Here is a 451,593-nt window from a genome sequence, read left to right on the forward strand (position 1 = left end):
ACAGGCCCTGGGTGATGCATTCAAGGGTGTGACCGGCGGTCAGATCCTGAAGCTGGCGACGGCCACGGCCGTCGGCTCGTGGGCCAGCAGCCAGGTGATGGGCTACAACTCGGCGGTCACGGTCGCGCGCATGTCGCAGGCGTTCGCAGCGGGGTTTGGGGAGGGAATCAACGGCGCCATCGATGATGCACGCTTTACCGCCGTAGCCAGCCCGGAGGAGAAGGATTCGGTACGGGCGATGTTCGAAGCGGATTCACCGGCGAACATAGACGGCAACGGTGTGCGCGTGGGCGGGGGCAGGCTTGCGCCTGTCCACGGCATCGGTGGCGGATTGGTCCGCGCGGGTGCAGCAAGGCATCAAGGACCAGGCGCGAGGGCTGTCCAACTTCGACGCGATCTCTGGGCCGATCTGGGCAGACGAGGACGCGCAGGCGCAGCAGCGCTATCGAGCGGGGATCGTCGGGCAGAACGCCCGGGCGGAGACCTACGCCCAAGCTTTGCAAGCAAGCGAGAACGACAGCGAGACGCGGCGCTTGCTCAACCGTTATCGCGCCCAGCCGGTCGACATCGAGAGTCTGATCTTCGGATCTTCCGGAGGGAAATCCAGCGCATCGAGCGAAGCCAGTAGGCGACTCGCCTATCTCCGCCCCGTTTCCGAAGAGCAGCTTCGGATGTCGAAACTGCCGTATGCGATTTCTTCCAGAACATTCGCATCGGTGGGGACAGGGCTCTCCGTCGGCGAAGTCGCGCGTAGGGACAGCTGGAGCAACGGGATATCTCAAAACCTGAGCACCGTCCCCAACTTCTTTGCCACCACTGCTCTCGATCCTGTTTTTGGGGTGACTGAGGTCGCTCAGAACGTGGGTGACGGCGAGTACGCGCAGGCAGGGGTCGGGGTGCTGATGTTGGCGAGCAATAGGGTCTTGCCGGGTGGAGCGAAGGTGGCCACCAAGATGGTCGCTGCGGAGCGCGCAGCGCTGATTCGAGAGTTGGGTGCCGAGTTGAGGATGGCGCCGGGCGTTGACCTGTCGGTGGGTGGCAGTCTCCGGTTTGAGCCGGAGGCGATTAGGATCTCGGGGACCGGAAGCGTCGCCGCGGTTGATAGGTTGGTGGTGGCGAGAGTTGGCAACATCGAAGCTGCCGCGGCCGAGGGGGAGCAGGACTGAAGGCACCAATTGTCTTCACCAACCAGATTCCTGAAAGTGGTCCGCGGCCGTTTGCTCCATGGCGTGCCGGAGGCTCGCGTTCGAATGATTTTCTTTACGTCGTTGACCAGGACGGAAATTTAATAATGTCCCCGATACCCAGGAATGGGGAGTATGGTCACTATGATCTTACCGGCGGAGGAAATCCGGTGATCGCCGCAGGCGAAGGGCATTACTATGGAGGAAAGGTTAAGCTTGATAACGTTTCCGGTCACTATCGACCTGAGGGTGAGTCGGCGCAGAGCGCGGCCACGGTCGCATTTGAAAAGGCCGGCTTTACGGTGTCCAATTACACTGAAAAGGTGTTTGATTTCAAACTTGGCCGCTGGGTGAAGAAGCAATGATCTCATACCAAATTGATGAATTTCGGGTTCTTTGCGAGCAAGTGCGAGATGCAGAGGACAAAGACGAAGACGCGCGAGCGATAGAGCAGAGCTACGAGGACTTGCTCATATTCCTGAAGAAGCATGAATCGTCAAGGGCTGAGCTATCCGAAAGGCTTTGCTCGATTGTGAATAGTTACCGGCATGCTCGAAATTCTGGACCGTCTGAGCTTTCTGTTGATGCCATAGCGTATTGCATGCACGAGCTTCGCTGGGCTGAGGTAAAAGAAGCAGCGTTGATTGAGCAGCACGATTATTTCGTTGCTCGGCGAGAGGATTTTCTTTGGAGGCTCATTGACGCCTTTGACCCCGATTGGCAGAAAGCACCCTCTTATGCGAGATTTTCAAACTTAACCTGACCAAGCTAGCCCTCGCCAAACGCCCGCATTGAGCGGGCGTTTGGTATTTGGTAATGCCGGAAGTAGTGCTCAAGGCTTTGTACGAGATGGATGAGCGGTCGCCAACAAGGCTCCAAGGGCGAATTCTTCTGCGAATGCACAGGTCAGATCCGGTGAGGTGCAGGTCGACACCCCGCGCAAGTGGACTTGGCCGCCATCTCCACCCGAGCCTCCGCCAGCAGCAGCATCGCGTCGAGCGACGCGGGCAGCGTGTCGATGGCGACATCTAACAGCTCAAAGAACGCTGGCTCTCAGGCGGATTGCCGGGACCAGCGTGGGCGCCGTGATCGTCCTGGCGGGTAGCTCAGGAGCCTGTATCCGGCTAATCGAAGTCGAGCATTTCGGCATTGGTCCTACCGCCCTCAACACCTGGCACTTTCTGGTGCGGACGGAAGGGCGGTGCAATACGACGCGCTAGGGGCAGCGCAAGCAGATGACGCAGACTGGAGAGAACGGGGCGGTCAGCGTCGAGCGCTACACGTACACGGCGGACGGTTTTCTGGAGGCCACCTACCTCGACAACTTGTCGTATGTGCGGGTACGACGGACGGTGGATGCGGCGGGGCATACAGCCGTCCTCGTTCAGCTACGACGTCAGCGGCTACCTGACGCGGGTGACGGACGAGGTGGCCCAGACGGAGATGACGTACACGACCAACGCGCAGGGGCGCATCCTGTCGAAGGACACGTTGACGCTGAACAAGCCGGGGGCGATTCAGTCATCACCAAAGTCCTGCCACAAACTCAAGTCAACATTCAGCCGCAAATCACCATTAGGTCGAATGGCCCGTCTGGCCTGAGAGTTCGACTAGATGCTCTTGGCGAAGAAATTGGCACTGGCACTGGCACATTGATGCCTTCACACATGAGGGCTTCGGTCACCGCCCAGCTGACGCCGAACCAAGTGGTTGTGTACCCTGAACTCGTCCAATACGGCGGTACAGTGGTTGGAAAAGGAAAGGCTCCGTACATTGGAGGAACACAGCGGCCGCCCGGACCAGTGGTCATCATTAGAAAGCCGTAACGTGAGTCTCGAAAATATTGGCGTTATTGATGCAGCAGGTCTAGAAACTGCGACCGACACCGTAGTGTTGAGCATCATCGACTCGTGGACTTGGGATGATGAGCGCCAGCATCTCACTGCCTTGCAGGCAAAGCTCAACGCCTACTTCGAGTTCATTGAGTCCGGGCAGATTTACGAGGCGTATAAAGATTCGCAAGGCAAGGCCTTGCGAATCGACGTGATTTTCAAGTATCCGGTTCCAGGCTCATGCGCTAGTTTGCTGAGCAAGGCAAATGAGGTGGCTAGCCAACTCGATGTTGGCGTCTCCTTGAAATTGCTAGCTGAGTCATGAGCGGCCATTGGGTGCTGCAGCGCTGAGCCACCCGGCTGTTCCATGAGCCGCTGCTACGGAGGCTGCGGGGTCAGCCTTGAGTCTGAAGCCTCGCCTGAGCTGAGCACTGCTCTGGCTTTTCGCAGCCGCTGCCACAGGACAGCGGTCAGTCCCGGCCGGCGTCGGGGCTGACCCTAAGGAGCGCCTGCCCCAGCAGGCCGACGCAGGGCCGGGGGAGCCGGCAGCATCGAGGCGCGGTCCAAGCGCCGGAGCGGCACGCCGACGAAGGCGGTGGGGCCATCCGGTCGCACACTCCGAAGAACTGGTCAACCTGACCCTGATCCACTTGTCATCCCAGTCTCTGCGACGCAAGACAACAAGCGGGTTAGAGTAGCTTCAATGCTGAACAAATAGCGGGAAATGCCGATGAATTCATTGATCGAGCGCCAGGCACTGATTGACCAGGAAGTGGTGGACGCATTGATCATTGCCACTCCTGAGACTTGGCATGCAGCCGATATGCAGGTCTTACGCGGACGGGAAGGGGAGCAAGACAAGCTGATGATCACCATCTCGAGCCCTGAAGGGCACTTGGATTCGGTGGGGCCTACTGACGAAATCCTTGAGGCGCTTCGAAAGTTGCTAGTTCATTTTCGGGAGCATGAGAAAACCTGGGTCGAAGTGATCTACAAGGCTCTGATGAAAGAGAACGGCGACTGGACCTATTCGATACAGTTCAAATACTGATTCGGCGTGTAGCCTTATTGAGATCTTGATCTGGCCGGAAATCGAATCCAACCTCATGCGAAGTGCGAGCAATGCAGCCATGCATTCGCGCGCTCCGAGGAGTTGCTCAGGCTGAGGCCCGAGCATGACGAGGAGGCGGAAATGCTGATCCTCCACGGCAACCGTGCGCCAATGGCGGCCTCTGGCGCGCATGCGGAGGTGCAACGCCCGACGACTTCAAACCTGACCCTGATGCCGAGCAGTAAGCGCGCTTCGGCGTGACGTCATGCGGGCCTAGCGCGCCGCTCAGGTGCTCTTGGCCGCCAGCTCCGCCCGCGCCTCTGCCAGCAGCCGCATCGCATCCGGCGACGCCAGCAGCGTGTCCACCACCGCGTCCACCAACCCGAAGAACGCCGGATCCGCGATCGCATCGCGCCCCAGCGCCGCGGCCAGCGTGGGTTCCATGATCGCGCGCAGCATGGCGCGGTCGTCGCCCGGGCGGTCGGTCGCCGTCTGAAGCACCCGGTCCAGCGCCGCCGTCGACGGCTGTCCGCCGGCCCCCGCGCCGTCGCGAGCCGCCGTCGATGGTCCCGAAGCCGCGTGCCCCGACCTGCCGGTGCGCTTGTCTCCGCCCCCGTCCTTCACAGGACGCGGCGGTGCGCCGCGGTCGGGCCGGTCGATGCGCGTCATCGTCGCCAGACTCAGTTGGGCTTGCCGACCGGCTGGTAGTTGGCCAGCAGCACGTGGGCCGAGGCCTCACTCGAGCTCGCCTCGGCTTCCGCCTCGTCCGCCTCGCCCGCCGCATCCACCACCGGCGCCGACGCTTCCGTCGGACCGGCGCTGGCCGCCAGCGTCGCCGTGATCTCGTCCAGGCTCGCCAGCACGCGCTCGATGTCGCGGTTCATCGGCGGGTTCGCCGTGTTCAGCGCCAGTCCCGCGCGGAACTGCGCCTTCGCCTCCGCCACGTCCTCCCCCGCCATCGCGAAGAAGCCCTGCGCGAAGCGACGCATGAAATCGTCCTCGCCCAGCGCCAGCAGCGGCTGCCAGGTCGTCAACGCCAGTGCGAGCCGGTCCGTCGCGAACTGCAGCAGACCCAGCTGGTATCTCGCGATCGCCATGTCCGGCGCGAGCAGCACCGCCGTCGCGTACGCGCTCTCGGCCTCCTGCATGCGGCCGACCTGGGCCAGCTCGCCGGCGGCGAGGAAATGCGGCAGGCCGTTGCCCGGGACGGCCTGCGCGGCCTCGCGGAAGCGCTGCAGCGCGAGTTCGGTGTCGTCGGACTCGCTGGCCTGGAGGCCTTGCTGGATCAGGGTGTCGAAGGTCTGCGGCATGGCGGTGGGAAGTGAACGGAAACGGCGGCGGGCCGATGGCGCGCAATGGCACATCGGGGCACTCGACAGATTATCCCGACCTGACGACCGCGGTTTAGCGAGCGGGCGAAGAAGACATCGCAAGACATCAGGGACGGGCCGCACCGTCCCGTCACCACTGCGTCGCTGCGAAGGCGCCTGCGCGGGAGTTCGCCGCTCCGGCGGTGCCTTCACGATCGCTTACAAATTGGCGTCGATCGGGCCTAAACCGCGCCGCGGATCCCCGGATGTATTGCACGTATCGAGGTGCGAAAGGGCGGCTCCGTCCGCGCCTCGTTGGTGAAACCAAAGGGACGAACATCATGGTCGGCGTTGTCAGCGGCACGGGTCTGGGCTTGAACTACACCTCCTTCACGGGGACGGTGAACCAGGCCGGGGTGTGGAACCAGGGCGGTCTCGGTCTGCGCAACACGCAGATCTTCATCAACGGCTACACCGGCAACCTCGTCGTCCAGGACCAGGACGGCCTGCTGGCCGCCGTGGGCAGCGACCTGCAGGCGCTGCGCACCTACAACAGCCGGGGCAGCTTCAACGACGACAACGGCGACAACTGGATCGCCGGGTTCGTGCGCCAGTCGATGCGGCTCACCGCTGGCGCCTGGGGAGCTGCAGGCAGCACGGTCACCGTCACGAACGAGGACGGCTCCGAGCGTCTGTACACCTGGGTCACCAACCGCTATGTCAGCACGACGGGCTCGGGCGGCGACACCTACCTGACGCTCAACGCCGAGCTCACGCAGGCCACCTTCAGCAACGGTCCGCAGTCGGGCACCTTCGACGTGGCCACGGGCCGGCTGACCGGCTGGAGCTCGCCGACGCTGCTCAACGCGGTGTTCAAGTACGACGCCAACGGACGCCTGTCGAGCATGGCGGCGGATGCCAACGGCACCGGCGGCCGCATCGTCTACGAGTACAGCGGCAATCAGTTGCAGCGCGTCAGCGTGATGGACGAAACGCCCAAGGCGGTGTCCACGACGCTCTACACGTACGACGCCAACGGCCGTCTGTCGCGCGTGACGGTGGACCTGACCCCGGCCGACGGCTCGATCACCGACGGCAAGGTCTACACGACCGACTACACCTACGTCGCCTCCGCCGACATCACCAACGGGATGCTGCGCAGCATCACCAACAGCGACGGCACCTCGCAGAACTTCAAGTGGGTCGTCAGCGAAGGGCTGGCGCGCATCTCGCAGAGCTGGGGCTCCGACAATCAGATCACGAACTACGAGTACAGCACCGCATCCCGCACGATGCGGGTGACGCAGCCCGGTGGCTTCACGACGGACTTCTGGTACTACGACGGCAGCGGCCGGCTCAAGCAGAGCCATCCGTCCAAGGGCGCCAACAACGGCGTCACCAACGACACCGTGCGGACCTTCTTCGAGTACTACACGACCGAGGACCAGGCCACCTTCACCGACTACGACCGCGGCGTCACGGTCTACAACTACGACACCGACAACAACCTGATCCTGATCCGCGACGCGGCGGGCAACACGGTCCGTCGCACCTACGTCAACCGGCTGCTCACCACGGAGACCGTCTATGCGGTCGCCGACCCCGATGGCGGCGGCACCGCGCAAGCCTCGGCACCGGCCACGACACGGTATGTCTACGACGCCGAGGGCAAGCTGCGCTTCAAGCTCAGCCCCGAAGGCGTGGTCACCGAGCTGCGCTACACCGGCAAGCTGCCGACGAGCACGATCACCTACCTGGGCGGCGCGTACAACGTGAGCGCGCTGACCGTGTCGCAGACGCCCACCGAGGCACAGCTGACGACCTGGGTCAACGGCGCCGACAAGACCCGCACCAGCCGCGTGGACACCGTCTACGACCTGCGCGGCCAGAAGCTGCGCGAGACCGCTTACACGTCCACGGACGCCTCGGGCAATGGCGTGGCGGCCGGCCAGCATGTCGTTGTCTACGCCTATGACGCGAGCGGCCGGCTGCTGACGATGACCGACGGCCTCAGCGCGTCGATCACCTACGCCTACGACGGCCTGGGCCGCGTCCTGAGCCGTCAGCAGGGCAGCATCGCCACGAGCTACGTGCACCAGGACGGCGGCAACGGCTACGTGTCCACGGTGACCGAGCAGAACGGGCTGGTCACCGTCAGCACCTACGACAAGATGGGTCGCCTGCTGGGTGTGACGCGGACGCAGAACGGCAATGCGCTGGGCACGTCGACGAACTCCTACGACGCGCGCGGGCTGCTGTACAAGACGCAGGACCCCACCGGCGTTCTGCACTGGTTCCTGTACGACGAGCGCGGCAACAAGGTCGCGGAAGTCGACGGCAACGGCACGGTGACGGAGTTCCGCTACGACGCCTCGCAGCGTCCGGTCCAGACCATCGTGTATGCGACGCCGCTGGCGGCGCTGACAGGCGCCACGCCCAACCTGGCCTGGGCGGAACCGCCCACGACGCCGACGCTGGCGGCGATCCGGCCCGCGGCGACGGCCAAGGACCAGCGCAACTGGACGATCTACGACCAGGCGGGCCGTCCGACACGCACGGTCGACAACGCCGGCTTCGTCACGGAAACCCGCTATGACGGAACCGGTCGCGTCGTGGGCACGGTGCGTTACGCCACGGCGATCGACCTGACCGTGTTCGCGACCACGCCCACGGCGGCCAACGCGACGCCCGCGGCCAATGCGGACAACGACCGCGTGACCCGCACGTTCTACTCCACCGAGGGCCGGCTGCTCGGCGAGCTCGACGGCGAGGGCTTCCTGGTCGAGTACCGTTACGACGCGGCCGGCCGCCTGGCCGCGCGGGTGCGTTACGCCGACCCGACGGCGAGCGCGCAACGCGCCACCGGCACGCTGGCGCAGCTGCGTCCGGCCGCAGCTTCGCCCAAGGACCAGACGACGCGCTACGTCTACGACGGACAGAACCGCGTCATCGGCGAGATCGACGCCGAGGGCTATGTCACCGAGCAGGTCTACGACGAGCGGGGCCACGTCGTGCAGCGCACGCGGTATGCGAAGGCGCTGACCTCGGGCGAGATCACGCTCTTCGACGGCGGCACCGGCGCATGGCGGCCTTCGGGCACGTCCGGCTTCGCCGGCGACCGCACCGAGCTGTGGCGCTACAACACGCTGGACCAGCTCGATCAGCAGACCGACGCCGACGGCACGGTGACGACCTTCGCCTATGACGCGGCAGGTCGCGTGGTGTCCACGACCAAGGCCGTGGGCACGGCGGAAGTGCGCACGCAGAAGGTCATCTACGACGGGGTGGGGCGCGTCATCGGCACGCTCAGCGCGCGCGGCGCGGCGCTGCTGGTCGACGGCCAGACGGAGGCGCAGGTCAAGGCGATCTGGGCGCAGTACGGGACGACCTATACGTATGACCTGGCGGGTCGCAAGACCAGCCAGACCGTCTCCGACGGCACGCGCACGCAGCGCACCGTCTTCTTCTACAACGAGGACGGGCAGCTCACCCACACGATCAACGCCCTGGGCGAGGTGCAGGAGAACCAGTACGACGGGCTCGGCCAGCTGGTGAAGACGATCGCCTACGGCGGGCGGCTGAGCACGACGACGTTCAACGGGCTGAACGGCGGCCTGGCCAACACGGCGATCCGCAACGCGGTGCTGGAACTGCTGGCGCAGCGCACGGCCGGCAACCAGCCGTATGCCAAGGCGGAGTCCGTCTTCGACTACGACGCGCGCGGGCTGCTCAAGAGCACCACCGACGCGCTGGGCTACACCACGTCCACGACCTACAACGCCTTCGGCCAGTCCGACGTCGTGTCGCACCAGATCCGCCTGGAAGGCACGCTGGTGCTGGGCAAGCTGGAGTACGACCGCCGTGGGGTGCTGGTCGCCAGGACCGATGACTTCGGCGGTCTCAACGCCATCACGCGCACGCGGGTGGACGCCTTCGGCCGCGTCTACGAACAACTGGATGCGCGCGGCGTCCTGACCAAGACCGGCTACGACCGACTGGGCCGCGTGGTGCAGACCACCGACGGCGCGCTGGTCGACCGCTACACGACCTACGACGCGTTCAGCCGCGTGGCCACTGCCAAGGACGGCAACGGCCAGACGACCACCTACCGCTATGACCTCGCTGCGCGCACCGTGGAGGTCACGACGCCGGAGAACATCAAGAGCCGGGTCACGCGCAACCGCCACGGCGAGGTGGAGAGCGCCACCGACGGCGCGGGCGTGCCCACGACCTACGCGTACACCGAGAACGGCGAGCTGAAGACCACGACGACGCCGCTCAACAGCACCGGCACGAAGTACGACAGCCTTGGCCGCGTGGTCGAGACCACCGATGCCAACAGCACGGTCACGAAGTACGTCTACGACGACCTGAACCGCCTCACCTCGCGCACGGTCGATCCGACGGGACTCAACCTCGGCACCAGCTACGTGTACGAGGACACCGACACCGGTACGACGGTGCTGACCACCGAGGCCGACGGTCGCCAGACGCGCCAGAACTTCGACGTGGCGGGACGCCTGGTCGCGAGCACGGTGGATCCCTCCGGCCTGGCGCTGACGACGCGGTTCGAGCTCGATGCGGATGGCCGCACGCTCAAGGTCACCGATCCCAACAACATCGTCACGCGGTACGAGTACGACAAGCTGGGCCGCCGCACGGCCGAGATCACCGATGACGGGGTCAATGCCGGCGATCTGAAGCTGACCCGGACCTATGCCTACGACCTGGCGGGACGCCTGACATCGAGCACGGACTGGGCGAGCGCACGCACGCTGTATGCGTATGACGAGGCGAACCGCCTCGTGTATCAGATCGACCCGATGGGCTCGGTGCGCTACACCGAGTACGACGGGGAAGGGCGCGAGCGCCGCGTCACGCGCCTGGCGACGTCGTTGACGGCCGCCAACCTCACGGCCTTGGGTATGCAGCCCACGCGTGCGGCAGTGGCGGAACTGTTGACGAGCGTGCCGGCCAAGGACGAGGTCACGGGCCGGGTCTTCGACAAGGACGGGCGGGTCAAGTTCAGCGTCGACGCTGCAGGCACAGTCGTGGAGTTCCGCTACGACGGCGCGGGCCGCGTGAAGCAGCAGATCGCCTATGCGACGCCGGTGAACCCGGTCGCCTGGATGGACGGCGGCGCGGCGGCACCGGCCGTCCACGCGAACGACCGCGTGACGAGCACCCTCTACGACGCGCTGGGTCGCGCGACGACGGTGGTGGACGCCGAGGGCGGCATCACGGTGCTCGCCTACGATGCCGCGGGCAACCTGCGCCAGAAGACCGCCTTCGCGCGGGTCGCCGATGCGGCCACGATGCAGGCGCTGCGCACCGCGGGCGCGACCTGGACCGCGGCGACGCTGGGCGTCCCGGCGGCCCACGTGCAGGACCGGGTCACGAGCTTCCGCTACGACACCCTCGGTCGGCTGCGCTTCGAATACGACGCGGGCGGCTACGTCACGGAGACCCGGTATGCCGGGCTCAGGACAACGACGCTGCGCTACGCGACGTCGACGGCATTGGATGCCACACCGACCTCCAGTGCCGACGATCACGTCAGCAGCGTTGAGCTGGACAAGGCGGGACGGGTCCTGAGCGCGATCGACGCCACCGGTGTGGAGACCCGGAACGAATACGACGCCGGCGGTCGGCTGAAGGCCAGCATCGCGGCGTACGGGCGCCTCGAGGCGACGAAGACGGGCTATGTCTACGACGACGCGGGCCATGTGATCGAGAAGACCCTCGCCCAGGGCACGGACGCGGCGTCGACCACGCGCTACGGCTACGACGCGAAGGGACGGTTGACGAGCGAAGTGGAGGCGCGTGGCGTCGCGCTGGCGACCACCAACAGCGTCTGGGCGCGCGCGGAACGTCTGCGGCTGGGCAAGGCGGAGTCCGCCGAGCAGTTGTCGGCGGCGGACCGGCAGGCCCTGCTGGACAAGTACACCGCCACGCACGAGTACGACGCCGCGGGACGCCGCACGTCCACGCTCAATGCGGCGGGCTTCCGCACGTCGACGCAATACGACGCTTTCGGCAACGCGGTGAAGGTGACGGATCCGCTGGGCAACGTCGGGTACTTCTACTTCGACAAGCTCAACCGGGTGACGCTGCAGGTCGATCCCGAGGGCTATGCGACGCGGACGACCTACTGGACCGCGGGCAGCAATCAGATCGCGACGGTGCGGCGCTACTTCAACAAGGTGGTCGCGCCGGTCGTGGGGCAGGAACCCGCGACGACGGACCATCCCAAGGACGCGCTGAACACGAATGTCTACGATCGACTGGATCGCCTGCTGAGCTCGACCTCCGCCGTCGAGGGCGGCAACGTCGTCGAGTCGACGCAGTACGCCGTCAACGGCAACCGCTTCGACAAGCAGGTGACCAACAAGGTCGGCGGCACGGCGGTGTTCAACACCGACAAGCTGGGCAACGTGATCACGGAGACGCTGCCGGTGACGGTGGACGGCGCGGCGGTGGTGAACCGCTACGGCTATGACGCCTTCGGCAACCGGACCAGCTCGGTGGAGGCCGTGAACCCCGACGGCCGTGGCGGCTGGATCAGCCGCACGACGGCCTACCGGTACGACAAGGCGGGGCGTCTGACGCACCGCATCGGCACGGCATACACCGCCTTCGACGGCGTCGCCCAGACCAGCTCGACGGTGATCCCGGTCGAATGGACCCGCTACGACGCGCTGGGTCGCGTGGTGGAGCAGGTCTCGCGCGGCAACTGGCTCAATGACGCCCAGGTCAGCGGCGGTGCACGCTCGCTGACCCGCTACGACGCGGCCGGCAACAAGCTGGGACAGGTGGCCGCCGATGGCGGCTACATCGGCTACGACTACGACGCGGCGGGCCATGTCGTGCGTGAGAGCGCACGCGGCACGGTGACCGTCGTCGACGGATCGAACTGGACGCCGCCGCCCGCCGATGCGGCGGTCGATCGCAACACGGTGAAGGCCTACGACGTACTCGGCCGGCTGGTCGAGGTCTCGCGGGAGAACGTCCGCTACTGGGAGGCCAATCCCAGCTCGAACGACATCGTCGCGCCGCTGTCCGTGCCGACCACCGTGCGTCTGCAAGGGCTGGTCTACGACGCCGTCGGCAACGTCGTGCAGGAGATCGACGGTCGCGGCAACTCGGTCTACAGCTACTACGACAAGATCGGCCGCAAGGTGCTGCGTATCGACCAGGAGTCGTACGCGGTGGGCTGGGACTACGAGGCCTTCCAGGATGTCGCCACGGCCGAGGTCAAGTACGCGGGCCGCGTTGCGGCCTATGCGGTGCAGACGGACGGCCAGCAGGCCGCCGCGTTGCGAGATCCGGCGACGCTGCGCGCCGGGCTGAGCCTGGACCAGGCGCGCACGACGCGCTTCGTGCTCGACACGCTGGGACGCGTGACCGAGAAGCGGGTGCTGGGCGTGGCGTCGACTTATCTGAACGCGACCGGCGCGGCCGTGAACGTGACGATGGATGCCGTGTCGACCTACGAGTACGACGGCCTGGGCAACGTGAGGAAGCAGCGCGACCTGGTCGGGCTGTCGCCGGACGGTGCGTCGCAGGTCTGGAGCGAGACGGTCGTCGAGTACGACAAGCTCGGCCGCGAGATCCGCCGCACCGCGCCGGGCTTCAGCGATTTCCAGACGCGCTGGGTGACGCCGGTCACCGACACCGAGTACAACGGACTGGGCCTGGTGTCGCGCACGATCCAGCGCGGCCAGGCCGGCGACGACCGCATCACCCGGTTCGACTACAACGCCAACGGCGACCGCACGGCAACCGCGGATGCCGAGGGGCACTACACGCTGGTCGAGCTCGACGCCTACGGTCGCGTGGGACGCTCGACCTCCAAGGAGGTGCTCCGTGCCGATGCCACGAAGGTGGACATCGTCAAGCGCTATGCCTATGACGCGATGGGCCGGGTGACGGCCGAGTACGACGGCGATGCGACCCACGCGCAGACCGGCGAGATCCGCCGCACGCGCTACAACGTCTTCGGCGACATCACCGGCAAGGGGATGGGCGACGGCTGGCAGGAATTCGCCGAGTACAACGTGCTGGGCAAGGTCGAACGCAACAACAGCGACGGCGGCGCGATCGCGGTCACGCTGTACGACCGCAACGGCAATGCGACCCGCAAGATCGTCAGCGCGCAGGCCACGCTGGACCTGCGGTCGATGTCGATCGGCGATGCGGCGGCGGACCTGGCGCGGCTGAATCACACCTTCAGCGTGCACGACAAGCGCAACCAGCTGCTGAAGACGGTGGACTTCGCGGCGGAGTTCCAGCTGACTGCAGCGGCCCGTCAGTCGGCGCTGCTGCAGAAGCTGAGTCCGCTGTACGGCGCGATCTCGATGAACCCGGTGCAGGGCGCCGACTACACCGGCGCGACGGGCGGCTCGGGCGCGCTCGGCAAGACGCCGGTCAGCACGCCGACCGGACAGACGCCGCTCGGGGCGTCCTCGGCCTCGGGGGGACGAACTATCCGTTTGCCGACCTCAGCGAGATCCCCAAGGTCAGCAGCCAGACCGTGCCGGGGAGCGGCGGTTACGCGCTCACGACCGGATGGTCGGGGACGTTCATGCACAACGGCAATTACCCGGTCGACGCCAGCATGACGCGGCCGTTGACGAATATGCCGCTGTCCCTGCCGGCCGGTTTCCCGATGCTGGCTGACAACGCCTCCTACGAATTGCGGCGCGTCGGCCCCGACGTGGGGCCGGGCAACTCGCTGGCCGGAACGCTCACCCCGGGCGCCCCGCCGATCATCATCGATAGCCAGTCCAAGTGGGTCAACAGCTCGCAGTTCAACGAAGAACGCTACGACCTGGTCGGCAAGATCGGTGGCAAGGGCGTCGTGCTGGGCACGCTGGTTGTCTCCGTGAAGAAGGACAAGCAGATCCGCGGCGCAGGCAGCCCGGAACTCTACGGCTTGCCTACCTACTCGTGGCGCATGGAATATCCGAGCCGCCTCGTGATCCCGAAGTCCTCGGATGCCCGCGTGGAAGTCATCCGCCGCAGCGGGGCGGCTGGTGATCCGACGCCGCTCGCCCTGTCCACGCTGAACGCCTACACCTACCCCGGCTATACCGGGCCGACAGGGGCGCTGGACACCGTCCAGTCGCTGGACATGCAGGGCTGGGCCCAGGGCAGCTACACGATCGAGATCCGGACGTACAACGCAGACGGCGCTGTCCAGAAGGTGATGCAGGAAGTCGTCACCGTCGGCGCCGCGGGCAACGTGTCCGCCGGCGCCCTGACCGCGGTCCAACTCGACCCCGTCGAGTTCCGCGGGATGCCCAACGGCCATGCCGCCATCTATCTCAATACGCCCGCCCATGCTTCTGGCCTGATCTGGCTGCGCTTTTACGGCGCGGACGAGAACTTCAGACCGATCCCGTATTCCGGAGGATTCATCGACCTGACGGACATCGATGGCGGCTTGTGGAATCGTGCGGACTCCGGTTATCAGTATGTGATCGAGACCAACGGCCAGTTCATCGCGGGCTCCTACCACGGCGGTGGAGGGGGCGGGATTCCCTGGGACCGGAGCAACCCGATCTACCGCACGCCGACTGGGCCGCAGAACTTCACCTTCTCGCCGGACTACCAGGCAGTCGCCGGCTCGCCGGCGTTCAGCAAGTATGTCGTCGAGTTCGACATCAGCTACAACGGCCAGACCAGCAGGTTGACGCGTGAACTTGGCTCCGCCAGCGCCTTCACCGTCTCGGAGAGCGACTTCAGCGGCTGGGTCGGCCGGTCGGCCTTCAGCCGTTCAGCGCCGGTGAGTTATGTCTACCGGGTCTTCGCCGGCGAGGGCACCGGACGCCGCCTGGCTGCGCAGGGCCAGGGCGCGATGACGACGGGACGCTCCAATGTCTCGGCGGTGGGCGCGACCAGCTATCCCGCCATCGCCAATCTCGGCGTTCCCAACCTGGCAGGGAACGTCAAGCTGACGGTGGGGGGCAGGTCTATCTGCTGTCGGACACGGACCCGCGCCGATGGGGGTCGGGCGAACTGACGCTCAACCTGTATGACTGGCTGAACCGCAGCGCCGATACCTCGATCACCATCGAGTACGCCGACCCTGAACGGGGGCCTTCTCCGGTACGGTCGTGGTGAGGACGGACGGCAGTGTCGTCGTGCCGACCTTCAACAACGCCTATTTCGGCAGGACCAGCCTCGAGGTCACGATCCCCAATTCGACGAAGCTGTCCAGCGTCCAGCTGCGGCTGCGCAACGGCACCATCGACAACCGCAGCGTGACGATGGCGAACGGGAAGATGGTGATCCCGCTGCTCGCCACGGACCGCAACCAGACCTTCGACGTCGACTTCACCGCGACCAACGACGCCAACCAGGTCACCTACATCGGCAAGGGTACCTTCACGGTCGCCGACAACGGCGTCGCCAACTACGTGATGCGCGAGCCGACCTACAAGCCGTCGTTCCTGCGGATCGACGCGAAGGTCGATGATCTCGTGCAGGTGCGCCTGCGCCCGAAGGGCGGGGCGTGGCGCACGTGGATCACGCTGCCGGAAGGGACCACCGCGCGCAACCTGCTGCTGGACGACTACACGCCGCAGTCCGGCGCCGACCTGGCCTGGGACTACGAGTACGTGATCACCGGCAAGGACACGGTGGTCTCCGCGAAGGGGCACGGCGACTTCAGCGTGTCGGCGACCCGCGCGGTGACCTTGGGCACGCCGGTGTCGGACCGGACCCCGCTCGCGCCGATCACTTTCTACGGCCCGAGCCATCAGGCGGCGACCCGGATGCGCCTGACGATCGACGGCACCACGGTCGACCTCAACGGCACCTGGAACGGCACGCAGATGGTCTACGTCTGGCAGCGGCCGCTGGGCGGACGCGTGTTCGAGACCTCGACCGACTTCAACTACCGCATGGAGATCCTGACGGCGGGAGGGCAGCCGGCCACCGACGTCGTGGGCGATCCGATCAAGCCGGTGGACGGCGTGCTGACCGTCGGCGGATCGGTGGACAAGCCGTTCGAGTTCAAGCAGTACGTGACCCAGTTCGTCGCGAGCGCCCAGCTGCGCCGCTACCAGACCTACAACGCGTTCGGCGAGATCGCGGAAGAGTACGACGACGGCACACTGAAGCGCGCCCGCGCCATGGTCGACCTGTACGACCCGACGAAGGCGGGCCTCTATGCCGTCGACGAGTCGGCGGTGCGCACCACCTTCACCTACAACGCCCTCGGCAAGCTGATCTCGAAGAAGGATCCGCAGACCTTCGAGACACTGGCCAACGGCTTCATCCGCCGCACCCGTCCGACGACGAGCTACGGCTACGACCTGCTGGGGCGCACGGTGTCCAGCACCGACGCCAACGGCTACACGAGCCGGCAGTCGTATGTCGGCGGCAGCGAGCAGGCGGCGACCCGGTTCAATGCGGACGGGTCGTCGCGCTCCTTCGCCTACGACGTATTCCTGGACAACCGCAAGATCACCAACGAACTGGCCAACGTGGTCCTGCAGGACTTCGACAAGCTCGGCCAATTGATCACCGTGTCGCGGCTGGGCATCACGCGGGCGCAGAACTTCACCAACGGGGAGTTCACCGGCGCGAAGGCGGTCGACGCCACCCTGTTCGAGCGCTTCACCTACGGCCTGGAAGGCCAGCGGATCACGCATACGAACGCGTCGGGCGTGGTCGACAAGACCTTCTACGACTCGCTCGGACGCGTGGTGAAGACGGTGTCGGGATCGGGTGCGGAGACGCGCTACGACTATGTGCGCGTGGAGGCCGGCAACGTGTCGGACCCGGTGCTCAGCGTCGGCGACCTGAACCTGGGCGGCTACCGCCGCACGACCTACAACCCGGACGGCCGCACGCTGGTCGACGAGATCGACTACTTCGGCCGCACGACCTGGCACCAGGATCTGCAGGGACGTCAGTACGCGTACCACTACGGGCTGTCGGGCAAGCTGCTGTCGCAGGGGGCAGCAGCGGTCAGAGCATCCGCTACGACTACACGCTGAGCGGTCTCCTCTACAAGGTGTTCGATCTGAACGCGGACAACCGGATGTTCACCGAGTACGGCTACGACGATGCGGGCAACCGCACGCATGAGAGCTACGGCCAGATCGCGGCGAACTCCGAGCAGGTCACCTCGGTGATCCAGGCGAGCGTCGTCCAGTTCGACGAGCTCAACCGCATCGCGCGGACCTGGGACGGTGACGCCAAGAGCTACGACCTGCGCTACGAATACGACGCGGTCGGCAACCGGCGCGCGGCGACGTCGACCTACTGGACGGTGACCGGGGCGACCGGGCAGCAGATGAGCCTCTGGTACACCTACGACCAGATGAACCGCTTCACGACGACGATGGGGTCGTTGACGATGCAGGGCACGTCGGCGACGGACACGAACGGGCGCATCGTCCGGGGCGGCACCGGCGTGAGCATCGGGTACGACGCGCTGGGTCAGCGCACCTCGGCGACGACGACCGTGAACGGCGTGGACCGCGTGGAGACCTACACCTATTCCGCCGACGGATACCTGGAGGATTCGCTGGCGAACGGCGTGCTGATCAACCGCCGGCGCAACGATGCCTCGGGCCGTACGCTGCAGATGAAGGAGTGGAAGGACAACGGCACGTTCTACCAGTCGACGTCGTCGGTGTACGACGCGGACAACCGGCTGCAGCTGGACAAGGTGCTGGACGACAAGAACGTCACGCGCAACCGCAGCTATCTGTACTACCAGGCCGGATCCACCGACATCGGCACGGCGAGTGCGGGTGGCACGGGTGCGCTGGCCAAGACGGTGTTCGACACGGTCACGACGACCTACGAGTACCAGTACTGGGATGCGGCCAAGCAGACGAAGATCACGTCGACGCAGCAGGGCATTTCGGGATCGGGGGTCACGACCTTCACCTACAACTCCAACGGCCACCTGCGGGAGAAGTTCGATCTGGTCGCCAACGTGCGGCGTCGCTTCATGACGACGGCGCAAGGCGTGGTCATCCTGCGCGAGGAGTACCGCGCCGGTGCCACGGTGCCGCTGGCCCACCGGTTCCTGTACGCGGACGGCCACCTGGTCGGCGACGTGGGGAACGACGGCAAGGCGGAGTCGCAACTGACCTACGTCGAGCAGATGGCGCAGCGCGAACTGACGCCGGAGGAGCGTCGCAAGCGTGACCGCAGCCCGGTGCCGGTGAACACGGCCGACTTCGACCAGAACTACCAGCCGGTCAACTCGGGCTATCCGGGGGCGGCGTCGTCGAGCTACACGGTGCGTGGCGGCGACACCTTGAGTTCCATCGCGCAGAGCGTGTGGGGCGACTCGGCGATGTGGTACATGATCGCCGAGGTCAATGGCCTGAGCGGCAACGAGGCGCTGCGCGAAGGCCAGGTGCTGGTGATCCCGAACAAGGTCACCAACATCCACAACAACGCGACGACCTTCCGTCCGTACAACCCGGGCGATGCGATCGGGCGGGTGGATCCGACCTTGCCGGAACCGCCACCGCCGCCAGCGGCGAAGAAGGGCTGCGGCGGGATCGGCGTGATCCTGATGGTGGTGGTGGCGGTGGTGGTGAGCGTGGTCACGGCGGGAGCGGCGGCCGCGACGCTGGGCCCGATCCTCGCCGGTGCTGTCGGCGCTGCGGCGGGTTCGGCCGCAAGCCAGCTCGTCGGCATGGCCACAGGCAACGTGGAGAAGTTCAGTTGGAAGGCGGTGGGCAAGGCCGCGGTATCGGGAGCGCTCTCGGCGGGGATCGCGGAGGGGCTCAGCGCGCTGGCCGACACATCGGCGGCGGGGCAGTCGGTACAGGAGGCCGCCAAATGGCTCAAGCAGACCGACAACTTCGGTGCGGCGGTGGCCCGCGGTGCGCTGACTTCGGGCGTCACGCAGGCCATGCAGGGCAAGTGGAGCTGGAAGGAAGTCGGCGCGTCGGCGGTCGGCTCCGGCGCGGGGTATCTGGCCGGACAGGCCCTGGGTGATGCCTTCAAGGGCGTGACCGGCGGTCAGACCTTGAAGATGGCGACGGCCTCGGCTGTCGGTTCGTGGGCCAGCAGCCAGGTGATGGGCTACAACTCGTCGACCACGCTGGCGCGGATGTCGCAGTCGTTCGCGTCGGGGTTGGGGCAGGGAGTTGGGCAGGCGATCAGCGATCGCCTGAACCAGCAGGGCGAAGGACCTTGGTCCGCAAAGAACTATCAGAACGGCGCCGACATCGAGAGCACCAACGCTGAGCGAGTCGACGCTGGTCAACGCGCTGCTGCTGACCAGACAAACGCTGGCAGATCAGCGATGCTGTCTGGGCTCGTCTACGGGGAGCTCGGCGGACAAGCTCGAGCGGTCAAAACTGGTCAGGCGGGAGGGCATTTTTACCTTCCGGCCTTGATCGCAGACGCCGCCGGTATTTCGAGCGAGCGGATGTCGCAAATCATCTCGTACTCGCAGTTTGCGGATCAGAATGCTGCGATGGACGCCTTCAACAATGGGACCCGGTATCTGGCCACTGGTCCGGACTATGCTCCAGCGGTTGTCGGGCTGGTTTCGCAACGCGGGCTGCATGCCTTGAATGGACGGACATTGGAGGAGAATCTTGAGTTTTATCAGTCACTGATTGCTGAGAACAAGGACGACAATGCGATTGTCGGGATTGCTCTTCATGGTCTTGCTGATTCGGTCTTCCATTCACGTGAAGTGGCCTCGGGCGAATATCGAACTTTTACGGCGCCATGGGGGCATGGCGCGCACGGCAGTGAGCCTGACTATGTCTCGCGAAAGCAGGTGGAGACCGTCGCGGGACAACTGATCTCCGCGTTTGAAACGATCAGCGATCGCAGCTTCACAGAAGAACAGCGCACTTCAGTCATGTCGGCGATTAACTCAGCAATGGATCGCGCCGCTGCGCGGACCTCGATGGATATCGATGCGGCGGAGCGAGTGCAGGAACTCTTTGGACCGAGCAACCCTGGCGCAAGGGTGAATCCGACTGAGCGAATGGAGTTGAACTTCCGTGACGTGGTTCGTGAGGCCTCTATCGCGCTTCCCGGTGTGCGAATCGAAGACCTCCCGTCTCCGTTCTTCCGGGGACCAATAAGCGAAGAGTCGACTCGTGCGGAGGGGCGCGTATTCTTCAATCTGCCACCGGCGGAGGCGGATGAGTTGACCAAGCGGGGAATGGAAGCGGCGGCGTTCGTCACCAACGAGTATCTCAAGCGTATGGGGGATTCGACGATTCCCAGCACAGTCAAGCCCGCAGACTTCTACGATTCCAAGGTATGGTCGCTGCGGCGAGCTTTCCCCTGGCTGAACCAGATTCCATCAGGAGCTTCGCAAAAGCCGTCGTTCAAGGACGGCATTTGATCGGATCAGATGCGACTCCTAGTTCACCTCTTTGCCATTGCCTGTGCCGCACTGTGCGCGGCATGTGCAGTGGGACAGCCCGGAAAGCCGATGAGCGACCACGCCTTTGACGAGGCCGTGGCCGGGGCCCGCGTGCTTCGTAGGGACGCCATGGACTTCAAGGCTGGTCACGATTTCAAAGGGCATCCTTCAGCCATCGTGATCCGCCAGATGCGCGAAGAGGGATTCGCGTGCGGGATTGAGCACCTCAATTTGCTTCATCCAGTAGCGGAAGGTGTAGGGCGGTGGGAATGGAAACTTACGCCGCTAATCGTCTGCAACCGCGTATCCACCGCGACGGATGACGTCTGCATTTCGCGGCGAGTAACTTTCGACATCGGTTGGCAGGATGCCGAAGCGTCGGAGCAATCGCTGCTTTTGCAGGTCGAAGACAGCCTAGTGACGCATCAGACCTACCACTGCACCCCAAGATTACCTCCGAGATAAGCAGCGTTCCCGCGTGAAGAGGTTGGGCTGGTCGGCGGCGACCTCGATGGACTGGACAGGACGACCCATGCGGTTTCTCGGTTCGCAATTGACGCGTCCGCGCCTGCGTGACATGGCCGCACCTTCCCCCGCGAAAGTACGTCACACCTGATTACAAGCCGCCCGCGATCCGCGCTAAACCGCGCCGCGAATCCCCGGATGTATTGCCCATACCGAGGCGCCAAGCGGCTTTGACCGTCCGCGTCTCGTCAAACAACCAAAGGGACGAACAAGATGGTCGGCGTTGTCAGCGGCACGGGTCTGGGCTTGAACTACACCTCCTTCACGGGGACGGTGAACCAGGCCGGGGTGTGGAACCAGGGCGGTCTCGGTCTGCGCAACACGCAGATCTTCATCAACGGCTACACCGGCAACCTCGTCGTCCAGGACCAGGACGGCCTGCTGGCCGCCGTGGGCAGCGACCTGCAGGCGCTGCGCACCTACAACAGCCGGGGCAGCTTCAACGACGACAACGGCGACAACTGGATCGCCGGGTTCGTGCGCCAGTCGATGCGGCTCACCGCCGGCGCCTGGGGCGCTGCAGGCAGCACGGTCACCGTCACGAACGAGGACGGCTCCGAGCGTCTGTACACCTGGGTCACCAACCGCTATGTCAGCACGACGGGCTCGGGCGGCGACACCTACCTGACGCTCAACGCCGAGCTCACCCAGGCCACCTTCAGCAACGGCCCGCAGTCCGGCACCTTTGACGTGGCTACCGGCCGATTGCTGAACTGGAACTCGCCGACGCTGCTCAACGCCGTGTTCAGCTACGACGCCAACGGACGTCTGTCGGGGATGTCAGCCGACGCCGCAGGCACCGGTGGCCGCATCGTCTATCAATACAGCGGCAACCAGCTGCAGCGCGTCAGCGTCGTCGACGAACAGAGTCGGCCCGTGTCCACGACGCTCTACACGTACGACGCCAACGGCCGGCTGTCGCGCGTGACGGTAGACCTGACACCTGCCGACGGCTCGATCGCCGACGGCAAGGTCTACACGACCGACTACACCTACGTCGCCTCCAGCGACATCACCAACGGGATGCTGCGCAGCATCACCAACAGCGACGGCACCTCGCAGAACTTCAAGTGGGTCGTCAGCGAAGGGCTGGCGCGCATCTCGCAGAGCTGGGGCGCGGACGGCCAGATCACGAACTACGAGTACAGCACCGCGGCGCGCACGCTCCGGGTGACGCAGCCCGGCGGCTTCACGACGGACTTCTGGTACTACGACGGCAGCGGCCGCCTCAAGCAGAGCCACCCGTCCAAGGGCGCCAACAGCGGCGTCACCAACGACAGCGTGCGGACCTTCTTCGAGTACTACTCGACCGACAACCAGGCCACCTTCACCGATTACGACCGCGGCGTCACGGCCTACAACTACGACGCCGACAACAACCTGATCATGGTCCGCGATGCCGCGGGCAACACGGTGCGGCGCACCTATGTCAACCGGTTGGTCACCACCGAGACCGTGTACGCGGTCGCCGATCCGGACGGTGACGGCACGGGTCAACCGTCGGTACCTGCGACGACGCGTTTCGTCTACGACGCAGAGGGCAAGCTGCGCTTCAAGCTCAGCCCCGAGGGCGTGGTCACCGAGCTGCGCTACACCGGCAAGCTGCCCACCAGCACGATCACCTACCTGGGCGGCGCGTACAACGTGAGCGCGCTGACCGTGTCGCAGACGCCCACCGAGGCACAGCTGACGACCTGGGTCAACGGCGCCGACAAGACCCGCACCAGCCGCGTGGACACCGTCTACGACCTGCGCGGCCAGAAGCTGCGCGAGACCGCCTATGTGGCGACGGATGCCACCGGGAACGGTCTCGCCGCCGGTCAGCATGTCGTCGTCTACGCCTATGACGCCTCGGGCCGGCTGCTGTCGATGACCGATGGCTCCAGCGCGTCGATCACCTACGCCTACGACGGCCTGGGCCGCGTGCTGAGCCGTCAGCAGGGCAGCATCGCCACGAGCTACGTGCACCAGGACGGCGGCAACGGCTACGTGTCCACGGTGACCGAGCAGAACGGCCTGGTGACCGTCAGCACCTACGACAAGATGGGTCGCCTGCTGGGCGTGACGCGGACGCAGAATGGCAATGCGCTGGGCACGTCGACGAACTTCTACGACGCGCGCGGGCTGCTGTACAAGACGCAGGATCCCACCGGCGTGCTGCATTGGTTCCTGTACGACGAGCGCGGCAACAAGGTCGCGGAAGTCGACGGCAACGGCACGGTGACGGAGTTCCGCTATGACGTCTCGCAGCGTCCGGTCCAGACCATCGTGTACGCGACGCCGCTGGCGGCGCTGACAGGTGCCACGCCCAACCTGGCCTGGGCGGAACCGCCCACGACGCCGACGCTGGCGGCGATCCGGCCGGCGGAGATCCCCGGCAAGGACCTCAAGACCTGGACGGTCTACGACGCGGCGGGTCGCCCCATCAAGACCGTGGATGGCGCGGGCTTCGTGACGGAGACCCGCTACGACGGCGTCGGCCGCGTGACGGGCACGATGCGCTATGCCAAGGCGATCGACCTGGCGGCATTCGCGGCCAATCCGGTGGCTGCCAACGCGACGCCGGCGGCCGACCTGAACAACGACCGCGTCACGCGCAAGTTCTATTCGACCGAAGGTCGCCTGCTGGGCGAGCTCGATGCCGAGGGCTACCTCGTCGAGAACCGCTATGACGCGGCCGGCCGGCTCAGTGCGCGGGTGCGTTACGCCGACCCGACGGCGAGCGCGCAACGCGCCACCGGCACGCTGGCGCAGCTGCGTCCGGCCGCAGCTTCGCCCAAGGACCAGACGACGCGCTACGTCTACGACGGACAGAACCGCGTCATCGGCGAGATCGACGCCGAGGGCTACGTCACCGAGCAACTCTATGACGACCGCGACAATCTCGTGCAGCGCACGCGTTACGCGGCGAGGCTGACCGTGGCGCAGATCAGCGCCTTCGAGGCCGGCACCGGCGCATGGCGTCCGGCGACCACGCCGGGCGTGGGGGCGATCGCACCGAACTCTGGCACTACAACACGCTGGGTCAGCTCGACGAGCAGACGGATGCGGACGGCACCGTGGCGCGCTTGCGCTACGACACCGCCGGCCGCGTGGTCTCCACGACCCGTGCCGCAGGCACGGCCGAGGTCCGCACGCAGCGGGTGCGTTACGACGCGCTGGGCCGTGTGACCGGCGAGCTCAGCGCGCGCGGCGCGGCCTTGCTCCTCGACGGCCAGAAACAGGCTCAGGTCGACGCGATCTGGGCGCAGTACGGCACGACCTACACCTACGACCTGGCGGGTCGCAAGACGAGCCAGATCGTCTCCGACGGCGCGACCACGCAGCGCACGATCTTCTTCTACAACGAGGACGGTCAGCTCACCCACACGATCAACGCGCTGGGCGAGGTGCAGGAGAACCAGTACGACGGCATCGGTCAACGGGTCAAGACGATCGCCTACGGCGGTCGGTTGGGCGCCACGACGCTCAACGGCTTGAGCGGCGGCCTGGCCAACACGGCGATCCGCAACGCGGTGCAGGAGCTGCTGGCGCAGCGCACGCCCGGCAACCAGCCGTATGCCAGCGCGCAGACGGTCTTCGATTACGACGCGCGCGGGCTGCTCAAGAGCACCACCGACGCGCTGGGCTACGGCACGTCCACGACCTACAACGCCTTCGGCCAGGCCGATGTCGTGACGCGTCAGGTCCGTCTGGACGGTACGCTGGTGCTGGCCAAGCTGGAGTACGACCGTCGTGGCGCGCTGGTTGCCAGGACCGACGACCTCGGCGGTCTCAACGCCATCAGCCGCACGCAGGTCGACGCTTTCGGACGCATCTACGAGCAGCGCGACGCGCGCGGCGTCCTGACCAAGACCGGCTACGACCGACTGGGCCGCGTGGTGCAGACCACCGACGGCGCGCTGGTCGACCGTTTCACCAACTACGACGCGTTCAACCGCATCGTCGACAGCACGGACGGCAACGGGCAGAAGACGACCTACCGCTACGACCTCGCCGCGCGCACGGTGGAGGTGACGACGCCGGAGGGTATCAAGAGCCGCGCCATGCGCAACCGCCACGGCGAGGTGGAGAGCGCCACCGACGGCGCGGGGGTGACCACGACCTACGCGTACACCGAGAACGGCGAGCTCAAGACCACGACGACGCCGCTCAACAGCACCGGCACGAAGTACGACAGCCTGGGACGCGTGATCGAGACCACCGACGCCAACGGCACGGTGACGAAGTACGAGTACGACGCGCTCAACCGGCTCACGTCGCGCACGGTCGACCCGACCGGGCTCAAGCTCACGACGGGCTACGTCTACGACGATACCGACACCGGCACCCGGGTGCTGACCACCGAGGCCGACGGCCGCCAGACGCGCAGGAACTTCGACGTGGCGGGCCGCCTGGTCGCTGTCACCGAGGATCCGTCGGGTCTGGCGTTGAAGACGCGCTTCGAGCTGGATGCGGATGGCCGCACGCTCAAGGTCACCGATCCCAACAGCATCGTCACGCGGTACGAGTACGACAAGCTGGGCCGCCGCACGGCCGAGATCACCGATGACGGGGTCAATGCCGGCGATCTGAAGCTGACCCGGACCTATGCCTACGACCTGGCGGGACGCCTGACGTCGAGCACGGACTGGGCGAGCGCACGCACGCTGTATGCGTATGACGAGGCGAACCGCCTCGTGTATCAGATCGACCCGATGGGCTCGGTGCGCTACACGGAATACGACGGCGAAGGCCGCGAACGCCGGGTCACGCGTCTGGCCACGCCGCTGGCGGCGGCGGCGCTGGCGGCGCTGGGCACGGCGCCCACGCGCGCGGCGGTGGCCGCGCAGCTGACAAGCGTGCCGGCCAAGGATGAGGTCACGGGCCGGGTCTTCGACAAGGACGGTCGGGTCAAGTTCAGCGTCGACGCCGCGGGCACGGTGGTGGAGTTCCGCTACGACGGCGCGGGCCGCGTGAAGCAGCAGATCGCCTATGCGACGCCGGTGAACCCGGTCGCCTGGATGGACGGCGGCGCGGCGGCACCGGCCGTCCACGCGAACGACCGCGTGACGAGCACCCTCTACGACGCGCTGGGTCGCGCGACGACGGTGGTGGACGCCGAGGGCGGCATCACGGTACTCGCCTACGATGCCGCGGGCAACGTGCGCCAGAAGACCGCCTTCGCGCGGGTCGCCGATGCGGCCACGATGCAGGCGCTGCGCACCGCGGGCGCGACCTGGACCGCGGCGACGCTGGGCGTTCCGGCGGCCCACGTGCAGGACCGGGTCACGAGCTTGCGCTACGACACCCTCGGCCGGCTGCGCTTCGAATACGACGCGGGCGGCTACGTCACGGAGACCCGCTACGAAGGGCTCAAGACGACGACGATCCGTCATGCGACGCCGAACGTCGCCGTCGACACGCCGCCGCCGACCAGCGCGGACGATCAGACCGCCAGCACCGAGCTCGACAACGCGGGCCGGGTCTGGCGGACCGTCGACGCGCTGGGCGTGGAGACGCGCAGCGTCTACGACAAGGGCGGCCGGTTGACCTCGCAGACGCAGGCCTACGGTCTGGCGGAAGCGACGACCACAGGTTATGTCTACGACGACGCGGGCCATGTGGTCGAGAAGACCGTCGCGCAGGGCACGGACGCGGCGTCGACCACGCGCTACGGCTACGACGCGAAAGGGCGGTTGACCACCGAGATCGAGTCGCGCGGCGTCGCCTTGGCGACCGCCAACAGCGCTTGGGCCCGCGCGGAGCGGGTGCGGCAGGGCAAGGCGGAGTTCGTCGAACAGTTGCCGGCGGCGGATGCACAAGCCTTCCTGACCCGGTACACGACGACGCACGAGTACGACGCGGCGGGACGCCGAACGTCCACGATCAACGCGATGGGCTTGCGCACGTCGACGGCATACGACGCCTTCGGCAACGCGGTGAAGGTGACGGATCCGCTGGGCAACGTCGGGTACTTCTACTTCGACAAGCTCAACCGGGTGACGCTGCAGGTCGATCCCGAAGGCTATGCGACGCGGACGACCTACTGGACCGCGGGCAGCAATCAGATCGCGACGGTGCGGCGCTACGTCAACAAGGTGGTCGCGCCGGTCGTGGGGCAGGAACCCGCGACGACGGACCATCCCAAGGACGCGCTGAACACGAATGTCTACGATCGACTGGATCGCCTGCTGAGCTCGACCTCCGCCGTCGAGGGCGGCAACGTCGTCGAGTCGACGCAGTACGCCGTCAACGGCAACCGCTTCGACAAGCAAGTCACCAACAAGGTCGGCGGCACGGCGGTGTTCAACACCGACAAGCTGGGCAACGTGATCACGGAGACGCTGCCGGTGACGGTGGACGGCGCGGCGGTGGTGAACCGCTACGGCTATGACGCCTTCGGCAACCGGACCAGCTCGGTGGAGGCCGTGAACCCCGACGGTCGCAGCGGCTGGATCAGCCGCACGACGGCCTACCGGTACGACAAGGCGGGACGTCTGACGCACCGCATCGGCACGGCGTACACCGCCTTCGACGGCGTCGCCCAGACCAGCGCGACGGTGATCCCGGTCGAATGGACCCGCTACGACGCGCTGGGTCGCGTGGTGGAGCAGGTCTCGCGCGGGAACTGGGTGAACGATTCGCAGGTCACCGGTGGCGCGCGCTCGCTGAGCCGCTACGACGCCGCGGGCAACAAGCTCGAGCAGGTGGGTGCGGACGGTGTCTACACGGCCTTCGACTACGACGCGGCAGGCCATGTCGTGCGCGAGAGCGCACGCGGGGCGGCGGCCGTCGTGAACGGATCGGTCTGGACGCCGCCGGCCGCCAATGCGGCGACCGATCGCAACACGGTGAAGGCCTACGACGTGCTTGGCCGGCTGGTCGAGGTCTCGCGAGAGAACGTCCGCTACTGGGAGGCCGATCCCGCGTCGAACCAGATCGTCGCGCCGTTGTCCGCATTGACCACGGTGCGGCTGCAGGGACTGGTCTACGACGCGGCCGGCAACGTCGTGCAGGAGATCGACGGCCGCGGCAACTCGGTCTACAGCTACTACGACAAGATCGGCCGCAAGGTGCTGCGCATCGACCAGGAGTCGTACGCGGTGGGCTGGGACTACGAGGCCTTCCGCGATGTCGCGACCACGGAAGTGAAGTATGCGGGCCGCGTTGCGGCCTATGCGGTCCAGACGGATGGTCAGCAGGCCGCCGCGCTGCGCGATCCGGCGACGCTGCGCGCCGGGCTGAGCCTGGACCAGGCGCGCACGACGCGCTTCATGCTCGACACGTTGGGACGCGTGACCGAGAAGCGGGTGCTGGGCGTGGCGTCGACTTATCTGAACGCGACCGGCACGGCCGTGAACGTGACGATGGATGCCGTGTCGACCTTCGAGTATGACGGCCTGGGCAACGTGAGGAAGCAGCGCGACCTGGTCGGGCTGTCGCCGGACGGTGCGTCGCAGGTCTGGAGCGAGACGGGCGTGGAGTACGACAGGCTTGGCCGCGAGATCCGCCGCACCGCGCCGGGCTTCACCGACTTCCAGGGCCGCTGGGTGACGCCGGTCACCGACACCGAGTACAACGGGCTGGGCCTGGTGTCGCGCACGGTCCAGCGCGGCCTGACGACGGCGGAAGACCGGATCTCGCGCTTCGACTACAACGGCAACGGCGACCGGATCGGCACGACCGACGCCAGGAACACCTTCACCCGGATCGAGCTGGACGCTCAGGGGCAGGTCGGACGCACGACGGTCGTGGCGGCGCAGCTCGCGCTCGACGGCACGCGCACCGACCTCGTCAAGCGTTACGCCTACGACGCGATGGGCCGCGTGACCGCCGAGTACGACGGCGATGCGACCCACGCCCAGACCGGCGAGATCCGCCGTACGCGCTACAACGTCTTCGGCGACATCACCGGCAAGGGCGTCGGCGAGGGCTGGCAGGAATTCGCCGAGTACAACGTGCTCGGCAAGGTCGAGCGCAGCAACAGCGACGGCGGCGTGATCGCCATGTTCCTGTATGACCGCAACGGCAACGCGACGCGCAAGATCATCAGCGGCGTCGCCGATCTGGACCTGCGCGGCAGGACCCTGACGCAGGCGGCGGGCGACCTGACGAACCTGACCCACACGTTCAGCGTCCACGACCGGCGCAACCAGCTGGTCAAGACGGTGGAACTGGCGGCCGCCTTCCAGATCGACGTCGCCGCGCGAACCGGCGCGGTATCGCAGGCGTTGACCAGTCTCTACGGCGCGCTGCAGCTGCAGCCGGCCGGCGGTGGCGCCTACGAAGGCGCGAACGGCGGCACGACCGGCAGCCTGGGCAGCACGACGGTCACCGCGCCGGGCGCCGTCGGTCCGCTGAACGGATCGGGCGCTTCCGGCGGGGCCGCGTCGGCCATCAGCATCGGCGCAGACAAGGGCGCGGTCGGTATCACGCAGGGCGGGCAAGGCTACAGCACCGTCTTCAACTGGTCCGGCACCATGCGGGCAGGGCTGCAGCCGAACCCGACGCTGTTCGTGCCCTTCACCCTGCCATCCCAACCGGTGGCGCCGGGCTTGCCGGGCAACGCCCGCTACGAGGTCCGGGACGATGCCGATGACCGCCTCGTCGGCACCATGGCGCCGGGGGAGACGCTGAACGTCCAGGCCTACGGCCCGCGCGGCTCCGGCATCGTGAACCGCTACAACCTGATCGCCATCCTCGATGGCCGCCAGGTGCAGATGGCGACCATGATCCTGGTGACGGGCCGGGGCGGCCCGCCGCCCGGACCGCCGGCAGGCACGGTCTACGCGATCGAGACCACCTACCGCATCGAATTCCCCAACCGCGTCATCGTCCAGAACCAGGGCGCCTCGCGGGTCGAGATCGTCCGCAAGACCGCCAACGGCGATGAGGTGCTGGCGACCTCCGGGGTCCAGGCCTATGCCCGATCCGGCCTCGTGACGGTGCTGCCGGGGGTGCCGGACACCTCGCAGTTCAGCGTGAGCGGCTGGGCGGCGGGAGACCACACCATCGAGATCCGCCGCTACGACGGCGAGAACCGGCTGATCAATGCCAGCCGCCAGGTGCTCACCATGACCCCGGGGTCGGGCGTCGTGCAGAAGGAGCTCGGGACCATCGCGGTGCCCGACGTCGAAGGCCGCCTCATTCCCGGATCCAACCAGCCGGGCCTGAGCCTGCTGCGCCTGGCCGGGGAAGGCGTCCCCGGCGGAACGATCTACCTCCGCGCGGCGGGCTCCAATGGGGACTACGTCGAACGCGCGTTCTCGGGCGGGTACATCGACCTCGCCGCCGTGGGTTTCAACGGCGGGGGCGCCGGCTACGAGTTCTTCCTCGTGTCCTCCCGGGGCAATTTCGCCGGGACCTACACCGGCGGAGGCGGCGCGAAACCGGTCGTCACCAGCCTCAAGGACGCATCGACCTTCGACACGTCGTTCCGCTTCAATCCGAACATCCAGTCCGATCCGACCGCGCCCGCCCCGCAGTCCTACGAAGTCCGCTTCGAGCTGTGGAAGAACGGCCGCTGGGAGCAGGTCGCCGTGCCTTTCGACGGCAGCGGCATCACGCTGTCGGGGAGCCAGCTCGGCGCGCTCGCGGGCACCGGCAGCTCGCCTTTCGTGCAGTCGCAGGCCTCGTTCCGCTATCAGATCTTCGCGGTCACCGGCGCGTTGAAGCGCCTGGTCGCCGATTCGGCCGGGAACGTCGGCTACGGACGGACGTCCTACGTCAACGTCACGTCGGGCACGGTGTATCCCCCGATCGCGCGACTCGGCGTGCGCAACTTCAGCGGGCCGATCACGCTGACCATCCCCGGCCGGGGCGAGGTGGCGATCGCCGCCGGCGACGCCCTGCGCTGGGGCGCTGACGAGACGTCCCTGTATCTGGGCGACTACATCAACACCGCGGGACCGATCCAGATCCAGTTCAGGTACCGCGGCAATGACGCCGCCTACGACGGGACGCTGACGCTGCATCCGGACGGACGCATCGTGGTCGATCCGATCCAGCCGTCCTACTACGGCTCGTCGACGATGCGCATCGACGTCCCCGGCATGACCGGCATGCAGACGCTGCGCATCCAGGAGCGCGGCGGCGCGGTGATGTCGAACGACGCGGTGAGGTACTACGCCGGCTACTTCGAGTTCCCGATCGGGACCGGCCAGCTCGGCAGGAACTACGACGTCTATTTCGAAGCCCTCGGCGGCAATCCGCAGACCGTCTCCTACATCGGCAAGGGCGCCTACGAGGTGAGCGCCTCCGGGACGGCGACCTACCGGACCACCGAGGTGGTCTATCGCCAGTCCGTCCTCAACCTGACGGCCACGTCCGCCACCGACCGGATGTCGCTGCGCCTGCGTCAGCCTGGCGGTGGCTTCACCGGCTGGCTGCCGGTCACCGGCGCCGTGGATCGCAGCTTCGTGCTCGATGCCTACAAGCCGGCGAGCGGCGGCCCGGTCACCTACGAGTTCGAGTACCTGGTCCAGGACCAGTCCGGTGCGGTGATGCTGAAGAAGGGCCACGGGACCTTCACGCTGGCCGTGGACGGCAAGGTCGTCATGGGGGCCGTGGTGTCCGACCGGACACCGTTGGCGCCCATCACCTTCTACGGGCCCAGCGATACGGCCGCCGCCAGGATGCGCCTGACCATCGACGGCCGGACGATCGACCTGCCGGGGACCTGGAACGGCAAACAGATGCAGTACGTCTGGGCGCAGCCGTTCGACGGCGCGGTGATCGAGACGGAACGCCGCTACGCCTACACGATGGAGGTCCTGACCGCCGCCGGCCAGCCCGCCAAGGACGCGGTGGGCGAGACGATCCCGGCGGTGCAGGGCGTGATGACGGTCGCGGCCAATGGCGGCGACCAGCCGTTCCGCTTCGAGCAGTCGGTGCAGCAGGTCAACCAGACGGCGCAGGTCCGGCGCTTCCAGGGTTACAACGCCTTCGGCGAGATCGCGGAGGAGTACGACGACAGCACCCTGGCCCGCGCGCGGGCGATGGCGCAGCAGTACGCGGACTTCAAGCTCGGCCAGTTCACGATCGACGAATCGGCGGTGCGCACACGCTACCGCTACAACACGCAGGGCCAGCTGGTCGAGAAGCTGGAGGCGGAGACCTTCGAGACGCTGGCCAATGGTTTCGTGCGTCGCACGCGGCCGACGACCACGTACGGGCATGATCTGCTCGGCCGCACGGTGTCCATCGCCGATGCCAACGGCAACGTGAACCGTCAGTCGTACGCCGGCGGCGGCGACCGGGTCGCGGCCCGCTTCAACGCGGACGGGACCTCGCGGTCGACGGGCCACGACATCTTCGCGGATGCGCGCAGGCTCGTCGACGAACTGCAGGGCGTCGTCCTGCAGGACTTCGACGCGCTGGGTCAGCTGGTGACGGTCACGCGCCAGGGCATCACGCGCAAGCAGAACTTCGCGACCGGCGAGTTCGTCGGCGCGGTGAACGTCGCCGGCACCCTGTACGAGCGCTACGAGTACGACGGCCTCGGTCAGCGCACGCGCCGCACCGACGCGGCCGGCACGGTCGAGAAGACCTTCTACGATTCGCTGGGCCGGGTGATCCAGACGGCGTCGGGGACCGGCGCCACGGTGCAGTACCAGTACACGGCGGTGGCGCGCGGCGCCGCCGACCCGGTGCTGGGCCTGGGCGCCCTGGACGCGGGCGGCTACCGCCGCACCACGGTCAACGCGGACGGCCGTTCGCTGGTGGACGAGATCGACTACTTCGGACGCACGACCTGGCACCAGGACCTGGGTGGCCAGCGGTCGGACTATGTCTACGGGCTGTCCGGCCGCCTGATGTCGCAGACCAGCAGCGGCGGGCAGAACATCCGGTACGACTACACGCTGAGCGGTCAGCTGCGACAGGTCCGCGACCTGACGCTGCGCACGGTGACGCAGTACGCCTACGACGACGCCGGCAACCGGACGTACGAGATGTACGGGAAGCTGAACGCGCAGAACGAGAGCATCGCCTCGATCCTGCAGTCCGGCAGCATCCAGTACGACGAGCTCAACCGCATCAGCCGCTCGTGGGACGGCAGCAAGAGCTACGACCTGCGCTACGAGTACGACGCCGTGGGCAACCGCCGCGCGGCGATCTCGACCTACTGGGACGTGACGGGGCGCGTCTCCGAGCGCACCGACTTCTGGTACACGTACGACGCGATGAACCGCTTCACGACGACGATGGGATCGTTGACGGCGCGCGGCGGCTCGGCAGGCGACACCTCGGCCAGCATCCAGCTGGGCAGGGACGGGACCTCCGTGCGTTACGACGGCCTGGGCCAGCGCACCGGCGTCACCTACCTGGACAAGGCCGATCCGCGGGTCACGCACACGGAGCGCTACGACTACTCGGTCGACGGGTATCTGGAGGACAGCTACCTCGACGGCGCGCTGGCGAGCCGCCGGCGCGTCGATGCGACGGGCCGCACGCTGCAGTACCGCCAGTGGCAGAACGGCGTGCTGCAGCAGACCAAGACGACCGAATTCGACGCCGACAACCGCGTCCGCAGCGAGACGGTCGCCGATGCGCAGAGCGGCAACGGCAGGACGGCCTACGCCTACTTCCTGGCGGGTTCCGACAACGCGGCGCTGGCGACGGCGGAGGGACGCGGCGCGCTGGCGCGCTCGACCTTCACGCCGTCCGGCGGCGGGGGCGCCATCGTCTCGACCTACACCTACGAGTACTGGGACTCGGCCAAGCAGTCGACGATCCGGACCACCCAGCCGAACGGCGATCCGGGTCAGTCGACCTTCACCTACGACAAGAACGGGCACCTGGCGTCGATGGTCGACACGGCGGGCAAGCGCGACCTGTATTACACGACAAGCGCGCAAGGCCTGGTGCTGCAACGCGACGAGATCCGCCGGGACCTGGCCGGCGCGCCGCGCTTCATCCATCGTTATTTCTATGCCGATGGACGGCGCGTGGGCGACGTCGGCAACGACGGTCTGTCCGACCGCGTGTCGTACGCGGAGCAGATCGCTCGGGATGCGGAAACGCCCGAGCAACGGCGTGCGCGGAGCAAGAACCCCGCGCCCATCAGCAGCGCGGACTTCGACCAGAACTACGAGCCGATCAACGCGGGATATCCGGTGTCGGCCTCGTCGCGCTACACGGTGCGGGGGGCGACACGCTGAGCTCGATCGCGCAGAGCGTGTGGGGCGATTCGGCGATGTGGTACATGCTCGCCGACGCCAACGGTCTGAGCGGCAACGAGCGCCTCGTGGAAGGTCAGGTGCTGGTGATCCCGAACAAGGTCACCAACATCCACAACAACGCTGGCACCTTCCGGCCGTACAACCCGGGCGAGGCGATCGGGAACGTCAACCCGACGCTGCCGGATCCGCCGCCTCCGCCGAAGAAGGGCGGCTGTGGCGGGGTCGGAATGATCCTGATGGTCGTGGTGGCGGTGGTGGTGACGATCTACACCGCCGGAGCCGCGGCGGGCCTGTTGGCCCAGGGGGCCACGTACGCGACGGCGGCCGGCGCGGCTGCGGGCACCGTGTCGGCAGGGGCCGGCTTCGCGGCGACGATGGCGACCGGGGCTGCGGCGTTGACCGGCGGTCTGGCCGCGTCGACCGCGATCGGCGCAGCAGCGGTGGCCGCGGCCACCGTGGCCAGCGCGGCGATCGGTGCCGCGGTGGGGTCGATCGCCAGCCAGGTCGTGGGCATGGCCACGGGCAACGTTGACAAGTTCAGTTGGCGAGCGGTCGGACAGTCGGCGGTCAGCGCCGGCATCACTGCAGGCGTGGGATCGGCACTCACCGCGGCCTCCGGCGCCGGCGGCGTGCTGAACAACACGGCTGTCGGCCGCATGGTGGCGGCGGGGCAGGAAGGGGCCGCGATGCTGCGCGCGGGCATCGGGTCCGCCGTCAGCCTGGCTGCGCAAGGCCAGTGGAGCTGGCGGGAAGTCGCCGCATCGACGGTGAGTGCCGGTGCCGGCTATGCCGCGGGACAAGCGGTGTCGGCGGTCATGAGCGGCGTCGACGCGAACATCGTCCGGGTCGCCAGTGCCGCCGGTGCCGCCGCGGCGGGTTCGTGGGCCAGCAGCCAGGTGATGGGCTACAACTCGGCGGAGACACGCGCGCGCCTGTCGCAGGCCTTTATCTCGGGCCTGGGGCAGGGGATCGCGAATGCGTTCACCGCCAGCGTGCAGGAAGATGCCGCCGTCGATGAGCTCGCGCGGCGAAAGGGGTTCGACCTGACGCAGCCGGGCGCGCGGGACGCGCTGGCCCGTCTCTACCGGCACCAGCAGGGCAGCACGCTGCTCGGCGCCGAGGGGCTTCGCGAAGACCTGGGCACGGTGTGGCGGAGCACGGGCGCCACCGATGAGCAGGTGGCCGGCAATCTCGCCGTGTACGACAAGGCCGGCTTCACCGCGGACCCGCAGCGCGCGGGCCGGGTCATCGTGGGTCCGGTGCGCTCGGTAGAGGCGCCCGATGAGTTCGGGTCGGCCGGCCAACTGGCCGAGGCGCTGGCGCAGCAGGAACTCGCGGCCACGGCGTCAGCCACGCCGCTGTCGCGCATCGGCGCGGGACTCGGGGGGCAACTGCGCCAGAGCGACACCCTCTTCGGGATGTTGTCCAGCACGGGCAGTGTGCTCAAGGAGGTTGCCGGGGTCCTCGAAGCCAATCCCTGGATGGGCATGGCGCTGGAAGGCCTGGAGATCGTGGCCGGCCCCGCGATGTATGCCGTGCGCAAGGGTGTCAACGCCATCATCGGCGATGAACTCGCGAAGAAGACCGCGGAGTTCAACGATGGTCTGGTCGCCGGCTTTGCCGTTGGCGAGGGCGCCAGGGCCGCCACCGCGAGCGTGCAGGCAGCCTCGGGCACGACCTTCTTCGCATCCATGGCGCTGGGGGTCGTCGGGTCCTCGGTGGCCGGGATGAAACTCATCCAGAACCTGGACCGGGTCGCCTCCCGCTTTGCCGGGCCCTTGCTCGACAAGCTGCGCGGCATCGAGAGTGCGGTGAAGTCCTTGCAACTGCCCGGCGTCGAAGTCCTCAGCCAGGGCTTCACCCGGTTGGGCACGCGGGGCGTGGCGGTGTTGGAGCGGACCTTCCCGGACGGAAGCACGCTGCGCACCGCGGCTGTGCTGGCGCACGGCGACGATGTCGCCAAGCTGGCCCACATCGACTGGGACGAGTTGGCCAAGATCCAGGGGATCGCCAACAGCCAGGCAGCCAAGACCATGTCGGCATGGACACCGACAACCGCGCAGCTCGAGAACATCGAAGGCCTCTTGAAGGCCGGAGCCTCCGGTGAAGCGATGCGGATGTACCGGATGAACGTGGGAACGGCGGTCCATGGCGATGTCGCGCGGCAGTTGTACGAGGCCAAGCTGCTCAACGTCCCGTCCGCTGCAGGCAAAGGGGTCGACTTCCCGATCGAGCGTCTCAGCACCAAGCAGCCGCTGCCGCTGGAACTGCATCCCGATACGACCTACAGCTTCAACCAGCACGTCATTCGCGACTATCCTTCCTACCTCACCATCACGACCCCCAAGATCGACATGAGCCGATTCTTCGAAGTATTTGGCAAAGGGCCGTGGTAATGCCGCTCTTGGAAATGGACATGCAGGTGCTCGGGCATCGGCAACTGCGCGGGGAAACCGTGTCATTGACGAAGGAGACGTGCATCAACGGCATCGAGCACTGTCATTTCGTCGATTGTCAGATCGTCCTGGACCCGAAGGGGCTGCCCGCCATCGGTCGAGTCGGCGCGCGCTTCTGGTTCGCGCATTGCAGCTTCGAAGGGTGCACCTTCGTCGTGAAGGGAAAACTCAAAGGGCTGGACCTCACGCATCACGTCCGCATGGTCGACTGCACGCTGAGCGGAGGACCGCTGTTGGAGCCGAGATTCGGCACGGCACCGATCTTCGCGGATGTGGTTCCCCCGCAGGAGCGCCCCCTCACGAACTGCGATTTCACGGGTGCGGACCTGCGTGATGCCGTGTTCTTCAGGGCGGCGTGGCGCGAGTTGCGCATTCCCGGATGGCCGTATATCAGCGTGCTGTCCCAGGATGCTGACTCGGTGTTCACGCAGCCAAGTCCACGCCTGCCTGCCCGCACGGTACTCGCCGATGCGGTGAAGGACTTCGAATGGGAAAGCGACGCGATGGAGCGCTCGATCACCGCCCTGGTATTTGGCGTCGGTCTCCGATCCAACGAACGCCAGATCCAGGTGTGCCACGCCGAGACCGTGGCGCAGCGGGCCGATGCAACGGTGGAGCAGGTGCGGGCCGCACTCGATCGCTTCGCTCATCCGGCGATCAGGTATTGACGGCAGGCCGACGTCACCCGCGTCGCGGGCGATCTGTCGCGGTGTCCTGAACCGGTGGCTGATCTGCCGGGCGCGGCCCGGCCGACGCTGATGGTGGCGGCGCCGGAACGGGCGCGCGCCGGCTCAGCGGACCGCGTGTCGCCGTCCGTCGCCGTCGACCCAGTACCGGCCGCCGTTGCCGTCGGAGTAGACCTCGCGTTCCTTGCCGTCGACCATCAGCCGGCCGATGACGGCGCCTGCGACCGCGCCGACCACGGCGCCGGTCACGGCGCTGCCGCCGGCCACGGCACCGACGACGGCACCGCCGACGGCGCCCACGCCCGCGTTCTTCACGTCACTGGTGGCGCAACCGACCGTGAGGGCGGCGCAGGCAGCGATGAGCGCCGCGTTCCGGATCAGGGATGTCGTCATGGGAAACCTCAACGATGTTGGTGGATGAACCAGCACGGCAAGCGCCGTGCCTTGCCCCGGATCGGGCGTCGCGTCACCGGACGCAGGCCCGGGCCATGGCGCGGCTCTGAACGAGGTCTTCACGCGCGATGTCGAAAGAGGTAGCACTGCTTCACGAACGCAACACAAGGAGAAATATTGCGCGCCGGTGTCACGGGATGGGCGATGTCCGCCTCCTATACTCGCGGCCGCAAAACGCAGGAGCGGGCCCGTCGATGGTCCGCCACGCAGGATTCATTCTTCAAACGGGGGAGGCCCCATGATCTCTATGAAGCGCAGGAATGCTGCCGTCGTGGCAGCCGTGTCGGTCATGCTCGCGGCATGCGGCGGTGGTGGTAACAGCGACACGGACACGGGCACGAGCCAGCCTTTGCTGACCACCCCGGCGACACCGACCACGCCGACGATCATTTCGCCCGGCATCACGACGCAGCCGGCCAATGCCAGCGTGCTCACCGACGGCACCGCGACCTTCACGGTGGCGGCCGCGGGCACCGACGTCACCTATCAGTGGAAGAAGAACGGCACCGCCATCGCCGGCGCGACGTCCAAGTCGTACCAGACGCCGGCGGCCACGTTCTCGGACAACGGCGCGCAGTACACCGTCGTGGTGTCAAACTCGGCCGGCTCCGTCACGAGCTCGGTCGCGCAGCTGACGCTGAAGCTGAGCGCCAACCAGCAGGCCTTCGAGAACCTGATCCTGGCGCCCAGCGCGGGCAGCTTCTACCTGCACTGGAACCTCAACTACGCCGGCGGCCAGACCAGCGGCGTCAACTACGCCTTCTCGGACTACGGCGTGCTGCCGACGTCGCCGCTGACGACCGGTCCGCAGACCAACTCGCAGAGCTCGCCCCGCAACGTCACGAACACGCTGGCGCTGCCCGTCGCGTCGTCGCCCACGCGCGTGCTCAAGAACGGCGTCGTGCTGGTCACCGGTTCGTCGAGCAAGGTCAGCTACGTCGGCAGCGACGTGCGCGTCGACTCGCTCGCCGTGGACAACGCCACGGTGGCGTACTCCGAGATCCGGAGCAACTACGAGGTCGTGCCGCTGACCGGCGCCATCGCCTCGACGCCGGCGGACTTCGCGCACTTCCACAACTCGTTCTTCTCGAACGCGAACATCCTGAATGCGACGGCCACGTATGCGGCGGGCTCGAGCTATCTCAAGTTCGCGCAGACCAACAAGGCGGACCGCTACAACGTCTTCGACTGCACGACCGCGACCACCGGCGCCGCGGTCACGCCGTGCCGCGCGGGCATGACGCTGACGGCCGCGATGACCGCCGGCATCACGTCCAACAGCGATGGCACGGTCTACCGCCTGACCGACGGCACGGTCGGCACCGTCGACGGCGTGTCGGTCTGGGTGGCGACGACGCCGCGTCCGGTGTCGGCGACGCTGAGCTCGACGGTCCAGTACCGCATCTACTTCGAACTGAACGGCAACGTCTACACCGGCGCGCTGATCAAGGACGGCGTGCTGCTGGGCGGCAGCTACTACGTGTCGAATCCCGCGGGCGTCACGGCGGCCGACCGGCTCACCTTCCTGCCCTTCGACATCCGCATGAACAAGGCCGCGCATGACAGCATCGTGGCGGCGATGAAGATCTGACGAGGGCGTCAGCGCCGGACCCGGCTTGGGAAAGCCGGGTCCGGCGGCTTCAGCAGCCGACCGACGTCAGGTACGTCGTCGGCGGATTCTTCCCGGGCTTGGCCTGGCTCGACAGCACCAGCGCCGAGTTCGACGAGTTCGACCCGCCGATGTAGAAGAGGAAATCCGGCCGGCCGTCGCCGTCGAAGTCCCCGAGCGCGTCGATCCTCACCTCCCAGCCGTAGCCGCCGAGGTCGTACTCGTAGCGCTGGCCGCCGATCTCCAGCGTGAACTGCGTGCCCTCGCCATAGGGCCGGCCATCGGCCGTCCTGAAGCCGTTCTGCAAGGTGAAGGCGTAGGGCAGCTCGCCGAGCTTGAGTTGGAAGCGGTAACCCAGCTCCGGCACCAGGCTGGTCGTTCCGTTCTTGAAACGATGCAGTGGCACGACGCCCGCCTTCAGGCGTGATCCCGGGATCCGGACGTAGGAGCTGCCCTCTTCGGAGAGGCCGGATTGATCGCCCAGGTCGAACGGCTCTCCCCGTTCGGCGATCTGCCGGTGTGACAGGATGGGCTTGAGGGCGGTGCGGGCCTCGCCGGCCTGAAGCGGCCTGAGCGTCATCGTGCCGGCCTGAGGGTCGGGGCTCATCTGCACCCAGCCGTCCATCGGCCACTTCGCGGCGGGGAGCTGATCGAACGGCGCGGGCACCAGATGCGTTCCGACATCGCCGCGCCATTCACCCTGCTGCAGCATCACGCCGGGCGGCACCAGCGCGGGGTCCGTCGCGTTGGCGCAGGTGACCGCGGAGATCAGTCCGACGCTCCAGACGAAGGCTCGGACCCGATGGAGACGAGGAGGCGAAGGTTGCGAACTGTTCGGGCGGTTCATGCGGTCTCGGGGCAATGGCGGTCGGCGCTCGGATCGGTCCAACCAGGGCGTAGGCCGCGCGCGGACTCGGCCCGTACTTTGTCCAGTGAGTGCGGGTCGCGCTGAGCGGCTTCGATCTCGCCGACGCATCCCCAACAGTCGCCACCACAGTCGATCGACAGCGGGTCGTCTGGTTCGCCCAGCGGGCGGCCGCAGAGCTTGCAGTTCATGGTTAACCTGGGCATGGCCTCAGTGTCGCCGTGTCCGCCTGCTTCTCTCGCAAAAACCGAAGAAAAAACGCCCGAGGAGGACTCCACGGGCGTTGTCGTGACGATGGGCCTCGGGCCCTGTCGGCGTGCGATCACTTGATCGAATAGCTGTCCCCGTAGACCTTCCAGTTCAACGGCGTCTTCAGGTCGAGGTTCCCGGCCTTGAGCCACACGCGCTGCGCGGTCTCGACGCGGGTGACGTCGCTGTGCGCCTCCTCGGTCTTCATCGCCGCCACGCGGGCATCGAGGAACGCGTTGAGGTAGGTGATCTCGTTGCCGCCTTGCGCCGGCGTCTTCGCCTTGGCCATCGCCGCCTTGCGGATGCCGCCGAAGCTCACGCCGCTGTTGCCGGGACCGTGCATCACGATCGCGTCGTAGTAGATGAACTGGCCGAGCGCCTTCAGCCCGTCGTTCTTGGCCTGCTGCACCGACGGGTTGAAGTAGACGCGGTCGCGCTCGTGGTCCTGCGCCTGCTGGAACAGCGTGTCGCCCGCGGCCGTCTTCCAGTCGCCCTGGAAGTTGGGATCGAGGCCCGCATGCGAGTCGCTGCCGTTGACCGAGCGCAGCGCGTTCAGGTACTTCGCCAGCACGTTGTTCGGCTTGACCGAGTTGTAGTACTGGACCAGCTCCAGCATGTCGCCGGTGCCCGAGCAGAAGCCGATGATGCCGGCCGTGTAGCCGCGACCGTCGCGGATGTCCTGGATGTAGCGGTACTGCGCCTTCCAGTCCAGCGACGAGTTCTCCGCGCTGGAGACGATCTGCATCGCGATGTCCTTGACCTTCGGGTCGGACAGGCCGGCCGATGGCGCCGGAGCGGGCGCAGGCGCTGGCGCGGGGGCCGGTGAGGGCGCCGGTGCCGGGGAGGGCGCGGGAGCCGGCGAAGGGGCCGGTGCCGGCGACGGGGCGGGCGCCGGGGCGCCGACCGCCTTCAGCTTCCAGCGCTGGTTCGCGCCGCCGGTGCAGTCCCACTGCTGGATCGCGCCGCCGGCGGCGGTCGAATGGTCCTTCACGTCGACGCACTTGCCGCTGTGGCGCGCCTTCAGCGTGTAGCCGTCGGCCGACGGCGCGACGAGGAAACGCTGGTTGTCGGTCGGCGCCGTCGCCCATTGCTGGATCAGCGCGCCGTTGCCGGTGGAGACGTCGGTCACGTCCAGCGACTTGCCGCTGGCCACGTTGACCAGGCGGTAGCTGCCGCCGGTGTCGGCGCGCAGCTCGAAGCGCTGCGAGGCCGGGGAAGACGACGTGCCGCAACGGTTCTGCTGCAGCTTCGTGCCGTTGGCGCCGACGTTGCCGGCGATGTCCAGGCACAGCCCGGACTCGCCGGATTCGATGGTGTAGATCCCGGCCGCCACGGTGACCGCACCGGCGGCGAACGCGCGCGCGTCGGGCGCGTTCTCGCTGGCGGCGACGTCGGCGGCCGAGGCCGCGTCCGCGGCGGACTGGGCGAAGACGGTCTTGCCGGCGTCGTCGCCGCCGCCGCAGGCGGTCAGGCAGGCGCTGGCGACTGCCAGCAGCGCGGGCGTGGTCAGGAAGCTCGAGACACGCGGGGGCCGCGGAGCGGCGGGGAAGCGTCGGTTCATGGCGGAGGTTCCGGAAAAGGGGGAGAGGTGCCGGCAGGACCCGCCGCGTCGCCGCGGGCGCAGCGCTCGGGTTCGGCGGACAGGTCTTGCCGGCGGGGTGGCGCGCGTCGGGCGACGCGCGCCGGGTCGGGCGTACCGGATGGGCGCGCCCGGGGTGCGGATCGGACGACGCCCCGAGGGGCGCGTCATCCCCGCGGACTTACTTCCACTCGGAAGACTGCAGCAGCGGGTCCGTGGTCAGGCCGAAGCTGGCTCCGACCTTCTGGCCGACGGTGCCGGGCGTTGCCAGCGGCGCGGAGCCGCAGGTGCCGCCGCCCGTCTTGATGATGGCCCACAGCATTGCGCCGTCCCGCGCGTTGCGGTTGGGCGCGCTGCCGTTCAGCACCGCGTTGGTGTAGCGCTGCACCGAGTACGGCTGGTTGAGGGTGGCGCCGTACTGGCTCTTCAGGTTGCGCGAACCGGTGCACTGCGCGTCGCCGTCGTTGATCACCAGCAGGCCGCCGGCCCATCCCTCGGGCGCCGGCTCCAGGCCGATGGACACGATGGTCTTGGCCGGGAACAGCGAGCGGTAGTCGTTGTACGCGGTCACGCCGTCGTAGTTCTCGAAGCGCGCGTCGTAGCTCATCACGTTGACCATGTCGAGCATGTTGGCCACGGCCGGGAACTTGCGCACCACCGCGCGCTCGCGACCGGCGTTGCCGCCCCAGAACGACAGGCGGCCCGAGCAGGACGCGTCGGCCGAGGTCGCCGAGGTGCAGTCCGCGCCCGTCGACCAGCCGGCCAGCGTCAGCACGCGACCGTTGCCGGCGATGTCCACCGCGCGGCGCAGCGCCTTGATGACGTTGGCGTAGCGGTCGACGTCGCCGTCGGTCTCGTAGTCCACGTCCAGGCCGTCGAAGCCGAGCTCGGACTGGATCTTGGCCAGCGCGTTGATCGTCGGTCCGTTGCCGGCCGCGCCTTCCGCGGCCAGCGTGCCCCAGTTGTTGTAGGTCGCGCCGCCGACGGCGAGGATGACCTTCTGGTTGCGCTGGTGCAGCACGTCGATGGCGGCCTTGATGTCACGCGGCGTCGCGTTGAAGTTGATGCCGGTGCCCGAGAAGGTGTTGGCCGACAGCCCCGCCCACGAGAAGGCCGGATCCGCGAAGGACACCATCACGTGGGTGTAGGTGGCCGGCGTGCGCGCGAACTTGCTGGCCTTGTAGACGTCGTTGGCCGACTTGCCGGTGGCGTCGAACCAGTTGTCGCTCCAGGTCGGGTAGTAGCCGACGTAGACGCGGCGCGTCTGCGTGGCCTTCAGCGCTTCGGGCAGCGTCAGCGCGCCGCCGGGCGAGGGGGCCGGGGCGGGGCTGGGCGACGGGGCCGGCGAGGGCGACGGGGCCGGAGAAGGGGCCGGAGAAGGGGCCGGAGAAGGCGAGGGCGCCGGAGACGGCGAAGGCGCCGGCGTCGGTGCGGGCGCAGGCGCCGGCGAGCCGCAGCTGCCCGAGGCCGGCGTCCACAGCGACGGCGTCGAGGCCGGGTTCCAGCCGGTGCCGACCCAGGCGGTGTGGGTCACCAGCGCCTTGTAGGTCTTGCCCTGGTAGCTGACGACCTGGCCGGCGGTGAAGGTCTGACCTTCGGCCCAGGCCACGCAGGTGCCGGGGTTCGGCGCGGGGGCGGGCGAGGGGCTGGGCGCGGGGCTCGGGCTCGGGGCCGGCGTGGGCGTCGGCGAGGGGGCGGGCGCCGGCGGTTGCGGCGCCGGTGGCGGGGTGGTCGTGCCGCTCTTCGCCGCGGCGAAGGCCTGCCAGTATTCGAAGTCGCGCGTGTTGGCGCGGCTGTATTCCCCCAGGGCGCCGTTGCCGACGCGGTCGCGCTGCGCGGCCCAGTAGGACAGCAGGCCCACGCCCTTCTGCTTGGCGAAGTTGGCGACGGTGACCGCGTCGGCCGGCGTGAACGTCTCGGACGCCACGTCGTTCTGGCCGATCATCGGCGTGATGCCGATCATGGCCCACAGCTGCGCGTCGGTCTTGGCCGGATACAGCGACTTCAGCTGCGCCACGGTCTGGGTCGCGGCGGAGACCGCCAGGTCGCCCATGCGCTTGCCGCCGCTGTAGTAGCTGCCGTAGTCCATCGTCATCAGGTTGACGATGCTGATCTTCACGCCCGACTGGGCCGCGCCGCGCAGCAGATCGACCGCCTCGCGCTGCAGGCCGCCGGTGTCGTTGGCGTTGACGTAGGGCACCACCGGCAGGGTGAACGAGGTGTACAGGTCCGGGTAGATGGACTGCAGCTGCAGGATCGCGGCGTTGCGCACGCCGTTCAGGCGCGTGTCGCCGAGCTGGCCGCCTTCGATGTCCCAGTCGATGGAGCGCGTGCCATTGGCGTCGATCAGGCGGCGCAGCTGCGCGACCAGGTCATTCACCGAGCAGGTCGATTCCAGGTAGGTGCCGTTGGCGCCGCCGAAGGACAGGATCACCCGGCCGCCGGACTTGATGTAGGCCTTGATGTCGGCCTGGAAGCTGGGGTTGCTGATGGTCGTTTCCAGCCCGCCGCCGACCGTGCAGCCGCCGCCCGACACGCCGAAGGCGAGGGTCACCGCGTCGATGCCGGCCTTGGACTTGGCTTCGCTCAGCGTCTTGATGCCGTAGCTGCCGCTGCCGAAGCCCCACGTGAAGAAGTACGGCGCCACGACCGTGCCCGCCTGGGCCTGCGATCCCGCGGCCAGCAGCGCGGCGGCCAGCGCCACCGCCTTGATTTGTCCATAACGCATGTGAATCCACTCCTGCGATGCCGCGCGCACCGGTGGAAGTGCGGGGCTTGTTGTTCTCTATAAAACCACCATGAGACCAGTGGCGGAATGTAGAAAACTCGCGAATGGATGGCTGTGACAAGCAGTATGTCGGGGCGGTATCGGACTGTGTCGAATACTGCAAAAACCGCGCCGCGGTCACTTTCCCCGCTCCGGGTGAAACAGGAAGGAGGGACGTGAGCACCTGAACGGTGCACTTGCGCCGACGAACGGCGGAAGTTGTTGATATGTAAGGGATTGAAGGCTGTCCGACAAACGGCGGAAAGGGGCCGTCGCAGTGTGGCGGAATCTTCTACCTCTTTAGGGGCGAGTACTGACAGGTTTGAAAAGATTTGTGCGGACGCGCCCCGCGACGACCACCTTGTCTCCCCTGGGGGCGGGGTATGCGGGGGCGCGGGTCGGAAACAGCCGGACACTGAATCAGTATTCGAGTGGTATTTCAGATTCCTAGACTCGCGGCACTTTCAAGGAGAGATGTCATGGCATGGAATGAAGGACGGGCGTGGCCGATCCACGCGCTGGTGGCCGCGGGCTGGATCGCCGCGCTGACGCTGGCGGCCGAGGGCGCTGAAGCCGCCACGCTGCGTGCGGCGGCCAACAACAACTTCGTGAGCGCGACGGCGACCGGCACGTCGTACCTGACCGCGACCGCGGGCGCGGCACAGGGCTGGGAGCAGTTCGACGTCGTCAACAACGGCAACGGCACCGTGTCGTTCCGCGCGCGCGTCAGCGGGAACTTCGTCTCCGCCGACATCGGCCTGGCCGCGCCCAACACGAGCCGCCTGATCGCCAACCGGCGCACCGCCGACGCGTGGGAGCAGTTCACCATGGTGCCGCAGTCCAACGGCACGGTGGCGCTGCGCTCGGCGGCCAACGGGCTGTACGTCTCGGCCGACCTGAACCTCGGCGGCGTGCTCGTGGCCAACCGCAATGCGGTCCAGGCCTGGGAGCAGTTCGTCCTCGCCGACCAGCCCACGACACCGCCGACCAACCCGCCGCCCACCACCGGCACGCCGCCGGACTTCGGGTCCAGCGTCCACATCGTCAGCCCCACCACGCCCAACCTGCAGGGCGTGATCGACGGCATCTACAACGCGCAGCAGCCCAACCACTTCGGGCCGCGCCGCGACGCCATCCTGCTGACGCCGGGCACCTACAACAACCTGCGCATCCCGGTCGGCTTCTACACGCAGGTGCTGGGCCTGGGCAGCCATCCGGACCAGGTTCACGTCAACGGTGACCTGCGCTCCAACGCCTTCCTCGGCGGCGACAACGCGACGCAGAACTTCTGGCGCGGCGCCGAGAACTTCTCGGTCACGCCCAGCCTGGGCATCGGCAACAACACGATGCAATGGGCGGTCTCGCAGGCCATCCCGTTCCGGCGCATGCACGTGCGCGGCAACATCAAGCTGAACCAGAACGGCGGCTGGTCCAGCGGCGGCTGGTTCTCCGACGTGCTGGTCGACGGGCAGGTGAACTCCGCCAGCCAGCAGCAATGGATCTCGCGCAACAGCCAGTGGGGCAGCTGGACGGGCTCCAACTGGAACATGGTCTTCGTCGGCGTGCCCAACGCGCCGGCGGGCAGCTTCCCGACCGCGGGCCAGCGCTACACCAAGATCGCGCAGACGCCGGTGATCCGCGAGAAGCCCTTCCTCTTCATCGACACCGACGGCGGCTACGCGGTGCGCGTGCCGTCGCTGCGCCAGAACAGCAGCGGCATCTCCTGGAACAACGGCGGCGCGACGCCGGGCCGCACGGTGCCGATCGGGCAGTTCTACATCGCCAAGCCGGGCGACACGGCCGCTGCGATCAACACGCAACTGGCGGCCGGCAAGCACCTGCTGTTCACCCCTGGCACCTACGTGCTGACGCAGCCGCTGCGCGTGAACAACCCGGACACGGTGGTGCTGGGCATCGGCTTCCCGACGCTGCGCTCGGACAACGGCCAGCCGCTGATGCAGACGGCGGACGTGGACGGGCTGACGATCTCGGGTCTGTTCTTCGACGCGGGCGCGACGGAATCCGGCGTGCTGCTCGAGGTCGGCCCGAACGGTGCCGCCGCCAACCACGCGGCCAACCCGACGGTGCTGCACGACCTGTTCTTCCGCATCGGCGGCGCGGCGGCGGGCAAGGTCCGCATTGCCCTGAGCGTGAACGCGAACAACACCATCGTCGACCACACCTGGCTCTGGCGCGCCGACCACGGCGCCGGCGTGGGCTGGACGCAGAACCCGTCCGAGAACGGCCTCTGGGTGAACGGCAACGACGTGACCATGTACGGCCTGTTCGTCGAGCACTTCCAGAAGTACCAGGTGGTCTGGAACGGCAACGGCGGCCGCGTCTACTTCTATCAGTCGGAGATCCCGTACGACCCGCAGAGCCAGGCCGGCTGGAACAGCCCGACGGGCCGCGGCTGGGCCTCGTACAAGGTGGCCGACAACGTCACCAGCCATGAGGCCTGGGGCCTGGGCGTCTACAGCGTGTTCACCAACGGCGGCATCCTGCTGGATCGCGCGATCGAGGCGCCGGTCAACGGCAACGTGCGCTTCCACAACATGATCTCGGTCTGCCTGGGCGGCAACGGCGGCATCGTGCACGTGATCAACAACACCGGCGCGCAGACCGGCTGCAATGCGTCGTTCACGCCGACGGTGACGAACTTCCCTTGAGCCCGCGCTGAGCCCGTCGAGGACCGCCGGGAGGCGGTCCTCAGGGCGCGTCGGTCGCACCTTCCAACGCGTCGACGAACTTCGTCATCAGACGCACGAGGTCGTCGAGCTCCTCCTTGCTCCACTCGCCGAAGATCTGCCGCCCCATGCGCTGGCGCGCCGTGTCGATGCGGTCCGTCATGGCCTGACCCTCGGCGGTGACGACGGCTTCGCGCACGCGGCTGTCCTGCTCGCTCTTCTGCCGGCTGACCAGGTTCAGCGTCTCCAGCTTCGCCACCTGGCGGCTCACCGTGGTGTAGTCGCGCCCCACGCGCTCGGCCAGGTCGACCACGCCGATCGGCCCCAGACGCTCGATGCCCACGAGCAGCGGGAACAGCGCCCGGTCCAGCATCACCCCGGCTTCCTCGATCAGGCGCTCGTCGTTGCGAGGACGGTTCATCACGCTCGCGATGCGGATCAGCGCGCCGTGCAGCGCCTTCAGTTGGGTCGACATATGTGCATCTTGCACATTTTTTCGAGCCGGCATACCATCCCTTCAGTTATGTGCAAACTACACTCAATTGGAGCGACATGAACGGATCCATTCTCCCAGGGACCACGCAGGTCCTCATCGTCGGGGCCGGTGCGGCAGGCTTGACGCTCGCCATCGACCTCGCGCGTCGGGGTGTCGATTTTCAGCTGATCGAACAGGCGTCCCAGCCCTTCCACGGCTCGCGGGGCAAAGGCATCCAGCCGCGCACGCAGGAGGTGCTGGAGGACCTCGGCCTGCTGGACCGGCTGGTGGCGGCCGGTGGTCCGTATCCGCCGCAGCGTCACCATGCCGCGGATGGCCGCTTCACCGAGACGGCCTTCGAAACCTCGCCGCCGACGCCGGCCGAGCCGCACCAGATGGCGCTGATGGTGCCGCAGTTCCTGACTGAGGCCGCCATGCGTGAACGGCTGGCGGAACTCGGCCATGCGCCGCGTCACGGCTGCGCGCTGGTGGATTTCGAGCAGGACGAGGAGGGCGTCACCGCGCGCGTGGCCGTCGCGACCGGGGAGACCACGCCAGGCGGGGGCCCTCGGCAGGAGAGGATGCGGGCGCGCTACCTCGTCGGCGCCGATGGCGGCCGCAGCGACGTGCGCAAGCAGCTGGGCATCGACTTCCCGGGCAGGACGCTCGGTGTGCGCGCGGTGGTGGCCGACGTGACCCTGGGGGGACTGCCACGCGACGCGTGGCATCAGTTCAACGACGGATCGATGGAACGGCAGCTCGCGCTCTGCCCGCTGGCGGGGACGGCGTTGTTCCAGCTGCAGGCGCCGGTGCCGCTGGAAGGCGAGATCGACCTCGGCATCGATGGGCTCAACGCGTTGGTGAGGGACCGCGCCGGTCGCGACGACATCCGCATCGAGTCGGTGTCCTGGGCCTCCGCCTACAACATGAACGCGCGCCTGGCGGATCGCTATCGGGTCGGCCGTGTCTTTCTCGTCGGCGACGCGGGGCACATCCATCCGCCGACCGGCGGTCAGGGCCTCAACACCAGCGTTCAGGACGCCTACAACCTGGGATGGAAGCTGGGCGCCGTGCTGCGCGGCGCGCCGGACTCGCTGCTCGACACGTATGAGGAGGAGCGCCGACCGGTCGCCGAGGGCATGCTGAAACTGTCGACCCGCTTGCTCGATGCTGCCAAGCGCGGTGACAACCGCCGCGGGCGCGAGGTGCATCAGCTCGACATCGGCTACCCGCAGTCGTCGCTCGCGTTGGAGGTGCCGGAACGCGGGCAGGGCCTGCAGGCCGGCGACCGCGCGCCCGATGCGCACCTGCGCCGGGCGGCGGGGCAGGGGACGCGCCTGTTCGAGTTGTTCAAGGGGCCGCACTGGACGCTGCTGGGATACGGCATGTCGTGGTCTTCGCGCAGCGACGTCCCCGCGCGGGCGGGTCTCCGCATCCATGCCATCGGCGATCCCGGCGACGCCGGCAATGTCACCGACTATCTGGACGAGCATGGCGACTTCCGGGAGGCCTATGCGCCGCAGGCCGGCGACTGGATCCTGGTGCGGCCGGATGGCTACGTCGCCGCCTTCGTGTCTTCGGGGCAGCTCGACGCGCTCGAGCGGTTCATGAACGCGTGCGGTCTGCCGCGTGCCTGAGCGAGGCAAAAAGACCCGGGACTCGGCCCGGGTCGTGAGTTGCAGGAACTTCAGGAATCGATCAGAGCTGGTAGTCCAGCGACACGCTGTAGGTGCGCGGCGCGCCGTAGATGGCGCCATAGGCCAGGCCGCCGACGTACTTCTTGTCGAACAGGTTGTTGACGTTGGCGCGCAGCGTGGCGGCCTTGGACAGCTCGTAGGACGCGAAGGCGTTCACCTTGACGTAGGCGCCCTGCTTGGCGCTGCCGATCTTGCTGACCTCGGACTGCCAGCGGCCGCCCACGCCGACGGTCAGTGCCGGCAGCACCGGCACGCGGGTGGCGACACGGAAATTGAAGGTGTCGCGCGGCACCCATTCGTAGGTGTCGTGGCCGTCCGGGCCGGTCAGGATCAGGCGCGTGTAGCCCAAGGTGAGCTTGGTGTCCTTGCCGATGCGCCCCGTGGCTTCGACCTCGAAGCCCTTGGACTTCACGTCCTGACCCGCATACCAGGACTGACCGTCCAGCGGCGTGTCGGTCCCGGAGATCTCGCCGGCGTAGGTCGCCAGGTTCTGCTGCTTGGCGCTGAACAGCGCGAAGGTCGTCAGCAGCGCCTTGTCCAGCCATTCGGCCTTGACGCCGACCTCGGTGTTCACGCCCTTCATCGGCGCCAGGTACTTGCCCTGGATGTCGGTCTGGTCCTGGTTCTGGAAGATGTCCGAATAGGACACATAGCCCAGCAGGTCCGGCGTGAAATCGTAGGTCAGGCCGAAGTAGGGGCTGCTTTCCTTCGTGTCAGGGTAGGCGGTGTTGGTCGCGGCGTTGCCGTAGATCGATGCGCCGCTGCGCTCGAGCTTGACCGCGTTGATGCCGATCACCGCGTGCAGGCCGTCGGTCACCGACAGGCGCGAGGCGGCATACAGGCGCGTCAGCGTCTGTTCGCCGCGCGTGCTGGGCTGGCGCGGACCCCAGTCCGGCTGCGTATAGACATCACCGCCGTACGGGAAGGCCGGCAGCGGATCCTTCGTGTGGGTCAGGGCGGCGTAGGTATCGACCGCGGTCTTCTCGCGCGACTGCGTCGCGCCGACCAGCAGCGTGTGCTCGCGGCCGAACAGGGTGAACTTGCCGCTCAGGTTGGCGTCCAGCACGTGGTTGTCCGAGCTGCCCAGGCTGCGATACGGCAGGCCGATCAGGCCGGTGTCGTCCGGGTTCAGCACGGAGGTCTCCGGCACGTACGCATAGAAGATGCGCGTCGCGTCGTTGCCGTGGCGATAGTTGTAGGTGACCTTCGCTTCCCAGTTCCTGCCCAGTTGGTGGGTGTACTCGGCGAAGGCGTTGTAGGACCTCGTATTCCAGTAGGTCCAGTCCTGCGAGGTCGAAGAGCCTCGCGGGAAGTCCGCCTGCGTGCCGTCCGAGCGCAGCAGCGTCAGCGAGCCCCACATCGGCGAATCCTGCTTCGCGTCCACCGCCGTGACGCCCACGGTCAGCACGCCGTTGGTGCCGATCTGGCCGTCCACGACGCCGTACACCGAGGTGCGCTGGTCCTTGAGGTCGCGCAGGTAGGAGTCCTTGTCCTCGCGTGCCACCACCAGCCGGCCCGCCCATGCGCCGTCCTGCGTCAGCACCTTGTTGTAGTCCAGCGTGGCGCGCTTCAGGCCGTCGGAACCGAAGCTCACGCCGACCTCGCCGCCGTCCTCGTTCTTCGGACGCTTGCGGATGTAGTTGATCGTGCCCGAGGAGTTGCCCACGCCGGTCAGCAGGCCGTTGGCGCCGCGGATCAGCTCGATGCGCTCGAACAGGAAGGTGTCCTCGCGGCCGACGACCGTGCCCCACGAGTTGGTCATGCCCAGGCCGTCGACCTGCGTCAGCTGGATCTCGAAGCCGCGGGCGTTGAAGGTCGCGCGGTTGGTCTCGTACTGCTCGACGTTGATGCCGGTGGCCAGCGCCAGCGCCTCGTTGCTGCCGGTGAGGCCGAAGTTGGCCATGTCTTCCTGGTCGATCGTGCTGATCGTCTGCGGCGTGTCCTTCACGTCCATCGGCAGGCCGGTCGCCCCCTTGGACACACGGTTCGCGCGCTTGCCGGTCACGGTGATCTTGTCGAGCGTGGCGTCCTGCGCGTGAGCCAGGTCGCCGACCGCGAGAGACACCGCCAGGGCGCACGCGGTCATCAGGAATTGCTGCTTCATCGATGGGTCCGAAAGAGGGAGGGGATGACTTTCGGCCGGGACTCTAACGCAGGTGAGAGTGATTCGCATTAAGTGAAATGACAAAAACGAGTCATCTCGTATCACGCGTGGTAGCGATACCACGATCAACGGTGGCGTTCGCCCGCCTATCCTCGCGCCCTCTCATGGAGGATTGCCGTGTCCCGTTCCGCCCGCCTGCTCGACCTGATCCAGCTCCTGCGCCGCCACCGCCGCCCGGTCACCGGCGAGGCGCTCGCGACGACGCTGGACATCAGCCTGCGCACGCTCTACCGCGACATCGCGACGCTGCAGGCGCAAGGCGCGCGCATCGACGGCGCGCCCGGCCTGGGATACGTGCTGCGCGATGGATTCGTGCTGCCGCCGCTGATGTTCTCGGTCGACGAGGTCGAGGCCCTCGTGCTCGGTTCGCGCTGGGTGGCCAGTCGCGACGATGCGCGCCTGGCCGCGGCGGCGCGCGACGCGCTGGCGAAGATCTCGGCCGTGCTCCCACCGGCGCTGCGGCGGGACATGGACGACACGGCGCTGCTCGTCGGCCCCTCCGATCCGCCGGCGGTCGACCGCGGCGTGATGGCGCTGATGCGTCAGGCGATCCGCCAGGAACACAAGCTGCGCATCGGCTATCGCGACCTCAAGGGCAAGGACAGCGAGCGCACCGTCTGGCCCTTCGCCCTGGGTTTCTTCGACCGGGTGCAGGTGCTCGTGGCCTGGTGCGAGCTGCGCGAGGAGATCCGCAGCTTCCGCACCGACCGGGTGAGCGCGCCGGTACTGATCGAGGAGCGCTATCCGCAGCGCAAGGCCGCCTTGCTGAAGGCCTGGCGGGACCGCGAGGGCATCGCTGCCACTGACGGAAATTGACAGACCGGGTTCCTAGCATCCGCAGCATCAACCCAGCCAGGACCCTGTCATGACCTCTCCCAACTTCATCCTCCTGTATGTCGCCAGCCCGGCCGAGAGCAGCACCTTCTACACGCAGCTGCTCGGCAAGCCGCCCGTCGAGAGTTCGCCCACCTTCGCGATGTTCGCGCTCGACTCGGGCGTGATGCTGGGCCTGTGGGCGTCGGCGGGCGTCGAGCCCGCGGCCACGCCGGCGGGCGGCAGCGAACTGGCCTTCGCGGTCCAGGACGCGGCCGCCGTCGATGCGCGCCACGAGGCCTGGCAGGCGCTCGGCATGCCCATCCTGCAGACGCCGTCGACGATGGACTTCGGCTACACCTTCACCGCGACCGATCCCGACGGCCACCGCCTGCGGGTGTTCTCGCCGGGAGCGCGGGGATGAGCGCCCTGTTCGACGAAGCGGGCAGCCGGGCGCCTCGCGCGTGGATCGCCGTGGCGTCGGCCGAGCATGTCCGCCGTGGCCGCGCCGAGGGGTTCATGCAGGTCTGCCACGGCAAGGTCGCGCCGTTGCGCCGGGTCCGGCCGGGGGACCGGGTGGTCTATTACTCGCCCGCCACGCAGATGGGCGGCAAGGACCGGCTCCAATGCTTCACCGCCTTGGGCACGGTGCGCGACGGCGACGCCTACGAGGTCGACATGGGCGGCGGCTTCCGTCCGTTCCGGCGGGACGTGGATTGGCAGTCGTCCACGCGTGAGGCCTCGATCCATCCGCTGCTGGATCGGCTTGCCTTCACGGCCGGCAAGACGAACTGGGGCCATGCGTTCCGCTTCGGATTGATCGAGATCGACGCTGCGGACATGGGCCTGATCGCCGCCGAGATGACGGGGACGTGAGTGCCCGGCGCCGGCCGCCGTCCGCGGCGGGCGTGACCAGGACGGACGCGAGCCACTGACGCGGTACGGCCAGGTCCTTGGACACTCAGACCCTCGAGGAAGGCGCCCCGGTCATCTGGATCAGCCGCTCCTCCACCGCGCTGGCGGCGCCCTTGAGCATGCGCACCTGGCTGTCGTCGAATTCGTGGCGCGGGCGGTGGTCGATGACGCACAGCGAGCCGAGGCAGACGCCGCGCAGGTGGACGGGCGCGCCGGCGTAGAAGCGGATGTGGGGGCTGTCCCGCACCAGCGGGTTGCCCGCGAAGCGTTCGTCCTCGCTGGCGTCGAGGACCACCATCGGTTCCGGCCACCACAGCACGTGGGCGCAGAAGGAGCAGCTGCGCGCGGTCTCGCGGACCTCGAGCCCGGTGATCGCCTTGAAGAACTGCCGTTCCCGGTCGATGAAGGACACCGCGCTGATGGGCGCGTGGAACGACCTCGCCACGGTGACCGTGAGCGCGTCGAGGAAGGGATCGTGCGACTCGGACAGCAGTCCGTAGCGTTCCAGCGTGGCCAGCCGCCAGGCCTCGTCCTCGGGGTAGGGCGCGCAGATCACGGCAGGTCTTCCGCGGGCACGTGCACCCGCAGGTCGCCGCAGAGGATGGCCGTCCGGCCTTCGAGCTCGAAGGCGATGGAGCCGGTCAGGCACATCCAGCCGCCCTGCAGCGTCAGGTAGGGCCGCGTGAGCTGGACGGAGCCCGGGAAGCTCACCGCGCGCCGGAAGTACTGGCGCCGCGACCAGCGGGCGCCGGCGCTGTTGTGCAGCGGCTCGAACTGCTCCGAGCGCTGCAGGCCTTCCCGCGCCGCATCGTCGCGGAAGGCGATGTCGGCGAGCTGCCGGCCCTGGTCGTCGAGCAGGTAGCACATCGAGGCGTTGGGCGCGGCCAGGAAGTCCGCGCAGGCCTCGCTCAACGGGACGCCCGCCGCCAGCGCGATGCTGGCCAGGCGGAGCCGGTCGCAGTGCAGGGCCATGGACTCCCGCCAGCGGTCGTCCTTGCGGGATTGCGCCTCGTCGAAGCTGCTCCACGCGGCGTCCAGCGCCTCGCTGCCGTCCTCGCGCGCCAGCGTCGTCGGCTGGGGCCGGCCGAAGTAGTAGCCCTGCACGAAGTCGGCGTCGCAGGTCAGCGCGATGTGGGCGCCTTGCAGCGTCTCGATGCCTTCGACGAGGACGAGCGCGCCGCATTCCTGCAGCAGCGAGACCATGCGCTGCAGGATCCGCAGCGCTTTCGGATCCTGCTTGGCCCGCATCAGCACGCGGCGGTCGAGCTTCACCAGGTGCGGGGCGAGGTCGAAGACACGCTCGAAATTCGAATGACCGGCGCCGAAGTCGTCCAGGGCGATCAGGCAGCCCTTGGCGCGCAGGCGCTGCAGCGCCGGATAGACGCGTTCATCCTCGAACAGCGGGGACTCCAGCACCTCGATCACGACGCGGGACGCGCGGATGCCGCTGGTATCCAGCGCGCGTTCGATCTCGTGGAGGGCGCCGGTCGATTCCAGCAGCGTCGCCGGGTGGAGGTTCAACAGCAGCCACTCGGACGTGTCGCGCTTGCCCATGGCCACATAGGCCTGCAGATGCTGCCGGACCGCGCGGACGTCGAGGTCGGCGCGCGCATGGTGGTTGGGCAATCCGTCGAAGAGCAGGTTCGGCGGGATGGGCCGACCGTCGGCGTCGCTCGCGCGGAGCAGCGCTTCATGCCCGACCAGGCGGCCATGGGTGAGGCTGAAAACCGGCTGGAACGCCGTGGCGAGATTGCAGGTCGCCGACCCGTCGGTGTTGGGGCTCATCGCGACGATGCCGTGGCAGCTTTCATGCCTGCATCATCGGAGGGAAGGGGGCGCCGCGGCAGAGGGCGGAGGAGGAAGGGCGTGTCTGGCGTTTGCCTACAGCGGCGCAAGTCCTGGCACGGGCGCCGGGGGCTCAGTCCGTATCGTTGAGGAAGCGCTCCCGTCCTTCGCAGATGTGCAGGACGGACTGGCTCATGGTCGAGGTCCCGCTCGTGGCGATCCTTACTTGGCCGGGAGGCTGTAGCTGAATTCGTAGAAGTGCTTGCCGTCCCGCACGTCGATGGCGAGGGTGCCGCTCAGGCCGACCAGCTCGTCGGTGCCGGAGTCGGGTACGACCTGCACGATCAGCTTGGGCGTGCCCCGGTTCATCTCGCCGAAGTGCATCAGCACGAACGAGCCGCTGCGACCCGCCACGCGCCCCTCGACGCGCTCCATCGCGACGTAGCCCGCCGAGCTCGGTTCCGCGCTGCGGAAGGACATCATGTGGCCGAGGCCGGTCGCATCGAGCTCGCCGTGGAACCGTTTGCTGAGCAGCAGGTGCCCGAGGTTGGCTTGCGCCTCCTCCGGCGCGGAGGGCAGCGGCGTCAGCTGCACGTCAAAGGTGCCGCGGAGGGTGTGGCTCTGGGTCATGGATGTCCTCGATGCTTCAGAGGCGCGCACGGCGCCGGGAGGCGTGGCCGCCGCCACGGAGGCGGCGGTCATGATGGCGGCGATACTCGTCGCGAAAGCGCGCATGGGTGCTGGAAGCCGTGGAAGGTGGCACTCATTGCAACGGACGCGCGCTTGCGGCGATAGGAAAAACGCGACAGCGACACGGCATGACGGAACAGGCACGCAGCGCCGCCCGAGGCATTCTCCACCCCGGACTGGCACCGGGGCATTTTGTCCATGAACAGCGGCCCCCGTCACCCGACCTGGCGCCTTGGATCGAGCACCATTGGTTCGTGGCCTGGGACCTTCGCGGCCGGGCGCCTCGCTCGCAGGCGACCTTGCCGCATCCGAATGTCCATTTGGTGGTCGAGGGCGGCGAAGCGCTGCTGTGGGGCGTTCAACGGGCGCGGTTCACCAGGACGCTGGCGGGATGCGGGCACGTCCACGGGGTGAAGTTCAGGGTGGCTGCGTTCCCTGCCTTCCATGCATCGCCGGTGTCGGAGCTGGCCGACCGGCAGGTCGACGCGCGACAGGTGCTGGGCGATGAGGTGCTGCGGCTGATCGAGCCGCCGATGGGCGGGACGCCCGAGGCGGGACAGGAACGCATGGAGGCGCTGCTTCGCTTGAAATTGCCTCCGACCGTGGACGGACGTGCGGAGCGTCTGGCGGAGATCGTCCGCGCCATCGGCGCCGATCCGACGATCACCACGGTCGACCAGGTGTGCTGGGCCACCGGCGAGTCGCTGCGTCGCCTGCAACGCGACTTCCACCATTACGTCGGCGCGAGTCCCAAATGGGTGATCGCGCGGTATCGCCTGCACGAGGCGGTCGCACTGCTGCAGAGCGGCGAGGCCAGACCCGATGCCGACCTGGCCCAGCGTCTGGGCTACTTCGACCAGGCGCACTTCATCCGGGACTTCCGACGCCTGGTCGGGGAGACGCCCGGGGCGTATGCCGAGACGCTTCGACGCGAGGCGGAAGCCATCGGCACGGCAGCGGGGTCCCGGTAGGGGCGGCGTCCTTTCGCCAGCGGCGCAACCCGGTCGCAGCGTGGCGGCACCGTCTTCGGAGAAGATCGCGGCTGTCGACTTCACCTGGACCGGCACCGTCATGCGCGCGAGCCCCCTTCGGAAGACCCGGAACTGCTGCACCTCTCATCCCTGGGCGTCGCGCCGCTCGCCGGCGTGCTGCTCGTGGTGGTGACGCTGTGGATCATGGCTATCCGCGCGCCGCTTCACAGCGTCGACTTCGACATCCCCGGTGACGGCTGCCTTGGCTTCTCCGGTGCGGACGCGGTCCGGGTCGACACCGTCACGATCGACGGGGACGGTCTGGTCGTCTGGAACGGCGAGATCCTGACCAGTCGTGAGGCCCTCGAATCCCGGATGCTGGCGATCGACGCCTTGGGCTTCGACGACCAACCCGTGATCCGCGTCGAGCCACGAGAGGGGGTGAGCTACGGCGCATTCCTGGCGTTCATGGCGACCGCCCAACGCCACCGCGTCGGGACGGTCCGCATGATCGGAGACGGCGCAGTGGAGATGCGAGTCCTGCCCGCGGCGATCTGAAGCCCGGCTGATCAGGCGTGAAGCTCAGGTCGGCAAGGGCATCGATGTGGCGGCTTCCGACACCACCAGCACGCGCACCGGCTTCGCATAGCAATGACTGTTCGCACGCAGTGTCGCCAGCAACGATGCAACGGTGGCGTCGTCCGGTTCCCGCACCATCAGCAGCGTGGCCCGGCGAGGGCGGAACGCCTCGGCCGGCCCCAGCGATCCCGACCGCCACCAGCCGCAATCCCACGGGTCGCGAGGTGACGTGCCGCGCTTCGTCATGCACTCGCGCCACAGGATCTGAAGACGCCACAGCAGGCCTCGCCAACGGCCCAGACGCGCGAGGGCGTGGCTGCCGTCGAGTTCGCAGGCCACGCCGTCCAGACCGTCGTGCGGCGCGATGCCGGCAATGCGCAAGGGCTCGTCCGTTGCCGCAGCGCCCGCACCCTCGCACCAGGCGCGCAGCGAGGACAGCAACGCGGTGTCGACGGCGCCGCCCGTGCCGGGGGCGCCATCAGCGCGTTGTCGAAACCGCGGGGCAGTCGCATGGCGGGGCGGTTCAGCCGCCGCTGGGTTTTCCGGCGCTGGCCGCGCTGGCGGGCCGGGCCTGCGGGGCCACGCCGATGGGGATGACCTTGACGCCGGAGGGCGTCGCGCTGACCTCGGTCGGCCGGGGCGCCTGCGCCGGCTTCGGGGAACTCAGGCGAATGACCGAGAACATGTTCACCACGCCCTGGCGGGCCTCGGAGGCGAAGAACAGGCCGGCCACGGCCAGGACGACGGCCGCGATGCCGGCGATGAATTTGACGGGGGAGATGCGCAACATGAGGAAGCCTTCGACGGGGCACGAAGGGTAACAGCGCGGCGCCGGACCGCGTCCGGCTTCCGTCCTGTCGCCGGCGCTTCCCTCAACGCCGCATGCCGGCCAGCCCTTGCGCCAACGACACCGCCGGCCGATACCCCAGCTCCCGCTCCGCCTTGCCGATGTCCAGCGTGAACGGCGCGCCGATCAGGCTCAGCATCTGCCGCGTGATGGGCGGCTCGCCGGGGCGGGAGAAGGTGCGCCAGATCCACTCCATCGCGCCGGCCATCAGCCAGGCCATGCGCAACGGCGCCGAAGCCTTCGGCGGCTCGACACCACGGCTGCGCAGCAGCGCGGACAGGAAACCCTTGAGCGTCTGGTCGACCCCGTCGCTGACGAAGTACGCCTGCCCGCCGGTGCCGTGATCCACCGCAAGCTCGAGCGCACGACAGACGTTGTCCACGTGCACCGTCGACATCGCCTGCGAGCCGTCGCCCACCCAGCGGAAGTCGCCGGCCTCCACGCTCTCGATCAGCTGGTCCAGCATCGGCATGCCCGCGCCCCAGATCATCGGCGGACGCAGGACCACCGTCTCGAAGTGGCCCGGGCGATTGGCCGCGAGCACCAACGCCTCGCTGCGCGCCTTGGAACTGCTGTAAGGGGCCCAGGGCCTCTCCAGTCGGGGCAGGGACTCCGTCGCCCGCAGCCTGGGCACGGGGTCGCCCAGCACGACCGCCGCCGCGCCCAGTTGCACGAAGCGGCGGACCGAGGCCTGCTGGGCGGCGCGCAGCAGGTGGGCGGTGCCCTGCACATTGGACTGCTCGAATTCGGCGGCGTCGCCCCACAGCTTGAACAGCGCGGCGACATGGAAGACCACGCTGCAACCGTCGACCGCCGCGAGCAGGGCGTCCGTGTCGTCCAGCGAGCCGCGCACCGGCTCGGCCCCGTGCCTGCGTACACTTTGCGCCGCGGCGTCACCACGAGCGAGCGCCCGCACGTGCCAGCCTTCGCCGACGAGGCGCTCGATCAATCGGCCGCCGACGAAGCCGGAGCCTCCGGTCACCAGACAGGTACGGGTCATGACAGTCTTTCTATAGCGTTGATATAGAAAGCGTATAGCGATGCTATATTCCGTGTCAAGACAGTTCCGGAAACCGATGCGGGAACCATGGAAACCGACACTGAATCCGCCATCCTCGACGCCGCCGCGCAGCTGCTGGAGGCTCACGGCCCGTCCGCGCTGACGACGCGGGCCGTCTGCGATCTCGCCGGCGTGAAGGCGCCGACGCTCTACCACCACTTCGGCGACAAGGACGGGCTGGAGCGGGCGCTCGTCCAGCGCGGCCTGGTCGAGTTCATGCGCCGCAAGCGGGCGCCGCGCGGGACGGAGGAGCCGCTGCAGCTGCTGCGCTTCGGCTGGGACGTGGCGGTGGACTTCGCGCTGGAGCAGCCGGCGCTGTCAGCGATGTTCGCGCGGCATGCGCTCGCGAGACCCGAACTGACGGCCGAGCCCTACGCGGTCATGCGCGGGCATGTCCAGCGGCTCGTCGACTCGGGCCGGCTGTCCGGGCCGGTCGACCCGGCCGCGCGGGCCGTGTGGGCGGCCTCGCAGGGGTGCTGTCGCTGGCGAGGCCAGGGGCCGTCCGCAAGGAGGTCGAGGCGACCAGCGAGCTGATCTTCAATGCCGTGATCGACGCGCTGGCGTCACGGCCCGGGTGAGGGCCGCCACATGAGCCGTCACATGGGCTGCCACATGAGCCGGGACCGTCACTCCTTGGCGATGGCTTCCACCTGGATGCGCAGGTTCACGTCCATCTTGAACCCGTAGTCCTTGCCCGCATCCAGGCCGAACTCGCCACGGTTGAAGCTGCCCGAGGCGTCGGCGCCGCAGAGCTCGCGCTTGAGCATCGGGTGCGGCACGCACTTGAGCTGATTCACCGTCAGCGTCAGGGGCCGGGTCTTGCCGTTGAGCGTGAGCTCGCCCACCACCTGGGTCGGCACGCCGCCCTTGACGCCCTCGAAGCGGCCCTTGAAGGTCGCGCTCGGGTTCTTCTCGACGTTGAAGAACTTCTCGCCGGTCGCCCAGGCGTTCATCGCGTCCAGGCCGAAGTCGATGCTGGCCAGGTCCATCTTCACGTCGACGCTGCCGGCGCCGGTCGCCTTGTCGTAGACGATGGTGCCGGCGCTCTTGTTGAGCTTGCCGCGCCAGTTGGACAGGCCCATGTGGTCGGCCTCGAAGCTGGGGTAGGTGTGGGTGGGCTCGATGTCGTAGGTCGTGGGCGCGGCCTGCGCGGCGGCGGCGAAGGCGAGCAGGGCGGAAGCGAGCAGCAGCGGTTTCATCGGGAGTCCTCGAGGTGGTGTTGAAGGGAAGCCACCCTGACGACGATCGGGGCGGGCCGTTCTCGACATCGTCGCATCATTGCCCGGCCAGGCGCTGCCGATCGTCGGCTGCAGTGCTCCGCTCCGGCCGCTCCAGCCGCTCAGGCCGCTCAGGCCGCTCAGGCCGCGAGCGCCGCGATCTTGTCCTGCGCCGTCGCGATCGCGGCAGCGCGCTGGTCGGGGCCGTAGGCGATGCCGTCGGCGGCGATCACCTCGATGTCGCGGATGCCGATGAACCCCAGCGTCGCGCGCAGGTAGGTCTCCGCATGCTCGAACGAGGCATACGGCGAGCCTTCCGCGTAGATGGCGCCGCGGGCGATGGCGAGGAACGCCCGCTTCCCGCCGGCCAGACCTTCCACCTTGCCGTTCGCGTCATAGCGGAAGGTCTTTCCTGCCACCAGGATCCGGTCCAGCCAGGCCTTGAGCTGGCTGGGGATGGTGAAGTTGTAGAAGCCGACACCGATGACGATGACGTCGGCGGCGAAGAGCTCCTGCAAGGTTTCCGTGCCGGTCGCCAGATCGGCTTGCAGCGCGGCGCTGGGCACGTCGTCCGGCTTAGCCGCCGCCGCCAGGTAGGCGCCGGACAGATGGGCGATCGGATCGGCCGCGAGATCGCGGTAGACCACGGTCGCATCGGGCGCGGCCGTCGTGAGCTTCGCGACGATGCCGGCGGACAGGGTGCGGCTGACGGAATGGTCGCCGAGGATGCTGGAGTCCAGGTGGAGGATGTTCATGGTCGGTCCGGTTCTCAAAAGTGACCAGAGCTATTATTGGTACCGGACTTGGCAACGCAAGGAGGCACATTGTTGAAACCCAGGCACAAGGAAGTGGCCGTCCCGGAGGAGATGCCTCAGGCGGGTCAGTGCGCGTCCATCAACGCCGTCCTCTCGCGCATCGGCGACAAGTGGACCATCCTGACGGTCATGCTGCTGGCCAAGGGCCCCCGGCGCTTCAGCGAACTCAAGCGCGAGATCGGCGGGGTGTCGCAGCGCATGCTGACGCTGACGCTGAGGAACCTCGAGCGCGACGGGCTGGTGACGCGCACGGTCTATCCGACGATCCCGCCCCGCGTGGAGTACGAACTCACCCGCGTGGGCCACTCGCTGCGCATCCCCGTCGAGGAACTCGGGCAATGGGCGTTCGCCAATCTCGACACGATCGCGCAGGCGCGGGCTGAGTTCGATGGCCGCCGGCAGGAGGGAGAGGGCGGTTGATCGATGGCTGCCCCCACGCCGGCACCATCGGGCCGTTCCGATGGCGACAGGCGCTTCAACCGTTTCGCGAGAGCAGCAGATATCCCACGATGTCGGCGATGCGTTGGAGCAGCACTTCGTCGTAGGGCAGCCAGGGCACTGCGGCGAGGCGGCGTCCCGCCGGCGCGGGCGGGATGTCGAGCACCACGGGCTCGCCGCGCACCGTGACGCGGGCGGTGGCGAGGTGCACCGCGTGATCGCCCACCTGCAGGTGCCGGGCGGTCATCGACACACGTCCGTCGGCGATGACGTCGGCTAACACGTGGGCGAGCGCGTCACGCCGTGCTTGAGCCATTTCGCCGAGCGAATGCTCCGACAGCGCTTCGAGGCGGCGCCAGCGCGCGATCTGCGGGTGCGGCGCCCCGCTGCGGCGCGCAGCGTCCAGATCGTCGACGGTCAGCGGCAGGTCCGACGGCCCGTCTTCCAGCGCGAAGCCGGCGGTGCTCACGAGCAGGTCGATCGCCCGGCAGGCTTCAGAAAACACGATCGGCTCGACCGACGCCGGAGCGCAGCGCTTCCACCGGGGACCGTCGCGGCGCTCGAACATCACGGCACCGCTGTCCGTGTTGCCGTCGGCTCCCGGAAACAGCCGCCCGGTCACCGCGAAGGTCACTCGCACGGCGCCGAAGTCGCGGACCAGGCCTTGATCGCGCGCGATGCGCCATCCCTCCCTGCGCGCCAGCCCGAGCAGCGGGCGCACCGACAGCACATGGCCTTCGAACATCGACGTGGCCGCGACGTCGCCATCGCCATCACCATCGGTCTGTTCGATCGGCAGCACGTAATGCTCGCGGAACGCCTGTCGGAAAGGCTGGCGCAGGCGGCGGGCGACCACGGCGGCCTGCCAGCGGCGACGCTCGTCGACAGTCGCGGTGACCGGGTGCCACAGCGACACGCGAGCGTCGTCGTGCAGCGTGATCGGGTGTTCCTCGGCATCGGTGGGGACGCCGTCACGACCGGTCAGCATGAGGGCGGACGCAGCGCCATCGGGCCGCGTGGCCACCCAGATGAGCGAGCGCGCCAGATCGCGTCCGCCGGGCGCGTCGGCCAGGCGCTCGTGCCACACGGCGATCGGCAGGTCCAGCCCCTGCCAGAGTCCGGCCTCGACACTGGTCACGAGCATGGCCGACCGTTGCTTGTCCTTGGGCCCCGAGGTCAGCCGCAGCGCCACCTCCGGACGCTCCGCGAGTCCACGTTCGGCCGGCTTCAAGTTGCGGGCGAGCTTCTTGGCGACCCCTGCGTGACGCACGACGGCCAGCGCCGCCTTGAGCGCCTCGACAGCCTCGGGCGTGGGCACCGCCTCGATGGCATGCCCAAGCGCGATGGCGACCGCCTGCGAGGGCAGGGTCCTGGCCGCGGTGGGGGCCACGCACACCTCGGGCAGCAACTGCCGGATCAACGGTCCCAGCCACGGCTCATCCCGCAGGGCTGCGACGCGCATGGCGCGGCCGATGGCCTGGGCGTCGTCGGGGGTGAAGGCACCGTCCGCCTGGTAGGGGATGTCACCGCGGTGGATGGCGCCCACCCGGTCCGCCGCGCGTTTCAGCACCTGCTCCGCGTGAAGCACGAAGGCGGGCTCGGCGGCGAGCGCCGGCGTCGGATCGGCCGGCAACTGCGATTCGAAGAACTGCACGTTCGGCCACCCGCCGGCCATCGCCAGCCAGGCGTCCAGGCCGAGATCGGGCAGCACGTCCAGTTCGCTGCGCCAGTACGGCGAGCGCGATGCCCGTGGCGTCAACGCCTCGCGCAGGCGATCGAACGACGGGCGGCCGGCGATGAGGGCCAGCGCGAGGCCGCCATGGATGTCGTGGCGCTCGGTCACGTTCGCTTCGCTGAGATCGCCGAGCACACGGTCGGCCTCGGCCGCCAGGGCCGGCGAGGGCACCTGGGTGAGCAGCGCGAAGAGCTCGAGCGCGGGACCCCATTGGCGTGGCGTCACGTCCTGCAACGCGGCCAGCGCGGCGCGTCCGCTCAGGGCCGGCACAAGACCGGTGTCCCGCACCTGGACGAGGATGGACAAGGCCGCGTCCTTCGCTGACCGAGGCCCGTCGGGGTCGCTCGCGGCGCGTCGGATCTCGGCCCACAACTCGCCCAGTTCCAGCGGTTGCAGATCGGCGATGTCGACCGGGGCGCCGACGAAGCCGGGGTGCGAGGGGGCAGGTGCCGTGAGCCGAACCCTGAGGATCGTGACGAGTGGCCGCTCGATGCCTTCAGTCATTGCGGCTCATCGTCCTTGGTGAAGAACTCCGCATAGCCACCCCTCAACAAATAGAAGGTCGATTTCGATACGAAGTGAATGAGCTCCCCAGATTCGGAGCGTCCCTTGGTGTACACGATGAACAGCGATAAGCCGTTCTGCCAAATCACTCGATAGGGGAGGCAGAAACCCGAGTCCTCATACGTGTGATGCCACCGCTTCCCGGTGTAGCGATTGATGGTCTTCCCCAGTCCATCCTCTATGAACTCCCGCCTGCCGCTGTCCGAGGGGCTGGGCGCGCCCCGGTTCCAGCGGCGAACGGTTTTCTCCTTGTCCGACCGCCACGTGCCGATCAGCCACGTCGAGGGCTGGAAGCGCTTAGGCAGAGGCTTGATGACCGGACGGTCATCGCGCGACTGCGGCCCGGAGTGACGGCGAGAGCGGGAGGGGCGGGGGATCATCGTGCAGGCAAGGATAACAAGGCGGCAACTCCTGACCCTCGACGGAAAAGGCATCGATGACTCGACCGCATGCCAGTCGTCGCTGTGGAGCCATCTGTCGTCAGCCCACCTCGATCACCACCTTGCCGCGCAGCGGCTGCTCGCCGACCCGCCGCTGCTCGAGCGCCGTGTGCGCCGCACCGATCTCCGCCAGCGGGAAGGTGGCCCCGATGACCGGCCGGATGCGGCCGCGCTCCAGCAGTTCCTTGAGCGCGAGCAGCTTGCCGCGGTTCTGCCTCGTGAAGACGAAGTGGTACTCCGCGTTCACGCCCCAGGCGGCCACCAGGTTTTGAGGCGTCGCGATGTCGACGATCGACACGACGCGTCCGCCGTCCGCCAGCACGTGTGGCGAGCGCTCGAGCGTGTTGCCACCGATGGTGTCCAGGACGACGTTCACGCCGCGGGCGCCCGTCAATTCGCGCACGTGGTCGACGTAGTCGCCCGCCTCGTAGTCGATCGCTTCATCCGCGCCGAGCGAGCGGACGAACTCGAACTGCGAGGCGCTGCAGGTGGTCAGCACCCGGGCGCCCATCGCCTTGGCCAGCTGGATCGCGATGGATCCGACGCCGCCTGCGCCGCCGTGGATCAGGACGGTTTCCGCCGGCTGCAGGCGGGCCCGCGTGACCAGCGCTTCCCAGGCGGTGCCGCCGACCAGCGTCAAGGAGGCCGCCTCGGCATGCGTCAGGTTGCGCGGCTTGTGCGTCACCAACTCCTGCGGGACCACGTTGAACTCGGCGTAGCTGCCGCCCTTGGGTCCGAAGATCTTCGGCGTGTAGAAGACCTCGTCGCCGGGCTTGAAGTCGTGCACGCCGGCGCCGACGCGCTCGACGACGCCGGACACGTCGTGCCCGATGACGGCGGGCAGAGGCACGTACGCCGGGTAGTCGCCACGGCGGATCTGATAGTCCAGCGGATTGATGGACGTGGCGATGACGCGCACGAGCAGTTCACCGGCATCGACGGCCGGCACGGGGATGTCCTGCAGTTGCAGGTGGTCGACGCCGCCGAAGGCGGTCAGGACGATGGCTTTCATGGGGACTCGCAAGGTTGAGTTGACCGTCGTTCCGCGGATCTGTGCGGAACCCCTGCATTGTCATATCGCAAATTATCGAAATGTTGAGGGGCGGTCCGTGACCCTCCTGCCGTTGATGGCGATGGGGCAGGTCTTGCGCGGACGGATGCGCGCTGCTATTCGCGACGTGGGCCCACTTACACTGCCCGGTCGATTGCTTGATTCAGCCTATGTCCGAAGAAGTGCCGTTGCTCCGCGTGCTCGAGGTGCTGGCCAACGCGCAGCGTCTGGAGATCCTGCGCAAGCTCAAGACGCCCGGCAGCTTCCCTCCCCAGGAGGAGGGGGACCCGCTGGTCGACGGCGTCTGCGTGTCGTCGATCCAGGCGGGGCAGGGACTGGCGTTTTCGACGACCTCGAAGTACCTCGCCGATCTGGCGAGTGTCGGCCTGGTCATCGTCAAGCGGTCGGGCCGGTGGTCGTACTACCGGCGCGATGAGCGGGCCATTGCGGCGCTGGGACGGCGGATGGGCAGCGAGCTCTAGGCTTGGTCCGGGCAGCTCTCAGGCAGGGTGCGATGGGATCGCGTGGATCGCCGCATAGACGCAGGTGCTGCGCGGTTCGCCGCCGGGCGTGACGCGGTCGTTGCGCAAGGTGCCTTCCAGCTGCATGCCGATCGCTTCGCAGACGCCGCGGCTGCCGGCATTGGCCTCGTCGGGGAACGCTTCGACGCGCCGCGCGCCGAGCGAATCGAACGCGTAGCGCATCAGCGCGGACGTGGCCTCAGTCGTGAGGCCCTGGCGTTGGCGACCGGTCCTGCACCAGAAGCCGAGTTCGAACTTGGGCACCGTCCAGTCGATCGAATGCAGGCTGAGACTCACGACCAGCGAGCCCTGGCGGTCGAACGCGAGGTACACCAGTGACGTCCGTTGGAGGAACTCCGCGGCGCTCTGCCTGCAATAGGTCTCGGAGACCGGCACCGAAGGCGCCGCCATCGCCCAAGGCAGCGAAGCGGGCCACGCGCGCAGATCATCGAGCGACGCCAGGACCGCCTCGTGGACGATCTCGCCGTCACCGGCGCGCGGCGTGCGCAGCAGCAGGCGCTCGGTCTGCAGTTCAGAGGCGACGTCGCGAAGGATCGGATCGTGAGGCATCGGACTTGAAGTGTATGGCCGGGCAGCGAGCGATCACGGCATGAGGTCTCGCATCAAAGGCTCCGGCAGTTGCGCTACGCGGGAGGCGGTGCGGTCGCCGCCGGCGCAGCCCCTTCCGCTGGTTCCGGCAGCCGCGCGAGCTGGGCCTGCGCCAGCCGGTGATAGATCGGCACGCTGATCCATCGCGACACGAGACTCGCGAGCAGCGCGGCCGCCATCAGGCTCAGGACCATCGAATGGCCGTCCACCATCTCCATGACGATGATGAATGCCGTCACCGGCGCCTGCGTCACCGCCGCGAGGAAGGCCGTCATGCCGATGGCGATCATCGCCGCGGCGCCTTCGGTGGTGTGGGTCAGCTGGGCGATGTCGCTGCCGATGCCGGCGCCGATGGCCAGCGAGGGCGCGAAGATGCCGCCGGGAACGCCCGACCAGACCGCGAGCCAGGTCGCGACGATGCGCAGCGTGACGTAGAGGAGCGGCAGGTCGAGATGGCCCTCGACGAGTCCGCGGGTGTAGTCGTAGCCGCTGCCGTCGGTGGCGCCATGGCTGACCAGTCCGAGGACGGCGATGGCCAGCCCGCAGGCGAAGGCGAAGCGCACGGGAAAGCGGGCGCGCCACCGGCTGAAGCGGTCGTTCCCGCCGAGCAGGCTGCGCTGGAGCAGCCGGGAGAACACGCCGCCGGCCAGGCCGCAGCCGATGGCCGTCAGCAGGCCCGGCAGCAGGTGGGACCAGGTCAGATGGTCGACGCGCAGCCGGCCGAAGTAGCTGGCGTTGCCGAAGACGGAGACCGCCATCAAGCCGGCCAGCACGATGGCGGCGATGATGAGGCCGCTGCTGCGTTGCTCGATCTTGCGGGTGAGTTCCTCGATGGCGAACATCACGCCCGCCAGTGGCGCGTTGAAGGCCGCCGCGATGCCGGCGGCGCCGCCGGCGACCAGCAGTCCGTCATGATTGAGCGGCGATCGCCGCGGCAGCCAGCGCTGGGCGTGCTGCATGACGCCGGCGGCGATCTGCACCGACGGTCCCTCGCGCCCGATGGCGAGGCCGCCCAGGAGCCCGCCCGACACCAGGAACAGCTTGGCGATGCTGAGCTTCAGTGAGACGAACAGCCCCTGCTGTCCGGGGGCGACCTTCGGGGAGAGTGCGGCCATGACCTGGGGGATGCCGGAGCCGGCGGCTCCCGGGATGAAGCGGCGTGTCACCCACACCAGGAAGGCGGTGCAGACCGGGGTCCACACCAGCGGCGCCCAGGGCGACCAGCTCCGCAACGTCGAGAAGCCCTCGATCGCCTGGTCGCTGACCCAGGTGAAGAGCACGACCGCCAGGCCCGCGGCCACGGCGAAGGCGAGCACGACGGTGCGTGCGAGCCATTGGCGCCAGTCGGCCAGGTCGTCGCGGACGGCGGAGAGGAAGTCGGGGTCGTGGTGTGCGCTGGAGTCGGTGTGACGACCGCCGGGTTCACTGGGGGGCGAGGAGGGCGATCTCGGGGGTGAGGTGTCATCGGCCATCACCCCAGTATCCCGCTGTCGGGGGGCGGTCCTGGGCGTCGGGCGCCCCTGGGAAGGCGTCAGCCCATCGACGATCGAGCGACGGCGCCTGCCCCATGGACCTGCGATCCGTGTTCAGTCGCAGGCGCCGTCGCGCCAGGACTCGGCGGGCACCAACCGGCGCGAGGCACCTTCCCCGGCAAGACAGAAACGCACCGAGTAGCCCCGGGTCGGGTCCGATCTGTCGGATGGGCGCACATTGAGAAATGCCGAATAGACCCTGCCGTTCTTCAGCGAGGCGTCCGTGCTCGACTTCGCTTGACGGATCAGGACGGGACCCGTCGCCCCGCCATCGCTCAGAACACCTTCACCGTCCGCAACTGCGCCTGCTCGTCCTCGGTCGGGAAGACGTTGACGCGCAGGCGCCGCGGGAACATGTCGTCGACGGCCTGCATGTGGTGTCCGGCGATGCGCACCGCATCCGCCCAGGCCACGACCACGGTGTCGTCCGGCTTGTCCAGCGAGGCGAAGGCCAGCAGGTCGGTCTGGGGGAGCAGCGTGTCCACGCCGTTCGACCACACCGAGTAGCTCAGGATGCGTTCGCTGTCCTTGAACTGCACCAGCTGGGCCGTGCCCACGAAGGGAGCCGACGGATCCTGCGCGTTGCGCTGCTCCAGCAGGTTCTTCTGCGCGGCGTAGTCCTCGGAGTCCTCGATGGCGATGAGCTCCTGGTACATCTGGCGCAGCGACTCCGGCGGCTCGAAGGGCCGCCATTCGCGCTCGACGAGCTGCAGCGGGCGGCACGACAGCCAGCGCGACTGCTCCTCTCTCAGCTGCTTGCACGCCGAGGCCATCAGCGCGAGACCGGCGATGTCGTTCGCGTCCGCGACCAGCAGCACGTGCCGCAGCGGCACCATCGCGACAGGATGCGCCACGCCGGATCGGTAGATCACATCCGGCAGGAGCAGCCGCGAAGGCTCGTACGAATCGTTCCACGCGCCTTGCCACAGGCCGGGCGCGATCTGCTGCCAGCCGGCGTCGCTGGAGACGCCGCGCAGGTTGCGCAGCGCGTCGTCGAACGCGGTCTCGAAGCTCACGCCCCAGTTGTCGAGCATGCCCTGCACGACGCGCGCGGTGCTCTGCGGCGTGTCCAGGCCGAGCATCGCGACGTAGTCGCCCGCGACCGGGCGAGACGGCGTGCGGTTCGACTCGCGCGACAGCGCTTCCTTGTCGAGGGTCAGCGAGCTGGCCGCGTTCATCGCGCTCTTGTCCATGTCGGCGCGTGTGCGCAGCAGCGGGAGCAGGCGTGCCTGGACGCTCGCGTAGTCCTCTGCCTTCTCGGGGAGGATGTCGTCGATCGGGCGGAGCACGACGCCTTCCACATACCGGTTGAACTCGGCGTCGCGCGCGCGGCCCCCTTGGTGCGGAGGAGGTCCTTCATCAGGTGCACCAGATTCGAGTGCATCTGCACGTCGTTGAGCGAGAAGCGGACCTCCGGCGGGACTTCCTGGAAGGTCACCCCGGTGGCGCCGGCGCCGTCCAGGCGCTTGACCACGCGCTTGAGCACGTCAGCCGTGGTGGGCCGGCCGAATTGCCAGCGGATCCAATCCATCATGAGCCACTCCCTGTCATCTTGTGGACGGGATTGTCGGGCGAGCATGGAGGAGGCATGCCTCGGCACCCGGCTGGGATGCGGAATCTGCCGCAGGGCTTCGAGGGCCCGTTGACGTCTGTGGGGACGAGGTGACAGCCCGCTACCCCTTTTGGGGGGCGCCGCGGGAACCTTCGGTCATCGGGGCGGGCCTGCCAGGCCTTCAGGAGTAGACGATCGTCAGCACGATGAAGTAGCCCACGATGAGGGCGAAGGCGATCTGCCTCAATCGCTTCTCGACCGTGCGCGGATTCTTGTAGACCCATGCGGCGGCGACCCGGATCCGTTGTCGGAGCGGATGGGCTTCCGGCAGCAGCAGAGACAGCACATAGGCCAGACCGACGACGAGCCCGACCGCCGCCAGCGCCGATGCCATGATGAGAAGTCCGGTCATGAGTGCCTGATGCCCTGGAAATGGAGGCGCGATGCTAGCCGAACGGCGGGGGCCGCCGCAGGGGGATGTCTGTCGAAGGCAGGAGAGGGCGGAGGTCCGCCGTCAGAGGGAGCGGTCCTCGAATTGCACGAAGCGCCAGCACCCTTCGCGCCGCGTGAAGCGGTACGACATCTCGATATCGGAGCCGTCCTTGAAAAGCTCGACCTCCATGTCCTCGGTCGACGAGGGCTTGAGGCGATGGGTCAGGGGCCCTTGCTTCTCCAGCGCCGCGATGGTCTTCCACCGCATGAATTCGGCTTTCGATGTTGATCGCACGGTCGGCGCGGACGCATCGGCGCCGGCCTTGTCGGCCCCATAGGTCCATCGGACGGTCCGCAGCGGAAACGTCGTCCGGTCGGCAGCGAATCGCTGGTCCGTCGAGAACGGACCGAAAAACGCGGCGAAGTCCTCGGGGGTCGACGCGTTGCAGGGAGCGGCTTCGGCAGAGGCCGCGAGCAGCAGCGTGGCGGAGACCAGGAGTTGTCGGAGCACTGTCATCGTGAGGGCGAGCTTAACGCCTGAGCCCCTCTTGACGCGCCAGGCGGCGATCCCGCAACCCGGCGAACACGTTGAACACCGCAAGGGCGATCAATGCGACCTGCAGCGTCGCGACCGCGATGGTGACCGCAAGCAGTCCGGCGCCGAGGTCGTCCGTGCCAGGAGGAACCGGCGGGAGCCACCACGCCATCAGCAACGCCGTCACGCCCATCCACGCGGCCAGCGCGATGACCGAGGACACGAGCAGCCGCACCAGGATCCGTTTCATTCGACCTCTCCCTCTCTGTGAAAGACGAGGAGGATGCTTTGCGACTGTGAGGGCAGTGAGAAGTGTCGGGCGCTCAGCGCCATGTGTGAGCCACGTGGACGCCATGTGCGAGCCACTGCACGACGGCATGGTCGTGCTCAGGCGGTGCTCCGCCGACCGACGCCTTGCTCCTCCCGCAGCTGGCTGAGCGCCGTGCGCGGCGGGACGCCGAACGATGCCGTGAACCGCCGCTGGAAGGTCCTGCGCGACATGTGGCAGAGGTCCGCCATCTCGTCGATCGTCCAGGGGTGCGACGGGCTCGCCAGCACGCGGTCCATCAGGTCGGAGAACGGGGCGCCCGCCCGGTCCTGCGCGCGCAACGCCTGGCTGTACTGGCGCTGATCGCCATCCCTGCGCCACGGCACCACCAGCCGCCGCGCCACCCGCTGCGCCACCGTCCGGCCGCAGTCGCGCTCGATCAGCATCAGCGCCAGGTCGATGCCGGCGGTCACGCCCGCGGACGTCCAGTACTTGCCGCTCTCGCTGTAGATCAGTTCATCGGAGACCTGCAAGGCCGGGAAACGCCGCCGCAGTAGCGCGGCGGAGCGCCAGTGGGTCGTCACGCGCCGGCCGTCGAGCAGGCCGGCTTCGGCCAGCAGGAAGGCGCCGGTGCACACGCTGCAGGTCCGCTGCGCCTTCGCGTCCGCGGCCCTGAGCCAGGCCAGGACCTCGGGCGTCCTGGCGACGCGGTGCACGCCTTCGCCACCCGGCACCATCACGGTATGGATGTCCGCCGCGAGCGACTCGGCCAGGCCCCGGTCGACCTGCAGGCGCAGCCCGTCCCCTGCCGTCGCGGCCATGTCCGCGGCGCCGCAGGTGGCCAGCCGGTAACGCGCCCGGCCGCTCTCTTCATTGGCCGAGACGAACGCCTGCCACGGTCCTGCGAGGTCGATCGGCTGGAAGCCCTCGAACAGGAGGAACGTGATGTGGATTGGCGCAATCGGACCCGTTTCTGGCACGCGTGCCTCCTGTCGATTCTTTATCGTGACGAGTCTCAAGGAGCCTCTTCATGCAAGTCAACGTCCTGCTGTTCCCCGGCGTCACGCAACTCGACCTGACCGGTCCGTACGAGGTGCTCGCGCGGGTCCCCGGCGCCACGGTCTCGCTGGTGTCGGCAAGTCTGGATCCGGTCGCCTCCGACCGAGGGCTGGTGCTGACGCCGACCGCGACCTTCGCGACTGCCGGCGCCTGCGACATCTTCGTCGTTCCCGGCGGTCCGGGCGCTGACGATCTGCTGACGCAGGCGCCGTGGATCGATTTCATCGTCGCCCAGGCGGAACGCGCGTCCTACGTGATGGGCATCTGCACCGGTTCGCTGCTGCTGGGCGCCGCCGGACTCCTGCGCGGCAGGCGCGCGAGCTGCCACTGGACGGCACGCGAGTTCCTGCCGGCCTTCGGCGCGTTGCGCGAGGACGCGCGCGTCTGCGTGGACGGGCATCTCCTGACGTCCGGCGGCGTGACGTCGGGCATCGACATGGCGTTGCAGGCCGTCGCGTTGATGCGCGACGAGGACACTGCCCGCCAGATCCAGCTGCAGATCGAGTACGACCCGCAACCGCCGTTCCCCGGCGGCACGCCGGAGACCTCGCCGCCGCACATCGTGCAGCGGTGCCTGGAGGCCGGCCGTGCCCGGTACCCGATCCGTGCGGCCGCGGTCGCGCAGGCGGCGGAGCGCCTGGCGCGTCGCCCGGCCTGAGACGCAGGAGGAGGGCGCAGGGCGCCGGGCGCCCCGACGCGTCAGACGCGTCAGACGACGTCTTCGATCGCCCGCTTCAGCAGCGACAGTCCCAGGTCGATCTCCTCGTCGCTGACCGTCAACGGCGGTGCGATGCGGAAGACGCCGCCCATCAGCGGCAGCTGCACGATGTTCATGCTCAGGCCGTGCGCCATGCAGGCACGGGTGATGGCCGCGCCGAGTTCGGGCGCGGCTTCCTTGCCGGCCTGGCTGCGCACGATCTCCACACCCAGCAGCAGACCGCGGCCGCGGACATCGCCGATGCAGTCGAACTCGCGCTGCAGCGAGCGCAGCCCCGCCTCCAGCCGTGCGCCGGCGATGCGCGCGCGCTCGACCAGACCGTCGCGCTCGACGATCTCCAGCACCTTGAGGCCCACCGCGGCGGGCAGCGGGTCGGAGACATGCGTCGTGTAGAACAGGAAGCCGCGCTCGTGGCAGCGCTCCTCGATCTCCGCGGTGGTCAGCACCGCCGACAGCGGAATGCCCGCGCCCAGCGTCTTGGACAGGGTCAGGATGTCCGGCGAGACGCCGTCGCGCTCGCACGCGAACATCATCCCGGTGCGTCCGACGCCGGTCTGCGCCTCGTCGAGGATCAGCAGCATGCCGCGCTCGCGGCACTTCGCCTGGAGCGCGCGCAGGTAGCCCACGGGCAGGTCGATCAGGCCGCCGGAGCTCAGGATGGGTTCGGCGATGAAGGCCGCGAGGTTGCCGCTGGACTGGCGGTCGATCAGGTCGAAGGCGTAGTCCAGCTCCGCCTGCCAGTCGTCGGCGCCGCCGAAGCGCGGCCGGTAGGGATTGGGCGCCGGGATCGCGAAGGAGCCGACCGCCGCGGGGCCGTAGCCCTTGCGTCCGGCGCAGTAGGTGGCGGAGGCCGCCGCGCCGGTCATGCCGTGCCACGACTGCGCGAAGCCGACGATCTCGTACTTGCCGGTGTACAGCTTGGCGAGCTTGAGCGCCGCCTCGTTGGCCTCGGCGCCGGTGCTCAGCAGCAGGCTGCGCTCGAGGCCCGCCGGCGCGATCTCGGCCAGCTTCGTCGCCAGATCGACCACCGGCCGGCTGAGCATGCCGCTGAAGAGGTGGTCCAGGTTGGCCGCGCGATCGGCGATCACCGCGGCGATCTCCGGGTGACCGTGTCCCAGCAGCGAGCTCATCTGGCCCGAGGTGAAGTCCAGGATCGCACGCCCCTCGGCGTCGTGGACGAAGCTGCCGCGCGCGCGCTCGATGATGAGCGGCTCGAAGCTGCCGCCGTAGCGGATCAGATGCTGGCGGGAACGGGCCCAGAACGTGGGGTCGGCGTTGCGTGACATGGCGGCTTCCTTGGACTCGTGACGGACATGAGCCTACGGAGATCCCGGCCGCCCGGGTAGCGAGTAGTGCTGATGGCTGGCATCAGCGGCGTGCATCGGTGCCCGGCTCAGGCGGCCGGCAGCGCCTTGCGCACATGCGCCGCGAACGCGGCAGTCAGCGGCGACGGCCGCTCCCGGTCGGTCGCCAGCGTCACCCCGATCACCGGCAAGGGCGGCAGGCCGCTGTCCTCGCCGAGGATCTCCAGGTCCTCGGGCACCGACGTCCGCGTGAGTACGGTCACCGCCTGTCCGGAGCGCGCCATGCCGATCAGTCCGGCCAGGCTGCTGCTCGCGTAGGCGAGGCGGAACTCCCGGCCCACGGCCTCCAGGGCCCGTCGTGCGAGCACATGGTCCAGCGCGTCCTGCGCGCCCAGCGCGAGCGGCAGCGGCGTCATGCCGGCGACGGCCGAGCCGCGCCGGGCGACCCAGACCAGCGGCTCGCGGCGGATGACGCCGTCCTCGTCCGCGTTCTCCACCGACACGAGGGCGAGGTCCACCGCATGGCGCGCCAGCAGTTCGTGCAATCGCGGCGTCGGGGCGCAGACGACTTCGAGCTGGACGCGCGGATGCAGGCTCGCGAAGCCCTGCAGCAGATGCGGCAGGAAGACGACGGCGTAGTCCTCGGGGCAACTGAAACGCAGCACGCCGGCGACGTCCACGCCCCGCAGTTCGGCGAGGGCCTCGTCGTGGTGGCGCGTCAGCTCGCGGGCGTGGGCCAGCAGCCGTTCGCCGGCGGCGGTCAGCGTGACGCCGCGCGCGGTGCGATGCAGCAGCGGTTGTCCCGCGACGTCCTCCAGCCGCTGCATCTGCATGCTCAGCGCCGACTGCGTGCGGCCGACGCGTTCGGCGGCCTTGCTGAGCGCACCGGTCTCGGCGACGGCCACCAGGCTGCGCAGCAGATCGAAGTCGAGGTGGGCGGTCACGGTCGGGGCGGGCCTTGGCGGTGGGAGGGGTAGGTGCACACGCATCCTACGCGGTGCGCCATGGCTCTCCGTCGGCACCCGCCGCCGGCACGAACGCGCACGAAGAGCCCGACGAGCCCGACAAACCGCTGCGCTCGTCTCACCCGACCAGAGACCAGTCGGTGCGGGGCGACGTGGCGACGTCCGTCGCCGACGCCTCAGTCCCGCTCAATCGAACGGGAAGTGACCATCCGCCGCGATCGCGCTCAGCGGCAGGCGCGTGTTGGGCTGCTCGCGCGCCTGCAGCGCTTCGGGCAGCACGGCCTTGTCGCCGCGGCGGCCCAGCGCCACGATGACCTGCGGCGCGTAGTCCTCGGGGATGCTCAGCGAGTCGCGGGCGCGCTGGCGGTCGAAGCCGCCGATGCTGTGCGCATGCCATCCCGACAGCGACGCCTGCAGCGCCAGGTGCGACCAGGCCGCGCCGGTGTCGAAGGCGTGGGTGGCGTTGGCCTCCAGCGTGGACTTGCCCGGCGGCAGCCAGCGCTGCTGCGACACGACCAGCACCAGCGCCGACGCGCGGTGCGCCCAGCTCTGGTTGGTGACGCTGAGGGTCTCGAACAGCGTGGCCCAGGCCGGCGTGCCGGCCAGCGCATACACGAAGCGCCACGGCTGCACGTTGTAGCCCGACGGCGCCCAGCGCGCGGCCTCGAGGAAGCGCAGCAGCGTGGCGGCGTCCAGCGGCTCGCCGGTGAAGGCGCGCGGGGACCAGCGGTTCAGGAACAGCGGATCGATCGGGTGGTCGGCCTCGCGCGCGTGGGGAAGGTCGGCGGGCACGGCGGTGGACAGGACTTGGGACATGGTGGAACTCCTGAAGGCGGAATGGCCCGGACCTTGGCATGCCGTACGCCGGTACGCCACGCAGAAAGCCGCATAAGCAACTGCGGATCGCCGCCGCATCCACCCCGGCACCCTTTAGCTTTCCTCAAGCCCCCCGGCGGAATTAATCGTTTGTCGCGGGGCAGGGCGGTCCCTAGAGTGCCTGCTCATCGACGCCTGTCTCTTCCCCTGGACTCCTCATGCCCGCATCGCTCGCCCAACGCCCCGACCGCACCGCCTCCCTCGGCTTCGGCATCCTCAGCACCGGATCCATCGCCAATCACTTCGCCGAGCAGGTGAAGGGCTCCGCGACGCTGCACGTCGCCGCCGTGGCCAGCCGGACCCAGGCCGCCGCCGCGGCCTTCGCGGAGAAACATGGCATCGCCCACGCGCACGGGTCGTATGCGGCGCTGCTCGAGGACGAATCGGTCCAGGTCGTCTACATCGGCCTGCCCAACAGCCTGCACACCGAGTGGTGCCTGCGCGCGCTGGAAGCCGGCAAGCACGTGCTGTGCGAGAAGCCGCTGACCGGCTCGCCGCAGGAGGCGCGGCTGATCCACCAGACGGCCCAGCGGCTGGGGCTGCATGTCGCGGAGGCCTATCCCTACCGGGCGCAGCCGCAGACCGTCGAGATGCTGCGCCTCCTCGAATCCGGCGAGCTGGGACGGCCGCTGTCCATCCAGGCCAGCTTCGGCTTCAAACTGGAGAACCAGGACGACATCCGGCTCGATCCGGCGCTCGCCGGCGGGGCGCTGATGGATGCCGGCGCCTATCCGCTCAGCCTGGTCCGCGCGATCGCGGGCGCCTATCCGGAGCAGGTCCAGGCCTTCAAGCGGCAGGGGCCGCGGGGCACCGACACCGCCGTCATCGCCAACCTGGCGTTCCGCGGTGGGCTGATGGCGCAGATCTCGTGCAGCTTCCACGCGGCGGCGCACCGCTACGCCGTGATCGCCTGCGAGGGTGGCGTGATCGAGACCACTTACTCCAACAGCACGCCCGGCAACCAGCCGGCGACCTTGCGCATCAAGCGCGGCAGCGGCTTCGGCGCGAGCGTCGAGACCGTCTCCCTGCCGGCGGTGGACGCCTTCCGCGTCGAGGCCGAGTCCTTCGTCGAGCAGGTCCTCACCGGCAAGCCGTGGATCGGCGTCTCCTCGCACGAGTCGGTGGACGTGGCGGCGCTGCTTGAGCATATTGCGAAGGTGGCCGTCGACGTCGACGGCAGGAGCTTCGGATGATCCTGGACCTGGTGGCGCTCCGGACGCTGCTCGCGGCGGTCGACCTCAAGGGGTTCGGCCGCGCGGCGGAGCGCGTGAACCGCTCGCCCGGCGCGGTCAGCCTGCAGATCAAGGCGCTGGAGGAGCGGCTCGACCTGAAGCTGTTCCGCAAGGTCGGCCGGCAGCAGGTGCTGACCGATGAAGGCGAGGTGCTGGTGGGCTACGCGCGCCGGCTGCTCGCCCTGAACGACGAGGCGATGGTGGCGCTGCACCAGCTCAATCCCTGCTGCGAGATCCTCTTCGGCATGCCGCAGGACGTCGCGGACAGCCTGCTGCCGACGACGCTGGCGCGTTTCCGCGAGGCGCATCCGGGCACCAAGGTGCGGGTGAACGTGGACCTGAACGACCGCGTGCTCGACGAGCTCGAGGCGGGGCAACTCGACCTCGGCCTGGTCTTCCGTCCGGCGGACGAGCGCGATCCGGCCGCGATCGCGACCTTGCCGATGCGCTGGTACGCGGCGCCCGGGTTCACACCTGACCCCGCGGCGCCGTTGCCGCTGCTGGTGTCGGACGCGCCGTGCCTGTTCCGGCAGACGGCGATGGAGGCGCTGGACACGGCGGGCCGCGCCTGGCGGCCGGCGATGTCGACGACCAGCCTCTCCGCGCTGTGGGCGGCGGCCCGGGCGGGACTGGGCGTGCTGCCGCGCGTGGCGCTTCAATCACCCGCCGGCCTCCAGGCCGCGGATGAGGCGGTGGGACTGCCGCCGTTGCCTGAACTGTCGCTCTGCCTGGTCAAGGATGCGTTCCGCGTACGGCCGACGGTAGCGCGGCTGGCGGCGATCTCGAAAGAGGTAGCGATCGAGACCTCCTTGACCTAAATCAAGGAAATCCACCCAACTTGGGCGCAGCACGCCCACGCGGCGCGACGGGCCCTCAGGGTTCCCCGGTTGGTGCCGATCCCAAAGGCATTCACAACAAGGGAGTGCCCATGTCTTCGGTTTTCAATCTCAGGATCGGCGGGCGACTGGCCGTCGCGTTCGGTCTGATGGTCCTGCTCATGCTGCTGATGGCGGGCGCGTCGAACGGCGGGCTGACGTCGGTGGACGGCCGGCTGGACCAGGTGATCGGCGACCGCTACGTGAAGGTGCGGTCGGTGGGCCGCATCTTCGACGAGCTCAACCTGCAATCCCGCAATGCGCGCAACGTGCTGCTGCTGGACACGGCGCAGGAGCGCGAGCTGGAGCTGGCCTCGATCCGCGAGTCGCGGCAGCGCGCGGCGAAGATCTATGACGAGCTGGTGCCGACGGTCCAGGACACACAGGCCAAGGCGCTGCTGGCGGCGTCGCTGAGCGTGCGCAAGGGCTACGGCGAAGCGCTGGACGCCTTCTTCGCGCAGGTGAAGACGGAGGACATGGACGGCGCGAAGGTCGTGCTGATGCAGAAGCTGCGCCCGTCGCAGCTGGCCTACGTGGAGGCGCTGACGAAGCTGGTGGATCGCCAGGAGCAGTTGATGGCGGAGTCCGGCACGCAGGCGAAGGAGGCGGTGCGGGACACGACGCTGGTGCTGTGGATCGCGGTGATCGCGGGCGTGGTGGCAGGTGTTGCCTTCGGCGTGATGGCGACGCGGTCGGTGACGCGGCCGCTGGCGGAGGTGCGTCGGTTGATGGAGTCGGTGGCGGGGGCGACCTCACGGCGGACGTGCGCGTGACGCGCAGCGATGAGCTGGGGGAGCTGCAGGAGAGCCTGGCGCGCATGGTGGGAGGCCTGCGCGGGCTGGTGCGCGAGGTGCGCAGCGGCGTGGACTCGGTGACGACGGCGTCGAGCCAGATCGCCGCGGGGAACCTGGACCTGTCGAGCCGCACCGAGGAACAGGCGAGCAGCCTGCAGCAGACGGCGAGCTCGATGGAGGAGATCACCGGGACCGTGCACCAGGCGGCGGACAGCGCGCGTCAGGCGACGGCGCTGGCGGCGGAGGCGTCGGGGACGGCGAAGCGCGGCGGGGAGGTGATCGGGCGGGTGGTCGCGACGATGGATGCGATCACGGACAGCAGCAAGCGGATCGAAGACATCATCGGGGTGATCGATGGGATCGCGTTCCAGACCAACATCCTCGCCTTGAACGCCGCTGTGGAAGCGGCGAGGGCGGGGAGCACGGGCGAGGATTCGCGGTGGTGGCGAGTGAGGTGCGCGCGTTGGCGCAGCGAAGTGCGAGTGCGGCACGGGAGATCAAGACGTTGATCGGGACGTCGGGCGTGTCGGTGGCGTCAGGTGGCCGGGAGGTCGCAGCCGCAGGTGAAACGATGCGCGAAATCGTCGAGCAGATTCGCCGTGTGAGCGAACTGGTCAACGAGATCTCCGGCGCTGCCGGAGAGCAAAGCCGCGGAATCGAGCAGATCAACCAGGCCATCACGCAGATGGATCAGGTGACGCAGCAGAACGCAGCGCTGGTCGAGGAGAGTGCTGCGGCTGCTAACAGCCTCGAAGCGCAGGCGCAGAGGTTGGCTGAATCGGTGGCAACTTTCAGAATCGTGTAAGGCGCTCGCAAAGCGCTAAGTGAAGCGCCATACGAGCGGACAACCGGCCAGATCTAATGATTCGGATGTGAGTTTTGTCGACGGCAGGAAAGCTTGGAAACATCCAATCCGCTCATGGCGGTGTGGCTGCTAAAGGATTGGGATGCTTTGATAGGAGAGGCAGCAGAGCGCAAGACGTTGCATCAGCTGGGATAGGTCAATCGACGCACCAGAAACTGGGTTGGTCAGCCACTCTTCTGTCGAGCAAGATCCAGCAGCTTCTTGATGTCGTCGATGCTTAGCTTCTCCAATAGCTGGAAGGCTGGCGGCTTCTCTGCATGTTTCCCGTCCAACGTCGCGGAGGCGTTGTAGGCGATGGCTTCGATTGCCTTCGCGATCAGTGTTTGCTGAAGTTCCTCCGTGCTTAGCTTCAGATCCTGCAACTGCTTCTTATAGCTCTCGTATGAGGATGCCAGAGATTCCTTGTGTGCATACTCCTGCTGAAGCCGTTCGTACTGGCTGCGACGTGTCGCGGAGAAGATAGCTACCCACACCAGCGGCAGGATGATCGGGATGCGCGTGAGCATCGTCCGAATCATCTCTTGCCAGTCATGAGTTTGAATCAGCTTCACCTGGAGGGGCCAAAGGATGAATGAATCGGATACCACGGCCAGACCGCCTAGGAAAAGAAGAGCCAGTGCTCCATAGAACGCGCGGGTATACCAAGTGATGGAGCTCGAGAAGCTGTCCTTCATGGTCTTGTAGGCTGAAGCCAGCCCGGCGCTGGCAGCCCCGGGGAGTAACGCCTCGACCTTCTCGAACAGCGTGTCGTGCCGCTTCTTGTGGTCGGCCTCGAAAGTTGTGAGTTGGTTGAGGCGATCATCGAGCTCGTACTTCAGACCGCTCTCTCTGCGCGACTCGTCTGGATCGGATCGTTTTCCATAGATTCGGTCATAGAAAACGCCCAGCTCTTTGCATTCGGAATCGACCGACTTCAGCAACGCATCGATCTCGGTGTGGGCGTCAAAGATCTGCTGCTTTGCGTCCGCGATTGCCGCGACTGTCGACGATGGTCCGGAAGTGAGTGTCGTGTGAAGCGACTGAATTTCGCTGTCTCGTCCCTCGATTTGAGATACCAGGCGACTCACTTTTGCCTCGATTGCCTCGTGCTCGCCAGTCCCACCGAATAGATAGGTCTCAAACCCCTTCGCCCGTCGATCGATCTCTTCCAGGGTTGCGATCCTGCTGCTGGCCTGTTCGGCGGCGGCTGCGATGCCGTCCCTGGTTTGCGACGACTGCGACTGCAATGCATGAGCGTAGCCTTGAACCTGCGAGGAGAACGCGTTCACCGCCGCTCCCATCGCCTCGATTGCCTCCTCTGGCGCCACCATGTAGGGGCGGACATAGCTTAGTAGCAGATCGGCATGGTCGTTGGCCGCCACTAGGTACTGCTCGCTCCTGCTCGTCTCGTACTGACGAAGCTGGCCCAAACAACCCTCGGTCTGCGACCAACAGAGTCCCCAAACAGATCGTGGCGTGAGCTCTAGATCGGCGCTTTCAATCATCTTTCCAACGAAAGCGATCACCTTTTTTAGACGGGCCAGTTCTTCAACTGTTGAGGTGACGGTCTGGTCGTCTACGTCAAGCCGCGCGACTAACCCTGTCAGCTCAATCCACTCCGATCGAAAAGCGCCGTTCTCGAACTCTCGAACCCATCGCGTCATCATTTCCTCCCTTGTGCTTCTTTTGGCCTTCCAAGCCCCTCGGACCTCACGCGCTTTTCATCTGGCAGACCAATCAGCTAGCCTCGATGCGCTTGCCTTAGCCGCTCTAGGTACGCCGGAAACAGCTCACTCAAGCAATGATCCAGTCAATGCAATCATCTGCAGGTCATTGGCTATACAGACTGCTTTAGGCTAGACGCGCCACCCCTCACCGGTCCATTGGTGAACTCACGTAGAAGTGGAGAGTGTCGCTGAAACGTAACCGAAATGCTCGATGGAGCGTCTATAGTTGGAACGACTAAAGGGAGACGATCTTGGCACTTCAGACCGAACTTCAGAATGCAGGAATTTCTGACGCTCTCCGAGCCAGCATTGCACTAGGCTTGCCTGTGCTGAAAGGCATCTTATTTGCGCTAAAGGCCGATAGAGCTGAGCGGTTGGGCGGCTACCCGGCCATTACGCTCTACGACTTGGCGCGTGAATATAGAGCAGGTGATCGCGACTGTGGCATCTGTTTCGAATACGCTGTGCATGACGCGCTGAGTAGCCAGCACGCTTTGATCTACCCGCTTGTCAGCACTGTCCTCGATGAGTTCTGCGGACTGCGTGCGGGGGCCCAGTCGATCCTGTTCGGTGCGGAGAAGTCGGGGAAATGGTCTCTCATAAATACTGCACAAGAGCTCATCAACGATGAGTCGCGTGTGCTTTCTGGTGGTATCGGGCAACCGCCAAAGCTGCTGCGTTTGTGGAACAAGCTCACTCGCGCTATGAACATGGAGGCAGCGCGAGCTGAGCTTCCTCCTAGCGTGAACGGCTTGTGGAAGAGCGATCTATTTCTGGGGTCGGCGACAGACCAACGTTGGGTCGGAGCGACGCTAAAGATCAATAAGGCGCAGTTCGTCGGGTCGCCAGGCCTTCGCGTGGGGCTGTATCCCGCGCTTCGGAATAGTGATCGTCCGTATAGAGATGATGCGACAAATCTTGTGATGTGCCCGCTACCCTACGACGGTGGCTTCATGGAAGCGTTCTACGGCGCGTTCTTCGCAGTAACAGCGTTCTTGAAGGCCGACGCGAAGACACCGTCGCCGATCGTGGTGCCATACGCGCATGACCAGCATTTCTGCCGACTATTGGAGCAGAGCCGCGACGTGCCCGTGCTTGAGGTAATCAGCGCCATGTACCAGATGGGGCAGCCGGGACTTGTCACCGAAGGCGAAATCGGGACCGTTGAGGAAGAGGTGTCCGCAGTCGCACCCATGCCGGCAATCATCGGCAGTCAGTGGCGTTAAACGCTGAGCGGTCAATTTTGCGGGCGAAGCGGCTACTCGGATTAAGTCTCTCCGACACAGTCATGGCGGGCTATCTGAAGATCTCAGATGAGATTGCCGATATCAAGTCGGGTGGCGTGAACGTGGCTTTGCTTTTGAAGCCTCCACCAACCAGTGGCTTGAAGGCCTGCTCGTAGGTGAAACCGAGCATCTACTCCATGTCGGGTTCCAGCGCCAATTTTCGTTTCTTACTTATGGCGAACGCTAAAAGGAAATGAATGACGCAAGACGGGAACTCCGCTCCTGCAGCGGCGAGTGCGCCGCTGTTCCGGCTCGACCTTGGAACAAACGGAGGGCTGCTGGCGCCTACGACAGTCGATGAGCTCGGTCAGTGGCTAACCAAGGAGCAGCAGTGCTGGATATGGCTCCATCAAGGTGGTCACGGCAGTCATGCGCAGCCTCTTCTTGAGGCGGTTAATTGTCTGAGCCAAGCGATCAATGATACGAATCAGGCGCGGAACTACTGGGAGGGCAACCGAGACCACTCGCTTCAGCAACTCCAAAACGCACGGTCGCAGATTAACGCTGCGCTTGTTGAACGCCGCCTCCCGTACAGCGGGTCCAAGCTGGGAAAGCGGGTAGGGCTCGCTCGTCAGGAGTACGGGGACCTTGGTGCTAGCTTCTTCTTCGCGGCGATGCTTGGTCCGGTCGATGGCGGTCATCAGTTTCAAGCGCTGACACTAGGTTCGTGGCGAGGTCTCTTGGCGGGGCTGAGCGAACGGTTCTCTTCGTCGCGAGGAAGGTCCGATGCGCGTATTGAAGCTGCAGGGCTTGCCTTCGACGCAGTCGTCCAAAAGGCAGAAACCGTCATCGGTGAGAAGACGCTGGTATACGACGCTTTGCATCGTGACTATCAGGCGCTAGCGACGAATGTCATCAGCGCGTCCACTTCGCAGGCTGAAGCCTTCAAAGGCGACCAAGAGCAGCGCTTGAGGACTTTCGAAGAGATGGCCAACGGCCATCGCGAGGCGATGCGCGAGCTCGAGGAGAAGTTCAACGAAAAGATGGCGCTGCGCGCGCCGGCGGATTACTGGCGCAAGAAGCAGGTCGGTCACCGCATCGGAGCAACCCTCACCGGCATCTTGTCGTTCGCTGGCATCGGAAGCGCAGCAGGTTGGTTGGGCGTTCAGATCCACGACCTACTAGATACGGCGCAATCGGGGAAGATGCCGGAGACTTGGCGCATCGCGTTGCTGGCCACTCTAGGGGTGTTCTCGGTTTGGGCGTTGAGGCTTCTGGTCCGCATGTTCCTCAGCCATCTCCATCTGCTCGGCGATGCCGCGGAACGAGTGGTCATGGTGCAGACCTACCTCTCCCTTATGGAAGGTGACAAGCTGAGCGACAAGGAGGACCGGCGACTCATCTTGCAGGCGCTGTTCCGACCGGCGAGTGACGGCATCGTCAAGGATGAAGGAATACCGCTCTCGCTCGCTGAGTTGCTAACCAAGACCAGCAAGTAGCTGGCAGAAGATTTGGAAATACCGCGCCTTCCGGCGGATGTGCAGACCTTGGGCGGTGGCGCTCAGGTTTTGGTACAAGATTGCGGTATGGCACGTCGCGTTTATGACTTCCCCGAACCGGTCAAACGGCAGCTCGCCATGAGAGCCGGACATCGCTGCTCAAACCCTAACTGTGAACACGGAACAGCCGCGCCGGCTGAGAACCAGAGAAGGTTTATGAACGTCGGGGTCGCTGCTCACATACACGCTGCAAGCGCTGAGGGGCCACGGTACAAGCCGGAGCAGACTTCTGAAGAGCGCCGGTCCATCGACAATGGGATTTGGTTATGCACCACCTGCGGGAAGCAGGTGGATAGCGACGAGAGCCAGCACACAGCCGACATGTTGCAAAGTTGGAAGCAGCAGGCGGAGGCCGCGGCGACTATGCGCCTTCACCAGAAACCGTTAAGCAAGCTGGACGTCCAACAACAAATCGCGGCGACCCTCTACGGCAGCCCTTCGAGGCAAGGTCTGCAAGCCTTTGCGAACACGCGGGAGGCAGCAACTTCTCACCTGAACTCGCTGGACTCGCGCATGAGGACCAAGGTGTCCTTTGTCGGCGACGCTCCGCAGGTGGAACTCTGGGCCATCGAGGATGGTGTGCAGATGAATATGACTTTCCATGGGGCGGACATCGACCCCATGCGAGCGGCAGTTGAAAACATCGTCAAGCACGGGCGAGGCGGTACGGTCGAGTTGAGCCACATGAAGGTGAGTGGGTCCCCGTTGTTCGAGTACCTTCACGAGGACGGGCCGGTGAAGCTTGAGATGTGGGCAGCCGATACCCCGGCTATGGTCCGCTGCCTCATGGCTGATGAATCAGGTGCCACGAGGAGATGCATCGCAACGCTTGAGGGCGTCGCAGTCTCTGGGACCGAGTCCCTAACGGCGAGCGTTAGCGCTTTCGATGGGGTGATGAAGCTTGAGGTGTGCGTGCCATTCCTCCGTGCCGGAGCTCGAAAGAGCGCAGACATGCAGTTGACTCTGGATGCCGCGCCTTGGGACGGAAAAGATGTACGCCTGAATGCTCACTTGACGACGCTGTCGGACCTTCTGGAAGGTTGGAACAAAGGACGAAAGCTTGAACTCGAAGTCTTCATCGACGAAGAGCGAATCGCTACCTTTGACGGCACGAAGCTGACGAGCGATGGTTTCATCAAGCAGCACGCGACCCGCATGGTCTACGCAAGGAATGCTCGAACCTTGGCGGAGCATTTCGACCGTCGCATCGCCTTCATGGACGACTACGTTCCTTCATGGGAAGAGTTCGCCGCTGTTTCACGGGCGGCGGCAACGGTTACCGATACCCTGATTCCAACGGGCGACCCCTTTTCCGAGGACCTCTACGTTGCGGTGGGGGATGAGTTCCTCGCCGAGCGTGAGAAACACATGCAGCAGGCCAATGTCGCGTTTCAACTTGTCGTAGGTGCACGAGGCGATGTAACTGTGTTTGGGCAGACCGTGCATGTGCCACCTGTGCTCGCCCACTTTTCGGGCCGCATTGTGGATGTAGTTGACATAAATGGTGACGGGATCCAGTACGCAGTCATCCGTCGAAATCCGGGGACTACCACGACCTACGCCGTTGCTCCATAGGTGGGTCGCAGCAGGACCTTGGTAGTTGCCTCCGCCTGCAGTTCCGATCGACGTGCGACAGAAGCCGACGCGCAGAACGCGATGTTGGCCGGACTGGCCGAGTGCTTCGACAAGCCGTACCGAGAGGCTTACGGAAGGTGCCGATCTAGCGATTGATACCAGCGTCACCTCGACTCAGTGTTGCTCCTGCACACCGGGCTGTGCGCTCTACGGCGTTCCGCGCCCTCTGTTCGGGTGTCGTCGGGGAGCCGACCTCATCGTCGTGCGTCCTCCGGAATCGTGCGCCAAGGTGTTGGCTGATGATCGGGCAAGGTCCATCCGGTGCGGCGCAGGCCAATGCTCGGCGGGACCACCCCATCCCACCTTCTGAGCAGCCGCCCGCGATGTCCCCCGACGATCAGCAACGAGAAAAACAAGGCCTTGACCCTCGCAGCCGCAGCGCGCTGCTGGCGGTCCTGTTGGGCGTCATGCTCTCCACGCTGGACACGGCCATTGCCAACGTCGCGCTGCCGACCATCGCCGCCGACCTGCAATCGCATGCCGCCGCCGCCATCTGGGTCATCAATGCCTACCAGCTCGCGGTCGTCGCCACGATGCTGCCCTTCGCCGCGCTCGGCGATGGCATCGGCCCGCGGCGAGTCTTTCTCGGCGGGCTGGTGCTGTTCACCGTCGCGTCGGGGCTGTGCATGGCCGCGACAAGCGTCGAGCTGCTCGCCGCCGCGCGAGCCGTCCAGGGCATCGGCGCGGGCGCGATGATGAGCGTGAACATCGCGCTGATCCGCCAGATCTACCCACCGACCCGGCTGGGCCGCGGCGTGGGCATCAATGCGCTGGTGGGAAGCATCGGCTTCGTGATCGGGCCGACGGTGGCCTCGGTGTTGCTGTCCGCGGCCAGTTGGCCCTGGCTGTTCGGCATCAACGTCCCCCTGGGCCTGCTGGCGATCGCCTGTGCCTGGCCGACATTGCCGAGCAGCCCACCCCGCCCGCACGGCTTCGACGTGGGCACCGCCGTCCTGACGGCCACCAGCTTCGCGGCGCTGATCTTTGCACTGGGCTCCATGGCGCAGTTGTCCGCCTGGACGCAGGTGCTGCCCGCTGTCGTGCTGACCTTCGCCGCCGGCGCGCTCCTGCTGCATCGCCAGCGCGGCCACGCCACGCCCATGCTGCCGGTGGACCTGTTGCGCAGACCCATGTTCGCGCTGTCGGCGGTGACCGCGGTCTGCGCCTTCGCCACCCAGGGCCTGGCCTTTGTCTCGCTGCCGTTCTATTTCGAGCAAGTCCTGCACCGCGACGCCGCCAACGCGGGTTACCTCATGACGTCGTGGCCGGTGGTCGTCGCGATCACCGCGCCGCTGGCCGGCCGGATGTCGGACCGGCATGCGCCGGGGCTGCTGGGCGGCATCGGCCTGGCCGTGCTGGCGGTCGGCATGTGCGGGTTGGCGCTGCAGTCCCACGATCCCTCGCTGCCGATGCTGGTGCTCTGGATGGCGCTGTGCGGCGCCGGCTTCGGCTTCTTCCAGGCACCCAACCTGACGGCGCTGATGTCCAGCGCGCCGGCGCATCGCAGCGGCGGCGCCAGCGGCGTCATCGGGGTGGTGCGGCTGCTCGGACAGGCCAGCGGCGCCGCGCTCGTCGCCTTGTGCTTCCATCTGGCCGGCCTGCGTGACGGCCCGACCGTCGCCCTGGCGCTGGGCGGTGTGACCGCTGGGCTGGCTGCAGTGGCGAGTTTCGCGCGGCTGCGGGTTCGGGCTTGAGAGGTCGGGAGACCTACGCCCAGCAAGTCCTGACCCTCAAGGGGGATGCCATCCCCCTCACTCCCTCTATGGGAGGAATGGCCGGAAGTCTTTGATATAGATCAGAGAACGAAGGCCAGATCGGACGCAGCATGGACCCCGGTGATTCAACCCACCAACGACCCCGGCGCCGGCCACGAGGCTGACGTCCGGGCCTTTGATCATTCGGTCATGGGGCGAGATGGGCCTATCCGCGAGGACGGCCTCACGCCGTCGTCGTGAGTTGAACATCTCGCCCACCTCTCCGGTCGATCCGAAGGCATGTCGCCTTCAACGCCGTAGCCGGTGGCTTCCAACGTTGACCGGGGTAGTACGACATGGCAAGTTTCCAACAAGCACGCATCGACGAGTCCGACAAGCCGCTGCGCTCGCGGCATCCGCTCGCGGGCTGCGATCAGCAGACGCTGATCCACCTGCAGCACGACTGGGGCATGACCGAGCCGCTGATCTTCGGACCGCGTCTCGGCTCCGATGCGATCTGCCTGCGCGCGGATCTGACGACGGGCTCGGCGCTGGCCAATCTGCGCGCACTGCTGGTGAGCGGCGCGTCGATGCTGTCCATGCTCGCCGACAACTGCGCGGAAGGCGATCCGGCCAAGCACGTGGCCACCGCGGTGAAGGAGTCGCTGCGCGAAGGGCTGGGGATGCTCGGCGTGGTGGAGCGCGCGGTGGATGAGGATCGGAGGAAGGTTTCGGCTTGAGCGCGAGAGCCGAGGCGCGAGGTGAGGGCGCATGCGGATCACCTTGCGCTGCACATCGATGTCGAGGCCAGCAGTCGACGCGTGACCACTGCGCAGACGGCCGTCACGCGGGCCTGATGGGCAACTGACAGGTCAGTTCGAAATGGTCGTTGCCATGCGCAAATGGTCGGCCAACCCACGCTTCGAAGGTCGGATGGTCGTCGGGGACATAGCCGCTGTGGGGGAGCCACGTCTTGTAGAGCCAGTCCAGCGCGCGGACCTCGAGGTGGATGTCGCCGCACATGTCGAGTTCGGCGATCCGCATGGCTGGAAACCTGAAGCTCCCGATGTCGTCTTCAGGCACATCGTCGTCGACCACGAGGGCGACGTCGTAGCGGCAGTCCGCCAAGGCGACGATCTCCGGCTCGTCCCACATGTAGCCCAGCCATTGCCCATCCGCCAGGCCGCGCTGCTCCGCCCAGGCGATCAGGCGCTCGGATGCCTTCTGAACCGCACCCGCTTGGTAGGGGTCGAAGACCCGCAGGTAGGCGACAGAACGCGCGGGCAGGTCGCGCAGGCGCACCTCGAACCGATCCGGATTGGCGCCGGCGTCCATTACGTTGAACTGGGGCGGTTCGTACTGCTCGCCCAGCAGGCGGTCGAAGTCTGCCCGCCTCATGTCGCGGAAAGCGTCGAGATCGAAGCGCCGCGGAGCCTGTCCGAAGTGCTGCCTGAAGCTGCGCGAGAAGTCGGACGAGGAAGAGAACCCGCAATGCAGTGCCACGTCCGTCAAGGACATCCGCGGTGCATGGGACATCAGGTACAGCGAACGCTCCAGCCGCAAGCGCTTGACGAACTGGTTGGGCGTCTCGCCCACGAGCGCCTTGAACACGCGGTGGAAGTGAAAAGTGGAGAAGCCGGACGTCTCGGACAAGGCCCGCAGCGACAGCGGCTGCGCAAGGTCTCGCACGATCAAGTTGATCGCGAGGTTCAGGCGGGCCAGGTAGTCGGCGGAGGCGGATCGCAAGATTTGGCAAGCAGGTCGTGCGGACTTCCGGCATGGTACCGGCTGGTCTTCGTCGTGGACGCCTCATGAAACTCACCCACTGCCTCATCGCGCTGCTCGTGGCGAGCTACGTGTCCTCCCCCTCTGCCCAGGAGCGCAAATCCATGGATCTCGGCGCCTTCTCGGTCAGCCTTGCCGTCAAGGACATCAAGGCATCGCTGGCCTTCTACGAGAAGCTCGGCTTCAAACCCGTCGGCGGCAAGCTCGAGCAGAACTGGATTGTTCTTCAGAACGGCAGCACCAAGATCGGGCTGTTCCAGGGCATGTTCCCGAAAAACCTCCTGACCTTCAACCCGGGCTGGTCCCAGGACCGCGTGCCGCTGGAGCACTTCCAGGACGTGCGCGAATTGCAACGCGCCCTGAAGGCTCGGGGGCTCACGATGACTGTCGAGGCGGACGAATCAACGCGAGGCCCCGCGCATTTCGTGGTCACGGACCCGGATGGCAACGAGTTGCTGATCGATCAGCACGTGCCGATGCCAAGTCGGTGATTCGAGGCGATGGGGAGTCGGCCCGCCAATCGAGGCGGTGGCCTCGCGGACGGCGGGGCGTGAACCACCGCATGTACCGCAGCGCAGGCGGACGCGCGTGCTTGAAGACCTCACAGCCGCATCTGGCTGAAGCCCTCTGGCGTCTTCAATCGCTCGGACCGTTGAGCAGTGCGACGACCCGTCTCCGTTCGGCATCCAGCCCCTGTTCCTCCAGGACTTCGGCGAGCACCTGCAGGTAGACACGCTCCTCTACCAGGCGCTCCCAGCCCGGCGGGATTGCGAATGCAAGGCCATAGACAAGCAGCGATCCCGGCGGGATGTGGATGCCGCGGACGTGGATGTCGTACTCATCCAGGTCGCCCGGATACGTGATTCCGGATCCACTGTTGCTGTTGCCATAGCCATGGCGCCGTTCAGCGAAGTCCGCGAGCTGCGCAAGCCGGCCCCATTCCAGGATGGCGTCCCTGCATGCAGCCGCTGGCTCTGGGGCCTCCAGCATCGGGGCTTCGGTCATGAGCGCTGTTCCGATCGCTTCAGGTCGAGTGCGTTCAGTCGCTCAGGTTCGACTGTCTGCGCTACGGCATGGATACCAGAGACGGTCACTGGGAAGGTCCACGCGACCACGAGCGCGCTACTCCCAACGACCGAACACGTGCGCTCCCGTCGCGGCCAACGGCGCTCTCGTCGCGAATTCGATGGGAAAGACATCGCGCTGGCCTAACCCCAGACGCTTCAAGGCGAGGCGCTTCTCGGATGCGGAGTCGCTGCCATGGAACAGCACCCGGCCTTCAGTCGTCAGCAGCGCGAGTCCGTCGATCGAGAACCCTTCGACGGTGTCGCCAAACAGAACAGCCGGATAGATGGCACCCGAGGCCAGTCGTGCAGCCGCAGCCATGCAGAGCGTATAGCTCTTCGGCGGGATTGAATCGGCAAGGACCGGCTTGACCCAGGTCTCGTCTTCGTCCCCGTCTTCCTCGTCCTGCCCGCCATCATCAGAGACGAACTCCCAGATCGGATAGGTTTCGAGATCGACAGCAGTGAGCTGTTCGACGGGCTTGCGGGTCGTTGCAGACGGTGTCATTGGTCGTTCGGAGCCTCAGGAGAGGGGGCGCCTCGCGGTGCGCTGAAGTGCTCGACCCCGCGGCGCTCGCAGTGGGTGAATCGTGGCAGAAGGATGCGAATTACCAGGGTACTTCAACCGGCCGGACCAGGCGAACCTTGTCTGTACCGGTCCCGGACAGCAGCGTTCCGCTGGTGTCAGCCAGATGCCATGCCCCACTCACGCACGCCAGCGACCAATAGGGATCGCGTGGATCGACTTCTTCAAGGAAGGGATACGTGTGACACAAGGCGCTCACGCCGAAGCGTTCCCACAAATGCCTTGCCAGCACGAGATCTTCATAGGGCGCGATCCCGCAGGAATCTGCGCACGTGACCGAGACAAAGCAGGGCCAATCCGGATCTGGAGTCGGGTGGATTCGAGCCCACACCGCGCCGAGCTCGTCCGGGAACTCGGTTTGAACGTCGACTTGCAGGCCGGCTGGGATCAGCTCGGTGAATGCGGCTGCAATCTGCGCTGGGCTCAAGGTCGCGGAGAGTGTGATCTCGAAGTCCGTGTACGCCAAGGAGAACTCGATGAATGGCCGGGCTCGCATGGTACGTCCGCTTCCACAGCGGACAACTCACGCCACCTGGCGGAGACAGGCGTGCGCGTTCCACCTCGGTGTCCACGTCGGGAGGACGCGGGCTGCGCGGAATCTCCTGGGGGACGCGTTCAGCCTGGATGGCGATGTCGTCTGGCGACGGGTGCGTCCGAAGGCAGCGAGAATCGGGAGTCGCATGGACACTGTCGCCCGTCAGGGCGCCTCACTTGGATCGGTCAGCGCATGAGCTGGAAACTTTCTCTTCGTCTCGGCGCATCGATGCTCGTCGTCGCCATCACTGCGGTCGGGGCCGCGACCCCGGCACCTGCTCCCGCTCCCGAATCCACCCTCCAGGAGCAGATCAATCGCGCTCAGCGTCTGCTGATGCCGATGCCTTCCTGGAATCGCGACCCCAGCCTGGTTCAGCAGATGCGAGGCCGGAGCGGCAGCGACTACGTCGTGGCACTTCTCAGCGGGAATCGTGGAGGGACCGAGTCCTTGCAGATCCTGGCGCTCCTGGAGCGACAGGTGTTCGGGGACTATGAGCTCAAGAGCTTCCTGCCCTTCGCGGGCCGATCGGATGACATGCTGATCCACAAAGTGCTGCCGGACGTTCGATACACGGGGACGGAGATGCGGTTCATCGTGGAGGGAAGGGATGACCGGCCGGAAAGTAGGACCCGTGGACAGACCATCCGCCGCACTTTCCGCATCGACGAGAACGGCGCACTTGCCGTCGTCGAGAGTGACGTCAACAGCCGTTGACGCTCACTGGGACAACCAGATCGACTCCACTTGTCCCTTGTTGCCCACCTGAAAACTGACCCGGTTGGAGCCAGCGCGGTACACCATGTACGGGCGGGTGATGAATTCCTCGTTCGTGGGCTCGCCGAGCGTGGCGAGCACCGCAGCGCGGCTGTCGCCGATCTTCACGCCTTGGATGGCCTGCGCATAGGGTTGGAACAGCTTCACCCGTTCCAGCTTGTCGTCGTTATCGAAGAAGACCTGCACGCCGCGATCCGCCAGGGTGATCGAAGAACTCCGCTTGTTGGGCATCAGGCTTTTCTCTGGCTGGGTCTCCACGGTCGTGCCGAGCGTCGAGCGCACGCTGGCCACCGTATCGCCCTTGTTCACCGGTACGCCGGGGATGTCGATGCGCACCGCGGGCCGGGCGGTCGTCTTCATGCCCAGCGTCTGCAGTGCCGTCATCAGGGCCCGCGACAGCGGAACCACTCCCTCTCCTTCGCCAAAGCTGGTCGCCGTCCGCCAGACCTGGCGTTTGGTGGGCATCTCGTACAGGGTGAACTGCACCTTCGCGATGGGCGGCATCCCCCGCTCTGGGTCACCTCCGTGGGGATCACGGTGACGACGTGGCTGCGGCAGCTGGAGGGGCGGTATCCCCTGGAACTCGAGGAGACGGTGCCCGCAGATCCGGCCTCCGCCATCTGATACCTCAACTCGCCGACAAGGTAGTTCATCATCGAGTCGACTTTCGATGACATGTCGAAGCTCTTGAGTTCCGCATTGGGCGGAGTGATCAGCCCGAAGAGCTTCTGGACCTCGAATCCTGGACGGGTCACCACCAGGATGTCCACGCAGGTCAGAGGAGGGCGGGCCGCTTGTTCGGCCGCGAGGCTTGGCGGGACTTCAAGCCGCGGTGAGTTTGCGCAGGCGGTCAGGACAAGAGCGAGCGCGAGGAGGGCGAGACGTGATCGAGCGAGCATGGGCGGTAGGAAAAGTGCAACCGGCCAGTGTGTCAAAGCTGGCGTGGTCCGGACGGCGTTTCCATCGCGAACGTCAATAACATCACGGACCTTTCGCCGTGCGGCCCGAGCGCAACATCCGGGTGATCGAGGCGCTTCCGGGGCCCGCACCTTCGCGATGCGGCACTGCCGCCCAGTACAGGGTGGAACTGGTGCAGCGCATTGCCGCGACGCTGCCGGCGATCAAGGCCATCAACGCGCCGCAGTACGCCGCCATGGCGGATGAGATGCGAGTGGCGAAGTCGGCGCGGCTCCCTGGGCGACGTCTCTCTTGTGAAGCGAGGCCCGGCCTCAGCGCGGCTCGAAGAACACGAACAGGCTGTCGATGCAGTCGTCCGAGGTGTTCGGCTCCTGCTCGGGTCGGGTGGGAGCAGAGCCATGCGGCAGGAAAAGGATCCGGACGTCGTAGTCGGGATAGCGATGCAGGAGGCGGGTGTGATACGGCGGGCCGATGTCGGCGCGCGGCCATTCATCGCCCATCTCCTTCATCACCATCGACGGCCTGATGCAATGCGGCTGCGTGTGGATCCGGTCCGACGGGGCGTCATCCCACCATGGCACGTTGCGGTGCTCCGGATAGGGATCGGTGAGGGAGGCCCTCAGGGTGACACGCTTCCGGCCGGTCTCCGTGGTCCAGGTTCTGCGCCAGAGACGGATCCAGGACGCATCGAGTTGCGCCAGGCCGTGGAAGTTAGATTCATCGGCCGTCGGTGCGGCGCCGGCCAACAGGCGGGCGCCGAATCGCTTCTCCAGTGATGCCGGTTCAGCGGGCATCGGGCCCACCAGGCCCGCCAGACGGTGCGCGAGCTGCTGCGCGCTCTCGGTCCGGGCCGGGTGATCGCCCGGCAATTGCGCCGGCAAGGGCGGATGCTGTTGGCCGCTCCAGTGCCGGAACGGCTTGCACGCGGTGTCCAGGTCTTGCGCGCCGGTCCGTCCTGGCAGGATCACGCCGGAGCGGATCGGCTCCGGCCTGCCGATGGGGTCCGCGGGCAGCTCGCGCATCCCGAGCAATCCCTCGACGCCGACGAGCGGGAAGGGCGGTTCTTTCAGGGCCAGGTAGTTCCGCGAAGCCATCTGCAAGCGGACGCGGTTGGGACCTTCCGACAGGAAGGGCTTGAGCGGAAGGCCTTTCACGGCGCCCAGGAGCGGCAGGGATTCCAGCACGATCACCTCGGCGGTGACCATGCGGCAGCTGTCGCCCGACAACGCGCCGTCGCAGGCGGTATCCGGCGCGTCGACGGCGACACGCGTCACCTTCACGCGCGCGACCGAGGGCTGCTGGCAGAGCCAGCGCAGATCGGATGTGGACAGGAACCCGGTCTGGCCCGCGGCGCATGCGGCAAGCGGCAGCAGGCTGGCCAAGGCAAAGGAGACGCCGAGCCGGACGAGGCCGGACGCCGGACGCTGGATGGCAGGGGTGCGTCGCATGTCAGGACCCCGACGATGGCAAGTAGTAGACATGCACCGCTTCCAGACACCCTGACTGCGGGGCGAAACCGTCCCCCGGCGTGCTGGCGATGTACGGCGGACTGAACTCGAAATGGACGTCGTATTGAGGAAAGTGGCGAAGGAAGCGGCCGCGATACGGCAGGCTGATCCTGGAGAAACGCCACCCGTCGCCGACCTGATCCACGATCATCGAGGAGGTCACGCAACCGCGCATCGGGCCGTCCGTGGGATCGCGTTCCCACCAGGGGGCCCGTCGCGACGTCTCTTGGGGCCCCGAGAAAGCGATGTTGAGGATGACCGCCGGAGGTCCCGGTCGATCGGTGTACAGGTCGTGCGTGATTCGCAGCCATTGCCCGGAAAGCCTGGCCAGCGTGCGCGTCTGGGCGAAGTCGGGCCGTGAGGCGCCTGTCGCCACCATGCGGGCGCCGAAGCTTTGTTCGATGGCGGCGATGTCCGGTGGCGTCGGTCCGATCAACGCGGCGATGCGCTTGCTCAGTGCGTTCGGGCCTTCGCTGCGGGCAGGGAAGTCTCCGGGCAATTGTTCAGGCATGGCGGCGCTGCGCAGGCCGCTCCAATGGCGGAATGGCTTGCACAGCGCGTCGAGGTCGCCGCCGGTGGCCGGCGAGTCGGCCAGGAAGGTGCCCAAGGACCACTTGGCCGGATCGGCGGCGCCCCAGGCCGGCGCGGTGGGGAGCGTGACCAGGCCGGTCGCGCCCACGAGGCCGACGGGCGGCGTGACCGGCGGGGCCGGATCCCGCGTCGCTAGCCGGAAACTGAACCGGCGCGCTGTCCGTCCGTAGACCTCGGGCTCGGTGAGGCTCAGGCCCTGGCGACCACCGAGCGAGGGCAGCGTGTCGAGCACGACCGCCTGCGCCACGACGACGCGGCAGGCCTGGGCTTGCGTGTCACCCGCGCCCTGGGCACAGGGCGCATCCGGGGCCTGCAGCCCGATGCTGGTCAACCGCACGCGGGCGATGAGGGGTTGCTCGCAAGCCCAGCGGACGTCGGCGGCCGATGTCCCGGTCGCCGGATCGGCGGCAGACAGGGCCGCCGGCATCACTGCCAGCGTTGAGAGGAATGCGGTCAGGAGACGGCCGAGGCGGATCAAGGAACGGTTCATGCGCGAGATGAAAGGTTCGCACGATTGTGGCAGTGCTCTGAAACGTCCTCCGCTGTCCGATGTTGCGTGATGCCGGACAGTCAGAGCGCCTGACCCAATTGCTTCTCACAGGCGCGCAGGATGCTGCCATGCGCTTGAAGCAAGCGCTTTCTGCTACGGGGCGACCGGCCATGGGGTGATGGCGACGACTCTCGGACGGTCCGAGAGCAAGATCCGGGGAGAGTGGGGCGGTCAGCAGGGGACCTATCGATAGGCGCCTGTGAATTCGACTCGAACGTCGTCTCCACAGACATGGGCGAGATACATGCTCCCTCCGACGAAGAGACCGTTATGCAGCTGTCCCGTGCGCACCGCGAAGTCGGCCGCCAACTTCATGGGCTCGTCGTTCTCGTCGAAGAACGGGTAGGTCTCCTGTGTCCAAACATGCAGTACCACCTCTCCCGAGGCCGACTCCACGAGGTCGCAGAGTCGATGCTCCAGCGGTGTGGCTGGCCGGAACGGCAGCGGATTCACGTTAGGTATTCGCATGATGATTGCTCCGCGAAGTGGAAGACTGGATCGAGAAATCTTCTGACGCGGTCATTCCACGAAACGTCCAGCCCGAAGCTCAACGCGCCTGACGCCGCCGCCACACCTTGCGGCCAATCCACAACACCAGCCCGATGACGATGCTCCAAGGCAGCAGGTAGGCCACGCCCGTGATGGCCGACGAGATGCCATTCGACAGGCTCCCGCCGAAGTCCGACAGGGCCAGCGAGATCGGTTTCCAGAACGACTTGCCGTGCTCGGATTGGATGTTGATGGTGAGGATCTCCGTCTCCACCCGGCGCATCAGATCGGCCTGCTTGCCGTTCACGAACTCCAGCTCGCTCTGCACCTGCGCCAGCTCGTGGGTGACCTTGATCAACGCCTCGGCGTCATTGCCGGGGCGCTTGCGCAGCGCCTCCAATTCAGCGCGATAGCTGGTCAGCATGGCCAGCTTCTTCTCGCCCTCGACGATCGGCCCGGCCAGATCCTGCGCGTAGGTGGACTGGCTGGTGATCTCCCCTTGCTTGCTCATCGACGCGATCAGCTTCTGGATGCCGTTCGGCTTCGCGCGGACACGCAGGGTCGCGGACCCCTGCCTGCCGGCATTGATGCGCGAGGTCAGGACTTCGCAGAGGTCCACGGATGCCTCGCGGCACGCGGCCAGCGCCGCCTGGTGTGTTGCCGCGACCTTGTCCTCGGGCGTATCGATCTCGATGGTGTGCTCGTACGCCAGCGTGCGTCGCGTCGCCTCAGCCGCTTTCTCTTGCGACCCGGACCTCTGGTCCTTCGCCTCGACGAAAGCCGGCGCGGATTCGCTCTTCGGCGAGCATCCGGTGACGACGAGGATCAGAAACGCAATCAGCAGACGATTCATCAGGACTCCGACGGTGGGAGGCAGGGGCACGAGGCCCCGGAGTTTGCCTCACCGTCAGCGCGCCCCGTGTTGTCTCAGCAACGCGATCATCTGATCGTCCTGGTTGTAGCGTGCGCGAGCCATCGCGGAGGAACCATCCTTGGCGATGACCTTCACGTCGGCGCGATGCTCGATCAGCAGCTCGGCCATCTCCACCTTGCCGATGCCGGCCACCCACCACAGCGGGGTCGCTCCATCCGCGTCGCGCGGATCGACCGGCACGCCCTGGTCGAGCAGCACGCGAGCGACGTCCCGTTCCCCCGAATAGGTCGCGCGATGCAGCACCGTGGCATTTCGGACCTCGGGATCGACGGCCTGCCCATCGGCACCCGCGGCGAGCAGGTAGGTCGCCGTCGGTCCGCGCGCCGACGACGGCGCGCCTCGCTCGATCGGGCCGCCCGCCAGGGCCCACAGCGCCTCCGTGGCGATCTGTCCCTGCGTCCCGCTCAGGCGGGGCGCCAGGATCTGCAGCATCGCGAGCTGTCCGGCGCCGGCGGCGGACACATACGCGCGCTTGACGACCTCCGGGGCAGGGCCCGCATCGAGCAGCAGCCGCATCAGCGGCTCATCCCCGAGGGTCGCCGCCCGGGCCAGTGCCGGTCCTTGCCTCGGCCCCCACCGGGACTGGTCCGCCTTCGCCGCCAGCAGCCGCTTCACGACGGCGACGCGCTGGGCGCCGGTCGCCGCGTCCAGCGCGGTCAAGCCCTGACCCGACAACTCGTCCACGGGCATCGCGGCCTGGAGATACAGCTGCACGGCGGGCTCGTCACCGCGCGCGGCCGCGGCGACGAAGGCGTCCTGCGTGAACGGCTGCTCGAGCCTGGTCAGCTGCTGGCGGGGATCCTCCTTGTGTTCGGTCTGGAACAGCCCCACCAGCTTCTTCGCCGAATCGGTGAAGCCGGCCAGCCCGGTGACGATCGCCGCGAACACCAGCAGCACCGCGACCCAGCGCGGCTGCTTCAGCCGCGCGAGGTAGCGCTCGTGGAGGGGCGTCGTAGGCGCGGTATCGGGCATCGCAGATCCGTGTGAGAGGTCGACGAGCGCCTTTCTACTCCAGAGTGGCGCCGTCGCGCGCGGAACCTGCTGATCTGTCCTCGGGATCCGGGTCGGGCGGGGGCAGTTGCTGCCAACCTAAGATGTGGCCTGCTCGTTCAGCCCGGCTTGGCCAGCCTCGTCATGTCAGTTCATATCTTCGACATTGAGATTTTTCGCGACGGCGGATCCATCGAATTCCATGTCGAGCGGAACGGCGTGCGCAGGCACGTCTTTCTGGAAACGCCGCTGAGGGGCGAACCACGCGCGCTGCTCATCGACAACGTGAAGACAGCGCCGCATTCACCGGCGCTGGAGGAGCTGCTCCGTGATGTCGACGAGTGGCATGCCGGCCTTCCAGCCGAGCAACGTCTCGCCATCGATACGTTGCTTCAGCGGAGCGGGCCCTTCATCAGTCCAGGCGAGGCTGAAAGGCACGCCATCGACCTGAGTCGTGTCGTCACGGTGCAGCGATATCTCAAAGGCCCGTTCCTGCAACCGGCAAAGCCGGCGCCGCCGATCACCGACGAACTTCGGGCCGAGGCGAAACGGCACGCCAACGGATGGGTCTATGTCATCGACCCCGCGCTGACTGATGGCGAGCGGGTGACGCCATCCGCCTTCATCGGTGCCTGGCGCGTCGACGGCGACGGGAACATCGTGGCGGATGGATACCAGGCCAACAGCAGATACCGTGAAGGCCTCTGAGCATTCGATCCATGGAAAGACAGCGTCTGTTGATTGACCGCCCGCTCGATGACCTCGTTCCACTGCGGTGATCACATTGAATGGCCAAGAGGCGATGCTGGGAATGACGGAGTTGCCAGCGCCGCTCGGACAAGACAGGCAAGCATGAAATCGCTGACGCTCGACCTCACACGCTGGCAGGCGCAACGCATTCTCGAAGCGCTGACGGAGCTGGACGCCAGGTGGGTGGACATCTGCCAGACCTCGACGGACGAGGACGAGGTCGCCGACTACGGCAACGACCTGATCGAACTCAGGATGACACTCGAGTCGGTGAAGGAGCAGGCGATCGCGGCCTTCGGGCCTGGCGTGGCGAACTTTGATCGAACACCGCTGTAGAGGGTGGAATCAGAAATCAGCCGCTGCGGGCTCCAACGTGAGCCGAGTAGGAGCGCCTGAAAGCAGGACTTGCCATTGAGCACCGGAACGACCGGGAGGCCTACACCGATGCCCAGGCGCAGTTCGTGCGGGCTTTCCTGGCGTACCCGCTGATCGGATCAGGGCGCCGGCTCAGGCGCGCCGAGGCTGGGGCAGCTCGTTTCCTGAATCGCGCAGACGCGGTCGACCCAGGCGCGGAAACGGCCCGCGGGCAAGCCCTCACGCGCGGCGCGCTCGACCTTCAAGGTCGCCCGCATGTCCGCGGGAAAGCGCTGATCGGCAAACTCGAGCTGCGCCCAGGTCCCCTTGCAGTCGACCAGCCGAGCCGCCTCGATGGTGTCGTCATCATCAAAGGTCTGGTTGTCGCCGATACGCAGCACCGCCGCAGACTGTGGGCCCGGTTGAGCGCGACCGACGTCGGCTTGGGACTTCACCGTCAGCTTGCTGCCGCTGACCCAGCCTTCACCGCTGTAGAGGCGCCGGGGCGGTTGACCCGTGAGGGCGTCGTTGTCCTGCGCGTTGCGGATCAGGAACCAACCGTTGCGGGCTCCGGCCACTTCGACTTCGATACGGACGCCATAGCCTGCCGACGGTTCGACGAAGGTCCTCGGCAACTTGCCGAGAACCTTGGCGGATAGGCTTGGCGCTGCCCGGACGTTGAGGCCGGCGGGATCGCTTTCGGCGACGAAGGCGCCGAAGTTGCAGGCGGTGACCGGGGCCGATGCGGCTGCAACGGTCGCCGCCGCCTCGTTCTTCGGCGGACCGCTCGCGCAGCTGGCCAGCGAGGCAAAGCCGGCGGTGGCGAGCAGCAGCGCGGCGTTGCGCAGGGGGTGTTCAGCAGCCATTGGAGAGGACTCAGTACCGAACCAGGTTGCCACGGGCATCGAGCTCCCGCACGGCGAATATCACCAAGGGGCCTTCTGGCCCGGCGCCGTGTATCTCCGCCAGGATGTCCGATCCGTAGACGAGGATGCGCTTTCCGATCTGGCCTTCATACACGTAGGTCTGGCCTCCCCAGCAATGCGAGGCGGCTTGGACGGTCGTGCGATGCCTGGCTGACGGAGCGACACCCTTGACCACCTGGATCTTGTCCAGCACGACATGCCCCCGTCCCAGATCTTCACGTCTTGGACGACCTGATACACGGGCGTCCCGTCAGGGAGCATGCCCGGCCCGACGATCCGAGTGAGCTTGCTCCCGTTCTGCACCGAGACCACGCGCCCTTCAATGATCCAATCGGCCGCTGCGGCACACGTCTCACCGCCATCCGGCGCCTGGGGATCGCACAGAGGCGGTGGACACGCCGTCGACGCGCGCGCCGGCAAGGCGGGCAAGCTGCCGCTGAGGGCCAGCACGACGGCTGCGACCCCGCGATGAAAACGCATCGGAATACCTTTTGTCATGTTGTCATGTCCACCCCGGGGCTGCCCGCCTGTCAGGAAGGATCCGAGCCTGGATGCCGTCGAGCCGTGGGGCCGTCGGATCAGTCCTCCCAGTAGAACAGTGCATCAAACTGGGTGAAACCATCGTCGGCCATGACGGTGGGGACGCGAAGGCCCGTCTCCAGCGGCCCCTCCAGTTGCGCCCGCAACACTCGAATGAATCCCTTCTCCTCGAGCACGCCTTGCACTTGTCGAGCGAGCATGGACACCGCCGGGGTACTGATCCGGTCGAGCATGTCGAACGCGGGCATGTAGCTGCTGGAGCCGTTCGCGTGCCATTGCTTGTCCCCTTCCATGAGCACGAAGTAGGGGAGAGACGGCTGAGGAGGACGACCAGACCGGTGTATTCCTCGCCGATTCCGCTGCGATGCTCGGGAAGGAACTCGGGGCTCGCCCTGTAGAACCAGGCATCGACGCAGGAGGCGTAGCCGGAGCCGTAATGGTCCCAGTCCACCTTCGATTCGCATCCCGTCGATCGGGTCACCGCAGCGCACGCCGTCTTGAGATGCTCCTCGATCGACGCATCATCGGCGGTGATCCAATGAGACGCCTCCGTGATGGTGTGCTGGGTCAGCAGGCGGTCGACTTGATCAGGCGAGAGAAGGGGTTGCATGCGCCCAGTATCCTGCAACGCATGCGCGCGCCGGCGAACTCGCCGTGGCGGGGCAGGTCGACCGTCCACCGGCCGCCGGGCGACGCGTGCAAGAATTGAGACCATGGGCGCATTGGCCGCCGCCATACGATCTAGGAATCACCATCTCTCATGAGAGCGAACCCTTGGCGCACACCGGCCTACCTGCCCCATATGCAGGAGCATCTGACGCCGACGGCAGTCGCGCAAGCGGAAGCAGCACTCGGCGTGAAGTTGCCGGACGCCTATCTGGCCTGTCTCCAGGTGCAGAACGGTGGCTACATCCGCTTTGAATTGCCGGACAAGGAACCGCCTCACGACTCGATCTGGGGCATTGGACCGCACTTCCCCAACATCAACGAGTACCACCAAGCCCTCGATCCGGAGGCTGCCGAAGACGATGGATGCTGGTCGCCGGGCGACTGCAATCGGCTAGTACCGTTCGATGGCGACGGGCATTGGTTCCTCTGTCTGGACTATCGGGACGCTGAGGAGCCGCGCGTCGCTTTCGTGGATGTTGAGGCGGAGCTTGATCTTCAGGTCGCCGCTACCTTCGAGGGCTACTTGCGCCTGCTCGTGCCGAACTACGGCAGCGACATCCTCGGCCTGCGTCATGCGGCTTCGATCGATGAGGTCGCGCGCAGCTTGCGACCGCTCACCGGCGTGGATTTCGATCCCGCCAACGACCAGGACAATGGCTACCCGGTTCGCCGTTGCAAGTTGCAATCGGGTGGTGATCAAGAATGGATCTGGCTGTCGCCAAACCAGGTAAGGCGCGGCTTTGTACGCACCTCTGATCGACGCTACGCCGAGCTGAAGGATGCTCTGCAGGGAGATGCGCTTCGCCTGCCCGAGCACCCAGATGTCCAGGTATTGATTGGCTGCACGGATGGCATTCGCGACCGCCTTGTCAGCTGGTGCGTCAACGAAGGCATGGAGCCCGTGATGCTGGGAAAGAACTGAGGGCGCCGAGCAGGTGCCAGACGTCTGCTCATCCCTTCAGTTCCGCGGCGTCGAGCGATGCGGCAACAACGACCACTGATGCAACATGTTTGACAGTTCAGCGATCTACATAGCAGCCATCGGCGCATTCTTCATTGCATGCGGCATGTTCGTTACCTTCTCGTTGTCACGCGCCATTGGTGCGCCGTCGACGGTGGGCCGCCTGACGCTTGCGTGTGTCGCGGCGATCGTTTCAAGCGCCGCGCTCGCGACGCTTGCGCTGATTTCCTTGGCGCCTGCTTCCTGCAGTGGCGAGCACTGCGTGGTCGAAGAGGGGGAGGTCTCTTTGAGGGCGGGCTTGTCTTGATGGCGCTTTGGCTCTTTTGCTACAGCGTGGCCTACGTCGGTGTCACTCTGGCGATTGCGAGGTATCACGTGCGCAAGGGCGAGGGGCAGTGATCGGCGGAGGGGGCGGTGTCCCGATGAGGACTCAGCCGCCGGACGCGGACGCAGGCCAATCCCCCATGTGTTCTCGTCAACAACCACCGCTCTCGCCTTGCACAAGGAGCTTCCAGCCATCCGCGCTTCGCCCTAGCGCCTCGTACCACCACCACTCGTATCCCGACCCGGAAAACACCAGGTCATCGTGGCCATCCTGGTCGATATCCATGTAGGTCAAGAAGCGGTGGGGCGAGAATTCCTGGACGGCCTCGGTGTGGTTGAACTCCTGGTGCGTGAGCCGATAGCGGCCGATCTTGTCCGCTTCCGCGATCATCCGCAGTTCGTAGCCGTGATAGGACAGCTCCGGTTCGTCCCGTCCAGAGTGGCTTTCGAAGCTGGCTGTCGCGATCAACACCGGAAACGGAGAATTGCCGGATGAGCCGATGTTGATGATCAGCCCCGCCGACCCGTTGGCATCGTGGGGGTCCAGGAGCGCCTTCATGGGGACTTCGCCGACGGCTTCGGATTGCAAGACGGAACGGACCAGGTCGACCATCTGGCGTCGCTGCTCACCCGTGAGGGCGGGCGCCTGCTTCGTCTTTCTTGGCTTGAGATCGAAGTTCGTCGCGATGCCTCCCTCAAGCGTCGAAGCCCCCTCGGTACGCGTACGAAGCTCGCCATCATCGAACTGCAACCCGGCTCCTCCTTCCTATTCACCAGCGCCAACCCCAGCGCTGCGCCCCTGGAATAGAGGTGATACGCGCGCCGAGTAGCGAAGTACCGTTCCGAAAAGCGTCGGGCAGCGTCGGCGAGCTTCTCCTGGTCCCCCGAGTCCGTTGGATACGGCCTGAGCTCGCCATGGTCCAGGGCGGCGAGAGGACTGATCATGCCCCCATCGACGACAAAGATCAGTTGGGGTTCGTCGGGCGTCCGGCGGGCCACGGGGTTCCTCAAGTCGGCCAGCTGCTGGCGTACGCGCGCCGCGCCGGCGCGCTCGCCCGCCATCTCCAGCGCGCGGATCGCAGCCTCATGCGCCCCTTCATCCAATGCGCCCAGCGCCACGACACGGTCGGCGAGTTGCTTCACCAGTCCCTGATCCTGGGGGATGCCGCCCTCAGTCGATCAAGTTCGCCGGGCAGGGAGGGTTCCTCGTCTCCGACCAGGTCGGCGCGGATCCAACCCATGTTGCCGCCGTGCATCGGCGCCCAGGCCTGCAGCCAGCCACCGTCTTCACAGGCCACGCGAAGCGGCGTCGCGACGGGCAGATGAATTCGCAAGCCCGACGAGGTGGCAGGTCCGTCGCGCAGGGCCGCTGAACTGGCAATGACGAAACGCTCGAACGTTTGGCGCGTCGGGGGCTTCTCGGCGCAGGAGGGGCCACGCCTTCCGCTGACGCTGCGCAGCAAGCCCACAGCGCCAGCCAGAGCGTCGCGCTCCGGACGCACCGTGTTCTCCGCCGCTGTCCTTGCGCTGTCATCCCCATTTGTGGCTCCACACGCATCCATGGGCCGTGCCGCGCGAAGGGAATCGCATCTTCTCGAAGAAGGCCATCGTGTCGGCGTCGAAGGTCTTTTCCGGACTCGAGTCGGTGATCTGCAGATTCACGACGTCGCCTTGCTCCACATCGAACCGGATGAGTGCCCAGCCATACTTCGCGGCGCTTGACTTCGGGCTGGCCGCCAAGTCCGGCGGGCCCAGTTCATTGCGGGCGGTGCTGTTCCGGACGGTAGCCGGTTCCGGTCGCACGGGAAGTCGGCCCGCGGTGGTGCTGCAGCCGATACATAGCGATAGCGCTCCGAGAGTGATGCAGGCGAGACGTCGCATGGCGCTCCTTGTTTGAGGAGCTGGAACCTAACGCGTGTCGCGGACACGGGGATAGCGCGAAAACCCGAGCGGGCAGTGCCACCGGCATACGCGGGTTCATGGACTTCACCTCTGCTTCACCGGGACATCGCTCTGGCCACTCGCGACGGAGCAACACTCGATGACATGCGTGTGCTGTCATCTCCTCGCTCTCCCGCTCTCGCAGGCGGAATTCGAATCCTGACATTGAGCTTCCGCTGGTTGGGGCACGCCGCGGCATTGATCTTCTGGTCGGCCACCATGCTGCTCCTGCTCGTGAAGACGATCTTCGGAAGCGGCACTGGATCCGAGCCTGTCAAGACGTCGCCGAGCGGTCGATACGTCTTGGTTGAGAGTCTCTCCGATCCCGGTGCCATGGGAACGGCGCGTCAGGGGTTTGCATTGAGGCGAGGCCGCGACGGTCCTGTGCAGGCATTCGTCGACCTGAAGGCATCGCCCGCCGTCGCGGCGATCGGGCGGGAATGGACGGCGGAGTCGATCACGTTGAACGGGGTGCCCGCATCGTCCTTGCGACGGATCGTGCGCAGTGGCGATCCAACCCAGCGCATGGCCTTGCGCTTCGGAGCCGATCAGTGATGGCGTGGCAACGGCTCATTCGTAGTGCCATCGACCGTCCCGCCACCTTCGTCGTGCGGTGTCTGCGGTGGATCGGCATCGCGGGATTCTTCTGGATCCTCGGACAGTGGCTCGTCGAGCAGGCAGGCATCCTGGTCCAGGACCGTGACTGCACGTCCACCGTGGCGGACCGCATCGTCCTGCCGAACCCGACTCGGGCGGTGGAGGCGCGGATCCATCGGTGCACGAATGCGTTTCAGAGGCGACCCAGGCTTCGATGGGACGCGTGGGCCATTTCCACGGAGCCCGGCAAGGCGGGACGCCGCTTGCTGATTTCCCTGGAATACCGCGAGAACGCAGCGCCGAGATTGCGTCTGGACGCGGCATCACATGCGGTCATCGACCGGTTCAGGGTTGCCGACATCCTCGATTGGGAACAGGGCCGCGGCGAGGGCTTGGTGCCGACCGATTTCCTGTTCATCGACGACGAGGGTGTCGAGCGGCGTCTACCTTGAATGATCTTGCGGTTCTGACGTGAGACCGCGCCGTCTACTCAACCCGCGCCTCTCCCCAGGTCACCACCACCGGCCCGTCGGCATCCTTGCCATGCTGTCGCGCCACCAGCTCGATCAGCTTCACGCCGCGCAGGTCCGCACTGAGCTCGCGGACCGGCTGGTCGAACTTCATCGACGGCGTCGACGCGAGCCGCCTGCCATCGCCCCAGACTTCGAAGCTGACCGGCGACGTCTTGCCCCGCGTCGAATCGTCGACGCCCACGTTCGCCGTGAAGCGGAGCGACCCCACCGGCACGCGCACCTGGAGCCGCGAATCGGCCAGCGTGCCGATGCCGTGCCGGAAGAGCCGGCCCTGGACCTGGAGCGCCTGGTCATACGGTGTCGAATCGGCGCGCGGTCCGCCCCAGCCGGCGTAGGCCGGACGCGTCCCGCCGGTGTCCGTGCTGCCCCAGGATGCGAGGGAGCGGTAGCCGATCGGGTCGGGCTCCAAGGCGCGGACGCCGTCGCGCGCCACGTAGACGTCGCCGGGCCGCTCGGACACGTAGTAGCCGCGAGGCAGCGCGTGCCGGCCCGTCGCCGTCAACAGCAGCGACTCGCGCGGCTTGAGCTCGAAGACGCGCTCGCCGGTGAACGTGCCGTCGTCGGATCGGGTCCAGCTGTTGCGCAGCGCGATGGGCGCGCCCGCGTCCATCTTCAGATGCGCGGCCGTCAGCGTGATCTTGCCGGGCTCCGAGCCGCGGTTGAACAGCAGCACCGCCTTGCGGCCGTCGGACAGCGTCTTGACCAGGATCTGGCGGTCGCTGTCGGCGTACGCGATGACGCCCTGGTGTCCGGCGGGATCCTGGTTGATGGCGACGACCTCCGGCGCCTTCAGGATGTCGATGATGGCCGGCGACGCCTTCGAGAGGTCGGTCCCCATCATCAACGGCGCGGCCACGATCGCCCACAGGGCCATGTGCGTGCGCGCCTCGTCGAGATGCCCGCCGTCGAAGTCCCCGTTGCCGATCTCCAGCATGTCGGGGTCGTTCCAGCGGCCGGGACCGGCGTAGAACTCGCGCGTGGACACGGAATCGAAGTTGTGCACCATCTGCGAGAAGCCGCTGGCGATGTCGCGGCTGGTCCGCCACATCGTGCCGTAGTCCTGGCCCCAGCTGCGCACGTTGACGGTGCCCCACAGGCAGACCGACAGGACGTAGTCGCCCTGGGGCCGCACCTCGTGCAGTGCGCGCTTCAGGCGCCCGTAGAGCGCCTTCGTGCCCGCGATGTCGGACTGGTTGACGTTGCCCTCGATGATCATGGGCTTGAACGCCCGGTACTGGCCCGAGGCGACGTGAGCACGGTCGCGTCCATAGGACGACAGACCGCAGCCATCGACCTTCAGGTAGTCGAAGTTCCACTCGCGGAAGAAGAGCGCCACGTCCTGTTCCACGAAGTCCATCAGGCCCACCTCGCGCTCCGCGGGCGTGCCTTCGGGCAGGTTGGGGCTGTCCGCGTCATAGGCCTGCGAGCAGGCGTTGCGGCCGATGTCGCTGTAGAGGCCCGCCTTCAGGCCCATCGCATGGATCCTGTCGGTGAAGGGCCGCAGCGACGAGTCCTGGCCGGCGATCGCCGCGCTCGGGAAGAGGCCGGTGCGGACCTGCAGCCGGCCGTCGCCGGTGCGGCGCTTGAGCCACCAGCCGTCGTCCACGTTGATGCTGCGGTAGCCGGCGCCGGCCAGTCCCGAATCGACGATGACCTGCGCGGAATCCAGCACCTTCTGCTCGGTGATGTCGACGCGGAAGGCGTTCCAGCTGGACCAGCCCATCGGCGGCGTGGGCGCGGTGCCCACCGACTGGTGCTCCCAGCGGCCGGTCGGCTGCAGTGGCGCCTGCTGTGCCTGGGCCCCGAAGGCGGTGAGGAGGGCGAGGCACAGCAGGGACTTTGTCATGGCTCCAGTCTACGAATGCTTTCGTTTGTCGCCGTCTCTCGTTTTCCACGAGATTTTATCTTGCGATTGTCGATCGAACGAAAGTGCTCGAAACTTCTGCCTTGCTTGGCGACCGCAGCGGGCGTCCCGCCGGTGGAGGCGTCAGAGGACCCGACGCGCGGCTTCTTCCCTCAGGCAGTCGAGCATGAGCTCGGCGCCCGGCGACAGCTGGTGGCCGCGCCGCGTCACGATGCCGTAGGCGTCCATGTGCAGCCCGAGGTCGAAGTCGAGGACCGTCAGCAGGCCGGCGTCGCGGTAGGGCTGGATCAGTTCCTCGGGCAGGGCGACGACCATGTCGGACCTGCCCAGCAGGCTGGTCACGACCGGCAGCGACAGGGTCTCGACCGCCTGGTGCGGCTGGTCCAGGCCGGCGCTGAGGAACAGCGCGGTGAGCCGGTCCCGCAGGATGCTCCCGCCCGGCGGCAGGATCCAGGCCTGGCGGGCCAGCTCCTGCAGGCTGAGATCACGGCGCCCGGCCAGCGGATGCCCGGCTCGCACGATGATCCGGTGCGGCTCTTCGGACAGCGGCTCGAAGCTCAGCTGGGCCGCGGACTCGCTGTCCAGCACGCGGCCGATGACGAGGTCCAGCTCGCCGTTCTGCAGCTGCTGGATCATCGGCTTGCTGGTGTCCACCGTGATGGTCACGTGCACCCGCGGCTGCCGGGCCTTGAGCGCGACGACGGCCCGCGGCAGCAGGGTGGTCGCCGGCGTCAGCACCGCGCCGATGGCCACCCGGCCCGACAGGCCCGACGACAGCTCCATGACCTCCTGGTGTCCGGCGTCCAGCTCGGCGAGGGCCGCCCCGGCGCGACGGATCATGACCGCCCCGTAGTCGGTGGGCGCCACGCCGCGCGGCAGGCGGTCGAACAGCTTCATGCCGAGCGCGTGCTCCAGCTCGGCCAGCAGCTTCGAGGCCGCCGGCTGCGTCAGGTTGGCGGCCTGCGCCGCATGCAGGATCGAGCCGTGGCGGCCCAGCTCCACGAGCAGCACGAGTTGCCGGACTTTCAGATGGGATCGGACGAAGCGGTCGGAACGCGGATCGGGCATGCCTAGTCGTGATAAAGCTGCGAACGCCCGCCATCGATCAGGATGTCCGTGGCGTTGATGAACCGGGCCTCGTCGCTGGCCAGGAACAGCGCGGTGTAGGCCACCTCGATGGGCTCGCCGATGCGTTTGCAGGGGAGCAGGTCGATCTGGCGTTGCGCCTCTTCGGGCGTCAGGCGCTTGAGCCATTCCACCACACGCTCGGACAGGATGAGCCCGGGCGAGATCGAGTTGACGCGCACCTTGCGCGCCGCGTATTGGATGCCCAGCGACTTGGTCAGCCCGATCAGCGCGTGCTTGGCGACCGCGTAGGGGAACGCGTCCGGGATGATGCGATGGCCGTGCACCGACGCGATGTTGACGATGCTGCCGCCGCCGCCGTCCAGCATGCCGGGCAGCACGGCGCGGCTGCAGTGCATCGGCCCCTCGAGGTCCACGGCGAGGCAGCGTTGCCACTGCGCCGACGTCATCGCCAGCGGCTCGGTGAAGATGTCCAGGCCGGCGTTGTTCACCAGCACGTTGATCGGGCCGAAACGGTCCGCGCCGCTGGCGACCATCGCCTGCACCGCCGACTCGTCGGCGATGTCGGCCGCGATGAAGAGGGCGTTGTCCTCGCCCAGTTCGGCCAGCAGCGCCTGCGAGTGCTCGTCGGCGGCCAGGTCGTTGAGGATGACCTTCGCCCCCTCCGCGACGAACAGGCGGGCCACGGCCTTGCCGATGCCCTGGGTGGAGCCGGTCACCAGCGCGACCTTGCCTCTCAGACGTGCACTCATCGTGTCAGGTGCGGCGCTCGCCGCGCGTTTTCAGTTGATCGAGCAGGACCGCGGCCAGCAGGATGAGGCCGCGTACCAGGTATTGATAGAAGGCGTCGACGTTGAGCAGGTTCATGACGTTCTCCACCGTGCCCATGATGAGCACGCCGACGACGACGCCGAAGATGCGCGCCTTGCCGCCCTGCAGCGACACGCCGCCCAGCACGCAGGCCGAGATGACGTCCAGCTCGAAGCCGGTGGCCGCGTTGGGCTGGCCGCTCGTGATGCGGGCGGACAGGATCAGCCCGGCCAGGGCCGTGACGACGCCCTGCAGCAGGAAGATCCAGACCCGCAGCCGCTCCACGCGCACGCCCGCCAGGCGCGCCGCCTCGGGGTTCCCGCCGATGGCCAGGGTGTTGCGGCCGAAGACGGTGCTGTTCAGCAGCACGCCGAAGACCAGGAAGCACAGCGCCGTCGTCCAGATCGGCAGCGGCAGGCCCAGCCAGGTGCTGTCGCCGAAGCTGATGAAGCCCTCGTGGTCGATGCCCACCGCCTGGCCCTTGGAGGCGATGAAGGCCAGGCCGCGCACCATCAGCATGGTGGCCAGCGTGGCGATCAGCGCGTTCACGCGCAGGTAGGCGATCAGCACGCCGTTGCCAGCGCCGATCAGGGCGCCGGCCAGCAGCCCGCCGCCCACGGCCAGCGCCGCGCTGCCGGTGCGCTCGAGCACCATGGCGCCCAGCACGCCGGCGAAGGCGACGGTCGAGCCCACGCTGAGGTCGAAGTCCCGCGAGGCCAGGCACAGCATCATCGTGCAGGCCACCATGCCGATCTGGGCGACGGACAGCAGCAGGCCGACGACGTTGGCCGTGGAGAAGAAGTTCTCGACGGTCAGCGCCAGCACGACGAACAGCAGCCCGTAGCCCAGCGTCATGCTGTGCTCCTTGAGGAGGGCGCGGGCGGTGGGGTGCATGCCGGGAGGGCGTTCCGTGGGAGGCGCCGGGTCAGGCGCGGAAGGTGGCACGTAAGGTGGCGCGGAGGGGTGGGCGGAGGAGGAGGGAGAGGAGGGCGCGGAGGATACCGCTGATTCGGGTGTGGGGTGGAGGGTGGTCATGGTCAATGCAGTGGCGCCGGCGGCGCTCCGTCAGGTAGCGCCAGCGCGAGGGCGGCAGTCTCGCTGGCATCGGCGCGCGCGAGCTCGCCGCTGATGCGTCCGCCGCGCATGACGATCACGCGGTCGGCGATGCCCAGCACTTCGGGCAGCTCGCTGGAGACGACGATGACGGCGCAGCCGGCGGACGCCACGTCGTGGATGATCCGGTAGATCTCGTTCTTGGCGCCGACGTCGATGCCCCGCGTCGGCTCGTCCAGGATGAGCAGCTTCAGATGCGGCTCGGCCAGCCACCGCGCCAGGATGACCTTCTGCTGGTTGCCGCCCGACAGGAGGCGGATCTCCTGCCCGCGATGCGGCGTCTTGATGCGCAGCTTGCGGATGAAGGCGTCGGCGCGCGCCGCCTCGAGCCGCGGTCGCAGGAAGAGGCCGCCCGCCAGGCCGTGACGCCGGCAGCTGATGTTGATGTTCTCCGCGACGGAGCTGTGCGCCAGGATGCCCTGTTCCTTGCGGTCCTCGGGACACAGCACGATGCCCGCCGCGATGGACGCGGGCGGGCCGCCGTCGGAGACGGCCCGGCCGTCGAGCAGGACCTCGCCGCCGCGGCGCGCATCGGCGCCGTAGAGCAGCCGCATCAGCTCGGTGCGGCCGGCGCCGACCAGACCGAAGAAGCCCAGCACCTCGCCGCGGCGCACGCTGAAGCTCAGCGGCGCGGGCAGGCGGTCCCCGTGCAGGCCCCGCACCGTCACGCGCTCGGGACCGTGCTCGCGCGCGCGATAGTCGTAGATGTCCCGCAGCTCGCGGCCGACCATGTCGGCGATCAGGCGTTCACGCGGGACCTCGGCCATGACCTCGTGCGTGACGATCTTGCGGCCGTCCCGGAAGATCGTGCAGGCGTCGCAGAGCTCGTACAGCTCCTCCAGGCGGTGCGAGATGTAGATGAGCGTGCGGCCCTCCGCGCGCAGGCGCCTGACGAGCCGGAAGAGGATCTCCGTCTCGCGGTGCGACAGGCTGCTGGTGGGCTCGTCGAAGGCGATGACCCGCGCGTCCTGCAGCACCGCCTTGCAGATCTCCACCATCTGCCGCTGGGCGATGGACAGCTCGGACAGCCGCGCGCCCGGATCCAGGTCCACGCCGATCGCCGCCAGCTGCTCGGCCACGCGGCGGCGCGCGGCCTGGTGGTCCACCAGGCCCAGGCGCGTCGGCAGCCGGCCCAGCAGGGCGTTCTCGGCCACCGTCAGTTCGGGGACGTACTGCAGCTCCTGGTGGATGATGGCCACGCCGGCGGCGATCGCGTCGCCGGCCGAGCTGAAGCGGCACACCTCGCCGTCGAGCCGCAACTCGCCGCCGTCGGGCCGGTACTGGCCGCCCAGGATCTTCAGCAGCGTGCTCTTGCCGGCGCCGTTCTCGCCGAGCAGTCCCATCACCTGGCCGGCGCGCGCTTCGAAGCAGACACCGTCCAGCGCCTTGACGCCGGGGAAGTGCTTGCTGATGTTGTCGAATCGCAGCGACGCCATGTCACAGGCCCATCTGCTTCCGGATCTCGGCCTGGTTCTTGCGCGTGACCAGCGTGCCGCTGGTCAGCGTCACGGGCGGCGGCGCCTTGCCCTGCGTGACCCAGTCGTAGACGGCCACGGCGGTCTCGTAGCCGTGACGCTTGGGGCTGATCAGCACCGTGCCGAAGAAGCCCGTCGGCGTGGGCTTGGAGAACTCGCTCAGCGCGGTCTGGCTGCCGCCGATGCCGATGCCGACCATCGCGTCCTGCTTGATGCCGCGGCCTTCGGCCGCGCGCACGGCGCCGAGCACGGCCTCGTCGTTCAGGCCGAAGGCGACCCAGCGCTTGAACTTCGCGTTCTTGGTGAAGGCGATGTTGGCGGCGTTGAAGGCGCTTTCGGTGTCCGTCTTGGCCTGGGGCGCGTCGACGACGTTGGCGGCCGGCAGGCCGGCGGCCTTCAGCGCGTCCAGCACGCCCTGGTTGCGATCGCGCGCGGTGGGCAGCTGGTCGTAGGCCACGCGCAGGGCGCCGACCTCGTCCAGCTTCCAGCCGCGGGCCTTGATCTCCTCGACCATGCCCAGGCCGGCCTGCTTGCCGATCTCGTAGGCGGAGATGCCCATGTGGGGAATGTCGGCGATGGGCTTGCCGGCGCCGTCGACGAGCTGGTCGTCCACCGACATGACCTTGAGGTTGTGGCGCTTGGCCGCACGGTTCACGGCCGCGCCCAGCTTCACGTCGGGCGCGCAGATGACGAAGCCGGCCGCCTTCTGCGCGGCGAGGTTGTCGATGGCGGCCATCATCTTCTCGCCGTTGGGCACGCCGATCTTCACCAGCGTGAAGCCCTTGTCCTTGGCCGCCTGCTCGGCGAAACGCCACTCGTCCTGGAACCAGGGCTCCTCGGCCTGCTTGACGAGGAAACCGATCTTGACCGGCTCGGCCGCGCGCGCGGCGTGCGGCAGCGCGAGGCTCGCGGCCAGCGGCACGCTCAGCAGGGCGAGGACGGCGCGTCGTGGCATCGTCGCCGCGCCGTCCGTCGTGATGGTGGTGGTCGTCGTCTTTGTTGTCGTCATGTTGTCTCCTTTGCTGATCGTCTATCGGTCGTTCATCGGTCGTTCATCGGTCGTCGAACAGGGTGTCGGGCACGCCCAGGGCCCGGGGCAGGCGCAGGCCGAAGAGGCTGCCCGACAGCGGCTGCGCCGCCAGGGCCTCGCGGCTCAGCTCCTGCCGGGCGGTGGTGAGCATCAGCTGGTCCAGTCCCGGGCCGCCGATGGCGGGGCAGCTGGTGTGGGCGGCGGGCGCGGTGAAGACGCCCATCAGCCGGCCCTCGGGGTCGTAGCGCGCGACGCGGCCGGCGCCCCATTGGGCGTTCCACAGGCAGCCTTCGGCGTCGATGGTCGAGCCGTCGGGCCAGGCCTGCGCGAGGTCCATCTCGGCGAACAGCCGCAGGTCGGCCACCTGGGCGCTCTCGGCGTCGTAGGCGCACTGCTGGATGCGTCGGGTCAGCGTGTCGCAGAAGTACATCGTGCGGCCGTCGAGGCTGAAACAGAGGCTGTTGGCGATCGCCACGGCGGGCAGGGCCAGCCGGCGCAGGCCATGCCGCATCGAGAACTGGTAGAAGCTCGCGATGGTGCGGCGTTCCTTGGCCTCGTTCATGGTGCCGAACACGAAGTGGCCGCGCCGGTCGGTGCGGCCGTCGTTGATGCGGGTGCGCGGCTCGGCGGCATCGACCGGCGTGACGGTCTCCAGCGAGCTCAAGGCCAGCGCGTCGTCCAGCGTCGAGAAGGCCAGCCGCTTGCTCAGGCCCAGCAGCACGCGCCCGGACCGGCAGTGCGCGAAGCTGCCCAGCCGATCGGGCAACGGGCAGACGCTGGTCGCCGCATCGCCGGGACGCCAGGCCTGCAGCGTGGCGCCTTCGATGTCGGTCCACCACCAGCGCCCGTCGTGCCACTGCAGTCCCTCGCCCAGCGTGGCGCTCTGCGTCAGGGCGAGTTCAAGCGGCGTGCTGAACGATGTGTTGAGCGACGCGTCGAGCGACGCAATGGACGACGCGTTCGACGACGTGTTGGGCGATGCGTTGAACGACGTGCTGGACGACGTGTTTGACGAGGAGGCGGAGGCCATGGCGGAGTGCTGCGGTGATGGCATGTCAGAGGGCGCGCCAGGCGTGGACGAAGGACCGCGCGCGACGCCCGACCTCGGCCGCGTCGAGGCCCGGACCATAGAGTGCTGATCCCAGGCCGAATCCGGCGGCACCCGCCGCCTTGAACGCGGCCATGGTGTCCGGCGTGATGCCGCCGACCGGCAGCAGCGGCAGGTCGCGCGGCAGCACGGCGCGCATCGCCTTGATGACGGCGGGCGTGACCAGCTCCGCCGGGAAGAGCTTCAGCGCGTCGGCGCCGGCATCGACCGCGGCGAAGGCCTCCGTCGGCGTGGCCGCGCCCGGCACGCAGGACAGGCCGAGCGCCTTGGCGGCCCGGATCACGGCGACGTCCGCGTGCGGCATGACGATGAGCTGTCCCCCGCGTCGCGCACCTGGGCGACTGCGGTCGCCGTCAACACCGTGCCGGCGCCGACGACCGTGTCGGCCGGCAGCCGCCGTGCGAGGCGGGCGATCGACTCGAGCGCGCGCGGCGAGTTCAGCGGCACCTCGATGAGGCGGAAGCCTTCGGCGTGAAGCGCATCGCCGATGGCCTCGACCTCGTCCGGACCCACGCCCCGCAGGATGGCGATCAGGGGCAGGTGTTGCAGCGCGGTCGTCAACATCAGGCGAGCTTCATGGTTTGCGCCAGCCGCCACAGGCCGGCGGGCGCGGTGTTGTCGAGCAGGAGCGGCGAGGGCCGATCGAAGCGCTCGATGGCCAGCGCGTAGCGCCTGCACAGGGTCGGATCGCCGACGAGGGCGAGGCGCTGCGACGCCGCGTCGCCCGTCTCCTCCGATCGGCCCGGTTCGCCCAGCTCGCTCGCGACCTCGTGACCGATCAGCAGCCCGGACAGGTAGTCGGGCAGTGCCTCGGACCGCAGCTGCTTGAACAGGCCCAGCGTGCGCACGCTGAAGAGCTGACGGCCGAGTGCCGAGGGCTCCCGGGCCGCGTCCAGACCGCGAAGGAATGCGTCGTCCGACGCGGGCGGTCCGTCGTCGGCCGGCATCAGCCGGGAGAGCACCGACTGCCGGCGCAGCAAGGCGTAGAGCTCGCCAGTCATGTGGGTGGCAAAACCGGTGACGCGGCCGTCGCGGACCCGCGCCCATTTCGAATGCGTGCCGGGCAGCACGAGGCAGGCGTCCGCCGACAGCTCGGGATGCCGTGCCAACGCGCCGATGATCTGCGTCTCCTCGCCGCGCATGACGTCCGGCTGTCCCGCATCGTCGACGAGGCCGGGAATGATCCAGAGCGCGTCGTCCAGTGGCAGCGCCCGGGCGGCGAGGGCGGCGGCATCGGCGGGGCAGGGCACATACGGGACCTCGCGCCAGCCGTGCTGGCTGCCCACCATGCCGCACGCCAGCAGCTTGATGCCGGCGTGCTGCGAGCGCCAGCTTCCCACCAGGTTTTCCAGGGCCTGGGCGAACGCGTCGGGGCCGTGCAGCGTGGAGGCCCCGGCGTCGGACTCGCGCGTGGCCAGCACCTCAGCGTCCGCGCCCATCAGGAAGGCGCGGAGCCGCGTGCTGCCCCAGTCCAGCGCGATCAGGTGCGCGCGCTGAGGCATCACCATTCCGCGACGCTGCCGTCGGCATGACGCCAGACGGGATTGCGCCAGTCGGGGGCATTGCGGCTGGCCTCGATGACGCGCTGCTCGTCGATCTCCACGCCCAGGCCCGGCTTGCGCAGCGGTCGGATGAAGCCGTCCTCGATGTGGAAGTCCTCGCGATTGGTCACGAAGTCCAGCAGCTCCGCGCCCTGGTTGTAGTGGATGCCCATGCTCTGCTCCTGCAGCACGGCGTTGTGCGACACGAAGTCCACCGCCAGGCAGGCCGCCAGCGCCACCGGTCCCAGCGGGCAGTGGGGGGCGAGGGCCACGTCGTGCGCCTCGGCCATCGCGGCGATCTTGACGCACTCGGTGATGCCGCCGGCATGCGACAGGTCCGGCTGGATGATGGCGATGCCGCCGGCGGCGAAGACGCGCTTGAACTCGAAGCGGGAATACATGCGCTCGCCCGCGGCCAGCGGGATGGTGGTCTGCTCGGCCAGGCGCGGGTAGTACTCGGCCTGCTCCGCGAGCACGGGTTCCTCGACGAAGAGCGGCCGGTACGGCTCCAGCGCCTTGAGCAGCGGCTTGGCCATGGGCGCGGCCACGCGACCGTGGAAGTCGATGCCGAACTCGATCTCGTGGCCGAAGGCCTCCCGGATCTCGGCGATGCGGGCCACCGCCTCGTCCACCTTGCGGGCGCTGTCGACGATGGCCATCTCTTCGGTGCCGTTCATCTTGAAGGTATCGAAGCCGCCTTCGCGCATGCGCCGGATGTCGTTGATGACGTCGGCGGGGCGGTCGCCGCCGACCCAGGAATAGACCTTCATCCGATCGCGGACCAGCCCCCCAGCAGTTCGTGGACCGGCTGGCCGAGGACCTTGCCCTTGATGTCCCACAGCGCCTGGTCGATGCCGGCGAGGGCGCTCATCAGGATCGCGCCGCCGCGATAGAAGCCCGCGCGGTACATGACCTGCCAGAGGTCGTTGATGCGGGAGGGTCCTGGCCGACGACGTACTCGGACAACTCGTGCACCGCGGCCTCGACGGTGCGCGCGCGACCTTCGATCACGGGTTCGCCCCAGCCGACCACGCCCTCGTCGGTGTCGATCTTCAGGAACATCCACCGCGGTGGCACGCGATAGGTCGTCAGCTTCGTGATTCGCATGGCGCCGGCTCGTTAAGGAACGCCGCCCAGCTTAGGAGCATCAGCCAGTGAGGAAACATCCAATCTTCGACCGCTGCCATACGAGTTTGGAATACGTCCGAGGGACGAGGGACCGTGTTCCCAGCCACGCCGCCGCGACAGTCCCCGGGCGGCTGACCGACCAGCGGAGCCGGGTACCGGCGGAACTGGCAGCCCGCCCGGCTGGCGGATGACGCAGGGTGACGGCTTGACAGGTGGTACGGTGGGTTGTACTGTACAACTTAACGGGTTGTTCAATACAACTCACGCTGCCATCCGACCCGGCGTCGAACGAGTCGACAATCCCCCTGGCGCCATTTGTCATCGCCATGCCCATGACCCTGTCATCACCCTTCCTCGCCGAGGTCGCCGTGCACCGCGCGGCGCCCGTGCCGGACGACGTCGTCCCGATGTTCCATGTGACGCTGCTGTCGAACCTGGCGCGCGCCTACGACAAGTACCAGGGGGCGTATCGCAAGTCCGCGATCCCCGAGAGCCGCTATCCCGAGGTCTTCCATCTGCTGACGCTGGCCGATCTGTCCATCGGCATCGACAAGGCCGAGCGTCTGCGCGCCAGATCGGCCACCGCCGGCGATCGCCTGATCGTGCTGCGGGCCGAGCTGCCACGCGAATCGCTGCAGCCGAATCTGCGCAACGGCATCGGACTCGTGTGGCCGTCGCCGGACCTGCCGCTCGCCGGGTTGCACGAGGTCGCGCCCGACGGCGGCCTGGGGCCGCAGGTGCGGCTCGAGGAGGCGATGGCCCGCTCGCTCGCGCTGCACGCGGACGCGTTCCTGCCCTGGGACGCGATCCGTCCGCGGTCGGTCTCGTTCCTGCCGATCGCGCGCGGCTGCCAGGCGAAGTGCCCGTTCTGCTTCTCGGAGGCGTCGGCCTCGGTCGAGCAGCCGCAGGCGCGCGTCGACTGGGCCGGCGTCGACCAATGGCTCCAGCGCGCGCTGTCCCAGGGCGCCGAGCGCGCCGTGATCACCGGGGGCGGCGAGCCGACGCTGATGAAGCGCACCGACCTGCTGCAGCTCGTGCGGGCCTGCCGCGCGCGTTTCGACAAGGTGGTGCTGATCACCAACGGCGTGGCGCTGGCGGGGCAGGGCGAGGCGGAAGCGGCGGAGCAGCTGGTGGCGCTGCACGAGGCCGGTCTGGGCGTGCTGGCCGTGTCGCGACATCACGTCGACGAAGCCGCGAACGCCGCGTTGATGAAGATCGCCACGCAGACGCCGGTGCTGCTGCGCGCCCGGCGCGATCGCGCCGACGCGTTGCAGGGCCTGCGGATGCGGCTGGTGTGCGTGCTGCAACGCGGCGGCGTCGATTCGGTGCAGGCCGTCGATGACTACGTCAGGTGGGCGGCCGGGAACGGCGCGGACGAGGTCTGCTTCAAGGAGTTGTACGTGTCCACGAGCGAGGAGTCGGTGTGGTTCGCGCATGGCGCCAACGAGTGGAGCGCGCGTCACCAGGTGCCGCTGTCGCTCGTCCATCGATGGGCGGAGGCGGCGGGCTTTCAGGAGATCGCGCGCCTGCCGTGGGGCGCGCCGGTCTACGGCGGCTCGATCGCCGGCCGCGAGATGCGCGTGGCGGCCTATACGGAACCCAGCCTGTTCTGGGAACGCCGCAACGGCACGGCGCGCAGCTGGAACGTGATGGCGGACGGCACCTGCCTGGCGTCGCTGGAGGACCGGACAAGCCTCGTCGGTCCTGGGCAAGCGGTGTCGTGTGCATGACGCAACCGTGAACGCCCCCATGAGCGCGCCCACGAACGCCCCTACGAACGCCGTCATGAACGCATCTCTCCGAGCACCTTTGCGCGCACCCATGAATGCTCCCACTTCGGACTCCTCGATGGATTTCACCGCCTTCGTTGAATGGCGCCGTGCGCAGCGCGCCACGCACACTGACCTGATCGACGTCGCCGAAACCCGCATCGCGCAGGCGCTGGCGCCCCTGCGGCCTGATGTCGTCGTGCCGGAGACCTTCCCCCGGGTGCATCGCTGCCACCTCGCGCCGGTGTGGTGCGAGTTGCGCGGCCTCCCGATTGAGCTGGCACCGCGGGCCTTCGCCTGCGACGGCGTCCGCCATGGACTCGAACTGCTGCTGCGCGCCTTCGCGCAGGCCGGGCGACGCGTCGCGTTGCCGGGCGACGTCTACCCCGTCTACTGGCGGATCGCCGCGGCGGCGGAGGTCGCGACCAGCGCGCTGGACACCTTCCCGGACTTCGATCTTGCGCGGCTCCTGGCGCAGGCGACCTCGGACGGCGCGTCAGTGGTGCTGCTGCCGGCGCCGCTCAAGCTGCATGGCCGCGCGTGGACTGAGGAAGAGGTCGATGTCGCCATCCGCTGGCTCGCGCAGGATGGCGAGCGCCGTCTGATGCTCGATGGGGTCTACGCCTTCGGCCAGTCGCTGGAGCTCGCGATGCGGCGGCTCATCGCCACCGATCAGGTCTTCTACCTCGACTCGCTGTCGAAGGGCTGGTTGCACGAGCTCGTCTTCGGCATGGCGCTGGTGCCGGAGCGCGATCGGGAATCGCTGCAGGACATCTTCCGCGCGCTGCACCCGACCCAGCGCCAGCTGTTCCAGGCGCGTGAGCTGATGACGCGCTTCCGCGACTTCCCGGCGCGTCTCGCGGACGAGCTGGCCACGCATCGGGCCGGGCTGGTCCGCCGTCTGGCCGAGGCGGGCGTGACCGCGCGGCCGGCGGCTCAGGGTTATCTGATCGTGATCGCGTCCGATGCCCGCGCCTTGCTCGAGGACCACCGCGTGCTGACGCTGCCCGCCTCGGTCTTCGGCAGCACGCGCACGGATCTCTCCATCGCCAGCGCGCTGCCGACCGCAGCGACGACGACCCCATGACGCTGCTCGCCGAGGATACGGACCTCTGGGACGTCGTGTTCCGCGAACCGCCGGCCCGTGCGCGCTTCGTCGAGCAGCTCGCGCGCGATGCCGGCGGACGCCTGCTCGACGTCGGCTGCGCCACCGGCTCGTTCTGCCGCCTGCTGCGCCGGCGCGGCATCGAGGCGGAGGGCGTCGACATCAATCCGCGCTTCATCGAGGCTGCGCAAGCCAAGGATCCGGGCGGACGCTTCCACGTCGGCGACATGCGCACGATGGCGCTCGGCCAGACCTTCGATGTCGTGGTCTGCGTCGGGACGACCTTCTGCTACAACCTCTCGAACCGCGAGATCGCCGCGACACTGGCGCGCCTGCATGAGCACGTCAGGCCGGGCGGGCTGCTGCTGCTCGACGTCCTCAACGCGATCGCGTTCACCGGGCCGCGACCGTTCCAGCCCGTCACGCATCACGCGTTCGCGCGAGGGGGCGTCGAAGCCACCGCCACGATCCGCCACCGCCTGGATCTGGCGGCGCAGACGATGACCGAGCAGGTCACCTGGCGCCGCCCCGGACAAGCGCCGCGGCGCGATCCCGAAGAGTCGCTGCGCCTGCTGTTCCCGCAGGAGCTCGCGTTCCATCTCGACACGGCGGGGTTTGACGACATCCAGCTGCGCGGCGGCTTCGGTGTCGACCCGCGCGCCCGCCTCGATGGCCGCAGGCTGGTCGCGATCGCGCGTCGTCCTTTGCATCGCAAGAATCGGAGTGTCTAGGCGAGACCTCCTCGGCACAGTGCGCTCAAGCGTGGATCGTCCCGATGCACGCAACGGGACCTGTGGACGAGGAAACGATGACGACGCGGAATGCCGAACCCGAGGGGTTCGCAGAAGAGCAGGGGAACGGGGCAGGGAGCGTCCTGACGCGCGGACTGCTGGAGTCCGGACTGCTCGACACGCTGGTCGCGGCGGACGATCCGATGGCGCGACGGGTGACCGAGATCGAGCGGCTGGCCTCGCTGCGCGAGACGCTGGCCCTGCGCCCCGACGGCGATGTCTGGGTCTTCGGCTACGGCTCGCTGGTGTGGAACGCCGCGATCGACGCGGTGGAGAAGCGCCTCGCGAGGGTGGTCGGTTGGCACCGCGCCTTCTGCCTGTCGATCACCGCGCTTCGCGCGACGGCCGAGCAGCCCGGCCTGATGCTGTCGCTGGACCGAGGCGGACAGAGCTGCGGCGTCGCCTACCGATTGGCGGAGGACGTCGTCGAGCGGGAGCTTCGACTGCTGTGGCGCCGGGAGATGGTGATCGCCGGTTACGTGCCGCGCTGGGTGCCGCTGGTCGATGCCGAGGGGCATGACATCGGCACCGCCATCGCGTTCACCACCGATGCGGCCCACCCGCTGTATGCGGGCGGACTCGGCGAGACCGGCATCGCCCACCGCCTGGCCACGGCGGCCGGCAGCCTGGGCAGCAATGCGGAGTACCTCGATCGGACCTGCGACGGTCTGCAGGCGGCCGGCATCTGCGATCCGGCGCTGGGACGGCTGAAGGACGAGGTCAGGAGGATCCGGAGGGCGTCCCGGGGACGTTCAGCGACTCACGTGGCGTCGTGAAAGAGGAGGCGCTGCCTCCCGTCGACTTCCTGCCGATCCCGAGTCGGTATCGCCTCGTCGAGCAGCAGCTCGAGCCCGATGCGCTCGCCGCTGCGGACGCGGCTGATCGCGTGCTTCAGGTTCACGCGGTAGTAACCCCGGGAGCCCTGGTGCGGTCGCCGGGCCACGGTGATGATGGCCAGATCGCCGCGGCGCAGCGGCAGCACCATGGGCCGGGATTGCATGCGCGGCCGCTGCTCGGTCATGACGAACTCGCCGCCGGTGAAGTCCTGTCCCGGCTCTCCGAGCAGGGCCACGAGCTGCAAGGGAAACGCCAGGGGCTGCTCGGCGCATTGATGAAGCGCTTCGTAGTCGTCGACGCGCAGGCGCGTGAAGCTGGAGCGTGCCGGCCGGTCCTTGACCTCCGCGCGTAGCGCCATCAGTTCGTCCAGGGTGTCCGGAAAGGTCTGCGCCACCTCAAGCAACGCGTTCCAGTGGTTGGCCACCGGAACGAGGCGTCGATAGAAGAGCTGGCGCAGATCGACAAGAAGTTCGAAAAGGGGCTGTGGACTTGTCGCCGGCAGCGCGAAGCGCTCGCCTTGCCCCAGACCCTCGACCGCCAGCGATGTCTGTCGAATCGCGTCGGCTGCGCTCACGAGCGCCACCAGCTCGGCGACCTGCCGGTCGTCGAGCACGCCAGGCAGGACCACGAAGCCCTCCTGGCCCAGTTCCGCCTCGATCCCTGGCCAGTCCAGCCTGTCGACGACATCGCGCAGGCTCATCGCTGCTCGCCCGGCTGACCCGCATGGCTCGCCTGTCCCGCCTCGCGCAGCAGCAGCTCGCGCTTGCGATCGACGCCCCAGCGATAGCCCGACAACTCGCCGTTGTTGCGGACCACGCGATGGCAGGGGATGGCGACGGCCAGGTGGTTCGCGCCGCAGGCCTGGGCCACCGCGCGGACCGCCTTGGGCTGGCCGATGCGCGCCGCCACCTGCGCATAGCTGACGGTGGCCCCGGGCGGGATCTCGCGCAGCGCCTGCCAGACGCGCTCCTGGAAGGCCGTGCCTTGCACGTCCAGCGGCAGGTTCAGGCCGAGGGAGGGCGCCTCGATGAAGCCGACGACCTGCGCCACCAGCAGCTCGAAGTCGGCATCGCCGCCGATCAGGTCGGCCTTCGGGAACTGGTCCTGCAGGTCCTGCACCAGTTGCTCGGGATCGTCGGCCAGCAGGATGGCGCAGAGGCCGACCTGGCTCTGCGCCACCAGGAGTGCACCGAGCGAGCATTGGGCCACGGCGAAACGGATCTGCATGTTCGGCGCGCCGGCGCGGTACTCGCGCGCCTGCATGCCGAGCATGTTGTCCGCCGCGGCGTAGAAGCGGCTGTTGGAGTTGAAGCCGGCGTCGTAGATGGCCTCGGTCACCGTCGCGCCTTTCTGGCCCAGTTCCTGGCGCAGCTTGTTCGCGCGGAACGCCGACGCGTAACCCTTGGGGGTCAGGCCGGTCTCGGCCTTGAAGATGCGGTGGAAGTGGAACGGGCTCATCCCCGCCTCGCCGGCCAGTTCGTCCAGGCTTGGCGGTGTCTCGGCGCGCTCGATCATCCGGCAGACCTTCGCGATCGCCGCCGCGTGCTGCCTGGCCATCGCGGTCCGGTCGCCGGAGGCGCGCTGGCTGGCCCGGTAGCCGGCCGCCTCGGCGGCCTGCGCGGTGTCGAAGAACTCGACGTTCTCGCGCTTGGGCAACCGGGCCGAGGAACTGGGCCGGCAGTAGACGCCGGTCGTGCGGACACCGTAGACGAACTGTCCGTCCGCCCTGGCGTCGCGCGCCTGGACGGCGGCCCAGCGCTGCGCCTCGCTGGCGTAGGCCTCGGCGGCGCTGTCGGCGGCATGGTCGGCGTCGTGGTGGACGTCGTGGTGGGTGAGGGGCTTCATGGGGGTGCTCATGGTCTTCGATTCGGTGAATGCAGTGTCTGACCGCGGGGGATCACAGGCACTTCGTTTCTTGCGATCGAATTCGCGAGCGGGCAGGAAGGCGATCGGCGGCGGGTCGCGCGACATCGTCCTGGCCGTTGTCGGCCTAGCCAGCCTTGCGGAACGTGAGGTTGATCCGCTGGCTCCCCAGCGTGGGATGGGGCTGGTCCTTCAGCGGCATGACGCCGTGATAACGCAGCCGGTCCTCGGCGCCCCACACGGCCACGTCGCCGTGGAACAGCGGCACCTTCGCGGTCGCGTCGTCGCGCCGCAGGCCGCCGAACAGGAAGACCGCCGGCATGCCCAGCGACACGGAGACGATCGGCGCGTCGAGGTCCCGCTCGTCCTTGTCCTGATGGAGGCTCAGCTTCGTGCCGGGTGCGTAGCGGTTGACCAGACAGGCATCGGGCTCGAACCGCTCGAAGCCGGCCGCCGCCGCGGCGTCGTGGGCGAGGCGCCTCAGCGCGTCCGGCATGGCCGGCCAAGGCTCGCCCGTCTCGGGATCGATCGCCGTGTACCGGTAGCCGCGGCTATCCGAGGTCCAGCCGAGCGCGCCGCAATTGGTCATCGCGACGGACATGGTGTAGCCGCCCGGCGTCACCAGATGCCGGAACGCGGAGATCCGCGCCACCTCGTCGATGGCCGACAGCAGGTCGCCGGCGACAGGCCGTGCGAATCCTCGCAACACGCAGGCGCGCGGACCCAGCGCCTGGACGCCGTCCATCTCCGTGTCGTCGAACAGTCCCAGCGTGCCCACGGGGTCACCTCGCGTCGTGAAAGATCAATCCCACCGTATGACGGTGACCGCTGCGGATGCGGCTGACGCCGTGGCGCATGGCGACGGCCCGAGTGTCCCCCGCTTCCCGGCCACGGGACGCTGGTTCACGGTGAACACCAGGCCGTCCCCCTGCGACAGCGGGACGACCTCCGCGCGTTGCTGGCCCGACCGCGTTTCCGTCATCACGAACTCGCCGCCGGCGAAGTCCTCGCCGGGTTGCGACAACAGGATCGCGACCTGCAGCGGGAAGACGTGCTCGCCGTAGAGATCCTGATGCAGGCAGTTGTAGTCGCCTTCGCCATATTGCAGGATCAACGGCGTGGGGCGGGTCTGCCCGGCGCGATGGCATCGCTCGAGGAAGGCCGTCAGCGTGTCCGGATAACTCACGGCGATCCCGAGCCGCTGGTTCCAATGATTGGCGATCGGAGCGAGCCTCGGATACAGCGCATGGCGCAGACCGTCCAGCAGCGGCGGCAGCGGGTAGGCGAAGTACTTGTACTCGCCGCGGCCGAAGCCGTGGCGGGCCATCGTGATCGTCGACCGGTAGCCGTCCTTCTCCGGATACAAGGCCGCCAGCTGCCGGCATTGCGTCGCCGTCAACAGACGAGGCAGGACGGCGTTTCCGCCTTCGTCGAGCGAGCGCTCGACAGCCGGCCAGTCCTGCGCCGCGAGGCCCGGGATGAGCGTCGGCATCGGCATCGGGCTGGGGCTCTCGCGAGCGACGGCTGCATCGGTCATCTCAGTTCCTTCCATGCGAGGGCATGAGTCCAGTCTAGGAGCGGCGTGGCGTTCAAACACTCCGATCCTTGCGATCGAATTCCGATCGCATCGTCGTGGCACGGCACGGCACGGCACGGCACATCGCGGCGCGGGGTCAGGTCTGAACGGGCGGCCCGTCTGTCGATTCGATGGCAAGAAACGGATGTTTCGCATCGGACGCGATCGATACGCTTTCTCCCACTGATTTCCCACCACCACTCCCAAGGAGTTCTCCATGTCCATCGAAGACAACAACAAGGCCATCGTCGGTCGCTGGTTCACCAGCTTCTGGGGCGAGAAATGCGATCTTTCCATCGTCGATGAGCTCGCGGCACCCGACATGGTGCTGCACTACTCGCTGCACGAGCCGCGTCGCGGCCGCGATGACATCAAGGCCTTCATGACCGACTTCCGCGAGGCCTTCCCCGACCTGAGCTTCTGGGGTGCCGCGGAGCTGATCGCGGAAGGCGACTACGTCGTCGGCCGCTGGGAAGGCGGCGGCACGCATACCGGCCCGGCCTTCGACGACTTCCTCGTCGGCGGCCTGCCGGCGGCGACCGGCCGCCGGATGCGCTTCACCGGCACCACGGTGCTGCGCCTCAAGGACGGCAGGATCGTCGAGGAGATCGGTCTGGACGACGGCGTCAAGGCGCTGACCCAGCTGGGTCTGATCAAGACGACAGCCTGAGTGGGACATGCCGCGCTCCGCGATCGCGGAGTGCGGCCGCCAGGCGTTGTCTCTTCTTCAGAGCGCCGGGTCCGTCGCCAGTCGCGAATAGACGTTGAAGTCCCCCGGACGCCCGCGAACCATGCGAAAGGCTCTGAGCAGGCCTTCGTGCGCGAAGCCGCTGTTCTGCAGGACTCGAGCGGAGCGTTCGTTGCCGACCAGGACCGTGGCTTGCACACGGACGAATCCATAGGTCTCAAACGACCAGTCCGTCACCCGCCGGCACAACTGCGTCGCCAGTCGCCGTCCCCAGTACGGCGGCGCCAGGTCGTAGGCGATCTCGGCCGTGCGATTGAGGTCAGAGATGGTGTGGAAACCGATGGTTCCCGCCAATCGTCCGCTCTCCAGATCGACGATGGCCAGGCGACGAGGAGACGTCGGGCTGACGGACTCATAGGTGTCGAACAGCGGATCGAGATCCTCCGGCTGTTGGACGTTCCAACTCGTGTGCTCATGCACTTCGGGAAGACGCAGGTAATCGAACCATGCTGGCCTGTCGCTGCGCTCGATCGGTCGGAGACCGATGCCAGGGATGCCGGAAGGAGGGGCGATTCGATTCTCATGATCGTGTCGGTGTGCTCATCGAAACAGTCTACGTGCCGCCGGCATAAGGGCAGGCAACGCTCGCTCGATCGGATTCCGCCTCGGGCAGAATCCGTCGAACTCCGACGCCGTCCCCACATTCCTACGTCCCCGTGACCACCCGATCCGCCTGCCGGAACTGCCGCGCCCCCATCCTCGCGCTCACAGCCGTTGTCACCGGCGGCGTGTGTCTGCCATGCGCGGCGAAGTGGCGGCACTCGTCCAAACAGGCGTCCGTGCTCGCCGACCAATCGGCATGGTCCGAGTCGAGCAAGCGGTCCCGGTCCTACGAGCCCGACGCGACGATCCGCTACTTCGACGAGTTCTACTGGTGCGAGCGCTGCGATGCGCCATGCGTGTTCACGGCGGCGCAGCAGAAGCACGCTTACGAAGTGGAGAAGCGCTACCTGTTCCAGACGCGCAAGCTCTGCGACGGGTGCCACGCGCTGTCCAGACAGTCGCCTCCGGCTGGTGACCCGGCCGGTTGATCACGCCCTCAAGCGTTGTTGAGCGACGCCGTCGTCTCCATCGCCGCAGGATCGGGAATCTCGAAGAGATCCCGGAACTCGCCATCTGGGAAACAAACCCGATCCACCAATCCGCCGCCCAAGCGGAGTACCAGCTTTCGGGCGGCGATGTTGTCGTCGCGCATGTAGGTCTGGACCGTCGGCCATCCCCAGTCGCGATAGGCATGTGTCACCGCGAGTCGCGAGGCGTCGAGCGCCATGCCTTGTCCTCTCGCTTCCGGCAGCAGCCACCAGGTCAGCTCCGTCGGCCATCCGCGGCCCTGCCAGAAGCCGCAGACGCCGAGGACCGCCGTCTCGTCGCGCCGGCGGATCGCCCATACGCCGAATCCCTGCAGCGTCCAGACGCCCACGTCACTCGCCAGTCGTGTCCAGGCGGCGGCGGGAGACAGCGGGCCGCCGTAGCTTCCGGATGCCTCCGCATTGCCGTAGAAGCGCTCGTAGGCGTCGAAGCAGCTGCGATCGAGCGGGCTCAGCGTGAGCCGGTCGGATTCGAGGGTCGGGATGGCGGTCATGCGAGGGGCGCGAGATCAGATCGAGAGGACGGGCGCGAGCATATCGGCCTCGTTGTTGATATCAATTCTCAATTGCGAGCAATTCTCATCTATAGTGCCGCTCCGACTCAACCCGGCACGAATCGCGATGTCTCTCTCCATGCTCAAGAAGATCGGTCTCGGTCTGACGCCGCTGCTGCTCGGCGCAGCCGCGCACGCCCATTCGCCTTACCTCAAGCCCAACACGTTCAGCGCGGAGGAGCAGCGCAAGCACGTGACCGTCGAGGCCTCGTTCGCCGAAGGCGACCTGCGGCCCGACGTGGCGATGAAGTCCGACACCTTCCAGGTCGTCGGTCCCGACGGGAAGCGGCAAGCCCTGACCCCGGCGGCGGTGTTGAAGGACGCCAGCTACCTCGAGGTGCCGCTGGGCGCCGGCAACGGCACCTACCTGGTGTCGTCGGGCGTTCGCAAGGGCCGTCTGGCCAAGGGCGTGCTGCGCCAGGGCAAGGTGGTGTTCTCGGAACGCGCGGAAGACGCGCAGCCGGGCGACCAGCCGATCGAGGTGCAGAGCATCACCCGCGCCGACGTTTACGTCACTCGCGGCCGGCCCAGCGCCGTCGACTTCGACGGGGAGGGCGTCGAGATCTTCCCGGTGACGAAGCCGTACGAGCTGTATGCCGGCGAGCCCGTCGTCGTGCGCGTGCGCGAGAACCGCAAGCCGCTGGCCGGCGAGACCCTGACCGTCATCGCCGACGGCCAGAACTACGTGAGCCAGAAGCAGCCGGAGCTGGACTTCAGCACCAATGCCGCCGGCGAAGTGAGCTTCAAGCCCAGGAGCGCCGGCCTCTACCTGCTGCAGGTGCGCGTGCGTCGCGCCTCCCCGGACAACCCCGCGCTGTGGATCAGCACCACGGCCACCCTGACGATCGAAGTGCAGCCCCAGCCATGAAGACCCCATTCCAATCCGCCCTGGCCGCCACCGTGCTGGGACTGGTCGCGCTGCCTGCGCTGGCCGCCTCGCATTCCTCGACCACCTTCATCGCCGAGCAGGACCTCAACGGCGACGGCAAGGTGCTGCTCGCCGAGTTCAAGCTCGGCCGCGAGGTCGAGTTCGTGCGCATCGACTTCAACGCCGACGGCCAGTTGAGCGAATCCGAATACCTCGGCGAATTCGAAGGCCGGTTGATGCAGCGCATCGGCAAGATGGCCGATCCGGAGAAGCGCCGCGAGGAACAGCAGCGCCAGATGCGTCAGGCCAAGGTCCGGTTCGGCGTGCTCGACAAGGACAAGAACGGCAGCATCAGCCTGGAGGAGTTCATGGCCGCCGGCATGAGCATGTTCAACCTGCACGACCGCAACAAGGACGGCGTCGTGGACGAGGTCGACGTGAAGATCGCCGAGGACGAGAAGAAGGCGGGCAAGGAGAGCTTCGTTTCGCCTTGAGCGGCGTCGCTCAGCCGGCGCCGAGCTTGAACGTGGCGGCGACGTCGAGCACGGGCGCCGCAGGCGCGCTTTCATCCTTCAACGCAACACCTGTCACCTGACGGCTTCGCGCCTCGTTGAGCAGCCACGCCAGCCGTGCCGCTGCGGCTTCAGGCGCCAACCCTTCCGGCCGCACGTTGGAGATGCAATTGCGCTCCGCATCCGTGCGCCCCGGCCGAGGCGCCCAGGTGACGTACACGCCCATGCTGTCGGGGGAACTCAACCCCGGACGTTCGCCGATCAGCACCACGGCGAGCTTGGCGCCCAGCGCGTGGCCGATCGGATCGCCGATCGCCACGCGGGCCTGGCGGACGATGGTCACGGGCGCCCAGCGCCAGTCCTTCGCGAGCATCGGCCTGAGCGCCGAGAGGAAGGCGAGGGCATGCCGCTCGATCGCCAACGCGGACAGGCCGTCCGCGACGATCAGCGCGAGGTCCGGCGGATCGCCCGCGTCCCAGGCGGCCAGCAGCGCGGTCGACGGATCGTCAAGCTTCCGCCCGAGGTCGGGTCGCTGAAGATAGGTGGCTCGGTCGGTCGCGGCGCTGTGCAGGTCCAGCGTCTGCAGCCCCGCCGCGTTCAAGGAGGCCGCGAGCGCCTCGTGGTCCAGCTCGCGGTGCACGGCATCTCTCGCCTGCGCATGGGCCAGCTGGAATGCCAGATGCGCCGACGTCGGCTGACTCACCCCGGCGCGTCCCAGGCCGATGCGCGCGGGCGTGTGCCGGCGCAGCGTGCGCCAGGGATCGGGAATGAGGGTGTCGCTCATGACGACGGCAGCAAGGCGGCGAAGGCCGGCGACATGCCCTCGACCAGATGGCCCGGCGGGCCGGGCCGGGCGATCCGCATGCGTTCGAGCCAGCGCTCGAACTCCGGCGCCGGACGAAGCCCCAGCACCCGCCGCGCGTACAGCGCGTCGTGGAACGACGTGGTCTGGTAGTTGAGCATCACGTCGTCCGAGCCCGGGATCCCCATGATGAAGTTGCAGCCCGCCACGCCGAGGAGCGTGAGCAGCACGTCCATGTCGTTCTGGTCCGCGGCGGCGTGATTCGTGTAGCAGATGTCGCAGCCCATCGGCAGGCCGAGCAGCTTCGCGCAGAAGTGGTCTTCCAATCCCGCCCGGATGATCTGCTTGCCGTCGTACAGGTACTCGGGCCCGATGAAGCCGACCACCGTGTTCACCAGCAGCGGCTCGAAGTGCCTCGCCACCGCGTAGGTCCTGGCCTCCACGGTCTGCTGGTCGCAGCCGTGGTGGGCGCCGGCCGACAGCGCGCTGCCCTGGCCGGTCTCGAAGTACATGACGTGCCGGCCGCGCCGGCCGTCGTCGAACAGGGCGCCGCGCTCCAGCGAGAGTGCCGCGGCGCGGGCCTCGGCCAGCAGCTTCAGGTCGACGCCGAAGCTGCGGTTGGTCGCCTCCGTGCCGCCGATGGACTGGAACACCAGGTCGACCGGCGCGCCGCGCTCGATGCACTGCAGCGTGTTGGTCACGTGCGTGAGCACGCAGCTCTGCGTGGGGATCTCGAAGCGCTCGATGACCTCCGCGAGCAGGTGCAGCAGGTGCGCGACCTGGGTCACGTTGTCGGTGGCCGGATTGATGCCGATGACCGCGTCGCCGCTGCCGTACATCAGGCCGTCCAGCACGCTGGCGGCGATGCCGCTGGCGTCGTCGGTCGGGTGGTTGGGCTGCAGCCGCGTGGACAGGCGGCCCGCGAGTCCCACGGTGTTGCGCAAGCGCGTGACGACCTCGCACTTGCGCGCCACCAGGATCAGGTCCTGGTTCCGCATGATCTTGCTCACCGCGGCGGCCATCTCCGGCGTGATGCCCGCAGCCAGGCGCGTCAGCGTGGCCGTGTCCGCCGCGTCGGAGAGCAGCCATTCGCGCAGGCCGCCGACCGTCAGGTGGGCGATGGGAAGGAAGGCCGCGGCGTCGTGTGTGTCGATGATGAGCCGCGTGACCTCGTCGTCCTCGTAGGGCACCAGCGCTTCATTGAGGAAGGTCTTCAGCGGCAGGTCGGCCAGCGCCATCTGCGCGGCGACCCGTTCCTGCTCGGACTCGGCGCCGACGCCCGCGAGACGGTCGCCCGAGCGCTCCGGCGTGGCCTTGGCCATCAGCTCGCGCAGGCTGTCGAAACGGTAGCTGACGGCACCGACGCGCTCGCCGTAGGTCGAGGCCCTGGAAACGTTCATCGCTGGCTCCTTGGACCCCAGCTTAACCTCACGGAGGTGACAGCCCGGGGGCGACCCGAGGCGACCCGACCCGACCCCAGGCGAGGCGCGGTGTCGCAAGGTGGCGCGAGGCGCCCGCGCCCGGCGAGGCCCTTGCGACAATGCGCGGATGCAATCTTCCTGGTCCCTCCGGCGCGTCGCCCCGTCCGACGCAGATCAAGTCGCCGCCCACGGCTGTTTCCGCGAGGACGATGCCGAACGTCGGCCGGGCTACGCCGCCTGGGTGAAGCCCCGCATCGGGGCCGGCGCGTACGTGGGCTGGTTCGCCGTCGAGGGCGGCGAGGTGGTCGCCGGTGCCGGCGTGGTGCTGCTCGACTGGGGCCCGACGCGCCTCAACCCGGGCGGCCAGATGGCCCGCATCACGAATGTGTTCACGGCCGCCACGCACCGGCGCCAAGGTATCGCGCGGACGCTGGTCGCGACCGCGCTCGATCACTTGAAGACGATGGGCATCGGCGAAGTGCGCCTCGGCGCGACCGACGATGCGCGCGAGCTGTACCGGTCGCTCGGCTTCGAGGCGTACCCCGCCGAGATGCGTCGGAAGACCCCGGGCTGAGCGGTCCCGAGGACCGCTCGATGCGTCCGGAGGCCGCTCGACTCGGCGGCCCGGCGAGTGCATCGCCGGGCCGCCTTCCGATCCGTCAGAACGTGGCGATGGCGCCCAGCGTGAACGAGCTGTCCGTCCGGTTCTCCCGGGTCTGGCCGTTGATGCCGGCATAGAGGTAGCCGCCGGGCATGACCAGCCAGGTCCCCGTCAGTTCCGCGCGCAGGTATTGGCGACTGACCCGCGGCGCCTGGATCTGGATCGCCGTGCCGACCAGGCTCGCATCGACGAGCACGCGCCGCAGCGCGCCCGACTCGCGGCCCACGGCCAGGCGACCGCCGAAGGTGAAGCGCGAGGTGGCCGGATCCTTGTCCGGCGAGCCGATGCCCACGCCCAGCTCCATGCGGCCGCCGCCGGCCGACAGCTTGCCCAGATTCAGCGCGGCCAGCGATCCCGAGTCCTCGACCGTGGCGTCGCGCTTGACCCGCTGCGTCTCGACGCGCGCGTACGGCACCAGCCGCACGTTCTCGTAGTTCATCGCCGTGCGCACGCCGAGGCCGGCGAAGGCCTGGCGCGTGGAGGCGTCGGTCTTCAGCAGGCCCTGGCCCAGGCCGAACGCCGCCAGAGGATCGTCGCGGCTGCTGAGCGCCTTGCCGCCGCCGCCGCCGACCTGTCCGTCGACGATCAGGCCGGCGCCCAGGCCCAGCTGGCCGTACGCCATGCCGAGCGTGTCCTTCACCTCGCCGGTGCCGCCGCTGCCGGAGCTCAGCTTCTGGTTGGACTGCGACAGCGCCACGCCGAAGCCGTTGGTGCCGTCGTTCAGCACGTCGAAGCCGATCGTGATCTGGTGGCGATCGCGCGCGCGCGCCGACGACGAGGCGCCGTCCGCCGCCCAGCGGCTGCTGCCGCCGCTGTAGTCCACCCAGAGCCCGCGCTGCCGCGACTCCAGGGCGGCCACGTGGCGGGACACCGAGTCCTGCAGGCGCTGGCCGGCCGACGGCAGGGCGGCGGCGACGGCCCCGTGGATCTCGCCGCTGAGCGCGCGCATCGTGCCCGGGAGCGTCGCGTCGTCGAGCACGGCGACCGTGTTGGACAGGGTCGTCTGCGCCGGGGTGGCGGTGGCGGCGTCCTGCGCCGCCGACATCACGTCCAGCGCCGCGGCGACCGACTGCGTGTTCAGGTTGGCGCGCTGTGCCTGGGCGAGGGCCAGGTAGGCCGTCCGCACGACCAGCAGGTCGACGCCGTTGGCGGAATAGAGCGCCCGCAGCCGCGTGCCCGCCTGCAGTCCGGTGGGTTGCGAGAGGACGCCGAAGGTCGTCGCATCCAGCCCGCCCTGCGCGGTGACGATATGGAAACGCTCCCCCAGCGCCGGCACATACGGCGTGTAGGCGCCGAGACCGGAAATGCCGACGAGATTGACCGTGAGCTGCGCGCCGTTCGCGCTGAACTTGCTGCCGGCGCCCGTTAGCACCAGCTGATCGTGATGCCCCGCGCCGTTGCCGGGCGTCGCGCCGTTGATGTCGACTTCGAAGGTCGATCCGGGCGCCAGGCTGACGCTGGCGCCTACCGTCATCACGCCCGGGGAATTGCCCGGCGACAGCTTGCCGCCCGACGCGACCGTCACCGGTCCGGCGATCGCGCCGCTGCCTTGCAGCACAGCGCCGCTGCGCACGTCCACGCCGCCGGCCAGGCTGCCGTTCACGTGCAGCGTCGACGCGGCCAGGATGGTCAGGCCCGTGTAGGCCTGCGCGTTGCCGACGGTCCACTGCCCGCCGTTGAGCCGCACGCCGCCGCTGCCGCTGATCGCGCCGCTGAAGGACGCGGCCGTCGTGTCGATGGTCAGGGTCTTGCTGCCGAGCGCCACGCTGCCGCTGCCCGCGAGGGAGTGAACGCTGGTGCCGGCGCTGGTGCCGGAGATGTCCAGCGTGCCGCTGTTCGTGAAGGCGCCGGAGGTGGCGATGCTGCCCGCGCCCGAGAGCGCCAGGGTCGCGCCGCTGGCGACCGAGGTGGCGCCGGTGAAGGTGTTGACGCCGGACAGCGTCTGCGTGCCGCCGGCAACCGCCAGACCACCGCTGCCGGCGATCGTGCCCGCATAGCCGCCGCTGGCGTTGGACAGCGTCAGCGTCTGGGCGCCCAGCACGACTGTGCCGCCGCCGCTCAGGCCTTTCAGCGTCGCACCTGCCGTCGTCGCGGAGATGTCGAGGCTGCCGTCGTTCGCGAGTCCGCTGGATGCGGCGATGCTGCCCGCGCCCGAAAGCGCCAGGGTCGCGCCGCTGGCGACCGAGGTGGCGCCGGTGAAGGTGTTGACGCCGGACAGCGTCTGCGTGCCGCCGGCAACCGCCAGACCGCCGCTGCCGGCGATCGTGCCCGCATAGCCGCCGCTGGCGTCGGCCAGCGTCAGCGTCTGGGCGCCGAGGGCGACCGTGCCGCCGCCGGTCAGGCTTTTCAGCGTGGCACCCGCCGTCGTCGCGGAGATGTCGAAGCTGCCGTCGTTCGCGAGCCCGCTGGACGCGGCGATGCTGCCAGTACCCGAGAGCGCCAGGGTCGCGCCGCTGGCGACCGAGGTGGCGCCGGTGAAGGTGTTGACGCCGGACAGCGTCTGCGTGCCGCCGGCGACGGTCACGCCGCCGCTGCCGCCGATGACGCCGCCAAAGGTGTCTGCGGCATTGGTCAGGGTCAGGACTTGCCCGCCGAGCGCCACGGTCCCCGTGCCCGCCAGGCTGATCAGCGAGGCGCCGGCGCTGGTCCCGGCGATGTCGAACACGCCGTCGTTCACGAGCCGGCTCGAGGTGGCGATGCTGCCGGTGCCGGCCAGCGCCAGCGTGGCGCCGCTGCCGACCGTCGTCTGGCCGGTGTAGGTGTTGACGCCGGTCAGCGTGATCGAACCGCCCGCCGCGCCGGCGTTGACGAAGCTCATCGCGCCGGGCGTTCCGGCCGCCTGGTCGGACAGCACGCCGCTGAAGGTCGAGTTCAGGCCGTTCTGGTCGATCGTGCCGCCGGTGCCCTTGATCGCCAGGTTGGCGCTGTAGACGGCGTCGGCGACGTCGGCCCGCAGGGTGCCGCCGTCGAACACCGGATTGACGGTGCCGTTCACCAGGTCGGAGCCGGTCACCGTGCCCGACGTGATGTCCGGCGTGGCGGGCGGTGCGTTGGTGCCCGCCAGCGGATTGCCCGTGTAGGTCCCGATGGTGTTGGCCAGGAAGAAGTTCGGCGGGACGGCGAGGTCGTTCCAGTTGTAGTCCGCGAAGCTGACCTTGTAGCTCCCCGTCGTCGCGATGTTGAAGGTCGTGGTGAGCCAGGGCGTGACGCCGTCCGCCGTGTCGAAGAGGTAGGCCACGTACGTGTTGGGCGACGGACCGGCCGTGTCCCCCGGCCCGCCCGCCCGGGCCAGCGACTCGATGTACTCCAGGCCGTTGCCCGACAGCGAGAAGAGCGCGCCGTCATTGAAGCCGTGATCGGTGACGTTGAGCGCCCAGGAGAACGAATACGTCCCGGCGTTGAGCGTCATCGTCTGCGTCAGCACGGAGAAGTTGGTGACGCTGCCGCCGAAGTTCGGGTTGTGGTTGAGCAGCGCGTCGACGGTCCCGTTGGTCAGCCCCAGCGCGGAGTCCGCGGCGGAGGCCCCGTTGATGGTGCCGGAGACCGGCGTCAGCCGCCACATGCCCTGGCCGGTCGGCGGCGTCAAGGTGAACGGCGTGCCCTTGCTGGTCGTCGTGAACGGCGTCGTCTGGTAGGTGACGTTGTTGCCGACGCCGGTCCAGCCGGTGGAGAAGTCCAGGGTGGTCTGCGCATGGGCCGCGCCGGGTAGCGCGCCGAAAGCGCCGAGGGCGCCGAGGGCGGCGAGGTACAGCAGGTTCAAGCGCGGAAGCTGTCGTTGCCGGCGCATGGTGCGCACCGCAACGGCAGTGAAAGACGGCCGCGAGCGGCTCAGGCAAAGACTGTCACCCATGAGGCATCCCCTATGTTCAATGGTTTGAGTCGGCCGACTCGGATCCCCTGAGGCGCATCGCCTCATCCGCGCTGGCGGATGACGTACTGCGTATGCATGGACTCGGAGATCTCTCGGGCCGTGACGGCAATCAGTCTTGCATGAACCTTTGATTCGGCTCCCCGGAAAAGACCGATGAACAAGGTGGTATGCGCTGAATTGCCGAAAATCAAATGAACGGCCATGAACGGGCTGCTCGCAAAGCAACAGCGCCGGGAGCGCCGCGGCGCGCCTCCCCCATAAGGGGGTCAGGACTTGTGTCGGCCGGCGGCCCGGGACGCTTCAGTCCTGCGACGGCGGCCGCTCCGTCCGCCCGTCCGCATGCCGCGCGAAGCGGTCTTCCTTGTCGCCGTGCACGGGCGCTGGATCCGGCCACGGCCAGCCGCCGAACTCGGTGCGGCGGTAGTCCTCGAAGGCCTGGCGCAGCTCCTGCTCGGTGTTCATGACGAAGGGGCCGTACTGGGCCACCGGCTCGCCGATGGGGCGGCCCTGCAGCATCAGCAGCTCGGCGGGTTCGTCGCCGTTGACCAGGGCGACCGCGGCCCCCGCACGCACTTCGACTGACGAACCCACCGGCACGACCTGTCCCTCGATCGTGATCCTGCTGCCGGCGAAGAAGTACAGCTTGCGGCGCGTGCCGTCGCCCAGCGCCGCGGGCAGTGTCCATTGCGCGCCGGGCGCCAGGCGCAGCGTCCACATCGCCAGGTCCGAATGCAGCCGCGCGCCCCACGAGTCCGGCGGCGGCGCCAGCGGCTTGGTGCCGTGAGCCCCATGCGCCTCGTGGGCGCCGCCCAGGGCGGAGGCGGGCAGGTCACCGGCGATCACCGCCACCTCGGTGGCGCGCCCGGCCTCGTCGACGAAGCGGTGTCGCGGGATGTCCTGCGACCAGAACATCGTGAAGTGCGGCTCGACCATCTTGCTGTCCGCCGGCAGGTTGAGCCAGATCTGGAACAGCTCCAGCGGGTTGGATCGGTCATCGTGCAGCAGCGGGAACATTTCCGCGTGGACGATGCCCTTGCCAGCCGTCAGCCACTGGACATCGCCGCCGCCGAACCGCGCCGCGGCGCCCAGCGAATCGGAATGGTCGATGCGGCCCTGGCGCACGATGGTCACCGTCTCGAAGCCGCGGTGCGGGTGGGCGGGGAAGCCGGGCACCTGCTGGCCGTGATACATGCTCCAGCCGTCCTTGCGGGAGAAGTCCGAGCCCATCTGCCGGCCCGCCAGCAGCGTCGCGTCCGGTCCGTGGCGGCCGTTGCCACGCGGATAGGCGTCATCGTGGTGGACGCAGAACAGGAAGGGGTCGATCGTGTCCCAGGGCATGCCCAGCGGCTGGACGGAGACGACGGGAGAGGCGGGCGAGGCGGACGGATCGGTGGTCATGGTGATTCCAGGTTGTCCCCGCACCCTAACCTCATCCGGCAGTCCTTGGAGGGGGCGGCCCAATTTTCGCGGTGCCATGAGCGGGTCATGAGCGGCCATCACCCGAGCCCCCCGCCGGCGACGCGACGCCCGTCGTCAGGGCAATCCCCGTCGGGGGACGCCCTACACGAGCTTCAGTCAGTCCTGGATGGCGCGCCGCGGGGCGCGGACGTACAACGTCCGCTCGGACCATGCACGGGCGTTCCCCCGGCGATGCGTCCGCCGGGAGGACGCCTAGCCATGCAACATCAACGCGCGATCGTCAGGAATTCATTGACCCGCCTGCGCCGTGGGCTGGTCGCCGGCAATCTGATGCTGGGGCTGATGCTGTGTCTGGCCGTCGGATTGAGCCTGCGCAACGCCCGCGAGGGCGACGAGGAGGCGGCGCGGCTGACCGCCGAGAACCTCGCCACCAGCATGAGCAGCGAGGTGGCTGCGGAACTCCGCCTCATCGACAACGCCTTGGCCACGGTGGCCGAGCGGTATGCGAAGACGTCCCGCGAGGCGGACCGTCCCGAAGTCCTGTCCCAGATGGTCGCCGAGCAGCGGGTGCTGCTGAAGCATGTGAGCGCGGTGCGCGTGGTCGACGCGGCCGGGGACGTGGTGTCGGAGGAAGGCGCGCCCGCCACGGCGATCCACCTCGGCGACCGGTCCTACTTCGAGCGCGCCAGGGCCCGCGACGCCACCGTGGTGTCCGAGCCGCTGCTGAGCCGCGTGGCGGGGGACTGGTGCATCGTGGTCGCGCGCCGGCTGATCAATGCCGACGGGGGATTCGACGGCGTCGTGCTGACGGAGGTGACCTCGGAGCATTTCGCGGAACATTTCGCCGGGATGGCGCTCGGGCGCTCGGGCGCCATGTCGATGCGCATGAACGACAACTTCCTGCTGGTGGCCCGCCATTCGGCGTCGGAGCCCCGCTCGCTCAAGGGGCTGGGCGAGGCCACCGTCTCCCGGGCCCTGCGCGACAACATCCGGCGCGACGCGGCGCAGGGCTGGTACGTGACGCCGACGGCGCTGGACCAGGTCGAGCGCATCACCGCGTACCACCGCGTGCCGGGCTACCCGTTCACCGTCTTCGCCGGCCTGAGCACCGGCGAGTACCTCGGGGCCTGGTACCGCCAGGCGGCCGAGCTCTGCGCCCTCGTGGCGCTGATGATCGCCCTGGTCGGCAGCGTCTCCGTGCTGCTCTACCGGGGCCAGAAGCGTGAGCATGAAGGCCGCCTGGCCGCGGACCGCACCGCGCGCGAGCAGTCGCTGATGCTGGAGAACGACCTGGTGGGCATGGTGCGGCTTCGCTCGCGCGTGATCCAGTGGGACAACCGCGCCCTCGAGCGCATCCTCGGCTACGGCCCGGGCGAGATGCGCGGCATGTCGATGCGCGATCTTTACCTGGACCAGGCCACCTTCGACCACATCGGCCGGGCCGGCTACGGCGCGCTGCGCGCCGGCGAGCGCTTCCGCACCCAGGTGCAGATGCGCAGGAAGGACGGGTCCGCGCTGTGGATCGACCTGAGCGGCATGCTGGTCTCCGAGGAAGAGAGCCTGTGGATGCTGATGGACATCGACGCGCTCAAGCAGAGCGAGGAGAAGGCCTACGGCATGGCCTTCCGCGACGCCCTGACCGGCCTGCCGAACCGGCGCCTGTTCGAGGAGAAGCTCGCCGACGCGCAGGCGACCGCGCTGCGGGCGGACGCGGGGATCGCGGTCTGCTACCTGGACCTGGACGGCTTCAAGCCGGTCAACGACCGCCACGGGCACGAGGCCGGCGACGAGGTGCTCCAGGCGGTCGGCGCGCGGCTGCAGCAGACCTTGCGCGCCAACGACATCGTGGCCCGCCTGGGCGGCGACGAGTTCGCGATCGTCCTGGTCGCCAGCAGTGACGTCGGTGCCGCGCGCGCCGTGCTCCAGCGCTGCCTGGCGGAGATCGAGCGGCCGATCGAGGTCGCCGGCGGCCACCGGGTCACCGTGAGCGCGAGCATCGGCATCGTGCTGGCCCGGGGATCCTGCGACCTGGCCGCGGTCATGCGGGGCGCCGACGAGGCCATGTATGCGGCCAAGCGCGCCGGCAAGGGGCGCATCCAGATCGGATCGGTCGCTTCGCCGGACGCCTCGTCCGCGGTGAGGCCCCTCGTGGCCGGGTCGTCCGGGCGATCGCTGCTCGTCGCCTGACGACGGGCCCGCGCGGGGGGGCCGGCACCGCCTCCAGGGCCACCCCACCGGGCAGGATCGGAAATTGCCACGGCGCGGCATCCGACCTCCCCAGATCGCCCCCACAGGCGCCCGGCGAGAATGGCCCGACTTCACTCGCACCGCCTCGCCCATGTCCCCACCCCGCAGCTCCACCGGCATCGCCGGCCTCGACGACATCCTTCAAGGCGGTCTGCCTCCTGGGCATCTCTACCTCTTCGAAGGGGAGCCCGGCACCGGCAAGACCACCCTGGGCATGCACTTCCTGCTCGCGGGCCTCGCGGTCGGGGAGTCAGGCCTGTACGTCACCCTGTCCGAGACCGGGACCGAGCTGAAGGAGGTCGCCAAGTCGCATGGCTGGAATCTCGACCAGCCGGGTCTGGAGGTCTTCGAGCTGGTCAGCGCCGAGCAGCTCGGCCCCGAAGCCGAGCAGTCCATCATCCATCCCGCCGAGCTGGAGCTGAACCAGACCGTGCAGGGCGTGATGGCGCGGATCGAGGCGACCCGCCCCAAGCGCGTCGTCTTCGACAGCCTGTCGGAGATGCGCCTGCTGGCGCAGGACCCGCTGCGCTACCGCCGCCAGGTGCTGGCGCTGAAGCACTTCTTCGCGCACCACGACTGCACCGTGCTGATGCTCGACGACCTGAGCGCCGCCACCGGCGACATGCAGCTGCGCAGCATCGCCCACGGGGTCGTGTGGCTGCAGCAGATCGTGGGGGAGTACGGCGCCGACAAGCGCTTCCTGCGCGTGGCGAAGATGCGCGGCATCGGCTTCCGCAGCGGGGAGCACGACTTCACGCTGAAGACCGGCGGCCTGGAGGTCTTCCCGCGCCTGATCGCGGCCGAGCACCACAAGGCCTTCCTGCCCGAGAACGTCAGCAGCGGCAACGCCGCCTTCGACGCCGCGCTGGGCGGCGGGCTGGCGCGCGGCAGCAACACGCTGTTCGTCGGACCGTCCGGCGTCGGCAAGACCACCACCGCCATCGCCTGCGTCCACGCGGCGCTGCGGCGCGGCGAGCGCGCCGCCTACTACCTGTTCGACGAAGGCCTGGGCACGCTGCTGCCGCGCGCGAAGACGCTGGGCTACGACCTGCAGGGCTACATCGACGACGAGCAGTTCCTGCTCAACGCCCTGGATCCCGCGGAGGTGACCGCCGGCGAGTTCGCGGCGCGCGTGAGGCGTTCGGTCGAGGAGGACGGCGCCCGCACCGTGGTGATCGACAGCCTCAACGCCTACCTCCAGGCGATGCCGGGCGGCAAGTTCCTGATGCTGCAGATGCATGAGCTGCTGACCTACCTCAACCAGCGCGGCGTGATGACCATCCTGGTGCTGGGCCAGCACGGCATCCTCGGCCAGGGACGGATCGACATCGACCTCAGCTACCTCAGCGACGCGGTCGTGCTCTTCCGCTATTTCGAAGCCCGGGGCAACCTGCTCAAGGCGGTCTCGGTCGCCAAGAGCCGCACCAACAAGCATGCCAGCACGATCCACGAGTTCCGCCTCGGCGAAGGCGGCGTGGAGATCGGCGTGGCGCTGACGGACTTCGAAGGCGTCGTGTCCGGCGTCTCGCGCTACGCCGGCGACATCGCGCTGCTGAGCGATCACGACGCTGAATGAACGGCCCGTTCGAATCCCGCGTGATCATCCTGGCGCCGTTCGGCCGGGATGCCCAGGTGATCGCGGAAGTCGTGACCGGGATGGCGCCGGCGCACCCCGTGCACACGCCGGAACAGCTGCTGGCGGCGCTGAACGAGGGCGGCGCGGCGGCGGTCGTCACGGAGGAGGCCCTGTCGATCGCGCCGGGCAGTCCGGTGCACGTCTGGCTGGGCCGGCAGCCGCCGTGGTCCGACTTCCCGTTCGTGGTCCTGACCAGCAAGCGCACCGGACGGCGACCGCCCAACGCGGCCACCTCGCTGCACCTGATGGGCAACGTCATCCTGCTGGAGCGGCCGCTGAGCCCCGACACCCTGCAGACCGCGGTGGAGGCCGCCGTGCGCGCCCGGGCGAGGCAATACGCGAACCGGACCATGCTCGCCGAGCTGGCGCTCGCGCATGACGCGGTGGAGCGGCTGAACCGCGAGCTGGAGGATCGCATCGACAGCCGCACCCGCGAGCTCTCGATGGCCAACAACCGGCTCATGAACGAGATCGCCGAGCGCGAGCGGGCGCAGGCAGCGCTGCTGCAGGTCCAGAAGATGGAGGCCATGGGGCACCTGACCGGCGGCATCGCCCACGATTTCAACAACCTGCTGCACGTCATCGGCACCAACCTCGACCTGCTGGCGCGGCTGGACTGCCCGCCGCCGGCCGGCCGGATCGTGGAAGGCGCGCGGCGCACGGTGCGGCGCGGCGCGCGGCTGACCGAGCAGCTGCTGTCCTTCGCCCGCAACCAGTCGCTGGTCCCGCAGGCCACCGACATCCACGCCTCGATCAACGACATGCAGGAGCTGCTGCTGACGTCGGTCGGCTCGCGCGTGCACATCGACCTGGCGCTGGCGCACCCGCGGCCGGTCGTGCTGCTGGATCCGAACCAGCTGGAGATGGCCGTCCTCAACCTCGCGCTGAATGCGCGCGACGCGATGAAGGAGGGCGGCACCATCGTCATCAGCACGCAGGAGGCCGAGTGCGAGCGCGAGGGTCAGGTCGTGCCCGGCGTCCGGGTGACGGTGGCCGACAGCGGCGCCGGCATCCCGCCGTCCATCATCGAGCGCGTCTTCGAGCCCTTCTTCACCACCAAGGCGATGGGCAGCGGCACGGGCCTGGGCCTGGCGCAGGTGTACGGACTGGCGAAGCAGTCCGGCGGCCAGGTGGGCATCGAGAGCGCGCCGGGGCAGGGGACGCAGGTGCACCTGACCTTCCCGCTGGCCACGGAGACCCTGGCGGAGGAGACCGAGGTCGACCGGTCCAGCCTGCTCACGGCGAGCCAGGACATCCTGGTGGTGGAGGATGACGACGAGGTGCGCCATTCCATCATCCAGAGCCTGGAGCTGCTGGGTCACCGGGTGACCGCGGTGTCGAGCGGCGCGGAGGCGCTGCTCAGGCTCGACCAGCGCCAGCCCAGCCTGCTGATCGTCGACTACGTGATGCCGGGCATGAACGGGGGCGAACTGATCCGCCGCGTGCAGGACGCCTGGCCGACGATCCCGATCATCCTGGCCACCGGGTATGCCGACATGGACAAGGTCGGTCAGGTGCTGGGCGCGAGGTCCATCCTGAAGAAGCCGTTCCGCGTGGATGCGCTGGCCGAGGCGGTGCACCTGGCGGTGGCCTGAACGCAGGGGAACGGCGTCTGGCTCGCCCTTCCCTGAAGCGGGAGCCCGTAATATCCGCGCTCCTCGTGACTCGACGCCTCCCTGTGCAGCCGCTCGTCCTTCCGCCTCTCGCGTTCCTGCCGCGCCACCGGCTCACCGACAACGCGCGCGCCGGCTTTCTCTTCCGACGGGACCGGCTGTTTCGAAGCTGCACGGCACAAGAGCAGCGCCTGCTGATCGCGTTGGCCGACGCGTTCGACGCGGACGAGGCGCCATCGCGGGCCCCGGGCCTCATCGCCTGGCTGACCGCCGCGCAGGACGAATTCCCATCGGATGTCCTGTTCGGCGTGGTGCATTTCCTGCGCGTGCTTCCCGTGCAGGGGGCGTTGCGGGAGTCGGGTCTGGGCTCGCCTCTCAGGGAGCACCTGTTCGAGAAGGCGCTGGTGTGCGCCGAAGACACGCGCATTCCGGCATCGCGCCGCCATGCTGCGTTGAAACGAGCCGCGCTGTGGTCCTGGGAACTGACTGGTGAAGGCGGCGGTCGCGATGGGGTTCGTTTGCACGGTCTGTGGGCGTGGCGGATCGTGCTGGGGTTGCTGGACGAGGATCCGGCGGCCGGGCTGGCGGTCTTCGACGAGCATTGGACCGGAGACGTCGCGCCGAAGCTGATGAGCCCTCTGGACTTGCACGGGGAACCGGACCTTGCAGGGCGTCTTGCCCTGAAGCTGCGCCCGCACAGGCCTGGCCCGGCGGCATCGCTCATGGCGGACGCCCTGTCCGACGGCGCGTTGCGCCTGAGTCGAGAGCGCAATCAGGGCCCGACCCCTGAAACGCTCCAACGCAGTGTTGATGCTGCCGGCGCCATTCTGGCCGACTGGGTACTCGCCGACGGGCTGCTCGAACCGCAGGTCGCGGTGGCGGCGATTCTCAAGCTGTTCGAGTTCGGCGATCCGTCCTCGGATCATTGGCGGCGGTTGCCCGGTCGCGTCATGGCGTTGCTCCAGGAGGATTTCCCGGAACGGCGACGCCTGGAGGCCGGCGCGCTGATGAGCGTGATCCTTTACGCGTCGCCTGGAGATCCTCTGGCTGTCAGGGCGACGGGAATGCTGGACGCCATGGCGGCCGGTTTCCTGAAGGACATCGACCAGGTGTCGTTCGGTGGGGCGTCACAGCTGACGATCTTCCTCGACGACACGGTGGGTGTCCTCGAAGACACCGTGGTCAGTCGCCGCAATCGCCGCGTGCCTCTGCCGCGCGACCACGCGGTGCTCACGATGATGGACGCACGGCTCGACGAACTGATGTCGGCGCGGGTGGCCTCACGCCCGGCGCTGGCCCTGAGCTATCGCGTCGCGCTGGCCCGGACCGCTCCGCACGAGGTCCTGGTCCGCAAGCATCATCGGTTGTTGCGGGAGGAATTCGAGATGCTGGCGCGGGCGTTTCCAAAGGAAGCCGGCGTGGCGCTGCACCGCGTCATCACCTACTGCGGCTACAGCCAACTGCACGATCAGGCCTACAGGCACGATCTCTGCGCGGAGTCGTTCGAGCTGCTGATCCCGTTGCTGGCGGCGATCTCGCCGGAGGACGCCGCATTCGCGCGTCAAGGTATCGGCTGGAACATCCGCGACCACGGCTACGACCACGGCGACGAATGATGAATCAGGACGCCGGGTCGAAGAAGAACACGCGCAGCTCCTGCTGGCAGCGGCAGGCCTTGGCGATGCGCGCGGCCCAGTCGACGGCCGCCTCGCGCGAGGGCAGTTCCAGAACGCAGAATCCGCCGTTGAGCGGGGGGCCCAGGGGTAGCCCCGTCAGCGACCGAGCCGTCACCGGCGACCAGCACGGGCGGGACGCTCTCGTCGATGCCGCCGCCGAAGACGTAGACACCGGCGACCTTCGCCTCCTCGATCACGGCATGCGAGTCGCGGACCACCGCGTCCCATTCGCCGTCGGGGACGACCATCGCGGCGCTGGGGAAGGAGATCAAGTACTTGGCCATGGGGGCTCCCTTTCAGATGTTCACTGTCGGGCTTCAGGTCCGGGAGCCGCGTCTTCCAGGGGGCTCCCGACCGGCGCGTCGTTCCGTTCCCTGGCCCAGAACTCCACCAGGACCGTCATGCCGATCCAGACGAGGAGGGTGGGACGGATCTTGTCGGGGATGGGCTCCGGGCTGCGCAGCAGCAGGCCCATGATCTCCGGGAAGGTCGCCGCATAGAACAGGGCCAGCAGCGAGTAGGCCAGCCGGTGCCTGCTGGAGGAGATGTAGAGCACCGTGACGACCACGCCCGCGAGCGACGTGAGCAGCACGCCGAACTGCCAGGCGTTGAGCTTCTCGGTGCCCGAGAGCACGAAGCCCAGCACCGCGCCGAAGAACATGTTCATGCCGTTGAGGTTGGCCTGGTACTCGCCGCTCGACATGCGGCCCAGGCCGGTCCGTGCGAGCACGCGTTGCATCTTTCCGTCCACGTGGGGTCCTCCGCGCTGTTGGAGGCACGATCATGCCGAAGAACGGAGCGGGGGCCATCGGGGCTTGCGAGAGAGGGACCGGCGTGGCGCGGCCCGTCAAGGCCTCGTCGAGGCCCCGCGTCATGGCGTGCCACTTCGGATGCAGAATGCGCGCCGCAGTCCTGCGCGGCTGACGAGGCCAGCGGGCCTCCGCCACCCGCAGTCCCCCGCTCTCCGCCACCTCGAATCGACCCGTGTTCACTTCCACCTTCACGTTCCACAAGGGCGAGTACGACGCCGATTTCCATGCGCTGGACAACGCCATCGCCGAGATGGCGAAGGCTATCCCCGGCTACCTCGGCGAGGAGAGCTGGGAGAACCCCGCGCTGGGACTCATCACCAACGTGTACTACTGGGAGTCGATGGATGCGTTGCGGCAGTTGATGGCGCATCCGCTGCATCTCCAGGCCAAGCAGCAGCACGAGCGTTGGCTCAAGGGCTACCAGGTCGTCATCGGTGAGGTCGTCCGCATGTACGGCAGCCTGGACATCCATCCGCTGGCCGGGCGTCGCGTGTCGCCAGCCCAGGCGGGCCCCGCCCAGGTACCACCGGCACAGGTTCATACGGGACAAGCGGATGCGCCTGCGCCAGGCACGCTGCATCTCTCCACGGACAAGGCCGCGCTGGATGTCGACATGATCCACGCGTTCCTCGCGGAGGAGTCGTCGTGGGCCCGCGGCATCCCACGGCAGGTCGTCGAGCGGTCCATCGCGCATTCGCTGTGCTTCGGCGGATTCATCGACGGTCGGCAGGTGGCCTTCGCCCGGGTGATCTCGGACTTCTCGACCTTCGCGAACCTGGTCGATGTCTTCGTCCTCCCGGCGCATCGCGGCCAGGGACACAGCAAGCGCCTGATGGCGGCGGTGATGGCGCATCCCGATCTCCAGGGACTGCGTCGATTCACGCTGGCCACGGGGGACGCGCATGGGCTCTATGCGCCGTTCGCCTTCACGCCGCCGTTGAAGCCGACGACACTGATGGAACGCTACTTCCCGGGCATGTACGAGTCGGCCTAGGGAGAAAGAGAGGTTGGACGAATGACGATGGCGATCTCCGTTCACCGCGCCTTCGAGCGGATTGCACGCCATCGTCACGACGAAGGCTATGTCGCGCTGGTCCTCGCCGGCGGCTACGTGGAAGCCGGCGATCGCGGCCGGCTGCGCGTCGAGGCCGGCCAGGCCGTGTTCCACGGCGCGCACGAATCGCACCAGAACGAGTTCTTCCGCGCCGGCGCCCGCGTGCTGAATCTGCCGGCGATCGGGCGCGATGTCGGCGATGCCTTCGGGCAGGTGGACGATGTCGACGCGATCGCCCGGCTCGCCGAGCGCGATCCCCGCGAAGCCGCGGCGCTGCTGACGCAGGCATTCCGCCCGTCGGCTGTCCGGCTCAACGACTGGCCGGACCTGTTGGCCGCGGCGCTCGCGGCGGATCCGAATCTCGGCCTCGCCGAGTGGGCCGACACCATGGGCATTGCGCCGCAGTCGCTGAGCCGGGGCTTCCACCGCGCCTATGGCATCGCGCCGAAGCGCTACCGCCTGGAGCTGCGCACGCTGCAGGCCCTGCGCCGACTGCCGGGATGGCAGGGATCGATGGCGACGCTCGCGGCGGAGACCGGTTTCGCCGACCAGGCGCACCTGACGCGCGCCGTCGTCGCCCTGACGGGACGGACGCCGACGCGCTGGCTGGGTTAAGTCCGTTCAAGAACGTCCGGCTCGGCGTGCCTACGATCGAGGCATGCAACGACGAACCTTCCTGACCACGCCGCTCGTCGCGCTGCCCACGGCGCGACTGGCCACCCCACTGATCGCTTCGGTGGCGTCCCTGCGCGCCGCCGACGCACGCGCTGCCCAGGCGAGCCCCCATCGCACGCGATGGCGGGTGAGATCCTCGGAGGGCTTCGATGCGATCGCCTTCCTCGGACCGCTGTCGGGCACGCCGCTCTACCTGGACTTCTACGGCGACGACGCCGCCGCCTTCGCGCCGCGCCTGCCCGACGCGGTGCGCAACGATGTGGCGAGCCTGTGGAACGACGCGACGAAGGACGGTTTCGGCCTGCTCGGCCCCAACCTGCAGGTGCTGTTCTCGGCCAACGGCCACGATGCGACGATCGCCACGCTGCTGGCGGCGCTGCGGTCGCGGCAGACGGCCATCCTGCCGAGCTACAAGGCCAGCAGCTACTGGAGCGAGGAGGACTGGGCCTGGTTCGATCGCGCGGCGCCCCGGATCGACGCGATCTTCAGTGCGATGCAGCGCGCCGGTTTCGCGGCGTTCCGCCGGGAGCGGATCGGCCAGGACCTCGACCAGCGCGTCGCCGAGGTGCAACGGGCGCTGGCCGGCTTCGACGTGATCTCCTGGCAGGAGAAGCTGACCGGCCGGACCTTCGATCCCGGGATCCAGATCGTGCTGCTCCAGTTCTCCAAGCCGCACGGGATCAAGGTGCAGGGACAGACCTTCCTGCAGGCGGCCGACTACGACACCGCGACCACGGTGCGGATCGCCGCCCACGAGATGCTCCATCCGCCGCTGCCGATGGACGGCGCGGCGGCGACCGCTGCGCTCGCGGCGTTCGGTCGCGACCCGTTGATCACGTCCATCGTCCGCGACCACGATCCGCGCTGGGGCTACACGACGCTGAAGGGCCTGGTGGACGAGGACCTGTGCCAGGCCCTGGACCAGTTGATCAGCGAGGCGCTGGGCGTCGCGCGCAATCCCGCGGACCGCTGGCGCAAGTCGGACGACGGCATCCACGTGATCGCCGCCGGCCTGTACGGACTGCTGCGGCAGGATCGATGGGTGGAGAAGGGCGGATCGATCGAGCGATGGCTGGCCGGCGCCGCTGCCGACGGGCGGCTCGACCCGGCGGTGTTCCATCCGGTGGCGGCGCGGGTGCTGGAACGGCCAGTCGATGCGCTGTGGCCCGTGGCGCCGTCGGTGCCAGCGAGGAGCGCGTCGGCTGCCGGCTGATCGGCCCCGCGCGCGGGGCGCTCAACGCTCGCGTTCCTTTTCCTTCTCTCTTTCCTTCTCCTTCTCGGCCTTCTCCCGTTCGCGCGCTTCGTCCTTCTTCGCGTCCTTGTCCTTGGCGTGCTGCCTGTCGTGCTCACGCTCCCGGGCCTGTTCCTCTCGACGACGATCTTCCGGATGCGCGGCGTCGCGCGCAGGCGGCGCGACGGCGGTCGGTCGCTGCGCCTCGGCGGCCGCTTCTCGATGGCGCGCGGCATCGCGCTCGCGAGCCACCTCGTGATCACGCGCCGCGTCACGCTGGCGTTCCTGCTCCAGCTGCCGGTCGCGCTCATGCTGCGCATGGGCCGGATCCGGCATCGGTGGAACAGGCGGCGTCGCTGCGTTCGGTGCCGGCATCGGCGCCGCCCGGTTCATCTGTTCTCGCTGCTGTTGCTGTTGCTGTTGCTGTTGCTGTTGCTGTTGCTGTTGCTGCGCGGCCGGCGATGACATCTGCCCCGGCGGGATCGCGCGGGGTTGCTCAGGCGCAGGCGGCAGCGCCGATGCATGCGGGGGCTGTGCCGATGGCGGACGGCCTTGGCCCTGCATCGGGATCGGCGTCGCGTTCACCGGCACGGGCGCGGGCGCGTGGACCTGGGCCGGCAGCGCGGCCGCGAGATGCGCGGCGGCGGGGACCTCGCCCTGGAACGCCTTGCCGTTGGCCGTCGAGTTCGCGGGCGCCACGATGGTGACGTTCGTGATGTTGGTGACGTTGCGAACGTTGTTCACGGTCGTGGTGTTGTTGGTCACCGAGTTGTTGACCACGGTCTGATGGACCTGGGTGTTGTGCTGGATGCGCATGCCGACGTTGGTCACCGGCGGCGCGCTGACCACCACGGCCGGCGGCGTACCGATCGGCGCCGGCACGATGAGACCGGGCCGCGACCCCGGCGGTGGCGGCACGAACACGCCCATCGGCCCCATCGGCCGTGCGCCGCCGCCGAGGGCGACCTCGATGCTGAGATGCAGCCCCGGAGGCGGCGGCACGAAGCCCACGCCATGTGCCGCCCAGAAGCCGGAGACGAACACGACAGCGCCGTCGCGATGCTCGTAGTAGGGCTGGACCCAGACGTAGTCCGGTCGCGGCGGCGAGGACCACCGCCCCGCACACCAGACCCAACGCCCTTGCCAGCCCCAGTAGCCGCCGGTCCAGACCGCGCCGGGATATGGCGGCGGCGGCGGCACCTCGACCAGCATCGGCGGCGGCGCGACATCGACGAAGACCGGCTCCGGCTGGACCAGCGGCGGCTCGACATAGACGCTCACGACCGGAGCGGGGGCGGCATCGGGGCCCAGGCCGGCGGCGCGCGGTAGGACGCATCGGCGTGGACCACGGTGTGCGACGGGGCGACGCAACCCGCGAGGAGGGTCGCGACGGCGACGGCGGTCAGGCACAGGGAGTGGCGCATGGTGATCGGCGGTTGACTGCGATGCCGGGCCAACGGCGCCGCAACCCCAGCCGTTGACGCGTTTCCGGCCCATCCGTATCAGCATGTCAGGCCGATCAAGACGGCATCACGAGCGCCTCAGCGTGGAGTCATGCAGGCCTGATGAACGCGTCGACAAGTCGCTGCTGCCGCGTGATTCACGGGGTCTGAACAGTCCCGCGAACACTCAGAAAAGCAGCTTCGCCCGCGCGTAGTAGTACGCCCCGTTGAACCCGACCGGCGACAGCACGTCGTACGGGAAATTGCCGAAGTACGCGATGTCGGAGGTCGAGCGGCTCGGGTACCGGTCCGTCGCGTTGATCGTGCCGACGCTGAGGCTCAGCGCACGCGTCGCCTGCCATTGCGCCTCCAGGTCCAGCTGCCAGACCGGCGCGTAGGTCTGCGACGGCACGAAGCCGTCGCCGAAGTCGAAGACCCGCGTCGTGCTGCCGTGGCGCGTGACGCGACCCAGCAGCGACCAGGCGCCGCCGCGCCATTGCGCCGTCAGGATGTGGCGCTGACGTGGCGCGGCGTCGGTCAGCGTGTTCAGCTCCTCCAGGCCCACGGTCGCGTCCGCGTGCGGGCGCACCGTCGTCCTGCTGAACGAGGCCGCCCACGACAGCCGCAGCTCGCCGCCGAGGGCTGCCCCGTTCCACTCGGTCACCAGGTCCGCGCCGCGGGTGCGTGTGTCCAGCGCGTTGGTGAAGAAGTTGACCCCGTCGATGCCGGGCACGCCGAAGAGCGATTCCAGCGTCTGTGAGAGCCCGTCGCCGCTGACGCGCTGCGACAGCGTGACGCGGTCCTTGACGCGGATCGTGTAGGCGTCGAGCGTCGCCGACCAGTGGCGGTCCGGCTGCCAGGTCAGGCCGAGGCTCGCGTTGCGCGAGCGCTCCGCCTTCAGGTCCTGGGCGCCCAGGTAGCGCGCGATCGGATCGTCCACCGGCAGCGTGCGGATCTGGCTGAGCGCGCCGCCGTCGCCGCGGTCGGTCACCGTGAAGCTGAAACCGCGTTGCGCGAGCGAAGGCGCGCGGAAGTTGGTCGACACCGCGCCGCGCAGCGCCACGCCCTCGGCGAGCGCCAGGCGAGACGACAGCTTGGCCGTCGTGGCGTTGCCGAAGTCGCTGTAGTGGTCGTGGCGCAGCGCGGCTTCCGCCTGCCAGTCGCGGGTGAGCGAGGCGCTGAGGTCGACGTAGGCGCCGATCACGCGGCGCGACAGTCGGGCCGCGTCGCCGGCCTGAAGCCCCGGACCGGCCTGGGCGCCGGCGGGGCCGTCGAACGGTCCGACCGCGTAGGACGCCGCGTCGCCCGCGCCGGTGACGAAGCGCTCGTGACGACCGTCGAGACCGGCGGCCAGGGTGGCCGGGCGGCTCAGGCCGGGGATCGTCACGGACCGCGTCAGATCGAGATTGACCGTCGTCAGCCGCGTGCCGAAATCGCCCAGGTGGAACGCGGTCGGACTGGCCGGGCCGAGCGAGGTGTTCAGCGACTGCCGCACGCCGTAGTCGAAGTCGTTGCGGCCATGGTCGAGCGAGAGGTCGTAGTCCCAACCGGCCCAGTCGCCGCGCAGGCCCGCGACGAGCTGCTGATCGCGGTTGTCGCCGGTCGTCTGCGGCCGGTAGCCGTCCGGATAGACGCTCCTGAGGTTGGCGAAGCTGTCCGGATAGCGGTAGTACGCCGCGCCGGTCGAGCGTCGCTGCTGCCAGGTGCCGAAGGCGTAGAGCTGCTGCTGCGGCGTGAGGTCGACGGCCCCGTTGAAGAAGGCCTGCCACTGGCGCGTGGCCGGCTCGCCGGCGGCGTAGTTGCGCTGTCCGACGGTGGCGAGGTTGTCCGGCGTCGGGTCCTCCCACGGCGGCAGCTGGTCGAGGCCGCTGCGGTTGGTCGCGTGGCGGTGCAGGCCCTCGAGGCCGGCGCGCAGGAAGCCGCGCTCGCCGAGGGCCCAGCCCTGCGACACGCTGGCCGACTGCGTCTGGCCGTCGTTGATCGTGCGGTCGGTAGGGGCGAAGCTCGTGTGGAAGAGGCCGGCCTCGGTGCTGAGCTCGCCGCCGCCGCGGCGCTCGTCGAGGATCACGTTGACCACGCCCGCGATCGCGTCGGAGCCGTACTGCGCGCCGGCGCCGTCGCGCACGACCTCGATGCGCTGCACGGCGGCCAGCGGGATGGTGTTGAAGTCGACGGGGTTGGTGCCCTTGCCGGTCTTGGACTCGAGGTTGACGAGCGCCGAGGTGTGACGGCGCTTGCCGTTGACGAGCACCAGCACCTGGTCCGGCGACAGGCCGCGCAACTGCGCCGCGCGCACGTGGTCCGCGCCGCCGGAGTTGGACTGGCGCGGGAAGTTGAACGACGGCAGCAGCGCCTGCAGCGAGGCGGCGAGCGTGCCGTCGGGGCCGGCGGCGCGCAGCAGGTCCTCGCGGGAGAGCACGTCCACGGGCACCTGGCTGTCCGCGAGCGTCCGGTCGCGGGCGCGCGTGCCGGTGACGAGCACGGGGCTCAAGGAGTCCGGCGATGTCGCGGGCGCCGGCTGTGCGAGGGCGCAGACGCTGCCCGTCAGGGTCAAGGCGGCGAGGGCGGTGTGGCGAAGCTTCAGCATGGGCAAGCGGGAGAGGCGGTGAGAAGGGCGCCGGTCGGGCTCCCTCTCCCGCTTGCGGGAGAGGGCGGGGTGAGGGCCCGCGGCCGCGGCAGACAACGAGGGCGGTCAACGAGGGCAGTCGAGCCGTCAGCCTATCGGTGCGCAGGCCGCAAACCCGCATTCCGCTTCAGACGACTCCCTCATAAGCTCATGCCGTCGCGTGGTCACGACGAAGTCCGCCGCGCGGCCTGGACCGTCGGTAGCATCGCGCGTCCCCGTCCCCGTCCCCGTCCCCGTCCCCGTCCCCCACCATGCCCCCGTCCGTTCCTGCCGGCATTCCCGCCGGCGATCCTTCCGGCGCGTCACCCCAGCGCATCCTCGACGTCCGCCACGCGATGGCGCTGTGCATCTGCATGGTGGTCGGCGCCGGCATCTTCAAGACCTCGCCGATGGTGGCGCAGTTCCTGGCGACACCCGACCAGCTCTACCTCGCCTGGGCGCTCGGCGGCGTGCTGTCCTTCGTGGGCGGGCTCTGCTTCGCGGAACTCGCGGCGGCCTTCCCGGATGCCGGCGGCGATTACCACTTCCTGCGCCGCGCCTTCGGCGCGCGGCTCGGTTTCCTGTTCGCGTGGTCGCGTTTCGCGGTGATCCACACGGGCTCGATGGCCTTGCTCGGGTTCGTGTTCGGGGACTACCTGGCGCAGGTGGTCGACCTCTCGCCGTGGCTCGGCGAGTACGTCAGCGCATGGCTCGCGGGTGGGCTCATCGTCGCGTTGACGGGGCTCAACCTGCTCGGCGTACGCGTGGGACTGGGCACGCAACTCGGACTGACGACGCTCGTCATCGGCGGGCTCCTGCTGCTCGGCGTCAGCGCAGGCGTGCAGCAATGGCAAGGACTGGCACCGGCCACGCCCGCCCCACCGGGCGGCGGGGCTGGCGCGCTCGGCGCGGTGGGTGGCGCGACCGTCTCCTGGGGCACGGCGATGGTGTTCGTGTTCCTCGCCTACGGCGGCTGGAGTGACGCCGCCACGCTCTCCGCCGAGATGAAGGACCCGCGCCGCGGCATCGTGCGCGCGCTGCTGCTGGGCCTGGGCACGGTCACGGCGCTGTACCTGCTCGCCAACTGGGCTTACGTCCGCGTGCTCGGCCTGGGCGGACTGGCCGCGAGCGCGGCGCCGGCGGCCGAGTCGATGCGCGTGGTGTTCGGCCGCGGCGCGGAACTGGTCATGGTCGGCGTGGTGACGCTGACGGCCCTGTCGGTGATGAACGCGATCCTGATCGCCGGGCCGCGCACCACCTATGCCGCGGCGCGCGACCTGGCGGCGGAGCTGCAGCTCGCGCGCTGGGATGCCGATCGCGGCACGCCCACGGTGGCGGTGATCGCCACCAGCGGCATGGCGCTGGCGCTGGTCGCGTTCGGCGCGGCGACGCGCGGCGGCTTCTCGACGATGGTCGACTACCTGTCGCCGGTGTACTGGTGCTTCATGACGCTCAGCGGCCTGGCGGTGCTGGTGCTGCGCCGCCAGGCACCTGCGCATCCGCGGCCGTTCCGCGTGCCGCTGTACCCGGTGCTGCCGCTGGTCTTCGTCGGCTGCAGTGCGTACGTGCTGTGGTCCAGCGTGGTCTACGTCAGCTCGGGCGCCGTGGTCGGCGTCGCCGTGCTGGCGGCCGGGGCGCTGCTGCTGTGGAGCTACGGGCGCCTGCGCCGGCGGCCTTGATCAGCCCAGTCTGAGCGACACCTCCACGTCCTCGCCGAACGGCAGCGACAGGTAGCCGCCGTCGGCGGCGCGGATGCGCTTCAGGTAGTCGGGGCTGTAGTCGACGTTGTCGGCGATGACGATCGCGCCGGGCCGCAGGCGGGGTTCCACCAGGTCCAGCACGTCGTCGTACAGCGACTTCGCGCCGTCGAGGAGCAGCAGGTCGATCGACGCCGGCAGGCCGTCGCGCAGCGTCTGGAGCGCGTCACCCGCGCGGAAGTCCACCAGGTCGCTCAGGCCGGCCTCGGCCACGTGCGCGCGTGCCTGGGCCACCTTGGACGGCTCGAACTCCGTGGTGATCAGCAGCCCGCCGCCGTTGTCGCGCAAGGCCGCGGCCAGGTGAAGCGTCGACAGCCCGAAGGACGTGCCGAACTCGACGACGTTGCGTGCCCCAGCGTGCCTGGCCAGCAGGTAGAGGAGCCGGCCGGTCTGTGGCGACACCGGCAGCCAGAGGTCCTTGAGCTGGCCGTAGAACTGCAGGTACTCCGTCTTGCTGCGCATCAGGCGCTCGCGTTCGGCGCGCGGGATCGCCGCCGCCGCGGGGCTGGTCGCCGCCTCCGCCTGCGCGAACAGGCGGGTCAGCAGCGGCGCCACGGGCGCCGTGGTCAGCGTGATCGATGAGGTCAAGGAGATCGATGGGGTCATGGTGATGGTCGGGTTGTGGGGGAGGTTGTGAGCGGCCGTGATCGGCTCCTCACCCCGGGTTGAATACGATCAATCCGTCGTGTTTTTAGAATACGATTGATCCGTCGCATTCGCTATTCGCATTCCAGCCGCCACCGCCACCTCGCCATGTCCACACGCAAACCGCCCCAGATCTCCTCCCGGAAGCTGCCTCAGCAGGCCCGTTCGACCGACCTCGTGGCCGCCATCCTTCAAGCGGCCATTCAGGTTCTGGAGACGGAAGGCGCGGCGCGTTTCACCACGGCGCGGGTCGCGGAGCGGGCGGGGGTCAGCGTCGGGTCCGTCTACCAGTACTTCCCGAACAAGGCGGCGATCCTGTTCCGGCTCCAGACCGATGAGTGGCAGGCGACCACGCAGACCCTCCGCCGCATCCTGGAGGACGGGAGGCGGCCGCCGCTGGAGCGCCTGCGGGTGCTGGTCCTGGCCTTCCTCAAGTCCGAATGCGAGGAGGCCGGCATGCGCGTGGCGCTCAATGACGCGGCGCCGCTGTACCGCGATGCGCCGGAGTCGCAGGCGGCCCGATCGGAAGTGACGCTGACGATGCAGGCCTTCATGGAGGAGGCCGTGCCCGGGGCGGGTGCCGCGGCCCGCGCATTGGCGGGCGATCTGATCCTCACGACCTTGAGCGTGGTGGGTCACGACTTCTCGGCCAGTCCGAGGACGGCGGCCGAGATCAAGGCCTACGCGGGCGCCCTGGCGGACATGCTCTGCGCCTACATCGGCACCTTGAACACCGCTCCGGCGGCAACGTCGAAGGGAGCCCCGAAGGTGAATCCGAAAGCGAATGCAGCGGCGGCTCCGAAGGCGGCGCTCAGCCGCCGCCGGCCGGCCTGAGGGCGACGCGGGGCTTCGCCATCAGCAGCGCCAGCGCCACCAGTGCGGAGGCCGCGACGGTCACCGCGGCGGCCAGATAGACCGCGTCGACCGAGTAGGCCCGCGCGAGCGCGCCGGCTGCCGGACTGAGCAGGCCCAGCGAGACGTCGAGGAAGGCCACGTACGCGCCCATGGCCAGGCTGCGTGCCTGCGGCGGGGCGCGGCGCACGGCTTCCACGCCGAATCCCGGGAAGGCGAGCGAATAACCGAAGGCCGTCAAGGCCGTGCCGGCATAGGCGACGGCTGCGCTGTCCGCCTGCCAGATCACCAGCAGTCCGACCGCCTCGATGAGCACGCAGACGAGCGCCACCTTGGCGCCGCCGATCTGGTCGGGCAGGTGGCTGAAGAGGACGCGTGCGCCGATGAAGGCGACGCCGAACGCGGTGAAGGCGAGCGACGCGTCGCCCCATTGTTTCGAGACGAAGAGCAGCGCGATGAAGGCCGTGATCACGCCGAAGCCGGCGCTGCACAGCGCCAGGCCCAGCCCGGGGCCGCTGACGGCGGCGAGCACGGCGTAGAACGGCGTCCTGCGGCCGGCCGCGGGCGGCACGGTGGGCGCGCGGGTGATGACGAGCACGCCCAGGATCGGGATCACCAGCACGGCGGCGCAGATGCCGGCGAAGCCGCGGCTCGCGTTCAAGGCGACGCCCAGCGGGGCGCCGATGGCATACGCGCCATAGATGGCCGTGCCGATCCACGCCATCACCTTGCCGGCGTTCTGCGGTCCGACGAGGCCGATGCCCCAGCCCATGGCGCCGGTGACCAGGAGGCTCTCGCCGACCGCCAGCACCAGGCGTCCCGCGACGAGCACCCAGACGGCGAGCGTCGGTTGCGTCGGGAAGCTCAGCGAGACCAGGTAGACAAAGCCCGAGACCGCCGCGAGCACGAGGCCCAGGCGGACGGCGCGATGGGTGCCGCGGAGGTCGGCGAAGTTGCCGGCCCAGGCGCGGGACAGCAGCGCCGCAGCGAACTGCGAGCCGATGACGAGGCCGACCACCAGCTCGTCCATGCCCAGCGTCCGGTGCACGTGCAGGGGAGGACGGGCAACTGGATGCCGATCGTGAGGAAGCCGATGAAGACGGTCAGTGTCAGCGGCAGCAGCCGCAGGAAGATGTCGGCGCCGGACGGCCCGGAGGCGTCGCCGCGCGATGCGTCGATGGAGCGGTTCATGGTCGTGTGCGAAGAGGGGATTCGGACGCCGCTGCCTGGAAAGGAGGTCCAGGCGACGACGAAATGCGATGGATTGATCGCATTGAAGAATACGAGGGATCCGTCGTATTCCCTATTCGCATTTGCTGGCGGCGGAGCGCTGGGGCGCGCATGCGCCGCGAACCCGTCGATCCGTCTCTGAACCGAGGGGATCGCGCGGGCGGCGCGCCGTCGTCAGACGCTGGACCGGCGGCGGGAAAAGTCCCCGCTGTTCAGGTTTTCATCCGGCCCGGGCCGGCACGGACCGGTTGCTTCTTCCCCGGCTGCGATGGTGACTGCGACTTCGACTTCGCCTGCTGGACGATGCCGTCCCAGCCGGCCATCGCGATCTCGGCGACCGCCTGGAGTTCCGATCGGTCGGCGCCGTCACGGGCGCGGATCGCCATGCCGCTCTGCACCGTCTGCAGATACCTGGCGAGGTGCGCGATGTCGAGGGCAGGCGGCAGTTCCCCATCGGCGACGCCCTGTTCCAGACGGGACGACAGCACGACGAAAGCGCCGGCCCGCGTGGTCTTCATCACTTCACCGAGTTCGTCATGCCCCTCGCTGCCCACCGTGCTCAGCGTGACCAGGCACCCGTGCGGCAGATCGCAGTCGGCGCCCGTCATGGCCGCCGCCGAATCCCGCAGGTAGGCGAGCGCCGCTTCACGGGCCGTGGCCGCCAGCCGGAACCGTCCCAGCACCAGGTGCTCGAAGGTGTCCGAGTAGAGCCGCAGCGTCTCGGCGTACAGCTCGTCCTTCGAGCCGAAGGCGGCATACAGGCTGGTCGAGCCGACGCCCAGCGCCGTGGTCAGGTCGGCGATCGATGTGGCCTCGTATCCCTTGATCCAGAAGAGCCGCATGGCCTTCATCAGCGCCTCCTCGCGATCGAAGGCACGTGGCCGGCCACGCCCGCGAGGGGCGGGCGCGGCGGTCTCCGCCGGCACGGGGATTTCTTTTGCAACGATCGCTTCATAAATGCCTTGACGATGCCAGGATCCGGATTCTACTATTAATGCATCAATCACTGCATAAATGGTGGACCCATGAAGCAACTTGCTGGAAAACGTGCCCTGGTGACGGGCGGATCTCGGGGCATCGGGGCCGCGATCGCGGTCGCGCTGGCGGAAGAAGGCGCTGACGTCGCGCTGACCTTCCAGAACTCGGGCGATCGCGCGCGGGCCGTCGTGGCGTCGATCGAGCGCCTGGGCCGCCGCGGCGTGGCCATCCAGGCCGACAGCGCGGATCCAGGCGCCATCAGGCGGTCGGTCGACGAGGCCGTTGCGGCGCTGGGGGGACTGGACATCCTGGTCAACAACGCCGGCATTGCCCGCTACAACACGATCGCGGACTTCAGCGTGGCGGACATCGACGCGCTGCTCGCGGTCAACGTCCGCGGACCCGTGCTGGCGACGCAGGCGGCCATCCCGCACCTGGGCGCGGGAGGCCGCGTGATCACCATCGGCTCCGCCGGCGCGGACCGCATCGTCGGCGCGCCGGGCACGGTCTACTACATGACGAAATCGGCGCTTCAGTCCTTCACGCGCGGGCTCGCGCAGGAGCTGGGCCCGAAGGACATCACCGCCAATCTGGTCCAGCCGGGCTCGACCGACACGGACATGAACCCGGCCGATGGCGAGAGCGCGGACTACCAGCGCAGCCTGGCGCCGCTGGGCCGTTTTGCCGCGCCCGCGGACATCGCCGCCGCGGTCACCTTCCTGGCAAGCCCGGGAGCAAGGCACCTCACGGGCACGATCATCAACGTGGATGGCGGACTGCTCGCCTGAGCACCGTTCAGAACGCGACGACCAGCGAATCCGCGAAGCGCTCTGCCACGAACTGGCGGACTTCGGGCGACTGGAAGGCGCGGACCAGCTTCGGCACCCAGGGCCGGTCCTTGTCCTGCGTCCTCACGGCGATGAGATTGGCGTAGGGGCTCCTGGCGTCTTCGATCGCGATGGCATCGCGCTTCGGGACGAGACCCGCCTGCACCGCGTAGTTCGTGTTGATCGCGCTGGCGTCGACGTCGTCCAGCGTGCGCGGCAGCTGCGCGGCGTCCACCTGGACGATCTGCAGCCTGCGCGGGTTCCCGGCGATGTCGAGCGTCGTGGCCGAGATGCCCGCGCCGGGCTTGAGCGTGAGGACGCCGGCCTTGTGCAACAGCTGCAGCGCACGGCCGCTGTTGGTCGGGTCGTTGGGGATGGCGACGCGGGCGCCGGTCGCCAGCTGATCGAGCCGCTTGATGCGTTTCGAGTAGAAGCCCAGCGGCGCCGTGACGGTCACGCCGACCGCGCTGATCTTGTAGCCGCGCGCCTGGATCTGCGATTGCAGGAAGGGCAGGTGCTGATAGCTGTTGGCCTGCACGTCGCCGGCGTCGAGGGCGGCGTTCGGCTGCACGTAGTCGGAGAACTCGACGATCTGCAGCGTGAGGCCGTCGCGGGCCGCGACCTGCTTCGCGACCTCGGCGATCTGCGCATGCGGGCCGTTGGTGACGGCGATCCGGATGATCTCCTCGGCGCGGCTCGCGCCGGTGAAGAGCAAAGCGGCAGCGGCGGTGAGGCCGAGGAGGGCGGAGCGTCGAATGGCCATGGCGATGGAGGAACAGGAGAACGGGAGAACGGCGAAGGAACGAAAAATGGCCCGGGAGGCGGGACTCCCGGGCTTGAATTGCTCGGAAAGAGCACACGGCAAAGGTCGACGTCAGGATCGCCGAGACCGCCTCGGAGGGCTACGAAGGGATGCGCAGGTGCTTATGCGTTCCGCCTAAGATCCCCTCCGGTTTCGGGGAGACGATCCCCGGTGTATCTCTCCCAACCTTCAGGAATGCACGATGGTGATGTGTTGGCCATTCCATGGCGGATCGTGTTCGATGCCGGGCGCGATGAAGCGTGCTGGACGGTTGACCGCTCGCGCAGTGGCGGGCGTTGTCTTCCTGGCGGGGCCAGTCCTTGCCATCGCCGCGCCGCCGCCAGGCGCGTCGATGGCTGGCTCCTGGGGAGTCGATGGGGGCAAGCGGGCCATGTTTTCGCTGGAGGCTCTTCAACAGGGACAGGCCGTGTGCGGACGGGTCGAGACCATCAGCGGTGACAAGGTCGACTCGGCGTGGTTTGTCGGCACGGTCGAGGCGGATGGCGCCAGGATCTCGTTCCAGCCGAACTTCACGGGCGAGGACGAGCGGGGTCGGGCCACGCTGACGGTGCTCGGCAAGGGCTGGCATTGGCAGGTGACGGAGCCGCCCGCGACGGTGAATCACATCTGGGACTTCGCCGATCTGAAGCGGAATGCCTGGGGATCGGGGCGCATGAAGCTCGTGGAGACGTGGTGCCGGTCGAAGTGGCCGGGCATCCTGGCCGGCCGGCTGGAGGAGGTGGACCTTGGCAATTGACGAGAAGCTCGGCGTCCCCGATCTTCTCGTCACGCGCGTCGATCCTCCTGACGAGGAGGCAGCGTCCGTCACCCTGACCAGCGAGGCGGGAGAGTTGGTCGCCTTCTGTTTCCCCTGCGGGCTCGTCGCCGGTTCGCGTGTGCCGAATCGGCTTTCTCCACTCGATGTTCCCGTCCTTCAGTCGGCCTACCTCGACGACTGGCCACAGGAGACTCGTGCCGTCAGCGGCGGGGATCGGCTGCAACGCGATGGGCACTATGGATATTCGGGGACCGGGCAGGTCATCGATGCCGAGCGCGGCTGGGTGCTTGTCCACGGGTTCGTGATCGATTTCGGCGACGTGCCCGCAGGAGCCAGGATTGGCCAGCCTCGCCGGCGGCGTTCGCGCAATCAGGTCGTTCGCCGATACGCCGCGGCCGCTCATCTGCTGCGCGGAATGTAGATGGGAATGACGAGTGGAATGCCCGGACCGCAGGCCTGCGTCACTGGCATCAGGCGCGGCTCCAGCACTTCGAGCTCGCCCGTGACCTTGGGATACTTCTCCCTCAGATGACGTCGCGCCGCATCGAGGTCGTCTTCCCGCGACACCCGCAACCTGCTGCCATCGGAGGCGTAGCGCACAGAACCGAGATAGAGCACCTTGCCCTTCGGGATGTCGTAGACCATGGCGTGGGCATCGCCGCACGGCGAGAAGAGGCGACCTCCGAGGATGTCCGAGGGCTTGTTGAGCTCACGCACGATGGTCAGGCCCAGGGTGTCGCCAGCGTCCGCCTTGCCGACCAGGAAGCCCTGTTGGCCGACGCCATAGAGCGTGGCGGGAAGTAGACCTTGATTGAAGCGTTCGCCGGAGACGGACCCCCTGAACAAGGACACCGTGAAGTTCTCCGGAGCGACGCCGATCATGATGATCGACTCGGACGGTGCCGGGCCCGTGGAGGACGTGTCAAGCCGACCCAGCGACGAACAGCCCGACAGCGAGACTGCGGCCATCGCGGCCGCCAGCCAAAGCAGGATCTCCCTCATTCGATACCCTTCAGATTCTTGTTGATTGGAGGCTGGCATCGTAGCGATGCGTCAACAGTGGGGACAGGTCCTGGTGCAGGCGATGGCCGGATCCGCCTTGCGGATCTGATCTACTCCCGTTGACCCACAGGAGCGACACCACATGGCACATCGCGAACACAAGTACCAGGTCACCGTGACGTGGACCGGCAACCAGGGTACCGGCACCTCCGGCTACAAGGCCTACAGCCGGGACCATGCGATCGGGTCGGCGGGCAAGGCCACGATCCTCGGGTCGTCCGATCCGGCCTTCCTGGGGGACAGGACCCGCTGGAATCCGGAAGACCTGCTGGTGGGCTCGACCAGCGCCTGTCACAAGCTCTGGTACCTCCACCTGTGCGCCGAGGCCGGCATCGCCGTGCTGGACTACGTGGACGAGGCCGAGGGCACCATGGTCGAAGGCGCGAAGGGCCGCTTCACGCAGATCGTCCTGCGGCCGCGCGTCACCGTGCGGGCCGGCGACGACGTCGACCTCGCCCGGCGTCTGCACCATGACGCGCACGAGCAGTGCTTCATCGCCAACTCGCTGAACTTTCCGGTGCTCTGCGAGCCGTCGATCCGGACGGAGTGATCCGGGGCGGCGCGTCAAGTCCCAGACGGACGCTTCCCCGTCCGGGCTGTGGCCGGCAACGCCTCGAGAAGGCAGGATGCAGTCCTCCGAATTTCCGGATCCGATCGCATGCGTCTCCCCTCCATCCGATCCGCACTCGCGGCCCGTAGCGCGTACACCGCACATGCCGCGTCTCGCTTGTCCGCCGCGCTTACCGCGCGTTACGCATTGGCGGCACTGCCTGCCTGTGCTGCTGCGCTGCTCGCCAGCCCGTCCCACGCCGCGCCTGACGCGAAGAGCCTGGTCACCGATACCGCGGCCATGAGCCAGCTCGTCGAGGCCGTGAGCTACGACGTGATGTCCGAAGCCGGGATCGACGCCTGCCAGGAAGCCGGCGCGGCCTCCGTCCCCGCGATGCGCGAGGCCTGGATCGCCTGGCGCGGGCGCTACCAGATCGCCCCGATGCGGGTGGTGCTCACCCGCATGATGCAGCGGCGCAGCGGCGACGCGTCCTGGGACAAGCTGGTCGAGCCCATGCGCCAGCGCGTGCAGAGCGATCCGCAGGCCTGCGCCACGCTCGCGCGCGAGTGGCAGGGCGGTGGCAAGGACGTCGCCGCGCGCTACCCGCAGGCGGGCGCCGTGGCGCGCGCGATCGTGCAGGCCAACCTCGTCATGCCGATCACCCCGCTGCCCGTCGCCGTCGAACCCGCGCGGGGCCAGGTCTTGCTGCCCAGCCAGGTGATCGCGCTGACGGAACAGCGCGGCAACTGGCTGGTGATCTCCGAGGAGGCTGCCCGGCGCAAGCTCGGGCTGGTCTACGTCAAGGGCCGCGTGGCCCGCGACATGCGCCGCCCCGAGAATTTCCATCTCGTGCAGGAGCAGGGCGATCGCATCGGCGAACAGGTCATCCACCTGAAATTCAACGCCGAATCCTGGCTCGGCCGGGAAGTGGTGCTGCGCGGTGTCGTCACGTCGCTGAGCCGCCTGTCGATGGACCTCGCCGACGCCGCGCTCGTCAACGATGCATCGGGCCTGACCCTGTCGCCGCTGGCGCAGACCCCGCTGGCGCGCAAGGAGGTGGCGCTGCAGCGCGTGTCGACCGCGCCAGGCAAGGGCCTGGGCGACAAGGACCTGGCCGCCGTCGTGATCCACGGTTACGCCAACAACCTCAACGGCACCCGATGGGAGGAGGACGTGCGCTTCCTGCTGCGGGACGGCACGGTCTACCGCCGCACCGACATGCCGCCGGACCAGCTCGACGTCGCCGTGTCGCGCCAGCTCGAGCCCCAGCAATGGGGCCGCTGGCGCAGCGCCGGCAAGGGTTACGCGATGCAGGCCCAGGACGACGACGGTCGTCCGTCCGGTGACTGGAAGCCCGAGGGGCACGAGGCGGTGCGCCCCTGGAGCAAGGATGCGCGGCTGGAGGGCAGCTTCAGCCGGCGCAGCTTCACCGGCAGCATGATCACCGGCGGCACCTCGGCCATGCACAGCCTTCGGTTCACGAAGGACGGCCGCTTCGAGCGCAGCTTCAGCGCCACGTCCAGCACGGGCAGCCTGCAGGCCATCACCGGCACGGTGATCGCGGGGTCGTCGCAGGGCGACGGCAAGGGCAGCAGCAGCACGGGCAGCAGCACCGTCGGCACGGGGCTCGGGACGGTCGGGGTCAGCAGCGGTACCCGCACGAAGGACGACGGCGCGAGTCGCCGCGGCAGATATCAACTGGACGGTTTCGTGATCACGCTCGAGTACGACGACGGCCACAAGGAGCGGCTGCTCAGCTTCCCCGTCGACGGCGACAACCGGTCCGTCTACGTCGGCACCGGCAGCTACGATCGCGACAAATGATGCAGCGTCGACAGCGAGGACAGAGGATGCAGCTGCCACCCCCGCGACCGCGGCGAGGTCCTGCGCTGCATCACCTGGTCGCGACCCTCGCCGTCGTGCTGGGCGGTGCCGCTCACGCGCAGGCGGCCTCCGGCTGCGAGGGCGTCTACTTCGATCCCCAGAAGCGCTTCCTCCACAACGAGGCACCGGCCGCCGCCGTCCCGCAGGCCTTGCCCGCGGGGACGCCGCTGGGCGCGGTGAGCTACAGGCCGCGCGGCTCGGCGACGGCCGTGCCGCTCGAGGACTACTTCGGCAAGTTCTGCACCACCGGCTTTCTGGTGATGCACGAGGGCCAGGTGGTGTTCGAGCGCTACCTGCAGCAGGCGCGGCCGTCTACCGCGCTGCTGTCGGCGTCGATGTCCAAGACCGTCCTCGCACTGCTGATCGGCATCGCGATCGGCGAGGGCAGGCTGTCCCTCGACGAGCGCGTCGCGACGGTGCTGCCGGACTTCCGCGACAGCGCCTTCGCCGACGACAGCGTCGAGGACCTGCTGCGCATGAGCTCGGGCGTGGCGCTGAAGAACTCGTTCCGGCCCGGCGAGGCCTCGGACAACCAGAGCACGAATCCGATGATCGAGCCCTTCACCGACGTGCGGGCTTACCTGGCGGGCAAGAAGGAGAAGGATCCCGCCGGCAAGGTCTTCAACTACAACGGCGCGGTGACGGCCGTGCTCGGCCTGATGCTGAGCGCGCGCACCGGCGTGAGCAACACCGACTACCTGTCCACGCACCTGTGGGGCCCGATGGGCGCCGAGTCGCCCGCCTACTGGATCAAGAACCGGGCAGGGCAGGAGGGCGTGCAGGGCCAGTTCGTCGCGAGCTTGCGGGACTACGCCCGGCTGGGGCAACTGATCATGACCCTCGGTCGCGTGGGTGGGCGTCAGGTCGTGCCCCAGGCGTGGATCGAGCAGATGACCCAGCTGCGCCGGGACAAGCCCCAGCCCGCGGCCGTGCCGTATTACGGGCTGCACGTCTGGATCCCGCAGGCGGCGGGCGGACGCGCCTTCGCCTGGGGCACCAACGGGCAGAACATCTTCGTGGACCCGATCGCGAAGGTCGTCATCGTGCACACCGGCAACAGCCCGGAGGCGGAGTTCAACGGCAACGACCACCTGTTCCCGATCCGGGACGCGATCACGGCGACGCTCCGGGCCCCGAAACAGTGAAGCCGTGAAGCCGTGAAGCGCCGGCGTCGGCTCACTGCATCCGCAGGCGCCGCGCGGCTTCCTCGTCCACCGCGTCGTCGATCTCGCGGATCACTTCGCCCAGATCGACCGGGCCGGTCGCGTGCTTGAACCGGCCCGTCAGCGGCGTCTCCGGCGTCAGATTGCCGCTTTCATACAAGGCCCATATCTCGTGGCCGTAGTCGGTGCTCAGCAGATCCGGGGCGAAGCCGCCGAAGAAGTCGCGCAGGTTGTTGACGTCGCGCAGCAGCATGCGCTTGGCGTGGTTGTTGCCGGCGGCGTCCACCGCCTGCGGCAGGTCGATGATCACGGGACCGTCGGCGGCCAGCAGGATGTTGAACTCGGACAGGTCGCCGTGCACCACGCCGGCGCCGAGCATGCGCACGACCTCGCCCAGCAGGCTCTGGTGGTGGGTGCGGGCCTCCTCGGCCGTGAACATCGAATCGTTCAGGCGCGGCGCCGCGTCGCCGTTCTCGTCCACGACGAGCTCCATCAGCAGCACGCCATCCATGAAGTTGTAGGGCCGTGGCACGCGCACGCCGGCGCCGGCCAGGCGATACAGCGCGTCGACCTCGGCGTTCTGCCACGCGGCCTCCTGGGCCTGGCGGCCGAACTTCGTGCCCTTGGCCATCGCCCGGGCCTGCCGGCTGTTCTTGGTCTTGCGGTTCTCGGTGTAGTCGACGGCCTGACGGAAGCTGCGCTGCGTGGCCTCCTTGTAGACCTTGGCGCAACGGGTCTCGTCGCCGCAGCGCACCACGTAGACCAGCGCCTCCTTGCCGCTCATCAGCTGACGCACGACGGTGTCGATCAGGCCTTCCTCGATCAGGGATTGGAGACGCGGGGGTGCTTTCATCGGGACCTTGAGGGGGCGTATCGGACGCCGCGGAAGGTGGCGCGCGCGATCGTGGGGATGCCATCGGGCGAATTGGCATCTTCTCATGACAGGGCCGCGGGTTCACCGGCGCCGAGTCCGTCCGGCGCGCCGATTGCCCTTGCGGACGGCGGCTTGTGCTGCGCCGGACCACAGGGAGCGCCGGGGTGAATCGTTCGACGAATGGTCTGTGAATCGTTCGATGAATAGTTCGATGAATAGTTCAGGAGCGCTTTGGACAGATGGACTTTCGCTGGGCGAGAAGCTTGCGGTTTGGCGCCGCTCCCTCTGAAAGCTTGCTCCGAAGCGGATGAAACAGGGGCGTTCCCAGGGCGCGCCAGAACGGACGAAATGAATGCCTCATGAATAGTTCGGCGAATACCTCACGCATCGAAAGATGGATGCCCGCATGTCCTGGATGCGCAGATTCCGCGACCGACCGCGTCTGAGCGGACTGCTGCGTTGGGCCCGCCTGGCGGCCATACGCACGCCCGTCGTCGGCGTGCTGCTGCTCGCCATCCGCAACTACGTGCAGCACCAGAGCGCCAACCAGGCGGGGAGCATGGCGTTCTCGATGGTGCTGTCGATGTTCCCGCTCCTGCTGCTGGTGTCGGCGGGCGCCGCGTACATCGGCTCGCCGGGCGACGCGGCCGCGCTGGCGGGCCGGGTCGTGGAGTACGCGCCGCCGCTCGTGCGCAGCGCGCTGCAGCCGGTGGTCAACCAGGTGCTGGCCCAGCGCAGTCAGGCGCTGCTGGCCATCGGCCTCTTCGTCACCTTGTGGACGGCCTCATCCGGCATGCAGGCCGTGCGCACGGCGTTGAACCGCGCCTACGCCATCGAGCGCGGCCTGCCGTTCTGGCGCGCGCGCCTCAAGGTCACGCTGTTCACGCTGATCGTCGGCGGCGCCATCCTCGCCATCTTCAGCTCCGTGATCGTGATGCCCTACGTCTGGGAGGCGCTGGAGAACAGCGTGGGCAAGGGCCGTGAGACGCTGTGGGTGCGCAACAGCGTGCGCTATGGCGTCGCGTTCCCGGTGCTGGTCGTGCTGTATGCGCTGCTCTACGGCTGGTTGCCGGACGTCCGCCTGCGACTGCGCACGGTGCTGCCCGGCGCGCTCGTCGGCGCAGCGCTCTGGGTGGCGGCGGCAGCGACGCTCTCGTACACGCTGCGCAGCGCCGGCAAGCTGGCGCTGCTCTACGGCAGCTTCGCCGGCGTGGTCGCCACGCTGGTGTTCCTCTACATCAGCGCGACGACGCTGATCTATGGGGCGGAGGTGAATGCGGTCATCCGCGGACGGCTGGCGGAGGAGTCAGAGCCGGGGTCCGTCTGAATCCGAACGGTCACGACATGGTTGGTGGCCGCTCGGATGCACAGGGTCAGGACTTGCCCGAAGCGGCCAGTTCCTTGAATCTCCGGACCACGTAGCGCGAGTGGACGGCATCCAGCTTGGCGCGCAGGCTGGCGTGGTCCAGCAGCTTTTCACCCAAGGAGACCTCCTCGGCGATCGCCAGCGCCTCCGGCATGACGACGGCCGCGTTCCGGGTCAGCGCATCGAGGATCCTGCGCGTGAAGGGTTGCAGCAGATAGTCATCCTCGAACTCACCGATGAGATCGTTCAGGTCGCACAGCAGGTGGACCATGGCGCCTTCACGAAGCAGACTTCCGTCGATCTCATGCCGCTGCTCCGCCTCGACCTCGACGTCGATGAAGGCGAAGGGATCAAAGTCGCCTTGACTCAGGTAGACGGTCTGGTCATTCGTGATGCCGCCTTCCCTGGCCAGGTGATAGTAGAGAAGCAGCACCGCGGCCATGGCGCTGTTGCCGACGGCGCAGTTGTCTGAAGTGATGAGCATGAGAGGGGCGGTCGAATCGGGGAGCGGCGTCGGCGAGGATTATGAATACGACATCGCCACCACCTGCACCAGCACGATCTTCACGATCGTCATCGACGGGAAGATCATCGCGTAGCCGATGTCGGGCTGGTCGGTGGGCGCGATGCGGTTGCAGAAGGCCAGGATCGCCGGGTTGCCGGTGGCCCCAGCGACAATGCCCGCTGCGGCATCGAATGGCAGTCGGAAGACGACCGTCGCCATCAGCAGGGTCACGATGACCAGGACCGACACGATCGCGCTGCCGAGCGCCAGGTAGAGCCAGCCGCTCTCCGCGATCGTGGCGGCGAAGGTGGATCCCGACGAGATCCCCACCACCGCGAGGAACACCGTCAGCCCGAAGTTGCGCAGCACCAGGTTGGCCGAGATCGGCATCACCCACGTGAGCGGCCCGGTGCGGCGGCGCCAGCCCAGCAGCAGCGCGACCAGCAGCAGCCCCGCGAAACCCAGCGAGAGATGACCCAGCAGCGGCAGCGGCAGGCTGATCGCGCCGACCGCCAGCCCCAGCGTCACGCCGACGCCCAGGCCGATGTAGCTCACCTCGCCGGTGGCGCGCACCGAGTCGCCGAAGTAGCGGCTCAGCGTCGGGAAGCTTTCGCGCGGCGCGAGCACGCCGACGCGGTCGCCGAATTCCAGCACCCGGTCCGCGTGCGGTGCGAGGTCCACGTCGCTGCGCCGCAGATGCAGGATGCGCGCGCGGCATTCGGGCGGGAGCTGCAGTTCCGACAGCCGCTTGCCGGCCAGCTGCGGGCTGGAAACGAAGAAGCGCTCGTAGTCGAACTCGCTGCGGTCGCGCAGGATGCGCCCCGGTTCCGCATGGCCGAAACGCAGCGCGGCGTTCTTCAGCGCGGCGGGATCGGTGCCGCTCAACAGCAGCACGTCGCCGCGCTGGAGCTCCACCTCGGGCGCCGCGCCCATGTTGTGATGGCCCCGCCGGATCGCGGAGATCGCCACGCCCTGCGGCAGCGTCTGCGACACCGCGGCGACCGTGCGGCCGAGCACGGCGACATCGTCGACGCCGACTTCCTCCACGTGGAGCGACGGCGGCGCAGGGTGCGACAGCTTCGGCTTGCGCCACGCGTTGTAGACACCGAGAAGCAGGATCGGGATCGCCACGCCGACCGGGTAGGCGACGGAGTACCCCGTCGCCGGCGACGGTCCGAAGACCGCCAGCGCCGCCTGCAGCGCCGCCGTGCTGGTACCCGCGCCGGAGAAGGCGCCCAACGCCCTGGGCAGCTCCACGCCGGGCCAGAACCGCGTCGCCGCGATCATCAGGCCGAGCGAGGCCAGAACCCCCAGCAGCGCCGCCGCATTGGCCTTGGCGCCGCGCGCGCTGGTCAGGCCGCGCAGGAACTGCGCGCCGTAGGCGATGCCCACGCCGTAGAGGAACAGCATCAGCCCCAGGTTGCCGATGAGCGCGGGCAGCTTCAGCTGCGGGGCGGACGCACCGATCGCGAGACCGACGAACAGCACCGCGCCCGATCCGAGCGCGAAGCCCTTGATGCTGCGGGCCCCCAGCCAGTACCCCACCGCGATCGTGAGGAACAGCGCCAGCAGCGGCTGGGCCGCCAGGAAGAGTCCGAACCGGTCGACGACATCCATGGATAGCCACCCCAGGCATTGATCGTGTCGAGTTTAGGGGCCAGTCCTTGCCACGTGCACGAAGCTTGACGCAACACCAGTGTTGATCGACCCTGCGACCGTTCCTTCGTGATTCAATCAACTGGACATTCCAGGGGGACGCTGCGCATGACAGCCCGGTTGATCGCGCTCTATCGCTATTTCAAGCAGGCGGTGCCGTTCCGCCTGATCCCCGCGTTCATCACGACCGGGGTGCTCATCGGCCTGCTCCTGGTGCCGGTGCCGGACGGGCTCAGGCCCGAGGCCTGGCACCTGGTCGCCATCTTCCTGACCACCATCGTGGCCATCATCCTGAAGGTGATGCCGATCGGCGTGATGGCGATGATGGCCATCGTCATCCTGTCGCTGGCCCAGGTGACGTCGCCGACCTCCAAGGGCGCGATCACCGACGCGCTGAGCAGCTTCTCCAACCCGCTGATCTGGCTGATCGTCGTGGCGGTGCTGATCTCGCGCGGGCTCAAGAAGACCGGGCTGGGCAGCCGCATCGGGCTGATGTTCATCGCCTTGATGGGAAAACGCACCGTCGGCATCGGTTATGGACTGGCGATCTGCGAGCTCGTGCTCGCGCCGTTCACGCCCAGCAACACCGCCCGCGGTGGCGGCATCGTGCATCCGATCATGAAGTCGATCGCCAGCGCCTTCGACTCCGATCCGGCCACCGGCACGCAGGGCAAGGTCGGCACCTACCTCGCGCTGGTCAACTACCACGCGAATCCGATCACCTCGGCGATGTTCCTCACCGCCACCGCGCCCAACCCGCTGGTGGTCGACTACGTCGCCAAGGCCACCGGGCAGTCGCTGCACCTCACCTGGACCACCTGGGCGCTGTGCATGCTGCTGCCGGGGCTGGTCGCGCTGCTGACGATGCCGCTGGTGGTGTTCCTGCTCGCGCCGCCCGAGCTCAAGGCCACGCCCAACGCCGTCGCGTACGCGCGCGGCGAGCTGGCCCGCATGGGGCCGCTGTCCGGGAAGGAGCGCGTGATGCTCGGTGTCTTCGGCCTGATGCTGCTGCTGTGGGCGAACGTGCCCGCGATGATCTTCGGGCCGGGGTGGACGCTGGATCCGACGGTGGTGGCCTTCCTGGGCCTGTTCGCGCTGATCATCACCGGCACCATCGACTGGGACGACGTGCTGTCCGAGAAGAGCGCGTGGGACACGCTGATCTGGTTCGGCGCGCTGGTCATGCTCGCGGAGCAGTTGAACAAGCTGGGCGTGATCTCGTGGTTCTCGATCGGCATGCGCGATGCAATCGTGGCCAGCGGCATGGGCTGGTTCTGGGTCGCCGCGGTGCTGGTGGCGGCGTTCGTGTTCTCGCACTACCTCTTCGCGAGCACCACCGCCCACATCAGCGCGATGATGCTGGCCTTCCTGACCGTCGGCGCGCAGCTGGTACCGGGCGACTACCTGGTGCCGTTCATGCTGATGATGACGGCGGGCTCGGCGATCATGATGACGCTGACCCACTATGCGACGGGAACCTCGCCGATCATCTTCGGCAGCGGCTATGTGACGATGGGGCAGTGGTGGCGCGTGGGCGCGGTGATGTGCGTGCTGGAGCTGCTGATCTTCGCGATCGTGGGCACGGCATGGTGGCGCGTGCTGGGGATGTGGTGAGATCGCAGGAGCCACCGTACTTCAACCGCCGCTGGCCCTCACCCCGGCCCTCTCCCGCAAGCGGGAGAGGGAGTAAGAGGCAAGGAGCAGGAACGATGAAAACCGCCGTCTTCAGTACCCGCCGGTACGACCAGACCCTGCTGCAGCAGGCCAACCGGGAGATCGGTCATGAGCTGGTGTTCGTGCAGGACCGCCTGACCGTCGACACGGTCGCGCTGGCCGCCGGATGCAAGGCCGTGTGCGTCTTCGTCAACGACGCCGTGGATGCCGAGGTGCTGACCCGGCTCGCCGCGCAGGGCACGCTGCTGGTGGCGACGCGCTCGACCGGCTTCAACCACATCGACGCCGAGGCCGCGCGCCGGCTCGGCATCGAGGTCGTCCGCGTCACCGACTACTCGCCGTACTCGGTCGCCGAGTTCGCCGTGGGCCTGCTGCTCGCGGTCAACCGCAAGATCGTCCGCGCCAGCGTGCGCACGCGGGACGGCAACTTCGAGCTCGACGGCCTGATGGGTGTCGACCTCCATGGCAAGACGGTGGGCGTGATCGGCACCGGCAAGATCGGGACGATCTTCGCGCGCATCATGGCGGGCTTCGGCTGCACGGTGCTGGGCCACGACGCGTATCCGAAGGCCGAATTCGAGGACCTCGGCGGCCGCTACCTGCCGCTGCCCGCGCTGATGGCGCAGTCGGACGTGATCTCGCTGCACTGCCCGTTGACCGAGCAGACGCGTCACATCGTCGATGCCGGCTCGCTGGCGCAGCTCAAGCGCGGCGCGATCCTGGTGAACACCAGCCGCGGCGGGCTCGTCGACACCGAGGCGGCGACGCAGGCGCTGAAGACGGGCCAGCTCGGCGGCCTGGCGATCGACGTCTACGAGCAGGAGGCCAGCCTGTTCTTCCAGGACCTGTCCTCCACGGTGATCCACGACGACGTGATCCAGCGGCTGGTGTCCTTCCCGAACGTGATCGTCACCGGGCACCAGGCCTTCTTCACCGTCGAGGCCATCGGCCAGATCATGGCCACGACGCTGGAGAGCCTCAGCGCGTTCGAGCGCGGGGAGCCGCTGGTGAACCGGATCCCGCAGGACTGAGGCAGCAGGACGATCGAGCAGGTCGATCGATCAGGTGCCGCTGGCCACCCCGGCGCCGGGCGTGTCGCCAGCGACGGTGAACGAGAACACCACAGTCGGTGCGTCGTACCGGTAATCCAGCGCTCCGCCGTGCTCCTCGACGATGCGGTGCGTGATGTAGAGCCCCAGGCCGAGCCCGCTGCGGTTGGGCGCGCCGCGCTCCAGGCCGCGCTTGAACGGCTCGAACAGCTCGGCGGCCACGGCGGACGGAATCTCGTCGGCCTCGTTGGCAACGCTGAATCGCTGACCGCCGTCACCGGTCGGCGCGAGCACCACCGTCACCGGGCGCCCCGGCGCGCCGTAGTGCCGCGCGTTCGAGATGAGGTTGGACATCGCCTGCGCCAGCCGCACGGGATCGCCGCTCACCGTGGCAGGACCCGCCGTGCGGGCGACGATCTCGAAGCCGGGATGGCCCATGCGGACCTCTTCGACCAGGTCCAGCAGCAGCGCCTCCAGGTCCAGCGATCGCAGTTCGGTGTGCAGCTGCATGCCGACCTCCGCCCGGCTGAAATCCAGCACCTGCGTGATGAGCCGATGCATCCGTCCGCTCGAGGCATCCAGCCGGGCGCCGAGCCGTCCCGTCTGCGCCGGATCCGGCTCGCGCTTGAGCACGCCGGCCACCATCTGGATCGCCTGCAGCGGATCGCGCAGGTCGTGGCCGAGCATGGCCAGCAGGTTGCGCCGCGCCGCCTCGACTTCCGCATGCCGTGCCGCCGCCGTGCGCTGCAGCTCCAGCATCAGCTGCTTGCCGAAGCGCACGTCCGTTTCAGTCCAGGGCTCCGCGCAGTCCTTGACCTGCTCGCGCCATTCCGCGAAGGAGCCGCGCGGCGTCAACCGCGGACCGTTGGGGCCGCGCGCCACGACCTTGTCGGGCTGGCCGGCCCAGCGGACCGTCTCGCGCTGCTCCTTGCGCAGCGCGATCAGCCGGCCGCCGTTGCTGGCGTCGAAGGGCAGGCACATGGCGCCGACCCATTGACCGATCAGCGGCCGCAGCGCCTCGGGCCAGTCGTCGCTGCAGGAGCGCAGGGCCGGCATGTCGCCGGTCCAGGGCACCGTCGCGATGGCCACGGCCAGCTCCTGCGGCAGGTCCCCGGCCGGCACCACCTTGCTCTGCTGCGCCAGCACCAGCGCGTCGGCGCGCAGGACGTCGCGCAGGCGCGCCGACTGGCCGAGCAGCGCCGTGATCGCGTCGTCCGCGATGCCGATGTCGGCCGCCAGTCCGGCCACCAGCGAGGCCGTGTCGGCCTGGCGTCGTGCGAACTCGCGCGCCTCGATCGTCGCGATCGCCGAGGACAGGATGTGGGCCAGCACGTCGCAATCCGAGCGCACCGGGTAGGGCACCTGCAGCGAGCTCATGTGGTGGCAGGCGATCAGGCCCCAGAGCTTGTCGTTGACGACGATGGAGACGCTCATCGACGCGCCCACGCCCATGTTGTGCAGGTACTCGACGTGGATCGGCGAGACGCTGCGCAGCACCGAGTGCGTCAGGTCCAGCGGCGGCGCCTCCGGGTGGCCGACCAGCGCGACCGCGCGGTAGCTGACGTGCGGGATCAGCCGCAGCGTGTTGAGCAGGTAGAGCCGGCGCGCCTGCGCCGGGATGTCGCTGGCCGGGTAGCGCAGGCCGCGGTACGAGGAGAGTGCGTCCGACTTCGCCTCCGCCTCGACCTCGCCGCTGTCGTCGTGGCGGAAGCGGTAGGCCATCACCCGGTCGAAGCCGGTCCATGCGCGGATGGCGTCGACGGCCACCTGCAGCACCGCCTCCATCGAGCCGGCGCGGCGGATGCGGTCGTAGACCCGCGCCTGGGAGCTCAGCGGCGCCAGCGGCTGGGTGCGGGGCTCGATCTCGATCAGGGTGTGGTGGTCGTGGACGTGGACCACCGCATCGTGCGCCCGGCCGCCGATCTCGACCTCGCAGAAGGCCGGCATGCCGGGCGTCAGCGCGGCCTCGTCGGCCAGCAGGGTCAGCTCGCCGTGCACCGTGCCGGGCAGGGCCAGGTCCTGCCACGGCAGTCCCAGCGTGGGCTGCAGGCCGAGCAGGGCGGGCACGTTGTCGCTCCAGGCGGCAATCCGGCCTTCGCGCAGCGCGATCAGCAGGCCGTGCGGCTGGATCGATCCCGGGATGTGGATGGGCTCGTCGGCGCAGGACTGCAGCGTCGGAAACGAAGGCTCGAGACGTTCCATGGTGACAGTGGGGAGGGGGCCCCGGACTGTACCTGCCGGCCCGGTGCGCCAGTCCCCTGGTGGACCCTGGGACGCGGGAGTGGCCGGCGGCCGCGGTCAGTGGTCCGGGCGCCGGGCTGCCCGGAGGGGCGGGTGCCAGGCGCGCTTCCCACGTCCGGGAATGCGGATTGCCAGGAAGCCTGTCCGGCGCCGATATCCCGCGCCGCCTCGGAACTTCGTTCCCTTGGAGGACCGGCGATGAAGCAATTCAGCATCTTCCTGACTGCGTTCTGCGTGACCCTGGTCGCGGCGGCCGCCATCGCGCAGACGACCGAGCCGCCGGCCACGGGCAATGCCAGCCGGCGCCAATCCGGCACCGTGGGGCCGCCGCTGGATGCGGCGTCGATGAACCAGCCCGCCGCGTCGGCGACGCGGTCGCCACCATCGACGGGGCCTGCGGGGACGCCGGCGCCGGCCACGGCGCCCACGCAGTCGACCAGCCCGTCGCCCACCCATTCGTCGAGTCCGGTGCCGAGTCCGGCCCCGGCTCCGGAGGCCGAGCCCGCCGACGTCACGCCGCCTGCCGCCACCGCGCCCGCCGAGGCTGCCAAGCCCGCCGCGGGCAGCCGGGCCAGCCGCCGCGCGAGCGGCCGGGTGACGGAGGCGGACGGATCCGCCGGCGGGTTGCCGGTCCGTCCCGACCGGAACTGAAAGTTCGGCCGGACCGCAGTCGAGGCGGTGGACGCTTCGGATTTCCCGGGTCGGTGACGACCAGAATCACAATCCGGGACTCGTCCGAGGCACGGCCCGCGTCAGGCTCACGCAAGACCCGGCCCCGGCGTGGCGTGCCGATGACGGCAATCCCCCCAGAGGGTGTGGCGGATCCCGTCCAGGTCGGTGATGCCCCCATCGACCACTCCCAGAAGCGCTGACACAATGCCCTCCAAAATTCTGAGAGGGAGTGAAAGCATGTCCGTTTCCAACGAAGACCGTTTCGCACCGCCCCAGGCCGTGGTGGCGGATGTGGCGACCGCCGAGTCCGGCGACGTCCTGGCCGGCCGGGGCATCCGCCTCGTCGCGGCGATCGTCGATGCCGCCATCCTCTGGCTCGTCCTGATGGTCGTCGCCTTCCTGGTACCGCCGATCAAGGAGGTGCTGGCCCAGCGCGGGGCGACCTTCTCCATGACGGCCCTGAACCTGTCGTCGCTGTTCCTCGGCTTCACCTGCTTCCTGATCGTCCAGTCCTGGCCGCTGCTGACGCGCGGGCAGACCGTGGCCAAGATGCTCTTCAAGATCCGCATCGTCCGCACGGACGGCTCCAAGCCGGATGCGTTGCGCTTGCTCGGCCTGCGCTACGGCATCGGCTTCCTGCTGAACGTCAACGTGATCACCTCGATGATCTACGCGCTGCTCGACTGCCTGCTGATCTTCCGCGAGTCGCGCCAGTGCCTGCATGACACGATCGCCGACACGAAGGTGATCAAGCTCTGAGCTCGCATCCCGCCGCGCCCGCGCCCCGCATCGACACGCTGGCGCAGGCCGAGACGCCTGAAGGCATCGTCCTGTCCTTGCGGCCCGCCGGGCTGGTGGCGCGGACCATGGCCTTCCTGCTCGACCTGCTCATCCGGCTGATCCTCGACCTCATCCTCGTGATGGCCCTGGGGGCAACGGGCCTGGGCGGGCTGGGCCACGGCCTGATGCTGATCGGGATGTTCCTCGTGGAATGGCTGTATCCGATCGCCTTCGAGCTGGGACGCTCCGGCGCCACCCCCGGCAAGCAGGCGGCGGGCCTGCGCGTGGTCATGGACACCGGCCTGCCGGTCACCCCGGCGGCGTCGGTCACCCGCAACCTGCTGCGCGTCGCCGACTTCCTGCCGCTGGGGTATGCCTTCGGCATCGTGACGATGCTGCTGCACCGCGATTGCAAGCGCCTGGGCGACCTGGCCGCCGGCACGCTGGTGGTCCATGCCAGGCCCGTGGTCCTGCACGACGCGCCGCCCGCCGCGTCGCCGCTGGCGCCGGCGCGCCCGCTGAAGCAGGGCGAGCAGGCCGCCATCCGGTCCTGGGCCGGCCGCGCGAAGCGGCTGACGCCGGAACGCCTCGAGGAGCTCGCGCTGCTGGCCGTCCCGGTGCTGCCGGCGGAGGAGCCGGGCGCCAGGCCGCGCGGCGCGACCGACCGCCTGCTCGGCGTCGCGCAATGGTTGATGGGCAAGCGGTGAGGGCGGCGTCGATGAGCAAGCCCGACGAGAACGCGCGCATGAGAAAGCCCGCGTGAGAAAGCCCGCATGAGGACCCTCGCATGAGCCCGATGCATTTCGAGGCGACCTACGGCCCGCTGTGGGACGCCTTCGCCGCCGAACTCTCGCTCGCCAGGCAGGGCAAGGGCGTGGACGGCGCGCTGCTCGCGTCGCAGTACCGCCGCGTCTGCGAGCACCTCGCGCTGGCGCAGTCGCGCGCCTATCCGATCCACCTGGTGGCGCGGCTCGAAACGCTGACGCAGGACGCGCACCAGCTGATCTACCGCCGCCAGGACTACGGGCTGCAGCAGCTGTCGCGTCTGCTGCGCGTGGACCTGCCCCGCGCGGTCCGCGCGCAGGGGCACTTCGTGCTGGCGGCACTGGTGCTGTTCGCCGTGCCGCTGGTCGCGGCCTTCCTGCTGGCGTGGTCCGGTCCCGACTTCGCGCTCCGGATGCTGGATGCCGCCCAGCTGCGCAACTACGAGGCGATGTACGGCGACGGCAAGCAGGTGCTGGGCCGCCTGCGCGAGGCCGGCGACGACTGGCAGATGTTCGGCATCTACATCTTCCACAACGTGGGCATCGGTTTCCGCTGCTTCGGCGCCGGCATCCTGGCGGGCGTCGGCAGCGCCTTCGTGCTGCTCTACAACGGGCTGATGATCGGCGCGGTCGCCGGGCATCTGCAGCGCGTCGGCCTGGGGCACAACTTCTGGCCCTTCGTCGCCACGCATTCGGCCTTCGAGCTCACTGGCATCGTGCTGGCCGGCGCGGCCGGGCTGCGCATGGGCCTGGGCTGGCTGGCGCCCGGACGGCGCAGCCGTCTCGAGGCGCTGGCCGCGTCCGCGCGCGCGTCCGTGCCCGTCGTGTACGCGGCCTTCTTCCTGCTGCTGGTGGCCGCGGCCTTCGAGGCCTTCTGGTCCTCCGCGGCCTGGATCGCGCCGGGCGTGAGGTACGGCGTGGCGGCCGTGTGCTGGATCCTGGTGGTCCTGTGGCTGGGCCTGATGGGACGGGAGCGGCGCCATGCGGGTTGACGGCCTGGCCATCGTCCTGCGTCCGCGCAGCCAGGCCGAGGCCTGCGACCTGGGCCTGGCGCTGGTGCGCTCGCAGGCGGCGTCGATCTGGCGCTGCTTCACGCCGCTGCTGCTGGCGGTCGCGGTGCTGGCGATGTGCACCGTGGAACTGGGCGGCGGCGTGCCCGTCCTGATCCTCTTCTGCCTCAAGCCGTGGCTGGACCGCAGCCTGCTGTTCGTGATGTCGCGCGCCGTCTTCGGCGAGGCGACGCGCTGGAGCGACCTGTGGCGCGCGCGCCGGCAGGTCTTCGGCGGGCAGTTCCTGCGCACGGTGCTGTGGCGGCGGTTCTCGCCGTGGCGCGCCTACACGCAGCCGATCGAGCAGCTCGAGGGCCAGCGCGGCGCCGCGCGGCGCCAGCGCGCCAAGCTGATGCTCAACGACAACCGCGGTGCCGCCACGGCGCTGCAGACCGCGTTCGCGCATGCCGAGGGCGTGCTCTGCTACGCGCTGATCGCGCTCGTCTGGTGGTTCGCGCCGGAGAACCGCAGCGCCGGCGTGTGGGACTGGTTCTTCCATCCGGACGCGCACGCGGCCGGGCAGCTGGGGCTGGACCTCGCGATCGCGTCGGCCTACGCGCTGGTGGTGCTGTTCCTGGAGCCGTTCTACGTCGCGGCGGGATTCGCCATGTACCTGAACCGTCGCGTGGTCCTCGAGGCCTGGGACATCGAGCAGGAGTTCCGCCGTGCGTTCGCGTGAAGGGCGGCTCGCGGCCGTGATCCTGGCGTGCGGCGGTGCCGCCGCCGCCGCCGCCGCCGTCGCTGCTGAAACCGCCGCCGAGCCTCGGCCGGCGCCCGAGCCGGCGAAGGTTGCCGCCTCGGCCATCGATGCGGAGACCGTGTGGCGGGCCGAGCGCGAGGTCCGCGCCGACCCGCTGTGGGCCGGCGACGAGAAGAAGAAGGTCCTGCGCCTCAAGAAGAAGGCCCCCGAGGACAAGCCGCCGGACAAGGACAAGACGGGCAAGGGCGCGCGGTGGTGGACTGACCTGTTCAGCAGCCTGTCGTCGGGCCTGCGCGTGGCCTTGTGGCTGATCGGCGCCGCGGCGCTGATCTGGGTGCTGCTGCGCCTGCGGGACTGGCTCAAGGGCCAGGGCGGCGGTCGCGCGCTCCAGGTCGCGCCGCCGACGCACGTCGGGACGCTGGACATCCGCCCGGAGAGCCTGCCGGCCGACATCGGCGCCGCCGCGCGCGCGCTCTGGCGGGGCGGTGAGCAGCGGGCCGCGCTGTCGCTGCTGTACCGCGGCGCGCTGTCGCGGCTGGTCCACGGGCACGGCGTGCCGATCCGCTCGGCCAGCACCGAGCGCGAATGCCTGGTCCTGGCGGCGCCGCGGGTGTCGCCGTCCGCGCTGGACTACCTGTCGCGCCTGGTGTCGGGCTGGCAGGCGGTGGCCTATGCGCAGCGCGAGCTGCCGGCCGACCGTTTCGAGGCCCTGTGCGCGGAATTCGACGCGCGCATGGCGGCCGGCGCGGCCGCGGACGCCGCGGGTAGGGCGGCGACCGCGGGTACGGCGGGTGGGGCGGGTACCGCGGGCACCACCCCAGGGGCGCGACATGACGCGCGAACGCCTGTTCCTGCTGCTGGCCGCGCTGGCGCTGATCGCCGGCGGCTGGTGGCTCTCGAACAACACCGAGTGGGTGGAAGAGGACGTGCCCCGTCCGGCCACCGGCGAGGCCCGGGACAACCCGGTCTACGCGTTCGAGCAGATCCTGCGCAAGCTCGGCATGCATGCCGAACACCACGAGCAGCTCGACCGGATGCCGCCGGAGGGCGCGCGTCTGGTGCTGCTGTCTTCGGACTGGTCGCTGGTGCCGGAACGCGCCGCGCAGATGCGCGCCTGGGTCGAGCGCGGCGGTCATCTGGTGCTGCTGCAGGGCGCGGACTGGGACGACACGGGGCTCGCGGACTGGGTGCCCGTCGAGGCCGTCGATGTCACCGAGCGGGCCCAGCGCGAGCGGGCGGCGGCCGACGCGGCCGCCAAGGCGAAGTCCGAAGCGAAAGGCGCGAACGGCAAGAGCGCGGAGAAGGCTGAGGACGCTGAGAACGCGGAAGACGCTGAAAGCGCGGACGACGAGGACGACGAGGAAGACCGCGACGTGGCCTTCTCCGAGCCGCCGGTCTTCGGCGGGATCGAGTCGCTCGATCTCTGCAGCCAATTCACCTGGAGCAGGCGTCTGAGGGTCAAGCCGGGGCATCGGGCGGACTGGACGCTCACGCAGGCGTCGGGCCGGCAAGGGGTCCGCGTGGCCCAGGGACGGGGCAGCGTGACGGTGCTCAATGCCGGCGCCACGATCTTCCAGGGCCGCCTGCCTTTCGGTTGCGACCTCCCGCTGCTGCTGACCGCCACGGTGCAGGCCGATCGTGGCGCCACGGCCTGGATCTACCTGAACGAGAAGCGCGAGCCGCTGACGCCGTGGCTGTGGCGCACCGGCTGGATCGCGATCGTGCTGGGCCTGCTGACGCTGGCCGCCGCGCTGTGGCGGGCGGCGGTGCGCTTCGGCCCGCGCCTGGCCGCGCCGCCGCGTCTGCGCCGGTCGATCTCGGAGCAGGTGCGCGGCATGGGGGCCTACCTGCACCGGCACGGCCGGGACGCCCTGCTCGGCGCGCAGCAGCGCGCGCTCGAGGAGGCGGCGACCCGCATCGTGCGCGGCTATGGCCGCCTGCCGCTGGCCGACCGGGTGCACGCGATCGCGACGGCGACCGGCGTGGCGCGGGACGACCTGTACACGGCGATGTCCTCGAGGTTCTGCACCCGGGCGGAGCTGCCCGCCCGCCTGCAGCTGCTCGAGACCGCGCGCCGGCTGCTGCTCCGACGCCGGTGAGCCGCACCCGGCCGCCTCCGAACGAACCCGCCTCCGAACCCGCCTCCGAACCCGTATCCGAGTTGCACCCGCACCGCATCCACGACGAAAGACCTTCGCAATGATCAAGCCCGAGGAACTCAAGCTCGCCACGCACTGGCTGCAGGTGCTGCGCAACGAAGTCGGCAAGGCCGTGGTCGGCCAGCCGGAGGCGGTCGAGCAGATGCTCGTCGCCGTGGTGGCGTCCGGCCATGTGCTGGTCGAGGGCGTGCCGGGACTGGGCAAGACGCTGCTGGCGCGCGCGCTGGCGCAGGCGCTGCAGCTGAAGTACGCGCGGGTGCAGTTCACGCCGGACCTGATGCCGGCGGACGTCATCGGTCACAGCGTGCTGGACGACACCGGCGCGGGCCTGGGCCAGCTGCGCGTGCGCAAGGGCCCGGTGTTCACGAACCTGCTGCTGGCCGACGAGATCAACCGCGCGCCGGCCAAGACGCAGAGCGCGCTGCTCGAGGTGATGCAGGAGTACCAGGCCACGCTGGAAGGCGAGAGCCTGGGCCTGCCGCGGCCCTTCATCGTGATGGCCACCCAGAACCCGGTGGACACCGAGGGCACCTATCCGCTGCCCGAGGCGCAGCTCGACCGTTTCCTGCTGCAGATCCGCATCGGTTACCCGACGCATGACGAGGAGACGGCCATCGTGCAGCTGGTGACGGCGCACCGCGCCGGGCACGAGCTGCCGCTGGAGGTCGTGCAGCCGGTGCTGGACGACGTGCAGGTGCTGGAACTGCAGCGCCTGGCCAGCCTCGTGCACGTGGACGCCAAGGTCATCGACTACGCGGTGCGCGTGGTCCGGGTGACGCGCAACTGGCCGGGCCTGGAGTTCGGCGCGGGACCGCGCGCCAGCGTGGCGCTGATCCGCGCGGCGCGGGCCGTCGCGTTGATCGAGGGCCGCGATTTCGTGACGCCGGACGACGTCGCCAAGCAGGCGCTGGCGGTGTTGCGCCACCGCGTGACGATGGCGCCGGACGCCCAGATCGAAGGGCGCGACCTCGACGAGATCCTGGCCGCCGCGCTGGAGAGCGTGGAGGCGCCGCGGCTCTGATGGACACCGTGCGTCGCATCGTCCTGCCCACGCGGGCCAGCATCGCGGTGCTGGCCGGCCTGGCCGTGGCCGCGGCCGTCGCGTTGGCGGCCGGTGCGCCGCTCGCGGTCGTGGCGCCGTCGGGCGGCGCGCTGCTCGGCCTGTTCCTGCTCATCGCCGGCGTCGACCTGTGGCGCAGCCTGCGCCTGTGGCGCCACAGCGGCGTGCGCATCGAACGTCGCCTGCCCGCGGCCTTCGCCATCGGCGCATCGACCGAACTGAAGCTCGACCTCGTCAACGCGAGCGAGCTGGCCTGGCGGGTGAAGGTCTTCGACGAGCTCGACCCGATCTTCGATTTCGACGGCCTGCCGCGCACGCTCGCGCTCGCCGCGCAGAGCCGCAGCCGCGTGAGTTTCCGCGTCACGGCGCGCCAGCGCGGCGTCGCGCGGCTGGGTCGCACCCAGCTGCTGTGGCGCAGCCGCGCGGGATGCTTCGAGGTGCGCGAGCGCGTCGGCGAGGCGAGCGATCTGCGCGTCTATCCGAATTTCGCCGCGCTGGCGCGTTACGGCTGGCTGTCGGGCGACCGCCGTCTGGCGCAGATCGGCATCAAGACCTTCATCCAGCGCGGGCAGGGCACCGATTTCCGTCAGCTCGCGGAATACAAGCGGGGCGATCCGCTGCGCCACCTCGACGTGAAAGCCTCGCTGCGGCACCGCAAGCCGGTGGTGCGCGAGTTCCAGGACGAGCGCGACCAGTGCGTGATGTTCCTGCTCGACTGCGGACGGCGCATGCGCGCGGACGAGCAGTCGGCCGGCGCGGGCGAGACCAGCCACTTCGACGACGCGCTGGATGCGCTGATGCTGCTGGCCTACGTCGCGCTGTCCGAAGGCGACGAGGTCGGCGCGATGACCTTCGGCAACGAGGAGGGCCAGGGCCGGGACTGCGCGCCGCGCAAGGGCATGGGGACGCTCAACGTGCTGATGAACAAGATGCACGACCTGCAGCCGGGCGGCCACCATTCCGACTACCTGGCCGCGGCGGAGGCCTTGTCGCACCGGCTGCGCCGGCGCTCGCTGGTGATCGTGCTGACCAACTTCCGCGACGAGGACTCGCCGGAACTGCAGCCCGCGTTGCGCCTGCTGCGGCGCCGGCACCTGGTGTTGCTGGCGAGCCTGCGCGAGACCGCGCTGGGTCGCATCGCCGGGCAGCCGATCGCGGGAGCGGAGGACGCGGTCGCGGTCGCGAGCGCGCACCTGCTGTCGCAGGCCCGCCATGACGCCTTCGCCCGCGTGGTCGACCAGGACCGGCTGTCCATCGATGTCGAGCCGCGTCAGCTGGCGTCGACGCTGGTCAACCGGTACCACCAGGTCAAGCGCGCCGGGTTGCTCTGATTCACCGCCTTGGACGGCAGATACTCATTCATCGCAGGAGGGACCTCGTGACCGAACAGACCTTGAACCATTACGCGGCGCCGAAGGCGCATGTGGCCGACGTGGCGCCCTCGGAGGGCATGTCGGAACTCAACGTGTTCGGGATCCAGGGACGCATCGGTCGGCTGCGATACCTGGCCTACCTGATGGCCGGCATGCTGGTGTACGGCATCCTGTCGCGCGTCGTGATTGCCGCCGCGGGCGAAGATGAGCGCACCATCATCACCGTCGCGTCGGTCCTGTGGCTGGGTCTTCTCTGGTTCCACGTCATCACGGGCGTCAAGCGCTGCCACGACCTGGGCATCAGCGGTTGGTGGTCGGCGAGCCTGATTGTCCCGCTGATCATGCTGGTGTGGGCGTTCGTTCCCGGCCGCAAACGCGCCAACCGCTTCGGCCCGCCGCCGCCGCCCAACAACTGGGGCGTCCGCATCCTCGGACTGCTGCTGCCGATCCTGTATGCCGGCGTCATCCTGTCGGTCGCGATCCCGGCGTACAACGCCTACATCGCCAAGGCGAAGGCGCGCGCGGCCCAGATCGCGCCCTCGGACCAGCAGCGCTGAGCGGTCGGCCGGACCGTCTGCACCGACGGCGACGCCGGTGCGCGCTCTGCGGATCGGGTTTGCCCCCGGGCGGTCAACGAGGGGGAGGGCGCGTCCGTTGCCCGTCTCAGGTTGACCGGTCCCATGACCGGTTCCATGAGCGAGGCCGGGACCGCTGCGGGAGCATGACATGACAAGAGCCGATCGACGCCGCTGGGCCCTCCGCTGCCTTGCCTGGGGCGCATTGCTGGTGGCCGGGACGGCCGTCCAGGCGCAGTCGCTGCGCTGCAGCGAGGGCGGCGTGCGCGAGGGCGACTCCCGGGTCTTCCTGCTGCGCGCCTGCGGCCAGCCGGCCATCGCCGACTCCTACTGCGCGCGGGTGCTGGTGCCGCCTGCACCGGTCGTCCAGTACTACCCGGGTCAGGTCCAGCCGGTGCAGCCGGTCCCGCAGGTGGCCTGCGTGATGACGGACGAGTGGCTGTACGAGCGCGGCGACGGCTACCTGCCGGCGGTGATCCGGATCCGCGAGGGGCGGATCATCTCGATCCGTTTCGGCGAGCAGGGCAAGTCGGAGCCGCGCTGAGGGCGTGATCAGCCGGGCGCCCGGTCCCGACGCGTCCTCCGCCAGCGCGAGACGCCGGCGAGCAGCGCGACGCCGGCCAGCATCGACGCATAGGTGGCGGGTTCCGGCACGACGACGGACATCGCCCAGATGCCTGGGGAGTTCATCAATCCGCCGGTCTCGGCATAGGCGGTTTCATAGCCGCCGTCGAGCAGGTCGCGACCCCGCGACGTCGACAGCGTGAGCCAGCCCATGCGTCCGGTCGGATAGAAGGTCTGGGTGCTGATCGACAGCTCCCAGTTGCTGGGCTGGTTCAGGAAGTTGAAGTCGGACATCGAGAGACTGCCCGAGAAGCCCGGTTGGGGGCAGCCGCCGCAATCGAACGGCGGGGGAAGGGGTAGCTCAGCGTGGCGGTGGGGCCGAAGGGATCCGGGCTCGTCATCGAAATGCTGAAGCTGAGCACGTCCCCCAGCCCGATGCGGCTGCCGAGCGGCGCGTTCGTGGTGACCACGGCGTTGATGGACACCAGGCTGAACGAGCGCCCGCCGGTCGGATCGCCGACCGGCGCCCAGGGGTCCTCGTAGGTTCTCGTGAAGAGGTTGCCGGTGTAGGTGTACTGGTAGTACTCGGCGGCGGCCGGGGCGGACGCCAGCGAGAACAGCGCGGCGACGCCCAGTGCGGCGGCGAGCGGGACCTTCGCCATCGGGATGAGGCGCATGGGGATCTCCTTGAATGTCATCTCGGTCTCGAGGACCGATGCAACACTAATCCCGCGCGCGATGGAGGATCTTCGGCGGCGACCCTCGATTCATGGACGCCCGCGCGCGCCGGGCGCGATCGACGTCATCCAAAAGCGGGGCAGGGCGGGCATGCCGCATGCCCGGCCCGGCGCCGGACGGCGCGAACCGGCATGCGGCGCTGCCGACGCGACACGACTGGCCCGGATGGGGCATGCGCCGGGCGGCGCGTGCGGCTACCCTGTGAGCTCCACGAATTCCGCCTCCGCCATGACGACCGACGCCTGCCACCAACTCCGACGAAGCCTCCTCGACCTCCACCGCGCGCTGGTCGAGCTGGAGCGCGGCGACTACCAGAAGGCCCACGGCCCGCAGAGCGCGGGCGAGTTCCTCCAGGTCATGGCCTTCGGCGAGGAGATGAAGTGGCTGGAGCCGCTGAGCCGGCTGATCACGATGCTGGACGAGGCGATCGACGGCGCCGCGGATGCGAAGCAGACGCCGCTGCCGGTGGCGCAGCGCCTGCGCGGTCTGCTCAGCCTGGACCGCGACAGCGCGGATCCGTTCATGAAGCGGTACGCGGAGCGCTTCGACCAGTCGCCCGAGCTGGTGAATGCGCACGCGGGCGTGATCGCGGCGTTGAAGGCGGTGGGGACGGTGTCGCCGGGGTGAGCGGGGCCGCGCAGCGGCGTCGGGCTGCGACTATGCTCGCGCCGGACTCAATCCTGCGAGATCGCGCCGATGCCCAAGACGATGTACTGCTGGCGATGCCGTATCGACCTGCCGATGCTCACGGACCGGGAGTGGCGTGAGGAGATCGAGCCACATCTGTCGAATGCCATCGAGCAGATCAAACGCTACCGGATCGAGCACGGCTGCTCGCTGGCCGAAGCCAACCAGAAGGGTTTCGGTCAACAGGCCTTGGCGAACTACGAGCGCCTGACGGGGTTCAAGGAAAGCAATCCGAACGCCCTGTTCCATCATCGGATCAGCGTGTACGGCCCGCCATGCACCCATTGCGGCAAGCCGCTGCGCACGCCGCAGGCGCGCGTCTGTGCAATGTGCAGCACGCCGCGAGCCCCCTGGCCCGGAAGCGATGATGCCGTCCTCGAGCGAGACGTCGTCGACGACGAGTCGTCTTGATGATCGCCACCAGACACTCTCCTGCAAGGATCCAGGACTACCACCGATGGCCGGGCGCGGCATGACAACGACTGACCCCATGATGATCAACTGCGGCGCCCATGGGGATCGCGTCTCGGCCGTGATCTGCGGGCACCTTCTGCCGTCAGGACCGGCACCGGCCGGGTTCATCGAGAACAGCAGCGATCCGGACGATCTCCAAGCCTGGTGTCACGCCTGCGAGGAGAAGTTTCAGCAGGAAGATGGGCTGACCGACGGGTTCAAGGCGTTCAATCGCATGGCGATCGTGTGCGTGACCTGCTATGACGAGGCGAAGGCTCGCCACGCGATCGCGACGAACGGTTGATCGAGGCGCCTCGGGCCAAAGGGACATCAGATGCGGATCTATTTGGATGATGAGCGGGCCACGCCGGAGGGATGGACGCGCGCCTACTGGCCAGACGAAGTCATCGAGCTGCTGAAGCTCGGTGGCGTCGAGGAGGTCAGCCTGGATCACGATCTGGGCGAAGACGAACGCGGCACGGGTTACGACGTGGTGCTGTGGGTCGAGGAAGCCGTGGCGCTTCACGGTTTCGTGCCGCCGCGTATGCGGGTGCACTCCGCCAACTCGTCGGCGCGCGAGAAGATGGAAGCGGGGATCCGCGCCATCGAACGGTTGAGGGAGCAGAGACAGCCCTCCAGGTGAATGCATCGATGCGATTCGACGAACTCCGCCTGCACGACGCCACGCTTCTTTCGATCGAGGTCGACTACGGCACCGGTCGTTGCGAGCTTCTGATGCACCCGGTCGGCGAAGACCGGCAGATCCTGGTCTTCGACGGGATCAGCGCCTTGTGCCTGCCGAGACAGGCGCCTTGGGGACGGTCCAGCGCCATCAACGCGCTGCGGCAGCCAGATCCCCAGGCGTTCGAGATCGAGCTCCAGTCCGGAGATGTGCTCCGGATCGAGGCGGCTGGATGGTCGTCTGTCAAGGAACGCCGCCTGCCGTGACCCGGCATGACGGCCGCCCATCCCCCTCCCATCAAGAAGCGCGACTTCCCCGTCGAGCGCGTCCGCCGCTACCTGGAGCCCGGTCCGATCGTGCTGGTGAGCTCGCACTGGCGCGGCCGGGACAACGTGATGGCGATGGGCTGGCACCTCGTCATGGAGTTCTCGCCGTCGCTGATCGGCTGCGTGATCTCGTCGGCGAACCACAGCCACGAGATGATCCGGCGAAGTCGCGAGTGCGTGATCAACCTGCCGACCACCGCCATGACCGACACCGTCGTGCGCATCGGCAACTGCACCGGGGCCGAGGTCGACAAGTTCGAGGCCTTCGGCTTGACGAGGCAGTCGGCCTCGCAGGTCCAGGCGCCGCTGATCGGCGAGTGCCACGCGAGCTTCGAATGCCGGCTGCATGACACCCGGATGATCAAGCGCTACGACCTCTTCGTCTTCGAGGTCGTGCAGGCCCACGTGGCCCCGCGGCCGAAGCATCCCGAGACGCTGCACTACACCGGCGACGGCACCTTCGTCGTGTCGGGGGACGTGATCAGCCGGCGATCGATGTTCCGGCCGGGGATGCTTTGAATCGATCGGCGGTGGCGCTCCTGGGCGCCTTCGGTAAGTCTCCAGAAAGACCACCGCGCCGACCATGCTCGCGGCTCCATTTCCGGAGCGGGAGCATTTCATGTCGTCGATCCTCGTCCCCTTCCAAGCCCCATCTCCAGCCGCTTCCACCGTGTCCCGACGTCTGCCGGCGCTGCTGATCGCGTCCGGCGTGCTGCTCTCGGGCTGCGCCACGCCGCAGAACCCGGACCCCATCGAGTCCGTGAACCGCAAGACCTTCGCCCTCAACGAGGGGCTCGACAAGGTCGTGCTCAAACCGGTGGCCACGGCCTACAAGACGGTCGTGCCTACGCCGGTGCGCAGCGGCGTCACCAACTTCTTCTCCAACCTGGGCGATCCCTGGTCCGGCGCCAACCTGCTGCTGCAGGGGCGGTTCAAGGACGGGCTGTCGGACTTCGCGCGCTTCGGCACCAATTCGACCGTCGGGCTGCTGGGGTTCATGGACGTCGCCACCGGCTGGGGCATGCCGCGCCACGGCGACGGCTTCAGCGACACGCTCGGCGTGTGGGGCGTCGGCGGTGGGGCCTACGTGGTGCTGCCGCTGTTCGGGCCGTCCGACCTGCGCAGCACCGCATCGATCCCCGTCAACAGCTTCGGCAACCTGACCGGGCAACTGGACGACGCCGGCGCGCGCAACGCCGTCACCATCGTCAGCATGGTCGACAAGCGCGCCAACCTGCTCGACGTGACGAAGATGGTCGACGAGGTGGCGCTGGACAAATATCTGTTCGTGCGCGATGCCTATCTCCAGCGACGCGCGCAGCGGGAGGCGGATCGGTCGGGGGCACCACGCGTCGAGAGTGACGCGCCAAAACCGGAAGCCGCGAAGCCCGATGCGGCGGAGCGGGAGAGGGAGTAAGAAGATCGCCGGCCGGCCACCCTTTGCCGTTTGCTGGCAAGGACAGCAGTGACGGTCGTCGGGCTGCTCAAGCCGTGATCGCCTCCAGCACCTGCAGCACCGCGAAGATCATCCCCATCATCGCGCTGAGCAGGCTGGAGTTCAGGACGAACTTCAAGGTCTTGTAGGTGCGGCGGCGTTCGGCCTTCATCTTCATCGAGCGCTCGCGCAGCGGCGCCAGGCGCGCGAAGAGCGCGCTGTACAGGCCTCGGCGGTCCTCGGCCGTGTTGGGCACCACGGTGCCGCTCGCGATGACGCGATAGGCCGCGTGGATGAGCCGGCCCAGCGCATTCATCGGACGGTCCACGTCGCACATCAGGATCAGCCGCGGCCGGTCGGTCCCGTTGTGCGCGGTGTGGGGATAGGTCTCGTCGAAGATGAAGTCCCGGCCGTCGGTCCAGGTGCAGTCCACGGCATCCACCTGGATGCGGCAGGCCGGGTCGTTCGGCGTCTGCAGTCCGAGGTGGTAACGCAGCGAGCAGGCCATCGGATCGGCGTGCAGCGACAGCTCGGCACCCGCGGGCAGGATCGAGAACATCGCCCCGCGGATCTGCGGCACCTGCGCCAGCAAGGCCGTCGTGCGGGGGCACAGCCGCTGCGCCGAGCGATGCGTCGTGCCGTACCACGTCAGGTAGAACTTGCTCCAGCCGCGCTTGTAGAAGGTGCGGAATCCGACGTCGTAGTAGCCCGCGGATCCCTCCGCCTTCGCGGCCTCGAAGGCACCGGCCGCCTCCAGCGCCAGCGCCTCGTCGCGCATCACCTGCCAGTGGTCGCGCAGCAGCTGGATGTTGCGGAGGTAGCCGGCCTCGATCACCGGCTGGCGGGCGTGGGCCCGCGTCGTCATGTACATCAGGCAGTTGAGCGGCGCGAACACGGGCCAGCTCTTGCGCAGGTATTGGGTGAAGCTGTCATAGCGGCGCTGGCCGCGCCAGCGGTAGACGTAGGCGATGCAGGCGGCGAAGTACGCCGTCACGGCCAGCAGGCCGAGGATGCTGAAGTTCATGGAGGTCTTTATCGGGGTCTTATCGGGGTCGCCGGACCCAGGTGAGCGCATCGTCGACGGCCTTGTACACCACCGGGATGACGAGCAGGCTGAGGACGGTGGAGGTGATCAGCCCGCCGATGACGACGATGGCCATCGGCACGCGGAAGCCGGGATCGCCGACGTAACCCATCGCCACCGGCAGCATGCCGGCGCCCATCGCGATCGTGGTCATGACGATGGGCCGGGCGCGCTTGCGGCACGCGTCGAGGATGGCCTCCTGGCGGTCCATGCCGTGGTCGCGCCGCGCGATCACGATGTAGTCGACCAGCAGGATCGAGTTCTTCGTCGCCACGCCCATCAGCATGATCAGCCCGATCATCGAGGGCATCGACAGGGTCGAGCCGGCCAGGAACAGCGCCAGCATCGCCCCGGGCACCGACAGCACCAGCGCGACCAGGATGGTCAGCGGCTGGACGAAGTTGTTGAGCAGCAGCGCCAGCACCATGTAGATGCACAGCACGCCGGTCAGCATCGCCATGCCGAAGCCGGACGCCATCTCTTCCATGTCCTCGGCCTCGCCGAGCGCGCCCAGCGTGACGCCGCGCGGCAGCTGCTTCAGCGCCGGCAGCGCCAGCACCTCGCGCTCGATGTCGCCGAGCGGGCGTCCGTTGGCCTCCACGTCGAGCGTGACCGTGCGCTGGCGATCCTGGCGCCGGATCTCCGACGGTCCGCTGCCGAAGTCCAGCGCGGCCACGTGCTCGAGCGGGACCGGTCCGCGAGCGCCGGGCACCGGCAGGCGTCGGATCGTGTCGAGGTCCTCGCGCGCGGCGTCGCTGAGCCGCATCATCACCGGCACCTGGCGCTCGCTCAGGTTGAGCTTGGCGAGCGACTGCGCGTAGTCACCCGTCGTCGCGACCCGCAAGGTCTCGGCGATGGCGGCCGAGGTCACGCCGAGGTCGCCCGCCCGCGCGAAGTCCGGCCGCACCCGCAGCTCCGGCCGCGCGACGCTGGCGGTGGAACTCACCGCGCCCAGGCCGGGCAGGGTGCGCAGTTCGCGCTCGACCTGCGCGGCATGGCGCTCGAGCGTCTCGGCGTCGTCGCCGGCCAGCGTCAGCTGGTAGCTCGCCCCGGACCCGCCCTGGCCGACCTTCACGCGCACGCCCGGCAGCGTCGACAGGCGCTCGCGCAGCGCCGCCTCGATCTGCTGCTGGTTGAGGCCGTCCTCGCGGTCCGCGCGGGGCGTCAGCTGCAGGGTCAGGACCGCGGTGCGCACGTTGGCCGCGCCTCCGTCATCGTCGCCCGGCCCGCTGCCGCCCGAGCCCGCGACCCCGATCACCGTGAACACCGAGTGCACATGGCGATACGCGCTCAGCAGCGTGCGGGCGCGCTCGGCCATCGCCACCGTGGCCGGCAGCTTGCCGCCGGGCGGCATCGTCAGCGTGACCTGCGTCCGGGCGCCGTCGTCGGGCGGGATGAAGGTCGTCGGCAGCAGGGCGGCCAGTCCGATGCCCCCGGCGAAGAACACCGCCGCCGCCACGGCAGTGACCGCGCGATGACGCAGGCACCAGCGCGCCGCCGCCAGGTAGACGCGGATCCAGCCGGGCTCCGGCTTGTGCGTGTGCTTGAAGGCGCGCAGCAGGTAGGCCGCCATCATCGGCGTCAGCAGCCGCGCGACCAGCAGCGAGAACAGCACCGCGCCCGCCGCCGTCCAGCCGAACTGGACGAAGAACTTGCCCACGGTGCCGCTCATGAAGGCCGTCGGCAGGAAGACCGCGACCAGCGTGAAGGTGGTGGCGATCACCGCCAGGCCGATCTCGTCGGCCGCCTCCATCGCCGCCTGGTACGGCGTCTTGCCCATCAGCAGGTGGCGCTCGATGTTCTCGATCTCGACGATCGCGTCGTCGACCAGCACGCCCACCACCAGCGACAGCGACAGCAGCGTCACCGTGTTGAGCGTGAAGCCCATCCCCTGCATCAGCGCGAAGGTCGGGATCACCGACAGCGGCAGCGCCACCGCCGCGACGAAGGTCGCGCGCCAGTCCCTCAGGAACAGGAACACCACCAGCACCGCGAGCGCCGCGCCCTCGAGCAGCAGCCGCATCGATCCCTCGTAGTTCTCGATGATCTCGCCGGTGAAATCGACCGCCTCGACGAAGCGCAGGTCGGGCCGGCGCGCCTGCAGGCCGGCGACGGCGCGCCGCACGCCCTCGGCCACGTCCAGTTCCCCGAAGCCGCGCGCGCGCACGATCTCGAAGCCGACGACGGGCGAGCCGTCCAGCAGCGCGGCGGCGCGGGCCTCCGAGGCCGTGTCGGTCACCGTCGCGACCTGGCCGATGCGCAGGCGCCGGCCGTCGGTCAGCGACAGCTCGATCGCGGCGATGTCCTCGGCCGTCCGCACCGTGGCGATCGTGCGCACCGACTGCTCGACGCCGCCGAGGTCGACGCGCCCGCCCGACGCCTCCTGCTGCATCTCGCGCAGCTGGCGCGAGATCTCGGCCGCGGTCGTGTTCAGCGCGAGCAGGCGCTGCGGATCGAGCGCCACCCGCACCTCGCGCTCCAGGCCGCCGACGCGGTTCACCGCGCCGACGCCGGGCACGGCGAGCAAAGCGCGGCTGACCTCGTTGTCGACGATCCAGGACAGTGCCTCGGCATCCAGCTGCGGCGCCGCGACGGTGAAGGTCAGGATCGCCGAACCGACGATCTCGACCTTCCTGACGACCGGATCGCGCAGGTCCGCGGGCAGATCGGCGCGCACCCGCGCGACCGCGTCGCGGACGTCGTCGATCGCCTGGTCGGTGGGCTTCTCCAGCCGGAACTCGACGGCGATCTCCGCCGCGCCGTCGGTCAGCGTCGTCTGGAGGTGCTTGACGCCCTGGACCGTCGCCAGCGAGTTCTCGATCTTGCGCGCGACCTCCGTCTCCATCTGCGACGGAGAGGCGCCGGGCAGCGAGGCGGAGACGGAGACGCGCGGCACGTCGATGTCGGGGAAGTTCTGGACGGACAGCGCGGAGAAGGCCATCAGCCCCAGCGCCGTCAGCAGCACGAAGAGCAGGATCGCGGGCGACGGATGGCGGATGGACCACGAGGAGACGTTGAGGCTCATCGCGCGGCCTCGACGATGCGGACCAGGTCGTTGTCGCCCAGGAAGGCGCCGCCGGAGGCCACGACGCGGTCGGCCGGCGCCAGCCCCTCCAGGATCTCGACCAGGTCCGCGGTCTGCCGGCCGACGCGCACGCGCGCCTGCGCGACGCGGTCGCGGGCGCCGATCCGCATCACCTGATGCCGGCCGTCTCGCAACTGCACGGCGCCGCGCGGCAGCACCATCGCGGCGCTGCTGCCGAGCTCGAAATCGCCGTGCGCGTAGGTGCCGGCGCGCGCCGCGTGGTGGCGCGGCAGGTCGACGTACACCAGGCCGTTGCGCGTCAGCGTGTCGACCGAGGGCGCGATCATGCGCACGCGGCCCTCGACCGCGTCGCCGTTGACCAGAGTGACGCGGACCCGTTGCCCCGGCCGGACCTGGACGAGGTCGGGGGCGGCGATCTCCGCGCGCCACTCCACGCGGCCGCCGCGGATCATGCGGAACAGCTCCTGGCCCGCCGGCACCACCGAACCGACCGTCGCCGCTCGCGCGGAGATGATGCCGTCGTCGGGCGCGAGCACCCGGGTGTGCGTCAGGCGCAGCGACTGGCTCCGCTCGACGGCGCGGGTCGCGTCGAGCCGCGCCTGCGCCGAGCGCGCGGCGGCCTCGTACTGCTGGATCTGCTGCGTCGACATCGCGCCGCTCTCCCGCAGCGCCTGCGCGCGCTGCGCGTTGGCGGCCGCCTCAGCGAGGGCCACCTCCGCCTGCGCGACCTCGGCGCGGCGCTGCGCGAGCTCGGCGTTCACCGTGTCGGCGGAGAAGGTTGCCAGCACCTGGCCGCGTCGGACCTCGTCGCCGACGTTCACGGTCACTGCGGTCAGGCGCAGGCCGTTGGCCTCCGAGCCGATCAGCGCCTCCTGCCAAGCGCTCACGTTGCCGTTGGCGGACAGCCGGATCGGCAGCGTGGCGGGGCGCAGGCGCGCGGCGGCGACCGCGAGCGCGGGGGTCTCGCCGCGCACGGCGGCGGGCCGGTCCGCCGCCGAGGACGGACTGACGAACTTGACGAGCAGGGCGGCGCAGAGCAGGGCCGCGCCCGCGACGCCGAGCGTGAGCTTGAGGGAAGGGGTCATCATCGCGGAGCAGGTCGGAAGTGAGGGGAGCGGCGAGCCCAGGAGCGACAGCCTCCGAGGTGGCCGGCTCATGAGGAGGAGGGGGCGCGACGGCGCCTGGGCCGCGACTGTCCCGTCGGACGTCTTTCCGGCTCCTTACCGCCGGCCGCGGGCGGGGCCAGTCCTTGCCTGCCCGCGCCGGAGGGAAACAGTCGGTGAACAGTCGGTGTACGGTAAGGAGTCAGTAAGACGGCGGCACCGAGGATGCGGTCTCCAATCACCGCCCCCTTCCGGGAACTTCTCATGGCACCGCAGACACGATTCCTTCCGCAGGCACCCCGGGCGCTCGCCCGCGCCGTCCTCTCCTCCGCAGCCGTCCTGTGCGTGTCGGCGCCGTTGTCCGCGTTCGCGGCAGGGGCGGACGGCCCCGGTGGCCCCGGCGGCAAGGACGGTGAATCGTCCTGGGGCCTGGGCATCGGCGCCGTGAGTTCCCAGAAGGCCTACACCGGCTACGACCGCGAGACCAAGGTGCTGCCGATGCTCAGCTACGAGAACCGCTGGGTGAAGGTGGCCGGGCTGGGTGTCACGGGCAAGCTGCCGAGCTGGAACATCAACCCGTCGCAGCGCGTCGACTTCGGCCTGGTCGCCAGGCTGGACCTGGGCGGCTACGAGCAGGACGACGCCCCCATCCTCAACGGCATGGCCGAGCGCAAGGGCGGCGTGTGGGTCGGCGCGAAGGCCGAGTGGAAGACCGACCTCTTCGATCTGGGCGGCGAGTGGACCGCCGACGCCTCCGGCCACAGCAAGGGCCAGAAGTTCGCGGTGACGCTGGAGAAGACCTGGCGCCTGGGCGGACAGGTGATGCTGACGCCGCGCCTGGGCGCCAACTGGGTCGACAAGAAGTACGTCGACTACTACTACGGCGTCCGCGCGAGCGAGGTCCGCGCGGACCGTGCGTTCTACCAGGGCAAGTCGACGACCAACGTCGAGGTGGGGCTGCGCACCATGTACCTGTTCAACCGGCACCATGCGATGCTGCTGGACCTCAGCGTCACGGGCCTGGGCAGCGCCATCAAGGACAGCCCGCTGGTCGACCGTTCGACGGAGAATCGCGTCTTCGTCGGCTACCAGTACCGCTTCTGATGCCTCGGGGACACCACGCGCCGACAGGAGACCGCCCGACGTGACACGCGGTTGGATGAACAGCCTCACCGTGAAGGTGCTGGTGGCCTACCTCGCCGGCGTCGTGCTGACGGTGGCGGCGCTGGTGCTCCTCTTCGACGGCGTGACGCGCTGGCGCGGCACGCTCTACTTCGACGAGGACATCTCCGAGTTCGCCGAGGAACTCTCGGAGAAGCTCGTGTTCGACGCGACCGGCACGCCGGTCGGCTTCAACGAGGACGCGCGCCGCTACGACTGGATGTACGTCAAGCTCAAAGGCGACCTGGCCTACCGGCTGCTGGACGCGTCGGGCCGGGTCGTGCTCGCGTCGCCGGAGTCGGAGGCCTTCTGGGCCGCGAGCGGCCCGGGCGCGCGCCGGCTGGCGCAGGGCAACTTCTCGTTCGACTACGGCGGCCAGCCGATGCGCGGCGCCACGGAGGTGGTGCGCCACCAGGGCCGCGCCTGGTACTTCCAGCAGGCCGGCAGCGCGCGGCTCTTCGAGCTCTTCCACGTCGAGTTCGCGATGCCGTTCATGAGCAAGGGCATGGGGCTGTTCGCCACCACGCTGCTGCTGGTCTTCGGCGTGTGCGCCTACCTGACGCTGCGGCGCGTGCTCAAGCCGCTGCACGAGGTCTCGGCCTCGGCGGCGGCGATCTCGCCGCGCTCGGTGCATGGCCGGCTGCAGATCGACCGCGTGCCGACGGAGATCGTCCCGCTGGTCGAGAGCTTCAACCGCGCGCTGGACAGCCTGGAGCGCGGCTACCGCGTGCAGCAGGAGTTCCTCGCCACGGCGGCGCACGAGCTGAAGACGCCGCTGGCGCTGATCCGCGCGCAGGTCGAGTTCATGGCCGCCGGCAAGGGACCGGACATGCTGCTGCAGGACGTCGAGCACATGACGCGGCAGGTGCAGCAGTTGCTGCTGCTCGCCGAGGCGAGCGAGACGCAGAACTACACCTTCGCGCCGACCGATGTCGGCGCGGCCGCGCGCGAGGCGGTCGAGTACCTGACCCGCATGTCGTCGGCGCGAGGGGTCGAGCTCGAGGTGCGGCACGAGCCGCGGGACCCGCGGGACCCGCAGGCGCTGGCGCCACGGCAGCCGCCGGCGCCGCATGAGCCGGTCCTGTGGGCCGCCGATCGCGGCGCGCTGTTCACGCTGCTCAAGAATCTGCTCGAGAACGCCATCCAGCACGCGCCGGCGGGCAGCCGGATCAGCGTCGAGATCGAGGCGGACCGGCTGAGCGTCCGCGATCGCGGGCCGGGCGTGGCCCCGCACCAGCTGGACCGGATGTTCGCGCGCTTCTGGCGCGGCGTGCATCGCCGCGATCATGGGGCCGGGCTGGGCCTGGCCATCTGCCAGGAGATCGCCGAGGCGCATGGGTGGACGCTGACCGCGCAGCCGGAGGATCCGGGACTGCGGATGGTGGTCGCAAAATCCCCTGCATGACCCAAGCAGCCCCTTCGTCGCCCCTGGCCGGCAAATTCCTCATCGGCGTGTCCGTCCTGGGCCTGCTCTACCTGGGCCGGGAGGTGCTGGTGCCGATGACGCTGGCGGGGACGCTGGCCTTCGTCCTGGCGCCCTTCGTGCGGCGGTTCCGACGCCTCGGCCTGGGACAGACCGCCGCCGCCCTCTCGGCCTTGCTGCTGGCCGGCTGCTTCGTGGGGGTGGTCGGTGCGGCCCTCCTGGGCCAGCTGAGCGCCATGTCCCGCGAGCTGCCGGCCTACGAGGCCAACCTGCAGGAGAAGCTGACCACGCTGCGCAAGCTCACCGTCGATCAGCTGGAGGAAGCGCATGGCCGGGCCGGCCGGATGATGGGGAACTTCCGGTCGTCCGCGTCGCAGACCGCCGGAGCCGCGGGGGGCGTCGACCCGGAGGAGCCGGTCCTGCGCCAGACGACGGCGCCGACGGAGCCGCCCGACCGCGGCGCGGACGCGCTGCGGCGACTGGCCGCCGCCGTCTGGGGGCCCGCCGCCACGGTGGGCATCGTGATCCTCGTGCTGATCTTTTCCCTGCTGGAGCAGGACGTGCTGCGCGACCGGCTGATCCGCCTGCTCGGCGGATCGGACATCCGCGCGGCGACCAGCGCGGTGAACGACGCGGGCCAGCGGCTGTCGCGTTATTTCATCTCGCAGTTCACGGTCAACCTCGGCGTGGCCGTCGTGATCGGCGTCCTGCTCGCGGTGCTCGGCATGCCGCACGCCGTGATCTGGGCGGTGCTGGCGGGCGTGCTGCGGTTCATCCCCTACGTCGGATTCCCCGCCGCGGCGTTGGGGGCCTGCGCCGTGGCCGCGGGCGTGTCACCCGGGTGGGACCTCGCCTGGGCGACCGCGCTGGTGTTCCTGGCGGTCGAGCTGGTGGTGGCCCATGTGCTGGAGCCGAGGCTGTACGGGCATGCGACGGGACTTTCCCCGTTGTCCGTGGTCGTCGCCGCCATCTTCTGGAGCGCGCTGTGGGGGCCGGTCGGCCTGCTGCTGTCCACGCCGCTGACGCTCTGTCTCGTCGTGGCGGGCCGGCATGTGCCTGCCTTGGCCTTCCTGGACATCCTCCTGGGCGATACCCCTGCGTTGAGCCTGGCGCAACGCTTCTATCAACGCAGCCTGAGCGGCGACGCGGTGGAGATCCTGGCCGACGCCCGCGCATTCCTGAAGCGGAAATCGCTGGCGACCTACTGCGACAAGGTGGTGCTGCCCGCGCTCAATCTCGGCCGGGACGATCTGGCCCGCAACCTGATCACGCAGCAGCAACGGTCCGCCGCGCAACGCGTCATCCTGCATGTGCTCGGTGAGCTGACGCGTCTGCCGCACGCGCCCAAGCGCCGATGGACACGGTCGATGCTGTTCGGCGGCGATCTGGGACTGCAGCTGCGCCAGGACCGGCTGAGCATCGAGGCGGGCTCGGCGGGCAGGCCCGCGGCGGGCGCCGGCGCGGCGCTGATCTGCATCAGCATGGACGACCGGGAGGCTCACCTGTCGGCGGAGCTGCTCGTGCGGATCCTGCGCGGGGATCAACTCGACGCACGGCACGTCACCGTCCAGGAGCTGGCGGACGTGGCGGGCATGGCGGCCGGGCTGGACGTGGCGGCGGTGCAGGCGGTGCTCGTCGTGGCCGCCGCCGCGGACGGCGCGGTCGAAGGAGACGCCCAGGCGCTCAACGAGAGGCTCGCACGATGGCCGCAGGCCCGCGTGATCTCGATGTTCTCGGCGAACAGGACCTCCGTGGACCAGATCGCACCGGACCGGCCGCATGACACGGTGTTCTCGTTCGAGGAAGCGATCGCGCTGCTGAAGCGCACCGAGCTGCCGGTGCTGCCGGTCGCGGACACCGGCGCCGGCCGTGGCGAGTGAAGCGGCCACTGAGGCGGCGACCTGAAGCGGCGACCTGAAGCGATGACTTGAGCGGGGACGGGTACTCCGCGGCGCGGCGGGCTCAGGCCGCGATGGCGCTGACGCTGTCCTCGTCGCGCAGCTCCCCGGCGGCGACTTCGTCGAACGACGGCCGGTACTCGGGGGCAGGTCTTGCGCGATGTTCGTCCGCCTGCGCCCGGGCGAGCAGGGCGCGACGCGCGGGATCCGCCTTGATCAGCCGCCGTGCGCGGCTGATCTCCGCCGCATGCTCGGGCCGGCGGCGCTCCCAGTCGGCCAGCAGGGGACCATGGCGCTCAGGGAAGATGCACCACCATTCCACGATCGAAGCCGCGTTGTTGAGGTCGAGCAGCATGCCAATACTCCGGGAGTTGGATGGCTCAATGATACTGTATGCGCATACAGTAGTCACTCAAATAAGTGGTCCTGCTCGTTTCCGCCCCTGAGAGAAGGGGGCGGCGGTGGACTCAGACGGCGCTGGCCCGGATGCGGGACTGGCCGAAGGTGACCGGTGCCTGCGCCAGCACCGTCATCGCCTGCAGCAGGCGCTCCATGTCGTAGGTCTTGTCGTAGAAGCCGGTGATGCCCGCTTCCACGCAACGCGGACCGTACTCGGCCTCGTCGGCCGAGGTGACCATGTAGGCGATGCCTTCGTACCCCGCGGCGCGCAGCCGCTCCATGAGCGACAGGCCGCAGCCGCGTCCGAGGTCCAGCTCCGTCAGCACCAGGTCGGGCGCGCAGAGCGCCGCCAGGAAGACCGCCTGATCCTCGTCGGAGGCCTGCGCCACGACGGTCGCGGTCGGCACTTCCCGAAGGCGCTCATAGAGCATCTTGCGGAAGGCGGGGGAGGGGTCGGCGAGGAGGATTTTCATGGCGGCGTCCTTGACCCATGGTGGCACCGTCCGGCCCCGATGTCTGCGCCGTTCCCGCCACTCCAGGTGTCAGGCGTTGCCCTACTTCGCGCCTCGGCGTGAAGACGGTCACGGACGCTCGCGGACCTTCGCGGAGGCGCTCGGCATCGGCGGCATCGTGCGCGTCGCCGGCCGCGGTCGCAGTCCGAGCGCCGCGGCCAGCCGCGCCACGGCCTCGACGGCCGCGTCCGGCGACTCGACATTGGTGAAGCTGGCCAGCAGCCCGGGCGGCCCGTCCTGTCGACGGCGCCAGTCGGAGAGCGCGTGCACCGCCACCCCGGCCCGTCGCGCCGCCTGGGCCAGGCGCACGTCATCCGAGTCCGGCGGCAGCATGATCGTGAGGTGCATGCCGCCCTGCGGGTTCGCGCAGGACAGGCCGTGCGCCGCATAGGGCTTGAGCGCGTCGAGCAGCCATCCGCGACGGTGGGCGTAGAGCGCGCGCATCCGCTTGATGTGGCGGGCGAAGTGGCCCTGCTCGATGAAATCCGCGACGACCTCCTGCATCAGCGTCGGACATCCGCCGCTCAGCGCGTCGCGTGCCGCCCGTTCGAAGCCGTCCACCAACGACGGCGGGACCACCAGATACGCCAGGCGCAGACCGGGATAGAGCACCTTGCTGAGCGTGCCGCCGTACACGACGCGCTCCTGCCGGTCGAGGCTCTTGAGCGCAGGCAGCGGAGGGCCGTGATAGCGGTACTCGCCGTCGTAGTCGTCCTCGAAGATCCAGGCGCCGGCCGCGGTCGCCCAGTCCAGCAGCGCCCGCCGCCGCTGCAGGCTCAGGGCCACGCCCAGGGGACTCTGATGCGACGGGGTCACCACGGCCAGGCGCGCGCCGTTGGCCGTCGCCTTCAGGGCCTCGACATCGAGCCCCGCGTCATCCACAGGGACCGGCACGGGGACCAGGCCCTGGCGTCGCAGGACGTGGGCGGTCGGCGGATAGCCGGGATCCTCGACGACCGCGGCGTCTTCGCGCGCCAGCAGTGCGCTCGAGGCCAGTGCGAGGCCGGCCTCATACCCCGGCACGACGAAGACCTGCCGCGCCTGCGCCTCGACGCCGCGCGACCGGTGCAGATAAACCGCCAGGGCCTCGCGCAGCCGCGGCAGCCCGAACGGATGCGGCTTCATCAGGCTGTCCATCTTGCGCGCGTGATGCGAGATGAGCCGGGCCCAGACCTTGCGCGGGAACGCATCGAGCGCCGGCAGGCCCAGTTGCAAGGGCAGGGGCGTCGTGCCGTCGCCGGACAAGGGCTCTGCGTCCGGGACGGCCGCCTGCCGCGACGTCGGGCCCGGGGGCGCCGCCCTCGTTTCCGGCGGGCGCGCCGCGACGAAGGTGCCCGCCGTGCCACGCGCGCTGAGGTAGCCCTCGCCGATCAGCCGGTCATACGCGGCGACCACGGTTCCCCGTGCCACGCCGAGCTCCACCGCCAAGCTTCGCAACGAGGGCGCGCGCGACCCCGGCGCCATGCCGCCATCCGTGATCAACGCGCGGAATCTCGCGCAGATCTGGTCATGCAGCGTCATGGCGAGGTCGCTCGGCGTGGAATGCGTGGCGCGTGTCATGGGCGGGACGGGGTCGGCTTCGTGCGGGGTTCCCGCGGGCCGCTTGCGAACTTCCTGCGGGCTGCTTGCGGGCATTTGAAAGTGGTCGGGATTGTGGCATCCGGACCTGCCATCGACGCCGGTTTCCGACCTCCGACTGTCCCAGTGATCGGCACCGAAAGTGGCCCTGTCCGAGGCGCCGCGCGATGGGGACACTGCGCGTTCCTTGCCTTGCTCCGCCATGCCCGCAGCCATTCCGACGACCGTTGGACCAACGCCATGACCAACGCCATGACGAACGCCACGACGAATGCCACGACGACGGCGATCGCGTTCCGTCACGCCGAGACGCTGGACGATCTGCGCGCCTGCCATCCGCTGATGCTGCAGCTGCGCCCGCAGCTGACCGGCTTCGATGCGTTCGCCGGCATCGTCGAGCGGCAGAGCGCGCAGGGTTACCGCCTGCTCATGGGGTGCGCCGACGACACGCCGGTCGCGCTCGCCGGTTATCGCTGCCTGGACAACCTCATCCATGGCCGGTTCCTGTACGTCGACGACCTGGTGACCGCGTCCTCGGGACGTGGACGGGGCATCGGAGACCGGACCCTCGCCGCGCTGCGCCGGATCGCGCGTGACGAGGGTTGCGCGCGCCTGGTGCTCGACACCGCGCTGTCCAACAGCCTTGCCCAGCGCTTCTATTTCCGATCGGGTCTGCTGGCCCGCGGCCTCCACTTTTCCATGGATCTGACATGAAGCCTTTTGAAGTCCTGTTTCTCGAGTGCAGCCCCCGCGCGGATCGCACCAGCGCGCGCCTCGGACAGCATCTGCTGGCGGCGCTGCGCGCACGGCACGGTGACGACCTGGTCGTGACCCGTCGTCCCATCGGCGAGACGCCGCCGCCGCCGATCTCGGCCGCCTATGCGGAGTCCGTGCTGCTGCCGGCCGACGAAGCCCGGTGCCGATTCGACGGCGCTTTCGCGGCGTCGGACGAGTTCATCGCCGAACTCGTGCGCGCGGACCTGGTGCTGATCGCGACGCCCGTGCACAACTACGGCGTGCCCGCGGCGCTCAAGTGCTGGATCGATTGGGTGGTGCGCCGCGACGTCACCTTCCAGGCGACGCCGGCCGGCAAGGTCGGGCTGCTGAAGGACCGCCCGGTGCTGGTGGCCGTGACCTCGGGCAGCCGGATGTTCGTGGAGACCGCGCACCAGCCGGATTTCTTCCGCCCCTACCTGCGCGCGATCCTCGGCATGATCGGGCTGAACGAGATCTCGTTCTTCCACGCGACCGGGCTCGCCTTCGAGCGCGCGCCGCTGGACGCGGTGGACGCGGCGGCCCGGGCATGGATCGGTGAAGGCTTCGGGGCGGCGCTCGCATGAGGGAGGTGTCCTGGCGGCCGATGGCCGCGCGCGAGGTGGGTGAGGTGGGTAAGGTGGGCGAGGCGGGCGAGGACGCACGGGCGACGCCGTGGCTGGGCCTGCTGCCGCCACTGGGTGCGGCGCTCTATCCGCTGCCGCTGGCGGTGTTCCATGCGCACGTCGAGTCGGCGAGCGCGGGCGGGATCCTCGACACGGCCATCGTGACGGCCTCGCTGTTCGTGGCTTTCCTGATTCCCCTTCTCGCACTGCTGGCGGTGGCCCGGCTGCTGCGCGGCACGCCGGTGACCGCGGGCCAGTTGCGCGCGCGGCGGGTGGCGCTGCTGTCGGTGAGTGCGCCGGCCTGTTTCGTCGTCGTCGGCGTGTTCACCTACGTGGCGGGCGTGTCCGATTGGGATCGATGGCTGCTGACCGTGTTCTGGGTATCGATGGCGGCGTACGTGGCGCTGGGCGACCGCACACGGCGTCTGGCGCCGCCGGCGGCCGGCGCGTCGCCCCGATGGCTGCCGATGGCGCACGGCGCCGCAGCGCTGGCCTTCATCCTGATGTTCCTGGCCTGGCATCTCGGCAATCACGTGCTGGGTCTGCTGGGCGAAGCGCTGCATCGTTCCGTGATGCACACGCTGCGGCACTTCTACCGCTCACCCTGGATCGAACCGGTCGTCCTCGGCCTGGGGGCCTTTCTCGTGGTCTCGGGGCTGATGCTCGCCTGGCGGGCGTCGCGGCGGCCGGGCGATGTCATGCGCGCGCTGCAGCTGTCCGCCGGCGTCTACCTGGCCGTCGCGCTGCCGAGCCACGTGAACTCGGTGCTGTACTTCGCGCGCAGCTTCCTCAAGATCGAATCCGACTGGGATTTCGCCGTCGGCGCGCCGACGGGGCTGATCGACGATCCGTGGAACATCCGTCTCGTGCCGTACTACGCCCTCGCCGTCGCCGCGGTCATCACGCATGCCTTCTGCGGACTGCGCATGGTGCTCGTGGCGCATGGCGTGTCCGAGACGACGGGTCGACGCGTGGTGGCGGCCGGCACCGGCCTCGCCGTGGTCGCGGCGACCGCCATCATGCTCGGCATGTGCGGCGTGCGCCTCTGAGCCCTCCGCCGGTGTGGCGGGGGATTCCCGATGCGCGCGTGATACCCGGCTCAGCCGATGGGCGCATGCACCGTCACGCCCGCGCGCTTCGGCCCTTGCGCGGCCCATCGCCACAGCGATTCCGCCATCGCCTGCGCCGCGGCCGACAGCGCCCGGTCGCTTCGCCGGATCAGGTAGATGTGGCGCTGCAGGCCTTCGTCGGCGATCGGGCGCGCGACGAGGTCCGGATGGCCGAAGTGGAACAGCGTCAGCGCCGGCACCAGCGTCACGCCCAGACCCGCGAGCACCATGCCCGCCACCGAGCTGAGCTGCTCGAGCACCAGCACCGGCCGCAAGGGCTGCGACGGCAGTGCCGCATCCAGCGCCTGCCGCACGCTGCTGTGGCGCGCCAGGCCGATCAGCGGCTGCCGCGCGAGTTCCGTCAGCGCCGGCCTGCGACGCTTCGCCAGTGGATGGTCCCGCCGGCAGACGAGGTAGAAATCGTCGGACAGGAAGGGCTCGACCGACAGCTCCGGCGCGGTGGCACGCACCGCCGCGAGCGCCAGGTCGGCGCGGCCTGAGCGGACCCGCTCCACGCAGCTCTCCGACAGCACGTCCGCCAGGTCGAGCTCGATGCCCGGATAGGCCGCGCGGAAGGTCGCGAGGTGCGGCGGCAGCCAGCCCGCCGCCAGCGCCGGCAAGGCGGCCAGCGCCACGCGACCGCGGCGGCGCGCGACGTGATCGCGCAGGTCGTCGGTCGCGAGCCGCATGTCCTGCAGCAGGCGCCGGGCGGGCTCCAGGAACAACGTCCCTTCGACGGTCGGCTCGACCGCGCGCGTCGTCCGGTCGAACAGGCGCGCGCCCAGGCTCTCCTCCAGCGTCCGGATCAGCGCGCTGAAGGCCGGCTGCGACAGGTGGCACTGCGCCGCCGCGCGGGTGAAGCTCCGCAGCTCCGCCAGCGAGACGAAGGCCGCGAGCTGCCGCGCCGACAGGTTGGCCACCGAGGACTCCGTCGTGGATGCATTCATTTGATTCACCGATCAGCTGATCAAAACAATCGAATTCTCCGATAGGCGGCGCGCGCCTACAGTCGACGACATGCCACCCGTCCCAGTGCCTGCTCCAGCGTCCGCGGCAGAGCCCGCTCCGACACCCGTCACCGGTCCCTTGCTGGTCGGCTGCGCCGCCGGCTTCTCCGGCGACCGCACCGACGCCGCGCGGCCGGTCGTCGACACCTTGATCCGTCTCGGCGGCCCGGCGGTGTTGATCTTCGAGACGCTGGCCGAGCGCACGCTCGCGCTGGCGCAGCTCGCGCGGCAGCGGGATCCCGAGGCCGGCTTCGAGCCGCTGCTCGACGACATGCTGGGGCCGGTGCTCGCGGACTGTCTCGCGCACCGCATCCCGATCGTCGGCAACTTCGGCGCGGCGAATCCGCCCGCTGCCGCACGCCGCGTCCAGGCGCTGGCGGCCGAGCTCGGCCTGCGGGTGCCCCTCGTTGCCGTCGTCGGTGGCGATGCGCTCGAATCTCCCGGGCAACGCGCGCTGCTCACGCAGACGCTGGCGCGCGAGGGCCATGCCATCGCTGACGACACCATCGCCTGCGCCAACGTCTACCTCGGCGCAGAGGGCATCGCGGATGCATTGAGGCAGGGCGCGGACGTCGTCGTCACCGGTCGTGTCGCGGACCCGTCCCTGACGGTCGGACCGGCCCTCGCGCATTTCGGCTGGGCGCTCGACGACTGGGACCGCCTGGCCGGCGCGACGATGGCCGGGCACCTGCTGGAATGCGGTGCGCAGGTCTGCGGCGGCTACTACGCGGATCCGGGATTCAAGGACGTGCCGGACCTGGCGACCGTCGGTTTCCCCATCGTCCGGATCGAATCCGACGGCGGTTGCACCGTCTTCAAGGCCGACGGCACCGGTGGGTGCGTCGACGAGCACACCGTCAAGGAACAGCTGCTGTACGAGCTGCACGACCCTGCGGCCTACCTGACGCCGGACGTCGTTGCGGACATCGGCGAGGCCGAGGTGCTGAGGGTGGGTCCGGACGAGGTGCGGCTGTCCGGCGTGCGGGGCCACGCGCGACCCGGGGCCTTGAAGGCGAACGTGTTCTTCGCCAACGGCTGGTTGGCGGAGGGCGAGATTTCCTATGCCGGACCGGGCGCCGAAGCGCGCGCGCGGCTTGCGGCGGACGTGCTCCGGTCCCGGCTGCACGAGCGCGACCGGCAAGGACCGCTGCGTGTCGACCTGATCGGCGTGACGAGCGTGCTGGGTGATGACGGCGGCGACGCCTTGGCGAGAACGCCGACGGGTGACGCACGCGATGTGCGGTTGCGCGTCGCGGCGAATCACGCTGACCGCGCGGGCGCGGAGCGCCTGACGCGCGAGGTCACGGCGCTCTACACCTGCGGTCCGGCGGGTGGAGGTGGCGTGAGGACGAACGTGCGTCCGCGCCTGGGTCTGCGTTCCTGCCTGTTCCCGAGAGAGCATGCCGTGCCCGCGATCACGCGCTTGCCGGAAGTCAGCGAGGGTGGCTGGGGCCGGAATGGTGCTGGGGGTTCCCGGAGGGACGCCCCTGCACCGTGGAGCGCCCGCGCTTGGCGCCCCGGACGCTGGCGGCCGTCGCAAGTCCCGAGGCCTTTGCAAGCGCCGCGACCGCGACAGCATCGGCCGCGGCGGCTGCATCGACCAGGCATTCCGTCGAACTGCGCCTCGCCGCCCACGGCCGCACGGGCGACAAGGGCGACCGGTCCAACATCAGCGTGATCGCCTGGCATCCGGCGCTGTATCCGCTGCTGGTGGAACAGCTCACCGAAGAGGCGGTGGCCCGCCAATTCTCATCCCGCCGACCGACCCGCGTGACGCGCCATCTGCTGCCGCGACTGAATGCGATGAACTTCGTGCTGGACGACGTCCTCGACGGCGGCGTCAACGATGCCCTGAACCTCGACAGCCATGGCAAGGCCTTGTCCTTCGTCGTGCTGGCGATGCCCCTGGAAGTCCCGGAGCCTCTGCTGCCGCTGCTCCGGCGCCCGATCCCGAACCACAACGACACGATGGAGACGACCCGATGACCTTCCCGAAGCCGATCAGCCGCCGGCGGACCTTGCTGTCTGCCGTGAGCGCCGTAGGCGCCGCTGCCTTCGCCCTGGCCGCGCCGGGGCAAGTCCTGGCACAGGCACAGGGTGCGGGCGGCTATCCCAGCAAGCCGATCACCTTCCTGGTCCCGTTCGCCGCGGCCAGCGCGACGGACCAGCTGGCGCGGGCGTTGGGCCAGGCGATCACCGAGCAGACCAAACTGGCCGTCGTCGTGGACAACAAGGCCGGCGCCAGCGGCATGCTCGCGGCGCAACAGGGGCGCGCGCCGCGCCGGACGGCTACACGGTGCTGATCACGACCAACACGACGCAGGCCGCCAATCCGCATCTCTATCGCAAGCTGCCCTACGACCCGGTGAAGGACTTCGCGCCGGTGACCGGCCTGGGCAAAGGCGGGCAGGTGATGGTGGTCAAGGCCGACGGGCCGTACAAGTCGGTGGCCGACGTGATCGCGCGTGCAAAACGCGAGCCTGGCAAGGTGAGCTTCGGCAGCGGCAGCGCATCGAGCCGCGTCGCGGGCGAGCAGTTCCAGCAGCTGTCGCACACGCAGCTGCTGCATGTGCCGTACAAGAGCAACCCGCCGGCGCTGACCGATCTCATCGGCGGGCAGGTCGATTTCATGATCACCGACACGGCGACCGGACTGCCGCAGATCAAGGCGGGGAAGGTGAGGGCGCTCGGGTTCTCGATGACCAGGCGTTCGCCGCTGCTGCCGGACGTGCCGACGATCGACGAAGCCGGCGTCAAGGGCTACGACATGAGCTACTGGTTCGCGGCCTACGTGCCGGCGGCGACGCCGGCGCCGGTGGTGCAGCGGCTGCGCGAACTGCTGACCGCCGCGCTGCGCAGCGTGCCGGCGAAGACCTTCTTCGACGGTGCCGGCGTGGACGCCTGGGCGAGCACGCCGGACGAGCTGCGCGCCTTCCAGGAAGCGGAGACGCGCAAGTGGGGGCAGATCATCAAGGCCGCGGGCATCGAGCCGGAGTGATCGGTGCTCGTGCTCCCTCTCCCGCTTGCGGGAGAGCAACCGTGTCAAGCGACGGTGGGATTTCTCCAAGGCTCACCGGACTTGAGGATGGCGTTGAGGATGATCAGTAGCTTGCGCATGCACGCGGTCATGGCGACCTTGTAGGGCTTGCCTGAGGCGCGTAGGCGCGAGTACAGCTCCTTGATCGGCCCGTTGCAGCGCCTGGCGGTGAGCGCGGCCATGTACAGCACCGCGCGCACGTCTGCTCGTCCGCCCTGGATGTAGCGCTGGCCGCGCCGCCTGCCGCTGTCGTCGGCCATCGGCGCCAGCCCCACCAGCGCCGCCAGGCGCTTACGGTCCAAGCTGCCCAACTCAGGCAAGCGTCCCAGCAGCATCGAGATCGTGACTCGGCCAATGCCCGGCACGCTGTCCAACAGCTCGTACTTGGGCTGGTAGATCGTCGAGTCCTTCAAGCGACCGTCCAGATCCTTGTCGATCTCCTTGATCCGCTTGTCCAGCCACTCGATGTGATGTCGCACGCTCGTGCGCGCCACGTGCTTGACCGTGGCCAAGCGGTTCTTCTCCTGCGCGCGCATGGTCACCAGCTGCGCTCGTCGGTCCACCAACTCGATGATCTCTTGCTGCGTCTCGTCAGGCAGCGCGTACACCTGGGGGCGCATGCGATGGGCAAACTCAGCCAACACCTGAGCGTCCAGCCGGTCCGTCTTGGCAAGGACGCCGGCCGCCCGAGCGAAGTCGCGCACCCGCTTGGGATTGACCACGGCCACCGCGATGCCTGCTGCGCACAACTCGCTGGCCAGCGCTGCCTCGAAGCCACCGGTGGCCTCCAGCACCACCAGCGTCGGCGACAGTCGCTTGAGCTGATTCACCACCTCCGCCCGCCCGGCCTCATCGTTGTTCACCCGCGCAGTCAACTCGCCTGGCACGGCTGTGGTTGAACTGCAGACCTGGGCCGTATCCAGCCAAGCCTTGCAAACGTCGACGCCAACAAAGATCTCGTCGCTCATGACGGTGCCCTTCCTTGTGTTCGATACGGCCTCGATGGACCTCACAACCGTTCGGGCTATCCGTCACGGCGACCGAAGTAGGCCGCCACGACCCTCGCTCTCCCTCGGCATCGCGCCTTAGCGCCTACCCTGGGCGGATCGGCCTGTGGCGGCCTGGGCGTACTTTGCTACATACAAGGGTGGGGGTGAGGGCCAGCGGCCGTGGCAGTGCTGAAGCCCTCGCGGATCACTTGCCCTTTTCGCTCCACAGCACGCCGCCGGTCGCCCAGTCCTGACGCTTGATGTCGAAGAAGACGACATCGACGCCATCGGCGCTGCCGCCGAGCACGCGGACGCAGGCCTCGGTGAGTTCCTTGGCCAGATCGGCCTTCTGCTGCGGCGTGCGGCCTTCGAAGAGTTCGACGCGGAGGGTGGGCATGGGTGGGCTCCTGGGAGTGGTGGGAATTCAGTCTCGGAATCCGGGCGACAGCCGGTCCACGCGGCGCAGCAGCGCGGGCCATTCGGCGTCGCCGTCGCGCTCGGTGCCGTCGCCTATCCATTGGCGATGGGTGAGTTCGGCGAGCGCCTCGTCGACCTGCAGCACACGGCCGCCGCCGGCGGCCATCGCGCGAAGCTGCGCCTGCGCGGCGCGTTCGAGGATGTGCATCAGCAGATAGGTCTCGGCCACCGAGCGGCCGACGGTCAGCGTGCCGTGGTTCTCGAGGATCAGTCCGTCGAGCGCGCCGAGGTTGGCGACCAGGCGGGCCTGCTCGTCGGCGCCCAGCGCCAGGCCCTCATAGGCATGGCGGCCGAGCCGGCCGTGCAGGCGCATCGCCCATTGGGAGGTCGGCCGCAGTCCGCCCGGGAGCATCGCCAGGGCGACGCCCCACGGCGCGTGGAGGTGGATCACGCATTCGACGTCGGGGCGACCGGCGTGCACGGCACCGTGGATCGCGAAGCCGCTCGGATTGACGCGGCGGCCGGTGCCGTCGACGACACGACCACGCACGTCGACCTTCACGAGGCTGGAGGCGCAGACCTCGTCGAAGCCCAGGCCGAATTCATTCAGCAGGTAGACGCCGGGTTCGCCCGGCACGGCGGCCGACAGGTGCGTGTAGATCGTGTCGTCCCAGCCCGCCAGCGCGGCCAGGCGGTAGGCGGCAGCGAGGTCGATGCGCACCTCGGCTTCGGTGCGCGGTTGAGATGGGGCGGCGCTTGTCTTCAATCCAGTCTCCGTGGACCCCGGTCATTCGCGCGTGTGTCGATGAACGGCGGTGGCGCGCAGTCTATTCGACACACGATGCGTGACCGGTGACGGGTCGCCCCGACCGGTCAGGGTTCAGGCGGTGGCGGAGAACGCGGACTGCATCTTCTGCTTGAACGTCTCCTGCTCGGTGCCGCTGAGGGCGCCGTCGCCATCGGCATCGATCGCGGAGAACAGCGCCTGGGCCTGGTCGTCGGCACTGTCGAGGCCGAATTCCTCGGCGCTGACGCTGCCATCGTCATCCTCGTCGAGCGAGGCGATGGGGTCCTTGCCGCCCGCGCCCCCAGGTCCGCCGGGACCGCCTGGTCCGCCCGGCCCACGTGGGCCGCCCGGACCGCCGGGGCCACCTGGGCCACCTGGGCCACGTCCGGCCCCCGACACCTCGGCTTGCACGGCCTGCGACAGTGCTTGCTTGAAAGCGTCCACTTCATCGCTGCCAAGCTCGCCGTCGCCATTCGTGTCGATCGCGTCGTAGAGCGCCTTCGCCGCGGAGGCCGCGTCGCTCGATGTCGACGCGCTGGTGCTGCCGGTGCTGGTGGTGTTCGTGGCGCCGGTGGACGTCGATGTCGAGCCGGTGTCGTCGCCGGTGCTCGACTTGCCGAACGACGCGAACTGGCTGGTGCTCATGAACATCTGGAACTCCGGCGGCGGACCGGGCGGAGGGCCCTGCGGAGGTCCGCCCTGGGCCTGATCGCCGGTCTCGTCGGAGGCGGCGTTGTTCTTCCGCTTGACGCTGGTGGTGGCCGTGGCGGCTTCCGTGCCGCTCACGTTCAACCGCTCGGCGATGCGCTGAGAAGCGCTCCAACCGCCTCCCGGAGAGGATGTGATGTTCATCTGGGGACTTTCCGCGCGGTGTGACGACCGGATGCCGGACTGCACCGCGACAGTCCTGCACCTGCTTTCCTGAGGTATCGGACGATGATGAACAGCGTTGATTGGCGAGATGTAGCGCCTTGATGTCAAAGCGGACACACGCCTGACGTCGACGCCGAAAGCGTCCAGTCGGTCACGCGATGGGGTGGCATCGCCCTTGCCATCACGTTGTCATGACCGGGTGTGAACGATGTCGAAATTCATCATGTTGATCCGGCACGCCGAGAAGCCGACGACGGATGCCGGCGGCGTGAACGGCACCGGCGCCCCGGATGCCCAGTCGCTCAGCGTGCCGGGATGGCGGAGGGCGGGTGCGTTGGTGCGGTACTTCGGATCAGCGGGCAGCAAGGGCGACGGCGGGCCCATCCGCTGTCCACGGCACATCGTCGCGGCGCGCCCGACAGGTCGGCATCCATCGACGCGGCCCGCGGACACCGTGCGGCCGCTGGCGGAGTTCCTGGGTCTGCCCGTGGACGAGCGCTGGTCCGATCAGGACGCGCCCGAGGACGTCGCCGCGGCGCTGCGGGCGCTGGACGGTCCCGTGCTGGTGTGCTGGCGGCATGACGGTCTGCCCCGGCTGGCGGAGGCGATCCTGCAGGACGACGGCCTCCCCGCTGCCTGGCCCGCGGAACGCTTCGACGTCACCTGGTCGTTCTTCTGCAGGAGGCACACCTGGACCTTCGCGGAGACGCCGCAGCTGCTGCTGCCCGGCGATCTCGGCCGCGGCATCGACCCTATCGACGCATGAGCCGCTGGCCCGGCAGGGATTGCATCCGCAACGCCTGCAGGCGCAAGGCGTCGTCCGCCGCCGCGCCGGAGGCCGTGTTGTCGAAGACGCACCAGACCTCCGTGCCCTTCGGCCATCGCGCGATCTCCGCCGCCCGGGCGGCCAGCCAGTCGTCTTCGTAGCGCGACCAGTACATCCGCGGCGAGCCGTGCCAGCGGTAGTACACGATGGCGCCGCGTCCATCGCCGTGCTCGCCCAGCCATCCGCCTGGTGTGCCGGCGCCCGCCGGTCGGGCCGGATCCGCGGCGACGCGCCCGACGCGTTCCTCGACGAGCAGCCGCTCCGCGGATTCGCTGAACCACGTCGGATGTCTGGGTTCGCACAACACGGCGCCGCCGAAACCGGCGTGGACCGAGCGGAAGAAGGCGCGCGCCGACCGGGTGTCCAGCTCGAGCGAAGGCGGCAGCTGCACCAGCAATGCAGCGAGCCGGCGGCCCAGTCCGGCGAGGGATGCCGTGAACGCCTTCACCTCCGCACGCGGCACCTTCAGCCGCGCTTCATGGGTCATTGCCTGAGGCAGCTTCACCGAGAAGCGGAAGTCCGGCGGCGTCTCCTGCGCCCAGCGTTCGAAGGTGGCGGCGCGGTGCGTGCGGGTGAACGTGGTGTTGATCTCGGCGCATTCCAGCACGCGCGCATACCGGGCCAACTGGCTGCCCCCGCCGGGGAAGGATGCGGCAACGGCCTTGGGAATGCTCCAGCCGGCGGTGCCGATGCGCACGGTCATTTCCTCCGTACCGAAGCCCAGACCTCGCGCAGCGTCGCGGCGATGACGCCGCGCGCATCGGGGTCGCCCTGCAGCAGCGCCTTGGCGTACTGCAGCATCTGCTTGGGCTCGACGTGCGGCGGCAGCGGCGGCACGTCCGGATCGACGACCATTTCCAGCAGCACCGGCCGCGTGGCGCGCAGCGCCTGGTCCCAGGCCGGCGCCACGTCCTCCGGCCGGTCGACCCGCACGGCCTCCAGCCCGAGCATCCTCGCGTAGTCGGCGTACGGGAATGCCGGCAGATCCTGGGAGGCCGCGTACTTCGGATCCCCGGCGGTGACGCGCTGCTCCCAGGTCACCATGTTGAGATCGCCGTTGTTGAGCACCATCACGACCAGGCGCGGATCCGCCCAGTCCTTCCAGCGGTGCGCGATCGTGATGAGCGCGTTGATGCCGATCATCTGCATCGCCCCGTCGCCGACCAGCGCGATCACCGGGCGTCCCGGGTGGGCGAGCTTGGCGGCGAGTGCGTACGGCACGGCGCAGCCCATCGTGGCCAGGCCGCCCGACACCGACCCCATCATCCCGGGTCTGGCCTTCAGGTCCCGCGCGTACCAGCCGGCCGCCGTGCCGGAATCGCAGGTCAGGATCACGTCGTCCGGCAACCGGGGAGACAAGTCCCAGAAAACGCGTTGCGGATTGACGGGCTTCGCGTCGTTCATCGCGCGCGCTTCCAGCACCTGCCACCAGTCGCGCACCTGGCCCTCGATCCGGTCGCGCCAGATGCGGTCCGGCTTGGGCGTCAGCAGGGGCAGCAGGGCCTCCAGCGTGAGGCGGCTGTCGCCGATCAGGTTCGCTTCCATCGGATAACGCGTGGACACGTGGCGCCCGTCGATGTCGATCTGCACGCCGCGCGCCTGGCCTTCCTTGGGCAGGAACTCCGAATACGGGAAGTGTGAACCGACCATCAGCAGCGTGTCGCATTCCTCCATCAAGGTCCAGCTGGGCTGCGTGCCGAGCAGGCCGATGCTGCCGGTCACGAAGGGCAGGTCGTCGGGAACGGCCATCTTGCCGAGCAGCGCCTTGGCGATGCCCGCGCCCAGGCGGTCCGCGACTTGGATGAGCGCGTCCGTCGCGTGCAGCGCGCCGGCGCCGGCCAGGATCGCCACGCGCTGGCCGGCATTCAGGATGTCCGCTGCGGCGCGCAGTTGTGCGTCGGCGGGGACGCCCGCCGGCGCCGTCCAGCCGATGCCGGTGTGGACGGTGTCGTGCGAGCGGGGTGGCGTCGGCACCGCCTTTTCCTCCTGCAAGTCGTGCGGCACGATCACGCAGGTCACCGTGCGCCGGTCCCGCGCGATGCGCACCGCGCGATCGATCAGGTGGCGCACCTGGGCGGGCGCCATCGCGGTGTGGACGAACTCGTGCGCGACGTCCTTGAACAGGCTGTGCAGATCGACCTCCTGCTGGTAGTCGCCGCCGATCGCGCTGCGGGCGCTCTGGCCCACGATCGCCACGACCGGCATGTGGTCGGCCTTCGCGTCGTATAGGCCGTTCAGCAGATGGATTGCGCCGGGGCCGGAGGTGGCCATGCACACGCCCACCTCGCCGGTGAACTTGGCATGGGCGGTAGCCATGAAGGCCGCCAGTTCCTCGTGCCGGACCTGCAAGAATTCAAGCCCGAGCTGCTGGCGGCCGAACGCTCCCATCAGGCCGTTGATCCCGTCGCCGGGATAGCCGAAGACGCGGCGTACACCCCACGCGTGGAGTCGTTCGAGGATCTGGTCGCTGACGGTGGCGGACATGCGGGCGGACTCCTGAACGATGGTGATGACAAGGCATGGCAAGCGGCGCACCGCCTCGATGCCGTCGCGTCGATGACCCCGCTGCCCGCAAGGGGGCATGCGCATTGCCGGTTCACCGATGTCGGCGTCTTTGCCGGCGCGCACAACGTGGAGACCACCATGGCTCAGCAACCCAATTCGCAGAACCAGAAGCAACCGCAGAGCGGACAAGGCCAGCAGACGCAGCAACAGCATCAGCAGGGCCAGCAAGGACAGAACCAGCCCGGCGGCCAGCAACAGGGCTCCGGGTCCCAGGGCCAGCGGCAGTCGCCGCAGCAGAGCCAGCCCGGCGGCGGCCAGCAGGGCCAGAACCCGGGCTCGCGGCAGCAGAACCCGCAGACCTCGCCTGACCAGTCCAACCGCGCCTCCCGCGACGATCAGGATCAGGGCAGCGACTCGTCGCGCGAGGATCGTTGAGGGCTGACGCCCTTGCAGGGCCGCGCGGGAGCTTCCCGTCGTCGGCCCGCTCCCAAGCCCCGGCATGCCGGGGCTTTCTTCATTCCGGCGCAGGTCCGTCGGAGAGCCGCTTGCCTCGGTACGGCATGGATGCCCTGTTCAACGCACTTCAATGGCCGGCGATGGTCGTCACGCTGGCCGCCGCCTGGCTGGTCGGCGGACGCAGCGCGCGTCGGCGCACCTGGGGCTTCTGGGTCTTCGTGCTCAGCAACGTGCTGTGGTGCGTGTGGGGCGCCTTCACACAGTCGTACGCGTTGATCGTGCTGCAGGTCGGGCTGTTCGCCTTGAATCTGCGCGGCATACGGAAGAACGAGGACGACGCGGACTCGACGCCGGCATCCGACGAAGCCCGTTGACATCGGCATTCGCGGCGGGCACCGCGCTTGCTATCGAGCTTGTTGCGGCGCGCCCGATCGGCGCCTCGTCCCAGCCATCACCGCCAGGAGAACTGCCATGCCTTCCACGACCACCAACTCGACGACGAGCCGCAAATCGGCCACCCGCCGCACGACGCCCGCCCGCGCGAAGTCGCCGGACGCCGTGAGCCTGCTGCGCGCCGATCACAAGCTGGTCAGCGGGCTGTTCGAGCAATTCGAGAAGTCGCGCTCCACCGCGAAGAAGCAGCAGCTGGTCGCGCAGATCTGCCTGGAGCTCACGGTCCACGCGCAGGTTGAAGAAGAGATCTTCTATCCCGAGGTCCAGGCGGCCTTGAAGGACAAGACGCTGGTGCCCGAGGCGCGTGTCGAGCACCAGAGCATCAAGGACCTGATCGCCGCCGTCGACGGTGTCGAGCCCGGCGGCGAGGACTACGACGCCAAGGTCAAGGTCATGAGCGAATGGGTCAAGCATCACGTCAAGGAAGAGCAGAACGAGATGTTCCCCAAGGCGAAGAAGGCCGGGCTGGACATGGCCGAGCTGGGCGAGCGGATCCTGCAGCGCAAGCAGGAACTGATGGCGCAGGAGCAGGCGAAACATTGAGCACCGACGTGAAGTTCCCCGGGGCCGCCACCGGCGTCGTCGACGTAGGCCTGCCATTGCGGGCGTTGATCGACGCCGGGCAGGCGGATCTGCCGCTTCCGGGTCAGGGGCGGACCCTGGCGCGCTGGGCCGCGTTGGCGGCAATCGCCGCGCAGGATCTGTCGCTCGTGAAGCTCTTCGAGGGACACACCGACGCGATGGCCATCCTTGCGGAGGCCGGCCAGTCGCCTGCGACCGGTCCGTGCCAGGTCCACGCCGCCTACGGCATGTGGGCGGCGGAACCGCCCGGTGCGCGCGTGTGCTTCCGGCCGACGTCAGGCGGCGCGGCTGAAGGCACGGTCGTCCTGTCCGGCACCAAGGCGTGGTGCTCCGGCGCTGCCGCGCTGGATCGCGCGCTGCTGACGGTCTGGCCAGAGAACACCGGGGCGGACGGGCAGGGCGGTTCGGGCGACGGCCCCTGGCTCGCCGACGTCGATCTGCGGCAGCCCGGTGTGGCCGTGGATGCCTCGCGATGGAAGGCCGTCGGCATGGCGGATTCCGCCAGCGCCTCGGTGCGCTTTGAAGCGACGCCTGCGCGCTTGATCGGTCACGCCGGGTTCTATCTGTCCCGCCCCGGATTCTGGCAAGGTGGCATCGGCATCGCGGCCTGCTGGCACGGCGCGGCGTGCGCTGTCGGCAGCGCGTTGAAGGCGCAGGTTGTTGCGGCCGCAGGGGCCGCGCGTGACGCCGGTGACGAAGGCGGCGATCCAGGGTGGCATCGCACGCTCGCACTGGGTGAGGTGGACCGGACGCTGAGCGCCAATGCCGCGCTGCTGCGCGAGGCGGCCGACTGGATCGATCGTCATCCCCACGCCGATGCGCGCACCTGGGCGCTGCGCACCCGCGCCGCCAGCGATGAATGCGCCCAACAGGTCCTGCGTGCCGCGACGCGCGCAATGGGCGCGGGTCCGCTGTGTCATGACGAGGCCTTTGCCCGTCTTGCCGCGGATCTGCCGGTGTTCATCCGCCAGAGCCATGGCGACCGGGATCTGGCCGCCCTGGGCAATGAACTCATGAAACAAGCGGAGACGGCATGGACGCTCTGACGATCGATCACGCCATCCGGGACCTCCGGCAGAAACAGCCTGCGAGCGAGCCCGCTGCGCGTCGCCGGATCGAGGGCCTCGGGACACCCGAGTCGATCTGGCGGCAATGGATGCCGCTGTGGCAATCGCCGCTGACCTCGCTGGACGAATTGGTGCCTCCCGGAGCGCGGGTCGTCGTCGTGGCGCCGCATCCGGACGACGAAGTCGTGGGCTGCGGCGGGCTGCTGTCCCTGCTCGCGGCCCGTCGTCGTGCGACCCGGCCTGTCTCGTCAGTCTCGCGGGGCACCGCCCCTTTCGTCGAGGTGATCGGCGTGACCGACGGCGATGCCAGCCATCCCGGTTCGACGAACTGGACGCCGGAACGCCTCGCCGCGCGCCGGCGGCTGGAGCGTCTCCGGGGACTGCGGCATCTGGGCATCCGCGCTCCGGTGCATTCGCTCGGCCTGCCCGATGGCCGCGTGGACAGTCACGAGCGGTCGCTGGTCGACGTCTTGTCCAGACGGCTGCGGTCTGACGATGTCGTCATCACCACGTGGCGTCACGATGGCCATCCTGATCATGAGACCGTCGGCCGCGCCTGCGCGGAGGCGGTCCGCGCCGTGGGCGCCACGCTGATCGAGATGCCGGTCTGGACCTGGCATTGGGCGCGACCCGGCGATGCCGCCATCCCCTGGCATCGATTGCGGCAACTGTCGCTGTCCGGTCGCGCGCTGGAAGACAAATGGCTCGCGCTGTCCGAGCATCGCAGCCAGTTGACGCCGGACGGCGAACGCCCGCCCGTATTGTTCCCGGAAGCGGTGGATCGACTGCTGCGATCCGCCGAGTTCTATTTCGTACCCGAGCCCTCGGCATGACGGCGCGAAAGCCATCGCAGCCGCTCGCGCAGTCCGGCGCGCCGGAGCATGCGCCGTCGACGGCGTCCTCGGCCACGCTGGCCGATCATTTCGAGACCCTGTTCAGCCAGGACCCCGATCCCTGGGGATATCGCACGCGTTGGTACGAGCGTCGCAAGCGGGCCCAACTCCTGGCCAGCCTGCCGTCCGAGCGCTACGCCAACGCCTTCGAGCCGGCATGCGCCAACGGTGAGCTGAGCGCCGAACTCGCGGCGCGTTGCGATCGGCTGCTCTGTACCGATGTCAGTGCGGCCGCCGTGGCGCACGCCCGCGACCGACTCGCCGCGCTGACGCATGTGGCCGTTCAAAACACCTCGATTCCCGCAGCGTGGCCCGACGGACGCTTCGATCTGATCGTGCTGAGCGAGATCGGCTACTACCTCGACGACCGCGCGCTGCGCGAGACGATCGATCGCGCGGCGGCAAGTCTGACCGATGGCGGCACGTTGATCGCCAGCCACTGGCGTCATCCGGAGGGCGACTATCTGCGCAGCGGCGACGAGGTGCACCGCCTGCTGGCCGCCGCGTTGCAGGAGCGTTTCGCCTGGTCGCGGCTGTTGCGCCACGAGGAAGAGGATTTCGTCGTCGAGGTCTGGAGTCCCGACAGCCGTTCCGTGGCGCGTCGCGAAGGGCTGCGGCCGTGATCGGCGCGGTCGTGCCGGCCCACAACGAGGAGGCGCTGATCGGCCGCGCGCTGGCGGCATTGCGGCGCGCGGCGCGTCATCCCGACCTGCGGGGAGAAGAGGTGCGCATCGTCGTCGTGCTCGATGCCTGCGGCGATCGCACCGCCGAGATCGCCCGCGCGACCGGCGTGCAGTGCCTGGCGATCGAGGCGCGCAACGTCGGCATCGCCCGCGCGGCGGGCGCGCAGGCGCTGATCGAGCAGGGCGCGCGCTGGTTGGCGTTCACGGACGCGGACTCGGTCGTCGCGCCGGGCTGGTTCTCCCGGCAGCTGGCGCTGCGCAGCGAGGCAGTCTGCGGCGTAGTCGAAGTCGGCGACTGGACAGGCTTCACCGCCGCGGAGCGGGCGGCGTACGAGGTCGGCTACACCGATGCAGAGGGCCATCGGCACATTCATGGCGCCAACCTCGGCGTGAGCGCGAGCGCCTATCGGCGGGCCGGCGGCTTCCCGCAGCTGCGCACGCGCGAGGATGTCGCGCTCGTGGAACGGCTCCACGCACTCGGCGTGCGCATCGCATGGACGAACACGGTGCGCGTCGTCACGAGCGCGCGCCAGGACGGTCGCGCGCCGGAGGGCTTCGCGACGCACCTGCAGCGGCTGCGCCGCGCGTAGCTCGCACCCGCGGGCATGCGTGTTGCCGTTTCGCAGTCGACGCAGACACCGCATCGATCCGAGGAGTACACCCGTGACATCTTCCGACAAGATCGCCTTCCCCAAGCAGTCGCAGCCGTGGCCGGGTCTCGCTCGCGAGATGACGCCGCCGCCCGATCACGGCGAGAAGACCTACGTGGGGCACGGCCGGCTCACCGGACGTCGCGCGCTGATCACCGGCGGCGACAGCGGCATCGGCCGCGCGGCTGCGATCGCCTTCGCGCGCGAGGGCGCGGATGTCGCGATCAACTACCTGCCGGATGAGGAACCCGACGCGCGCGAGGTGATCGAGCTGATCCGCGATGCCGGACGCAAGGCGGTCGCGCTGCCGGGCGACCTGCGCGACGAGGCCTTCTGCGAGAAGCTGGTGGCGGATGCCGTGCGCGAGCTCGGCGGTCTGGACATCCTGGTGAATAACGCCGCGCGGCAGCAGAGCCATGAGTCGATCCTGGACATCTCCACCGAGCAGTTCGACTGGACTTTCAAGACCAACATCTATGCACCGTTCTGGCTGAGCAAGGCCGCGATCCCGCATCTGTCCGCGGGCAGCTCGATCATCAACACGGCCTCCGTCAACTCCTACGACCCTGGCGAAAACCTGCTGGATTACGCGTCCACCAAGGGCGCGATCCTGATCTTCACCAAGGGGCTCGCGAAGCAACTGGCCAAGCAAGGCATCCGCGTCAACGCCGTCGCACCGGGACCGTTCTGGACCCCGCTGCAGGTGTGCGGCGGCCAGACGCAGGAAAAGCTGCAGAAGTTCGGCGTGGACACGCCGATGGGGCGCGCAGGCCAGCCCGCGGAGCTGGCCTCGGTGTACGTGCTGCTGGCCTCGACGGAGTCGAGCTACGCCACCGGCCAGGTCTACGGTGCGTCGGGTGGCCGAGGGGATCCTTGAGCGCTTCGGACGCCGGGATCGTCCCCCCGTTTCCCTCGGGATCGCGGCTTGCCTTCCTGGCGGTTTCCCTTTCCTCTCTTGGAGTTCCGCATGGCCACGAAGAAGAAGTCCCCGTCCAAGCCCCGCCGCGTCGATGCCGCGCACGCTGCGACGACCCCCACTCTCAGCAAGGCTGGTGAGAACCGGTCGCAGGAGACGCAGCGCTTCGGCGAAGTGATCAAGATGCCGCACGGGATGTCCGAGGCGGTCGTCAAGAAGAGCGTGGCCTCGCTGAACCAGGTGCTGGCCGACACCATCACGCTGCGCGACATGTACAAGAAGCATCACTGGCAGGTGGTCGGGCCGACCTTCAACCAGCTGCATCTGCTCTTCGACAAGCATTACGAGGCCCAGGTCGAGCTGGTCGACCTGCTGGCGGAGCGCATCCAGATCCTGGGCGGCGTCTCGCTGGCGATGGCCGCGGACATCGCGGAGGAGACGCGCATCCCCCGGCCGCCCCGCGGCCGCGAGCCGGCGACGGTGCAGCTCAACCGCCTCATCGAGGCGCACACGATGATCCTCACCTATGCGCGCGAGCAGGCCGACAAGGCCAGCGACGCCGGTGATTCCGGGACGGATGACCTGCTGGTCAGCGACGTCGTGCGGACCAACGAGCTGCAGGTGTGGTTCCTGTCCGAGCACCTGGTGGCGGCGTCGCCGATCTGACCGGCCGCCGGTGAGCGCCGGCATTCCTGTGCTTGCGATGTAACCCGTTCTGCCGAGAATCCGATCCCGGGTGCCGACCGATGGCCGTCAGCGGTTGACCGATCCGGTCGGCACCGCTGAACGGACCCGCATGAACCTCCTCGGATTTCTCAGGACGCAAGCCCGCTGGCTGACGACCGGCTTCACGCTCTTCCTGATCTCGTCGTTCGGGCAGACCTTCTTCGTCTCGCTCAGCGCCGAGGACATCCGGCGGGACTTCCGGCTGTCCCACGGCGAGTTCGGGACGCTGTTCACCGTGGCCACGCTGCTCAGCGCCTTGACGCTGCCGCGCCTGGGCGGGCTGATCGATCGGCGAGCGGCCCGGCGGGTCGTGGCGGCGTCCGTGCTGATGCTGGGTGTCGGCGCCGCGCTGCTGGCCAGCGCGCGTCACGTCGCCGTGCTCTTCGTGGCGCTCTTCCTGTTGCGTCTGTTCGGCCAGGGCATGATGACCCACCTGGGCTTCACCCTGATCGGCCGCTGGTTCACGCACCTCCGCGGCCGCGCCTTGGCGCTCACGACGCTCGGGCTCAACCTGGGCCAGGCGCTGTTGCCCGCGGCCGGCATCGCGCTGGCCGCCATGCTGGGCTGGCGCGGGAACTGGTGGATCGTGGCGGCGGTGCTGATCGTGTGCGTCCTGCCGCTGCTTGCGGCGACGGCGGCCACGGAGCGAGCCGCGGACACGCCGTCCGGCGGGGATGCGACCGGACAGGACACCCTCCGCCAATGGACCCGCGCCGAAGTGCTGCGCGATCCCGCCTTCTACCTGCTGTTGCTGGGCATGCTGCCTCCGGCGCTGATCTCCAACACACTGTTCTTCCATCAGGTGCTGCTGGTGCAGATCAAGGGGTGGAGCCTCACTGCCTTCGCGTCATCGTTCAGCGTGCTGGCCGCCTCGACGATCCTCTTTTCGCTGATCGCGGGGCATCTCGTGGACCGGTGGTCGGCCACCCGTCTGCTGTGGGCCTATCTGCTGCCGTTCGGCGCCGGGTGCATGCTGCTGGCCGTCGCCCCGGGCGGCTGGGTGCCCTTCGTCTTCATGGCGCTCTTCGGCATTACCAACGGCTGTTCGCTGGCCCTGTTCGGCGCGTTGTGGCCGGAGGTCTACGGCACCCGTCATCTCGGTGCGATCCGGTCCCTCGTCTCCGCCTGCCTGGTGCTCGCCTCGGCGCTGGGCCCTGGCGTGAGCGGCCGGCTGATCGACGCCGGCATCGGCCTGCTGCCGCAGCTCTTCGTCCTGGGTCTCTGCTGCGTCGGCGTGTCCGCGCTGATGTGGCCGACCGTCCGTCATGTCGACGGACGTCGATGCGCGCTGCCATCAGCGGGCGGCGTCGACCCTTCGGATGTTCAAGCCCCCGGCACGCAGACCATCGCGATGCTCGCCCACACCCCGAAGCTGAAGTAGGGCGTCAGCCAGAGCGCATCGGCCTTCCACGCCACCCAGCTGCCGCTCGGCACGCGCCGGTGCCAGGCGTCGCGCGCGCCTTCGTCGAGGCGCATGTAGACGAGTCCCCGTGCGCGTCCCTCGCGGTAGCGACGGCAGTACATCGGCACGTCCACGCTCAGCACGTAGGCGACGAAGCCCGTCGCGCCCACGATGCCGAAGAGCGCCACCACGTGGACCCAGCCGCTGCTGTTCACCGCGATGATGCCGAGCAGGATGGCCATCCAGCTGAAGCCCGCCGCCCAGAGCGAGGACTCGACCGCCTGGGTGATGTGGTTCAGCGTCAGCACGCTGTGCCAGCAGAAGCACTGGGCGATCACCATGAACAGCGGGATCGCCCACGCGGCCTTCTGGACCGCCGGCATGCCGGCATGCGCCGCCAGCTGATGGACCAGCAGCCCCAGCTGCAGCGCGAAGCAGATCTCCGCGATCGTGGCCGCGGTGCGGCCCAGGAAGATGCTGGAGAGGGGGTGTCCACGACGACCAGCCGCTCGAGATCCACGCGGGGAAACAGCGAGCGGTAGGCGCAGACCAGCACGTAGACGCCGGACAAAGCCAGGTGCAGGTGCGCCTGGACACTGCTGATCGGCACGAACTGCAGCACCGCCAGCCACAGGCAGACGTTCAGCGCGGCGATCCCGCGAAGGGCACGCCACCAGGACAGCACGCCGGGATCCACGCCGGCGACGCCTATCGAATGATTGTGTCGAATTGATGACATCGCGGCGAGCGTACCCGCGAGTCGGTCATCCGGGGAATGGCCCGGAAGGCTCATCCGGCGAGAGCGGGGTCGGCGAGGGGCCGGCAAGGGTTGGCGAGGTGCCGCGTGCGGGGTCTCTCGGCGGATGGCGCGATGATGGGTCATCGCTTCAGGAGACCTCATGTTCGACCACGTCAAATTCGGTGTCCGCGACTATGCCGCGAGCAAGGCGTTCTATCTCCAGGCGCTCGGACCGCTCGGCGTCACGATCGGCGGGGAGGGTGTGCCGAGTTACGGCATCGAGATCTGCGGCAGCAACAACGCGTCGCTGTGCCTGTTCGAGACCGCGGAGCGGACGGCGCCGCTCCACATCGCGTTCGTCGCGCAGACCCGCGAGCAGGTCGATGCCTTCCATCGCGCCGCGCTGGCGGCCGGCGGAAAGGACAACGGCCCGCCCGGACTGCGTCCGAAGTACCACGCGAACTACTACGCGGCCTTCGTCATCGATCCGGACGGGCACAACATCGAGGCGGTCTGCCACTCGGCGGGCTGACCCCGCCTCGGCGCCTGGATGCTTCATCGCCTCATCGCCTCAGCGCCTCAGCGCCTCAGCGCGCCGCTCAACCCGGATTCATCGCGGCAAAGAGCGTCTCGTACCTGCCGTCGCGCTCCGCCCACCGGCGTGGGAGGTCGCGGTCGAGCAGCACTTCGCCGCGCGGCGTCCGGCCGTCCTCGAGCAACTGCAGCACCTCGGCGACGTAGTCCGTCAGCGGCATCGCGCGCGGATCGCTGGCCTGCTGCGCGCCGGTCAATTCGGTCTGCACGTAGGGTGGCGACAGTTCCAGGACCTCAATCGGCACGTGGCGCATCTGATGCCGCAGCGACTGCAGCCAGGAATGCAGGAAGGCCTTGCTCGCGCAGTAGGTCGGGAAGTCCGCGCGCGGCACGAAGGCCAGCGCCGAGCCGGTCGCCAGGAAGGCCGCGTCCGCCTTCCCCTTGAGCAGCGGCAGCACCGCGGCCGCGACGCGCACCACGCCCAGGATGTTGGTCTGCACGATGGCCTCGGCATCGTCCGCGGTCCATGCATCGCGGGTCATGTCCTCGGTGCGGGAGATGCCGGCGTTGGCGATGACGACGTTGAGTTCGGGGAAGTGCGCCCGCAAGGTCGCCGTGAATCGCGCGAGCGAGGCGGGGTCGTCGACATCGAGCGCCAGGCCGACGAGGCCCGGCCGCGCGAAGCTCATGGCCTCGAGCAAGGCCTGCCTGCGGCCCGTGACGATGACGCGATTGCCGCGGTCATGGAGGGCTTCGGCCAGCGCGCGGCCGATGCCGCTGGAGCCGCCGGTGACGAGGATGGTGTTGCCGGTGAGTTTCATGGGAAGTCCTTCTGGGTTCTGGGAACCGGATTGCTGTGAAGCCGCAAACCAGACCGGCAGAAGGACGCCCGGGCGTGAGGGGACCCGGGCAGGCGCTGCAGGCGGTCATCGAAACGGCGTCACGATTCATCGAGAACTGCCCCGCTGGGCTCCTCTCGACAAAGGACGCGTTGGATGACGGTAACGCCTACGGCAGCGCGCAAGGCACTGCGGGGCGGAGTGTAGCCCGGCTGGCGGCGGGGCCGCTCGGACGCCGCTCAGGAGCCGCTCAGAAGCCGTAGAGGCTGAGCGCGTTGTCGGTGAGCACGACCTCGGTCATCGTGTCCGAAGCCAGCCAGTCAGCGAGCCACCGCGGCGATGCCGACGTGGCCTGCGAGGCCTCATGGGCGGTGCACGGCCAATCGCTGCCCCACACCAGCCGCATCGGTCCCACGCGGTCCAGCCAGCGGGCTGCCAGGTCCTGGGCCTCGCAACCTTCCGCCAGCCGATAGGGGGCGCTGAGCTTCACGAAGAGCCGGTCGTGCTGACCGGCGACCAGGCCGCTCACCTCGGTCGGCGACGCCGGCTTGCCGAAGTGGTCGACGACGACCGTCAGCGATTCGGGCAGCTGACGCAGCACGTCCGCGAGTCGCCCGTGGTCCGTGTGGACCTGCAGGTGCCAGGACAGCGCCTCGAGCTGATCGAAGAGCGGATGCAGCGCCTCGTCGATGCGGTGGTCGGTGCCGACCAGGTTGAGCCGGACGCCGCAGACGCCGAGCGCGTCCATGCGCCGCAGGTCGTTGACCGCGAAATCGGGCGAGACGACGGCCACGCCCCGCAGTTGCGCGGGACGTTGCGCCAACAGCTGGAGCAGATGCGCGTTGTCCGTGCCGAGGAAGCTCGGCTGCACCAGCACGCCGTGCGACACGCCGTGCGGCGTGACCGCCGCATCCCAGGCCTCGATCGGCGCGGCATAGGCCGGGACATAGCGCGATCCCGGCGCGCCGGCGGTCGTCAGATCGAACGCGTGGAAGTGCGTGTCGACCACGCCCGTGAGGGGCGGGGACACGGCCTCGGGCTGACCTTCGGGCTTGACGGCGGGGAGGGGCGTCGGCATCATGAACGAATTCTAGTCCTATAGAGGACTATAGGAAAACTGACTTGAGTACAGCCAGCCGTCAGCGTGCAAAGAGCCCTCCGATCCCCCCGAGTCCTCCGCGGTCCCGGGCTTCGAGGACGTCCGGCACACCGGGCACACCGGGCACACCGGGCACACCGGGCACTGCGGACCACGGTCGCGTCCCGGCCGCCGGCGTCAGCCGTTATGCGCAACTGGCGCAGGACCTGCGACAGCGCATCATCGACGGCGAGTGGTCCGCCGGCGCGGCCATCCCGTCGGAGACCGACCTCGCGCAGCGCTTCGGCGTCGCGCTGGGCACGGTGCGGCAGGCCGTCGCCATGCTGGCGGCCGAGGGCATCATCCAACGCGTGCACGGCAAGGGCACCTTCGTCACGCAAGGCTTGAACGGCCCGTCGCTGCTGCGCTTCTTCCGCTTCCGCGGTCCCGCGGACGGACCGCCGACGGCGCAGATCCGGCGCTGCCAGACGGTGCGCCTGCGCGCGGCCGAGGCGAAGGCGCTCGGCCAGGAGACCGGCGACGGCGCGCTGCGCGTGAAGCGCGTGCGGCTGCTCGACGGGAAGCCTGTCCTCGCCGAGGACATCCTGCTGCCGCTGGCCCGTTTCGCCGCGTTGCGCGACCTGCCGCCGGGCGAATGGGAAGACCTGCTCTACCCGATGCTCGCGCGCCTGTGCGGCGTGACGGTCGCGCGTGCCAACGACGAATTGACCTTCGGTCATCTGGATGCCGCAACCGCGGCCTTGCTGGACCTGCCTGAGGGCGCGCCCGGGATCCGTGTCGACCGTCAGGCCTTCGACCTCGGCGGCCAGTGCATCGAGCTGCGCACCACCTGGGGCGACGCCACCGCTTTCCACTATAGCGCCGAGATGCGCTGATGACCCCCAGCGCGCGGAGTGCGCCGTTCCCTGATGCACGGATCGCGCCGTTCCCTGATGCGCGGCGTGCGCTGTTCCCCGTCCTTCCCTGGAGACTCCCGATGATCACCCAACGACGCCATGCCGTGCTGACGGCGCTGGCCCTGGCCGCCCTGACGACCTTCTCCGGCGGCGCCGCGGCGCAGGCCTGGCCCACCAAGCCCGTGACCTTCATGGTCAGCTACCCGCCCGGGGGCGGCGCCGACCTGATCGCGCGGCTGATCGCGCCCAAGGTGGGCGAGGCGCTCGGCCAGACCATCATCATCGAGAACCGCCCGGGCGGCAGCGGCCAGATCGCCGCCGGCGCCGTGTCGCGCGCGCCGGCCGACGGCTACACGCTGCTGTTCGACGCGTCCTCGTACGCGGTCACGCCGACGCTGTTCCCCAACTCGCCGTACAAGCAGGGCAAGGCCTTCAAGACGGTCGCGGTGACGGCGCTGTTCCCCAACGTCGTGCTGGTGAATGCGCAGTTCCCGTCGAAGAACGCCGCCGAACTGGTGGCCGCGGCCAAGGTGAAGGCGGACGCGGTGGCCTTCGCCTCCTCGGGCAACGGGTCGGCGCAGCACATCGCCGGCGTGCTGTTCGAGCAGTCCGCCAAGGTCGAGATGATGCACGTGCCCTACAAGGGCGGCGGTCCGGCGCTGACCGATGTCATCGGCGGTCAGGTCCCGGTGTTCTTCGGCAATGTGGCCTCGACGCTGCAGTACGTGAAGCAGGGCAAGCTGCGTCCGCTGGCGGTCAGCGGGAAGAAGCGATCCGCGGCGCTGCCCGACGTGCCGACCGGCGCGGAGGCCGGCCTGCCTGGCTTCGAGATGTACGAATGGAACGGCCTGTTCGCGCCGGTCGGCACGCCCGCGCCGGTGATCGACCGCCTGTCCAAGGCCGTGCAGCAGGCGCTGGCCTCGCCCGAAGTCAAGGCGCGGATCGCGGAGCTCGGCGGCGACGCGTTCCACGGCGGCGTGGCGGAGTCCGAGAAGTTCGTGGACGCCGAGCTGAAGCGCATGGCGAGTTTGATCAAGGAACGCAGCATCACCGTCGAGTGAACGCGGCTCCGCTTTGGGCGCACCGCGTCGTTGCAAATCCTCGCCATAGCGCTGCTATGGCTCCGGTTTGCGCCTAGCGGTGCATCCCAAACCGGAGCTGCGTGGCGCGCGTGGCGCGCGGGGTCAGTCGCGGAGCATCTTCAACCGGACGAGACTCTCCGCGGTCGCGATGATCGCCTCCTCGTTGGAGCGCGGGCGCCAGCCGAGCAGGCGTCGGGCCTTGTTGCCGGAGGCATTGAGGTTCCGGTCGAGCAGCGAGGCGACGCTGCGTCCCGCGGGCGTGCCGCGTCCGATCAGCTTGACGAACCAGTTCGGCAGCACCCGCGTCTTCACCCGGCGCGCGGCGGCGCCGAGCTGACGCTTGAGCACCTTCGCGATGTCGACCATCCACAGGCTGTCGCCGGCGGTGGCGAGGAAGCGCTCGCCGTTGGCTGCCGGATCGACCATCGCGCGCAGATGCAGGTCCGCGACGTCGCGGACGTCGACGATGCCGGTGTTGATCTTCGGGCAGCCGGGCTGGCCGTTCATCATCCGCTGGATGATGCCGATGGAATGGGAGGTGTCGGGACCCAGCGCCGGACCGAGCACCGCGACCGGGTTGATCGCGGAGAGCTCGAGCCCGCGGCCTTCCTTCGCGATGAAGTCCCAGGCCGCGCGTTCGGCCAGCGTCTTGGACTTCTGATACGGCCAGACCTCGCCGGACTTGCCCGAGAGATCGCTCCAGTCGGTCTCGTCGAAGGGGCGCGACATCGGGCCGTGGCCGGCGCAGATCGCGCCGAAGGCGGAGGTCAGCACGACCCGCTTGACGCCAGCGTCCCGCGCCGCGCGCAGCACGCGCAGGTTGCCGTCGACCGCGGGGCGGATCCAGTCGTCTTCGGTCGTCTGGGCGCCGGAAGGCGTCGGCGACGCGCCGTGCAGCACGTAGCGGCATCCCGCGGCGGCCTCGGCCCAGCCGGCGTCGGTCGACAGGTCGGCGACGACGAAGGACAGGCGATCGCCGGGCTCGGCGCCGCCGGTGCGCAGATGCGTGAGCACCTCCGCTTCGCGCTTGGCCGAGCGCAGCGTGGTGCGCACGCGATAACCGGCCGCGAGCAGCGCCAGGATGCAGTGCTGCGCGATGAAGCCGGTGCCGCCGGTCACCAGGACAAGGTCGCCCCGCGGGTCGTCGGATTCCGTCGGGCCTGGGGAGTGGTTCGAGTGGCTCATGTCGTGGATGCAGTTCCTGTCGTTCACGGGGGCATTGCCGGCGGGCATCCGGTGCGGTGCCTGCCATGGCGCATGACCGGCACGATAGGCGGCGAGGTCTGAACTGTGAATGCTTGAGCGTACGCATCACTTGCGCGATAGTTCGGAAATGCAGGCAGATCCGTTCTCCGACATCCTCAAGTTCACGCGCGCGGCGTCGCTGGTCACCGGCGGATTCCAGGCCGGCGGCGAGTGGGCGATCCGTTTCCCCGCACCGGACAAGATCAAGTTCTTCGCGGTCGTGAAGGGCCGTTGCTGGGTGCGGATCGAGGGCGAGCCGACGGCGCGCCTCTTCGAGACCGGCGACGTGGGGCTGTTGGCGTCGAAGCGGATGCTGGTGCTGTCGAGTGCGTTGGACGTCGAGCCGGTGGACGCGATGGCGCTGTTCTCCGGCTCGGGCCGGTCGACGGCCACCTTGGGCGACGGCGGGGACTTCGCGCACATCGGGGGTCATGTCTTGCTCGACCCGGCGAGCGCACGTCTGCTCGAAGGCGTGCTGCCGGCGTGGATCCACATCCAGGCCGCCTCGCCGCGGGCGACGGTGTTCCGCTGGGTGCTGAACCAGCTGGTCGAGGAACGCGCCCATCCGCTGCCCGGCGCGCAGCTCGTGACGGAGCAGCTGTCGCAGCTGCTGTTCATCCAGATCCTGCGCGCGCATCTGGAGGCCTCGGGTCCGCTGCCGGCGGGATGGCTGCGCGCGCTGGCGGATCCACGCATCGCGCCGGCGCTGCGCCTGATGCACGGCGAGCCGTCGCGCAGCTGGCATCTGGAGGAACTGGCCAGCGCCTGCGCGATGTCGCGGACGACCTTCGCCGTGCGCTTCAAGGAGGTCGCCGGCCTCGCGCCGCTGAGCTACCTCGCCGACTGGCGCATGCGCCTCGCGGAGCGCGCGTTGAGGAGGAGGACACGCCGGTGGCGGTCCTGGCGCGCTCGCTCGGCTACACGTCCGAGAGCGCCTTCAGCAATGCCTTCAAGCGGGTCACCGGGCGATCGCCGAAGGCATGGCGGAACGCCGCGGCGGACGCCTCTGCCGGTTGATCGGCCGACTGATCGCCCGGCAGATCGGCGGGAAAAGGCCGGATGAGCGACCGGGCGAGCGACCGGGCGAGCGACCGGGCGAGCGGCCGGACGCGTGTGGCCCTGTCGCGCGAGACCGATGTCGTTTGGCCGAAGGTCACTCAGCGTCGGCGCGCGCGCCGATTAGGCTTCCGGGCTGATGGACGGGGGCGCGGCCATGGAGCGCGGCCCCACCGATGCCTGGAGCCCTTTGATGATCGAACAAGCCGCCTTCGCTGAACTCTTCCGTGGCCGTCCGGTGCCGCAGGAGTTGTCCCGTCTGCTGGACTTCCAGAACGACCTGGACGCCGAATACACCGAGAGCCTCTACCTGACCCTGCGGGAAACGAACGGGTTGACGGCCGGCTGGTCCAAGGATCCCGCCTTCCTCGCCCGGTTGACCGCCTTCGGCGTCGCCACCGGGTCGGGCTCGTTCTACGCGTTGTGGAATCCCGAGGACGGTTCTGCGCCGGCAGAGTGGCCGGTGATCGTGTTCGGCGACGAAGGCGGCGAATGGGTGATCGCCGGCAACGTGCGCGAGCTGCTGCAGCTGGCGGCGTTGGACGTCGAGCCCATGGTCATGCACGACAGCGCGTACTTCTACATCGACGAGGACGAGGATGAAGACGACGACGAGGATGAAGACGACGACGGCGAGTACATCGAGGCCATCGTCGCCTACCGCGACTGGTTGAAGGCGACCTTCGACCTGGAGGCCGTCGAGGATCCGGATCCCGTGGTCGAGGCCGCCCAGGCGCGATGGCAGGCTGCGTTCGATGCATGGAAGCGGCCGTTCCTGCAAGGGGATGAGGGCACGGACACCGATGCCGCGTCGCACGACGAGGTGGACGGGGAGACGGACGCCGCGGACGAGGCGTGCTCCACCGACGAGGCGGACGCGCCCGCGCCGACCCGCCCCGACACGCCGGAGCGCAAGCTGCTCATGGACTTCATCGCCGACGAGGCGACCTCGATGCGCTATGGCGAGCAGGGCAAGTTCTGGCCGAGCCACCATCACCTGATCACGCCCCTGATCGGCAAGGCCGGCAAGTTCCTGGTGGAGGCCGAGCACACCGCGTTCTTCTTCCACCTGCTCCGGCTGGACCACCTGCCGTCGCTGAAGTCGGAGGAGGACTTCGCGCTGCTGCTCCGTGCCTACGAAGGACTGCGCAGCATCGTGTGGCGCGGTTATCCCGTGTGCAGCCTGCCGCTGCATGCCGCGGTCTTCCTCTTCGGCCACGACCAGTTCGCGCGTCTGCCCGGGGAGCCGGAGCCGTCCCTGGCGGGCTACCAGTCGTCGCTGACCTTCCTGCGGTACGCGCGCTCGTTCTCCCACATGCCCGGGATCATGGGCAAGCGCCAGAAGTTCGCGGACCTGAGCGCCGATCGCGCCCTCGTGGCCCGGGTCCGCAAGACGCTGGTGCACGGCAACCAGGAACTGCTGGACGGGCTCGGGCAGCTGTGGCTCTGGGCCTTCGTGTTCCTCGTCCTGCAGGTGGAAGAGGAGGCGCAACCGGTCATCCGGCAGATCCGCGACGACGCCGCCAAGGCGGGCGATCCCAAGCACGTGGAGACGCTGGAGCGGTTCATCGCCGCCTCGGCGGGATGAGTGGTGGCCCTGTCACACCGTTGTCATTTGTCCGACACAGACTCCTGATCACAACAACAAAAAGAAGAGACGAACATCCCGAGCAGGAACGACCAGAACAAGAGCGACCAGTCCCACGACATGCGTCGCCATCGGGGCAAGGACAGCCTCCTCGAAGTGCTCCTCCAGCGCTTGCGCCAAGCCAGCTTGACCTGGCACCTTCGCCGGCATGAGCGGCGTCAACGTGCGATCACCCGCCGACGAGGCCAGCCGGTCCCACCGGCGCTTCCCCTGCCGCTGAAGTCCGCCTGGCTCGCCTGGGTGGACATCGAGCATCCCGGCTGGAAGCCCGGCGAGGGCGGCTGGCGGCTCGCGGCCCATGCCCTCGTCCAGTTCTTCGACGCCAGCGCAGCCGCCGCGCCGCTTGGATGCGCCTTGCCCTCGCGAGCCGCCGATCTGGTCTGGCACCTGTGGATCGAGCACGATCCCGACGGGCTCGCCGCCTGGCAGCAGTCACGCTATGGCCGGACGGTGGCGCACCGCGAGCACGAGGCCGGCGACGACACCGGCGCGGCCTTGGCGCGCTGTCTGGTCCGCGCCGCGCGGGCGGAGCGGATCTCCCCGGTCAAGGGGCCGCTGCCGCTGGTGTTCCGGGTCGACGGGATTCTGGGGACGCCCTGGGGTTGGGCCTACGAACGCATCGCCGGCACGGTGCGGCACAAGGACCTGCTGGCGGATGGCCGGGCCGGCGGGAGTGCGCATCCGCACTATGCGCTGATGCCAGCGGCGCTGTTGACGTTCGGTCTCGTCAGCTGGCGCGAAGCGGGACCTCTGGCGCGCGAACGCGCGAAGACGGGCGACAAGACCGGCGACAAGGGCGACGGAAGTTCGTGCGGCAGCGCGTGCGGGGGCAGCCTCGGTGGCGGGGATCACGGCTGCGGAGGCGGTGCGGGTGACGGCTGCGGCGATGGTGGTAGCAGTGGCAGCAGCTGCGGGAGCAGTTGCGGCAGCGGCTGCGGGAGCTGAGGGTCAGGCGTCGCGTGCGTGGTTGAGGAACCTCACCAGGCTGTGCGGCGCTTCGTGGCCGAGGCACGCGTCGAGCACTTCGGCCGCGCCCGCGGCGGCCTCGATGCTGCGAGGGAAGAGCGTCTGCTCATAGGCCGTGAGCGCGGCTTCGAGATCATCGGGATGTGCCGCGATCGCCTGGCCGAGCTCCGCGCCATCGACCATCGCGAGGTTCGCCCCGTCGCCCGCGGGCGGCATCAGATGCGCCGCGTCGCCGAGCAGCGTCACGCCGGGGACCCGATCCCATCGGTGATCCGACGGCAGCGCATGGAGCGGGCGCAGCACGGGATCCGTCTCGCCATCGGTGATGAGCGCAGTCAGCGCGGGATCCCAGCCGTCGAACTCGGCCGCCACCCGACGCAGCGCAACGGCAGGATCGGCGACCTCGATCCCGGCGACCCACGCCATCGGCTTCTGCACTGCCACATACGTGTGCAGCATGCCGTCCGGCTCGCGGTGGGCAAAGATGCCCCGGCCCGGCGCCATCGCGAAGAACGCGCCGCCGCCCACCGCCCGGGCGCTCGCCGGATGCCGGACATCGGCGTCGGACAGGTAGGTCTCGATGAAGGTCGTGCCGATGTAGGCGGGCTTCGCCTCGGAGAGCAGCGGGCGGACTTTCGACCACGCGCCGTCGGCGCCGACCAGCAGATCCGTCGACACCGTCGATCCGTCGGTGAAGGTCAACGCGTGCCGACCTGCGCCGAGCGCGGCGACCGCCGCCAACTTGCGACCCCATTGCACCGTGCCCGCGGGCAGCGCGTCCAGCAACAGGCGGCGGAGCTCTCCGCGGCGGACCTCGGGCCGTCCGCCGAGGCCGTCGTCGGGGTGGTCGAGCAGCACCGCGCCGTGCTGGTCGAGCACGCGCGAGGCCTGGCCGCCAGGATGGATGAGACGGACGAACTCGTCATGCAGCCGAGCAGCCTTCAACGCGAGCTGGCCGCTGTCGTCGTGGATGTCCAGCATGCCGCCCTGCGTGCGCGCCGTGGGCGAGGCTTCCGCCTCGTAGACGGTCGAGGCGATGCCGTGGACATGGAGTACCCGGGCGAGCATCAGGCCGCCGAGGCCGGCGCCGACGATCGCGATCGTGCGTGTCATCTTGAAATCCTTCAGGGTGGGGTGACATCGCCCGAACAGGAACGGCCGATGCATGGAATGACGTTCCATGATGATGGAGCGGCGTTCCAGTTGTGTCAAGATCGGGGCATGGTCAAGAAGACACGTCCGCCTCAGCGGCGGGAGGATTCCCTGTCGCGGGATCGCATCATCGAAGCGTCGATCGAGCTGCTCGACAGCGCCGGGGAGGGCGGGTTGACCTTCCGGGCCTTGTCGGAGCGGCTCTCGACCGGACCCGGCGCGATCTACTGGCATGTCGCGAACAAGGGCGATCTGCTCGTCGCGGCCTGCGATGCGGTGATCGCCGGCGTGATGGCCGCGCACGTGGACAAGCATGCCGACACGCAGACGCCAGAGGACACGATCCGCGCGCTCGCGCTCGGCCTGTTCGATGCGATGGACGAGCATCCGTGGATCGGCTCGGTGCTGTTCCACTCGGCCGGCGCGTTGCCGGCGGTGCGCGTCCTCGAATGCCTCGGGCAGCAGGTGCGCGCGCTCGGCGCGCCGTCGGCGGGCGAGTGGTCCGCGACCTCGGCGCTGCTGCACTACATCCTCGGCGTCGGCGGACAGAACGCCGCGAACCGGCTCTCGGCGCAGACGCGCGAACTCGACCGGGACGACTTCCTCGGCGAGGTGGCGGACGCGTGGTCGGCGCTCGACGAGCGCGACTACCCGTTCACGCGATCGGTGGCGGATGCGCTGCGCGCGCACGACGACCGCGGCGATTTCGTCGCGGGGATCGATCTGATCCTGGGCGGGATCAAGGGGGCGGCGGGCATGCCGCCCGTGAAGCGATCGAAGGGGCGGTGATCGCTCTGGATCCGCGCGGCATGGGCGAACTGAAGCCGCCGCCCTCCGGGCTGCGACGCCTCAAGGTCTTCGCCGAGATCACGACGAACGTCTGGGCATCGCGGTGCACCCGCCTGCCTCCGCCGGAATGTCCCCCGGTTCCGGCCCGGAAGTGACACGGATCCCGCTCGTGCGCGGCCGCGTACGCAGCGCTGCGTCGTTCGGATTCATCGGAAACGCTCGGGAGCTGTCCCGCCCATCGCTGACGCGATGACGGCGGAACGGGGCGTGTGCTTGCCCTCCGGGAGGAGCGGTGGACATCAAACCCGCGACACGGACCGGAACCGCGCATCCAAGGCGCCCCCGGCCGCGTAAAGGGACTCGGGCGGCACTTCCGCGCCCGCCCCCACCACATCGTTCCCTCAACCACGAGGAGCCTTCCATGATCCAGTTCCCATCGACGCCGCTGCGCGCCGGGCTGTTCGCCGCGAGCGCGCTCTGCGCGGGCCTGGCCTTCGCGTCCAGCCATCGCGAGGCGCCGTTCATCACCACCGTCCCCAAGGCGGATGCCACGGACTTCTACCTGTTCATGAGCTACGAGGCGGGTCGGGCCGACTACGTGACGCTCATCGCCAACTACGTGCCGCTGCAGGATCCCTTCGCGGGCCCCAACTACTACGCGATGGATCCGAACGCGCTCTACGAGATCCACGTCGACAACAACGGCGACGCCAAGGAAGACATCACCTTCCAGTTCCGCTTCAAGAACACGCTCAAGGCCACCGCGCTGACCATCGGGGACAAGACCGTGCCGATCCCGCTGGTCCAGTCCGGCCCCGTGGCCGACGTGAAGGCCGCCACGCTCAACGTGAACGAGAGCTACACCGTCGACATCGTGCGCGGCGATCGCCGCACCGGCACGCGGTCGTCCATCGGCAACCCCGGCGGCGGCACGTCCTTCGACAAGCCCGTGGACAACATCGGCAAGAAGACGATCGCCGATTACGCGGCCTATGCGGCCAAGCACATCTACACGGTCAATATTCCCGGTTGCAACCAGCCGGCCAAGGTCTTCGTCGGTCAGCGCAAGGACCCGTTCGCGGTCAACCTCGGCACGATCTTCGACCTCGTGAACGCGCCGGTGGCGCTGATCACCGATCCGGCCCAGATCAACGCGGCACCCAACACGCTCGACGGCAAGAACGTCACCACGCTCGCGCTCGAGGTCCACAAGAGCTGCCTCGTGTCCGGGACCGAGCCGGTGATCGGCGGCTGGACCTCGGCCAGCATGCGCCAGGCCCGCATCATCGATCCCGCCCCCAAGGCCGGCCACCAGACCGCCGACAAGGCCGGCGGCGCCTGGGTCCAGGTCTCGCGCCTGGGCATGCCGCTGGTCAACGAGGTCGTCATCGGCCTGCCCGACAAGGACCGCTTCAACAGCGCCAAGCCGAAGGACGACGCGCAATTCGCCACCTACGTGACCAACCCGACCCTGCCGGCGCTGCTCGCCACGGTGCTCAACCTGCCGGGCTCCGCGCCGACCAACCTGCCGCGCAACGACCTGGTCACCACCTTCCTCACCGGCATCAAGGGCGTGAACCAGCCGGCGAACGTGGTCGCGTCGGAAGAGCTGCGCCTGAACACGTCCATCGCGGCCGTGCCCTTCGCGCAGCAGAACCGCCTGGGCATCGTCGGCAACCTGCTGGCGCACGGCAACGACAACGCCGGCTATCCGAACGGCCGTCGGCCCAAGGACGACGTCGTCGACATCTCGCTGGTGGCGGTGATGGGCGGCCTGTGCATGGCCAACGGCGACACCGACGCGCTGGCCTTCGGCGCGGCCTGCAAGCCGTCCGCGGTGCCGCTGGGCGCCACGGCCTTCAAGCTGCATGACGCGGTCGACCAGGCCGTCGTGCCGCTGCTGCCCGGCTTCCCCTACCTGTACACGCCCATGGGCGGTACGCAGTGACCGAGGAGTCCATCATGAACGAGTCCTCTTCGCGTCCGTCCCGATCCCGGGATCACGACAGGCGGATCCGCGCGACGGCCTGGCGCCGTCCGGCCATCGCGCTGACGGCGATCGCCGGCGCGGCGATGGTGGCCGGCTGCTTCGGCGGGGGCGGCGGCGGTGACGACGGCGGTCCCGTCGACGCGACGCCCGCGTCGGTGCCCGACAGCGCGCTCGGCTCCTCCACGGCCTACACGCAGTTCACGCTGACGACGGCGCAGTCGAGCAGCGAGACCGCGGAGCCGCTGACGGCGGACAACGTGACGACGCCGCCCGCCAGCGAGACCGACGAACCGGCGTCCGTCAGTTGAGCGCCGCGCGGGCCTGCGCGCTCGCGTGCCTCGCCGTTGCCGCAGCGGTCGCGTCGGCGGCGCCCTTCACGCCTCGTCAGGACGACGAGGTCGTGGAGCGGCTGCCGCTGCGCGCCGGATCGGCGGGCGAGCGCGCGCGTCAGCGCGCCGAGCAACGGGTGCTGGCGCAGCAGCCGCGTGATCTCGGACTGGCGCTGCGCGCCGCGCGCGAAGCCATCGAGCGCAGCCGGCGCTACGGTGATCCGCGCGACCTCGGCACGGCACAGGCGTGGCTGCGGCCGTGGTGGAGCGATCCCGCCGCGCCGCCCGCGGCACGACTGCTCAAGGCGACGGTGCTGCAGGCGCGGCACGACTTCGACGCGGCGCTCGGGGAACTCGACCGCCTGATGGCCGAGCGCGGATTGCCGGTCGCCTTGCAGGCGCAGGCGGCGCTCACGCGCGCCGGCATCCTGCAGGTGCGTGGGCGCTGGGACGAGGCGCGGGCGGGATGCCAGCGGCTGGCGGCGCCGCCGCTGTCGCTGCCGCACGGCCACGCGTGCCTGGCCGAGCTCGACAGCCTCCAGGGCAGGGACGCCGCCGCGACGCAACGGCTGGCGGCGCTCGATCGCGCGCCGGGCGCGCCGCATGCGTGGATCGCGCTGCTGCGGGCCGAACTCGCCGAGCGCGAGGGAATCGCGACGGCGGGGACGCTGTATGCACGGGCGCTGCAACTGGACGACGACCTCTACGTCCGCGCGGCCTATGCCGATTGGCTGCTCGATGCGGGGCGACCGAAGGACGCCGCCGCCATCGTGCGCGCCGGTCAACCGGAGGGCGTGGATCAACTCCCCGACACGCTGTTGCTGCGCCTGGCCATCGCCTGGAAGCGGGCGGGCGATGCCGGCGCGGCGGGCGCGGCCACGGAGATGCAGCAGCGCTTCGAAGCGGCGGCGTTGCGGGGCGACACCAGCCACGGGCGCGAGCGCGCGCGCTTCGCGCTCGACGTCCGGGACGACGCGGCGACGGCATTGAAGGAGGCCACGATGAATTGGGCTCAGCAGCGCGAGCCGGCGGATGCGGTGCTTCTGCTGCGCGCCGCGCGAGCGGCGAAGCAGCCCGACGCGGCCGAACCCGTCCGAACCTTCGTCCGCGAGCGATCGATGCGGGACCAGCGTCTGAAGGAGGGCGGATGAACGCGTGGTTCCGACGAGTCCTCGCGGCCTGCCTCGCGCTGGCTGGCGTCACGGGCGTTTCCATCGCCGAGGCCCACAAGGCCAGCGACGCCTACCTGCAGCTGCGAACGGACGGCACTGCCGCGACGCTGCGCATCGACATCGCCCTGCGCGACCTGGACCGCGATCTGGTGCTCGACGCCGACGACGACGGCCTGCTGCGCTGGGGCGAGGTGCGATCGCGCGCGGCGGACATCGAGTCGCTCACCGACCTCGGCGTGCGGATGGAGATCCGCGACGCGCAGGGCGCCGCCTGCCGGGCCGGCGCCCACGCGCCGCTGCAGCTGGCGCAGCACAGCGACGGCCGGTATGCGGTGCTCGTGCAGACGTGGACATGCGCCCAGGCGCCGGCCAGCGGCAATCTGTCCTATGACCTGTTCGCGACGACCGATCCGACGCATCGCGGCGTGCTGGTCTGGCGGCAGGGCGGCGCGGCGAAGACCGCCGTCGTCGCGCCGGGAACGGCGGGCATGACCGCGGCACTGGGAGCGGAAACGGGATCTGAGCCCGCCCGGACGCACAGCCTGGCCGGCATTTTCCGCGACGGCGTGCATCACATCTGGATCGGCGTCGACCACGTGCTGTTCCTCGTCGTGCTGCTGCTGCCGGCAGTGCTCAGGCGCGAGGCCGGACAGTGGCGCCCGGCTGCCGCGTGGCGATCGGCGCTGTGGAGCGTGCTCGGCGTGGTCACAGCCTTCACCGTGGCGCATTCGATCACCTTGGCGCTGGCGGTCTTCGACGTCGTCAATCCGCCGACCCGCTGGGTAGAAAGCTTGATCGCGCTCAGCGTGCTGCTCGCGGCGCTGAACAACCTGCGGCCCGTGCTGGTCGAGACGCGCTGGCGTCTGACCTTCCTCTTCGGACTGGTGCACGGCTTCGGCTTCGCGAGCGCGCTGAAGGACCTCGGTCTCGCACGGTCCGAACTGGCGGCACCGCTGGTGCTGTTCAACCTTGGCGTGGAGGCGGGGCAGCTGGCGATCGTCGCCGTGCTGGTGCCGCTCGCCTGGGCGGGGCGGCGTTGGCGCGGCTATCCGCGATGGGTGCTGGGCGCGGGATCCGCGATCGTCGCGCTGGTCGCGATCGTCTGGCTGGTCGAGCGGCTCTTCGATGTGCAGATCCTGGGAGTAGGCGCATGACAACCGATCTCGTGATGGCTGCGGCGGCGGTGACGCTGGCCATGAGCGTGATCAGCGCGGCACGCGCCGCTGAAGCGGCGACGGACGCGATGAACGGCTCCACGTCCACGTCTGCGACCGCCACCGCCGCTGCCACCGCCACTGCCACTGCCACTGCCACTGCGACCGCCACCGCAATGACGCAGACCGTCGCGCTGCAACGCGTCGAGGTCGAAGGCCGCCACTACGACAACGGCATTGGCAGCAGCGACGCGGCGTCGCAGGGAACGATCCGGGCGGGGCTCCTCAAGAGCCGGCCGGTGCTGCGGCCCGGCGAGGTGCTGGAGTTCGTGCCTGGCCTGATCGTCACGCAGCACAGCGGCGACGGGAAGGCGAACCAGTACTTCCTGCGCGGCTTCAACCTCGACCACGGGACCGACTTCGCCACGACGGTGATGGGCCTGCCGGTCAACATGCCCAGCCACGCGCACGGGCAGGGGTATGCCGACCTGAACTTCCTGATCCCGGAGCTCGTCGATCGGATCGACTATCGCAAGGGGCCGTACTTCGCCCGCAACGGCGACTTCGCCGCGGCGGGCTCCGCCGACATCGACTACCTGCGCGAGCTCGACGCCCCGTTCGTCAGCCTGACGCTGGGCGAGGGCCGTTACCGGCGCGCGCTCGCCGCCGGATCGACGCGCGTCGCGCAAGGCGTGCAGCTCCTGGTCGCGGTGGAGGCGATGGGCAATGACGGTCCGTGGCGCCTGCCGGAAGACCTGAGCCGGCGCAACCTCGTCCTGAGCCTGTCGGGCGCCTCCGGCACCGATCGCTGGCGCGTCGGGCTGATGGACTATCGCGCCGACTGGACGTCGACCGACCAGGTGCCGCAGCGCCTCATCGATGCCGGGCGCTTCAACGGCCGGCCGTTCGGCCGCTTCGATGCCATCGACCCGAGCGACGGCGGCAGCACGCGCCGCAGCAGCCTGTCCGGCGAATGGTCCCGTGACGACGGCGATCGCGGCACCCGCGTGACCGCGTACGCGATGGCGTACCGGCTGTCGCTGTACTCGAACTTCACGTATGCGATGGAACGTCCCGACACCGGCGACCAGTTCGCGCAGAAGGACGATCGCCAGGTCTACGGCTTCAGCGCGAGCCACGCGGTGGAGACGACGCTCGCCGGGCTGCCGGCCCGCGGCGAGGTCGGCGTGCAACTGCGCCAGGACCGCGCGCGGGTGGGGCTCTTCGACACCGAGGCGCGCGCGACGATGGCCACCACGCGCGACGACCGCGTGCGGGAGACGCTGGCGAGCGTTTACGGCGACCTCGGCGTGACGCTCACGCCCTGGGCGCGCACCGTCGTCGGCGTGCGTGCGGACCAGGCGCGGTTCCGCGTCGACAGCCTCAGCGATGCGACGAACTCGGGCTCCGCACGGCAGACCCTGGCGTCGCCGAAGTTCTCGCTGATCCTGGGACCCTGGTCACGCACCGAGTTCTTCCTCAACGCCGGCCGCGGCTTCCACAGCAACGACGCGCGCGGCGTCACGGCGCGCGTCGATCCACGCACCGGCGATCCGGTGGACTCCGTGCCGGGGCTGGTCAAGGCCAAGGGCTACGAGTTCGGCGTGCGCAGCGAGATCGTGCCGGGTCTGCAGAGCTCGCTGGCGTGGTGGAAGCTCGATTTCGATTCGGAGCTGGTCTACGTCGGCGACGCCGGCGCCACGGAGGCCAACCGGCCGAGCCAGCGGCACGGCGTCGAATGGAACAACCGCTACGTGCCGGTGCCGTGGCTGCTGATCGATGCCGACCTCGCCTGGACGCGGGCGCGCTTCTCCGATGCCGATCCCGCCGGCGCGCGCATTCCCAATGCCGTCGACAAGGTCGCCTCGTTCGGCGTGACGGTGCGCGAGCTGGGACCCTGGTCCGCCAGCCTGCAATGGCGCTACCTCGGCAGCGCGCCGCTGATCGAGGACGACAGCGTGCGGTCCCGTTCCTCGCTCACGACCAACCTGCGCGTGAGCCGCCGCTTCGGCGCGAAGACGGAGGTGACGCTGGACGTCTTCAACCTGTTCGACCGCCGGGTCAACGACATCGACTACTTCTACGAATCCCGGCTCCCTGGCGAGGCACAGGCCGTCGCCGACCGCCATGTGCATCCGGCGGAGCCGCGCACGCTGCGCGTCACCCTGCGCCGCAGCTTCTGAGGCGGAGCCCGCCATGCCGGTCTGCGTTGAACCTGTCGGAGCCCTTCTGACCTCCGGTCTGATCCATTCGCGTGTCCGCTGCGTACAAGGCCCCATGACGACCCCTTCCGACGACTCCGGCCCCGACGTCCCCCCGGCCGGCACGCCGATGCGCCGCTGTCCGGCGCTCCCGAGCGCGACGCCCGCCTGGCGGCGTTGATGCAGCGCGTCGCGTCGGCCGATCGCGGCGCGTTCGACGAGCTCTACCGGGCCACCAGCGCAGCGCTGTTCGGCATGGTGCTGCGCATCAACCGCGACCGCGGCCATGCGGAAGAGGTGCTGCAGGAGATCTACATCACCGTTTGGCGGCAGGCACCGAGCTTCGATGCCGCGCACGGCAAGGTGCTGACCTGGCTCACGACGATCGCGCGACATCGGGCGATCGACAGCCTGCGGCGTCGTGCCGCGCAGCCGGCGACGATCAGCCGCTTCGGCGGGATCGACGGTGGGTCGGACGGCGGCGAGGGCGAGCGCGACCTGCTGGACCATCTGCCTAGCGAGCAGCCCAGCCCGCTGGATCTGCTGGATGACGCGAACCGCGCGCATGCGCTGGAGCGCTGCATGTCACAACTGAGTGGCGAGCAGCGCAGCGAGCCTGGCCCTGGCGTACTACCAGGGCCTGTCGCATACCGAGGTCGCGGAGCACATGAGCCAGCCGCTGGGCACGGTGAAGAGCTGGGTGCGGCGCGGGCTGCAGAGCCTGCGCGGCTGCCTGGACCGGGCGACCGAACGGCTCGCGACCATGGGCAGGGCGGTCTGATGGACTACGGACATCCGGAACGTGCGGAGCGGCTCGCCGCGGACTACGCCGTCGGCACGCTGAGAGGCGGCGCGCGCCGCCGTTTCGAGCGGCTGCTGCCGGCACACCCTGCGCTGGCCGCAGCCACGGCGACCTGGGCTGCGCGTCTGCAACTGCTGGCGGAGCAGGTGGGAGCGGTCGATCCACCTCCGAGCGTGTGGGCAACGATCCAGATGCGCCTGTTCGGCGCATCCGAGGGCGAGTCGGTGTCGACTCAGCCTTCGACATCGGCATCGGCGGTGCCAACGGCAACGGCAACACCAACGGATGCACGCTCGGCGGCGGCCAATGATCGCCGGGGCGCGCTCCGATTCTGGCGCGGGCTGAGTGCCGTGGCCCTTGCGGCTTCCGTGGTGCTGGCGGTGATCGTCGCCCGGCCTGTCCCCGAGGCGGCGCCCATCGTGGTCGTGCTGCGCAGCACGCCGGAGGGCGTCGAACTCGTCAAGACCGGCTTCGTCGCCAGCGTGTCCGCGGACGGACGGGCGCTGGTGCTGAAGCCGTTGGCGCCGGTGGTCATCGACGCTGCCCACGCGCTGGAGCTCTGGGCCGTGCCGAAGGCGGGCGCACCACGCTCGCTCGGCTTGATCGCAGCGGGCGACGTCCCCACCACGGTGACCCGCGCCAACCTCCTCGCCGATACCCAGGCCTTCGCCGTCAGCCTGGAGCCCAGCGGCGGCTCGCGCAGCGGCAAGCCGACGGGGCCGATCGTGTCGGCGGGCGGGATCTGAGGGGCATGGTCTGAGGGGGCGGCTCGCGGGGGCGGTTTCTGAGAGGGAAGGCCCAACCGGCGCGGGCTGTTCTGGTGCCGCACCGCGTGCGTGTCCCTCATGTTGAGGACCGTGTCGAAAACCCGGCCTGCCACTCGTCGTGCATACGATGACCCCCTCAACCCCAAGGAGACCCCATGCAAGCGAAGAACACGATCTGCGTCTGGTACGACCGTGACGCTGAAGAGGCCGCGCGCTTCTACGAGAAGACCTTCCCGGACAGCAAGGTCGGCCGCATCGCGCGCGCGCCGGGTGACTATCCCTCGGGCGTGGAGGGCGACGTGCTGGTCGTCGAGTTCACGGTGATGGGCATTCCCTGCATCGGCCTGAACGGCGGCCCGGGCATGAAGCACAGCGAGGCCTTCTCGTTCCAGGTCGCGACCGACGACCAGGCCGAGACGGATCGGCTCTGGAACGCGATCGTCGGCAACGGCGGCCAGGAAAGCGCGTGCGGCTGGTGCAAGGACAAGTGGGGCATCTCGTGGCAGATCACGCCGCGCGTGCTGTCGGAGGCGCTGAACCACCCCGACCGCGCGGCGGCCAAGCGCGCCTTCAGCGCGATGATGGAGATGCACAAGATCGACGTCGCGAAGATCGAGGCGGCGTTGAAGGGCTGAGCCGTTCAAGGGGCCGAGGAGACTCCGGCCTCAGTTCTTGGCGATCACCTTGTCGGCGAGCTTCTCGAGCAGATTGAGGAGCTTCTCGCCGATCAAGGTATGAAGATTCTTGGTGATGGGATCCGGCTCGGTCTTCATCGACGACGAGCTGCGGACGATCGTCAGCAGGATCATCGTGGGCACCGAGAAGAGCGCGACGACCGTGGTCACGACGATGTGCCACTTGTCGGCGGAGACGGCGGGCCAGTGGTCGAAGACGCCGACAAACACGCCGAGTGAAAACAGCCCTGCGGCGTAAAGCACGGCCGCGGCAGCCATCCCGCCGCGAGCAGCCCAGGCACGCAGGCTCAAGTCCAGCGCTTCAGGCCGGGTCAGGAACCCTTCCTCGGGCACTTCGCGGAGCTCGGCCGGCTCGAGCATCGACAGGTCGGGTAACTCGTGAGGTACAGGATCAGACGGTGGAGGCATGGGGGATCTTCTTCAAGAAATGCCTGCGGATGACCTCATCCGCCATCACAGTGACTTTGGCATCCCTCGTCTCTTCCCAGGCCCCGCCGGGCTCATGGGAGAGTGCGCACAGTTGTGACGATGTGAACCTGCCGTATCGATCCATGACCTGATCGACAAAGAACCATAGTCGCCGGTCCTCGCGCGAGGGGATGAGCGGGCGAAGCTGTCCGGTCTCGGGATGAAACTCGGGCAGCAGGTCGATCGTCTTGGGTCCATACGTTTTGAGCCGGTGATAGAGCGAAGAGAACAAGGGGCCGTATTGCCAGGCCTCCGGCCTTTCTGAAACGAGCGATCGTCCGTCCAGCGTCAGGCTCCAGGCATGAAGGAAGAAAACCAGTTTCTGCACATGCGCATGGTTGAGCTTTCGTCCCGTTTGCTTCGTGCGGTACAGGAAGGCATTGGCGACGAGAGCAGGTGCGTAACTCATGGCATGCGATTATCCGAGCGCATCCCCGCGTTGACAGTGAGTCGACGGGGGAGACGGACTCCCTCTCGCGGGGGAATCGCGCACTGCAATTCGACGGACATCTGAAGATGAATGACAACAACGAGGGGGTGACCTACCCACAGCATTGAGTCAACTGCTGAATCGCCGTTTCTCGCACATCGTCGTGTTCAGCGGCGCCGGCATGTCGGCCGACAGCGGCATCCCGACCTTCCGCTCCGGCAGCAACGGACTGTGGGGCGAGTTCGATCCCCGGCAGCTGGCAACACCTGGCGCCTGGGCGCGCGACAAGGAGACCGTCTGGGGCTGGTACGAATGGCGCCGGGGTCATGTGATGGCCGCGCAGCCGAATCCCGGCCACGTCGCGGTAGCGCGGCTGCAGCGCGAATTCGGCGCGCAGGTGGTGACGCAGAACGTCGACGACCTGCATGAGCGGGCCGGCGTCGAAGGCGCCTTGCACCTGCACGGCAGTCTCTTCGCCGCGCGATGCGACCGGTGCGGTGCGCGCGCCGATCTGGACGACCCGCCGCTTGAAGCGCAGCGCCGGCTGACGCCGCCGACCTGCGCGGCATGCGGCAAGGGGTCGATCCGCCCCGGCGTCGTGTGGTTCGGCGAGCAGCTCGACGACGAGGTCGTGAACGCCGCGACGCGGCGCATCGCCCGGTGCGACCTGCTGCTGATCGTCGGTACTTCCGGCGTCGTCTATCCGGCGGCAGGCCTGGTGGGGCTGTCCCCGAAGGACGCGGTGATCGTCGAGATCAATCCGCAGTCCGGGGAGGTGGCCGCCCAGGTGAACCACCGATGGCAGACGACCGCCGCGCTCGGCCTGCCGATCCTCGCGGACCGGCTCGCCGAAGCGGCCTCAGGCGACCGTCAGGCCGGACTCAGGCCTTCGGCGGACGCTTGACGCCGTAACGCGGGCCGAGCTCGGCCCACAGGAACTCCGCGTCGTAGACCTTGCCGTCGGCGCTTCCGGCCGGCTTGTCGTGGAAGCACTGGATCGTCAGCGTCGTCGCGGGCTGCTTGCGCGTGACCGTCTTCGCCTCGCTGTAGGTCGTCGTCGAGACCGACTTCGTCTCGTTGCCTTCGGTCTTGGTCGAGGTCTCGGTCGTCTGCGTCGCCGGCACGTCGTAGCTGCTGGTCAGCACGTCGTTGCGCTCCTCGACGACGGCGAAGTAGCGGTAGCCCTTCGTCAACGTCACCTCGGCGCTGCGCAGCAGGGCCTGGTCCGCCGCCTTGGACGGCACGTCGTCCTGGTAGCCGGCGAAGGTCACGCGGTACCGGTCCTGCGCAAGTGGCGCGTCGCTGTAGCCGTAGCCGCCGAACATGCGGGTGTAGGACGTGAAAGCGCAGGCGTTCAGCAGCGCCAGCGCACCGATGGCGATCCATTTCTTCATTCAGGGTTCCTCCTCGGGGACGACTGTCCGGAAGCGCCGTGACCGTCTCATTGCGGTCATGTGGCGGAATGTTTGGCAGTCGTCAGCAATGGCTGGTTCGAATAACGCGGCGGATTGTCGCCGGTTGACTGCCGAGCCCGCTGCCCCTCACCCCGTCCTCTCCCGCCAGCGGGAGAGGGCGTCATACGGCATGACCTGTCACCGCTCGAAGCGGTAGCCCACGCCGTAGATCGACCGGATCCGGTCCGTGCCGGCGCCCGCGCGTTCCAGCTTGCGCCGCAGGTTCTTGATGTGGCTGTCGACCGCGCGCTCGGTGACCTCGCGGCCGTCGACGTGCAGCAGGTCCAGCAGCTGCGTGCGCGCATACACGCGCCCCGGCTGCGCGGCCAGGATGTGGAGCAGCCGGAACTCGATCGGCGTGAGGTCCAGCGGCTCGCCGCGCCAGCTCGCGGTCCAGCCGGCTTCGTCGACGGACAGCGCCTCGCTGCCGGCTGCGAAGGCGGCCACCGCGGCGGCCGTCGCCATCTCGTGCGCGCGGCCCCGGCGCAGGGCCGCCTTGACCCGCGCCATCACCTCGCGCGGACTGAACGGGTTCTTCGCGATGTAGTCGTCCGCGCCGGTCTCCAGGCCGGCCAGGCGGTCCGACTCGTCCGCCCGCGCCGTCAGCATCAGGATGGGCACGCTGCTCATCGCGCGCAGCGTGCGGCACAGCGTCAGCCCGTCGATGCCCGGCAGCATCAGGTCCAGCAGGATCAGGTCGTGCCGCCGCGCCGTCCACGCCGGGATCACCTCGCGGCCGTCGGCCACGCATTCGGGCTCGTGCCCGGCCGCGCGCAGGTAGTCCGCCAGCAGCGCCGCGAGCTTGGGTTCGTCCTCGACCACCAGCACCCGCGACGGGCCCGGTTCCATCGGCATCGGGGCCAGACCCGATCCCGTTCCCGCGCCGTTCTCAGCCATGGACCGGCAGCTCCACGCGCATCCACAGGCCGCCCAGCGGCGAGGGGCGGGCCTCGATGCGGCCCTCGTGCGCCTCCGCGATGCGCTGGCAGATCGACAGTCCCAGCCCCGATCCGCCGCCGCGCCGGCTGCGCGACGCGTCGACGCGGAAGAAGCGCTCGAACAGGCGCGGCAGGTGCTCCGGCCCGACGCCGGGCGAGGTGTCCTGCACGTCGATCACGGCGTGCGTGCCGCTGCGCCGCGCGCTGATGCTCAGCGCGCCGCCGGCATCGGTGTAGCGGCAGCTGTTCTCGACCAGGTTGCCCAGCAGCTGCCGCAGCCGGCGCTCGTCGCCGAAGACGCGCAGCGGCTGCTCGGGCAGGTCCAGCTGCAGCTTCAGGCCGCTGCCGTGCAGACGCTCGCCGAAGGCGCCGGCCGTCACGTCGATCAGCTCGCGCAGGTCGACCTCCGACTTGCGGTAGGCGAGGGCGCCCACGTCCGCCATCGAGAGTTCATGCAGGTCGTCGACCAGCTTGTGCAGGATGCCGACCTCGCCCTGCAGCGAGCGCAGCGCCTGCGCGTCGAGCTTGCGCACGCCGTCCTCCAGCGCTTCCAGCTCGCCGTGCAGCACGCCCAGCGGCGTGCGCAGCTCGTGCGAGACGTCGGCCAGGAACTCGCGCCGCATCGCCTCGTTGCGCTGCAGGGTCAGCGCGAGCTGGTTGAAGTCGCGGCCCAGGCCGGCGATGTCGTCGTTGTTGCGGGTCTCGGGCACGCGGACCTCGAAGTCGCCCGCCGCGAGGCGATGCGTGGCATCGGCGACGCGCCGCACCGGCCTCAGCAGACGGTGCGAGATCCAGAACGCGACCGCGCCTGCGAGCAGCACCGCCGCCCCGCCCACGACCCAGGCCGAGCGCAGCTGCGCGTCATAGAAATGCTTCTCCGCCCCTGGGCTCACCGATTCGATCGGTGTCAGCGTCAGCCAGCCCACGGTCAGGCCGTCGACGATGATCGGCCGCTCCACGGTCGGCTCCACCGGCCCGGCGTAGCCGGCCACGCGCTCGCGGTTCTCGTCGAACAGCGTGAAGCGCCGCGTCGCACCCGTCAGTTCGGCCGGGCCGTGCTTGACCGCCGGCATGTCGGCCTCCGGCACCAGCGGCCGCAGCAGCCGGCCCCAGAGCTCCGGTTTCTCGCGCAGGAAATCCCAGCTCTTGCCGTTCTCGCGGTAGCCGGCGGTGACGCTGGTGCGGGCCAGTTCCAGCCGGTTCACGCCCTGCTCGTTGAGGTAGCCGATGAAGTCCCGGTTCAGGTTGATGTGCGAGAACACGCCCATCGCCAGCGCCACCGCCATGGCGGTGCTGAAGACGGCGGCGAAGAGCCGGGCGGTGAGGGTGAGCGAGAGCTTCATCCGGAAGAGGGCAGGAGCGCGGTGCGGACCGGGGAACGAGCGGCGGCTGTCGGGTGGGCGCGGAGGGTGGGAACGAGTGGCAGTGTGCCGAAAGTGATGGGGGAACCGTCGACGGACCGGATGATGCGGGCGCAGGCGTGCGACCGGCAAGCCATCCGGGCGGAGGCCGCGCGCCTGACGCGATCTTCAAGGTCTCTCCACATTCGTGGCCGAGCATCCGCCGCCATGCCGAAGAAGATTCTGACATCCACGTCGTTGAAGTCCCTGATCCCGCCGCGCACCCCGCGCGCCCCGACCCTGGGGCCGATCGCCGCGGCGCTGGCCGCCCTGGCCGTGCTGGTGCTCGCCGGCTGCGGCGAGAAGAAGGACGAGACCGTCAAGCGCGCCCCGCCCGAGGTCGGCGTGGTCGTGGTGACGACGCAGGACGCGCCGCTGGCGCTGGAGCTGCCGGGCCGGCTGTCCGCCAGCCAGGTCGCCGAGATCCGCCCGCAGGTCACCGGCATCGTGCAGAAACGGCTCTTCGAGGAAGGCAAGCTGGTCCGTGCCGGCCAGCCGCTGTACCAGCTCGACGCCGCGACCTATGAAGCCGAGCGCGCCCGCACCGCCGCCGCGCTGCAGAAGGCCGAGGCGCAGGTCGCCGTCGCCCGCAGCCGCGCCGAACGCGATGCGGAGCTGCTCAAGGCCGACGCGCTCAGCCGCCAGAGCGCCGACGACAGCGCCAGCACGCTGCGTCAGGCCCAGGCCGACGTGGCCGTGGCCCGCGCCGCGCTGGATGCCGCGCGCGTGCAGCTGGACCGGACCCGCATCACCGCGCCGATCTCCGGCCGCATCGAGGTGTCGACGGTGACCGCCGGCGCGCTGGTCACCGCCGCCCAGACGCAGGCGCTGACGACGGTGCAGCAGCTCGATCCGATGCACGTGGACATCGTCCAGAGCAGCGCCGAGATCCTGCAGCTGCGCCGCCAGCTCGACGCCCGCAGCGGCAGCAGCAGGATCAAGCTGGTGCTCGAGGACGGCACCGAATACGCCCGTCCCGGCACGCTGCAGTTCAGCGGCGTGACCGTGGACCGCGGCACCGGCGCGGTGACGCTGCGCGCGATCGTGCCCAATCCCGAGGGTGCGCTGCTGCCCGGCATGGTGGTCCGTGCCAAGCTGCTGGCCGGCGTCGACAGCGGCGTGATCCTGGTGCCGCAGCAGGGCGTCACGCGCTCGCCCACCGGCGAGGCGACGGCGCTGGTGGTCGGACCGGAGAACAAGCTGCAGTTGCGCCAGCTGGTGCTGACCCGCGCGGTCGGCAACCAGTGGCTGGTCGCCAGCGGCCTGAAGGCAGGCGACAAGCTCGCCATCGAAGGCCTGCAGCGTGTGCGCGCCGGTCAGCCGGTGACACCCGTTCCCGCGGGCATGAAGAAGGGCGGCGGCGGCTCTCCGGGCGCCGGCGGCAAGCCGGCCGCAGCCTCCGCGGCGGCTGCCGTCGCGGCGGAGACCGGCGGTCCGGCCGCGTCGGCGGCGACGCAGCCCGGCGCGCCTGGGGACTCGACCTCCGGACCGGCGACCGGCTCGGCCTCCGGCGCGGGGCGCTGACACCATGGCGTCGTTCTTCATCGACCGGCCCATCTTCGCGTGGGTCATCGCGATCGTGATCATGCTGGCGGGCGCCGCCGCGGTGCGCATTCTGCCGCTGGAGCGCTACCCGGACATCGCGCCCACCCGCATCTCCATCAACACCAGCTACCCGGGTGCGGCCGCCAAGGCGATCGAGGACTCGGTGACCCAGGTCATCGAGCAGAACCTCAAGGGCATCGACGGGCTGTTCTCGATCGAGTCCAACAGCAACGCTTCCGGCGGTGCCAGCACGGTGCTGAGCTTCGTCGCGGGCACGGACCCGGACCTGGCGCAGATGCAGGTCCAGAACAAGGTCTCGCAGTCGCTGTCGCGGCTGCCGCAGGCGGTGCAGGCGCAGGGCGTGCGCGTGACCAAGGCCGGCACCGAGAACCTGATGGTCATCATGCTGACCAGCGACAACCCGGCCGTGACCTCGGCCGACCTGGGTGACTACCTGTCCAGCACGCTGGTCGACATCGTCAGCCGCATCGAGGGCGTGGGCGACATCAACGTCTTCGGCTCCGGCTATGCGATGCGCATCTGGCTGGACCCGGCACAGCTGCAGCGTTACGCGCTGGTCCCGGGCGACATCCGCAACGCGCTGCTGGCGCAGAACACCGAGGTCTCGGCCGGCCAGCTCGGCGCCCAGCCGGCGCCCGAGGGCCAGCGCCTGACGGCCATCATCACCGCGCGCGCCAAGCTCACGACGGCCGAGCAGTTCCGCAACATCGTGCTGCGCGTGCAGCCGGACGGGTCCGCGCTGAAGCTGGGCGACGTCGCCCGCGTCGAGCTGGGCCGCGACAGCTACACCACCAACGTCAAGAGCACCGGCCAGACGGCCGCCGGCATGGCCATCCTGCCGGCCAGCGGCGCCAACGCGCTCAAGACCGCGGAGCTGGTCAAGGCCAAGCTCGCGGAGCTGGAGCCCTTCTTCCCGCACGGGATGAAGTCGACCATCACCTACGACACGACGCCCTTCATCAGCGTGTCCATCGAGGGCGTGGTGCACACGCTGATCGAGGCGATGGTGCTGGTCGTGGCGATCATGTACCTGTTCATGCAGAACCTGCGCGCGACGCTGGTGCCGGCGATCGCCGTGCCGGTCGTGCTGCTGGGCACCTTCGGCGTGCTGGCGGTGGCGGGCTACTCGATCAACTCGCTGACGATGTTCGGGCTCGTGCTGGCCATCGGGCTGCTGGTGGACGACGCGATCGTCGTGGTCGAGAACGTCGAGCGCCTGATGCGCGAGGAGGGCCTGAGCCCGCGCGACGCGACCCGCGAGAGCATGAAGGAGATCAGCGGCGCGCTGGTCGGCATCGCGGTCGTGCTGTCGGCGGTGTTCATCCCGATGGCCTTCTTCGGCGGCTCGACCGGCATCATCTACCGCCAGTTCTCGATCACGGTGGTGAGCGCGATGATCCTGTCGGTGCTGGTGGCGATGAGCCTGTCGCCGGCGTTGTGCGCGACGCTGCTCAAGCCGGTGCACAAGGGCGAGCACGCGGCCCACGGCGGCCCGTTCGGCAAGCAGCTGGACTGGTTCTTCGGGGGCTTCAACCGCCAGTTCGACAGGTTCAGCGAGCGCTACACGGCACGCGTGCGCTGGCTGACGGCGCGCGGGGTGCGCAGCTTCGCCGTCTACCTGCTGCTGATCGTCGGCATGGCGTTCCTGTACAAGTCGCTGCCGACCTCCTTCCTGCCGGACGAGGACCAGGGCAGCCTGCAGATGCAGGTCCGCATGGCGCCGGGGGCCACGGCCGAGCGCATGGAAGCCGTCGCGCAGGCGATGGAGGCCTACCTGGCCGACCAGAAGGAAGTGCAGTTCTACAACCTCGTGCGCGGCGCCAACGGCGACCAGGGCTCGGGGCAGGGCTTCATCCGGCTGACCGACTGGAAGGAGCGTCCCGAGAAGCAGCAGGGCGCCGCGGCGCTGGCCGAGCGCTTCAGCCGCGAGCTCGGCAAGAAGATCCGGGACGCCAACATCTTCATCGTGCAGCCGCCGACGGTGCGCGGCCTGGGCGGCAGCTCCGGCATCCAGCTGTTCCTGCAGGACCTGGGCGGGGTCGGCAACGAGGCGCTGGCCGAGGCGCGCGAGCGCCTGATCGACGAGGCCAACAAGCATCCCGAGCTGGCGCGCGCGCGCATCAACAGCCTGACCGAGACGCCGCAGCTGCAGATCAACATCGACGACCACAAGGCAGGCACGCTGGGCGTGGCGACGACGACGATCAACGACACGCTGTCGATCGCACTGGGCAGCAGCTACGTCAACGACTTCATCGACCGCGGCCGCGTCAAGCGCGTGCTGGTGCAGGGCGAGGGCGCCTACCGCGCCGACCCGGACGCGCTGCGTCACTGGTACGTGCGCAACGCCAGCGGCGCGATGGTGTCCTTCAACGCCTTCGCCACGGCGACCTGGCAGAACGGGCCGCGCCAGCTGGTCCGCTACAACGGCAGCGCCGCGTACGAGATCCAGGCCGACGTGCCGCCGGGCGTGAGCTCCGGTGCGGCGATGAAGGCGATGGAATCCATCCTGCGCGAGATGCCGCCCGGCATCGGCTTCGAGTGGTCCGGCCGCAGCTACCAGGAGCGGCTCTCGGGCGACCAGGCGCCGATGCTGTATGCGGTGTCGGTGCTGTTCATCTTCCTGTGCCTGGCGGCGCTGTACGAGAGCTGGTCCGTGCCGTTCAGCGTGATGCTGGTCGTGCCGCTGGGCATCATCGGCGCGCTCGCGGCCAGCCACCTCGGCGGGCAGCAGAACGACGTGTTCTTCCAGGTCGGGTTGCTGACCACGGTGGGCTTGTCGGCGAAGAACGCGATCCTGATCGTGGAGTTCGCCGAGACCCTGCGCGGGCAGGGGATGAGCGTGCTGGAGGCGACCTTGAAGGCGTGCCGGCAGCGATTGCGGCCGATCCTGATGACCTCGCTGGCCTTCATGATGGGCGTGCTGCCGCTGGCCTTCGCGAGCGGCGCGGGCTCGGGCTCGCAGCGCGCCATCGGCGTCGGCGTGCTCGGCGGCATGGGCAGCGCGACGCTGCTGGGGATCTTCTTCGTGCCGCTGTTCTATCTGTGGGTGAAGCAGCGCTTCAGCCGCGCGAAACACCCGGTCACGCCGTCCGAGGGACACAAGGATCCGGAGGTGCGGGCATGAGCCGCGTCCTGGCACTTCGCCCGTCGGCGCAAGCCGGCCCGGGGGCTCCTCATACGCTGTCGCAAATCGTCTCCCCCGGGCCGGCTTGCGCCGACTCGACATCGAGCGTGTTCACGAGGTGCGTCTTGCTGTTGCCGGTGGCGCTTGCGCTGAGCGCTTGCGGCAGCCTCGTTCCGAGCACCGACACGCCGCATCCCCCGCTTCGGGAGGACTTCCGTCCGAAGGCCGCATCGGCCGCCGAGCCGGCGGCTTCTGCGGCAGCGGCCTCGCATGAGTGGCGCGGTTTCTTCGCCGATGCGCGGCTGGACGAGGTCGTCGCGACGGCGCTCGACCAGAACCGCAGCCTGCGCGCGAGCGCGGCCGCCGTCGAGCGCGTGCGGGCGCAGTACCGCGTCACCGCCGCGGACCGTCTGCCGGAGATCGGTGTCGGCGCGTCGGCGACCCGCCAGCGCACCATCAACGGCGAAGGCGCGACGACGACCTACGGCGTCAACCTCGGCCTGGCCAGCTACGAGATCGATCTGTTCAACCGCCTGGGCAGCCTGGAAGGCGCGGCGCTGTCGCGTTTCCTTGCGGAACAGGAGACGCAGCGCAGCGCGCGGCTGAGCCTGGCCGCGGAGGTCGCGACCGCGTGGCTGTCGCTGGCGGCGGCGCAGCAACGACTGGCCCTCAACCAGGAACTGCGCGACAGCCAGCAGCGCTCGCTGGATCTCGCGGAGCGGCAGTACGCGTTGGGTGCGGCTTCCGGACTCGATCGTGCGCGAGCGCGCACGGCCTTCGAATCGGCACGCGGCGACGCGGCGGAGAGCGTGGGCGCGGTGACGCAGGCGCGACTGCAGCTGGAGCTGCTGGTCGGCCAGCCGCTGCCGGATCGGCTGCTGCCGACCGCGCAGGAGGCGCAAGGCGCAGCTACTGCATCGAACGCATCGAACGCATCGAGCGCATCGAGCGCATCGAGCGCATCGAGCGCATCGAGCGCATCGAGCGCATCGAGCGCATCGAGTATGGCGGGTGCGTCGACGGCATCGGCCGTGACGGCGCTGCCTGCGATCCCCGGCGGCCTGCCCGCCGAGGTGCTGCTGCAACGGCCCGATCTGCGCGCGGCCGAACAACGCCTGCGCGCGGCGGCCTTCGACGTCGGCGCGGCGCGCGCGGCGCGGTTCCCACGCCTGACGCTGACGGCCAGTGTCGGCACGCGCAGTCCCGATCTGGACGGCCTCTTCAAGAGCGGCAGCGGCGTGTGGAGCATCGTGCCGCAGATCGATCTGCCGATCTTCGACGGCGGCCAACGCCGTGCGCAGGTCGAGGTCAGCGAGGCCAGCCGGCAGGAAGCGCTGGCGGGCTACGAGTCGGCGCTGCAGTCGGCCTTCCGCGAAGTCGCGGATGCGCTGGCGGTGCGCGATCAACTCGCGGAACGCCTCGATGCGCAGCAGGCGCAGGTCGATGCGGCCGAGCAGTCGCAACGCCTGGCCGAGCGCAGCTATCGCCTCGGCGGCAGCAGCCAGCTGGAGCTGCTCGACGCGCAGCGTCAGTTGACGACGGCCAGGCGCGCGCTGGTGACGCTGCGCCAGACGGAGCAGGCCAATCGCGTGGCGCTGCTGAGGGCGCTCGGCGGACGCTGGACGCCGTGACGGGGTGTTGCGTCGGCGGAGGCGCTCAGCGCCCCGACTTCGGCGACACCTCGCCCTGGAGCAGTCCGGTGATCAGGCAGTCGAGCAGGCCGTCGCAACTGCCGCTCGAACGGGCCCGGTCGCTGCGGTCCTGCGCGGCGCCGCTCGCCTGACGCGCGCCGGCGCGTTGCAGGTCGATCGACGCCTGTTGTTCGCGAGTGGCGGTCTCGCGCGAATGGGTCGCGCAGCCGACGTTCAGCGCGGCGGCGACGACCAGCAGGAACGGAAGGCCGATCCACCGGTTCATGCGGTGGACATTCGGACGGTGGGTGGTCATCTGGAACTCCCTGGCATCGTGTGATTGCGCGCCCGTTGTTGTGGGTGTGGAGACGGTCGGGAGACCGTGTTCGGGCGCGACAGCGGCGAAGTATTCCTCAAGCGCAGACGGTCTGCAGGAGCGCTTGGTGATCGTTTTCGCTTTCACATAAATCGAAAATAAAGCTTTCGATTTATGTTGTAAGGAAAGAAAAAAACGTCGCGTAAACCATATTCGAAAGAATTCGATGACTTCCTAGACTCCGCTGATCATTCACCACGACCAGGGGATCTCATGAAGCAAGCCACGCGTCCGAACACCACGTTCAGCACGTTCTCCCGTCTCTCCGCTGTCGTCGCGCTCGCCGGCGCGGCGGCCGGTTTCGCGACCACGGCCACGGCGGCGCCGACCGGTTTCGGCCTGATCGCCTACTGGGGCGAGACCGCCAGCACCTACGGCGGCCAGGTGCCGTCCGGCAGCTATGTCGTCATCAATCCCAACAGCGGCGCGCAGGGCCTGAGCGCGAGCCAGGTCACCAACTGGAAGGCGGTCATCGCCAACATCCGCGCGCAGGGCGGCAAGGTGCTGGGCTACGTGCCGACCGGCTACGACCGCAACACCGCCGACGAGCTGAGCCGCTACAACGCGATCCCTGCCGAACTCTCCGCCTACAAGAACACGCTGGGCGGCGTGGACGGCTTCTTCTTCGACGAGGCCGCGCACGACGACGCCTCGCTGACCGACGCGCAGAAGTGCAGCGGCACGCCGTCCAAGTGGGCCAACGTGCGCTCGATGGTGTCGGGCTCCGGCGCGGGCGGCATCAAGGTCTGGAACGCGGGCTGGCCGGGCGCGAGCGGCTGCTTCGTCAGCGCGGCGCAGTCCGGCGAGCACATCGTGATGTACGAGGCCGCGTATGCCGACTACCTCAACGGCGCGAGCTGGCTCAACGGCGACGTGCAGAACCTGGCGACCTCGCTCAACGTCAAGACCTGGCTCCTGATCCACTCCGCGACGCAGGCGCAGATGCAGGCCACGCTCAAGGGCACGACGGCCAACTACGTCTACGTGACCAGCATGACCTACAACCCCAGCCTGCCGTGGGGCGGTCCGATCTGGAACTACACGCCGACGTATTGGGGCAATGAGACCACCAGCGGCACCGAGCGCTGGTGCCTGAAGAGCCTGAAGTCGGGCGGCAGCTGCTGAGGTCGCGCTAGCACGTCCGCAACGCCCTCTCTCTCATGGATCGACCCGGTGCCATCGGCGGTCGGTCTCGCGAAGAATGCGCCCATTCAAAAAGCATGGCTGTGTTCAGGGAGAGAGGGATGAATCGATCTCGTGGGCGGCGTCTGGCCGCTTGGGCGGGTGCGTCCGCGTGCGTCGCAGTCGGTACGTTGGGACTGATGGGCGGGGCCGCGAAGGCGCAGACCACGCAGACGGCGCAGCCTGCCGCGGCCACCGCCGCTACCGCAGTCGCAGCGGCTGCCGCGGCGACGAAGGGCGTGCCGCCCCCGATCGCCGACTTCTTCCGCGATCCGCAGATGCGGCGCCCCAAGATCTCGCCCGACGGGCGTGCGATCGCGCTGGTCGTGAGCAGCGCGCAGCAGGAGCGCAGCGCGCTCGCGGTGATCGAGCTGGACGAGGGCAACCGCATCACCCAGGTCGCCAGCTTCGTCGACTCCGACATCGCCTTCTTCGACTGGGTCGGCAACGGCCGCCTGGTCTACACCTCCGGCAAGGACGAGGCCGGCAAGCGCCGCGACTACCTCACCGCCGGCCTGTGGAGCGTCAAGCGCGACGGCACCGAGCGCAAGCAGCTCATCATGGCGCGCTACGGACAGGGACAGACCGAATCGCGCGTCATCTCGCGCGTCCTGCCGTTCGAATGGTTCCTCTACGAGGTGCCGGACGACGACAGCGGCGAGGTCGTCGTCGGCTATGGCCGCTATGACGCGCAGTGGGACCTGAAGTCGATCCAGCTGGCCCGGCTCAACGTCGAGACCCAGCAGCGTCGCATGCTGGAGACGAAGTCGCCGGACAAGGCCGTCGACTGGGCGCTGGACGCCTCGGGCGAGCCCTGGGCGCTGAAGACGCTCGACGAGCGCAAGGAAGCCCTCTACTTCAAGACCGCCGACGGCGCCTGGACCCTGGCGCAGGACGGCGACTGGGTCACGTCGCCGACCGTCACGCCGCTGGCGTCCGACGGCCGCGACCTGCGGCTGGTCGTCAGCGCGACGCCGGCGGGCACCGATGCGCTGTATCGCATCGATCCGAAGACGCTGAAGAAGGAAGCCGAGCCGCTGGTGTCGCTGGCGGGCTTCGACTTCGACGGCGACGCCGTGTTCGATGCGCAGAGCCGGCGCTTGCTGGGACTGCATTTCATCAGCGACGCGCCCAACACGCACTGGTTCGACGCGACGCTCAAGCAGATGCAGGCGAACGTCGACGGCGCGCTGCCCGGCCGCGTCAACACGCTGGCCTGCCGACGCTGCCTCAAGACCGGCCGCGTGGTGGTGACGTCGATGTCGGACACGCAGCCCGAGGAGTACTTCGTCTATGACCACGCGGCGAAGAAGCTGCAGTCCTTCGGCTCGTCGCGGCCGTGGATCCGCGAGGCCGAGATGGCGCTGGTCGAGCAGACCCGCATCCGGGCACGCGACGGGCTGGAGTTCCCCGTGACGGTCACGACGCCCCGCGGCAAGGCCCCGGGCCCGCGTCCCGCGGTGGTGCTGGTGCACGGCGGTCCCTTCGTGCGCGGCACGACCTGGGGATGGGAGGCGCTGCCGCAGTTCCTCGCGTCGCGCGGCTACGTGGTCATCGAGCCGGAGTTCCGCGGCAGCAACGGCTACGGTCAGGCCCTGTACCGCGCCGGCCTCAAGCAATGGGGCGAAGGGATGATCGACGACCTGAGCGATTCGCTGGCCTGGGCGGTGAAGCAGGGCGGGGTCGATCCGAAGCGCGTCTGCATCGCCGGCGCCAGCTACGGCGGCTACGCCTCGATGATGGGCCTCATCAAGGACCCGGGACAGTACCGCTGCGGCGTGAGCTGGGCCGGCGTGTCCGACCTCGACTACCTCTTCAAGCTGGACTGGAGCGACCAGAGCGAGCGCGGCCGCCGGTACGGCCTGCCCGCCATGGTCGGCGATCGCGTGCAGGATGCGGAGCGGCTGCGCCGCACCTCGCCGCTGCGCCGCGTCGTCGACCTGAAGGCGCCGGTGCTGATCGCCCACGGCGAGGACGACCGTCGCGTGCCCATCGACCATGCGTCGGACTTCCGCCGTGCGCTCGAGAAGGCCGGCCACAAGGACGTCGAGTACGTCACCTACGAGGGCGAAGGCCACGGCTGGCGCAAGCTGTCGACCAACGTCGACTTCTACGGGCGGATGGAGCGTTTCCTCGCGAAGCACCTCGCGGCCGGGGCGGCCGGAGCAACCGGGGCTGCCGGGGCACAGTGAGTTATTCGTCCACGCCCTTCGGCCTGGCGGCCTACGAACGTCTTTGCCGCGACGTCGATTTCGCACCCGAGTTCATGCGGGCGCTTCGGCGCGGATGGATACGCGGCGTCTTCTGGAAAAGGTACGTGACCGACGACCAGTCGTACCTGATCCGCGTGCCGCAATACGTCCCTTTCGATCCATACTCGCATCACATCTTCCGCTTCGGTGGACTTTGCTGCGAGGTGACTTTTCGTCATCCGACGGACGAGGTGCTCTGGGTCACGCCGGTCGGTGATGCGGACGCGCCGCGGCCGGACGGCTTCGAGGCTGCGCTGCTCCAGGCGCTGGAGGTCTTCTACGCGGGGTTCTACAAGACGACCGTCGACGTCGTCCGGCCCCGCCTCGAATGGAATCGGTATGGCACGCTCAACCGGTGGCGGCGCGCCCCGCCCGGACAGCCGCAGACCGCACCAGTCCCGCCCGCCGAGGCGACCCCGGCCCCGCGCGTGAAGCGACGCATGCCGCAAGACTCGTGGCTGAGCCTGAGCACCTTCCTGCAGCTCTACCTGCCGGTGGCCTTCGTGTGCCTCATGATGCTGCTGACCTGGATCAGGTCGCCTTGACGTTCCGGCGTCCGGCCTGATCGCGAGGGAAAAGGGAGCGGCACCTCCCGGCGCCGCTCCCTTCCTGGTCATCGCGGGGTTGCCCCCGCGGCTCACTTCAGCGTGTAGCTCTGCTGCGCGGTGTCATAGGCGCCGTTGCGCGCCGGATCCCAGTAGGTGAAGTTGTAGCGCACGACGTCGCCCTTCTTCAGGCCGCTCACCGTGAACGCGTTGCCGCTGCCTTCCTTGAGCATGCGCACGTTCAGCTGGCCACCGCCGTTGACCGTGTAATGCACGTCGGCCCAGGTGCCCGTCGCCTGCGAGAACTTCACCGAGGTCGCCGTCGGCTGGCTGATGCCATCCGGCGTGGTCGGCGTGGTGGGCGGGTTCGGATCCGTCGGCGTCGTCGTGCCCGTATCCCAGTACACGTCGTCGATCGCGAACTGGAAGGCCTGCGTCGGCAGCTTGGTGTTGTCGCCCGAGAACATGAAGATGTCCGCGATCGACTGCAGCGCGACCTTCGGTCCGATCAGCGTCGAGATCGGCACCGTCGCCGTCGCCCACTCGCCGTTGCGCACCAGGCCGAAGGCCGTCGTGTTCGCCGGGAAGTTCACCCAGTTCTGGTTGGTGAAGGTATCGCCGATGCCGATGTTGAACGACACGTTCGCCGGGATCTTGATGCGGAACTTCAGGTTGCCGTTGCGGTAGTTCGTCAGGTCACGCAGCTGGCGCGCCTGGATGCCGCCGCCGTACCACTGGCCCGGCGTGTTGTAGCTCCACGCGATGACGTTGGTGCCCTCGGCCGGCTGGATGTTGCCCGCGCCGGTCGACGCGCCGTTCCACAGGAAGATGTCGGACGTGCTGCCGGCTTGCAGCTTGTTGGTGATCGCGGTGTTGTCCGTGAACACGCCGAACTTGCCCGCCGCTTCCGGCACGGTCTGGTTGCCCAGCTTGACCTCGCCCTTGCCGTCGAGCTCGTACACGCGGACATAGTCCACGTACATCGTGCCCGGCAGCGGCGCCGTCACCTGCGAGGGATTGGCCGCGTCGGTGAAGTTGCCGCCGACCGCCAGGTTCAGCAGGAAGTAGTAGGGCGCGCGCAGGGCGTCGGTGTTCACCGGCAGCGGCTGGTCGTACATGTCGTGCTCGCCGTCGTCGTCGACGACGGTGAACCGCATCTGGCTGTCGGTCCAGTAGAAGCGGTACTTGACGAAGCGGTTGGCGAACGATTTCGTCGGCTTGTACCAGTTCTTGGTCTGCCACGCGGTCGAGGCCGCGCACGATTCGTTGCCCGGCACGCAGGCGGCCTGCGCCCAGGTGATCACGTTGGCGCCGACGAAGTAGTCGGGTCCCGGCGCGCCCGCGGCGGCCCAGGCGGACGACTTGTGGCCCAGCTCGGCGATGTCGATCTCGCCCTTGCGCGGCCAGACCTGCGGGCTGGTGCCCAGCAGCCACGCGGCCGGCCACAGGCCGGTCTGGAGCTGCGGCGTCGCCATGCGGATCTCGATCATCCCGTACTTGACCTGCACCTTGTTGAAGGTGTCGAGCTTGCCGGAGGTGAACTCGTTGCTGCCGATGGTCTGCCGGCGCGCCTGGATGGCCAGCGCGCGCGTGCCGGCCTCGAAAGGCACGTTGGCGATCGAGAGGTTGTTGGGGCTGTAGTACTCGAGCTCGGCATTGCCGTAGCCGCAGAGGTTGATCTGGCAGCCGTTGCCGTCATAGGGCGTCCAGAGCGAGGTGTTCAGCGAGCTGCCGTTGAACTCCTCGGACCACAGCAGGCGGCCGATGGTGGGGTTGGTCACGCTGGCGTGGGCCTGGGCGGCGCCCAGGAGCAGCAGGCCCAGGGCCGCGGCCTTCAGGGTGCCGGGAGCCTCGAAACGATTCCGAAAACGCATGTCAGTCCTTCATCGCAAGGGTGCGAATCGATGGTGGAAGTCCTGCCGCCGGACACAGCGCGGCAGTGGCGGGAAGGGCGCCGCCGGGTGGTGCACCCGGCGGCCCCTTCGATGCGGGGAGATCCGATCCGGCTTACCAGCCGATCGTGTACGTCACCGTGGTCGGCGCGTTCGTGTGCAGCGACGGGCTGAAGCCGCCGACGTCGTCGTAGGCGAAGCCGTACGCCAGGCCGTAGCCGTTGCCGGCGCCTTCGGTGCCCTTGATCGAGTGGTCATGCCAGAACTTGGCGAACCAGTTGCCGCGCGTGCCGGCCGGGTAGAAGGCCGACGGGCGGTACCAGTCGGCCGGGGTGGCCAGCACGTGGCGGTTCAGCGCCGCGCACACCTGCGCCTGGATCTGCAGCTGGATCGACTTGGCCGCGTCGGCCGGCGTGTCGACCTGGAAGCTGCCGTCGGGCTTGCGCGGATCGTCCAGCTTGCCCGCGCCGAGGAACACCTCGGCCGTGTTGGGCTTGCCGTTGATGTAGTACGTGCCGTTGGACCGGCCGCCGGTGAAGACGAAGCGGTTGGTGCTGCCGTCCACGCGACCGCGGAAGGTGCCGAGGTTGTCCAGCGTGAAGACCAGGTCCTGCGTCTTGAAGCGGTTCCACATGTCGCCGATGTAGCCGTCCAGGTAGGCGCCGTTCACGTCGCCCGGGCGGAAGGTGAAGTGCGCCGGCGCCAGGATGCGGGTGCGGTAGGGGACGTTGGCGAAGTTGGGATCCGCCAGGCTGCGGAACTCGGCCGGCACTTCCTGCTGGAACTTGGTGAACAGCGTGTCGCGCGACTCGGTCAGCGGTTCGCCGACGGTCTTGTCGTAGCCGCCCAGGCCCTGCACGCGCAGCTTCAGCGGGAAGCCGAAGTGGTCCACGCGGGTCGTGTTGATGAAGATGCCCTGGTCCGGCTGGCCCTTGGGGATCAGCGCGAATTCGCCGAAGTCGAAGATCACGTCCAGGTTGGGATCGCTCGAGTTCTCGATGTTGGCGCCGGCGTAGGCGATGTTGCCCGCGCCGTCGGTGTTGACCTCGATGAACATCGGGCTGCCGACCGACATCAGCACGCGCGCCGAGTTGACCGGCGGGATCGTGATCTGCCGGGTCTGCGACAGCGGGAAGAAGTAGTTGGCGTACTTGCGGCCGTTCTTCGTCACCGTGTTGTCGGACAGGCGCATCGGCACGACGTTGCCGCCGGCGTCGACGTGCACGAACTCGCCGGTCTGCCAGCTCTTGCCGATGATGGCCCAGTAGACCTGCGAGTCGGGCCAGCGGCCGTTGGTCGCGTTCTCGATCTTGAAGGTGGTCCTGGCGTTCCAGTCGGCCGGGTTGCCGGGGTTGCCCGGGGTGGTCGGCGGCGTGCCCGGATCGGTCGTGCCGCCGCCGGTCGTGACGGTCGCCGTGAAGCGGGCGCTGTCATAGGCCGGGTTGCCGTTGTTGTACGTGAACCAGTAGTCCACGCGGGTGCCGGCCGACGCGCCGGGCAGGGCCAGCTCGTAGCGGGCCGCGCCGCCGTTGAAGGGCATGCGCAGGTTCTGCTGCGCGCCGCCGTTCAACTGGTAATGCGCGTCGACCCAGGTCGTCGCGACGTTGGACTTGAACCAGAGCGTGGCCTGGCTGCCGTTGAACGCGACGCCGTGCGAGAAGCTCGCACTGGACTGCGCCTGCGTGGTGGGCGCGCTGAAGCTCAGCGCGAGGAAGGCCAGGCAGGCGCCCAGCCAGGAGAGGAGGCGATTCATGAAGTCTCCAAGAGTGTTCGATGGTGTGCTGGAGGGCACCGATCGGCGCGGCCGGCCAGCGTTCTGCGACGCTCGTCCGGGTCCGCGACTTTTCTCCTGCGCAACCATCGTAGGCAAAAGCCGCGGATTCTGAAAGCGCTTTCACAAATTGGAGGTATGCGATTGAAACCGCTTGAAAGCGGCGGTCGCCGGCTGCGCCTGCAGCGACGGCGTGAGCGCCGGGGCGATGTCCGGGTTTCAGGCGACGCGGGCGGGCGCGGTCCGCATGACGCAAACGCCGGCGGGCGAGGAGCGGCACGGGTTGGCACGGCGCTCGCTTATCGTCATGGCCGCTTTTTCTCCACGTGGTGGTGATGCCCGATGCCGACACCTTCCGCAACGTCTGATGCCGAGTTTTCGTTCCGCCGGATCGCCGTGCCCGCGTTCGGGCCGTCGATGCTGTTCGGCCTGGGCGAGGGCGCGATCCTGCCGATCGTGCCGCTGATGGCGCGGGACCTGGGGGCGTCGGTGTCGATGGCGGCCTTCGTGGTGACGCTGATCGGACTGGGCTCGCTGCTCAACAACATCCCGGCCTCGGTGATCACGATGCGCTGGGGCGAGCGCTGGGCGATCGTCGCGGCGGGCGTCTGGAGCGCGCTGGGCATGGCGCTGTGCGTGCTGCTGCCCGGGGTGCTGGCGCTGGGCATCGGCTGCTTCATGGTGGGCATGTCCCAGGCCGTCTACAACCTGGCGCGGCAGAGCTACCTGACCGAGGCGGTGCCGGCCGCGTACCGGGCGCGGGCGCTGTCGACGCTGGGCGGGGTGATGCGGATCGGCATGTTCATCGGGCCGTTCCTGTCGGCGGCGGCGGTGCATGCGTTCGGGCTGCAGGCGGCGTTCGGCGTCGGCATCGCGGGCGTGCTGGCCGCGGCGGCGATCGGCGCGCGGCTGCCGGACCTGGAGGCGCCGCCGCATCCGGCCGGCGCGGCCGCGCCGGCGCCGGTCTCGCTGAAGTCCATCGTGGCCGACCACCGCCAGGTCTTCCTGACGCTGGGCCTGGGCGTGATGCTCGTCAGCGCGGTGCGCGCGTCTCGGCAGGCGGTGATCCCGCTGTGGGCGGACCACCTGCTGCTGGCGCCGGCGGTGACCTCGCTGATCTACGGCATCTCCGGCGGCATCGAGATGCTGCTGTTCTACCCGGCCGGCCGCGTGATGGACCTGAAGGGCCGCCGCTGGGTGGCGGTGCCGTCGATGGCGATCATCGGGCTGGCGCTGCTGGCGATGCCGTTCACGGTCGGTTTCACGACGCTGCTGATCGCCGCGACGGCGATCGGTTTCGGCAACGGCATCGGCTCGGGCCTGATCATGACGCTGGGCGCCGACCACGCGCCGCGCCACGGCCGCGCCTACTTCCTCGCGGTGTGGCGCTTCCTGTCCGACGTCGGCGGGTCCTGCGGACCCGCGCTGCTGTCGGCGCTGGTGGCGACGGCCTCGCTGGCCGGCGGCATCGCCGTCACCGGCCTGCTGGCGATGCTGGCGGCGACGCTGCTGGGGATGTGGATCCCGGCGAAGGTGGCCGAGCGGTCGCGTTGATATCGACACGACGGACCAGGACCGCCGTGATGTGGACGGGCACCCACGCTTCCCCGATCTTCAGCATGGCCGTCCGTTGATGATCGACCTCCAGCGGCCAGGGCTGTCCCGCGCGGAGGCGATAGTCGTCCTTGACTTGATAGTGCAGGCTCGAGACGTCCACGACGTCGTCCGGGCCTCGCGGAGATCCCTCCGGGCCGAGCCCCAGCTGCTTGCGCAGTTGCTGGAGGACAGGCCCCAGCACGGTGTGCATCTGTTCAGGCGGGACGGTCTGGTCGACGGTGACCTTGAAAGCCGACGTGTCGTCGGGCGCGCCCGTCGTGACGGTCCGGGAGACCGGCACATGCTGGCCGAACAGCGCAAAGCTCACTGGCGCCGTGTCCGTCGTCGTCGTCCCCGCGATGAACGAATGCCCCGCGCGCTGGTAGGCGTGTCTCAGCAGTTCGAGCAGCCAGCGGGACCAGGGGCCGTCCGCGTCCGCAGCCTGCTCGAGGCTCCGCCGCACCGCGTCGCGTCGTGCGTCGGACAAGTCCGGACGGGCCAGCAACTCCGCGGCGATCTGGCGGGAGGCCTCGAGCAGATCGTCCTGGTTGACGATCCCGATGAGGCGACCCTCGTCGTCGACGGCGACGTCGAACGGCGCCTTGAGGACGGCGTGCAGGATGAGGGCGTTGTCGTCCTGGCTGGTGGCGGAGGTCCTGGGGGTCGGCCTCGGGTCGTCGCCGTCCGACGCCACCGCGACGGATCGGCGCCAGCGGTGGATCCAGCGTCCGTCCTCCCGACGGAGCACCTCGACGGACAGCTCCTCCGCCCGCTTGTCCTGGCCGCCCAACATGGCGGAACTCATGCCCAACAGGCGGAAGGTCGCCCGGTCGCCCACCGACCAGCCGGCCGGGATCGACAGGGTCTCCTCGGCCGCGAGGGCGGGCGCGGACAGGGCGACGAGCCAAAGCGAGGCGAAGAGGCCCGCCGCGGCGCGGCGCGGCAGGCGAGGGGCGAAGATCGACGGCGGCACGACAGGCTTCGGGGATGACGGGGCCGCCAATGTAGACCAGCGCCCGCCGGCGCTATCGCCGGGCGGCCCCGATTCCGGTGAAATGCGGCAATCCCGTCAAGGCCTCCACGCCGATCCCGCGCCGGTCCATCACCGGCGGCACGAGGACGTCCCGCCAGCGATCCTCGAAGACCTCCACCTCGCGCAGGTAGCGGACGTGGCTGGCGGCGTCGGTGCCGGCCAACCGCTCGCCGGTCAGCGTCAGCGCCAGTCCCGGCGACAGCCACGACCATCGCCCGACCCACGCGGCCTGCCGCAGGCGGTGCGTCGTCGAAGCGTCGCATCAGCGGACGCAGCGATCGGTCCTGCGCCAGCACGCGCGGCACGAAGCTGGCGGGCCATGCCGCCGGCAGTTGGGCGGGGACCGTCGGATGCGCGGCGTACCAGTCGCGGGCGAGGGCGTCCTCCTGCGTCTCGCTGTCCTGCTGCGCCTCGCGGATCTGCACGATCGCCGCCAGGCGCGACGGCATCGGCGCCTCGCGTTGCGCGCCCCAGACCAGGCCGGCGGGAACGACGAAGGTCAGCATCAGCCACAGACCCAGCGCGGCGAGCATCGTGGCGGGGCCGGACAGCGGCAGCGCGGAGAGCAGTCCACCGAATGCGACCCACACCGCGCAGAAGACCGCCAGCGCGAGCGCCCAATGCCCGGCCGCGGGCGCCGAGGCGCCAGGATCGAGCAGCAGTGCCGGCAAGGTGGCGAGCAGCGCCACCCCCACAGCGCGAAGCACCGCCAGCCCAGCGCCGCCAGGACCACGGGCACGATGCCGCGTCGCGCCTGGACACGCAGCAGGCCGAGGCGACCTTGCTCGCGTTCCTCCTGCAGCAGTCCGGCGCACAGCGCCAGCGCGACCAGCGGCAGCAGCAGCGCGACCAGGGCGGAAAGACCGGGCAGGCCGCTGTCGACGAGCAGCGGGTTGCGCAGCGGCCCGGGAGGCCGGGCGTCCACATGGCGGCTGTCGAGCGTGGCCTTGAGCTGTGCCGGCAGCACGCGCAACCGATCGACGCCGAGCGCGAGCCCGCCTTCGACCGGCAGGCGCGTCGCGCCGAGTTCGCCCCGACCGAGCTGGTAGGTCGCCTGCGCGGCGGCGGGGCCGGGCGGCAGGGCGCGGAATTGCGCGACGGCGGTGGTGACGAGTGCGGTGCGCCGCACCTCGTCCGCGGCGGCGGCCTGTCGCCACTCGCGGGCTTCCAGCCCCGCGGACAGCGCCCCGGCCAGCAGCGCCAGCAGCAGCGCGCCCAGCGCGATCCAGGCGAGCGGCTGGCGTCGCAGCCGCAGGCCCTCGGCGCGCCAGGTGTCGAGATCGGGAACGACGCTCATGGGACCACCTTCCGCGCGCTGAACCAGAGACCGCCGAGTGCTGCCGCCAACCACAGCGCCAGCAGGCCGAGGTCCGGCAGTGCCGCGCCCAGGGCGAAGCGCCAGCCGGGCGGTTCGTAGCGCCAGGCTGGCACGGCCTGCCACTGCGCATCGCCGGCATAGCGGCTCTCGAACGACGTCAGGCCACGCGTCGCGTCGCGGTCCCATTCGTCCATTCGGGTGGTGAAGGTCTGACGGTACTGCTCGGCCGCGTCCTCGAAATGGCGACGGTGTGCGAGGTCCGTGCCCGCGAGTGCCCCGCCGACCGCCCGCATCGAGGCGTAAGGGCTGATCGCGGTCAGGCCGCGCAGCAGCTGCTGCTGACGCAACTGCGCTGCCCACAGCGCGTCGAAATGCAGCGCATGCACGCGCGCGGCGTAGGCGTCGCGGTACAGCCGCCGTGCGGCGTTGGCGCCGAGCGGCAGGTCCTCGAGCCGGCTCACGCCGTGCTCGGCGAGCAGCCTGGACTCGAACGCTTGCAGGCGCTGCTTCGCGTCGCCGTCGCCGGGCAGTCCCTGGTCGATGTCGCGGCCGATGGCGGCCCAGAAGTCCTGGCCCGTCGGCAGCGGCGACAGCCGCTGGACGGCCGCCGCGCCCAGGCGAGGCACGAGGAAGACGGCGGCGACCCACAGGCCGATCAGGGTCAGCAGCGCGGCGCGTGAGGTGCGGCAGCACGCGGAGACGATCACCGTCACCGCGGCCCAGACGGCGCACGAGACAAGCAGTGCGGCGCCGAACGCGATCGCCGCCATCACGCCGGTACCGTCGACGACGAACCAGGCGCCCAGCAGCAGCGCCGGGAGCAGCACCAGCGACACGGCCGCGCACAGGCCGAGCCACTTGCCGAAGATCGTCGGCCGGGCCCGCAGGCCGCAGGCCTGCAGCATGCGCAAGGTGCCGGACTCGCGTTCGCGGGTGACCGCGCCGTGGCCGAGCACCGCGATCAGCAGCGGCAGCAGCGCGCCCAGCACAAAGGCCGGCGTCAGTTCGCCGAGGCCGAGGGCCGGCGCCGCGTCCGCCGCCGGCGTGAACATCGCCATGTTGCGCTTGTGCGGCTCCAGCCACAGCGCCTGACCGGCCTGCGCATCGATGCCGGGCTCCACGGCGGCCAGCGGCGAGGCCGGCTTGAACGCATAGAGCCCGAAGTGCGCGCCCCGGTGCGGATGCTTGTCGCCCTGGTGGTCCCATTGCGCGCGCGAGGCGGCTTCGACCTCCCGCCGTTCCTGCTCGGCGAGCTCGCGCCGTTGCTGCGCCAGCGCGAGCATCGCGGTGAACAGCAGCACCAGCGCCGCGCCCAGCACCCACAGGCGCCCGTCCCGGAGCTGCGCGCGCATCTCCTTCATCACGAGGGCGGCCATCATGACGACAGCTCCCCGGCGGCGCGCGCGTCGCGGCGCGTGCTTCCGACCGTTTCACCAGACACTTGGCCGGACGCGCCACGCCCATGGCCAGGCTCGTCGCCTCGCGCATGCTGGAGGTACAGGCGCTCCAGTTCCTCGTGCGCCACGCCGCGCGCATCGAATTCCGCGACGAGACGACCCTCGCGCAGGATGCCGATGCGGTCCGCGACCTGCAGCGCGTTGAAGAGGTCGTGCGTCGCCATCAGGATCGCCATGCCCGCGTCGCGGGCGTCGAGCACGCCGCGCGCGAACTCGTTCGCCGCCGACGGGTCGAGGCCGGAGGTCGGCTCGTCCAGCAGCATCGCGCGGGCCTGTCGCGCCTTCGCGATCGCGAGGCCGACCTTCTGCCGCATGCCCTTCGAGTAGCCGTCGACGCGGCGCGAGTGGGCCTCGGCGGGCAGGCCCGACGCCGAGAGCAGGTCGCAGGCGCGCCCGAAGTCGAGGCGCAGGCCGGAGAGCGTGCAGAAGTACTGCAGGTTCTCGATGCCGGTGAGGTAGGGATAGAGGGCGACGTTCTCCGGCAGGTAGGCGAGCCGCGCGCGCGCGCCCTGCGGGTCGCGCGTGGCGTCGACGCCGTCGACCAGCGCCTGGCCCGCCGCCGCCGGCACGAAGCCGAGCAGCGCGTTGAGCGTCGTCGTCTTGCCCGCGCCGTTGCCGCCCAGCAGCGCATAGACGCAGCCGGGCGGCACCCGCAGGTCGAGCGCGTCCAGCGTCACGCGCGCGCCGCGGCGCACGACCAGACGCCGGGTTTCGAGCAGGAGGGCGGCGCTCATCAGAAGAAGACCTTCAGCGACGCGCCGACGGTGCTGCGCGGCACCGGCGAGAGCATCAGGCCGGCGGCGCTGCCGTAGGCGATCTCGGTGCCGTAGCGGTGCGGCTGGAACACCGCGTACAGCGTCGCCTGCATCGAGGCCCAGTCGTAGGTCGCGCGCAGGTCGTAGCGCGTGTAGACGGGCATCTCGCGCTCCTGCGTTGCGGGCGTGCCGACGTAGTACGGGATACCGGCGATGTAGTAGGCATCGGCATTCAGCGTCATCCGGCCGGCGCCCAGCGCGAAGCGGTGCTGCACGCCGCCCTTGATCTGCCGGCTGGGCACCGACAGCTTCGCGCCGGTGTTGACCGCGGGGTTGTCCACCTGGGCCTCCAGGATGCGGCCGAGGCTGGCGTAGACGCTGGTCGACGCGGCGAGTTGCCAGCGCGTCTCCAGCTCGACGCCCTTGCGCGTCGTCTGGCCGACCGACTTGAACGAGCCGTCGGCCTGTCCGGTGATCTCGTCGTCGTTCTGGATGTAGTACGCCGTGCCGGACGCGGTCCAGCCGGCGAGCGGGGCGGTGGTGAAGCCGACGTCGTAGGAGCGGACCTTGCTCGGCGCCACCGGGCTGATGACGCCGCCGGTCGCGCCCAGCGGACCGGTGGCGCCGCTGCTGCTGATCTGCTCGGCCGCCGGCGAACGCATGCCCTGCGCGACGTTGGCGAACAGCTCGAGTGCCGGCAGGACGGACCACGACGCGCCCAGCTTGGGCGTCAGCACGCCCTTGCGGTAGCCGGTGCTCGCGGCCGGCAGCTTGAGGTTGTCGATGTCGTAGTCGAAGCGGTCGTAGCGCGCGCCGGCGCTGAGCTTGAGGTCTCTGACCGGCCGCCACTGCGCCTGCGCGAACAGGCCGTAGGTGAGCAGGTCCAGGTCTTGCGCGTTGACGTAGTTGGCCGTCGGTGCGCGGTTGACGAAGATCCGGCGCGAGGCGTCGCCGCGGTCGGCACGCGCCTCGGCACCGACGGCGAGGGCGGCGTCCTCGCCGAGGCGGAAGTTCTGCAGGACGCGACCGCCGAAGATGTTGCGGTGGTCGACGCCGACCGTGTGCGTCGTGGCGTTGGTGGCGATGCCGCGCGTGCGGTCGAAGCGCTCGGCGTAGGCCGTGCCGTACCAGCCGGCATCGCCTTCGGCGGGCGCGCGGTTCAGGACCAGCGAACTGCGGCGGGCGTTGCCGAAGCCCGGGTTGTTGGCCTGCGTCGAGCGGGGGTCCAGACCTTTCTCCAGATCGGGCAGCAGCAGGTAGCCGGCGGCGTCGAAGTCGGCGACGTAGCGCGTGAAGCGCAGGCTGTAGCGGGCGTCGCCCACGCGGGTGCCGAGCTTCCAGAAGACCGTGTCGCGGTCGGTGCGGGAATCGCGGCGGTAGCCGTCGTTGCGGTAGAGGTCGGCGACGAGCAGCGAGTCGATCTTCGGCAGCCCGCCGATGGACGTGCTGCCGGACGCGCCGTTCGAGGTCCCGCCGAAGGTGTTGGACAGCACGAGCGTGGTGCGGCGCAGGCCGTAGCGCTCGGCGCTGACGCCGAGGCTGGAAGGCGTCGCCGCGCCGCCGTCGCGGGTGCGGATGTCCACCGCGCCGGCACGGTTCTGGTCGCCGTACAGCGCGGAGATCGGCCCCTTGACGACGTCGATGCCGCCGATCAGGTCGCCGACCAGCCATTCGAGGAACACCGGGCCGTGTCCGGCGCCGCCCTGGCTGGACGGGATGTTCTGCGGCACGCCGTCGACGTAGACGGCGGTGTCGGCCCCGTGCGTGCCCTGCGTCGCGAAGCCGCGCATGCGGAAGCCGTTGCCGGTCTCGCCCTGGTCGATGTTGTTGGCCAGCACGCCGGGCACGCGGCGGAAGACGTTGGAGATGTCGCGGCCGATGGTGGTGGAGGCGATGTCCTCCTCGCTCAGGTGCTGGACGGAACCGGGCAGGGCGGTCGGCTTGAGGCTCAGTTCGTTGCGGTCACCGGGTTGGCGGAGCGTCGAGGCGGATTTGCCGGAGACCTCGACGCGTCGCAGCGATTGCGCGTCGGTGGGCGTGTCTATGGCCGCAGCAGGCGCATCCGCATCCGCATGTGCGACGTCGACCGCGAAGGTCAACGCGAGGAGGAGGGCGAGGGGAGTCGGCGCGAAGCGGGAGGAGACGGACGAGAAACGATTCGAGTTCATGAGGGAAGGCCCGGGAAGAAGAGGGTCGACGCCAAGCGCGGCCGCCACCCGGCACCGGAGGTGCGGATGAAGCCGTGAAGACGTGGAGAGGTCAGGCGTCCGGAGCGGACGGACTCAAGCCCGGGGTGGCCCTCGAGGATGCGCGGCCAGTGCGCAGCGACCGGCGGGCAGGCCACAGGTCGGCGTGATGGGCGGAGGAGACGCCTCCGCGTGGAAGCTGAAGACGAGCGGCGTGGCCGACGCGGCGAAGAGCTGCGCATGGAACAGGCACCATGCGCAACTGCCGCCCTTGACCTCGCCGGTGCCGCCACCATCGACGCCGTCGGCATCGCCGTGATCGTCGAAGGCGAACGCGCTGGTCGCGGCGGCGACATCTGCTGCGGCATCGGTGCCCACGCCGTCGGCGGAAGTCGTCGACGCGCCGACGATGTCGGCGATCGGCTGGCTCGCGTGCTTCGCCTCGTGCAACGGCCACGCCAGCAGCACGCTCGCCACCAGCAGGGCGAGCGTCCACAGCGTGAGGGACCGGTTGAAACGAGGCATGGTCGCGGAGGTCGGGCCTTGAAAAGCGCGGACGGGATTGTGCACCGGAGTTCATGACGCCCCGTTCGTCATGCGCGTCCGACCCGGTCATTCACCGGCTGGTAGAGTCGCAAATCATGATCAACAGGTGGATTGCGACATGAGAGTCTCGGTGCTTGCCCTGGAAGGCCATTTCGACACCGGCCTGGCCGTGACGCTGGATGTCCTGCGGGCGGCCAACAACCTGTCGGCGCTGCTGCCGGGGCTGGCGGCGCCGTTCGACGTGACGGTGGTCGGCGTGCGCAAGCGCGTGCGCTCGGGGCAGGGGCTGACGGTGCCGGTGCAGGAGATCTCCTCGCGGTCCCGCCCGGATTGGGTGCTCATGCCCGCCCTGGCCGCGACCACGCCGGACCGGCTGCTGCCGGCGCTCGAGCGGCGCGACGTGGCCGATGCGATGGACCAGCTGCGGACCTGGCATGCGAAGGGCGTGCCGATCGGGGCCTCCTGCATCGGGACCTTCGTCGTCGCGGAGGCGGGCCTGCTCGACGGCCGCGAGGCGACGACGACGTGGTCGCTCTCGCCGCTGTTCCGCCAACGCTACCCGGAGGTCGCGCTCGACGAATCACGGATGCTGGTGCCGACCGACGTCGGCGTCACGGCAGGCGCGGCGATGGGGCACCTCGACCTCGCGCTGTGGCTGGTCCGCAAGGCGAGTCCGGAACTCGCGGCGCTGGTGTCGCGCTACCTGCTCGCCGACATCCGCAGCCTGCAGGCGCCTTACATCATCCCGAATCATCTGGCGCAATCGGATCCGCTGATCCTGAGCTTCGAGCGCTGGGCGCGCGGGCGGCTGAAGGACGGCTTCTCGCTGCAGGACGCCGCCGGCGCGCTGGCGACGACGGCCCGCACCTTGCAGCGGCGCTGTCAGGCGGTGCTCGGCAAGTCGCCGCTGGACTACTTCCAGGATCTGCGCGTCGAGCGGGCGCAGTCGCTGCTGCACGGGAGCGGGCTGGACCTCGAGGCCATCGCGGCGGAGGTCGGTTACGCCGACGGCGCGACGCTGGGCACCTTGCTGCGCCAGCGGCTGGGACGCGGCGTGCGCGAGCTGCGCAACGACCTGCGCTGAGCCGCGCCGATCGTCGTTCAGCGGCACTGCGCCGCGTCCGTCCGGCCCTCAAGCCCTCAAGCCCAGGCTCTCAGGCTCTCAGACCGGCGCCGGTTTCACTTCGCCGGGATCAGGCGCGCCAGCGGCATCAGCGGCACGACCGGACGCAGCTCATAGCTCATGACGCCCGACGCGACCAGCGGCAGCGTGTTCAGCGCGGCCCGGGCGTCTTCCAGCGACGGCACGTCCATCAGGAAGATCGGACCGGCCTTTTCCTGGAACCAGAACTGGTCGACCTTGCCGGAGAGGTAGAGGCGGACCGTGTCATGGACCTCGGCGGGCATGTGTGCGTTGATGACCTCGGGGGTCAGCGAGGGGGTGGGGGACGAGATGGCGAAGACCTTCATGGTGAGCTCCTTGTCAGTTCGAAGGGGTGGATGACGGAGTGAACTCTATCGACGGGCCTCAGAGGAATGAACGGTCACAAACGACATCTTTGAAGTCGATTGCGACATCCCGTGTCGCCGACGGAGCGGGCGACTACAGTTGCGCCATGCCTGTTCCACCTGTTGAATCGCCGGCCGACGTTCCGGCCGATCCGCCCGCCGGCTTCCGGCCCGGGTCCCCGCTCAAGCTGCTGCGGACCGGTCGCCTGCTGATGCGGGCCTCCACGCCCGCGCTGGCCGAGGCGACGATCGACTTCCAGTCGCGCAACCTCGCGCACTTCGCCCGTTGGGATCCGACGCGGCCGGCGGACCATTGGGAGCTGGACGTCACGCGGATCCGCCTGGCCCGCGAAGAAGCCGCCTTCGACGCGGGCACGATCTGGCGCTACTGGCTGTCGCTGGCCGATGCGCCGGACCGCGTGATCGGCGTGTGCGCGGTGTCCGAGGTGGTGCGCGGCGTGTTCCAGAGCGCGATGCTGGGCTACAGCCTGGACGTGGGCTGTGTCGGCGGTGGCCTGATGCAGGAGGCACTGAAGCACCTGATCGACGAGGTCTTCGGGCCGGCGGTGTCGCTGCATCGCCTGCAGGCCTCGGTGAGGCCGGAGAACGCGCGCAGCCGTCGCGTGCTGGAGCGCCTGGGCTTCCGCCGCGAGGGCTTCAGCCCGCGCTACCTGTTCATCGACGGCGCCTGGCGCGATCACGAGACCTTCGCGCTGATCAATCCGCACTGGGGCGAGACCCAGCGCCCGGCGGTGTGAAGGCCGTGCGACCGGTCGAATGACGGCATGCCCGCGACGCTGAGCATCCTCCTCCCGCTTTTCGGCCTGATCGCGGCGGGTTACGGCGCGAGGCGGTTGTCGCTGCTCGACGGCCACGCGGCGAGCGTGCTCAACGCCTTCGTCGTGTGGCTCGCGCTGCCGGCCCTGCTGTTCGACATCACCGCGCACAGCAGCTGGACGGCGTTGTGGCAGCCGGGCTTCGTCGGTGCCTTCGGACTGGCAACGGCGGTGATCTTCGCGTCGGTCTTCGTGATCCGATGGCGCGGCGGACGTCCGATGGCGGACGCCTCGGTCGAGGCCGTGGCGGCGTCGTACTCGAACACCGGCTATGTGGGATTGCCGCTGTGCCTGCTGGTCTTCGGTCGCGGCAGCCAGGTCGAGGCGACGATCGCGACCTTGATCGTCGTGTGCGTGCTGTTCTCGGTGGCGATCGTGCTGATCGAACTCGGCTTGCAGGGCGGCGGTCGCAGCCGTGCCAGCCGCGTGGGGGCGGCGCTGTGGCGCTCGCTCAAACATCCGCTGGTGCTGTCGCCGCTGCTCGGCGCGGTCTGGTCGGGGACAGGTGTTGCGCTGCCGGCCGTGGCGCACACCTTCCTGCAACTGCTCGGTCAGGCGGCGACGCCGTGCGCGCTGGTGGCGCTGGGGGTGTTCCTTGCGGACTGCCCGGTGCGCCGCGCCGACCGCGGCACCGCCTGGGCGCTCGTGGCGGTCAAGCTGCTGGCGCTGCCGGGCCTGACCTGGTGGCTGGCCAACCATGTGTTCCTGCTGCCGCCGCGCAGCGCGGACGCCGCCGTGCTGCTCGCCGCGCTGCCCACCGGCACCGGCCCGTTCATGCTGGCGGAGTTCTACCGGCGGGACGTCGGGGTGTCGTCGACCACGACGCTGGTGTCCACCGTGCTGTCGCTGGGGACGCTGGCGGTGGTGCTGACGCAGCTGCGATAGGGATTGAACGATTGAAAGAACTGAAAGCTCGTCCTTCGCATTTGCTTGTGCGGCGCGCTTCGTTGGCCGGGCACGCCAACGCCCGCAGGCTATGAGGTTGTCGTGACTGATGAATCCCCGAAAGCCCCCATGTCCCTTCGTTCGTCCCCCCGCCCGCTGATCTCCGGAATGCCGCTGAGCGCCGTCGCGCTCGCCGCCATCGCCAGCCTCGTACCGGCTGCCCAGGCCCAGGCCCAGGCCCAGGCTCAGGCTCAGGCTCAGGCTCAGGCTCAGGCTCAGACCCAAACCCAGACGGCGTCGCCGTCGGCCGCCGCCGGCGACCAGCTCCAGCAGGTCGTCGTGACCGGCACGCGTCGCGTGAATCGGACGGTCGCGGAGTCCGAATCGCCCGTCGACGTCCTCAGCGTGGCCGATCTGCAACGCACCGGCACCTCGGAACTCGCGACTGCGCTCGGGCAGCTGCTGCCGTCGTTGAACTTCCCGCGTCCGTCGCTGACCGACGCCTCCGACGCCGTGCGGCCCGCGCAGCTGCGCGGGCTCTCGCCGGACCAGACCCTGGTGCTGATCGACGGCAAGCGCCGCCACACGACCGCGGTCGTGAACATCAACGGCACGCAGGGGCGCGGCTCCGCGCCGGTGGACCTGAACACCATCCCGTTCGCCGCCATCGAGCGGGTCGAAGTGCTGCGTGACGGCGCCGCCGCCCAGTACGGCTCCGACGCGATCGCCGGCGTGATCAACATCGTGCTGAAGAAGGGCGCCAAGGGCGGCAGCGTCAGCGCCGAGGTCGGCCAGACCGACGCCGGCGACGGCTTCCGTCATACCGAATCGGCCAGCGCCGGCTTTGCGCTGGGCCAGGACGGCTGGGTGCGCTTCGCGCTCGAGAACCGCCATCAGCAGCGCACCAACCGCGCCGGCGTCGACACGCGCGACGCGGCGACCGAGCCGCGCCTGGGCCAGGTCAACAACCGCCTCGGCGATCCGGACAGCCATCAGCAGTCCGCCGTGATCAACGCCGAAATCGCGCTGACCGGCAGCCTGCAGGCGTATGCCGTCGCCACGCTCAGCCATCGCGACACGGTCTCCGCCGCGTTCTGGCGCACCCGCGCGACCGCCGTGGCCAACAACGTCGCGGGGCTGTACCCCGAAGGGTTCCTGCCGCTGCAGGACAGCACCACCGTCGACACCGGCATCGTCGCCGGCCTGCGCGGCGAACTCGCCGGCTGGTCCTGGGACGCGAGCCTCAACCATGGCCGCAACCGCTTCGACATCGACGTGACCAACACGGCCAACTACTCGCTGGGCAACGCGAGCCCGACCCGCTTCGACGCCGGCCGGCTCAGCAACCAGCAGACGGTGCTGAACCTGGACCTGTCGCGCGAGGTCGATCTCGGCCTCGCCACGCCGTGGACCCTGGCGTTCGGCGCCGAAGCCCGCCGCGAGCGCTACGAGATCGACGCCGGCGAACCCGCGTCGTACCAGAGCGGTGGCGCGTCCGGCTTCCCCGGCTTCCAGCCGAGCAACGCCGGCGCGCATTCGCGTCACGACATCGCCGCCTACGCCAGCCTCGAAGGCCAGGTGACGAAGGCCTTCAGCGCCTCCGCCGCGCTGCGGGCCGAGCACTACAACGATTTCGGCAACGCGACCTCGGCCAAGCTGTCCGGCCGCTATGCCTGGTCGCCGGCCGTCGCGCTGCGCGGCACCGTGTCCACCGGCTTCCGCGCACCGTCGCTGGCGCAGCAGTACTTCGCGACCACGTCGACCAACCTGATCAATGGGGCGCTGGTCGATGCGGGCACCTTCCCGGTCGAATCGGCCGCCGCGGCGGCGCTCGGCGCCAAGCCGCTGAAGGCGGAGAAGTCGCGCAACCTGAGCCTCGGCCTGCTGCTGCAGCCGCTGGCGCAGTGGCAGACCACCGTCGACGTCTACCAGATCGACATCGACGACCGCATCCTGCTGTCGGCCAACCTGACGCTGCCCGCCGCGCTGCGCAACCAGCTGGCGGCGCAGGGCGTGCTGGTCAGTGCGGGACGCTACTTCACCAACGCGCTGGACACGCGCACGCGCGGCGTGGACATCGTGAGCACCTGGCAGCAGGACTGGGGCGGCGCGGGCCGCGGCCAGTACACGGTGGCCTACAACCACAACAGGAACTCGATCCGGCACGTCGACGACAACCCGGCCATCCTGACCGCCAACAGCCTGGAGCTGATCGACCGCGTCTCGCTGGCGCGCGCGACGATCGGGTCGCCGAAGGACAAGCTGGTGCTGGGCGCCGAGCATCGCTTCGGCCCATGGATAGGTCGCGCGGCGGCGAGCCGTTACGGCAGCTTCGTGATCCGCCAGTCCAACGCGGCCAACGACCAGACCTTCGGGCCGGCGTGGCTGCTCGATCTGTCGGCGGGGTGGGAGCAGGGCGCCTGGTCGCTCAGCGCCGGTGTCGACAACGTCACCAACCGCTACCCCGATCGGGTGATCACGGCCAACGCCATCGGCGGCATCCTGGCCTACAACCAGTTCTCGCCGTTCGGCGCGAACGGGCGCCAGTACTACGCCAAGGCGGGATATCGGTGGTGATCGGCCGCGGCCCCGTGAAAAGCGGGGCTGCGTCTCAGACCAGGCCCTGCTTGGACGCCAGCACCGCCGCTTCCGCGCGGCTGGACACGTTGAGCTTCTTGTAGATGCTCTTGATGTGGTCGTTGACGGTGAACCACTTGATGCCCATCAGGTTCGCGATCTCCTTGATCGTGAAGCCCTTGCTGAGGTAGGTCAGCACCTCGTTCTCGCGCGGGGTCAGGCGTTCCCATTCGGGCACCGGATCCAGCGTGACGCCGCGCGTGCTGGGCGTGGCCGACGAGGTCAGGCTGCCGAAGCCGGAGTTCAGCCCCATCGGGCCCGAATCGCCGGTCGAGCCCGGACGGAAGTGCGACAGCAGCCGCCGCGCGATCGCCGGCGACAGCGGCGGCTGGCCGCGCACGATGCGCTGCAGCTCTTCCACCAGCACCTCGAAGCGGTCTTCCTTCAGCAGGTAGCCGTCGGCGCCGCGCTGCAGGGCGGGGAAGAGGTGGTCGTCGTCGGAATACAGCGTCGTCACGATCTTGACCGCCGGCTTGCCGGCGAGCTCGCCCAGGAACTCCATCCCGTTGCCGTCCGGCAACTCCAGGTCGATCAGGATCAGCTTGTAGCCCGTGGCGGGCGACTCGGCCTCCACCTTGGCCAGATTGCGGCGGGCGCCTTCCAGGTCGCCGGCCTCGGTGATCTCCATGCCGTCGCTGAAGCTTTCACGCACCACGCGGCACAGGAAGCTGCGGGCGACGGGGTTGTCTTCGACGATGAGAACTTTGACGGCCATGGTGTGGGGAGCGATAGCTGGCCGCATCCTAGCAGCGCCCCCAGGCTTGGATGCCCCGTGAAACAGGGTGTCGGTGGACGGTCGCCCGTCCGTCGACCGGCGGTCTGCTGCCGGTCAGCCGGCGGGCGGTCCGCGCTCAGCCGTTCACCACCACCAGCTTGCCCACCACCTGCCGCGACGCCATGCGCGCGAAGGCCCGCGGCAGCTCCTCCATCGGCAGCACCTGGTCGATGACCGGCCGGATCTTGCCCGCCGCGTACCACTGGGCGAGGGTCATCATCATCGCGGCGTTGCGCTTGGGTTCGCGCTTGGCGAATTCTCCCCAGAAGACGCCGACCAGCGACGCGCCCTTGAGCAGCGCCAGGTTCAGCGGCAGCGCCGGGATGCTGCCCTGCGCGAAGCCGACGACCAGGTAACGCCCGCGCCAGCCGATCGAGCGGAAGGCCGCCTCGGCCAGGTCGCCGCCGACCGGGTCGTAGATGACGTCCGGGCCCTTGCCCTCGGTCAGGGCCTTGATCTCGTCGCGCAGCGAGCCGCTGGCGTAGTTGATCGTGGCATCGGCGCCGATCTCGCGACAACGTGCGCACTTCTCGTCCGACGAGGCCGCCGCGATCACCCGCGCCCCGGCCGCCTTGGCGATCTGGATCGCCGCCGTGCCGACGCCGCCCGCCGCGCCCAGGATGAGCACCGTCTCGCCGGGCTGGAGCGCGCCGCGGTCGATCAGCGCGTGATGGCTGGTCGCGTAGGTGCAGATGAAGGCCGCGGCGTCCTCGAAGGGGAAACCCGGGGGCAGCGGCAGCGCCAGCGCCGCGGGCACCAGCGCCTCGGTGCCGAAGCCGCCGGTGCCGGTGAATGCCGCCACCGCGTCGCCCGGCTTGAAGCCGGTCACGCCGTCGCCGACCGCCTCGACGATGCCGGCGAACTCGGTGCCCGGCACGAAGGGCAGCGGCGGCTTCATCTGGTACTTGTTCTGGATGATCAGCAGGTCGGGGAAGTTCAGGCTCGCCGCCTTGATCGACACCTTCAGCTGGCCCGGGCCGGGGGCCGGGGAGGGCAGGTCCTTCCACTGCAGCGCCTCGACGCCGACCGGGTTCTCGCACAGCCATGCCTTCATGTCTCGTCTCCTCGTTCCGATGGGTCCGCAATCCACTGCGGAGTCGCTGCGGCGGGGTGGCCGCAGGGTCGCCGGGCGCATGATAGGCAGCACGGGTGGACCCTCGCGTCGCCGGGGTGACGGCCTGCCTACAATGCCGCCCATGCGCATCCTCATCGCCAACGACGACGGCTATCTGGCCCCCGGACTCGCCGCCCTGGTCCGTGCCTGCGAAGGGCTCGGCACGGTGGAAGTCATCGCCCCCGAGCAGAACGCCAGCGGCACGTCCAACTCGCTCACGCTGCACCGGCCGCTGTCGGTCTACACGGCCTCCAACGGCTTCCGCTATGTCAACGGCACGCCGTCGGACTGCGTCCACCTGGCCCTGACCGGGCTGCTGGACTACAAGCCCGACCTGGTGCTGTCCGGCATCAACAACGGCGCCAACATGGGCGACGACACGCTCTATTCGGGCACGGTCGCCGCCGCCACCGAGGGCTACCTCTTCGGAGTGCCCTCCATCGCGTTTTCGCAGGTCGAGAAGGGCTGGGGTCACCTGGACGCCGCCACGGCCGTGATGCGGACGCTGATCCAGGACGTCATCGCCGGCGGGCTCGACAAGGCCTTCCTGCTGAGCGTCAACATCCCGAACCGCGCGGACGCCACGTCGCTGCCGCGTCGCATCACCCGCCTGGGCCGCCGCCACGCCAGCGAAGCCACGATCCAGCAGCGCAGCCCGCGCGGCGACATGATCTACTGGATCGGCCCCGCCGGCGCCGAGCGCGAGGCGGGCGAGGGCACCGACTTCCACGCGACCGCCAACGGCGCCGTGTCGGTCACGCCGCTGCAGGTCGACCTCACCGAACACGCGACGCTGGGCCACTGGCGCCAGCAACTGCAGACCGACGGCCGTCCATGACCTCGTTGCCGCCCCGGCCCAAGCGTTTTCCGCTGTCGCTGGACAAGCTCGGATCGACCCGGCCCGGTGCCCCGGCCGCGGCCGCGGCCGCCGAGGCGCGCGAGCCGCTGAAGCCGCAGGGCCACTGGCAGCAGGCCGCCGCCATCAAGGCGCGGCAGACCACGCCGATCGGGCTGGGCCTCGATTCGGCCGGCGTGCGCCAGCGCATGGTCGAGCGGCTGCGCCGCGAAGGACTGTCCGACGACCGCGTGCTTCAGGCGCTGGCCACCGTGCAGCGCCACCACTTCGTCGACTCCGCGCTCGCCACCCAGGCCTACGAGGACACGAGCCTGCCGATCGGGCACGGCCAGACGATCTCCAAGCCGTCCGTCGTCGGCCGGATGATGGCCTTGATGCTGGACGCTCCGGGCGCGCGTCAGCGCGGCCATCTGGGCAAGGTGCTCGAGATCGGCACCGGCTGCGGCTACCAGGCCGCGCTGCTGATGCAGCTGGCCAGGCAGGTGGTGTCGGTCGAGCGGCTCAAGCCCTTGCACGACAAGGCGCGCGCCAACCTCGTCGGCCATCACCAGATCCGGCTCGTGTACGGGGACGGCATGCTCGGCCATCGGCCGTCGGCGCCCTACGACAGCATCATCTCCGCGGCCGGCGGCGACGACATCCCGCAGGCCTGGCTGGACCAGCTCGCGCCCGGCGGCCGGCTGGTCGCGCCGATGACCGCGCCCAGCGGCCGGGGGCAAGTCCTGGTCCTGATCGATCATGTCCGCGACGCCGCGGGCTCGCGTTTCCTGCGCAGCCTGCATGAGGCCGTCCTGTTCGTGCCCCTAAAATCAGGGGTCCTGTAGCGCGCCGGCCACCGTCTGTCGCTTGGCGGCTTCCGCGCTTCGGCTTTCCATATGACAACTTCGCGCATGCAACCACTCTTCCGTTCCCCGCTGCTCTGGGTCTCCGTGGCGGTGCTCGCGCTCACGGGCTGCCAGAACACCCCGCACCGCGCTCCGGTGGAGGACCGCCCCGTCGGCAAGGGCGCGCCCGCCGTCATTCCCGGCACGGCGGTCACGCCGGCCCCGGAGTCGAAACCGCTGCCCGGCGCCGAGAACGCCGGCAAGCCCGGCTACTACACGGTCAAGCCCGGCGACACGCTGATCCGCATCGCGATGGACAACGGCCAGGGCTGGCGCGAGGTGGCGAGATGGAACGGCATGGACAACCCCAACCTGGTCGAGGTGGGTCAGGTCTTGCGCGTGGTGCCGCCGGGTCTCGACCCGGGCGCCGTGACCACGAAGCCGCTGGTGACCTCCAAGGTGGAGACGCGGCCGCTGGATGGCAAGTCCCCGGCTCCGGCGACGACGACCGCCGCGGCGTCCGCGCCGGCCAGTGCCACCGCCGCCCCGAGCGTGCCCCTGGCCGCCAAGGACGACGATGACATCAGCTGGGGCTGGCCCGCGTCCGGCAGTGTGGCAGCCGGCTTCGACGAGGTCCGCAACAAGGGCATGGCCTTCTCCGGCAAGGCCGGCGATCCGGTCTTCGCCGCCGCCGATGGCCGCGTGATGTATGCGGGCGCGGGGTTGCGCGGATACGGCAACATGATCATCATCAAGCACAGCACGAACTATCTGACGGCTTACGCGCACAACCAGACCCTGCTGGTCAAGGAAGACCAGGTGGTGCGCAAGGGCCAGAAGATCGCCGAGATGGGTTCCAGCGACGCGGATTCGGTGAAGCTGCACTTCGAAGTGCGCAAGCAAGGCAAGCCGATCGATCCGTCCAAGTTGTTGCCCGCGCGCTAGAGGCGCTCAAGGAGGCGCCGCAACATGACATTGCATCGCGCCTCTTCGACTGACGGACTTCTGCCTGACGGCCTGGATCGACCCGTTCATCCCGGCCGCTTCAAGCTGCCGCCCGAGCTGGCCGCCGATGGCCACGAGGCCGTGCATGACGCCGGACATGACGCCGGACATGACGCCGCGCACGAGGCGGCCCATGACGACGGCCGCGACGGCCACGGCGCTCACGATCACCCCGACGGCCACGATCACGACGGTGAGCGCGAGCCCGCGTCGCGCGACGACGACGCGGCGCCCGGCGCGGCCGAAGCCGCGACCGACGATGACGACGATGTCCGCGTCCTGCGCGGCGTCGAGTCCGAGGACGGCAAGAAGGCCAAGTCCGGCAAGGGCGACCTCGGCCCGGCCGACGGCGACGCCACCAACGCCCTGCAGGCCTACCTGCGCGACATCCGGCGCACGCCGCTGCTGACGCCGCAGGAGGAGTACGACACCGCCGTGAAGGCGCGCGCCGGCGACTTCCAGGCGCGCCAGGCGATGATCGAGCACAACCTGCGGCTGGTCGTCAGCATCGCCAAGAACTACCTGGGCCGCGGCCTGCCGATGAGCGATCTCATCGAGGAGGGCAACCTCGGCCTGATGCATGCGATCGGCAAGTTCGAGCCTGAACGCGGCTTCCGTTTCTCGACCTACGCCAGCTGGTGGATCCGCCAGGCGGTGGAACGCGCGCTGATGCATCAGGCGCGCCTGGTCCGGCTGCCGGTGCACATCGTGCGCGAGCTCAACCAGGTGCTGAAGGCGCGTCGCGCGCTGGAGTCGCTCGCGGCGCAGCGTGGCGGCGAAGGCGGCGTGCGCGCGGAAGATGTCGCGCAGGCGCTCGGTCGGCCGGTCCAGGAGGTGGCCGAACTGCTGGCCTACGCGGAATTGCCGAGCTCGCTGGATTCGCCGGTCGACCGCAACGGCGAAGGCGGCGAGTCCATGCTGGACCTGGTCGCGGACGAGCAGGCGGTCGATCCGGCGGGGCATCGCCTGAGCCATGAACTCGAGGACCTGCTCAAGGGCGGGCTGGCCTCGCTCAGCGACCGCGAGCGCGAGGTGCTCGCCGGTCGTTACGGCCTCGCGGACCGCGAGCCCGAGACGCTCGACATCCTCGCCGTGCGGCTCAGCCTGACGCGTGAACGCATCCGGCAGATCCAGATCGAGGCGCTCGCCAAGCTCAAGCGCAACATGATGCGGCAGGGCATCAGCCGCGATTCGATCTTCTGAGCCCGCGACACGCCCCCGGCCGGACACGGGGACGTTCCGCGGCTCGGCGCCCTGATCCGGATCGTCGTCGCGGGAGCGGCGGCGGCCAGGCCGCGCGGCGCTGGGATAATGCGCCCCCATGACTGATGTATCGGAATGGCTGAAGGTCGACTCGCTGGACCTTGAAGCGCAGGGCGTCGCCCACAACAGCGAAGGCAAGGTGGTGTTCATCGAGGGCGCCTTGCCCGGCGAGGAAGTCCAGGTTTCCGTCGGCCGCAAGAAGAACAAGTGGGAGCAGGCCGTGCTGGTCGCGATGCGTCGCGAGAGCTCGCAACGCGTGCGCCCCGTCTGCCCCCATTTCGGCCTGCATCCCGGCGCCTGCGGCGGCTGCAAGATGCAGCATCTGCATCCTGGCGCCCAGGTCGCCGTCAAGCAGCGCGTGCTGGAGGACAACCTCTGGCACCTCGGCAAGGTGAAGACCGAATCGCTGCTGCGTCCGATCGAGGGCCCGGCCACCGGTTACCGCTATCGCGCGCGCCTGTCGGTCCGTTATGTGCCGAAGAAGGGCCACGTGCTGGTCGGCTTCCATGAGCGCAAGAGCCGCTACATCGCCGACATGCAGGTCTGCAAGGTGCTGCCGGAGAAGATCAGCGCGATGCTGATGCCGCTGCGCGAGCTCGTCGGCGCGATGGACGCGCGCGACCGGCTGCCGCAGATCGAGCTCGCCATCGGCGACACCGACGGCACGCAGGTCATCGCGCTGGTGCTGCGCCACCTGGAACCGCTGAGCGCGGGAGACATCGCCAAGCTGCGCGTCTTCGCCGCTGAACACGGCGTGCAATGGTGGCTGCAGCCCAAGGGACCGGACACGGTGCACCTGCTCGACAAGGACGGTCCCGAGCTGGCCTACACGCTGCCGGAATTCGGCGTGCTGATGCCGTTCAAGCCGACCGACTTCACGCAGGTCAACCACCACATCAACACGGTGCTGGTCGGGCGCGCGTTGCGGCTGCTGGGCGTGCAGAAGGAGGAGCGCGTCATCGACTGGTTCTGCGGTCTCGGCAATTTCACGCTGCCGCTGGCCACGCAGGCGCGCGAGGTGCTGGGCATCGAGGGCAGCGAGGCGCTGGTGCAGCGTTCGCGCGAGAACGCGGTGCGCAACGGCCTGGCCGGCAAGGCGAGCTTCGTCGCGCGCAACCTGTTCGAGATGACGCCGCAGCTGCTGGCCGCCGACGGCGTGTCCGACCGCTGGCTGATCGATCCGCCGCGCGAGGGCGCGTTCGCGCTGGTGAAGGCGCTGGCCGACCTGGTCAAGGATCCGTCGCTGGCGCCCGGCTGGACGCCGCCCGAGCGCATCGTCTACGTGTCGTGCGCGCCGTCGACGCTGGCGCGCGATGCGGGGCTGCTGGTCCACGTGGCCGGTTACCGCTGCACGAAGGCGGGCGCGGTGAACATGTTCCCGCACACGGCGCACGTCGAATCGATCGCGGTGTTCGAGCGCGATCCCGAGGCGCAGGCGCGCATCGCGCGCGGCGAAGCGGCGACAGACCTCGGCGCCGGTCTCCTCGCGGAGGCCGGCTCGGATGCCACCCTGCGCGTCGATGCCGAGGGCGGCGCCGACGCATCGTCATCTCCGAGCGCTGAGTTGACCGCTTAATGAGGTCGTGAGGTCGGCGCAGGGGCGCATGACGAGTCGCGGGGGCAGGGGGCGCTCGTAGAATCGACGGCTTCGGTTTCTCGCCTCGGCAGGTCCTCCAGATGTCCGGCAGCACTTTCGGCAGCTTGTTTCGCGTCACCAACTTCGGCGAGAGCCACGGTCCGGCCATCGGCTGCGTGATCGACGGCTGCCCGCCGGGGCTGGCGCTGTCGGTGGCGGACATCCAGCCCGAACTCGACCGGCGCCGTCCGGGCACCTCGCGCCACGTGACGCAGCGTCAGGAGCCGGATCAGGTCGAGATCCTGTCCGGCGTCTACGAAGGCCTGACCACCGGCACGCCGATCTGCCTGCTGATCCGCAACGTGGACCAGCGCAGCAAGGACTACGGCAACATCCTCGACACCTTCCGCCCGGGCCACGCCGACTACACCTACTGGCGCAAGTACGGCCTGCGCGATCCCCGCGGCGGCGGGCGCTCGTCCGCGCGGCTGACCGCGCCGATGGTGGCGGCCGGCGCGGTGGCCCGCAAATGGCTGCAGCAGGAACTCGGCGTCGGCTTCCGCGGCTGCATGACGGCGCTCGGCGAGATCGACCTGGCCTTCGAGGGCTGGGAGCACGTCGGCCAGAACCCGTTCTTCGCCGCCAACGTCTCGCAGATCCAGGCGCTCGAGGACTACATGGACGCGCTGCGCAAGGACGGCGACTCCGTCGGCGCGCGGCTGATGGTCGAGGCCACCGGCATGCCGGCCGGCCTGGGCCAGCCGCTGTTCGACAAGCTCGATGCCGACATCGCCTACGCGATGATGGGCATCAACGCGGTCAAGGGCGTCGAGATCGGCGCGGGCTTCGAGAGCGTGCGCCAGCGGGGCAGCCAGCACGGCGATGAACTCACGCCCGAGGGTTTCGCCACCAACAACGCCGGCGGCGTGCTGGGCGGGATCTCCAGCGGCCAGGACCTGCGGGTGGCCATCGCGATCAAGCCGACCAGCTCGATCCGCACGCCCAAGGCGTCGATCAACCGCGCCGGAGAGCCCACCACGGTCGAGACCTTCGGCCGCCACGATCCCTGCGTGGGCATCCGCGCCACGCCGATCGCCGAGGCGATGCTGGCGCTGGTCGTCATCGACCACGTGCTGATGGACCGCGCGCAGTGCGGCGACGTCGAACTGCCGATCCCCGCCATCGCGGGCCAGCGTCCGAGCGCTGAATGACGGTGACTGACGGTGGCTGACAGCCGCCGCGTGCTGCGCGCCAGCGCGCTGCTCGGCTGCGCCTATTACGGCAGCATCGGGTTGTTCAACCCGTTCGCGCCGCTCTGGTACAAGTCCCTCGGCCTGCCGGTCGTCGCGATCGGGCTGCTCGTCTCGATGCAGAGCTGGACGCGGCTGTTCGCGCCGTATCTCTGGGGCCTGGTGGCCGATCGCAGCGGGCGGCGCGTCGAACTGATCCGCGCCGCGGCGCTGGCCTGCTGGGTCAGCGCGCTCGGATTGCTGCTGGTGCCGGCGACCGCGGCCTCGGGCGCGGCGCCGGTGATCGGGCTGACGCTGGTCGTCTTCCTGATGTACTTCTTCAACGCCTGCGTGACGCCGCTCAACGAGGCGCTCATCGCGCACGAGCTCGCCGCCAGCGGCGGCATGGATCCCAAGCGCTACGGGCGCGTGCGCCTGTGGGGCTCGGTCGGTTTCCTGGCGACGGTCGTCGGCGGCGGCTGGTGGTTCGACCGGGCGGGGATGTCCGTGTTCCCGCTGACGATCGTCGTCGGGTTGTCGGCGCTCGTGGTCGCCGCCTGGCGGCTCCCCAGGCGCGCCGCCGTCCAGCACGACGCCCCCGAACCGGTCTCGGTCGCCGACACGCTGCGCCGGCCCGAGGTCGGCTGGTTCTTCCTCGGCATGTTCTTCACCGTGCTCGCGCACACGGCGATCTACGCGTTCTACAGCCTCTACCTGGACCGGCTCGGTTACGGCAAGGGGCAGGTGGGGGCGCTGTGGGCGGTGTCGGTCGCGGCGGAGATCGGCTGGTTCGCGTTCCAGGGCCGCTGGGTGCGCCAGCACCACCTGCACCACTGGCTGGTCGCCGCCGCGCTGCTGACGGCGCTGCGCATGGCCGGCACCGCGTGGCTGGGCGCCAGCCTCGCCGCGATGGTGCTGCTGCAGTGCTGCCATGCCGTCACCTTCGCGGCGCAGCACACCGCCTGCATCGGCCTGATCGGGCGCTACTTCCCCGGGCGCCTGCAGGGCCGTGGGCAGGCGCTGTACGCGGTGCTGGGCTACGGCGTCTCGGGGGTGCTCGGCAGCCTGGGCGGCGCCTGGCTGGCCGAAAGTCATGGGTATGCCGCCTGCTTCTGGGCCGGCGCAATCTTCGCGCTCGTCGGGGCCTGGAGCCATTGGCGCTGCGCGAAGCGGGATCCGTTGCACGCGGTCTGCCGTCAGTCGCGACAATTTCAGTCCCGAAGAAAAGCAGGCCATGACGCGCAATCTGCAATTCGTCGCGTCTGGCCGCCGCATCATTTGGGGGATTCCTACACTCCGCCGCATTCAAGGATCATCAATTGGGTGGTCCCGTGTCGAAGGATGGGGGAGATCATGCGCAAGCAATGGTGGTTGGCGAGTGTGGCGGTGGCGGTCCTCGCGGGCGGCGCCGGCGTGTATGCCACGAGCGGGGGCAGCGCTCCTGCCGCGAAGAAGGACGAGGCGAAACCGGCGCTGGAGTTCCAGGCCGGCGAGATCGTCAAGCCGGCGATGGCGACGATGCCTGGCGTCATCGAGTTCTCCGGCCCGCTGGTCGCGCCGAACACGGTGATCGTCCGCGCCAAGGCCTCGGGCAGCCTGGACCGCCTCGCGGTCGCCGAGGGCAGCCGGGTGAGCGCCGGCCAGTCGCTGGGCCAACTGGACCTGGAGGAGCTGCGGCACAAGGTCGCCGAGCGCAATGCCAGCGTCGAGGCCATGCAGGCCATGTACGAGCAATCCGAGCGCCAGTACAAGGCCAACCAGGGTCTGGCCTCCCAGAACTTCATCGCGCCCACGGCGCTGGACAACTCCCGCGCCCAGCTCGAATCGGCGAAGGGCCAGATGCTGTCCGCCAAGGCGCAGCTCGGCACGAGCGAGGTGCTGCTGCGCCAGGCCGCGCTGGTCTCGCCGATCAGCGGCATCGTCTCCAAGCGTCACACGCTGCCCGGCGAGAAGGTGGCCGCGGAGCAGCCGGTGCTGACCATCGTCGACCTGTCCAAGCTGGAACTGGCCGGCCTGGTCGGCATGCACGAGGTCAGCAAGCTGTCGCCCGGCATGACGGTGCAGCTGCGGATCGAGGGCTTCGACGACCCGGTGACGGCCCGCATCGCACGCATCTCGCCGGCGGCCGAGCCCGGCACCCGATCGATCGGGGTGACGCTGTCGCTGGACAACCCCGGCGAGCGCTTCCGCGCCGGCCAGTACGCGGTCGCCCGCGTCGAGCTGGCGGACGACAAGCCGCGGCTCACGGTGCCGGTGACCGCCATCGGCGCGGTGTCCGGCCAGGAGCATGTCTGGCTGATCGAGAAGGGCACGCTGGTGCGCCGCATCGTGACCACCGGGCGCCGTGACGCGCGCGAAGGGCGGGTCGAGATCCTCGCCGGCGTGACGCCGCAGTCGCAGGTGCTGGGGGCACGCTTCGACAACCTCAAGGAAGGCGAGCGCGCCGAGATCCGCGTGCCCAAGGCCAGCGTGGCCAGTGCCGCCGCCAGCGGCAACGCCGCTCAATAAGCAGAACAACAACAATTCCCGCCGAGGAGCCTCCCATGTGGATGACCCGCGTCTCGATCCGCAACCCCGTCTTCGCCACCATGGTCATGGTCGCGCTGTGCGTGCTGGGGCTGGTCGCCTATTCCAAGCTGGGCGTCGAGCAGTCGCCCGACATCACCTTCCCCGGCGCGCAGATCGACATCCAGTACCCGGGCGCCTCGCCTGAGGCCGTCGAGCGCGAAGTGGCCAAGCCGCTCGAGGAGGCGCTCAACACCATCGCCGGCGTGGAGCGCGTGCAGTCGCGCAGCTTCGAAGGCCGGGTGCAGACCTCGGTCGAGTTCTCGCTGAACGCCGACATGAACCGCGGCATGCAGGAGATCCGCGACCGCGTCGCGCTGGCGCAGGCGCAGTTCCCGCGCGAGGTGAAGCCGCCGATGGTGCAGCGCTTCCAGGGCGAGAACGCGCAGCCCATCATCGTGGCCGCGCTGATGAGCGGCAACCGCACGCTGCGCGAGCTGTCGATGCTGGCGGACCTGACCGTCTCCAAGCGGCTCGGCCGCGTCGAGGGCGTGGCCAAGGTGGACGTCGGCGGCATGGCCGTGCGCGAGGTCCGCATCGACCTCGACCCGACCCGGCTGCGCGCCTACAACATCATCCCGGCGGAGATCTCCACCGCGCTGAACGCGGCCAACACCGACGCGCCGGTCGGCCTGATCTCCAACCGCTACGACGACGCGATGCTGCGCGTCGAGGGCAAGGTCAAGGATCCGAAGCAGTTCGTCAACGTCGTCGTCGCGCGCCGCGGCGAGCTGGCGCTGACGCTCGGCGACCTGGGCACGCTCAGCGAGCGCGAGCGCGAGCTCGATTCCATCGCCCGCATCAACGGCCAGCCGGCGGTCACCTTCAACATCTTCAAGCAGCAGGACGCCAACATCGTCCAGACCGGCGAGGCGGTGAAGGTCGCCATCGAGGAACTGCGCAAGACGCTGCCCAAGGACATGGAGCTGCGCTTGGTGTACGTCAACAGCGACTTCGTGAAGCACTCGCTGGACGGCCTGCGCCACACGCTGATCGAGGGCGCGCTGCTGACGATCGCCATCGTCTTCCTGTTCCTGCACAGCTGGCGCTCGACCATCATCACCGGGCTGACGCTGCCGATCTCGGTGATCTCCAGCTTCATCGCGATCTACGCCTTCGGCTTCACGCTGAACTTCATGACGATGATGGCGCTGAGCCTGTGCATCGGGCTGCTGATCGACGACGCGATCGTCGTGCGCGAGAACATCGTGCGCCATGTCGGCATGGGCAAGGACCACCACCGCGCGGCCGAGGACGGCACCAACGAGATCGGCCTGGCCGTGATGGCCACGACCTTCGCGATCTGCGCGGTGTTCGTGCCGGTCGCCTTCATGGGCGGCATCGTCGGCAAGTTCTTCTACCCGTTCGGCATCACCGTCGCGGTCGCGGTGCTGGTGTCGCTGTTCGTGAGCTTCACGCTGGACCCGATGCTGTCGTCGGTGTGGCCCGATCCGCCCAGCACCTACGTCAAGAAGGTGCCGGTGATCGGCCACCTGATCCGCGCCACCGACGCCGGCATGGACGTGCTGCACACGGTCTACGAGAAGACGCTGCGCTGGGTGTTCTCGCCGCGCCGCTTCCGCATCCCGCTGCCGGCCTTCGGTCATGCGTTCGGGGCCGAGGGACAGCGCCTGAAGGACACGCCGCGTCGCCTGCGCCTGGCGACGATCACGCCGCGCGGCATCGTCGCCTGGTCGGGCGTGGGCAGCTTCGTGCTGGCGATCCTGCTGGTCCCGGCGGTGGGCAGCGAGTTCCAGCCCCAGATCGACCAGGGCTTCACCCACCTGACGCTGCGCATGCCGGTGGCGACCAGCCTGGAACGCGGCGAGGCCAAGGTGCGGCAGGTCGAGGAGATCCTGGCGACCTTCCCGGAGATCAAGACCGTCGCGACCGTCGTCGGCAGCAGCGGCGAGGGCCTGGCGACCGGCCGCAACCAGGCCAACCTGGACATCGCGCTGGTCGACCGCAAGCTGCGCCAGCGCACCCAGACGCAGGTCGAGGACGCGATCCGCGCCGAGATCGCGCGCATCCCCGGCGTCGAGGTCAGCGTCGGCTTCAACCGGCCGGTGTGGGTGACGATCCTGGGCTCCGATCCTGAGGTGCTGACGCAGGTGGCCAAGGACTTCGCCGAGAAGGTCAAGAAGATCAAGGGCGCGGTCGACGTGGACACCACCGTCAAGCCCGGCCTGCCGGCCTTCGCGGTCAGGCTGCGCGACAACGCGGTGCGCGAGCTCGGCCTGAACGCGGTGCAGGTGGCCTCGTCGCTGCGCGCCTACGTCAACGGCGACATCGCGACCTACTGGACCACGCCCGACGGCAACCAGGTCGAGGTGCTGCTGCGCCTGCCCAAGGCGCAGCGCCAGAGCATCGAGCAGATGCGCAACCTGCCGGTGGCCTTCGCCAAGGACGGCTCGCCGATCTCGCTGGAGCAGGTCGCGACGATCGAGCCGGTGTTCAACCCCGAGGTGATCCGTCGCCAGAACCTGCAGCGCCGCGAGGCGGTGTATGCCGGCGTGCAGGGCCGCCCGGGCGGCGACGTCAATGCCGACGTGCAGAAGCTGATCAAGGAGACGCAGCTGCCCCCGGGCATCAGCTTCATGGTCGACGGCGACGGCAAGCAGCAGGCGGAAGCCTTCAACGGCCTGCTGATCGCGATGGGCCTGGCGCTGATCTTCATCTACATCGTGCTGGCCAGCCAGTTCGGCAGCTTCGTGCAGCCGATCGCGATCATGGCCTCGCTGCCGCTGGCCCTGATCGGCGTCATGGTCGCGCTGCTGCTGTGGAAGACCACGCTCAACATCTTCTCGATGATCGGCCTGGTGATGCTGATGGGCCTGGTGACCAAGAACGCCATCCTGCTGGTGGACTTCACCAACCACCTGCGCAAGGACCAGGACATGTCCGTGCCCGAGGCGCTGCTGCAGGCCGGCCTGATCCGGATGCGTCCCATCATCATGACGACCGCGGCGATGGTGTTCGGCATGCTGCCGATGGCCATCGCACTCAACGAGGGCGGCGAGATCCAGGCCCCGATGGGCCGCGCGATCATCGGCGGCGTGATCACCTCGACGATCCTGACGCTGGTGGTGGTGCCGGTGATCTACTCGTACCTGGTGCGCGGCCGCAAGGTGTTCTCGGCGGCGGATGCCAGCGCGACGCCCGACGGCCACGGCCACGGCCACGACCACGACCACGACCACGACCACGACCACGACCACGACCACGACCAGCCGGTGGTGATGCCGGGCACGCCGACGCCCGGCATCGCGGACTGAGGCCGCGGGTTCAGCAGCTCTCGCGCAGCACCAGCTGGAACCCGAGGTCCATGCAGGCCTCGGGCACCGCCTCGTGGCGCATCAGCGCCACGAGCATCCGGGCCGCCTCCAGGCCGATCTCGCGCCGGGGCGTGCGCACCGTGCTCAGCGGCGGCAGCATCTGGTCGCCGCCGGTGAGGTCGTTGAAGCCGACCACGGCCACCCGCTCCGGCACCTGCACGCCCTGGCGCAGCGCCTGCAGCAGCGCGCCCTGCGCCAGGTCGTCGTTGTTGAAGAAGATCGCGTCGACATCGGGCGCCTCGCGCAGCACGCGCTCGAACATCGCCGCGCCCAGTGCCAGCGACGACGGCGCGGCATCCAGGAACTCCAGCGCCGGATCGTGTGCGGCGCCCAGCGCGGCGCGATAGCCTTCGGCCCGCTGCAGGGTACGCGGATCCAGCTGCGCCGCGGCGAAGGCGATGCGGCGGTAACCGCGCCGGACCAGTTCGACGGTCATCGCATGACCGGCCGCCTGCTGCGAGAAACCGACCGAATGCAGGCCGGACTCGCCGCGGTTCTCCATCACGTGGACGCAGGGCACGCCGCTGCCTTGGAGCAGGGCGCGTGACGCGTCGGTGCGATCGAAACCGGTGACCAGCAGGCCCGCGGGCCGGTTCATGAGGTAGGTGCGCAGCAGCGCCTCCTCCTCCTCGGGGTCGTAGTGCGTGACGCCGATCAGGCTCTGGTAACCGGCGGCGAGCAGCGTGCGCTGGGCCGCATCGAGCAGATCGACGAACAGCGCGTTCGACAGCAACGGGATCAGCACCACCACCTGGTTGCTGCGCGCCGAGGCCAGCGCGCGCGCCGCCGGATCCGGCACGTAGCCCAGTTGGGCGACGGCGGCGGTGACGCGCTCGACCAGCGCCGCGGCCACGCTGCGCTCGCCGCGCAGCGCGCGCGAGGCGGTGATCGGACTGACGCCCGCGGCGACGGCCACGTCCTGGAGCGTGGCTCGGCCGGTGGCCCGGCGGCGTTTGGAGGAGGGCGCGTTCATCGGCAGCAGGATAGCGCTGTCCTCCTCCGGACGACAGCCGGGGCGACCCCAACGCGGGGCATCCGCGACGCCTGAAACCCCACGTAATCCCTGATCTGGTGCCCGGATGCACCACCTAAGATAGCGCTATCCCGTCGACATTCCTGTGCGACGGGGACTCGACGGCGACCCCGGATCCTCCGATCGCCGTCTCTTTTCAGATTCTGGGATAGCGCTGTCCAATGACCCTGCCGACCGTCACTGCCGCCTCGATCTCCGCGCGCGCCATCGTCGTGATGGGCGTGGCCGGTTGCGGCAAGACCAGCGTCGGACAGGCGCTCGCCCAGGCGCTGCACTGGCCCTTCATCGAGGGCGACGCGCACCACGCACCGGCCTCGATCGCCAAGATGCAGGCCGGCCGGCCGCTCACCGACGAGGATCGCTGGGGCTGGCTGGAACGGCTCGGGCAGATGCTGGCCGAGCAGTCGCCGGTCGTCCTCAGCTGCTCCGCGCTCAAGCGCGCGTACCGCGACCGGCTGCGCCGCGCGTGCCCGTCGCTGCGTTTCGTGTTCATCGACATCGACCGGGCGCTCGCGCTGCAGCGCGTCGCCGATCGGGCCGACCGCCACTTCTTCTCGAGCACGCTGGTCGACAGCCAGTTCGCCACCTTGGAATCGCCCGTCGGCGAGCCCGGCGTCATCACCGTCCCCGCGACGCTGACGCTGGCGGAGCAGGTCGATCTGGCGGTCGCGCTGCTCGGCCCGCAGAACAATCAGGAGACTGCCCCATGACCACGCCCGCCCCGGATGCTCCCGCCGCCTCGGCGCCACCCGCGCGCCGCTCGCGCCCGCAGATCGTCGCGGAGGCCGCGATGGCCCTGTGCCTCGGCGTGATGGCGCTCGCGGTGTTCATCAACGTCGTGCTGCGTTACGGCTTCGGCAGCGGCATCAACGCGAGCGAGGAACTGTCGCGCCTGCTGTTCGTGTGGATGGTCTTCATCGGCGCGACCGCGGCCTATCCGCTCGGCGAGCACATGGCGTTCACGAGCCTGCTGCTGCCGCTGCGCAACAAGCCGGTCGCGCTGCGCGTCGTCACCGCGGTGATCCGCATCGCCGTCATCGCCGCGGCCGCGCTGGTCGGGTGGGGCGCGTGGCAGCAGGTCGTCGTCGGGCTGGACAGCCAGTCGGTCGTGCTGGGCTATTCCAACGCGCTGCTGCCGCTGCCCGCGTTGCTGTCGTGCGCCGCCATCGCGGTGATGGCGTCGTGGGAACTGGTCCGCCAGCGGCCGCTCGACCTCGAGCACGAGTCGGACATCGAATAAGGGCAGGGTGCATCGATCATGAGCAACGAAGCACTCGCCTTCATCGTCTTCTCCGTCGGCATGCTGCTGCTGATGGGCCTGGGCATCCCGATGGCCTTCGCGCTGGTGCTGACCGGCGCCGGCATGGCCTGGTCGCTGGACTTCTGGGACACCCAGCTGCTCGCGCAGAACCTGGTCGCCGGCATCGACAGCTTCCCGCTGCTGGCGGTCCCGTTCTTCATCCTCGCCGGCGAGCTGATGAACGCCGGCGGCATCAGCCGGCGCATCATCCAGATGGCCCAGGCCTGGGTCGGGCACATCCGCGGCGGCCTGGGCTTCGTCGCGATCGGCGCCGCCGTGCTGATGGCCAGCATGAGCGGTTCGGCCCTCGCGGACACCGCCGCGCTCGCCACGATCCTGCTGCCGATGATGCAGCGCCACGGGTATCCGATGGCGACGTCCGCCGGCCTGATCGCCTCGGGCGGCATCATCGCGCCGATCATCCCGCCGTCGATGCCCTTCGTCATCTACGGGGTGACGACCAACACCTCGATCTCCGCGCTGTTCATCTCCGGGATCGTGCCCGGGCTGTTCATGGGCGCGGGGCTGCTGATCGCGTGGAAGCTGCAGCTGCGCAAGATGGACCTGCCGCCGGGCGTCCCGCTGCCGATGGGCGAGCGGCTCAAGGCGAGCGCCAAGGCCTTCTGGGCGCTGCTGATGCCGCTGATCATCATCGGCGGCATGAAGACCGGCGTCTTCACCCCGACCGAGGCCGCCGTGGTGGCCGCGTTCTATGCGCTGGTGATCAGCTTCGTCGTCCATCGCGAGATGAGCCTGCGCGACCTCCACGGCGTGCTGGTCCGCGCCGCCAAGACGACGGCGATCGTGATGTTCCTGTGCGCCGGCGCGCAGGTCGCGAGCTACATGATCACGCTGGCCGACCTGCCGGGCGTGCTCACCGGCTGGCTGGGCGGACTGATCGAATCGCCGCGCCTGCTGATGGCGCTGATGATGGTGATCCTCGTGGTCATCGGCACGGCGCTGGACCTGACGCCGACCATCCTGATCTTCGCCCCGGTGATGCTGCCCATCGCCGTCAAGGCGGGCATCGATCCGGTCTACTTCGGCCTGATGTTCGTGCTCAACGGCGCCATCGGCCTGATCACGCCGCCGGTGGGCACGGTGCTCAACGTCGTGGCCGGCGTCGGCCGGTTGTCCATGCACCAGGTCATCAAGGGCGTGAACCCGTTCCTGATCACCTACACCCTCATCCTGGTGGCGTTCACCGCGTTCCCCGAACTCGTCACCGCGCCCATCAAGTGGATGCGCTGACCCGCGGGGTCCCACCGAATTCCATCGAGTCCCATTTGCCCCCAAAGGAGACAACCATGAGCCCGAAGCGCCTGAAGAGCCTGACCACCCGCCGCCGGATCCTGTCCGTCGCGACCGCGTTGACCGCAACGATGCTGGCCGCCGTGCTGCCCGCACAGGCCGCCGACATCAAGCCGCGCCTGATCCGCTTCGGCTACGGCCTGGCGGAGAACAGCAACCAGGGCCGCGCGGTCAAGGCCTTCGCCGACGAGGTGCAGAAGCTCTCCGGCGGCAAGATGAAGGTACGCGCGATCGGCGGCGCGGCGCTCGGCCCGGACACGCAGATGCAGCAGGCGCTGATCGGCGGCGCGCAGGAGATGATGGTCGGGTCGACCGCGACCCTGGTCGGCATCGCCAAGGAGATGGCGCTGTGGGACACGCCCTTCCTGGTCAACAACGTCCGCGAGGCCGATGCGCTGCTGGACGGACCGGTGGGCGACAAGGTCAAGTCCAGGCTGACGGACAAGGGCTTGGTCGGCCTCGTCTACTGGGAGAACGGCTTCCGCAACCTGACCAACAGCAAGCACGCGGTCAACAAGCTCGAGGACCTCAATGGCATCAAGCTGCGCGTGATGCAGAACAACGTCTTCCTGGACAGCTTCAAGCAGCTGGGCGCGAATGCGGTGCCGCTGCCGTATTCCGAGCTGTTCACCGCGCTGGAGACCAATGCGGTCGACGGTCAGGAGAACCCGTACAACACCATCCTGTCGGCCAAGTTCTACGAGGTGCAAAAGTACTTGACGGTGACCAACCACGTCTACAGCCCGTGGATCGTGACGGTGTCCAAGAAGTTCTGGGACGGCCTGTCCAAGGACGAGCAGGCGGTGCTGCAGCAGGCGGCCGTCAAGAGCCGCGACTTCGAGCGCAAGGACACGCGCGACGAGGCCGCGAAGGCGCTGGCCGAACTCAAGGCCAAGGGCATGGCCGTCAACGAGCTCAGCCCCGCCGAGACGGCCCGCATGCGCGACAGGCTGACCCGCGTGAACGCGGGCGTGGCGACGCAGGTGGGGATGGACCTGTGGAACGAAACGCAGGCGCAACTGACGCAGCTGCGCGGGGGCAAGTGAGCGCCTGACGCGAGCGCGTGAAATGAACGCGTGACGCGCGTGCGACAGCGCGGCTCGGTGTTTTCCCCGTCCGCGCCTGCGCACGAATGCGCACCACGCCTGTCGCTTTCTCCCCGATGCGCGGAAGACATTTCGTTACCGCCGCCTATCATGGTTCGAACGCCTTACCTGATTCGCGGATGCATCGACGACACCTGACCCTGGCGGGTCTGGCCTGGTTCAGCGGCGCACACGCCGCCGGCCATGCCACCTTGCCGCCTCCGGCCTTCGGGCCGGGGCCGGCGTCGACACCGCCCGCGCCGCCCGCAACGCCAGCGGCGCCCACCACGTCCGCGGCGGCCATCGCCTCGTCCGGCGGCGCGCCGGCCGTGTCGCTGCGCCTGCTGAGCGAGGAATTCCCGCCGATCAACTTCACCGAGCTCGGCCAGCCGCGCGGCCTCTCGGTGGACATCGTGCAGGCGATCCAGAAGCGGCTCGGCCAATCGCTGCCGATCGAGTTCATGCCCTGGGCGCGCGCGTTCCGTGAAGCGCAGGACGGACCGCCGGCGGCATTGTTCTCGATGGCCCGGATCCCCGAGCGCGAGAAGCTTTTCCAGTGGGTCGGCCCGATCGTCACCTTCCAGAGCACCTTCTACGCGAAGGCCGGCAGCGGCATCCGGCTGCGCTCGCTGGCCGAGGCGAAACGCGCGCCCAAGGTGCTGGTCGTGCGGGACTGGTACACGTTGACGCAGCTCCAGTCGGCGGGCTTCCACAACCTGCAGCAGATCAGCGATCCCATCCAGGGCGTGCGCATGCTGGCCGCCGGGCGGGCACCGCTATTCGCGGCGGAGAAGCTGTCGATGCCGCAGACGCTGGTGCAGGCCGGCGTGGACAAGGACGCATTGGAGGAGGTCTTCAGCTTCGCCGCCAGCGAGGGCTACATCGCCTTCTCGCGCAGCACGCCGATGGGAACCATCCACGCCTGGCAGTCGCAGCTCAACGAGATGAAGCGCGACGGCACCTTCCAGGCCCTCTACAGGCGCTGGCTGCCGCACGACGCGCCGCCGAGGTAGGCTGCGGGTTCCACCGCAGCCGCGCGAGACCCGACCCTCGCGCCTTCACGCCATGTCGACATCGCCCCGACCGATCGATCTCGCCCTGCAGGGCGGCGGCTCCCATGGCGCCTTCACCTGGGGCGTCCTGGACCGGCTGCTGGAGGACGGCTCGCTGCGCATCGACGGGGTGTCGGGCACCAGCGCAGGTGCGATGAACGCCGCGGTGATGGCCACCGGCTTCGCCAAGGGCGGGGCGCTGGGTGCGCGCCAGGCACTGTCGCGCTTCTGGCAGGACGTCTCCGGCGTGCCGGCGTGCTTCGGCGTCGTGGGCGAGGCGAAGGGCCTGGCGGACGCCGCGCGGCTCGAGACGCCCGCCTGGGTCTTCAATCGCAGCGCCTGGCCGGGGATGGCCGCCTGGGATGCCTGGCTGCGGCTGTGGAGCCCGTATCAGCTCAACCCCTTCAATCTCGACCCGTTGCGGGACATCGTCCGCCGGCACGTCGACATCGACGCCGTGCACGCCGGGCCGGTCAAGGTGTTCGTCACGGCGACCTCGGTGCGCACCGGCCAGCCGCGCGTGTTCAGCGGCGACGACCTGAGCATCGAGGCGCTGATGGCGTCGGCCTGTCTGCCGCACAGCGCGCAGACGGTCGTCATCGACGGCGAACCGTTCTGGGACGGCGGCTTCTCGGGCAATCCGGCGCTGTGGCCGCTGGTCTACGGCACCGAGTCCGACGACGTCTTGCTGATCCAGATCAACCCGCGTCAGCACGACGGGATCCCACGCACGTCCACCGAGATCGACGACCGCATCAACGAGATCACCTTCAATGCGAGCCTGGTGGCCGAGCTGCGGGCGATCCACTTCGTGCAGCGGCTGTTGCGCGACCAGCGCGTCGATCCGACACGCTACAAGCAGATGCGGCTGCACCGCGTGGCCGACGAGGGCGGGCTGGCGCAGTTCGGCGCCTCCAGCAAGCTCAACACCGACCCGCGGCTGCTGACGACGCTGTTCGGGCTCGGGCGCACGGCGGCCGATGGCTGGCTGAGCACCTGTGCGAAGCATGTGGGACATGAGAGCTCGCTGGACATCGGCGAGGTGTTCCTGGCCAATCGCGTGCGCAACGCGCGTCCGGCGATCAAGCCGCCGAAGCGTGCCGTCGACAAGGCGGTCGGCAAGCTCATGGGAAAGCCGGGCAAGATCTGACACAAGGGCATGACCTCGTACGGGTCGGGTCTTCTGATCCTCTGACTTGAGCGCGGCGCGTGGAGCGACAAGAATGGCGCTCCCATCCTTCAACCGCCCCGCACCAGCGACCTTCCCGGCAGCACGACGCGACGGGCTCCTCCGGAGTCTCACGATGCCTCATGTCCTGCCGCCGCTGCCCTACACCGTCGACGCGCTCGAACCCCACCTCGACGCGCGCACGATGGAGATCCATCACACCAAGCACCACCAGACCTACATCAACAACCTGAACGGTGCGGTGGAAGGCACCGCCTTCGCCGACATCCCGGCCGAACAGCTGATCGTCCAGCTCGACGCCTTGCCGGAAAACATCCGCGGCGTGGTACGCAACAACGGCGGCGGCCACGCCAACCACAGCCTGTTCTGGACCGTGATGGCGCCGGCAGGCAAGGGCGGCGGCGGCGCGCCGACGGCGGACCTGGCCCGGGCGATCGACGCCGACCTCGGCGGCCTCGACGCGTTCAAGGACAAGTTCACCAAGGCGGCGTTGACCCGCTTCGGCAGCGGTTGGGCGTGGCTCTCGGTCGATGCGCAGGGCCGGCTCGGCGTCGAGAGCAGTGCCAACCAGGACAGCCCGCTGATGGTCGGCATCGGCTCCGGCGGCACACCGATCCTCGGCCTGGACGTGTGGGAGCACGCGTACTACCTGCAGTACCAGAACCGTCGTCCCGACTACATCGCGGCGTTCTACAACGTGGTGAACTGGGACGAGGTGGCACGCCGCTTCGCGGCAGCGCGGACGGCCGCGGAAGGCAAGTCCTGACCCCAGGAGCCAAGCCCCGGCGCCGGTCGACGTCCCGGCGCCGGGGGACAGGGAGAACCCCGGCGCGACGCGATTCCTTCACCGGATCGTCATCCACTTCCCCGAACATCGGTCCCCATATTTCGACGTGCGGAAAGCACGCGGCATTCGGGACCATCAGGGAAGACTTCGATGCGATCCATCCTGCTTCTGGCCGCCGCGGCGGCCGGCCTCGTCCATCAGACCGGGGCCAACGCCTTCGCCCAAGAGACCCACAAGCGCATCGCCATCGATGCGGTCCGCTACATGCAGCGGCATGCGGACACCACCAACTACGCGAAGCTGCTGGCCGGCGTGACGCGCGCCGGCTACACGATCGACCAGTTCGCCGAGCAGCTGGGCCAGGGCGCCTATGACGTCGACGACTTCGCCGATACCTACCTCTGCGGCGCCGTGACCGGCGACTGCGTGCTCGCGCCGGTCTGGGGACTGGGCTCGGGCATCGTCAACTACACGTCCTACTGGCACTTCCAGAACCGCACGCAGGGACCGGACGTCCATGGCAACCCGTACGGCGGCTACAACTACGGCAGGCTCACGGTGAAGGGCGACATCGACGACCTCGCCGCCGCCTGGCTGGTCGGCGACCACCTGGACGACGGCAAGGGCGGCATGAAGGGCTGGTTCAGCGATGGGAGCAAGTACAACTCGTACGGCCTGACCGAAGCGAACTATCGCCAGGGCGGGTCGTCGAGCCCGTCGATGTACGCGGACTTCGAGAAGGCGCCGTTCCAGCCGATCGACAACCTTGGCCAGTACTGGTGGTCGCAGTTCCTGGCACGACCGACGGTGCAGAGCCTGGGCTTCGTCATGCACACGACGGACCTGCTGCAGCCGCATCACACCTGGACGACCTCCGCGCTGAACCACTCCGGCTGGGAGACCTGGGTCAAGGACTACTACGACAGCGAGGCGCTGAACGGCGACGCGCTCGTCACCACGGCGCTGGGCAGCTACACGCCGTTGGCGACCACGGCGGCGGACATCCGGCCGCTGCTGCGCCAGGGCGGCCAGATCTCGTACAGCCGCGGCGGGCAGGTGCTGTCGACGACCGACCACGCGGTGCGTCGCGACGTGGGGCGCGTCGTCGTGCCGCATGCGATCGCGATGGTCGTCCATCTGCTGAACCGCGCGGCCGAACGGCTGTGAGGGCACGACGCCCGCGCGCCACGGCGGCGGCCGTGGCGGCGATGGCCATGGCGTTCGCATTCGCGTGCGGCGCGACGCTGCTGCCGGTGAACGCCGGATTCGCGGCCACGTCGGCCGACGCGCGCGCCGCGTCGGCCTGGATCGCCCGCGTCGGCGACGAGGCGATCCCGCGTCGTCCGACCGAGGCGCTGCTGATGCTCGCCCGACGTGAGCAGCCCGACCTGACCCTGCAGGAACTGACGCGTCTGCTGGCCATCGACCTGCTGATGGGCGATGCCGCGGCGCGCGAGGTTGGCGACGCGGCGCTGTTCGCGAGCAGGCGCGTCGCTTTCGCGCCGGAGGTCGATGCGCGACGTCAATGGCTCGCCACCTTGCAGCAGGTCTGGCCCGAGCGGATAGAGCGCGATTGGCAGGCCGCGGCGCCAGAGATGCCGCTGACCGTCGATGCGCGTGCATGGCAGGCGCTGTGGGCAAGCGGGCAGGGCGACCGTCTCCGGATGAACGAAGACCTCGACGAGGCCCAGCTGGCCGCCGCGGCGCGCCTCGTCCTGCTGCGACATCGTGGCTTCGGCGGCAGACCCGCCGGTGCGATCACACTGGCCGACCTCTGGCCGTTGCAGAACGTCCAGGGGCGTCGACTCCTGCGCGCCGGTGATCTCGACTTTGCCCGGGCGCAGGCGCGGCAACTGCTGCGGGAACGGTTCGTCGAGTCATGGCTTCGTCGCGACAGCGGCTGGAGCGCCGCCGAGCTCGACTTCGCGCGCCGGGTCATCGAGGCGCGGCAGCGCAAGCTCGCCTGGCAGCGCTGGTGGGGCCTGACCGGCGATCCGCACGGGGATGCGCCGCTCCGGGATGCGTTGGCGGCGGCTGTCACGCCGGACGAGATCGAGGCCTACTACCGCGCCCATCGGGATCGTTTCGAACGCCTGGAGTCCGTCGAGGGCTTGCGCCTGCGCTGTGATCGCGCCGGCTGTGCGGACGAGGCGCCGGTGCCGGACCTGAGGGGGCGGCCCGGCGTGACGCGGGTCGTGTGGCGGCTCGGCGATGCGCGGCCCCAGGCCGACGTCGACGCCTGGGTGCTCGACCTGCTGCAGGCCTGGCCCGTGGGTCAGGCCTCGCCGCCGATCCGGCATCCGGATGGCGAGGGTTGGGAGCGGGTGCAGGCCCTCTCGGTCAAGCGAGGCCACCATCCGGCCGACAGCGAGACGGTCCGTCACGAGGCCCGGCAGGCCGTGGCCCTGGAGAAGCTGGAGGCGCGCTGGCAGCAGCGGCAGGTCGAGCTGCTGGCGTCCGCGGGCTTGCGCTGGGCACCGGGCATCACGCCGCCGGAGCGGTCCTTCGAGCCGCAACGGCCGACGCCTGCGGGCGGGGAGCACGGGCATGCGCATTGAGGTCGGGGCGGCGATCGTGCTGGCAGGCGTCGTGATCGCATGGATCGCCGTCGGCGGTCGATCCGATGAGCCCCGACCCGCGCCACTGACCGCAACTCCTTCCGCCGAGGCCGCGGTCTCGGCGGCGAGCGGGGCGGGTGGAGGAGAGGGCTCGGGCGACAGCGTGGCACCGACGCCACCTGCGGACGGCCCGTCGGGAAGTGATGTGTCGGCCGCGTCGGCGTCGCTACCGGCCTCCTCACCTGGCAGCGAGCTCCCGGCGGCATGGAGCATGGCGGACTCGCGCGTCGCGGGCGACGATCGCTCGCCGCCGATCGAGCGGTCGGTGCCGGAGGCGGCCACGCCAGCCTGGCAGCTCGACAACCATCCGGCCTACTCGAGGCGAGAGCAGGACCGCCACCAGGCGGTGCAACGCGCTTTCGTCGACGCCGCGGACCGCGAGCTCCCGCGGCTCGATCAGCAGATCGAACAGGGGCGCGCGATGGGGGTGTCGCCGGAGCAGTTGGCGAAGGGCGAAGAGAAACGCCGACGCATCGCGGAGATGCGCGCGCGGATGCAGGCGGACCTGGCAGCGAGCGCCGTTTCGCCTTGACTCAGACGATGCGTCGGAAGCGCAGTTCCTCGATGAGGGACTTGTCGCCCACGGTGCTCACGCGCTGCTGGATCACCTCGGCCCTGCCGTCGGCGGCGAGCTGCTGGATCTCGCGCGCGGCGCTGTCGAAGACGAGCGGATGCTCCAGGGCGGAGCCGGCATGCGGCAGGTCGACGAGCTCCCCGGGGGTGGAGTCGAGGAACATCGTCATGGCGATCGAACTCATGCTGGACCTCACGAGCTGGCTGAACACCGGCAGACTCTATGCTGCATCGCAGCAGGTTCAAAGCCGGTTGCAACAAGTTTCCGAGCACGCGTCCGGCGATCGCACGAACAACGGATCTGCACCAGCATGGATGCAGCCATGGAAGGAAAAACGGGAGCCTTTCAGGCTCCCGTTTCGGGTTTTACTGCAATCCGCCGGCATGAGCGCCGGCGTCCGCGATTGACCGTGATCCGCGAATGACCGTGGCGTCAGGCCACCGCCATCCCGCGCACCTTGAACCGGGCGATCGCCTCGGTCAGGGCCATCGCCTGCTGACGCAGGCTTTCGGCCGCCGCGGCACTCTGCTCGACCAGCGCCGCGTTCTGCTGCGTGCCGCGGTCGATCGCCGCGACCGCCTCGTTGACCTGCACGATGCCGTGGGTCTGCTGGTCGGTGGAGGCGCTGATCTCGCCCATCAGGTCGGTGACCTTGCGGACCTGCGTCAGCACCTCGTCCATCGTGCGGCCGGCTTCCTGCACCTGCACCGCGCCGGCATCGACCGTCGCGACCGAGTCCGAGATCAGCGTCTTGATCTCCTTGGCCGCCTGGGCGCTGCGCTGCGCCAGGGCCCGCACCTCGCTGGCCACGACGGCGAAGCCGCGGCCCTGCTCGCCGGCACGAGCCGCCTCGACGGCCGCGTTCAGCGCCAGGATGTTGGTCTGGAACGCAATGCCGTCGATCACGCTGGTGATGTCGCCGATCCGCTTGCTGGAACCGGTGATGGCCTCCATCGTCGTCATGACGCGGTGGACGACTTCGCCGCCCTGGCCGGCGACCTGCGCCGCGGCATCGGCCAGGCCGGTGGCCTTGCGCGAGGACTCGGCGTTGACCTGCACGGTCTCGGTCATCTGCGCCATCGAGGACGCCGTCTCCTGCAGCGCGCTGGCCTGGGTCTCGGTGCGGCTGGACAGGTCCTGGTTGCCGCTGGCGATCTGCGTCGACGCGGTGGCGATGCCGTCCGCGGCCTGGCGCACGTTGGACACCATGGTCGAGAGGTTGCCGCTCATCGCCTTCAAGGCCGTCAGCAGCTGGCTCAGTTCGTCGCGGCCGTCGACCTGGATCTCGTCGCGCAGGTCGCCGTCGGCCACCGACTGTGCCACCTTGATCGCGCGGTTCAGCGGCGCCGTCACCGCGCGGCTGATCAGCCAGCCCAGCAGGCCGGCCACACCGGCCGACAGGATCGCCGTGACGATGAGCAGGTTCCGGTCGGTGGCGAAGAGCTCGGTCGCCTCCTTGGTCTCGGCGGCGGAGCGCTCATCCTCATAGCGGATGAAATCGCCGGTGGCGGTCAGCAGCGCCGCCAGCAGCGGACGGCATTCCGCATTCATCTTGGCGACGGCGTCGTCGCGCTTGCCGTCGTTGGGCCAGGCCCACGATCACCAGGGCGACCTTGCCGTACTGCTCCTCGATCCCGGCGACCTTGTCGAAGAGGGCGCGGTCCTGCGGCGTCGCGTCCTTCGCGGCGGCCAGGTGGGATTTCAGCGTCGCCAGCGACTGGCCGACTTCCTCATGCGCCTTGGTGACGGCGGCCAGTTCCTTCGTCCGGTCCTCCGGCGTGGTGACCAGCACCAGGTTGCGGGCCGCGATGGCGCGCGACTTCGCCGCGGACTGCACGGCGATCACCATGCGCTCCCGGGCGGCTACGCCGCTCAGGTAGTTCTCGACGCGCGTGCTCGACTGGTTGAGCCAGTGCAGCGCCGCGCCGGACACGGCGGCGACGATCACCGCCATCACGCCGAAACCCGCCCACAGCTTGGTCTTGACCTTGAGGCCTGAGAAGTTCATTTGTTATCCCCCTGATGGATGTGGAACCGTGGTTCCGGTCCCAATGTGATCTTCGGCGCTATCCGCACGTTTCTCAATTGGAAGCGCGCCGAAACGCGTGTGCTGCGATCACCTACATCAGGGAGAGGAGGGCCCCACGGCCAGGGAAAACCCGAGACTGCCCGGCTCTCGGCCCTCGGGGCTCAGGCGCCGAAGGCGTGCGCCAGCCCGGCGACCTCGCGCTCGAAGATCATCCGTTCGCGCTGCACCGCCTGCTGGGCGGGACGCGAAAGCTCCAGGTAGAGCGGGAAGTTGCGCATCAGCTCGTGCGCGCCGGCGAAGACCTGGTCGACCTGGTCCGGCTTGAAATAGCACTCGCCGGGCAGCGCGTAGTCGCGCGCCGCACCGACATCCAGCGCGAAGACGCAGCAGTCGCGCATCAGCGCCTCGCGCGCCAGGCGGTCCTTGCCCGGGAAGGTGCCCAGGTCGATGAACAGCTTGCTTCGGCCCAGCGCCTCGTAGACCTGCGCGCGCGTCAGGCCGCGGATCAGGTGGACCTTGCAGCCGTTCTCGGCCTCCAGCCGTGCCGCGATCGCGCCGACGTCGTAGACGACCTTGTGGTTGGCGTTCAGGGCGATGTCGGTCTTGTCGGCGGTCGCGAAGACCGGCTCACCCTCGGCCGGCGCCGGCTTGCCCGGCGTGTAGTCCGACAGCGGCAGCGTGCGCCCGCACCCCAGCGCCCGGATCACGTCGTGCGCGTAGCCGGACTGGTAGGTGTGAAGCACCCGCTCGCTGCGCAGCAGGTTCAGGTTGATCTTGTTGACCGACAGGTACTCGAAGGCGTTGTCGATGCTCAGCCACCAGACCATCGGCGTGCAGGGCTGGAAGTAGCGCAGCCAGTGCACATAGGTCTCGGCCAGGACGACGCAGGTGTCTGGCGTCATCGCGATCTCCTCGGCCAGCCGCACCTGGTACTTCTGGTAGTCGGCCACGGTGTTGGGCCGCGGCTGCAGCTTCAGCGCCGTGCCGGCCGTCAGGCCGTTGCGGCGGAACAGGTCGTCGACCGCCGGGAGGTCGGTCGGCAGCACGTACCAGACGCGTGCGTCGTGCCCCTGGCGGATCAGCGAGTCCGACAGCTGGTGCAAGGCCTCCGGGCCGCCGGTCTGCACGCCGTGGGGGATCAGGATGACGATCTGCTTCTTCGCGTTCATGGGGAGGCTTTCGAGGAGAGGGCGTCCAGCCGCGCCTGCAGCTTCTGCGCCGCCGCCGGCGAGACCGCCTGCAGCCCGGGCAGCAGGAAGCCGCTGCGCGTCTTGACGATGCGGTCGGAGAGGTGGTCCAGCAGGAAGTCGGGCATCTCGCGGTAGACGCTGGGCAGGTGGAAGATGCCGTGGAAGCCGAAGGTCGGGTAGGGCACCGCCGGGAACTCGACCGAGAAGTGCGAGGCGATCGCCTTCGGCGCGAAGCGGCAGCCGGCGCGCTCGAGCGTTTCGCGCATCGTGCGGCAGATGAAGAGATCCTCGGCCTCGGCCGGGTCCGGATAGTCGAGTTGCGCGACCGCATGGACCAGCCGCTTGGAACGCCACGAGAAACCGCCGTTGCCGACCTCGTTGACCTCGTAGTTGGGCCAGGGCGCGCCGATGTAGTCGTAGTGAAGGAAGTGCGGCGAGAACTGGTCGGCGTTGAGCACGAAGCCGTCGTACTGGATCACCAGCACATGGTCCGCGCTCAGGTGCTTCGCGAGCTCGCGGGTGATCAGCAGGTTGTATTCGTTGATCGAGCGCAGCGTCGGCACCGGGATGACCGGCAGGCCGGGCCACAGCTCGGGCTTGTCCGAGTAGATGAGCACCTGGCTGAAGGGCAGCCCCTGCTGTTCCATCGCCCGCATGCTGTGCAGCAGCGCCTGGCGCGCGAGCACGTGCAGGTCGGTGTCGACGATGGCGACGGCGATGCTCGGCCTGGTGCCGGCGACGTGGACGGAAGGCGCGCTCATGTCACATCAGGTCCAGCAGCTGCTTCGTCACGGTGGCCCAGGAGAAACGCTTCTCCAGCCGCTGGCGGGCGGCCTCGCGGCGCGGTGCCGGGGTGAGGCGCTGCTCGACGACCTGCAGCATCGCCTCGCGCAGGTCGTCCAGGTCCGGGACGACGAAGGCACCGACCGGCTGGGGCGCATCGGCGTCGGTGCCGGGGCGGCTGTGCAGGCGGTGGCAGAGCTCGGGCGGCGTGAAGTCGTCGGTGGCGCCGCCGCCGCTGACGATCACGTGCGTGCCGCAGCCCATCGCCTCCAGTACCGGCAGGTTGAAGCCCTCGGCGCGGTAGGGCGAGACATAGGCGTCGGACAGCGCGTACAGCGAGCGCAGCTGCGGCAGGTTGAGGCTGGTCGACAGGACGGAGATCCCGTCCCGGACCTGGGGCGTGTTCAGCTGCGGCGCGCGCGCCGCCAGCTCGGCGAAGACGCGCTCGACGCCGATGCCGTACAGGCCTTGGTGGTCCTTGAGGATCAGCCGCACCGGCAGGCCCTGCAGCCGCAGTTCGGCGAAGGCCAGCAGCAGCAGGTCGATGCCCTTGTTCCAGGTCGCGACACCGACATTGGTGAACACGGTCTCGTGCGGCGCCATGCCCAGCGCCGCGCGCGCGGTCTGGCGCTGCTCGGGCGTCATCGGGAAGAAGGTGTCGGTCTTGTAGCCGTGCGGCACGACCAGCACCTTGTCGGCCTCGAAGCCGTAATCGACGAGCCGCGCCTTGGACCAGCGGGTCGGCGTCACGACGATGTCGTCGCCCTGCGTGAGCGCGGCGGGCGCCATCTCGGGCGGGTCGAAACTCTTGCCCGAGAGACCGAACTCGGTGACCACGAAGGTGGCGTTGCGCCGCGCGGCCGCCGGATCACCCAGGCGCACCGGCGACGCGATGCGCAGCCGCACGTCCATCACGCGGTCGCCCGGATCGGGCAGCCCGTCGATGATCACGCGCTCCTCGGGCGCGAAGCCGGAGTCCAGCTTGCCCTTGTCCCAGTGCGGCATGAAGAAGGGCGCGTCCTTGTGGAACAGCTCGAACCGCGGGTCCTTCACCATCTCCAGGATCTGGTTCTGGTTGACCATCGCGATGGAGTGGTTCACCCCCCGCCAGCCTTCGATGCACAGTGTTTTCAACGCGAAGCCCCTTTGAATGGTCCGGCCGCGGGTCCCCGCCAGGCGGCAGAGGGCGACCGGTCCATTGATCTTTGGACCATTGTGTCGCGCCCCGGGCGGCGACCATGCGCGGATAAGGGGGACGGGGGCCGGCCAACTTCGGGCCAGCGTCGGGACGACGTCAGGCCGGATTCAGCCCGTCGTGGCGCGCCTTGCCGATCCGGCGGCGCCCCGCGGGGGCCGCGGGGCGGTCAGAGCAGCGGCGTGGTGCCGTCGTCCTCGAGGCGCCTGGCGCTCGCGTGGAGCGCGGCCATCGCGGCGTGGTGGACGGACGGGGAGACCGTGTCCGCGGCGGCGGACGATCCCGCGGCCGCGGCCGTGGCCATGGCCGTATGCGCCGCGTCGGACAGCAGCGCGGTCGTGGGCGCCGCGGCCGGCGCCGCCAGCAGGTCCTCGGCCGCGAGGTGCGCCTTGGCGGACGTGGCCTCGCCGGCTGCCGCGCCGGCGTCCGTCGATTTCGAGAACCAGACGTCGCCCATCTGGTGCGTCACGCCGTCGGCGGTCTTGTAGCCGGAGATCAGGCCGATCAGATTGCCGTGGTCGACGGTCGAGCTCGCCTGCGCGTTCAGGTCCAGCTCGACGATGCCGAGCTCCGACAGCGACTTGAGTTCGCCGGCGTCGGTCTTGCCGTTGCCGTTGGCGTCGGCCCAGATCCGCAACTGGCCGAAGCCGGCGTCCAGCGCGTTCAGCACATGGTCGCCGTTGGCGTCCATGGCCTGCATCGCCTCGTAGCCGTTGGCCGCGTGCTTGCCGTTGGCCAGCACGGTGCCGGTCCCGAAGAGCTCCGCCCCCGAGTCGATCTGCCCGTTGCCGTTCAGGTCGCGCGCCAGCAAGCCGTTGCCCTGCGCCATCCATCCCCATTGCTGGGCGTGGCCGGTGTTGTTCATGTCGAAGCTGACGCCTTGCGCCGCCGACACCGTCCCGAGGCCGTGGCCGTCGAGGTTGAGCATGATCGGCGTGGCCAGGAACAGGGCGTCCAGCTGGGCGCCCGACATCGCATGGATGGTCTCGCTGGTGAAGGCCAGCACCTGGTCCATGCCCAGCACCGCGAGGTCGCGGGTCTCGAAGCCGATGATCGCATCGCTGCCGATCGCATGGATCTGGTCCACCGTCAGCGCCTTGGCCTGGTCGCGGCTCAGGGCCGTCAGGTCGTCGCTGGACATCGTGGCGAAGGCCTCCGACGAGATCGCCGCCAGCTGCTGCGTCGTCAGCGAGGCGACCTGGCGGCTGTCCAGCGCCTCGATGGCGAGGGAGTTCATGGCCGCGAAGGCTTCGGTATGCAGCGCCCGCAGCGTCTGCGTGGTCAGGCCGTGGATCTGCTCCGCGCCGAGCGACGCGAAGACGTCCGTCGACAGCGCGTTCAGCGTGGCCGTGCCCAGGACGCGGAAGGCCGAGGAGGTCAGCGCCGCATAGTCCTCGGTGCCGAAGCCGCTCAGCTGCGCGTTCGTCATCTCGACCAGCTGCGTGCTGGTCAGCGCGTGGATCTGGTCGGTGGACAGCGCGGCGAAGTCGCCGGCGTCCATCACCCGGATCGCCCGGCCGGGCAGGAGGGCCACGTCCTGCGCGTCCAGCGCCGCGATCTGGTCGCTGGTCCAGGCCAGCACCTGGACGTTGGTCAGGCCCAGCACCTGCGCGGTGCCCAGCGCCTGGATCTGGTCGGTGTGCATCGCCGCCGCCTGCTGGAAAGTCAGCGAGCCGACCTGGTCCGGCCGCAGCGCCGCGATCTGGTCGGTGCTGAACAGCGCGATCTGGTCGGAGCCCATCGCTTTCAGCGCGGTGGTGTGCAGGACGGCGAGGTCCTGCGTCTCCAGCGCGGCGATCTGCGTGCCGCTCAGCGCCGCCAGTTGCGAGGACCGCAGGGCGGCGAACTGCAGCGTCGACAGCGCCGCCAGCGCCGTGGGGTCCATGGCCGCGATCTGCAGCGAGGTCAGCGCCGCCATCTGCTTGGCGGACAGCGCGGCGATCTGGTCCAGGTCCAGCGAGCCGAACTGGTCGCTGGTCAGGCCCAGGAGCGCCTGGGAACCCAGGCTCGCGAGCTGGGCGGTGCTCAGGTGGTCGATCTGGTCCGCCGTCAGTCCGAGCAGCTGTTTGGACGTCAGAGCCGCCAGCTGCGCGCTGCTCAGCGACGCGATGCTGTCGACGTTCATCGCGGCGACCTGGGCGGAGGTCAGTCCCAGCAGTGCGCGCGTGTTCAGGCCGACGACATCCTGGAACTCCAGCTGGCTGATCTGGTCGGTCGTGAAGGCGGCCAGCTGCTTCGACGAGAACACCGCGAACTGCGTCGAGTCCAGCGCGTTCAGGTCGGCCTGCTCCATCGCCGACAACTGCGCCGTCGTCAGCGAGGCGACCTGGTTGGTCCGCATCGCTGCGAACTGCTCGGGCACGAGGGCGTTGAGCTGGTCGGTCGTGAAGGTCTGCAACGACTGCACGCTCAGGCCGCGCACGCCGTCGGTCGACAGCGCGTCGATCTGCGACGGCGTCAGCGCGGCGATCTGGCCGGTGCCCAGCAGCGCCGTCTGCGCGCTGCCGAAGGCGCCGACCTGCTCGCGGCTCAGTTCGTGGATCTGGCCGGTCGTCAGCGCGGTCAGGTAGATCGGCCTGACGCCCGCGAGCAGCTCCGGCGCCAGCGCGCCGATCTCGGCCGTGGAGATCGCCGCCAGCTGGAACGAGGTGAGGGCCGCGAAGTGGGCCGATCCCAGCGCGTTGAAGCTGTCATGGTCGAGGCTGCGCACCTGCGCCGTGCTCAGCGCGGCGAGCTGGGCGTCGCGCAGCGTGGCGAGACCGGTCGGGCCGAGCGCGTCCAGCTGGTCGGCGCTCAGGCCGCGGATCGCCAGCGTCGAGATCGCCTGCAGCGCCTGCGACGACAGCACCTGCAGCTGGTTCGCGGTCAGTGCGCCGATCTGCGCAGCATTCAAGGCGAAGGTCTGGGAGGTGCTGAAGGCCGCGACCAGGTTGATGTCCAGCGCCTGCACCTGCGCGCTGCTCAGCGAGCGGATCACCGTCGCGTTCAGGGCGCCGAAGTCCTCGGGCTCGAGTTGCGCGATCTGGTCGGTCGTCAAGCCGCGGAACTGCGCCGACGTGAAGGCGGCGAACTGCCCCGTCGTCAGCGTGTTCAGGTCTTCCACCGTCATCGCCGACAACTGCGCCGTGGTGAGCGCGCGGATCTGGTTCGTGGTCAGCGCCTGCAGCTGGCCCGAGTTCAGCACGTCGAGCTGGTGGTCGGTCAGCGTCGCGATCACGCGCGTCGACAGCGCCTGGATCGCGCCGGTCCCCAGCGCGGACAGCTGCTCGTCGTTGAGGTCGCGCAGTTGCGTCGTCGACAGCGATCCGGCTTGCGCGCCGCTGATCGCCGCGAGCTGTTCCGAACTCAGCGAGGCCAGCTGCGCCGGCGTCAGGCCGCGCAGCGTCGCGGCGCTGAGCGCGGCGAGGTCTTCCGTGGTCAGCGAATGGAACTGCTCCGGCGTCAGCGACTGCAGCTGCTTCGAACTGAACGCGGCGATCTGCGCGGTCGACAGCGCAGCCAGATCGTCGGTGTCGAACGCGGCCAGCTGGCGCGTCGTCAGCATCGCGATCTGCACCGTCTTGAGCGCGCCGAGCTGCTCGGCGCTCATCGCCGCGAGCACCTCGGGCTTCAGGCCCACCAGCGCACTGCTGCTCATCAGGCGCAGCTCGTCGGTGCTGAAGGCCGGCAACTGGTCGCTGGTGAGCCCGATCAGCTGGGTCGAGGTCAGGCTCTGCACCTGACGCGAGCTCAACGCGTCGACCTGGTCCGAGGACAGCGCGCCGAGCTGCTGCGAATTCAGCGCGCGCAGGCCTTTGGTGCCGATCGCGGCGAGGTCTTCGCCCTCGAGCGCCGCGACCTGCGTGGTGCTCAGGGACTTGATCTGCAGCGTGTTGAGCGCGCCGGCCTGCTCGGTCGTCAGCGCCACCAGCGCGTCGGTGCTCAGGGTGCGGAACTGCTGGCTGGTCAGCGCGGCGATCTGCCTGCTGTCCAGCGACTGCACCGCGTCGGACGAGAGGTGAGACACGGCGGTCGTGCTCAGCCCGCGGACCGCGCTGGTCGTCAGGGCCTGCAAGGCCTCGGTGCTGAGCGCGCTGAGCTGGTCGCCGCTCAGGCCCTTGGTCTGGTTGCCGCGCAGCGCGCCGATCTGGGCGGTGTTGAAGGCGTTGAGCTGGTCGACGCTGAGCGCGCCGATCTGCACCGTGTTCAGCACCTGCATCGCGGCGGTGCTGAAGACGGCCACCTCGTCGGTGGTCAGCATGCCGATCTGCTGACTGCCCAGGCCGCGCACCTGCACCGACGACAGCGCCGCGATCTGCGTGCTGTCGAGCGCGGTGAACTGGTCGCTGTCCATGCGGCGCAGCCGGTCCACCGTCAGCGCCGGGATCTGCGCCGTCGTCAGCGCGTGGATCTGGTCGGACGTCAGCGCGGCCAGCGAGGACGTCGTGAGCGTCCGGATCGCGGCGGTGTTGATCGCCTGGACGTCCTGCAGCTCCATCGCCGCGAGCTGCCCGGACGCCAGGTAGTTGAGCTGGCGCGCCGAGAGCGCCGAGACCTGGAAGGTCGTCAGCGCCACCACCTGCTCGGCGGTCAGCAAGGCCCACTCCGACCCCGTCAGCGTCGCGAGCTGCGTGGTGGTGAGCGCTGCGATCTCCGCGGGAGTGAGCGAACCGACGTCGAAGGTGGCCATGCGGGAAAGGAGGGTACTTCTGGAACCTGTCTGGTCTGTCGTTTGCGGCCGCGGATCCGGCGCCGGGCGGGCGCCGGAAGCCGCAGCCACAAACGACAAACCGGGGGCGCGAGGCCCCCGGTTCCGCGCAGCCGCTTAGATCAGCGGGACAGCGCCGTTCTGGTCGTCGTCATGCGCCTTCTTGTAGGCGGCGCTCATCACGTCGTGGTTCACCGTGTCGGTGGCCGCGGCGGTGGTCGCCGCCGTGACCGCCGTCGCGGTGGCGGCCGTGCCGCCGCCGAGCAGGTTCGCTTCCGGATGGGCGAGCAGGTCGCCCAGCTGCGGCGCGGTCTCCCGCGTCGTGCCGGTCATCTGCTGCGTCGCACCGTCCTTGGTGAACCACACGTCGGACATCTCGTGCGTGCTGCCGTCGGACTTGGTGTAGCTCGACACCAGGCCGATCAGGTTGCCGTGGTCGACGTCCGTGCCCTTGGTCGCGCCCAGGTTCAGGTCGGTGATGCCCAGGTCGGCCAGCGTCCTGAGTTCGCCCGCGTCGGTCTTGCCGTCGTGGTTGGCGTCGACCCAGACCTGCAGCTTGCTGAAGTCCACGTCCTTGGCGTTGATGTGGCCGTCATGGTTCGAGTCCAGCGAGGCGAGGGCGGCGAAGCCGTCCAGGCCCTTGCGGCCGTTGACCGTGGTGCCGGCGCCGAAGAGCTCCGCACCGCTGTCGATCACGCCGTTGCCGTTGCGATCCATCACCAGCAGGCCGTCGTTGCCGCCGACCCAGCCCCACTTGTCGTTGTGACCGGTGGCGTTCAGGTCGAAGTTCACGCCGTCCTTGGCGGCCAGCGTCTGCACGCCGTTGCCGTCCAGGTCCAGCACGATCGGGGTCGACGAGAACAGCGCGTTGCTCTGTTCGTGGCTCCAGCCCACCATCTGGTCGGACGTGATCGACAGCGACTGCTCCATGTTCATGGACGCGATGTCCTGGGTGTCCCAGCCGACGAACTGGTCGGACGTCATCGCCATGATCTGTTCGGTCGACAGGCCGTGCACCTGGATGGAGGTCAGCGCATGGATGTCGCTGGAATCCATCGCCAGGATCTGGTCCGTCGTGAACGCGTGCATCTGGGCCGAGGTCAGCGTGCCGAAATGCTGGCTGGTGAAGGCCGCGATGTCTTCGGTCGACAGCGCCGCGATCTGGTCCGTGCCCAGCGAGCGCAGTTGCGCCGTGCTGAACTCATGGACCTGGTCGCTGGTCAGCGCCGCGATCTGGTCGGTGTTGAACGCGTGCAGGGCGGTCGTGCTCAGCGCATGGATGCCGGCCGTGGTGATCGACGAGATGTCGGCGGTCTCGATGCCGGCCACCTGCGTCGCGCCCACCGCGCTCCACTGCTGCGAGGTCAGGGCGTGGATCTGATCCGAGGTGAAGGCCTCGAAGTCCGCCGAGCCGAAGGCCACCATGTTCGCGCTGCTGATGGCCGCGAGGTCGCCGGAGTCGATCGCCTGCACCTGGTCGGTGGTGAAGGCGTGCAACTGGGCCGAGCTCATCGACACGATCTGCTGCGAGGTCAGCGCCTGCACGTCGTCGGTGGCCATCTGGCTCACCTGCAGCGTGCTCAGCGAGGCGACCTGCTGCGTGGTCAGCGCCGCGATCTGGTTGCTGTCGAGCGCTTCCAGCTGCGCGCTGTCCAGCGAGCGGATGGCCGCCGTGGTCAGGCTGCGCAGGTCAGCGGTCTCGAAGGCCGCCATCTGGGCCGTCGTCAGGCCGTCGACCTGCGCCGAGCTCAGGGCCGCGGCCTGCGTCGAGCTCAGGGCGACGATCGCGTCCGTGCTCAGCGCGCCGATCTGGGCCGAGCCGAAGGCCTGCAGCTGCGCGGAGGTCAACGCGGCGACGTCTTCCGTCGTCATCGTCGAGATCTGCGCCGTCGTCAGGGCCTGCAGCTGGGCGTTGCTCAGCGAGCGGATCTGGCCGCTGGTCAGCGCGTTCAGGTCGTCGCTGGTCAGGTTGGCGATCTGGACGGTCGTCAGCGACGCGACCTGCAGCGTGGTCAGCGCGGCGATCTGGTTGCTGTCGAGCGCCTCGATCTGGTCGGTGCCGAGGGCGCGCAGGGCGACCGTCGACAGCGCACGCAGGTCCGCGGTCTCCATCGCGGCCATCTGGTCCGTCGTCAGGCCCTTGACCTGCGCCGAGGACAGCGCGGCGACCTGGACCGAGCTCAGCGCGATCACCGAGTCGGTGCTCAGCGCGCCGATCTGGGCCGAGCCCAGCGCCTGGACCTGCTGCGAGGTCAGCGCGGCGACGTCGTTGCTCTCCATCGTCGAGACCTGCGCCGTCGTCAGCGAGGCGACCTGCTGGGTCGTCAGCGCCTTGATCTGGCCGCTCGTGAGGGCGTTCAGGTCGTCCGAGGTCAGGGTGCTGACCTGGCCGGTCGTCAGCGCGGCGACCTGCTGCGTCGTCAGCGAGGCGACCTGGTCGGAGCCGAGGGCCGCCAGCTGGTCGCTGGTCAGCGCACGCAGCGCCACCGTCGACAGGGCCTTCAGGTCACCCGATTCGATCGCACCGATCTGGTCGGTGGTCAGGCCGGCGACCTGCTTGCTGGTCAGCGCGGCGACCTGCAGCGAGCTCAAGCCTACGACCGCTTCGGTCGTCAGCGCGCCGACCTGGTCGGAGCTCAGCGCGGCGACCTGGTTGGTGGCCAGCGCGGCCACGTCCGCGGTCTCCATCGTCGAGACCTGCGCGGTCGTCAGGGCGGCCACCTGGGCGGTGCTCAGCGCCTTGATCTGCGCGCTGGTCAGCGCGTTCAGGTCATCCGAGGTCAGGTTGCTGACCTGGCCGGTCGTCAGCGCGGCGACCTGCTGCGTCGTCAGCGCGGCGATCTGGTTGCTGTCGAGCGCTTCGAGTTCAGCCGAGGTCAGCGACGCCACCTGACCGGTGGTCAGGGCGCGCAGCTGGCCTGTGGTCAGCGCGGCGAAGTCGTCGGTGGCGAACTGGCTGATCTGGCCGGTCGTGAGCGCGGCCACCTGGGTGGTGGTGAGCGCTTCGACCTGGTCGGAGCTCAGCGCCTGCAACTGGTCGCTGGTCAGGGCGCGCAGGGCGACCGTGGACAGCGACTTCAGGTCGGCGCTCTCGATCGCGGCCATCTGGTCGGTCGTCAGGCCGGCGACCTGCTTGCTGGTCAGCGCGGCGACCTGGCCCGAGGTCAGGGCGACGATCGAGTCGGTGCTCAGCGCGCCGACCTGGGCCGAGCTCAGCGCGGCGACCTGGTTGGTGGCGAGCGCCTGCACGTCGGCGGACTCCATCGCGGCGACCTGGGCGGTCGTCAGCGCGGCGACCTGCTGGGTCGACAGGGCCTTGATCTGGCCGCTCGTGAGGGCGTTCAGGTCATCGGACGTCAGGTTGCTGACCTGGCCGGTCGTCAACGCGGCGACCTGCTGGGTCGTCAGCGCGGCGATCTGGTCGGAGCCCAGCGCTTCCAGCTGGGCCGAGGTCAGGGCCTGCACGGCATTGGTCGACAGCGCCTTCAGGTCCGCCGTCTCGATGGCGGCCATCTGGTCCGTCGTCAGGCCGGCGACCTGCTTGCTGCTGAGCGCGGCGACCTGCGTCGAGTTCAGGGCGACGATCGCTTCGGTGCTCAGCGCGCCGACCTGGGCGGAGCTCAGCGCGGCGACCTGCGTCGAGTTCAGCGCGGCGACGTCGGCGCTCTCCATCGTGGAGACCTGGGCCGTCGTCAGCGAGGCGACCTGCTGGGTCGACAGCGCCTTGATCTGGCCGCTCGTGAGGGCGTTCAGGTCGTCCGAGGTCAGGTTGCTGACCTGGGCGGTCGACAGCGAGGCGACCTGGGCGGTCGTCAGCGCGGCGATCTGGTCGGAGCCTAGCGCGTCGAGCTGGTCGGTGCCCAGCGCGCGCAGCGCGGCGGTCGACAGGGCCTTGAGGTCACCCGTCTCGATCGCGGCCATCTGGTCGGTCGTCAGACCGGCGACCTGCTTGCTGGTCAGCGCGGCGACCTGCGCCGAACCCAGGGCGACGATCGCCTCGGTGCTCAGGGCGCCGACCTGGGCCGAGCCCAGGGCCTGCACCTGCGCGGTGGTCAGCGCGGCGACGTCCTCGCTGGTCATCGTCGAGACCTGGGCGGTGGACAGCGCGGCGACCTGCTGGGTCGACAGCGCCTTGATCTGCGCGCTGGTGAGGGCGTTCAGGTCGTCCGAGGACAGGTTGCCGACCTGCGCGGTCGTCAGCGCGGCGACCTGCACGGTCGTCAGCGCGGCGATCTGGTCGGAGCCCAGCGCGTCGAGCTGGTCGGTGCCCAGGGCGCGCAGCGCGACGGTCGACAGCGACTTCAGGTCACCCGTCTCGATCGCGGCGATCTGGTCGGTGGTCAGGCCGGCGACCTGCTTGGTCGTCAGCGCGGCGACCTGCGTGGAGGTCAGGGCGACGATCGATTCGGTGCTCAGCGCGCCGACCTGCGACGAGCTCAGCGCGGCGATCTGGTTGGTCGCCAGCGCGGCGACGTCCGCCGATTCCATCGCGTTGATCTGGCCGGTCGTCAGTGCGGCGACCTGCTGGGTCGTCAGCGCCTTGATCTGGCCGCTCGTGAGGGCGTTCAGGTCATCCGAGGACAGGTTGCTGACCTGGCCGGTCGTCAGCGCGGCGACCTGCTGGGTCGTCAGCGCCGCGACCTGGTCGCTGTTCAGCGCGTCGAGCTGGGCGGTGCCGAGCGCGGCGATCTGGGCGGTGCCCAGGGCGCGGAGCTGGCCGGAGGTGAACGCACCGAAGTCGTCGGTGGCGAGCTGGCTGACCTGGCCGGTCGTCAGCGAGGCGACCTGGGCGGTCGTCAGCGCCTGGACCTGGTCGGTCGACAGGGCCTGCAGCTGGTCGCTGGTCAGGGCGCGCAGGGCAGTCGAGGACAGCGAACGCAGGTCCGCCGTCTCGATGGCGGCCATCTGGTCGGTGCTCAGGCCGGCGACCTGCTTGCTGGTCAGCGCGGCGACCTGGCCGGAGGTCAGGGCGACGATCGATTCGGTGCTCAGCGCGCCGACCTGGGCCGAACTCAGCGCGGCGACCTGGTTGGTGGCGAGCGCCTGCACGTCAGCCGACTCCATCGTCGAGACCTGGGCGGTCGACAGGGCCGCGATCTGCTGTGTCGACAGGGCCTTGATCTGGCCGCTGGTCAGCGCGTTCAGGTCGTCCGAGGTCAGCGTGTTCACCTGGCCGGTCGTCAGCGCGGCGACCTGCTGGGTGGACAGCGCGGCGATCTGGGTGCTGTCGAGCGCCTCGAGTTGAGCGGAGGTCAGCGACTGCAGCGCGTTGGTGGCCATCGCCTTCAGGTCGCCCGATTCGAGGGCGGCCATCTGGTCGGTGGTCAGTCCGGCGACCTGCTTGCTGGTCAGCGCGGCGACCTGCTGCGAGGTCAGCGCGACGACCGAGTCGGTGCTCAGCGCGCCGACCTGGGCTGAGCCGAGGGCGGCGACCTGCTGGGTCGTCAGCGCCTGCACGTCGGCGGATTCCATCGCGTTGACCTGGGCGGTCGTCAGCGCGGCGACCTGGGCAGTGCCCAGCGCCTTGATCTGCGCGCTGTTCAGCGCGTTCAGGTCCTCGCTGGTCAGGCCGGCGACCTGGGCGGTCGTCAGCGCCTGGACCTGCACCGTGTTCAGCGCGGCGACCTGGTCCGAACCCAGCGCGTTCAGCTGGTCGGTGGTGAGGGCGCGCAGCGCGGTGGTGCTCAGCGCGCGGAGGTCACCGGTCTCGATGGCGGCCATCTGGTCGGTGGTCAGTCCGGCGACCTGCTTGGTCGTCAGCGCGCCCACCTGGGCGGAGCTCAGGGCGACGATCGCGTCCGTGCTCAGCGCGCCGATCTGGGCCGAGCCCAGCGACTGCAGCTGCGCGGTGGTCAGCGCGGCGACGTCCTCGCTGGTCATCGTCGCGATCTGGCCGGTGGTCAGCGAGGCGACCTGGGCGGTCGACAGCGCCTTGATCTGGCCGCTCGTCAGGGCGTTCAGGTCGTCGGAGGTCAGGTTGCTGACCTGGCCGGTCGTCAGCGACGCGACCTGGGCGGTCGTCAGCGCGGCGATCTGGTCGGACCCCAGGGCCTCGATCTGGTCGGTGCCCAGCGCGCGCAGCGCGGCGGTGGACAGCGCCTTCACGTCGCCCGTTTCCAGGGCGGCCATCTGGTCGGTGGTCAGGCCGGCGACCTGCTTGGTCGTCAGCGCGCCCACCTGGGCGGAGGTCAGGGCGGCGACGTTTTCCGTCGACAGCGCGCCGATCTGGGCCGAGCCCAGGGCGGCGACCTGCTGGGTCGTCAGCGCCTGCACATCGGCGGATTCCATGCCGTTGACCTGGCCGGTCGTCAGCGCGGCGACCTGGGCGGTCGACAGCGCGCGGATCTGGGCCGAGCCCAGCGCGTTCAGGTCTTCCGAGGCCAGGGCCTGGACCTGCGCCGTGGTCAGCGCGGCGACCTGGGCGGTCGTCAGCGCGGCGATCTGGTCGGAGTTCAGCGCGTCGATCTGCGCGGTCGTCAGGGCGCGCAGCGCGTTGGTCGACAGCGCGCGGACGTCCACCGTCTCGATGGCGCCGACCTGGTCGGTCGTCAGGCCGCCGACCTGCTTGGTCGACAGCGGGGCGACCTGCTGCGAGCTCAGCGCGGCGATGTTCTCGGTCGACAGCGCGCCGACCTGGTCGGAATTCAGCGCGGCGATCTGCTGCGTGGACAGCGCCTGGACGTCGTTGCTCTCCATCGTGGAGATCTGGGCCGTCGTCAGGGCGGCGACCTGGGCGGTCGACAGCGCCTTGATCTGGGCGCTGGTCAGCGCGTTCAGGTCTTCGGACGTCAGGTTGGCGACCTGGGCGGTCGTCAGCGCGGCGACCTGGGCGGTCGTCAGCGCGGCGATCTGGTCGGAGCCCAGCGCGGCGATCTGGTCGGTGGTCAGCGCGCGGATGGCCGCGGTGCCCAGCGACTTCAGGTCGCCGGTTTCCAAGGCGGCCATCTGGTCGGTCGTCAGGCCGGCGACCTGCTTGGTCGACAGCGCGGCGACCTGCGAGGAGGTCAGGGCGACGATGTTCTCGGTCGACAGCGCGCCGACCTGGTCGGAGCTCAGCGCCTGCACCTGGCCGCTGGTCAGCGCCTGCACGTCGGCGCTTTCCATCGTGGAGACCTGGGCGGTCGACAGGGCGGCGACCTGGGCAGTGCCCAGGGCGCGGATCTGGGCCGAGCCCAGCGCGTTCAGGTCATCGCTGGTCAGGCCGTGCACCTGGCCGGTCGTCAGCGCGGCGACCTGCTGGGTCGTCAGCGCGCCGACCTGGGCGGAGCCCAGCGCGTCGAACTGGTCGGTGGTCAGCGAACGGATCGCGGCCGTGGACAGGGCGCGCAGATCCTGCGTCTCCATCGCGGCCATCTGGTCGGTCGTCAGGCCGGCGATCTGCTTGGTCGACAGCGCGGCGACCTGGGCGGAGCTCAGCGCGGCGATGTTCTCGGTCGACAGCGCGCCGATCTGGGCCGAGCTCAACGCGACCACCTGGGCCGTGGTCAGCGCCTGCACATCGGCGCTTTCCATCGTGGAGACCTGGGCGGTCGACAGCGCGGCGACCTGGGCGGTGCCCAGCGCGCGGATCTGGGCCGAACCCAGCGCGTTCAGGTCATCGCTGGACATGGCCTGGACCTGGCCGGTCGTCAGCGCGGCGATCTGGCCGGTCGACAGGGCGCCGACCTGGTCGGAGTTCAGCGCGTCGAACTGGTCGGTGGTCAGCGAACGGATCGCGGCCGTCGACATGGCGCGCAGGTCGGCGGTCTCGATGGCGGCGACCTGGTCGGTCGTCAGGCCGGCGATCTGCTTGGTCGACAGGGCGGCGACCTGGGCCGAGCTCAGCGCGGCGATGTTCTCGGTGGACAGCGCGCCCACCTGGGCCGAGCTCAGGGCCTGGACCTGGCCCGTGGTCAGCGCCTGGACGTCGGCGCTTTCCATCGTGGAGACCTGGGCGGTCGACAACGCGGCGACCTGGGCGGTGCCCAGGGCGCGGATCTGGGCCGAGCCCAGCGCGTTCAGGTCGTCGCTGGACATGGCCTGGACCTGGCCGGTCGTCAGCACGGAGACCTGCTGGGTCGTCAGCGCGGCGACCTGTTCGGAGTTCAGCGCGTCGAACTGGTCGGTGGTCAGCGAGCGGATCGCGGCGGAGGACAGGGCCCGCAGGTCCTGCGACTCGATGGCGGCGACCTGGTCGGTCGACAGACCGGCCAGCTGCTTGGAGGTGAGGGAGGCGAACTGGCCGGAGGTCAGCGCGACGATGGCCTCGGTGGACAGCGCGGCGATCTGGGCCGAGCTCAGCGCGGCGACCTGGCCGGTGGTGAAGGCCTGGACGTCGGCGGATTCCATGCCGTGGACCTGGTCGGTCGACAGCGCGGCGATCTGGGCGGTGCCCAGCGCGCGGATCTGCGAGCTGTTCAGCGCGTTCAGTTCATCGGTCGACAGCACGGCGACCTGGCCGGTCGTCAGCGAACCGATCTGGGTGCTGGTCAGCGCCGAGACCTGGTCCGAATTCAGCGCCTGGACCTGGTCGGTCGTCAGGGCGCGGATGGTGGCGGTCGACAGCGCCTTCATGTCTTCGGAGCTGATGGCCGCCATCTGGTCGGTCGTCAGGCCCTTGACCTGGGTGGAGCTCAGCGCGCCGATCTGGCCGGAGCTCATCGCCTCGATCGAATCGGTGCTCAGCGCGCCGACCTGGGACGAGCTCAGCGCGCGCACCTGCGCGGTCGTCAGCGCCTGCACGTCGGTGCTGTTGACGCCGGCCAGCTGGTCGGTCGTCAGCGCGGCGATCTGCTGCGTGGTGATGGCGCGGATCTGGTTGGTGTCCAGGGCGGCGATGTCATCGCTGGCCAGCTGGCGGATCTGCTGCGTGGACAACGCGCCGATCTGGGCGGTGGTCAGCGCGGCGATCTGTTCGGAATTCAGCGCGGCGATCTGGTCGGTGCCCAGCGCCTTGACGGCGGCGGTGCTCAATGCGTGCACGGCGTCCGAGGTCAGTGCGGCGGCCTGGTCGGAGGTCAGCGCGGCGGTCTGGGTGCTGCTCAGCGCGGCGGCCTGGTTGGTCGCCAGGGCGGCAACGCCCTCGGTGGAGAGGGCGGCGACCTGTTGCGAGCTCAGGGCCTTGATCTGGTCCGTTTTCAGGGCCTGCAGATCGTCCGAGGCCATCGTGCCGATCAGGCTGGTGGACAGCGCGGCCACCTGCTGCGAGCTCAGGGCGCGGATCTGGTCGGAGGCCAGCGCGTTGAGGTCGTCGGACTCCAGGTTCCGGACCTGCTGCGTGGTCATCGCGCCGACCTGCTTGGTCGTCATCGCGCCGAACTGGTCGGAGCCCAGGGCATTCAGCTGCGTGCTGGTGAAGGTCTGGACCGCGGCGGTGGACAGCGCGCGCAGGTCGTCGGATTCGATGGCGGCGATGTTCGTGGTGGTGAACATCGACACGGACTTCGTGCCGAGCGTGGCGAACTGCGAGGTCGTCAGCGCCTGGAACTGCTCGGTCGAGAACGCGGCCCAGTCTTCGCTGGTCAGGCGCGCCAGGGTCGTCGACGTGAGGGCGGCGATCTGGTCGGTCGTCAGGTTGGTAATCAGCGATGCCATCTTGGAACTCCGTGAACCTATGGGGGCGGATGCGCCCATAGGCGCGAGGTGGGTTGGGTCAGCTTGTTGTTGCCGCGCACCCGAACTTCCGGATGCCGTCATTCGGTTTTCGGACGCCGATTGACAAACTTGAGCTAGCCCGGAAATGTTATTGGCGCCACGCTTAACGTGAACGGAACAAAAGGGCCGGGAGTCGGCCTCAGTTCACGGTTACAGAACGCGCGTAAAGCCCGCGAACGCGGGGAGGAGAAGCTTGCCAAGGCAAGGGATCCCGGCCGCGTCATCGAACGATCGTTCGGCTGTCATGCGACCGACATCCAATGGTGATCGGCACTTAGGTCAGATCCTGAAGACGCAGGACCCGCGTGGCGCGGTGATCCGACGCCAAGGAAGGCGCCCAAAGCACCTGCAACATCATGTAAGCCGTGTGAGCAAAGGCCTGTGCGACGAAGGCCTGCCAATGGGCTTCGAGGGGCGGGGCCGGTGCCGGTCGTGATAAGTTCACGGGTTTCCGGCGCGCCAGCCTGCCCAGTTTCGAGGGGTATGACCACCCCTATTAGTTATTGATGGCGAATTAATATGACGACAAGCCCAACGAAGCCCTATCGGATCCTCGGCCTGCAGCAGATCGCCATCGGCGGTCCGGACAAGGCGGCGCTGCGCCGGCTGTGGGTGGACGTGCTGGGGCTGCAGGTCGTCGGTCACTTCGTGTCCGAGGCGGAGAACGTCGACGAGGACATCTGCGCGATCGGCGACGGGCCGCGGCGGGTCGAGGTCGACCTGATGCAGCCGCTGGATCCGGCGAAGAAGCCCGCGGTCCATGCGACGCCGCTCAACCACGTGGGGTTGTGGGTCGACGATCTGCCCAAGGCGGTCGAGTGGATGACCGCGAACGGCGTGCGCTTCGCGCCTGGCGGCATCCGCAAGGGCGCGGCGGGCCACGACATCTGCTTCATCCACCCGAAGAGCAGCGGCGAGTTCCCGATCGGCGGGGAGGGCGTGCTGATCGAGCTGGTCCAGGCGCCGGCGGAGGTGGTGGAGGCTCTGGGCGGCTCAGGCGGCGCCTGAGCCCGGCCCGTTCACCAGAATTTCCACCAGGGCGCGGGCGCCGCCGGCTCTTCGGGGGCCGCCTTGCGCCGCATGCCGGAGCGCTGGAAGTGCAGCAGCGGGAGGGACAGCGGATCGACGCTCGCGTCGCCGCCGCCTTCGAGCTGATAACCGAACCGGGCGAGCAGGACCGCTTCCCCGAGTTCCAGTGGATGGAAGGGCAAGGGGTAGGCGTCCTCGTCGTCCGTGCCGGTGGCGGGTGCGCGGGGTTGCTCCGCCCAGAACGGCGCCTCGAAGGGCAGGGGTTCCCCGATGTCCTCCAGGATGCCGCTGTCGGGAGACAGGCTCAGGGAACGGATGAGCCGGCCGTCCTCCCAGATCGCGAACGCGAACCAGTCGACCACGCTGTGCATCGCATGCAGGGTGATGCGGCGCTTGCCGGCGATGTCGAGGAAGCGGCCCGGCAACTGCGACGGATGGTCGACGGCGAACTCGCTGGCCGCGATGACGCAGACGCCGGGGAAGCAGCCGATGAACATCAACGGGTCGGGCGGGTTCGTGTAGCTCAGGTCGCCTTCGCCGATCAGCTCGAGCGTCTCTCCCGGGAAGAGCCGCTCCGCCAGTGCGCGCGATGCGTCGCGGTCGAGCGCCGGTCGCGCTTCCAGCGCCGCGCGGGCGTCGCCGTCCGCGATGACCAGCATCCAAGTCTTGGCCCCCATGCGCCATCCTCTCCATGCAGTGGCAGGATGGTAATCGCCTCAGGCCGTGCTCAGGCCTCGTACGGTCCCTGGCCCGGCAGCGCCCAGAGCAGGCCGAGCGTCGCGCCGGCAGGCGCCACGGTGAGGTGGTCCTCGCCGGCCAGCACGCGGGTCTCGATGCGCAGCGACTGGTAGCGGCGCCGGCGCAGCAGCGCTTCGAACCGGCGCGCGTCGGCGACGAGGTCCGCTTCCTTGTTGAAGCGCGGTCCCGGCGCGACGGCCTCGTAGGCGCCGACGTACTGGAAGATCCGGGCGGCCAGGTCGGTGTGCTGCTTCGCGTAGGCCGCTTCGCGGTCGAACATCAGACGTCGGTCGAACCAGAACGACGGGCTGCCGAGGATGTAGTGGCTGAACAGCGTCGGCTGCGCGAACAGCAGCTGCGCCGCGAACAGCGCGCCGTAGGAATGCCCGAGCAGCACGCGGCGGTCCGGGTCGATCCGGTATCGCCCGGAGATCGCCGGCACCGCGACCTCGGCCAGGTACTTCAGGTAGGCGGCGCCTTCGCCGTAGCGCGGCGCGCCGTAGCGGTCGGCGGGCCGGCCGGGTCGGAGGCGGGGATCGCTCGGGGTGTAGTCGCGCGAGCGCATGTCGACGGCGGACTCGTCCTGCGGCCCCGCCAGCCCGACGACGGCGAAATCGGCGAGGTTGCGGCCCTGCTGGCCGACGCGGTTGCGCAGGGCCCGCACGAGCGGGAAGGCGTACGGCGCGTCGGTCACGAACACGGCCGGCCGCAGACCGGGGGTCGTGGGCGCGTTCGGCGGCAGATCGACCCAGACCTCGTACCGGCGCCCGGTGACCGGATCGGGCAGCGGATGGACGAAGGTGCCGGGGAGGGCGTAGGGCCCGGTGGCGTCCGGCAGCGCGGGCGCGGCGACGGACCGGGCGGTCGGCATCAGCAGCGAGCCCAGCGCCGCGGCGAGGAGGTGCCGGCGGTCGGTCATGCCAGGGAGCGGGAGTGGCGGAGGATCGCGAGTGTCCCGCCCGTTGCGCCGTCACGCGCTGCGGGGCCGCGTTACGAGCGTTACGTGGGAGGGCGGCATGTGCCCGCCCGGGCCTCAATCGACCAGGATGTTCCGGTTCTTCAGCGTCAGATGGATCTTGTCGCCGACCGTGTCCTTGTTGAACGGCTTGACGATGTAGCCGGTCGCGCCGAGCTGGGCGGCCCGGATGATGTCTTCCTTGCGGCCCTCGGCGGTGACGAGCAGCACCGGCACCTTGCGCAGCGGATCGGACTCCGGCTTGGCGCGCAGGGCCTCGAGGAACTGGAAGCCGTTCATCACCGGCATGTTCACGTCGCTGAGGACGAAATGGATCGGCTCGCCCGACTCGAACGAGAGCTCGAGCTGGCGCAGCGCGGCCTTGCCGTCCTCGGCCTCCAGGATCTTCTTGAAGCCGAGTTCCCGGAGCAGTCCGGAGATGATGCGGCGCATGGTCGAGAAGTCGTCGACCACCAGGAAACAGAACTCTTCGCGTTTGATCGTCGTGACCATGTGAAACCCCTTCAGGGGTGGAATCCTAGCGCGAGCGGGCTCAGGCGTAGTCGTCGAGAAAGGCGCCCAGCGTCGCGCGCGAGGCGGAACGCCGCGAGCCGGCCAGGGCGTGGGCGGAATCCCCTCCTCGTCGCCGTCCTCGTTCCGGACGGGCGACGACGGCCGGGCGGAGGCACCCTGACCGGTCTTTTCCGCTGCCTTCGCCGCGGCCGCCTCGGCCGCGGCCTTCTGGATCTGGGCGATCTGGTCCATCACCATCTGCATCTGCGATTGCAGCAGCTTCTGCCGCTTGTCCTTCGCCTGTGCGTCCATCGTCGTGTCGGAGGCGAGGTCCTTCATCTGCTTCTGCAACTGCTTCAACTGCGACTGCAGGCGGGCGATCTGCGCATCGGGACCCGTGCCGGAGGCGGCGGAGGACGTCGCCGCCGAGGGCGACGAGGTGGAAACCTTGGCGGAGGGTACGGCGACGTGCATGCTGGAATTCCGGACGATGACCGGATATCGGCTGGCGGGGCCGGGTCTTGAGGGCCCCGACCGACCGGGACGCGCGGTGGCTCGCACCGGGGCTCGCGTCGGGGCCCGTGTTGGGGTCATGGCGCTGCGGGTAGCATTCCCGCATGAGCTCCACAACGCCTGACCCCGTCGCCGCGCTGCTGCGCCATGCCGCCGCCACCTGGATCGCGCCGCGCTTCCGTCATCTGGCGGACGACGAGGTGATGGAAAAGGCCCCCGGCGAGTGGGTCACGACCGTGGACCGCGATGTCGAGGCCTTCCTGACGCCCGAGTTGCGCGCGCTGGTGCCCGGCTCGCGCGTCGTCGGCGAGGAACAGTGCGCGGAGACGCCGGAGCTGCTCGACCAGCTCGACGAGGGCGCCGTGTGGCTGGTCGATCCACTGGACGGCACCTTCAATTTCATCTCCGGCCGTGAGCCGTTGTCGTCGATGGTGGCGCTGCTGGAAGACGGCGTGACGGTCAGGGCGTGGATGCTCAACCCGATCTCGGGCGTGCTGCATCATGCCCGGCGCGGACAGGGCGCCTGGCGGGAGTCGGAACGGCTGCATGCGGCGTCGGGTCCGGGTCTGAAGCGGGCGGTCGTCAAGACGCGTTTCCTGCCGCAGGACCACCAGGACCGCGTCGCGACCTCGCAGGGCGTGGAGATCCTGCCCGGACTCAACTGCGCCGGCGCGGAGTACCCCGCGCTCGCCGAGGGCGCGTTCGATGCGACGCTCTACTGGCGCAAGCTCGCCTGGGACCATGCGCCGGGGACGCTGTTCATCACCGAGGCCGGCGGCGTCGCCGCGCGGCTCGACGGGACACCGTACCGCGCCGGAGACCGGCAGCCAGGGTTGCTCGTGGCGCGTAGCCGCGAGGTGTGGGACGAGGCGGCTGCCGCCTGGGGGCCGACGGCGTGAGGCTGACTCCGGCCACATCCGCCGACTTCGGGCCTCGGTCCTGCGGTTGATGGCGGATTCGGGCGTCTGCGTTGAAGGGGGAACGGGTGTGTCGGCTCCAGTCCGGAACGCCGATTGCCGCCTTTGCCGTCAATGACGGCTTCCCTCGATATCGCACGCCGGCTCGATCGGCTGCCCTGGTCGCGCTGGCACTGGCGCGTGGTGCTCGCACTGGGCGTGGCCTGGGTGCTCGACGGCCTCGAGGTCACCCTCGTCGGCTCCGTCGGCGCTGTGCTGGAAAGACCTGACACCCTCGGGCTCTCCGCCGTCCAGGTCGGCTGGTCCGGATCGCTTTACCTCGCGGGAGCGATCGTCGGCGCCCTGGTGTTCGGCCGGATGTCGGACCGGCTCGGGCGCAAACGCCTGTTCCTAGCGACGCTCGCGATCTACGCGGTGGCCACGCTCGCCACCGCGGTCTCCACTGACTTCACCTTCTTCGCGCTGTGCCGGTTCATCACCGGCCTGGGGATCGGCGGGGAGTACGCCGCCATCAACTCCGCCATCGACGAGCTGGTGCCCGCCCGCGTGCGCGGCCGCGTGAACCTCGCCATCAACGGCAGCTTCTGGATCGGCGCGGCGCTCGGCGCAGCGTCCAGCCTGCTGTTGCTGCATCCGGACGTGCTCGGTCCGGTGCAGGGCTGGCGCGTGGGCTTCGGGATGGGCGCGCTGCTGGCGGTGGGCATGGTGCTGGTGCGGCGCCATGTGCCCGAGAGCCCCCGTTGGCTGCTGCGACACGGCCGGGTCGACGAGGCCCGCCAGATCATCGACGCCATCGAGGCGGAGGTCGCCGCCCAGCACGGCCCGTTGCCGCCGGTCGCGCCGACGGAGCAGCGCGAGCACCGCCGCCCCGTGCCGACGATGCGCGAGGTGCTGCACGTGCTGTTGCGCCGCTACCGCGTGCGCAGCGGCGTCGCGCTGTCGCTGATGCTGGCGCAGGCCTTCTTCTACAACGCGATCTTCTTCAGTTATGCGCTGGTGCTGACGCGCTTCTACGGCGTCGCCGACCATCGCGTGGCGCTCTACATCTTCCCGTTCGCGCTCGGCAATGTGCTCGGGCCGTTGCTGCTGGGACCGCTCTTCGACCGGGTGGGACGTCGCCGCATGATCGCGCTGACCTACGGCCTGGCCGGGGTCGGCCTCGCGGCCACCGGCGTCGCCTTCGTCGCGGATGTGCTGGACGCGCGCTCGCAGGCGTTGTGCTGGTCGGCGGTGTTCTTCTTCGCGTCGGCGGCGGCCAGTTCCGCCTACCTGACGGTCAGCGAGATCTTCCCGCTCGAGATGCGCGCGATGGCCATCGCGATCTTCTACGCGGTCGGCACCGGCGCCGGCGGTTTCGTGGCGCCCCTGCTGTTCGGATGGCTGGTGGAGAGCGGCGACCGCGGCAACGTGGCGATCGGCTACGGCATCGGCGCCGTGCTGGTCATCGTGGCGGGATTGCTCGCGCTGCGTTTCGGCGTCGACGCGGAGCGCAAGCCGCTGGAAGACATCGCGCCGTCGATGGACCACACCTGAACGCTTCCTCTCCCGCTGGCGGGAGAGGGCCAGGGCTGAGGGCCAGCGGCGGTGGCAGGGCTGACGCCTTGGAGGCTGCGCGCGTCAGCGCTTGCCGAACCAGCGCCTGACGCGCCGTTTCCAGTCCAGCCACTGCCGATGGCGCGAGCGGTCGATGCGCTTCACGTCGATCAGCGTGACGTCGCCGCAGGCGGACATCGTGTGCAGGCCGCTGGCGAAGTCGCGATGCGCGAGGTCGCCGGTGAAGGTGGCCGGCAAGGCCTGGACCTCGACCGCGTCCGGCGTGAGGCGGTTGAAGCGCACCCACCGCGTCGCGCCGCCATAGCCGGTGCGGCTGTCCTGGACGGGCAGGGTCACGAGGCCGTCCGCGCCGACGAAGGGCGTGCCGGCGGGCCGGGCGCCGTCGTGCGCGGACCTCACCGGGTTGGCGCGATGCGGCGTCCACGGGCCTTGCAGCGAATCGGCATGGGCGACATGCAGCTCGCGCTGGTCGCGCTTGTCCGGACCGATGACCGCATAGAACATCCACCACACCCCGTCGTGCCGCAGCAGCGAGGCGTCGACGGCGCGCACGTCGGGGAGCAGCGCGCAGACCCGTTCCCAGCGCTCCCAGCGCTCGGCGCCGTCCACCGCGCGGTAGAGGGCGACTTCCTCGGCCTGGCTGGATTCGGGGACCATCCAGACCTGACCCTCGTGCTCGAAGACGAACGGGTAGGACAGGTGGAAAGGCGTCTGCAGCACCGGCCTGGGCGCGCTCCAGACGCCGTCGCTGAGGTTCAGCGTGAGGCGCTGCAGGTCGGCGCGCTTGGTCCGGTAGTTGAAGTTCTCGACGAACACGTGGAGCGCGTCACCGTCGCGCAAGGCGAAGGGATCGGCGTAGTAGCACCAGTCCCCGGCCTCGGGCATCCAGACGATGCGGTCGCGCAACTCGCGCAGGCGTTCGGGGCTGAGCAGATCGATGCGTTCCGGAACGACGCCGACAGTCCAGAAGTCCGACTTCGGACGCTTAACCATGAACCTCAGCCATGAAAGATCGCCATCGACGTCAACCGTGGGCGTCTTCGACGCTCAGGCCGGCCAGGTCGTGCACGCGGGCGCCCTGGCGCGCCAGCACGTCCTGGTAGAGCCCCAGCGTGGCCCGCACGGCGCTCGAGCGGTCGTAGCGCTGCATGTCGTAATCGACCGGGCGGCGGTGGTCGCGCTGGCGCTGTGTGATCGCCGCGGCGATCGCCCGGCCCATCGCGGACACGTCGTCGATCGCCACGATGGCCGATTGCGCCGGGTCCAGCATCTCGCGCGCACCCAGCGTGGCGGTGGCCACGATCGGCAGGCGCGCGCGCATGGCCTCGAGGATGGCCAGCGGGAACTGCTCCTCGCGCGACGAGGACACGTACAGGTCCATCTCGCCGAGCAGTTCGTCGACGTTCCAGCGGAAACCGAGCAGGTGGATGCGCTTGTCGTCGCCGCGCAGCGCCTCGAGCTCGGCGCGCTGCGGGCCTTCGCCGATCAGCACCAGGTGGGCGTTGGCCGGCGCGTGCTGCTGGAAGGCCTGGATCAGCGTGTGCATGCCCTTGGCCGCATGCAGCCGGCCGACGCAGCCGATCACCGGCGCGGCGGCAGGGATGCCGAGTTCCATCCGGAGCGAGCCGGACGGCGCCTTCGCGGCACAGGAGCCGGGGCTGCGTTCCGGTGCCCAGTTGTAGATGACGCGATGCATGCCGCCGAATTCCTTCAGGTGACCGACCTGCGCCGAATTGACGCACACCAGCGCGTCCATCCGCGCATGGTGATGCGTCTTGTACCCCACATGCAGCGTGCCGACCCGCGCGCTGTGTTTCGCCGCCGCCACCGCCTTGCAGGCCGGGCCGAGATGACCGTGGACGACGTCCGCGCCCAGCTTCGCGGCCAGCCGCCGCACCCGCGCGCCGCGCAGCAGCGGCAGGCGCAGGCCGTGGTAGCTGACGCGCTGGTCCAGCGCGTGCCGGACCGCGGATCCCGCCGGACCTATCACATGGACCGTGTGGCCCAGCGCCGCCTGGGCGTTGGCCAGGTCGACGCAGTGATGTTCACCACCGGCGATGCGAGACGAGAAGACCACATGGACGATTGAAAGTGCGCGCATGACGTCGAATCGGCAAAAAGGATAAATAACGTCTGGAGTCTATTTCTTAACATTCAGCAATAGAGGAGGATTTTCCCCCAGGATCGTGGGATGTGGGCCCGTCAATAACAAAGGTGTGCGCAATTGCCAGGGCCGTGTTGACGCCAGGCAAACAATCGGCGCGATCGTGGGGCGCGCGGGGCGCGATCTTGGGGCGGGCCCGGTTCGAAGCCCGACGTGGGGGCGAGGGCGCTGAGCACGGCGCGGACGAAACTCCATGTAACCAAACCGGCAATGCCGGGCCGGGTCGACGCGGCGCGACGAAGCGCTGTTTCCCTGGGATGAACTGCAGGCCATGACCACCTGCAGGCAGGGTCATTGAAGTTAAGCTAGCGCGCCTTTTTGCGGGTTCCGCACGAAGGACACATCTTTACGTCACTAGCCACGTTCCCCCGGAGCCCGCTTCATGCTGCGTCTGTCGCTGATTGCCCTTGTCGTTGCGTCCCTGCTTGCCGGTTGTGGCAAGTCTTCCCCCGACAAGCAAGCGTCGCCCGCGGCCGCGGCGGCCAGCGCGCCCAGCCTGCTGGTGTCGCCCGAGGACGTCCAGACCCTGGGCGTGAGCGCGTACGCGAGCGGTCCGGTCATCACCGGCTCGATCCAGCCGGAGCGCCGCGCCGACCTGCGCGCCGAACTGCAGGCGATCGTGCTGCAGGTCTACAAGGAGAACGGCGAGCGCGTGAAGCGCGGCGACCTGCTGGTCCGTCTGGACGACACCGCCATCCGCGACTCGGTGCAGTCGGCCGATGAATCCGCCCGCGCGTCCTCGCAGAGCTTCGAGCAGGCCGAGCGTCAATACCAGCGCCTGAAGACGCTGCAGGCGCAGGGCATGAGCTCCATCCAGGCGATGGAGGATGCCGAGATCCGCCGCAACAACGCGCAGAGCGACCTGGTCGCCGCCCGCGCCCGCGTGGCCACGGCACGCCAGCAGCAGCAGCGCACCGAGGTGCGCGCGCCGTTCGACGGCGTCGTCAGCGACCGCAAGGTCTCGCCCGGCGACTCGGCGCAGATCGGCAAGGAGCTGATCAAGGTGATGGATCCGGTCTCGATGCGCTTCGAGGGGCTGGTCTCGGCCGACCGCATGTCCGAACTCAAGCTCGCGCAGACGGTGTACTTCCGCGTCAACGGCTACCCGCAGGTGGACTTCCAGGGCAAGGTGCGCCGCATCGCGCAGGCCGCCAACGCCAACACCCGCCAGGTGGAAGTGCTGGTCGACTTCGCCGGCGCGCAGCAGCCCGGCGTGGCCGGCCTCTACGCGGAAGGCCGCGTGCAGACGAACAGCGTCTCGGCGCTGATGGTGGCGGACAGCGCGCTGCTGCGCGAAGGCGACAAGTCCTTCGTCTGGCGCGTGGACGGCGGCAAGGTCGCCAAGACGCCGGTGACGCTGGGCGCGCGGGACGACCGCCAGGGGCTGTACGTGGTGACGACCGGGGTGAAGCAGGGCGATCGCATCCTGCGCAGCCCGACCAGCACGCTGATCGACGGCCAACGCGTCGAGCTCAGCAAGGCCGCCGCGTCCGCTGCGGCCCCCGCGATGACAAGCGCCAGCGGCACGCCGCCAGCCGGGTTGACGAACTCGGGCTCGACCTCGACCTCGTCGGGCTCGACCGTGGTGCCGCTGCCCGTGCTGCCGGTGGCTTCGGCTGCGTCGGCCCAGTGAAGCGCACAGGAGCCTGAACCATGTTCCTCTCCAATTTCTCGGTCAAGAAGCCGATCGCGATGATCGTGATCATCATCGGCTTGATGGCCCTGGGCCTGCTGGCCCTGTCCAAGCTGCGCGTCAACGAGCGGCCCGACGTCGACCTGCCGCTGCTGGTGGTCAGCATCAGCTATCCCGGCGCGTCGCCGGAGACCTCCGAGCGAGAGATCGTCAACCGCATCGAGAAGTCGCTGCAGAGCATCTCCGGCGTGAACGAGGTGCGCTCGACCTCGGGCGAGGGCTCGGCCCAGCTGCTGCTGTTCTTCAACTTCGACAAGAACATGATCGAGGCGGCGGACGAGGTCCGCAACGCGATCGCCGCGGTCCGCCACAAGCTGCCCACCGAGATGCGCGAGCCGGTGCTGCAGCGCGTCGACCCGTCGGCGCAGCCGATCATGCAGCTGGCGCTGTCGTCCAGCACGCAGTCGCACGCCGAGATCTCGCGGATGGCCGAGGACCAGTTCGCCGACCGCTTCCGCGCGATCCCGGGCGCGGCGACGGTGACGGTGAACGGCTCGCTCAAGCGCGAGCTGTCGGTGCTGCTGAATGCGCAGAAGCTGCGTGAGTTCAACGTCTCGGTGACCGAGGTCGTCAATGCGCTGCGCATGCAGAACACGACGGCGCCGGTCGGCAAGGTGCGCGGGCAGCTGGAGGACCAGAGCATCCGGCTGCTGGGCCGCATCGAGTCGCCCGCCGACTTCAACCAGATCGTCGTCAAGCGTGCCGGCAGCGAGCTGATCCGCCTGGGCCAGGTGGCCACGGTGCAGGACGGCTTCGCGGAGCAGACCGGCCTGTCGGTGCGCAACGGCCACCCGAACGTCGGCATCATGGTGACCCGCACCCGCGACGCCTCGACGGTGAGCGTGGCCAAGGAGGTCCGCAAGCTGGTCGAGGAGATCGACAAGACGCTGCCCAAGGGCACCAAGCTCGAGGTGGTGCAGGACGGCGGGCAGGACGCGCAGGACAGCCTGAACAACGTGATCCACGCGCTGGTGTTCGGCGCGGGCCTGACGATCTTCGTCGTCTACGTGTTCCTGAACTCCTGGCGCTCGACGATGATCACGGCGCTGTCGCTGCCGACCTCGGTGATCGCGGCCTTCATCGCGGTCTGGCTGTGCGGCTTCACGCTGAACTTCATGAGCCTGCTGGGGCTGTCGCTGGCGATCGGGGTGCTGATCGACGACGCGATCGTGGTGCGCGAGAACATCGTGCGCCACATGGAGCGCGGCGCCGACCGCCGCACCGCCGCGCTGAAGGGCACCGCCGAGATCGGCCTGGCCGTCGCGGCGACGACCTTCTCCATCGTGGCCGTGTTCATCCCGGTGGCCTTCATGCCGGGCGTGTCGGGCGAGTGGTTCCGGCCCTTCGGGCTGACGGTGGTCGCTTCCGTGCTGGTGTCGCTGTTCATCTCGTTCACGCTGGACCCGATGCTGTCGGCGTTCTGGGGCGACCCTCCGGGACACCACGAGGCGCCCAAGACCGGCATCTCCAAGAAGCTGCAGGGCTTCAACGAGTGGTTCGACCGGCAGGCCGACCGCTACGGGCATGTGATCGCCTGGGCGCTGCACCACCGCAAGTGGATGGCCGCGTTCGCGGTGCTGAGCTTCGTGCTCGCGATCTTCCTGCAGGCCACCTTCGGCGGGACGAGTTTCCTGCCGGCGTCGGACTCCGGGACCATCGCCATCGAGGTCCGCACGCCGGCCTCGTCCAGCCTGGAATACGCGCGGCTGAAGATGGGCGCCGCGTCCGCGCTGGCGCGTGAGATCCCCGAGACGGTCGCCACCAACGAGAGCGTCAACGCCAGCGGCGGGCGCGTCTACGTCGACCTGGGCAAGAGCACCAAGCGCAAGCGCAGCGCGGCGGAGATTGCCGCCGACCTGCGCACGCGGGTGGCGCGGCTGGTCGGCGCGGAGTACGTGGTGCTGGACGATCTGAACAACGGCGCGCAGAAGCCGGTGCAGATCCGCTTCTCCGGCGCGGACTCGCGCAAGCTGATGGAGATCACCACCGACTACATGGAGAAGCTGCGCCGCGTGCCCGGCGCGGTCGACGTGGGCCTGTCGGAGCAGGATCCGCAGAACGAGCTGCAGATCGAGCTCAACCGGGGCCTGGCCAACACGCTGGGCATCTCGGTGGGCGACGCGGCCAACTCGTTGCGCGTGGCTTTTGCCGGCGTGGAAGTCGGCGACTGGATCGACCCGAGCAGCGAGACGCGCGACGTGGCGGTGCGGCTGGCGCCGGAGGACCGGGTGGACGCGAGCAACATCGAGCGTCTGCCGATCGCCGTCAGCGGTGCGGGCGTGATGGTGCCGCTGGAGCAGATCGCGACGGTCACCATGGGCAAGGGGCCGGCCAAGATCCAGCACGCGGACGGCAAGCGGATGATCGCGGTGTCGGCCAACGCGCACGGCCGCTCGCCCGGCGAGGTGACGAGCGACGCGCTGAAGCTGGCCAAGTCGATCAACTTCCCGCCGGGCTACGGCATCGAGCTGGCGGGGGCCGCCAAGGACCAGCAGGAAGTGTTCAGCGCCATGGGCATCGCGCTGATCTCGGGCATCGGCCTGATGTACCTGATCCTGGTGATGCAGTTCGGCAGCTTCACCGCGCCGCTGGGCGTGATGCTCTCGTTGCCGTTGTCGCTGATCGGGGTGGTGGTGGCGCTGCTGCTGACCAAGGGCACGCTGAACCTGATGAGCTTCATCGGGATCATCATGCTGGCCGGCCTGGTGGCCAAGAACGCGATCCTGCTGCTGGACGCGGCGCGACAGGAGGAGGCTGCCGGCGTGCCGCGCGAGGAGGCGCTGATGCATGCGGGCCGCAAGCGCTTCCGTCCGATCCTGATGACGACCTTCGCGCTGATCGCCGGCATGCTGCCGGTGGCGGTGGGCATCGGCGAGGGCGGCGAGTTCTACCGCCCGATGGCGGTGGCCATCATCGGCGGCACGATCACGTCGACCTTCCTGACGCTGCTGATGGTGCCGAGCTTCTACGACAGCATCGAGATCAAGCGCGACAGCTTCCTGGCGAAGTTCCATCGCCGCGAGGCGCGCTGGACGACGGCCGGCGCGATCGCCGCGGGGCTGATCGAGATCGTGCTGTTCCTGACTTTCATCCGTTTCGTTTTCCGCTCGGTGATGAGCGGGTGGAATATGGTCAGCGGCAAGCGCCGCCGTTCCGCCGAAATTGCGCCCCACGGCGCGGGCGACGACTGACGCCGGGGCCGAACAGGACCGGTGGCGAGCCGCCATGGTCGTTGGATCGAAGTGGAAAGGCGCCTCAACGAGGCGCCTTTTTCCGTTCAGTGACTGGATCATGATTTATACCTGTTGTGGTATAAATTGACGAATGTTGAAAGAGGGAGAAAAGCCGCTGGCGTTCGTTGGCAGCAGCAAGCGTGACCTGATGGCGCTCCCTCTCGACGTCCGCAAGTTTTTCGGCTACGCCCTGGACTTCGCGCAGCGCGGCGAGCAGCACGATGCCGCGAAGGTACTCAAGGGCTTTGGCGGTGCGGGTGTCCTGGAGGGTGGCGGAGGCGTATGTGAAGGAGATGCGAAATGACAGCAAGAAAGCCTGACGTGCTGGATGTGGAGATGGGCTCCGGCAATGTGTTTGCCGACCTCGATCTACCGGATGCCGACAAGCTCAAGATCAAGTCTGGACTGGTGCTGGAGATCACGCGGGCGATGCGCCGCCTGGGCCTGTCGCAAGCGGATGCCGGCAAGCGCATGGGCATCTCGCAGCCCAAGGTGTCCGGCATGCTCCGCGGGGACTTCAGCAACCTGTCCGAACGGAAGCTGATGGACTGTCTGAATCGCCTGGGTTACGACATAGAGATCAAGGTCACGCCGACGCGCGAGCCTGTCGGCCATCTGGTACTTGCCTTCGCCTGATCCGCGTCGACACCATTGACAGGGCGTCTCGCCGAGACGCCCTGTCTGACTGTGATCGATCAGCCTCGCCGAAGGCGGCGCCACCAGCCGCTTCCGGGTGTGTGGGGCGTGTTGCCGCCCGATAGGTCGTAGGCCTGCGCGGCCGGCGCGCGCAGCTCGACCTCCGTGCCTACACCGGCGTGGGAGGTGAGGCGGTAGCCGATGCCCGCAAGTTCCGCGCGCTCGCGCATGCCGGACAGTCCCCAATGGCCGGGCCGGCCGCCGCGGTCCTTCACCTCGTCGGGGACACCGACGCCGTCGTCGCGTACGAAAAGCGCGAAGGCGTCGTCGCCGTAGCTGAGCGTCACCTCGATGCGCGCGGCCTGGGCGTGCTGGAACGCGTTGAAGATCGCTTCGCGCGCGATGAGGCAGATCGACGCCGACAGCGCCGGCGCCAACGGTCGGCGCGTGCCTTCCACCGTCAGGGTGAAGGCCGCGCCGTGCGTGTGCGACAGCTCGCGTCCCAGGCCCTCCAGCGTGTGCTCGAGCAGCTTGCTGTCGGGCGGCGGCAGCCGCAGGTCGGTGACGCGGTCCCGGCCTTCGACGAGCAGCGCATCGGCATCGGTCAGCACGCGCTCCATCGCGGCGCGTTCAGTGCCGGGCAGCCGGCGGGCGATGGCCTCGAAGCGCAGGATCAAGCCGTAGACGCCCTGCAGCAGCGTGTCGTGCAGGTCGCGGGCGATGCGTTCGCGTTCCTGCACGCGCGCGGCGAGGCGCTCCTGTTCATGCAGCCGGCGCTGGCGGGCGCGCAGCGCGGCCAGCGCGGCCAGCGTCGCGAGGCCCACCAGCACCGCGGCCGCGCGGAACCAGCCGGTCTGCGTCAGGGTCGGCGCGATCTCGAAGCGCAGCACGGCCGGTGTCGTGCTCCACGGGCCGCCGTCCTGCGAAGCCTCGACCTGGAAGTCGTAGATCCCTGGGCCGAGGTTGGTATAGAACGCACGACGGCGCGTGCCTGCGTCCTGCCAGGCCCGGTCCTGCCCGATCAGCCGGTAGCGGAAACGCGTGCGCTCCGGCTGGGCCAGGCTGATCGCGGTGTAGGCGATCTCCAGGTCGCGCGTGCCCGGCGGCAGACGCCGTTGATCGCCGTCCCCGCCGCCCTCGCTGCCGGCGGCGCTGCCGTTCCGGACAGGGTCGCCGCTGGCGCGGCTGGCGGGTCCGGCGCCCGGCGTCGGCTCGCCATGCACGAACAGACCTTGGACATCGACCGGAGGGGCGGCGGTCTCTCCCTTGGGCAGCCGCTTCGGATCGATGCGGACGACGCCGTTGCTCAGCGAGAACCAGAGCATGCCGTCCGGCGTGCGTGCGGCCGTGCGCAGCGGCCAGGACTGCTCGGCCCGGCCCGAGAGGCCGTCGATCAGATCGAAACGCCGCCCCGACGGACGTGGCGCGTCCTGGCCTGCAGCCGCCAGCGCGCGGCGGACCTCGTCGGCGGTGAGCCGCGTGATGCCGTTCGCGCCGTTGAGCCATAGCTCGCCGTCGGGTGTCTCGACGATGCCGGAGACGCCGTCCAGCGCGTCGGGATCCGCCAGGCGCAACATCGGCATACCAGGCGCGGACGCGAGCTGGACGCCACGTTCCCCACCGATCCACAACCGGTCGCCCTGTCGCGCGATGACCTTGATCGCGCCGATCTTCAGGCCCTCCGCGGGCGTCAGGGCGACGGTCCGATCGCCTTCCTGGCGCAGCAGCGTGCCGTCGTCGTAGCCGAGCCAGACCCGGCCGCGCGCATCGGTGCCGATGGCATCGGGGCCCTTGTACGGAAAGCGTCCGGTGCCCGACAGACGCGTCACCCGGCCCTCCGCATACCGCATCAGGCCGTAGCGATGACCGTTGAACCAGACCGCCCCTTCGGCGTCCTCGGCGATCTCGAAGACCGCGGCCATCCAGGGCAGACCGTCGGGCGTCGGCAACTGGACGAAGCGGGGGCCGTCCTGTCGCCACAGGCCGGTGCGTCCGCCGACCCAGAGCCGGCCCTGCCGGTCGGTGAAGACGCTGGTGAAGCTCTCCATCCCCGGATCGGTGGGCACGGGCTCGGGGGTGGCGCGGCCCGGCGCGAAGCGCTGCACGACCCCTCCCGATGCGATCCAGAGGTTGCCGCGCTCGTCGGCGGACATCGCGATGCTGGCGCTGCGGTCGGGCAAGTCGATGCGGTCGACGGCGGCACCGCGGAAGCGGTCGAGCCCGCCGTTCGTGCCGACCCAGATCGCGCCGTCGCGGTCCTGGAAGATGCGCGTGACCAGCTCGCCGGACAGGCCCTTGTCGGTGCCGAGGAATTGATGGCTGGCCGCCGCCGCGGCGGGCGTGCCGGAGACGTCGATCCGGTTGAGTCCGTCGCGGGCGCCGTACCAGAGCAGGCCTTGGCGATCGAACGCCGGCATGAAGAAGCTCTTGGCGACCGGATAAAGGGGCGTCGCCGAAGAGGCGGCCGGCTCGCCCGGCAGCGGCAGCCGGGACAGGCCGCGGACTGTCGGCGACATGTCGTTGGCCCAGACCCGGCCGTCGGCGCCGACGACGAGCTGGGTGAGGCCCAGCGCAGGGGCCTCGGTCGCGACGAAGCGGGCGCTGCCGGCGGCCTTCACGAACACGGTGCGGTCGGTGACGACCCAGAGGTTGTCGCTGCCATCGACCGCGATCTTGAGCGCGAGCGGCGCGTGGCCGGCGCCGTCGTCATAGCCGGACTCGGGACCGATCGCGATCCAGGTGTCGCCCTGGCGCCTGAGCAGCGAGCGGCCGGTGGCGACCCACAGCGTGCCGTCGCGTTGGGTCGCGAAGCCGCGGGTCGATGTCGCGAAGTGGCCGCCGGCGGGATCGACATGCAGGATCCGTCCCTGGCGCACCAGCGCGGCCCCGCCTTCGAGCAGGCCCACCCACAGGCCGTTGTCCTTCGTCGCGTGCAGTGACAGCACTTGGCGGCTCGGCAGCTGCGCGCCGGCCAGCGTGTCGAAGCGCTCGAAGCGCACGCCGTCGAAGCGGAAGAGCCCGGCGCCGGTCCCCAGCCACAGGTAACCGTCGGTGGTCTGCGCGATCGCCATCACCGGACCCGCGAGGCCGTCCTTGAGCGTCCAGGTCGTGTGCTGCAGATGTGCGAGCGGCTGCTCGGAGGGCGTCGACGATTGCGCGTGTGCGAGCGATGCCGTGAGCGATGCGGTGAGCGTGGCGGCCAGTACGAGGGCGGACGCTCGACGTCGGATCGAGCGCGGCGGTCGCGGTGGGGGCGGAGGAAGAATCATCGGGAACTTGCTGGCGCGGAAGCGCGCGGATTGTGCCTGCCGGGCAAGCACGAATCGTGCAAGTCGAGGTGGGGACTCTGTCTGAACGGAAGAGCCTGGGTTGCCTGCAGACGCGGTGCTCAGACCACGCGGCCCGGATTGAGCAGCCCGCGCGGGTCCAGCGCCTGCTTGATCTGCCGCATCAGCTGCATCGCCACGGGGCTCTTGCGCTGCGCGAGTTCCTCGCGCTTGAGCTGTCCGATGCCGTGCTCGGCGGAGATGGAGCCGCCGTGCGCCGTGACCTGGTCGTAGACGACCTCGTTGACCTCGGCCTCATGCTCGCGCAGGAAGTCCGCAGCCGCGACGCCTTCCGGTGCCTGCAGGTTGTAGTGCAGGTTGCCGTCGCCCAGATGGCCGAAGTCCACCAGCCGCGAGCCGGGAAAACGCTCCCCCAGCAGCGCGTCGCAGCGCTCGACGAAGTCCGGGATGCGCGACACCGGCAGCGCGATGTCGTGCTTGATGTTCAGGCCTTCCTCGCTCTGCGCCAGCGGGATGGACTCGCGCAGGTGCCACATCGCCTGGCTCTGCGACAGGCTCTCCGCCACCGCCGCGTCGTCGATCGCGCCGCGCTCCAGCGCGTCCTCGAGCAGGCCTTCGAACTGCGTGCGGGCGTGTTCCTCGCCCTCGCTGTCCGACAGCTCCAGCAGCACCGTCCACGGACGCGGGCCCAGCGGTTGCGGCAACTGCGGGAAGTGCTTGCGGACCAGGCCCAGCGACAGCGCGTTCATGACCTCGAAGCCGGTCAGCGCCGCGCCGCAGCGCGATCGTGCCAGGTCCAGCAGCGCGACCGCGTCTCGCAGCGTGTCGCAGGCGGCCAGCGCCGTCATCCGCGCGCGCGGCAGCGGATGCAGCTTCAGTGTCGCCGCGGTGATCACGCCCAGCGTGCCCTCGGAGCCGATGAACAGGTCGCGCAGGTCGTAGCCGGTGTTGTCCTTGCGCAGCCCGGACAGCCCGTCCCAGACCGTGCCGTCGGCGGTCACCACCTCCAGGCCCAGGCACAGCTCACGCGCATTGCCGTAGCGCAGCACCTGGGTGCCGCCGGCGTTCGTCGCGAGGTTGCCGCCGATCGTGCAGCTGCCCTCGGCCGCGAGGCTCAGCGGGAACAGCCAGCCCGCCTCGCGCGCCGCCTGCTGCACGGTCTGCAGCACGCAGCCGGCTTCGACGGTCATCGTCAAGTTGGAAGGATCGATCTGGCGCACGCGATTGAGCCGCTGCAGGCTCAGCAGCAGTTGCGTGCCCGAGTCGTCCGGGACGCCGCCACCGACCAGCCCCGTGTTGCCGCCTTGCGGCACCAGCGGCACGCCGTGCTCGCGAGCGAGCGTCACGACCGTGGCGACCTGCGCCGTATCGGCCGGCCGGACCACGGCCAGCGCGCGGCCGACGTAGCGCTTGCGCCAGTCGCGCTCGAAGCCGGACAGGTCGTGCTCGGCGGGCAGCAGCACATGCGCGTCGCCCAGCGCAGCGCGCAGGGCCTCGATCAGGGCGGCGCTCATCCGGCGTCCTTCGAAGACCCGACCTGCGTCGCTTCGGCATCAGCCCGCCGCGCTTCGGCCAGCCGCTGCCGGATCTGCGCGGCGCAGGCGACGAAGATCGTCAACGACAGCACCACCTCGACCCACGCGAGCGCCATGCCGAACCCGCCTTCGGACGTGCCGCGCACCAGTCCTTCGGTCATGTAGAGCCAGATCATCAGGCTGACCCAGCGGTAGGTGTACATGCGGTAGCGCCACAGGCCGGGCAGCGGCAGCAGCAAGGGCAGGGCCTTGATCGCGAGCGTGCCGCGCCCGGTCGGCGCGAGCCAGAGTTCCCAGGCCAGACACACGACGGCCAGCGCCAGCGTGGCGAAGAACGCGATCTGCCGGCTGCCGCGCTCGCGCGCGGTGGGCGCCGAGCGTGACGTCGGGGCGGTCGAGGAGGTCGGGCTGCGGGGCGCGGAACTCATCGAAGGGGCGGCGTCGAGGCTTGACATGGCTGGCATCATAGCCAGCATGATCAGTGAAGTTCAGGCGCAGACGCAGAGCTGGCGCGAGGGAATCCGGGAGCTCGGACGTGAGCTGTTGACCTGGCCGTATGCGCGCACGCTGCGCCTGTTCGTGCAGCGTTTCCGCGAGGAACGCCTGGGCCTGACGGCCGGCAGCCTCACCTTCACGACGCTGATCTCGCTGGTACCGCTGCTGACCGTCGCGCTGGCGCTGTTCACCGCGTTCCCGATGTTCTCCAGCTTCCAGTCCGCGTTGGAGAAGTACTTCCTCAAGTCGCTGATCCCCGACAACATCGCGCGGCCGGTGCTGATGTCGCTGACGCAGTTCGCGGCCAAGGCGAACCGGCTCGGCGTGGTCGGCCTGATCGTGCTGGCCGTGACGGCCCTGTCGCTGATGCTGACGATCGACCGCACGCTCAACCAGATCTGGCGCGTGCAGCGGCCGCGGCCGATCGCGCAACGCGTGCTGGTGTACTGGGCGGCGCTGACCTTGGGCCCGCTGCTGCTGGGCGGCAGCCTGACGGTCACCAGCCTGCTGGTCTCGGCCGGACGCGACCTCGTCGACAACCTGCCGCGCGGCGTGGTGGTGCTGCTCAACAGCGTGGACCTGCTGGTGCTCTGGGCCGCGATCGCCGGGCTCTTCCACTACGTGCCCAACACCGACGTGCGCTGGCGCCACGCCCTGACCGGCGCGGCCTTCGTCGCCGTGGCCTTCCACCTGGCCAAGCTCGCGCTGGCCTGGTACGTGAAACAGGTGCCGACCTACTCGACGCTCTACGGCGCGTTCGCGGCGGTCCCGATCTTCCTGATCTGGATCTACGTCGGCTGGTCGATCGTGCTGCTCGGCGCGATCCTGGCGGCCAACGCGCCGGCGCTGGCCGGCGGCGTCAGCGTGCGGGCCAACAAGCCCGGCATGCAGATGGCGCTGGCGCTGGACGTGATCCGTGAGCTCGACGCCTCTCGCACCGGCGGCGAATCGGGGTTGTCGATGATCGGCCTGTCGCAGCGGATGTCGGTCGACCCGCTGCAGCTGGAGCCCGTGATCCAGCATCTGCAGAAGCTGGACTGGCTCGGGCGTCTGGAAGAGGAGGGCGCGCAGCGCCTGGTGCTGCTGTGCGACCCCGCATCGACGATCGCCGAGCCCCTCATCCGGGCGCTGCTGGCGGACCGTCAGCCGGGGCTGTCGGACCTTTGGGAGCGGGCGGGCTGGGAACAGACGACCGTCGGCGCGCTGATCGGACGCGCGGCGCCCGTCGTGCCCGCGATGTCGTCGATCGCGAGCGTCGCGACCCCGGCCGCTACCGCAGCCACGTGACGGCCACGCCGCCGATCACGGCCAGCAGCGCGGCCACCGAATAGATCGCGCGCCGATACGGCGGCTTGGGCCGCGTCGCGCCGGTGGGTTTCATGCCGTACTTGGGGGTCGCGCCGAGCGGCAGCGCCGCCTTGTCGATCAGGGGCGGCGCGGTGCTCGCGCGCTCTTTGTTCGGCCACGCGCAGACGCGCGGATCCATCCAGCAACTGGAGCTGCTTCGCCTGGGTTTCGGTGTCGATCGTGGCCGGCTGGGTCGGGGTAGGGATGTGGGGGTGCTTGTCTGAAAACGAGCGTTGCTGCATGTGGACTGCCTTGACTACGCTCCCTCGCCTCCGCGAATGCGGCCCATTGTCACGACCTCGTCGTGCGGGTCAAGTAACAGGAGGTAGGGGCGGGCGAGGGGAAAGCCGCGGGCGCGGTCATTCAAGCGTGAAGCACGACGAGCAGCGCCGTCGCCGCCTTCTTCGACAGGTTGCGGATCGCATGCGCGCCGTCGACCGCGTAGCGCGCCGTCTCGCCGGTCTTGACCATCTGCTGGCTGCCGCCGGCCGTCACCTCGAGTTCGCCGCCGAGCACGCTCAGGTGCTCGCGCGAGCCGGGCTCATGGGCCGCCGATTCGAGCGCGCCGCCTGGCTGGACGGTCAGTTCGTACCACTCGAAGTTGCCGGCCAGGTCGATGGGGCCGAGGATGCGCAGCCGGCACAGGCCGTCGGGACTCGACAACGCCGGCGTGCCGTGTGAAGCGACGACCTCGATCGGCGGGGCCGCGGGTCTTTCGCCGCCCAGCAATTCCGACAGCTCCACCCGCAGCGCATTGGCCAGCCGCCACACCACGGCCACCGTCGGATTGGCCTGGTTGCGCTCGATCTGCGACAGCATCGACTTGGACACGCCCGCTCTTCGCGACAGTTCGTCCAGCGACAGGCCCTGCGATTGCCGCAAGGCCTGCAGGGTCGCACCGACGCGCGGGGGTTCCAGTTTTTCGGCAGGCGTGGCGGACATCGGCGGCGGCAGGTGAGGGGAGAGGTTCGGAGAAATCGGGGAGTTCGGGTAGGGTTCCAGGCAGCGCCGATGCCTTGACCGGTCGCGGAGCTTCCTTGATACTGCACGGATGTTCGATATAACGAACACGTTCGATTTAACGGATTGTGCCGCAGGAGCACCGCATGACCAACATCGTCCCCCTCCATGGCTGCGTCCACGGCCCCGTCCACCGACGACTTCTATCGCCACCTGCAGAACGAGCTGCAAGGCATCCGCGACGCCGGCCTCTACAAGAGCGAGCGCATCATCACGGGTCCGCAGGGCGCGATCGTGAAGACGAACGACGGCCGCGAGGTGCTCAACCTGTGCGCCAACAACTACCTGGGCCTGTCCTCGCATCCGAAGGTGGTGGAAGCCGCCCACGAGGCGCTGCGCACGCACGGCTACGGCCTGTCCTCGGTGCGCTTCATCTGCGGCACGCAGGACATCCACAAGGAACTCGAGCAGCGCCTGGCGCGTTTCCTCGGCACCGAGGACACGATCCTGTACGCGGCCGCCTTCGACGCCAACGGCGGGCTGTTCGAGCCGCTGCTGGGCGAGCAGGACGCGATCATCAGCGACGAGCTGAACCACGCGTCCATCATCGACGGCATCCGCCTGTGCAAGGCCAAGCGCTTCCGCTACAAGCACAACGACATGACCGACCTGGAAGCGCAGCTGACGGCGGCGCGTGCCGCCGGCGCGCGCCACGTCATGGTCTTCACCGACGGCGTGTTCTCGATGGACGGCACGATCGCGCAGCTCGACAGGATCCGCGAGATCACCAACCGCTTCGGCGCGCTGCTCGCGATCGACGAGTGCCACGCCAGCGGCTTCATGGGCAAGACCGGCCGCGGCACGCACGAGTACCGCGGCGTGTTCGGCAAGGTCGACATCATCACCGGCACGCTGGGCAAGGCGTTGGGCGGCGCCTCGGGCGGCTTCACGACCGGCCGCAAGGAGGTGATCGAGCTGCTGCGCCAGCGCTCGCGTCCCTACCTGTTCTCCAACACGGTGGCGCCCAGCATCGTCGGCGCCTCGATCGCCGTGCTGGACCTGCTGGAAGGCAGCACCGCGCTGCGCGACAAGCTCGAGACCAACACGACCTACTTCCGCGAGGCGATCCAGCAGGCCGGCTTCCAGATCAAGCCGGGCACGCATCCGATCGTGCCGGTGATGCTGTTCGACGCGGTCAAGGCGCAGCAGCTGAGCGCGCGCCTGCTGGAGCTGGGCGTCTACGCGGTCGGCTTCTTCTATCCGGTGGTGCCGAAGGAACAGGCCAGAGTGAGAGTGCAGATCTCCGCCGTGCATGAGCGCGAGCATCTGGAGAAGGCGGTCGCCGCCTTCGCGCAGGCCGGCCGCGAGCTGGGCCTGGTGAAGTAAGAGGCATTGCAAGAAGCCGCCTGAAGAGCAGACTGAAAAGTAGATCCCCATGACGAAGATCCTGTTGATCGGCGCGAACGGCCAGATCGGTTCCGAACTGGCGGTGGAGCTCGCGAAGCGCCACGGCAACGCCAACGTGATCACCAGCGACGTGGCGCCGCAAGGCCGCGTGCCGCAGCTGACGCACGAGATGCTGGACGTGACCGACGCGGCCGCGCTGGCGGCGGTGGTCAAGCGCCACGGCATCACGCAGATCTACCACCTGGCGGCGGCGCTGTCGGCCACCGGCGAGAAGCATCCGATGTGGGCCTGGGATCTGAACATGAAGGGCCTGCTCAACGTGCTGGAGCTGGCGCGCACGGTGAAACTGGAGCGCGTGTTCTGGCCCAGCTCGATCGCGGCCTTCGGTCCGCAGACGCCCAAGCGCGACACGCCGCAGACGACGGCGATGGACCCGTCGACGATCTACGGCATCTCCAAGCTGGCCGGCGAGGGCTGGTGCCGCTGGTACCACGCCAACCACGGCGTGGACGTGCGCAGCCTGCGCTACCCGGGCCTGATCAGCTGGAAGACGCCCCCGGGCGGCGGCACGACCGACTATGCGGTCGAGATCTTCCACGAGGCGCTCAAGCACGGTCGCTACACCTGCTTCCTGAAGGAAGACCAGGCGCTGCCGATGATGTACATGCCCGACGCGCTGCGTGCGACGCTGGAGCTGATGGAAGCGCCGGCGGAGCAGATCACCGAGTGGGGCAGCTACAACCTGGCGGGCGTGAGCTTCACGCCGGAGCAGATCGCCGCGTCGATCCGCCGCCGCATCGCGGGCTTCACGATCGACTACGCGCCGGACTTCCGCCAGAACATCGCGGCGAGCTGGCCGCAGTCGATCGACGACCTCGGTCGCGCAGCGCGACTGGGGCTGGAAGCTCGGCTATGACCTCGACGCGATGGCGGACGACATGCTCGCCTCGTTGAAGGCACAGGCGGAGCAGACTGCATCCACGCAGGGCTGAGCTGGGCCGTCATGCCGGCGAGGACGTAGAGTTCGGGCTGGTTCCTTCAGCCCTGCCTACCCACGTGTCCCGACTCGCCACCGAATTCCAACGTCTCTACGCCGCCGGTCCTGAGGGATCGGTGCGTGCGCTCGTGCTCGACGTCGGGCGTCCCTCGGACTGGGAACTGCCAGGCGCCGTCTGGCGCGGCGTTCAGCTCGACCTGTCGCTGCCCGCGCCGGGCATCGCCATCGCGGGGGAGAACAGCTATCAACTGTGGTTCTCGCTGCAGCAAGGCTGCTCGCCGGAGGAGGCGAGGGCATTCGTCGACGGATTGACGGCGCGCTACCTGAGCGGCGTCGCTGCGCCGCGCGTCCGCTGCCTGACGGAGCCCCCGGCGGTGCCGGCCGAGGTCAAGGAAGGCCAATGGTCCGCCTTCGTCGCCCCGGACCTGGCCCCGGTGTTCGTCGAGGCGACCTGGCTCGACATCCCGCCCGGTGTCGAAGGGCAGGCGGATCTGCTGAAGACACTGAGGAGCATCACGCCCCAGGAGTGGCGGGCGGCGATCGAACTGCTCGCGCCCGTTGAGACGCAAGACCTGACACCTGCGCTCGCGCCCTCATCAGACGGCGCGTCGGCAGCCAACGCCTATGCGCCGGCCACCGGCTTCAACGACCCGCGTGCGTTCCTGCTGCAGGTGATGAACGATGCGACGGTGCCGATGGCGCTGAGGATCGAGGCGGCGAAGGCGTTGTTGCCGAACACCTGATCGACCACGTCCTCACCCGGCCAGCGTCAGCACCCCGTCCGGGTACCTGGCGCCCATGAACTCCACGAAGGCCTTGACCTTCGGACTCGCGAGGCGGCGCGAGGTGTGCAGCACCCACAGGTCGACTTCCTTGCCGGGCACGGCACCCCATTGCACGAGTTCGCCACGCGTCAGCTGGCTCCAGACGATGGACTGAGGCAGTAGCGCGACCCCGGCGCCTGCGATCGTGGCGTCCCGCACCATCAGCATCGAGGACAGGCGCAGCACGGGACGCGGCACGAGTGTCAGACCGCCGTCGAGTTCCCAGACATCGCCTTCCCGCGTGGTCGTGACCACCGCCGGAATGTCCATCGCCGCGGGCTTCACCGAAGACTTGCCCGAGGTCGCTGTCCTGGAGGCCGGTCTGCCTGTGGCCGGCATCGCGAACGACGGCGCGGCCACCACCACCAGCCGGTCCTTCGCGAAGCAGCGCCCCACGAGCGTGGAGTCCATGCGCGGGTTCGGCCGGATCGCGACGTCGAAACGCTCATCGACGAGGTTCACCACCCGGTCCTCCCCGACGACCTCGATGGTCACACCGGGGTGCAGCGTCCGGAACTCCGCGCACAGACGGCCCATCGCCAACTGCGAGAACAGCAGCGGCGCCGCGACGCGAAGCTGCCCGCGAACCTGACCGGCGCCTTCGACCGCGGACGCAAAGGCGTCGGCCACCTCGTTCATCGGACCTTCCGTCCGGCTGAGCAGGGCCTGACCCGCCTCCGTCAGCTCGAGCCCCTTGGCGCTGCGCTCGATGAGGCGCACGCCGAGCTGCTCCTCCAGATCCGCGACACGCCGCGACAAGGTCGCCTTCGATCGTCGGCCGGCGCGGCTGGCCCGGCCGAAGCCGCCATGCGTCGCCACCAGGTTGAAGTCGGCCAATGCGTTCAGATCCATGTGTTCCACCATTGAGACGGTCTGTATGGATTTTGGCGTCTGTGTTTATTGAATGCAACGGCTTATCGTTCATCCATCGCAACCACCGATGGAAAGCACTGAACCATGACCACCATCCAAGCCCTGACCCTGAACACCTACGGCGGCGCCGATGCCGCCACGCACTCGACGATCGCCGCGCCCGTCGCGCAAGCCGGCCAGGTCCTGGTGCGCGTGCGTGCCGCCGGCCTCAATGCCCTGGACTGGAAGGTCCGCGAGGGTTATGTCCGCGACGCCTTCCCGATCGCCTTGCCCGCAGTGCTGGGCATCGAGCTGGCGGGCGTCGTGGAAGCGGTCGGACCGGGCGCCTCGCGCTTCCAGGTCGGCGACCGCGTGATGGGGCCGCTCGGCGGTCTCGGCGCCTACGCGGAACTGGTGGCGGTGAACGAGGCCCACCTCGCCCCGACGCCCGAATCGCTGGATGACCTGACCGCCGCGTCCCTGCCCGTCGCCGCGCTCGCGGCCTGGCAGAGCCTCCACTTCGCCGGCCCGGTCTGGCCCGCCCAGCGGGTGCTGATCCACGGCGCGGCCGGTGGCCTCGGGGCTTTCGCGGTCCAGTTCGCCAAGCGCGCCGGCGCCCATGTCATCGCAACCGCCTCCGGCGACGACCTCGAGACGGTCCGCGCGCTCGGCGCCGACCAGGTCATCGACTACCGCGCGCAGCGCTTCGAGTCCGAGGTCCGCGACATCGATCTGGTCCTCGACTACGTCGGCGGCGAGGTGCTCGACCGCACGTGGCAGGTCTTGTCCCGCACCGGCGTCGTCGTCGGCACCTCGTCGCCCGGGATCCTCGCCAGCACGCCGTCCGGCCTGCGCGGCCTCTGGTTCGTGATGAAGCCCGACGGCGCGTTGCTGGCGCAGCTGGCGAAGCAGGTCGCCGACGGCGAACTGCAGGCGCGCGTCGGCGAGGTGATTCCCTTCGACGAACTGCCCGCCGCCATCGAGCGTCATCGCCTCGGCGGGATCCACGGCAAGGCCGTCGTCGATTTCAGCTCCTGAATGCGCCGGGCGCGCGATTCCTTTCGACTTCCCCGTTCCCCTCGTTCCCTTCCGTTCCCACCCACCTACCCAGGAGATTTCCATGAGCATCCTCGTTACCGGCGCTTCCGGCGCCATCGGTTCCCTCGTCGTCCAAGGCCTGGCGCGTCAAGGCGCTCCGGTGAAGGCGCTGGTCCGCCAAACAGGCAAGGCGACCCTGCCCGCAGGCGTCACCGAGGTCGTCGCCGACATGACCGACATCCCGTCGATGCGCAGCGCGCTGTCGGGCGTGCGCACGCTGTTCCTGCTCAACGCCGTCACGCCGGACGAAGTGACGCAGGGCCTGCAGACGCTGAGCCTGGCGCGCGAGGCCGGCATCGAGCGCATCGTCTATCTCTCGGTGATCCATGCCGACGAGTTCACCGACGTGCCGCACTTCACCGGCAAGCACACGATCGAACGGATGATCGAGCGCCTCGACCTGCCCGTGACGGTACTGCGCCCGGTGTACTTCATGCAGAACGACCAGCAGGTGAAGTCGGTGATCGAGGGCTACGGCGTCTACCCGATGCCCATCGGCGACGCGGGCGTGTCGATGATCGACACGCGTGACCTGGCGGACGTGGCCGTGGTGGAACTGCTGCGGCGGGACGCCGCGTCCGGACCGCTGCCGCGCGAGGTGCTCGACGTCGTCGGTCCCGACGCGCTGTCGGGAACGTCGGCGGCCGAGACCTGGAGCCGCGTGCTGCAGCGGGAGATCCGCTACGGCGGCGACGACTTGGCGGCCTTCGAAGCCCAACTGGCGCAGGCGATGCCGTCGTGGATGGCCTACGACATGAGATTGATGATGGCCCGCATCCAGCAGCAGGGGATGAAGCCGGCCGCCGGCACGGTCCAGCGGCTGGAGGCCTTGCTCGGTCGACCGCTGCGGCGCTATGAGGACCTGGTCAAGGAGCTGGTCGGCGCGCGGTAAGCATTCGGCGGGCGCCGTGCCTGGAGGAAGACCGGTTCGTCAGAACCGGATCTTCCCCGTCCAGATGTCCTTGTACATGACCCAATCGCCCATGAAGCTGTAGAGCGGGCGCTTGAACGAGGCCGGCCTGTTCTTCTCGAAGCCGAAGTGCCCGACCCACGCGAACGCATAGCCGCACAGCAGGCCGACCAGCAGGAAGCTCCAGGTCTGCGTGACCAGTGCATACGCCAGGCACAGCAGCCCCAGCGTCGAGCCGACGAAGTGCAGCCGCCGGCAGGTCCGGTTGCGGTGCTCGCCGAGGTAGAACGGATAGAACTCGGCGAAGCTCCGCATGGCCTTCACGCGGTCGGCGCCTGCGTCCGATCCCTCGGGCGCGTGGGGCAGGGGGCTGGTGCTCATGTGGCTCTCCTGGCGGTCTGCTGGCGGTCGGCTGGCGGTCTGCTGGGTCTGCTGGGTCTGCTGGGTCTGCGGGCGCGGCCCTCGCGGGACCGTCTGCCGGGGGGCTCACCGGACGGCGCTCAGCCGAGCGCCGCCTTCAGTGCATTCAACATCGCCTCCGGCGCCTCGGTCATCAGTGAATGTCCGGCCGGCAGGGTCTGCACGCGAGCACCGAGCATCTCCACCAACTGCTTCGCGGCTTTCGGCGGCGTCATCGCGTCCTTCGCGCCGAGGATCATCTCAGTCCGGAGGCCCGCGGCGGTCACCTTCGCGACAGCCTCCGGCGCGCCCTGGTAGCGATCGCAGACCAGGAAGTCGTGCTCGAAGAGGTTGCCATGCGGGTCGTAGCCGTCCTGCATGCGCGCCATCAGCGCCAGGTTGCCGCCGTGCATCCAGGCGCCCGGGCCGGGATACGAGGGCTTGCCGGCCGTCGTCGAATGCGAGAACGCATTGACCATCGCCATCGCCGCCCGCGGCCGTTCGCGCGAGGTGCTCAGCAGCACCTCCGAGACCTTCATCGGCCACGCGGTCCCGACCATCACCAGCCGCGACACCCGCGCCGGACGTCGCGCCGCGGCTTCGAGTCCGATCAGCGATCCCATCGAGTGGCCGACCAGCGACACCGCGCCGTCCGCCGTCACGCCGGCGGCGTCGAGCAGGGCGTTGATCCAGTCGCCGAGCGTCTCCACGTCGCCCAGCGCGGGTCCGTCGCTGCGGCCGTGCCCCGGCAGATCGACCGCCAGCACGCTGCGCCCGTGATGGGCGAAGTGGCGCGCCAGCAGCGTCCACACGCTGTGGTCGTGCAGGGCGCCGTGGATGAACACCACGCAGGGCAAGGCCGCGTCGAAGCGCCTGCCGCCGGTGTAGACGTAGGCCGGGCGGCCTTGAACCTGGAGCTTGCGTGTACTCATTTCGACGCCACCTTCAATGCGGACTTCAGATCGGCGATCAGGTCGTCGGGGTCCTCCAGGCCGATCGACAACCGGATCGTCCCCGCACCGATGCCCGACGCCGCGAGCGCCGCGTCGTCCATCCGGAAATGCGTCGTCGACGCCGGATGGATCACCAGCGAGCGCGCATCGCCCACGTTCGCGAGGTGCGAGAACAGCCGCAGCGATTCGATGAAGCGCCGGCCCGGCTCGCGACCGCCCGTCAGGTCGAAGCTGAACACCGCGCCGCTGCCCCTGGGCAGCAGCCGCTGCGCCAGCGCGTGGTCGCGATGCGAGGCCAGCCCCGGATAGTTCACGCGCTCGACGATGTCCTGCGCTTCCAGGAACTCCGCGATCTTCTGCGCGTTGCTCACGTGGCGCTGCATCCGCAGCGGCAGGGTCTCGATGCCCTGCAGGATCAGCCACGCGGTGTGCGGGCTCATGCAGGCGCCGAAGTCGCGCAGGCCCTCGCGACGGGCGCGCAGCAGGAAGGCGCCGACCGTGCTCTCCTCGGCGAACACCATGCCGTGGAAGCCGTCGTACGGTTCGCACAGCTCCGAGAAGCGGCGGCGTTCCCCGCTGGCCGCATGCGCGCGGTCCCAGTCGAAGCGGCCGCCGTCCACCAGCAGTCCGCCGACGACGGTCCCGTGTCCGCACAGGAACTTGGTGGCCGAGTGGTAGACGAGGTCCGCCCCCAGCGCGATCGGCTGCTGCAGGTACGGCGTCGCGAAGGTCGCGTCGACCAGCAGCGGCCGATGCGCCTCATGCGCGATCTGCGCGATCGACGGGATGTCCAGCACGTCCAGGCCGGGATTGCCGAGGCTCTCTCCGAGCAGCAGCCTGGTCTGCGGCCGGATCGCCGCGCGCCAGCCGTCGAGGTCGCCCGGACGCACGAAAGTCGTCTCGATGCCGAAGCGCTTGAGCGTGTAGTGCAGCAGGTTGTGCGAACCGCCGTACAGCGCGCTCGACGCCACGATGTGGTCGCCGGCCGCCGCGATCGTCGCGATCGCGAGGTGCAGCGCGGCCTGCCCGCTGGCGGTGGCCAGGCCGCCGATGCCGCCGTCCAGCGCGGCGATGCGTTCCTCCAGCACGGCGGTCGTCGGGTTCGACAGCCGCGAGTACACGTGGCCGCTGCGCTCCATGTTGAACAGGCCGGCGGCCTGCTCGGCGCTCTCGAACACGAACGAGGTCGTCAGATGCAGCGGCACGGCGCGCGCGCCGGTGGTGGGATCGGGCGCGGCCCCGGCATGTAGCGCCAAGGTATCAAAGCCCGGGTCGGATGGACCTGACATGGGTGTCTCCTGCTTGTTATGGTGTCCAGTCGTGTCTGGCGCCGGGCATTGTGTGCTATGTTGCCAGCCAAGCTTTTTCTCATGCGGCCATGAAAGTCTCCGACATCCTGCGCGTCAAGGGCAGCACGCTCTTCACCGTTTCCCCCGACACCCCGCTGGCCCAGGCCGCCGAGACCATGGCCGAGCGCGACATCGGGTCGCTGGTGGTGATGGAGTTCGGCGATCTGGTGGGCATGCTGACCTTCCGCGAGGTCATCCAGGCCGTGGTCGGCAACGGCGGCAGCGTCGGGACCCGGCTGGTGCGCAGCGTCATGGACGACGCGCCGCTGACCTGCACGCCGGAGACCGAGATCGACGAGGTCCGCCGCATGATGCTGGGCCGTCACGCGCGCTACATGCCGGTCCTGAACGGCCGGCAGCTGATGGGCGTGATCTCGTTCTACGACGTCGCCAAGACGGTGGTCGATGCGCAGGACTTCGAGAACCGCATGCTCAAGGCCTACATCCGCGACTGGCCGGCCGAAGACGGCGCGAACGCCGCCTGACGTCCCGATCGACGCCCAAGAAAAAACGCCCCGATCTACCGGGGCGTTCTTCATTGCAGGTTTGATTCAGACGGGCGTCGTCACATCCAGGCCACGCCGTAATAGTCGTAGACCTTGCGGCCGTACTCGTCGGAGTATTCGGGACGGTCGGTCTGCGCGTAGCGCGGCGCCTTCTCGAGCTGGTCCTCGCGCAGCGGCACGACGTAGCCGTCCAGGCTGGTGTCGTACTTCAGCATGTTCCACGGGATCGGATACCGGTCGGTACCGATGCCCATGAAGCCGCCGAACTCGAGCGCCGCATAACGGACCAGGCCCGAGCGCTTGTCGATGACGAGGTTGTCGATCGAGCCCAGCTTGTCGCCGTTGCCGTTGTAGACCTTGGTGCCTTCGACGCGGTCGGAAGCGATGGTGGTGCTGGCCATGAGGGTCTCCTGGTGGTTGGGATAGGAGGTTCAAGGCAATCGCCGTGCCGCCGCCGACGTCCCGCCGTCGACGTCCGGCCCGAGCGGGAATTTCCCTTGCCTCGACAAAGGAAATCCCGTCGCCCTCGACGATCCCTATCGCCGCTCCCGCCGCGGCCGCACCGCATGCCCAAACTGCCCCACGCCGTCCAGGAAGCCATCGACATCGTCAGCGAGGCCGCGCAGGGCTGGAGCGACGACAACGCCCCCAGCATGGGTGCGGCGCTGGCGTACTACACGCTGTTCTCGATCGCGCCGCTGCTGCTGATCGTCATCAGCGTGGCCGGCCTGGTGTTCGGCGAACAGGCCGCGCGCGGCGAGGTGATGGAGCAGCTCTCCGGCCTGCTCGGCACCGACGGCGCGATGGCGGTCGAGGACCTGCTCAAGCGCGTGAACCGGCCGGAGGAGGGCGGCTGGGCCGCCGCGATCGGCACCATCGTGCTGCTGGTGGGCGCGACCTCGGTGTTCGCCGAACTGCAGAACTCGCTCAACCGCATCTGGAAGGCGCCGATCGCGCGCAGCGGCCCGGTGTGGCAGGGCCTGGTGACGCTGCTGCGCAAGCGGCTGCTGTCGCTGGGACTCATCCTCGGCCTGGGCTTCCTGTCGATGATCTCGATGGTCGCCAGCGCCGCCCTCGCGGCGATCAGCAAATGGTGGACGCCCTGGCTGGGCACCGAGTTCGTCCTGCTCGCCCAGATCCTCAACGGCACGCTGGCCTATGGCTTGATCACCGTGATGTTCGCCGTCATCTACAAGTGGGTCCCCGACGTCCCCGTGCGCTGGCGCGACGTCTGGGTCGGCGCGCTCATCACCTCCGCGCTCTTCAGCCTGGGCAAGACGCTGATCGGGCTCTACATCGGTCGCAGCGGCGTCAGCTCCGCCTACGGCGCGGCGGCCTCGCTGGTCGTCATGATGCTGTGGGTCTACTACTCGACGCAGGTCTTCCTGATGGGCGCCGAACTCAGCTGGGCCTTCGCCAAGCGCCACAGCCTGCGGGAGGAGGCGGCCACGACCGCCGTGCACACCTTGCAGGGCCGCTGACACCATCCTGGTGCGAGCGTCCGATCACCCGCAAAGCCGCGCCGATCCTGGCGTTGCGTCCGGCATGCCGCTTGCCGCGTCGGCCCCATGATCGCGACATCCCTCGAGCAGCGCGCGCGCCCGCCCGGTCCCCCGGAGTTGGGCGAGGCCGCGGCATTCGCCATCGACGGCCCCTTGCCGGTCGACGGGCAGGCGCTGGCCGAGGAGCGCCATCGGCGCTGGTGCAACGTGCGCCGCGTCCTGCTGGTACGGCTGGACGGCCTGGCGGGCGTGCTGGCCTCGACGGCCTCCTTCGCGGCGGTGCACGAGACGATGCCGTGGACGCAGTCGACACTGCTGGCCGCCCCCGAGGCGCTGGCGTTGCGCCCGCATCTGCAGGCCGTGGACGACGTCATCACCTTCAACGCGCCGTGGACCGCCGACGGCGCCGCCGCGCTGGACGCGGAGCCGCCGACCATGCGCGGCGACGCCGAGATGCACCTGATGCGCCGGCTGCGCCGCAGTCATTTCGACGCGGCCGTGCTGTTCTCGCCGTCCACCCAGAGCGCGCTGCCGGCGGCCCTGCTGTGCCGCATGGCGGGCATCCCGCTGACGCTCGCCCATGTGCGCGAACCGGCGCACGGGCTGCTCAGCGACGAGCTGGTGGACGACGACGCCATCCACGACGACACCCGCCGCCAGCTGGCGCTGGTCGCCCATGTGGGCATGCACACGGCGGACGAACGGCCGCGCCTGCGGCTGCTGCCCAAGGACAGCCACCACATGCGGAACGCCTTGCAGCAAGCGGGCCTGGGCTTCGGTCAGCGCTACGTGCTGGTGTGTCCGGGCGGTGGCGGTGCGCGTCATTGCCCGCCGGCCGCCTTCGCGGCGGCGGCGGAGGTGCTGCTCGACGCCTGGGCCGACGACACCGCCGTCGTGCTGTGCGCGACCCCCGGCGAGGAGGCGGCGCTGGCGGAACTGCGTGCCGCGATGCCGTCGCGGGGGCAGGTCTTGCCCCCCGTCGCATCGATCGGCGAGCTGGCCGCCCTGGCCGCCGGCGCCCGCGTGGTCGTGGCCACCGACGATCTGCCGCTGACCATCGCGGCGGCGGCCCGCGTTCCGGCGGTCCTGCCGGGCGACGCCCTGCGCCGCGACGTGAACCTCGTCTGATCCGTCGTCGTCTTCGTCGCCGCCGCTCTCGTCGTCCTCAACAACGGGAAGGCATCCCGCGCTGCGCCGCGGCCTGTCGACAAGCCGGCCCGACGCCAGTCCGCGACGTCCCTCGAACCTGTACGAAATCGTCACCGAACGTGTACCCGGGCATGGTGCTTGCCTCTCCTGCGAGCCGCGCGTGGACGCTCGGCAAACGCGCCGGTCGGACGGATGTCCGGCCGCGCTCCCGTTTCCATCACAGGAGGTTTTTCATGCACCTACAAAAGCTCGCCTGGGCGATGCCGCTGATGTTGGCCGCGACCGTGGCCCACGCGGAAAGCTCCGGCAGTTTCCTGGAGGGTGCCAGGCTCGCGACGCTGGTCCGACCGGAGGCCGCGGCCCCGGCGAACGGCCCGGCCCACCAGACGCCCGCCGGCGTCCGGCCCGCCTCCCAGGGCCAGACGCCGACGTCGACCCCTGCCACGTCGCCGAGCCCGTCCTCCGTCATCGATGCCGACATCGAGCCTTCCGGCGCGTCGTTCGAGATCCGCAACTTCCTCACCCTGGTCGTCGCACTGGCCTTGGTGGGATGGGTCCAGCGCCGCCGTCGGGATGCCTGACGCCGACGTCCCTCGTGGCGGTCCCGTCAACCGCCTGCCGGCACCGGCGTGGTCCTCGGACTGCTGCCGGTGTCGTTTTGTGGGGCGAGTTGTTCGCATGTCGTTTGCGACTGGACGCTGACCGACCGGCTCTCACCGGAATATTTTTCAAATCAAATCCCCAAGGGGCTGGCAAGCGGGCCGCTTGCTGCAAGAATGAGTTAGATGAGTTCGGTTGACCTACTTCACGAATGACCGGCTCTACAAAAGTGAACACCCCCCAAGAACGAAGGATGACCCGGTGACCCATGCGTTGATCGTGGATGACGATATCGATTCCGTCGCCACCCTGCAGGAACTGATCGCGAGCGAGAAATTCACCGTGTCGGTGGCCCATACCCTGCGCGATGCCCGGCGGCACATCGCGCTGCAGCAGCCCGACGTGGTGCTGCTGGACCTGCAGCTCCCGGACGGCAACGGCATGGAGCTGTTCCAGGACCCCCAGCTGGTGGCCAACTCCGAGGTGGTGCTGATCACCGGCCACGCCAGCCTGGACACCTCGATCCAGGCGCTGCGCCTGGGTGCGGCCGACTATCTGGTCAAGCCGATCAACATCAAGCAGCTCCAGGGCGTGCTGTCCCGGGTGATGAAGCCGGCCGCATTGCAGGCCGAAGTCTCCGAGCTGAATGCCAACCTGGCCAACACCGGTCATTTCGGGCTGCTGTGGGGTCGTACCCACCCGATGCAGCGGATCTACGAACAGATCTCGCGCGTGGCGGGCACCAGCGTGTCGGTGTTCATCAACGGCGAGAGCGGCACCGGCAAGGAGCTGGTCGCGCAGACGGTGCATGACCTCAGCCGGCGCCGCAAGAAGCCCTTCCTGGCGGTCAACTGCGGCGCCATCTCGCCCAACCTGATCGAGAGCGAGATCTTCGGTCACGAGAAGGGCGCCTTCACCGGCGCGGACAAGCAGCACGAAGGCTTCTTCGAGCGCGCCAGCGGCGGGACGCTGTTCCTCGACGAACTGACCGAGATGCCGATGGAGCTGCAGGTCAAGCTGCTGCGCGTGCTCGAGACCGGCCGTTTCATGCGCGTGGGCTCGACGACCACGCTCGACGCCGACGTGCGGGTGATCGCCGCGTCCAACCGCCCGCTGCTGCAGGCGGTGCAGGCCGGCAAGCTGCGCGAGGACCTGCTGTACCGCCTCAACGTGTTCCCGATCGAGATGCCGCCGCTGCGCGACCGGCTCGACGACGTGCCGCTGCTGGCCGATCACTTCCTGCGCCAGATCGCGGCCAAGGAAGGCAAGAACAAGCGCTTCACCGCCAAGGCGCTGGCGCAGCTCCAGACCTACCACTGGCCGGGCAACGTGCGTGAACTGCGCAACGCGGTCCAGCGCGCGTACGTGATGGCGGTGGCCGACGTCGTCGACGAGCAATGGCTGCCCAAGGGCGAGGGCGCGGATCCGCAATCCACGGCCGCCTCCGCCGCCGCGGCGACCAGCCTCGGCGTGGGCGTCCCGGCAGCCGCGCCGGCGGCGGCGGCGTTCGTGACCTCGGCGGAATCGTCCGGCCCCTCGATCACGATGCCGCTCGGCAGCTCGATGGCGCAGGTGGAGAAGGCCTTCATCCTGGCCACGCTGCAGCACTACAAGCATCACAAGGAGCAGACGGCGGCCGTCCTCGGCATCAGCTTGAAGACGCTCTACAACCGCCTGAAGGAATACGCGGCTGAGGATGCGGCGGCGGCCGACAAGGCTGAGCAGTAAACGCGTCAAGTGCAGTAAACGCAGTCACCCAGAGCGCCGACTCCCTCTCCCGCTGGCGGGAGAGGGCCGGGGTGAGGGCTAGCGGCTGTGGAAGTGCTGAAGCCTGCTGACTTCCGAGTCTGCAGGCCCTCACCCCCGCCCTCTCCCGCCAGCTGTATGGACCGAGGACATGGGTAACAGGTGTGCCAGGACATGGGTGACACTTTTCCCGCCTAGTCAGCGGGAGGACGAAGTTGCCCTGGAGCCAAGTCACCGTGAAGGATCAAAGAGAGGAATTCGTTCGGCTGGCCCGACAGCCTGGCGCCAATATCAGCGAGCTATGTCGACGCAGCGGCATCAGCCGTAAGACGGGCTACAAGTGGCTCAGCCGAGTCGATCTTGAGGATCGATCTCGGCGACCACGAACCTCACCGACCCGTACACCCGAACAGCTGCAAGCTCAGGTGCTTGCAGTGCGGGCCGAATGTCCGGCTTGGGGTGCTCGCAAGATCGCGCATGTGCTGGGGCGCGATCATGGCGTGCACATAGCGGCCAGCACGGCCAACTGGGTGCTGCGCCGCAACGGCCTGATCGACCCGGCAGCAAGCCAGGCCGCAACGGCATGGCAGCGCTTCGAGCACGAGACGCCTAATGCGCTGTGGCAAATGGACTTCAAGGGCCACTTCGCCACCGACGCCCAGCGCTGTCACCCGCTGACCGTGCTGGACGATCACTCGCGCTTCAACATCGTCCTGCAAGCGCTGGGCAATGAGCGGCTCGAGTCCGTGCAGCCCGTGCTGCAGCGCGCCTTCGAGCGCTATGGGCTGCCTGAGCGCATCAACGCCGACAACGGCCCGCCCTGGGGTTCGCCTACGCGCGGCGCGCTCACCGAGCTGGAGGTGTGGCTGATTCGGCTGGGCGTGCGCTTGAGCCACAGCCGACCGATGCATCCGCAGACCAACGGCAAAGACGAACGATTCCATCGCACGCTGAAGGCCGAGCTACTAGCCAGTCGGCACTTCAAGGACCTGAGCGATGCCCAGCGCCACTTCAGCCAGTGGCGCCATCTCTACAACTCCAAACGGCCTCATTGCGCACTGGGCATGGGCACGCCAGCCAGCCGCTACGTGGCTAGCCCGCGCTCAATGCCAAGCTCACTGGAGCCCGTCGAATACGGCGATGGCGTCATCGTGCGCCGGGTCGGATACGGTGGACGGATCCAGTTCAAGGGCAATACCTACCGCGTTGGCAGAGGTCTCATCGGCCAACCTGTGGCCCTACGACCTCACTTGGATCTCGATGGCAGCTTCGATGTCTTCTTCTGCCACCAAAAGGTACGCATGATTGAGCTGTGCCAGGCTGACTAACCTGGACCTGACCTGTTACCCATGTCCTGGCACACCTGTCACCCATGTCCTCGGTCCATACAGCCAGCGGGAGAGGGAGTCCGATCGGTTCTACTCGCAGCGCTGGCTCCTCTTCTCCTCTCCCTCTCCCGCTTGCGGGAGAGGGTCGGGGTGAGGGCCAGCGGCCTTGGCATGCGGCCTGCCTTGTGAAAGGCAGGAGGACGCGTATGTCGTTGCGTTGGGTATCCGATTGCGAACCGGGGCTGCGCCGCAAGCGCGCGGCCAAGGGCTTCCGTTATGTCGACGGCCAGGGGCGTCCCGTGCGGGATGCCTCGACGCTGCAGCGCATCCGCGCGTTGGCGATTCCACCGGCCTACGAAGACGTCTGGATCTGCGCCCGTGACGACGGCCACATCCAGGCCACGGCCCGCGATGCGCGCGGCCGCAAGCAGTACCGCTATCACGCGGACTGGATGGCCCTGCGCGGGGAGAACAAGTTCGGCCTGCTGCTGGACTTCGGCCAGCGCCTGCCCCGCCTGCGGCGCCAGGTGCAGGTCCGCCTGCGCGACAGCGGCGTCGATCGCGGACGGGTCATCGCGGCCCTGGTCCGGTTGCTCGACCGCACCTGGATGCGCATCGGCCATCGCGAGTACGCGCGCAGCAACGGCTCCTACGGCCTCAGCACCTTGTTGTGCCGGCATGTGAAGGTCAAGGGCGACGCGTTGCTGCTGAGCTTCCCCGGCAAGAGCGGCGTGCGCCATCAACTGGCCGTGCGCGACGACCGCGTGGCGGCCCTGGTGCGCCGCTGTCGCGACCTGCCCGGCCAGGAGCTGTTCGGCTACGAGGACGAAGCCGGAGAGCCGCACCGCATCGACGCCGCCGACGTCAACGACTGGCTGGCCACCGCCGGCGGACCGACCTGCAGCGCGAAGGTCTTCCGCACCTGGCATGCGAGCGTGCTGGCGCTCGACCTGTTGTCGGACCACGCGCGCGCCGGGACTGCGCCGGTCGATGCCCTGAAACAGACGATCAAGGACGTGGCCGCCCGGCTGGGCAATACCGTCGCGGTCTGCCGCAAGTCGTACATCCATCCGGAGGTGCTGGCCTGGGGGCAGTCCGACCGGCTGGCGACCTTGCCCTCTCAACGCTGGATGAGCGCGCCGCCGGCCGTCGCCGGCCTGAGCGTCGCGGAGCGGCGGCTGATGGGGCTGCTGCGGACGCAGCCGCGCGTGGAGATCGCTACGCCTGCGCCTGCGCCGTTGCCGGGGAAGGCGTCGCCGCGGCCAGCGGCGCGTCGTCGAGCGCGTCGTCCATCGACGTCGATGCCGACGCCGCCTCGCGCAGCAGGTGATCGGCGAGCGACGGCCAGTCGCTGAAGACGCCGGCCGGCTCGCGCAGCGGCGAGCGCCGCCACGCGGTCTCCCCGCCGGTGTCGAGCAGCAGCCCGGTCGCGCCGGCGCGATGGCCCGCCTCGACATCGTCGAGCAGGTCGCCCACCATCCATGAGCGGGGAGATCGAGACCGTGCGCCCGCGCGGCGCGCGTGAGCATGCCGGGCGCGGGCTTGCGGCACAGGCAGGCCGGGCGGCCCTGCGCGTCGGGGGCATGCGGGCAGACCGCCACGTCGTCGAGCACGACGCCGAACTCGTCCTTCAGACGCTGGAGCAGCGCCCCTGCAGCCGCGCGAACTGCACCCGCGTGAAGGCGCCGCGCGCGATGCCGCTTTCGTTGGTGACCAGGACCAGCGCCAGCCCCGCGGCACTCAGCCGCGCGAGCGCCTCGCCCGCGCCGGGCATCAGCCGCAGGCGCGACGGATCGTGGATGACCGCGTCGTCGGGTGCGACCAGCGTGCCGTCCTTGTCCACGAAGACCGCCGGGCGCAGCGATCCCGGCGAGGGCCCGTCGGGCCGTTCGCGCGAGAAATCGAGGTCGTGGAGGGAGAGGGTGGTGAGGGGGCGTCGAGCCAGGCAGTCACAGGGGCAGCCTCCGCGACGCGCTCAGCGCACCCAACCGTAGTCGGTCTGGCGCGGCGCCAGCGACTGTTTGTGCCGGGCCATCAGGCCCGGCTCCCGTCGTGCGCCGTCGGCGGCCGGATCGATCACGGCGCCGGTCTGCAGTCCTTCGACCGGGGCGGCGACCGCGTCCGCCGGCCGCGCGCCGCGCGGGGGCGGCAGCAGTTCGGCCAGCCGGGCCAGCGTGCGGCGCACGTCCAGCGGCTTGGCCCACATCTCCATGAACCCGCAGCTCAAGGCGTCGAAATCGGAATCGGCCGTCACCGCGATCGCCGGCACCTGCGCCCAGCCGCGCCGCATGCGCAGCAGCTTCAGCAGGTCGGAGCCGTGGCAGTCGGGCAGGTGCAGGTCCACCAGCAGCAGCGAGGGCTGCAACTGTGCACTCAGGCGCCAGGCAGGCATGCCGGCCTCGGCGACGTGCAACCGCAGGTCGCGGCGCTGTTCGAACATCGCCTCCATCACGATGACGTTGAGCGGGCTGTCTTCGACGTACAGCACCGACGTGAGACCGTCGTTCATCGTTCGCTCCTTCCCTGTTCGATTCCGGTTGGTCGCGAGATATGGCAATCGCCGTGCCCGGAAATCTCCCCAACCTTGGGGATGTCGCTCGACGGCACCGGGTGATTCGGCTCGTCCGGTGTAACCGGTGGATGACCGGTCCGTCAATCTCGGTGACATGTTGGCGGGCCTTCTTTTTCCGGCGCTTCGCGTGCGGGAAAGACGGTGTACGCAATGGGTATGAGGCTTGCCTTGCGGAGGAGGACTCCCCCTCACTTCCAGGAGCATCCCATGGCCACAAGCATCCGTCCGGGCGCCGCCGGCAGCCCTCAAGAGGACGATCGCGACGACCGCCCCACCAGCTTCGGCGTCCACAAGCCGGTGGACCACCTGGTGATCAGCTTCCCCAGCGCGGCCGAGGCCGGCCAGGCGCGCGCCGCGTTGAGCGCGCACGGCATCGCCGACGCGGACCTCCATGCGATCGGCGATCGCGAGATGGTCGAACTCGTCGCGCGCGACCTCCAGCGCGCCAGTCCGCTGGCCGCGATCGGGCAGGAGATCAACCTGCTGCGCAGCCATGGCGAACTGGCCGAGCGGGGCTACCACTTCCTCGTCGTCAAGGCGGAGAACGACGGGCAGGCGCGGGAGATCGCCGAGATCGCGCGCCGCAACCGCGCCGAGCGGGCGCAGTACTACGGTCACTTCATCATCGAGGAGATGCTGGAACCCGAAGGCGGCCGCCCGCAGGTGGCGGAGTCGCCGCATCGCGGCCTGGACACGCATCCGAAGCCGGACCTGCCGCGCTGAACGGGCCATCCGCACGCCACCCGCGCGCCCCGCGCCATGGCGGCACGCCGCTTGCCGTTCCGCTCACCACCGATCCCTGCCCCCGCTGCCACCGTGCACACGAAAGGAACCTTCCCATGAGCACCACGCCCAACAACGAGAAGAGCGACAAGACCGTGCCGTTCACGACGGCCGACGATGCCGCCAAGCTGGTCAACGGCACCGCGCCGTCGAGCACCGCGGCCGCCGACCTGGTCAACCGTGCCGCCGACAAGGCGCACGCCACCATCGACCGCCTGGCCACGGCCGCCGCGCCCAAGGCGCAGCAATTGCAGAAAAGCCTGGAGGACACGAACGAGCTGATCCATGACCGCGCCGAGCGGCTGCGGATGACCGGCAACGAGTGGTGCGACAGCCTGCGTTCGAACGTCCGCGAACATCCGCTGATGGCCGTGGGCACCGCGCTGGCGGTCGGCCTGCTGATCGCGCGCCTGACGCGCTGACCGCGGCGCGCCCATGAGCGACGTGCCGCACGCTTCGCCGTCCTTCCCACCGCCGTTCCCGCCGCCTCCACCCCTCGGCAGCCGCCGTCGTCCGGGCCCGCGCCCGGATCGACGGCCGGTCCGTCGCCTTCGGGCGAAGGGCCGGCGGCGGGCGCCAGCTGGCTCGGCGACGTGCAGGGCATGGCCCGCGCGGCGCGCGGCATGCTGTCCGGGCGCCTGCTGCTGCTGGCGCTGGAGTTGCAGCGCGCCAAGCACGGCCTGGTCAGCCTGGTCATCCTGGGGGTGGTGGCGGCGATCGCCGGCGCCACCGCCTGGCTCGCGCTGTGGGCCTTGCTGGTCGCGATCGCGGTCCATCTCGGCCTGACCTGGCCGTGGGCCTTCGCCGGCGTGCTGGTGATCAACCTGCTGCTGCTGGCGTGGGTCGCCGCCGCGATGAAGGCCCTCACGCCGATGCTGGCGCTGCCGGCGTCCCGCCGCCAGTTCCACTGGCTGTTCAACGATCCGATGGATCCCGAGGAACCGAGTCCCGATGGCCGCCACCCCTGACCGTCCCGACCCCCGTCGCATCCCCGATGTCCCCGATCCCGGGGGCGCGGCCGAGTCGATCGAGGCGCTGACGCTGCGCATCGAGATGGCGGAACTGCGCGTCGTGCGCCGCGACCTGGAGTTCCAGCTGCATTGGGACTCGCTGCAGCAACGCGGCAAGGCGGTGATGGTGCCGAGCCGCTGGCTGCTGCCGGCGCTGGGCACCGGCGCGAGCTGGCTGTTCTGGCGCCTGGTGCGCGGCAAGCGACGGCGGCACGAGCGGCACCGCCACGATGAATCGCCGGCGCGGGCGTTCCATGCGTCGCGCGACACCCGCGCGGCGCATGGCGCGCATCGCGGCGATCACGCGGAGACCGCCACCGATCGTCCCGACATGGGCTCGATGCAGCTGCTCACGCTGCTGTGGAGCCTGATGCCGACGCAGATCCGCGGCCGCGTCGGACCCGAGATCACGCAACTGGTACTGGGTGTGATCGCCGGGTTCATGCAGGGCCGCAAGAAGCAGCGGGAAGAGACGCGCGAGGAGGTCCGCCAGAGGACGTGATCGACCGCGGCCCGCGGTCGAGTCCGCCATCGGCTCACCCCTCACGACCATGAAGAAGGCGCGCCCTCGGGCGCGCCTTGTCGTTCAGGGGGCGCATCCGGAGACGCGCCGTGATCGGCCGCTCAGACCTTCTCGGCGTTGCGCGCCTGATCGCGCAGCAGCTTGATCTGGTCGTGGTTGCGCAGGGTGCCGGCCAGCTGGCGCTGGACGACCTCCAGCACGCCCGCCGGCAGGTCCTTCTGCGCCGCCTTGCGATAGCGCGCGACGGCCGCATCCTCGCCGCGCTCGCATTCCTCGAGCATGGCCTTGTCGCTGTAGCCGGTCAGCGTGCCCTTGACCGCGACCCAGCCGCGGTGGAGGGAGCCCGCGGCGCTGCCGTCGTCTTCCGGCGTGCCGCCGTGCTGGCGCACCAGCTGCTGCAGTTCCGAGCAGGCCTGGCGGCAATCCGCCGCGCGCTGCGCGAAGACCTCGCGCAGCCCCGCGCTCTTGACGTGTTCGGCGGAGCTCAGGAAGCCGTACTCGCCGTCCTTGCAGGTTTCGATGAGCGTGTTCAGCTCGTCGATGACGTCCTTGTTGTCCATGGCAGTCCTTTCCGATCGGGGGAGTGGTGATGCCATGGAACAGCAAGTCACGTACCCGTCGGCAACCCCATCGCGCGCCGCAGCGCCTCCAGGATCTGCGACGGCGACGCCGGCTTGCGCAGCACGATGAAGGAGGATTCCGCGGTGAGCGCTTCGCTGAATCCGCTGATCAGCACGACGGGCAGGCCCGGGCGGCGCGTGCGCAGCTCGCGGGCCAGCGCCTGGCCGTCCATCGAGCCGGGCATCACCACGTCCGACAGCACGATGTCCACCGCCGCGCCGCTGCCGAACAGCTGCAGCGCCTCGTCCGCGTCCTTGGCGCTGAGCACCTGGCAGGAGAAGCTGCGCAGCAGGCCGGCGGTGACGCGGTTGAGCTCCTCGTTGTCCTCGACCAGCAGCACGCGCACGCCCGCCAGACTGTTGGTGAGCCCGTCGTCGCGCGTGCGCTCGGTGCCGTCGATGCGGGCGCCGTCCGGCACCAGGCGCGCACTCGTCTGCGCCGGCAGCAGCAGCGTCACCGTCGTGCCCGCGCCGAGCTGGCTCGCGATGCGCGCCGTGCCGCCCGCCTGGACGCAGAAGCCCAGCACCTGGCTCAGGCCCAGGCCGGTGCCCTTGCCGACGGGCTTGGTGGTGAAGAAGGGCTCGAACACGCGCGCCAGCAGGTCGTCGGGGATGCCCGGACCGCGGTCGGTGACGCTGATCGCGACATACTCGCCCGGCGCGAGGTCCTGCACGTCGCCCGGCGAGGCGCGGCCGGCCTCGACGGTGATCTCGCCCATGCCGTTGGTCGCGTCGCGGGCGTTGAGCGAGATGTTGATCAAGGCGAGCTCCAGCTCCGACGGATCGACGCGCACGCTGGGCAGGTCCGGCGCCATCGTCATCGCGAGCTGCATGCGCTTGCCCAGCACGGTGACGAGCAGCTCCTTCATCTCGCCGAGCGTCGAGCCCAGGTCCACCACCTGCGGATGGACCGGCTGGCGGCCGGCGACGCGCAGCAGATGCTGGGTGAGCCGGCTGCCGACGTCGACGGAACGCATGATCGCGCCCAGCGGCATCGCCAGCGATTCGGCGTGCGGGCTGCGCTGGATCAGGTGGGCGCTGTTGCTGATGACGCCCAGCAGGTTGTTGAAGTCGTGCGCGACACCGCCGGTGAGTCGGCCCAGCGCCGCCGTGCGCTGCGAGCGCGAGCTGAGCTGCTCGGCTTCGCGCGTGCGGTCGATGGCCTCGTTGACGCGCTCCTCGAGTTCATAGCGCCCTTGGTGGATCGCGGCGCTCGCATCCTCGAGCGCGAGCGCGACCTCGTCGCACTCGACCATGCCGGTCTTGCGCGCGCGCACCGGCTCGCCGGCCCGCAGCTCGTTGGCGATCTCGTTGAGCGCGTGGATGGGGCCGGAGATGCGCCGGCTGATCCACAACGCGCCGAACATGCCGACCAGCACCAGCAGCAGCGCGCCGATCGCGATCGGCTGCAGCGCGGCACGCGCACCGAAGCCGCCCGGGCCCCCGTCGCGCGGCACCGCGGTGACGACGGTCCAGCCCTGCGGCGATTTGCTGAAGTAGCCCATCACCGGCCGGCCGTCGAGGTTGACCGAGTCGAACTGGGCCTCGTCGCGCGTGGCCATCAGGCGCTTGAGGTCGTCGGTGCCGGGACGTCCCGCGTAGCTGATGCCGCCCGGGTGCCGCGCCACGACGGTGCCGCGGCCGTCCATGATCGTCGCGGTCCAGTCCGCAGGCAGGCGCTGCCCGTCGATGATCTGCTGCAGCTCCTGCGGCAGCACGGTGATGCTCATGTTCAGCCAGACATGGCCGCCGCGCTCGATCGGCTGGATGATCTGCGCGCGCAACTGGCCGGTGGCCGGGTCGGGGGCGAGGTCGCCCATCACGGCCTGCTCGACCAGCGGCACGCCTTCGCGCACGAGCACCGGGCGCGAGGCGGCGGTGGTGGGCAGGCCCGGCGGCGGCGTGGCCGCGGCGGCCGTGCCGGTCCCGGCCGCCGTGGTCGGTGTGGTCGGTGTGGACGGTGCGGACGTGATCGTGGCGGTTCCCCCGGAGCCGGGAAGGCAGGCGCCGCCGCGGAGGCCGCGCCCGTCGTGACCATCGCGGGCGCCAGCGTCGGGCTCTCCGGCACCCGGCCCGGCGCCAGGCGGGTGCTGAACAGCGTCCGGTCCGGCGCGTTGAGCTCCACCCAGCCCGACAGCCCCTGCATCGCGCGGCGCGACTGCAGCTCCAGCATCGCCAGGTCGTCGGGCGGGATCTGCGGCGACGCGTCCAGGATCTGCGACAGCGACAGCACCCGCGCGATGCCGGCGCGGCGGGCCAGTTCCTTGTCGACGACCATGGACAGCGCGCGCGTGCTGTCGCGCATGTGGCGCACGGTGGCTTCCTGCTCGTCGCTCCAGGTCTGCCAGCTGACCCACAGCGCCGCGATGATGCCCGGCAGCATCACGGACAGGACGAGCACGAGCAGGCGGGAACGGATCGGCAGCGGCATGGGCGATGAGACGGAGGAACGGGCGGAGGAACCGGCGGGCCACCGCGGCCGGAGGCCGGCGGTGCGGACGAGCCAGCGGGCGCGTCGAGGCGGCAGATTATGGGCGGTGCTGTTCAAGGGCGGTTCGGACGGGCCGCCAGGGCCGCGTCGTCGGGAGGCGAAGGGGAGGCCGGGGAAGTCTCCGGGGGCGGGGCGAACGGTGCGGTGAAGTTCGGTGCTAGGGGCGGCACGAACGTCGACGCCTGCGGCGGTCGGGGCGGCCGCAGCAGCGTGCTCAGCGGCGTGCAGGGACGGTCGCTGCCGCGCAGGTAGACGGCGACGGGACGCATCTGCCGGTTGCGCTGGCTGATGCTGCGCAGGCAGATCAGCAGCGGCACCGCCAGCACCGCGCCGGCCACGCCCCAGAGCCAGCCCCAGAACATCACCGACAGCAGCACCGACAGCGGATTCATCGACAGGCGCTTGCCGACGACCATCGGGGTCACGAAATTGGATTCGATCGCGTGGATGCACAGGTAGCACGCGACGGGCGCGGCCAGCGCGGTGAAGCCCGCGTCGCCGAGGGAGGCGGCCAGCGACGCCGCCAGCAGCAGCCCGCACATGATCAGCGGACCGAGGTAGGGGATGAAGTTGAACATCGCGGCCAGCGCGCCCCAGAAGCCGGGGTTGGGCAGATCCACGAACCACATCGTGCCCGACACGATCAGGCCGACGCCGATGTTGATCACGCTGACCGAGGCGACATAGCGCGAGATGTCGCGCTGCGCCGCGCGCAGGCCGCCGAGCACCACGGCCCGCAGGCGCGGACGGTGCGGCAGCAGCTCGATGCAGCGCGACAGCACCCAGTGTTCGGAGGCCAGCAGGAAATACAGCAGGATCGTGGTGGCCGCCGTGGACACGAGGAACTTCAGGCCGATGCCCAGCGCCTGCGCGGTCAGCGCCACGCCTTCGCTGGCGATGCGTTCGCGCACCGGGTCCGTCGGCGGCGTCGGCGCCGCACGATTCGAGCTGCGACGCTCGACCGGCGGACCGAAACCCGGGATCGCCGCGCGCCACTTGTCCACCTGGTTCAGCGCCTGGGACACCGCGACGGGCGCGCGCTGCCACCACTGCGCCACCGGCTCGGCCAGCAGCGCCACGCTCAGCACCGTGCAGCCCACCAGCGTCGTCACCAGCATCGCCGCGCTCACCGATTCCGGCAGGCCGTGGTGCCGCATCGTCCGCACCGCCGGCGCCAGCACGAAGGTCAGGATCAGCGCCACCAGCACCGGCAGCACGATCGCACTGGCCTCCTTCAACAGGAAGACCAGCGCAATCAACAGCAGGCCTCGCGTCGCCCAGCGGCGCATCGTGGTCGGGGGCAGGGCGGAGGGGCGCAAGATGGTAAGGATGACGGGGGAAGGGGACCGGGCAGGCTGTTGAAGCAAGGCCCGGGCCAGCAGGGAGCGCTACCACCTGGGTTCCGGGGGGCGGGTACGTGCGGTTACGGCGATTGACGCGGTGGCGCGGGCGGTTGGACTCCGCTCGGCCAAGCGCGGGCTCTCCACGAGGCAGGGGGCATCGCGTCCGCGAACCCCCAGCCTCATTCCGGCCCCACGGAGAGCCTTGACCGCGGAAGAGGGGGAGATGCGGGGAGCGAGGGGTGGGGCTCACCTTCGGGGGGAGCAGGTGGGCGTGCGGAAGCTGGCGCTCGGTAAAAGGTGCCGAAAGCCTTGCGGGGATCAGGGGTGGCGGCAGGTGTCGCGGACGTTGGGCGAACCGGCGCGGTGGCATCGAGGGGCATCCAGGTTCGCCGGATGACGATGCATCTGATTCCCGGCAGGCCCCGTGCCTACTGCGTTTGCGGCGTTCGGGCAGGCACGCCAAATGACGGGGGATCCGCGATATGAAAATCCGGCGACGAGGTGGCATGGTCCTTGCGCTGATGGTTCCAACAGGCCGGTTCGCCGGCACTGCCTACAACCCGTTCCCGTCCTCGTCGGCGGGGACTCTCCGGAACCGGTTGTCGGCAGCTTCACCCTCTACCGGACAGGAGTCTCACAAGTGGGAGCAATGGAACTCAGGCACGAGCACAGACAGACCCAGACGCTGTCGCCTCGCCTCCAGCACGCCGTGCGTCTGCTGCAGATGTCCTCGCTGGACTTCTCCACCATGGTCACGGACATGCTGGGGCGCAATCCCTTCCTCGAAGTCACCGAGGCTTCGGACGATTCATCGCCGCTGGACGCGGACGTGCCGGTCGCCGCGTCGCCGGTGATGTCCGACGCGCCGGAACCGTTCCCGGACGATCGCGAGATCTGGCGCGCCGAGAGCTCCGGCTCGATGCGTCGCGCGGAGGACGGCGAACTCAGCGCGCTCGAAATGACCGCGGCCCAGACCTGCCTGCGCGAACACCTGCGCAGCCAGCTCAACGTGCTGCGGCTGTCGCCGCGCGACCTGGTGCTGGCGACCATCGTGGCCGAGTCGGTGGACGACGACGGCTACCTGCGCAGCTCGCTGGAGGAACTGGCCGCCGTTGCCCAGATGCAGCCGCCGGTGGGCATCGACGAGATGCAGATCGCGCTCAAGCGCGTGCAGGCGCTGGACCCGCTGGGCGTGGGCGCGCGCAGCGTGGCCGAGTGCCTGCTGCTGCAGCTGCCCAAGCTCGAGGACGCGCGCAGCCGCATGCTGGCCGAACGCATCATCTCGCAGCACTTGAACCTGCTGGCCTCGCGCGACATCCCGTCGCTGGCGCAGCTGCTGGACGTGAGCGTGGCGGAAGCCGAGTCGGTCTGCCTGAAGCTGCGCCGCTTCGATCCGCGGCCGGGCTGGCGCTACGAGACGACGCAGGCCGCCTACATCGTGCCGGACGTGCTGACGACCAAGGTGCGCGGCCAGTGGCGCGTGCAGCTGAATCCGGCGGTGATCCCGAAGGTGCGGATGAACCAGGTGTATGCCGAGCTGTTCCAGCGCCATCGCCAGCAGGGCCATGCGGAGATGGCCAACCACCTGCAGGAGGCGCGCTGGACGATGCGCAACATCGAGCAGCGTTTCTCGACCATCCTCGACGTGGCCAATGCGATCGTGAAGCGGCAGCGCCACTTCCTCGAGTTCGGCGCGATGGCGATGAAGCCGCTGGGCCTGAAGGAGATCGCCGACGAGGTCGGCATCCACGAATCCACGGTCTCGCGCGTGACCAACAACAAGTACCTCGCGACGCCGAGCGGCGTGTATGAGCTGAAGTACTTCTTCTCGCGCGCGATCGTGAGCAGCAACGGCAGCGCGTGCTCGGGCACGGCGATCCGCGGGCTGATCAAGGACATCATCGAGGCCGAGCGCGCGGACAACCCGCTGTCCGACGCCGAGATCACCCGCCAGCTCGCCCGCCAGGGTCTGGTGGTGGCGCGCCGCACGGTGACCAAGTACCGCCAGATGCTGCGCATCGACGCGGTCGAACGGCGCCGGCAGCACAGCTGACAACCCTTTTCCCGAGGCGCGATGGAGACAAGGACGAGGCCCCAAGAGGCCTCGTTTTCATTGGGATGCCGCCAGCGCCGGCCCTTCGTTCATCCCTTGCTGTCGTTCCCGCCGTTGCCCTTCGGGCCACCCTTGGGATCCTTGACGATCCGGTCCCGTTGCTGGGCATCCAGCCCGGGTGTCGACCGCAGATCGGTGTCCACCTGACCTTGCTTCAGGTCCTCGTGGGCCTGGCCGATGACCGCGCGCTGGTCCTCGCCGGCCGCGCCGCTGCCCATGCCGCCGGTCGAGTCGCCCCCGGTGCTCTGGTCGCGCTCATGCGGCAACTGCACGTCGTCCTCGTGGGTCGGCGCCGGATCGGGCTCGACCGTCCCCGGGGAGACCGGCGCCTTGTCCAGCATGCGGCGCGGAGCGCCTGCCGCCGTCGATGTCGGCGCCTGCTTGTTGGTGCTATGGGTCATCGGGAACTCCTGTTGATTGCAATGCCCTGACAAGGCAATCGGTTCACCCACGATCGATCGAGACGAGACGAGACGAGACGAGACGAGACGAGGCGCGGCGCCCGGGCGATCCCCGCGTTGTGCAGTGCAGCGCCGGAACGGCACTTGCCCGCCCGGCGCCATGCAAGCCTGGAAATCCCGTTTCTCGCTCCTCGACGCCGATCTCATGATGTGGGGTCAGCTGTTGCTCGGCGCGCTGGTGATCGTGGCCGGCGCGCTGCTGCTGCACGCCATCCTGCGGCCGGTTGCGCGACGACTGGCGAGGTTCTCGCCGCTGCTGACCTCGGTCGTGCAGCGCACCGACAACCCGGTCCGATGGGCGCTTCCCCTCGTCGGCCTGCTGATCGCCGCGCAGGGCGTGCCCGACACGATGCCGGGCATCAACGGCGTGCAGCATCTGCTGGGGGTCCTCACCATCGTGGCGCTGGCCGCCGTCGGCGCTGGCGCGATCACCGGCGTCGCCAACGGCGTGGCGCTGCTGAATCCGTCGGACGTCGAGGACAACCTCGCCGCACGCCGCATCCAGACGCAGACCAAGGTGCTGGCGCGCGTGGCCAAGGGCGCGGTGATGCTGACCGCGCTGGCCTTCATCCTGATGACCTTCCCCCGCGCGAAGCAGGTCGGCGCCAGCCTGCTGGCGTCGGCGGGCATCGCCGGACTGGTCTTCGGCCTGGCGGCGAAGTCGGTGTTCGGGAACCTCCTCGCCGGTCTGCAGATCGCGATGGCACAGCCGATCCGGCTCGACGACGTGCTCATCATCCAGGGCGAGTGGGGCCGGGTGGAGGAGATCACCTCGACCTATGTCGTGCTCAAGATCTGGGACGAGCGCCGGCTGGTGATCCCGCTGCAATGGTTCATCGAGAACCCGTTCCAGAACTGGACGCGCACCAGCTCCAGCATCCTGGGCACGGTGATGCTGTGGGTCGACTTCACGCTGCCCGTCAACGAACTGCGCGAGAAGGCCACGACGATGTGCAAGGGCTCGGCGCACTGGGACGGCCGGGTCTGCGGCGTGCAGGTCGTCGAGACGACCGAGCGCACGATGCAGATCCGCGTGCTCGTCAGCGCGAAGGACTCCGGCAAGGCCTTCGACCTGCGTTGCGAGTTGCGCGAAGGCCTGATCGCTTGGCTGCAGAAGACGCACCCGCAGTCGCTGCCCCGGGTGAGGGCGCTGGTGGAGGACATCCCCGCGCCCGCGGCGCCGGTGCTCAAGCCGTCGTTGCCGCCATCGCCGGCCCCTTGACTGCCGGAACCGCGCGCGGTTCGGGCCGACCGGGTCCCCTTTTCTCCATCTCCCCCTTTGTCGGCCGCCCCGGCCGACAAATTCCCTCCTTAAGTTCCGAAAAGGGGACCCGGTCGTCCCTCTCCCGGCTCACCGAGGTGTTCGAGCATCAGGCGGAGCACGTCGTCGATCTCCGCCTGCTCGTTGAGGTAGTACCTCGCATGGCTGTGGTCGAGCCTCGGACCCACGCGCACCGTCACCCAGTCGGCGCCGGCGCGCTGGAAGGCCGGCTCGTCGTTGGTGTCGTCGCCGACGTAGAAGCCCGCATCGGCGCCGTAACGCGCCGTGAGGCGCGTCATCGCATCACCCTTGTCCGGAGCGCCGTCGACGAGCACGTTGACCACGCGCTTGCCCGGCTCGGTGATGACGCCCGCCGGCAGGTCGGCGACCAGCACGGCGATCGCGTTGCGCGCAGCCACCGGATCCTTCGCCATCCGGTAGTGGATCGCGATGGACGCGCCCTTGTCCTCGATCGTCGCGCCCGCCTGGTTGAGATGCGGCTCCATGCGCAGCATGCGTTCCCGGAACGTCCCCAGCGTCGTCACCACGTGGGGATCAGGTCCCTCGAACTCGTCCTCCGCGCCGTGGTTGCCGACGATGTGCGTGGGCTTGAAGCCCAGCCGGTGCCGCACGTCCAGCACCTGCCGGCCGCTGACGACCGCGACAGGCACGCGCGCGGCGAGTCGCTCCAGCAACTGGGCCGTCGGCTCCGGCAGGCGCGCCTCGTCGGGATGCATGACGATGGGCGCCAGCGTGCCGTCGAAGTCGAAGCCCAGCAGCGGGCGGCGTGTCATGAGGCGGGCGACCGCGGCGCGGCCCTCCGCGTCGAGCAGATATCGCACCGGCATCATGGCGTCAGCGCCTCCTCTCCCGATTCCCGTGAGCGCCGCTGCACGCGGCGCGTGATGCGCTCGCGCAGGCGCCATTGGCCCGCGTCGGTCAGCATGCGGCCGGCCCAGCGGTAGACGTTGAACTCGCGCACCGTCATGCGCAGGCTGGCCATGCGCTCGCGCTGCTCCTGCGGCGGCATCAGTGCTGCGCGGTGCAGGGCGTCGGTGGTCTCTTCCACGTGATACGGGTTGATGACCAGCGCCTCCTGCAGCTCGCGCGCCGCGCCGGCGAAGCGGCTCAGGATCAGCACGCCCTGGTCGTCGTCGCGGGCGGCGATGAACTCCTTGGAGACCAGGTTCATGCCGTCATGCAGGCTGGTCACCACGCACATGTGCGCGGCGCGGTAGAGCGTCATCAGCGCCGCATGGTCGTGGTGCTCGGCCAGCAGCACCACCGGCTTGTAGCCGGCCTCGCCGAAGCGCAGGTTGATGCGCTCGGTGACGCGATGGATGCGGTCCTGGAATTCGCGGTACTCCTCCAGCGCGTTGCGCGTCGGCGCCGCCACCTGCACGAGCACGAAGCGCCCCTGCCATTGCGGATGCTTCTCCAGCAGGCGCTCCACCGCGTGCAGCCGTTCCAGGATGCCCTTGGTGTAGTCGAAACGGTCCACGCCGACCGCCAGCACCGTGTCGGGCGCGAGCTTCAGCCGCTCGAACACCGAGGCGCGTGCGTCCGCCGGGGACAACCAGCCGGCGCGTTCCTCGTCGGTCGGCCACGCGATCGAGATCGGGTAGCTCTGCACCAGCGTCGGCTCGTCCTGGTAGCTGATCGTGGAATGCTCGTGCTCGATGCGCGCCTCCAGGTAGCGGTCCACCGTCTCGGTGAAGTTCTTGCAATGGAAGCGGGTGTGGAAACCCAGGATGGTGCTGCCCAGCATGCCCTGCAGCAGCTCGCGGCGCCACGGGCAGATGCCGAAGGACTCCGGGTTGGGCCAGGGGATGTGCCAGAAGGTGATGATGGTCGCCTTGGGCAGCTTCTCGCGGACCATGGCGGGCAGCAGCGCGAAGTGGTAGTCCTGCACCAGCACCACCGGGTCGTCGCCGCGCGCCTCGGCGACGACCGCGTCGGCGAAGCGCTGGTTCACGGCCTTGTACTGCGCCCAGTCCGACTCGCGGAACACCGGCCGCACGTGCGCGACGTGGCACAGCGGCCAGAGGCCTTCGTTGGCGAAGCCCTGGTAGTAGCCGCGCTCTTCTTCCTCGCTCAGCCAGACGCGACGCAGCAGGTAGTCCTGCGTGTCCGGCGGTACCGCGACGCGGTCGTGCGCGTCCACGACGTCCCGGTCCGCGCTGCCGCTGCCGTGCGCGATCCAGGTGCCGGAGCAGGCGCGCATGACCGGTTCAACCGCCGTGACCAGGCCGCTGGCGGGGCGGCTGACGGAGATGCCGTCCGGACCGCGCTGGTGGATGTAAGGCTCGCGGTTGGAGACCACGATCACCTGGTCGCCGCGCAGCTGCGTGCGCAGCAGGCTGCGCAGCCGCTCGGGATCCCACGGCGTCAACGGGCCGTGCTCGCGGTAGAGGTTGTCCTCGAGCTCGCGGATGTGCTGGCGGATCTCGACCTCCAGCGGCTGCAGCTCGGGCGGCGCCGTCTCCGGTCCGCCGCGGAAGCCGCCGGTGTTGAGCAGCGGCCGCACCAGGCCTTCGCCGCGCAGGATGGCGCGCATGCCGGAGACCCAGCCGCGCCAGCTCAACTGCGCCACGATCATCGTGATGCCGGCGATCGCCAGGCCCAGCACGGTGATGAAGATGATCATGTAGCGCCGCGTGTCCAGGCTGCGGCGGTCGGGCAGGCTGAGGTCGTGCAGCAGCACCAGCCGCTCGGCGTCGGGCTGCGCCGGGTTGACCGGGAACACGCCGATGTGGACGGCGCCGCTGGTCAGTTCCAGCCGGGGATCCTTCAGCGCGGCGCTGGCCTCAGCCTCCTTGCAGCTGAGCGAGCCGGGGAAGCCCTTGGTGCTCATGACCTGCGTGCCGTCGGGCGCGCACAGCGCGATGCCCACGAGGCGCTCGTCGAGCACGCCGCGCTCGAGCAGGTTGCGCAGGCGTTCGCGCTGGGCGCTGGGATCGATGTCGCTGATCGCGACGGACAGGGTCTTGGCGACCATCGCGCCGCGCAGGCTCAGGTCGCGCGAGAACCAGCGCAAGGTCATGCGGTCCAGCAGCGGCAGCGCCAGCAGGGCCGCGACGGTCAGGGTGATCAGCAGCGGGACCAGGAATCGCAGCTGGAGATGCAGCGACTTCATGCCCGACCCCCGCGCGGCGCGGCGCAGGGTCGATCAGGACGGCGTCATCGTCGTCGTCGAAGTCGAAGCCATCGATGTCTGCACTGGCACGGGCCGGATGTCCCTTCAATCCGTGCATGCCGCCGAGCGCCAGCCCGGCCGCGAACGCACCGTAGACCAGCAGCAGGCTGGCCACCGAGGGCGGCCGCGTGTCGGAGGCGGTGGCGCGCTTGTCGGCGCCGGGGGTGAGCACGCTGGGCGTGACGACGCGGTCGACGCCGACGGCGACCGCCGTGAGCAGCAGCGCGTCGGTCACCGCGTTGCCGCGCGTGGGCCGGCGGCGCGTCGCGCGCAACCGGTCGTAGAGCGCGCCCCACACGAGGCCGGTGGCGGCGTGCAGGGCGATGTCGGCGGCGGAGGTCTTCAACGGCGGACGGCCGACGCGGTATTCGGAACGACCGACCAGATGGGCGTGATCGGACCGGCTGCCGCGCAACAGCGCCAGTCCTGAGAACAGGCTGGCCAACACGCCGTCGGCGCATGCCCGGCGCAGCGCCGGGAGCAGCAATGCATTCAAAGGCGACTCCTGTGACAGAGGGAAACAAGCCCCAGGAGATGGCAATCGCCGTGCCGCCCGGTCGCCGCAGCGGCCGGCATGCGCCCCCGGTGTCCTCAGTTCACGGCGGTGGGCGGCGGCATGTAGGGCGGTTCGCGCACGGGCACCGGGTTCTCGCCGGGAATCGGCGGGTCGATGACGCCGGGCGGATCGTCGCCGGGCTCGGGCGCCGGTCCGTGCGGCGGTGGCGGCACGAAGGGCACCTCGGCCGGATGCGGCGGGCTCGGCGGGATCGTGTGGGCCTCGAAAGGCAGCGGCAACTGGTGCATGGCGTTCCTTGTTGTTGCGCAGGCCTTTGCAAGCGGCGCGCCCGACCGTGCCGCCGCGAGGCGGCCCTCATCCCCGGCTTTCTCCTGGGAAAGACGCCGCACCGGGAGTTCTGTCGGCAAGCGCTGCCGAAGTGCCGCCGACGTGCTGCCGACGTGCTGCCGAGCGCGACCGGACCCGTCCGGGCTGGAGGATCGCGTCGTCAGGTCCGATCCGTCGACGCTGTCGAAGTGCCCACGATCCAGGGCGGCACCGCATTTGCCGGAAGGGAGGGAACGCCGGAGCCGCCGGTCCGTCCGGACCTCCGCCCCCTCGATCTCGCAGGAGACCCGCCCCATGAACGACAAGGCATTCGAGACGCCGTGGCATCTGGTCTGGTGCGCCGACGTGGCGAGCCAACGGCTGCTGCACGTCAGCGCCTCGGTCGAGCGGCTGCTGGGCCTGAGTCCGCAGGCGCTGATCGCCGACCCGATCCAGTGGAACCATGCGGTGCTGCCGGCCGACGCGGGCGAACTGCCGCGGCCATTCTGCGCCGACGATCTGCCGCATGGCGACGGCTTCGTCCGCGAGTACCGGATCATCGGCGCCGACCTGCATCTTTACCAGGTGCGCGACCGGCGCTTCCGCCGGCGCGATCCGCGCAGCGGTGCGTTGCGCACGCTGGGCGTGATCGAGGCGGTGGGCGAGGTACCGCTGGATCTCGAGTCGACGGTCGAGTCGTCCTGGCAGCAGCTGTGGGACGACTCGGAGGGGCCCGACGACCCCGTCGTGAGCCCGGTGGTGGCCGCCGTGGCGTCGCTGGAGACCGTGGAACGGGCGATGGCGGCTGCGCCCAAGCCCGGCCAGCCGCGACGCTCCGAGGAGGAGCGCCCCGCCGAGTCCCCCGCGCCGGGGCCTGATCAGGCGCCGCACGAGCATCCCGACGATCCCGGCGTGCATCCGGACGGTCCGAAGCGTTACCACGACGATCACGCCGCGCCCGCGCGTCAGCGGCTCGAACAAGGGGAACCCGCATGAGGTCGCATGTCCTGCCTCAGACCGACTTCCGAGCCGACCTGATGGCGCGCGACGAGGTCGTGGCGCTGCTGGTCGACGACCACCAGCGCGCGCAGCACGCCTTCCACCAGTTCGACCGGCTCTGGACGCTGGGGGACCACGAATCCTGCGAGGCGCTGGTGCGCCGCACCTGCGCGCTGCTGACGGTGCACGCGACGCTGGAGGAAGAACTGTTCTACCCGGCGGTCCGCCGGTGCCCGGAGATCGGCGCCATCGAACGCCGCCTGATCAACGAGGCCGAGATCGAGCACCTGGTCGTGCGCATCCTGATGTCGCAGCTGCGCCGCATGCGCGCCGACGACACGCAGTTCGCGCCGCTGGTGGGGGTGCTCGGCCGCTACGTCAGCCACCATGCGCAGGACGTGGAGCAGGGCGTCCTGCCGCGGCTGACGCACGCGTCGTCGGTGGACTGGCGCACCTTGTCCAGCGCATTGCGCCGGCGCCGCGACGAACTCGACCGCCAGTGGCGCGACGAGCTCAGCCAGGAGAGCTCGGAATACGAGCGTCAGCAGGATGCGTGAGCCGTCGCTCTGACCGTCGCCTGACCTTCGCGCGAGACATCAGGCGGTGGTCGGGCCGGCCGATTCCTGCGCGGCGACTGCCGTCTGTGCCATCGATCGTGCGGCAGCGCGTTCCGCACGACGCGTCAGCGAGGCGACCAGATCGTGCGACAGGAAGTGCGTCATCAGGCGTTGTTTCTGCTGAGGCAGCAGCGCAGAGCCGTCGATCATGGCGGGCCATGCGGCGTGGGCTGCTTTCACGCAACGCGCGATCGCCGTCTCGGCGGGTTTGACCGGGATGCCGGCCTCCACGCAGAACGCCTTGAGCAGAGACGGCCGGATCGCCTGGCGGTCGGCCGGACTGGCGTCGCGCAGATCGCCGCGACGCGGCGCCATGTTCTCCGGAACGGTCATCAACGCATGCCCGCGGATCCGGTGATAGACCGAGTACGCCACGAGGTCGTAAGCCGGTGACAGCGTCGGTGTGACGCCGTCGGGATAGCGCACGCCGATGTTCTTGAGGTGCATGTCGGGGTTGCCGATCATCTCGTTGACGACGAGTCGCCTCAGCAGTTCATGCACCGCCGGTTCCCCCATGGCGGGCTGCGTCATCAACGCCAGCGCGATGTCGACATAGGTGATGGTCCGCCCGTCCGGACCGCGGCCGTACTTGTCCTCCGGCATGCGTCCGAGGATCTGGCCGAAGTCCTCCACGTGGATGCGTCCCTGCGGGGAACGGTCGAAGCGCGTGACCGCCAGGAAGTTCGTATGGGGCGTCGTGTCGCCGAGGTCGTAGGCATGGGACAGGCCGAGGCGCTCCAGCGGCTCCAGGCTCGCTTCGCAGGCATCGACGCCCGCGGCGCGCGCCAGCCGCAGCGTGAGTTCCTCGACCTCGGGTAGCAGCGGCTGCCCGATCACCGGCAGCTTGGCGATGATGTGCGTGTCGTGATCCTTGGTCCGGGCCACGTAACGATCGCCGTCGCGGATCACACCCAACTTGGGCTGGACGCCCGACAGGGAGACGCCTTCGTCGAGCGGCTCGGCCGTCACGGACATCTCCAGGGCATCCTGCCCTTGGGTCACGTAACGGGCGAGTTCGTCCCGCGACAGCTCGACCGGCAAGGCGTAGACATTCCCCGGAAGGTCATTGCCGCAGGCGGCCAGCATCTCGAAATGATCGGTCGGTGCGCAATCGCGCAGGGCCGCGACGTGGTCGCGGAAGACGCCCTCCGGCAACAGGTTCTGGAAGAAGGCGGGCAACAGCCAGTCGCCCCTCGATGAACGGCGGCCGTTGAAGCTCATCGACTGGATGTCGCGCCACAGCGCCGCCTGTGCCTGCGGCGTCGCCGCGCGCATCGACAGCGAGAGCGTGGGCAGGGGGCCCCGACGCGTGCGGGCAGCCCCTCGTCGACGACGAAGCGGTTGGTCACGAGGTCTTCCGACAAGGCGTACTGGAACAGGACTCCCACGCGCAGGTCGCCCAGATGAATCGCCAAGGCCTTGACGTTCATCCACGCTCCTTGGCCGCACGCGATTCACGGCGTGCATGAGCCGCATCCAATGCTTCCGTGATCACCGAACGTACCGGCGGGCCGACGGTGTCACCGGCGGCCACGGCGGCCGCAGCCCCTTTGGGTACCACCAGGACCGCCAGTCCCAGGCGGTCCGCCAGGGCCATGAGCGTGGTCAGCCGGAAGTCCTCCTGGCCGCTCAGCACATGGGTGAGCGTCCGGGGAGAGATGCCGGCCACCTCAGCCAGACGCGCCTGGGTGAGACCATTGCGACGAGCTGCCTCCCGCAGGGTTTCGGCGATGTCTGGAATCGTGATGGGCAATGTGAGCATGGCAATAAAGTTCTAATTCGCCATGAAAAGGTACTTTATTGCCAATCGCTCGTCAAGAAAAATGGCAATAAAGTGCCAATTAATGGAGAATTAGAACTATATTGCCATATCGACCGTTGGGAGTGTCGATGGTGGGGCGGGTCACGAGACGGCCTCGCGACCCGGCTGGACTCAGCGCGAGGCTGGCGTGCTGGCCGCGCCCGCCGCCGGCGGGAAGGCCGCCTGCGGTCCCGCGGCGCCCGTCGCGGTGACGCGCCAGATCACGTTGCCGACGTCGTCCGCCACCAGCAGCGCGCCCTGGCGGTCGAGCGCCACGCCGACCGGACGGCCCATCGCCTGCCCCTTGGCATCGAGGAAGCCGGTCACCACGTCGACCGGCAGCCCGCTGGGCTTGGCGCCGACGAAGGGCACGAACACCACCTTGTAGCCCGCCGGAACCTTGCGATTCCACGAGCCGTGCTGACCGATGAACATGCCGTGCGCGAAGTCCTGCGTCAGCTTGTTGCCGTCCGCGGACGCCAGCCCCAGCGAGGCCGTGTGCGCGCCCACCGCGAAGTCGGGCACCAGCGCCTTCTCGACGAGTTCCGGCCGCTGCGGCTTGACCCGTTCGTCGACGTGATTGCCGTACCAGCTGTACGGCCAGCCGTAGAAGCCGCCGTCCTGCACCGAGGTGATGTAGTCGGGCACGAGGTCGTCGCCGAGTTCGTCGCGCTCGTTCACCGCGACCCACAGCGCCTTGCTCGTGGGCTCCCACGCCAGGCCGACCGGGTTGCGCAGCCCCGAGGCGAACACCCGCGTCGAGCCGCTCTGCAGGTCGATCTCCAGGATCGCGGCGCGGCGCTGCTCGTTCTCGATGCCGTTCTCGGCGACGTTGCTGTTGGAGCCGATGCCGGCGTAGAGCTTGGTGCCCTCGGCATTGGCGATCAGGCTCTTGGTCCAGTGGTGGTTGATCGTGCCGCCGGGCAGGTCCGCGACCTTCGTCGGCTGGCCGGCCAGCTTGGTCTGGCCGGGCGCATAGGGAAGCGCACGATGGCGTCGGTGTTGGCCACGTAGAAGCTGTTGCCGACCAGGGCCATGCCGAACGGCGAGTTCAGGCCCTCCGCGAACGCGAAGCGCTGGTCCGCGACGCCGTCGCCGTCGGTGTCGCGCAGCAGGGTGATGCGGTTGGCGCTCTTGGGCGTGGCGCCGGCCTTCTTCTGGAACTGCTTGGTGATCCAGGCCTTCGGGCCCTTGCCGTCGTCGGGCCGCACCGGCGCGTTGGTCTCGGCGATCAGCACGTCGCCGTTGGGCAGCACGTAGACCCAGCGCGGATGGTCGAGCTTGTCGGCGAAACGCGTGACCGCCAGGCCCGCGGCCGCCTGCGGCTTGGCGCCCGCGGGCCAGCCGATCGCCTTGGCGACGTTGATCGTCGGCACCAGGCTCTTCTGGGGCTCGGGCAGCGCGGGATTGGGACCGTAGCCGGGCGGGGTCGCGGGTTGCGCTTCGAGTGCCAGCGCCATGCGCGCGCCGCCGGCCAGGGCGGCCAGCGCGACGACCGCGGTGATCGCGCGGGTGATCCGGGCGCCGGTGACCCGACGTGCGCGCGGCTGAGCGCGGGAGGACAGGGGCATCTTCTTGTTCATCGGCTTCTCCGTCGAGGAGCCGCCCCGGACGGGGGCGGCGGCAGCAGGGGAGTCAGCAAGCGGGATGCCCGCGTCCGTGCGGCGCCCGACGCGACGGGGGAGACCTGGCACCTTCCTTGCCCTTTCTGCCGCTGGTTCCGGATGCCATGGCATCGATACTGCGGGAGAACAATGAAGACGAATCGACGACGGTCCGGCGCGAGCCCGGCCCGGCCCCCTCTCGAGCGCGATATCCAGTGCGTCGAACGCATCGAACGCATCGAGCGCGAGGTCGCACGTGGCCTGGCGACTGATCGCGGGGGCGCTCGCCGGCCTGGGCGGGGCGGCTTGCGCGCAGACGGCGCCCGCACCCGCCCAGGCGCTGCCCACCGTGGTGGTGTCCGGCAGCGTGGCCGAGCGGCGGCTGGACGAGGCGCCCTACGCGGCGTCCGTCATCGACGCGGACACGCTCCGCGCCGCCGGGCCGATGGTCAACCTGTCCGAGGCGCTGACCCGCGTGCCCGGCCTGACCGCCAACAACCGGCAGAACTACGCGCAGGACCTGCAGCTGTCGTCGCGCGGCTTCGGCGCGCGTGCGCCGTTCGGCGTGCGCGGGCTGCGGCTCTACACGGACGGCATTCCCGCGACGATGCCGGACGGGCAGGGCCAGGTCACGCACTTCGACCTCGCGTCCGCGGCCCGCGTCGAGGTCTTGCGCGGACCGTTCTCGGCGCTCTACGGCAACAGCTCCGGCGGCGTCATCGCGCTGGTGAGCGCCCCGGTGCGCGAGCGCTTCGTCGACCTGGACCTCGATGCCGGCAGCGCGGCGCTCCGGCAGGCGCGGCTGACCGCGGGAACGCCGTTCGGCGACGGCTGGGAAGCGCAGGGCGGCGTGTCGCACATGGAGACCGACGGCCTGCGTCCCCACAGCGCCGCGAAGCGCACGCTGGCCAACGGGCGCCTCGCCTGGACCGGCGCGCGCGATCAGGTGCTGCTGCTGGTCAACGACGTCGACCAGCGCGCGCAGGATCCGCTCGGACTGACCGCCGCGCAGTTCGCCGCGGATCCGGACCAGACCGCCTCCCAGGCCGAGCAGTTCAACACCCGCAAGAACGCCAGCCAGACGCAGCTCGGGGCGCGCTGGCGCCACCGTTTCGATGATGACGGCGTACTGTCCGAGGGCGTGTTGACTGCTTATGGCGGGCGGCGTTCGGTGACGCAGTGGCAGTCGATCGCCGTGGGCGCGCAGACGCCGGCGGGCAGCGGCGGCGGCGTGGTCGATTTCAGCCGCCGCTATGACGGTGTCGACGCGCGCGCGCTGTGGCGCCTCGGGCCGGCGACGCTGGTCACCGGCGTGAACCTGGAGCGTCAGAAGGACGACCGCCAGGGCTACGAGAACTTCGTCGGCACCGGCGCGTCGCAGCAACTGGGCGTGACCGGCGCGCTCCGCCGCGACGAGGAGAACGAGGCCGTCACGCGCGAGGCCTATGCGCAGGTGGAATGGCCGTTGACGACGGCGCTTTCCGCCAGCGCCGGCGTGCGGGCGGGACGCGTGACGCTGTCGGCCCGCGACCGCTTCCTGGCCAACGGCGACGACTCGGGCTCGCTGCGTTACGACTACGCCAATCCGGCGATGGGACTCGGATGGAAGCTCACGCCGTCACTGCTGCTGCATGCGGCGTTGGGCCGCGGTTTTGAATCGCCGACGCTGAACGAGCTGGCCTACCGGGCGGACGGGCAGGGCGGTTTCAACACGGCGTTGCGTCCGCAGAAGAGCACGCAGCAGGAGCTCGGCGCGAAGTGGCGCGCGGACGGGATCGAACTCGACGCCACCGCGTTTCACGTCGTCACGCGCGACGAGATCGGTGTGCTGACCAACAGCGGCGGGCGGTCGAGCTATCAGAACGTCGGTCGCACGCGGCGCAGCGGCGTGGAGCTCTCCGGCGCCTGGGCGTTCGTCCCGCACTGGCGCGCCCAGATGGCGGTCGGCACGCTGAACGCCCGGTACCGCGACGGCTTCCTGACCTGCACCGGCACGCCGTGCCCGACCGCCAACGTGGCGGTGGCCTCCGGCAACCGCATCGCCGGCACGAACGGCGGGAGCGCGTACGCGGAACTGGCGTGGCGGCCGTTCGAGGTCGCGGAGGACGGGGAAGTCGCCGTCGAATGGCGCGGCGTGAAGCGCACGGCGGTGAACGACATCAATAGCGAATGGGCCGGCGGCTACGGCCTGCTCAACCTGCGCGCCCGTCACGGCTGGTCCTGGGGTGCGGCGCGCGCGACGCTGACCGCACGCGTCGACAACATCGCCGACCGCCGCTACGTCGGCAGCGTCATCGTCAACGACGGCAACGGCCGGTTCTACGAACCGGCGCCGGGGCGGTCGTTCTGGGTGGGGCTGTCGCTGCGGCTGTGAATGTGCCCGTGCCCTTGCCCGTGCCCGTCCCCGTGACGTGGCGGTGATGCAGCTGTGATGTGCGCGCGTGCCGATGGCCCCGGCACGACGAGGCGGCTCAGCCGCCCGACAGCTGCGCCACCAGCCGCATCAGCAGCGGCGGCTTGAGCGGCTTGGCCAGGTGGGCGTCGAAGCCCGCCTGCAGCGCCTGCTGCCGGTCCAGATCGCGCGAGAAGGCCGTCAGCGCGATCGCCGGCAGGCGCTCGCCGGGGGCTCCAGCGCGCGGATCTCGCGGATCAGCTCATAGCCGTCGCGACCCGGCAGGCCGATGTCGCTGACCAGCAGGTCGAACGCGTTGCCCGCCAGCGCCATCAGCGCCTCGTCCGCGCTGTGGACCACGGTCGCGCGCACCTCGCGCTCCTCGAGGATCAGCTTGAGCATCGCGCCGGCGTCGACGTCGTCCTCGACGACCAGTACGCGCAATCCCGTCAATGAGACCGACGGCGCATCGCCGGCGCCCGGTCCCGCATCGCCCGACACGCCCAGCGCGCCGAACACGCTCAGACCGCCTGCGCCCGTGTCCGACTCCAGCATCGACGGGGCCACCTCCTCGCCAGGCAGCCAGAAGCGGATCGCCGCGCCGTGGCCGCGCCCTTCGCTGCGCACGTCGACCCAGCCGCCGTGCGCCTCGACCAGGCTCTTGACGATCGCCAGGCCGAGGCCCAGGCCGCCGTGCTGGCGGCTGCTCGCGGCGTCGCTCTGCGTGAAGCGGTCGAAGACATGCGGCAGGAACTCGGGCGCGATGCCCTGGCCCTCGTCGCGCACCTCGACCAGCACGCCCGCGTCCTGGGCGCGCAGCGACAGCGTGATCGCGCTGCCACGGGGCGAAAACTTGGCCGCGTTGCCCATCAGGTTCCAGATCACCTGCTGCAGCCGGCCGCTGTCGGCCAGCAGCACGGTGGCTTCGTCGCGCAGGTCGAGCGCGATCCGATGCCCGCTTTCATCGAGCGTGTGCTGGATCGCCGCCACCGCGGTGCGCAGCACCTCGCCGGCCTCGACGCGCTCGCGCGTCAGCGGCAGCTTGCCGATGTTCAGGCGCGACATGTCGAGGATGTCGGTGATCATCCGCGCCTGGATGGACACGTTGCGGTCGATGGCCGCGAGGCCCTTGGTCAGCAGCTCCGGCGGGCTGTGCCGTTGCAGCACGTGCGTCCAGCCCATGATCGCGTTCAGCGGCGTGCGCAGCTCGTGGGACAGCACCGCGATCAGGTCGTCCTTCATCCGGGACAGGGCCTCGGCCTCGCTGCGCGCGCTGCGCTCGCGGTCCAGCAGTTCCTGGCGACGGCGCGCGAGCTGCTGCTGCTGAGAGATGTCCGCGGCCATCGCCATGCACACGCCGGGTTCGATCGGCGGCGAGGCGGTCCACTCGACCGGCACGCCGGGGCCGTCGTGCGGCTGCAGCGGGAACTCGGCCTGGAGCCCGTCGAGGCCGAGCGCGGCGATGAAGGCGCGCGCGGCGGGCAGGTCCGCGTCCGGGACGAAATCCGTCAGCGGCCGGCCGAGGACGGCCTCGCCCTCGTCCGGTTCCAGGCCGAGCAGCGCGAGCATCGCCGGATTGGCGTCCAGCACGGTGCCGTCGCCGGCCTTCAGCAGGCAGATGCCGCCGGGGGCCTGCGCGTACACGGCGCGGAACTTGGTCTCGCTGCGGCGCATCGCGTCCTCGGCGGCGCGCGTGCGCACCAGCGCCTGGATCGTCGACACCAGCACCGCCGGCTCCACCGGGTGGGTGAGGTAGGCGTCGGCGCCGGCGTCCAGGCCGCGCACCTTGTCCTCGTCGGTGAGGTAGGCCGCGGTCAGGTGGATGACCGGCAGCCGGAAGGTGCTGACCTGCGCGCGCAGGCGCTGGCAGAGTTCGAAGCCGTCGATGTCGGGCAGATGGATGTCGAGCACGACGGCCGACAGGCCCTGGTCCGCGATCCGGAGTGCGTCCGCGCCGGTGGCGGCCTCCGCCGTGGGGAAGCCGGCGACGTTGAGCTGGCGCACCGTCGTGTAACGACCGATCGGGTCGTCGTTGACCACCAGCACCCGATGCTGCGAACGGTCGATGAAGCGCGCCTCGCTCATGCGTCGGGCACCTCCGTGGCAGCCCCAGACGCGGCGTTGCTGGCGGCGGGATCGGCAGTCCGACCTGCGGCGTCCGGCGCGCCAGGCAGTTGCAGCGGCAGCGTCACCGAGAACACCGAGCCCACGCCCGGTTCGCTGCGCAGCCCGACGCGGCCGCCGAGCAGCTCCGCCAGCCGCTTGCTCAGCGACAGGCCCAGGCCCGTGCCACGCAGCCGCTTCTGGATCGGCGAGCCGATCTGGGTGAAGTCCTGGAAGATCGCGTCGTGGAACTCCGAGGCGATGCCGATGCCGGTGTCGGTCACGGAGAAGGTGATCTCGTCCTCGCCGCCCGCGCCCGGTGCGGTCACGGCGCTGACGCGCACCTCGCCCTGCGCGGTGAACTTCAGCGCGTTGGAGATGTAGTTGCGCAGGATCTGCGAGAGCTTGGCGTCGTCGGTGAAGAGCTGGGCGATGCCTTGCGGTTCCTCGAAAATGAGTTGCACGTCGGGGTTGACCAGCACCGGCTTGAACATGCCGCGCAGCGCCGCGAAGAGGTCGACCAGCTCGAACCAGGCCGGCGAGATGTCGATGCGGCCCGCCTCGACCTTGGCCAGGTCGAGCAGGTCGTTGACCATGTCGGCAAATTCTTCCGACGTGGTGCGGATGAAATTGATCTGCTTTTCCTGTTCGTCGGTCAGCGGACCGTCGACACGGTCCAGCAGCAGCCGCGTCAGGCTGCGGATCGACGAGATCGGCGTGCGGAACTCGTGGCTCATGTAGGCCAGGAAGCGGCTCTTGAGCTCGGTGGCCTGGCGCAGCTGCTGCGCCTGGGTGTCGAGCTCGGCGTACAGCGCGAGCACGCCGCGGTTGGTCTCGTCGAGCTCCGCCTGCAGCGCCTCGACCTGCGCCTGCGAGCTGTCCAGCGCGTCGCGCATGGCGACGGTGTCGTCGATGGGCATCGTGTCCTTCTTGAGCGTCATGCGCGATCCTGGCGGCGGACCACCACCACCGTCGCATCGTCCCTGCCGCGCAGGTGGTCGCGGAGGATCCAGCCTGCGATCACCGCCGGATCGGCCTGCAGCAGACCGGGCGTCTCCTCCAGCGACCAGCGGGAAACGATGCCGTCGGAATAGAGCACCAGCACCGCGTGCGGCGGCCAATCGTAGACGACATCCTGCAGGCGGCGGATCTGGACGCCGAGCGTGCCGTGCTGGGACAGCAGCGTCCGGTCGGACACGCCCGAGATCAGGCGTCCCGAGATGTTGCCCGCGCCGGCGAACAGCAGTGGGCCGTCCGGCGTGAGCGACAGCGCCGCGGACGCCGCGCCGCGCGTGCTGCGCAGGCTGTCGTGGGAGCGCTCCAGGAAGGCGGCCGGAGAGGCGAGATGCGCGGCATCGGCACGAGCCAGCAGCGTCATGAGCTTGTCCGAGGCCTCGGCCGCGTCGACGCCGTGGCCCAGACCGTCGGCCACGGCGAGCGACCAGCGCTCGCGGCCTTGATCATGATCGCGCCTCAGCGCCCAGGCGTCGCCGCTGACGGTTTCGCCCGGCGCGGCCAGCGACAGGCCGCCGACGTCGAAGGCGAGATCGGCGGCACTATTGACTGCCGACGCGACGGCGGTCGGCGCGCCGATGCGGCTTCGATCGGTGCGCGGGCCGAAGCGCGCGGCCAGCACGGTGCCCCGCTGCGGCGCGGAGAATCCGCCGAAGCGGTCCGCCATCCGTCGGATCGCGCCCAGGCCGGTCCCAGCCGTGCCGCCGGTGCTGTATCCGTCCTGCAGGCAGCGCGACAGGTCCATGCCGTTGCCCTGATCGAGCGACAGCACCTGCACGCCGAGGCCCTCGGCGGCATTCGCGCCGTCCTGGGCGTCCTGGCCGCCGCGCAGGGTGGTCTCGTCCACGCCGATCAGCAGCGCGGCCTCGCGACCGGGGCCGACATGGCGGAAGAGATTGGTGCCGAGTTCGGTCACCGCCAGCGCGAGCCGGCCGGCGGATTCCTCGTCGAAGGCGAGTTCGGTCGCGAGTGCCTGCGCGGCACGGCGGGCTTCGCCCACCTGACTCGCGTCGTCGATGGGGAAGCGTCGGAACGCGCGCATGGCTACTTCCAGCGCGTGATCGTCACGCGCGTCCCGCGGCCGGGCGCCGACTCCAGTTCGAAATCGTTGACCAGCCGTTTGCTGCCGGACAGGCCCATGCCCATGCCGTTGCCCGAGGTCCATCCGTCCTTCATCGCCAACTCCAGATCGGGAATGCCGGGTCCCTCGTCGACGAAGGCAAGTCTCAATCCCGAGCGCACGCCCGACTGCACGAGGGACCATTCCATCGCGCCGCCGCCGCCGTAGACCAGCGTGTTGCGCGACAGTTCGCTGGCCGCGGTGATCATCTTGGTCTGGTCGACCAGCGAGAACTTCAGCTCCTGCGAGAGCTTGCGTACGAGCTGGCGCGACAGGACGATGTCGGCCTCGCTGCGGATCGGCAGGGTGCCGGACGAGGTGGAGTCGCTCATGGCGGACGCCGTCACCGGGTCGGTCCCGGCGCGTCGACGTCGTCGCCCGCCGCCAGGCCGTCATCGGAGACGTCGTCGGCATCGTTGAGGTCGTCGGCTTGGCGCAGCAGTTCCATCCCGCGCTCGACGTTCAGCGCGGTGCGCACGCCATGCAGCGTCAACCCCAGTTCCACCAGCGTGATCGCGACCGCCGGCTGCATGCCGACAACCACCGAATTCGCGCCCAGCACCTTGGCGATGCTGGAGATGCCGGCCAGCATGCGGCCGATGAAGGAGTCGACGATCTCCAGCGCGGAGATGTCGATCAGCACGCCGGTGGCGCCGGTGTCCTGGATTTTGTTGGCGAGGTCGTCCTGCAGCGCCAGCGCGGTCTGGTCCTGCAGGTCGACCTGGATGGTGACCAGCAGTGTCCTGCCCATGCGCAGGATGGGGATGCGCGTGGTCATGCGGCGTTCAGTCCGGAGACCGCGCCGGCGGCGGGCCGGCCCTTGGTGACGACGAAGCCGGTGCGCTTCAACGCCAGCGACAGCGCGTCGGCCAGCGTCGCCTTGGTCGTGATGCCTTCCAGGTCGATGCCCAGGTGCACGATGGTCTGGGCGATCTGCGGCCGGATGCCGCTGATGATCGCGTCCGCGCCCATCAGCCGGATCGCGGTGACGGTCTTGAGCAGATGCTGCGCGACCAGCGTGTCCACGGTCGGGACGCCGGTGATGTCGATGATGGCCAGCGCGGAGCCGGTCTCGACGATGCGCTGCAGCAGCGCCTCCATGACCAGTTGTGTGCGGCCGCTGTCCAGCGTGCCGATCATCGGCACCGCCAGCACGCCGTCCCACAGCTTGACGACCGGGGTCGACAGCTCCAGCAGTTCCTGCTGCTGGCGGCCGATGATCTCCTCGCGGCTGCGCTGGTAGGTCGTGACGGTGTACTGCGCCATGTTGTCCAGCAGGGAGGAGACCGCCCAGGTGGCGTCGCCCAGGGCTGCGGCGTCGCCGGCGAACTTGCGTTGCACGCCGGCGAAGAGCGGCTTCTTCAACGCCAGCACGAAACGGCTGGTGTCGGCGGCGGTCGAGCCCTGCGCGGCACGCGAGGCCGACAGCTGGCCCAGCACTGAGCGCACGTTGGACCAAGGCGCGTCGTCGAAATTCTCGGTGCTGCCATTGGCGCGCACACCGCCCAGGATGGCGTTCAGCAGGTCGCCGGTCTCGCGGCTCTCGCTGGCCAGCGCCCGACCCCCGCTGGCGGCGGCCAGCTCGGCTTGCCATTCGGCCAGGACCTGGTCGCGGTGGACGGACAGGAGTTCTTCGACGGCGGCGCTGTTCTGTTTCATCGTGTCCTCTCGGGGCGCGGGGTCCGCGCCGGGGATGCAGGGAGTGAGGCGGGGGAAGGCTGGAAAAGGAGGGTGTCGTCCGCCGCCGGCAGGGGCAGGGCGCGTGGACGTCACGGCGGCGCGATCGTACGCTCGCCGCTCCTCGCCCAAAGACATCCTTGGGCGAGGATTGGGGGAGGGTATCTCCCAAGTCGGCGTGGGCACGCCAGTTGCCCAATGGCGCTGTCAGACATTCAAGACCAAGATGATCATGATTGGGAGAACGACGTGGCGGATCAGATGAGCGTGCTGGTGGTGGACGACAAGCCGCAGAACCTGCTCGCGATGAAAGCCTTGCTGGCCGACTCCGGCCTGGAGGTATTGACGGCCGATTCCGGACCCGCCGCGCTGGAACTGCTGCTCACGCACGATGTGATGCTCGCCCTGCTGGACATCCAGATGCCGGGCATGGACGGCTTCACCCTCGCTGAGCTGATGCGGGGCACGGAGCGTACCCGGCACGTCCCGATCATCTTCCTGACCGCCGGTTCACAGGAGGCGCAGCGCAGCTTCAAGGGCTACGAGGCCGGCGCGGTCGACTTCATCTACAAGCCCGTGGACGCCCACGTGCTGCGCAGCAAGGTGGCCGTCTTCGCCGACCTGCACCGCCAGCGCCAGCTGCTGGCGGAGCGCATCGTCGAGCAGGAGCGGCTGGCGCGCGTCAACGCGTTGATGCTGAGCGCGCTGAGCCACGACATCCGCAGTCCGCTGTCGGTCATGATGCTCAACGCCGAGCTGCTGATCCGCCAGACCGAATCGCCGTCGCTGCAGAAGGCCGGCCAGCGCGTCAAGGCCGCGGCGACGCTGCTGGGCCGCCAGGTGGACCACCTCGGCAGCCTGGCGCGCCGGCCCTGTGAACTGCTGCAGGTGCAGCCGGTGCGCGGCGACCTGGCGACCCTGGCCGCGCAGCGGCTGGACATCGAGAGCAACCAGGCCGTGATGTGGGCGCCGCCGGCGTTCGACCGCATCGGCGACACGAGCGGCGACTTCGACATCGAGCTGATGGCGCAGACCCTCGATCAACTGCTGATGCAGGCGGCCACCCATGCCGGCGACAGCGAGATCCGCATCCAGGTCGACGGCAGCGCACGGCGCTCGCTGATGCTGCGCATCAGCTTCGACACCGTGCTGGAGCCGGAGGCCTCCATCCACCTGTTCGGTGGCAACGAGCCGGTGTCGGGGATGTCCTCGGCGCAGGTCGGCCCCGGCCTGCAGGAACCCGAGCGTGTCGCGCGCGCCCATGGCGGCTCGCTGATCGGCGTCTCGCGGGCACGGCAGGGCACGATGTTCGAGCTCCTGCTGCCGCGGCTGCAGTCCGAACGTTGAAGGCCGGTGAGGGCGAGCCGGGCATGTCCACGATGCGGCAGTGCAGCAGGCATGCGGGCCGAAGCGCGCGCGGCGCGGCGTCCTACACACGCGCCCAGCCCGGCCCGACAGACCCGGCGCGCGCGCCGGCCCACAGTGGTCGCATCACAGCAACCACGATGGGGACTGCCATGAACCGATCCTCCGCACCGACGATGAAGCGCGCGCTCAAGGTCGCGGTCGCCGCGACCGCCTGCGCCCTGGCGGGCCACGCGATGGCCGACATCACGTTCTATGAGAACGAGAATTTCCGCGGCCGCAACGCGGGCACGGAGTCGCAGATCAACTTCCTCAAGGAGATCGGTTTCGACGACCGCGCGTCCTCCATCGAGGTCCGCGGCGAGCGCTGGGAGGTCTGCGAGGACCCGGGCTATGCCGGCCGTTGCCGCGTGCTGCAGCCGGGCAGCTACCCCTCGCTGAAGTCGATGGGCTTGGACAACCGCATCAGCTCCGCGCGCCGCATCGGCGAGGACGTGAGCCGGGACCGCTACGGCCCGGACCCGCAACCGACCTACCTCCGCCGGGGGAGGAAGGCCTGTACCAGGCGCAGGTTGTCTCGGTCCGTGCCGTGATGGGCGACGAGCAGCAGCGCTGCTGGATCGAGCAGAAGGAAGTGCGTGACCGGCCCAATGTCGGCGGCGCGGTCGTCGGCGGCGTGCTCGGCGGCATCCTCGGCCACCAGTTCGGCGGCGGCTCCGGACAGACGGCCACGACGGTCGCCGGCGCCGTCGGCGGCGCGGTGGTGGGCAGCAATGTCAACCGCGACAAGGACGTGCGCAACGTGCAGCGCTGCGGCGCTGCCCCCAACAACGGCAACCCCCAGTACTGGGACGTGACCTACCGCTTCAAGGGACAGGACCATTACATGCAGACCCGGCGACAGCCGGGAGCGACCGTGACCGTCAACGCACGCGGCGAGCCGCGCGAATAGACGGGCACGGTCATCGATCGATCGACCCAGTGAGGATTCCTGGGGCCGGCCGGGGCGGGGCGCGCTAGCATGCGACCCCCGCTCCGGCCGCCCCGTTTTCGCTTCCATGAACACCACGACGTCCACCGCCGCCTCGAAGGCCTACTCGGGCAACGACCTCCACCTCGCCCACGGCGTGCGCCGCCACGACTGGCTGCCGCTGCCCACGCTGCTCGGCTTCGCGCTGGCGGTGATCACGATCATGACCACCGCGTGGTTCTCGTACCGCTCGCAGCAGGCCCAGTCCGAGTCCGCCGACGCGATGGCGCGCACGCTGATCGTGCAGGAGCAGATCCAGACCCTGGGCTCGGCGATGAAGGATGCGGAGACCGGCCAGCGCGGCTATCTGCTGACCGGCATCGACAGCTACCTCGTGCCCTTCAACACCGCGCAGGTCACGATTCCCGCCGCGGCGGAGCGGCTGCGCGCGAGTTTCCAGAACTACCGGCCCCAGCTGGCGCGCCTGGAGACCGCGGAGCAGCTCTTCAAGGCGAAACTCGCGGAGATGGAGGAAACCATCGCGGCACGGCGCGCGGGCGAGAGCGCCGCGGCGGTGACGCTGGTGAAAGGCGACCGCGGCCGCATCCTGATGGAGCGCATCCGCACGCTGCTCGGCGAGATGGAGCGTGAAGAGCGCGACCGTGCCGCCGAACGCCGCGCCTTGTGGGACGGTGCCGTGCAGCAGACGGTCGGCGTGATGTGGGGCGGCTCGGCCTTGCTGCTGCTGCTGACCGCGGTCGCCGCGGTGCTGAGCTCGCGCGCCTACCGCGCCGCCAAGACCGAGGAATGGCTCAAGGCCGGCCTGGCCGGGCTGGGTGTGGAACTGCAGGGCGATCCGCATGTGGAGCGCCTCGCCGACATCGCCACCAGCTTCCTCGCGCGCTGGACCGATGCACGCGTCGGCGCGTTCTATGTGGCGCAGGACGACGGCAGCTTCCTGCGCGTCGGCGGCTACGCGCTGCCCGTGGCCACGGGCACGGACGCGGCGCCACCGGTCGTTCGCGGCGGCGACACGCTGCTGGGGCAGGCCGCGCGCGATCGCCGCCCGGTGCATGTGAAGCAGCTGCCGGCGGACTATCTGCCGATCACCTCGTCGCTGGGCCGTGCGGATTCGACGGAGCTGATGATCGCGCCGGCCGGCCTGGACCGACGGGTGCAGTGCGTGATCGAACTGGGCTTCCTGCATCACGTCGGCGCCGCGGAAAGCGAGTTGCTGGCGCGCGTCGCCGAGCCGATCGCGATGGCGCTGCGCGCCGCCAAGGACCGCAGCCGGCTGGAGGCGCTGCTCGAGGAGAGCCGCCGCCAGGCCGAGGAACTGCAGATGCAGCAGGAGGAATTGCGCGCCAGCAACGAGGAGCTCGAGGAGCAGGGCAATGCGCTGCGCGACTCGCAGCTGCGGCTGGAGCGGCAGCAGACCGACCTCGAGGAAAGCAATGTCCAGCTCGAGGAGCAGGCGCGGCAGCTGGAGCTGCAGCGCTCGGAACTGACGGCCGCGCAGGACATGCTGACCGACCGCGCCGAGCAGCTGGAGCGCTCCAACCAGTACAAGAGCGAGTTCCTGGCCAACATGAGCCACGAGCTGCGCACGCCGCTGAACTCGACGCTGATCCTGGCCAAGCTGCTGGCCGACAACAAGGACGGCAACCTGAGCGACGAGCAGGTCCGCTTCGCCCAGACCATCAGCTCGGCCGGCAACGACCTGCTGATGCTGATCAACGACATCCTGGACCTGTCCAAGATCGAGGCCGGCAAGGTCGACCTGCAGGTCGAGCGCGTCTCGGTGCCGCGCCTGCTGCAGCAGCTGACGCAGGTCTTCGCGCCGGTCGCGGCGCAGCGCAACCTGGCCTTCGGCCTGCAGCTCGCGCCCGGCGCGCCGGAATGGATAGAGACCGACGAGGGGCGGGTCGGCCAGGTGCTCAAGAACCTGCTGTCCAACGCGCTCAAGTTCACCGAGCGCGGCTCGGTGCGCATGGAGGTCGGCTCGACCACCGACGGCCGCCTGGCCTTCACGGTCAAGGACACCGGCATCGGCATCCCGCCGCATCAGCAGGCGCTGATCTTCGACGCCTTCCGCCAGGCCGACGGCAGCACGCACCGCAAGTACGGCGGCACGGGGCTGGGGCTGTCGATCTCGCGCGACCTGGCACGGCTGCTGGGCGGCGACATCCACCTGCAGAGCACGCCCGGCCAGGGCTCGGTCTTCAGCCTGGTGCTGCCGCTGGTGCACGAGGCGCCGCTGGGCGACGAGCGTCCGCGTCCGCTGTCGCCGGCACAGGCGCCGTCCCACGGCACCGGTCATCCGCCCGTCAAGGCGCCGCCGGCGGTGCCCGCCTTCGACGCGGTCCTGCCCGCGCTGCGCGCGCCGGAGGAGGCGATGGCCACCGCCGAGTCGCTGCTGCGCGAGCCCGCGCCGGCCGCGCCCGAGCCGCGCCTGCCGCAGCTCGACGACGACCGCCTGTCCTGGGTGCCGGGCGACCGCGCCATCCTCATCATCGAGGACGACCAGCGGTTCGCGCTGATCCTGCGCGACCTGATCCGCGAGATGGGCTTCGTCTGCCTGATGGCGCACACGGCCGGGAACGGCCTGTCCATCGCGCAGCGCTACGCGCCGAGCGCGATCCTGCTCGACATGAACTTGCCCGACCACTCGGGCCTGGGCGTGCTGGACCAGCTCAAGCGCGAGCCGCTGACGCGCCACATCCCCGTGCACGTGATCTCGGTCGCCGACTACACCCACGAGGCGATGGAGCGCGGCGCGATCGGCTACGCCTTCAAGCCGGTCAAGCGCGAGGAGCTCGAGGTCGCGCTGCACAAGCTCGAGGCCAAGTTCTCGCAGCGCCTGCGCACGGTGCTGGTGGTCGAGGACGATGCGCGCCAGCTCGACAGCATCCGCCACCTGCTGGCCGCGGACGAGGTCCGCATCGAGGGCGTCGCGACCGCGGCGGAGGCGCTGGAGGCGTTGCGCCGCTCGACCTTCGACTGCATGGTGATGGACCTGAACCTGCCCGACATGAGCGGCTACGACCTGCTCGACCAGATGGCGCTGCAGGAGGACGTCGCCTTCCCGCCGGTGATCGTCTACACGGGCCACACGCTGACCTCGCAGCAGGAGCAGCAGCTGCGGCGCTACTCGCGCTCCATCATCATCAAGGGCGCGCGCTCGCCCGAGCGGCTGCTCGACGAGGTGACGCTGTTCCTGCACCAGGTCGAATCGCAGCTGCCGCCGGAGCGCCAGAAGATGCTCAAGGAGGTCCGCGCGCGCGACAACATGCTCGAGGGGCGGCGCGTGCTGATCGTCGAGGACGACGTGCGCAACATCTTCGCGCTGTCGGCCGTGCTCGAACCCAAGGGGGTGAAGGTGGACATCGCCCGCAACGGCCGCGAGGCGCTGGAGCGGCTCTCCGCGCCGCTGCAGGGCGCCGGCGCGATGCCCGCGGTGGACCTGGTGCTGATGGACATCATGATGCCGGAGATGGACGGCTACACCGCGATGCGCGAGATCCGCGCCCGTCCCGACATGCGCCGGCTGCCGATCATCGCGCTCACCGCCAAGGCGATGAAGGACGACCAGGAGAAGTGCATGGCCGCCGGCGCCAACGACTACATCGCCAAGCCGCTGGACATCGAGAAGCTGCTCTCGCTGGTCCGCGTCTGGATGCCGCGCTGAGGACCCACGGACGATGACGCAGGGCTCGAACGGCACGCACGACACGCCTGGCAGGCACGCGGACGACCTCGAGGTCAGGCTGATCCTCGAGGCGATCTACGAGCGCTACCACTACGACTTCCGCGATTACGCGGGCAGCTCGCTGCGGCGCCGGCTGAAGGCCGCGCAGCAGCGCTTCGGCTGTCAGAACCTCTCTCAGCTGCAAGGGCGCGTGCTGCACGAGGCGGAGGTCTTCCGGTCGGTCCTGGGCGACCTGACCGTGCAGGTCAGCGAGATGTTCCGCGACCCCGAGTATTTCCGCGCGCTGCGCGAGCAGGTCGTGCCGGTGCTGCGCACCTTCCCGTCGCTGCGGATCTGGGTGGCGGGCTGCAGCGGCGGCGAGGAGGCGTACTCGATGGCCATCCTCATGAAGGAGGAGGGCCTCCTGGACCGCACGCTGATCTACGCCACCGACATCAGCCACGAGGCGCTGACGCAGGCGCAGGCGGGGGTGTACCGGGTCGATCAGGTGCCGCTGTATACCGAGAACCACCGCGCGTCCGGCGGGCACGGCTCGCTGTCGGAGCACTACACCGCCGCGTACGACCACGTGCTGATGGACAAGGCGCTGAAGGAGCGCATCGTCTTCAGCGATCACAGCCTGTCCACGGACAGCGTGTTCGCCGAGGTGCAGCTGGTGTCCTGCCGCAACGTGCTGATCTACTTCAACCGCACCCTGCAGGACCGCGCGCTGGGGCTGTTCACCGAGGCGCTGTGCCGCAACGGTTTCCTCGGCCTGGGCGCGCGCGAGACGCTGCGCTTCTCGGCGCACGCCGGCGAATTCGTCGAGATCGCCGCGAAGGAGCGCGTGTACCAGAAACGCTCGGGCTGACGCCGAGACGGGATCCGGTCGGGCTCCCTCGCCCGTTGGCGGGAGAGGCGGGAGAGGCGGGTGGGTGTGGGGGCCGCCGTGAGGCGGCGGGCTCGGGGCTTGCCTCATTCCTGCATCGACCCGTCCGGGTCTCACAGGAGAAGCACCATGGCGACCAGCAGCATCCTCGGCGGCACGCAGGCCCCCGCGCAGGCGAAGGGGCGGGGCACCGACTCGCTCGGACCGAGCGACAGCTCCGACAGCGGCAGCGACGTCTCGGGCGAGCGCCAGATGAGCACGGGTCCTGACGATCCGGATGAGCTCGGCGCGACGCCATCGAATCCCGGCAGCGACACCGACCGGTTCGGCACCGGCGAGCGCGCCTCGGCGACGCCGGGCAGGGATCATGAGTCGGCGGACATCCTGCCCGACCGCGTCAGCCGCTCGCCGACGCCCGACGACATCGACGCGAGCATCGATGTGGAGGACCTGGCCAGCGGCGACGATCCGTCCGCGGGACCCGATCCCGAGCACGCGGACGACGAGGAAGAGGACGACGAGTAAACCGGTGTCCAGGGGGCGATGACCGGGCGCGAAGACCACGGTCCATCCGGAAGACGACCTGACAGGTCGATGGGCGTCGGTGAATCGCGGTGAACGTCGATGGACGGCACCCAGGACGGCGGCGTCGGGAGACGCCGCCCGGCGACTCAGAACGAGCCTGCCGCGGCCATCGAGAGGAACGCCCCCAGCGCGATCGCGCCCAGCCACAGACGCAGCGGCGCCGGCTCGTCGCGCGGACGGCGCTGCTGGTGGCGATGCGCGAGGAAGCAGGCGACCGAGGCGCCGCCGGCCAGCAGGAACACCAGCGCGTAGCCCAGGCCCTCGACCGAGCGGCCATGGTGCAACGCCAGCGCCAGGACGATCTGCCCGAGCATCAGGCCCGCCACGCCGGAGAGGGCGGTCGAGGAGAGGGCGGCGGAGGTGGCGGTACGGCTGGATTGGGACATGGTGTGCGGGGCTGGGGGCGGCGTCGGGACGCGATGCCGGATTGTCCGGTCGCGCCCTCGCCGTGGGCCTTTTGAAAAGCGTCGGCCGAGCGCAGTAATTCGCATCACTCCGCGGTGCGTCACGGCAGGTCCATGGCGAGAGCCCGGATGGGGGCCGATGTCGCGAGGATCGAGTCGGTCGGCTATGCTGCCCCCAGGCGTTTCCCTCGACGCCATCGAGGATTCCGTGTTTTTGTTGCACTGCAGCACCCCCTGTTCGAGGGGTGTTTTCAGGCACGGGAACCCCTTTCGTAGCACCTTCCTGGTACATGCGGAAGAGGGGAGTTTTTATGTGGGTGGACGAACAGACTCCCTCTGTGACGGGTGGTGAACTCCGGTGTCCGCAATTCGCGGATTTCCCTTTCGGAGCAACCACCATGACCCTGCCTTTGCTCGCCCGGAAGCCCATCGCGTTCCAGCGTACCCTGCTGGCTCTCGCCTTGGCCGCCGTCAGCGCCAGCGCTTCCGCGCTCCCGCAATTCACCTGGGATCCGGCCTCTGCCGGCCTGGACGGCGCGTCGTTCACCGCCGACAACCTGCTGGTGTCGAACTACTCGACCATCACCTTCGGGGCCGGCAACACGTTCACGGAATCCGGTTACCTGGCGATCAGCGCCGCCCAACTGGGTGGCCTGACGCTGCCGTCCGGCGGCCTGAACTCGGACTACGGCTTCTACATCCAGTTCAGCGGCAACGGCACGCTGACGTCGCCGGGCAACCCGGGCACCACGCCGACGCTGGGCACGCTGACCTCGCTGACCTACACGCTGTACGGCTACAACGGCACCTCGTCGTTCGGCTTCGCCGGCAACACGCCGACGGAAACCGCCACCGGCGAAGTGGCCTTGGCCAGCGGCTCGCTGGTGCTGGGCACCGTGGCGACCACGCCGCTGGGTGACGGCACGTTCAACCCGTCGGCCAACGCCAAGCTGACGCTGAACTGGCTGGTGCCGGGCTTCCAGAGCTCGTCCCCCGCCTACAGCATCGCGCTGACCTCGTTCTCCAACACGACGTCGCAGGTCGAGCCCTTCGCGGGCGGCTTCCGCATCCGTCAGGGCGGCGGCTCGGTCAACTTCGCGGCCGTGCCGGAACCCTCGACCTACGCGATGCTGCTGGCCGGTCTCGGCGCGGTCGGCTTCGTGGCACGTCGCCGGACCCGTTCGGAGAAGTGATCTGGCGACCGGCCCTTCGGGGCCGGTCCGAGCGGCGGCACACGAGGGCATGCGGGTGTCCGAAGGTGCTGTCGCTGATGTGAATGCATGACGGGGCGCCGGCGCGAGCCGATGTCCTTTCATGTCGAGGAGCGCGCCCATGGCGCGCTCGACGAGGTCCCGTCATCGACGGGACGTTCGTCGCGATGCTTCAACAGTGATGCAGGGTTCTCAGGCCTGCACGGCGACGGGCGCGAAGGTGGCAGAGGTGGCCGCGCTCGCGTCGTCCTGGCCCTGAGGCAGCAGACGCTGGAAGTCCTGCTTGAGCAGGGCGTAGCACTCGCAAGCCCGGGCCTCCAGCCCCGGCCGGTCCAGCACCGCGATATGTCCGCGGGAGTAACGGATCAGGCCGGCGGCCTGGAGGCGCTGGGCGCTCTCGGTGACGCCCTCGCGGCGCACGCCCAGCAGGTTGGAGATCGACTCCTGGGTGACCGACAGCTCGCAATGCCCATGTTGACGATCCAGCGACTGGAGCAGCCAGCGGCACAGCTGCCGTTCGAGCGAATGGTGACGGTTGCAGACCGCCGTGTGGGCGACCTGGCTGATCAACGACTGCACATAACGCAACAGCAGCATCGTCGCGGGCCCTGCGCGCAGCAGCTCCTCACGCACCATCGGCACGCGCATGCGGAACGCCAGGCCGGCGCGCTGCACGACGGCGCGGCAGGCCGGGGACTCTCCGCCCATCGCCGCCGCCAGGCCCGCGGCGCCTTCGGAGCCGATCATCGCGACCTGCGTCGACGCGCCCGAATGGGTCGTGTGGATCAGCGAGACGATCGCGGTGATCGGGAAATACACGTGGGTGGCCGGGGTGCCGGCCTCGAAGAGCACGCGGCCCTTCAGCAGCTCCACGGTCTCGAGCTGCGCGGACCAGCGCGCGCGATCCTCGGCGGGCAGCTGCGCGAGCAGCTGGTTCGCGCGAGGCGGCGTGGCGGCAGGGTTTGCGGCAAGGGACAGGGACATCGATAGCTCCAGGAACTGCACATCCGTTCCAGCGGACCACTATGGCAAGCACCGTACCCGCCGGGGTATCGGAGCGTGTCTTTGGTGCCATTGCGTGTGCGTCCCCCCGTGGACGCGGGGAGTCCGCGCGGGCGCCGGGTGTCCCGGACTGCGTGCGCCAGCGCACCGGGTTGTCGATGCTGTCCGCACAGCGTTCTAGGGGGCCTGCGCCACGCCCTTACCGGACGGCGTCCCGCTCCCTATAACGGAAGAGCGCCGGGCCGGCGACAGATCGCGCCCGCGCGCATCCACGACTCCAACCGAGGAAGACAAATGATCCGATCCACCACCCGGTTCGCAGGGACCTTGCGCGCCACACGCTCGCTGGCGGGGCTCGCGCTGGCGCTGTCGCTGGGCGCGGCCCAGGCCGAGACCATCCTGTTTGTCGGCAACAGTTTCACCTACGCGCAAGGCTCGTCGGTGATGCAGTTCAACCCCGGCTCCGTGACCGACCTCAACGGCACCGGCATCGGCGGCATCCCGGCGCTGTTCAAGGCCTTCACGGCGCAGGCCGGGCTCAACTACGACGTCAGCCTGGAGACCGTCGGCGGCAGCGGCCTGGACCTGCACTACAACACCAAGATGGACCTGATCAACAAGCCCTGGGACCGGGTCGTGCTCCAGAGCTACAGCACGCTGGACGCGTCGCAGCCGGGCAATCCGGCCAAGCTGATCCAGTACTCGGGCCTGCTGGCCGACGCGCTGCATGCGCAGAACGCGAACGTCAGGATCGACCTGATGGCGACCTGGTCGCGCGCGGACCAGACCTATCCGCCCAGCGGCGCCTGGTACGGCCAGTCGATCTACAAGATGGCCGAGGACGTCTACGCCGGCTACCTGCAGGCGGACCAGGCGTCCGACAAGATCGGCGGCGTGATCCCGGTCGGCCTGGCCTGGAACCGTGCGATGTCCCAGGGCTTCGCGGACACCAACCCTTACGACGGTATCGACGCCGGCAAGGTCAAGCTGTGGGCCAGCGACAACTACCACGCCAGCATGTACGGCAGCTACCTGGAGGCGCTGACGATCTTCGGCAAGATCACCGGCCTGGATCCGCGCAGCCTGGGCGTGGGCGAGACCTCGGCGGCACAGCTGGGCATCTCCGAGGCGCAGGTGCGGGTGATGCAGCAGCTGGCCTTCGAGCAGCTCGCCGCGCCGGTGCCGGAGCCGTCGACCTGGGCGATGCTGGTGGCGGGCGTGGGCCTGCTCGCGGTCTGGCGCCGCAAGGGCACGGGCGGCCGCTACGTGTCGCGGGCCTCCAGCACGTAACCCACGCCGCGCACGGTGTGCAGCAGCTCGACGCCGAACGGCTTGTCGAGCTTGCCCCGCAGCCGTCGCACGGCGACTTCGACGACGTTGGTCTCGCTGTCGAAGTTCATGTCCCAGACCTGCTCGGCGAGTTCGGTCCGGGACAACACCTGACCCTGGCGCCGCAACAGCAGCGTCAGCAGGCTGAATTCCTTGGGCGTGAGGTCCAGCCGCTGCCCGCCGCGATGGACCTTGCGCCGCAACAGGTCGACCTCGAGATCGGCCAGCTTCAGCAGGGCGGGCTCGGCCGGCGGCGTCCCGGCCGCGCGGCGCAGCAGCGCCTGGACGCGGGCCACCAGCTCGGAGAACGCGAAGGGCTTGCACAGGTAGTCGTCCGCGCCGGCCTGCAGGCCGCGCACGCGGTCCTCGACCTCGGCGCGCGCCGTCATCATGAGCACCGGCAGCGCGCGTGTGTGATCCTGCTGACGCAGTGCCGCCAGCACGGCCAGGCCGTCGATGCCCGGCAGCACGCCGTCCAGCAGCACCAGGTCGTAGGTGCCCTCGCTGGCCTGGTGCAGGCCGTCCACGCCGTCCCGCACCAGATCGACGACGAAGCCTTCCTGCGTCAAGCCGTCGCGCAGGTAGTCGCCGAGCTTGTCCTCGTCCTCGATGACGAGCAGTTTCATCGGGCGTCCTCCGCCGCTGTCCTCGTCACGCTTGTTGCGCTCGTCGCGACCGTTGCCTTCTTCGCGTTCGTTGCCTTCGTCGTCATCGTCATCGTCGCTTGTCCTCGTCATCCTCGCCGGCACCGCACCGGGGCAGGCCGGGGCGCCCGGTGGCGCGCTCGCGTCAGTCTCCGGCAAGGCCCGCGCCTAGAATCCGCCCACCATGCTCCCACGGACCCCGTCCTCCACCGCGCCACGCGCCGGGTCCGTCCGCGGCAAGCTGCGCGCCATGGTCTGGCTGATCGTCCTGCCGACGCTGCTGCTGTCGGTGATCGCGGGCGTGGCCGTGTTCCAGACCGAGCGCCGCGCGGCGGTGGCCGCCGCCACCGAGACCGCCGAGGCGCTGAGCCTGGTGGCCGACCGCGAGATGGCGGTGCGCACCGCGCTGCTGCAGGCGCTCAGCGTGTCGCCCAGCCTGGCCGAAGGCCGGCTGGCGCTCTTCCACGGCGAAGCCGCCCGGCTGGTGGCCGGTACGCCCAACACCATCGTGCTGACGACGCCCGAAGGTCGCCAGCTCATCAACACGCGCATCGCCTGGGGTCAGCCCTTGCCGGCGGCCGGCGGATTCACCGACGGCGTCGACACCTCGCGCCGGCTGCTGGTCTCCAATCTCTACACCGGGCCGGTGAACGGCCAGCCGAGCTTCGCGGTCCGGGTGCCGGTGACGGTGCTGGGCAAGCCGATGTACCTCGGCTACGGCAGCCCGGTCAGCGAGATGCAGCAGATCTTCCGCCAGCAGCCGCTGCCCGAGGGCTGGCTGGGCGTCGTGCTGGACCGCAACGCGGTCGTCATCGCGCGCACCCGCGACCCGGAGAAACGCGTCGGCCAGCGGGCCAGCGCGAACATGCTCGCCGCGCTGGGTCGCGGCGACCAGGGCGTAGTCGACGCGCGCACGCTGGACGGCGAGGCGGTCTTCACCGTCTTCAGCCGTGCGCCCGACTCGGGCTGGGTGGTGCTGATCGGCCTGAGCCAGTCGGAGCTCGCCAAGGGCGCCTGGCGGGCGTTCGCGATGATGCTGGCGCTGTCGCTGGCCTTCATCGTGCTGGCGCTGGTGCTGGCGCGGCGCATGAGCCGCGCGATCGCCGATCCGCTGCGGCGCCTGCGCAAGGATGCGATCCGCATGGGCGGCGGCGCGACGATCGACGAAGTGCCCGGGGGTGTCGACGAGATCGACGTCGTCCAGCATGCGCTGGCCACGGCCAGCCGCGAGCGCGCGGGCAACGAGTCGCGCCTGCGCGAGGAGATCGACGCCGCGGTGGCGCAGACGCGCCATGCCCAGCAGGCGGCGCTGCGCAGCCAGAAGCTCGAGGCGCTGGGCCGGCTGACCGGCGGCATCGCGCACGACTTCAACAACCTGCTGCAGACGATGACGACGGGGCTGCAGCTGGCGCGCCGGCTCAGCACCGATCCGCGCGCGGACACGGCGCTCGACGCCTGCCAGCGCGCCACCGCGAAGGCGGCGCAGCTGACGCGGCAGCTGCTGGCCTTCGGACGACCGCAGGTGGGGCATGAGGCGGTCATCGACCTGCGACGCCAGCTGCCGGAGCTGATGGCGCTGGCCGGCGGCGCGGTGGGCAGCGCCGTCGATGTCGAGCTGAACATCGACGAGGACCTGTGGCCCGTGCGCACCGATCCTGTCCAGCTCGAGCTCGCCGTGCTGAACCTCGCGCTGAACGCGCGCGACGCGATGCACGGTCGGGGCAGGCTCACCGTCTCCGCGCGCAAGCGCGTGCTGGCGGAGGCCGACCCGGTGGGACTCGCGCCCGAGCTGCTGCCGGGGGAGTACGTCGCGATCGCGGTGCGCGACACCGGCGACGGCATGACGCAGGAGCAGATGGAACGCGCGTTCGAACCGTTCTTCACGACCAAGGCGGTGGGGCAGGGCTCGGGCCTGGGCCTGGCGCAGGTCTACGCGCTGGCGCGCTCGGCGGGCGGCACGGCGGGCATCGTCAGCAAGATCGGCCTGGGCACCGAGGTCACGCTGTGGCTGCCGCGATCGCACGGCCGGACTGAGGCCGATGGGCCGATCGAGCGGGCCGACGGACCCGATGCGGACCGGCGCTTCTCCGGCACGGTACTGCTGGTGGAGGACGAGCCCTCGGTGCGTGAGCTGACCGCGCAGGCGTTGGAGGAACGCGGTTTCACGGTGAAGACGGCGCCGACGGCCGATCACGCGCTGGACCTGCTGCGCGGCGGCCTGACGGCGGACGTCGTGCTGACGGACATCGTGATGCCGGGCGAGCGCAGCGGCGTGGACCTGGTGCGGACCTTGAAGGTCCTGAAGCCGACCTTGCCGATGGTGCTGGCCAGCGGCCATCCGGTGCGCATCGAGGAGGCGCCGAACGTGCCGCTGGTGCCCAAGCCGTATGACATCGACGTGCTCGCCGCGGTCCTCGGCGAGGCGATGCGCCCGACGCACGAGGTGGCGGACGCCAAGGGCCGCTGAAGTCCGCCGAAGGTCGCGGAGGGCCTTCGCCGCCGCCGGGGAAGGGCAGTCTCAGGCGACCTTCGGCAAGTCCTTCAGCAGCTTGTCGAGCGTGACCGGATAGTCCCGGACGCGCACGCCGGTGGCGTTGTAGATCGCATTCGCGACGGCGGCCGCGACGCCGCAGATGCCCAGTTCGCCGACCCCCTTGGCCTTCATCGGCGACGACAGCGGATCGGTCTCGTCGAGGAACACGACCTCCTGGTGCGGGATGTCGGCATGCGCCGGCACCTCGTACCCCGCGAGGTCGTGGTTGACGAAGAAGCCGCGCCGTTCGTCGACATGCAAGGCCTCCATCAGCGCCGCGCCCACGCCCATCGTCATCGCGCCGATGACCTGGCTGCGGGCCGCCTTCGGATTCAGGATGCGGCCGGCCGCGCACACGGCCAGCATGCGCCGTACGCGGACTTCGCCGGTGAAGGCGTCGACCGCGACCTCGACGAAATGGCCGCCGAAGGTCGACTGCTGGTACTTCTTGTCGAGGTCGCCGAACTCGATCTTGTCCTCCGCGGCGAGGCCTTCGCTGCCGGCGACCTCGCCCAGCGGGACGCTGCGGCCGCCGCCGCGTACCTGGCCGTCGGCGAAGACGGCGTCCTTGGCATCGATCCCGGCCTTCTTCGCGATCGCCTCGCGCAAGGCGACGCAGGCCGCGTAGACGCCGGACGCCGAGCTGTTGGCCCCCCATTGACCGCCCGAGCCCGCCGATACCGGCAGCGCCGAATCGCCCAGCCGCACGACGACCTGTTCGAGCCCGACGCCCATCATCTCCGCCGCCGTCTGCGCGAGGATGGTGTACGTGCCGGTGCCGATGTCGGTCATGTCGGTCTCGACGGTGACGATGCCGCGGCGGTCCAGGCGCACGCGCGCGGCGGACTTCATCACGATGTTGTTGCGGAACGCCGCCGCGACGCCCAGGCCGATCAGCCAGCGCCCGCCGGGGCCTTCACGCCGCTGACCGGGCGCGGCGCGCCGGCTCCAGCCGAAGCGCTCGGCGCCCGTGCGCAGGCATTCCGTCAGGCGGCGCTGCGAGAACGGCCGCTCCGGCTTCTCCGGATCGACCTGCGTGTCGTTGACGATGCGGAACTGCACCGGGTCCATGCCGACCTTCTCCGCGATCTCGTCGATCGCGATCTCCAGCGCCATCAGCCCCGGCGCCTCGCCCGGGGCGCGCATCGCGTTGCCCTCGGGCAGGTCCAGCACCGCGAGCTTCATCGCGGTCATCCGGTTCGCGCCCGCGTAGAGCAGCCGCGTCTGCGCGACCGCCGTCTCCGGGCCGCCGCCGGGCAGGTCGCCCGACCAGCTCTCGTGGCCGATCGCGGTGATCTTCCCGTCGCGCCCGGCGGCGATGCGCAGGCGCTGGATGGTCGCCGGCCGGTGCGTCGTGTTGTTCATCATCAGCGGCCGCTGCAGCGCGACTTTCACCGGCCGGCCGCTGGCCTTCGCGCCCAGCGCGGCCATCAGCACGTCCGCGCGCAGGAATAACTTGCCGCCGAAACCGCCGCCGATGAAGGGCGAGATCAACCGGACCTTGTCCCGTCCCAGCCCCAGCGTCTTCGCCAGGTCGCCGCGGCCCCAGTCGATCATCTGGTTGGCGGTCCAGACGGTGAGCTTGTCGCCTTCCCAGACCGCCAGCGTCGCGTGCGGCTCCATCATCGCGTGCGACTGGTCGGGCGTCGTGTAGGTCTGGTCGATCTTCACCGCCGCCTGCGCGAAGGCGCCGTCGAAATCGCCGACCTGTGTCGAAGGCGGCGTGTCGTTCGCTTCCTTCGGCGGCTTGGCGCCGTCCTTGGCCTTGGCCAGGCTGAAGGCGCCGTCCTCCCGCGCGTACTCGACGCGGATCAGCGCCGCACCCGCGCGCGCCTGCTCGAAGCTCTCGGCCACGACCACGGCGATCGCCTGGTGGTAGTGGTCGATCTCCGGCCCGCCGAGCAGCCTGGCCGTGTTCATCTTGCCCTTGCCGAGCTTGCCGGCGTTGTAGGCGGTGACGATGGCCAGCACGCCCGGCGCGGCTTCCGCCGCCTGGACATCCAGCGTCGAGATCCGGCCCTTGGCGATGCCGGCGCCGACGACGACGCCGTAGGCGACGTTCTTCGCCACGTCATGGCGCTCGTACGCGTAGGGCGCGGTGCCGGTGGTCTTGCGCGGCCCGTCGATGCGGTCGGTCGGCTTGCCGACGACGCGCAACTGGTCGATCGGGTTCGTGGTGGCGGGGGTGTCGAACTTCATGCGGTCCTCCCGGTGACCTGGGCCTGCGACAGCACGGCGGCGAGCGTGCGCTCCACCAGCGGCAGCTTGAAGGCGTTCTCGGCGGTCGGCGTCGCGCCGGTCAGCAACGCGGCCGCGGCCGCGGGCGCGCCCCGGCGCAGCTCACGCTCGGCCGCCTCGGATCGCCAGGGCTTGGGCGCGATGCCGCCGACGGCGAAGCGCCCGCTGCCGTCGCGCTGGACGATCGCGCCCACCGAGACCAGCGCGAAGGCGTAGGACGCCCGGTCGCGGACCTTGTGATAGAGATGCGTGCCGACGATCGCCTTGGGCAGTGTCACCGCGGTGATCAGCTCACCGGCTTCCAGCGTGGTTTCCAGGTGCGGCGTGTTGCCGGGCAGCCGGTGGAAGTCCGCGATCGGGATGCGCCGCGCCTGGCCGTCGGCGCGCATCGTCTCCACGGTCGCGTCCAGCACCCGCATCGCCACCGCCATGTCGCTCGGGTGCGAGGCGATGCAGGCCTCGCTGACGCCGATCACGGCCAGGGGCCGGCTCATGCCGCCGATCGCCGAGCAGCCGCTGCCGGGCTGACGCTTGTTGCAAGGCTGGTCCGTGTCGTAGAAGTAGGGGCAGCGCGTGCGCTGGAGCAGGTTGCCGGCGGTCGTCGCGCGGTTGCGCAACTGGCCCGACGCACCCGCGAGCAACGCGCGCGACAGCACGCCGTAGTCGCGTCGCACGCGGGCGTCGGCGGCCAGGTCGGTGTTGCGCACCAGCGCGCCGATGCGCAAGCCGCCCTCGGGACCCGCCTCGATGCGATCCAGGCCAAGGCCGTTCACATCGATCAGGTGCGTGGGCGTCTCGACCTGCAGCTTCATCAGGTCGAGCAGGTTGGTCCCGCCGGCGATGAAGCGCGCGCCGGGCTGTCTCGCGGCGGCGGCCACGGCGGCGGCCGGCGAGGCCGCGCGCTCGAAGGTGAACGGCTTCATGCGGACCTCCGGTCGCCGGCACCCGGCACGGGGACGCCGGCCACGTCGGCCATCGCGTCGATGATGTTGGAGTAAGCCCCGCAGCGACAGAGGTTGCCGCTCATGCGCTCGCGCAGTTCGTCGATGGACAGCAGCGGACGGACGTTGAGGTCGGGCGTGACGTGGCTGGGCACGCCGGCCTTGATCTCGTCGAGCACCGCGACGGCCGAGCAGATCTGCCCCGGCGTGCAGTAGCCGCACTGGTAGCCGTCGTGGCGGACGAACGCGGTCTGCATCGCGTGCATCTTCTCGGGGGTGCCGAGGCCTTCGATGGTCACGACCTTCGCGCCCTCGTGCATCACCGCCAGCGTCAGGCAGGCGTTGACGCGCCGGCCGTCCAGGTGGATTGTGCAGGCCCCGCACTGGCCGTGGTCGCAGCCCTTCTTGGTGCCGGTGAGCTGCAGGTGCTCGCGCAGCAGGTCCAGCAGCGAGGTGCGGTTGTCGACGACCAGCGTGTGCGGCTGGCCGTTGACGCTGAGTGTCACGCGGGTGGTGGCCACGAGGTTCTCCTGGGGCTTGGCGCCGGCGGACGAGGCGGGCGAGGGGCCTGCGCGGCGGCGTCCAGCGATGAGCCGGCGGAGACTGCGGCGGACGCACCCGCGCCAGCGATCAGCAGTCCGCGGCGCGAGATCGCGCACGATGCGGCGCCGCTCTCGGCGCCAGAGGCGGGACGGTCGGGCGGACAGCCGCCGCGGGGGAAGACGCGACGTCCGCGTCCGATCGATCCGTGTCGAGATCCATGCTGGGGACTCCTGGCTGGCCGGGATCGGCAAGCTCAGGAACTGGCAATCGTCGTGCCACTCCCTGTCGCGCGCTCTCTCCCGCTTGCGGGAGAGGGCGGGGAGGGCCAGCGGCCGTGGCAGTGCTGAAGCTCGTCGCGTGTCTCAGCGATGGGCCTGCAGCCACTCCTCGACGGTCTTCGCACTCGTCCCCACCGCGTCCACGGCATGCCGCAGCAACTCCGGCGACACGCCGAAACGCTCGCCCCAATACCGCAGCTCATAGTCGTCCTGCACGTTCACGCGATGGCGTTCGCTGTTGTGCGGACTGGAGGTTTCCTCGGACATGGCGATCGCTCCCGCTGGACGTGGAAGGCGTGGGGAAGGCGCGGACAGGGACGCCCGCTACCGTCTCAACCCGGCTTGCGCGACGGCGGCACGCGGCTGCTGTCCTCGCCGTCGAGCGTGGCCCCCGGATCTTCCTCTCCGGCGACCGATTCGTCGAATGAATGGTCCGGCACCGCGGGCGGACCGGGATCGTGCGGACGCGGCGATCCCGGCGTGGCGGCGGCCTCCTTGGCCCCTTCCGTCCCCGGCTCGGGGGCGGGCCCCGACGGCGTGTCGATCGCATCCACTGGCGTGGGCGCGTCGGAGCCGACCGAGGTCGACGGCGAATTCGTAGCGTTCATGGCATTCCCTGGCAGGCTGCTGGCCGACACGAAGCGGCGCTTGCCCGCACGCTTGGCCGTCGTCATCGCCGTTTCGGCGAGCCGCATCAGCGACTCCGCCTGGCGGCCATGGTGAGGGGCAAACGCGATGCCGATGCTGGCGGTGACCGACGCGTGGTCGCCGTCGGGCAGCCGGATCGGCTCGGCGATGGCCGTCAGCATGCGGCGCAGCGCCGGTTCGGCCTCGTGTTCGGCGCGCAGCGCGGTCAGCAGGATGGCGAACTCGTCGCCGCCCATGCGCGCCACGAGGTCGTGGCCACGCACGCCGCCCAGCAGCCGCTGCGCGACCACGCGCAGCACCACGTCGCCGGCCTCGTGGCCGAACTCGTCGTTCAGGTCCTTGAACCCGTCCAGGTCCACCCAGCACACCGCCACCAGGCCCACGCGCTCGCCCAGCAGCGTCATCGCCCCGGCCAGCCGCTCGGTGAAACGGACGCGGTTGGGCAGGCCGGTCAGCGCGTCGTGCACCGCCAGATGCTGCGCGGTCGCCTCGCTCTCCTTGAGCGCGGAGATGTCGATCATCATCCACAGCGACTCGCGCTCCGCCACCCGCGCGCCGCTGAGGTCGATCCACACCGGTGTGCCGTCCTTGCGCCGCATCCGCAGCTGCCGGCGGTAGCGCCGGCCCGCGGCGATCGCCGGATAGGCGGCGTCGCCGACCTCGCGGAAGCTCTCGTCGTCGAGGTACAGCGGCCGGGTCGTCTGCCCGTGCAGCTCCCCGGGCGCGTAGCCGAACAGCGAGGCCAGCGCGCGGTTCTTCCAGACCACCGTGCGGTCGCGCAGGCGCATCATGCCGACCATGTCGTTGTCCAGCATCAGCGCCTGCTCCAGCGCGAGCTGCTGCAGCCCGATCGCCGCGCGGCGGTCGCGCCGCTGCTGCAGGAAGACCAGCACCGAGCAGCCCAGCACCGTCAGGATGACCACGACGGCCAGCCCACCCTGCTGGACGACCTCGCCCCGCCAGGCGGCCAGGAACTCCGCGGTGCTCGCGCCGGTGAAGATCGTCAGCGGATAACCGCGCACCTCGCGGTAGCAGGTGATGCGCTCGATGTTGTCGAGCTTGGTCCGCGTCATGTACCAGCCCTGATGCGGGTTGGCGGCCATCTTGCGCTTCAGGTCCTCGGACACGATCACGTCGCCGATGCCGCGGATCGAGTGCGGCTCCGTGGCCGAATAACGCGCGATCAGGCGCTGGCTGCGCGTGCGCAGAGAGATCGCGCCTTCCGCGCCGATCGTCAGGCCCTTGAAGCTCTCGATGAAGTGCTCAGTCGACAGCGTCGTGTAGACCACGCCGGCGAAGCTGCCGTCCTCGCGTTCCAGCCGCCGCGACACGGCGATGCCCCACTTGTGCAGCACGCGGCCGAACAGCGGCTCGGAGATGACGATGGCCTCGCCGTTGCCGTCCCGCGCGCGCTGGAAATAGTCCCGGTCGCCGACGTTGAGCGCGCCTTCCTCGCCCGCGAGCCCGTAGACGACCTGGCCGCGGGCGTCGGTGATCCGGATCGCGTCGACCTGCGGCAGCAGGCTGCGCTGGTCGGCCAGGGCACGATCCATCGCGCGCCGGACCTGGTCCGCATCGCCGGCGGTGCGCCGGAACTGCAGCGCGAGGGTCGACAGCGCGTTGTCGACCTGCTTGAGCTCCGCGCCGATCTCGATGCTGAGGCTGGCGGCCAGGTTCTCGGTGGTCTCGCGGGCGCGGGTGAGGTCGGATTCGCGCCCGGCCTGCAGCGCCAGCCAGGTGGCCGTCGCGATCGCCGCGGCGATGACGAGGTTGCCCGCCGCGAGCCACAGGGCCAGTCGCGTCAGGGAGCGGGGGGCGTAAAGGGGCGGTCGGTCCATCGGGGGCACGCAGGGGAAGCGGTCATCCTAACCGCGACCGGCGCGCCGCGACTCATTCCCGCAGCTGCCGTTCCAGGCCGTCCAGTACCTGGTAGCAGGGCAGCACCTGCGCGACGCCGGCCTGGGGCTCGCGGCCTTCGCGGATGGCGGCGACGAACTCGCGGTCCTGCAGCTCGATGCCGTTCATCGACACGGCCACGCGGCTGACGTCGACGGTCTCGTCGCGGCCGGTGACGAGGTCGTCGTAGCGCGCGAGGTAGGTGCCGGTGTCGCCGATGTAGCGGAAGAAGGTGCCCAGCGGTCCCTCGTTGTTGAAGGACAGCGACAGCGTGCAGATCGCCCCGTTGGCGGCCTGCAGCTGGAGGCTCATGTCCATCGCGATGCCGAGCGTCGGATGGATCGGGCCCTGCAGCGCGTTCGCGCGCACCACGGGACTGCCGCACTGCCAGGCGAAGAGGTCCACCGTGTGCGCGGCGTGGTGCCACAGCAGGTGGTCGGTCCAGCTGCGCGCCTGGCCCAGCGCATTGGTGTTGGTGCGTCGGAAGAAGTAGGTCTGGACGTCCATCTGCTGGAGCTGGAATCCGCCCGCCTCGATGCGGCGGTGGAGCCACTGATGGCTCGGATTGAAGCGGCGCGTGTGGCCGCACATCGCCACCAGGCCGGTCTCGCGCTGGCGGCGCACGACGGCCTCGCCGTCGGCCAGCACGTCGCACAGCGGGATCTCCACCTGCACATGCTTGCCCGCGTCCAGGCAGGCCAGCGCCTGCCGCGCGTGCAGCTGCGTCGGCGTGCAGAGGATGACGGCATCGACATCGTCGCGCGCCAGCGCCTCGTCGAGCTCGGTGGTCGCGTGGCCGATGCCGTACTTCGCGGCCGTTTCGCGGGTCTTGTCGAGGTCGCGGCTGATCAGCGACACGACCTCGACGCCGTCGATCTGGCGCAGCGCGTCGAGGTGCTTCTGGCCGAAGGCGCCGGCGCCGGCCAGGGCAATGCGGATCGGTGCGGTCATGGGATCTCCGCAAGGGTCAGGGGTTCTCGAGGATCAGGTGACCCACGGCGGTATTGGAGGCGGGCACGTGATAGAAGCGATGGGCGACCCGAGGCGCGCCGCCGCCGTCCAGGTCGGCCATCGCGCCACGGGCGATCAGCCACATCACCAGCTCGATGCCCTCGGAGCCGGCCTCGCGGACGTAGTCCAGGTGCGGCATCTCCGACAGGCCGCGCGGATCCGCGATCAGGCGGTCCATCCAGGCGTTGTCCCACTCGCGGTTGATCAGGCCGGCGCGCGGGCCCTGGAGCTGGTGGCTCATGCCGCCGGTGCCCCAGACCTGGACGTTGAGCGGCGTGTCGAAGCTTTCCACCGCGCGGCGGATCGCCTGACCCAGCTGCAGGCAGCGCCGGCCCGAGGGCACCGGGTACTGCACGACGTTGACCGCCAGCGGGATCACCGGCACCGGCCAGCCGGGCGCGCCGGGGGCCTGCTCGCCGAACAGCAGCGACAGCGGCACCGTCAGCCCGTGGTCGACCGTCATGCGATTGATCAGCGTCAGGTCGAAGTCCTGCTGGATCACGCTCTGCGCGATGTGGGCGGCGAGCTCGCCGTGGCCGTGGACCGGCGGCACCGCGCGCGGTCCCCAGCCCTCGTCGGCGGGCTCGTAGCGCTCCGCGGTGCCGAGCGCGAAGGTCGGGATCATGTCCAGGCTGAAGGCGTTGGCATGGTCGTTGTAGACCAGCACGATCGCGTCGGGCCGGTTCTCGTCCATCCAGCGTCGCGAAGGCGCATAGCCGGCGAAGAGCGGCTGCCAGTACGGGTCCTGCGTGCGGCCCTGGTCCATCGCGACGCCGATCGCCGGCACGTGCGAGGTGTAGACCGAGGCGGTGATCCGCGCATGCGTGCTCATCGAGGGGTTCCCTTCGTGTCCTGCCGGGTGTCCTGCCGGGTGTCGCCTGCCGTGGCGCCGCTCGCATCCGCGGCGATGTCCGGCGCGACCGGCGCGCGTCGCGGCGTGCCGTCGGGCCGGCGGCCGCCGGCGAGCATCATGTCGCGGTAGTCGGTCTCGCTCATGCCGGTCATGCCGGCGGCCATCTGCTGGTAGCTGCGGCCGTCGGTCGCGCCGATCTTGGCCAGGAAGTAGATGTTGCCGCCCAGGCGGATGCACTGGTTCAGGTCGCGCGCCAGCACCGCCTCCTTCTGCGCCGCCGTCATGGCCCAGTCGTCCAGGTAGGCGCGTTCGTCGGCCTTGAAGCGCGCGCGGTTCTCGGCCTTCATCAGCGACATGCAGAACTGGTTCAACCAGTAGCCCTTGCGCGCCTGGTCGGCGTCGAAGATGGTGGTGCCGGGGATGTCCTGGTAGGGCTTGTGGATCGCCATGTCGGTCTCCATCAGCGGCCGGTCAACGGATGGCCTCGGGCCAGTACAGCCGCATCGGGTTGTCCACCAGCAGCCGCTGGCGCAGCTCGGCCGTGGGCGCGATGCGCGGGATGACGTCGACCAGCAGGCCGTCGTCGGGCATGTGGTCCTTCAGGTTCGGGTGGGGCCAGTCCGTGCCCCAGAGCACGCGGTCGGGGAACTCCTCCACGACGCGGCGCGCGAACGGGATCACGTCGCGGTAGGGCTCGGGCTCGCCGTTCAGGGCCGGCGGGCCGGCCACGGACAGGCGCTCCGGGCAGGTGACCTTGCTCCAGACGAAGGGATGCTCCCGCATGAAACGCAGGAACAGCGCGAATTCCGGTCCGTCGACGGGTTTCGCGACGTCGGGTCGGCCCATGTGGTCGACGACGACCGTCGTCGGCAACGCGCTGAAGAAGTCCCAGAGCTCAGGCAGATCGGGCGCCTCGAAGTAGATGACGACGTGCCAGCCGAGGGCCTTCACGCGCTGCGCGATCTCCATCAGTTCGTCGCGTGGCGTGAAGTCGACCAGCCGCTTGACGAAGTTGAAGCGCACGCCGCGCACGCCCGCGTCGTGCAGGTCCTTCAACTGATCGTCGGTGATGCCGCGGCGCACCGTCGCGACCCCGCGCGCGCGGCCGCCGGAGGCGCGGCAGGCATCGACCATCGCGCGGTTGTCGTCGCCGTGGCAGGTCGCCTGGACGATCACGTTGCGGCTGAAGCCGAGCCGGTCTCGCAGCGCGAAGAGCTGCGCCTTGCCGGCATCGCAGGGCGTGTACTTGCGTTCGGGCGCATACGGGAACTCGGCGCCGGGGCCGAAGACGTGGCAGTGGGCGTCGACGGCGCCGTCGGGCAGCCGCAGGCGCGGCGTCGACGGGTCCTGATACCAGTCGAGCCAGCCCGGGGTCTTGTCGAAGCCGCCGGAGGTGGGGAGCGTCATCGGGGATCCTTCCGCAATGTCGAGGGGCTATCGTCAGAACCTGGGTCGGGCGATCTGCGCGAGCAGCCGGTCGGCCTCGGTGCGCCAGTCCGGGCTGCGGCCGAAGTCCGCATCGCCGCGTGGTCCGAAGACGCCGTCCTCGGCCAGATCGGCCATCCAGGCCTGGCGTTCGGCGGTGCCTTCCGCGCTCCATGGCGTGAGACCGGCGTCGCGCACGGTCTCGGCGACCTCGCGGACCTCCTCGCTGCGACGCCGGCCGTGCTGGATCACGCGCTGGAAGAAGTAGGCGGCCTGCTTCTCCCAGTCGATGCCGGGGAAGGTCTCCTTCAGCGAGGCGAGCACCGCGTCTTCCACGCCGTAGTGCCGCGCCGAGGTGAGGCTCTCGATCACCATCGCCTCCAGGCCCTTGATCATCACGCTGCGGCACATCTTGGTCGCGCTGACGATGCCGAAGTCGGCGCTGCCGACGCTCGGCGCGAAACCCAGCCGGCGCAGCAGCGGTTCGATCGCCAGCGCATGCGGACCGCCGAGCAGCAGCGGCACGCGGATGCGGTACGGCGGGACGCTCGTCATGACGGCGCCCTCGACATAGCGGCCGCCTTGCGCGTGCACCGCGTCCGCCGCCTCGCGCTTGGCCCTGGGCGACGCCGAATCGAGGTCGAGCACGAAGGTGTCGGGCCGCAGCCCGGCCGCGGTCGAGCGCGCGGCATCCAGCGTCTGGCTCGCGGTCACCGCGATGACGACCAGGTCCGCCGGCGTCGCGACCATCGTGGCCGAGCTCGTCAACTCGACGCCGAACTCGACCGCGTGCTCGCGCATCGTGTCGGCGTCGCTCGACGGCGATTCCAGCTTCAGGTCATAGGCGCTGACCGTGGCGCCGGCGGCGCGCAGGTCCTCGGCCAGGATCCGTCCGACCTCGCCGTAGCCGACGAGGCCGATGCGGAGCGCCTGGGGCGGCGTCTGCGCTTGCGGGAGTGCGGCGCTCATGTCAGTCCAGCGAGAGGTTGAGCCGCTTGATCAGGTCGGCGTACTTGGCGGACTCGCTCGCGATGAAGCTGTTGTACTGCTCCTTCGTGGTCGGGAAGACGTCGTAGCCGAAGGTGGCGTAACGCTCGCGGATGTCGGGCTCGGCCAGCGCGGCCTCGATGTCGCGCTGGATCTTCTCCTGCACCGCCTTGGGCAGGCCGCGAGGCGCCGCGATCGTGGTCCAGCCGGTGACCTCGTAGCCGGCGGGGCCGCCGGATTCGCTGACGGTCGGCAGGTCCGGGAAGGCCGGATGACGCTTCGGCCCGGTGACCGCGATGAACCGGATCTTGCCGGCGCGCTGCAGCGGACCGGCTGTCGCCATCGAGCCGAGCGCGAAGTTCAGCTCGCCGTTGGCCACGGCGGTGTAGAGCATCGACGTTTCCTTGTAGACCACGTGCGTCATCTGCGTGCGGGTCATCGCCTCGAGCTGCGCCGCGCCCAGGTGGACCGGGTTGCCCACGGACCAGGAACCGTAGTTCAGCGCGTTCGGATGGGCCTTGGCGTCGGCCACGATGTCGCCGACGGTCTTGTACTTGCTGTTGGTGGCGACGCCGACGAAGAAGTAGGTCTTGAACAACGGCGCGATCGGATCGAAGTCCTTGACCGGGTCGTAGGGCAGCTTCTTGAACAGGTGCGGGTAGACGACGAGGTGGACGTTGTCCAGCTGGATCAGGTCGTGGCCGTCGGTGGCGCCGCGCTTGAAGGCGTCGATGGCGATGAAGCCGTTGGCGCCGGGCTTGTTCTCGACGATGACCGGCTTGCCCCACTTCTTCGAGAGCTTCTCGGCGACCACGCGGGCGACCGTCTCGGGGCCGGCTCCGGGCGGGAAGGGCGTGATGATGCGCACGGGCTTGGTCGGCCAGTCCGCGGCTGGCACGCCCGAAGCACCGGCCTGGGCCGCGGCGATTCGCGGCAGCACGGCGGTCATGAGCAGGGCCGCGAGGGTCAGGCCTTGCCCGGCGCGGGCGAGGGCAGCAGCGAGGACGGCGCGACGGGCCTGACTCCCTCTCCCGCTTGCGGGAGAGGGCAGGGGTGAGGGCCAGCGGCGGAGGCCGTACTGAACTCCGGTGCTGAAGGAGGGGTTGGCAGTCATCGTCGTTGTCTCCGTCGATCTCTTGTCATCGGCGCCCTCTGCAAGGCGGGGCGCTCGGGTGGGTGGGAACTGCTGCTCGGAACTGCGGGTAAAGCGGATTGGGCGGATAAAGAGGAAGACTTGAATCAGTCGATGTAGCGCAGGCCGGCCTTGGCCAGCGGCTCGCGCATCTTGTACAGGTCCAGGCCGAGCACGCCGGCGGCGAACTGCTCGCGCTTGGCGCCTTCGTTGGCCTCGCGCGCGGCGGCGGCGTCCAGCGTCTTCTGCGCCAGCGCGGCCGGGACGCAGACGACGCCGTCATCGTCCGCCACGATGACATCCCCGGGATGCACCAGCGCGCCGGCGCACACGACGGGGATGTTCACCGAGCCCGGCGTCGCCTTGATCGTGCCCTTGGCGGAGATGCACCTGCTCCAGACCGGGAACCCCATCTCGTTGAGCGTGCGGACGTCGCGCACTCCGGCGTCGATGACCAGCGCGCGGGCGCCGCGCGCCTTGAAGGAGGTCGCGAGCAGGTCGCCGAAGTAGCCGTCGGTGCATTCGGCGGTGACGCCGGCAACGACGATGTCGCCCTCGCGGATCTGCTCGGCGGCGACGTGCATCATCCAGTTGTCGCCGGGCTGCAGCAGCACCGTGACGGCGGTGCCGGAGACCGCGACGCCCGACTGGATCGGCCGCATGCAGGGCTTGAGCAGGCCGACTCGCCCCAGGGCTTCATGGACCGTCGCGGCGCCGAAGTGTCCGAGCGCGTCGGCGGCGATGCGGTCGGCGCGGGGGATGTTGCGGTAGACGACGCCGAGTTCGTACATGGCGGATTCCTTCTTGCGGGGGATTGGTCGATCGGGAGAGCGGGCGGACGTCGGGAAGCGCGCGTTGCGCGCTCAGAGGACCGGTGAGGCGAGACCCAGCCGGCGACGCAGCGCATCGTGCCGGGCGGCAGCGAAATCGTCGGCGACGCGCTGCGCGGTGGCGGGCTCGGCACAGGTCGCGGCGACGGCGATGGTGAACCGGGTGACGATCTCCAGTCCCGGGGGCATCGGGCCGAGGATCGTCAGGCCGCCGTGGCCCCGCAGCTCGCTCAGTTGCTGGAAGCCCAGGTCGACATCGCCCTGCGCGACCATCTTCGCCACGGGGACCCCGGCGGGGGATTGACGCAGGCGCTCGGCGAGGGCGTTGCGCAGCCCCCATTCGTCGAGCAGCGCGAGCAGCGCCTGACCGCTGGGGCCGGTGGAGTAGCCGATGGCGCGCGCGCCGAGCAGGGCCTGGCGCAGCGCGTCGGCGGTGTCGACGGCGGGGCGGGCATGGCCTTCCGGCGACGCGATGAACATCGGCGAGTCGGCGATCGGACGCAGCGAACCCGCGCGCAGGTGTCCGGCATTCAGCAGCCGTTCCATCGCGTCGGCGGCGAGGACGACGAGATCCAGCGTCTCGCCCGCTTCGACCCGTCTGGCGGCATCGACGCCGCCGATGGACTCGAAGCGGATCTCCAGGCCATGCGCGGCGGTGTAGCCGGCGGACAGGTCCGCCAGCAGGGCGCGGGTGGCCATCGAGGAGAGGCCGGCGAGGGGTGCGATCACGGGGTGGTCCGGAAGCGGTCGAGTGGGGCGGATTCTGGTCCCCCCGGCCCGGTGGAACCAGTTCTGGGTTCCACTAGCTGCTATTCCGATCCGGCATGACACGGATGCGGTGCCATGCCGGTTCATGAGAGCATGCCGCCATGAACCTGACCCAACTGGAAACCTTCGTCCACGTGGCCGAACACGGCAGCTTCAGCAAGGCCGCGATGGTGCTGGGGGTGGCGCAGCCGGCGCTGAGCCGGCAGGTGCGGGCGCTGGAAACGGAGCTGCACGAGACGCTGCTGCTGCGCAACGGCCGCGGCGTGGCATTGACCGAGGCGGGCCGGCGTCTGCTGCAGCATGGACAGGACATCCTGAACCTGGTCAGCCATGCCAAGGACGACCTGCGGGCACGGCGCAGCGAACCGGTCGGACAGATCACGATCGCGATGCCGCCGACGCTGGCGCGGCTGCACACGCTGGCGCTGATCCGGGCGTTCCAGGCGGAGATGCCGCAGGCGCGGCTGACGATCATGGAAGGCTTCTCGGTCCATCTGACCGAATGGCTGCTGACCGGCCGCACGGACCTGGCGCTGGTCTACAACCCCGAGCCGGTGCCGGCCCTGGAGATCCTGCCGCTGCGTCGCGAGCGCCTGTGCCTGGTCAGCCCCAAGGATCAGGCGCCGGCACGGCCACCGACCTTGTCGCAGCTGTCGCGCTATCCGCTGGTGATGCCGCAGCGGGGGCACATCTTCCGCGCGCTGATGGAGCAGGCCGCAGCGATGGCGGGCGTGCAGCTCGACGTGCGATGGGAAGTGGCGAGCGTCCCGGCGATCCTGGACTGCGTGGCGGCCGGCATCGGCCATGCGGCGTTGGGCGAGGATGCGCTGCAGATCTACGAAAGGCCGGAACGTCTGATCACGACGCCGTTCGCCAAGGCGGATATCCAGAGCACGCTGTGCCTGGTCACGCCGACCAGCAAACGGGCGACGCCGTTGATGCAGAAGACGGCGGAGGTGATCATGAGGATGGTGGGGGAGCCCGCCAAGTAGTTCATCAGAGCGGCACCATGAGGAGCATCGGATCGACGGGAGACAACCTCCAGCCCTGATGAAAATCGCCACAGTTGTGGGTCGTCGTCAGCAATTGAGGGGCGTCGATGTCGCACAGTTTCAGCGCTTCCATGGCGCCTTCCTGGCCAGGAATTTCTGAAATGCGAGGTTCTCGTCCAATGGCTCATCAAGAGCCTTTTCGAAAGCCTTCATCTGCCCGTCGCTCACACGGAAGAGCGACTGTTCCAGCAGCGCGCTTTGGGCCACATCTAAAAGAGCATTCAGCATGAAATCGGCGCGAGACTTGCTCGTGGTCGCTGCCGCTCGGTCAATCAGATGGCAGATCTCTTCTGGCACCTGGAGCTGATAAGTAGGAGAGGTATTCGGCGGGGTCATGGAGACAGGAATTTTTTCAAGGACTTGGGAGGGCCGAAATGCTGCTGCCGATGCGGCCACGAAGCAAGCCAGCCGGCGGGCGTCGCGACAGAAATCCGGCATTCCGTTGACGTGCCTCAAAGAATCCCTGCGCGACAACGTCATGCTCCACGAAGCCGCGTCACTTCGCATCGCCCCGATTGGGGCAATGAAGGGGGCCGACCGAAGGGGGAAATTGGGGAAGCGCTCAGGCTGCCTTCGCCGCTGGCGGCTTCGCGCGCTTCACGAATTGCGGCAGGAAGCTGCGTTTCTCCTGGCCGAAGGCGACCGTCACGCTGTCCGCGCTGGCCTCGACGACCACGCCGCCGCCATAACGCTTGACGCGCACCGCGTCGCCGGGGTGGAACACCACCGCGGTCACCGGCGGACTGTCGGCCGTCGCGCTGGCGACGCGCGCGGCGGACTCGCGCTCGTGCGCATCGATGCGCGCGCAGTTGTCGCAGCCGTGGCAGCGCTCGAAGCCCGCCGCTTCGTCGAAGGCCTCCAGCATCACGCGCCACCGGCACAGGCCGCTCTGCGCGTAGAACACCATCTGCTCGAGCCGGCGGCGGTCCTGTCCGGCCTTGGCCTCGTAGCGGGCGAGGGCCTCCCTCAGCGAGGCCACGTCGCCAGGCGCCGGATCCGTCAGCCGGAACGCATCGCCGTCCTCCGTGAGCCATCCCTCGCGGACCAGCAACCCGCTCAGGACCTCGAGCTTGTTGCGCGGCCGGCCCAGCCGCTCCCGCAGCGCGTCGAGGGTCCACCCGGCGTCGTCCGGTGGCGCCGCGCGCAGGGCCTCCATCACGGCCTGTGCATCGGCCGGCACGGGATACCGTCCGTTCAGGAAGAACTGCTGCACCGCCCGGTCGCCGGCCACGAACAGCAGCGTGCAGTCCGCCCGTTCGCCGTCGCGGCCGGCGCGTCCTGACTCCTGGTAGTAGACGTCCAGCCCCGCCGGCAGCTGGTAGTGCACGATGCGCCGGATGTCCGGCTTGTCGATGCCCAGGCCGAACGCGTTGGTCGCGACCATCACCCGCGCGTCGCCGCGCATGAAGCGGTCCTGCGCCTCGTGGCGCTGCGCGGCGCGCAGGCGGCCGTGGTACAGCGCCGAGGGGATGCCCGCGCCGGTCAGCGCGTCATGCACCGATTCAGCCGCCCGTACCGTGGCCGTGTAGACGATCGTCGAAGGCAGGTCGGAGTGCGCCTCGGGCCGGACGCTGGTGTCGGCCGATGAATGGCGTTCGCCGCCTTCCTCGTGGCCTTCCTCGTTGCTGTCGTCGCCGTCGTGCTCCCCGGCGACCAGCGCGAGCAGCCGCCGGAGCTTGTCCTCGTCGTCCGCCAGCGGCTCGACGCGGTAGTGCAGGTTGGGGCGGTAGGTGCCGGCGATCAGGCGGCCCGCGGCGGGGATGTCGAGCTGGTTCGCGATGTCCTCGACGACGTCCGCGGAGGCCGTCGCCGTGAGCGCGAGCACGACGGGCCGGCCCAGGCGTTCGCGGGCCTCGCCGATGCGAAGGAAGGCCGGACGGAAGTCGTGCCCCCATTGGGAGATGCAATGCGCCTCGTCGACGACCAGCAGGTCCGTCGGACGCCGCGCGAGTTGCTCGATCCAGTCGGCGTCATCCAGCCGTTCAGGCGTCAGCAGCACGACGCGCGCGGTGCCGTCGAGCGCCATCGTTTCCTGGGTCGCGAGCGACGCCGCGTCGAGGCCGCTGTGCACCTGCGCGCAGCGGATGCCCAGCGCGCCCAGCCGTTCGCACTGGTCCTTCATCAGCGCGATCAACGGCGAGACGACGATGGTGCGGCCCGGCAGCAACGCTGCCGGCAGCTGATAACAGAGCGACTTGCCGGCGCCGGTCGGCATCACGGCCAGCGTGTTCAGGCCCCGCAGCACGCGGTCGACGACGTCCTTCTGACCAGGTCGCCAGACACGCAACCCGAAACGGCGCAGTTGCTGGAGCAGGAGACGCTGTGACGGAGCTTGGCGGCGCGAGGGCATGAGATGTCGAGACAGGCAGGGCGAGGGTCCCGCACGCCCTCAGCAAACCGCGAACCCGAGGCGTACCTTCCGCGTGTGCCTCGGTAGGTGTCTCGGTACGTGCCTCGCGGCATGCGCCACCGCGCTTCCCTGCGGACGTCCCTCGGTTCGTACGCCGGGCACAGGGGTTGCCAAGTGGAGCCCATGCTGCCCGCGTCAGGCCAAGTCCGCCGCGCGACGGGCCCCATCCACGTCACAAGATCCCGGAGACCTCCATGATCAGCACCATCCTGCTCGTCATCCTCATCCTGCTGCTCGTCGGCGCCTTGCCCTCCTGGCCTCACAGCCGCAGCTGGGGCTACGGCCCGAGCGGCGGCCTCGGCCTCGTCGTTCTGATCCTCATCGTCCTGCTGCTGCTGGGCTACATCTGACGGGGCGCACACGAGTCCGGCCATGGGCACCCCTCGCGGGTGTTCCTCGCGGACTCCGCATGACCGACGGGCTGGAACCCGCCGGTCATGCGGGTCATGCGGGTCATGCGGGTCGAGCCGGTCAAGCCGGCCGGGCCGGCCGGGCCCGACGCTCACGCGCCCAGCAACGACTGCCCGCAGACCCGCAACACCTGGCCCGTGAGCGGGTGGGCGCCCGGTGACGCCAGGAAGGCGATCGCCTCGGCCACATCCGCCGGCGTGCCGCCTTGCTTGAGCGAGTTCAGGCGACGCCCGGCCTCGCGCACCATCCACGGCATGCGTCGCGTCATCGCCGTTTCAATGAAGCCCGGCGCGACGGCGTTGATCGTTCCGCCGCTGCCATCGAGCGTCGCCGCGCGAGCGCCCACGTAGCCGATGAGCGCCGCCTTCGTGGCGCTGTAGTTGCTCTGGCCGGCATTGCCCGCGATGCCGCTGATGGACGACAGGCAGACCTCGCGCGCGCCGGCGTTCAGCAGTCCGGCCTCGTCCAGCCGCGCATCGATGGCCAGGATTGCCGCGAGGTTCACCGCCATCACGGACTCCCATTCCGCCGCCGACATCCGCGCCAGCGTCCGGTCGCGTGTGATGCCTGCGTTGTGCACGAGCACATCCACGCCTTGCAGGCGTCGCGCCGCATCGGCGAGTTCGTCGACGGCGCCGGGGGCCGTCAGGTCCGCCGCGAGCAGCGATCCGCCGATCTCGCGCGCCAGCGCTTCCAGCGGCGCACGCGCCGCCGGCACGTCGACGCACAGCACGCGCATGCCGTCCATTGCCAGGCGTCGGGCCGTGGCCGCGCCGATGCCGCCCGCCGCGCCGGTGACGAGCGCCGCCGGGGCGCGATCGCCGTCGAGCAGGGGCACCACGTCCTTGCGCCAGGACAGCACCTGGCCCGAGACATAGGCCGAGCGGTCCGTGCCGAAGAAGCGCAAGGCGCCGGCCAGCGATTCCATCGAGGCCGCACCCTCCTGCAGCACGAGGGCATTGGCCGTCGCGCCGCGTCGGCCGACTTCCTTGGCCAGCGCGCGGACGAAGCCCTGCACCGCGTGCAGGCAGGCCGCCTCCGCCGCGCTCATGACGCCGGCCGAGGTCAGGGCGAGGATCCGCCCTCCCGGTGCGAGGCGGCTCACCGCCAGCTGTGCCTGGTCGAACAGCGCACGCAGGGCCGGCACGTCACGGCAGCCGGTCGCGTCGATCACCAGCGTGCGCACCCGTCCGTCGCCGCTCGGCACGCCGCCTTGCGCGACGATGGCCGCCAGCAGCGACGGCAACGGTGCCGCGCTGCCCGGTGCGATCGCGAGCACCGGCCGGCCGAGGAGTTCCTCGTCGCTCCAGGCGTCCTGACGACGGAGCAGTGGAACGGGTTGCGGCAGATTGAACAGGCGTGCGAGGCGACGGCCGAGCGGGTGCTGGACGAGACTGAGCAGGCGATCGGTCATGGCGGCAGGGTGGGCGGCGTCGGCAACGCCGCCGGGGAGGGCTGGGAACGGCGCGCAGTGTAGGCGCGCCCGGACACGCCGCCGCTCAACGTCAACCCGATGCGCGTCTCCCGCTCGTCCGAGCGCGCGAACGGCGCGCCGCCGTGCATCCGGGCGATCGCGTCGACGATCGACAGGCCCACACCCAGGTGTTCGCCGTCTGCTCCGGCACCGCGCTCGGCGACGTTCACAACGCCGTTCATGCCGCCGCCGTTCATGCCGCCGTTCATGGCGAAGGCGCTGCCCGCGGCGTCGGCGCGATAGAAGCGGTCGAACAGACGCGGCAGGCGCTTCGCCGGAATGACCGGTCCGCTGTTCGCGACCCACAGGCGGACGAGCCCTGACCGCGATCCCTCGATGCCGATGCGCAGCAGGCTGCCGACCGTGGCGTAGCGGGTCGCGTTGGCGATCAGGTTCGACAGCGCGCGCTTGAGCAGCGCGGCGTCGAAGTCGCCGGCCGCCTCGCCGTCGATGCGCGAGGACAGTCCGGCCTCATCGAGGGCGGCGTCGTGGTAGTCGACGACCTCGGCCACCAGCGCGGCCAGGCTGTCGACGCGCTGCCGGCGCGCCCGCTGCCCGCCGTACGCCCGCGACAGGAAGAGCATGTCGCCCACGATGCCCTGCATGCGTCGCAGCTCCTCGAGGTTGGCACCGAGGCGGTCCCTGGCCTCGGGCCCGAGCGTGGGGTCACGGATCGTCAGTTCGGTGCCCGTGATCAAGGTCGCCAGCGGCGTACGGAGCTCGTGCGCGACGTTGGCGCTGAAGGCTTCCACCTGGGCCTGCGACCGCCGTTGCCGCTCCAGCATCGCCGTCAACTGGTCGACGCGCTGACGCAGCGCGCGCAGCAGTCCGCCCGCACTGCGCAACGATGACAAAACGGTCATCCGCATGTCCGCCTCATGTCAGCGCCGCCCGCCTAGAGTAGCTACCAAGGCGTTTGAAACGCGCGCCGACGCAGCGGAGACCCGATGACATCGGACTTCCGTGTGCAGGATCACTTTTCAATCCAAGGAGTTCGATCATGACCAACTTCAAGAAGCTTTCCATTCCGATGGGTGCCGCCGCACTGGCGGTGGCCTTGAGCGTGCCGGCGTTCGCGCAGGTCGAGGAGGAAATCGTGTCCGGCCCCAAGTCCCGTGACCAGGTCAGCGCGGAACTGGAAGCCGCCCGCATGGACGGCAGCCTCAACCAGCTTCAGGGCGACCACAGCTACGCGCCCGACTTCGACGAAGCCAGGGGCATGGACGTGCAGTACTCGAATCACCAGGCCGATGCCGATGTGACGGTGGGCATGTCCGCCGACACGAGCACGCAGGTGCAGTTCGCCGCGCCCGCTGCAGGCGGCAAGACACGTGCCCAGGTGATGGATGAGTTGGAACAGGCTCGCGCCGATGGGTCGCTGGACCGCATGTGGAGCGAGCAGGGATATGCGCCGGAGCTCGAGGCGGCGCATTCGTACCGTCGTTGATCGCTCCCGATGCCCGGCACGGGCCGCAACGATCCGCACGTCGGGTCCGAGCGAGACAGTGCCGACCTGACGGACCGGACGACAGACGCAAGATGACCTGACCATGCATTGATGGTCATCCGACTTCGAGCAACGGGGTTCCCATGAGGGAACCCCGCTTTCGTCGTGGGTCCGTGGACCGTCAGAGTCGCGTGACGTCGAGGATCGCCTGGGCGAACGCCTTCGGTGCTTCCTGCGGCAGGTTGTGGCCGATGCCGCCGGTCAGGTCGCGGTGCTCGTACTTGCCGGTGAACTTGCGTCGATAGCCGGACGACGGCGGATGGGGCGCGCCGTTGGCGTCACCCTCCAGCGTGATCGCCGGGATCGTGATCTCCGGCGCCGCGCCGATGCGGGCTTCCACGGCGTCGAAGCGCGATTCGCCGTCGGCCAGGCCGAGGCGCCAGCGGTAGTTGTGGACCACGATCGCGACATGGTCCGGGTTGTCGAAGGCGGCGGCGCTGCGCGCGAAGGTCGCCTCGTCGAAACGCCATTGCGGCGAGGCGAGCTGCCAGATCAGCTTCGAGAACTCGGCGCGGTACTTCTCGTAGCCCAGGCGGCCGCGTTCGGTCGCGAAGTAGTACTGGTACCACCATTGCAGTTCGGCCGCCGGTGGCAACGGCTCCGCGTTGACCTGACGGCTGACGAGCAGGTAGCCGCTGACGGACACCAGCGCCTGACAGCGCTCCGGCCACAGCGCCGCGAGGATGCCCGCCGTGCGTGCGCCCCAGTCGCAGCCGCCGACGATCGCCTTCGGGATGCGCAGGGCGTCCAGCAGCGCGATCGCGTCGAGCGCCAGCGCCCCTTGCTGGCCGTTGCGCGCCGTGCCGGCGGACAGGAAGCGCGTCGTGCCGTAGCCGCGCGCGTAGGGGACGATCACGCGATAGCCGGCGGCCGCGAGCAGCGGCGTGACCGACTCGTAGGTGTGGACGTCGTAAGGCCAGCCGTGCAGCAGCAGCACGGGCGGGCCGTCGGCCGGGCCGGCCTCGACGTAGCCGACGCGCAGATCGCCGGCGTCGATGTGCCGCAGCGTGCCGAAGGACGGCGGGATCGCGATCGATGCGCCGTCGCCGGACGCCGCCAGCGCGGCCGACGGCAGCCATCCGGCCAGCGGCAGCGCCGCGGCGGCGCCCACCGATGCGCCCAGTTGCAGGAACCGGCGACGGGGCAGCGGGAGTCCGGTCACGTCGGTCACGTTGATCACTTCCGTCGTGCCGGTCGTGCCGGAAAGGGAGGACGAGGCGCTCGGGCCATGGCGTTCGTTGCGGTCGGTCATGCGGAATCTCCGTAGGGGGTGGCGATCCCTGCAGTGGACGTGCGCGATGTATCCCCGCCTTGTCGGACCGGGGCGGGGTTCGCATGGCGATGTCACGGTCCGGGAAACAGATACAGGGGTATACAAACCCGATCTCTGACATCGATCAAAGCCGCCCGTAGCTTTCCGGCGCGGTCCTTCCTAGCCTGCCGGGAGCGGACGCGCGGGGCGTCCGGAGTCAGGGCGCTGGCCCTCGGGAGATGTCGATGAATGGGGGCTTGCAGGATGAGGTCGTCTACTTTCCGTCGCTGCAGACGTTGCCGGCCGAGCTGCGTGCGCTGCGCGAGCTCGATCGCGGGCGCAAGCGCAGGACCCTGCCGCTGATCACGCTGACGCCGCTGCAGCGCATGCCGGACGTGGTCGACTTCCGCCGCGCCGCGCAGCAGGCGGGCGAGGCGATGCAGGAGCTGCCGCACTTCATCGACCTGGGTCGGGTGCCGCTCGACCATGCCCTGGCATGGCGCCGCCTGGCCGATCCGACGCAGGGTTTCCGGACGTGGCGCGAATTCGCCCAGGCGCACCGCAACGCGGTGCCCGTGGTGCTGATGCCCGACGGCGCCAGCGAACGCGGCATCGCGCTGCAGGCGGCCGCGATCGAGCGCGAGTTCGGCCGGGTGCTGTTCCGGCTGCGCGGCGCGCCCCGCTGGTCGTCGCCCTCGACGGTGGTCGTGGAGCGGGCGCTGGACGGGCTCGAAGACCTGCGCCGTGCGCTCGTCGTGCTGGATGTCGGCACGGAACGCGAGTGGCTGCTCGGCGGCACCGGCGCCGGCCTGGACCTGCTGGCGCGCTGGCGGACGCGGTGGCCGGGCCTGCGCGTCGTGGTGATGGGCAACAGCTTCCCGGCCATGGCGCAGTGGGTCGGGTCCGCGGCGACGGACGACAGCGCGCCCTCGGGCCGGCTGGCCATCCTGGAGCGCGAGCTGCATCGGCGGCTCGGCGGGCTGGCCGTCGTCGGCTATGGCGACCACGGCGCCATCCACGCGCCGAGCGAGCCCGGCCCGGAACTGCCGACCGGCCATGTGCGCATCGACTACCCGTGGCAGGGCGTGTGGCGCTTCGAACGGCGTCGCCGCGCCAACCCCGACGAGGCGGGCCGGGAGGCGTCCGAGGCCCTCATGGCGACGGCACCGTCGTTCGGCACCCGCGGACTGTGGGGCGAACACGAGATCCAGGAAGCCGCCAACGGCCGGGTGTTCGCGCGGGGACGTGAGGCCTGGACGGCGATCCGCGTCAACCTGCATCTGGCCACGCAGGTCGACGAGATGCAGATCGAACACTGGAGCATCCCCTCCGTGCTGCCGAGCCCGACTTCGTGAAAACCACGGCCTGGCGACAGGGCGCTTCGAAGCCCGTCAGCGGGGAGGACCTGGCCGGGCTGCCTATACTCCCGCCCCATGCGCCGCTGGTTGACCGTCTTCCTGCTGATCCTGCTGCCGCTCCAGCTGAGCTGGGCGGTGGCGGCGACCTATTGCGCGCATGAAGCCGATCCGGCGGTGAACCACATCGGCCACCACCAGCATCGGCATGAGGCGGCGGCCGTGTCGGCCGTGCCGGTCCTGTCCGGCGGCCCGGACGCGATCGACGCGGCGACGCAGGTCGGGACGGCAGCGGACAAGACCGCTGAAAAACCCGCTGAAAAAACCGCTGACAAGGCAGCCGACAAGGCAGCCGACAGTGCGTCCGACGACGCCTCCGGCAAGACGCCGCGCAAGGCCACCGAGACGCCGGCCGACAAGGCGCTGACCTGCGTCGATGACGACTGCGGCTTCTGCCATCTGGGTCACAGCCAGCCGGTCGCGAGCACGGCCATCGTGCTGCCGGCGGTCGCCAGTCCCGCGGCTGCGGGCTCGGTGCCCGAGGTCTGGTCGTCGCGCGGCCCCGACCGCCGAGAGAAGCCCAACTGGCTGACCGCCTGATCGGCGGCCGCCCCTTCGACTGATCCTTGATCGCCTCGGCGCCCGCCGAGGCGCGTGGCGCTCGCCGATTCCCCGTTGATCCCCTTCCTGTCCGGCCGCCTCAGCGGCGGCGGGCACAACGCCGGAGTCTCCGATGCCCAAGTTCCTGGTGCCGCTGTGCAGCGTGGCACTGCTTTCCTTCTCGCCGGGGGCCGCGCTGGCCGCGCCCGATGCGCCCCCGCATCCGCCGCCACGGCTGCGCCCCCGTGCCGTTCGCCTCATCAGCGCGATCCGCGAAGTCCGCGCAATCCGCGTCATCGCCGTCATCACCCTCGTCAGCGTCAACCGCCGCGTTGCCATCGCCATCGCCGACCCTGACGCTGGGCGCGGCCATCGAGCGCGCGCTGGCCTCGCACCCGCGGCTGCGTGCCGCGGCCTTCGAGCTGGAGGCCGCCGAGGGCGCCGTGCAGCAGGCGGCGCTGCCGCCCAACCCTCGCTCGGGCTCGAGCAGGAGGACACGCGTCGCGAAACGCGTACGGTCACCGTGCTGTTGAGCCAACCATTGGAGATCGGCGGACAGCGCGCCGCGCGCACGGCATTGGCCCGGCGCGGTCGTGACATCTCGCAGGCCGAGCTCGATGCGTTGCGCGCCGAACTGCGGGCCGAGGTGGTGCAGGCCTTCTTCGCAGCGCTGGTCGCACAGGAGCGATACACCGCCGCCGATGAGTCGGTGCGCATCGCGAGCGGCGGTGCCGAGGCCACGGCACGACGCGTGTCCGCCGGCAAGCTCGCGCCGAACGACGAGACCCGGGCACGTGTCGCGGAGGCCACCGCGCGCATCGAGCGGCGCCAGGCCCAGGCGGACCGCTTGTCCGCGAGACATGCGCTGGCGGCCGCCGTCGGGATGGACGAGGCGGCGATCGGCGCGCTGGATGGCATGGCCTCATCGCTCCCGGCCTTGCCCGAGGAGGCCGAAGTCGCCCGTCGCCTGGCCGATGCGCCGGCCTTGCGCCGCGCCCGGCTCGAGGTCGAGCGGGCGCAGGCCGCGTACGAGCTCGAACGCGCGCGCCGCATCCCCGATGTCACCGTGACCCTCGGCGCGAAGCGGGCGCAGGAGATCGGCCGCAACCAGGCGGTGATCGGCGTATCGATCCCGCTGCCGCTGTTCGACCGCAACCAGGGCGCCCAGCGTGAGGCGCTCAAGCGCCGGCAGGCCGCCGAGCAGCTTGCGGAGGCCGAATCGCTGCGGCTGCGCGCCGAGGTGCTGAGCGCCGCCGATGAGCTCGCCGCCCGCACCGACGAGGTGGATGCGTTGCAACGCACCGTGCTCCCTGGCGCCCGGGAGGCCTACACCGCCGCGACCCGTGGCTTCGAACTCGGGAAGTTCGGCTTCCTGGACGTGCTCGACGCGCAGCGCACCTGGCTGCAGGCGCGCATGCAGTGGCTCGACGCGCTGGCTCGGGCGCACCGCGCCAATGCCGACCTCGAGCGCCGCCTCGGCGCGCCCGTCCAGCAACCGTGAGAACGACGATGAATTTCAACAAGCAAGACGACAAGACGTCCTCGGGACGTGGGCTGCCGAAGCGGCAACTGATCGCGATCGCGGTGCTGGTGGCGCTGGGCCTGATCGGCGGCGCGGCCATCCTGGCCTCGGGACCGGCCGGGTCCGCCAAGGGCGGCCATGGCGAGCACGCCGAAGCGGGGCATGACGATCACGGTCATGACGGAGAGAAGGACGCGGGCAGGCACCAGGACCAGGAGAAGAACCAGGAGAAGGGGCCGGAGAAGGGCGAACACAAGGACGATCACGCCGGCGAAGCCAGGGCTGCCCGGCCCGGCGACGCGCACCAGGCCGCGGCGGCTGGAGGGAAGGCCGCGGAGAAGGAGGACGGACATGGTCATGCCGCTGGCGAGCCCGAAGCCATCGCGATGACCGGGGCGCAGATCAAGTCGGCCGCGATCGCGCTGGAGGTGGCGGGGCCGGCGACGATCCGGACCACGACGCGTCTGCCCGGCGAGATCGGCTTCAACGAGGACCGGACGGCCCACGTGGTGCCGCGCGTGAGCGGCGTCGTCGAGGCGGTGCCCGCCACGCTCGGCCAGGCCGTGCGCAAGGGCGACCTGCTGGCCGTGATCGCGAGCGCGCAGGTGTCGGACCAGCGCAGCGAGCTGCTCGCGGCGCAGAAGCGCGAACAGCTGGCGCGCACGACCTTCGACCGCGAACGCAAGCTGTGGGAGGAGAAGATCTCGCCCCGGCAGGACGTCGACGTGGCCGAGCAGGCCTTGCGCGAAGCCGAGATCGCCGTCGCGAACGCCCGCCAGAAGCTGCTGGCCATCGGCGCCACACCGGGCGGCGGCGCGCTGACGCGCTTCGAGCTGCGGGCGCCGTTCGACGGCGTCGTCGTCGAGAAGCACCTGACGCTGGGCGAGCAGGTGAAGGAGGACGCCAGCGTCTTCGTGCTGTCGGACCTGCGCACCGTGTGGGCGCGGCTGGATGTGCCGGCGGGCGATCTGACCAAGGTGCGCGTGGGTGAGCGCGCCATCGTGCGCTCGGCCGCCTTCGAGCAGGCCGCCGAGGGGACGGTGGCCTACGTCGGCGCGCTGATCGGGGGACAGAGCCGGACCGCGCAGGCGCGGATCTCGCTGGCCAATCCGGACCGCGCCTGGCGGCCCGGGCTCTTCGTCAATGTCGACGTCGTCACCGGCGAAGCCCCCGCGGCGGTGACCGTGGCCGCCGACGCGGTGCAGGTCTTCGAGGACCGGCAGGTCGTCTTCGTGCGGACCGCCGACGGCTTCGCCGCGACGCCGGTGAAGACCGGCCGCGGCGACGGCCGCCGCATCGAGATCGTCGACGGCCTGAAGGCCGGCGCCAAGGTCGCGGCGGTCAACGCCTTCGTCATCAAGTCCGAGGCCGGCAAGGGCTCGGCGACGCATTCGCACTGACGGGGACGACATGTTCGAACGCATCATCCGATTCGCCATCGAGCACCGGTGGCTGGTGCTGCTGGCCGTGCTGGGCATGGCGGCGCTGGGGATCTTCAGCTACCAGAAGCTGCCCATCGACGCCGTGCCCGACATCACCAACGTGCAGGTGCAGATCAACACCGGCGCGCCCGGCTACTCGCCGCTGGAGGCGGAGCAGCGCGTGACCTTCCCGGTCGAGACCGCGATGGCGGGCCTGCCGGGACTCAAGCAGACGCGCTCGCTGTCGCGCTACGGGCTGTCGCAGGTGACGGTGATCTTCGCCGACGGGACCGACATCCACTTCGCGCGGCAGCTGGTCAACGAGCGGCTGCAGGCCGCGCGCGAGCACCTGCCCGACGGGCTGACACCGGCGATGGGGCCGGTGTCCACGGGCCTGGGCGAGATCTACCAGTGGACGATCGAGGCCGAGGAGGGCGCGCGCAAGCCCGACGGTTCGCCCTACACGCCGATCGACCTGCGCGAGATCCAGGACTGGGTCGTCAAGCCGCAGCTGCGCAACGTGCCGGGCGTGACCGAGGTCAACACCATCGGCGGCTTCGCCAAGGAGTTCGAGGTGGCGCCCGACCCCGGACGGCTGTCGTCGCACGGGCTCACGCTGGCGGAGGTGGTCCAGGCGCTGGAGCGCAACAACGCCAATGTCGGCGCCGGCTACATCGAGCGCCGTGGCGAGCAGTACCTGATCCGCGCGCCGGGCCAGCTGCGCGACCTCGCCGACATCGGCAACGTCGTGCTGCGCACCGACGCCGGCGTGCCGGTGCGGGTCCGCGACGTGGCGCAGGTCGGCATCGGCAAGGAACTGCGCAGCGGCGCGGCCACCGACAACGGCCGCGAGGTCGTGCTGGGCACCGTCTTCATGCTGATCGGCGAGAACAGCCGCAGCGTCGCGCAGGCGGTGGACCGCAAGATGAAGGAGGTCGCGACGACGCTGCCCCAGGGCGTGCACGTCGTCACCGTCTACGACCGCACGGTGCTGGTGGACAAGGCGATCGCGACGGTCAAGCGCAACCTCATCGAGGGCGCGGTACTGGTGATCGCGGTGCTGTTCCTGTTCCTGGGCAACCTGCGGGCGGCGGTGCTGACGGCGCTGGTGATCCCGCTGTCCATGCTGTTCACCTTCACCGGCATGGTCGGCCAGAAGGTCAGTGCCAACCTGATGAGCCTGGGCGCGCTGGACTTCGGGATCATCGTGGACGGCGCGGTCGTCATCGTCGAGAACTGCGTGCGGCGCCTGGCGCATGCGCAGTCGCGGCTGGGACGTCCGCTCACGCGCACGGAGCGCTTCCACGAGGTCTTCGCCGCGGCGCAGGAGGCGCGCCGCCCGCTGCTGTTCGGGCAACTGATCATCATGGTGGTCTACCTGCCGATCTTCGCGCTGACCGGCGTGGAGGGGCGGATGTTCCACCCGATGGCGGTGACGGTCGTGATGGCGCTGCTGGGCGCGATGATCCTGTCCATCACCTTCGTGCCGGCGGCGGTGGCGCTGTTCATCGGCGACAAGGTCCAGGAGAAGGAGAGCCGCGTGATGGCCTGGGCGCACCGGGCCTACGAGCCGCTGCTGGTGAAGGCGATGGCCGCGCGGCCGGTGGTCATCACCGGCGCGGCCGTCGCGGTGGTGCTGTCGACGCTGCTCGCCACACGGCTGGGCAGCGAGTTCGTGCCCAGCCTCAACGAAGGCGACTTCGCGGTGCAGGCGCTGCGGCTGCCGGGCACCAGCCTGTCGCAGTCGGTGGCGATGCAGCAGCAGCTCGAGGCGCGCCTGAAGGAGAAGTTTCCCGAGATCGAACGCGTGTTCTCACGCACCGGCACGGCCGAGATCGCGGCGGACCCGATGCCGCCGAACATCTCCGACGCTTACGTGATGCTCAAGCCGCTGGACCAGTGGCCCGAGCCGCGCCGCACGCGCGAGGCGCTGATCGCGGCGGTGCAGGAGGAACTCGCGACGCTGCCGGGGCAGAACCACGAGTTCTCGCAGCCGATCCAGCTGCGCTTCAACGAGCTGATCTCGGGCGTCCGGTCCGACGTCGCGGTGAAGGTCTTCGGCGACGACATGGACCAGTTGAACGCGGCGGCGGCGAAGATCGCCGCGGTGCTGGGTGGACTCGACGGCGCGGCGGAGGTCAACGTCGAACAGACGACCGGTCTGCCGATGCTCACCGTCGACATCGACCGCGAAAAGGCGGGGCGTCACGGCCTGAACCTGCAGGACGTGCAGCAGCTGGTCGCGACGGCGACGGGTGGGACGCATGCGGGCACCTTGTTCGAGGGCGACCGGCGCTTCTCGATCGTCGTGCGCCTGCCCGAAGCCCTCCGCACGGACCTGGCGGCGATCGAGCGCTTGCCGGTGCCGCTGCCACGAGCCGCGGACGGCGCGACGCGGTTCATCCCGTTGTCGGAGGTCGCGACGCTGGCGCTGGCGCCCGGACCGAACCAGGTCAGCCGCGAGGACGGCAAGCGGCGGGTCGTCGTCAGTGCGAACGTGCGCGGACGGGACCTCGGCTCCTTCGTCGCCGAAGCCCAGCAGGCGGTGACGTCGCAGGTCGTATTGCCGTCCGGCTACTGGCTGGGATGGGGCGGCCAGTTCGAGAACCTGCAGTCGGCCAGCGAACGCCTGCGCGTCGTGGTGCCGGTGGCGCTGGGGCTGGTCTTCGTGCTGCTCTTCGCGATGTTCGGCAACGCGCGGGACGGGCTGCTGGTGTTCTCGGGCATCCCGTTCGCGCTGACCGGCGGCGTGCTGGCGTTGTGGATGCGAGGCATCCCCTTGTCGATCTCGGCGGCGGTCGGTTTCATCGCGCTCAGCGGGGTGGCGGTGCTCAACGGGTTGGTGATGATCTCCTTCATCCGCCAGTTGAGGGAGCAGGGGAGGCCATTGGAGGAGGCCATCCATGACGGTGCGTTGACACGCCTGCGGCCCGTGCTGATGACGGCGCTGGTGGCGTCGCTCGGTTTCGTGCCGATGGCGTTGGCGACGGGGACCGGCGCGGAGGTGCAGCGACCGCTGGCGACGGTGGTCATCGGCGGGATCCTGTCGTCGACCGCGTTGACATTGCTGGTGCTGCCGGTGCTGTACCGCTGGGTGTATCGACGGGAGACCCACTCATCCGCGTGAGGGCGCTGCCTCGTGAAAGTGAATCCGACGCCGTCTCCACAAGTGCGGGTCATGGCGCTCGGATCGACGTTTCCCTAGAGTGGCTGCATCGCTTCGCAAGGAGAGTGTGATGCCCATGTCAAAGATGGAGATGAACGGACGGATCGTCGTTCCCAAGGACATCCGGAAGGCCGTCGGCGCCAGGCTCGGCACGCGCTTCATCTGGAAGTTGACGGAGGACGGAAACATCCACGTCGTTGCGAAGTCGAAGAGGCCGGTCGCGGACAAGACGCCGCAGCCGGATTCCGATGATTCCCTGAATGGAGATGGCAATGCATGAAACGCTTCTGAGCGAGCAAGGCACCCTGCAGGTGCCGGCGGAAATCCTGAAGGAGCTGGGGGCAAAGCCTGGCACCCCGTTCCGCTGGTTTATCCGCGGCGACGGCAGCGTCTATGTGCGTGCGAAGACCAAGACCTTGGATGACTTGATGGGGATGCTGAAGCCGCGCAACGGCAAGACGGTGTCGATCGAAGACATGAACCCGTTCCGCTGATGGGATCCATAGATACGAACGTCTTGATCCGTTGCATCATTCAGGACGATCAAAGGCAGTCCGAAGCTGCGTCCCGTCTGCGCCAGAGGTATGCCGTGCAGGGCGAAAGGCTCTACGTACCGGTGACTGTCTTGCTTGAGTGCGAATGGGTGCTTCGCAGCTGCTTCAGCTTCGAAAAGCAGGAGATCATCGACGCGATGTCGGTGGTCCTGGATGCCAGGGACTTCTTCTTCGACAAGGAGATGGCGATGGGCGAAGCGCTCGCCGTGTTCAAGCTGTGCGACGCGGACTTTGCCGACTGCATGCACGCACGAATCTCGGCGTGGGAGAGGCAGGGGCCGCTTTACACCTTTGACCGTCGCGCCTCACGGTTGCCGGGCGCGGAGCTGCTCAGCATCAAGATGGAAGAGCCGAGACCAGCGTGCCGAATGAGCCGAGATCAGCTTTGTGACGTCGCGTGATTTTCAGGAAGGACATGCCCACCATGACTCGCAAGCCCTCAAGACCGACCGCCGCGGCGCCTGCAGATGACCGCGGCGTGGTCCTGCTCTCCGGCGGCAACCCGCAGATCCCGAAGGGGCATGGCGACGCACCGGTGCAGGCCTACATCGCCGCGCTCCAGGACTGGAAGCAGGCGGTCGTGCGGCGCATGGACGAGCTGATCGTCGAGACCGTGCCTGAGGTGCACAAGGCCGTGAAGTGGAACTCGCCGCTGTACGGCGTCGATGGCACGACCTGGTTCCTGGGCATTCATGTGATGACGCGCTACGTGAAGGTCGCGTTCTTCAACGGCAAGTCGCTGGATCCGATGCCGCCAGTCGACTCGAAGACCGCGAACGCGCGCTACCTGCATGTGAGCGAGAAAGAGCCGCTCGATGAGTCGGCGTTCGTCGCCTGGGTGAAAGCGGCGAGCGCGATCCCCGGCGAGAAGATGTGAGTGCGTCGTCCTGCCCGTGTCGGGCTTGACAGCGGACCGTCGCCGCTCAGTTCGAGGCGCGCCAGTCGATCAGATCCTCGTAGGTGGCACAGGCGCCGCCGCAGAGGATCACCAGCACGTTCCTGGCCTGCTGGAGCACGGGCTCCGCACGCTTGAGGGTCGCCGCGACGGCGGCGCCGCACGCGGGCTCGACGATCAGCCGGTGTTCCTTCGCCACGTCGAGGCAAGCCTGCACCGCCTCCGCGTCGGTCACCGTCGTGGCGACGACCGGATGCTGTGCCGTCCATTCGAAGGCCCGCTCACTGACCCGTCGCGCGCCCAGCGAGGTGGCGATGCTGGTGATCGCCTCGAGCGTCACCAGTCCGTCCGCGGCGATCGCCGCCCTCAGCGAATCGGCGCCGAAGGTTTCCGCCGCCACCAGCGGCACGTCCTGCCATCCGATGGCGTGCATGCCCTGCAGCACACCGCTCATCAAGCCGCCGCCGCCGACCGACAGCACGACCGCGTCCGGCTTCGGCGCCTGCGTGGCGGCTTCCGCGATCATCGACGCGTGACCGTCCCACAGCAGCGGATCGTCGAATGGGTGGATGAAGGCATCCGTCGGCTGGCGCAAGGACATCAGGAAGTCGTTGGCTTCCATCCAGCTCCTGCCATGGACGATGACCTCCGCGCCCTGTCGGCGGATCAGCGTCTTGGGCCACTCGCGCGTGGTTTCCGGCACGACGACGACGACGGGCAGTCCCAGCCGACGCCCGGCGCAGGCCACCGCGATCCCCGCGTTCCCGCCCGAGGATGACAACAGCCGCGTCGCACCGCGTGCCGCATGGACCTCGCAGGCGTGGCCGATGCCGCGCAGCTTGAACGAGCCGCAGGGTTGGAGGGCTTCGAGCTTCAGCCAGACGCGCTGGTCCGGCGTACTGAACGCGTCCGATTCGACGGTGGGTGTGACGATGTGGAGGGCCATAAGCTGGATCCTAGCCGGACGACTCGCAGCCGCTACCATCCAGCGCACATGAATGCCCTTTTCGAACGATCCTGGACCCGCGCGTGGTCCGCACTCGTCGGCGCAGGCGCGGAGCCTGGCAAGGCGGACGGCACCGCGCTGCGCGATGCACTGCTCGTGCGTTACGCGGAGCCCCAACGCAAGTACCACACGCGTCAGCACCTCGAGGAATGTCTCGCGCTGTTCGACGAGGTCGGCGAGCTCGCCGCCCATCCGGCCGAAGTCGAGATGGCGCTCTGGTTCCACGACGCGATCTACGACGTGAAGGGGTCGGGCAACGAGGAACGCAGCGCCGAATGGGCGCACGAGGCGCTGTTGGATGTCGGCGTGACCCGTGAGGTCGCCGATCGCGTCCGGCAACTGGTGCTGGTGACGAAACACGACGGCGTGCCGGCCAGCATCGACGAGCAGGTGCTCGTCGACATCGACCTGGCGATCCTCGGTGCCGAGCGCCCGCGCTTCGACGAGTACGAACGCCAGATCCGCGATGAATACGGGTACGTGCCGGGATTCCTGTTCCGTCGCAAGCGCCGGCAGATCCTCAGGATCTTCCTGGACCGGCCGGTGCTGTACAGCACGCCGGCGTTGCGCGACCGGCTGGACGCCCGCGCCCGGGAGAACCTGCGGCGCGCGGTCGGCTGATCAACGCGCCGCCATCGCCGCTGCCTGCGGCACGTTGCGGAAGCTGATGGCCAGGCGGTTGTAGGTGTTCATGAGGCCGATCGCGATCGTGAGATCGACGACCTCCTTCTCGCTGAACACCGCGCTGACGGCGGCGAAATCGGCGTCCGGCACGCCGGTCGTGGCGACACGGGTGACCGATTCGGCCCAGGCCAGCGCGGCGCGCTCGCGGGCATCGAACAGCGCGCCGCCTTCGGGCCATGCCTGCACCAGCGCGAGTTTCTCGACCGGCAGGCCCTTCTTCAGCAGGTCCCGCGTGTGCATGTCCAGGCAATACGCGCAGTTGTTGATCTGGGAGATGCGCAGGAAGACGAGTTCGACGAGCGCCGGCGGCAGGCCGCTCTGTGCGACATAGCCGTAGACGGCGCCAAGCGCCTTGACGCCGGCGGGAGAAACCTGGGTGTAGTCGAGACGTTGGGACATGGTGGGCTCCTTGGAACGGGTGGGGCTGAAGGCGGGATGAACCGGTGAGGAATCGGATGTCGATGCGGGATCGATGGCTGGATTCTTCTCCTGTCGTGGTGCAAAGTGGAGTCCCAGGAACTGAAGGAATCGCTGTACCACGATGAGCCCGCTGTCATGAACCCGCCGCTGAGTCTTCCGCTCGACAAGTCGTCGGCCGTTCCGCTGGCCGACCAGATCCACCGGGGGATCGCGATGGCCATCGAGCAGCAGGTGCTGCAAGCCGGGATGCGACTGCCGTCATGGATCGATCTGGCGGCGCAACTGGGCGTGGCGCGCGGCACGGTGCGCGTGGCCTACGAGAAGCTGGCCGCCGCGCAGATGATCGAGGCATCGCGTGCCACCGGGACGCGCGTCGCGGAACGGCCCGCGGCCGCGCGATCCAACGGCGCGGCACTGGATCCAGGTCCGTTCATCTCGATGTATCGCGAGCTCACCGCCGGCCCCGGGATCTTCCAGCCGGGCATCCCGTCGCGCGACAGCCTGCCGTCCAAGCTGATGCATCGGTTGCGCGCGCGGGCCCTGCTCGCGGAGACGAGCGGTGCCGCGCTCTATCCCGACCCGCGCGGCGAACTGGAACTGCGGCGCGAGATCGCCGGCTATCTCGCGGTCGCGCGTGGCATGGTCTGCTCGCCGGACCAGGTGCTCGTCACCGGCGGGTACGCGGCGGGGCTGGGGATCGCGCTGCGCGTGCTCGGGCTCGACGGCGGCTCGGCGTGGATGGAAGAACCCGGCTTCTTCTTCACGCGACAGGCACTCACGCTCGGCCGCCTGACACCGGTTCCCGTGCCGGTGGACGAGGAGGGCATCGACGTCGATGCCGGCTGGCGCCGCGCCCCGGAGGCCGCGCTCGCGGTCGTCACGCCGGGGCAGCAGGCGCCGCTGGGCGTGACGATGTCGCTGCAGCGCCGGCTGCGCCTGCTCGACTGGGCCGCGAGCACCGGCGGCTGGATCGTGGAGGACGACTATCTGAGCGAACTCCAGCTGCAAGGGCGCGCCGCCCCGGCGCTCGCGTCGCTCGACCCGCACGGGCGGGTGATCCACATCGGGTCCTTCAGCAAGACGATCGATCCGCGGCTGCGGTTGGGGTTCGTGGTCGCACCGGCGTCGATGGCGGCGCGGTTCGCCGAGGTCGCGGCCTGCCTGGCGCCGCCGCCGGGGCCGGCCGCGCAGCTCGCGATCGCGGCGTTCATGCGCGACGGGCACTACCTGCGCCATCTGCGACGCGCCAAGCGGCTGTATCTGGCGCAGCGCGACGGCCTGTTGGCGCAACTGCACCAGCGCGGTCTGGACACCTTGCCCGCGGCGCTGGCGGTCCTCGTGCGGACGCCGGCGGGGGCCTCGGACCTCGCGATCGCGCGGGAGCTCTTCGCCTTCGGCATCTCACCCGCACCGCTGTCGGTCTGGTTTGCCGATCCCGACGGCGCGCAGTCGGGGCTGATGCTCAGCGTCGCGACGGCGCCGCAGGCGCAGGTCGCGCGCGCCTGCGACCGCCTGCAGGAGGCGATCGCCCGGCATGCGCCGCGCTGAGGCTTCTCCCGGCTGCGAGGCGGTCCTCCCCGGCCCCGACGAGGCCGATGCCGACACCCCGTCATCCGGGGAGGAACGACCCTTGCCACAACGGCGGCTCCACTCCGACCTGAACGGGAACGCCCATGGACCTCGACCACCGCCCGCCGCGCGACCTCTGCGTGGGCACCGCCTCCGGCCTGCTCGGCGGCCTGATCGGCGCCGCCGCGATGACCGCCTTCCAGGCGGGCCTGGCGCGGGTCGGCATCACGTCGGGCGTGCGCGGCATGCCGTCGACCGAACGCGCCGCCGATCGCCTCGCCAAGCTGGCCGGGCGGCGTCTGCCGCGCCGGCGTCGTCCGGTCGCTGGCGAAGCGGTCCATTACGGCATGGGGGCCGTGGTTGGCGGCCTCTACGGCGCCGCCGCCGAGCTCGATCTCCGGGTGACCTGCGGACGCGGGACCGTCTTCGGCGTGGCTGCGGCGACCCTCGTCGACGAAACGCTCGTGCCCGCCTTCCGTTTCGGCGATCCGGTCACGCGAGCGCCGCTGCAGTCGCATCCCTATTCGTATGTCTCGCATCTGGTCTACGGCGCCTTCACCGAGTCGGCCCGGCACCTGGTCCGGCGCTTCTTCGGCCGCGTGCGCGCCGGGACGCAGGTCGTCCGGGAGGCCCGGGCGCAGGGGCTGCCGGTGGTCGCGGTCAAGGCGGCCGATTCCCGGCGGACGCTGCTGATGGCGTTGCTGCTCGGCAGCACCGCCGGCCCGCGGACGAGCGCGCCGCTGGCCGTCACGAGCTGGGCCGCGAAGCTGGGCTGGATCGATGTCAAGGACTCGCCGCTGGCCTTCCTTGCGTCGACGCACGCCGTCGCGGTGACCACGCCGATGGCGATCGGGGAACTCATCGTCGACAAGCTGCCGTCGACGCCGGATCGCACCGATCCGCCGGGGCTCGCGGCGCGTGCGGTCAGCGGCGCGATCTCCGGCGCGGCGCTGGCGGGCGGCCGCTCATGGCCGGCGGCGCTGGCGGGCGCGATGGGCGCGGTCGTGGCGACCTACGCGGGCCACACGCTGCGCGAGAAGCTGTCCGACGCGTTGGGGCATGACTTCCCGGTCGCGGCGGTCGAGGACCTGATCGCCTTCGGCGGCGCGACGATGGTGTGCCTGGCCCAGTTGGGCGGCGGCGACGCCGCGCCTGGCACGGTTCCCGTTGCGCGCGGCGATTCTTACGACGATGCGCTGGCCGTGCTCGGTTGGCCCCACAGCTGACGTGACCTGCCGCCGCGGCCATCTTCGCCATCACAGCGGCGCAGATGCGGCCGTGGCTGGCGCCGGGGTGTCAAGCCAGGATGGCGATCATGCCGGCGCACAGCGCCATCGCGCCGAGGTACAGCCCCCAGCCGCGCAGGCGGCGGGTGCGTTGACCGCGATCGCGGCCTTCATCCTGGCCCTGCGCCAGCAATGCGCCCGCCGCGTAGAGCCCGGCAGCGATCACCGCCGCCGCGACCAGGTTGCGAGCCTCGCTCATGTCGTCGCTGACATCGAGCCACACCGCCGACGCCACGCCCGTCACCGCGACCAGGCTGACCGCGCGCCAGCGGTCCAGCCGGCTGACGACCGGATCGAAGCGCGGCTGCCGCAGCCGGTCGCCATCCGGCTCGGCCGTCGTCGACGTGCCGGGCGGCGCCCAGCCCGGCGACTTGAACAGCACGCGGATCCGGTCCGCCCAGCGCGGCGTGGCGCGGGCGCGGTCGAACAGCTCGCCGTAGAACTGGCCCACCGCCTTGACCGGGTTCCAGCTGTGCAACGGCTTGACCGTGCCGTAGACGCAGGGCTCGGTCTCTTCCGTGAAAGTGCCGAACATCCGGTCCCAGATCACGAGCACCGCGCCGTAGTTCTTGTCCAGGTAGCCCGGATTCACCGCATGGTGGACGCGGTGGTTGGAGGGTGTCGAGAACACCCGGTCCAGCCATCCCAGGCGCCCGATGTGCTCGGTGTGGATCCAGAACTGGTACAGCAGCACGAACAGGCCCGCCGCGACGTACTGCTCCAGCGGCATGCCCAGCAGCGCCATCGGCAGGAAGAACGGCCAGCCCATCACCGCGTAGAAGCTTTCCTGGCGCAGCGCGGTCGTCAGGTTGAAGTGCTCGCTCTGGTGGTGCACCGTGTGTGCGGCCCAGAAGAGCGCGCTCTCATGGCTGACACGGTGCAGCCAGTAGTCGCAGAAGTCGTAGACGATGATCGCGACGACCCATCCCCACCAGCCGTCCCAGATCGAGGGCGAGACCAGCGCCAGATGCGGTTGCAGCCAGGCGTACATGCCGTTCTGGAACAGCGGCGTCACCGCGGCGACGGCCAGGCTCATCAGGCCCTGGCTGAGGCTGCTGATCGAATCGGACAGCCGGTAGGTGTCCCGACCCTTCAGCCGGCCCCACAGCCATTCGAAGGCGATGCAGAGCCCGAACAGCGGGACGGCGATCAGGAGGATGCGATGCATGGCGGACTGCGAAGGACTGCGAAGGACTGAGGAAGGGGCGAAGGCGGGCGTGGGGCAGGGCTTGCCTGGCGACCGCCTCAGAAGCGGTACCAGAGGCTGGCGCTGAAGGTCTGCTGCGTCCGGGCGGTCGTCAGCGGCGACCGCGACGCGTCGCCGACCAGCCGGGCGTCCAGCCATTGGCCGCTGACGGACCAGCGCTTGGAGAACCGGTGTTCGCCGCTGAGCGCGATGCTCCAGTCCATCAGGCCGGCGCGCGGGCGCCATTCGGGCAGGCCGCTGGCACGGGACTCGCCGGGACCGATGCCGTAGCTGCTGCGCAGGTGCGCGCCGTTGGCCGCCGTGGTCGCCAGCGTGACGGCGATCAGGTCGTCGCCGATCGGGATCCCGGACGTCAGGCCCAGCTCGAACAGCTGGCCGTCGTGCCGGCGGCCGCTGCCCCAGGAGAAGCCCGACTGCAGCATCAGCCAGGAGGTCGCCTGGACATTGGCGAAGGCCTCCGTCGTGACGCGCGATCCCAGGCGGTCGATGCCGCGGGGCGTCACCCGTGACGGTCGTCCGAACTGCGGCCAGAGCCGCGCGCCGGCCTGCCAGGTCGACGCCGTCTGCGCATCGGCCAGCAGGGGAACGAGGTTCCAACCGATGCCGAGATCGGTCGACACGAAGGCGCCGTTGGGCGTCAGGACCTCCAGGGCCGGCAGCAGGTCATTGCTGCGGGCGCGGCTGCCGGGTGCCGACGGCCAGCTGCGGGTCGACACGCCCCCGGACCAGCTGGTCTGCGTCGGTGGCGCGTCCATCAGCACCAGGCTGCCCGCGGCCCGGGCCGGCGCGGGGGCGACCATCCAGCCCGCCGCCATCAGGCCGGCGCAGATCGCCGGGAGCGATGAGCGGACGACGCCATGGAACGCGTCGGGACGACGTGATCGAGGCAGGGGAAGGGCGGACGGAGGGCTCGGCGCATGGGGGAGGACAGCTGCCGGGATTCTAGGGAGCGGGGTCTTCCCCGACCTTGCAGGAATCTGTCGTTCCGCCGTCCGCGCGCGCCGCTGCGCGCCCTCTCCGGGTTTCCCACCTATAGGGGGTAGCGCCGGGTCGTGGGGACCTATAAATGGGGATGGCGCGTGACAACGTTGACACGCCAAATCAGCAACATGTCGTCACAAGTGTTTCAGCACTCCCCCTGAGGGTTCCCCCCAACGAGGGGGCAATGCAAGTGACCATCGGCCTATCATGCGGACCTTCTCCGGCGTGCAGTAAGGGGTGACGACGACCGAGCCGGAGACCCATCGGTCAGTCGAAAAAGGGAGGCCCTATGGAAGCAGTGTCCGTTGCCCGCACGTTCGAGGCGGCTGGAAGTGGTGGCCATGCGATGCCGGCGGTCAAGCGCCGCGTGCTGCTGGTCGACGACCATGAACTGGTGAGGGCGGGGATCCGCACGCTGTACCAGTCGCTGGACGAGATCGACATCGAGTGGGTGGAGGCGGCCTCGCTGCAGGAAGGCCTGCAGGCGTATGCCGACGGTGGCGCGGTGGATGCCGTGCTGTTGGACCTGAACCTGGGGGACTGCAAGGGCCTGCAAGGGCTGCGGCAGTTCATGGAGGCCTATCCCGAGGCGCGCGTCGTCGTCTTCAGCGGCACGCAGGATGAATTCGTCGTCCGCCAGGCGCGGGCGCTGGGCGCCGTCGGCTACCTGCCCAAGGGCGCCATGATGGCCGAGATGCGCAGCACGCTGCGCGCGCTGCTGGCCGAGGGCCAGCGCCACCGCCAGTCGCAGTCGGGCACGTTGTTCCCGCGTTTCCCGTCGTCCGCGATGTACGACCGCGTCGCCGAACTCGGCCCGCGCCATCTGGAAATCCTCGAGCTGGTGCTGTCGGGTTGCAGCAACCAGGAGATCAGCAACTCGACGCAGCTGTCGCTGGGCACGGTGAAGAACTACGTCTCCTCGCTGCTGCTGGCGCTGGACGTCAAGTCGCGCTCGCACATGATCAGCCTCTTCCGCTGACGCGGTGGCCACGGTCCACCGAGGCGGTCACCGGGTCGAGGAACAAGCCCCAGACACCAGTTTCCCGCCGACCGAGCTCTTCATCGACTCGCGCATCGACTCGCCGGACGTTCCTGACGTGCCGGCGAGCGCCGTTTCTGGCGTCCCCGCCGGGCCGACCCATGGGGTCGCGCCGGTCGGCGAGGGCGCTGGCGCAACCGCGTCGGCGCTGTCACCGGCATCATCAACGGTCTCATCAACGGTCTCATCGCCGGCATCCATACCAGCGCCTCCACCTGCTTCGACGCCCCCGTCGGCCGGTGCCGGCGTGCCGCCGTCCTCCGACGGCGCCGGCGCGGCCGCCCGTCCCAAGCGATCCCGACGCCCGCCGCGACCCAGCCTTTTCGTGGCGGTCGCGGGCGCCGTGCCGGAGAACGACGAAGCCGTCCAGGAAGGCCGCCGCCGCGAGCGTCGCGCGATCGCACGACGGCTGCAGGATGCGGGCTTCGAGGAGGCCTGGAGCCACTGGCCCTGGCTGCTGACGGCGGTCACCGTGCCGCTGGTGTCGGCCCTGCTGCGCGGCACACCGACGATCGGCCTGATGGTCTGGGTCTTCGGCGTCATCGCGCTGGCGCTGGGCTGTGTCCTCACCGCACGGTCGTTGTCGCACCGCGGCGCCAGGAGCGATCACAGCCGCATCGCCTTCTCCGATCGCGAGGGGCGGCGGCTCCTGTACCTGCAGGCCGCGGGCTGCATCGGGTTGCTGAGCCTGCATCCGTGGCTGGCCGAATCGCCGGGCATGCGGGGCTTGCTGACCGGGCCGCTGCTGGCCGCCACGGCGGCCGTGGTGGGCGTGCTGCTCGCGCCGATGGGACGCGGGTCGGCGGTGATCGCGGTGCTGCCGGCGTCCGAAGGCCTGGCGCGGCTGTTCGATCCCGCCTCGCGACCGGGTGCCGGGCCGGTGTGGTTCCTCGCCGCGGCGGTCGTCGGCGGGCTGGCGCTGCTCGAGCACCATCGCTGGCAGCGCGCCAAGCGTCTCCTGATGGAGCAGGACCTGCACGTCAGCACGCTCGAGCAGGACCGCGACGGCGCCATCCGCGCGGATCAGGAGAAGAGCCGCTTCCTGGCGATCGCGAGCCACGACCTGCGCCAGCCGGTGCATGCGCTGGGCCTCTTCGCCGCAAGCCTGGAGCGTCGCCTGCAGGGTACCGAGGAAGAGCCGCTGATCCGCAACGTGATGCGGTCGATCGAGGGCCTGGAGCGTTCCTTCAACGCGATGCTCGACATCTCCCGGCTGGACGCCGGCACGGTCGAGCCCAACCTGCAGCACTTCTCCCTGCGCGACCTGTTCCGCCGGCTGCACATGCACTACGCGGGGCAGGCGGAGGGCTCGGGCCTGGGCCTGCGCTTCTCGCCCGGCGGCAAGTCCGTCACCAGCGACCCGCAGCTGCTCGAGCGCATCCTGGGCAACCTCATCCAGAACGCGATCAAGTACACCGAGGACGGCGGCGTGGTGGTGGTGGCGCGTTCCACCTCGACCCACCTGAACCTCGAGGTCTGGGACACCGGCATCGGCATCAAGTCCAGCGACCTGCCGCGGATCTTCGCGGAGTTCTACCAGGTGGGGCAGAGCGAGCGCAGCCGCACGCAGGGCCTGGGCATGGGGCTGGCGATCGTCAAGCGGCTGGCGCACCTGCTGGGCTACCGGCTGATGGTCGCGTCGCGACCGGGGCGGGGAACGATGTTCCGGCTGAGCATCCCGCTGGGCGGGCTGCCGGAGATCCCGGAGTTCACGACGGCCGCCGACACCGTGCCGATGCCGGTCATGGAGCCGCGCTCGGTGCTGGTCATCGACGACGAGGAACCGATCCGCATCGGCCTGCAGCTGCTGCTGGAGGAATGGGGCTACGAGTCCATCATCGCCGCGACCGCGGCGGAGGCGGCGGAAGCGGTGCGCACGCGGGCCGAGCCGCCGGACCTGATCCTGTCGGACCTGCATCTCGGCGACGGACCGGACGGCATCGCCGCGATCCGCGCCGTGCGCGAGCTCTGCCGCATGGAGGTGCCGGCGATCCTGGTCACCGGCGACACCAGCCGCGAGGAACTTCGCCGCGCGACCGAGAGCGGCCACACGGTGCTCTTCAAGCCGCTGCAGCCGCGCAAGCTCTTCAACGCCTTGCGCGGCATGGTGTCCTGAGCCGGGCGAGTGTCGCGCGTGGGGCGGCCCGCGGCGCCTACAGTAACGAGCCCTTCACGGCGCCCCACGATGACCACGATCTCCGACACCACGACCCCTCGCCGCCTGGCTTCGGCGGCCTGGGCGCTGCGCATCCAGTTCTTCGTCTCCGGCGCCTTGTTCGCGACCTGGGGCGTGCACGTCCCGACGGTGAAGGCGCATTACGGCCTCGGCGAGCAGTCGCTGGCGATCGCGATGCTCGCCTCCGGGGTCGGGGCGCTGCTGGCGCTGACGCAGGCGGGCCGTGTCGTGGCGCGCTTCGGCCCGCGCGGCGTGGCCGGACTGACGGGCGTGCTCTGCGCGGCCGGCGTGTCGATGCTGATCGCGCCCAGCGTGTACCTCGGCCTTGTGCTGCTGCTGATGCTCTTCGGTGCGACGGCCAGCCTCTTCGATGTCGCGATCAATGCCGAGGCGACCGAGATCGAGCACCTGGCCGGTCGCCCGCTGATGAGCGGATTCCATGCGATGTTCAGCCTGGGCGGCATGGTCGGCGCGGGCGTGGGCAGCCTGCTGCCGCTGCTGGGCTGGACGCCCCAGACCCACCTGCTGGTCGCGTGCGGCACGGGCATGGTGCTGATCCTCGGCGCCTGCGCGGCGATGCTGAAGATGCGCACCGACGCCGGCGAGTCGCAGCCGCTGAGCCTGCCGCGCGGCGTGCTCGCGCTGATCGGCACGCTGGCGGCGCTGGGCCTGATCGCCGAAGGCGCGATGTACGACTGGAGCGTGCTGTTCATGAAGCAGGAGCGCGCCAGCGACGCCAGCCTGTCGGCGCTCGGTTATGCGAGCTTCAGCCTCGCGATGGCGCTGGGCCGCTTCGGCGGCGACTGGGTGCGGGCGCGCGTCGCGCCGGTGCCGCTGATGATCGCGAGCGGCCTGCTCGCGGCCGCCGGCATGGCGACGGCGCTGCTGGTGCCGGTCGCCTCTGCCGGGCTGCTGGGCTTCGCGCTGGTCGGCCTGGGCCTGTCCAACGTCGTGCCGGTGCTGTTCAGCGCGGCGTCCAAGGTGCCCGGCGTCAGCGCCGCGCACGGCATCGCGGCGGTCTCGTCGCTGGGTTATCTCGGCATGATGGCCGGCCCGCCGCTGATCGGCATGATCGCGGAGCACACCTCGCTGACGGCCGGGCTGTCCTGCGTCGTGTTCTTCGCGCTGTTCATGGCCGCGAGCGCGCAGCGCGCGCTCGGCGGCACGGGCCGCGCGGCCGCGCCCGCCGCCGCGGATTGACACGGCGGATTGAAGCTGCGGATCAAGATCGCTGAAGGGGCCGTGTAGGCGAACGCCCGACACACGCATCGGGCGATCACCGGGGCGCCGATGCGTCGTCGCCCTCGTGTCACCGCACGCCGTCGTCCCTACAGTTGATCCTGACAACGGAATTCGAGCTTCCGTTGTTCATGCTTCTCTTCGCATGGTCCGCCTTTTCCCTCTGCAGGCGGACGAACTTTCGGCCCCGGTCTCACGACCGGGGCCTTTTCTTTTTGGGCGGCAGGGCATGTCGAGGGAGGGGCACCAGGCGGCACCTGCGTGACTGTCCGCACCAGCGTCCATGCCTAAGATGCGAGGCCATGAACAGCACGACATCGACGCAACGGCTTCGCATCGACTGGCGCGGGCGGGCCACCGACATCGAATACACCTGGGTCAACGATGAGATCGCCGATGCGACCGGCGCCCCCATCAGCGATGCGCCGGTCATGGTGTTCCTCCACGAGGGCCTGGGATCGATCGCGATGTGGCGGGACTTTCCGGCGCGTTTGTGCGAGGCGATCGGCATGCGCGGGCTCGTGTACTCCCGACCGGGTTACGGGCGCTCGACGATGCGCGCGCCGGACGATCGCTGGGAGGTCGATTACCTCCACCGCCAGGCCCATGAGGTACTGCCCGCCGTGCTGGAGGCATTGGGCGTGACGTCGCCGCCATGGCTGTTCGGGCACAGCGACGGCGGCTCGATCGCGTTGCTGCATGCGGCGAGGTTCCCCACGGCAGGCGCGGTGGTCGCCGCGCCACACATCGTCGTCGAGGATGTCTCCTTGGACGGCATCCGCAAGACGGTCGAGATCTACCGCGCGGGTCCGTTGCGCGATCGCCTGGCGCGCTTCCACGACGATCCGGATTCGCCGTTCGGCGGCTGGAGCGAGACGTGGCTGAGTGCCGCGTTCCGGGACTGGGCTATCGTCGAGGAGATCCGCGCGATCAGGTGTCCGCTGCTGGCGATGCAGGGCGTCGACGACGAGTACGGCACGCTCGAACAGATCCGCGGTATCGCGCGCGAGGTGCCCCAGACGCGGCTCTTCGAGATTCCGGCATGCGGACATTCACCGCACAAGGACCAGCCCGTCGAAGTGATCGGCGAGGTCAAAGACTGGTTGGGGACGGTGGTCCTTGGGGTCTTGCCGCTTGCCGGCAAGGCCCCATGGTCCAGCGGCCAACGCCCAGGCGGGGGCAGGTAGGCGGTCTCAGACGGTCAGCAACCCCATCGTCATCGCCTTCAACGTCGCCGCCGCCCGCGTGCTGCACTCGAGCTTGCGGAACGCGCTTTCCAGGTGTGTGCGCACGGTGGCGGGGCTGATGCCGAGCACCTTGGCGGCTTCCTTGTTGCTCTCCCCGATGGCGATGCGACCGAGCACCTCGGTCTCGCGCGCGGAGAGCGTGATGGCTGCGGCGGAGGAGGCGGATGCGGGAGCCGTGCGACGACGCTCGACACCGCAGACCGCCTCGGCCGCTTCCGCGTCGAGGCGTCCTGCCGCCACTTCCTCGCTCATGGCCGCGCGCGCGGCATCCGTGCCGAGTGCCGGCATTCCGGGGCGGGCGGTCCGCACCGTGACCCAGGCCGCGGCCGCGGCCAGCACGCGTGCGGGCATCGGGATCGCCACGCCTGCCGCGCTGCGGAACGCGCCGGAGCCGTCCATCCGTTCGTCGACGTAGGACGCCAGTTCCGCTTCGGCGTGCAGCGCGCTCAGCCGTCGCGCGGCGCGACCGGTCCAATAGGGCATCAGGCGGAGCTTCTCGCGGTCGGCCTCGCCGAGCCGGCGGCCTTCGCTCCAGATCGCGTTGGGGACCGAGGCGCGACCGATGCCATGCAGCAGCCCCGCGCGGTGGAGCCGCTCCAGCGCCGCCGCGTCGAGGCCGAGCACCTCGCCCGCGTCGCGCGCTGCATCGGCCACGCGTCGCGACAGACCGGTCATCCAGGGGAGCTTGAGGTCGATGACGTCGGCAACGAGTTCGAGCGGCGTGTCCAGCGCGGCAAGCGCCGCATCGAGGTCGCCTGCATTCCGCCTGTCCGGGGTGTCATTGCCACCCGACCGAGTGCCGGCTGCGGGTGTGGGGGCTTCGTGTGCACCAGCGTCCAGCGCGGTCATCCATGCTTGCGCGTGCTTCGCCATGAGGTCCACCAGCGCCTTCGGATACTTCGCGTCCGAGCGCTCGCCGATGTAGCGCAGCGCCGCGGGCACGCCGTGGACCCGCGAGAAGATCTCCAGGTCGCCGGCCAGCGCCACATGGAACACGACGGCGGGCACCTGGTCGCCGTCCAGGCCATCGGGCTTGCCCTGACCGTCCCAGGTCTCGAAGAGGTGGCGCATCGCGCGCTCGATGTTGGCGGGCAGGCCCAGCAGCCGGGCGATCTCGCCCGCGACCTCGCAGTGGATCAACGCGGCCTCGCCGAGCGTGCCGGCCAGCGCGGACGCTTCCTCGGCCGAGCCGTTGGACAGCATCGCGTCGCGGCCGCCGACGTCGTCGCCCAGCGCGGCCGCGATCTCCGGCGCGTTGGCCGTGCAGCCGGACCACCGCAGCAGCGCCACGCAGGCCGCGTGGCCGGGTGCCTGGTCCGCATCGCGGCCGAGCGCGAGGCCCTCGGCACGGGCCGCCTCCGCGATGCGCGCGGCGAGCCAGCCGGTCCGTGTCGAGTGGTCGACCGGCTGCCCCATGCTGAGGTCGCCGACGAACGCCAGCGCGCGCACGGCGTCGAGCACCGGCACGCGCGAACCCGCCGCGACGGCGGTCCTGGCCGTGGCGGCGGGGGTCGTGGAGGCGGACGTGGGAAGGGGCAGGGGGAAGGATCAGTCACGGCGTCCCGGAGGAAAGGTCCAGCGCGCCGCGGGCACCGCGCCATGGGCGCCCGCGGCCGGCGCGGACCTTACCGGGATTGCCGGACGGCGTCCAGGATGACCTTGGCGACCGCTTCCGGCTGCGACTGCTGCGGCACGTGCGAGCTGTCGACCTTCGTCACCTTCGAGCCGGCCCGCGCGGCCATCGCGGCCTGCGCTTCAGGGGCGATCATGTGATCGGCCGTGGCCAGCAGGTAGTACGAGGGCTTGTTCTTCCACGCGGCCGCCGACACCGTCTGCTCGAAGGCCGTCGCCTGGATCGGGCCCTGCGTGGCTGTCATCACGGCCGTCGCCGAGGCGGGCAGGTCCTGCGCGAAATGGTTCTTCATGCCTTCGGCGGTCAGGCTGAGCCAGCCTTGCGCGTCGGGCTTGATGTGCGCGAAGCCGGAGGGGGCCGGGAAGCCCTTGCCCTGTTCGGCGGTGTTCTGGCCGACGTTGGGGGCGAATGCGGCCACGTAGACCAGCGAGGCGACCTTGTCCGAGGTGCCCGCTTCGGTGATCACCGTGCCGCCCCACGAGTGGCCGACCAGCACGACCTTGCCGGGCTGCGCGTCGATCGCGCGGCGCGCGGCGGCGACGTCGTCGGCCAGCGAGCTCAGCGGGTTCTGCACCGCGGTGACCTGGACGCCTTCGCGCTGCAGCAGCGGAATGACCTTGGCCCAGTCGGAACCGTCGGCGAAGGCGCCGTGGACGATGACGACCGAGGGCTGGGCCGGCGCTGCCGGCGTGGCGGCCAGCGCGGCGGTCGACAGACCGGCCGAGGCGGCGAGGGCGGATGCAGCGGCGGCGGCGACGATGAGGCGGCGGGTGAAGGTCATGGTCAGGCTCCTGGTGGTTGGGAAGGTGTCGAGGGTGTTCAAGACAGGGCTCTACTGTCGCGAATCGGGCCTCGCGCCGGTATCGGACGAATGTCCGAGGCGGCTCCCGCCGCCGCATTTCCCGGGCGCGCGTCCCGGAGCGTCCGGCAACGCCCGGGGGTGTTCGGCCTGTCCCCTGGAGCAAGTGACACGTCAGTGACATCACTACCGGTTGCCCATCGGTATTTACACCGAGTCCGCCACACTCTGCGGCGGGCGGTGTGAAGGTGTCGTCAATCGCCGATCACCCGGCGTGCGCGGCGTCCGCCACCGTCGAGCGACCGGCGCGCGGGAGCATCCTTTTGCGAATCTCCAATGCGGATGCGTTTGCGCGGCGTTTGCGCCGGACCGCGCCGGGTCCGGACGGCAAGTCCTGACCCCGTCGCCGTCCTGCCGTCGTCGCGTCGCCCGGCCCGAAAGAGTCACCCCCTAGGGAAAGAACCACCCCCGCACCAAGGGGGAACCGCGGCCCGACGCCCTCGTGCGCTCCGTGACAAGAGTCACAGAATCGACACGCCCGAAGGTCGTCCTCCCGCCGGCCATCAGCAGTCAAGACGGTGCCCGCCATCCCGGTGCGCCGTCGTCCAAGTCCAGGTGGACATCCCACCTTCATCCTGAAAAGGACGCAGCAATGTTCAAGAAGACCTGTCTGGCTCTGGCGCTCGTCGGCGCCGCAGCCGCGGCCCACGCGGGGCCGACCCTCATCAACGAGGGCTTCGATGACGTCACCTCGCTCCCCGGCTGGATCATCTCCAACCAGGGCACGCCGGGCGGACTCACCCAGCCGTGGGTGCAGGGCGACCAATCGATCTTCACCGCGCTGAGCGGCGCGGGCAATTCGTACATCAGCTCGAACTACAACAACGCGCCCGCTGGCGGCACGCTGTCGAGCTGGCTGATCAGCCCGGTGTTCTCCACCGCCGAGAACCTGGAAGTGTCCTTCTGGGCGCGCGGCGACATCCTCCCCGGCTTCTTCGACCAGCTGACCTACGGCCTGGTGAACGCCGCCGGCGTGTTCAGCAGCTTCGTGCCGCAGGCGACCGTGACGGTGGCCGGCGAATGGACCCAGTACAGCTTCCAGCTGTCGGGCCAGGGCGCGGGCGCGACCTCGCGCTTCGCGATCCAGTACGCCGGTGCCGCGGACAACGCGAACTACGTCGGCGTCGACAACGTCACCGTCAACGTGCCCGAGCCGTCGACCTGGGCGCTGGCCGGCGTGAGCCTGCTGGGCCTGGTGGCCGCACGCCGCCGCCGCGCACAGTCTTGAGCCGCGTCCCGAGTCACCGGACGCACCGAGTCATCTCCGCAAGGACAACGACCATGATCACCCGCATTTCCCTGGGCCTGGCGATCGCCGCGGCCCTGCCGCTGGCGGCACAGGCTCACGAAGCCGCCGCTCCCGCGGCCGCCGACGCTTCCACCGTCTCCACCGCGCCGGTCGCGTCGCAGGACGCCCTGGTCATCGTGCGCGACGCCGAGACCGGCAAGCTGCGCCCGGCGACCGCCGAGGAGCATGCCGCGCTGAAGGCGCTGGCGCCCACCGCCCGTGCCCGTGTCGCGCTGCGCGCCGCGGCGATCAGCCCGCAGATGAAGCTGCACAGCAGCGGCG

Annotated in this window: 395 protein-coding genes and 14 pseudogenes (2 of these 409 cut by a window edge); 216 read left to right on the forward strand and 193 right to left on the reverse strand. The window is 69.3% G+C overall.

The genetic code is table 11. From position 1 onward, the window contains the following. The 7 genes from ACQ86G_RS18910 to ACQ86G_RS18940 form a co-directional block, all read left to right on the forward strand. On the forward strand, positions 1-628 hold the end of the coding sequence (locus ACQ86G_RS18910) for a LysM peptidoglycan-binding domain-containing protein (RefSeq protein WP_431256758.1). The gene continues 1,181 nt to the left of window position 1, outside the view; 628 of the gene's 1,809 nt are visible here — the last part of the coding sequence; its start codon lies off the left edge, out of view; its stop codon occupies positions 626-628. A 43-nt stretch (positions 629-671) separates the two neighbouring features. After that, positions 672-1,166: a hypothetical protein gene (locus ACQ86G_RS18915; RefSeq protein ID WP_431256759.1), complete on the forward strand. Its 495-nt coding sequence runs from the start codon at positions 672-674 to the stop codon at positions 1,164-1,166. A gap of 188 nt (positions 1,167-1,354) precedes the next feature. Beyond that, positions 1,355-1,549, forward strand: coding sequence for a hypothetical protein (locus tag ACQ86G_RS18920; RefSeq protein ID WP_431256760.1), 195 nt, complete (start codon positions 1,355-1,357; stop codon positions 1,547-1,549). After that, the gene (locus ACQ86G_RS18925) at positions 1,546-1,947 is read left to right on the forward strand and encodes a hypothetical protein (protein ID WP_431256761.1); all 402 of its coding nucleotides are present in this window, start codon (positions 1,546-1,548) and stop codon (positions 1,945-1,947) included. The genes ACQ86G_RS18920 and ACQ86G_RS18925 overlap by 4 nt, the downstream gene beginning before the upstream one ends. 593 nt (positions 1,948-2,540) lie before the next feature. Continuing rightward, the gene (locus ACQ86G_RS18930) at positions 2,541-2,786 is read left to right on the forward strand and encodes a hypothetical protein (protein WP_431256762.1); all 246 of its coding nucleotides are present in this window, start codon (positions 2,541-2,543) and stop codon (positions 2,784-2,786) included. A gap of 225 nt (positions 2,787-3,011) precedes the next feature. Beyond that, positions 3,012-3,341, forward strand: coding sequence for a DUF6572 domain-containing protein (locus tag ACQ86G_RS18935; RefSeq protein ID WP_431256763.1), 330 nt, complete (start codon positions 3,012-3,014; stop codon positions 3,339-3,341). Positions 3,342-3,746: 405 nt separating this feature from the next. Further along, positions 3,747-4,067, forward strand: coding sequence for a hypothetical protein (locus ACQ86G_RS18940; RefSeq protein WP_431256764.1), 321 nt, complete (start codon positions 3,747-3,749; stop codon positions 4,065-4,067). Between the two features lie 285 nt (positions 4,068-4,352). Here ACQ86G_RS18940 and ACQ86G_RS18945 read toward each other — a convergent pair whose 3' ends face one another. Together ACQ86G_RS18945 and ACQ86G_RS18950 are read right to left on the reverse strand one after the other, a co-directional pair. Next, a complete protein-coding gene (locus ACQ86G_RS18945) occupies positions 4,353-4,736 on the reverse strand; it encodes a hypothetical protein (RefSeq protein ID WP_431256765.1) in 384 nt (127 codons plus the stop codon). An 11-nt stretch (positions 4,737-4,747) separates the two neighbouring features. Next, positions 4,748-5,377: a hypothetical protein gene (locus ACQ86G_RS18950; protein WP_431256766.1), complete on the reverse strand. Its 630-nt coding sequence runs from the start codon at positions 5,375-5,377 to the stop codon at positions 4,748-4,750. Between the two features lie 341 nt (positions 5,378-5,718). Here ACQ86G_RS18950 and ACQ86G_RS18955 point away from each other — a divergent pair, with 341 nt between their 5' ends. From ACQ86G_RS18955 to ACQ86G_RS18990, 8 genes are all read left to right on the forward strand, one after another. Continuing rightward, positions 5,719-13,998, forward strand: a complete 8,280-nt coding sequence (locus tag ACQ86G_RS18955) for a hypothetical protein (protein ID WP_431256767.1) — start codon at positions 5,719-5,721, stop codon at positions 13,996-13,998. Next, positions 13,962-15,401 carry a hypothetical protein gene (locus ACQ86G_RS18960; protein ID WP_431256768.1) on the forward strand — a complete coding sequence of 480 codons (1,440 nt, stop codon included), beginning with the start codon at positions 13,962-13,964 and terminating at the stop codon, positions 15,399-15,401. The genes ACQ86G_RS18955 and ACQ86G_RS18960 overlap by 37 nt, the downstream gene beginning before the upstream one ends. 94 nt (positions 15,402-15,495) lie before the next feature. After that, the gene (locus tag ACQ86G_RS18965) at positions 15,496-17,385 is read left to right on the forward strand and encodes a hypothetical protein (RefSeq protein WP_431256769.1); all 1,890 of its coding nucleotides are present in this window, start codon (positions 15,496-15,498) and stop codon (positions 17,383-17,385) included. A gap of 17 nt (positions 17,386-17,402) precedes the next feature. Next, a complete protein-coding gene (locus ACQ86G_RS18970; protein ID WP_431256770.1) occupies positions 17,403-20,729 on the forward strand; it encodes a LysM peptidoglycan-binding domain-containing protein in 3,327 nt (1,108 codons plus the stop codon). Positions 20,730-20,819: 90 nt separating this feature from the next. Next, positions 20,820-21,215: a hypothetical protein gene (locus tag ACQ86G_RS18975; RefSeq protein WP_431256771.1), complete on the forward strand. Its 396-nt coding sequence runs from the start codon at positions 20,820-20,822 to the stop codon at positions 21,213-21,215. Between the two features lie 3,017 nt (positions 21,216-24,232). After that, positions 24,233-34,417, forward strand: a complete 10,185-nt coding sequence (locus tag ACQ86G_RS18980) for a hypothetical protein (RefSeq protein ID WP_431256772.1) — start codon at positions 24,233-24,235, stop codon at positions 34,415-34,417. Between the two features lie 44 nt (positions 34,418-34,461). Continuing rightward, on the forward strand, positions 34,462-36,834 hold the full coding sequence (locus tag ACQ86G_RS18985) for a hypothetical protein (RefSeq protein WP_431256773.1): 2,373 nt from the start codon (positions 34,462-34,464) through the stop codon (positions 36,832-36,834). Beyond that, complete coding sequence (locus tag ACQ86G_RS18990; RefSeq protein WP_431256774.1) at positions 36,834-37,562, forward strand: hypothetical protein; 729 nt, start codon at positions 36,834-36,836, stop codon at positions 37,560-37,562. The genes ACQ86G_RS18985 and ACQ86G_RS18990 overlap by 1 nt, the downstream gene beginning before the upstream one ends. A gap of 123 nt (positions 37,563-37,685) precedes the next feature. Here the strand turns inward: ACQ86G_RS18990 and ACQ86G_RS18995 are convergent, their stop codons facing one another. Then, positions 37,686-37,973, reverse strand: coding sequence for a YMGG-like glycine zipper-containing protein (locus tag ACQ86G_RS18995; RefSeq protein WP_431256775.1), 288 nt, complete (start codon positions 37,971-37,973; stop codon positions 37,686-37,688). Between the two features lie 298 nt (positions 37,974-38,271). On the opposite strand from ACQ86G_RS18995, the gene ACQ86G_RS19000 reads away from it, so the two are divergent. Next, on the forward strand, positions 38,272-39,624 hold the full coding sequence (locus tag ACQ86G_RS19000; RefSeq protein WP_431256776.1) for a hypothetical protein: 1,353 nt from the start codon (positions 38,272-38,274) through the stop codon (positions 39,622-39,624). Between the two features lie 49 nt (positions 39,625-39,673). On the opposite strand, the gene ACQ86G_RS19005 is transcribed toward ACQ86G_RS19000, so the two are convergent. The 3 genes from ACQ86G_RS19005 to ACQ86G_RS19015 form a co-directional block, all read right to left on the reverse strand. After that, positions 39,674-40,489 carry a hypothetical protein gene (locus ACQ86G_RS19005; protein WP_431256777.1) on the reverse strand — a complete coding sequence of 272 codons (816 nt, stop codon included), beginning with the start codon at positions 40,487-40,489 and terminating at the stop codon, positions 39,674-39,676. Between the two features lie 340 nt (positions 40,490-40,829). Next, complete coding sequence (locus tag ACQ86G_RS19010) at positions 40,830-42,317, reverse strand: chitosanase (protein WP_431256778.1); 1,488 nt, start codon at positions 42,315-42,317, stop codon at positions 40,830-40,832. Between the two features lie 199 nt (positions 42,318-42,516). Beyond that, entirely contained in the window at positions 42,517-45,063 is a 2,547-nt protein-coding gene (locus tag ACQ86G_RS19015) for a glycosyl hydrolase family 18 protein (protein ID WP_431256779.1), read from the reverse strand. A 518-nt stretch (positions 45,064-45,581) separates the two neighbouring features. Between ACQ86G_RS19015 and ACQ86G_RS19020 the strand changes: the two genes are divergently transcribed. Continuing rightward, complete coding sequence (locus ACQ86G_RS19020; RefSeq protein ID WP_431256780.1) at positions 45,582-47,771, forward strand: hypothetical protein; 2,190 nt, start codon at positions 45,582-45,584, stop codon at positions 47,769-47,771. A 40-nt stretch (positions 47,772-47,811) separates the two neighbouring features. Here ACQ86G_RS19020 and ACQ86G_RS19025 read toward each other — a convergent pair whose 3' ends face one another. Further along, complete coding sequence (locus ACQ86G_RS19025; RefSeq protein ID WP_431256781.1) at positions 47,812-48,264, reverse strand: MarR family winged helix-turn-helix transcriptional regulator; 453 nt, start codon at positions 48,262-48,264, stop codon at positions 47,812-47,814. A 77-nt stretch (positions 48,265-48,341) separates the two neighbouring features. On the opposite strand from ACQ86G_RS19025, the gene ACQ86G_RS19030 reads away from it, so the two are divergent. Further along, the gene (locus ACQ86G_RS19030; protein WP_431256782.1) at positions 48,342-49,901 is read left to right on the forward strand and encodes an FAD-dependent oxidoreductase; all 1,560 of its coding nucleotides are present in this window, start codon (positions 48,342-48,344) and stop codon (positions 49,899-49,901) included. A gap of 61 nt (positions 49,902-49,962) precedes the next feature. On the opposite strand, the gene ACQ86G_RS19035 is transcribed toward ACQ86G_RS19030, so the two are convergent. Next, entirely contained in the window at positions 49,963-52,065 is a 2,103-nt protein-coding gene (locus ACQ86G_RS19035) for a TonB-dependent siderophore receptor (protein ID WP_431256783.1), read from the reverse strand. Positions 52,066-52,242: 177 nt separating this feature from the next. On the opposite strand from ACQ86G_RS19035, the gene ACQ86G_RS19040 reads away from it, so the two are divergent. From ACQ86G_RS19040 to ACQ86G_RS19050, 3 genes are read left to right on the forward strand one after another with little or no spacing between them, the layout of a single operon-like run. Further along, positions 52,243-52,941 (forward strand): helix-turn-helix transcriptional regulator, encoded by a 699-nt coding sequence (locus tag ACQ86G_RS19040; RefSeq protein WP_431256784.1) that lies wholly within the window; start codon positions 52,243-52,245, stop codon positions 52,939-52,941. A gap of 49 nt (positions 52,942-52,990) precedes the next feature. Then, a complete protein-coding gene (locus ACQ86G_RS19045) occupies positions 52,991-53,362 on the forward strand; it encodes a VOC family protein (RefSeq protein ID WP_431256785.1) in 372 nt (123 codons plus the stop codon). Beyond that, positions 53,359-53,814 carry an EVE domain-containing protein gene (locus ACQ86G_RS19050; protein WP_431256786.1) on the forward strand — a complete coding sequence of 152 codons (456 nt, stop codon included), beginning with the start codon at positions 53,359-53,361 and terminating at the stop codon, positions 53,812-53,814. Before ACQ86G_RS19045 ends, ACQ86G_RS19050 begins: the two co-directional genes overlap by 4 nt. An 85-nt stretch (positions 53,815-53,899) precedes the next feature. Here ACQ86G_RS19050 and ACQ86G_RS19055 read toward each other — a convergent pair whose 3' ends face one another. From ACQ86G_RS19055 to ACQ86G_RS19065, 3 genes are all read right to left on the reverse strand, one after another. Continuing rightward, entirely contained in the window at positions 53,900-54,409 is a 510-nt protein-coding gene (locus ACQ86G_RS19055) for a GAF domain-containing protein (protein WP_431256787.1), read from the reverse strand. Continuing rightward, on the reverse strand, positions 54,406-55,638 hold the full coding sequence (locus ACQ86G_RS19060; RefSeq protein ID WP_431256788.1) for an EAL domain-containing protein: 1,233 nt from the start codon (positions 55,636-55,638) through the stop codon (positions 54,406-54,408). The genes ACQ86G_RS19055 and ACQ86G_RS19060 overlap by 4 nt, the downstream gene beginning before the upstream one ends. Before the next feature lie 222 nt (positions 55,639-55,860). Continuing rightward, on the reverse strand, positions 55,861-56,268 hold the full coding sequence (locus ACQ86G_RS19065; protein ID WP_431256789.1) for a DUF3224 domain-containing protein: 408 nt from the start codon (positions 56,266-56,268) through the stop codon (positions 55,861-55,863). A 188-nt stretch (positions 56,269-56,456) separates the two neighbouring features. On the opposite strand from ACQ86G_RS19065, the gene ACQ86G_RS19070 reads away from it, so the two are divergent. Together ACQ86G_RS19070 and ACQ86G_RS19075 are read left to right on the forward strand one after the other, a co-directional pair. Beyond that, a complete protein-coding gene (locus ACQ86G_RS19070) occupies positions 56,457-57,299 on the forward strand; it encodes a DUF6597 domain-containing transcriptional factor (RefSeq protein WP_431256790.1) in 843 nt (280 codons plus the stop codon). 174 nt (positions 57,300-57,473) lie between these two features. Continuing rightward, a complete protein-coding gene (locus ACQ86G_RS19075) occupies positions 57,474-57,857 on the forward strand; it encodes an ExbD/TolR family protein (RefSeq protein WP_431256791.1) in 384 nt (127 codons plus the stop codon). 24 nt (positions 57,858-57,881) lie between these two features. Here ACQ86G_RS19075 and ACQ86G_RS19080 read toward each other — a convergent pair whose 3' ends face one another. From ACQ86G_RS19080 to ACQ86G_RS19090, 3 genes are all read right to left on the reverse strand, one after another. Next, positions 57,882-58,319, reverse strand: a complete 438-nt coding sequence (locus ACQ86G_RS19080) for a hypothetical protein (protein WP_431256792.1) — start codon at positions 58,317-58,319, stop codon at positions 57,882-57,884. An 82-nt stretch (positions 58,320-58,401) separates the two neighbouring features. After that, entirely contained in the window at positions 58,402-58,668 is a 267-nt protein-coding gene (locus tag ACQ86G_RS19085) for a hypothetical protein (protein WP_431256793.1), read from the reverse strand. Positions 58,669-58,750: 82 nt separating this feature from the next. Further along, entirely contained in the window at positions 58,751-59,725 is a 975-nt protein-coding gene (locus ACQ86G_RS19090) for an NAD-dependent epimerase/dehydratase family protein (RefSeq protein WP_431256794.1), read from the reverse strand. Between the two features lie 87 nt (positions 59,726-59,812). On the opposite strand from ACQ86G_RS19090, the gene ACQ86G_RS19095 reads away from it, so the two are divergent. After that, entirely contained in the window at positions 59,813-60,319 is a 507-nt protein-coding gene (locus ACQ86G_RS19095) for a TetR/AcrR family transcriptional regulator (RefSeq protein ID WP_431256795.1), read from the forward strand. Between the two features lie 92 nt (positions 60,320-60,411). Here the strand turns inward: ACQ86G_RS19095 and ACQ86G_RS19100 are convergent, their stop codons facing one another. Both ACQ86G_RS19100 and ACQ86G_RS19105 read right to left on the reverse strand, forming a co-directional pair. Further along, on the reverse strand, positions 60,412-60,984 hold the full coding sequence (locus ACQ86G_RS19100) for a YceI family protein (protein WP_431256796.1): 573 nt from the start codon (positions 60,982-60,984) through the stop codon (positions 60,412-60,414). Between the two features lie 158 nt (positions 60,985-61,142). Next, a complete protein-coding gene (locus tag ACQ86G_RS19105) occupies positions 61,143-61,757 on the reverse strand; it encodes an FMN-dependent NADH-azoreductase (protein ID WP_431256797.1) in 615 nt (204 codons plus the stop codon). Between the two features lie 72 nt (positions 61,758-61,829). On the opposite strand from ACQ86G_RS19105, the gene ACQ86G_RS19110 reads away from it, so the two are divergent. After that, positions 61,830-62,237: a winged helix-turn-helix transcriptional regulator gene (locus tag ACQ86G_RS19110; protein WP_431256798.1), complete on the forward strand. Its 408-nt coding sequence runs from the start codon at positions 61,830-61,832 to the stop codon at positions 62,235-62,237. A 55-nt stretch (positions 62,238-62,292) separates the two neighbouring features. Here the strand turns inward: ACQ86G_RS19110 and ACQ86G_RS19115 are convergent, their stop codons facing one another. The 3 genes from ACQ86G_RS19115 to ACQ86G_RS19125 all read right to left on the reverse strand — a co-directional run bounded on the left by ACQ86G_RS19115 (position 62,293) and on the right by ACQ86G_RS19125 (position 66,006). After that, positions 62,293-64,494, reverse strand: a complete 2,202-nt coding sequence (locus ACQ86G_RS19115; protein ID WP_431256799.1) for a DUF4132 domain-containing protein — start codon at positions 64,492-64,494, stop codon at positions 62,293-62,295. Next, positions 64,491-64,934 carry a hypothetical protein gene (locus ACQ86G_RS19120; RefSeq protein WP_431256800.1) on the reverse strand — a complete coding sequence of 148 codons (444 nt, stop codon included), beginning with the start codon at positions 64,932-64,934 and terminating at the stop codon, positions 64,491-64,493. Before ACQ86G_RS19120 ends, ACQ86G_RS19115 begins: the two co-directional genes overlap by 4 nt. Before the next feature lie 100 nt (positions 64,935-65,034). Continuing rightward, positions 65,035-66,006, reverse strand: a complete 972-nt coding sequence (locus ACQ86G_RS19125; RefSeq protein ID WP_431256801.1) for a zinc-dependent alcohol dehydrogenase family protein — start codon at positions 66,004-66,006, stop codon at positions 65,035-65,037. Between the two features lie 209 nt (positions 66,007-66,215). Here ACQ86G_RS19125 and ACQ86G_RS19130 point away from each other — a divergent pair, with 209 nt between their 5' ends. Then, positions 66,216-66,527: an ArsR/SmtB family transcription factor gene (locus tag ACQ86G_RS19130; protein ID WP_431256802.1), complete on the forward strand. Its 312-nt coding sequence runs from the start codon at positions 66,216-66,218 to the stop codon at positions 66,525-66,527. 18 nt (positions 66,528-66,545) lie between these two features. Here the strand turns inward: ACQ86G_RS19130 and ACQ86G_RS19135 are convergent, their stop codons facing one another. The 7 genes from ACQ86G_RS19135 to ACQ86G_RS19165 all read right to left on the reverse strand — a co-directional run bounded on the left by ACQ86G_RS19135 (position 66,546) and on the right by ACQ86G_RS19165 (position 72,474). Then, positions 66,546-67,136: a GNAT family N-acetyltransferase gene (locus tag ACQ86G_RS19135; protein WP_431256803.1), complete on the reverse strand. Its 591-nt coding sequence runs from the start codon at positions 67,134-67,136 to the stop codon at positions 66,546-66,548. A 74-nt stretch (positions 67,137-67,210) separates the two neighbouring features. Continuing rightward, positions 67,211-68,647 carry a chloride channel protein gene (locus ACQ86G_RS19140; protein WP_431256804.1) on the reverse strand — a complete coding sequence of 479 codons (1,437 nt, stop codon included), beginning with the start codon at positions 68,645-68,647 and terminating at the stop codon, positions 67,211-67,213. A gap of 335 nt (positions 68,648-68,982) precedes the next feature. Next, positions 68,983-69,996 carry a hypothetical protein gene (locus tag ACQ86G_RS19145; protein ID WP_431256805.1) on the reverse strand — a complete coding sequence of 338 codons (1,014 nt, stop codon included), beginning with the start codon at positions 69,994-69,996 and terminating at the stop codon, positions 68,983-68,985. A 444-nt stretch (positions 69,997-70,440) separates the two neighbouring features. Beyond that, entirely contained in the window at positions 70,441-70,671 is a 231-nt protein-coding gene (locus tag ACQ86G_RS19150) for a hypothetical protein (RefSeq protein ID WP_431256806.1), read from the reverse strand. 102 nt (positions 70,672-70,773) lie between these two features. Continuing rightward, positions 70,774-71,208, reverse strand: a complete 435-nt coding sequence (locus tag ACQ86G_RS19155; protein WP_431256807.1) for a hypothetical protein — start codon at positions 71,206-71,208, stop codon at positions 70,774-70,776. A 13-nt stretch (positions 71,209-71,221) separates the two neighbouring features. Further along, on the reverse strand, positions 71,222-71,476 hold the full coding sequence (locus ACQ86G_RS19160; protein ID WP_431256808.1) for a hypothetical protein: 255 nt from the start codon (positions 71,474-71,476) through the stop codon (positions 71,222-71,224). A gap of 137 nt (positions 71,477-71,613) precedes the next feature. Continuing rightward, positions 71,614-72,474 carry a GlxA family transcriptional regulator gene (locus ACQ86G_RS19165; RefSeq protein ID WP_431256809.1) on the reverse strand — a complete coding sequence of 287 codons (861 nt, stop codon included), beginning with the start codon at positions 72,472-72,474 and terminating at the stop codon, positions 71,614-71,616. Between the two features lie 50 nt (positions 72,475-72,524). Between ACQ86G_RS19165 and ACQ86G_RS19170 the strand changes: the two genes are divergently transcribed. Next, on the forward strand, positions 72,525-73,211 hold the full coding sequence (locus ACQ86G_RS19170) for a DJ-1/PfpI family protein (protein WP_431256810.1): 687 nt from the start codon (positions 72,525-72,527) through the stop codon (positions 73,209-73,211). A gap of 50 nt (positions 73,212-73,261) precedes the next feature. Here the strand turns inward: ACQ86G_RS19170 and ACQ86G_RS19175 are convergent, their stop codons facing one another. The 3 genes from ACQ86G_RS19175 to ACQ86G_RS19185 form a co-directional block, all read right to left on the reverse strand. After that, positions 73,262-74,557, reverse strand: a complete 1,296-nt coding sequence (locus ACQ86G_RS19175) for an aspartate aminotransferase family protein (protein ID WP_431256811.1) — start codon at positions 74,555-74,557, stop codon at positions 73,262-73,264. Positions 74,558-74,664: 107 nt separating this feature from the next. Further along, entirely contained in the window at positions 74,665-75,564 is a 900-nt protein-coding gene (locus tag ACQ86G_RS19180; protein ID WP_431256812.1) for a LysR family transcriptional regulator, read from the reverse strand. 162 nt (positions 75,565-75,726) lie between these two features. After that, the gene (locus tag ACQ86G_RS19185; RefSeq protein WP_431256813.1) at positions 75,727-76,356 is read right to left on the reverse strand and encodes a nitroreductase family protein; all 630 of its coding nucleotides are present in this window, start codon (positions 76,354-76,356) and stop codon (positions 75,727-75,729) included. Positions 76,357-76,574: 218 nt separating this feature from the next. Here ACQ86G_RS19185 and ACQ86G_RS19190 point away from each other — a divergent pair, with 218 nt between their 5' ends. The 4 genes and pseudogenes from ACQ86G_RS19190 to ACQ86G_RS19205 all read left to right on the forward strand — a co-directional run bounded on the left by ACQ86G_RS19190 (position 76,575) and on the right by ACQ86G_RS19205 (position 80,122). After that, positions 76,575-77,609, forward strand: a complete 1,035-nt coding sequence (locus ACQ86G_RS19190) for a Gfo/Idh/MocA family protein (protein WP_431256814.1) — start codon at positions 76,575-76,577, stop codon at positions 77,607-77,609. After that, complete coding sequence (locus tag ACQ86G_RS19195) at positions 77,606-78,466, forward strand: LysR substrate-binding domain-containing protein (protein ID WP_431256815.1); 861 nt, start codon at positions 77,606-77,608, stop codon at positions 78,464-78,466. The genes ACQ86G_RS19190 and ACQ86G_RS19195 overlap by 4 nt, the downstream gene beginning before the upstream one ends. Before the next feature lie 110 nt (positions 78,467-78,576). Then, positions 78,577-79,296 (forward strand): MCP four helix bundle domain-containing protein, encoded by a 720-nt coding sequence (locus tag ACQ86G_RS19200; protein ID WP_431256816.1) that lies wholly within the window; start codon positions 78,577-78,579, stop codon positions 79,294-79,296. Continuing rightward, a pseudogene (locus tag ACQ86G_RS19205) lies at positions 79,293-80,122 on the forward strand (methyl-accepting chemotaxis protein). The gene ACQ86G_RS19200 and the pseudogene ACQ86G_RS19205 overlap by 4 nt, the downstream one beginning before the upstream one ends. Before the next feature lie 224 nt (positions 80,123-80,346). On the opposite strand, the gene ACQ86G_RS19210 reads toward ACQ86G_RS19205, so the two are convergent. Continuing rightward, the gene (locus ACQ86G_RS19210) at positions 80,347-81,825 is read right to left on the reverse strand and encodes a hypothetical protein (RefSeq protein ID WP_431256817.1); all 1,479 of its coding nucleotides are present in this window, start codon (positions 81,823-81,825) and stop codon (positions 80,347-80,349) included. A 314-nt stretch (positions 81,826-82,139) separates the two neighbouring features. Here ACQ86G_RS19210 and ACQ86G_RS19215 point away from each other — a divergent pair, with 314 nt between their 5' ends. The 5 genes from ACQ86G_RS19215 (at position 82,140) to ACQ86G_RS19235 (ending at position 88,742) form a co-directional block, all read left to right on the forward strand. Continuing rightward, a complete protein-coding gene (locus ACQ86G_RS19215; RefSeq protein ID WP_431256818.1) occupies positions 82,140-83,114 on the forward strand; it encodes a hypothetical protein in 975 nt (324 codons plus the stop codon). Between the two features lie 257 nt (positions 83,115-83,371). Next, on the forward strand, positions 83,372-84,613 hold the full coding sequence (locus ACQ86G_RS19220) for a DUF6161 domain-containing protein (protein WP_431256819.1): 1,242 nt from the start codon (positions 83,372-83,374) through the stop codon (positions 84,611-84,613). Between the two features lie 216 nt (positions 84,614-84,829). Continuing rightward, entirely contained in the window at positions 84,830-86,248 is a 1,419-nt protein-coding gene (locus ACQ86G_RS19225; RefSeq protein WP_431256820.1) for a hypothetical protein, read from the forward strand. Positions 86,249-86,631: 383 nt separating this feature from the next. Then, complete coding sequence (locus ACQ86G_RS19230) at positions 86,632-88,002, forward strand: MFS transporter (RefSeq protein WP_431256821.1); 1,371 nt, start codon at positions 86,632-86,634, stop codon at positions 88,000-88,002. A gap of 356 nt (positions 88,003-88,358) precedes the next feature. Next, positions 88,359-88,742: a hypothetical protein gene (locus ACQ86G_RS19235; protein WP_431256822.1), complete on the forward strand. Its 384-nt coding sequence runs from the start codon at positions 88,359-88,361 to the stop codon at positions 88,740-88,742. 103 nt (positions 88,743-88,845) lie between these two features. On the opposite strand, the gene ACQ86G_RS19240 is transcribed toward ACQ86G_RS19235, so the two are convergent. Beyond that, entirely contained in the window at positions 88,846-89,691 is an 846-nt protein-coding gene (locus ACQ86G_RS19240; RefSeq protein ID WP_431261446.1) for an AraC family transcriptional regulator, read from the reverse strand. A gap of 122 nt (positions 89,692-89,813) precedes the next feature. Between ACQ86G_RS19240 and ACQ86G_RS19245 the strand changes: the two genes are divergently transcribed. Further along, positions 89,814-90,278 carry a VOC family protein gene (locus ACQ86G_RS19245; RefSeq protein WP_431256823.1) on the forward strand — a complete coding sequence of 155 codons (465 nt, stop codon included), beginning with the start codon at positions 89,814-89,816 and terminating at the stop codon, positions 90,276-90,278. A gap of 145 nt (positions 90,279-90,423) precedes the next feature. On the opposite strand, the gene ACQ86G_RS19250 is transcribed toward ACQ86G_RS19245, so the two are convergent. From ACQ86G_RS19250 to ACQ86G_RS19260, 3 genes are all read right to left on the reverse strand, one after another. Beyond that, complete coding sequence (locus tag ACQ86G_RS19250; protein WP_431256824.1) at positions 90,424-90,792, reverse strand: hypothetical protein; 369 nt, start codon at positions 90,790-90,792, stop codon at positions 90,424-90,426. Between the two features lie 117 nt (positions 90,793-90,909). Then, complete coding sequence (locus tag ACQ86G_RS19255; protein WP_431256825.1) at positions 90,910-91,359, reverse strand: hypothetical protein; 450 nt, start codon at positions 91,357-91,359, stop codon at positions 90,910-90,912. A 100-nt stretch (positions 91,360-91,459) separates the two neighbouring features. After that, positions 91,460-91,903 (reverse strand): hypothetical protein, encoded by a 444-nt coding sequence (locus tag ACQ86G_RS19260; protein WP_431256826.1) that lies wholly within the window; start codon positions 91,901-91,903, stop codon positions 91,460-91,462. A gap of 261 nt (positions 91,904-92,164) precedes the next feature. On the opposite strand from ACQ86G_RS19260, the gene ACQ86G_RS19265 reads away from it, so the two are divergent. Further along, positions 92,165-92,686: a hypothetical protein gene (locus tag ACQ86G_RS19265; protein WP_431256827.1), complete on the forward strand. Its 522-nt coding sequence runs from the start codon at positions 92,165-92,167 to the stop codon at positions 92,684-92,686. A gap of 3 nt (positions 92,687-92,689) precedes the next feature. Here the strand turns inward: ACQ86G_RS19265 and ACQ86G_RS19270 are convergent, their stop codons facing one another. The 6 genes from ACQ86G_RS19270 to ACQ86G_RS19295 all read right to left on the reverse strand — a co-directional run bounded on the left by ACQ86G_RS19270 (position 92,690) and on the right by ACQ86G_RS19295 (position 98,708). Next, a complete protein-coding gene (locus ACQ86G_RS19270; RefSeq protein WP_431256828.1) occupies positions 92,690-93,250 on the reverse strand; it encodes a hypothetical protein in 561 nt (186 codons plus the stop codon). A gap of 725 nt (positions 93,251-93,975) precedes the next feature. Next, a complete protein-coding gene (locus ACQ86G_RS19275; RefSeq protein ID WP_431256829.1) occupies positions 93,976-95,112 on the reverse strand; it encodes a hypothetical protein in 1,137 nt (378 codons plus the stop codon). 1 nt (position 95,113) lies between these two features. Further along, the gene (locus ACQ86G_RS19280) at positions 95,114-96,253 is read right to left on the reverse strand and encodes a hypothetical protein (protein ID WP_431256830.1); all 1,140 of its coding nucleotides are present in this window, start codon (positions 96,251-96,253) and stop codon (positions 95,114-95,116) included. A gap of 243 nt (positions 96,254-96,496) precedes the next feature. After that, on the reverse strand, positions 96,497-96,766 hold the full coding sequence (locus tag ACQ86G_RS19285) for a hypothetical protein (protein ID WP_431256831.1): 270 nt from the start codon (positions 96,764-96,766) through the stop codon (positions 96,497-96,499). 94 nt (positions 96,767-96,860) lie between these two features. Then, a complete protein-coding gene (locus tag ACQ86G_RS19290) occupies positions 96,861-97,655 on the reverse strand; it encodes a DUF4349 domain-containing protein (RefSeq protein ID WP_431256832.1) in 795 nt (264 codons plus the stop codon). Positions 97,656-97,709: 54 nt separating this feature from the next. Further along, positions 97,710-98,708, reverse strand: a complete 999-nt coding sequence (locus ACQ86G_RS19295) for an ankyrin repeat domain-containing protein (protein ID WP_431256833.1) — start codon at positions 98,706-98,708, stop codon at positions 97,710-97,712. A gap of 147 nt (positions 98,709-98,855) precedes the next feature. On the opposite strand from ACQ86G_RS19295, the gene ACQ86G_RS19300 reads away from it, so the two are divergent. Together ACQ86G_RS19300 and ACQ86G_RS19305 are read left to right on the forward strand one after the other, a co-directional pair. Beyond that, positions 98,856-99,434, forward strand: coding sequence for a hypothetical protein (locus ACQ86G_RS19300; RefSeq protein ID WP_431256834.1), 579 nt, complete (start codon positions 98,856-98,858; stop codon positions 99,432-99,434). Between the two features lie 144 nt (positions 99,435-99,578). Continuing rightward, positions 99,579-99,812: a hypothetical protein gene (locus tag ACQ86G_RS19305; protein ID WP_431256835.1), complete on the forward strand. Its 234-nt coding sequence runs from the start codon at positions 99,579-99,581 to the stop codon at positions 99,810-99,812. A gap of 158 nt (positions 99,813-99,970) precedes the next feature. Here ACQ86G_RS19305 and ACQ86G_RS19310 read toward each other — a convergent pair whose 3' ends face one another. The 3 genes from ACQ86G_RS19310 to ACQ86G_RS19320 form a co-directional block, all read right to left on the reverse strand. Beyond that, positions 99,971-100,696 (reverse strand): SH3 domain-containing protein, encoded by a 726-nt coding sequence (locus tag ACQ86G_RS19310; RefSeq protein ID WP_431256836.1) that lies wholly within the window; start codon positions 100,694-100,696, stop codon positions 99,971-99,973. Between the two features lie 10 nt (positions 100,697-100,706). Beyond that, entirely contained in the window at positions 100,707-100,949 is a 243-nt protein-coding gene (locus ACQ86G_RS19315; RefSeq protein WP_431256837.1) for a hypothetical protein, read from the reverse strand. Between the two features lie 385 nt (positions 100,950-101,334). After that, the gene (locus tag ACQ86G_RS19320; RefSeq protein ID WP_431256838.1) at positions 101,335-101,589 is read right to left on the reverse strand and encodes a hypothetical protein; all 255 of its coding nucleotides are present in this window, start codon (positions 101,587-101,589) and stop codon (positions 101,335-101,337) included. A 509-nt stretch (positions 101,590-102,098) separates the two neighbouring features. Here ACQ86G_RS19320 and ACQ86G_RS19325 point away from each other — a divergent pair. Together ACQ86G_RS19325 and ACQ86G_RS19330 are read left to right on the forward strand one after the other, a co-directional pair. After that, positions 102,099-102,887 carry an SMI1/KNR4 family protein gene (locus ACQ86G_RS19325; protein ID WP_431256839.1) on the forward strand — a complete coding sequence of 263 codons (789 nt, stop codon included), beginning with the start codon at positions 102,099-102,101 and terminating at the stop codon, positions 102,885-102,887. Between the two features lie 85 nt (positions 102,888-102,972). After that, positions 102,973-103,233, forward strand: coding sequence for a hypothetical protein (locus ACQ86G_RS19330; RefSeq protein WP_431256840.1), 261 nt, complete (start codon positions 102,973-102,975; stop codon positions 103,231-103,233). A gap of 168 nt (positions 103,234-103,401) precedes the next feature. Here the strand turns inward: ACQ86G_RS19330 and ACQ86G_RS19335 are convergent, their stop codons facing one another. The 3 genes from ACQ86G_RS19335 to ACQ86G_RS19345 form a co-directional block, all read right to left on the reverse strand. Next, positions 103,402-104,001: a hypothetical protein gene (locus tag ACQ86G_RS19335; protein ID WP_431256841.1), complete on the reverse strand. Its 600-nt coding sequence runs from the start codon at positions 103,999-104,001 to the stop codon at positions 103,402-103,404. A 388-nt stretch (positions 104,002-104,389) separates the two neighbouring features. Beyond that, positions 104,390-104,713, reverse strand: coding sequence for a hypothetical protein (locus tag ACQ86G_RS19340; RefSeq protein WP_431256842.1), 324 nt, complete (start codon positions 104,711-104,713; stop codon positions 104,390-104,392). A gap of 67 nt (positions 104,714-104,780) precedes the next feature. After that, complete coding sequence (locus ACQ86G_RS19345; protein WP_431256843.1) at positions 104,781-105,131, reverse strand: energy transducer TonB; 351 nt, start codon at positions 105,129-105,131, stop codon at positions 104,781-104,783. A gap of 225 nt (positions 105,132-105,356) precedes the next feature. Here ACQ86G_RS19345 and ACQ86G_RS19350 point away from each other — a divergent pair, with 225 nt between their 5' ends. Continuing rightward, positions 105,357-105,746: a hypothetical protein gene (locus ACQ86G_RS19350; protein ID WP_431256844.1), complete on the forward strand. Its 390-nt coding sequence runs from the start codon at positions 105,357-105,359 to the stop codon at positions 105,744-105,746. Beyond that, positions 105,746-106,240: a hypothetical protein gene (locus ACQ86G_RS19355; protein ID WP_431256845.1), complete on the forward strand. Its 495-nt coding sequence runs from the start codon at positions 105,746-105,748 to the stop codon at positions 106,238-106,240. The genes ACQ86G_RS19350 and ACQ86G_RS19355 overlap by 1 nt, the downstream gene beginning before the upstream one ends. 34 nt (positions 106,241-106,274) lie before the next feature. On the opposite strand, the gene ACQ86G_RS19360 is transcribed toward ACQ86G_RS19355, so the two are convergent. The 10 genes and pseudogenes from ACQ86G_RS19360 to dgoD form a co-directional block, all read right to left on the reverse strand. Further along, positions 106,275-108,167 (reverse strand): NPCBM/NEW2 domain-containing protein, encoded by a 1,893-nt coding sequence (locus ACQ86G_RS19360; RefSeq protein ID WP_431256846.1) that lies wholly within the window; start codon positions 108,165-108,167, stop codon positions 106,275-106,277. Positions 108,168-108,308: 141 nt separating this feature from the next. After that, the gene (locus ACQ86G_RS19365) at positions 108,309-109,253 is read right to left on the reverse strand and encodes a LysR substrate-binding domain-containing protein (protein WP_431256847.1); all 945 of its coding nucleotides are present in this window, start codon (positions 109,251-109,253) and stop codon (positions 108,309-108,311) included. Between the two features lie 2 nt (positions 109,254-109,255). Continuing rightward, positions 109,256-110,023 (reverse strand): SDR family oxidoreductase, encoded by a 768-nt coding sequence (locus ACQ86G_RS19370; protein WP_431256848.1) that lies wholly within the window; start codon positions 110,021-110,023, stop codon positions 109,256-109,258. A 4-nt stretch (positions 110,024-110,027) separates the two neighbouring features. Beyond that, entirely contained in the window at positions 110,028-110,975 is a 948-nt protein-coding gene (gene araH / locus ACQ86G_RS19375; RefSeq protein ID WP_431256849.1) for an L-arabinose ABC transporter permease AraH, read from the reverse strand. Between the two features lie 143 nt (positions 110,976-111,118). Further along, the gene (gene araG / locus ACQ86G_RS19380) at positions 111,119-112,630 is read right to left on the reverse strand and encodes an L-arabinose ABC transporter ATP-binding protein AraG (protein WP_431256850.1); all 1,512 of its coding nucleotides are present in this window, start codon (positions 112,628-112,630) and stop codon (positions 111,119-111,121) included. Position 112,631: 1 nt separating this feature from the next. After that, positions 112,632-113,624: an arabinose ABC transporter substrate-binding protein gene (locus tag ACQ86G_RS19385; RefSeq protein WP_431261447.1), complete on the reverse strand. Its 993-nt coding sequence runs from the start codon at positions 113,622-113,624 to the stop codon at positions 112,632-112,634. Between the two features lie 97 nt (positions 113,625-113,721). After that, positions 113,722-114,729: an SMP-30/gluconolactonase/LRE family protein gene (locus ACQ86G_RS19390; protein ID WP_431256851.1), complete on the reverse strand. Its 1,008-nt coding sequence runs from the start codon at positions 114,727-114,729 to the stop codon at positions 113,722-113,724. A gap of 25 nt (positions 114,730-114,754) precedes the next feature. Further along, positions 114,755-115,371: pseudogene (locus tag ACQ86G_RS19395) on the reverse strand (2-dehydro-3-deoxy-6-phosphogalactonate aldolase). Then, on the reverse strand, positions 115,371-116,309 hold the full coding sequence (locus ACQ86G_RS19400) for a 2-dehydro-3-deoxygalactonokinase (protein ID WP_431256852.1): 939 nt from the start codon (positions 116,307-116,309) through the stop codon (positions 115,371-115,373). The pseudogene ACQ86G_RS19395 and the gene ACQ86G_RS19400 overlap by 1 nt, the downstream one beginning before the upstream one ends. Then, a pseudogene (dgoD, locus tag ACQ86G_RS19405) lies at positions 116,309-117,455 on the reverse strand (galactonate dehydratase). Before dgoD ends, ACQ86G_RS19400 begins: the two are co-directional and overlap by 1 nt. 347 nt (positions 117,456-117,802) lie before the next feature. Here dgoD and ACQ86G_RS19410 point away from each other — a divergent pair. From ACQ86G_RS19410 to ACQ86G_RS19425, 4 genes are all read left to right on the forward strand, one after another. Further along, a complete protein-coding gene (locus ACQ86G_RS19410; protein WP_431256853.1) occupies positions 117,803-119,206 on the forward strand; it encodes a radical SAM protein in 1,404 nt (467 codons plus the stop codon). A gap of 118 nt (positions 119,207-119,324) precedes the next feature. Beyond that, on the forward strand, positions 119,325-120,332 hold the full coding sequence (locus ACQ86G_RS19415; protein ID WP_431256854.1) for an aminotransferase class I/II-fold pyridoxal phosphate-dependent enzyme: 1,008 nt from the start codon (positions 119,325-119,327) through the stop codon (positions 120,330-120,332). After that, complete coding sequence (locus ACQ86G_RS19420; RefSeq protein WP_431256855.1) at positions 120,329-121,081, forward strand: class I SAM-dependent methyltransferase; 753 nt, start codon at positions 120,329-120,331, stop codon at positions 121,079-121,081. Before ACQ86G_RS19415 ends, ACQ86G_RS19420 begins: the two co-directional genes overlap by 4 nt. A gap of 77 nt (positions 121,082-121,158) precedes the next feature. Beyond that, positions 121,159-121,917 carry a gamma-glutamylcyclotransferase gene (locus tag ACQ86G_RS19425; protein ID WP_431256856.1) on the forward strand — a complete coding sequence of 253 codons (759 nt, stop codon included), beginning with the start codon at positions 121,159-121,161 and terminating at the stop codon, positions 121,915-121,917. On the opposite strand, the gene ACQ86G_RS19430 is transcribed toward ACQ86G_RS19425, so the two are convergent. The 4 genes and pseudogenes from ACQ86G_RS19430 to ACQ86G_RS19445 all read right to left on the reverse strand — a co-directional run bounded on the left by ACQ86G_RS19430 (position 121,902) and on the right by ACQ86G_RS19445 (position 125,339). Beyond that, positions 121,902-122,678 (reverse strand): 2OG-Fe(II) oxygenase, encoded by a 777-nt coding sequence (locus ACQ86G_RS19430; RefSeq protein WP_431256857.1) that lies wholly within the window; start codon positions 122,676-122,678, stop codon positions 121,902-121,904. The two genes, ACQ86G_RS19425 and ACQ86G_RS19430, sit on opposite strands and share 16 nt — an antisense overlap. Next, on the reverse strand, positions 122,675-123,823 hold the full coding sequence (gene ada, locus ACQ86G_RS19435) for a bifunctional DNA-binding transcriptional regulator/O6-methylguanine-DNA methyltransferase Ada (RefSeq protein ID WP_431256858.1): 1,149 nt from the start codon (positions 123,821-123,823) through the stop codon (positions 122,675-122,677). Before ada ends, ACQ86G_RS19430 begins: the two co-directional genes overlap by 4 nt. 145 nt (positions 123,824-123,968) lie before the next feature. After that, positions 123,969-124,619: a DNA oxidative demethylase AlkB gene (gene alkB, locus ACQ86G_RS19440; RefSeq protein ID WP_431256859.1), complete on the reverse strand. Its 651-nt coding sequence runs from the start codon at positions 124,617-124,619 to the stop codon at positions 123,969-123,971. A gap of 4 nt (positions 124,620-124,623) precedes the next feature. Continuing rightward, a pseudogene (locus ACQ86G_RS19445) lies at positions 124,624-125,339 on the reverse strand (2OG-Fe(II) oxygenase). A gap of 295 nt (positions 125,340-125,634) precedes the next feature. Here ACQ86G_RS19445 and ACQ86G_RS19450 point away from each other — a divergent pair. Continuing rightward, positions 125,635-126,087: an ester cyclase gene (locus ACQ86G_RS19450; protein WP_431256860.1), complete on the forward strand. Its 453-nt coding sequence runs from the start codon at positions 125,635-125,637 to the stop codon at positions 126,085-126,087. A 57-nt stretch (positions 126,088-126,144) separates the two neighbouring features. Here the strand turns inward: ACQ86G_RS19450 and ACQ86G_RS19455 are convergent, their stop codons facing one another. Beyond that, the gene (locus ACQ86G_RS19455; RefSeq protein WP_431261448.1) at positions 126,145-126,678 is read right to left on the reverse strand and encodes a GNAT family N-acetyltransferase; all 534 of its coding nucleotides are present in this window, start codon (positions 126,676-126,678) and stop codon (positions 126,145-126,147) included. A 266-nt stretch (positions 126,679-126,944) separates the two neighbouring features. On the opposite strand from ACQ86G_RS19455, the gene ACQ86G_RS19460 reads away from it, so the two are divergent. Next, a complete protein-coding gene (locus ACQ86G_RS19460; protein WP_431256861.1) occupies positions 126,945-127,196 on the forward strand; it encodes a hypothetical protein in 252 nt (83 codons plus the stop codon). An 8-nt stretch (positions 127,197-127,204) separates the two neighbouring features. Here the strand turns inward: ACQ86G_RS19460 and ACQ86G_RS19465 are convergent, their stop codons facing one another. Next, positions 127,205-127,747, reverse strand: coding sequence for a GNAT family N-acetyltransferase (locus ACQ86G_RS19465; RefSeq protein ID WP_431256862.1), 543 nt, complete (start codon positions 127,745-127,747; stop codon positions 127,205-127,207). A gap of 127 nt (positions 127,748-127,874) precedes the next feature. Between ACQ86G_RS19465 and ACQ86G_RS19470 the strand changes: the two genes are divergently transcribed. Beyond that, positions 127,875-128,675: a DUF4198 domain-containing protein gene (locus ACQ86G_RS19470; protein ID WP_431256863.1), complete on the forward strand. Its 801-nt coding sequence runs from the start codon at positions 127,875-127,877 to the stop codon at positions 128,673-128,675. Further along, positions 128,672-129,169 carry a hypothetical protein gene (locus ACQ86G_RS19475; protein WP_431256864.1) on the forward strand — a complete coding sequence of 166 codons (498 nt, stop codon included), beginning with the start codon at positions 128,672-128,674 and terminating at the stop codon, positions 129,167-129,169. Before ACQ86G_RS19470 ends, ACQ86G_RS19475 begins: the two co-directional genes overlap by 4 nt. 10 nt (positions 129,170-129,179) lie before the next feature. Here ACQ86G_RS19475 and eutC read toward each other — a convergent pair whose 3' ends face one another. Together eutC and ACQ86G_RS19485 are read right to left on the reverse strand one after the other, a co-directional pair. Then, entirely contained in the window at positions 129,180-129,971 is a 792-nt protein-coding gene (gene eutC / locus ACQ86G_RS19480) for an ethanolamine ammonia-lyase subunit EutC (protein ID WP_431256865.1), read from the reverse strand. Continuing rightward, positions 129,968-131,389 carry an ethanolamine ammonia-lyase subunit EutB gene (locus ACQ86G_RS19485; RefSeq protein WP_431256866.1) on the reverse strand — a complete coding sequence of 474 codons (1,422 nt, stop codon included), beginning with the start codon at positions 131,387-131,389 and terminating at the stop codon, positions 129,968-129,970. The genes eutC and ACQ86G_RS19485 overlap by 4 nt, the downstream gene beginning before the upstream one ends. A gap of 148 nt (positions 131,390-131,537) precedes the next feature. Between ACQ86G_RS19485 and ACQ86G_RS19490 the strand changes: the two genes are divergently transcribed. After that, positions 131,538-131,984, forward strand: coding sequence for a GNAT family N-acetyltransferase (locus tag ACQ86G_RS19490; RefSeq protein ID WP_431256867.1), 447 nt, complete (start codon positions 131,538-131,540; stop codon positions 131,982-131,984). Between the two features lie 85 nt (positions 131,985-132,069). Here the strand turns inward: ACQ86G_RS19490 and ACQ86G_RS19495 are convergent, their stop codons facing one another. Together ACQ86G_RS19495 and ACQ86G_RS19500 are read right to left on the reverse strand one after the other, a co-directional pair. Next, the gene (locus ACQ86G_RS19495) at positions 132,070-135,831 is read right to left on the reverse strand and encodes an autotransporter outer membrane beta-barrel domain-containing protein (RefSeq protein ID WP_431256868.1); all 3,762 of its coding nucleotides are present in this window, start codon (positions 135,829-135,831) and stop codon (positions 132,070-132,072) included. Positions 135,832-136,242: 411 nt separating this feature from the next. Then, positions 136,243-137,340 carry a pirin family protein gene (locus ACQ86G_RS19500; RefSeq protein WP_431256869.1) on the reverse strand — a complete coding sequence of 366 codons (1,098 nt, stop codon included), beginning with the start codon at positions 137,338-137,340 and terminating at the stop codon, positions 136,243-136,245. A gap of 279 nt (positions 137,341-137,619) precedes the next feature. Between ACQ86G_RS19500 and ACQ86G_RS19505 the strand changes: the two genes are divergently transcribed. From ACQ86G_RS19505 to ACQ86G_RS19520, 4 genes are all read left to right on the forward strand, one after another. Continuing rightward, positions 137,620-139,548, forward strand: a complete 1,929-nt coding sequence (locus tag ACQ86G_RS19505) for a diguanylate cyclase domain-containing protein (RefSeq protein ID WP_431256870.1) — start codon at positions 137,620-137,622, stop codon at positions 139,546-139,548. A 151-nt stretch (positions 139,549-139,699) separates the two neighbouring features. Beyond that, the gene (locus ACQ86G_RS19510) at positions 139,700-141,184 is read left to right on the forward strand and encodes an ATPase domain-containing protein (RefSeq protein WP_431256871.1); all 1,485 of its coding nucleotides are present in this window, start codon (positions 139,700-139,702) and stop codon (positions 141,182-141,184) included. Further along, entirely contained in the window at positions 141,181-142,839 is a 1,659-nt protein-coding gene (locus tag ACQ86G_RS19515; RefSeq protein WP_431256872.1) for an ATP-binding protein, read from the forward strand. The genes ACQ86G_RS19510 and ACQ86G_RS19515 overlap by 4 nt, the downstream gene beginning before the upstream one ends. Before the next feature lie 83 nt (positions 142,840-142,922). Further along, on the forward strand, positions 142,923-144,473 hold the full coding sequence (locus ACQ86G_RS19520) for a hypothetical protein (RefSeq protein ID WP_431256873.1): 1,551 nt from the start codon (positions 142,923-142,925) through the stop codon (positions 144,471-144,473). Here the strand turns inward: ACQ86G_RS19520 and ACQ86G_RS19525 are convergent. Both ACQ86G_RS19525 and ACQ86G_RS19530 read right to left on the reverse strand, forming a co-directional pair. Further along, on the reverse strand, positions 144,452-144,817 hold the full coding sequence (locus ACQ86G_RS19525; protein WP_431256874.1) for a hypothetical protein: 366 nt from the start codon (positions 144,815-144,817) through the stop codon (positions 144,452-144,454). The genes ACQ86G_RS19520 and ACQ86G_RS19525 overlap by 22 nt on opposite strands. Before the next feature lie 20 nt (positions 144,818-144,837). Beyond that, positions 144,838-145,284 carry a hypothetical protein gene (locus ACQ86G_RS19530; protein WP_431256875.1) on the reverse strand — a complete coding sequence of 149 codons (447 nt, stop codon included), beginning with the start codon at positions 145,282-145,284 and terminating at the stop codon, positions 144,838-144,840. Between the two features lie 233 nt (positions 145,285-145,517). Here ACQ86G_RS19530 and ACQ86G_RS19535 point away from each other — a divergent pair. The 4 genes and pseudogenes from ACQ86G_RS19535 to ACQ86G_RS19550 all read left to right on the forward strand — a co-directional run. Beyond that, positions 145,518-145,826: pseudogene (locus ACQ86G_RS19535) on the forward strand (antibiotic biosynthesis monooxygenase family protein); the annotation flags it as partial. 132 nt (positions 145,827-145,958) lie between these two features. After that, positions 145,959-146,339 carry a GNAT family N-acetyltransferase gene (locus ACQ86G_RS19540; protein ID WP_431261449.1) on the forward strand — a complete coding sequence of 127 codons (381 nt, stop codon included), beginning with the start codon at positions 145,959-145,961 and terminating at the stop codon, positions 146,337-146,339. A gap of 27 nt (positions 146,340-146,366) precedes the next feature. Continuing rightward, a complete protein-coding gene (locus ACQ86G_RS19545) occupies positions 146,367-147,014 on the forward strand; it encodes a helix-turn-helix domain-containing protein (protein WP_431256876.1) in 648 nt (215 codons plus the stop codon). Between the two features lie 43 nt (positions 147,015-147,057). Beyond that, positions 147,058-148,287 carry a hypothetical protein gene (locus tag ACQ86G_RS19550; protein WP_431256877.1) on the forward strand — a complete coding sequence of 410 codons (1,230 nt, stop codon included), beginning with the start codon at positions 147,058-147,060 and terminating at the stop codon, positions 148,285-148,287. 21 nt (positions 148,288-148,308) lie between these two features. Here ACQ86G_RS19550 and ACQ86G_RS19555 read toward each other — a convergent pair whose 3' ends face one another. The 3 genes from ACQ86G_RS19555 to ACQ86G_RS19565 form a co-directional block, all read right to left on the reverse strand. Further along, entirely contained in the window at positions 148,309-149,586 is a 1,278-nt protein-coding gene (locus ACQ86G_RS19555; protein WP_431256878.1) for a hypothetical protein, read from the reverse strand. Then, positions 149,583-149,729, reverse strand: a complete 147-nt coding sequence (locus ACQ86G_RS19560; protein ID WP_431256879.1) for a hypothetical protein — start codon at positions 149,727-149,729, stop codon at positions 149,583-149,585. The genes ACQ86G_RS19555 and ACQ86G_RS19560 overlap by 4 nt, the downstream gene beginning before the upstream one ends. A 205-nt stretch (positions 149,730-149,934) precedes the next feature. Continuing rightward, positions 149,935-152,334, reverse strand: coding sequence for a TonB-dependent receptor plug domain-containing protein (locus ACQ86G_RS19565; RefSeq protein WP_431256880.1), 2,400 nt, complete (start codon positions 152,332-152,334; stop codon positions 149,935-149,937). Between the two features lie 290 nt (positions 152,335-152,624). Between ACQ86G_RS19565 and ACQ86G_RS19570 the strand changes: the two genes are divergently transcribed. Next, positions 152,625-154,031 carry an APC family permease gene (locus tag ACQ86G_RS19570; RefSeq protein WP_431256881.1) on the forward strand — a complete coding sequence of 469 codons (1,407 nt, stop codon included), beginning with the start codon at positions 152,625-152,627 and terminating at the stop codon, positions 154,029-154,031. Here ACQ86G_RS19570 and ACQ86G_RS19575 read toward each other — a convergent pair whose 3' ends face one another. Continuing rightward, positions 154,032-154,715 (reverse strand): O-methyltransferase, encoded by a 684-nt coding sequence (locus ACQ86G_RS19575; protein WP_431256882.1) that lies wholly within the window; start codon positions 154,713-154,715, stop codon positions 154,032-154,034. Between the two features lie 147 nt (positions 154,716-154,862). Between ACQ86G_RS19575 and ACQ86G_RS19580 the strand changes: the two genes are divergently transcribed. Further along, a complete protein-coding gene (locus ACQ86G_RS19580; protein WP_431256883.1) occupies positions 154,863-155,588 on the forward strand; it encodes a TetR family transcriptional regulator in 726 nt (241 codons plus the stop codon). On the opposite strand, the pseudogene ACQ86G_RS19585 reads toward ACQ86G_RS19580, so the two are convergent. Continuing rightward, positions 155,566-156,797: pseudogene (locus ACQ86G_RS19585) on the reverse strand (arabinose transporter). The gene ACQ86G_RS19580 and the pseudogene ACQ86G_RS19585 overlap by 23 nt on opposite strands. On the opposite strand from ACQ86G_RS19585, the gene ACQ86G_RS19590 reads away from it, so the two are divergent. Further along, positions 156,700-156,978 carry a hypothetical protein gene (locus ACQ86G_RS19590; protein ID WP_431261547.1) on the forward strand — a complete coding sequence of 93 codons (279 nt, stop codon included), beginning with the start codon at positions 156,700-156,702 and terminating at the stop codon, positions 156,976-156,978. The pseudogene ACQ86G_RS19585 and the gene ACQ86G_RS19590 overlap by 98 nt on opposite strands. A 70-nt stretch (positions 156,979-157,048) precedes the next feature. Here ACQ86G_RS19590 and ACQ86G_RS19595 read toward each other — a convergent pair whose 3' ends face one another. Beyond that, entirely contained in the window at positions 157,049-157,687 is a 639-nt protein-coding gene (locus tag ACQ86G_RS19595; protein WP_431256884.1) for a TetR/AcrR family transcriptional regulator, read from the reverse strand. 174 nt (positions 157,688-157,861) lie between these two features. Between ACQ86G_RS19595 and ACQ86G_RS19600 the strand changes: the two genes are divergently transcribed. Next, on the forward strand, positions 157,862-158,602 hold the full coding sequence (locus tag ACQ86G_RS19600; protein ID WP_431256885.1) for an SDR family NAD(P)-dependent oxidoreductase: 741 nt from the start codon (positions 157,862-157,864) through the stop codon (positions 158,600-158,602). A gap of 7 nt (positions 158,603-158,609) precedes the next feature. Here ACQ86G_RS19600 and ACQ86G_RS19605 read toward each other — a convergent pair whose 3' ends face one another. Next, a complete protein-coding gene (locus ACQ86G_RS19605) occupies positions 158,610-159,398 on the reverse strand; it encodes a MetQ/NlpA family ABC transporter substrate-binding protein (protein WP_431261450.1) in 789 nt (262 codons plus the stop codon). A 286-nt stretch (positions 159,399-159,684) separates the two neighbouring features. Between ACQ86G_RS19605 and ACQ86G_RS19610 the strand changes: the two genes are divergently transcribed. Next, positions 159,685-160,200, forward strand: coding sequence for a hypothetical protein (locus ACQ86G_RS19610; protein WP_431256886.1), 516 nt, complete (start codon positions 159,685-159,687; stop codon positions 160,198-160,200). Continuing rightward, positions 160,190-160,642 (forward strand): hypothetical protein, encoded by a 453-nt coding sequence (locus ACQ86G_RS19615; protein WP_431256887.1) that lies wholly within the window; start codon positions 160,190-160,192, stop codon positions 160,640-160,642. Before ACQ86G_RS19610 ends, ACQ86G_RS19615 begins: the two co-directional genes overlap by 11 nt. Here ACQ86G_RS19615 and ACQ86G_RS19620 read toward each other — a convergent pair. Further along, positions 160,621-161,223, reverse strand: a complete 603-nt coding sequence (locus ACQ86G_RS19620) for a hypothetical protein (RefSeq protein WP_431256888.1) — start codon at positions 161,221-161,223, stop codon at positions 160,621-160,623. The genes ACQ86G_RS19615 and ACQ86G_RS19620 overlap by 22 nt on opposite strands. 142 nt (positions 161,224-161,365) lie before the next feature. Here ACQ86G_RS19620 and ACQ86G_RS19625 point away from each other — a divergent pair, with 142 nt between their 5' ends. From ACQ86G_RS19625 to ACQ86G_RS19635, 3 genes are all read left to right on the forward strand, one after another. Beyond that, positions 161,366-161,833 carry an OsmC family protein gene (locus ACQ86G_RS19625; protein WP_431256889.1) on the forward strand — a complete coding sequence of 156 codons (468 nt, stop codon included), beginning with the start codon at positions 161,366-161,368 and terminating at the stop codon, positions 161,831-161,833. 177 nt (positions 161,834-162,010) lie between these two features. Continuing rightward, complete coding sequence (locus ACQ86G_RS19630; protein ID WP_431256890.1) at positions 162,011-163,657, forward strand: hypothetical protein; 1,647 nt, start codon at positions 162,011-162,013, stop codon at positions 163,655-163,657. 26 nt (positions 163,658-163,683) lie between these two features. After that, a complete protein-coding gene (locus ACQ86G_RS19635; protein ID WP_431256891.1) occupies positions 163,684-164,862 on the forward strand; it encodes a serine hydrolase domain-containing protein in 1,179 nt (392 codons plus the stop codon). Positions 164,863-164,893: 31 nt separating this feature from the next. Here the strand turns inward: ACQ86G_RS19635 and ACQ86G_RS19640 are convergent, their stop codons facing one another. After that, positions 164,894-165,733: a PA4780 family RIO1-like protein kinase gene (locus ACQ86G_RS19640; protein ID WP_431256892.1), complete on the reverse strand. Its 840-nt coding sequence runs from the start codon at positions 165,731-165,733 to the stop codon at positions 164,894-164,896. A gap of 427 nt (positions 165,734-166,160) precedes the next feature. On the opposite strand from ACQ86G_RS19640, the gene ACQ86G_RS19645 reads away from it, so the two are divergent. Further along, complete coding sequence (locus tag ACQ86G_RS19645) at positions 166,161-167,081, forward strand: YihY/virulence factor BrkB family protein (RefSeq protein ID WP_431256893.1); 921 nt, start codon at positions 166,161-166,163, stop codon at positions 167,079-167,081. Positions 167,082-167,127: 46 nt separating this feature from the next. On the opposite strand, the gene ACQ86G_RS19650 is transcribed toward ACQ86G_RS19645, so the two are convergent. Further along, positions 167,128-167,562, reverse strand: coding sequence for a hypothetical protein (locus ACQ86G_RS19650; RefSeq protein ID WP_431256894.1), 435 nt, complete (start codon positions 167,560-167,562; stop codon positions 167,128-167,130). Between the two features lie 81 nt (positions 167,563-167,643). Continuing rightward, positions 167,644-169,242, reverse strand: a complete 1,599-nt coding sequence (locus tag ACQ86G_RS19655) for an aspartate:alanine exchanger family transporter (RefSeq protein ID WP_431256895.1) — start codon at positions 169,240-169,242, stop codon at positions 167,644-167,646. Between the two features lie 147 nt (positions 169,243-169,389). Between ACQ86G_RS19655 and ACQ86G_RS19660 the strand changes: the two genes are divergently transcribed. Then, positions 169,390-170,895, forward strand: coding sequence for a DASS family sodium-coupled anion symporter (locus ACQ86G_RS19660; protein WP_431256896.1), 1,506 nt, complete (start codon positions 169,390-169,392; stop codon positions 170,893-170,895). A 95-nt stretch (positions 170,896-170,990) separates the two neighbouring features. Continuing rightward, positions 170,991-171,986 carry a 2-hydroxyacid dehydrogenase gene (locus ACQ86G_RS19665; protein WP_431256897.1) on the forward strand — a complete coding sequence of 332 codons (996 nt, stop codon included), beginning with the start codon at positions 170,991-170,993 and terminating at the stop codon, positions 171,984-171,986. A gap of 30 nt (positions 171,987-172,016) precedes the next feature. On the opposite strand, the gene ACQ86G_RS19670 is transcribed toward ACQ86G_RS19665, so the two are convergent. Further along, complete coding sequence (locus ACQ86G_RS19670) at positions 172,017-174,206, reverse strand: ATP-binding protein (protein ID WP_431256898.1); 2,190 nt, start codon at positions 174,204-174,206, stop codon at positions 172,017-172,019. 237 nt (positions 174,207-174,443) lie between these two features. Here ACQ86G_RS19670 and ACQ86G_RS19675 point away from each other — a divergent pair, with 237 nt between their 5' ends. From ACQ86G_RS19675 to ACQ86G_RS19720, 10 genes are all read left to right on the forward strand, one after another. After that, on the forward strand, positions 174,444-174,896 hold the full coding sequence (locus tag ACQ86G_RS19675; RefSeq protein WP_431256899.1) for a hypothetical protein: 453 nt from the start codon (positions 174,444-174,446) through the stop codon (positions 174,894-174,896). 258 nt (positions 174,897-175,154) lie between these two features. Beyond that, entirely contained in the window at positions 175,155-175,676 is a 522-nt protein-coding gene (locus ACQ86G_RS19680) for an RDD family protein (protein ID WP_431256900.1), read from the forward strand. Between the two features lie 77 nt (positions 175,677-175,753). Beyond that, a complete protein-coding gene (locus tag ACQ86G_RS19685; protein ID WP_431256901.1) occupies positions 175,754-176,404 on the forward strand; it encodes an RDD family protein in 651 nt (216 codons plus the stop codon). An 80-nt stretch (positions 176,405-176,484) separates the two neighbouring features. Next, positions 176,485-177,453, forward strand: coding sequence for a stage II sporulation protein M (locus ACQ86G_RS19690; protein ID WP_431256902.1), 969 nt, complete (start codon positions 176,485-176,487; stop codon positions 177,451-177,453). Next, on the forward strand, positions 177,443-178,189 hold the full coding sequence (locus ACQ86G_RS19695; RefSeq protein ID WP_431256903.1) for a hypothetical protein: 747 nt from the start codon (positions 177,443-177,445) through the stop codon (positions 178,187-178,189). The genes ACQ86G_RS19690 and ACQ86G_RS19695 overlap by 11 nt, the downstream gene beginning before the upstream one ends. A gap of 851 nt (positions 178,190-179,040) precedes the next feature. Then, positions 179,041-180,309, forward strand: a complete 1,269-nt coding sequence (locus tag ACQ86G_RS19700) for a DUF4350 domain-containing protein (RefSeq protein WP_431256904.1) — start codon at positions 179,041-179,043, stop codon at positions 180,307-180,309. A gap of 100 nt (positions 180,310-180,409) precedes the next feature. Beyond that, the gene (locus ACQ86G_RS19705; RefSeq protein WP_431256905.1) at positions 180,410-181,390 is read left to right on the forward strand and encodes an AAA family ATPase; all 981 of its coding nucleotides are present in this window, start codon (positions 180,410-180,412) and stop codon (positions 181,388-181,390) included. Further along, the gene (locus ACQ86G_RS19710) at positions 181,390-182,760 is read left to right on the forward strand and encodes a DUF58 domain-containing protein (protein ID WP_431256906.1); all 1,371 of its coding nucleotides are present in this window, start codon (positions 181,390-181,392) and stop codon (positions 182,758-182,760) included. The genes ACQ86G_RS19705 and ACQ86G_RS19710 overlap by 1 nt, the downstream gene beginning before the upstream one ends. Positions 182,761-182,807: 47 nt before the next feature. Continuing rightward, positions 182,808-183,359 (forward strand): DUF805 domain-containing protein, encoded by a 552-nt coding sequence (locus tag ACQ86G_RS19715; RefSeq protein WP_431256907.1) that lies wholly within the window; start codon positions 182,808-182,810, stop codon positions 183,357-183,359. A gap of 169 nt (positions 183,360-183,528) precedes the next feature. Beyond that, complete coding sequence (locus ACQ86G_RS19720) at positions 183,529-183,921, forward strand: DUF2845 domain-containing protein (RefSeq protein WP_431256908.1); 393 nt, start codon at positions 183,529-183,531, stop codon at positions 183,919-183,921. Positions 183,922-183,929: 8 nt separating this feature from the next. Here ACQ86G_RS19720 and ACQ86G_RS19725 read toward each other — a convergent pair whose 3' ends face one another. Beyond that, on the reverse strand, positions 183,930-184,235 hold the full coding sequence (locus ACQ86G_RS19725) for a PEP-CTERM sorting domain-containing protein (RefSeq protein WP_431256909.1): 306 nt from the start codon (positions 184,233-184,235) through the stop codon (positions 183,930-183,932). Next, positions 184,214-184,618: a hypothetical protein gene (locus tag ACQ86G_RS19730; protein WP_431256910.1), complete on the reverse strand. Its 405-nt coding sequence runs from the start codon at positions 184,616-184,618 to the stop codon at positions 184,214-184,216. Before ACQ86G_RS19730 ends, ACQ86G_RS19725 begins: the two co-directional genes overlap by 22 nt. Positions 184,619-184,907: 289 nt before the next feature. Between ACQ86G_RS19730 and ACQ86G_RS19735 the strand changes: the two genes are divergently transcribed. The 7 genes from ACQ86G_RS19735 to ACQ86G_RS19765 all read left to right on the forward strand — a co-directional run bounded on the left by ACQ86G_RS19735 (position 184,908) and on the right by ACQ86G_RS19765 (position 188,244). After that, the gene (locus ACQ86G_RS19735) at positions 184,908-185,306 is read left to right on the forward strand and encodes a hypothetical protein (protein ID WP_431256911.1); all 399 of its coding nucleotides are present in this window, start codon (positions 184,908-184,910) and stop codon (positions 185,304-185,306) included. Between the two features lie 69 nt (positions 185,307-185,375). Beyond that, positions 185,376-185,777 (forward strand): hypothetical protein, encoded by a 402-nt coding sequence (locus ACQ86G_RS19740; RefSeq protein ID WP_431256912.1) that lies wholly within the window; start codon positions 185,376-185,378, stop codon positions 185,775-185,777. A 79-nt stretch (positions 185,778-185,856) separates the two neighbouring features. Beyond that, positions 185,857-186,123 (forward strand): hypothetical protein, encoded by a 267-nt coding sequence (locus ACQ86G_RS19745; RefSeq protein ID WP_431256913.1) that lies wholly within the window; start codon positions 185,857-185,859, stop codon positions 186,121-186,123. Between the two features lie 30 nt (positions 186,124-186,153). Continuing rightward, on the forward strand, positions 186,154-186,462 hold the full coding sequence (locus tag ACQ86G_RS19750; RefSeq protein WP_431256914.1) for a cyclic-phosphate processing receiver domain-containing protein: 309 nt from the start codon (positions 186,154-186,156) through the stop codon (positions 186,460-186,462). Positions 186,463-186,470: 8 nt separating this feature from the next. Beyond that, positions 186,471-186,767, forward strand: coding sequence for a hypothetical protein (locus ACQ86G_RS19755; protein WP_431256915.1), 297 nt, complete (start codon positions 186,471-186,473; stop codon positions 186,765-186,767). Between the two features lie 6 nt (positions 186,768-186,773). After that, positions 186,774-187,346 (forward strand): flavin reductase family protein, encoded by a 573-nt coding sequence (locus ACQ86G_RS19760; RefSeq protein WP_431256916.1) that lies wholly within the window; start codon positions 186,774-186,776, stop codon positions 187,344-187,346. Between the two features lie 151 nt (positions 187,347-187,497). After that, complete coding sequence (locus ACQ86G_RS19765; RefSeq protein ID WP_431256917.1) at positions 187,498-188,244, forward strand: MlaA family lipoprotein; 747 nt, start codon at positions 187,498-187,500, stop codon at positions 188,242-188,244. Between the two features lie 67 nt (positions 188,245-188,311). Here ACQ86G_RS19765 and ACQ86G_RS19770 read toward each other — a convergent pair whose 3' ends face one another. Genes ACQ86G_RS19770 through ACQ86G_RS19780 form a run of 3 tightly spaced genes read right to left on the reverse strand, consistent with a single transcriptional unit; the run spans position 188,312 to position 193,480 of the window. Next, positions 188,312-189,286 carry an aspartyl/asparaginyl beta-hydroxylase domain-containing protein gene (locus tag ACQ86G_RS19770; protein WP_431256918.1) on the reverse strand — a complete coding sequence of 325 codons (975 nt, stop codon included), beginning with the start codon at positions 189,284-189,286 and terminating at the stop codon, positions 188,312-188,314. Between the two features lie 19 nt (positions 189,287-189,305). Beyond that, the gene (locus ACQ86G_RS19775; protein ID WP_431256919.1) at positions 189,306-192,371 is read right to left on the reverse strand and encodes an efflux RND transporter permease subunit; all 3,066 of its coding nucleotides are present in this window, start codon (positions 192,369-192,371) and stop codon (positions 189,306-189,308) included. Beyond that, positions 192,368-193,480 carry an efflux RND transporter periplasmic adaptor subunit gene (locus ACQ86G_RS19780; protein ID WP_431256920.1) on the reverse strand — a complete coding sequence of 371 codons (1,113 nt, stop codon included), beginning with the start codon at positions 193,478-193,480 and terminating at the stop codon, positions 192,368-192,370. Before ACQ86G_RS19780 ends, ACQ86G_RS19775 begins: the two co-directional genes overlap by 4 nt. Before the next feature lie 279 nt (positions 193,481-193,759). Between ACQ86G_RS19780 and ACQ86G_RS19785 the strand changes: the two genes are divergently transcribed. From ACQ86G_RS19785 to ACQ86G_RS19795, 3 genes are read left to right on the forward strand one after another with little or no spacing between them, the layout of a single operon-like run. Beyond that, complete coding sequence (locus ACQ86G_RS19785) at positions 193,760-194,599, forward strand: MipA/OmpV family protein (RefSeq protein WP_431256921.1); 840 nt, start codon at positions 193,760-193,762, stop codon at positions 194,597-194,599. A gap of 55 nt (positions 194,600-194,654) precedes the next feature. Beyond that, entirely contained in the window at positions 194,655-196,061 is a 1,407-nt protein-coding gene (locus tag ACQ86G_RS19790; protein ID WP_431256922.1) for a HAMP domain-containing sensor histidine kinase, read from the forward strand. Beyond that, a complete protein-coding gene (locus tag ACQ86G_RS19795; RefSeq protein WP_431256923.1) occupies positions 196,058-197,959 on the forward strand; it encodes an AI-2E family transporter in 1,902 nt (633 codons plus the stop codon). Before ACQ86G_RS19790 ends, ACQ86G_RS19795 begins: the two co-directional genes overlap by 4 nt. Before the next feature lie 82 nt (positions 197,960-198,041). Here ACQ86G_RS19795 and ACQ86G_RS19800 read toward each other — a convergent pair whose 3' ends face one another. The 3 genes from ACQ86G_RS19800 to ACQ86G_RS19810 all read right to left on the reverse strand — a co-directional run bounded on the left by ACQ86G_RS19800 (position 198,042) and on the right by ACQ86G_RS19810 (position 200,448). Further along, positions 198,042-198,332 carry a hypothetical protein gene (locus ACQ86G_RS19800; RefSeq protein WP_431256924.1) on the reverse strand — a complete coding sequence of 97 codons (291 nt, stop codon included), beginning with the start codon at positions 198,330-198,332 and terminating at the stop codon, positions 198,042-198,044. A gap of 112 nt (positions 198,333-198,444) precedes the next feature. Continuing rightward, positions 198,445-198,849 (reverse strand): response regulator, encoded by a 405-nt coding sequence (locus ACQ86G_RS19805; protein WP_431256925.1) that lies wholly within the window; start codon positions 198,847-198,849, stop codon positions 198,445-198,447. A gap of 108 nt (positions 198,850-198,957) precedes the next feature. Beyond that, positions 198,958-200,448 (reverse strand): PLP-dependent aminotransferase family protein, encoded by a 1,491-nt coding sequence (locus tag ACQ86G_RS19810; protein ID WP_431256926.1) that lies wholly within the window; start codon positions 200,446-200,448, stop codon positions 198,958-198,960. 144 nt (positions 200,449-200,592) lie between these two features. On the opposite strand from ACQ86G_RS19810, the gene ACQ86G_RS19815 reads away from it, so the two are divergent. From ACQ86G_RS19815 to ACQ86G_RS19825, 3 genes are read left to right on the forward strand one after another with little or no spacing between them, the layout of a single operon-like run. After that, positions 200,593-201,180 (forward strand): GNAT family N-acetyltransferase, encoded by a 588-nt coding sequence (locus tag ACQ86G_RS19815; RefSeq protein ID WP_431256927.1) that lies wholly within the window; start codon positions 200,593-200,595, stop codon positions 201,178-201,180. Further along, complete coding sequence (locus tag ACQ86G_RS19820; protein WP_431256928.1) at positions 201,177-201,806, forward strand: FMN-dependent NADH-azoreductase; 630 nt, start codon at positions 201,177-201,179, stop codon at positions 201,804-201,806. The genes ACQ86G_RS19815 and ACQ86G_RS19820 overlap by 4 nt, the downstream gene beginning before the upstream one ends. Beyond that, entirely contained in the window at positions 201,803-202,894 is a 1,092-nt protein-coding gene (locus tag ACQ86G_RS19825; protein WP_431256929.1) for a hypothetical protein, read from the forward strand. Before ACQ86G_RS19820 ends, ACQ86G_RS19825 begins: the two co-directional genes overlap by 4 nt. 50 nt (positions 202,895-202,944) lie before the next feature. Here ACQ86G_RS19825 and ACQ86G_RS19830 read toward each other — a convergent pair whose 3' ends face one another. Next, positions 202,945-203,901 carry a LysR family transcriptional regulator gene (locus ACQ86G_RS19830; protein WP_431256930.1) on the reverse strand — a complete coding sequence of 319 codons (957 nt, stop codon included), beginning with the start codon at positions 203,899-203,901 and terminating at the stop codon, positions 202,945-202,947. Between the two features lie 139 nt (positions 203,902-204,040). On the opposite strand from ACQ86G_RS19830, the pseudogene ACQ86G_RS19835 reads away from it, so the two are divergent. The 3 genes and pseudogenes from ACQ86G_RS19835 to ACQ86G_RS19845 form a co-directional block, all read left to right on the forward strand. Next, a pseudogene (locus tag ACQ86G_RS19835) lies at positions 204,041-205,372 on the forward strand (acyclic terpene utilization AtuA family protein); the annotation flags it as partial. Between the two features lie 206 nt (positions 205,373-205,578). Then, positions 205,579-205,947 (forward strand): AtuA-related protein, encoded by a 369-nt coding sequence (locus ACQ86G_RS19840; RefSeq protein ID WP_431261451.1) that lies wholly within the window; start codon positions 205,579-205,581, stop codon positions 205,945-205,947. Then, positions 205,944-206,959 (forward strand): annotated as a pseudogene (locus ACQ86G_RS19845) (Bug family tripartite tricarboxylate transporter substrate binding protein). The gene ACQ86G_RS19840 and the pseudogene ACQ86G_RS19845 overlap by 4 nt, the downstream one beginning before the upstream one ends. A 44-nt stretch (positions 206,960-207,003) precedes the next feature. On the opposite strand, the gene ACQ86G_RS19850 reads toward ACQ86G_RS19845, so the two are convergent. From ACQ86G_RS19850 to ACQ86G_RS19865, 4 genes are all read right to left on the reverse strand, one after another. Beyond that, positions 207,004-207,966 carry an IS110 family transposase gene (locus ACQ86G_RS19850; RefSeq protein ID WP_431256931.1) on the reverse strand — a complete coding sequence of 321 codons (963 nt, stop codon included), beginning with the start codon at positions 207,964-207,966 and terminating at the stop codon, positions 207,004-207,006. A gap of 226 nt (positions 207,967-208,192) precedes the next feature. Further along, a complete protein-coding gene (locus ACQ86G_RS19855) occupies positions 208,193-208,384 on the reverse strand; it encodes a 4-oxalocrotonate tautomerase (protein ID WP_088404427.1) in 192 nt (63 codons plus the stop codon). Positions 208,385-208,411: 27 nt separating this feature from the next. Beyond that, positions 208,412-209,170: a class II aldolase/adducin family protein gene (locus ACQ86G_RS19860; protein ID WP_431256932.1), complete on the reverse strand. Its 759-nt coding sequence runs from the start codon at positions 209,168-209,170 to the stop codon at positions 208,412-208,414. 114 nt (positions 209,171-209,284) lie between these two features. Further along, a complete protein-coding gene (locus ACQ86G_RS19865; protein WP_431256933.1) occupies positions 209,285-210,043 on the reverse strand; it encodes a hypothetical protein in 759 nt (252 codons plus the stop codon). 229 nt (positions 210,044-210,272) lie between these two features. Between ACQ86G_RS19865 and ACQ86G_RS19870 the strand changes: the two genes are divergently transcribed. Then, positions 210,273-210,830 carry a hypothetical protein gene (locus ACQ86G_RS19870; RefSeq protein ID WP_431256934.1) on the forward strand — a complete coding sequence of 186 codons (558 nt, stop codon included), beginning with the start codon at positions 210,273-210,275 and terminating at the stop codon, positions 210,828-210,830. Here ACQ86G_RS19870 and ACQ86G_RS19875 read toward each other — a convergent pair. Both ACQ86G_RS19875 and ACQ86G_RS19880 read right to left on the reverse strand, forming a co-directional pair. Continuing rightward, positions 210,817-211,593 carry a DUF72 domain-containing protein gene (locus ACQ86G_RS19875; RefSeq protein WP_431256935.1) on the reverse strand — a complete coding sequence of 259 codons (777 nt, stop codon included), beginning with the start codon at positions 211,591-211,593 and terminating at the stop codon, positions 210,817-210,819. The genes ACQ86G_RS19870 and ACQ86G_RS19875 overlap by 14 nt on opposite strands. Continuing rightward, the gene (locus ACQ86G_RS19880; RefSeq protein WP_431256936.1) at positions 211,590-213,374 is read right to left on the reverse strand and encodes a thiamine pyrophosphate-requiring protein; all 1,785 of its coding nucleotides are present in this window, start codon (positions 213,372-213,374) and stop codon (positions 211,590-211,592) included. The genes ACQ86G_RS19875 and ACQ86G_RS19880 overlap by 4 nt, the downstream gene beginning before the upstream one ends. A gap of 159 nt (positions 213,375-213,533) precedes the next feature. Between ACQ86G_RS19880 and ACQ86G_RS19885 the strand changes: the two genes are divergently transcribed. From ACQ86G_RS19885 to ACQ86G_RS19930, 10 genes are all read left to right on the forward strand, one after another. Further along, the gene (locus ACQ86G_RS19885; RefSeq protein ID WP_431256937.1) at positions 213,534-213,830 is read left to right on the forward strand and encodes a hypothetical protein; all 297 of its coding nucleotides are present in this window, start codon (positions 213,534-213,536) and stop codon (positions 213,828-213,830) included. 125 nt (positions 213,831-213,955) lie between these two features. Beyond that, positions 213,956-214,225 (forward strand): hypothetical protein, encoded by a 270-nt coding sequence (locus ACQ86G_RS19890; RefSeq protein ID WP_431256938.1) that lies wholly within the window; start codon positions 213,956-213,958, stop codon positions 214,223-214,225. A gap of 97 nt (positions 214,226-214,322) precedes the next feature. Continuing rightward, positions 214,323-214,847: a hemerythrin domain-containing protein gene (locus tag ACQ86G_RS19895; protein ID WP_431256939.1), complete on the forward strand. Its 525-nt coding sequence runs from the start codon at positions 214,323-214,325 to the stop codon at positions 214,845-214,847. After that, positions 214,844-215,932 carry an acyl-CoA dehydrogenase gene (locus tag ACQ86G_RS19900; RefSeq protein WP_431256940.1) on the forward strand — a complete coding sequence of 363 codons (1,089 nt, stop codon included), beginning with the start codon at positions 214,844-214,846 and terminating at the stop codon, positions 215,930-215,932. Before ACQ86G_RS19895 ends, ACQ86G_RS19900 begins: the two co-directional genes overlap by 4 nt. Before the next feature lie 179 nt (positions 215,933-216,111). Next, on the forward strand, positions 216,112-216,786 hold the full coding sequence (locus ACQ86G_RS19905; protein WP_431256941.1) for a PIG-L deacetylase family protein: 675 nt from the start codon (positions 216,112-216,114) through the stop codon (positions 216,784-216,786). Continuing rightward, a complete protein-coding gene (locus ACQ86G_RS19910; RefSeq protein WP_431256942.1) occupies positions 216,783-217,469 on the forward strand; it encodes a class I SAM-dependent DNA methyltransferase in 687 nt (228 codons plus the stop codon). Before ACQ86G_RS19905 ends, ACQ86G_RS19910 begins: the two co-directional genes overlap by 4 nt. Next, a complete protein-coding gene (locus tag ACQ86G_RS19915) occupies positions 217,466-218,119 on the forward strand; it encodes a glycosyltransferase (RefSeq protein WP_431256943.1) in 654 nt (217 codons plus the stop codon). The genes ACQ86G_RS19910 and ACQ86G_RS19915 overlap by 4 nt, the downstream gene beginning before the upstream one ends. 73 nt (positions 218,120-218,192) lie before the next feature. After that, entirely contained in the window at positions 218,193-219,056 is an 864-nt protein-coding gene (locus ACQ86G_RS19920; protein WP_431256944.1) for an SDR family oxidoreductase, read from the forward strand. A gap of 90 nt (positions 219,057-219,146) precedes the next feature. After that, entirely contained in the window at positions 219,147-219,761 is a 615-nt protein-coding gene (locus ACQ86G_RS19925; protein WP_431256945.1) for a Dps family protein, read from the forward strand. A gap of 130 nt (positions 219,762-219,891) precedes the next feature. Beyond that, a complete protein-coding gene (locus ACQ86G_RS19930; RefSeq protein WP_431256946.1) occupies positions 219,892-221,202 on the forward strand; it encodes an MFS transporter in 1,311 nt (436 codons plus the stop codon). Here the strand turns inward: ACQ86G_RS19930 and ACQ86G_RS19935 are convergent. After that, positions 221,145-221,606, reverse strand: coding sequence for a hypothetical protein (locus ACQ86G_RS19935; protein ID WP_431256947.1), 462 nt, complete (start codon positions 221,604-221,606; stop codon positions 221,145-221,147). The genes ACQ86G_RS19930 and ACQ86G_RS19935 overlap by 58 nt on opposite strands. 516 nt (positions 221,607-222,122) lie before the next feature. Between ACQ86G_RS19935 and ACQ86G_RS19940 the strand changes: the two genes are divergently transcribed. Beyond that, positions 222,123-222,494 carry a VOC family protein gene (locus tag ACQ86G_RS19940; RefSeq protein WP_431256948.1) on the forward strand — a complete coding sequence of 124 codons (372 nt, stop codon included), beginning with the start codon at positions 222,123-222,125 and terminating at the stop codon, positions 222,492-222,494. Positions 222,495-222,561: 67 nt separating this feature from the next. On the opposite strand, the gene ACQ86G_RS19945 is transcribed toward ACQ86G_RS19940, so the two are convergent. Further along, a complete protein-coding gene (locus tag ACQ86G_RS19945) occupies positions 222,562-223,317 on the reverse strand; it encodes an SDR family oxidoreductase (RefSeq protein WP_431256949.1) in 756 nt (251 codons plus the stop codon). A 268-nt stretch (positions 223,318-223,585) separates the two neighbouring features. Then, on the reverse strand, positions 223,586-224,416 hold the full coding sequence (locus ACQ86G_RS19950; RefSeq protein WP_431256950.1) for an amidohydrolase family protein: 831 nt from the start codon (positions 224,414-224,416) through the stop codon (positions 223,586-223,588). 41 nt (positions 224,417-224,457) lie between these two features. On the opposite strand from ACQ86G_RS19950, the gene ACQ86G_RS19955 reads away from it, so the two are divergent. Together ACQ86G_RS19955 and ACQ86G_RS19960 are read left to right on the forward strand one after the other, a co-directional pair. After that, positions 224,458-225,309: a GntR family transcriptional regulator gene (locus tag ACQ86G_RS19955; RefSeq protein ID WP_431256951.1), complete on the forward strand. Its 852-nt coding sequence runs from the start codon at positions 224,458-224,460 to the stop codon at positions 225,307-225,309. 101 nt (positions 225,310-225,410) lie between these two features. Next, positions 225,411-226,391 (forward strand): tripartite tricarboxylate transporter substrate binding protein, encoded by a 981-nt coding sequence (locus ACQ86G_RS19960; protein WP_431256952.1) that lies wholly within the window; start codon positions 225,411-225,413, stop codon positions 226,389-226,391. A gap of 123 nt (positions 226,392-226,514) precedes the next feature. Here the strand turns inward: ACQ86G_RS19960 and ACQ86G_RS19965 are convergent, their stop codons facing one another. Then, complete coding sequence (locus ACQ86G_RS19965) at positions 226,515-227,597, reverse strand: SDR family oxidoreductase (RefSeq protein ID WP_431261452.1); 1,083 nt, start codon at positions 227,595-227,597, stop codon at positions 226,515-226,517. A gap of 109 nt (positions 227,598-227,706) precedes the next feature. Between ACQ86G_RS19965 and ACQ86G_RS19970 the strand changes: the two are divergent. From ACQ86G_RS19970 to ACQ86G_RS19980, 3 genes and pseudogenes are all read left to right on the forward strand, one after another. Continuing rightward, positions 227,707-228,674: pseudogene (locus ACQ86G_RS19970) on the forward strand (AraC family transcriptional regulator). A gap of 232 nt (positions 228,675-228,906) precedes the next feature. Beyond that, positions 228,907-230,301 carry a hypothetical protein gene (locus ACQ86G_RS19975; RefSeq protein WP_431256953.1) on the forward strand — a complete coding sequence of 465 codons (1,395 nt, stop codon included), beginning with the start codon at positions 228,907-228,909 and terminating at the stop codon, positions 230,299-230,301. 120 nt (positions 230,302-230,421) lie between these two features. Then, positions 230,422-231,306 carry a hypothetical protein gene (locus tag ACQ86G_RS19980; RefSeq protein WP_431256954.1) on the forward strand — a complete coding sequence of 295 codons (885 nt, stop codon included), beginning with the start codon at positions 230,422-230,424 and terminating at the stop codon, positions 231,304-231,306. Between the two features lie 3 nt (positions 231,307-231,309). Here ACQ86G_RS19980 and ACQ86G_RS19985 read toward each other — a convergent pair whose 3' ends face one another. Continuing rightward, positions 231,310-232,440, reverse strand: a complete 1,131-nt coding sequence (locus ACQ86G_RS19985; protein ID WP_431256955.1) for an FAD-dependent oxidoreductase — start codon at positions 232,438-232,440, stop codon at positions 231,310-231,312. Between ACQ86G_RS19985 and ACQ86G_RS19990 the strand changes: the two genes are divergently transcribed. The 8 genes from ACQ86G_RS19990 (at position 232,375) to ACQ86G_RS20025 (ending at position 242,318) form a co-directional block, all read left to right on the forward strand. Beyond that, positions 232,375-233,268 (forward strand): TetR/AcrR family transcriptional regulator, encoded by an 894-nt coding sequence (locus ACQ86G_RS19990; RefSeq protein ID WP_431261453.1) that lies wholly within the window; start codon positions 232,375-232,377, stop codon positions 233,266-233,268. The two genes, ACQ86G_RS19985 and ACQ86G_RS19990, sit on opposite strands and share 66 nt — an antisense overlap. A 421-nt stretch (positions 233,269-233,689) precedes the next feature. Beyond that, the gene (locus ACQ86G_RS19995) at positions 233,690-235,216 is read left to right on the forward strand and encodes a DUF4331 domain-containing protein (protein WP_431256956.1); all 1,527 of its coding nucleotides are present in this window, start codon (positions 233,690-233,692) and stop codon (positions 235,214-235,216) included. Positions 235,217-235,230: 14 nt separating this feature from the next. After that, entirely contained in the window at positions 235,231-235,566 is a 336-nt protein-coding gene (locus ACQ86G_RS20000; RefSeq protein WP_431256957.1) for a hypothetical protein, read from the forward strand. Continuing rightward, positions 235,563-236,738, forward strand: a complete 1,176-nt coding sequence (locus tag ACQ86G_RS20005; RefSeq protein WP_431256958.1) for a hypothetical protein — start codon at positions 235,563-235,565, stop codon at positions 236,736-236,738. Before ACQ86G_RS20000 ends, ACQ86G_RS20005 begins: the two co-directional genes overlap by 4 nt. Next, positions 236,735-237,913 carry a HupE/UreJ family protein gene (locus ACQ86G_RS20010; RefSeq protein WP_431256959.1) on the forward strand — a complete coding sequence of 393 codons (1,179 nt, stop codon included), beginning with the start codon at positions 236,735-236,737 and terminating at the stop codon, positions 237,911-237,913. The genes ACQ86G_RS20005 and ACQ86G_RS20010 overlap by 4 nt, the downstream gene beginning before the upstream one ends. After that, a complete protein-coding gene (locus ACQ86G_RS20015) occupies positions 237,910-240,096 on the forward strand; it encodes a TonB-dependent receptor (RefSeq protein WP_431256960.1) in 2,187 nt (728 codons plus the stop codon). Before ACQ86G_RS20010 ends, ACQ86G_RS20015 begins: the two co-directional genes overlap by 4 nt. A gap of 198 nt (positions 240,097-240,294) precedes the next feature. Further along, positions 240,295-241,662, forward strand: a complete 1,368-nt coding sequence (locus ACQ86G_RS20020) for a sigma-70 family RNA polymerase sigma factor (protein WP_431256961.1) — start codon at positions 240,295-240,297, stop codon at positions 241,660-241,662. A 176-nt stretch (positions 241,663-241,838) separates the two neighbouring features. Continuing rightward, positions 241,839-242,318 (forward strand): VOC family protein, encoded by a 480-nt coding sequence (locus ACQ86G_RS20025; RefSeq protein ID WP_431256962.1) that lies wholly within the window; start codon positions 241,839-241,841, stop codon positions 242,316-242,318. Between the two features lie 30 nt (positions 242,319-242,348). On the opposite strand, the gene ACQ86G_RS20030 is transcribed toward ACQ86G_RS20025, so the two are convergent. Together ACQ86G_RS20030 and ACQ86G_RS20035 are read right to left on the reverse strand one after the other, a co-directional pair. Next, positions 242,349-242,738, reverse strand: coding sequence for a hypothetical protein (locus ACQ86G_RS20030; protein WP_431256963.1), 390 nt, complete (start codon positions 242,736-242,738; stop codon positions 242,349-242,351). A gap of 31 nt (positions 242,739-242,769) precedes the next feature. Continuing rightward, on the reverse strand, positions 242,770-243,255 hold the full coding sequence (locus ACQ86G_RS20035; RefSeq protein WP_431256964.1) for a Panacea domain-containing protein: 486 nt from the start codon (positions 243,253-243,255) through the stop codon (positions 242,770-242,772). Between the two features lie 145 nt (positions 243,256-243,400). Between ACQ86G_RS20035 and ACQ86G_RS20040 the strand changes: the two genes are divergently transcribed. Next, positions 243,401-244,180, forward strand: coding sequence for an SIR2 family NAD-dependent protein deacylase (locus tag ACQ86G_RS20040; protein ID WP_431256965.1), 780 nt, complete (start codon positions 243,401-243,403; stop codon positions 244,178-244,180). Here ACQ86G_RS20040 and ACQ86G_RS20045 read toward each other — a convergent pair. The 3 genes from ACQ86G_RS20045 to ACQ86G_RS20055 all read right to left on the reverse strand — a co-directional run bounded on the left by ACQ86G_RS20045 (position 244,158) and on the right by ACQ86G_RS20055 (position 247,011). Further along, entirely contained in the window at positions 244,158-244,670 is a 513-nt protein-coding gene (locus tag ACQ86G_RS20045) for a CC0125/CC1285 family lipoprotein (RefSeq protein ID WP_431256966.1), read from the reverse strand. The two genes, ACQ86G_RS20040 and ACQ86G_RS20045, sit on opposite strands and share 23 nt — an antisense overlap. A 198-nt stretch (positions 244,671-244,868) precedes the next feature. Continuing rightward, positions 244,869-245,627, reverse strand: coding sequence for a response regulator (locus ACQ86G_RS20050; protein WP_431256967.1), 759 nt, complete (start codon positions 245,625-245,627; stop codon positions 244,869-244,871). Beyond that, positions 245,620-247,011: an ATP-binding protein gene (locus ACQ86G_RS20055; protein ID WP_431256968.1), complete on the reverse strand. Its 1,392-nt coding sequence runs from the start codon at positions 247,009-247,011 to the stop codon at positions 245,620-245,622. The genes ACQ86G_RS20050 and ACQ86G_RS20055 overlap by 8 nt, the downstream gene beginning before the upstream one ends. A 225-nt stretch (positions 247,012-247,236) precedes the next feature. On the opposite strand from ACQ86G_RS20055, the gene ACQ86G_RS20060 reads away from it, so the two are divergent. The 3 genes from ACQ86G_RS20060 (at position 247,237) to ACQ86G_RS20070 (ending at position 253,392) form a co-directional block, all read left to right on the forward strand. After that, on the forward strand, positions 247,237-248,592 hold the full coding sequence (locus ACQ86G_RS20060; protein WP_431256969.1) for an efflux RND transporter periplasmic adaptor subunit: 1,356 nt from the start codon (positions 247,237-247,239) through the stop codon (positions 248,590-248,592). A 4-nt stretch (positions 248,593-248,596) separates the two neighbouring features. Beyond that, positions 248,597-251,761, forward strand: coding sequence for an efflux RND transporter permease subunit (locus tag ACQ86G_RS20065; RefSeq protein WP_431256970.1), 3,165 nt, complete (start codon positions 248,597-248,599; stop codon positions 251,759-251,761). Positions 251,762-251,886: 125 nt separating this feature from the next. After that, the gene (locus ACQ86G_RS20070) at positions 251,887-253,392 is read left to right on the forward strand and encodes a TolC family protein (protein ID WP_431256971.1); all 1,506 of its coding nucleotides are present in this window, start codon (positions 251,887-251,889) and stop codon (positions 253,390-253,392) included. Between the two features lie 25 nt (positions 253,393-253,417). Here the strand turns inward: ACQ86G_RS20070 and ACQ86G_RS20075 are convergent, their stop codons facing one another. Beyond that, complete coding sequence (locus ACQ86G_RS20075) at positions 253,418-253,708, reverse strand: hypothetical protein (protein WP_431256972.1); 291 nt, start codon at positions 253,706-253,708, stop codon at positions 253,418-253,420. 273 nt (positions 253,709-253,981) lie between these two features. On the opposite strand from ACQ86G_RS20075, the gene ACQ86G_RS20080 reads away from it, so the two are divergent. The 3 genes from ACQ86G_RS20080 (at position 253,982) to ACQ86G_RS20090 (ending at position 257,747) form a co-directional block, all read left to right on the forward strand. Beyond that, positions 253,982-254,893 (forward strand): spherulation-specific family 4 protein, encoded by a 912-nt coding sequence (locus ACQ86G_RS20080; protein ID WP_431256973.1) that lies wholly within the window; start codon positions 253,982-253,984, stop codon positions 254,891-254,893. A gap of 119 nt (positions 254,894-255,012) precedes the next feature. Continuing rightward, complete coding sequence (locus ACQ86G_RS20085) at positions 255,013-257,142, forward strand: alpha/beta fold hydrolase (RefSeq protein ID WP_431256974.1); 2,130 nt, start codon at positions 255,013-255,015, stop codon at positions 257,140-257,142. Between the two features lie 125 nt (positions 257,143-257,267). Beyond that, positions 257,268-257,747 carry a hypothetical protein gene (locus ACQ86G_RS20090; protein ID WP_431256975.1) on the forward strand — a complete coding sequence of 160 codons (480 nt, stop codon included), beginning with the start codon at positions 257,268-257,270 and terminating at the stop codon, positions 257,745-257,747. Between the two features lie 92 nt (positions 257,748-257,839). Here ACQ86G_RS20090 and ACQ86G_RS20095 read toward each other — a convergent pair whose 3' ends face one another. Both ACQ86G_RS20095 and ACQ86G_RS20100 read right to left on the reverse strand, forming a co-directional pair. Next, a complete protein-coding gene (locus ACQ86G_RS20095; protein WP_431256976.1) occupies positions 257,840-259,621 on the reverse strand; it encodes a glycoside hydrolase family 16 protein in 1,782 nt (593 codons plus the stop codon). Positions 259,622-259,754: 133 nt separating this feature from the next. Then, positions 259,755-261,392: a glycoside hydrolase family 64 protein gene (locus ACQ86G_RS20100; RefSeq protein WP_431256977.1), complete on the reverse strand. Its 1,638-nt coding sequence runs from the start codon at positions 261,390-261,392 to the stop codon at positions 259,755-259,757. Positions 261,393-261,752: 360 nt separating this feature from the next. Between ACQ86G_RS20100 and ACQ86G_RS20105 the strand changes: the two genes are divergently transcribed. Then, the gene (locus ACQ86G_RS20105; protein WP_431256978.1) at positions 261,753-262,964 is read left to right on the forward strand and encodes an MFS transporter; all 1,212 of its coding nucleotides are present in this window, start codon (positions 261,753-261,755) and stop codon (positions 262,962-262,964) included. On the opposite strand, the gene ACQ86G_RS20110 is transcribed toward ACQ86G_RS20105, so the two are convergent. The 8 genes and pseudogenes from ACQ86G_RS20110 to ACQ86G_RS20145 all read right to left on the reverse strand — a co-directional run bounded on the left by ACQ86G_RS20110 (position 262,885) and on the right by ACQ86G_RS20145 (position 270,280). Further along, positions 262,885-263,979: a hypothetical protein gene (locus ACQ86G_RS20110; protein WP_431261548.1), complete on the reverse strand. Its 1,095-nt coding sequence runs from the start codon at positions 263,977-263,979 to the stop codon at positions 262,885-262,887. The genes ACQ86G_RS20105 and ACQ86G_RS20110 overlap by 80 nt on opposite strands. A 52-nt stretch (positions 263,980-264,031) precedes the next feature. Then, positions 264,032-264,277, reverse strand: coding sequence for a DUF3526 domain-containing protein (locus tag ACQ86G_RS20115; protein WP_431261454.1), 246 nt, complete (start codon positions 264,275-264,277; stop codon positions 264,032-264,034). 16 nt (positions 264,278-264,293) lie between these two features. Then, positions 264,294-264,572, reverse strand: a pseudogene (locus ACQ86G_RS20120) (DUF3526 domain-containing protein); the annotation flags it as partial. Then, positions 264,545-265,336 (reverse strand): hypothetical protein, encoded by a 792-nt coding sequence (locus ACQ86G_RS20125; protein ID WP_431256979.1) that lies wholly within the window; start codon positions 265,334-265,336, stop codon positions 264,545-264,547. The gene ACQ86G_RS20125 and the pseudogene ACQ86G_RS20120, both read right to left, overlap by 28 nt. Then, a complete protein-coding gene (locus ACQ86G_RS20130; RefSeq protein ID WP_431256980.1) occupies positions 265,333-266,736 on the reverse strand; it encodes a DUF3526 domain-containing protein in 1,404 nt (467 codons plus the stop codon). The genes ACQ86G_RS20125 and ACQ86G_RS20130 overlap by 4 nt, the downstream gene beginning before the upstream one ends. Continuing rightward, positions 266,733-267,548, reverse strand: a complete 816-nt coding sequence (locus ACQ86G_RS20135; protein ID WP_431256981.1) for an ABC transporter ATP-binding protein — start codon at positions 267,546-267,548, stop codon at positions 266,733-266,735. Before ACQ86G_RS20135 ends, ACQ86G_RS20130 begins: the two co-directional genes overlap by 4 nt. After that, positions 267,548-269,737: a TonB-dependent receptor gene (locus ACQ86G_RS20140; protein ID WP_431256982.1), complete on the reverse strand. Its 2,190-nt coding sequence runs from the start codon at positions 269,735-269,737 to the stop codon at positions 267,548-267,550. The genes ACQ86G_RS20135 and ACQ86G_RS20140 overlap by 1 nt, the downstream gene beginning before the upstream one ends. Before the next feature lie 114 nt (positions 269,738-269,851). After that, entirely contained in the window at positions 269,852-270,280 is a 429-nt protein-coding gene (locus ACQ86G_RS20145) for a hypothetical protein (RefSeq protein WP_431256983.1), read from the reverse strand. A gap of 139 nt (positions 270,281-270,419) precedes the next feature. Between ACQ86G_RS20145 and ACQ86G_RS20150 the strand changes: the two genes are divergently transcribed. Beyond that, a complete protein-coding gene (locus ACQ86G_RS20150; protein ID WP_431256984.1) occupies positions 270,420-271,385 on the forward strand; it encodes a GlxA family transcriptional regulator in 966 nt (321 codons plus the stop codon). Positions 271,386-271,480: 95 nt separating this feature from the next. On the opposite strand, the gene ACQ86G_RS20155 is transcribed toward ACQ86G_RS20150, so the two are convergent. Next, positions 271,481-271,771 (reverse strand): hypothetical protein, encoded by a 291-nt coding sequence (locus tag ACQ86G_RS20155; protein WP_431256985.1) that lies wholly within the window; start codon positions 271,769-271,771, stop codon positions 271,481-271,483. A 146-nt stretch (positions 271,772-271,917) separates the two neighbouring features. On the opposite strand from ACQ86G_RS20155, the gene ACQ86G_RS20160 reads away from it, so the two are divergent. The 3 genes from ACQ86G_RS20160 (at position 271,918) to ACQ86G_RS20170 (ending at position 276,108) form a co-directional block, all read left to right on the forward strand. Further along, positions 271,918-272,568, forward strand: a complete 651-nt coding sequence (locus ACQ86G_RS20160; protein ID WP_431256986.1) for a GNAT family N-acetyltransferase — start codon at positions 271,918-271,920, stop codon at positions 272,566-272,568. A 27-nt stretch (positions 272,569-272,595) separates the two neighbouring features. Then, positions 272,596-273,531, forward strand: a complete 936-nt coding sequence (locus ACQ86G_RS20165) for an AEC family transporter (RefSeq protein WP_431256987.1) — start codon at positions 272,596-272,598, stop codon at positions 273,529-273,531. A 129-nt stretch (positions 273,532-273,660) separates the two neighbouring features. After that, entirely contained in the window at positions 273,661-276,108 is a 2,448-nt protein-coding gene (locus tag ACQ86G_RS20170) for a TonB-dependent receptor plug domain-containing protein (RefSeq protein WP_431256988.1), read from the forward strand. Positions 276,109-276,142: 34 nt separating this feature from the next. On the opposite strand, the gene ACQ86G_RS20175 is transcribed toward ACQ86G_RS20170, so the two are convergent. Together ACQ86G_RS20175 and ACQ86G_RS20180 are read right to left on the reverse strand one after the other, a co-directional pair. After that, a complete protein-coding gene (locus ACQ86G_RS20175; protein ID WP_431256989.1) occupies positions 276,143-276,883 on the reverse strand; it encodes a LuxR C-terminal-related transcriptional regulator in 741 nt (246 codons plus the stop codon). Positions 276,884-277,019: 136 nt separating this feature from the next. After that, the gene (locus ACQ86G_RS20180) at positions 277,020-277,997 is read right to left on the reverse strand and encodes an NADPH:quinone oxidoreductase family protein (protein WP_431256990.1); all 978 of its coding nucleotides are present in this window, start codon (positions 277,995-277,997) and stop codon (positions 277,020-277,022) included. Between the two features lie 142 nt (positions 277,998-278,139). On the opposite strand from ACQ86G_RS20180, the gene surE reads away from it, so the two are divergent. From surE to ACQ86G_RS20220, 8 genes are all read left to right on the forward strand, one after another. Further along, entirely contained in the window at positions 278,140-278,895 is a 756-nt protein-coding gene (gene surE / locus ACQ86G_RS20185; protein WP_431256991.1) for a 5'/3'-nucleotidase SurE, read from the forward strand. After that, a complete protein-coding gene (locus ACQ86G_RS20190) occupies positions 278,892-279,737 on the forward strand; it encodes a protein-L-isoaspartate(D-aspartate) O-methyltransferase (RefSeq protein ID WP_431256992.1) in 846 nt (281 codons plus the stop codon). The genes surE and ACQ86G_RS20190 overlap by 4 nt, the downstream gene beginning before the upstream one ends. 66 nt (positions 279,738-279,803) lie before the next feature. Next, complete coding sequence (locus tag ACQ86G_RS20195; protein WP_431256993.1) at positions 279,804-280,682, forward strand: peptidoglycan DD-metalloendopeptidase family protein; 879 nt, start codon at positions 279,804-279,806, stop codon at positions 280,680-280,682. A 24-nt stretch (positions 280,683-280,706) separates the two neighbouring features. Continuing rightward, positions 280,707-281,945 (forward strand): RNA polymerase sigma factor RpoS, encoded by a 1,239-nt coding sequence (gene rpoS, locus ACQ86G_RS20200; RefSeq protein ID WP_431256994.1) that lies wholly within the window; start codon positions 280,707-280,709, stop codon positions 281,943-281,945. Between the two features lie 118 nt (positions 281,946-282,063). Beyond that, positions 282,064-283,581 (forward strand): 23S rRNA (uracil(1939)-C(5))-methyltransferase RlmD, encoded by a 1,518-nt coding sequence (gene rlmD, locus ACQ86G_RS20205; RefSeq protein WP_431256995.1) that lies wholly within the window; start codon positions 282,064-282,066, stop codon positions 283,579-283,581. 101 nt (positions 283,582-283,682) lie between these two features. Further along, positions 283,683-284,792 (forward strand): chorismate synthase, encoded by a 1,110-nt coding sequence (gene aroC / locus ACQ86G_RS20210; RefSeq protein WP_431256996.1) that lies wholly within the window; start codon positions 283,683-283,685, stop codon positions 284,790-284,792. A gap of 12 nt (positions 284,793-284,804) precedes the next feature. After that, positions 284,805-287,318: an efflux RND transporter periplasmic adaptor subunit gene (locus ACQ86G_RS20215; RefSeq protein ID WP_431256997.1), complete on the forward strand. Its 2,514-nt coding sequence runs from the start codon at positions 284,805-284,807 to the stop codon at positions 287,316-287,318. A gap of 35 nt (positions 287,319-287,353) precedes the next feature. Then, positions 287,354-290,650 carry an efflux RND transporter permease subunit gene (locus ACQ86G_RS20220; protein WP_431256998.1) on the forward strand — a complete coding sequence of 1,099 codons (3,297 nt, stop codon included), beginning with the start codon at positions 287,354-287,356 and terminating at the stop codon, positions 290,648-290,650. 10 nt (positions 290,651-290,660) lie between these two features. On the opposite strand, the gene ACQ86G_RS20225 is transcribed toward ACQ86G_RS20220, so the two are convergent. Then, positions 290,661-291,683, reverse strand: a complete 1,023-nt coding sequence (locus ACQ86G_RS20225; protein WP_431256999.1) for a LacI family DNA-binding transcriptional regulator — start codon at positions 291,681-291,683, stop codon at positions 290,661-290,663. Between the two features lie 275 nt (positions 291,684-291,958). Between ACQ86G_RS20225 and ACQ86G_RS20230 the strand changes: the two genes are divergently transcribed. The 10 genes from ACQ86G_RS20230 to ACQ86G_RS20275 all read left to right on the forward strand — a co-directional run bounded on the left by ACQ86G_RS20230 (position 291,959) and on the right by ACQ86G_RS20275 (position 301,617). After that, entirely contained in the window at positions 291,959-292,453 is a 495-nt protein-coding gene (locus ACQ86G_RS20230; protein ID WP_431261455.1) for a gluconokinase, read from the forward strand. Next, positions 292,450-292,983 (forward strand): TRAP transporter small permease subunit, encoded by a 534-nt coding sequence (locus ACQ86G_RS20235; protein WP_431257000.1) that lies wholly within the window; start codon positions 292,450-292,452, stop codon positions 292,981-292,983. Before ACQ86G_RS20230 ends, ACQ86G_RS20235 begins: the two co-directional genes overlap by 4 nt. A gap of 18 nt (positions 292,984-293,001) precedes the next feature. After that, positions 293,002-294,294 (forward strand): TRAP transporter large permease, encoded by a 1,293-nt coding sequence (locus ACQ86G_RS20240; protein ID WP_431257001.1) that lies wholly within the window; start codon positions 293,002-293,004, stop codon positions 294,292-294,294. A 131-nt stretch (positions 294,295-294,425) separates the two neighbouring features. Continuing rightward, a complete protein-coding gene (locus tag ACQ86G_RS20245) occupies positions 294,426-295,400 on the forward strand; it encodes a TRAP transporter substrate-binding protein (protein ID WP_431261456.1) in 975 nt (324 codons plus the stop codon). A gap of 179 nt (positions 295,401-295,579) precedes the next feature. Further along, positions 295,580-296,452, forward strand: coding sequence for a substrate-binding periplasmic protein (locus ACQ86G_RS20250; protein WP_431257002.1), 873 nt, complete (start codon positions 295,580-295,582; stop codon positions 296,450-296,452). 52 nt (positions 296,453-296,504) lie between these two features. Next, a complete protein-coding gene (locus ACQ86G_RS20255) occupies positions 296,505-297,641 on the forward strand; it encodes a patatin-like phospholipase family protein (RefSeq protein WP_431257003.1) in 1,137 nt (378 codons plus the stop codon). Positions 297,642-297,795: 154 nt separating this feature from the next. After that, positions 297,796-298,446 carry a superoxide dismutase gene (locus ACQ86G_RS20260; protein WP_431257004.1) on the forward strand — a complete coding sequence of 217 codons (651 nt, stop codon included), beginning with the start codon at positions 297,796-297,798 and terminating at the stop codon, positions 298,444-298,446. A 171-nt stretch (positions 298,447-298,617) separates the two neighbouring features. After that, on the forward strand, positions 298,618-299,634 hold the full coding sequence (locus tag ACQ86G_RS20265; RefSeq protein ID WP_431257005.1) for a phospholipase: 1,017 nt from the start codon (positions 298,618-298,620) through the stop codon (positions 299,632-299,634). Between the two features lie 47 nt (positions 299,635-299,681). Further along, positions 299,682-301,025: a hypothetical protein gene (locus tag ACQ86G_RS20270; protein WP_431257006.1), complete on the forward strand. Its 1,344-nt coding sequence runs from the start codon at positions 299,682-299,684 to the stop codon at positions 301,023-301,025. After that, positions 301,015-301,617 (forward strand): hypothetical protein, encoded by a 603-nt coding sequence (locus tag ACQ86G_RS20275; protein ID WP_431257007.1) that lies wholly within the window; start codon positions 301,015-301,017, stop codon positions 301,615-301,617. Before ACQ86G_RS20270 ends, ACQ86G_RS20275 begins: the two co-directional genes overlap by 11 nt. A 1-nt stretch (position 301,618) precedes the next feature. Here ACQ86G_RS20275 and ACQ86G_RS20280 read toward each other — a convergent pair whose 3' ends face one another. Next, entirely contained in the window at positions 301,619-301,843 is a 225-nt protein-coding gene (locus ACQ86G_RS20280; protein ID WP_431257008.1) for a hypothetical protein, read from the reverse strand. Between ACQ86G_RS20280 and ACQ86G_RS20285 the strand changes: the two genes are divergently transcribed. Continuing rightward, complete coding sequence (locus ACQ86G_RS20285; RefSeq protein ID WP_431257009.1) at positions 301,827-302,066, forward strand: hypothetical protein; 240 nt, start codon at positions 301,827-301,829, stop codon at positions 302,064-302,066. The genes ACQ86G_RS20280 and ACQ86G_RS20285 overlap by 17 nt on opposite strands. A gap of 25 nt (positions 302,067-302,091) precedes the next feature. On the opposite strand, the gene ACQ86G_RS20290 is transcribed toward ACQ86G_RS20285, so the two are convergent. The 7 genes from ACQ86G_RS20290 to ACQ86G_RS20320 form a co-directional block, all read right to left on the reverse strand. After that, positions 302,092-303,210: a methyl-accepting chemotaxis protein gene (locus tag ACQ86G_RS20290; RefSeq protein ID WP_431257010.1), complete on the reverse strand. Its 1,119-nt coding sequence runs from the start codon at positions 303,208-303,210 to the stop codon at positions 302,092-302,094. Continuing rightward, positions 303,143-303,667, reverse strand: a complete 525-nt coding sequence (locus ACQ86G_RS20295; RefSeq protein ID WP_431257011.1) for an MCP four helix bundle domain-containing protein — start codon at positions 303,665-303,667, stop codon at positions 303,143-303,145. The genes ACQ86G_RS20290 and ACQ86G_RS20295 overlap by 68 nt, the downstream gene beginning before the upstream one ends. Before the next feature lie 182 nt (positions 303,668-303,849). Beyond that, entirely contained in the window at positions 303,850-304,857 is a 1,008-nt protein-coding gene (locus tag ACQ86G_RS20300; protein WP_431257012.1) for a hypothetical protein, read from the reverse strand. Then, positions 304,854-305,639, reverse strand: coding sequence for a DUF5672 family protein (locus ACQ86G_RS20305; RefSeq protein ID WP_431257013.1), 786 nt, complete (start codon positions 305,637-305,639; stop codon positions 304,854-304,856). The genes ACQ86G_RS20300 and ACQ86G_RS20305 overlap by 4 nt, the downstream gene beginning before the upstream one ends. 1 nt (position 305,640) lies before the next feature. Further along, positions 305,641-306,762: a glycosyltransferase family 4 protein gene (locus ACQ86G_RS20310; RefSeq protein WP_431257014.1), complete on the reverse strand. Its 1,122-nt coding sequence runs from the start codon at positions 306,760-306,762 to the stop codon at positions 305,641-305,643. A gap of 263 nt (positions 306,763-307,025) precedes the next feature. Further along, entirely contained in the window at positions 307,026-311,525 is a 4,500-nt protein-coding gene (locus tag ACQ86G_RS20315) for a hypothetical protein (protein WP_431257015.1), read from the reverse strand. Between the two features lie 135 nt (positions 311,526-311,660). Further along, the gene (locus ACQ86G_RS20320) at positions 311,661-321,116 is read right to left on the reverse strand and encodes a hypothetical protein (protein ID WP_431257016.1); all 9,456 of its coding nucleotides are present in this window, start codon (positions 321,114-321,116) and stop codon (positions 311,661-311,663) included. A 579-nt stretch (positions 321,117-321,695) separates the two neighbouring features. Here ACQ86G_RS20320 and ACQ86G_RS20325 point away from each other — a divergent pair. Then, a complete protein-coding gene (locus tag ACQ86G_RS20325) occupies positions 321,696-322,184 on the forward strand; it encodes a VOC family protein (RefSeq protein WP_431257017.1) in 489 nt (162 codons plus the stop codon). An 11-nt stretch (positions 322,185-322,195) separates the two neighbouring features. Here ACQ86G_RS20325 and ACQ86G_RS20330 read toward each other — a convergent pair whose 3' ends face one another. From ACQ86G_RS20330 to ACQ86G_RS20345, 4 genes and pseudogenes are all read right to left on the reverse strand, one after another. Then, complete coding sequence (locus ACQ86G_RS20330) at positions 322,196-322,882, reverse strand: DUF6928 family protein (RefSeq protein ID WP_431257018.1); 687 nt, start codon at positions 322,880-322,882, stop codon at positions 322,196-322,198. Between the two features lie 50 nt (positions 322,883-322,932). Then, positions 322,933-323,862: an alpha/beta hydrolase gene (locus ACQ86G_RS20335; RefSeq protein ID WP_431257019.1), complete on the reverse strand. Its 930-nt coding sequence runs from the start codon at positions 323,860-323,862 to the stop codon at positions 322,933-322,935. Between the two features lie 114 nt (positions 323,863-323,976). Next, complete coding sequence (locus tag ACQ86G_RS20340) at positions 323,977-324,411, reverse strand: response regulator (RefSeq protein WP_431261457.1); 435 nt, start codon at positions 324,409-324,411, stop codon at positions 323,977-323,979. A 180-nt stretch (positions 324,412-324,591) separates the two neighbouring features. Then, positions 324,592-325,005: pseudogene (locus tag ACQ86G_RS20345) on the reverse strand (FlxA-like family protein); the annotation flags it as partial. Positions 325,006-325,028: 23 nt separating this feature from the next. On the opposite strand from ACQ86G_RS20345, the gene ACQ86G_RS20350 reads away from it, so the two are divergent. Next, positions 325,029-325,823: an inositol monophosphatase family protein gene (locus tag ACQ86G_RS20350; RefSeq protein ID WP_431257020.1), complete on the forward strand. Its 795-nt coding sequence runs from the start codon at positions 325,029-325,031 to the stop codon at positions 325,821-325,823. Between the two features lie 132 nt (positions 325,824-325,955). Next, positions 325,956-327,374, forward strand: a complete 1,419-nt coding sequence (locus ACQ86G_RS20355) for an MFS transporter (protein WP_431257021.1) — start codon at positions 325,956-325,958, stop codon at positions 327,372-327,374. 84 nt (positions 327,375-327,458) lie between these two features. On the opposite strand, the gene ACQ86G_RS20360 is transcribed toward ACQ86G_RS20355, so the two are convergent. Beyond that, positions 327,459-328,388, reverse strand: a complete 930-nt coding sequence (locus tag ACQ86G_RS20360; protein ID WP_431257022.1) for a glucosamine inositolphosphorylceramide transferase family protein — start codon at positions 328,386-328,388, stop codon at positions 327,459-327,461. Between the two features lie 31 nt (positions 328,389-328,419). After that, positions 328,420-329,496 (reverse strand): glycosyltransferase, encoded by a 1,077-nt coding sequence (locus tag ACQ86G_RS20365; protein WP_431257023.1) that lies wholly within the window; start codon positions 329,494-329,496, stop codon positions 328,420-328,422. Positions 329,497-329,941: 445 nt separating this feature from the next. Between ACQ86G_RS20365 and ACQ86G_RS20370 the strand changes: the two genes are divergently transcribed. The 4 genes from ACQ86G_RS20370 (at position 329,942) to ACQ86G_RS20385 (ending at position 335,121) form a co-directional block, all read left to right on the forward strand. After that, on the forward strand, positions 329,942-331,192 hold the full coding sequence (locus ACQ86G_RS20370) for an efflux RND transporter periplasmic adaptor subunit (protein WP_431257024.1): 1,251 nt from the start codon (positions 329,942-329,944) through the stop codon (positions 331,190-331,192). Positions 331,193-331,212: 20 nt separating this feature from the next. After that, the gene (locus ACQ86G_RS20375) at positions 331,213-334,443 is read left to right on the forward strand and encodes an efflux RND transporter permease subunit (RefSeq protein ID WP_431257025.1); all 3,231 of its coding nucleotides are present in this window, start codon (positions 331,213-331,215) and stop codon (positions 334,441-334,443) included. Positions 334,444-334,576: 133 nt separating this feature from the next. Beyond that, a complete protein-coding gene (locus ACQ86G_RS20380) occupies positions 334,577-334,789 on the forward strand; it encodes a hypothetical protein (protein ID WP_431257026.1) in 213 nt (70 codons plus the stop codon). Next, complete coding sequence (locus ACQ86G_RS20385; protein WP_431257027.1) at positions 334,786-335,121, forward strand: helix-turn-helix domain-containing protein; 336 nt, start codon at positions 334,786-334,788, stop codon at positions 335,119-335,121. Before ACQ86G_RS20380 ends, ACQ86G_RS20385 begins: the two co-directional genes overlap by 4 nt. A gap of 59 nt (positions 335,122-335,180) precedes the next feature. Here ACQ86G_RS20385 and ACQ86G_RS20390 read toward each other — a convergent pair whose 3' ends face one another. The 3 genes from ACQ86G_RS20390 to ACQ86G_RS20400 form a co-directional block, all read right to left on the reverse strand. After that, positions 335,181-338,390: a two-component regulator propeller domain-containing protein gene (locus ACQ86G_RS20390; protein ID WP_431257028.1), complete on the reverse strand. Its 3,210-nt coding sequence runs from the start codon at positions 338,388-338,390 to the stop codon at positions 335,181-335,183. A gap of 119 nt (positions 338,391-338,509) precedes the next feature. Continuing rightward, a complete protein-coding gene (locus ACQ86G_RS20395; protein WP_431257029.1) occupies positions 338,510-339,922 on the reverse strand; it encodes an FAD-binding oxidoreductase in 1,413 nt (470 codons plus the stop codon). Beyond that, complete coding sequence (locus tag ACQ86G_RS20400) at positions 339,919-340,371, reverse strand: DUF2069 domain-containing protein (protein WP_431257030.1); 453 nt, start codon at positions 340,369-340,371, stop codon at positions 339,919-339,921. Before ACQ86G_RS20400 ends, ACQ86G_RS20395 begins: the two co-directional genes overlap by 4 nt. A gap of 46 nt (positions 340,372-340,417) precedes the next feature. On the opposite strand from ACQ86G_RS20400, the gene ACQ86G_RS20405 reads away from it, so the two are divergent. Then, a complete protein-coding gene (locus tag ACQ86G_RS20405; protein WP_431257031.1) occupies positions 340,418-341,725 on the forward strand; it encodes a YihY family inner membrane protein in 1,308 nt (435 codons plus the stop codon). Here ACQ86G_RS20405 and ACQ86G_RS20410 read toward each other — a convergent pair. Both ACQ86G_RS20410 and ACQ86G_RS20415 read right to left on the reverse strand, forming a co-directional pair. After that, positions 341,709-341,924 (reverse strand): hypothetical protein, encoded by a 216-nt coding sequence (locus ACQ86G_RS20410; protein WP_431257032.1) that lies wholly within the window; start codon positions 341,922-341,924, stop codon positions 341,709-341,711. The genes ACQ86G_RS20405 and ACQ86G_RS20410 overlap by 17 nt on opposite strands. 224 nt (positions 341,925-342,148) lie before the next feature. After that, positions 342,149-342,727, reverse strand: coding sequence for a helix-turn-helix domain-containing protein (locus ACQ86G_RS20415; protein WP_431257033.1), 579 nt, complete (start codon positions 342,725-342,727; stop codon positions 342,149-342,151). Positions 342,728-342,913: 186 nt separating this feature from the next. On the opposite strand from ACQ86G_RS20415, the gene kbl reads away from it, so the two are divergent. From kbl to ACQ86G_RS20430, 3 genes and pseudogenes are all read left to right on the forward strand, one after another. After that, positions 342,914-344,131, forward strand: coding sequence for a glycine C-acetyltransferase (gene kbl, locus ACQ86G_RS20420; protein ID WP_431257034.1), 1,218 nt, complete (start codon positions 342,914-342,916; stop codon positions 344,129-344,131). Positions 344,132-344,180: 49 nt separating this feature from the next. Continuing rightward, positions 344,181-345,144 (forward strand): annotated as a pseudogene (locus ACQ86G_RS20425) (NAD-dependent epimerase/dehydratase family protein). A gap of 64 nt (positions 345,145-345,208) precedes the next feature. Next, the gene (locus ACQ86G_RS20430; protein ID WP_431257035.1) at positions 345,209-345,892 is read left to right on the forward strand and encodes a hypothetical protein; all 684 of its coding nucleotides are present in this window, start codon (positions 345,209-345,211) and stop codon (positions 345,890-345,892) included. Between the two features lie 12 nt (positions 345,893-345,904). On the opposite strand, the gene ACQ86G_RS20435 is transcribed toward ACQ86G_RS20430, so the two are convergent. Continuing rightward, complete coding sequence (locus ACQ86G_RS20435) at positions 345,905-346,825, reverse strand: LysR family transcriptional regulator (RefSeq protein WP_431257036.1); 921 nt, start codon at positions 346,823-346,825, stop codon at positions 345,905-345,907. Between the two features lie 105 nt (positions 346,826-346,930). Between ACQ86G_RS20435 and ACQ86G_RS20440 the strand changes: the two genes are divergently transcribed. Both ACQ86G_RS20440 and ACQ86G_RS20445 read left to right on the forward strand, forming a co-directional pair. Further along, positions 346,931-347,863 carry an NADP-dependent oxidoreductase gene (locus tag ACQ86G_RS20440; RefSeq protein ID WP_431257037.1) on the forward strand — a complete coding sequence of 311 codons (933 nt, stop codon included), beginning with the start codon at positions 346,931-346,933 and terminating at the stop codon, positions 347,861-347,863. 82 nt (positions 347,864-347,945) lie between these two features. After that, the gene (locus ACQ86G_RS20445; RefSeq protein ID WP_431257038.1) at positions 347,946-348,815 is read left to right on the forward strand and encodes an SDR family oxidoreductase; all 870 of its coding nucleotides are present in this window, start codon (positions 347,946-347,948) and stop codon (positions 348,813-348,815) included. Positions 348,816-348,854: 39 nt separating this feature from the next. Here the strand turns inward: ACQ86G_RS20445 and ACQ86G_RS20450 are convergent, their stop codons facing one another. From ACQ86G_RS20450 to ACQ86G_RS20460, 3 genes are all read right to left on the reverse strand, one after another. Then, complete coding sequence (locus ACQ86G_RS20450; RefSeq protein ID WP_431257039.1) at positions 348,855-349,214, reverse strand: Mpo1-like protein; 360 nt, start codon at positions 349,212-349,214, stop codon at positions 348,855-348,857. A 119-nt stretch (positions 349,215-349,333) separates the two neighbouring features. Then, the gene (locus tag ACQ86G_RS20455) at positions 349,334-350,164 is read right to left on the reverse strand and encodes an alpha/beta fold hydrolase (RefSeq protein ID WP_431257040.1); all 831 of its coding nucleotides are present in this window, start codon (positions 350,162-350,164) and stop codon (positions 349,334-349,336) included. Then, positions 350,161-351,474 carry an O-acetylhomoserine aminocarboxypropyltransferase gene (locus tag ACQ86G_RS20460; RefSeq protein WP_431257041.1) on the reverse strand — a complete coding sequence of 438 codons (1,314 nt, stop codon included), beginning with the start codon at positions 351,472-351,474 and terminating at the stop codon, positions 350,161-350,163. Before ACQ86G_RS20460 ends, ACQ86G_RS20455 begins: the two co-directional genes overlap by 4 nt. A gap of 89 nt (positions 351,475-351,563) precedes the next feature. Here ACQ86G_RS20460 and ACQ86G_RS20465 point away from each other — a divergent pair, with 89 nt between their 5' ends. Next, positions 351,564-352,019 (forward strand): CBS domain-containing protein, encoded by a 456-nt coding sequence (locus ACQ86G_RS20465; RefSeq protein ID WP_088404153.1) that lies wholly within the window; start codon positions 351,564-351,566, stop codon positions 352,017-352,019. Positions 352,020-352,099: 80 nt separating this feature from the next. On the opposite strand, the gene ACQ86G_RS20470 is transcribed toward ACQ86G_RS20465, so the two are convergent. Continuing rightward, entirely contained in the window at positions 352,100-352,441 is a 342-nt protein-coding gene (locus tag ACQ86G_RS20470) for a PRC-barrel domain-containing protein (RefSeq protein ID WP_088404154.1), read from the reverse strand. A gap of 165 nt (positions 352,442-352,606) precedes the next feature. Here ACQ86G_RS20470 and ACQ86G_RS20475 point away from each other — a divergent pair, with 165 nt between their 5' ends. The 6 genes from ACQ86G_RS20475 to ACQ86G_RS20500 all read left to right on the forward strand — a co-directional run bounded on the left by ACQ86G_RS20475 (position 352,607) and on the right by ACQ86G_RS20500 (position 359,720). Further along, the gene (locus ACQ86G_RS20475; protein ID WP_431257042.1) at positions 352,607-353,521 is read left to right on the forward strand and encodes a YihY/virulence factor BrkB family protein; all 915 of its coding nucleotides are present in this window, start codon (positions 352,607-352,609) and stop codon (positions 353,519-353,521) included. An 87-nt stretch (positions 353,522-353,608) separates the two neighbouring features. Further along, complete coding sequence (locus tag ACQ86G_RS20480; RefSeq protein ID WP_431257043.1) at positions 353,609-354,670, forward strand: glycosyltransferase family 9 protein; 1,062 nt, start codon at positions 353,609-353,611, stop codon at positions 354,668-354,670. 254 nt (positions 354,671-354,924) lie between these two features. Further along, positions 354,925-355,272, forward strand: coding sequence for a hypothetical protein (locus ACQ86G_RS20485; RefSeq protein WP_431257044.1), 348 nt, complete (start codon positions 354,925-354,927; stop codon positions 355,270-355,272). 280 nt (positions 355,273-355,552) lie between these two features. Beyond that, complete coding sequence (locus tag ACQ86G_RS20490; RefSeq protein ID WP_431257045.1) at positions 355,553-357,019, forward strand: sigma-54-dependent transcriptional regulator; 1,467 nt, start codon at positions 355,553-355,555, stop codon at positions 357,017-357,019. Positions 357,020-357,252: 233 nt separating this feature from the next. Continuing rightward, on the forward strand, positions 357,253-358,365 hold the full coding sequence (locus ACQ86G_RS20495) for an IS481 family transposase (protein WP_431257046.1): 1,113 nt from the start codon (positions 357,253-357,255) through the stop codon (positions 358,363-358,365). 206 nt (positions 358,366-358,571) lie between these two features. Then, positions 358,572-359,720, forward strand: a complete 1,149-nt coding sequence (locus tag ACQ86G_RS20500; RefSeq protein WP_431257047.1) for a DNA topoisomerase IB — start codon at positions 358,572-358,574, stop codon at positions 359,718-359,720. A gap of 55 nt (positions 359,721-359,775) precedes the next feature. On the opposite strand, the pseudogene ACQ86G_RS20505 reads toward ACQ86G_RS20500, so the two are convergent. The 3 genes and pseudogenes from ACQ86G_RS20505 to ACQ86G_RS20515 form a co-directional block, all read right to left on the reverse strand. Then, positions 359,776-359,916, reverse strand: a pseudogene (locus tag ACQ86G_RS20505) (HAD hydrolase-like protein); the annotation flags it as partial. A gap of 79 nt (positions 359,917-359,995) precedes the next feature. Further along, positions 359,996-360,208, reverse strand: coding sequence for a hypothetical protein (locus ACQ86G_RS20510; RefSeq protein WP_431257048.1), 213 nt, complete (start codon positions 360,206-360,208; stop codon positions 359,996-359,998). A gap of 132 nt (positions 360,209-360,340) precedes the next feature. Continuing rightward, complete coding sequence (locus ACQ86G_RS20515; RefSeq protein WP_431257049.1) at positions 360,341-360,874, reverse strand: response regulator; 534 nt, start codon at positions 360,872-360,874, stop codon at positions 360,341-360,343. Positions 360,875-361,144: 270 nt separating this feature from the next. Here ACQ86G_RS20515 and ACQ86G_RS20520 point away from each other — a divergent pair, with 270 nt between their 5' ends. From ACQ86G_RS20520 to ACQ86G_RS20535, 4 genes are all read left to right on the forward strand, one after another. Beyond that, a complete protein-coding gene (locus ACQ86G_RS20520; RefSeq protein ID WP_431257050.1) occupies positions 361,145-361,660 on the forward strand; it encodes a hypothetical protein in 516 nt (171 codons plus the stop codon). A gap of 116 nt (positions 361,661-361,776) precedes the next feature. Beyond that, positions 361,777-362,142, forward strand: coding sequence for a DUF883 family protein (locus ACQ86G_RS20525; RefSeq protein ID WP_431257051.1), 366 nt, complete (start codon positions 361,777-361,779; stop codon positions 362,140-362,142). Between the two features lie 171 nt (positions 362,143-362,313). Beyond that, positions 362,314-362,688 carry a hypothetical protein gene (locus ACQ86G_RS20530; protein WP_431257052.1) on the forward strand — a complete coding sequence of 125 codons (375 nt, stop codon included), beginning with the start codon at positions 362,314-362,316 and terminating at the stop codon, positions 362,686-362,688. Continuing rightward, on the forward strand, positions 362,672-363,232 hold the full coding sequence (locus tag ACQ86G_RS20535) for a hypothetical protein (RefSeq protein ID WP_431257053.1): 561 nt from the start codon (positions 362,672-362,674) through the stop codon (positions 363,230-363,232). The genes ACQ86G_RS20530 and ACQ86G_RS20535 overlap by 17 nt, the downstream gene beginning before the upstream one ends. A 122-nt stretch (positions 363,233-363,354) precedes the next feature. Here ACQ86G_RS20535 and ACQ86G_RS20540 read toward each other — a convergent pair whose 3' ends face one another. The 4 genes from ACQ86G_RS20540 to ACQ86G_RS20555 form a co-directional block, all read right to left on the reverse strand. Then, complete coding sequence (locus tag ACQ86G_RS20540) at positions 363,355-363,813, reverse strand: ferritin-like domain-containing protein (RefSeq protein WP_431257054.1); 459 nt, start codon at positions 363,811-363,813, stop codon at positions 363,355-363,357. Positions 363,814-363,860: 47 nt separating this feature from the next. Beyond that, the gene (locus tag ACQ86G_RS20545; RefSeq protein ID WP_431257055.1) at positions 363,861-365,735 is read right to left on the reverse strand and encodes an ATP-binding protein; all 1,875 of its coding nucleotides are present in this window, start codon (positions 365,733-365,735) and stop codon (positions 363,861-363,863) included. Continuing rightward, complete coding sequence (locus ACQ86G_RS20550) at positions 365,693-366,304, reverse strand: hypothetical protein (RefSeq protein WP_431257056.1); 612 nt, start codon at positions 366,302-366,304, stop codon at positions 365,693-365,695. Before ACQ86G_RS20550 ends, ACQ86G_RS20545 begins: the two co-directional genes overlap by 43 nt. Positions 366,305-366,417: 113 nt before the next feature. Continuing rightward, positions 366,418-367,683: an AI-2E family transporter gene (locus ACQ86G_RS20555; protein WP_431257057.1), complete on the reverse strand. Its 1,266-nt coding sequence runs from the start codon at positions 367,681-367,683 to the stop codon at positions 366,418-366,420. Positions 367,684-368,356: 673 nt separating this feature from the next. Between ACQ86G_RS20555 and rpoN the strand changes: the two genes are divergently transcribed. Then, positions 368,357-369,760 carry an RNA polymerase factor sigma-54 gene (gene rpoN, locus ACQ86G_RS20560; protein WP_431257058.1) on the forward strand — a complete coding sequence of 468 codons (1,404 nt, stop codon included), beginning with the start codon at positions 368,357-368,359 and terminating at the stop codon, positions 369,758-369,760. A gap of 89 nt (positions 369,761-369,849) precedes the next feature. Here rpoN and ACQ86G_RS20565 read toward each other — a convergent pair whose 3' ends face one another. Continuing rightward, the gene (locus ACQ86G_RS20565; protein ID WP_431257059.1) at positions 369,850-370,221 is read right to left on the reverse strand and encodes a hypothetical protein; all 372 of its coding nucleotides are present in this window, start codon (positions 370,219-370,221) and stop codon (positions 369,850-369,852) included. 160 nt (positions 370,222-370,381) lie between these two features. Between ACQ86G_RS20565 and ACQ86G_RS20570 the strand changes: the two genes are divergently transcribed. Further along, the gene (locus ACQ86G_RS20570; RefSeq protein WP_431257060.1) at positions 370,382-371,503 is read left to right on the forward strand and encodes a mechanosensitive ion channel family protein; all 1,122 of its coding nucleotides are present in this window, start codon (positions 370,382-370,384) and stop codon (positions 371,501-371,503) included. Positions 371,504-371,592: 89 nt separating this feature from the next. On the opposite strand, the gene otsB is transcribed toward ACQ86G_RS20570, so the two are convergent. After that, a complete protein-coding gene (gene otsB, locus ACQ86G_RS20575) occupies positions 371,593-372,393 on the reverse strand; it encodes a trehalose-phosphatase (RefSeq protein WP_431257061.1) in 801 nt (266 codons plus the stop codon). Next, positions 372,390-374,678 (reverse strand): alpha,alpha-trehalose-phosphate synthase (UDP-forming), encoded by a 2,289-nt coding sequence (locus ACQ86G_RS20580; protein WP_431257062.1) that lies wholly within the window; start codon positions 374,676-374,678, stop codon positions 372,390-372,392. Before ACQ86G_RS20580 ends, otsB begins: the two co-directional genes overlap by 4 nt. Between ACQ86G_RS20580 and ACQ86G_RS20585 the strand changes: the two genes are divergently transcribed. After that, positions 374,677-375,168: a hypothetical protein gene (locus ACQ86G_RS20585; protein ID WP_431257063.1), complete on the forward strand. Its 492-nt coding sequence runs from the start codon at positions 374,677-374,679 to the stop codon at positions 375,166-375,168. The genes ACQ86G_RS20580 and ACQ86G_RS20585 overlap by 2 nt on opposite strands. A gap of 161 nt (positions 375,169-375,329) precedes the next feature. On the opposite strand, the gene ACQ86G_RS20590 is transcribed toward ACQ86G_RS20585, so the two are convergent. Further along, a complete protein-coding gene (locus tag ACQ86G_RS20590) occupies positions 375,330-375,542 on the reverse strand; it encodes a hypothetical protein (RefSeq protein ID WP_431257064.1) in 213 nt (70 codons plus the stop codon). Positions 375,543-375,876: 334 nt separating this feature from the next. Between ACQ86G_RS20590 and ACQ86G_RS20595 the strand changes: the two genes are divergently transcribed. Then, positions 375,877-376,557, forward strand: coding sequence for a PAS domain-containing protein (locus tag ACQ86G_RS20595; RefSeq protein WP_431257065.1), 681 nt, complete (start codon positions 375,877-375,879; stop codon positions 376,555-376,557). Further along, positions 376,554-377,117 carry a hemerythrin domain-containing protein gene (locus ACQ86G_RS20600; protein ID WP_431257066.1) on the forward strand — a complete coding sequence of 188 codons (564 nt, stop codon included), beginning with the start codon at positions 376,554-376,556 and terminating at the stop codon, positions 377,115-377,117. Before ACQ86G_RS20595 ends, ACQ86G_RS20600 begins: the two co-directional genes overlap by 4 nt. A gap of 39 nt (positions 377,118-377,156) precedes the next feature. On the opposite strand, the gene ACQ86G_RS20605 is transcribed toward ACQ86G_RS20600, so the two are convergent. The 3 genes and pseudogenes from ACQ86G_RS20605 to ACQ86G_RS20615 form a co-directional block, all read right to left on the reverse strand. Next, positions 377,157-378,452: a type II toxin-antitoxin system HipA family toxin gene (locus tag ACQ86G_RS20605; RefSeq protein WP_431257067.1), complete on the reverse strand. Its 1,296-nt coding sequence runs from the start codon at positions 378,450-378,452 to the stop codon at positions 377,157-377,159. A gap of 151 nt (positions 378,453-378,603) precedes the next feature. Beyond that, positions 378,604-378,939 (reverse strand): helix-turn-helix transcriptional regulator, encoded by a 336-nt coding sequence (locus tag ACQ86G_RS20610; RefSeq protein WP_431257068.1) that lies wholly within the window; start codon positions 378,937-378,939, stop codon positions 378,604-378,606. A 171-nt stretch (positions 378,940-379,110) separates the two neighbouring features. Continuing rightward, a pseudogene (locus tag ACQ86G_RS20615) lies at positions 379,111-380,438 on the reverse strand (PQQ-dependent sugar dehydrogenase). Positions 380,439-380,838: 400 nt separating this feature from the next. Between ACQ86G_RS20615 and ACQ86G_RS20620 the strand changes: the two are divergent. Next, complete coding sequence (locus ACQ86G_RS20620; protein WP_431257069.1) at positions 380,839-382,956, forward strand: TonB-dependent receptor family protein; 2,118 nt, start codon at positions 380,839-380,841, stop codon at positions 382,954-382,956. Positions 382,957-383,175: 219 nt separating this feature from the next. Here ACQ86G_RS20620 and ACQ86G_RS20625 read toward each other — a convergent pair whose 3' ends face one another. From ACQ86G_RS20625 to ACQ86G_RS20650, 6 genes are read right to left on the reverse strand one after another with little or no spacing between them, the layout of a single operon-like run. Then, positions 383,176-385,059 carry a response regulator gene (locus ACQ86G_RS20625; protein ID WP_431257070.1) on the reverse strand — a complete coding sequence of 628 codons (1,884 nt, stop codon included), beginning with the start codon at positions 385,057-385,059 and terminating at the stop codon, positions 383,176-383,178. Beyond that, a complete protein-coding gene (locus ACQ86G_RS20630) occupies positions 385,056-386,018 on the reverse strand; it encodes a sensor histidine kinase (protein ID WP_431257071.1) in 963 nt (320 codons plus the stop codon). Before ACQ86G_RS20630 ends, ACQ86G_RS20625 begins: the two co-directional genes overlap by 4 nt. Then, on the reverse strand, positions 386,015-387,133 hold the full coding sequence (locus ACQ86G_RS20635) for a SpoIIE family protein phosphatase (RefSeq protein WP_431257072.1): 1,119 nt from the start codon (positions 387,131-387,133) through the stop codon (positions 386,015-386,017). The genes ACQ86G_RS20630 and ACQ86G_RS20635 overlap by 4 nt, the downstream gene beginning before the upstream one ends. A 2-nt stretch (positions 387,134-387,135) precedes the next feature. Continuing rightward, complete coding sequence (locus tag ACQ86G_RS20640) at positions 387,136-387,543, reverse strand: anti-sigma regulatory factor (RefSeq protein WP_431257073.1); 408 nt, start codon at positions 387,541-387,543, stop codon at positions 387,136-387,138. Between the two features lie 11 nt (positions 387,544-387,554). Next, the gene (locus ACQ86G_RS20645; RefSeq protein WP_431257074.1) at positions 387,555-387,989 is read right to left on the reverse strand and encodes an STAS domain-containing protein; all 435 of its coding nucleotides are present in this window, start codon (positions 387,987-387,989) and stop codon (positions 387,555-387,557) included. After that, positions 387,986-388,870 (reverse strand): STAS domain-containing protein, encoded by an 885-nt coding sequence (locus ACQ86G_RS20650; RefSeq protein ID WP_431257075.1) that lies wholly within the window; start codon positions 388,868-388,870, stop codon positions 387,986-387,988. Before ACQ86G_RS20650 ends, ACQ86G_RS20645 begins: the two co-directional genes overlap by 4 nt. Positions 388,871-389,137: 267 nt before the next feature. On the opposite strand from ACQ86G_RS20650, the gene ACQ86G_RS20655 reads away from it, so the two are divergent. The 6 genes from ACQ86G_RS20655 to ACQ86G_RS20680 all read left to right on the forward strand — a co-directional run bounded on the left by ACQ86G_RS20655 (position 389,138) and on the right by ACQ86G_RS20680 (position 396,325). Continuing rightward, positions 389,138-390,235, forward strand: coding sequence for a response regulator (locus ACQ86G_RS20655; protein ID WP_431257076.1), 1,098 nt, complete (start codon positions 389,138-389,140; stop codon positions 390,233-390,235). Positions 390,236-390,405: 170 nt separating this feature from the next. Continuing rightward, positions 390,406-390,846 carry a beta/gamma crystallin family protein gene (locus ACQ86G_RS20660; RefSeq protein WP_431257077.1) on the forward strand — a complete coding sequence of 147 codons (441 nt, stop codon included), beginning with the start codon at positions 390,406-390,408 and terminating at the stop codon, positions 390,844-390,846. Then, on the forward strand, positions 390,846-391,205 hold the full coding sequence (locus ACQ86G_RS20665; RefSeq protein WP_431257078.1) for a glycine zipper 2TM domain-containing protein: 360 nt from the start codon (positions 390,846-390,848) through the stop codon (positions 391,203-391,205). Before ACQ86G_RS20660 ends, ACQ86G_RS20665 begins: the two co-directional genes overlap by 1 nt. 106 nt (positions 391,206-391,311) lie before the next feature. Beyond that, positions 391,312-394,911: a response regulator gene (locus tag ACQ86G_RS20670; RefSeq protein WP_431257079.1), complete on the forward strand. Its 3,600-nt coding sequence runs from the start codon at positions 391,312-391,314 to the stop codon at positions 394,909-394,911. Between the two features lie 13 nt (positions 394,912-394,924). Beyond that, positions 394,925-395,782, forward strand: coding sequence for a CheR family methyltransferase (locus ACQ86G_RS20675; protein WP_431257080.1), 858 nt, complete (start codon positions 394,925-394,927; stop codon positions 395,780-395,782). A 147-nt stretch (positions 395,783-395,929) separates the two neighbouring features. Then, positions 395,930-396,325 carry a hypothetical protein gene (locus tag ACQ86G_RS20680; protein ID WP_431257081.1) on the forward strand — a complete coding sequence of 132 codons (396 nt, stop codon included), beginning with the start codon at positions 395,930-395,932 and terminating at the stop codon, positions 396,323-396,325. Between the two features lie 146 nt (positions 396,326-396,471). Here ACQ86G_RS20680 and ACQ86G_RS20685 read toward each other — a convergent pair whose 3' ends face one another. Then, the gene (locus tag ACQ86G_RS20685) at positions 396,472-396,771 is read right to left on the reverse strand and encodes a hypothetical protein (RefSeq protein WP_431257082.1); all 300 of its coding nucleotides are present in this window, start codon (positions 396,769-396,771) and stop codon (positions 396,472-396,474) included. A 416-nt stretch (positions 396,772-397,187) separates the two neighbouring features. On the opposite strand from ACQ86G_RS20685, the gene pepA reads away from it, so the two are divergent. Continuing rightward, positions 397,188-397,982 carry a flocculation-associated PEP-CTERM protein PepA gene (pepA, locus tag ACQ86G_RS20690; RefSeq protein WP_431257083.1) on the forward strand — a complete coding sequence of 265 codons (795 nt, stop codon included), beginning with the start codon at positions 397,188-397,190 and terminating at the stop codon, positions 397,980-397,982. 210 nt (positions 397,983-398,192) lie between these two features. On the opposite strand, the gene ACQ86G_RS20695 is transcribed toward pepA, so the two are convergent. Continuing rightward, positions 398,193-398,984 (reverse strand): Crp/Fnr family transcriptional regulator, encoded by a 792-nt coding sequence (locus tag ACQ86G_RS20695; RefSeq protein ID WP_431257084.1) that lies wholly within the window; start codon positions 398,982-398,984, stop codon positions 398,193-398,195. Positions 398,985-399,296: 312 nt separating this feature from the next. Between ACQ86G_RS20695 and ACQ86G_RS20700 the strand changes: the two genes are divergently transcribed. After that, positions 399,297-400,292, forward strand: coding sequence for a DUF4886 domain-containing protein (locus ACQ86G_RS20700; protein ID WP_431257085.1), 996 nt, complete (start codon positions 399,297-399,299; stop codon positions 400,290-400,292). On the opposite strand, the gene ACQ86G_RS20705 is transcribed toward ACQ86G_RS20700, so the two are convergent. Next, positions 400,265-400,957 carry a heavy metal response regulator transcription factor gene (locus ACQ86G_RS20705; RefSeq protein ID WP_431257086.1) on the reverse strand — a complete coding sequence of 231 codons (693 nt, stop codon included), beginning with the start codon at positions 400,955-400,957 and terminating at the stop codon, positions 400,265-400,267. The genes ACQ86G_RS20700 and ACQ86G_RS20705 overlap by 28 nt on opposite strands. 202 nt (positions 400,958-401,159) lie before the next feature. On the opposite strand from ACQ86G_RS20705, the gene ACQ86G_RS20710 reads away from it, so the two are divergent. After that, the gene (locus tag ACQ86G_RS20710) at positions 401,160-403,442 is read left to right on the forward strand and encodes an ATP-binding protein (RefSeq protein ID WP_431257087.1); all 2,283 of its coding nucleotides are present in this window, start codon (positions 401,160-401,162) and stop codon (positions 403,440-403,442) included. 51 nt (positions 403,443-403,493) lie between these two features. On the opposite strand, the gene paoC is transcribed toward ACQ86G_RS20710, so the two are convergent. The 13 genes from paoC to ACQ86G_RS20775 all read right to left on the reverse strand — a co-directional run bounded on the left by paoC (position 403,494) and on the right by ACQ86G_RS20775 (position 417,019). Then, a complete protein-coding gene (paoC, locus tag ACQ86G_RS20715; RefSeq protein WP_431257088.1) occupies positions 403,494-405,707 on the reverse strand; it encodes an aldehyde oxidoreductase molybdenum-binding subunit PaoC in 2,214 nt (737 codons plus the stop codon). Beyond that, positions 405,704-406,669, reverse strand: a complete 966-nt coding sequence (locus ACQ86G_RS20720) for an FAD binding domain-containing protein (RefSeq protein WP_431257089.1) — start codon at positions 406,667-406,669, stop codon at positions 405,704-405,706. The genes paoC and ACQ86G_RS20720 overlap by 4 nt, the downstream gene beginning before the upstream one ends. Then, positions 406,666-407,208, reverse strand: coding sequence for a 2Fe-2S iron-sulfur cluster-binding protein (locus tag ACQ86G_RS20725; protein ID WP_431257090.1), 543 nt, complete (start codon positions 407,206-407,208; stop codon positions 406,666-406,668). The genes ACQ86G_RS20720 and ACQ86G_RS20725 overlap by 4 nt, the downstream gene beginning before the upstream one ends. A 384-nt stretch (positions 407,209-407,592) precedes the next feature. Further along, positions 407,593-407,775 (reverse strand): DUF3606 domain-containing protein, encoded by a 183-nt coding sequence (locus ACQ86G_RS20730; RefSeq protein ID WP_088404346.1) that lies wholly within the window; start codon positions 407,773-407,775, stop codon positions 407,593-407,595. A 65-nt stretch (positions 407,776-407,840) separates the two neighbouring features. Next, positions 407,841-409,994, reverse strand: coding sequence for a diguanylate cyclase domain-containing protein (locus ACQ86G_RS20735; RefSeq protein WP_431257091.1), 2,154 nt, complete (start codon positions 409,992-409,994; stop codon positions 407,841-407,843). Positions 409,995-410,046: 52 nt separating this feature from the next. Next, positions 410,047-411,003 (reverse strand): Gfo/Idh/MocA family oxidoreductase, encoded by a 957-nt coding sequence (locus ACQ86G_RS20740; protein ID WP_431257092.1) that lies wholly within the window; start codon positions 411,001-411,003, stop codon positions 410,047-410,049. A gap of 16 nt (positions 411,004-411,019) precedes the next feature. Next, positions 411,020-411,895: a class III extradiol dioxygenase subunit beta gene (locus ACQ86G_RS20745; protein ID WP_431257093.1), complete on the reverse strand. Its 876-nt coding sequence runs from the start codon at positions 411,893-411,895 to the stop codon at positions 411,020-411,022. After that, complete coding sequence (gene ligA / locus ACQ86G_RS20750) at positions 411,892-412,365, reverse strand: protocatechuate 4,5-dioxygenase subunit alpha (RefSeq protein ID WP_431257094.1); 474 nt, start codon at positions 412,363-412,365, stop codon at positions 411,892-411,894. The genes ACQ86G_RS20745 and ligA overlap by 4 nt, the downstream gene beginning before the upstream one ends. 22 nt (positions 412,366-412,387) lie before the next feature. Next, positions 412,388-413,323, reverse strand: coding sequence for an amidohydrolase family protein (locus tag ACQ86G_RS20755; RefSeq protein WP_431257095.1), 936 nt, complete (start codon positions 413,321-413,323; stop codon positions 412,388-412,390). A 33-nt stretch (positions 413,324-413,356) separates the two neighbouring features. Next, positions 413,357-414,310, reverse strand: a complete 954-nt coding sequence (locus ACQ86G_RS20760; RefSeq protein ID WP_431257096.1) for a DUF1932 domain-containing protein — start codon at positions 414,308-414,310, stop codon at positions 413,357-413,359. A gap of 1 nt (position 414,311) precedes the next feature. Continuing rightward, positions 414,312-415,277, reverse strand: a complete 966-nt coding sequence (locus ACQ86G_RS20765; RefSeq protein WP_431257097.1) for a Bug family tripartite tricarboxylate transporter substrate binding protein — start codon at positions 415,275-415,277, stop codon at positions 414,312-414,314. 290 nt (positions 415,278-415,567) lie between these two features. Next, positions 415,568-416,251 carry a 4-carboxy-4-hydroxy-2-oxoadipate aldolase/oxaloacetate decarboxylase gene (gene ligK / locus ACQ86G_RS20770; RefSeq protein WP_431257098.1) on the reverse strand — a complete coding sequence of 228 codons (684 nt, stop codon included), beginning with the start codon at positions 416,249-416,251 and terminating at the stop codon, positions 415,568-415,570. 72 nt (positions 416,252-416,323) lie between these two features. Then, entirely contained in the window at positions 416,324-417,019 is a 696-nt protein-coding gene (locus tag ACQ86G_RS20775; RefSeq protein WP_431257099.1) for a substrate-binding domain-containing protein, read from the reverse strand. A 140-nt stretch (positions 417,020-417,159) separates the two neighbouring features. Here ACQ86G_RS20775 and ACQ86G_RS20780 point away from each other — a divergent pair, with 140 nt between their 5' ends. Continuing rightward, entirely contained in the window at positions 417,160-418,050 is an 891-nt protein-coding gene (locus ACQ86G_RS20780) for a LysR family transcriptional regulator (protein WP_431257100.1), read from the forward strand. Between the two features lie 4 nt (positions 418,051-418,054). On the opposite strand, the gene ACQ86G_RS20785 is transcribed toward ACQ86G_RS20780, so the two are convergent. The 3 genes from ACQ86G_RS20785 to ACQ86G_RS20795 form a co-directional block, all read right to left on the reverse strand. After that, positions 418,055-418,183, reverse strand: a complete 129-nt coding sequence (locus ACQ86G_RS20785; RefSeq protein ID WP_431257101.1) for a hypothetical protein — start codon at positions 418,181-418,183, stop codon at positions 418,055-418,057. Next, positions 418,171-418,590: a DUF1778 domain-containing protein gene (locus ACQ86G_RS20790; RefSeq protein ID WP_431257102.1), complete on the reverse strand. Its 420-nt coding sequence runs from the start codon at positions 418,588-418,590 to the stop codon at positions 418,171-418,173. Before ACQ86G_RS20790 ends, ACQ86G_RS20785 begins: the two co-directional genes overlap by 13 nt. 82 nt (positions 418,591-418,672) lie before the next feature. After that, positions 418,673-420,460: a RecQ family ATP-dependent DNA helicase gene (locus ACQ86G_RS20795; protein ID WP_431257103.1), complete on the reverse strand. Its 1,788-nt coding sequence runs from the start codon at positions 420,458-420,460 to the stop codon at positions 418,673-418,675. Positions 420,461-420,714: 254 nt separating this feature from the next. On the opposite strand from ACQ86G_RS20795, the gene ACQ86G_RS20800 reads away from it, so the two are divergent. After that, on the forward strand, positions 420,715-420,870 hold the full coding sequence (locus tag ACQ86G_RS20800) for a DUF3309 family protein (protein ID WP_067272324.1): 156 nt from the start codon (positions 420,715-420,717) through the stop codon (positions 420,868-420,870). A 152-nt stretch (positions 420,871-421,022) separates the two neighbouring features. On the opposite strand, the gene ACQ86G_RS20805 is transcribed toward ACQ86G_RS20800, so the two are convergent. Both ACQ86G_RS20805 and ACQ86G_RS20810 read right to left on the reverse strand, forming a co-directional pair. After that, positions 421,023-422,345, reverse strand: coding sequence for a 3-oxoacyl-ACP reductase (locus ACQ86G_RS20805; protein WP_431257104.1), 1,323 nt, complete (start codon positions 422,343-422,345; stop codon positions 421,023-421,025). Next, a complete protein-coding gene (locus ACQ86G_RS20810) occupies positions 422,342-423,268 on the reverse strand; it encodes a histidine kinase dimerization/phospho-acceptor domain-containing protein (RefSeq protein WP_431257105.1) in 927 nt (308 codons plus the stop codon). Before ACQ86G_RS20810 ends, ACQ86G_RS20805 begins: the two co-directional genes overlap by 4 nt. A gap of 137 nt (positions 423,269-423,405) precedes the next feature. Here ACQ86G_RS20810 and ACQ86G_RS20815 point away from each other — a divergent pair, with 137 nt between their 5' ends. Continuing rightward, positions 423,406-423,852 carry a DUF4148 domain-containing protein gene (locus ACQ86G_RS20815; RefSeq protein ID WP_431257106.1) on the forward strand — a complete coding sequence of 149 codons (447 nt, stop codon included), beginning with the start codon at positions 423,406-423,408 and terminating at the stop codon, positions 423,850-423,852. A gap of 181 nt (positions 423,853-424,033) precedes the next feature. Here ACQ86G_RS20815 and ACQ86G_RS20820 read toward each other — a convergent pair whose 3' ends face one another. Then, entirely contained in the window at positions 424,034-425,074 is a 1,041-nt protein-coding gene (locus ACQ86G_RS20820) for an alpha/beta fold hydrolase (RefSeq protein ID WP_431261458.1), read from the reverse strand. Positions 425,075-425,409: 335 nt separating this feature from the next. Here ACQ86G_RS20820 and ACQ86G_RS20825 point away from each other — a divergent pair, with 335 nt between their 5' ends. From ACQ86G_RS20825 to ACQ86G_RS20870, 10 genes are all read left to right on the forward strand, one after another. Further along, positions 425,410-426,519 carry a beta family protein gene (locus ACQ86G_RS20825; protein ID WP_431257107.1) on the forward strand — a complete coding sequence of 370 codons (1,110 nt, stop codon included), beginning with the start codon at positions 425,410-425,412 and terminating at the stop codon, positions 426,517-426,519. A gap of 78 nt (positions 426,520-426,597) precedes the next feature. Further along, positions 426,598-427,119: a hypothetical protein gene (locus ACQ86G_RS20830; RefSeq protein ID WP_431257108.1), complete on the forward strand. Its 522-nt coding sequence runs from the start codon at positions 426,598-426,600 to the stop codon at positions 427,117-427,119. A gap of 332 nt (positions 427,120-427,451) precedes the next feature. After that, positions 427,452-427,652: a hypothetical protein gene (locus tag ACQ86G_RS20835; protein WP_431257109.1), complete on the forward strand. Its 201-nt coding sequence runs from the start codon at positions 427,452-427,454 to the stop codon at positions 427,650-427,652. Next, entirely contained in the window at positions 427,649-428,620 is a 972-nt protein-coding gene (locus ACQ86G_RS20840; RefSeq protein WP_431257110.1) for a TolC family protein, read from the forward strand. The genes ACQ86G_RS20835 and ACQ86G_RS20840 overlap by 4 nt, the downstream gene beginning before the upstream one ends. Before the next feature lie 8 nt (positions 428,621-428,628). Next, positions 428,629-430,041, forward strand: coding sequence for an efflux RND transporter periplasmic adaptor subunit (locus tag ACQ86G_RS20845; RefSeq protein WP_431257111.1), 1,413 nt, complete (start codon positions 428,629-428,631; stop codon positions 430,039-430,041). 10 nt (positions 430,042-430,051) lie between these two features. Next, a complete protein-coding gene (locus ACQ86G_RS20850; protein WP_431257112.1) occupies positions 430,052-433,189 on the forward strand; it encodes an efflux RND transporter permease subunit in 3,138 nt (1,045 codons plus the stop codon). A 109-nt stretch (positions 433,190-433,298) separates the two neighbouring features. Then, positions 433,299-433,508 carry an AbrB/MazE/SpoVT family DNA-binding domain-containing protein gene (locus ACQ86G_RS20855; protein WP_431257113.1) on the forward strand — a complete coding sequence of 70 codons (210 nt, stop codon included), beginning with the start codon at positions 433,299-433,301 and terminating at the stop codon, positions 433,506-433,508. Further along, complete coding sequence (locus tag ACQ86G_RS20860) at positions 433,501-433,722, forward strand: AbrB/MazE/SpoVT family DNA-binding domain-containing protein (protein WP_431257114.1); 222 nt, start codon at positions 433,501-433,503, stop codon at positions 433,720-433,722. The genes ACQ86G_RS20855 and ACQ86G_RS20860 overlap by 8 nt, the downstream gene beginning before the upstream one ends. Next, a complete protein-coding gene (locus ACQ86G_RS20865) occupies positions 433,722-434,183 on the forward strand; it encodes a PIN domain-containing protein (RefSeq protein ID WP_431257115.1) in 462 nt (153 codons plus the stop codon). The genes ACQ86G_RS20860 and ACQ86G_RS20865 overlap by 1 nt, the downstream gene beginning before the upstream one ends. A 23-nt stretch (positions 434,184-434,206) precedes the next feature. After that, positions 434,207-434,659, forward strand: a complete 453-nt coding sequence (locus tag ACQ86G_RS20870) for a DUF1801 domain-containing protein (protein ID WP_431257116.1) — start codon at positions 434,207-434,209, stop codon at positions 434,657-434,659. A 46-nt stretch (positions 434,660-434,705) separates the two neighbouring features. On the opposite strand, the gene ACQ86G_RS20875 is transcribed toward ACQ86G_RS20870, so the two are convergent. Beyond that, positions 434,706-435,623: a pyridoxal-phosphate dependent enzyme gene (locus tag ACQ86G_RS20875; protein ID WP_431257117.1), complete on the reverse strand. Its 918-nt coding sequence runs from the start codon at positions 435,621-435,623 to the stop codon at positions 434,706-434,708. 48 nt (positions 435,624-435,671) lie between these two features. Here ACQ86G_RS20875 and ACQ86G_RS20880 point away from each other — a divergent pair, with 48 nt between their 5' ends. Continuing rightward, positions 435,672-436,304 carry an HD domain-containing protein gene (locus tag ACQ86G_RS20880; RefSeq protein ID WP_431257118.1) on the forward strand — a complete coding sequence of 211 codons (633 nt, stop codon included), beginning with the start codon at positions 435,672-435,674 and terminating at the stop codon, positions 436,302-436,304. Here ACQ86G_RS20880 and ACQ86G_RS20885 read toward each other — a convergent pair whose 3' ends face one another. Continuing rightward, positions 436,305-436,766 (reverse strand): carboxymuconolactone decarboxylase family protein, encoded by a 462-nt coding sequence (locus tag ACQ86G_RS20885; protein WP_431257119.1) that lies wholly within the window; start codon positions 436,764-436,766, stop codon positions 436,305-436,307. Between the two features lie 156 nt (positions 436,767-436,922). Between ACQ86G_RS20885 and ACQ86G_RS20890 the strand changes: the two genes are divergently transcribed. Continuing rightward, positions 436,923-438,335 carry a PLP-dependent aminotransferase family protein gene (locus ACQ86G_RS20890; RefSeq protein WP_431257120.1) on the forward strand — a complete coding sequence of 471 codons (1,413 nt, stop codon included), beginning with the start codon at positions 436,923-436,925 and terminating at the stop codon, positions 438,333-438,335. Positions 438,336-438,460: 125 nt separating this feature from the next. Next, on the forward strand, positions 438,461-439,582 hold the full coding sequence (locus ACQ86G_RS20895) for a DUF4126 family protein (RefSeq protein ID WP_431257121.1): 1,122 nt from the start codon (positions 438,461-438,463) through the stop codon (positions 439,580-439,582). Positions 439,583-439,652: 70 nt separating this feature from the next. Here ACQ86G_RS20895 and ACQ86G_RS20900 read toward each other — a convergent pair whose 3' ends face one another. Together ACQ86G_RS20900 and ACQ86G_RS20905 are read right to left on the reverse strand one after the other, a co-directional pair. Next, positions 439,653-440,810, reverse strand: a complete 1,158-nt coding sequence (locus ACQ86G_RS20900; protein WP_431257122.1) for a sterol desaturase family protein — start codon at positions 440,808-440,810, stop codon at positions 439,653-439,655. A gap of 77 nt (positions 440,811-440,887) precedes the next feature. After that, positions 440,888-441,664 (reverse strand): MipA/OmpV family protein, encoded by a 777-nt coding sequence (locus tag ACQ86G_RS20905; protein ID WP_431257123.1) that lies wholly within the window; start codon positions 441,662-441,664, stop codon positions 440,888-440,890. 455 nt (positions 441,665-442,119) lie between these two features. On the opposite strand from ACQ86G_RS20905, the gene ACQ86G_RS20910 reads away from it, so the two are divergent. Next, positions 442,120-442,809, forward strand: coding sequence for a response regulator (locus ACQ86G_RS20910; protein ID WP_431257124.1), 690 nt, complete (start codon positions 442,120-442,122; stop codon positions 442,807-442,809). A gap of 27 nt (positions 442,810-442,836) precedes the next feature. Here ACQ86G_RS20910 and ACQ86G_RS20915 read toward each other — a convergent pair whose 3' ends face one another. Further along, positions 442,837-443,070, reverse strand: a complete 234-nt coding sequence (locus ACQ86G_RS20915; protein WP_431257125.1) for a hypothetical protein — start codon at positions 443,068-443,070, stop codon at positions 442,837-442,839. 46 nt (positions 443,071-443,116) lie between these two features. Between ACQ86G_RS20915 and ACQ86G_RS20920 the strand changes: the two genes are divergently transcribed. From ACQ86G_RS20920 to ACQ86G_RS20930, 3 genes are all read left to right on the forward strand, one after another. Then, complete coding sequence (locus tag ACQ86G_RS20920; RefSeq protein WP_431257126.1) at positions 443,117-444,985, forward strand: ATP-binding response regulator; 1,869 nt, start codon at positions 443,117-443,119, stop codon at positions 444,983-444,985. Positions 444,986-445,054: 69 nt separating this feature from the next. Next, entirely contained in the window at positions 445,055-446,245 is a 1,191-nt protein-coding gene (locus tag ACQ86G_RS20925; RefSeq protein ID WP_431257127.1) for an MFS transporter, read from the forward strand. Positions 446,246-446,586: 341 nt separating this feature from the next. Beyond that, the gene (locus ACQ86G_RS20930) at positions 446,587-447,471 is read left to right on the forward strand and encodes an alpha/beta fold hydrolase (protein WP_431257128.1); all 885 of its coding nucleotides are present in this window, start codon (positions 446,587-446,589) and stop codon (positions 447,469-447,471) included. Positions 447,472-447,477: 6 nt separating this feature from the next. Here the strand turns inward: ACQ86G_RS20930 and ACQ86G_RS20935 are convergent, their stop codons facing one another. After that, a complete protein-coding gene (locus ACQ86G_RS20935) occupies positions 447,478-448,998 on the reverse strand; it encodes an HD domain-containing phosphohydrolase (protein WP_431257129.1) in 1,521 nt (506 codons plus the stop codon). Between the two features lie 158 nt (positions 448,999-449,156). Further along, positions 449,157-449,945 carry an alpha/beta hydrolase gene (locus ACQ86G_RS20940; protein ID WP_431257130.1) on the reverse strand — a complete coding sequence of 263 codons (789 nt, stop codon included), beginning with the start codon at positions 449,943-449,945 and terminating at the stop codon, positions 449,157-449,159. Positions 449,946-450,615: 670 nt separating this feature from the next. Here ACQ86G_RS20940 and ACQ86G_RS20945 point away from each other — a divergent pair. After that, positions 450,616-451,251, forward strand: coding sequence for a choice-of-anchor J domain-containing protein (locus ACQ86G_RS20945; RefSeq protein ID WP_431257131.1), 636 nt, complete (start codon positions 450,616-450,618; stop codon positions 451,249-451,251). 53 nt (positions 451,252-451,304) lie between these two features. Then, a protein-coding gene (locus ACQ86G_RS20950; protein ID WP_431257132.1) for a post-PEP-CTERM-1 domain-containing protein crosses the window boundary here: on the forward strand, positions 451,305-451,593 show its 5' portion. The gene runs 161 nt beyond the window's last position; only the first 289 of its 450 coding nucleotides appear in the window; the start codon lies at positions 451,305-451,307; its stop codon lies beyond the right edge, outside the window.

Source organism: Roseateles chitinivorans, from assembly GCF_050632145.1.
Taxonomy (GTDB): Bacteria; Pseudomonadota; Gammaproteobacteria; order Burkholderiales; family Burkholderiaceae_C; genus Roseateles; species Roseateles chitinivorans_B.

Bases quoted from the DNA above. Each gene is read 5' to 3' on its own strand.
- ACQ86G_RS18915 (WP_431256759.1), top strand. From the start codon at position 672: ATGTCGAAACTGCCGTATGCGATTTCTTCCAGAACATTCGCATCGGTG.
- ACQ86G_RS18925 (WP_431256761.1), top strand. From the start codon at position 1,546: ATGATCTCATACCAAATTGATGAATTTCGGGTTCTTTGCGAGCAAGTG.
- ACQ86G_RS18930 (WP_431256762.1), top strand. From the start codon at position 2,541: ATGCGGCGGGGCATACAGCCGTCCTCGTTCAGCTACGACGTCAGCGGC.
- ACQ86G_RS18940 (WP_431256764.1), top strand. From the start codon at position 3,747: ATGAATTCATTGATCGAGCGCCAGGCACTGATTGACCAGGAAGTGGTG.
- ACQ86G_RS18945 (WP_431256765.1), bottom strand. From the start codon at position 4,736: ATGACGCGCATCGACCGGCCCGACCGCGGCGCACCGCCGCGTCCTGTG.
- ACQ86G_RS18950 (WP_431256766.1), bottom strand. From the start codon at position 5,377: ATGCCGCAGACCTTCGACACCCTGATCCAGCAAGGCCTCCAGGCCAGC.
- ACQ86G_RS18955 (WP_431256767.1), top strand. From the start codon at position 5,719: ATGGTCGGCGTTGTCAGCGGCACGGGTCTGGGCTTGAACTACACCTCC.
- ACQ86G_RS18960 (WP_431256768.1), top strand. From the start codon at position 13,962: ATGCACAACGGCAATTACCCGGTCGACGCCAGCATGACGCGGCCGTTG.
- ACQ86G_RS18975 (WP_431256771.1), top strand. From the start codon at position 20,820: ATGAGCGACCACGCCTTTGACGAGGCCGTGGCCGGGGCCCGCGTGCTT.
- ACQ86G_RS18980 (WP_431256772.1), top strand. From the start codon at position 24,233: ATGGCGTCCGGCGACCACGCCGGGCGTGGGGGCGATCGCACCGAACTC.
- ACQ86G_RS18985 (WP_431256773.1), top strand. From the start codon at position 34,462: ATGCTCGCCGACGCCAACGGTCTGAGCGGCAACGAGCGCCTCGTGGAA.
- ACQ86G_RS18990 (WP_431256774.1), top strand. From the start codon at position 36,834: ATGCCGCTCTTGGAAATGGACATGCAGGTGCTCGGGCATCGGCAACTG.
- ACQ86G_RS18995 (WP_431256775.1), bottom strand. From the start codon at position 37,973: ATGACGACATCCCTGATCCGGAACGCGGCGCTCATCGCTGCCTGCGCC.
- ACQ86G_RS19000 (WP_431256776.1), top strand. From the start codon at position 38,272: ATGATCTCTATGAAGCGCAGGAATGCTGCCGTCGTGGCAGCCGTGTCG.
- ACQ86G_RS19005 (WP_431256777.1), bottom strand. From the start codon at position 40,489: ATGAACCGCCCGAACAGTTCGCAACCTTCGCCTCCTCGTCTCCATCGG.
- ACQ86G_RS19010 (WP_431256778.1), bottom strand. From the start codon at position 42,317: ATGAACCGACGCTTCCCCGCCGCTCCGCGGCCCCCGCGTGTCTCGAGC.
- ACQ86G_RS19015 (WP_431256779.1), bottom strand. From the start codon at position 45,063: ATGCGTTATGGACAAATCAAGGCGGTGGCGCTGGCCGCCGCGCTGCTG.
- ACQ86G_RS19020 (WP_431256780.1), top strand. From the start codon at position 45,582: ATGGCATGGAATGAAGGACGGGCGTGGCCGATCCACGCGCTGGTGGCC.
- ACQ86G_RS19025 (WP_431256781.1), bottom strand. From the start codon at position 48,264: ATGTCGACCCAACTGAAGGCGCTGCACGGCGCGCTGATCCGCATCGCG.
- ACQ86G_RS19030 (WP_431256782.1), top strand. From the start codon at position 48,342: ATGAACGGATCCATTCTCCCAGGGACCACGCAGGTCCTCATCGTCGGG.
- ACQ86G_RS19035 (WP_431256783.1), bottom strand. From the start codon at position 52,065: ATGAAGCAGCAATTCCTGATGACCGCGTGCGCCCTGGCGGTGTCTCTC.
- ACQ86G_RS19045 (WP_431256785.1), top strand. From the start codon at position 52,991: ATGACCTCTCCCAACTTCATCCTCCTGTATGTCGCCAGCCCGGCCGAG.
- ACQ86G_RS19050 (WP_431256786.1), top strand. From the start codon at position 53,359: ATGAGCGCCCTGTTCGACGAAGCGGGCAGCCGGGCGCCTCGCGCGTGG.
- ACQ86G_RS19060 (WP_431256788.1), bottom strand. From the start codon at position 55,638: ATGAGCCCCAACACCGACGGGTCGGCGACCTGCAATCTCGCCACGGCG.
- ACQ86G_RS19065 (WP_431256789.1), bottom strand. From the start codon at position 56,268: ATGACCCAGAGCCACACCCTCCGCGGCACCTTTGACGTGCAGCTGACG.
- ACQ86G_RS19070 (WP_431256790.1), top strand. From the start codon at position 56,457: ATGACGGAACAGGCACGCAGCGCCGCCCGAGGCATTCTCCACCCCGGA.
- ACQ86G_RS19085 (WP_431256793.1), bottom strand. From the start codon at position 58,668: ATGTTGCGCATCTCCCCCGTCAAATTCATCGCCGGCATCGCGGCCGTC.
- ACQ86G_RS19090 (WP_431256794.1), bottom strand. From the start codon at position 59,725: ATGACCCGTACCTGTCTGGTGACCGGAGGCTCCGGCTTCGTCGGCGGC.
- ACQ86G_RS19095 (WP_431256795.1), top strand. From the start codon at position 59,813: ATGGAAACCGACACTGAATCCGCCATCCTCGACGCCGCCGCGCAGCTG.
- ACQ86G_RS19100 (WP_431256796.1), bottom strand. From the start codon at position 60,984: ATGAAACCGCTGCTGCTCGCTTCCGCCCTGCTCGCCTTCGCCGCCGCC.
- ACQ86G_RS19105 (WP_431256797.1), bottom strand. From the start codon at position 61,757: ATGAACATCCTCCACCTGGACTCCAGCATCCTCGGCGACCATTCCGTC.
- ACQ86G_RS19115 (WP_431256799.1), bottom strand. From the start codon at position 64,494: ATGACTGAAGGCATCGAGCGGCCACTCGTCACGATCCTCAGGGTTCGG.
- ACQ86G_RS19120 (WP_431256800.1), bottom strand. From the start codon at position 64,934: ATGATCCCCCGCCCCTCCCGCTCTCGCCGTCACTCCGGGCCGCAGTCG.
- ACQ86G_RS19125 (WP_431256801.1), bottom strand. From the start codon at position 66,006: ATGAAAGCCATCGTCCTGACCGCCTTCGGCGGCGTCGACCACCTGCAA.
- ACQ86G_RS19130 (WP_431256802.1), top strand. From the start codon at position 66,216: ATGTCCGAAGAAGTGCCGTTGCTCCGCGTGCTCGAGGTGCTGGCCAAC.
- ACQ86G_RS19135 (WP_431256803.1), bottom strand. From the start codon at position 67,136: ATGCCTCACGATCCGATCCTTCGCGACGTCGCCTCTGAACTGCAGACC.
- ACQ86G_RS19140 (WP_431256804.1), bottom strand. From the start codon at position 68,647: ATGGCCGATGACACCTCACCCCCGAGATCGCCCTCCTCGCCCCCCAGT.
- ACQ86G_RS19150 (WP_431256806.1), bottom strand. From the start codon at position 70,671: ATGACCGGACTTCTCATCATGGCATCGGCGCTGGCGGCGGTCGGGCTC.
- ACQ86G_RS19155 (WP_431256807.1), bottom strand. From the start codon at position 71,208: ATGACAGTGCTCCGACAACTCCTGGTCTCCGCCACGCTGCTGCTCGCG.
- ACQ86G_RS19160 (WP_431256808.1), bottom strand. From the start codon at position 71,476: ATGAAACGGATCCTGGTGCGGCTGCTCGTGTCCTCGGTCATCGCGCTG.
- ACQ86G_RS19170 (WP_431256810.1), top strand. From the start codon at position 72,525: ATGCAAGTCAACGTCCTGCTGTTCCCCGGCGTCACGCAACTCGACCTG.
- ACQ86G_RS19175 (WP_431256811.1), bottom strand. From the start codon at position 74,557: ATGTCACGCAACGCCGACCCCACGTTCTGGGCCCGTTCCCGCCAGCAT.
- ACQ86G_RS19180 (WP_431256812.1), bottom strand. From the start codon at position 75,564: ATGCGTGTGCACCTACCCCTCCCACCGCCAAGGCCCGCCCCGACCGTG.
- ACQ86G_RS19185 (WP_431256813.1), bottom strand. From the start codon at position 76,356: ATGTCCCAAGTCCTGTCCACCGCCGTGCCCGCCGACCTTCCCCACGCG.
- ACQ86G_RS19190 (WP_431256814.1), top strand. From the start codon at position 76,575: ATGCCCGCATCGCTCGCCCAACGCCCCGACCGCACCGCCTCCCTCGGC.
- ACQ86G_RS19195 (WP_431256815.1), top strand. From the start codon at position 77,606: ATGATCCTGGACCTGGTGGCGCTCCGGACGCTGCTCGCGGCGGTCGAC.
- ACQ86G_RS19200 (WP_431256816.1), top strand. From the start codon at position 78,577: ATGTCTTCGGTTTTCAATCTCAGGATCGGCGGGCGACTGGCCGTCGCG.
- ACQ86G_RS19210 (WP_431256817.1), bottom strand. From the start codon at position 81,825: ATGACGCGATGGGTTCGAGAGTTCGAGAACGGCGCTTTTCGATCGGAG.
- ACQ86G_RS19220 (WP_431256819.1), top strand. From the start codon at position 83,372: ATGACGCAAGACGGGAACTCCGCTCCTGCAGCGGCGAGTGCGCCGCTG.
- ACQ86G_RS19225 (WP_431256820.1), top strand. From the start codon at position 84,830: ATGAACGTCGGGGTCGCTGCTCACATACACGCTGCAAGCGCTGAGGGG.
- ACQ86G_RS19230 (WP_431256821.1), top strand. From the start codon at position 86,632: ATGTCCCCCGACGATCAGCAACGAGAAAAACAAGGCCTTGACCCTCGC.
- ACQ86G_RS19235 (WP_431256822.1), top strand. From the start codon at position 88,359: ATGGCAAGTTTCCAACAAGCACGCATCGACGAGTCCGACAAGCCGCTG.
- ACQ86G_RS19245 (WP_431256823.1), top strand. From the start codon at position 89,814: ATGAAACTCACCCACTGCCTCATCGCGCTGCTCGTGGCGAGCTACGTG.
- ACQ86G_RS19250 (WP_431256824.1), bottom strand. From the start codon at position 90,792: ATGACCGAAGCCCCGATGCTGGAGGCCCCAGAGCCAGCGGCTGCATGC.
- ACQ86G_RS19255 (WP_431256825.1), bottom strand. From the start codon at position 91,359: ATGACACCGTCTGCAACGACCCGCAAGCCCGTCGAACAGCTCACTGCT.
- ACQ86G_RS19265 (WP_431256827.1), top strand. From the start codon at position 92,165: ATGAGCTGGAAACTTTCTCTTCGTCTCGGCGCATCGATGCTCGTCGTC.
- ACQ86G_RS19270 (WP_431256828.1), bottom strand. From the start codon at position 93,250: ATGCCGCCCATCGCGAAGGTGCAGTTCACCCTGTACGAGATGCCCACC.
- ACQ86G_RS19275 (WP_431256829.1), bottom strand. From the start codon at position 95,112: ATGCGACGCACCCCTGCCATCCAGCGTCCGGCGTCCGGCCTCGTCCGG.
- ACQ86G_RS19280 (WP_431256830.1), bottom strand. From the start codon at position 96,253: ATGAACCGTTCCTTGATCCGCCTCGGCCGTCTCCTGACCGCATTCCTC.
- ACQ86G_RS19290 (WP_431256832.1), bottom strand. From the start codon at position 97,655: ATGAATCGTCTGCTGATTGCGTTTCTGATCCTCGTCGTCACCGGATGC.
- ACQ86G_RS19295 (WP_431256833.1), bottom strand. From the start codon at position 98,708: ATGCCCGATACCGCGCCTACGACGCCCCTCCACGAGCGCTACCTCGCG.
- ACQ86G_RS19305 (WP_431256835.1), top strand. From the start codon at position 99,579: ATGAAATCGCTGACGCTCGACCTCACACGCTGGCAGGCGCAACGCATT.
- ACQ86G_RS19310 (WP_431256836.1), bottom strand. From the start codon at position 100,696: ATGGCTGCTGAACACCCCCTGCGCAACGCCGCGCTGCTGCTCGCCACC.
- ACQ86G_RS19320 (WP_431256838.1), bottom strand. From the start codon at position 101,589: ATGGAAGGGGACAAGCAATGGCACGCGAACGGCTCCAGCAGCTACATG.
- ACQ86G_RS19325 (WP_431256839.1), top strand. From the start codon at position 102,099: ATGCAGGAGCATCTGACGCCGACGGCAGTCGCGCAAGCGGAAGCAGCA.
- ACQ86G_RS19330 (WP_431256840.1), top strand. From the start codon at position 102,973: ATGTTTGACAGTTCAGCGATCTACATAGCAGCCATCGGCGCATTCTTC.
- ACQ86G_RS19345 (WP_431256843.1), bottom strand. From the start codon at position 105,131: ATGCGACGTCTCGCCTGCATCACTCTCGGAGCGCTATCGCTATGTATC.
- ACQ86G_RS19355 (WP_431256845.1), top strand. From the start codon at position 105,746: ATGGCGTGGCAACGGCTCATTCGTAGTGCCATCGACCGTCCCGCCACC.
- ACQ86G_RS19360 (WP_431256846.1), bottom strand. From the start codon at position 108,167: ATGACAAAGTCCCTGCTGTGCCTCGCCCTCCTCACCGCCTTCGGGGCC.
- ACQ86G_RS19365 (WP_431256847.1), bottom strand. From the start codon at position 109,253: ATGCCCGATCCGCGTTCCGACCGCTTCGTCCGATCCCATCTGAAAGTC.
- ACQ86G_RS19370 (WP_431256848.1), bottom strand. From the start codon at position 110,023: ATGAGTGCACGTCTGAGAGGCAAGGTCGCGCTGGTGACCGGCTCCACC.
- araH (WP_431256849.1), bottom strand. From the start codon at position 110,975: ATGCACCCCACCGCCCGCGCCCTCCTCAAGGAGCACAGCATGACGCTG.
- araG (WP_431256850.1), bottom strand. From the start codon at position 112,630: ATGGCGTCGCTGCGATTCGACAACATCAGCAAGCACTTCCCCGGCGTC.
- ACQ86G_RS19385 (WP_431261447.1), bottom strand. From the start codon at position 113,624: ATGCCACGACGCGCCGTCCTCGCCCTGCTGAGCGTGCCGCTGGCCGCG.
- ACQ86G_RS19390 (WP_431256851.1), bottom strand. From the start codon at position 114,729: ATGGCCTCCGCCTCCTCGTCAAACACGTCGTCCAGCACGTCGTTCAAC.
- ACQ86G_RS19400 (WP_431256852.1), bottom strand. From the start codon at position 116,309: ATGCCTCAGCGCGCGCACCTGATCGCGCTGGACTGGGGCAGCACGCGG.
- ACQ86G_RS19410 (WP_431256853.1), top strand. From the start codon at position 117,803: ATGCCCATGACCCTGTCATCACCCTTCCTCGCCGAGGTCGCCGTGCAC.
- ACQ86G_RS19415 (WP_431256854.1), top strand. From the start codon at position 119,325: ATGGATTTCACCGCCTTCGTTGAATGGCGCCGTGCGCAGCGCGCCACG.
- ACQ86G_RS19420 (WP_431256855.1), top strand. From the start codon at position 120,329: ATGACGCTGCTCGCCGAGGATACGGACCTCTGGGACGTCGTGTTCCGC.
- ACQ86G_RS19425 (WP_431256856.1), top strand. From the start codon at position 121,159: ATGACGACGCGGAATGCCGAACCCGAGGGGTTCGCAGAAGAGCAGGGG.
- ACQ86G_RS19430 (WP_431256857.1), bottom strand. From the start codon at position 122,678: ATGAGCCTGCGCGATGTCGTCGACAGGCTGGACTGGCCAGGGATCGAG.
- ada (WP_431256858.1), bottom strand. From the start codon at position 123,823: ATGAAGCCCCTCACCCACCACGACGTCCACCACGACGCCGACCATGCC.
- ACQ86G_RS19450 (WP_431256860.1), top strand. From the start codon at position 125,635: ATGTCCATCGAAGACAACAACAAGGCCATCGTCGGTCGCTGGTTCACC.
- ACQ86G_RS19465 (WP_431256862.1), bottom strand. From the start codon at position 127,747: ATGACCGCCATCCCGACCCTCGAATCCGACCGGCTCACGCTGAGCCCG.
- ACQ86G_RS19470 (WP_431256863.1), top strand. From the start codon at position 127,875: ATGTCTCTCTCCATGCTCAAGAAGATCGGTCTCGGTCTGACGCCGCTG.
- ACQ86G_RS19475 (WP_431256864.1), top strand. From the start codon at position 128,672: ATGAAGACCCCATTCCAATCCGCCCTGGCCGCCACCGTGCTGGGACTG.
- eutC (WP_431256865.1), bottom strand. From the start codon at position 129,971: ATGAGCGACACCCTCATTCCCGATCCCTGGCGCACGCTGCGCCGGCAC.
- ACQ86G_RS19485 (WP_431256866.1), bottom strand. From the start codon at position 131,389: ATGAACGTTTCCAGGGCCTCGACCTACGGCGAGCGCGTCGGTGCCGTC.
- ACQ86G_RS19490 (WP_431256867.1), top strand. From the start codon at position 131,538: ATGCAATCTTCCTGGTCCCTCCGGCGCGTCGCCCCGTCCGACGCAGAT.
- ACQ86G_RS19500 (WP_431256869.1), bottom strand. From the start codon at position 137,340: ATGACCACCGATCCGTCCGCCTCGCCCGCCTCTCCCGTCGTCTCCGTC.
- ACQ86G_RS19505 (WP_431256870.1), top strand. From the start codon at position 137,620: ATGCAACATCAACGCGCGATCGTCAGGAATTCATTGACCCGCCTGCGC.
- ACQ86G_RS19510 (WP_431256871.1), top strand. From the start codon at position 139,700: ATGTCCCCACCCCGCAGCTCCACCGGCATCGCCGGCCTCGACGACATC.
- ACQ86G_RS19515 (WP_431256872.1), top strand. From the start codon at position 141,181: ATGAACGGCCCGTTCGAATCCCGCGTGATCATCCTGGCGCCGTTCGGC.
- ACQ86G_RS19525 (WP_431256874.1), bottom strand. From the start codon at position 144,817: ATGGCCAAGTACTTGATCTCCTTCCCCAGCGCCGCGATGGTCGTCCCC.
- ACQ86G_RS19540 (WP_431261449.1), top strand. From the start codon at position 145,959: ATGATCCACGCGTTCCTCGCGGAGGAGTCGTCGTGGGCCCGCGGCATC.
- ACQ86G_RS19545 (WP_431256876.1), top strand. From the start codon at position 146,367: ATGGCGATCTCCGTTCACCGCGCCTTCGAGCGGATTGCACGCCATCGT.
- ACQ86G_RS19550 (WP_431256877.1), top strand. From the start codon at position 147,058: ATGCAACGACGAACCTTCCTGACCACGCCGCTCGTCGCGCTGCCCACG.
- ACQ86G_RS19560 (WP_431256879.1), bottom strand. From the start codon at position 149,729: ATGCGCCACTCCCTGTGCCTGACCGCCGTCGCCGTCGCGACCCTCCTC.
- ACQ86G_RS19565 (WP_431256880.1), bottom strand. From the start codon at position 152,334: ATGCTGAAGCTTCGCCACACCGCCCTCGCCGCCTTGACCCTGACGGGC.
- ACQ86G_RS19570 (WP_431256881.1), top strand. From the start codon at position 152,625: ATGCCCCCGTCCGTTCCTGCCGGCATTCCCGCCGGCGATCCTTCCGGC.
- ACQ86G_RS19575 (WP_431256882.1), bottom strand. From the start codon at position 154,715: ATGACCCCATCGATCTCCTTGACCTCATCGATCACGCTGACCACGGCG.
- ACQ86G_RS19580 (WP_431256883.1), top strand. From the start codon at position 154,863: ATGTCCACACGCAAACCGCCCCAGATCTCCTCCCGGAAGCTGCCTCAG.
- ACQ86G_RS19590 (WP_431261547.1), top strand. From the start codon at position 156,700: ATGAAGACGGTCAGTGTCAGCGGCAGCAGCCGCAGGAAGATGTCGGCG.
- ACQ86G_RS19595 (WP_431256884.1), bottom strand. From the start codon at position 157,687: ATGAAGGCCATGCGGCTCTTCTGGATCAAGGGATACGAGGCCACATCG.
- ACQ86G_RS19600 (WP_431256885.1), top strand. From the start codon at position 157,862: ATGAAGCAACTTGCTGGAAAACGTGCCCTGGTGACGGGCGGATCTCGG.
- ACQ86G_RS19610 (WP_431256886.1), top strand. From the start codon at position 159,685: ATGCCGGGCGCGATGAAGCGTGCTGGACGGTTGACCGCTCGCGCAGTG.
- ACQ86G_RS19620 (WP_431256888.1), bottom strand. From the start codon at position 161,223: ATGAGGGAGATCCTGCTTTGGCTGGCGGCCGCGATGGCCGCAGTCTCG.
- ACQ86G_RS19625 (WP_431256889.1), top strand. From the start codon at position 161,366: ATGGCACATCGCGAACACAAGTACCAGGTCACCGTGACGTGGACCGGC.
- ACQ86G_RS19635 (WP_431256891.1), top strand. From the start codon at position 163,684: ATGCAGCTGCCACCCCCGCGACCGCGGCGAGGTCCTGCGCTGCATCAC.
- ACQ86G_RS19640 (WP_431256892.1), bottom strand. From the start codon at position 165,733: ATGAAAGCACCCCCGCGTCTCCAATCCCTGATCGAGGAAGGCCTGATC.
- ACQ86G_RS19645 (WP_431256893.1), top strand. From the start codon at position 166,161: ATGTCCTGGATGCGCAGATTCCGCGACCGACCGCGTCTGAGCGGACTG.
- ACQ86G_RS19650 (WP_431256894.1), bottom strand. From the start codon at position 167,562: ATGGCCGCGGTGCTGCTTCTCTACTATCACCTGGCCAGGGAAGGCGGC.
- ACQ86G_RS19655 (WP_431256895.1), bottom strand. From the start codon at position 169,242: ATGGATGTCGTCGACCGGTTCGGACTCTTCCTGGCGGCCCAGCCGCTG.
- ACQ86G_RS19660 (WP_431256896.1), top strand. From the start codon at position 169,390: ATGACAGCCCGGTTGATCGCGCTCTATCGCTATTTCAAGCAGGCGGTG.
- ACQ86G_RS19665 (WP_431256897.1), top strand. From the start codon at position 170,991: ATGAAAACCGCCGTCTTCAGTACCCGCCGGTACGACCAGACCCTGCTG.
- ACQ86G_RS19670 (WP_431256898.1), bottom strand. From the start codon at position 174,206: ATGGAACGTCTCGAGCCTTCGTTTCCGACGCTGCAGTCCTGCGCCGAC.
- ACQ86G_RS19675 (WP_431256899.1), top strand. From the start codon at position 174,444: ATGAAGCAATTCAGCATCTTCCTGACTGCGTTCTGCGTGACCCTGGTC.
- ACQ86G_RS19680 (WP_431256900.1), top strand. From the start codon at position 175,155: ATGTCCGTTTCCAACGAAGACCGTTTCGCACCGCCCCAGGCCGTGGTG.
- ACQ86G_RS19690 (WP_431256902.1), top strand. From the start codon at position 176,485: ATGAGCCCGATGCATTTCGAGGCGACCTACGGCCCGCTGTGGGACGCC.
- ACQ86G_RS19695 (WP_431256903.1), top strand. From the start codon at position 177,443: ATGCGGGTTGACGGCCTGGCCATCGTCCTGCGTCCGCGCAGCCAGGCC.
- ACQ86G_RS19700 (WP_431256904.1), top strand. From the start codon at position 179,041: ATGACGCGCGAACGCCTGTTCCTGCTGCTGGCCGCGCTGGCGCTGATC.
- ACQ86G_RS19705 (WP_431256905.1), top strand. From the start codon at position 180,410: ATGATCAAGCCCGAGGAACTCAAGCTCGCCACGCACTGGCTGCAGGTG.
- ACQ86G_RS19710 (WP_431256906.1), top strand. From the start codon at position 181,390: ATGGACACCGTGCGTCGCATCGTCCTGCCCACGCGGGCCAGCATCGCG.
- ACQ86G_RS19720 (WP_431256908.1), top strand. From the start codon at position 183,529: ATGACAAGAGCCGATCGACGCCGCTGGGCCCTCCGCTGCCTTGCCTGG.
- ACQ86G_RS19725 (WP_431256909.1), bottom strand. From the start codon at position 184,235: ATGTCCGACTTCAACTTCCTGAACCAGCCCAGCAACTGGGAGCTGTCG.
- ACQ86G_RS19730 (WP_431256910.1), bottom strand. From the start codon at position 184,618: ATGCGCCTCATCCCGATGGCGAAGGTCCCGCTCGCCGCCGCACTGGGC.
- ACQ86G_RS19735 (WP_431256911.1), top strand. From the start codon at position 184,908: ATGACGACCGACGCCTGCCACCAACTCCGACGAAGCCTCCTCGACCTC.
- ACQ86G_RS19740 (WP_431256912.1), top strand. From the start codon at position 185,376: ATGCCCAAGACGATGTACTGCTGGCGATGCCGTATCGACCTGCCGATG.
- ACQ86G_RS19745 (WP_431256913.1), top strand. From the start codon at position 185,857: ATGATGATCAACTGCGGCGCCCATGGGGATCGCGTCTCGGCCGTGATC.
- ACQ86G_RS19750 (WP_431256914.1), top strand. From the start codon at position 186,154: ATGCGGATCTATTTGGATGATGAGCGGGCCACGCCGGAGGGATGGACG.
- ACQ86G_RS19755 (WP_431256915.1), top strand. From the start codon at position 186,471: ATGCGATTCGACGAACTCCGCCTGCACGACGCCACGCTTCTTTCGATC.
- ACQ86G_RS19760 (WP_431256916.1), top strand. From the start codon at position 186,774: ATGACGGCCGCCCATCCCCCTCCCATCAAGAAGCGCGACTTCCCCGTC.
- ACQ86G_RS19770 (WP_431256918.1), bottom strand. From the start codon at position 189,286: ATGAACTTCAGCATCCTCGGCCTGCTGGCCGTGACGGCGTACTTCGCC.
- ACQ86G_RS19775 (WP_431256919.1), bottom strand. From the start codon at position 192,371: ATGAGCCTCAACGTCTCCTCGTGGTCCATCCGCCATCCGTCGCCCGCG.
- ACQ86G_RS19780 (WP_431256920.1), bottom strand. From the start codon at position 193,480: ATGATGACCCCTTCCCTCAAGCTCACGCTCGGCGTCGCGGGCGCGGCC.
- ACQ86G_RS19785 (WP_431256921.1), top strand. From the start codon at position 193,760: ATGGCACCGCAGACACGATTCCTTCCGCAGGCACCCCGGGCGCTCGCC.
- ACQ86G_RS19790 (WP_431256922.1), top strand. From the start codon at position 194,655: ATGAACAGCCTCACCGTGAAGGTGCTGGTGGCCTACCTCGCCGGCGTC.
- ACQ86G_RS19795 (WP_431256923.1), top strand. From the start codon at position 196,058: ATGACCCAAGCAGCCCCTTCGTCGCCCCTGGCCGGCAAATTCCTCATC.
- ACQ86G_RS19800 (WP_431256924.1), bottom strand. From the start codon at position 198,332: ATGCTGCTCGACCTCAACAACGCGGCTTCGATCGTGGAATGGTGGTGC.
- ACQ86G_RS19805 (WP_431256925.1), bottom strand. From the start codon at position 198,849: ATGAAAATCCTCCTCGCCGACCCCTCCCCCGCCTTCCGCAAGATGCTC.
- ACQ86G_RS19810 (WP_431256926.1), bottom strand. From the start codon at position 200,448: ATGACACGCGCCACGCATTCCACGCCGAGCGACCTCGCCATGACGCTG.
- ACQ86G_RS19820 (WP_431256928.1), top strand. From the start codon at position 201,177: ATGAAGCCTTTTGAAGTCCTGTTTCTCGAGTGCAGCCCCCGCGCGGAT.
- ACQ86G_RS19825 (WP_431256929.1), top strand. From the start codon at position 201,803: ATGAGGGAGGTGTCCTGGCGGCCGATGGCCGCGCGCGAGGTGGGTGAG.
- ACQ86G_RS19830 (WP_431256930.1), bottom strand. From the start codon at position 203,901: ATGAATGCATCCACGACGGAGTCCTCGGTGGCCAACCTGTCGGCGCGG.
- ACQ86G_RS19850 (WP_431256931.1), bottom strand. From the start codon at position 207,966: ATGAGCGACGAGATCTTTGTTGGCGTCGACGTTTGCAAGGCTTGGCTG.
- ACQ86G_RS19855 (WP_088404427.1), bottom strand. From the start codon at position 208,384: ATGCCCACCCTCCGCGTCGAACTCTTCGAAGGCCGCACGCCGCAGCAG.
- ACQ86G_RS19865 (WP_431256933.1), bottom strand. From the start codon at position 210,043: ATGAACATCACATCCTCTCCGGGAGGCGGTTGGAGCGCTTCTCAGCGC.
- ACQ86G_RS19870 (WP_431256934.1), top strand. From the start codon at position 210,273: ATGTCGAAATTCATCATGTTGATCCGGCACGCCGAGAAGCCGACGACG.
- ACQ86G_RS19875 (WP_431256935.1), bottom strand. From the start codon at position 211,593: ATGACCGTGCGCATCGGCACCGCCGGCTGGAGCATTCCCAAGGCCGTT.
- ACQ86G_RS19880 (WP_431256936.1), bottom strand. From the start codon at position 213,374: ATGTCCGCCACCGTCAGCGACCAGATCCTCGAACGACTCCACGCGTGG.
- ACQ86G_RS19885 (WP_431256937.1), top strand. From the start codon at position 213,534: ATGGCTCAGCAACCCAATTCGCAGAACCAGAAGCAACCGCAGAGCGGA.
- ACQ86G_RS19890 (WP_431256938.1), top strand. From the start codon at position 213,956: ATGGATGCCCTGTTCAACGCACTTCAATGGCCGGCGATGGTCGTCACG.
- ACQ86G_RS19895 (WP_431256939.1), top strand. From the start codon at position 214,323: ATGCCTTCCACGACCACCAACTCGACGACGAGCCGCAAATCGGCCACC.
- ACQ86G_RS19910 (WP_431256942.1), top strand. From the start codon at position 216,783: ATGACGGCGCGAAAGCCATCGCAGCCGCTCGCGCAGTCCGGCGCGCCG.
- ACQ86G_RS19925 (WP_431256945.1), top strand. From the start codon at position 219,147: ATGGCCACGAAGAAGAAGTCCCCGTCCAAGCCCCGCCGCGTCGATGCC.
- ACQ86G_RS19930 (WP_431256946.1), top strand. From the start codon at position 219,892: ATGAACCTCCTCGGATTTCTCAGGACGCAAGCCCGCTGGCTGACGACC.
- ACQ86G_RS19935 (WP_431256947.1), bottom strand. From the start codon at position 221,606: ATGCCGGCGGTCCAGAAGGCCGCGTGGGCGATCCCGCTGTTCATGGTG.
- ACQ86G_RS19940 (WP_431256948.1), top strand. From the start codon at position 222,123: ATGTTCGACCACGTCAAATTCGGTGTCCGCGACTATGCCGCGAGCAAG.
- ACQ86G_RS19945 (WP_431256949.1), bottom strand. From the start codon at position 223,317: ATGAAACTCACCGGCAACACCATCCTCGTCACCGGCGGCTCCAGCGGC.
- ACQ86G_RS19950 (WP_431256950.1), bottom strand. From the start codon at position 224,416: ATGATGCCGACGCCCCTCCCCGCCGTCAAGCCCGAAGGTCAGCCCGAG.
- ACQ86G_RS19960 (WP_431256952.1), top strand. From the start codon at position 225,411: ATGATCACCCAACGACGCCATGCCGTGCTGACGGCGCTGGCCCTGGCC.
- ACQ86G_RS19965 (WP_431261452.1), bottom strand. From the start codon at position 227,597: ATGAGCCACTCGAACCACTCCCCAGGCCCGACGGAATCCGACGACCCG.
- ACQ86G_RS19975 (WP_431256953.1), top strand. From the start codon at position 228,907: ATGATCGAACAAGCCGCCTTCGCTGAACTCTTCCGTGGCCGTCCGGTG.
- ACQ86G_RS19980 (WP_431256954.1), top strand. From the start codon at position 230,422: ATGCGTCGCCATCGGGGCAAGGACAGCCTCCTCGAAGTGCTCCTCCAG.
- ACQ86G_RS19990 (WP_431261453.1), top strand. From the start codon at position 232,375: ATGGAGTACCCGGGCGAGCATCAGGCCGCCGAGGCCGGCGCCGACGAT.
- ACQ86G_RS19985 (WP_431256955.1), bottom strand. From the start codon at position 232,440: ATGACACGCACGATCGCGATCGTCGGCGCCGGCCTCGGCGGCCTGATG.
- ACQ86G_RS19995 (WP_431256956.1), top strand. From the start codon at position 233,690: ATGATCCAGTTCCCATCGACGCCGCTGCGCGCCGGGCTGTTCGCCGCG.
- ACQ86G_RS20000 (WP_431256957.1), top strand. From the start codon at position 235,231: ATGAACGAGTCCTCTTCGCGTCCGTCCCGATCCCGGGATCACGACAGG.
- ACQ86G_RS20010 (WP_431256959.1), top strand. From the start codon at position 236,735: ATGAACGCGTGGTTCCGACGAGTCCTCGCGGCCTGCCTCGCGCTGGCT.
- ACQ86G_RS20015 (WP_431256960.1), top strand. From the start codon at position 237,910: ATGACAACCGATCTCGTGATGGCTGCGGCGGCGGTGACGCTGGCCATG.
- ACQ86G_RS20020 (WP_431256961.1), top strand. From the start codon at position 240,295: ATGCAGCGCGTCGCGTCGGCCGATCGCGGCGCGTTCGACGAGCTCTAC.
- ACQ86G_RS20025 (WP_431256962.1), top strand. From the start codon at position 241,839: ATGCAAGCGAAGAACACGATCTGCGTCTGGTACGACCGTGACGCTGAA.
- ACQ86G_RS20030 (WP_431256963.1), bottom strand. From the start codon at position 242,738: ATGCTCGAGCCGGCCGAGCTCCGCGAAGTGCCCGAGGAAGGGTTCCTG.
- ACQ86G_RS20035 (WP_431256964.1), bottom strand. From the start codon at position 243,255: ATGAGTTACGCACCTGCTCTCGTCGCCAATGCCTTCCTGTACCGCACG.
- ACQ86G_RS20045 (WP_431256966.1), bottom strand. From the start codon at position 244,670: ATGAAGAAATGGATCGCCATCGGTGCGCTGGCGCTGCTGAACGCCTGC.
- ACQ86G_RS20050 (WP_431256967.1), bottom strand. From the start codon at position 245,627: ATGGCTGAGAACGGCGCGGGAACGGGATCGGGTCTGGCCCCGATGCCG.
- ACQ86G_RS20055 (WP_431256968.1), bottom strand. From the start codon at position 247,011: ATGAAGCTCTCGCTCACCCTCACCGCCCGGCTCTTCGCCGCCGTCTTC.
- ACQ86G_RS20060 (WP_431256969.1), top strand. From the start codon at position 247,237: ATGCCGAAGAAGATTCTGACATCCACGTCGTTGAAGTCCCTGATCCCG.
- ACQ86G_RS20065 (WP_431256970.1), top strand. From the start codon at position 248,597: ATGGCGTCGTTCTTCATCGACCGGCCCATCTTCGCGTGGGTCATCGCG.
- ACQ86G_RS20075 (WP_431256972.1), bottom strand. From the start codon at position 253,708: ATGACCACCCACCGTCCGAATGTCCACCGCATGAACCGGTGGATCGGC.
- ACQ86G_RS20080 (WP_431256973.1), top strand. From the start codon at position 253,982: ATGAAGCAAGCCACGCGTCCGAACACCACGTTCAGCACGTTCTCCCGT.
- ACQ86G_RS20085 (WP_431256974.1), top strand. From the start codon at position 255,013: ATGAATCGATCTCGTGGGCGGCGTCTGGCCGCTTGGGCGGGTGCGTCC.
- ACQ86G_RS20095 (WP_431256976.1), bottom strand. From the start codon at position 259,621: ATGCGTTTTCGGAATCGTTTCGAGGCTCCCGGCACCCTGAAGGCCGCG.
- ACQ86G_RS20100 (WP_431256977.1), bottom strand. From the start codon at position 261,392: ATGAATCGCCTCCTCTCCTGGCTGGGCGCCTGCCTGGCCTTCCTCGCG.
- ACQ86G_RS20105 (WP_431256978.1), top strand. From the start codon at position 261,753: ATGCCGACACCTTCCGCAACGTCTGATGCCGAGTTTTCGTTCCGCCGG.
- ACQ86G_RS20125 (WP_431256979.1), bottom strand. From the start codon at position 265,336: ATGAGCGTCGTTCCCGATCTCGACACCTGGCGCGCCGAGGGCCTGCGG.
- ACQ86G_RS20130 (WP_431256980.1), bottom strand. From the start codon at position 266,736: ATGATGGCCGCCCTCGTGATGAAGGAGATGCGCGCGCAGCTCCGGGAC.
- ACQ86G_RS20135 (WP_431256981.1), bottom strand. From the start codon at position 267,548: ATGAGCGCCGCCCTCCTGCTCGAAACCCGGCGTCTGGTCGTGCGCCGC.
- ACQ86G_RS20140 (WP_431256982.1), bottom strand. From the start codon at position 269,737: ATGAACTCGAATCGTTTCTCGTCCGTCTCCTCCCGCTTCGCGCCGACT.
- ACQ86G_RS20145 (WP_431256983.1), bottom strand. From the start codon at position 270,280: ATGCCTCGTTTCAACCGGTCCCTCACGCTGTGGACGCTCGCCCTGCTG.
- ACQ86G_RS20150 (WP_431256984.1), top strand. From the start codon at position 270,420: ATGAGAGTCTCGGTGCTTGCCCTGGAAGGCCATTTCGACACCGGCCTG.
- ACQ86G_RS20155 (WP_431256985.1), bottom strand. From the start codon at position 271,771: ATGAAGGTCTTCGCCATCTCGTCCCCCACCCCCTCGCTGACCCCCGAG.
- ACQ86G_RS20160 (WP_431256986.1), top strand. From the start codon at position 271,918: ATGCCTGTTCCACCTGTTGAATCGCCGGCCGACGTTCCGGCCGATCCG.
- ACQ86G_RS20165 (WP_431256987.1), top strand. From the start codon at position 272,596: ATGCCCGCGACGCTGAGCATCCTCCTCCCGCTTTTCGGCCTGATCGCG.
- ACQ86G_RS20170 (WP_431256988.1), top strand. From the start codon at position 273,661: ATGTCCCTTCGTTCGTCCCCCCGCCCGCTGATCTCCGGAATGCCGCTG.
- ACQ86G_RS20175 (WP_431256989.1), bottom strand. From the start codon at position 276,883: ATGGCCGTCAAAGTTCTCATCGTCGAAGACAACCCCGTCGCCCGCAGC.
- ACQ86G_RS20180 (WP_431256990.1), bottom strand. From the start codon at position 277,997: ATGAAGGCATGGCTGTGCGAGAACCCGGTCGGCGTCGAGGCGCTGCAG.
- surE (WP_431256991.1), top strand. From the start codon at position 278,140: ATGCGCATCCTCATCGCCAACGACGACGGCTATCTGGCCCCCGGACTC.
- ACQ86G_RS20190 (WP_431256992.1), top strand. From the start codon at position 278,892: ATGACCTCGTTGCCGCCCCGGCCCAAGCGTTTTCCGCTGTCGCTGGAC.
- ACQ86G_RS20195 (WP_431256993.1), top strand. From the start codon at position 279,804: ATGCAACCACTCTTCCGTTCCCCGCTGCTCTGGGTCTCCGTGGCGGTG.
- rpoS (WP_431256994.1), top strand. From the start codon at position 280,707: ATGACATTGCATCGCGCCTCTTCGACTGACGGACTTCTGCCTGACGGC.
- rlmD (WP_431256995.1), top strand. From the start codon at position 282,064: ATGACTGATGTATCGGAATGGCTGAAGGTCGACTCGCTGGACCTTGAA.
- aroC (WP_431256996.1), top strand. From the start codon at position 283,683: ATGTCCGGCAGCACTTTCGGCAGCTTGTTTCGCGTCACCAACTTCGGC.
- ACQ86G_RS20220 (WP_431256998.1), top strand. From the start codon at position 287,354: ATGTGGATGACCCGCGTCTCGATCCGCAACCCCGTCTTCGCCACCATG.
- ACQ86G_RS20225 (WP_431256999.1), bottom strand. From the start codon at position 291,683: ATGAACGCGCCCTCCTCCAAACGCCGCCGGGCCACCGGCCGAGCCACG.
- ACQ86G_RS20230 (WP_431261455.1), top strand. From the start codon at position 291,959: ATGGGCGTGGCCGGTTGCGGCAAGACCAGCGTCGGACAGGCGCTCGCC.
- ACQ86G_RS20235 (WP_431257000.1), top strand. From the start codon at position 292,450: ATGACCACGCCCGCCCCGGATGCTCCCGCCGCCTCGGCGCCACCCGCG.
- ACQ86G_RS20240 (WP_431257001.1), top strand. From the start codon at position 293,002: ATGAGCAACGAAGCACTCGCCTTCATCGTCTTCTCCGTCGGCATGCTG.
- ACQ86G_RS20245 (WP_431261456.1), top strand. From the start codon at position 294,426: ATGCTGGCCGCCGTGCTGCCCGCACAGGCCGCCGACATCAAGCCGCGC.
- ACQ86G_RS20250 (WP_431257002.1), top strand. From the start codon at position 295,580: ATGCATCGACGACACCTGACCCTGGCGGGTCTGGCCTGGTTCAGCGGC.
- ACQ86G_RS20255 (WP_431257003.1), top strand. From the start codon at position 296,505: ATGTCGACATCGCCCCGACCGATCGATCTCGCCCTGCAGGGCGGCGGC.
- ACQ86G_RS20260 (WP_431257004.1), top strand. From the start codon at position 297,796: ATGCCTCATGTCCTGCCGCCGCTGCCCTACACCGTCGACGCGCTCGAA.
- ACQ86G_RS20265 (WP_431257005.1), top strand. From the start codon at position 298,618: ATGCGATCCATCCTGCTTCTGGCCGCCGCGGCGGCCGGCCTCGTCCAT.
- ACQ86G_RS20270 (WP_431257006.1), top strand. From the start codon at position 299,682: ATGGCGTTCGCATTCGCGTGCGGCGCGACGCTGCTGCCGGTGAACGCC.
- ACQ86G_RS20275 (WP_431257007.1), top strand. From the start codon at position 301,015: ATGCGCATTGAGGTCGGGGCGGCGATCGTGCTGGCAGGCGTCGTGATC.
- ACQ86G_RS20285 (WP_431257009.1), top strand. From the start codon at position 301,827: ATGGCGATCGAACTCATGCTGGACCTCACGAGCTGGCTGAACACCGGC.
- ACQ86G_RS20280 (WP_431257008.1), bottom strand. From the start codon at position 301,843: ATGAGTTCGATCGCCATGACGATGTTCCTCGACTCCACCCCCGGGGAG.
- ACQ86G_RS20290 (WP_431257010.1), bottom strand. From the start codon at position 303,210: ATGAATGCGGAATGCCGTCCGCTGCTGGCGGCGCTGCTGACCGCCACC.
- ACQ86G_RS20295 (WP_431257011.1), bottom strand. From the start codon at position 303,667: ATGAACTTCTCAGGCCTCAAGGTCAAGACCAAGCTGTGGGCGGGTTTC.
- ACQ86G_RS20300 (WP_431257012.1), bottom strand. From the start codon at position 304,857: ATGAACGCGAAGAAGCAGATCGTCATCCTGATCCCCCACGGCGTGCAG.
- ACQ86G_RS20305 (WP_431257013.1), bottom strand. From the start codon at position 305,639: ATGAGCGCGCCTTCCGTCCACGTCGCCGGCACCAGGCCGAGCATCGCC.
- ACQ86G_RS20315 (WP_431257015.1), bottom strand. From the start codon at position 311,525: ATGGCCACCTTCGACGTCGGTTCGCTCACTCCCGCGGAGATCGCAGCG.
- ACQ86G_RS20320 (WP_431257016.1), bottom strand. From the start codon at position 321,116: ATGGCATCGCTGATTACCAACCTGACGACCGACCAGATCGCCGCCCTC.
- ACQ86G_RS20325 (WP_431257017.1), top strand. From the start codon at position 321,696: ATGACGACAAGCCCAACGAAGCCCTATCGGATCCTCGGCCTGCAGCAG.
- ACQ86G_RS20330 (WP_431257018.1), bottom strand. From the start codon at position 322,882: ATGGGGGCCAAGACTTGGATGCTGGTCATCGCGGACGGCGACGCCCGC.
- ACQ86G_RS20335 (WP_431257019.1), bottom strand. From the start codon at position 323,862: ATGACCGACCGCCGGCACCTCCTCGCCGCGGCGCTGGGCTCGCTGCTG.
- ACQ86G_RS20340 (WP_431261457.1), bottom strand. From the start codon at position 324,411: ATGGTCACGACGATCAAACGCGAAGAGTTCTGTTTCCTGGTGGTCGAC.
- ACQ86G_RS20350 (WP_431257020.1), top strand. From the start codon at position 325,029: ATGAGCTCCACAACGCCTGACCCCGTCGCCGCGCTGCTGCGCCATGCC.
- ACQ86G_RS20355 (WP_431257021.1), top strand. From the start codon at position 325,956: ATGACGGCTTCCCTCGATATCGCACGCCGGCTCGATCGGCTGCCCTGG.
- ACQ86G_RS20360 (WP_431257022.1), bottom strand. From the start codon at position 328,388: ATGGTTAAGCGTCCGAAGTCGGACTTCTGGACTGTCGGCGTCGTTCCG.
- ACQ86G_RS20365 (WP_431257023.1), bottom strand. From the start codon at position 329,496: ATGCGCGCACTTTCAATCGTCCATGTGGTCTTCTCGTCTCGCATCGCC.
- ACQ86G_RS20370 (WP_431257024.1), top strand. From the start codon at position 329,942: ATGCTGCGTCTGTCGCTGATTGCCCTTGTCGTTGCGTCCCTGCTTGCC.
- ACQ86G_RS20375 (WP_431257025.1), top strand. From the start codon at position 331,213: ATGTTCCTCTCCAATTTCTCGGTCAAGAAGCCGATCGCGATGATCGTG.
- ACQ86G_RS20380 (WP_431257026.1), top strand. From the start codon at position 334,577: ATGTTGAAAGAGGGAGAAAAGCCGCTGGCGTTCGTTGGCAGCAGCAAG.
- ACQ86G_RS20385 (WP_431257027.1), top strand. From the start codon at position 334,786: ATGACAGCAAGAAAGCCTGACGTGCTGGATGTGGAGATGGGCTCCGGC.
- ACQ86G_RS20390 (WP_431257028.1), bottom strand. From the start codon at position 338,390: ATGATTCTTCCTCCGCCCCCACCGCGACCGCCGCGCTCGATCCGACGT.
- ACQ86G_RS20395 (WP_431257029.1), bottom strand. From the start codon at position 339,922: ATGAGCGCCGCCCTGATCGAGGCCCTGCGCGCTGCGCTGGGCGACGCG.
- ACQ86G_RS20400 (WP_431257030.1), bottom strand. From the start codon at position 340,371: ATGAGTTCCGCGCCCCGCAGCCCGACCTCCTCGACCGCCCCGACGTCA.
- ACQ86G_RS20405 (WP_431257031.1), top strand. From the start codon at position 340,418: ATGATCAGTGAAGTTCAGGCGCAGACGCAGAGCTGGCGCGAGGGAATC.
- ACQ86G_RS20410 (WP_431257032.1), bottom strand. From the start codon at position 341,924: ATGGATCCGCGCGTCTGCGCGTGGCCGAACAAAGAGCGCGCGAGCACC.
- ACQ86G_RS20415 (WP_431257033.1), bottom strand. From the start codon at position 342,727: ATGTCCGCCACGCCTGCCGAAAAACTGGAACCCCCGCGCGTCGGTGCG.
- kbl (WP_431257034.1), top strand. From the start codon at position 342,914: ATGGCTGCGTCCACGGCCCCGTCCACCGACGACTTCTATCGCCACCTG.
- ACQ86G_RS20435 (WP_431257036.1), bottom strand. From the start codon at position 346,825: ATGGATCTGAACGCATTGGCCGACTTCAACCTGGTGGCGACGCATGGC.
- ACQ86G_RS20440 (WP_431257037.1), top strand. From the start codon at position 346,931: ATGACCACCATCCAAGCCCTGACCCTGAACACCTACGGCGGCGCCGAT.
- ACQ86G_RS20445 (WP_431257038.1), top strand. From the start codon at position 347,946: ATGAGCATCCTCGTTACCGGCGCTTCCGGCGCCATCGGTTCCCTCGTC.
- ACQ86G_RS20450 (WP_431257039.1), bottom strand. From the start codon at position 349,214: ATGAGCACCAGCCCCCTGCCCCACGCGCCCGAGGGATCGGACGCAGGC.
- ACQ86G_RS20455 (WP_431257040.1), bottom strand. From the start codon at position 350,164: ATGAGTACACGCAAGCTCCAGGTTCAAGGCCGCCCGGCCTACGTCTAC.
- ACQ86G_RS20460 (WP_431257041.1), bottom strand. From the start codon at position 351,474: ATGTCAGGTCCATCCGACCCGGGCTTTGATACCTTGGCGCTACATGCC.
- ACQ86G_RS20465 (WP_088404153.1), top strand. From the start codon at position 351,564: ATGAAAGTCTCCGACATCCTGCGCGTCAAGGGCAGCACGCTCTTCACC.
- ACQ86G_RS20470 (WP_088404154.1), bottom strand. From the start codon at position 352,441: ATGGCCAGCACCACCATCGCTTCCGACCGCGTCGAAGGCACCAAGGTC.
- ACQ86G_RS20475 (WP_431257042.1), top strand. From the start codon at position 352,607: ATGCCCAAACTGCCCCACGCCGTCCAGGAAGCCATCGACATCGTCAGC.
- ACQ86G_RS20480 (WP_431257043.1), top strand. From the start codon at position 353,609: ATGATCGCGACATCCCTCGAGCAGCGCGCGCGCCCGCCCGGTCCCCCG.
- ACQ86G_RS20485 (WP_431257044.1), top strand. From the start codon at position 354,925: ATGCACCTACAAAAGCTCGCCTGGGCGATGCCGCTGATGTTGGCCGCG.
- ACQ86G_RS20500 (WP_431257047.1), top strand. From the start codon at position 358,572: ATGTCGTTGCGTTGGGTATCCGATTGCGAACCGGGGCTGCGCCGCAAG.
- ACQ86G_RS20515 (WP_431257049.1), bottom strand. From the start codon at position 360,874: ATGAACGACGGTCTCACGTCGGTGCTGTACGTCGAAGACAGCCCGCTC.
- ACQ86G_RS20520 (WP_431257050.1), top strand. From the start codon at position 361,145: ATGGCCACAAGCATCCGTCCGGGCGCCGCCGGCAGCCCTCAAGAGGAC.
- ACQ86G_RS20525 (WP_431257051.1), top strand. From the start codon at position 361,777: ATGAGCACCACGCCCAACAACGAGAAGAGCGACAAGACCGTGCCGTTC.
- ACQ86G_RS20535 (WP_431257053.1), top strand. From the start codon at position 362,672: ATGGCCGCCACCCCTGACCGTCCCGACCCCCGTCGCATCCCCGATGTC.
- ACQ86G_RS20540 (WP_431257054.1), bottom strand. From the start codon at position 363,813: ATGGACAACAAGGACGTCATCGACGAGCTGAACACGCTCATCGAAACC.
- ACQ86G_RS20550 (WP_431257056.1), bottom strand. From the start codon at position 366,304: ATGCCGCTGCCGATCCGTTCCCGCCTGCTCGTGCTCGTCCTGTCCGTG.
- rpoN (WP_431257058.1), top strand. From the start codon at position 368,357: ATGGAACTCAGGCACGAGCACAGACAGACCCAGACGCTGTCGCCTCGC.
- ACQ86G_RS20565 (WP_431257059.1), bottom strand. From the start codon at position 370,221: ATGACCCATAGCACCAACAAGCAGGCGCCGACATCGACGGCGGCAGGC.
- ACQ86G_RS20570 (WP_431257060.1), top strand. From the start codon at position 370,382: ATGCAAGCCTGGAAATCCCGTTTCTCGCTCCTCGACGCCGATCTCATG.
- otsB (WP_431257061.1), bottom strand. From the start codon at position 372,393: ATGATGCCGGTGCGATATCTGCTCGACGCGGAGGGCCGCGCCGCGGTC.
- ACQ86G_RS20585 (WP_431257063.1), top strand. From the start codon at position 374,677: ATGCCCGACCCCCGCGCGGCGCGGCGCAGGGTCGATCAGGACGGCGTC.
- ACQ86G_RS20580 (WP_431257062.1), bottom strand. From the start codon at position 374,678: ATGAAGTCGCTGCATCTCCAGCTGCGATTCCTGGTCCCGCTGCTGATC.
- ACQ86G_RS20590 (WP_431257064.1), bottom strand. From the start codon at position 375,542: ATGCACCAGTTGCCGCTGCCTTTCGAGGCCCACACGATCCCGCCGAGC.
- ACQ86G_RS20595 (WP_431257065.1), top strand. From the start codon at position 375,877: ATGAACGACAAGGCATTCGAGACGCCGTGGCATCTGGTCTGGTGCGCC.
- ACQ86G_RS20600 (WP_431257066.1), top strand. From the start codon at position 376,554: ATGAGGTCGCATGTCCTGCCTCAGACCGACTTCCGAGCCGACCTGATG.
- ACQ86G_RS20605 (WP_431257067.1), bottom strand. From the start codon at position 378,452: ATGCGCGCGGCGACGCCGCAGGCACAGGCGGCGCTGTGGCGCGACATC.
- ACQ86G_RS20610 (WP_431257068.1), bottom strand. From the start codon at position 378,939: ATGCTCACATTGCCCATCACGATTCCAGACATCGCCGAAACCCTGCGG.
- ACQ86G_RS20625 (WP_431257070.1), bottom strand. From the start codon at position 385,059: ATGAGCGAGGCGCGCTTCATCGACCGTTCGCAGCATCGGGTGCTGGTG.
- ACQ86G_RS20630 (WP_431257071.1), bottom strand. From the start codon at position 386,018: ATGACGCTCAAGAAGGACACGATGCCCATCGACGACACCGTCGCCATG.
- ACQ86G_RS20635 (WP_431257072.1), bottom strand. From the start codon at position 387,133: ATGCGCGCGTTCCGACGCTTCCCCATCGACGACGCGAGTCAGGTGGGC.
- ACQ86G_RS20640 (WP_431257073.1), bottom strand. From the start codon at position 387,543: ATGAGCGACTCCACCTCGTCCGGCACCCTGCCGATCCGCAGCGAGGCC.
- ACQ86G_RS20645 (WP_431257074.1), bottom strand. From the start codon at position 387,989: ATGACCACGCGCATCCCCATCCTGCGCATGGGCAGGACACTGCTGGTC.
- ACQ86G_RS20650 (WP_431257075.1), bottom strand. From the start codon at position 388,870: ATGAAACAGAACAGCGCCGCCGTCGAAGAACTCCTGTCCGTCCACCGC.
- ACQ86G_RS20660 (WP_431257077.1), top strand. From the start codon at position 390,406: ATGAACCGATCCTCCGCACCGACGATGAAGCGCGCGCTCAAGGTCGCG.
- ACQ86G_RS20665 (WP_431257078.1), top strand. From the start codon at position 390,846: ATGGGCGACGAGCAGCAGCGCTGCTGGATCGAGCAGAAGGAAGTGCGT.
- ACQ86G_RS20670 (WP_431257079.1), top strand. From the start codon at position 391,312: ATGAACACCACGACGTCCACCGCCGCCTCGAAGGCCTACTCGGGCAAC.
- ACQ86G_RS20675 (WP_431257080.1), top strand. From the start codon at position 394,925: ATGACGCAGGGCTCGAACGGCACGCACGACACGCCTGGCAGGCACGCG.
- ACQ86G_RS20680 (WP_431257081.1), top strand. From the start codon at position 395,930: ATGGCGACCAGCAGCATCCTCGGCGGCACGCAGGCCCCCGCGCAGGCG.
- ACQ86G_RS20685 (WP_431257082.1), bottom strand. From the start codon at position 396,771: ATGTCCCAATCCAGCCGTACCGCCACCTCCGCCGCCCTCTCCTCGACC.
- pepA (WP_431257083.1), top strand. From the start codon at position 397,188: ATGACCCTGCCTTTGCTCGCCCGGAAGCCCATCGCGTTCCAGCGTACC.
- ACQ86G_RS20695 (WP_431257084.1), bottom strand. From the start codon at position 398,984: ATGTCCCTGTCCCTTGCCGCAAACCCTGCCGCCACGCCGCCTCGCGCG.
- ACQ86G_RS20700 (WP_431257085.1), top strand. From the start codon at position 399,297: ATGATCCGATCCACCACCCGGTTCGCAGGGACCTTGCGCGCCACACGC.
- ACQ86G_RS20705 (WP_431257086.1), bottom strand. From the start codon at position 400,957: ATGAAACTGCTCGTCATCGAGGACGAGGACAAGCTCGGCGACTACCTG.
- ACQ86G_RS20710 (WP_431257087.1), top strand. From the start codon at position 401,160: ATGCTCCCACGGACCCCGTCCTCCACCGCGCCACGCGCCGGGTCCGTC.
- paoC (WP_431257088.1), bottom strand. From the start codon at position 405,707: ATGAAGTTCGACACCCCCGCCACCACGAACCCGATCGACCAGTTGCGC.
- ACQ86G_RS20720 (WP_431257089.1), bottom strand. From the start codon at position 406,669: ATGAAGCCGTTCACCTTCGAGCGCGCGGCCTCGCCGGCCGCCGCCGTG.
- ACQ86G_RS20730 (WP_088404346.1), bottom strand. From the start codon at position 407,775: ATGTCCGAGGAAACCTCCAGTCCGCACAACAGCGAACGCCATCGCGTG.
- ACQ86G_RS20735 (WP_431257091.1), bottom strand. From the start codon at position 409,994: ATGGACCGACCGCCCCTTTACGCCCCCCGCTCCCTGACGCGACTGGCC.
- ACQ86G_RS20740 (WP_431257092.1), bottom strand. From the start codon at position 411,003: ATGACCGCACCGATCCGCATTGCCCTGGCCGGCGCCGGCGCCTTCGGC.
- ACQ86G_RS20745 (WP_431257093.1), bottom strand. From the start codon at position 411,895: ATGAGCACGCATGCGCGGATCACCGCCTCGGTCTACACCTCGCACGTG.
- ligA (WP_431257094.1), bottom strand. From the start codon at position 412,365: ATGGCGATCCACAAGCCCTACCAGGACATCCCCGGCACCACCATCTTC.
- ACQ86G_RS20755 (WP_431257095.1), bottom strand. From the start codon at position 413,323: ATGACGCTCCCCACCTCCGGCGGCTTCGACAAGACCCCGGGCTGGCTC.
- ACQ86G_RS20760 (WP_431257096.1), bottom strand. From the start codon at position 414,310: ATGAGCGCCGCACTCCCGCAAGCGCAGACGCCGCCCCAGGCGCTCCGC.
- ACQ86G_RS20765 (WP_431257097.1), bottom strand. From the start codon at position 415,277: ATGACCGCCGTGCTGCCGCGAATCGCCGCGGCCCAGGCCGGTGCTTCG.
- ligK (WP_431257098.1), bottom strand. From the start codon at position 416,251: ATGTACGAACTCGGCGTCGTCTACCGCAACATCCCCCGCGCCGACCGC.
- ACQ86G_RS20780 (WP_431257100.1), top strand. From the start codon at position 417,160: ATGAACCTGACCCAACTGGAAACCTTCGTCCACGTGGCCGAACACGGC.
- ACQ86G_RS20785 (WP_431257101.1), bottom strand. From the start codon at position 418,183: ATGGAAGCGCTGAAACTGTGCGACATCGACGCCCCTCAATTGCTGACG.
- ACQ86G_RS20790 (WP_431257102.1), bottom strand. From the start codon at position 418,590: ATGACGTTGTCGCGCAGGGATTCTTTGAGGCACGTCAACGGAATGCCG.
- ACQ86G_RS20795 (WP_431257103.1), bottom strand. From the start codon at position 420,460: ATGCCCTCGCGCCGCCAAGCTCCGTCACAGCGTCTCCTGCTCCAGCAA.
- ACQ86G_RS20800 (WP_067272324.1), top strand. From the start codon at position 420,715: ATGATCAGCACCATCCTGCTCGTCATCCTCATCCTGCTGCTCGTCGGC.
- ACQ86G_RS20805 (WP_431257104.1), bottom strand. From the start codon at position 422,345: ATGACCGATCGCCTGCTCAGTCTCGTCCAGCACCCGCTCGGCCGTCGC.
- ACQ86G_RS20810 (WP_431257105.1), bottom strand. From the start codon at position 423,268: ATGACCGTTTTGTCATCGTTGCGCAGTGCGGGCGGACTGCTGCGCGCG.
- ACQ86G_RS20815 (WP_431257106.1), top strand. From the start codon at position 423,406: ATGACCAACTTCAAGAAGCTTTCCATTCCGATGGGTGCCGCCGCACTG.
- ACQ86G_RS20825 (WP_431257107.1), top strand. From the start codon at position 425,410: ATGAATGGGGGCTTGCAGGATGAGGTCGTCTACTTTCCGTCGCTGCAG.
- ACQ86G_RS20830 (WP_431257108.1), top strand. From the start codon at position 426,598: ATGCGCCGCTGGTTGACCGTCTTCCTGCTGATCCTGCTGCCGCTCCAG.
- ACQ86G_RS20845 (WP_431257111.1), top strand. From the start codon at position 428,629: ATGAATTTCAACAAGCAAGACGACAAGACGTCCTCGGGACGTGGGCTG.
- ACQ86G_RS20850 (WP_431257112.1), top strand. From the start codon at position 430,052: ATGTTCGAACGCATCATCCGATTCGCCATCGAGCACCGGTGGCTGGTG.
- ACQ86G_RS20855 (WP_431257113.1), top strand. From the start codon at position 433,299: ATGCCCATGTCAAAGATGGAGATGAACGGACGGATCGTCGTTCCCAAG.
- ACQ86G_RS20860 (WP_431257114.1), top strand. From the start codon at position 433,501: ATGCATGAAACGCTTCTGAGCGAGCAAGGCACCCTGCAGGTGCCGGCG.
- ACQ86G_RS20865 (WP_431257115.1), top strand. From the start codon at position 433,722: ATGGGATCCATAGATACGAACGTCTTGATCCGTTGCATCATTCAGGAC.
- ACQ86G_RS20870 (WP_431257116.1), top strand. From the start codon at position 434,207: ATGACTCGCAAGCCCTCAAGACCGACCGCCGCGGCGCCTGCAGATGAC.
- ACQ86G_RS20875 (WP_431257117.1), bottom strand. From the start codon at position 435,623: ATGGCCCTCCACATCGTCACACCCACCGTCGAATCGGACGCGTTCAGT.
- ACQ86G_RS20880 (WP_431257118.1), top strand. From the start codon at position 435,672: ATGAATGCCCTTTTCGAACGATCCTGGACCCGCGCGTGGTCCGCACTC.
- ACQ86G_RS20885 (WP_431257119.1), bottom strand. From the start codon at position 436,766: ATGTCCCAACGTCTCGACTACACCCAGGTTTCTCCCGCCGGCGTCAAG.
- ACQ86G_RS20890 (WP_431257120.1), top strand. From the start codon at position 436,923: ATGAACCCGCCGCTGAGTCTTCCGCTCGACAAGTCGTCGGCCGTTCCG.
- ACQ86G_RS20895 (WP_431257121.1), top strand. From the start codon at position 438,461: ATGGACCTCGACCACCGCCCGCCGCGCGACCTCTGCGTGGGCACCGCC.
- ACQ86G_RS20900 (WP_431257122.1), bottom strand. From the start codon at position 440,810: ATGCATCGCATCCTCCTGATCGCCGTCCCGCTGTTCGGGCTCTGCATC.
- ACQ86G_RS20905 (WP_431257123.1), bottom strand. From the start codon at position 441,664: ATGGCGGCGGGCTGGATGGTCGCCCCCGCGCCGGCCCGGGCCGCGGGC.
- ACQ86G_RS20910 (WP_431257124.1), top strand. From the start codon at position 442,120: ATGGAAGCAGTGTCCGTTGCCCGCACGTTCGAGGCGGCTGGAAGTGGT.
- ACQ86G_RS20915 (WP_431257125.1), bottom strand. From the start codon at position 443,070: ATGGATGCCGGCGATGAGACCGTTGATGAGACCGTTGATGATGCCGGT.
- ACQ86G_RS20925 (WP_431257127.1), top strand. From the start codon at position 445,055: ATGACCACGATCTCCGACACCACGACCCCTCGCCGCCTGGCTTCGGCG.
- ACQ86G_RS20930 (WP_431257128.1), top strand. From the start codon at position 446,587: ATGAACAGCACGACATCGACGCAACGGCTTCGCATCGACTGGCGCGGG.
- ACQ86G_RS20940 (WP_431257130.1), bottom strand. From the start codon at position 449,945: ATGACCTTCACCCGCCGCCTCATCGTCGCCGCCGCCGCTGCATCCGCC.
- ACQ86G_RS20945 (WP_431257131.1), top strand. From the start codon at position 450,616: ATGTTCAAGAAGACCTGTCTGGCTCTGGCGCTCGTCGGCGCCGCAGCC.